A 461,373-nucleotide genomic window follows, 5' to 3' on the forward strand; every position below is an offset into this window, starting at 1 on the left:
TAAGTTCCCGGCTGGAACAACGATAGCTTCTTTGTCTGCGGTTGTCAGTTCAGCATTATTTATTAAAGGATAAATAAAACAAATATCACAAGGTTGTAATGCTATGGTTTGCCGTACATTACAGGTGTTAACATTTGCACTAAACTTACAAGGGTTATGCATCAGGTTAAAATCAGTGATCGTACCGTTGATTAACTTGCCATAAGTGGTATTGCCCCCGTCAAAAGTGGCAACGCTGAGCAATTGTTGTAACCGGTCTTCTGAATGTTTATTAAGCAAACTATCTGTATGCTTTAATTCAATGCCATTGCCGTCAATTAAAATTAAATTTCGGGCCAGACCACAAAAATTTGAAAACACGCCATCTTCACTAACCGTAGCTATGCTTAAACGCCAGTCAAAACTGTCAATTGTGCCATTTTCACTAATTGCCAGCTCGATGGTTTTGCCTTTGCCATTTTTCCATACTGATGTGGTAAATTGTTCAGGGGATATTATTTCAAGCAATTTATATACTCTTATGTTGTAGTACAGGGTTCTGTTTTATGGCAAAATTATAGCGAAAAATATTGGCGCCGTCGCAGTCTTTATACATTACTGAAGGTACTGTTAAGGACAACAGATAAAAAGGTTTTGGATGACAATCTCCGCACAACAGTTACTGCAATCTCATTTTGGCTTTTCTCACTTCCGTGATGGTCAACAACAAGTCGTTGACACTATAATGAATGGCGAAAGCGCTGCCGCTATTTTCCCAACAGGGTCTGGTAAATCATTATGCTATCAATTACCTGCATTAGTTTTGCCACATTTAACCTTAGTTATTTCACCCCTATTAGCACTTATGCAAGACCAATTAGAGTTTTTAGCAAGTAAAGGTATCAGCGCTGCTAGTATCGACTCTATGCAGACTAAAGAACAATCTCAGCAAGTGCTGGCTGGAGTTAAAGCGGGTCATATTCAAATATTGATGATCTCAGTGGAACGCTTGAATAATGAACGTTTTCGCCAGTTTTTAGCACAGGTTCCTATTTCATTACTGGTGGTGGATGAAGCGCATTGTATCTCGGAATGGGGACATAATTTTCGCCCGGATTATTTGAAACTGCCAAAATATAAAGCACAGTTTAATATCAGGCAAACCTTGTTGCTTACCGCAACGGCAACTGAAAAAGTGGTTGTTGATATGGGCGAAAAATTTGCGATAGGGCAAAATAATATTGTCCTGACCGGGTTTTATCGACCTAATTTAAATTTACACGTACAGGGTCTTGCACAAGCTGACAAAGATCTGTTTTTAGCACAATGGCTAAATGATAAAACGCAATTATCTGGCATTGTTTATGTTACCTTGCAACAAACCACTGAACAGGTGGCAAGAAGCTTATCTGCACAAGGAATTTCAGCCTCCGCTTATCACGCTGGCATGGATAGCGAACAACGGCAAAGTATCCAGAAAAATTTTATGAACGGTAACATTAGACTTATTGTTGCTACCATTGCCTTTGGTATGGGCATAGATAAAAATGATATTCGTTTTGTTGTTCATTATGATTTGCCCAAATCGATAGAAAATTATGCACAAGAAATTGGCCGAGCAGGGCGCGATGGCAATTCTTCTGAATGCTTAGTCTTGGCCAATTATGACAATTTAAATATTTTAGAAAACTTTGTTTACGCAGATACCCCTGAAGAAAACGCGATAAGCTATGTGATTAATGAAATTATCGAACAAGCAAAATTAAATAACTTTCAATGGGAAGTCGTACTTAACAGTTTATCGTCGCAATCTAATATTCGTCTACTTAGCTTAAAAACATTATTGGTTTACTTGGAGCTCGCCGGGTTGATAAAACCTGCCTATAGCTATTTTGCCGAATATAAGTTCAAACTTAAATGTAGCGAAAATGAATTAATAAATAAATTTGATGGCGAAAGGCAAACCTTTATCAAAGCAATATTAGAATCTTCTGATAAAGCTAAAATTTGGTATACCTTAAATTTTGACCGTATGGCAGTGCAATACCCAAGTGAGCGTAGCCGAGTTATCACTGCTATTGAGTACTTTGATGAGAAAGGTCTAATAGAATTACAAAGTAAGCAAATGACCGAAGTCTATCAAGTTAACTCTAATCCAATGGATTTGACCTTATTGAATACCGACATGTATTCTCGCTTTGAGCAAAAAGAGCGCAGCGAAATAAAACGAATTGAGCATTTATTAGCGTTTTTTGCCTCTAGTGCTTGTTTAAGCCAGCAACTTGCTCATTATTTTTCAGACCCTCGTTTACAACAACCTTGTGGGCATTGCTCTGTTTGTTTAGGTAATGTCACAACAATGCCTGCAACGCCAGCACTAAAACCATTAGATGAGTTTAAATTTGAGCAGTACACCAATGAAATTAATAAAAAGCTAGGCAAGCAAACATCAATAACATTAATTAGTCGCTTTTTATGTGGGCTAACTACCCCTATTTTTACTAAACTTCGGGTGAGGAAACTTACTGGTTTTGCCATATTTGAACATTATCGTTTTAATGATGTTCGGCTTTGGGTAGAAAAAAATATCTCTACAAATTAGTGTGGTAGCTATTCTCTGCTATTCTTTAATAGCGCTTAGTTATTATCGTTTTAGGAAAAAATATGAGAATTATATTAATAGCACTGACCATTTTAAGTTTTAATACATTTGCTGATGAATCTTTGTCAAAATCCCAAATTAAAGAAGTAGAGGCTTTATTAATTGAGGCAACCAGTAAATTAATTTATTTAGACCGAGATTGTGATAAACCGATTGATGGTGAAAAAGTAAAAGAAATGGCAAAATTAAAAGCCTTCAGTGAGGGGTACCATACTATTGAAGGCATTAGTTGGGAAACCATTAAAGTAGAAGCCCATCGTCAATATGGCGTATTAAAAACTAAAGCTCCAGTAGGGGAGTTATGTGACAAGTATAAGGCTGACATTAAAGGTAATTACAAATTTTTAAAAGATATTGATGGTTAAATAGAATTTTATAAAACAATTGTTGACTAAAGGGGCTGTTAAGCTCCTTTTTAATGTATAATTATCTTTTTATGCACATAGTAAATATACCTTACCCATTTGGAATACCACATTGAGCCAATCTAAATTCTCTACCTTAAACTTAAAGCCTGAATTATTGACTAATCTTGAATCATTAGGTTATGAAACAATGACCCCTATTCAAGAACAAAGCTTACCCGATATCATTATGGGCAAAGACGTGATTGGCCAAGGTAAAACTGGCTCAGGTAAGACCGCCGCATTTGGTCTTGGCTTATTACAAAAGCTTGATGTTAAGCGTTTTCGAATTCAATCATTAGTCCTGTGCCCAACCCGAGAGTTGGCTGACCAAGTTGCAAAAGAGTTACGTAGGCTTGCTCGCTCAATTCATAATATTAAAATATTAACCTTGTGTGGCGGTACCCCATTTGGTCCGCAAATTGGCTCACTTGAACATGGTGCTCATATAATTGTTGGTACACCAGGGCGTGTTGAAGAGCACGTAATTAAAGGTACGTTAAACTTAGAAAACTTGAATTTATTAATTCTTGATGAAGCTGACCGTATGCTTGATATGGGTTTTCAACCCGCTTTAGATAATATTGTTCGCAGTTCACCAAAACACCGACAAACATTATTGTTTAGTGCGACTTTCCCAAATAAAATCAAGCAAATTTCAGAGCGCATCATGACTTTACCTACAATGGTTAAAGTTGAGTCGACTCATGATGAGAGTAGTATTTCTCAGCACTTTTATCATGTACTAGACAATGATGAACGTTTGCAAGCACTACAACTACTATTGTTGGAGCATAAACCAGAATCGTGTGTGGTATTTTGTAACACAAAGAAAGATGCTCAAATAGTCGCTGATGAATTAGTCTCATTTGGCTTTAGTACATTAGCACTGCATGGTGATCTAGAGCAGCGTGACAGAGATGAGACCTTAGTTAGATTTTCGAACAAAAGCGCGAACATTCTTGTTGCTACCGATGTTGCCGCCCGAGGTTTAGATATTGATAACTTAGATATGGTGGTTAACTTTCATATCGCTTTAGATACAGAAGTGCATGTTCATCGTATAGGCCGTACAGGGCGAGCAGGCAGTAAAGGCATGGCTTGTTCTCTATTTAGTGATAAAGAAAGCTATAAAGTTGCGCTTTTAGAAGACTATCTCGATCAGAAAATAACCGGCGAAAAGTTACCGCACAGCAATGTGCTTAACGCTTTACCGGTACGTCCAGATATGATCACCATTCAAATTAGTGGCGGCAAGCGTGATAAAGTGCGCCCTGGAGATATACTCGGTGCATTAACTGGCGATAAAGGCATTAAAGGTGACCAGGTAGGGAAAATTAATGTCGCACAAAACTTTGCCTATGTGGCGATTAAACGAAATGCTCATAAAGTCGCATTGAAAAAGTTGGAAACCGGTAAAATTAAAGGCCGTAATTTTAGAATTAGAGTCATCCGCTAAATCTATAAAGTACAATATCTAATTGAGTAACAGGTAATATACTGCCTGTTACTCAATATATTATTCGCCTCTGCTTTTTGCTTCCAGTGCTCTGCGCTTATCTCGGGCTAAAGGTGTTATCTCAGCAAGTAAATTTTTCTCCCAACCTAAACCGAAATATACTTCCGCCATAAGAAAGAATGGTCCAATTAAAAATTGGCTTAAATCATCAACAAAAGCAGGCTTAGCTTTTTCATAGTAATGGCCAATAAATTGAATTATCCAGCCAATTACAAAAATCGCTATAGCGATCCATAGTGCACCCTCAATAGGTGCAATCACACTGGCCACGTACACGTTTGGAATGATATAAACAACCATCCCCAACGCTAAGCGCCAGTGTAAAATAAAATAATAAATGATGACGAAGCTATAAAAAATCATCGCGGCAGTAACGTGCAAAGGGCTGTCAATTTCGCCAAATTGAAAGTTAATAAAGCTTAAAAAAATCGTCAGCGACAAGATGATCAGTGGAATACCAACAAAGTGAGTTTTTATATTCTTTTTATTGAAATGTACGCTTTTATATTGAGATAACTGTTCTACTACGTTTTTCATTATCTAGCCTTATGTCTTTTATTTTAGATTTAGTTATTAACATTCCAAGACATGATGGCAATTTATTCTGCTTCTGTAAAGTGATCAGACCACCTGATTTAATACAATCAAAAATTGATTCTCAATTTATATAAGGACTAAAATGAATAACTCACTTGCGCAATTACCGCTTCTACACGTTCAAATAATTCTACATCTTGTAGGACACCAATTTCTTCAAATCCAGGGTTAGTAGGTGTTTGTTGAAAGAACTCTAGTCTAAATGAAAATTCTTTACCATCTTTAAGGGGGACCCCATATTTTATACCTAACGTTAAGCCATCCATTTCACCTACTCTATAATCGGCACTGGCAAATTCCGGAGTAGATTCATTATCTAATAAAAAAGTGCGATAAAAATCAGCCGCCTCTTGCATGTAATAGCGTACATGTGGTTCTAAATAACCATCATAAAAAGGAATGTAATAACGAACATCAAATGTATGTGACTTTATTTCCCAGTCATCCCACATGTAACGATAAGAGAAATCTAAAACTGTGCGGTCAAAGTGATATTTTGTTTGCCAATATACACTTTCTTTAGTGCGAGAGTCTGGACGTTGTTCATAGAGCTGCCGCTGGCTTTCGCCATTGCTATTTACCACACTAATCACTTTAAACGGGTCAGTCATATAACCATCAACTTGTGAATAGGAATAATTAAATTGCATGATCATTCGGCGATTAATTACTTGGGATAAACCGAGTAATAAATCTAATGTATCTTTCGTATCATCAGCACCTAATGTAGGCTTGTTAGAAGCTCTATTATTGTCTTCTTCCTCATCCTCAAAATCATCATCGGTATGTTCAATTGCGCCTTGTTGCCAGTCAACCTCAGTGAAAGGTACAGGTATACCTCCTTCCGGTTCAATAGTGTCATTAGAGTAAGCAACACCTAAAGATACCGTGGTGTTTTTTTGATTAAAATACCTTGAAAGGCTGGCGTTAGCACCAAGGGATAAGTAATCATACTCCTTTGATGCATGCAGACCTGCACTGCTTAAATAGCTTCGTCCTAAAGGCTGACTCCATTGGGCATTAACTTGTAGCCGTGTATCTTTGAATGTGTCGTCAAGAGGTGTTTCACCGCTTTTTACAACATAACTGCCATCACCTGATGGTCTGGTAAAGGTTTGCACTTCAGGTTGCGCGATTGCGCCGTTTGGTGACGCACCGGTTAGTGAATCAATAGTGACTTTTAAATTTAAAAAATGTTCGTCTGAAAACTCTTTCGTACCGGCGATAATTCCTTCAACGGCCGTAACCCGATCAGTTTCACCGTAATACATCAACGCAGTATCAATTTTCCAATTGTTATCTTCTTCAGCTTGTGCGCCATTGCCAAAAAGTGAACATGTGGCTGTGCTTAATAGTAATTTTAAATTACTATTTTTATCTAATTGCATCCACAGCCCCCACCAGCAAAGCTACGGCCGCCACTAGATGCTTCTTTTGAAAAATAAATATGATCATCAAGTGCAGCATCAATAGGTGAAGAGGTTATGGCCATTTGACGTTTTGCTAGTAAATCCCTTTCCCAAGGTTGTACACCTAGGCTTGAACATCCTGATGCCAAAGTAATGCTGATGGCGATTATTGATAATTTAAAGGTTCTATTCATCGTTATAAAGTCCATATTATTATAGATAGTCTACTTTGTATTTCTCATTGAAGTATTGGCTGTAATTAATAAACCTTACCGACTAAATACTTGTATGCATGCATATAAGTAACTTTACCCCCTTTTTGTTGATATTGCTTGTATATAAGATGTAAATAAATAGTAAGATTAAAATTGTTGATTTAGATCAGAAAACCCGCAAAACTATTAGGTATGTTAATAAAAGGCAAGGTCTACACTTGCCTAAGGTGTTGACTAGATCCCCAAATAGCTAATACAAATAGGAGTTTCAATGCCAAATAACAAAACGTCAAATACATTAAATTTAGTTTTTGTTTGGAGTAAAAATATACGTCTATTTCACTGGCTGAATGTTTTGTGTGTGTTTTTACTGATTTGCATTGGCTTAATTATTTTAAATGGTAAAGCGCTTGGTATAACTAACGATGGCAAAGTGCTGCTAAAAACCTGTCACGTTTTGATTGGCTATATCTTTTGTATCAATTTACTGTTTCGAATTGTATTAGGCTTCTTTGGTACTGGCTTCGAAAGGTGGGGTAAAACGTTAGCGTTTAATAAAGGCTTTGTTGCCGAGTTGAAGGCCCATAAACAAGAAACCGTCAAACATTATCAAGGTCATAATCCCATAGGGAAACTTATGGTAACTGCGATGTTAATGGCGCTTAGTGTTCAAATGGTTACTGGTTTAGTTATTGCAGGTACTGATATTTACTATCCACCTTTAGGTGGATATTTTAAAGAGCAGATTGCCATAGACAACACGCAAGTAGAATCGATTAAACCTTATTCGAAAGAGAACGTTGACGCTGAAAAATATCAACAAATGCGTGACCTACGATCACCATATATTACCATGCATGTTTATTCATTTTATCTGTTGTTATTGTTAATACCACTGCATATCGTTGGTGTTATTTATACTGAACGTAAAGAAAGGTCGTCTATAACTTCGGCTATGATCAGCGGTTATAAAACCTTACCAAAAGATTAACTTTTTTTAGCTTCACAAAACATGCAGTAAAGTTGCTGCAGTATTTGTTTGGCATCGTCATCAGCCAGTGCATAGTAAATGGTTTGGGCGTCACGGCGAGTACTTACCATGTCAGCGTTTCTTAGAGTTGCTAAATGTTGAGATAAAGCGGATTGCGCGAGTGGAATTTCATCATTTAATTGGCTCACAGAACGTTCACCGGCAACTAGATTACATAAAATCATCAGGCGATTCTTATTAGCTAACAGCTTCAAATAGGTTTCGGCTTTCTCAGCATTAACCAATAGTTGCTTCATCTCTGACATTTTTAGATAATTATTTGTGTTATTTTTAATAATTTTTAAGAGTATAACTATTCTGTGCTGATAACTATATCTGTTTTAGGAATGCAACAGCAAGGTAGCACTTCACCTTCGCGCACAAACGCTAGTGGCTCACCATTTATGTATTCAATTTCGCCTTGCTCAAGGGTGACTCTACAAGCACCACAAAACCCGTCGCGGCAATGATAGTGTATTTCGATACTATTGGATTCGAGGTATTCGAGCGTAGTTTTGAAAATAAGGTTGTCGAACTGTTCTTCGACAACCCTACCATCGATAGTAACTTTCTTACTCATTGATAGATATCAATTTAAAATATGAAAATAGAAACTTATAAGTCGAAATCATCAAAATCACTAGCATCAACGGCACTGTCAGTTTGACCTACCAGGTATGACGAAATCTCAGTTTCTTGTGGTGCTACTTGCACGTTATCACTCGATAGGTACGAGTTGATCCAAGGTAGTGGATTACTTTTGATCGCAAACTGCGGTTCATAACCTATTGCCTGTAAACGTTGATTTGATAGATACTCAATGTATTGTTTTAAAATTTCTGCATTAAGGCCAATCATTGAACCGTCTTTAAACAGGTAATCTGCCCACTCTTTTTCTTGTTCGATTACATCTAAAAATAACTCTAAGCCTTCTTGATGCAGCTCTTCTGAGATCTCTTGCATCTCAGGATCATCTTTGCCAGTGGCCCAAATATTTAAGATGTGTTGCGTAGCGGTTAAATGTACAGCTTCGTCACGAGCAATTAGCTTGATGATTTTAGCATTACCTTCAAGCAACTCGCGTTCAGCAAAGGCGAATGAACAAGCAAACGAAACATAAAAACGAATCGCTTCCAGTGCATTGGTTGAACATACTGAGCGATAAAGTGCTTTTTTAATTTCCCGTACTGTTACGACAACTTCTTCACCTTCAACAGTGTAAGTGCCTTCACCTTGAGATTGAAATAATTGCGTAAGTAGAATTACCCGGTCAAAGTATTTACTAATAGCACTAGCACGATTAAGGATGTTTTTGTTAATGACGATATCATCAAAAATCTCACTAGGGTCAGTGAATAGGTTACGTAAAATATGGGTGTAAGAACGTGAATGAATGGTTTCGTAAAATCCCCAGGTTTCAATCCAAGTTTCAAGCTCAGGAATAGACACAAGTGGCAACATACAAACATTCACACTACGTGCAGCAATTGAATCAAGCAATGTTTGATATTTTAAATTTGAGATAAAAATGTGACGTTCACTAGTCGTTAATGACTGCCAGTCAGCTCTGTCTTTAGAAATATCTACTTCTTCAGGGCGCCAGAAAAAACTTAATTGCTTTTCAATTAACTTTTCAAAAATAGGGTGCTTTTGTTGATCAAAACGAGAAACATTTACGGTTTGTCCCATAAACATTGGCTCTAAAAGTGGATCATTTTTAGTTTGGTTAAACGTTGAATACGACATGGTTACTCCCTGAAAACACCTCGTTTATGTCGTGAGATATTCGTGTTTCCATCTGTGTTAGCTATTAATTGTTATAAAACCGCAGAGGACTTTCATCACATCTGCGGTTTGTTCGAGCGGTTAGGGCTCTTAAATTTTACATGCACCGCCGGCACAATCATCATCACCATCAACCATGCTGTCGTCAGCACCGTCACGGGTATTATGGTAATACATGGTTTTAACACCAAGTTTGTAGCCAAGTAAGATGTCTTTTAAGATTTGTTTGATTGGCACTTTGCCGTTTTCAAATTTGTTTGGATCATAGTTAGTGTTTGCTGAAATTGTTTGGTCAACAAATTTTTGCATAATGCCAACTAATTCTAAATAACCGGTGTTATCAGGAATATTCCAAAGTAACTCGTAGTTATGTTTAAGCTTTTCGTACTCCGGTACAACTTGCTTTAACACACCATCTTTACTTGCCTTAACACTGATTAAGCCGCGTGGCGGTTCAATGCCGTTAGTTGCATTTGAAATCTGAGACGATGTTTCTGATGGCATTAATGCCGATACGGTTGAGTTACGTACACCATGCTCTTTAATGCTGGTACGCAGACCTTCCCAGTCTAGGTGTAAGCTTTCTGAGCAAATCTTATCAATGTCTTTTTTGTAAGTGTCAATTGGTAAAATGCCTTGCGATAAACGCGTTTCATTAAACTTAGGACACGCACCTTGTTCTTTCGCTAGGTTGTTCGACGCTTTCAATAAGTAAAATTGGATAGCTTCAAATGTTCTATGGGTTAGATTGTTTGCACTGCCGTTTGAGTAGAACACACCATTTTTAGCTAAATAATATGCGTAGTTAATCACACCTATACCCAACGTGCGTCTACCCATGGTAGCACTTAATGCCGCCGCTACAGGGTAGTCTTGGTAATCTAATAAATTATCAAGAGCACGCACTGCTAAATCAGCCAAGCCTTCTAATTCATCTAGGCTGTCAATCTTGCCAAGGTTGAATGCAGATAAAGTACAAAGTGCAATTTCACCGTTCTCATCATTGATATCGTTCATTGGTTTAGTTGGTAGGGCAATTTCTAAACAAAGGTTCGATTGACGAACAGGAGCTACGCTCGGATCAAATGGGCTGTGAGTATTACAGTGATCAACGTTTTGCAAATAAATACGGCCAGTACTGGCACGCTCTTGCGCGAATAAAGTAAATAATTCAATCGCTTTGATACGTTTTTTACGAATTGATTCATCATTTTCGTATTGCACATACAAGGCTTCAAATTTGTCTTGGTCTTCAAAAAATGCATCGTATAAACCAGGTACGTCTGAAGGGCTGAATAACGTAATGTAATCGCCTTTAATTAAACGTTGATACATGGTTTTGTTAAATTGTATACCGTAATCTAAGTGACGTACGCGGTTTTCTTCAACACCACGGTTGTTTTTAAGCACTAATAAGCTTTCTACTTCTAAATGCCACAAAGGATAGAATAACGTTGCTGCACCGCCGCGGACACCACCTTGTGAACAACTTTTAACAGCTGTTTGAAAGTGTTTATAAAATGGAATGCAACCAGTATGAAATGCTTCACCGTTACGTATCGAACTGCCTAAAGCGCGAATACGACCTGCGTTGATACCAATACCTGCTCGTTGTGATACGTACTTCACAATTGCGCTGGTTGTGGCATTTATAGAATCTAAACTATCGCCTGTTTCAATCAATACACAAGATGAGAACTGACGAGTAGGAGTACGAACACCGGCCATAATTGGTGTAGGTAATGAAATTTTAAAGCTGGAAATCGCGTCGTAAAAACCTTTAATGTACTCCAAACGTGTTTCGCTTGGGTATTTGGCAAATAAACACGCTGAAACTAGCATATATAAGAATTGCGCACTTTCGTAAATTTCACCCGTCACACGGTTTTGTACCAGATATTTACCTTCTAATTGCTTAACCGCAGCATAACTAAAGTTTTTATCGCGGTTATGGTCAATATAGCTATCTAACGTAGCAAATTCTTCTGCCGTGTAATCTTCGGTTAAATGCTTATCATATTTGCCCGCATCAACCATTTTGGTTACGTGCTCAAATAACGCCGGCGGTTCATATTTGCCGTAAGCTTTTTTACGTAAATGAAATATGGCTAAACGCGCCGCTAAGTATTGATAATCAGGGGTTTCTTCCGAGATTAAATCAGCTGCAGCTTTAATAATTGTTTCATGAATATCTTCAGTTTTGATACCGTCATAAAACTGAATGTGAGATTTAATTTCAACTTGAGAAACTGAAACGGAGTCTAGTCCTTCAGCTGCCCAGTCTATTACTTGATGGATTTTATCGAGATCGATAGGTTCTTTTTCACCATTACGCTTGGTGACAAAAAGGTTGTTATTCATGAATGACCTGTCTTTATAGTATTTATTAGTTTATAGATTTAATTATTTTTATTTTATTTTTACTAAGGCAAAGCGCAGTAATACTATATCTGCTTTCCTTGCTGTATTTCTATTCCCAATTAGCAATATGTAGAATTGCTAATAAAATGCACAACATGTTGGGGTTTTGTTTATGCTAAGTCACAAGGTAATGTGGTTTGGCTTTTAATGCAACCCCAACATATAGTGTTTTTTAAGTGGCTTTTTAACTTGTCTAATTTAGGTTAGTAGTAACTAACTTACTAAAGGCTACTATTGTACGAGCTGATTAAAAAGCAAGACATATTTTCAACTAAAAACTTTTTTTAAACCTTTTTAGCAATAAAAATAGAAGGCTTATAACATAAAATAATAACAAAAATAAAAATCTTTATAATCAGTGACTTATTGCTTCTGGTTAAACTTTAAACGACTTGTTTATTTAGTAATCTCTATTAACTCTAAGGGATTTGAAATAATGTGATCCGCTTGCCATTTTGAGCAGTCGTCGAACTGTTTTATATAGCCCCACTTTACTGCTACGGTTGTCATCAAAGCGGCATTACCAGCATCAATATCACGCTTAGCATCACCTAAATACCAAATATGTTCAGCTGAAATGCCAATTTCTTTACTCGCTAATAGCATAGGCGCAGGGTGCGGTTTTCGCTCTTTTATGGTATCGCCACTGATGTTTGATTGAGATTTTTTAAACTGCTTGAAATGTAACAATAACGGATCAGTTAAAAAGGCTGGTTTATTGGTGACAATTCCCCAAGGAATATTGGCCTGCTCAATTAAGGTTAACAGTTGTTCAATACCTGGAAATAATTGCGTGTGGTTGGCAATATTAGCTAAGTAATAATCGAGAAACTCTTGTCGAAGTACTTCTTTATCAAACCTACCAAGTTGTTGCTTAAAACCAAGTTCTAATAATGGATAAACACCGTCAGAAGCGACGAGTCGATATTCTTTACTCGAAACAACAGGGAACTCATAAACGTTCAGTAAATGGTTCAGCGCCGCACCTAAATCATCTGCGGTGTCTAAAAGGGTGCCGTCTAAGTCAAACAACACTCCCTTAGCTGCGCTTAACATTAACCCTGCTCGGGCATTTTAAAGGCAAGAATGTAATTAACATCTAAACCATCAGCTAACTTATGATTTTCAGTAATTGGATTATAGTGAATACCGCTGGCATCAAAGCATTTTAACCCGGCATTTTCAGCCCAAGTGATCAATTGTGATGGGCGAATAAACTTATCCCAGTCATGTGTTCCATCAGGAACAAGTTTTAACAGCTTTTCAGCGGCTAAAATAGCAAATAAATATGATTTAGTGGTTTTATTCAAGGTTGAGAAAAATACATAGCCACCAGGTTTTACCATTTGCGCACAGGCACGAACGATAGATTCAGGATCAGGCACATGTTCTAACATTTCCATACAGGTAACGACATCAAAGCTTTGCGTATTATCGTTAGCTTTTTGTTCAGCAGTAATTTTTTCATATTTTACCGTGATACCAGCTTCTAGGGCATGCAGTTTAGCCACATTTAATGGCTCAGTACCCATGTCTATACCTGTTACTTTTGCACCCAAACGAGCTAGGCTTTCCGCTAATATACCGCCACCACAACCAACATCGATAATTTTTTTGTCAAAAATTTCACCTACATGTGAAGTGATAAAATTTCGGCGCAAAGGGTTTATTTGATGTAACGGCTTAAAATCGCCATGTAAGTCCCACCATTGACTGGCTACTTTTTCAAATTTGGCTATTTCTTCAGGGTTTACGTTTAATTGTTCAGACATGATAATTATTTATACTGTTAAGATCTGTATTGATTCTATCTTAAAGCAACTAGAAAAGACAAAGCCAAATACAGAAAAATGGCTTCATCGAGATGTAAGAGTATTAAGCGACTACATTATTAACTATTCGATGCGATCGCCAATTTTGTTTAAAACGCTAACTTCGCCATCACATACCGCAATAATCGATTTGCCTTTTTTAAATTCGTCAGAAATTATGACTCGACCTTGTTCTTTTTGAGGAAATGTTGCAATTTCATGATTCAATTCTAATGAAGTGATGTCGTAATAAAGGATGGTGACGGTACGTTGTTTTAGTTTTGCCATTATTCTTCTTATTTATATTTACTGCTTACTTAATAGTACAGCCGAGTTGTTATAATTATGTTAACAAAACTATTTATATCGAACTAACTTCATTATGTAAACAAACTTAAGGATTTAAGTTAAAAAGAGGTGACAAAAACGGTGGTTTGGGGTTTAATAATTTGTACTGTTTACTTAGGTGCTAAATGGTTACATTTTTTGTGTAATTTATTTAAATCATCATCTAGTAATTTATAGGTTAAAGACGCACAATATTGTTTGATCAATTAGATTAACAATCTGTCGTCTTTATTCTAAATAAAGAAGTGCAGGGTAACTTATCTTTATGGTAATATTCTGCCTCGATAATAATAATTTTGAGCATTTTTGCTGACATTTAGGGAAAGCATCGTTTTATGACCGATCTGGCTAAAGAAATCGTTCCTGTCAATATTGAAGATGAGTTAAAAAACTCTTACCTTGATTACGCCATGAGTGTAATTGTTGGGCGTGCATTGCCTGACGTAAGAGATGGTTTGAAACCAGTTCATCGTCGTGTTCTTTATGCAATGAGTGCATTAGGAAATGACTGGAATAAGGGCTACAAAAAATCTGCCCGTGTTGTTGGTGACGTAATCGGTAAGTATCACCCGCATGGTGACACTGCTGTATATGACACTATCGTTCGTATGGCTCAGCCATTCTCCTTACGCTATATGCTAGTTGACGGCCAAGGTAACTTTGGTTCTGTTGATGGTGATTCTGCAGCGGCAATGCGTTACACCGAAATTCGCATGCAAAAAATCTCGCATGCAATTTTAGCTGACTTAGATAAAGAAACTGTTGATTTTGTACCTAACTATGATGGTCAGGAATACATGCCTGCAGTTATGCCTACTCGGGTACCAAACCTGTTAGTTAATGGTTCATCTGGTATTGCTGTTGGTATGGCAACAAACATTCCTCCGCATAACTTAACAGAAGTAATCAATGGTTGTGTCGCATTAATCGATAACAACGACATTACCGTTGATGAATTATTTGAATACATTCCAGCGCCTGATTTCCCAACTGCGGGTATTATCAGTGGTGTTGCCGGTATTCAAGAAGCATATCGTACTGGGCGTGGTAAATTAAATATCCGTGCTCGCGCTGAAATTGAAGTGCACGAAACAAGCGGTAAAGAAACCATTGTTGTGCATGAACTACCATATCAAGTAAACAAAGCTCGCCTAATTGAAAAAATGGCCGAGCTTGTTAAAGAAAAACGCTTGGAAGGTATTTCTGCCCTACGTGATGAGTCTGATAAAGACGGCATGCGTATGGTTATTGAAATTAAACGTGGTGAAGTAGGCGAAGTTGTTTTAAATAACTTATATAAGCTTACCCAAATGCAAGTATCTTTTGGTATGAACATGGTTGCTATTGATAATGGCCAACCTAAGTTATTTAACCTTAAAGAAATGCTTGAAGCGTTTGTACTTCATCGCCGTGAAGTTGTAACTCGTCGTACTATCTTCGAATTACGTAAAGCACGCGAACGTGCACATTTGCTTGAAGGTTTAGCGGTTGCGTTAAGTAACATTGACCCTATCATTGAGCTAATTAAAAACTCGCCAACACCTGCAGAAGCTAAAGAAGGCTTATTAAGTCAAGGTTGGACACTTGGTACTGTTGCTGAAATGCTTGAACGTGCCGGCGATGACGCTGCTCGTCCTGAGTGGGTTGAACCTGAGTTTGGTATTGTTGACGGTAAATATTACCTAACAATGCAACAAGCTCAAGCTATTTTAGACTTACGTTTACACAAGCTTACAGGTTTAGAACACGAAAAGATTCTAAATGAGTACAAAGAGTTATTAGAAATTATTGCAGAATTGTTGCATATTCTCGGTAGCCCAGAACGTTTAATGGAAGTTATTCGTGAAGAGCTGGAAGCAATACGTGATGAATTTGGTGATGAACGTCGTACAGAAATATCTCTTTCTTCACATGATTTATCACTTGAAGACTTAATCACTGAAGAAGATGTGGTCGTAACACTTTCGCATGAAGGTTATTGTAAATATCAACCATTGAGCGAATACGAAGCTCAGCGCCGTGGTGGTAAAGGTAAAGCTGCGACTAAGATGAAAGAAGAAGATTTCATTGAACGTCTGCTCGTTGCCAACACTCATGATACGATTTTATGTTTCAGTGACCGTGGTAAGTTGTACTGGCTGAAGGTGTTCCAGTTACCACTTGCTACTCGAACTGCACGTGGTCGTCCAATTGTAAATATTCTGCCACTTGAAAATGATGAAAGAATTACAGCCATTTTACCTGTGCGAGAATACGAAGATGACAAGTTTATTGTTATGGCAACAGCTGATGGTACGATTAAGAAAACGCCATTAACGGCATATTCTCGTCCTCGTGCTAATGGTATTATTGCCTTAAACCTTCGTGATGATGACACCCTAATTGGTGTTGATATTACCGATGGTACTAACGACATTATGTTGTTCTCTGATGAAGGTAAAGTTGTTCGTTTCAACGAGAAAAAACGTGACAGCGAAACAGGTGAAATAAAAATTGACCCTGAAACTGGTGAAGAGATCTGGGCATTAAAACCTATTGGACGTACTGGTACCGGTGTTAGAGGAATTAAGTTGGAAGGTGAACAAAAAGTTGTTTCACTTATTGTTCCTAAAACAGATGGCGCTATCTTAACCGTTACGCAAAATGGTTATGGTAAACGTACTGAGTTGGAAGAATATCCTGCGAAGAGCCGTGCAACTAAGGGTGTTGTTTCTATTAAAGTAAGTGATAGAAACGGTCCTGTTGTTGGTGCAGTACAAGTTGAAGATGCCGATGAAATTATGATCATCACCGATAACGGTACGTTAGTACGTACTCGCGTGAATGAAGTTAGTATCATTGGTCGAAATACCCAAGGTGTACGTTTAATTCGTACCGCAGATGACGAGAACGTTGTAGGTTTACAACGTATCGACGAAATCGAAGAGGAAGAAGAGTTACCAGCAGAAGAGGGCGGTGAAAACCCAACATCTGAAGGTAGTGAAGAAACCAGTAGTGAAGATTCGACAGAGGCTAGCGCAGATGCTGCCGATGATGAGTCTGAACCTGAAGAGTAACTTCAACTTCTAAACTTTAAAATGGGCGGTCTTTACCGCTCATTTTTATTTTAAAAGAGAGAAAACGAGAAACGAGAAACTAGAAACGAAGAGCAGGATTAGCTGAGTTCTGAGAATATATATTATGCTCAAAAGAAGTCGTAACTTTACCAATACTGTTTGCTTTTCGTTTCTCGATTCTAGCCTCTCGTTTCTTTGTATAATTTAACATCGTGAAATGGAACAAACCAAGATGACCGAAATCTATAACTTTTGCGCCGGCCCGGCAATGTTACCAAAGCCGGTAATGCAACGAGCTCAATCAGAATTTTTAAACTGGAATAACACCGGATGTTCGGTAATGGAATTAAGTCATCGCGGTAGCGAGTTTATGCAGCTTGCCAGTGACGCTGAAGCTGATTTACGTGAACTATTAAATATTCCAGATAACTACAAAGTACTGTTTTGTCATGGTGGTGGCCGTGGCCAATTTTCGGCAGTTCCACTTAACTTATTAGGCGCAGGTAAAACCGCAGATTATGTTGTTACTGGCTCTTGGTCTAAAAGTGCAGTAAGCGAAGCTGAAAAGTTTGGTAATATACGAGTCATTAATGCTGTTATCGAAGATGATGGCAAGAAAACAGTATTACCCTCAGAGCATTGGCGAATTAATAAGGATGCTGCATTCGTTCACTATTGCCCGAATGAGACGGTAGATGGTATTGAAATTTTTGAGATCCCTGAAACTGGCGATGTGCCGCTAGTTGCTGATATGTCATCAACAATCTTATCTCGCCCGTTAGACGTATCTAAGTTTGGTTTAATTTATGCCGGTGCTCAAAAAAACATCGGCCCTTCAGGTCTCACAATAGTTATTGTTCGTGACGATCTGATTGGTCAGCAGCAAATGACAACACCAGTTATTTTAGATTATAAAGTAACCAGCGATAACGGTTCAATGTTTAATACACCGCCAACTTACGCTTGGTATCTGGCGAGTTTAGTTTTTCAGTGGCTAAAAGATCTTGGTGGCTTAGATATGATGGCTAAATTAAATCAAGATAAAGCTCAATGTTTATATAACTACATCGATAGCAGTGAGTTTTATTACAATACTATTGCTGCTAATAATCGCAGCTCAATGAATATCCCGTTCTTTCTTAAGGATGACAGCTTAAATGCTGAGTTTTTAACAGAAGCTAAAGCAAATGGATTATTAGCCCTAAAAGGCCATCGAATTGTTGGTGGTATGCGTGCCAGTATTTATAACGCTATGCCGTTAGAAGGCGTACAAGCATTAGTTAGCTTTATGCAACAATTTGAGAAGAAGGTAGGATAAAGTGGAACAGTTAACATTAAACCCAATAGCCAAAATAAACGGTGAAGTTTTTTTACCTGGCTCTAAAAGTTTGTCTAATCGCGCATTGTTAATTGCTGCATTAGCAAAGGGGACAACTAAAATCACCAATTTATTGGTTAGTGACGATATCAGACATATGCTTAATGCTTTAAAAAGCCTTGGCATTGAATACACTTTAAGTGATTGCGGAACAGAGTGTACGGTTGTTGGTAACAATGGCTTTTTCAACACAGAAGAACCTTTAGAACTTTTTCTTGGAAACGCGGGGACAGCAATGCGCCCATTATGTGCCGCTCTTGCTGCAAGTTCTGGAGAATATGTATTAACGGGTGAACCTAGAATGAAAGAACGGCCAATTGGTCATTTAGGTGATGCGTTAGTACAACTTGGCGGTGATATAGAATATTTAGAAAATAAAGATTACCCGCCCTTAAAAATAAAGGGGAAGGAACTAACTGGAAGTTCAGTAAGGATTGATGGCTCAATCTCTAGTCAGTTTTTAACGGCAATTTTGATGGTTGCTCCTTTATTGCAAACGGATACTAATATATTCATTGACGGTGATTTGGTCTCTAAACCATATATTGATATTACCTTAGATATCATGCAAAGGTTTGGGGTTTATGTAGAAAACAATGACTATAAGTCTTTTACCATTAAAGGTATGCAATCATATCAAGCATTAGAGAAGTATATGGTTGAAGGTGATGCTTCCTCTGCGTCTTACTTTTTAGCAGCTGGCGCGATAAAAGGCGGCAAGATTACCGTTCATGGTGTTGGTAAGCTTAGTGTACAAGGCGATAAACACTTTGCTGATGTGCTCGAGAAAATGGGCGCAGAAGTTCACTGGGGTGACGAATCGATAACCGTTATAGGCAAACCGTTGCAAGCAATAGATATGGATATGAATCATATTCCTGACGCGGCAATGACCATTGCAACTACGGCACTTTTTGCTCAAGGTACAACAAGCATTAGAAATATTTATAATTGGCGAGTAAAAGAAACAGACCGCTTGAATGCCATGGCAACAGAGCTTCGTAAAGTCGGTGCAGAAGTGATTGAAGGTGATGATTATATTACAATCACGCCACCAGCTACTATTAAGCATGCTGAAATTGATACTTATGATGATCATAGGGTGGCAATGTGCTTCTCTCTTGTTGCTTTAAGTGAAAGCCCCGTCACAATTAATGACCCTAAATGTACGGCAAAAACATTCCCTGACTATTTTGAAAAGTTAGCGAAAGTTTCGTGCTAAAAATATTACAGAAAAATTTATTACGCGATTTTAAATTATAAATCCCGTATAATTTAGCCGATTTTCTATGTTAGGAGAAAAATGTATGCAGGAAAGCATTCCAGTTATTACTATTGATGGCCCAAGTGGCGCTGGAAAGGGAACTGTTGCAAGGGTTGTTGCTGAACAATTAGGTTGGAATTTGCTTGATAGCGGCGCGATTTATCGCGTGCTTGCCGTTGCTGTTCAACATCATAACATTGATGTTCAACTAGAAGACGCAATCATTCCACTTGCATCACATTTAGATGTTGAATTTATCAGCAAAAATGGCGAAGCAAGAATCATGCTTGAAGGTGAAGATGTGACTGATAATATCCGCACTGAAGAAGTTGGCGCTGTCGCATCAAAAGTTGCTGCTTTCCCACGAGTTAGAGAGGCATTGTTGCGTCGCCAAAGAGCTTTTAAAGAAGTACCTGGTTTATTAGCCGATGGAAGAGATATGGGAACGGTTGTATTTCCTGACGCAAAGGTTAAAGTGTTTTTAACTGCAACTGCAGAAGAAAGAGCAAATAGGCGCATGATTCAGTTGCAACAAAAGGGTGTTGATGTTAATATCGGGCGCCTTTTGAGCGACATACGTCAACGGGATGAGCGAGACCAAAATAGAAAGGTCGCGCCATTAGTCCCAGCCGAAGGAGCGTTAATTGTTGATTCTACTGAATTAACTATTGAGCAAGTGGTAGAGAAAATTCTCTTATTTGCCAATGATAAGTTATCTTAACTTATTGATTAACAAGAACTATTAATATATTTAGAGCTTACTGCACGGATGCGCGAAGCTAATTTAACTTACCCATGACACATGATGTGGATTGGACTAATAACTGAGTTTAATATACAAGTTATGATGGAAAATTTTGCACAGCTTTTTGAAGAAAGCTTAAAAGAAGTCGAAACACGCCCTGGTTCAATTATCAAAGGTACTGTTGTTGCTGTTAACAAAGACAACGTAATCGTTGATGCTGGCCTTAAATCAGAATCTGTTGTTTCAATTGATCAATTCAAAAGCTCTACTGGTGAAGTAGAAGTTGCTGTTGGCGATCAAATTGACGTATCTCTTAAAGCTACAGACGATGGTTTCGGTGAAACGATTCTTTCTCGTGATGACGCTAAACGTTTTGAAGCGTGGCAATTCCTTGAAAAAGCATACGAAGAAAAAGAAACTGTTATCGGTGTTATCAACGGTAAAGTTAAAGGCGGCTTCACAGTTGAAGTTAGCAATATTCGTGCTTTCTTACCAGGTTCATTAGTAGATGTACGTCCAGTACGTGACACTGCTCACCTTGAAGGTAAGGATTTAGAATTTAAAGTTATTAAGCTTGATCAAAAGCGTAATAACGTTGTTGTATCTCGTCGTGCTGTTATCGAAACTGAAAGCAGTGTTGAACGTGATGCATTACTTGAGTCTTTACAAGAAGGCCAAGAAGTTAAAGGTATCGTTAAGAACCTTACAGACTACGGTGCGTTCGTTGATCTTGGCGGCATCGATGGTTTACTACACATTACTGATATGGCTTGGAAACGCGTTAAGCACCCAAGTGAAATCGTTAACGTTGGTGACGAAATCCCAGTTAAAGTACTTAAGTTCGACCGTGAGCGTACTCGTGTATCTCTAGGTATGAAGCAGTTAGGTGAAGATCCATGGGCAGCTATCGCTAAGCGTTACCCTGAAGGTTCTAAACTTTCTGGTCGTGTAACTAACTTAACTGACTACGGTTGTTTCGTTGAAATCCAAGAAGGCGTTGAAGGTTTAGTTCACGTTTCTGAAATGGATTGGACTAACAAAAACATCCACCCATCTAAAGTTGTTAACTTAGGTGATGAAGTTGAAGTTATGGTTCTTGAAATCGACGAAGAACGTCGTCGTATTTCTCTAGGCCTTAAGCAATGTATCCAAAACCCTTGGGAAGCATTCGCTCAAAACTTCAATAAAGGCGACAAAGTTTCTGGTAAGATCAAGTCAATCACTGACTTCGGTATCTTCATCGGTCTTGACGGCGGCATCGACGGTCTTGTTCACTTATCTGATATTTCTTGGAATGGCGGAGAAGAAGTTGTTCGCGAATACAAGAAAGGTGATGAAATTTCAGCTGTTGTATTACAAGTTGACCCAGAGCGCGAGCGTATCTCTTTAGGTGTTAAACAAACTGAAGATGATCCGTTCAACATGTTCCTAGCTGACAATAAGAAAAACTCTATTGTTACTGGTACTGTTAGCGAAGTTGACGCCAAAGGCGCTAAAATCGATTTAGCTGAAGGTGTTGAAGGTTACTTACGTGTAGCTGACATTTCTGCTGATCGTATTGAAGATGCATCTACCGTTCTTAAAGCTGGTGACAGCGTTGAAGCTAAGTTTGTTGGTGTTGATCGTAAGAACCGCACTATCAGCTTGTCAATCAAAGCGAAAGACCAAGCAGAAGAGCGTACAGCTATGGATAACTTAAACCAAGTTGAAGATACTGGTTTAAGCGCAATGGCAGAAGCATTCAAAAACGCTAAAAACTAAGAATTATCAATGACTTTTAACTAAAATCAGTTAAAAATCGTTAAAATTTAAGTTTTATTTTAAAAGCCGCTAACACTAGCGGCTTTTTTGTGCTTAAATTATAGGGGTATCAAAATTTTATTTACGATAACTATCTGAAGCATAAACGATAATTATCGTAAGTAGTATGCAAAAGCCACTACAAAGTTGTAATCGTTAGTGCTATATTTCAAACATTAGAAAATGATAACGGAGTTAACATGACCAAGTCCGAGCTAATAGAAAAATTAATAGATAAGTTAGATCATTTATCTGCAAAAGATGTAGAAGTTGCGATAAAAGAAATTTTAGAAATGATGGCCGATACTCTGGAAAAAGGTGAGCGTATAGAGATCAGAGGTTTTGGTAGCTTTTCACTGCATTACCGTGCGCCACGCGTTGGCCGTAACCCTAAAACGGGTGAGTCAGTGGAGTTGACAGGTAAATATGTACCGCACTTTAAACCGGGTAAAGAGCTAAGGGAAAGAGTAAATCTTTCTATAGCATAAATATTGCCTGACAATAAAAACTGGGGTCAGAGTCAGGTTTATAATATTAAACCTGACTCTGACCCCAGTTTTTCAATTTTTTTTTTGCTGAAATTACTATCATTTAGCAATATACTGTAAATACATTAACAATAAATACCTATTTGAGAACATCAACTTGAAACTCTACTTATCGGTTTTAGTGCTTTTTATCTTTTTGGCAATTGCCTTTGTCTTTGGTACCCAAAATGAGCAAATCATAGAGCTAAATTATATCATTGCCCGCAGTAATATCAGTGTCGCCATGGCGGTAAGTATTTTTACATTTATCGGTTTTGTTATTGGTATGTTTACGATGTTTACCTTTATGATCAGTCGTCGTATTAAACGCTATAAACACAACAAGTCTGTAGCTAAACCTACTACAACTGAAGTTAGTCAATAACTCATGATTGAATTTCTTTTTCTTCTATTACCCGTCGCCTGGGGACATGGTTTGTTCATGGGACGTAATAGTATTAAGCAAAAAGATCAAAATGCCAAAGATTCACTCACCGTAAAATATTCTACCGGATTAAATTACCTACTTTCCAATCAACAAGATAAAGCAATGGAGTATTTGCTTGAAGCACTAAAAGTTGAAGATGATACGGTAGAAGCACATTTTGCTATGGCTAATTTATTTCGCCGCCGAGGTGAATTAGACAGAGCTTTGAAAGTGCATGAATACCTAGTACGTCAACCCATGTTGTCTGATAAAGAAAAGCAACAAGCGGTATTTGAACTGGGCCGAGATTTTTACAGTGCTGGTTTATATGACCGAGCTGAAAAGCTGTTTTTGAAATTATTAAAATCAAAGATGTACGGCTGTAAATCGCTGACCTACTTATTACATATATTTCAATCAACGAAAGATTGGGATAAAGGCATAGCCTTAGAAAAAGCAGTGTTAAAATCTAAAGATAAAAAGCTTAAGCACGTATTAGCCAATTTTTATTGTGAATTGGCAAATATCGCCATTTTACAAGATGAATACATTAAAGAACTTGAGTTATTACAAAACGCGCTAACCCTAGATCCTAAATCGAGCCGCGCGAACTTTTTAATGGCGCAAGTCTTTGAGAACAGTGAGCAGTTTAATAATGCTTGTCGTTGTTATCAGGAAATATTTTATCAAGATCAGGAGTTTTTTCCTGACGTTATTGATAAAATGCAGCAATGCTATCAGCGTAGCGATAATAATGATGATTTTTATCCTTTCATCAAAAAAGTTTTTGATAAAACCGGTAGTACAACAGCACTTATCAAATACCTTGAATATGTAGAGTTAACAAGCTCAAAAGAAAAAGCAGAAGAATACATTTTATCTGCATTAAATCGTCGCCCCACCATTCGTGGTTTTAAACATTTTGTTAAAATGCAACTTAATGACGGTAATGACGATAAAACCAATAAAAGTTTAGATGTGATCAAAGAATTGGTTGCAGCCTATTTAAAAATAAAACCACGGTACAGTTGTAAAAACTGTGGTTTTAACAGTACGGTTCATTACTGGTCTTGTCCATCGTGTCATGATTGGGAGCAATTAAAACCAGTAAGAGGCCTAGAAGGAGAGTAAATTTATGTCTGACGCCAAAGTAGTTGTGGCTCTAGATTTTGCAAAACAAAATGAAGCATTGTCATTTATCGATAAAATCCAACCAAGTGATGCTAAATTAAAAGTTGGTAAAGAGATGTTTACCCATTTTGGACCACAGTTTGTGACTGGTTTAGTCGATCGTGGTTTTGATGTGTTTTTAGATTTAAAATTTCATGATATTCCAAACACTGTTGCTAAAGCCGTTTCTGCTGCGGCAGACTTAGGTGTATGGATGGTTAATGTTCATGCCAGTGGTGGTTCTAAAATGATGAGTCAAGCCAAGCTTGCCTTAGACAGCTACGGCAAAGACGCGCCATTACTTATTGCGGTAACAGTATTAACTAGCATGTCAGCGCAAGATTTGATTGAACTTGGTATTAATGCAACACCAGAGCAGCATGTAATGAACTTAGCGCGCTTAACTCAACAAGCTGGCCTTGATGGCGTAGTATGTTCAGCTCAAGAAGCACAAATGCTAAAAACCAACTTAGGCAGTGACTTTAAATTAGTAACGCCTGGTATTCGTCCTGTAGGCGCTAGCGTTGATGATCAAAAGCGTATTATGACGCCACCACAAGCAATTGCTCTTGGTGTTGATTACTTGGTAATTGGTCGCCCAATTACTAAAGCCAGTGATCCACATCAAGTACTACAAGATATTAATCAATCTATAATTGTTTAGTACCTGATAAATAGAAAAACATATAATTAAAACGAAATTAAATTAGGAATACACTTATGCCAAAGGCTAGTGACGTTAAAAAAAATACAGCAATAGAACACAACGGTAAAGTGTTTATTGTCCGTGGAATTCATCGCTCTGTACCACAAGGTCGTGCTGGTGGTAGTTTATATCGCATGCGCCTTTACGATGTAGTAACTGGTGTAAAAGCGGATGAAACATTTAAAGACTCAGATATGTTAAACCTTGCTGACTTAACACGTCGTCAAGTGAGCTTTTCTTACCTCGATGGTGATGAATATGTATTTATGGACAATGAAGACTACACACCATACAACTTAAATAGTGAAAGTGTCAGTGATGAAATTCCGTTTATTACCGAAGCCACTGAAGGTATGGTTGTGATCCTTATTGATGACTCACCTGTTGCCGTTGAATTACCTAGCTCAGTTGATTTAGAAGTCACTGAAACTGACCCATCCATTAAAGGCGCATCAGCAAGTGCTCGTACTAAGCCTGCAACCTTATCAACGGGACTAGTTATTCAAGTACCTGAGCACATATCGACCGGCGACAAAGTTAAAGTAAACACCGAAGAACGTAAGTTTATGAGTCGTGCTTAGCAAGAATAATCGCTAATTATGACCAACAAACCAGCTTTATGCTGGTTTGTTACTTCAGGGGCGAAGGAATATCAATTTGCCATAAACAGTTTTAAAATTTATTTTCCCATACCTATGCTATTACTTTGCATATAGCTTAATAACTCTTGGCAATCCGCTCTATTTGATGTTTCTAATCCAGCCACCACGCCAAGTTGATCTGGCACACTTCTATGTTGACCTAGTTTTTCTTTACCGAGCATGTTAGTGATTTGAATACGAAATCCTTGAATTCCTTTTGCTAATTTTTTGCGATATTCAGCTGGAATAATGTTTTCATCATCAGTTATCTTAGGCTCAAAATGAGTAATCAACGCGGTTAAATCGTCAGCTGTTTCACTCTCGTCAACTAATTCTAAAATGCCTTCTACATGTACGGAGCTATAGTTCCATGTAGGCACTGCAGGGGATGATGCATACCAAGTAGGAGAGATATAAGCGTGGGGACCGGAAAATATGACTAATACTTTTTGCTTATCCAGTTCTTGCCAATGTGTATTTGCTTTGGCGAAATGGCCTTTTAATACACCAAATGCATTATCAGACTTTTCAAGAGCCATTGGCAAGTGTGAAGCATCCAGCCTATTTGAAACCAGTATGCCAAAAGCAAAGTCTGCAATAAATTTTTGCATTAAAGGTATAGAAGTCATTTGCCATTTATCCGGAACATGCATGTTTAAATTAACCTTTGATTTTGTTGTTAGAAATTAGCTGAAATATTTTACTTGCTGCATCTAAATGCAACCGTTATGTTAACAAGATAATAACAAATCTTAAATGGAAGTATTATGAGTATATCTACAATCGTATTTTGGGTTATTGTTGCCGCCGGGTTCTTTTTTGTGGTTGGAATATTTAACCAGTTAGTTGCGTTGAAAAACCGTTATAAAAATGGCTTTGCTCAAATCGAAGTGCAACTAAAACGTCGTTATGATCTAATCCCTAATTTGGTTGAAACAGCCAAAGCCTACATGAAGCATGAAAGTGAAACCCTTGAAGCGGTAATTTCAGCTCGTAACAGTGCGGCCAAAGGCTTGGCTGCTGCTGCTGCACAACCGGGCAACGCTAAAGCCATGAACTCTTTAATGGGGGCCGAGGGAGCTTTAATGGGGGCATTAGATAAACTCAATGTAGTAATGGAAGCTTATCCTGATCTAAAAGCTAATGAAAATATGATGCAAGTAAATGAAGAACTCATTACTACTGAGAATAAAGTAGGTTTTGCTCGCCAGGCATTCAATGATCAAGTTATGGCCTACAATACTTATAAGCAAAGCTTCCCGCAAAACTTTTTTTCTGGTCCATTTGGCCATCGCCCGGATGCTAGTTTATTAGAGTTTGCTGACAGTGCAGAAATCCAAGTTGCGCCCAAAGTATCTTTTTAACCTCTATCAATAATAGCATTTGTTTATGGATTTTTTTCAAGCTCAGCAATCTGCCCGTAAAAGCACCTCTCGTTTAGTACTGCTATTTTCTTTAGCAGTACTCAGCTTGATTATTATGACTAACCTGTTGGTAATGTTGCTTTTTGGTTATTTAGCAACAGAGGAGGGCGAGCCACTTTCTCTTAATCTGGTTTCTTCTCAATTTGATTGGCAAATATTTTTCTTTATTGGCATAACTGTTTGTTCGGTGATCTTTGCCGGTAGTGCTTATAAAAGCATGTCTTTAAGAAGTGGCGGTAAAACAATTGCTCAGGCACTAGGGGGGCGCCTTGCAACTCATAATACTCATGATATTAATGAAAAAAAGTTGCTCAACGTAGTTGAAGAAATGGCTATAGCTTCTGGCACACCTGTTCCGTCGGTATATTTATTAGAGCATGAACACAGTATCAATGCTTTTGCTGCAGGGTTTAAACATTCTGATGCTGTAATAGGCATTACCCGAGGTTGTATTGACAACCTTTCGCGGGAAGAGTTGCAAGGGGTTATTGCTCACGAGTTTAGTCATATTTTAAATGGTGATATGCGCTTAAATATGCGCTTAATTGGTGTTTTACATGGCATTTTATTAATGGGGTACATCGGTTACTACATCTTGCGCTCTGTTCGAGGTTCTAGAAAAAATACTTTGCCAATTATTGGTCTTGGGGCTGGTTTAGTGGTTATCGGCTTTGGCGGCAATTTCTTTGGGAATATGATCAAAGCGTCAGTTAGCCGACAACGTGAATACTTGGCGGATGCGTCGGCGGTGCAGTTTACCCGAAGTAAAGATGGCATTGCCGGTGCATTAAATAAAATTTCTAATGTGGGCTCTGTACTTGATAGCCCACAAGCGCCACAAATGAGTCATGCATATTTCAGTACGGGTGTTAGCTCCTTTGTTGAGTCAATGTTTGCCACTCATCCATCAATTAAAAAACGTATCAAACGAATTTCACCTTATTTTTTTATTAAACAAAAGGTAAATAAACAAGCCGAGAAAGAACAACAACAAAAACCTACGCAAGGCTCTCCATCTGTATCTTCGCCGAGAGATGTAATGTCGGGAGTCGTGAGCAGTGCTGTTATCGCTGAACAAATGATAAATAGTATTGGCAACGTTAATGAGCAACACATTAGTCATGCAAGCGCTCTTATAAGTGAATTACCTGAAACCATTCATCATGCGGTGCATGACATAGACCAAGCTAGAGCATTTATTTATTGTTTAGTTTTAAGCCCTAATAAAGAGGTAATGTACAAACAGCTCATGCGTCTTAAAAAAAATGGCGACCAAGATATTATTGATCATGTTTTGCGCTTACGAGAGCAGGTATCGCAGCTTCATACACGCTATCGTTTACCGTTAATTGATATGGTCATTCCTACTCTTAAACAGCTGACACAAGGTCGCTATGAATTATTTAAAGCTAATTTTTCATTCTTGATATTGGCTGATGATAAAATAGAATTGTTTGAATGGGTTTTACAAAAAATATTATTCAATCATTTAGACATTCAATTCAGTAGGAGTAATAAACGGAATAAGTACGCGTCACTAAAATCCAAACAAGTAGAAATTAACCTCTTGCTCAGCATGTTATTACATACTTATGTAAAAGGTCCATCTAGCATTAGCAAAGTAACTGAATTAATTGACTCTGAGGTAGGGCTTAACAACATTCAGTTACTGCACAAAGAAAGTGTTGAGCTTGCTAAGCTTAATCAAACATTCGAATCGTTATCTGAATTAGAGCCGCGGCTAAAGCCGAAAATAATAAAAGCGTGTTTACTAATAATAACTCAGGACAAACTGTTTTCGATTAAAGAGACGGAAATACTTAGAGCAATTGCAGCTCTACTCAATTGTCCAATGCCACCATATTTGCAAAATAAGCATGAACCTTAATGTTATCTGGTTGAATTTTACCAAGCTCACTAATTAACAGCTCATTTTATTTTTCCAAAAAGTAGATCACTTTATTAATGAATTCGCCATTAGATCTTTACTTTGGCCCCTTTTAAAGTTTTTGACATTAGATATTTTTCACCTAAACTTTTTAATAACCACAGGGTGTGGTTGTACCAACTCGGTATTATTTTACAATTTAATTAAATACGTAAAGGAATTACTTATGAAAATCTTAACTACCTCTTTATTGACTTTCGCCTTAACAATAACTCCAGCTTTAAATACTGCTTTTGCTAATAGTGAAGTTGTTGTCGGCGAGCAAAAAGTGTCAATGACTATCAATGTAAATAAAGCATCCGTTGAGCAACTTTCTGAGCTAAAAGGGCTAGGGCCTAAAAAAGCACAATCGATCATTGATTATAGAAATGAGAATGGACCTTTTACCACTGTCGCAGATCTGATGAATGTGAAAGGCATAGGGGTAAAATTTATTGAAAAAAATGCTAAGTATTTGGCTATATAGATCTGCTACGCATTTCTATAGTAACCACTACGTGGTAGTGTTTTTAGGCGGCTCCCCAATTAAGAGTGATGTGTTTTAAATAGCTGAAAAATAGAAAAGCCAGTCAAAATTTGACTGGCTTTAAATTTGTGTAGAACTAAAGCTTGTTTAGAGCTATAGGTTACTGAGCACTAGGCTTTGTCGGGCCAGCTGAGCTCTTGCTTGTTGCAAAGGCAGTAGTTGCTGACTTATTTGAACGAGTTACTTGAGTACGCTCTGCAATAGCTAGTGCAGCTGTTGGGATTGTTTGTTCGCCAACTGCAACTGCCACAGGTTTAGTCATTGGCGCATGCGCTTTGCCTTTTGCTGACTTAGCTGCAGCTTTAGCAACTTTTCCTTTCGGACTTTTCGCTTTAGTTGCTTTTACTTTAGTTGCTTTTACTTTTGTAGGTTTCGCTACAACTTCTTCAGCTTTAACTTCTTCAGCTTTAACTTCTTCAGCTTTAACTTCTTCAGCTACAACTTCTTCAGCTTTAACTTCTTCAGCTACAACTTCTTCAGCTACAACTTCTTCAGCTTTAACTTCTTCAGCTACAACTTCTTCAGCTACAACTTCTTCAGCTTTAACTTCTTCAGCTTTAACTTCTTCAGCTACAACTTCTTCAGCTACAACTTCTTCTGCTACAACTTCTTCAGCTACAACTTCTTCAGCTACAACTTCTTCAGCTTTAACTTCTTCAGCTACAACTTCTTCAGTTACAACTTCTTCAGCTTTAACTTCTTCAGCTTTAACTTCTTCAGCTTTAACTTCTTCAGCTAAAGGTAAGTCTTGTTGTTGCTCATTAACTTTATTATCAACTTCAACAGTAATGTCTTCTTCATTCGTTACTACTGGTTGTTCAACAAAGTCAGCAGGCGTTTCAAGATCTAAAGTCGTTTGAACTTCTTCACTAACACTAGGGTAACGTGCGACTATTGGATCTTCAGTTGTTCTTTCATCAACAATTGTATTTTCAATTTCAGCTTCTGTTGTATCTAGCTTTTCTTTACGGCGACGTTGGCCATGAGAGCGTAAGTGTCTTGGAGAACGACGATTTCTAACTCGTTGTTCTTTATCCTTGTTCTCACCGGTAACAGCATCTGTTTGTACATCGTTAATAGCAACATTCTGTTCAACAGGAGCTACTTTAACGGCAGCTTTATTTACTGCTTGCTCTGGTGCTGTAGTTTGTTGATTTGTAACTTGTTCGCTTTGATCTTGAACTCGTACTTTTTTGCGAGTGTTACGACGTTGACGACGCTCAGCTACCTTCGCTTCTTTTGGCTTGTCTTGCTGCTTTTTAGGCTGTTGTTTTTTAGGCTGACCAGCTTTTTGTTCTCTGTCTTTAACGTTGCGGTTATCTTTCTGGTTACGATTGTCTTTTTGATCGCGTTCACGATCTTGACCTTGGCCTTTATTACGACGCTGCTGATTACGTGGCTTACGGTTACGACGGTCACGGTTATCATGAGGTTTTCTATTACCTTGTGATGGTTTTTTCTCTGGCGCTTTTTCTTCTGTCGTAAATAAAGACTTAAAGAATGCTACGATACCAGCAAGTAAACCTGCAGAGGCTTGTTTTTGTACTGGTTTGTGAGCCGTTTTTGCTTTTTGTTTTACTGGCGCATTTGCTGGAGCTGGTTGCTTAGGCGCCGACATGCCTTGTAAAACAGGTTCATCACGCTTAATTGTTTCTTTTTGGAACTTAGGCATTACCGCTTCTTCAGCCGCAGTTTCGTTAAGCTTCATTTCATAACTGGCTTCGGCGGTTGTTTCATCATCACGTACACGCACAACTTCATACTGTGGAGTGTCCATGTCTCGGTTTGCTAAAATTAACACTTTAACATCATGGCTTTTTTCAATGTGGCCAACAGCGTTACGTTTCTCATTCAACAAGTAGGTTGCTACAGGTACTGGTACCTGAGCGTGCACTTGTGAAGTTTTATCTTTAATGGCTTCTTCTTCCATTAAACGTAAAATTGATAATGCTAAAGATTCAACACCACGTACATTACCTGTACCACTACAACGTGGACAAACACCTTGGCTTGTTTCACCAATTGAAGGGCGTAAACGTTGACGCGACATCTCTAATAAACCAAATTTTGAAATGCGGCTTAATTGAATTCGAGCTCTATCTGGGCGAACTGCATCACGCATGCGGTTTTCAACTTCACGCTGGTGACGAACTGGTGTCATATCAATGTAATCAATAACAACTAAACCACCTAAATCGCGAAGGCGTAATTGACGAGCAATTTCTTCTGCGGCTTCCAGGTTGGTATTAAATGCCGTTTCTTCAATATCACTACCTTTTGTTGCTCGGGCAGAGTTAATATCAATTGAAGTTAATGCTTCTGTTGGGTCTATTACAATAGAACCACCTGACGGTAAACGTACTTCACGCTGGAAGGCAGATTCGATTTGTGACTCTATTTGGTAATGAGTAAATAAAGGTACATCACCTTTATAAAGTTTTACTTTGCTTAAAAAATCAGGACGCACCAATTGGATATGTTGTTTAACACTATCGAAAATTTTAGGGCGATCAATAACTATTTCACCAATGTCTCGACGTAAATAATCACGAATTGCTCGTAAAATAACATTTGATTCTTGGTGAATTAAAAATGGTGCTGGTTTTGAAGCTGCTGCTTCTGATATAGCAGCCCAATGTTTAAGTAAAACGTTTAAATCCCACTCAAGTTCATCATAAGCTTTTCCTACACCAGCAGTACGAACGATTAAGCCCATACCTTTAGGTAAGTCTAATTTACTTAATGAATTTTTTAACTCTGTACGTTCATCACCTTCGATGCGACGAGAAATACCGCCAGCACGTGGGTTATTCGGCATTAAAACTAAGTAACTACCGGCTAAAGAGATAAAAGTAGTAAGCGCAGCGCCTTTTTGACCACGTTCTTCTTTATCAATTTGAACAATAACCTCTTGGCCTTCACGTAACACGTCTTTAATGTTTGGGCGACCTTGAAAACTATAACCTTGTGGGAAGTAACTGCGTGCAATTTCTTTCATTGGTAAGAAACCATGGCGATCTGCACCATAGTCAACGAAAGCTGCTTCTAAAGATGGCTCTACACGGGTAATAGTACCTTTGTAGATGTTAGATTTTTTTTGTTCGTGACCAGGGCTTTCGATATCTAAATCGTATAGGTTCTGGCCGTCAACTAGTGCTACGCGGAATTCTTCCGATTGTGTAGCATTGATTAACATGCGTTTCATATTTTTGTGACTCTGTGTATTAATAAGTCACAACATAAGGTTGAGCAAAAAAGCTAGCAATTAGCACTTTTATCGGTGCCGTATAGCAAGGTAAACAGAGGGTTGGCAGCCTCACGGATGTCAACTCCCTAAAACTCGGGACTGTTATCTTTTAATTTAATTCTTTAACCGGTTACGAATGTACAAACCAAACTTATTTATCTGAAATAAATTTGCAACTTCATAACACTGCTTAACTTTTACATACTCAGCAAAAATGCTGCGCTTACTATTTAATAGTTTATAACTCTTTATTTGCTGGACCTGTTGTTTATGCTTCAAACACGGGCAAGTTACGTACGCCGGTGTAAGCAATAGGCAATGCTGTCAATATATCGGGTGATTAGTGAGTAATTCTACTGAGTTGTCAGCCCATAATTAGCAGAAATTAGTACATTAAACACTGAAAAATATCGTATATTGATGTTGCCGCAACAAACCTCTTACGATTCACTTAAGAGTTTCGTAATTACTTTTGTTTTAATCCCTGTATTGCGATGAAAATTTGATTATCGATTACAATAAGATTTAAGTAATGTTTGGCACTAAAATTTAAATTTCAGTAACCCCGGCATTATCCCACTAAATAATGGGATAAGGCAATAAATTTACTGACTTATTATCAGTAAATAGACGCAAAATAAGAAAAAACTGTGCTAAACTCGCCGTCATGAAAGCACAAACACCAAATTCACCGCAATCAGCTAAGAAAAACATGGCTGATAACGAAGACAGACCTAAAGTAAGGTTTGTAACTATTGATGAAGAATCAGATGGTCAACGTATTGACAACTTTTTGCTTAAAACCTTAAAAGGGGTACCAAAAAGTATGATTTATCGCCTGCTTAGGAAGGGCGAGATCAGAGTGAACAAAAAACGCACCAAGCCAGAATATAAATTACAAGTCGAAGACATTATTCGAATTGCACCTATTCGCGTTTCTCAAGAAGCTGCGCCTGTGTCAACCCAATTGAAAAAAGTATCTTCGCTTGAAAACAATATATTGTTTGAAGATGAATGCATGATTGTTATCAATAAACCAACAGGTATGGCGGTCCATGGTGGGAGTGGATTGAGCTTTGGTTTAATTGAAGCACTAAGAGCATTAAGACCTGATGCAAGAATGTTGGAGCTTGTACATCGTTTAGACCGAGATACTTCCGGTTGCTTAATGATCGCTAAAAAACGTTCGGCGTTAAGAGCTTTACATGAACAGCTTAGAGAAAAAAGCGTACAAAAGTTTTATCATGCTCTGGTTAAAGGACATTGGTCAACGAAACTCACACGAGTTACTCAGGGCTTAAGAAAAAATGATCTTAAATCTGGTGAACGTGTTGTTGTCGTAGACAATATTAATGGTAAAGACTCTGAAACAAGGTTTAGAGTACTAAAACATTACGAAGGAGCAACCTTAGTAAGGGCATTTCCGGTTACCGGAAGAACACATCAAATACGTGTTCATTGTAAAGTTAGTGGTCATCCAATTGCGTGTGATGATAAATATGGCGCAGATGACTTTACTGATAAAATGAATAAGCAAGGCTTGAAACGTTTATTCTTACATGCAGCAAGTCTGGAATTTACTCACCCAAGATCTGGTGAACGGGTAAAATTTGAAGCACCTTATGATAATGCTTTAACCGCAATTTTGAAAAAACAGACGTATAAGACATATTAAGAGCAGAAGTGAGGTAGGAGAGACTAGATACGAGAAACGAAGAGCAATTGTTTCTCTACTTGGTGTCATCTACGGTTACTCTAATGTGCATATATCTTATATATACCCGGTTACCACTCAAAAGCCCGATTACCACTTTCTGAACTTGTTTCAGAATCTCAGTCTACTTACCCGGCAGTTCGACAGAAACTGAAACAAGTTCAGTAAGTGACTGATTGGGTTCAGTAAGTGATGGCGGTTCAGGAGTTCACGCTTTTCGTTTCTCGTTTCTATTTTCTCTTCTCTAGGCTCTCGTTTCTTGCTGTGCCAATACATCAAAACCTTCATTTTTCAGTAATTGATGTAAACGAATTAGCGGTAAACCAATAAGAGTATTTGGATCATCACCTTGTAAACTTTTGAACAAGCATATACCCAAACCTTCACTTTTAAAGCTACCTGCGCAGTTATAAGGCTCTTCTGCGTGTAGGTAACGAGTTATTTCTGCCAGGTTGAGTTCTCTAAAGCTGACGTAATATGGTTCTACAATAACTTGTGTATTACCGGTACTTGCATTGTATAAGCACAGGCCGGTTAAAAATGTTACCGTTTTACCACTAAAAGAAGAAAGCTGTTTTACGCCATTTTCGAAAGTATGTGGCTTACCTAATATATTACCATCACAAATGGCAACTTGATCAGAGCCAATGATTATACCATCAGGAAACTCTTTACTGACTTCTTTAGCTTTTTCTTCCGCTAGCCTTGCTACTAAATTTTCTGGCGTTTCATTTGCTAGCGCTGTTTCATCAATATTCGGTTTTGCACAATCGAAGGATAAATTGAATTTTTCTAATAAGGCTTTGCGAAAAATAGAGGTAGAGCCAAGTACTAGTTGCGTCATTAAGTTTACTCGTCTTTAATAGTCATTACGGCGCAAGTTTACCTAAGTTTACTTAGAATACAAATACCATTAAATAATTCAGATAAAACTCGGTTTATCAAGAACAATTGTTATTACCTAGTTAAATTGCTGTAAAATTGTTCACAAATGATATGGTTGTGTTAAAATTTGTCATTAAATAGGCAATTGCATTGAAATTGGTGAATTTTCTTTTGACAGAAGACTCTCCACCCTTTAAGATGCGCGCCATATGAAAAATCTTAAGCTTCCAATAACAATCGATCCGTTTAAAAGTTCTCAGCGCAGGCTTGAGTGCAACGGCTATTTTGAGTTATTAGGATTTGAAAGATTGCTTGCAGTGTCTGAGAAGGCTTGTGAGCAAGTGAATGTTAAAGTAAACTTTGATGTTGATGAACAAGGCCTAACATTGTTAAGCGGCGAAGCATCAGCTCAGGTGAATTTAATATGCCAGCGTTGTAATGAACCATTTGTACAAGACTTAAGTGTGAATTTCTCTTATAGTCCGGTAAAAAACGAAGAGGGAGCTGAGCTCTTACCTTCACATTATGATGTTGTAGTAGTAGATGAAAATGGTGAAGTAAATTTACGCGAATTAGTGGAAGATGAGTTAATCATTAATATTCCATTAGTACCGAAACATGACCTTAAGGATTGTAATGCAGATGCAAACACTTCTTGGGGTAGGTTACCGGATACGCTTGAGAAACCGAATCCATTTGATGTTTTAAAAAACCTCAAGTAACTTTTTGATTTTAGGAGTAGGGTAATGGCCGTACAAAAGAGTAAAAAATCTCGTTCAAGACGTGGCATGCGCCGTTCACACGATGCAATCACACCAGAAAACTTATCAGTTGATCCAGTTTCTGGCGAAACACATCGTCGTCACCACGTAACTGCCGATGGCTTTTACAAAGGTGTCAAAGTTATCGCTAAATAAGCGAATTAACTTTGGTTAATCTAACGGTTTCGTTAGATGTTATGGGGGGCGATTCAGGCCCCCTTATAACAATTCCTTCAGCAAAAATGGCAATTGAACATGTGCCATCTCTTAAACTCATCCTCTGTGGTGACGAAAGCGTTATTCACACGCATTTAAAAAAACACAATTTCCTTGACCATCCTCGTATATCAATAGTGCATGCTAGTGAGCAAATTGCTATGGATGAAAAACCAAGTGTCGCCCTGAGAACTAAAAAAGACTCTTCAATGCGTCGAGCATTAGATTTGGTTCATAGCGGAGAAGCTGATGCTTGCGTAAGCGCGGGTAACACAGGAGCACTAATTGCTATTGCTCATTACGTGTTAAAAATGCTTCCCGGTGTTGAGCGCCCAGCTCTTGTTTCCCATTTACCAATTACCGATTCCGCTTCTCATGCATTTATGTTGGATTTAGGTGCTAATGTTTTTTGTGACTCCGACACTTTATTTCAGTTTGCTATGATGGGCTCAGTGATGGCTGAAGAAGTAGACTCTATTGAATCACCACGAGTAGCGTTGCTAAACATGGGCGAAGAAGTCATCAAAGGTAGTGACCATATAAAACATACCGCTGCTTTATTATCTAATACACCTGAAATAAACTATGTTGGGTTTATTGAGGGAAATGATATATTTACCGGTAAAGCCGATGTCATCGTTTGTGATGGTTTCGTCGGCAATGTTGCTTTAAAAACCTGTGAAGGGGTGGCCAAGCTGGCGATGGCGAAAGTGATGAAAATCATCAATGAGAGCAAATTTACCCGACTTTTAGGAATTTTGCTTAACCCAACATTAAAAAAGATAGTAAAACGACTGAACCCCGACCAGTATAACGGGGCAAGTCTGATAGGATTACGCGGTATTGTGGTAAAAAGTCACGGCAATGCCACCAGTTCAGCTTTTTTTAACGCTATACTTGAAGCTGTTAAGGAAGTTGAAAGACAAGTTCCTGAAAAAATTAAAAATAAACTAGAACTCAGTTTACTTAAAAGGTCTTAAAAAGATAATGTATTCACGAATTACAGGTACGGGAAGCTACTTCCCTGAACAAGTCAGAACTAATGCTGATTTAGAAAAAATGGTTGATACAACCGATCAATGGATCTTCGAACGTACCGGTATTAAAGAACGCCGTATTTCGGCCGAGCACGAAAATGTTGCTTACATGGGTGCTAAAGCTGCAGAAAAAGCAGTAGAAATGGCCGGTATAAAATTAGAAGATATCGACATGATCGTTATGGGTACAACCAGTTCTCATACTGATTTACCAAGCGCCGCTTGTCATGTGCAAATGTACTTAAATATTCCTAATGTACCTGCTTTTGATGTTGGGGCTGCCTGTTCGGGCTTTATTTACAGTTTAAGTGTTGCTGATCAATTTATTAAATCAGGCATGGCCAAACGTGTGCTAGTGATTGGTGCTGATGCGCTTTCTCATATGTGTGACCCGAAAGATCGTTCTACCATCATTTTATTTGGTGATGCTGCCGGCGCAGTTATTCTTGAAGCAAGTGAAGAGCAAGGGTTGATCTCTACTCATTTACACGCGGATGGTAATTATGGCGCCTTATTAGGGGCCGGCTCTCCTAAACGTGGTGATCTCATCACAGAGGAAAGCTCTTATATCTATATGAAAGGCAATGAAGTGTTTAAGTTTGCAGTAACTCGTTTAAGCGAAATTGTTACTGAAACGCTTGAACATAATAACATGGATAAGTCCGAAATTGACTGGTTAGTGCCACATCAGGCTAACCTACGTATCATTGCCGCGGCGGCTAAAAAGTTAAGCTTACCAATGGAACAAGTTGTAGTAACACTTGATAAACATGGTAATACTTCTGCTGCTACTATCCCTACTGCTTTAGATGAAGCCGTACGTGATGGTCGTATCAAGCGCGGACAAACAGTATTAATGGAAGCCTTTGGTAGTGGCTTTACTTGGGGCAGTGCCCTAATGAAATTTTAATAGTACATAGTAAGGTATAACAATGAATAATAATTTAGCCTTTGTATTTCCTGGTCAAGGTTCACAAGCCGTAAGCATGTTAGCTGACTTGGGTGATAATGAAGTGGTTAAATCTACATTTGCAGCCGCATCTGCAGCTTTAGGTTACGATTTATGGGATCTAATTCAAAATGACAGCGAAGGTAAACTCAATCAAACTGATTACACTCAACCTGCATTATTAACAGCAAGTGTTGCGGTGTTTCGTGCTTGGTTAGAAAAAGGCGGAGCCACACCATCGGTATTAGCCGGCCATTCATTAGGCGAGTATTCTGCGCTTGTTTGTGCAGGGGTTATTAGCCTTGAAGATGGCGTGAAACTAGTTGAAAAACGTGGTCAATACATGCAACAAGCTGTTCCAGCTGGTGTTGGTGCTATGTATGCAATTATTGGTTTAGCTGATGATTCGATTCTTGCTGCTTGCGAACAAGCAGCTGGCGATGAAGTTGTTTCGGCGGTTAACTTTAACTCTCCCGGTCAGGTTGTTATTGCGGGTAATAAAGCTGCGGTAGAACGTGCAGGAGCGCTATGTAAAGAAGCAGGTGCTAAAAGAGCACTTCCTTTACCTGTAAGTGTGCCGTCACACTGTGCACTCATGCAACCTGCTGCTGATATGTTAGCAAGCGATCTTGAAAATATTGAATTTAACACACCAAATACTCCTGTTATTAACAATGTTGATGTTGCAATAGCCACTGATGGGGCCGCAATTAAAGACGCATTAATCCGCCAATTATACAGCCCTGTTCGTTGGACTGAGTCAGTTGAAAAAATGGCTGCAATGGGTATTGAAAACCTTGTTGAAGTAGGCCCAGGCAAAGTATTAACTGGCTTAACAAAACGTATTAACAAACAACTTAGTTGTGTATCAGTAAATACAACTGATACTTTAAATTCTGCATTGGAAGGATAGATAATGTCATTATTTTCATTAGAAGGTAAAACTGCACTTGTTACAGGTGCAAGCCGTGGTATTGGTAAAGCGATCGCTGAACAGTTAGTCGCGCTTGGCGCAAAAGTTATTGGTACAGCAACATCACAAAGTGGTGCTGACAATATTAGTACATACTTAGGTGATAACGGTAAAGGTTATGAACTAAACGTAACTGATACGGATTCAATTACTGCATTATTTACTGCGATCAAAGCCGACTTCGGTCAAATTGATATTTTAGTAAATAACGCCGGTATTACTCGTGACAATTTAATGATGCGAATGAAAGACAGCGAGTGGGACGATATCATCACCACTAACTTGAATTCATTATTCAAAATCAGTAAAGCCGTGATGCGTCCTATGATGAAACAACGTAGTGGCCGTATTATCAATATTGGTTCTGTTGTTGGTTCTATGGGTAATGCTGGTCAAGTAAACTACGCAACGTCGAAAGCTGGCCTATTAGGTTTTACTAAGTCATTAGCAAAAGAGGTTGCTTCTCGTGGCATAACAGTAAATGCTATTGCCCCAGGTTTTATTGATACTGATATGACGAAAGCTTTAAACGAAGAGCAACGTGAAGCAATTGCATCACAAGTACCTGCTAATCGCTTAGGCCAACCGGAAGAAATTGCGGCAACTGTTGCATTTTTAGCCTCTGATGCTGCAGCTTACATTAACGGTGAAACTATTCACGTTAATGGTGGTATGTACATGGTTTAAAAAGATTATTGGCTGCAACGCCTTTAATCATGCTGTTTTCTTGCAAAATAGCTATTTATGAACCATAAATAATTAATTAGTTATCAGGTTTGACCAGCGTAAAAATATAATTTTATGCTTGCATGGCGACTTGATGACGAATAAACTACACGCAATTTTGTAAGAATTGCTAAATATAGTAAAGGAAATATAATGAGTACTATCGAAGAACGCGTAAGAAAAATCATTGTTGAACAATTAGGTGTTAAAGAAGAAGAAGCAAAAAACGAAGCATCTTTTGTTGATGACTTAGGTGCAGATTCTCTAGACACAGTAGAATTAGTTATGGCTCTTGAAGAAGAATTTGATACTGAAATTCCTGATGAAGAAGCTGAAAAAATTACTACAGTTCAATCAGCTATCGATTACGTGACAGCTCACGGTTAATCAATAGTTTATTGCGAAAGGCGGTTTTATTACCGCCTTTTTTGTTTTTGTTTTTTGAAAATGAATAAAATCATATTAATGTCATTATTTTTTAACTTTAGTAAATAATGACATTTGTATAATTTGCGGAGACATTGATTGTTATGCGACGAGTTGTAGTCACTGGCTTGGGGATGCTAAGCCCGCTAGGAAATAATTCACACTCTACTTGGGACGCACTACTTGCAGGTAAAAGTGGTATTGGCCTAATTGATCATCTTGATCTTACTCACTTCACCACTAAATTTGCTGGTTTGGTAAAAGACTTTAACCCGGAAGAATTTGGTATTGCCAAGAAAGAAACCCGTAAAATGGATTTATTCATTCAGTACGGTGTTGCGGCAGGTCATCAAGCGATAGAAGATTCAGGTCTAGAAGTCACTGAACAAAATGCCGGTCGTATTGGTGTTGCTATTGGTTCAGGTATTGGCGGTTTAACCTTAATTGAAGAAGGGCATGCGAAAACCATTAGTCAAAATGTGCGAAAGCTGTCTCCTTTTTTCTGTCCATCTACAATTCTGAATATGATCTCTGGTCATTTATCAATAATGCATGGTTTAAAAGGGCCTAATATTGCAATCGTAACGGCTTGTACTACAGGTGTACATAATATAGGCCATGCAGCACGTATGATTGCCTATGGTGATGCCGATGCCATGGTAGCTGGCGGTGCAGAAAAAGCATCTACAGTATTAGGTATGGGTGGTTTTATGTCGGCTCGTGCACTATCTACTCGTAATGATGCTCCTCAAGAAGCTTCTCGTCCTTGGGATAAAGATCGTGACGGTTTTGTGTTAAGTGATGGTGCCGGTGTTGTTGTGCTTGAAGAGTATGAACACGCGAAAGCTCGTGGCGCGAATATTTATGCTGAACTGTGCGGGTTTGGTATGAGCGGTGATGCACATCATATCACCTCACCACCAACAAATGGTGAAGGCGGGGCTGCTGCAATGACTAATGCAATCCGTGATGCTGGTATTGATGCAAACCAAGTTGGCTATATTAATGCCCATGGCACATCAACACCGGCTGGTGATATTGCTGAAACCAACGGTGCAAAATCTGTATTTGGTGATCATGCTTATAACTTAATGATGGGGTCAACCAAATCAATGACCGGTCATATGTTAGGTGCAGCCGGCTCAGCAGAGGCAATATTTACTATTTTGGCTCTACAAAACCAAGAAGTTCCTCCAACAATTAACTTGGATAATCCAGGCGAAGGTTGTGATTTAGACTACATAAGAGGCGAAGCACGTCAGGCAAAACTTGATTATGCTCTGTGTAATTCATTTGGTTTTGGCGGTACAAACGGTTCTTTACTGTTTAAAAAGGTTTAACGCTGTAAAGCTTAAATAGACCTTGCCAATAACATCAAAAGCTTGAATACTATATGGTATTCAAGCTTTGTTGTTTTAGAAACTAGAAACTAGAAACTAGAAACTAGAAACTAGAAACTAGAAACGGACTAACACACTAATGTCGTCCGTAACCGATGCACTAGCGTCGTCCTGTTGAACGACTACATGGAAAGTAGGAGGTAGAGTAACGCATTGAGCAGTTACCGAAAACGGGATCTCATTTACGATCAAATACAAAATAATAAATATAATCATATGCTATACAGTTCAGTTAACTTTAAACAATGCAATAACGTTGATATTAAAGACCGAAGTATTGCCTTTGGTGACGGGGTATTTACTACAGCTAAAGTGGTTGATGGTGAAGTTGAACACTTATCAGGTCATATTCAAAGGTTAAAGCAGGGCTGTCGGAAATTAAATATTACTGAGCCAGACTTCCAGCAAGTCTCAAGTGAGATGATTAAAGCGGCAAAAACACATTTGCTGGCGACTGTAAAAGTAGTTGTTAGCGCCGGTGAAAGTAGTCGTGGCTACGCTCGCGATGCTAACCAACAACCAACTGTCATGGTAACAAGTGCAGCATTTCCTAAACATTATCTAGGTTGGCAATCTAATGGACTGACGCTTGGTCTGAGTTCTATTAAACTAGGTCGAAATCCGATACTGGCTGGAATAAAACATTTAAATCGTCTTGAACAAGTTTTGATACGAGGTGAATTAGAAAATTTAAATGTCGATGAAGTAGTGGTTTGCGATTTTGAAAACTATATCATTGAGTGCAATACAGCAAACCTGTTTTGGTATCGAGCGGGAAAATGGTATACACCAATTTTGTCTATGGCTGGCGTTAATGGTTTAATCAGACAAAAATTGATGGCCCTGTTGCCAAACGTTGTCGAATGTCATGCAAAAGTAGAAGAGTTAGATATGGCAGAATCGATGTTAATCTGTAATTGTTTATTATCTGTTGTTGCAGCTAAATCCTACCTAGGTAAATCACTGAAAATTGATCATGATTTGTTGACCAAGTTACAGCAACAATTAAAGGAATTTGATTAATGTTACGCTTGCTCTTTGCAATTTTATTTATCGGTCTCATTACCATCGGCGGTGTTGTTTATCATGTAAATCATAGGGTTTCCTCGAGCTTAAATATTGAACACAAGCAGTTATATACGCTTGCCACGGGTAAATCCTATAATCATGTGTTATCTGACTTTAAAAAGTTAGGCTTTATTGACTCTCGACTTGCTTTTCGCATTCATGCCAAGTTAAATTCAGATTTGATCAATGTTAAAGCGGGTACATATCAATTATTGCCAAACATGACTATGCTACAAGTGTTGTCATTATTAACGACTGGTGAAGAACACCAATTTAAGATCACCTTTGTTGAAGGGTCTACTTTTAAAGACTGGCTTATCCAACTTGCCGAAACACAATACATTCAAACAACACTTGCTGACAAAACTACTGAGCAGATACTGAATTTGTTGGAAAGTAAATACAATCACCCTGAAGGCCTGTTTTTTCCTGATACCTATCAATTTACAGCCAACACTAAAGATATTGATATTTTAAAGTTGGCCTACCAGCGCATGACTTTAGAATTAACAGCAAGTTGGCAAGGAAGAGCCCCCAAGTTACCCTATAAAACACCTTATGAAGTGTTAATTATGGCGTCAATGGTAGAGAAAGAAACGGCAAAAATAAGTGAGCAACCGTTGATCTCGGCAGTATTTATCACTCGTTTAGCTAAAAAAATGCGTTTGCAAACCGACCCAACCATAATTTATGGCTTAGGCGAACGCTACACTGGTGATATTACTTATGCTAACTTAAGAGAAAAAACTGCGTATAATACTTATCGCATTAACGGTATGCCACCAACACCTATTGCCATGCCGGGTAAATCAGCTATTGAAGCCAGTTTACATCCAGCCAATACTCCATACTTATATTTTGTTAGTAAAGGCAATGGTGAACACCATTTTTCAACCACATTAAAAGAGCATAATAATGCGGTTAATAAATATATCAGGGGAAAGAAGTAAGTTATGCTAAGGCTAGTTTACATCGCTATATACGTCATGATTATATTTTGTCAGTAAAGGCAATGGCGAACATCATTTTTCAACCACATTAAACGAGCATAGCTTATTATTGCGGTTAATAAATATATCAGGGGAAAGAAGTAAGTTATGCTAAGGCTAGTTTACATCGCTATATACGTCATGATTATATTTTGTCAGTAAAGGCAATGGCGAACATCATTTTTCAACCACATTAAACGAGCATAGCTTATTATTGCGGTTAATAAATATATCAGGGGAAAGAAGTAAGTTATGCTAAGGCTAGTTTACATCGCTATATACGTCATGATTATATTTTGTCAGTAAAGGCAATGGCGAACATCATTTTTCAACCACATTAAACGAGCATAGCTTATTATTGCGGTTAACAAATACATTAGAGGAAAGAAGTAAGTTATGTCAGGTCAATCTCAGGGAAAGTTTATTGTTGTCGAAGGCATCGAGGGGGCAGGTAAATCATCAGCCATTGAAGTTATTGAAAATTTCTTATCCACACAGCAAATTAGCTATGAGAAAACTCGTGAGCCTGGTGGTACACCTTTGGCTGAAAAGTTAAGGTCATTAGTCAAAGAGCCAATTGATGAACAGGTGACTCCTGAGTGTGAATTGTTATTAATGTATGCGAGTCGCTCGCAGCTTGTTGCCAATAAAATATTACCCGCCCTTGCTCAAGGTAAATGGGTGATAGGTGATCGCCACGATCTATCATCAAGAGCATATCAAGGTGGTGGTCGAGAATTCAGTGATTCAATAATCGATACGATAGCTAATATAACCTTAAACGGCTTTAAACCTGACTTTACACTTTATTTAGATATTGAGCCTGAATTAGGCCTGTCTCGTGCTCAAGCTCGAGGTGAATTGGATCGTATAGAACAGGAAAAGATCGATTTTTTCCATCGCGTTCGCAACAAGTATCTGCAACTAGCTACAGCAGACGACAATATTTTTATTGTTGATGCTAGTCAGACTATGGAAAAGGTCCATAGCGATATCACTGAATTACTGAGTCATCATTTTGGCCGTTAAGTTAGAAGATAAAAGCTGGCTAGTGAACAATAAACTAGAAATTACCAGTAAAATTGAACAAGGTCTTTTGCCGCATGCATTATTACTGTTAGGCAGTCATTTAGCTGGCCAGGAAGAATTGGGGAATTGGTTAACTGGGTTATTGTTATGCGAACAAGCAGAAACGATAAATGAACCTTGTGATCAATGTAAATCCTGCTCATTAGTGAAAGCACAAACTCACCCCGATCTGGTGATGATTGATAATAGCGAAAAAACGATCGGTGTAGAGTTAATGAGAAGCGCTGGCGCGTTCTTACAAAAAACTGCGCAACTTGCTAAAAACAAAGTTGTCGTTGTATTTTCAGCAGAGAATATGACAGAATCAGCCGCAAATGCTTTATTAAAAACATTGGAAGAGCCAACGTTAAACAGCTATTTAATTTTAGTGTGTAACGATATCGAAATGCTATTGCCTACTATTATTAGTCGCTGTAGCGTAGTTAAAATTAGTCCGCCAACAGGTGAAGAGCTTGCCCGTTTAGTCAATGATCAGCGCTTGATAAATGAGTTTAGCAATTTAAACGAACTTGCTGAATTAACGGATGCTAACTGCCAAGAGCAGCGCGCAGAAATTATTGAACAATTATTAGTATTCTTACAACAGTTTAATAACGGCAACGAATTGGTAAACTTGCTAGCAAGTAATATTCATGGCATGCGTTGGTTAACGAATTCATTTAATCAATTAGTACGTATTCAGTCCGGTTGGCAAGATTCACTAGTCAGCCATGAAATGAATCAGCTAGCAGGTTGCTATTCTAATGAGCAACTATGGCAGTGTCTAAACTTATTGAGTCAAGCTACAAAACAAATAAAGTTATTAACGCAAGCAAATAAAAGCTTTACTATTGAAGCGTTATTAGTGGATATTGAACATGTACTAATACCAAGTTGATTAAATATCTGTTCATTTTTAATGGTTAAAACGAATAACTACTGCTTTATAAAATTTATAAGTAGAGTAACTACTTAGTAAATTTTATGCATTGTATTTACCCGTTTTTCCTCATGAAAAAGAAGAACACATACATCATCAAATTGGCATATGACTAGCCAATACTAACGCTGGGATAAAAATAAAAAAGGATTGTTAGGAACTAAAATGAGTAACTTTGCATTAGAATTTAAAAACGAACGCGACTTGTATATGGCCTACATGCCATTTTTAAAGCAAGGCGGACTATTCATTAAAACTACTGAGCAGTTTGAACTTGGTGATAAAGTTAATTTAGAGGTCACGCTTCCCGGGCAATTAGAATCAGTCCAACTTGAAACCTCTGTTTGCTGGATAACCCCTCATGGAGCTCAAAATGGTACCGAGCCAGGTGTTGGCGTGGCATTTTTAAATGATGAGCACAATATTCGCAATCAAATTGAATCTAACCTAGGCCGTATGCTTAACTCGAAAGAAGCCACTTACACTATGTAAAAATAAACTAGGGTCAGAGTCAAGCTATTCTAAAATAACTTGACTCTGACCCTAATTATTTATTGGAACAAACCATGATAAATAACCATATCCGCAAACCTTTGCTCGTTTTAGGGCTATTTTTGTTTAGCTTTATCTCATTCGAGTTAATGGCTCATGGCGTCGACGAAAGTACCCGGGTATTCTTGCAAAGTAATACTGGCGTACAGTTTATTCCTTTTATGTACATTGGTGCCAAGCACATGATCACAGGCTATGATCATTTGCTGTTTTTAGTAGGGGTGATCTTTTTCTTATACAAAAGTAGAGACATCCTGCTATATGTGAGCATGTTTACCTTAGGTCACAGTTTAACGTTGTTGCTTGGCGTGATGTTTGATCTGCAAGTCAATGCCTACCTTATAGATGCCATTATCGGTTTATCTGTTGTATATAAAGGTTTTGATAATCTAGGCGGATTTAAACGCATTCTGGGTTATAGCCCAAATGCAAAAGCCGCAGTGTTGATTTTTGGCTTATTCCATGGCTTTGGTTTAGCCACTAAACTGCAAGAGTTTCAATTACCAGAAGATGGCCTGTTTACTAATTTGATCGCGTTTAACCTTGGCGTAGAAATAGGGCAGTTTGCAGCATTAATGTTTATTTTGCTCGCCATTAGTTATTGGCGACGACATCACACATTTAAGCACTTTTCTACCGCGACCAATACATTATTAGTAAGTGCGGGCTTTATGCTTATTGGCTTTCAACTTACGGGATACTTTGTAAACTAACCAGAGTTAGGTTAACAAACTTAAGAGATAAAAATGCAACATACATTATCAACCGCAGCACTTATTAAATCGACAATCATTGCGTTAACTATTGCTGTATTAGCATTAGTGAGTTTTATTTTGCCAGCTGAGTATAATATTGATCCGACCGGGATGGGTGAAAAACTTGGCCTGACAGCACTGGCGAATAGCAGTGTAACAACAGAGCCGCCAGAACAGAACGCTGACACAATTGAGTTATCAGATAACTTTAACATTACCGTACCCGCAGGGCGCGGTATTGAGTTTAAGTTTGATATGCAACAGTTTAAAAAAATGGAATATGAATGGTCAACAGAAGGTAGTGTCTTGTATTTTGACTTACACGGCGAGCCCGAAGGTGATACCACCGGTTATTATGAAAGCTATGCCATTGCCACATTGCCTGAAATGAAAGGCAGTTTTACCGCTCCATTTAATGGGGTTCATGGCTGGTACTGGAAAAATAAGACTGATCAAGCCATCAATGTTAAGCTTAAGGTTAACGGCGAATATACCGTAATAGGCTTGAAAAAATAGCTGATTGCTATGTTGCAGGTACAGATATACTGGGTCAGAGTGAACCTATTTTAAATAGGTTCACTCTGACCCCACTTCCATGTAACTAATACCTATTAATATACCGACCAACTCAGGGGGGATTACTCTGGCTTCAAACTTGACTCTACAGCTTGTTTAGTTACAATTCTCGCAATTTATTTTATCTTTTGGAGCTCCAATTGTTCATAGACTCTCACTGTCATTTAGACCGCCTCAACTTATCTGATTTTGATAACGACCTCGACAATGTTGTTAACGCAGCAACTACGGCAAATGTAAGCCATATGTTGTGTGTGTCAGTAACACTGAAAGAATTCCCGAACATGGCAGCTAAAACCGAAAAATATGACAATGTGCAATTATCTTGTGGCGTCCATCCATTAAATCAAGAAGATATGGTAGATGAAGCTGAGCTTTTGGCTTTAGCTGAACATGACCGAGTTGTTGCTGTCGGTGAAACCGGTTTAGATTATTTCTATGCGCCAGAAACTCAAGAAGTACAACGTGATGCCTTTAGGAAACATATTCGCGTGGCTAAAAAGCTAAATAAACCGATTATCATTCACACTAGGGATGCTCAAGAAGATACTCTGGCAATTATGCGAGAAGAGGGCGCTGAGCAAGTCGGTGGGGTATTACATTGTTTTACTGAAAGTTGGGAAATGGCAGATCAAGCAATTGCAATGGGCTTTTATATATCGTTCTCCGGTATAGTTACTTTTAAAAATGCAGCTGCTTTACGTCATGTTGCCCATCAGGTACCCGATGATAAATTTTTAATCGAAACAGACTCGCCTTATTTAGCGCCTGTGCCACACCGTGGTAAACAAAACCAGCCAGCCTACGTGGTTGAAGTGGCTAAAATGTTAGCTGAGGTGCGTGGTCAGAGTGTTGAGGAAATTGCAAAGCTCTCTACTGACAACTACAAGCGTTTATTCAACGTTTAATATCAGCTGCAGATACTAGTAATTATGTCCATTTCCATAAAGAGAATAAAATGACAATTAAATTATGGCACTGTTATGACAGTCGCTCTTTACGTTCATTATGGGCACTTGAAGAGATGGGTATCGATTACGAAGTAGAAGTATTGCCATTTCCACCTCGGTTTCTAAAAAAAGAATATCTAGAAATAAACCCGCTTGGCACAGTACCATTTTTTAAAGATGACAATACTTGTTTAACCGAATCAACAGCAATATGTCATTATCTGGTAGAAAAATATAACCAACATCAGTTTGCCATTCCGGTTGAGCATCCCGAATATGGAAAGTTTTTAAATTACCTTTATCAAAGTGATACTACCTATACATTTCCTTTAGCTTTGATCTTGCGCTATAAGCATCTAGAAAAGGCTGAACGATTGAACCCTCAAGTTGTAGAAGATTATACTCAGTGGCTGTTCTCCCGGATGCGAGAGTTGATTAATCACCTGCAGACTAATACATACCTATGTGATAACCGATTCACCATTGCTGATATTGCAATTGGTATGGCGCTGCATTTTGGCGAACGAATTGGACTCTCCGATAGTTATAAGCCAGAAATTAAAGAGTATTTAGCTAGGTTGCAATCAAGACCTGCTTTTAAAAGAGCAAGGGAGATAGGCACTGATCTAGATCCTTTTTCGAACCTTTGATATAGCAGGTGCAGATATGACCCCTGGTCCATGTAACCGGCACTAGTAAATATAACTATTGGCTGTGAATCCATATCAACAAAAAAAGTTTAGTGGCAACCGAATAGACGCCGAAATACTACTTCCCTGTAATTTCGACATACCCCACGTCGTGTGGGGCAAAAAAAAGGCCTGAAGCAATCGCTTCAGGCTCAGGGGAATGGCTCAATAGGTTGAGCCTGCGCTAATTTGTTTAAGTAGTGAGTCTTGGATAAATCCGTAAGTAAAAACTCAATTAATTTGCTACTTGGACTTTTAATTGTAGTGTAAAAGTGATTAAAGTCTAGTCGATTTTTAAAATAATTTAAATTATTTTTTTATCTAATTATATCAACGGTTTATAGGTTGTTATGGGGGGGTGTTTTATTTTTCATTGCACAGTTTATCTATAGGTTTTGTACATCTTTAACACAGCTTGTCCACACTTCGGTTTGTCGCTTGTAAGTTGCATCAAATATACTGTTAACCGTACTGTTTTGATGTGCTATGGTAATAATGATTTAGTTAATATTTTCTTTCAAAGGCGAAAACATTAACTAAATCAGTAACTATACCCGTTATTATTCAAAGTACGGGATTTCAGTGGGAGTTAAAAGTAATTTAGGCAAGGCATTGAATTTATACGACACCATGGATGGTGGAGGTAGGGCGACTCAGGAGACAAAGCCGAGAATGGTTGTTCCATTGTTTAATTTAATAACGCGGCATAAATTACTTTTAACCCCATCGAAGAAGTGCTTGAGCAATCCCACTACGTCGTTGCAGTTATTTGTAAGGTTTGTATATGGATGTACTTCATTAGAGCAACGCAGGAGCAGTTGCCGAGAATAACCATTACTAGATAACTGCGCCTTATATTGGAATCGCTCAAACACTCAAAACGTATTTTGAACCTGCATCTTGAATGATAACTGGTATAAAATAATAATAAATTAATGGCTCATTCATGTTAAATATCATCTGGTTGTTTTTCTTCATCATTGCTTTTGTAGTTTCTTTATATCAATGGCTGATTCTAGGTAACGCGGCCATCTTTGAAAATTTACTGAGCAGTATTATTTCAATGTCGAAAGTGACAGTTGAAATAGCCATTGGTTTGATAGGTATATTAAGCTTTTGGCTTGGCATGATGAAAATTGCCGAAAGTGGCGGTATTGTTAATAAAATAGCACAAGCAATCTCACCGTTATTTTCTCGCTTAATGCCAGAAGTTCCAAAAAACCATCCTGCTTTTGGTTCAATCACAATGAACTTATCGGCAAATTTTCTCGGGTTAGATAATGCAGCGACGCCTCTAGGCTTAAAAGCAATGAGTGATCTGCAAGAAATAAATCCTAAAAAAGATACCGCCAGTAATGCACAAATACTATTCTTAGTGCTCAACACTTCATCAGTTACTCTTTTTCCAATCAGTGTCTTTGTATATCGTGCCCAACAAGGAGCCGCGGTTGCTACCGATGTATTTCTTCCTATCTTGCTTGCTACATTTGCTTCTACATTGGCGGGTCTTGTTTCGGTAGCCTTGTTTCAGCGCATTAAGTTATATAAAGGTGTCATACTTTTATATCTTAGTGGTGCTATGGCTCTAGTCGCTGCGCTGGTTATTTATTTGGCGCAATTGACCGCAGAGCAGCTTGCCAGTCAGTCATCTCTTATGGGAAATTTTTTAATTATCTCGGTATTGATCAGTTTTCTTGCTATCGCTCATCTGAAAAAAATCAATGTATACGATCAATTTATTATTGGTGCAAAAGAGGGCTTTGATGTCAGCGTTAAACTTATCCCTTACTTGTTAGCAATGCTTTGTGCTATCGGTGTTTTTAGGGCAAGTGGCGCATTAGACTTAATTGTCGACAGTATACGTAATTTAGTTATTTTTATGGGGGGCGACACTCGTTTTGTTGATGCTTTGCCTACAGCTTTTATGAAGCCGCTGAGTGGCTCTGGCTCTAGAGCTATGATGATAGAAACGATGAATGCCCATGGCGCTGACTCGTTTTCCGGGCGCTTAGCCTCTATTATGCAGGGTTCAACTGAAACTACCTTTTACGTGTTAGCGGTTTATTTCGGTAGCGTTGGTATACGTTATTCCCGCCATGCCATAACTTGTGGTCTTATTGCTGATGTAAGCGGAATTTGTGCCGGTATAGGTGTTTGTTATTGGTTTTTTGGTTGAATTCAAACGCTTGTATGTCGGACAATGATTTACTTTGATATCACATTTTTGCTTCATTTAACTAATTCTTTAGTCTAATTGTCGACAATCCTTTATTTTTTGCCTTGACTTAAAATTCAATCGGCGTATTATCTTGGTGTAAATCAAAAGTGTCGACAATTTATTGTTAGTAAAGCGTTTAACAATTCGTCGGCAACCGTTGTTTAAAATAATTAAATAGAGTCAGATGAACTTTAAAAACCCAGCAAGAAAAGCACCAGTTACCACTGCCGATAAAATATTTGAAACCATGCAACATGAAATTGTTGAAGGGGAAATAATCGCGGGTAGCAAAATAAGTGAGCCAGAACTTGCTAAAAAATATCAAGTAAGTCGCTCAACTCTTCGTGAAGCCTTAAACCGTTTAGAAAAATGTCATTTAATAGAGCGAAAAGCCAATGTAGGTTCACGCGTTGTTGAATGTACCGTCAAAGGCTTGCTAGAAATATATGTCGTTCGTGAAGCACTAGAAGGTATGGCTTGTCGTTTAGCTGCTAACCAAATGAAAGATGATGAAATACAAGAGCTGCAAACAATCCTTGCTGCTCATGGCCAAGAAAAACAACTTCAAGATGGCATCGCTTATTATCAGGAAGAAGGGGATTTAGATTTTCATTATCGAGTGATTCAAGGCAGTAACAATCAACAACTAATCAATATTCTTTGTGGTGAACTATATCACCTTGTACGTATGTATCGTTGCCAGTTTGGCATGAACAGCCCGCGTGCAAGTCGTGCTTATGGTGAGCACAAAGCAATTTTACATGCGATAGCTGATAGAGATGGTGAATTGGCAGAAATGCTGATGCGCCGACATATTGCAGCATCGCGCAAAAATATCGAAAGAAAACTAGAACAGGAAAGTGAATAATATGACAACTCAATTATCTCCAGGTGCAAAATTTCGTTTAGCACTTCAAAACAACAAGCCACTACAAGTAGTAGGTACGATTAATGCGTATTGCGCAATGATGGCTGAGCAACTTGGTCACCAGGCTATATACCTTTCTGGTGGCGGTGTTGCCAACGCATCTTACGGTTTACCTGATTTAGGTATGACATCTTTAAATGATGTTGTTGCTGACGTACAACGTATTACTGCGGCGTCTAGTTTACCCTTGTTAGTTGATATCGACACAGGTTGGGGCGGAGCATTCAATATTGCTAAAACTGTTCGCGATATGGAAAAGGCCGGAGCAGCAGCGGTTCATATTGAAGACCAAGTAGCGCAAAAGCGTTGTGGGCATCGTCCAAATAAAGAAATCGTATCAACTCAGGAAATGGTTGATCGTATTAAAGCCGCTGTTGACGCACGTACAGATAACGACTTCTTCATCATGGCTCGTACAGATGCATTCGCTCAAGAAGGTTTAGAAGCTGCCCTTGAACGCGCTAAAGCATACGTTGCTGCTGGTGCTGACGGTATATTTGCCGAAGCGGTTAAAACTGAAGAGCACTACCGTGCATTCACCGAAGCACTTGATGTACCAGTATTGGCAAATATTACAGAATTTGGTCAAACTGAACTTTGGAATAAAGAGCAATTAGGCGAGTGGGGCTGTGCAATGGTGCTTTACCCATTATCAGCATTTCGTGCAATGAACAAAGCCGCTGAGCTTGTTTATAAAACTTTACTAGCCGATGGCGACCAAAAAGCAGTAATTGATAACATGCAAACACGTATGGATCTTTATGATTACCTTGGTTACCACGATTACGAGCAAAAGCTGGATGCGCTTTTCTCTGAAGGCAAAAATAAGTAAACGATATTTAAAAGTTATAGAAACTTAAAATTTAAACAAAATTAATAGATACAAATATTTAAATTATTAGGAAAGAAATTATGTCAGATAAAAAAATTGGTGGTGCAGGTCTACGTGGTCAAAGTGCCGGTGAAACAAAATTATGTACAGTGGGTCAATCGGGTTCAGGTTTAACTTATTGTGGTTACGATGTTGCAGACCTTGCCGAGAACTCTACATTTGAAGAAGTAGCTTACCTTTTATTCAACGGTGAATTACCAAATCAAGCAGAATTAGATGCTTATAAAGCAGAACTACATGCAATGCGTGACTTACCACAAGCTCTTAAAGAAGTACTAGAGCGTATTCCTGCCGATGCTCACCCTATGGATGTTATGCGTACCGGTGCATCTTTCTTAGGAAACGTGGAGCCTGAAAATGATTTTTCAGAGCAACGCACTGCTGCTAACCGTTTACTTGCTGCATTCCCGGCAATTATGACTTACTGGTATCGCTTCAGCCATGATGGTGTAAAAATTGATTGTGTTACTGAAGAAGAGTCTTTAGGTGGTCATTTCTTACGTCTTCTTAACGGTGAAGAGCCGTCTGCTCAACACAAACGTGTAATGGATGTATCACTTATTCTTTATGCTGAGCATGAGTTTAACGCTTCTACATTTACAGCTCGTGTTTGTGCATCTACACTTTCTGACATGTTCTCATGTATTACTGGTGCTATTGGTACTCTTCGTGGTCCTTTACACGGCGGCGCAAACGAAGCAGCTATGGATATGATCTTAAAGTTCAACTCACCATCAGATGCTAAAGAGCAAATGGCAGGTATGTTAGAACGCAAAGAAAAAATTATGGGCTTTGGTCACGCAATTTACCGCACATCAGATCCTCGTAACGTTATTATCAAATCTTGGTCAGAAAAATTAGCGCAAGAAAATGGTGATACATCACTTTACGATATCTCTGTAGCCTGTGAAGAATTCATGTGGGATACCAAGAAACTATTCTGTAATGCTGACTTTTTCCATGCATCAACCTACAACTATATGGGTATTCCAACTAAACTATTTACACCAATTTTTGTGTGTTCACGTTTAACTGGTTGGGCAGCTCATGTAATGGAACAACGTGAAAATAACCGTATTATCCGCCCAAGCGCAGATTATACCGGTTCAGAACCACGTACTGTGGGTCCTATCTCTGAGAGATAATTATTTGCTCAACAGCTTAAATAAAACTTAATAATAGGGGAGCATAATATAATATTTATGGCCCCTTTTTAAAAACATAGTGGAAGAACATTATGAACTATGAATACCGCAAGCCTCTACCGGGTGCTAATATCGACTTCTTTGATACGCGTGCCGCGGTTGAAGCCATTACCCCTGGTAGCTATGCAAAATTACCTTATACATCACGTGTATTAGCTGAACAACTTGTTCGTCGTTGTGATCCTGCTACTTTAACTGATTCGTTAAAGCAAATTATACAAAGTAAACAAGACCTGGATTTCCCTTGGTATCCTGCTCGTGTAGTTTGTCATGATATTTTAGGTCAAACAGCCTTAGTTGATTTAGCAGGTCTTCGCGACGCTATCGCTGATCAAGGTGGCGATCCTGCTAAAGTTAACCCTGTTGTTCCTACACAGTTAATTGTTGATCACTCTCTGGCTGTAGAAGCTCCTGGTTTTGATCCTGAAGCATTCGATAAAAACCGTAGCATTGAAGACAGACGTAATGAACACCGCTTCCACTTTATTGAGTGGACTAAAACTGCCTTTAAAAATGTTGATGTGATCCCTGCCGGCAACGGTATCATGCATCAAATTAACTTAGAGAAAATGTCTCCTGTTATTCAAGCGCGTGACGGTGTTGCTTTCCCTGATACTTGTGTAGGTACAGATTCTCATACACCACATATTGATGCCTTAGGTGTTATTGCTATTGGTGTTGGTGGTTTAGAAGCTGAAACGGTAATGCTTGGTCGCCCATCTATGATGCGCTTACCAAACATTATTGGTGTTAAGTTAACGGGTAAACGCAAGCCAGGTATCACAGCTACCGATATGGTATTAGCAATCACTGAATTCTTACGTAATGAAAAAGTAGTCTCTAGCTACTTAGAATTCTTCGGTGAAGGTACAAAAGATTTAACCATTGGGGACAGAGCAACTATCTCAAACATGACACCAGAATACGGTGCATCTGCGGGTATGTTCTACATTGATGAACAAACCATTGATTACTTAAAAATTACCGGTCGTGAGCCTGAGCAAGTTTCTTTAGTAGAAACGTACGCTAAGCACACCGGTTTATGGGCCGATGATTTAGTTGAAGCACAGTATCCACGTGTTATCGAGTTTGATTTATCAACCGTTACTCGTAACTTAGCAGGTCCTTCTAATCCACATCGTCGTCTAGCAACTTCGGATTTAGCATCGAAAGACATTGCCAAAGACTTAGACGCTTGTAAGGCTGAAGAAGAGCAAGGCCTAATGCCTGATGGTGCTGTAATTATTGCAGCTATTACTTCATGTACTAACACATCTAACCCTCGTAACGTTGTTGCAGCTGGTCTTATTGCTAAGCGTGCAAACGAATTAGGTTTAGTGCGTAAGCCTTGGGTTAAATCGTCATTTGCTCCAGGTTCAAAAGTTGCGAAGCTTTATCTTGAAGAGTCAGGTTTATTACCAGAAATGGAAAAGCTTGGTTTTGGTATTGTTGGTTATGCATGTACTACCTGTAATGGGATGTCAGGTTCACTTGATCCGAAAATACAGCAAGAAATCATTGATCGCGATTTATATTCTACCGCGGTACTTTCTGGTAACCGTAACTTTGATGGTCGTATACACCCGCACGCGAAACAAGCGTTCTTGGCGTCACCACCACTTGTTGTTGCTTACGCGATTGCCGGTACCATGCGTTTTGATATTGAAAAAGACATTCTAGGTCAAGATCAAAACGGTAACGACATTACGCTTAAAGATATTTGGCCAAGTGATGAAGAAATCGATGCAATAGTCGAATCAAGCGTTAAGCCTGAGCAGTTCAATAAAGTTTATACGCCAATGTTTGATTTAGGCGCATTCGAACCAGCTGAAAGCCCATTATACGCTTGGGATGAAACCAGTACTTATATTCGCCGTCCGCCATATTGGGAAGGTGCATTAGCCGGTGAACGTACAATGAAAGGAATGGTGCCATTAGCAGTCCTTGGTGACAACATTACTACCGATCATCTATCACCATCTAACGCTATTCAATTAAACAGTGCAGCAGGTGCTTATCTAGATAAAATGGGCTTACCAGAAGCTGATTTTAACTCATACGCAACACACCGTGGTGATCACTTAACGGCACAACGTGCAACGTTTGCTAATCCGAAACTTTTCAATGAAATGTGTAAAGATGATAACGGCGAAGTTAAGCAAGGCTCTCTAGCTCGTATTGAGCCAGAAGGTACTGAATCTCGTATGTGGGAAGCGATTGAAACTTACATGCAGCGTAAACAGCCATTGATTATCATCGCGGGTGCTGACTATGGTCAAGGTTCATCACGTGATTGGGCTGCAAAAGGCGTTCGTCTTGCTGGTGTAGAAGTTATTGTTTCTGAAGGTTTCGAGCGTATTCACCGCACCAACTTAGTTGGTATGGGGGTACTACCATTAGAATTTACTAATGGTGAAACTCGTCACACTTACAACATTGATGGCACTGAAACTTACGATGTTGCAGGAACTACTGCACCAGGCGCAGCAATGACTGTGATAATGACGCGTCGTAATGGCGAAGTAGTAGAGATCCCAGTGAAGTGTCGTTTAGATACAGCTGAAGAAGTTTCTGTTTACGCTGCTGGCGGAGTACTTCAGAAGTTTGCCAACGACTTCCTCGAGTCTAATGCCTAAACGTTTATTTACACTGATAGCTGCATTGGCTGTACTCACTTGGTAAACCAAGTTCAGTGCAGCCGCCTTGCTCTTAGTGTAAATAATTCGTATAGCATCAAACTCTATTGAGATAATTTTCAAATGGCACATTCTATGTGCCATTTTTGTAGATATATAAAGGACAAACTAATGAGTTCAATTCCTCAAGTAAAGATCCCTGCTACGTATATTCGTGGTGGTACATCAAAAGGTGTATTTTTTAATTTAACTGATTTACCTGATCGTTGTCAGGTACCAGGTGAAGCCCGCGATAACATGTTACTTCGCGTTATTGGTTCTCCAGATCCATACGGTAAACAAACAGACGGTATGGGTGGTGCCACATCAAGCACCAGTAAAACGGTTATTTTAGCGAAAAGCGAAGTAGCAGATCACGATGTAGACTATTTGTTTGGTCAAGTGGCCATTGATAAAGCGTTTGTTGATTGGTCGGGTAACTGTGGTAATTTAACTGCTGCAGTTGGTTCTTTTGCGATTATGTCTGGTCTTGTAGATCCCGCCCGTATCCCTGAAAATGGTGTATGTACGGTTCGAATTTGGCAGAAAAACATTTCCAAAACCATTGTTGCGCAAGTACCAATTACAAACGGCGAAGTTCAAGAAACAGGGTGTTTTGAATTAGATGGTGTTACTTTTCCTGCTGCTGAAGTGCCTGTTGAATTTATAGCACCTGTAGACCCATCAGAGGCAATGTTTCCAACAGGTAATGTTGTTGATGATTTAGAAGTCCCTGGTATTGGCACATTTAAAGCCACAATGATCACCGCAGGCATACCAACTATTTTCTTAAATGCAGAAGAGATTGGTTACCAAGGTACTGAGCTACAAGAAGCGATTAATGGCAGTGATGAGATCTTAAATTGGTTTGAAACCGTTCGTGCCCATGGCGCCATAAAAATGGGATTAATCAGTGATGTATCTGAGGCAAAAGCACGCCAGCACACGCCTAAAGTAGCCTTTGTATCACCTGCTAAAGCGTATACTTCTTCAAGTGGTAAAGACATCACCGCGAGTGACATCGACTTAAATGTCCGTGCCTTGTCTATGGGTAAACTACACCATGCAATGATGGGCACAGCAGCTGTTGCCATAGGTACTGCTGCGGCAATCCCTGGTACTCTTGTTAACCTTGCAGCGGGCGGCGGTGAGCGTAACACTGTTACCTTTGGTCACCCATCAGGTACATTAAAAGTTGGCGCAGAAGCGGCTGAAGTAAATGGTGCTTGGACAGTTAACAAAGCTATTATGAGCCGTAGTGCACGCGTACTTATGGAAGGTTGGGTAAGAATTCCCGGAGATTCGTTTTAAAAAGCTAAGCTTTAAATGAATATGGTTGAGTATGAATTAATATTTTCCTTGTAAGGAAATATCTAAAAGCGGACTATGTCCGCTTTTTTGCACAAGGATGTGCTTACCCTTGCGCACCATGGATGGGGAAAACGGAGTGCATCAAAGTACTGATTTAATTAACTTGGTAGTAACTTGTTTTAATGCATTTAAACGTTGTCCAGTAAATGGGTGATTGAAGCTGATTCGTATGCTGTTTTTAAAATGTCCTGCGCTGGAAAACAATTGCCCTGGTGTTAAGATAATATTTTCTTTGAGTGCTTTTGAATACAACTTAGTGGTATCAACATGTTGTTCAAACTCAACCCAAAGCGCCAAACCACCGTTGGGAAGGGTATATTTTATTGAGACTGGACCATATTGCAATAAAGCACTGAGTAGTTGATTTCGATGTAGTAAAAGACTGTTTTTGAAACTGTTTATATGACGTTTAAAGTGGCCATTCACCATAAAGTCTGCAACGGCCTGTTGCTGCAATTGTCCGCTAGCCAATTGACTGGTCAATTTTAAGCGAATTATTTTGTCATGCCATCGACCACCACTTACCCAGCCAATTCGTAAATCTCTTGAAAGACACTTTGAAAAAGAACTGCATAAAATAACACGCTGCTCGGTATCAAATGATTTAACTGGTGGCAGGTTGCTATCAAAACCAAGCTCACCATATATATCATCTTCAATAACCGCTAAATTATGCATGTTGGCTATATTTATCAGACGCTGACGATTATTTATTGGCATTAATGCACCTGTTGGTGTAGAAAATGAAGGCGTTACAACCACCGCAACGATATCCCATTTTTCAGCGGCTTGTGCAAGCGCATTTAATTCTATGCCGGTATCACCTGATACCGGGATTTCAACTATATTCAATTGCAGTTGTTCTAACAATTGAATGATCCCATAGTACCCTGGGCTCTCTACAGCCACGGTATCTCCTGGCTTACAAACTGAAAATAGAGACAAAAATAAGCTGTGCTGACAACCCGAAGTGATGCAAAGGTCGCTTTCATTAATGAGAAAACCTCGATTACGGTAGCGTTCACGTATTTGTTTTCTCAAATTTAACAGCCCAATAGGGGAGTCATAATAGGAAGCTTTGATAAAAGGGCTGTTTTTGGTCGCTTTGTTAATGTCTTTTTGTAGTTGCAATAAGTACTTTGATTGATATTGTTCATTGGCACTAGGCAATATGTCAAACGCTGCGCTGCGCTGCATAATGTCGTAAAAAATTTGTGGAATGGTTACTTCTACCGGTTGTATCTCTACATTTAACGGTACAGGTGCATCATTTTTTAAACCTTTAAACTTAACAAAAAAGCCCTGTCTTATTCGCGCTTCTATGTAGTCATTTCTTTCAAGATCTGCAAGCGCTTTTATTACCGTATTCTTAGACACATTATGGGTATTAGCCATTGTCCTTATTGACGGTAACTTTTCACCAAAACACAACTGGCCAGTATTTACCTGTGAAATGATCTTATTAGCAAGCGCTTGATACTTATTAACTGTCATAAAACCTCTTTCGTTAACTTAAATGCTCTGTACCCATTGTATATCAATTGTCTGTACCTGTACCCAGAAAGTGTGAGGTTTTAAAATTACATAATTATTTTTCCTGCCTTCGGAGCCGTATAATGGGCATTCGCAAAACAATTGACAAAAATCAGCTCATATTTCAAACAAAACATATTGACGAAAAAATCTATGTTAAAGAGCAAAAAGGCTTCTATCAAAAAATTAGACGAAGCTTAAGCGTGTTTTTAATGTTGGCGTTTATAGGTATCCCGTTTATTCATTACCAAGGAGAACAAGCTGTGCTGTTTGATGTGGCTGCCCAGCATTTAAAAGTGTTTAACTATTATTTTTATCCACAAGATCTGCTTATTTTTACCTTCATTTTTATTATTGCAGCATTCGCCTTGTTTTATGTTTCGAGCAAGTATGGGCGTATATGGTGCGGTTTTATCTGTCCGCAAACGGTTTGGACCTTATTGTTTTTATGGGTAGAGCACCGTATTGAAGGTAATCGTCAGCAACGCATCAAACTTGATAAACAAAAATTGAGCGGTGAAAAAGTTTTAAAAAAAGTCGCTAAGCATATTTCTTGGCAGGCTATTTCAGTGCTTACAGGAGTTGTATTTATGTCATACTTTGTCCCGGCAACCGATATATATACCGAGCTTTTTACTCTTAACGTCTCACCGCTTATTAGCGCTTGGGTAATGTTTTTTGCGTTATGTACTTATGTAAATGCGAGTTGGATACGCGAGAAAATGTGCCAACATATGTGCCCTTACGCGCGTTTTCAGTCAGTGATGTTCAATGAAACCACTAAGGTTGTTACTTATGACGAAATGCGTGGTGAGCAGCGAGGTCCGCGCAAGCTTAATCAACCAAAACCGGATCATTTAGGGGATTGCGTCGACTGTAATTTATGCGTTGTTGTTTGTCCGGTAGGAATAGATATCCGCGATGGCTTACAATATGATTGCATTAGTTGCGGTCTGTGTATCGATGCTTGTGATGAAACGATGAAAAAGTTCTCCTATGCTAAAGGGTTAATTGGTTATAAAGGCGAAGCGGCATCTCGGTCTAAAAGCAAAGCTGATTATGGCTATATTGCATTAATCTTGATAAGTGTTACCTTTTTATTATTGTGGATCACTAATCGCAGTCAATTTGAAGTGTCGGTATTAAAAGATCGAAATGCCTTATACCGCATTAACAATGTTGGTGGTGTTGAAAACTCTTATCAAATTAAAATACTAAATAAAACCAATAAACCGACGGAATTTGAACTCGACAACATTGGGTTAGATAACTTTACCATTGATATGAGCAAAATCGTCATGGCACATGCGCAAACCTCATCTACGTTTACGGTAACCTTAATAGCGCCTGAAAATTATCAACAAAAGTTTAAACAGTTCGAATTTGTATTAAAAGATAAAACTGGAGAACATAAACCCGTTAAAATAAATTCTACTTTTCATTATCTATAAAAAAATAGTATTTATTTATTTACCATTACTTAAATCGTTACTTTATAAAGACATCAATAATTTTAATTTATTGATGTCTTTATATTTTATAGAAGAAAAAATATATTATACTGAGATCAGAAATGACGTTTTATACCAATCTGCATAAGTATATAGTCACCCAAGGGGCGATGCTTAAAGAGTTTTATGCTGCGTTAAACATTTTTTCAGTGGAATAACCACAGTACAAAATGAAAGCCTTGCCTAAAACTCTTTGAGTATCGCTGAGTGACTCATTTCTTATGCAAAATGGTATTATAGAATTTGTTCGATATATAAAAGATACCTATGACTTTAAAAACCATTAAACACTGCATTACATCCATAGTAATTTTCACTGTCGGCTTCATTAGTCAAGTAATGGCAACCGAATTAATCATTCCAGACACTTTTGTGGTTGAGCGATTAAATGGCGAAGAGTTCTCTGCCAATTTTTTTGCAAGTGAAACAAAACTAGCATTGCTACCTGGACAAAATGTGCTAGTGCTAAAGTACTCAGAGTTATTCGATGATGATACAGAAGATCATCATATAACGGTAAAGTCTAAACCGTTCATTTTATTATTTTCGGTAGGTAAGGAAGAAAAACTTAAGTTTAGTTACCCTAAACAAACAGATGGCGAAGGTGCAAAGCATTTTGCTAAATCTCCAAAAGTAAGCTTGATTAAACCTAATGGCAGCGCTGTACCGGTAATCTCTCAGTCGCTAACTACTTATAACGACACGGTTATGAAAGAGACTCTGAGTCGCCGCCAAGCCATTGTTAAGCAAAGTTTAAGTGAAGATGATAAAGGCCAGTTTACTCAAACAGGCCCGCAAAGTTTACCCATGCTGAAATATTGGTGGCAACAAGCCAGTGAGAAAGAGCAAAAAGAGTTTTTAACTTTTATTAAAGACAGTAAGAGGCAGTAAAAAATGATCAAACGTAACGCTATCGCATTCATGGTTGTACTTTTTGCTATTATCGGTCAAACAGTTAATGCCCAAGAAATTACCCCTCCAGGTGTAGAGGTAATAGGTAAAGGTGCGGTACTTATCGACCCAGATATTTTCACTTTTTCCATCACTTTAGCCGATCGTGCTATGACCGCGGAACAGGCAAAAACAGTCGTTGATGAAAAAACTCAAGAGTTACTCGACTTAGCAAAAACAATCGGAGTTGCTCAACATGCGATAGAAACTACACAAATGAGTATTCGTCCCATTTTTGATAACCATTCCCAAAGCACTCAAGACCTGTATCAACCATCACTTATTGAAGTGTCGAGACAAGTTACGTTTATTTTGACTAATTTTAAGCATTACGATCCTATTTTAGATCAAGCCATTCGGCTTGGCGTAAAACATATCTCGCCATTGCAATATCAAACCAGTAAAGCTGATGAGTATTATCGTCAAGCACTTAATGTTGCGATTAAAGATGCAAAAGCCAAAGCACAACAGATTGCCAGTAAATTAAATATGAAGCTTGGCGTAGTAACTCATATGAGTGAATTTCCACATGGTGCACCACGAGTATTAATGGCAGATTCCAGTGAAGGCGCAAAATCTATTTCATTTAGATCTAACCCTGGAAAAAGGGAAATTAGTGCGCAAGTAACGCTAATTTATTCAATAATTCATTAATATGTATTTTTATCGATATTTTTTCTAAAAAACAATCAGTAATGCTTTAAATAATAGTGCTTACAAGGTATGTTAAGCGCTTTTGTAAAATGGTTTTTATAAAAGTGGATAAAACTGATTTTTATCAAAGCATGTTAGGCCAGGTTGAAGCGATAATTAGCGACGAAAATGATATGATTGCCAATATGGCAAATATCAGTGCCATACTGTTTAATGCGTTTGATGATGTGAACTGGGCTGGTTTTTATCGCCTGAATAAGAATGAATTGGTTTTAGGGCCGTTTCAGGGGCAAGTTGCTTGCATACGAATCCCTGTCGGGCGCGGTGTTTGCGGTACCGCGGTAAGTGAACAACGTATTCAGTTAGTTGCTGATGTACATCAATTTGAAGGTCATATCGCCTGTGATGCTGCGAGTAACTCTGAAGTAGTTATTCCAATATATCATCAAGGAAACGTTATCGCTGTGCTAGATATCGACAGTGTTACCAAGGGGTATTTTGATCAAGAAGATGCACAAGGATTGCAAGCCATAGTTCATGCTTTTGAAAAGCAATTGGCTTTATAGAATAAAAGTGATTTATACAGAATGAAAGAATTTGTCGTAATACATGATTTTTTAGTGTCTGATGCCGTAGTTGGCGATTGGGACGGTGAAGAAGAGTGTGTTGCAGAAAAAGTAAATGAATTTTATCACACCATTTATCAAATGGCTGAAGATGACATCGACCCAGAAGAATTAACTAATTTACTTAATTTAGTCTGGGATGCGTGGATAGGTGAAGAAAGCCTACCAGAATTAGAATATGACGATATTTATGATTGGTGCAGGCATCTGCTTGAAAACCGTGAACAATATCTTGAACAACAAAATTAATTAATTGAAGTAAAATATTATGGAAACAAAACGTATTACCAGCAAAGAAATCATCGCCCACTTAGTGGAGAAATTCCCGGCATGTTTCTCTATCGAAGGCAAAGTAAAACCTTTAAAAATTGGTATTTTTCAAGAGTTGGCAACTGAACTTGAAAGTGACGAAAAAGTAAGTAAAACACAATTGCGTCAAGCGCTTAGGCACTATACATCGAGCTGGCGTTACCTTAAGTCGATTAAAGCTGGTAATCATCGTGTAAACCTTGTTGGTGAAGACGCTGAGCTTATCGATCAAGAACAAGCAGACTTTGCTGCTAAAACTCTTAAAGAGAGCCAAGACAAATTTGCTAACAAAAAAACACAAGACAAAAAAGAAAATACGTCTTATAAAGGAACTAAAGCAGGTGATAAAGGCTCTACAGTAGCAAGTAAACCAAAACCTAGAGTTGGCAAAGCTAAAAAAATGCCAGCTAAACCAAAAGTTAAATTAACTCAAGCTGAAGCAAATTCATTAACCGCAGGTATGAATGTAATGGTTCAGGTTGGGAATTCACCATTAGATGCTACTATTACAGAAGTAGCCGGTAAAGATGTAAGTGTACAGTTAACCTCAGGTATGGTGGTTAAAACACAAGCGGACAAAATCTTTACCAAATAAACACCGGAGTTGTTATATGCAGAATATTTGTCGATTAGCCCTTGCCGTTTCTCTATCTTTTTCATCATTAATGGTAGTTGCTGAGCAAGCGAAAGTTGTAGAACCAGCTAAAGTTGTTGAACCTGTTCAAATTGCGGAGCAAGATCTGCCGCAGTTAATACAGGAAATGCAGCACAAAAAAGCGAGTCAGCGAATATCTGCAACATTTTCAAGACAACACTATAAAAAGTTTATGATGGATGATGCACTGTCATCTCTAATTTACGATTTTTATTTGAAGCAGCTTGATTACTCTCGCCAAGTATTTTTGGAATCTGACATTGCCAGTTTTGAAAAATACCGTAAAAGCTTTGATGATATGGTTGCTACTGGCAAACTAGCCCCAGCTTACGATATCTATAACTTAAATGTTAAACGTCGTTTTCAGCGCTACCAGTATGCGTTAAGTTTATTAGAAACAGAGTTCGATTTTTCTCAAAAAGAGCAGTATGTTTTTGATAGAGAAGATGCTCCATATGCTACAACAGAAGCTGAACTTGATGAATTATGGCGTCAACGCGTTAAATCAGATGCGTTAAATTTAAAATTAGCAGGTAAAGACTGGGCTGAAATTAAAAAAGTACTGAGCAAACGTTATAACTACGCGTTAAAACGCCTAAGCCAAGGTGAAAGTGAAGACGTTTTTCAAATTGTAATGAATGCCTTCTCTCGCACTGTTGAGCCGCATACTTCTTACTTATCTCCTCGTAACGCCGAACGTTTCCAAATGGAAATGAACCTATCACTTGAAGGTATTGGTGCGGTACTTCGTGCCGAAGATGACTTTACTGTCATTCAAAGTGTTGTTACTGGTGGCCCGGCAGATAAATCTAAAAAAATTAAGCCGAAAGATAAAATTGTTGGCGTAGCTCAAGGTGATAAAGAATTTGTTGATGTTGTGGGCTGGCGTCTAGACGACGTAGTCGACTTAATTAAAGGGCCCAAAGGCACTACCGTCCGTCTACAAGTGGAAAAAGGCGAAGATGATCCAACAATCGAAGTTATTTCAATTGTTCGTGACACCATCAAATTAGAAGATCGCGCCGCTAAGTCTGAAGTGTATAGTGAAAAACAAGCTGAAGGTGAAGACGTAGCAAATGCGAAAAAATTAGGGGTAATCACCATTCCTAGTTTTTATAACAAATTGTCTCGCGATGTTGCGAAAGAAATTGCCAAATTAAAAGAAGATGACGTCCAAGGTATTATTGTTGATTTACGCGGTAACGGTGGTGGTTCACTAGTTGAAGCTACGTTACTAACCGGTTTATTTATCGATAAAGGCCCTGTAGTCCAAGTGCGAGATGGTGCCAACCGAGTTGAAATTAATAAAGATACCGACGGTTTAAGCTATTACGATGGACCATTAACAGTAATGGTAGACAGATACAGCGCATCAGCGTCTGAAATATTTGCTGCAGCATTACAAGATTATGGCCGCGCTATAATAATTGGTGAAAATACCTTTGGTAAAGGTACTGTGCAGCAGCACCGGGGTTTAGGACGAGTGTATGACTTATATGAAAACCCTTTGGGCAGTATTCAGTTCACTATAGCTAAATTCTACCGTATTAACGGTGGCAGCACTCAGCATAAAGGCGTAACACCTGATATTTTATATCCATCAGCCATTGAGCCTAGTGAGTGGGGCGAAAGCCGCGAAGAACGTGCATTAGAGTGGGATAAAATTAATAAAGCGTCATATCGCACTATTAACGACTTCAGCCAAGATATTGCTTATTTAGATTCATTGCACAAAGAACGGATAAAATCTAACGATGAGTTTAAGTATTTAAATGAAGATATTAGCTATTACCGTGCTAATAAAGATAAAAAATCGGCTTCATTAAATTTTGATGAACGCAAAGCTGAACGTGAAGAAAACAAACTTAAACGCTTAACGAGAGCAAATATGCGTTTAACCGCTATGGCTAAAGAACCCGTAGAATCAGTTGATGATATCCCTGACGAGCTTGCTGACTTAGACCCGTTTTTAGATGAAACAGCACACATCACTTTCGACTTGGTTGAAGTGGGAAAAATTGCTAAGAAGTAATTTTTGATCGTAAAACCGGGTTAAAAACCGAGGCCAGAGTTAAATTATTAAAAATAATTTTACTCTGGCCTCGGTTTTTTTATGCATGAATATTGATCTAATTTGTACGTCAATGCATATCTATTCGTAATTACTGCATGAAGTCATTTATACTCTAGTTCAAATAGAAACAGCTAATGAATATCTTAAAAGTAATTGCATACATTTAAGAAAAACCATAATAAGATTATTCGCAAATTATAAGTAAAACATTGAAGTAGGTTTACCGAAAACATGTCAAATAAAGAAACAATGAGATCCCCCAGTTTAATGGATGCATTATTGCCATTAATAATGATGATAATAATGCTTACTGCCGCAGTGATGTATTTTAGTGATAACTCTTCCTATGGGCCTAACCAAATAGCATTATTATTAGCAACAGGTGTTGCCATTATTATCGGCTTAAAAAATGGCCATAATTGGGTAAGCATTGAAAAAGCAATCATTAATGGGATTTCCATTTCATTAGGCGCTGTGCTTATTCTGTTAGCGGTAGGCTCACTAATTGGTACTTGGTTATTATCGGGAACGGTACCCACGTTAATATATTACGGTTTAAACATATTAAACCCACAATGGTTTTATATGGCGGCGTGTTTGATTTGTGGCTTAGTCGCAATGTCTATAGGCAGTTCATGGACCACAGCGGCCACTATTGGTGTGGCGTTACTTGCTGTTGCAAATGGTCTTGGTTTGGATCCAGCGATTACTGCAGGTGCAATTATTTCAGGCGCTTATTTTGGTGATAAAATTTCGCCATTATCAGAGACTACCAATTTAGCCCCAGCGGTTGTTGGCACTGAACTGTTTAAGCATATTCGTTATATGCTTTGGACCACATTACCTTCAATTTCTACTGCATTAGTACTATTTTTATTTTTAGGGTTTAATGAAGAAGTTCAAGATTCTGCTACAAGTGCACTAATGCTAAATGATTTAATGGACAAGCATTTTAATATCAATGTATTCAACCTAATACCATTAGTCATATTGCTTGTGTTAGCGATAAAGAAGGTACCAGCATTTTTAGCTGTATCCATTGGTGCCATAACCGGTGCGGTTTGGGCTGTTTTATTCCAACAAGACTTTATTATGAGTTTAGCCGGGGAAGGTGTTGACTCAGTAACTGCAAATATCAAAGTGGTTTGGACTGCGTTCTTCGATGGTGTAAGCGTAAACACCGGCAATGCAAACTTAGACAGCTTATTAAGCCGTGGAGGTATGTCTGGCATGTTAAATACTGTTTGGTTGATCATTTGTGCGTTAACCTTCGGCGCGGTTTTAGAACATTTAGGTATGTTACGTAAATTAATGGATGCAATTTTAAAAGGTGTACATACAACAGGCGGCCTAATAACAAGTACAGTTTCAACTTGTATTGGCACAAACATTGTTACTGCCGATCAATATATGGCCATTGTTATGCCGGGTCGCATGTATAAAGAAGAATATGAACGTAGAGGTTTAGATCCTGTGGTTCTAAGTCGTACATTAGAAGATTCAGGCACCCTAACTTCGCCGCTTATCCCATGGAACACTTGTGGTGCTTATATGTACGGTGTGTTGGCTGTTAATCCACTTGATTATATATTCTACTGTTTCTTTAACCTAATAAACCCTGTGCTAGCAGTGATCTACGGGTATCTAGGCTTTAAGATTAAGAAACTTGGCAACGCTGTTACAGCTTAATAAATAGGGTCAGTTTAAATATTAAAGGGCTTGGTTAAATAACATTTAACCAAGCCCTTTTTTTTTGTACACTACAAACAATAACATAAATGCCTATATGAGAGTCACATGACCGAATTTTCCCCTAGATATTTGAAAGATTATCAAGCGCCTGATTATAAAATTAGTAACGTAAACTTAACCATTCAATTAGATGATACCAAGACCATAGTTACTAATGTCATGGATGTGACTAAAGCAAGTGAGCATCAACGAGCATTAGTCCTTGATGGTGAGCATATGCAGTTAAAGTCGGTGATGGTTAACGATACCAAGCTCGATCGGTCTCAATATCAACTGAGTGACAGCACATTATCTATTGCCAATTTACCTGAGCAGTTTATATTAACCATAACGACTGAAATAAATCCTGTTGCCAATACTGCGTTGGAAGGTTTGTATAAATCTGCCGATGTGTATTGCACCCAATGCGAGGCCGAAGGTTTTAGGCGTATTACCTACTTTTTAGACCGTCCTGATGTTATGGCGATATACACCACCAAAATCATTGCCGATAAAACCAGTTTCCCATTTTTGCTGGCTAATGGTAATAAGATCGAGCAAGGTGAATTAGCCAACAACTTACATTTTGTCACCTGGCATGACCCATTTCCAAAGCCTTGTTATTTATTTGCCTTGGTTGCCGGTGATTTTGAATTATTAACAGATACTTTTACCACAAAATCGGGTAGGGAAGTTAACCTCGAATTATTTGTTGATAAGGGTAACTTAAGCCGTAGTGAGCATGCCATGGCCTCTCTTAAAAAGTCTATGTTGTGGGATGAGCAGCAGTTTAATCTGGAGTACGACCTAGATATCTACATGATAGTCGCAGTAGATTTTTTCAACATGGGGGCGATGGAGAATAAAGGCTTAAACGTGTTTAATTCTAAATTTGTTTTAGCCGATGACTTATCGGCAACGGACGATGACTTTTTTAATGTTGAAGCCGTTATTGCCCATGAGTATTTTCATAACTGGACGGGTAATAGGGTGACGTGTCGAGATTGGTTTCAACTGAGTTTAAAAGAAGGCTTAACCGTATTTCGAGATCAACAATTCAGCGCCGATATGCATTCAAGTGCAGTAACCCGAATTAAAAATGTAAAAATAGTTCGAGCCCAACAATTTGCCGAAGACGCTGGCCCTATGGCGCACCCAATTCGTCCAGAAAAAGTAATGGAAATGAATAATTTTTACACCCTTACAGTATACGAGAAGGGCTCAGAGGTTATTCGTATGATGCATACCATTTTAGGAGACGATGCATTTAAAGCGGGAATTGAGCTATATTTTGAACGTCATGACGGACAAGCGGTAACCTGTGATGACTTTGTTGCCGCGATGAGTGATGCCAGTAATACCTGCCTTAGTCAGTTTAAGTATTGGTATAGTCAATCAGGTACACCAGTGTTAATCGTTAGTGATGATTATCATGAAGAAACCAACACTTATCAGTTAACCATTGAGCAAAGCCATCCACAAACGCACGATAAGCAAGAAAAACAAAACCTGCATATCCCGGTAAACTTTGAATTAATCAGCAATGATGAAAACGATAATCAGCAGGGACTATTGCATTGTAAACAGCAAAAGCAAACGTGGACCTTTGAAAATGTTAGCTCAAAACCTGTACCTGCGTTACTAGGAAACTTCTCTGCGCCAGTAAAATTAAATTACCACTATGACGATCAAGCCTTAAATACATTAATGGTAAACGCTGCTGATGAATTTAATCGTTGGGATGCCGGGCAAAAGTTATTTGCCGGTTATATTAAACAACTGATAAATAACCCTGAGCTGGAATTGCCTTTGCAAGTAGCAAGCGCATTAGAACAGGTATTACTAAGCAATGCCGACAATGCATTTAAAGCTGAGCAATTAGTATTGCCTAGTTTTGATGAAATGGCCGCGGCCATCGATGAAGTAAACTCTGGCGCTTTAGTTCGCGCTATTAGCATATTAAAACGCTTTATTGCCCAGCAGTTGCAGTCGCACTTTTTACACACCTACCAATCGTTATGTACAAGTGAGTTTGCTAAAGATGGACAAGCGATTGGTAACAGAGCGTTGAAAAATGTTTGTCTAGATTATTTAGCATTATTAGATAGCGCCAATGAACTTGCTCTAAACCAGTTTAAGCAAGCCAATAACATGACCGATCAATTAGCCGCGATAAAAGTAGCCGCAGTGAACGACTTAAGGTGTTTTGAAGATGTTATGGTTGAATTTGCCAGACAATGGCAGGGTAATACCTTGGTAATGGATAAATGGTTCACCATAAATGCCCTGCACAATAACGAAAATGTTGTACAACGTATAATTGGATTATTAGAGCATCCAGAATTTAGTATTGATAACCCGAATAGGGCGAGGGCACTTATTGGTGCATTTGCTTTTTACAACAGTAAATACTTTCACCATCAAGATGGCAGCGGTTATGAATTTCTGTTTGCGCAGCTGGTAAAATTAAATACCATAAATCCGCAAGTCGCTTCTCGATTAATTACACCACTGATCCAATTTAAGTCGTTCGATAAAACTCAGCAAAAACTGATGAAAGCAGAGCTCGAAAAATTAAGTCGACTTGACAATTTATCACGAGATCTCATTGAAAAATTAGATGCGGCTTTACAATAATCATCAATAATAGGGTAGAGCATAAAATTATTTTAAATTTTTTTATGCTCTAATTTTTATTTTTATTACCAAACGAAATTTACCTTATCAAACATAACATCATTGTTCTGCACTGCCTCATCTAGAATAGATTATTTGCTCTAATAACTGGTTGGACCATTGCTACTTCTAGCCTGTAGCAAAATTGATATTTTCTCTTTAATTGAAAGCCATTCACTAATACCTGTCATATTCAAACATCCGTTTTAAAATGTTGTTGTTCAAAATGTTGGATATCTGTACAAGCCATTAGTTTCACTAAGGTTTACAACTGTTATTGGCTATTGCCAACATGTAAAAATAGTGTAATTATTATTTCTGCAATTATAAATTAAGAAAAATAACGCACATAAAACTATAAAGTTTTTCTAAATTCTTGGGGAAAAAGCAATGCCAAGTTCTACTTTTAATTTTGGTAAAAATCGTATCGCAAAAAGTGTTGCCGCTAGCTTAATGCTATTAGCTACATCACAAGCACAAGCCGTTCAATTCGACCTAGGTGACTTTAAGGTCAGTTTCGATTCCACGTTTTCTTACGGTGAAGCACATCGTATCGAAGATAGAAATTGGGATGACTCGATAGGTAAGCCAAATAACTTAAATAACAATATAGATTGGATAAATAATCCGCCTTCAAATTTTGATGTTTGGCAAAATGCCGCGGGTAGTTATTCTACTAACGGTGATTTAGGAAATTTAAATTACGACTCAGGTGAAGCATTCTCAAGAATGTTTAAAGGTAACCATGAGCTAGACATTAACTATGCCAATGATGTTGGAGAGTTTGGTGTATTTGTTCGCGGTATGTACTTCTACGATTTTGAAATGATGGATAGTGACCGGCCTTATACTAACCCTTTAACAGGAAAGTCAACCAGCCCTTGTGATGATGAAGACGCTAAAGATGAGATTTGTCGTGACGTACGCTTATTAGATGCCTTCGTTTATGCCGATTTTTATGTCGGCGATACACCTGTAAGTATTCGTGTTGGTGACCAAGTAATTGGCTGGGGTGAATCAACGCTGATTGCGCATGGTATCAGTGAAATAAATCCAGTAGATATTGCTCGCTTAAAAGCACCTGGTGCTGAATTAAAAGAAGCGTTTATTCCTTTTGGCGCCGTTTGGGCATCAGTTGGCGTAACCGAAAACTTTAATATTGAAGCGTTTTATCAATATCGCTGGGAAAAATCTGTTTTACCTGCACCAGGTAGTTACTTTTCAACGAATGATTTCGCCGGCTCAGGTGGTCATTTAAATAATATCCAACTTGGTTTTGGTAGTTTAGCGGATCGCAACCTTGAACAAGTGATTGCTGATCTTAATGATGTTGGTGCACTGGCACTAACTGATCCCGCTGCAGCTGGCGGTTTATATGCAAGCTATTTAACATCTTACGCATTTAAAGGGCCAGGCAGTAAAGGTGAAGTTGAACCGGATGACGGTGGTCAATACGGTCTGAAGTTTTCTTATTTCTTTCCTGAGCTAAATGATACAGAACTGGCACTTTACTATATCAATTACCATTCAAGACGCCCTACATTCTCTGGGATTTCAGCGAATATAGCTGGCGCTCCTGAAGATATTGCGAATCTTGCGATGGGTGTTGCAACAGGTGAACCTGTTACCGAAGATAATTACACAGATTTGAATTTATTTGGTAAAGCATTTTTAAGTTATAAAGAAGACATCAAACTTTACGGTTTAAGTTTTAATACCGCAGTAGGCTTAACCTCTGTTGCTGGTGAAGTAACATACCGTCAAGATGAGCCCCTGCAAATTGATGATGTTGAATTATTGTTTGCTGCGGTACCTGATCAGGCCGGTGCCGGTCTGTCACAAATTACCGCGTTAAATGGTGGTGTGCCATTACCTGCTGGTGAGGTTGTGAAGGGATATGTTGAGCTGGATACAGCACAATACCAAGTGACTTTAACGCATTTATTTGGCCCAAGCCTAGGTGCAAGTCAATTCACCGGTTTATTTGAGATTGGTGGCATCAATATATTTGATATGCCTGATCATGATGAACTAAGACTTAATGGTCCAGGTACAGACCGCTCTGGCTCTACAAATCCATTGATGCCTTTTGTTCAGGGAGGGACAGAATCGAATCCATTCCCGGATGATTTTGCCTGGGGTTATAAAGTGTTGGCAAAACTTGATTATAACGATGTGTTCTGGAGTATGAACGTATCGCCAAGAGTTGTGTTCTCACACGATGTTAGTGGTATTACGCCAGATCCATTGTTCCTTTTTGTTGAAGAAAGAAAATCAGTCTCAGTGGGGGTAACATTTGATTATCAAAGTAAGTTGTCATTTGACATAAATTACAACTCGTTTTATGACGGTGTAGGTACAACTAATACCACAGAAGATCGTGATTTCGTCTCATTTAACATTAAATATTCAATCTAAGGTTAGAATCAATGAAAAATATAACAGCAATTTCATTAGCTATTTCATTAGCACTAACTTCAGCAGCAAGTTTTGCCAAAGTTAGTCCTGAAGACGCCGCTAAACTCGGTAAAGAATTAACTCCTATGGGTGCTGAAATGGCGGCCAATAGCGATGGTTCAATTCCTGCGTGGACCGGTGGTATCACTAGTGCTCCGGCTGGATACAAATCTGGTGATCATCATCCTGATCCTTACCCAGAAGACAAAGTTCAATACACTGTAGATAGTAAAAACTTTCAGCAATACAAAAACTTATTAAGTTTAGGTCAACAAAAATTATTTGAAACTTATCCAGATACGTTCAAGATGAATGTTTACCAAACACGTCGCAGTGCGTCATACCCACAACATGTTTATGATGAAACAAAAAACAATGCCTCACGCGCTGAGTTAATTCGTGATGGTAATGGTATTAGTAAAGCGGCGGTTGGTGTTCCTTTTCCAATCCCTGCTAATGGCTTAGAAGCTATCTGGAATCACAGCCTACGCTATCGCGGCGAGAGTATTACTCGTCAAGGTGGTCAAGCCGCGCCTACTGCGTCTGGTAGTTTTACCTATATTGGCTTTGATGAGGCGTTAATACTGCCCTATAACGTTAAAGGTGCTAATTACGCAGAGCTTGAAGCGACAAATATTTTGTTTAAATTTAAGCAAAAAGTATCGCAACCAGCACGTTTGGCCGGTACGGCACTATTGGTTCATGAAACAATGGATCAAATTAAAACTCCACGCCAAGCTTGGACTTATAATACTGGTCAACGCCGTGTTCGTCGTGCACCTAACGTAGCATACGATGCACCAGGTACAGCGTCAGATGGCTTACGTACTACTGATGATTTTGATATGTTCAACGGCGCTCCAGATCGATACACCTGGGAATTAAAAGGCAAGCAAGAACTGTTGATCCCTTACAACGACTACCGTTTACATAGTGATAAAGTAAAATATGATGACATTTTACAAGCAGGGCATATTAACCCTGATTTAGTTCGCTACGAGAAACATCGTGTTTGGGTAGTTGAAGCGTCATTAAAAGATGGTACCAGTCATGTGTATAAAAAACGTACGTTTTACATTGATGAAGACAGCTGGCAAGTATCTGTGGCCGACATGTACGATAACCGCGATGAATTATACCGCGTAGCTATTGCTCATGGCCTTAACTATTACGAGTTACCGGCACAATGGTCTACACTTGAGGTATATCATGATCTGCAGTCACGCCGTTATATTGCTATTGGTTTAGATAACGAACATAACATGTATGACTTTGCGCCTAAGCATAAAGAAAGAGATTTTACCTCTTCAGCTTTACGCCGAGAAGGTCGCAGATAGGTCAATCTGTTCCTTAAAAAACGGTTGGCTCTGCCAACCGTTTTTAGTTTTAGACTAGGTTCTATTAACGTTATTTTAACTATTGAGTTTTGAAATTTATGATCCGTATATCTAAATTGATGCTGCTTTATTGCATTTTCTCCTTTTCCGTTTTAGCCAGTAATAATCCTGTTCCCGCTGAAATCTTACCATTAGCATCTAAATCCTTAATGCTGGATATCGCTAAAATCAGTGACTCATCGTTAATCGCCGTAGGTGATAAAGGTCACATCTTAATCTCAAACGATGGTATCGACTGGCAACAACAACCGGTACCTGTAAATTCGTCATTAAACCGAGTTTCTTTTATAAATGAACAACAAGGCTGGGCTGTAGGTCACGATTCTGTCATCTTGACAACTAGCGACGGTGGCTCAAATTGGGCTATACAAAATTACCAACCAGAAAAAGAGCGGCCATTGTTCGATATTATGTTCTTTGATGACAAACATGGTATTGCGGTTGGCGCCTATGGTGTTTTTTATCGCACTAAAGATGCAGGTAAAACCTGGGTTGAAGAATTTCATTTAGAATTAGTCAATGTAGACGATCAAGAGTACTTACTTGAACTGAAAGTCGAAGATGAAGAATTCTATCTGGAAGAAATTGCCAGTATCTTGCCACATTTTAATCGCTTGTTGTCGGTTGGTAATGAGCTATATCTGGCTGGCGAAATCGGAATGTTGGCAAAAAGCTTGGATCAAGGACAAACCTGGCAACTACTTGATGAAATTTACATGGGGTCATTTTTCGATATCGCCCAAGTAAGTGAATCGAAACTGCTTGTGGTTGGTTTGCGCGGCAATATGTTTACTAGCAAAGATGGTGGCGCTCAGTGGCAACATCAAAGTACAAATACAACCGCGCTATTAAACGATATTGTTGTGACCGAACAAGGGCATGTATATGTATTAGCAAATGCAGGCGTCATTCTAAGTAGTGCGAATGGCACTGATTTCACCTTAAGCACTCAACCTGACGGTAAAGCCTTAATTGGCGGCGTTTGGTTTAATAATAAACTTATAGTCGCCAGCGAAGTCGGCGTTAAAGTATTGGCTGTTCAATAAGTAGGAGCCAATCATGGCAATTATAAAATTTCTAAATCATCTTGAACGTAATATATTTCGGTTCAGGTTTACCGTATTAGGTATATTCCTGTTTATTACCGGCTACTTGTTAGCACAAGCAACAAACATCAAACTTGATGCGTCTTTTGAGAAAAATGTGCCGTTACAGCACAGTTACATGCAAACGTATTTAAAGCATCAAACTGACTTTGGTGGGGCTAATAATGTATTGATTTCTGTTTGTAATACAACTGGTGATATTTTCAATGCGGAGTTTTTTACCACACTTAAAGGTGTGCACGACCAGCTGTTTTTCATCCCCGGCGTTAACCGTATTCTGGTAAATTCATTGTATGCACCGTCAACCCGTTTTGTTGAAGTGGTTGAAGATGGTTTTGCCGGTGGTCCTGTTATTCCAGCTGATTTTCAACCCGATGAAGCAGGTTTGGCTATTGTAAAAGGCAATATTGAAAAAGCGGGCATTGTTGGCAGTATGGTGTCTGACGATTACACCTGTTCTATGGTGAAATCATCGTTAATGGAAATTGACCCTCAAACTGGCAAAAAACTCGATACGTTAAAGTTAGCCAAACAACTCGAAGATGAGCTGCGTGGTGAATTTGAAAAAGATAATATCAGCATTCACATTATCGGTTTTTCAAAAATGGTTGGCGATATTGCCGACGGTGCGAAAGGCGTAGTCACGTTCTTTGCCATTGCTATTGCAATAACCGCAGTCATGGTTTATCTATTTTGTAACTCTATTACTCTAACGTTACTGCCGATCCTTTGTTCATTAATTGCTGTTATCTGGCAAATGGGCATGTTGACAGAGTTAGGCTTTGGTTTAGATCCTATGTCTATTCTCGTGCCGTTTCTGGTGTTTGCTATTGGCGTTAGCCATGGCGTACAAATGATCAATGCAATCTCAAAAGAAGTGGCTAAAGGTAATAATGCCAGACAAGCGGCCCAATTAAGCTTTCGACGATTATTAGTGCCAGGCGGTATTGCCTTACTTTCAGATACTGTTGGCTTTTTAACATTACTGGCAATCGATATTGGTATCATTCGTGAGTTAGCCATTACTGCATCGTTAGGTGTTGGTCTGATCATTTTTACCAACTTATTATTATTACCAATTTTAGTATCTTTTGTGCGCTTCAATGAAGAAGAGCAAAAACATATTGTTGATAATGCCGATCATAAACTGATGAATCGATTGTTATGGCGTAAAGCCGCTATAGTAACCGCCAAAAAACCAGCGGGGATCATCCTGACGTTGACCGCGGTATTGTTTATTTGGGGCTTTAATCAAAGTAACGAGCTTAAAATTGGTGAATTACATGCCGGAGCTCCAGCCTTACATGAGGACTCTCGTTATAACCAAGATACGTTCTTAATTACCGACAAATACGCCATCAGTGTTGATTATATGTCGGTTGTGGTGGAAACCTTTGCCGAGTCTTGTGTCGAGCATGAAGTATTAAATACTATTGATACGATGCAATGGCGTTTAGAAAATGTGCCCGGTGTACAATCTAGCGTTTCTTTAGCCAGCGTCGCTAAAATCGTTAATACCGGTTATAACGAAGGTAATAAGCGTTGGCAGGTACTCTCGCGTAATCAACAAAGCTTGGTTCAGTCTATTGCCCGCATTCCGCAAACCAGTGGTTTGTTAAACACAAATTGTAGTGCGATGCCTATTATTTTGTTTATGGAAGATCATAAAGCCGAAACAATTGAGCGCATTGTAAGTGCCGTTAAGAAAAATGCTGAACAGTTAAATACAGATACGATTAAGTTTAAACTTGCATCAGGTCCAGTAGGGGTTATGGCAGCTACAAATGAGGCTGTGGCTGCTGCGCAAATTCCAATGATGTTTTACGTATATGGCGCTGTTACCTTGTTATGTTTAATAAGTTTTCGCTCTGTACGGGCAACCATTGTGGTGATTGCGCCGCTTTATGTTGTATCGACCTTAGCACAAGCATTAATGACATACCTTGATATTGGCTTAACCGTATCAACGTTGCCGGTAATTGCCTTAGGGGTTGGTATCGGTGTTGATTATGGTATTTATATTTTATCCACTATGAGTGCTCGCTTAAGACAAGGCGAAACAATGGCCGAGGCTTATTTATCGGCTCTTAAAGAACGAGGTAGTGCGGTGTTAATCACCGGGGTAACTTTGGCTATTGGTGTTTCAACTTGGTTCTTCTCTGATCTGAAGTTCCAAGTGGATATGGGAATATTGTTAACCTTTATGTTTTTGGTTAATATGCTCGCGGCAATTATTATTTTGCCGGCGTTATCGACGTTCTTGTGGTCAGACAAAAAAACAGTTAAGAAATGATCTGAACGATAAAATCATTTACTCGCAGTAAATTTAGATGACAATAAAAATATTTTTAATGACTTAATAAATTATTTTTATTCGCGCAATATTCACAAAGTTGCATAATTAATCACTAAAATGGCCGAAAGGCCATTTTCTATTTATACCTACTGAATAATCACGTACATTTGCGTTTCTATATTATAAAAATTGGTATTTTTACTCTAATAAAGTACTCGCAAAACAGCAAAAATCACAATAGAATCCGCCTCATAGACTATTCTAAGGTTTTAATTTTCAAGAATTTACTATACTTACTAAATTCTTGTTGAAATTGACTTTGAAAGTTTAAATAACCAATTACATTTCGCCTTAATCTGAGGGTACAAATATGGCGTCATTAGATAATAAATCTTCTGTGCTTTTTAAAAGTGTTGCAAAATTAATTCACGATAAGGTGCCAAGTGAAACGGCGCCTTTATTAGAAAAGTTCACCAGCTTACTTTATAGTAATCTGTCAAAGGATGATCTCGCCGGTCGCAATGACAGCGACGTTTACGGCGCAACATTGAGCCTTTGGAAAGCATTAAACGCTCAAAAAGACGATGAAGCGTTTATTCGTGTATTAAACCCTGAAGTATCCAAGCATGGTTGGAAATCCAGCCACACTGTAATTGAAGTTATTATTAAAGATATGCCATTTTTGGTTGATTCAACCCGAATTGCTTTAAACCGCCTAGGTTTATCCCCACATTTAATACTGAATTGCCCATTAAACATTATTCGTGGTTATAACGGCTCGGTTGAACAAATCTCCTCAGCTAGAGAAGATTTAACAGACAGTATATGTGAAACGGTATTTTTTATTGAAATTGACCGTTTAACTGATCAGTCGCAGTTAGACGATCTAACTGCTGAGTTACATTCAGTTTATAAAGATGTATTGTTAACCGTTACCGATTGGCAACCATTAATGGAAAAATTCACTGACAGCATTAAAAGCTTAGATAACTTCAAAGCCCAAATTGATGAAACTGAATTTAATGAAAGCAAAGAATTCTTAAATTGGCTTTGCGATAATCACTTTACCTTTATGGGTTTTCGCTCATATGACGTTGTAAAAGTTAAAGGTGATATTGCCTTAGAGGCTAATATTGATACCAGCTTAGGTTTATTACGCAACTCAAATGGTACCAAACAACGGTTAATTTCTAAGTACTCTGAATCTGCAAGAGAGTTAGCATTAGGTAGTAATTTACTAATATTAACCAAAACCAATTCGCGTTCACGTGTTCACCGTCCTGCGCATTTAGATTACATTGGTATTAAGCGCTTCGATCAAGAAGGTAATATTGTTGGCGAAGACAGGTTCGTTGGTTTATTTGGCTCAGCTTTTTATAATAATAGCGCTTTGAACGTACCAATTATTCGTAATAAAGTTCAACGCGTGGTTGATAATTCTGGTTTTGCAAAGGGCTCGCATGCTTATAAAACCCTGATCAATATTTTAGAAACATTCCCTCGTGATGAAATATTACAATCAAAAGAAGACGAATTAATTAACACGGTTAAAGGTGTACTACAAATGCAAGAACGCGACAGAACAGGACTGTTTGTTCGCCGTGATGCATTTAATCGATTCTTCTCTTGTATGGTGTACGTGCCTCGTGAGCGCTACAACACTAAATTACGAGTTGATACCCAGGAAATATTACAAAAAGCGTTTGGCACCTCAGCAGAAGTAGAATTTAATACCTTCTTTTCAGAGTCTGTACAAGCAAGAACACATTACATAGTCAGAGTAGACTCAACTAAAGCAGATATTGATGTGAAAGAAATTGAACATAACCTAAATCAAGCAGCACGCAGCTGGGATGACAAGTTAGCCGATGCGCTAAACATAAACAAAGGTGAAGTATTAGGCAAATCATTAAGCCGTAAATACGCTAACTTTCCGCAATCATACAAAGACGAAGTTTTACCTGGCACAGCAATTGTTGATATTGAGAAGCTTGAAGCTGTTTCGGCACAAAAACCACTTGAAATGTTGTTTTATCAACCGCTTGAAGAAAAGTCTGATTCGCGCTTTGTTAAATTAAAATTATTTCATAAGGGTGAGCCATTACATTTATCTGACGTATTGCCAATGCTGGAAAACTTTGGTTTACGTGTTATCGGTGAAAGCCCGTACATGGTGCGTAACTGTGACGGTGAAATGTGCTGGATATTAGACTTTTCAATGCTGTTAACCGGCAATAAAACATTCAACCTAGAGCAAGTTCAAATTTTATTCCAAGACGCGTTTGCCAAAGTTTGGCATGGTGAATTGGAAGATGATGGCTTTAACCGTCTAATCTTGGGTGCTGGCCTTGCTGGTCGTGAAGTGTCAATTTTACGCGCATACGCCAAATATCAACAGCAAATTGGTAGCACGTTTTCACAAAGTTATATCGAGTCTACCTTTACTCGTTACCCTAACTTTGCTGAATTGTTAATTAAATTATTCGAGCTTAAGTTTACTCCAACAAGTAAAAATAATGACAAAGCTATTGCCAAAGTTGTTGAAACTATCGAGACTTCACTCGATAACGTAGCTAGCCTTGATGACGACAGAATTATTCGTCGTTATGAAGAAATTATTAACGCTACGGTACGTACTAATTACTTTCAAAATAATGAACAGGGTAATACCAAGTCATACATTTCATTTAAAATGTTGCCTGAACTTATTCCTGAAATGCCTAAACCGTTACCTAAATACGAAATATTTGTTTATTCACCACAATTAGAAGGTGTGCATTTACGTGGTGGTAAAGTGGCTCGTGGTGGTCTGCGTTGGTCAGATCGACGCGAAGATTTCCGTACTGAAGTACTTGGCTTAGTAAAAGCTCAACAAGTTAAAAACACGGTAATTGTTCCTGTTGGCGCTAAAGGTGGTTTCTTCTGTAAGCAATTACCTGTAGGCGGTACTCGCAACGATATCTTTGAAGCTGGTCGTGAATGTTACAAAACTTTCATTCGTGGTTTATTAGATGTTACAGATAACATTGTTGGTGGTGAAGTTGTCCATCCTGAAAATGTAGTTCGATTGGACGAAGATGATACCTACCTGGTAGTTGCTGCTGATAAAGGTACTGCTACGTTCTCTGATACTGCAAATGGCATTGCTGAAGAGTATGGTTTCTGGTTAGGAGATGCGTTCGCTTCTGGTGGCAGTGTAGGCTATGACCATAAGAAAATGGGGATTACTGCGAAGGGCGCTTGGGAGTCGGTTAAACGACATTTCCGTGAAATGGATATTAACTGTCAAACTACCGACTTTACCTGTTTAGCTGTAGGCGATATGGCAGGTGATGTATTCGGTAATGGTATGTTGCTATCAAAACATATTTGTTTGCAGGTGGCATTTAACCACATGCATATTTTTATTGATCCAACACCAAACTCGAAAGCTACCTACCCAGAGCGTGAGCGTTTATTTAATCTAGCAGGTTCTAGCTGGGAAGATTACAATCAGGATTTGATCTCTGCAGGTGGTGGTATTTTCTTACGTTCAGCGAAGTCAATTAAGCTTACTCCGCAAATTAAGAAAATGCTTGGCACTAAAAAAGCGACAATGGCGCCTAATGAATTAATTCAAGCTGCATTGAAAATGAAGGTCGATTTATTCTGGAATGGTGGTATTGGTACCTACATTAAAGGCTCTTCTGAGAGTCACTTGGAAGTAGGTGACCGTGCTAATGACTTATTGCGCGTAAATGGTAATGAAGTGCAAGCGAAAGTTATTGGTGAAGGCGGTAACTTAGGTTGTACGCAACTGGGTCGTATTGAATATACTGCCAACGGTGGCCGGATGAATACCGACTTTGTTGATAATGTTGGTGGTGTAGATTGTTCTGATAATGAAGTAAACATTAAAATTTTACTTAACGTATTAGTAGCGAATGGCGACTTAACCATAAAGCAACGTAATAATTTACTTTACGATATGACTGATGAAGTTGAAGATATCGTATTAGAAGATTGCTACCGTCAAACTCATTCCATTTCTATTTCTGAGTCGCGCGGTGCCGGCAAGCTTAAAGAGCATGCACGTTTCATTCACCACTTAGAGCGAGAAGGTAAACTGGACCGTGGTTTAGAGTTTATTCCAAATGATGAAGAAATTGCCGATCGTATGTCGAGTAACCGCGGTTTAACTCGTCCTGAGCTTTCAGTGCTTGTGGCTTACGGAAAAATGGTATTGAAAGAGCAATTAGTTATTGATGAAATCACCAACGATTCGTTCATCAGTGCTTTGTTAATCAACGCATTCCCTGTGCAGTTACAGGAAAAGTACCAACAAGAGATGCAAAGTCATCCTCTGCGCGGTGAAATTATTGCCACCCGTTTGGCTAATAACTTATGTAACTATATGGGAGCTAATTTTGTTTATCGTATGGGTGAAGAAACAGGTGCAGATGTTGCTGAAGTTGCAAAATGCTACACCATGGCGAGTGAAATATTCGAATTAGAAAGTATTTGGTCTGCCATTGAAGCACTTGATAATAAAATTACTGCAAAAGTTCAAACAGAAATGTTGTTTCAAATGCGTCGTACTATTCGCAGAACAACTCGTTGGTTCTTACGTCACCGTAATAAGGCGCTTGATATTGAGCAATCAATAGAGTTTTATCGTCCAGCGTTTAAAGTGATGGCGAGTAAAATGGAAAAATTCTTGATTGATACAGAAGCTCGAGAGTTAACCAGTGCCAAAGATAAACTGTTAGCAGACAAAGTACCGGCAAAAATTGCCGAGCGTATTTCGTTATTATCAACCTTGTTCTCAACCATGGATATTGCGCAAGTAGCCTGTCAGGATGCACGACAAATTGATCTGGTAGCGCAATTGTATTTCCATATAGGTGTGCGTTTAGATTTGCATTGGTTCTTGAATCAAATTACTGCCCAGCCGGTTGAAAACCATTGGCAAGCTTTAGCACGCGCCTCATTTAGAGAAGAGCTCGATTGGCAACAACGTGCGTTAACCTCGGTAATTTTGCGAGAAAGCCCTGACAGTAAAGACATTGAGCAAATGTTCGATACCTGGATGGAAAAATCATCGCAACCAATTGAGCGTTGGCAACAAATTCTTGCTGATTTTAGAACCACGAAAACTCATGAGTTTGCCAAGTTCTCAGTAGCATTACGTGAATTAATGTTGCTTGCTCATCAGTAATGTAATTTATTGTATAAAAATTATATTTTTGAGATAAAAATGATAAACTCCCTTTTTTAAGGGAGTTTCTTTTTTTACACGCCTAAAAAAATTAGCTATATCATCCATTTGGTATCAACCAATTTATTAATTTGAGACATCATGCTTTATTCTATTGCCCGTAATTTATTGTTCAAACTTAGTGCTGAACAAGCCCATGAACTAACTATTAACATGCTGAAACTGCCTGCATCTTTTGCTCTTAAAGGATTGTATGGTGCCCAGGTTAAAAATAAACCTGTAGAAGTCATGGGCATAACATTTCCAAATCCGGTTGGGTTAGCTGCGGGTTTAGATAAAAATGGTGAATGTATTAATGGTTTTGGTGCCATGGGCTTTGGCTTTGTAGAAATAGGTACGGTTACACCGCGTCCACAACCGGGTAACCCTAAGCCGCGAATTTTCCGTTTACCAGAAGCAAACGCAATTATTAACCGTATGGGCTTTAATAATCACGGTGTTGATTATTTAGTAAATCAAGTAAAAAAAGCTAATTTCAAAGGCGTACTTGGGATTAACATCGGGAAAAACAAAGATACGCCTGAAGAAAATGCCAAGGATGATTATATTTTTTGTATGCGTAAGGTCTATGAGCATGCAACTTATATTACGGTAAATATTTCATCGCCTAATACACCCGGCTTACGAGATTTACAGTACGGAGATGCTCTTAATAACCTTTTAAGCGCGTTAAAAGCAGAACAAACGGCACTTGCTGCTAAACATGGTAAATACGTACCAATAACCGTTAAAATTGCGCCTGATTCAACCGCTGAAGAAATAGCTGGTATTGCCGAATGTTTATTAGCGAATGAAATTGATGGTGTTATCGCAACAAACACAACGTTAAGTCGTGAAGGCGTAGAAAACCTGGAATTTGGCAGTGAAATGGGCGGTTTAAGCGGCGTACCTGTACAAGATAAAAGTACTGTCGTTATCAAACTGCTAGCGAAAGAGCTTGATGGCAAAATGCCAATCATAGGGGTTGGTGGTATTAACAGCGCCGAAGCAGCGCAAGAAAAATTAGCCGCAGGGGCAAGTTTAGTACAAGTGTATACCGGCTTCATTTACGAAGGCCCGAAACTTATCAAAGATATCGTCGACTCAATTTAATACTAGGGTCAGAGTCAAGTTATTTTAAGGTAACTTGACTCTGACCCTGGTTTCAGGTTCTTGCGGCTAAATAACTCGAATAATCGGGAATAGATTTTTCATACTCTTGATCAAATAAGCTGGAAGTGATCAACATATCTGCAGTCGATTGATTACAGGCAACAGGAATATTCCATACCGCGGCAAGGCGGAGCAGGGCTTTCACATCAGGATCGTGCGGCTGTGCTTCTAGTGGATCCCAGAAAAAAATCATCATATCTATTTTTTGTTCGGTGATCAGTGCGCCAATTTGTTGATCGCCGCCAAGTGGTCCACTGATCAATGCAGTTACATCCAAGGCGGCTTTATTTTTTAAAACAGAGCCGGTAGTACCAGTTGCGTATAAGCTATGTTGGTTGAGTTTATCTTTATGAGTATTGCACCAATTCATCAAGGCGGGCTTCATGTTATCGTGGGCAACTAAAGCGATATTTTTATATTTACCTGAGGTGACAGTTTTATATTTCATTGCTGTTCAATCTAAATAGAATTGTGATTATCCCCAAAGTTAAGGCATGAATACCTAAACTACAACATGTTTGTTAGGATGAAATGATACCTATCGACATCCTAAACACTGGGGTCAGAGTCAAGTTATTACCTAATAACTTGACTCTGACCCCAGTTTGAAATTAGCTGCGTTGATATTTAAGTTAATTTAGCTGAGATTAAAGCTAGATTGCTATTTTGTTTTAATTCACCTTGTAGCTCTTTCATCGCTTTTTTAAAGTCGCTGCGCAAATGTGACTTTAAATGAGTTGTTACTTGCTTTGCAGGTATACTCTTTAAGGTAGAAAATAGCGCTAAACAATAGATCATTTCCTGTTCAGGTAAAGCAACCTGACGATTGGCATATTTGTTATAACAACTGCCACAGCCACCTTTAAATTGATAAGCTGTATTGGCAAACATCACACCAAATCCCATAAAACAAGCGAGTAAATCCATTGCTTGCGGCATAAATTCTTCGCCGCCTGGTGGCGACACACCACGTTGTGCGATCAAAATGGCAGCAAAAGCTTGCGCAAAAGAAGCAACTAAATCTTGTGGTTGGTTGATTTGAGACGGATTATAGCTAACCAGGATTTCACTATTATTTTGCTCGCTATAATCTGTATTTATTACTTGGCTTTGCGCACCGCGCATGCCGTCTTTAAAACTTAGTTTTGCCATAGCGGTTGGCTGATACTTATTGGGTGAAACCAATTTTATCGGCCAGTGCTGCATGCCTGCATACTTTAACGTGTGTTCAAACACTGATTGTGCCATTTCTTCTATGCTGTTTACTTTACCTGGATAGAATTCATAAATAGGCAAGATCAACTGTGAGTCTTGCTTAAACACATTTAAGTCAAATTCACTTAACGCCCAAGCGAAAGTGTCTAATATCCAATCTTTAGTGGCGTTATCGAGTAGTGGTGTAGGTTTAAATAAATTGGCGAGCATGGCAGTAAGTAAATCTTAAAAAGCTTAGAAACGATAAGGCAGAGTAACACTTCTTTATAAGTATTACACTGATGGCGCCCGAATGAATTCGGATCAACCGAATTCTCTAAAACTAGGGGCAGAGTCAAGTTATTCACACAAAACTTGACTCTGACCCTGTTTTTTTAGCATCTAAATCAATTCTAAATTAGACTGCTCTTGTACTTGTTGACGATTCATTTTTTCTTGGTAAATGCGCTCGCTTTGTAAACGTTGATAATGACGCAAACCGTGTTCTTTTTGCCTGTCATTTGAGAAAGAAGAGACCCGTTTTAGATAGCCGATCACTCTTGTGCCATAATCAACATCTTCACTGCCACAAGAGTCACAGTAATGCAGAGTTCGTTTATCAATATGTTCGCATTCATTACAAATGGTGATCTTCACGTTCACACAAAAATAATTACAGCCGGTTTTAGCCGCTACATTAAACAGTTTTACGTAAGCCTCGGCTGACAAGCTTTCGTCTAAGTTTAGATGCAGGGCAGAGCCGCCATCCAGATATTGATTGATCTCTTTACCATGCAGTACAAATTTATCTAAATGATTACTGCTTTCATCTTCAACCAAATAAAAGTATGAGTTGTAGCAGTCACGTTTGGTGAGATAACCGTCTTTAGCATCCCATTTAGCGTTTTTCACCCCAAGATTTTCTGCTGGCACAAATTCAGTATTAAACATATAACCATATTGCTTTTTAGCATCCTGATTGGCTTTAAAAATTACCTGCAAATGTTTGCTGACAAAGTCTTTGTATTCTTGGTTGTTACTAACCGTAATACCTTTATATTCTGCTGCTTCGGCCATACCATTAATGCCAATGGTTAAAAACTGCTTATCTAAGGTAATAAAACCGGCATCGTAAACACTTAAAGCGCCTTGGGCCAAGTAGTCTTCCATTATTTTTCGATAGGCAACTTGGTATTTTTGAATTTTTTCAATCTCGGTTTTTAAGTCTCGTCCATCTTGTACCAAGCGATTCATATTCATCGTAATTACGTTTATTGAGCCCGTGGCTACACCACCAGCGCCTAAAGTAAATGAAAAGGTATTATCAGTAATTTCGTTACGTAAGCGGCAGCAAGATGCTAAGGAATCTGGACTATCTGATAAATACATAAAAAATGAATTACCCATGGCTTTTTCTTTCGCTAAGTTATAGGCAAAATCTTTATCTTTACACTCACCATTTTCAGTAAGCATGGCTGCAGTGATTACTGGGAAGGTGAGAACCGCTTTTTCGCGTTCACTGTTTATCCAGGTCAAAAAGAAATTTTGCAGTTTATCAACACTTTGCCAACTTGGTTTGGAAAAATCAGGGAAAACAAAATCTTCAAACATTGATTGAAAGTAAAACTGATCAAAAATTGAAATATTCCAAAATACGCTCTGATATCCACGCGCTGCTGCCGGTTGATTCAACGCGTAAACAACATGTTGTAAATGGTTTTCAATTGCTTTGCTATGAGTATCCAGGTAGTCATCACCAAACTCTTTACGGGCAAAATAATCAAAGTAAGTTAAAAACTCTACCGAGGCGACAGCCCCTGCAAACTGTGCTGATATGGCAAAAATCAAATTAACAAACGAACCACAAAACGATTCTATATGTTGTGGTGCTTTCGACTCTCCGCCAAGCTTGGTTAAACCATCAAGTAAAAATGGGTACATGCTAATTGATGTACAATACGGTTTAATACTGGTCTCGTCATGAACATAAATTTCATGATCTTCAATTTGACGTTGATATTCAGCGGCTAAATCAGCATCAAAAATTTCACTGATTTTGTTTTTTACCAATGAGCGGTTAATTTGCACATAGCAATCTTTAAGCAACTCCGCTTCCAAGGTAGCAATATTCTTTTGTGTTACATTGGCATTGGCATCCATTTTAGATCCATCTGCAGCGTTTTTTGCTGCAAAATATTCTTCAATGTAAGCTGTTTTATTATTAATTTGTTCTTCGCTAAGCCGCAACATGTTGTATTCCTTTTTTTATAAATAGATGATTTAGAGTGTTACCAGTGGTCAAATCAATGAATTTTTGATTTGTGTCAGGGCTATTTAATCCGCCCTTAGTAGGATCCCATTTTCCAATTTTTACATAATTTAAATGTTTGCTGATTTCATCATTAACAGTATTTTCCCCAGTATATAGGCAGGTTTTTAGTCCCAGGTTTTGGGCTAAAATGAGCTTCTCTATAAGAGTTTCTTTTTGCCATTCTCCCCCCATAAATAACACCGTGGAAATTAGCCCTTGGTATTTGTTAATCCATTGTTGAAAATTTGTGTTTGTTAACGCCTGGCCGAAATTTTTATTCCAAAGCTCCGTGCTATGGCAACCTTTGCAACCAACTTGGCAACCAGTAATGCTAAAGCACAAACTAATCTCATTTGGCACCTCTTGAAACACTATTGTTGGTGGTAAGCAATTAAAAGTCATAAACTATATATTGGGTATTTATTGTTGTTAGACACACTATATAGTGTTTTGTGGGTGGTAAAGTTTGATCTAGATCAAAGTTTTGCGGCTTTAATATCCTCAAAATATTTAGGGAATAACATTTAAACAAAGTTTGGTTAATAAAAAGCAGAGCAAGAAATAAAGTGTAATAAGTCGTAATTAACTGCTGCAGACCTAAGTAAATAAAGGTTTATAAGTTGTTAATTTATGGTTTCTTGAAAATATTTATTTGCTGATATTTAGTTCGCAAATTGGCAATTACTCAACTAAATTTAATTAAAAGAAATATACTTATTCACACTGATATAAATATCGGCAAGGAGGCAAAATGCAGCGATTGATTATTTGTTTTGATGGTACTTGGAATAATCCTGAGCAAGAAGAAAATGGCGTCACCACACCAACTAATGTTTATCGTTTAAAAAACTCTATAAATGTCACAACAACAAAATCGAAGATTACGCAAAAGGTATTTTATCATCCTGGGGTTGGCGGTGAAGAAATTGGTTTTGTTGATGAGTTGCTGGGCGGGGCCCTTGGGTTTGGTATCAATAGTCATATCTCTAGTGCCTATCACTGGTTAGGTTTAAATTACGCTGAAGGTGATGAGGTTTACTTATTTGGTTTTTCTCGAGGCGCATTTTCAGCAAGGAGTTTAGCTGGTTTTCTAGGCAAAGGTTTATTGAACCTCAAAGATATTTCAGCTAAGCAAAGTTGGCAAAGAGTCGATAAAGCTTTTGTCAGTGGCTATAAGAACAAGCTCCCACAAAATAGTTGGGCAAAGACTGATTGGCAGTTTTTCCATGATAAAGGACCTGTTCCCATTACGTTCTTAGGTGTCTGGGATACGGTAGGAGCCCTTGGAATCCCTGATGATTTAGAGATCATAAATTTATTCGATCGTAAAGAAACCTGGCAATTTCATGACACTAAATTAGCAGAGCATATTAAACATGCACGCCATGCTATGGCTATGGATGAAAAACGTACCAGTTTTACTGTTACTCGTTGGAGCAATGCTGAAGAACACTCTGACGCCATTGAATTATGGTTTCCTGGCGTACATTCAGATGTAGGTGGCGGTTATCAAGACAGTGATTTATCAAACGGTGCGCTTAAATGGATGATCCAGCAAAGCAGCGGTTTTGGCCTGGAGTATCGACAAGATATTGAGCAGATAATTTCGGACAGTGCTGTTGGCGTTTTACATAACTCTTTTAAGGGAGCATTTTCTAAATTACGCTCTCGACCAAGAAATATACCGGCGTTAATTAAAGCCAATTCTTCGCTCTTTCATGATAGCGCCTTTATTCGTCAGCGCATATCACCAATAGAGCATGAGCCTTATTATCCCTCGCAAATATTAGCGAAAAATGAAAGTATAACGATACAAGTATTTGCTAAATGTCGTTGGAACAAGACATCAGTGTATTTAGAGCAGGGTAATGAATATGTATTTGATGCGTACGGTGAATGGCAAGATGGCGTAGAAAGTTGCGACTGGCTTGGTACTGAGCACAATAAGCAACGAACTACAGGCGATTTAATTCGGGCAACATCAAGCTTTTTAGGGAAATTTGAATCGTTAATTAAACGGTTTAGTAAAAATGTATCCACCGATTTTTTTGGTAGCAAACGGGTTGAAAATAAACCTTGGTTCGCCTTAATCGGGGCAATAGCAAACGACAGCGGACAAACCCATAAAGGCTTTACATTTAAGCATAGTAACGATTATCAACAAGTGGTAAAACACGATGGCAGTGCTATTCCGCATCAATATTTGCAACTCGCTGATCATCAAAAAAATAGACCATTACTTATCAATCATCCCGGATATTTATATTGCTTTGCCAACGACGCTTGGAGTTTTTATGAAAATAATAAAGGCTATATTGAATTAACTATAACTCGGGTAAAATAATTCCTTTTTATCATTATAAAATACAGTATGATTACCCTAATAATTGGCTCATACCTTTAAGGCCTCAATGCGTTTTATCCATACTTCAGACTGGCACATCGGCCGGCTATTTCAAAACATCTCATTACTTGACGATCAACTGTTTGTATTAAAACAAATTAAGCAGTACGCCAAAGATTACAAAATAGACGCTTTAGTGGTATCCGGAGACATTTTTGATCGCTCAGTTCCACCAAGCGATGCGGTTGATGCTTTAAACCAGTTTATTAAAAGTATAGAAATTTTAGCTATTCCCATCATTATGATCAGCGGTAATCATGACAGTGCCAAGCGCTTACGTTTTGGTGCCCAGCAAATGCAAAAGGCTGGTTTGCATATCCTCGCTGATTTAAATGATATTGAGCAAGGCATAGTGATAAACAGCGAAACCGGGCCGGTTACATTTTACGGCATCCCGTATCATGATCCGGTGGAAGTACGCGAAGCGTTCAACACAGCTGAGCAGGGGATAGAAATTAAATCCTACGATCAAGCCCATACCTTTGCTGCCAAAAAAATATTAACTCACAAGGCGGCTAATTATCCAAAGCAACCCGCGGTGTTGCTTAGTCATTGCTTTATTGATGGCGCCAGTGAATCTGACTCGGAAAGACCTTTATCAATAGGCGGAGCCGATAGAGTGTCGTGGCAACCATTAACCGAGTTTGATTACGTTGCTTTAGGTCATTTACATGCACCTCAGTTCAAAGGTGAGCAGCATATTCGATATTCTGGATCATTACTTAAATACTCTTTTTCTGAATATAAGCAGAATAAGGGCGTGACTTTGGTTGAAATGGACGCTAAAGGCTTAGTGTCACACCTGCACTTACCATTAACGGCTAGGCATGATTTACGTGTTATTGAAGGCACATTGGAAGAGTTAATTGCCAAGGGCCAAGCGAGTCTAGGTAACAGTGAAACAGCGAATGAAGATTATTTATTGGCAAAGCTTACTGACACGCAGGTGATCTTAGACCCTATGGGCCGACTGCGAGCGGTATACCCGAATGTATTGCAAATAGAACGGACTAACTTTGAGCTGCAAAGTGGTAGTAAATTAAGCCAAAATACCACATTGTCTAGCGCAAATCAGCGCAGTGAAGAAGAAGTATTTACTGATTTTTTTAGCCAAGTAATGAATACTGAGTTATCAAAAGAGCAAATTGCAATATTGCAATCAACTATTACCGATGCCCGAGCTAATATGGAGGGTGAGTAATGAAACTCCATAAGTTAACTATTCAGGCATTTGGCCCGTTCGCTCAGACCGAGAACATAGATTTTTCTGACTTAGGCGATAATCCATTATTCTTAATCGACGGCCCAACCGGAGCAGGTAAATCATCAATATTACATGCGGTTTGTTACGCCTTGTATGGCGAAACAACGGATGAAGACAGAAAAGACATGAGCGTGCGCTGTGACAATGCCGCAGATGAAACGCTAACCCAATTAAGCCTGGAGTTTTCAATTCGAGGCCAACATTATCGCATTACCCGCATCCCAACACAGCAACGCAAAGCCAAACGTGGCGAGGGTTTTACCGAACAAAAATCTGAAGCTCATTTGGTAAAATTACTTGATGATAATGAAGAACAAACTTTAGTCACTAAAAAGGTTAAAGACGCTAACGAGCAAATAAAAATAATTGTTGGTTTATCAGCACAGCAATTTCGACAAGTTATGGTATTACCGCAAGGAAAATTCAGAGAGCTTTTACTGGCTAATTCCAGTGAACGACAAGCCATTTTATCAACCTTGTTTCAAACTGAAATATACCAGCGTATAGAACAATTGTTAAAAACCAAAGCCGGTAATATTGAACGCGAATATGCTCGTTTTAAAGAGCAAATTAATGAAGCACTCAGTGAAGTATTCGTTGATGGTAAAGAAAGTTTAATTGCGGCAGTGAGTGCTGCTGAATCAAAACAAGAAGAGTTAAATAAGGCTAAACTCGCAGTAGAGCAACAACGCCAACATAGTAACAACAAAGTAGAAGCTGCCCAAGGTTTAGCGAAATTATTCGCCAGTAAAGCGATGAAGCATAACAGCTTAGCGCAACATGTTAGTCAAAAAGAGGTTGTTGAGCAAAAGCGTAAACAGCTGACTTTGGCAAAACAAGCTAGCTTTATTGCGCTTAAATATAATGTTCTAAAGCAGAGTGAAGTTGATTTAACCAGTAATGCTGAGCAACATCAATTAGCCATGCAAAGTCAGCAACAATTAGCTTTGCACCTTGCACAAACAACGAAACAACTAGAAACGGTAACAAGCCAATATCAACAACGGGATCACCTGGTTAATCAAGGAACTAAGTTGCAAGGTTACAAACAGACCTTGGCAGGTCTTGAACAGTTATACCAGCAGTCAAAACATTGCCAAGAGCAAGAGCAATACTCGGTTACAAAACACAGTGAACTAAAACTGCAATTTAACCAATACACTCAACGGAGTGAAAAAGGCTTACAGGTAATACATGACCTGCATCAAGAGTTGCAGGGCAAAGCACAAATGGTGCGCATTCAGCAAGAATTGCAGCAACAATCGAATAGTTTAGTTGCATTGCAACTACTTAATAAAAACATAGCCAACCAGCAAGTTAAAATTAACCAGCTAGCGAGCTCATTTGAGCAAGCAAAACAACAATTTTCGCAAGCAACGTATAATGCAAACCATATTGAGATGCTATGGCATTCAAACCAGGCAGCTCTTCTTGCACAAACACTACAGGCAGACGCGCCATGTCCTGTTTGTGGCTCAATTGAACATCCACAGCCGGCAACCAGTTCAGCCGAAATGGCGAACGCCAATAAAGAGCATGTAGATACGGCTAGAGCAGAACAACTAAAGTTAAATCAAATCCAAAGTGACGCTGATAAAAAGCTAAGTGCAACGAAACAAGAGCTAGCTCAATTAGAGCAACAAAAACAACAGTTAATTAATGAACTTGGTGCAGATTTTGATAAAACATTGGCGCAGATAAACGAGGCGCTTAACGTTGTGAATACACAAATTTTTGAGTTAGAAACGAAAGAAAGCAACTTGCCTAAATGGCAACAAAAACAGCAAGAAATGCAAGAGCAGTTAGCTCCAATAAGTAAAAATATCACCGAGCTAGAACACAGTATTCCTACATTGCAGGCCAATACTGTTGCAGCAAAGACAAAGTTGCAAACAGCAGAGCAGGCACTACCTGAGCAATATAGAAACGCGGCAGAGCTCGAAATTGCAATTACCAACAACAAGGCCCAGGTTGAACATCTAGATATTAATCTACGTAATGCTCAGCAACACCACCATAAAGCAAGCAACGACAGTAGTGCTATAGATGCCACCATTGAGCAAATAACTGCAAGCAAAATATTAATATCTGAAAGACTTAAATCACATACAACAAACTGGCAGCAAGCTTTAAGCGCCAGTATATTTGATAATGATGCCGCATTTAAGCAAGCAATAATGCCAAATGAAATAATTGAACAGATAGCAGGCGAAATTGAATTGTTTGATAATACCTTGCAGGGCTTAAACAGTGGGATATCGGTACTGGCAGAGCAGTTAAAGAATAAAGTTGAGCCAAATTTAGCGCAACTCAATGCGCACTTAACAGAACAACAAACCCTATATAAACAAGCTGAAGAAGCTTGGGCAATCGCTCAAAGTCAACACCGCAAACTACAAGATACGTTAACTAAAGTAACCCGTATTGAAGCCGAGCAAGAAGATAATAAAAAGCAGTTTGAAGTCATTGGCACCCTAGCCAGCGCAGCTTCAGGCAAAGGTAATGTAAAAGTTTCTCTAGAGCGTTTTGTCTTAGGAGATTTGCTGGATTCCGTTTTGGCTATTGCAAGTAAACGATTGCATATAATGAGTAAAGGCCAATATCGACTTGTTCGCCAAGATGAAGGCACACAAAAGCGTAATGTTACCGCAGGATTAGATTTAGCAATAGATGATGCTTACACCGGTAAAACACGACCTGTTGCTACACTTTCTGGTGGTGAATCATTTATGGCTTCGCTTTCATTAGCTTTAGGCTTAAGCGATGTTGTGCAGCAGCGCTCAGGTGGTATTCAATTAGATACCTTGTTTATTGATGAAGGTTTTGGCTCTCTTGATCAAGAGTCATTGCAACTTGCCATTCAAACCTTAATTGATTTACAGGCAACCGGTAGAACTATCGGTATTATCTCGCATGTGTCAGAGCTGAAAGAACAAATGGCACTACGTATTGATGTACAAAGTAGCAGAGTGGGCAGTTCAATAACGACGATTGGAGTATAACTATTGATGGGGCCAATGGTATAAACCACATCGCGATTTAATAAACCCAATACCATGTACTGAACTCGATGCATTAGCATCGCCCTGAACTTGTTTCAGGGTCTTAAATCAGTATCTGCTTTTTTTATACGAGATCCTGAAATAAATTCAGGAAGGGGGAATACGGTTCAGGAAGGGGATGGAGTAAAGAGCAATTGCAAATAAAAAGGCCAATGTGATGCATTGGCCTTGTAGTCTCTTTTAAAAATACTATTCACTTGCAGATAAATCTTCCCGTATTCTATAAACCGTATACGTCGTAGAATGAAAATTATCGGTCCAGCTTTTAAGTGCATCCTCGGCTTTTTGTTTATCGCCTATTTGTTCAGCAAAGGCTGCCGCAAATGATTTTTCCGGTGGCGCCATACCTGCATAACCTTCATAAGGAATAACCAAGCTTAATCCACCATCGCCACCAATTTGCCAAGTCCAAGCCCAAGAATATGGCCACTTCATGGCTTTCGCGGTATCGCTAAGCATTTTTTTACCATCACTTATGCTTTTTCCTGTGCCCATTTTGTCTTTATAGTCAGTGACCGCAAAGTATTTAAAGTTATTTTCGCCTTCCGGCCAGTTGCCGTTGGCAAAGTCCACACGTGAGTAATAATGTTCATAACGAGCAACATATTGATGGACTGTGCTGTTCCAATGATCATTAACTTTATTGTCATTCTCCCATTTGATGTAATTTTCTATATCTTTAAAAGCAGTACAACAAAAGCGTACAACATAAAAGTTTAAGTCATTACCAACAACCGGTACATAAGTGTTCCAATTACGTGGGTCACCTTTTGACACTCTAAATTTGAGGTGTTCTTTAAATGCTTGCTCAAATTGAGCTTGTTGACCTGCATTAGGTACCATGACCCATGAATCAGCCAGTGAAGGGGGCTTTTCATCAGCGGCAAACGCTGAAAAGCTAAATTGAATAATTGCCAGCAAGCTGACAATGAAAGTTTTTAGTATTACTTTGCTCATTATGTTTTCCTTAATGAATTGGCGTGCTTAGCTCAATCCTTTGAAACGACTCATAACAACAAAACACTTAAAACTATGAATTCAAATGGCATTAAAGCCAGCGCGATTACCGTTAAAGCGTAGCAAAAATTATAGAAATCACAATTTTTGACTTTTAAGTTATAACTTCTAAACTTAACTTTTGTACAAAAAACTAGCATTTTCAGCTACTGAGTTGAATGGTTTATATAAGTCAGCGGACGGTTGAATGCTATTTAATTCTTTTTCATTTATCTTTTTCTTTTTAATTGTTCTTGCTTTGCACAACATGCCATTTAGCTGGCGCATTAAAAAATCCAACCTGCTCATTGCCAGTTACTTATTTTATGCAGCCTGGAACCCTCCCTTTGTAATATTACTATGGATCTCAACGGTTGTAGATTGGCATGTGGCAAAACGAATGTTTAGTGAACAAAGACCGCATGCGCGTAAAGTGCTATTGGCAATAAGCGTTGTGGTTAACCTAGGTATGCTTGGCTTCTTTAAATATGGCCAATTTTTGCTCGAAAATTTCATCACCTTTATCGCGGTATTTGGCATTGAGTACCAACCTGCGGCTTGGGAAATAATATTACCGGTAGGTATTTCGTTTTATACATTCCAAACCATGGCGTATTCGCTTGATGTGTATTTAAAGCGAGCTGAGCCGGCCAAGTCGTTATTAGACTTTTCTTTATTTGTTACGTTTTTCCCACAATTGGTCGCTGGGCCTATCGTTAGACCAACGTATTTAATTCCACAATTTTCCAAGCCTCGGGTAGCATCTATTAATCAATTATTTTGGGGAATAGGGTTAATGGTTATCGGTATGTTCTCTAAAGTGGTCGTGGCTGATGGCCTATTAGCACCAGCAGCAGAAGCCGTATTTGCCGCGGATGAATTACTTAACCCTGTAGACGCCTGGCTTGGCACATTGGCATTTTCCGGACAAATATTTTGTGATTTTGCCGGTTATTCCACTATCGCGATTGGTGTGGCGTTAACATTAGGCTTTTCTTTGCCTAATAACTTTAACTACCCCTATGCGGCTATTGGTTTTTCAGATTTCTGGCGTCGCTGGCATATATCGTTATCAAGCTGGTTGCGCGATTACTTATACATTCCGCTGGGTGGCAATAAAAAAGGCTCAAGGCGTACTTTTATTAATTTAATGCTTACCATGCTACTGGGCGGCTTATGGCATGGTGCCGCTTGGACTTTTGTTGTTTGGGGTGGGTTACATGGTTTGTATTTAGCTGGCGAGCGAATATTAAGGCAAAAATATCAACAAGTTGCTTTTTGGCAATCAACCAGAGGAAAAATCATACTCGCCTTTATAACGTATTTTTTAGTAAACATTACCTGGGTATTTTTCCGAGCGCCGGATTTTGCCACCGCATGGCGCATGATGCAATCAATGTTACTATTTAGTGGTGATAAAAACGTGCTATCAAGTCAATATATAATTCAAACTGTCGTTACCATAACTATTATGCTCGGTGTTCATTGGTATATGCGTAACCGGAAAATGGAAGACGTAGTAAGTAACATTTCATTACCTGCGATTAGTGCAACTGGCGCTACATTAATGTTTTTAATTGCCATTACTCAAGGAGGAAGCAATGCCTTCATTTACTTCCAGTTCTAATATAATTGAGCGAGACATTCCTAGCAAAAGCTGGGGCAAGATAGTCGTTAATAGCATAGTCTTGTTTTCATTGTTAATTGCCGGTTGGGAAATGTATTGGCGCAGTCAAGGCGCTGAACCAGCCTATATAAATTCTGACAGTTTATGGGCAATTGAGCGCCGTAAAGTGGGTAAGGATTCAGTGGTGTTTACTGGCTCTTCACGAGTACTGTTTAATATGCAAACTGATATTTGGCAACAACAAACTGGCATTAAACCAATTCAGTTAGCACTTGAGGGCACAACACCGTTAGGTGTTTTAGAAGACCTGGCGGACGATGAAAATTTTCAAGGCACGGTGTTTTCTGGTGTTGCTCCCGGGCTATTTTTCTCTGGTTTTGAATACCGTAAAAATGCTCGAAAAGCTTACCAACAAGAAGCACCATCGCAATGGCTTGGCCAACAACTGGCGATGTTTATTGAGCCGCTGTTTGCATTTATGGAGCCTGACTTTGCTTTATTTACCGTTCTTAAAAGACAACACTGGCCAGAGCGTGAGCAGATTAAACCTTATCTTGATGTTCGCGCGTTAGCGGTTATGTCAGAAGATAGAAATACACAAATGTGGAGCAAGGTAGTTAATGATGAACAATATCGCAAATTAGCCATTAAAATATGGATGCAGGGTTTTGAACCTATAGATAAAAAAACGCCTGAACAAATAGCAAAAATGCAGAAAAACAAAGAGGAGCAAATAGAGCGAGCGGTGGCGGTAAACCAAAAAATGCTCGCTAAGGGCGCAAAACTTATTTTTGTTAGAATGCCATCTCAAGGTTTTTATACCATGGAAGAGGGCATGTATAACCCAAGAGAAAGTCACTGGGATGTACTATTACAAGAAACTGGTGCCGCTGGCATTCATTTTCAAGACTACCCAGATTTAAGTAAATATACATTGCCAGAAGATTCTCATTTAGCCGCGCAAGATGCGATAACCTTTACCAAAGATTTTGTTAGTATTTATCAAAATCTTAACAGTAAAACTGATTATGGTTCTATTTCTGCTCAATAAAAATTAAACAGTTGTAGTTTATTCTTTATCCTTATTTAAACTTTTTGTCAGGCTGCTTATTAAGTCCAGCGGCAGTGGAAACACAATGGTCGAATTTTTCTCACCAGCGATTTCGGTCAAGGTTTGTAAATAACGCAGTAAAATAGCATTTGGCTCTTGCGCTAATTTATTCGCGGCTTCAACTAATGCTGACGATGCTTCGTTTTCACCACTGGCATGAATAACTTTTGCTCTTCGGGTACGCTCAGCTTCGGCTTGCCGGGCAATTGCTCGTACCATGGTTTCATTTAAATCAACGTGCTTGATTTCAACATTCGATACTTTTATGCCCCAGGCATCTGAACGAGTATCCAGTATTTCTTGAATATCATCATTAAGCATTTCTCTATTGGCTAACATTTCATCCAGTTCATGTTGGCCCAATACTGAGCGTAGTGTGGTTTGTGCCAGTTGCGAGGTAGCTTCTAAAAAATTTTCAACATTGATGATCGCTTTTTGTGGGTCAATTACGCGAAAATAAATTACTGCGTTCACGCGTACCGACACGTTGTCTCGGCTGATCACATCTTGACTGGGTACATCCATAACTACAGTACGCAAGTCTACTCGCACCATTTGTTGGATAAGCGGAATAACTATGATGAAACCAGGCCCTTTAACTTTGTAAAACCGACCAAGTAAAAATATGACACCACGTTCATATTCGCGCAAAATTTTAAACATGCTTAACAATATAAGCACAACTAAAAATATTACGCTTGCCCAGAAAATTTGTGGACTATAAACAAGAAATTCCATCATTTCACTCCTCATTTTTATGCTCGCTAACTCGTAAAGTTAAGCCATCTATGCTGTTAACTTGCACATGTTGGCCCTTAATTAACTCTTTTTGCGACTCGGCGGCCCAGCGTTCACCATTAACAATAACGTAGCCCAAGCCGTTAAAATTATGTTCTACCAGAGCATTAGCGCCAATAAGCTCTTCTTGGCCACTCACCACTTTATTATTCCGGGTACGCCATAAAAAGCCGAGCGAGAATACAAGAAACAACGTAGACAAAAACGCTACCGCAGCAATTAACGGAATTGAAATTTGAAAATGAGCCTGTTCGGTATCTATTAAAAATATTGAGCCTAAAACAAAAGCGATCACGCCGCCAAAGCCTAAAACACCAAAACTGGGAGCAAATGACTCTGCAATTAACAGCACCAACCCCAAAATTAACAAACCGGCACCAACAAAACTAACGGGTAAAAGTTGAAATGCATATAACGCAATAAGTAATGAAATACCACCTGTTACACCTGCTATGCCAATGCCTGGGCTGTAAAACTCAAGCAGTAAACCATAAATACCGATCAACATAAGAATATAAGCAATGTTCGGGTCGGTGATAGTGGCAATAAAATTGTTGCGCCAATCAGCCTTTATTTCTGTTAACTGGGCATTAGCTAAGTTTAATTGTTGATTTTCTTTATCGATCGTTACGTTATAGCCATTTAATTTTTGCATTAAATCGCTAGGGGATTGCGCGATTAGGTTAATAACGTTTTTATCCAGCGCTTCTGCTGCGGTAAGAGTTGCCGCCTCGCGCACGGCTAATTCGGCCCATTTTTCATTTCTGCCACGTAACTGCGCTAATGAACGAATATAGGCGATGGCATCGTTCAGCACTTTTTTTTCCATGGCTGTTGGTGTGCTGGGCTCTTTCTGCTCTTTATCACCACCGGTTGGAGCCCCTATACTGACAGGCGTTGCAGCGCCAAGCGTTGTTGCCGACGACATCGCGGCAATATGGCAGGCATAAAGAATATACGTTCCAGCACTGGCAGCTCTGGCGCCTTGTGGGTATACCAAACAAGCAATTGGCACAGAAGACGCCATAATTGCCATGTTGATATCGCGTAAACTTGAGCTTAATCCGCCTGGGGTATCTAGGGTAATAATCAGTAAAGGAGAGTTTTTATTAATATTGGCGTTGTTGATTCCGCTGACGAGATAGTCGCTGACCGCAGGCCCAATGGCGCCTTTAATTGTAAGCACCGGCACTGTTTGAGAGCCTGTAGAAATATCGTTTAATTTGGGCGGCTCGGTATGAGCTTTGCCAACAAAGCTAAAGATTAACAATAAGCCTACCAACCAGCGTAACATAAGGAAAACCTCATACTGAACTAATAACAATTAGACCTGTTATAAAATAAGTTTAGTTCAATTGTGTAAGTTTTTCTTCTCTGCTACTTAGCGCTGGTTATCGGTTATTAAGGGGGTTACTTATAAAATGTAGGGTCGGGCGTACCTTTAAAACAATTTAATACATAAGGGAAACCGTCTGTTATGTAATAGCCGTACACACCGTCTACCGTCATGCCATTACACTCATCTAAATCACCAAGCCCTTCTACATATTCATTATCGTCTCGGTAGGTACCATCATAGACCCCGCCTGGACTACCATTGGTAGTAGGGCGGCTGCCGCCTATTACTTGATAACTAGACAGCGCTTTTCTTATATTGCCATTATCATCGAAGTAAGGTCCAAAAATCGGGAAACCATCGGCAGCAAAGCCAACTACAGGAGAAGCGTTACCGTTATTTTGTGCATGATAAAATGCATTAGGAGTACCATGATAGTGATATGTGCCATCAGGCTGGGCGTGGGCATTATGGCTGTCTACTCGAAAACCGCTCAGTGGTGACATCGGATCATAACGCCACGCTTGATTCATATCATTACAGCCAACTTTGCCATTACCAACGCCAAAACAACCCGCGGCTAGTAAATCAACTTTGACCCCATTGAGCAATATGGCGTTGTCTACTTGCAAGCTAATTTGTGTTGCTGTGTTGGCAAAACTTGGAGTATTGGTGATCTCAAAGGTGTCGTTTTGTGCGGATACATTATTTGGGAAGCTGTTATCACCATCGTTAAAATCGTGATTGGGAATGGCGTTGGTGTTAAAAATGCATTTTTCTGCGTTGCTGGTTATGACTAAGTCACCAACAAATACCAAGGCGTTATTTACATCTAAAACATTTGATCTGTATTGCTCAACATAGTCACTGCAATTTGCATTTCTGTTTTCAAATATTTGATTGGTAATATCTAAAGCCGTACCTGTTGTTTCGTTACGAACAGAGTTGGCGATATCTTCAAGTGCGTGCACAATGTCATGACTGTCAAAGGCAGTAAGCAGTAGGTCATTTGTTTCTGCTAGATCATGTTCAACATCAAATAACTGCTGCCCACCATCGGCAAATTCAATTAATTTATAATCGCCTTCACGCACGGCCCAACCAGTTGTTGAATTACTTTCAAACTCAGAATAATTATACTCTCGAGTTTGTTCTGTGGTGGTTAACGTTGGCACAAAACTTTGACTATCAAACACGCTAGACTTATTACTGCCCGCAAGCTCAGCTATGGTGGCAAATAAATCAACGCTGTTAACAAGAGTACTATCAATGGCATTTGAACGACCTACGCCTGTACCTGAAATTACCAATGGCACTCTAATTCCACCTTCATATAAGGTGCTTTTACTGTGGGTTTTGTCAAATACGCTAGTATCTATCACTTGTGCTGGAGTGCCGTTATCACCCATAAAAATAATTATGGTATTGTCTTGAACTTCTACTGGGAGTGATGAAATTAATCGGCCTATTTCACTGTCCATGGCTTCTATGGCTGCCAAGTAGTAATCACGCTTATTAGTATTTATATCTGTATCACTACCTAATAACTCAGTACGGTTGTGTAAAGACGATGGTGGTAGATGAAACGGTGAATGTGGTGCTGAATAAGCAAGCCAAACAAACCAGGGCGACGGTTGCTTTGTTATCCAGTCAATGGCCAAGTCAGTGATTTTAGTGGTGTGATATTCATTAACAGTACTGGTTTGCCCGTTAACGGTTAGCTCCCAATTGTAATAATCATCAAGGTTACCTAAATTTCCTGCATAATGTTCTATACCACTGTCGTTCGGGTGGGTAGCACTTGCCTGACCGCCGCCTAAATGCCATTTACCAAACACCGCAGATTGGTAGTGTGATGTTGCCATATCTGCTTTTAAGTATTCCGGTAAGGTTTGTAAAGTTGTATCAAGTACCGCTGGCACGTAAGTTACACCACTATTAACACCATACTTACCGGTTAATACAGAAGCTCTGGTGGTAGTACAGGCCGGTGTTGCCCAAGTGTTTGTATAGGTTATGCCATGCTCGGCTAAATTATTGAGCGTTACTGTATTTGGTAAGTCAGTAGAATATGAATACTGAGCGGAAGCATCTAATCCCTGATCATCACTGAGAATAAATAAGATATTAGGAGAGTTTGAAGACGCATCATTATTGCTAGTGTCATCTTCATTGTTAGTTCCTTCATCAACGGGGGCTGTTTCAACTTCTGGGCTAACTGCTTCTGATTCGTCTGATGAGCCTCCACCGCCGCAACTTACGAGTAATAAAACTGAAAAAACTGATAATAATTTATGCATCGAAATAGGACTCAACAGTAGATGTAAACTAACTATACTAATTTTAAGGTATTTCACCGTCAGCGATAAGTAATAGTTTTGTAAATGTATTGTAAAGCCAAGAGTTTTACGCTGTTTTCGTTGATAAATTTTGGATACCCGAACGAGCCGGGTATGACGTAGGGTTATATTGTCATTCCCGTGCACCATCATTCATTCCTACGCTCTCTACGTCAAACACCTACGCTCTCTCCGTCAAACACCTACGCTCTCTCCGTCAAACACATTCGCTCTCTCTCTGTCTTTTACATTCGCTCTCTATCTGTGTCATTCCTACGTCACACGCATTCTCTCTTTCATTCCCGCGGACGACACCATGGATGGAGGAGGTAGAGCGAAGCAGGATGCCAGAGCCGAGGCGGGAATCCATTTTATGATGGATACCCAAACAAGTTGGGCATGACAGTTTCGATGGGTATGACGGTTGCGTTGGGTATGACGGTTGCGTTGGGTATGACGGTTTCGATGGGGACTGCGAGGCGGAAATCTATAATATAAAAAGCAAAAAAAAACCTCCAAAATGGAGGTTTAAAAAATAAAAATATAGGTCCCAGGGAGAAAACTAAATTTTGTTTACGTTATATATGACGCAACTAAACGAATAAAGTTCAAATATTGAAGTAAATATTCTAAATAAATTTAAATAATGCCAATAGATGAATAATTAGACCCTGAAATAAATTCAGGGAATGGTTAGGAGCAGGGAACAGGGAATAGTTAGGCAAATGGAATAGTTGGGAACATGGAATGGTAGGGAACATAAAATAGTTGGGAACTGGTAACGGCAGGCACACGAAATAGCAGTGTGAGAACTCAATTCTATCTTGCTGAACTTATTCTCACCATTTGCTGAAGTTGTTTCAGTATCTATATTTTTCTGTAATAGCCTGCCCTGTTAAGGAATTATAAGCCAAGGTTTTTACGACGAAACGTTATAAATTTAGCCAATGGGTCTGTGTTAAGTAGCCGCTTTATGCCCGGATGCTCGATCTCAGTTCTAGGGTCGGCGATCCTTAAGTCGATAAATTCAAAGTAATTCAAACCTTTAGTTAAAGCCTTCTTAAGCCATACTTCAGTTTGTTCAAAATCACCATTTTCAAAATACAAGTTGGCAATAAATAATGGGTATATATCGGCATAAGAATAGTCATATATTTTCGAACCCATCAATCGCTTTAATGCAGCTTCATCACCTGCACGGGCAGCAACGACTAAATTGGTAAATTGGCTTTGCAAACCCCAGTCAGCAAGAAAATTAATATGCTCCTGATTTGCTGCAATGAGCCTTATGCCGTAATAATTTGGTAAATTATTGATGTTACTATTATTGGTTTTAAATCGATTATCATTAGCTAGAACTGTTAATACCTCAACGCCTTCAGAGTTACGTCCAGCTGAGATTAATACTTGTCCATATTCGCTGTTATTTATGTAAGAATTAGGCTCAAGTTTGAACGCCATAGCTTCAATTTCAATGGCTTTATCATAAGCCATAACGGTATTTAAATAGTCACCATAAAAATTATAAACCTCGGCATCTTTGGCTGAGGTACTGATAATTGCTTCAAAGTCTTGTTTGGCACCGACAAAATCACCTTCAAATTGAAATTTAATAATGGCTGAAGCCAAAAGAGCCTCAATATTTTTACGATCTAAACTTAATGCTTTGTTAGTTGCTTCTCGGGCTAGTTTTTTTTGCTTTTTAAGATCAACCATTAAGCCATAATTCATTAATAAGGCGTAGGTTCTGCCAAGGCTTGCATAAGCATTGGCATAATTCTCATCTAGAATTATGGCTTGTTTAAAAAGGTTTATCGCTTTAAACAACGCTTGCGGATTATTATAACGTTTAGCATATTCAAACTTTCCTTGCAGGTAAGTTGAGTACGCTTCTATATTATTCGTTTGGCTGTACTGAATTTGCTCATAGTGCAGGGTGATCTTTAATGAGCCAACAATGGCATGAGCTATTTCATCTTGAATAGTAAAAATATCATTAAGCTCACGCTCATAAGTATTACTCCACACAGAACTGTCGTCTTTTACATTAATCAGTTGTGCGGTAATGCGTACCTTGTTGCCAGATTTTCGTACGCTGCCTTCAAGTACATGATTCACATTTAACGCTTTGGCTATATGACTAATACTTTGAGCACTTCCTTTAAACACAAATGAAGAAGTACGTGAGCTTACCGTTAAATCATTTATCCGTGCCAAGCGGTTTAAAATCTCTTCTGAAATGCCATCTGAAAAATATTCTTGTTCGGAGTCTGAAGACATATTTACAAAGGGCAATACGGCAATCGAACGAGTTTCTGAAGCAACGTTTTCAGATGAAAAGTATTGGTTATATACCATGCCGCCAATAATTAATAACAATGCAGCGATAATGACAAAGTCGATATATCTGCTGGTTTGATGGCTTATGGAATCATCGGGCAATACCTCTTTACTGCGCTTTAAACCTTCAGGAGTAAGTTCAAACGCCCAGGCAAATAGACAAGCTATAGGAAAACCTGCCAACAACATAATGAATACAAACTTAGCGACCCAATCCGGCGCTAAAATAATGGGTACAATTGAATTCACTACCTGCACAATGAGCCAAGCAACAATCACATAAGCAATAGCTACTTTAAAAACGTTACGGCGTTTAAGCTCTTTAATTAAGGTCATCGCGTTTGGCAAAATGATTAATTATCGTTTATAAAGAATAGTTTAATTGTGCAATTAGTAAAATTAGATGAGCATTGTTTTTAAATATCTGTACACTGATGTTCAAATCATCTTAAGAGACTCCCAATGGATAAGAATTTGCAACAAGCCTATTTAAACACTGACTACATCATTGATGATGAATTAGGTTTTTGGCAAATCAACATTGGTGATACAGACCGCCCACTTAGCCGTTATTTAAATACTTTTGAAAATCCAACCGCAGCGTTTATTACTGCTTATAACCCAATGAGCAAACGTCTTAAGGAAGGGCAAAATAAACAGCGTCTGCAACAACTTCAACAAGCAGTAGGTAAACTTGGTTTAGCTTCCTGTAAAGGTTATGGATTAAGCCAGCAAAATGATTGGCCCCAAGAGCACAGTTTGTTGATTACCAATATCACCAAACAACAAGCCAGCCAATTAGCCAAAGACTTTCAGCAAGCAGCTTATGTGTGGATAAACGAGCATGGCCTAGTCTCTCTGGTTGGCCAGCAAGATTATTAATTCTATTAATACCCTGAAATAAATTCAGGGACTGGCCGTTGAATCAATCCCACCACTTGCTGAACTCGTTTCAGCATCTCAAATGATCAAAACAAGAATACTGTAATAATTTACATTGTTAGATAAAGGTAAGCGTATAGACATCTCAGGGTTAAATATATGTAAATATAAAATTACCTTTAAATATCAAGCACTAACAAACAAACACTGCAACATAGCATTAGCATTGAATGAACATAAAATTCACACACCTTTCAGCTTTGTAACGGCCACTTCCAAAAGTTGTAATTGTTACTTATTGTAACCAAGTTGTTTTTAATTATTGCCAGTAAGGCAGTTAAGAAGGTTTTATGACCATATTTTTAGTGTGCATGTTAAGCGTACTTGGCATTGTAGTTTGTAATGAAATTAAATGGTTTTAACCAGTAATTAGTTATTTATAAAGCGCAATTACACAAGCTCGCAATGAACTAACAAAGTAATTCTTGGGGAAGAAATAACGAGGGGAAACCTGAGTTACATTAAATAAAAAACAACAATAACAAAAAACAGGCAAGTTCACCTTGCCATTATTACCGAGCTCGCTCGGTATTTTTTTGTCTAAAATTTCTCACCGTCATTCCCAACACCCAGTCGTCATTCCGTACTTGTTACGGAATCCATAAACCATGAAATAACCCTACATAATAGATTCCCGCCTTCGCGGGAATGACGGATAGTTATTGTAACTCCAACGCCTAGCCGTCATTACCAAACGCCCAGCCGTCATTCCGTGCTTGTTACGGAATCCATAAGCCATGAAATAACCCTATGTAATAGATTCCCGCCTTCGCGGGAATGACGGTTAGTTACTGTAACTCCAACGGCCAGTCGTCATTACCAAACGCCCAGTCGACATTCCCAAACGCCCAGCTGTCATTCCGTGCTTGTTACGGAATCCATAAGCCATGAAATAACCCTATGTAATAGATTCCCGCCTTCGCGGGAATGACGGATAATTATTGTAACTCCAACACCCAGTTGTCATTTCCAAACGTCCAGTCGTAATTCCGTACTGTTACGAATCCATAAGCCATGAAATAACCCTATGTAATAGATTCCCGCCTCGGCTCTGGCATCCTGCTTCGCTCTCAGCACAAGTTCCCGACAGTGCTCTACCTCCTATATCCATATCGTCGTACCTCCTCCATCCATGGTGTCGTTTGCGGGGATGACGGTTAGTTATTCTATGAGCAAAGTTATGATGTTCGGTTGGCGTGACTTTTAAATCATGGATGATTTAACTTAGAATTGCCACGGATGGTATTAATTCTGTAGTCGCGCGTAATTAATACCTAGTATTAAAAGTTAATATCTAACTGCAACCATGTTAATGTGCTGCATAAATCATTCTTAGCTGCCGTTGTAATGCTCGAACACTTATTACTTTTTATCATCAGTTTACTCGCTAACACTTTATCGTCACTAGCTGGCGGCGGAGCCGGGCTTTTACAATTACCTGTGTTAATATTTCTGGGTTTACCTTTTGGCGTAGCACTCGTCACCCATAAAATAGCATCTGTGGCTTTAGGTATTGGAGCGTCATTAAAGCACCTTAAGCACGGTGGATTTCAATGGCAGCTTGTTACCATCATGATAGTCGCTGCACTTCCAGGCGTTGTACTTGGCGCCAACGTTATTTTAAATATACCCGAGCATATTGCGATGTTCTCGCTTGGCTGCTTAACCATATCTTTAGGTATTTACTCTTACTTTAAACCAAATTTAGGCATGCACGACAGCTTAAAAAACTTAACCCTTAGAGGTTACCTTATCGGCGGCTTTGGCTTATTCCTGTTAGGTATTCTTAATGGCTCATTAACGTCAGGCACTGGTTTATTTGTCACCATGTGGCTTATTCACTGGTTTGGTATGAACTACTCACGCGCCGTTTCTTATACTTTAGTTATGGTAGGTATTTTATGGAATGGCGCTGGCGCCGTTACTTTATCGTTATTGGGAACTGTGCAGTGGTCTTGGTTACCGGCACTTATTTTAGGATCATTAATTGGCGGTTACTTGGGGGCCCATTTAGCCATTGAAAAAGGAAATACTTTGGTAAAGAGGGCCTTTGAGATCATGACTGTGGTTACGGGGTTGGCTTTATTGATAAAAGCGTTTAATGGATAAATAAAAAAGCTAACTCCAAACATAAGGAGTTAGCTTTTATTGTACCAATTAATGCTTTATTTAGCTGCTTTCGACGCTCGTGCCTGGTGAAGCTTTTTATAGCTGTCTATTAATCTTAGGTGCTTGTCTAAGCCTTCCAAATTCATGCTGGTAGGAGTTAAACCAAAGAACTTAACGTCACCGGTTATTGAGCCAACAACGTTCTCCATGGTGTCTTTGCTGAACATTCGCTCTAGGTTATTAATAAAGTGTTCCAGCTCTAAATCATCGTTTAAGGCAATTTCAAGAGTGGTATGCAGGGCTTGATAGAACAAACCACGTTCAACAGTATTATCATTATACTGTAAGAATTCTTCCACTAGCTCCATCGCTTCTTCAAGCCCACCCAAGGCAAGGTAAATAAGCGTTTTAAGCTCAAGAATGGTCAGCTGGCCCCAAACAGTGTTTTCATCAAACTCAATACCAATAAGAGTTCTTATATCAATGTAGTTATCAAGCTGGCTTTCTTCTAAGCGTTCAAGCAAACCTTCTAAGGCGTCATCACTTAAAGAATGAAGATTTAAGATATCTTCACGATAATCGAGTGCTTTGTTGGTGTTGTCCCAAATTAGGTCTTCAACCGGGTACACTTCTGAATAATCTGGTACCAGCATGCGACAAGCGGTAGCGCCCAAATCATCAAATACGGCGATGTACACTTCTTTGCCCATATCTTTTAATATATTTAATAAGCACTCATTTTCTTCTTCGTTGCTGCCTGAAAAATCCCATTCGCTAAATTCATAATCATGATCGCTACTAAAGAAACGCCAAGAGATCACCCCGGTTGAATCAATAAAGTGTTCAACAAAGTTTTCTGGCTCAGTAACCGCAAGGCTGTTAAAGGTTGGCCTTGGTACATCATTTAACCCTTCAAAGCTGCGACCTTGCAATAGTTCTGTTAGGCTGCGCTCCAGTGCAACTTCAAAGCTTGGGTGAGCACCGAACGATGCGAAAACACCCCCGTTTTTTGGATTCATCAGCGTTACACACATAACAGGGAATTGGCCGCCTAAAGAAGCATCTTTAACAACGATAGGAAATCCTTGCGCTTCTAAGGCGTTAATACCCGCTACAATGCCTGGGTACTTATCCAACACATTTTGTGGCACGTCAGGTAACACAATTTCTTCTTCAATGATCTGTCTTTTTACCGCACGTTCGAAAATTTCTGACAGACATTGTACCTGCGCTTCAAACAGGTTATTACCGGCACTCATGCCATTACTTAAGAATAAATTTTCGATTAAATTTGATGGGAAATAGACCGTTTCTCCATCGGAATGACGCGTATAAGGGATAGAACATATTCCGCGCTCAACCAAACCTGAGTTAGTATCAATTAAATGTGAGCCGCGCAGTTCACTGCTTGGGTTGTATATGTCTAAGCAATAGTCATCTAAAATGCCTGATGGTAACTCGTCATTAGCGCCTGGCTTAAACCACTTCTCATTTGGGTAATGCACAAAGTCACTATTGGCGATGTCTGTACCTAGATACTGATCGTTATAAAAGAAATTACAGTTAAGACGTTCAATAAACTCGCCTAACGCTGAGCACAGTGCACTGTCTTTGCTCGCGCCTTTACCGTTGGTAAAACACATAGGCGATGCCGCATCACGAATATGTAATGACCACACATTTGGCACAATATTACGCCAAGACGAGATCTCAATCTTCATCCCAAGCTCAGCCAAAATGCCAGTCATATTAGCGATGGTTTCTTCAAGGGGCAGATCTTTACCTAAAATGTAGTGATTGGTTTCACCATCTGTTTGACCCATAAGCATGGCTTGTGCGTCTTCCTCAAGGTTTTCAACTGTGTCTATTTTAAACTCAGGACCCGTTTGTACGACTTTCTTCACCGTACAGCGGTCAATGGAGCGCAAAATTCCTTGACGATCTTTATCCGAAATACTTTCAGGCAGCTCCACCTGAATTTGAAAAATTTGGTTATAACGGTTTTCAGGATCAACAATATTATTTTGCGACAATCTGATGTTTTCAGTCGGAATGTCACGAGACAAACAATACACCCGTACAAAGTAGCCGGCACAAAGGGCAGAGGAGGCTAAAAAGTAATCAAACGGACTTGGGGCTGAGCCATCGCCTTTATAGCGAATAGGCTGGTCAGTGATGACAGTAAAGTCATCAAATTTAGCTTCAAGTCTGAGGTTGTCGAGAAAATTAACTTTGATTTCCATTGAATAGTTTCCTGAGTCGTACGCTGCAATTTACGGATTGTTCTTAATTGTAGTAATTATCTGTTTTTTCGCGGCAATAGTCTTGAATTAATTGTAAAAACTGGCGAAATAGCTGCTTTTAGATGAAAAACATTGAAAAGTGGTAGGTGTGGTTTCAATCGCACAGAGCTAAGTGTCATTCCGTACTTGTTACGGAATCCATAAATAGCAGAATAAAAGCCACTTGCAAATATAAGCTGGCAAAGAATTTTAGGGAGGAAAACTATGAAACGTGGTTGGCGTGATTTTAATTGCGCGTAATTAATACGGAGTATTGAAAGTTAATCAAATTGGTTAATACAGCGTAGAAATCACATGTAAAACCTTGAAATAATTTGTTGTAAGCGAATGTTAATCAGGGCTATGAAAAAGCAACATGAATTGCTACCATTTTCTTGAGTTATCAATATTCTCTATTACACTAAGGTGTTGAAAAATAATAAATAACGGATATAACAATGAAAAACATATACGGAATAATAGTTTTATCTTTAATCATCATATTTCAAGCACATGCCAGCAACCATCAAGGTACTTTATTACTGAGGCAACCTGATATCCAAGGTAACGTTGTAGTATTTACCTATGGCCAAGAAATTTGGAAAGCCGAGCTGGATAACTTAAATGCCAAGCGTATAACCAGCTTTCAGGGGCAAGCACAAAACCCAAAAATATCTCCGGATGGTAAATGGATAGCATTTACCGGCCAATACAATGGTAATAGTGATGTTTACATCGTGAATGTCAATGGCGGTATGCCTAAGCAACTTACCTGGCACCCTGGCGCTGATATTGTAAAAGGCTGGAGCAATGACTCACAAAGTGTGTTGTTTGGCTCGGGCAGAGATCAAGCGCCACGTGCGCAATCACGTTTTTATCAAGTAAAAATTAGTGGTAATACCCCCACATCATTACCTATGATCAGATCGCAATCCGGCAGTTATTCAGATGACTCAAGCCAGTTTGTTTACCAAAAGGTATCGCCATGGGATGACGGTTGGCGTAAATATAGAGGCGGACAAAACAACCCTTTACGCATTGTTAACTTAAAAACCTTAGCAGAGCAAAGTTTGCCATTTAACGGCGAAAAAGTAACAAATCCTATCTGGCATGGTGACGATGTTTATTATCTGTCAGACATAGAAGATGTTGTAAATGTGTATAAGTACAACTTAGTGAGTAAGAAGACCACTAAAATCACCAGCCATAATGATTATGACGTTAAAGGTTATGGCAGTGACGGCACAAATATTGTGTATGAACAGCACGGCAAATTATTATTATTAAGCGAAGGTAAAACTCAAGCGTTAGCCATTACCATTAATGCCGATTTCCCTTGGGCGGCAGCAAGTTGGAATAAAGTAAACGAACACATTGAAGCAATTGCAATATCACCAAATGGTAAGCGCGCGCTATTTACCGCTCGTGGCGAAGTGTTTTCAGTACCGGCCAAGCATGGTGATATTCGTAACCTGTCTAAAAGCAGCGCTAGAGAAACATCTGCTGTATGGTCTGCAGATGGCCAAAAAATAGCTTGGTTTTCAGACGAAAGTGGTGAATATCGATTAGTTATTAGCGATCAACATGGCCAAAGCAGAAGCGAAATAAAATTACGCGAGCAAGGGTTTTACGCCAATTTAACCTGGTCGCACGATAGCAAAAAACTAACCTATACTGATGAAAAACAACAATATTGGTTAGTCGATCTGGATAAAGAGCGCAGTACCTTAATTGATCAGGACACCAGAGTTATTGTCGAAAACCTGGTGAAACCGATATTCTCGCCGGACGATAACTACATTGCTTATGTAAAAACAGAAGCTAACTTTTTACGTAATGTATATGTGTACTCAGTGAAAGAAAAAACCTCTCACCTTATTACCAGCAATATGGCCGATAACAACGCCTTTGCCTGGGATATTAATGGCAAATATTTATATGTAACGGCCAGTACGAACTTTGCCAGTAAAGCACCATGGCTAGACTTAAGTATTGAAGGTAAGGCGCTAGAGACCTATGAAATTTATGCGGTGTTACTAGCAAAAGATACACCAAGCCCAGTGCCCTTAAAACAAGAAGATGAAGAGGCAAAATCCGATAAAAGTAATGGCGAAAAAGACGATGATGAAAACGATGAAAAAGACGGGGAAATCATTGTTAACATCGATTTCGACAATATTATTAATCGCTTAATTCCAATACCGCTTGATACAGGATATTACTCAAATTTAACCAGTACCGAGCAAGGATTATTGTATGTTGCAACCAGCAGCGACGGCACTTATAAATTGCATATGTTTGACTTTAAAAAGCAAGAGTCAGCACTAATTAAGGATAATGTACAAAATTATGTTGTCGCCGATGATAATAACCATGTATTGGCCAAGCAAAAAGGTAACTGGTTATTAGCCGGTACTCCTGCCGATCTAGAAAAAGCTGAGCCACTAAACGTAGCTCTTAATTTATGGATAGATCCGAAAAAGGAATGGCGCCAGAAATTTCATGATGCCTGGCGTTTTCAGCGTGACTATTTTTATGTAACTAATATTCATGGCGCCAACTGGAACAAGGTTTATAAAGACTACTTACCATTAGTAGAGCATGTCAATCACCCGAGTGATTTAACCTACCTGTTAGACAATATAGGTGCCGAAACATCGGTAGGGCACTCGTTTACCCGTAATGGTAAATTGCCAAGTATTCCAAAATCGACAATAGGCCTATTGGGTATAGATGTTGGTATTAAGGGCAAATACTTTGTGATCAATAAAATTTACGACGGCGAGCAATGGAATTCGCAAGTGACCAGTAATGCGCCGCTGGCCAGCCATAAAGAAAAACTGAACGTTGGTGATTTTATTCTTGCAGTAGATGGCGTCACACTTGATAGCACACAGAACTTTTATCAATACTTCAATGGCACTAAAGGCAAACAAACCAAACTAACCATTGGCATTAATGGCTCAATACAAAAACCAATAGAGCTTTGGGTAAAACCTACCGGTAATGAATACGAGCTGCGAATGCATGCATGGATAGAGAATAACCGTCGTTATGTTAATGAAGCGTCTAATGATCAATTAGCCTATGTATGGGTGCCTGATACTACAACTGAAGGGTACGAGTACTTTAACCGATACTTCTTTGCGCAAGCAGACAAACTAGGAGCAGTAATCGATGAGCGCTTTAACCATGGAGGCTCTATTGCTGATTACTTTATTGATGTGCTTAATAGAAAATTAAGCGGTTATTTTAACAACACTCTAAAACCAGGTCAGCCACTGACTAGCCCAGGTTCATTAATTAACGGCCCGAAAGTGTTACTGATTAATGAAATGGCAGGCTCTGGCGGAGATATGTTTCCATACCTGTTCCGTTTTCATAATATTGGTAAGCTTATTGGCAAAACCACTTGGGGCGGCCTGGTTGGCATATGGGGCGTACCGGCATTAATTGACGGCGGCTATATTACCGCACCGAGAAGTGGCTTTTATGATTTAAATGGCCAGTGGAAAGTTGAAAATGAAGGCGTAGCACCAGATATTGACGTGGATGAAAACCTGCAACTTGCCAGCCAAGGCATAGACAGCCAATTAAAACGAGCAGTTGAAGTAGCCATGGCCGAGCTTAAAAACCAAAAAAATAACAGACAACAACCAGCACCTGCTGAACCAATACGAGCGGTAACTGCGGCAATGGAATAGTAAAACCAAGTAAAAATAACGAATGAGCCTGCAACTGCAGGCTCTTTTGTTAACGCCATAAAATCTACATCCCTGCTGTCACTTCCACCGCACAGTGCCATTCCCACCGTACAATGTCATTCCCACGAAGGTGGGAATCCATAAATCGCAGACAAAAAAAAGCCCCGATCCATCGTCTTTCCATACTTGTTACGGAATCCATTAACCGCAAACAAGAAAATGCCTATTTTGTCATTCCCACGAAGGTGGGAATCCATAAATCGCAGACAAAAAAAAACGATCCTTCGTCTTTCCATACTTGTTACGGAATCCATTAACCGCAAACAAGAAAATGCCTATTTCGTCATTCCCACGAAGGTGGGAATCCATAAATCGCAGACAAAAAAAAACCGATCCTTCGTCTTTCCGTACTTGTTACGGAATCCATAAATTACAAACAAGAAAATACCTATTTCGTCATTCCCACGAAGGTGGGAATCCATAAATCGCAGACAAAAAAAAGCCCCATTAAATAGTGGGGCTAAAAATTACATTTCAGGGAGGAAAACTATGAAAAGTTAACTGTGTTTAATTATACATCGGACCAGAAAAAATACCGTTAACCAAATGTAAAACACTGCAATAGTTTGTTGTTAATATTACTTTAATAGCGTTTTAAGCCATAACTACTCGCCAAAATACCAATAACCAACATCAAGTTGCTCACCTAAAAAACTAATGAAGTTTTCATTGTTGGCAAAATCATTCATTAATTCATGCCTAACTGTAACATTGTCACACAGCAGTTTTACTGCAGGGATAATATCTGCGCTTACTGTATGCTCTTCACCATTAATGTAAAACAGCCCTTGGGCAACCGAATCACTAAAATAGAAAGCTTTTAAGCCGCCAAGGCGCTTAAGCTTGTTAGATTGTAATAATTCAGAAATTACATCATTACTGTATTGCTCATCATCGGTTTGTAAATCTAGTTCATGTTTTGCCTGACTTAAAAAACTGCCGGCAAATTGACGCATTAATGGCTCGTTATCTATCAGCTGTTGCAGTTGGCTTTTAATGAGTTGAAAATCATTGCCGTTAATTTCACCACTGTTGCTGCTAAGTACGCGCTGTGGATCACTTAGCAATTGTGGCGCGAGTTCTTTATCGGTTAAATGATCAGCTAAACCGTTGACCATAGTTGCGGTTGAATTAGCTCTAAAACCTACTGAGAAACTTAATGACGCATCAATGGTTACACCATCGTGAGGAAACCCTGGTGGAATATATAAAATATCTCCGGGTAATAGCTCGGTATCAATTATTGACTCAAATGGCTCTACGTGTAACAGCGCATCATGGGCTGCGAATTCAACATGATTACCAAGTTCACCAACACGCCAATTACGTTTACCTGAGCCTTGGCAAATAAATACATCGTATAAATCGATATGTGGGCCAACACCGCCACCCGGGGTAGCAAAGCTAACCATTAAATCATCAAGACGCCAATTCGGAATAAAGCGAAACGGCTCAATCATTTCTGCTGCTTCTTCACTCCAGTGATCCAGCGCTTGCACAATTAACGACCAGCCGTTGTCGCCAAAACGTTGAAAATCGTCAAAAGGGCCAAATTCAGCCTGCCAGTTTTCATCTTTACGATACACCATACGAGATTCAACATCGCTTAAACCCGCTAAGCCGGCAATTTCGTCAGCATCAATTGGATCTACAAAGTTTTTAAACCCTTGACGGATCACCACCGGTTTTTTCTGCCAGTAGTCACGCAAAAATGTTTGGTGATTAAACTCAGTTAAATTCAACTCGAACATAAATAGCCTTTCATATATAGAACAAATAATTATGAGCGCTATGTTAACCGCAGACAGACCTAGTTTTATTGATCCAGTCGTTGTTTGTATCCCTTATATGTAAATTACCTGAAGAACTCAGCAATTGTTTTTCCAGCTTTCAGCCGTCACTGCAACTATCTCTTCTTCACTCCAACACTTACTGCCGCGAACGACTAAATGGATTTAGGAGTTAGAGCGACGCAGGATGCCAGAGCCGAAACGAGAAACCATAAATCGCAGACAAAAAAAACCTCCAAAAGGTAGGAGGCTAAAAATTACATTTCAGGGAGGAAAACTATGAAAAGTTAACTGTGTTTAATTATACATCCGACCAGATAAAATACCGTTAACCAATTGTAAAACACTGCAATAGTTTGTTGTTTAGCAAATGCGATTAAGTCTTCATTAATTTATGAACGAACAAACCTAACCGTATACCAACTAACATCCCTAATACCGAAACAAAGCCTGCAGGCGAAAAGCTAGGCAGTGAAATTAACAGCTGAGAATCATTACCGCCCATTGCTAAAGCTGCGCCTAACCCCATAAGCGAGCCGGCAAATAAATGAGTAGCAACAGCTGTTAAACTTATGCCTTGTAATTCAAACTTTTTAGACCGCCAGGCTGCCAAAAACATACCGCTAATTAACGCGATAAAAAGTATATAACGCTCGAGCTTTGGCCAAGCTTGTTGATTTTCATGCAATAGGGTATCGATAACATGGTGTAGTAAACCGCTAGGTGTCCAATGTCGTTCATATAAAAATAAAAAGCCGGCAAGCAACCCTATACCTAACATTGAAAACCAAAGTCGTTTGCGTTTGTTATCCCCAAATAGAGACCAAACCAAAATAGCCAAAGACAATATAATTAAACTGCCATTAACAATAGTACTATTATGCTTAACTGCGATTAGTTCTATTTGTGGTTGCCAATAATATAAAACCGACCAGCCGACTAACCAGCCTAATATAGTCACTATCATCTTTAAGTCGCCCCGAGCGAGCTTACTTAACGTAGATACACCACAACCATGATTTAACGCCGTACCAAGACCAAAAACAACACCGCCAAATACAAACCACCAACTTGCAGAGTAGGTAGGTATATCAACTGGTGTATTTAAATAATTGGATAATAAAATAGCAACCCAAAAAAATACGCCGCTAAGTAAAATTGCAATTAAAAACTCATGGTTACCATCCACACTTTCGTTTACGCCACGCACCATACAAAGGCCCGTGGTTTGAGCCAAGTAACCAATAAAGCAAACTAAAATAATCGCAACAAGCAATAACATTAAAAAACATTATAGAAATGATCTGTGTTCTTTAATTAAAGCAAATTACTCGTTATTTGCTGGAAAAATATAAAAAGAGTGCGGTAGTATTTTTGTTTATATTAATAATTAAAAATATCAGCGATATCACAACCGCAATGTTGGTACACATTTCAATAGATAAAGCTAAGTTCTTTTTATTCATAATGTTCTACTGTATCTAATGTTTAAGGCTTTTCAGCAATAATTTCAACAGGGGCTATTAAATTATTACCAATGTTTTCGATCATGTTTTTTACTTTGCCTGCTGCGCTTTGTTGCATCAAGGTATGCAGGCCTAATGGTGGTGGGCCACCATCTGCTTCTATTTTTGCTTTTAGTTGCTGAAAAAATTGTATGGCAAATTCATGTCGGTTGTTTATGGTTTTAATACTAAAACCGGCATCGGTTAATGCTTTTTGGTATTGTTCTGGTGTTGCCAGTTTGCTGGTGCTGTTTGTTGTTGCCCATGGTACCGGATAGGTTAATTCGCCATCTTTTTGGCGCATAATGTCGTAAACGCCAAAGCTTGTGCCAGGTTTTAATACGTTATAAATTTGCTTAAACAGTGATACTTTATCTTCTATGTTCATTCCTACATGCAACATGTAGGCGCCATCAAAGGTATTCTCGTTAAAAGGTAAATCAAGGGCGCTTCCTTGTATCAACTTAACGTTCGTAAGATTTAACCAATTACATAGCTCCTTGCCGGTTTCAATGTATTCGGCGGTTAAGTCTATGCCGCTTACTTTGGTTTTATATTGTGATGCCACATACCTTGCTGCGCCCCCTAGGCCACAGCCTACATCAAGGATATGCTGGTGCTTTTGAAAGCGCATTTGTTCAAGCAAGTGATCGGATGCTATGCGGCCGCCAATATGAAACTCATCTACCGGCGCTAAATCTTCAATAGTGACTGTTTGTGTGGTTTTATCCAATGCCACAAGGGCTGCTTTTATGGCGTTAAGCAAGTTGCCGTGCAGGTAGTGATCAGAGACCGATTTATCGTATGACATTGGTTTTATCCAACTAATTGATGATTAGTAAATATAGCACATTCGAAATGTAGCAAAACTTAAGGGGGAGTGGGTTTGTTGCCCAATCTGTTGGTCCGGTTCATTTCAAAGGGTTAGGCAAATGTTCAGTACGCTCTGGTAAATGGACTTCATCGTTTACTGGTGAAACTATCTATGATGCTTCATCTATTGATATAGACCACGTTGTACCGATTAAATGGGCTTGGGAGCATGGAGCAAGATCTTGGGGGGTTAAAAAACGTGTTGCTTTTGCTGACGCCCCGGCTAATTTACTTAGTGTTGAAGCAAGCCTGAACAGATGTAAAGGTGCGAAAGGCGTAGATGAGTGGTTAGAGCCTAAAAACAATGTCAGTATATTACGCGCTTTAAGCGAATAATTAAAAAATATCCACTTAATGCTAATCCAACCAAACTTGATTCTATTGGCAGCCTTAAAAGTACTTATTGCTCTTAGTCTATACTGAAAAGTTATTTAGTATAAAAGTGTATTGCCAATGAATGATAAATTATCAGATTATTCAAGTATTGCTGAAATAATCAGTGCTGCTGCAATAGTATTGTCACTGATTTTTGTTGGTGTACAGCTGCAAGATAATACCAAGGCAACTCGCTCAAACTCCGCTATTTCGGCCAGTACCGCAACAGCGCAGTGGTATATTACTTTGGGCAGCAATACCGAAAACAGCACCTTGTTTCGTAATTTTATAATAAAGCCAGAAACGTTAACGCAAGAGCAACGCTTTCAAGCGATTATGAATTTGCACGGTATTCTTATTATTTTTCAAAATAATTTTTATCTTGCTAATGAAGGAACGCTTGACGCAAAGATGAAAGACTCCATTGCAGAAGCTGTTGTAGTGATAAAAGACCAACCGGGCTGGCGGTTATATTGGCAAGAAAGAAGAGGGCTATTTCTTCCCGAATTTCAAACATATATTGATCAATTAACCAAGGCAGAGCGTAAAGTATCACTGGGTATTTATGGTGATAACTAAATTCGAAATTTTCTGAACCCGATGCGTTAGCATCGCCATGAACTTGTTAAGGGGCTATTCAATATCTCATTGTTAGTTTTATAGACCCTGAAATGAATTCAGGGAATGGGAAGTTCTGGATTCTGGGAATGCTAATCGTTATTCAGGGAATATTATTCATATCACACCACTTGCTGAACTCGATGCGTTAGCATCGCCCTGAGCTTGTTTCAGGGGCGATTCAGTATCTCACTGAGAGTTCTTCTTTCAGCAATAATGTGCACTTTTGTATGTATTAAAGGATTTATGTACTTAAAAAACTACTTCTGAAAACCCTTACTTTATTATTTTACCCAACGAAACAATAGCTTACAGGTTAATGTGTTTTGGCATATTACCTGCAACATACATTAGTGATGTTTATTAAATAAATGTATGGAGGTTGAAATGAATGCTTTTTACAAATTAACCTTACCTGTTTTGCTGCTTATCTCCCTTACTGGTTGTATGACTGCACAAGAGCACCGACAAGAAATTGCCGATGATTCGGCAGATAAAATGACCGTGGGAGTTGTACAAAAAGAGATCAAGGTAGGTATGTCAGGTGCCGAGGTTGCAGCTATTTTAGGCTCGCCTAATATCGTTTCTACCGACGAAAATCGAAATGAAGTATGGATTTACGACAAAATTTCTACTGAGTTTGTGCACTCTAGCAGCAGCGGCGGCCTATCTTCACTTATTTTAGGATTTGGCAGTGAAGTATTAGGCGGTGTTGGCGGCAGTTACAATAAACAAGCGGGTGCATCTTCTAAATCACAGAAAACCTTAACAATAATATTAAAATTTGATGATGAAGGGCTTATTCGAGATTTTGCTTACCACGCGTCTCGCTTTTAGACGTTAAGGAAATATCATGTTAACTAAAAACGTATTAATAATGATGGTGGTAGTTGTGATCGCAGGTTGCTCAAATAACCCACCTAAAGATGCATTTAAACTAACTCCAACTTCACTTGAGGATAAAGAAATGCAAACCCGGTCATTTGATACCTTAAATCAAGCTAATTTACTCTCTGCCAGTGGTAGTGTGTTACAAGATTTGGGTTATACCCTGGAAGAGTCTGACTCAACGATAGGGGTATTGTCGGCATCTAAAGATATTGACGCAACCGATGCTGGTCAAGTTGCTGGTGCGATAATTTTAGCCATTTTTACTGGCAGTATGACGCCAGTTGATGATCATCAAAAAATTAGAGTTTGCCTAGTGATTAATCAAAGTTTAACTAATGAAAATGCATCCCTTGCTCGTATAACCATTCAACGCATTGTTTGGAATACCGAAGGAAAAATAAGCAGAGTTCAAGTCATTAAAAACCCTGAGCTGTACAGTGCATTTTTTAGCAAGCTGTCGAAAGCTGTATTTTTAGAGGAGAATAACATATGAATACCGTCAATAAATCATGTATGGCAATAATTGTGATCTGTTTTGTTTGTAGTTGTAGTAACAAACCTAAAAGTGCCTTTGATATGAATGAGAGTCAAGTTGAGGTACGTAGCTATCAAACCAGAGCATTTGATACCACAGACAGGGTGATATTGTTGCGCTCTATTGTCGCAACGTTACAAGACTTGGATTTTGTCATTGATAAAGTCGATTCGGAATTCGGTGTTGTTTCTGCCACTAAATTAAGTGGATATTCTATCAGAATGACGATTACTATTAGGCCAAGAGGCGATAAGCAATTGTTAGTTAGAGCCAGTGGTCATTACAATTTAAAAACTATTGAGGATCCTGCTATGTATCAAGATTTTTATAGTGCTTTGAATAAGTCTACTTTTTTAACCAGTCATGAAGTGGATTAAGTCATACTTAAATTGTTCGGGTTAAATGCATGTGTTGAAATTAATTAATGAACCACATCATGGTTATTTTCAGCACAAGTATGACAAATGAAGTGATCATGCATGCGGCCACGTAAGCATGCGTTTTTACACTCAGCACACCTAGCAAAATATCGGTTGTCGCTGATCAAATTTTTAAGCTCTTGTTCAAGCTGAACATCGCTGGTATTTAATGGTAACTTTTTCACGATGCGATATTCCAACTTAGGCTCATGTGGGCCTAACCATTCAACAATTTCTACTGATATATCAATTGCGCCATTGGTTTTATCTAGCCAAATGTATTTTTTGAAATCATCAATGTTATTGCTATCAGTCATTGTTTTCTGCCTTTTATTTTTATTGTAAACATTACTTTTATATTATTACTGCTTTTCTTGGTTTAGCAATTGTTCTGAGTCGTTATTATTGGTAGTTAAAATGATTAACTATTCAAATCGTCCTTGTCGTAGTTCAAAAGGTGCCTGTAAATACCGTAGTACCAAGTAAAAAAGCCCTTAAGAGTTCTCATCTTAAGGGCTTTGCTTGGTGACCATGGTTCACCTTGCTACGTGAACCATGGTTAAATTAACATTTATTTTGCTAATGTTAATTTTTTACGTCTAAGCAAAACAACTGGCAGTAATGTTAGTGCTAACCAGCCCATTGAGCCACCAGAAGATTTCTCTGTAGGTTCAACAATCGGATCAGCATAGGTACAACTACCGTCGTCACTGTTAGCACTTGCAACAAAATTGGTTGCTGTAGTATCCATACAGCCTAAGATTGTTTGCTCTTCACCTTCACCTTCTTCATTCGCAGGGTAAGTACAACTGCCATCATCCGTATTAGCTGTTGCATCAAAGTTGTTAGCTGTAGAGTCGATACAACCCAGGTCAATATCATCAGAAACAACCGATAACATAAACTTGGTTGCGGCTAAATCGTTGCCAAAGATATTATCGGTAACTGTTACGGTAACTTGTGTCGTACCGTGCCAGTTAGTTTCAGGAGTAATAGCAATTACAGAGCCTGAAGTATGTTCATTTACCGCTGCAACAATATTGTCACCGGTCACGGTAATAGTATTGGCAGAAATGCCGCCGTCAGAATCGCTGTAACTTACCATGATGTTTTCAAGGCTGGTATTTTCAGCAATGCTTTGATCAGCAATTGCGGTAATATTGATATTTGAAGCAACCACAATATCGGCTTGTTCAGTTATTTCAGAAGTACCGTCAACACTACCGTTAATAGCAATAGATTGGGTTGTTGAAATTGCTGCACGAGTCACTTGTGCTTTAAAGTTAACCATAATCGCAGTCGATTCTGGGCCTTTAATATCATAACAAATCACTAAACCATCTTTGATCACATCATCAAGGTTGTTGTACGCTGCCGATACACCGGTGTGGCCGTTTAATGGCCAGAATCCTGCTCTTGGGCCGTTATAACCACGAACACCAATAGAGCCAGAACCGGTTTGAGTACCAAAATCAACATTGTTGTAGGCCATTACTACTTCATATTTACCTGGCACATTTGAGGTGTTACTGCGCATAAACATTTGATGATCATAACTGTCATCACGAGCATCAAAAGTAGTATTCCAGTTTAAGTCGGTACCTTTGTCATGGGTTTTTGCATTGTCCCATTCAAGTAATACGTAATCACCAAGATATGCCATAGTTACACCTGAGTCGGCGCCATACTTGGCCAACGTCATACTTTGGTTCCAGTTGTTATCTTGCGTGGCATTCCAAAGTGGGGCAAACAAGTAATCTGGTGGTGTTGAATAGCCGGTAAATGGTAATTCAAGATGAATTTGCTGTGGCACAATATCCCACGGGTTATAGTTACCCATATCAAGTTGCACCCAACCTCTTGAACTTAATACCATTTGGTTGGTTTCAAAATACGCTTCGTTATCAAAAGGTGCTAACGTAGTACTGCTGTCGGTAAGTACTGGAATAGTCAGTTCATGTACCCAGTTACCCCAGCCCCATTCGTTAACTTCAAAGAATGAGCCCCAGCTTGGTACTAAACCATAAGCGCGCAAGTCTATATAACCACCGTCAACTTCCGGTAAATACTCATCCCAAGGAGTACGACACATGGCATCAGTTTCATTGGTTGAAAGCTCATAGTTGGTCGCCCAATCGGCAGAGTTTATTTGCTCAGCATTAATGCTAAAGCCATTCTCATTTAGAGTAAGACCTTCTACGGCATTGATTGAACCGGGAACTATGGTTAAACCGTCAGTCAATTGCGCTTGTAAATTAACCATACGGTCGCTACCAGAGCGGTTTGCTTGTACCATTACACTCATGTCAACCACATCGCCTACTCGTGCATCTGTTTGAGAAGCTGTAATGGATACCGTGTTGGCACCGCGAGTGATTTTCATTGGAATGAAGGTTAATGAGCCTTGTTCATTGTCGCCAGCCTGTACTGCAATAGCGGAATGATAGATGCTGTTTGCTGCCAGTTCTTTATTCCAGCTAATGTTCATGTCTGATGTTAATTCATCGTCAGCCGATTGATTAAACTCAAAGCTGAATTCATTACTTACTTGTTTCGATACAACGCCATAACTCACGCTAATCGTATCAATGCTTTCCCACGGGTACATTAAACCGTTGGCGACAATAATTGTATAGTCACCAGCTTCAGGGTTTTCGATGGTACAAAATTCCCCTTTGGTGGTTTGCGGTAAAAATGAGCCACAAATTGCTTCGGTAAAGTGCAACTTACCGTCACCGTTAAAATCTTTAACGATGTAAATATCAGCATTAATGTATGAATTGGTTGAAAATTCTTTACTGGTTGTAGCGCTAACACCTGTTAACTCTGCAGTAAATATTGCCGAATTTTCAGCGACTGTTACTGGGATGGTGGCAATAAAATCGGCCTTTACGGTATTTAACTCAGCATCGTCTTGAATATTGAAATAACCGGCAACATTAAATAGCTGATCATTAAAACCCTGTCGAGAAAGTGCGAGTTCATCATTACTCAATTGTACCGGGGCATAAGCAACTGCGTTAATAGCAGCGGCAGGCACACCAAATGGCACGTTAGCAACAAAGGCGCTGGCGTTATCATCGGTTGCCATAATGTTTACCGTATTTGGTAGCGTTTTTCCGGTGTAAAGTGATGAATATGGCCAAATTGCCATTGGCATCGCTTCATCTTCAGCAATAAACTGAATTTCACCTTGATCGGCATGAATAGTACCATCGTACCAGGCAGAATCTACTTCGTTAAAGCTACTGTTAATCGTTAACGTAATTGATTCACCGGCTTTTAAAGTAAAAGTACTTGGCAGCACCGTCATTTTAGCGGTTGGATCCAGTGTCCAGTCATAGCTCATATGGTTTTGTTGCAGTTTTTCAACGTTCACGTTCCAAGTGCCATCTTGAGTAGCTTTCACTGTTCGAGTCCAGCTACATACACGGCCACAGTCGCGGTTAATTAACTGCGGTAAGTTCAAGTCTCGAACTCGGCCACCGTTGTGAGGGTTGGCGCGGCGAAAGTTTTCCGCGGTTTCGTCCATCACTAAACCAGAATCGATAGCACGTGCCACATTTATCAAACCATGACCGGCACGATAAGGTCCGGCAACAACTACTTCATCATAATATGGGTGTTGCATTTTAATGGCTTTTGAATCAGCACTCATCTGTAACGCCGATTGTACTTCTGAGGCACTCCATTCAGGGTGTGCTTGTCGTACTAAAGTCATTACCCCGGCAACATGCGGGCTCGCCATTGACGTACCACTGATGCGGTTCCAGTCACGGGTATCAGAAAATTCTTCGAAAGGGTTTTCTTCCGTCCAAGCAGCAAAAATATCAACCCCAGGTGCAGCAATACCCGGCGAGAATAATTCATCAACGGTAGATGATGGTCCACGCGATGAGAATACCGCTAACCAATCAGCGTCTTCATCGTTTATTTCACGAGAAACTTCAGATGCGGTAATGGTACCGGTTAATCCTGTTCCTGATGCAAGCCAAGGTTTTAACGCTTTAATTTTCCAACTTGGGCCTTCCCATTGAGCATTACTAATATGAATGCCTGGTATCACATAAGGGTCGTCATTAACCTGGTCGCCTTCAAGCGATGTATTGTAAAGCACAAAGGCTCCGCCGCCACCGAGCTGTACGTTCACTGCTTTTTGGAAGCGGGCAATATCACCACGTTCACAAACCACAATTTGATTGGCACTAAAAGTATCGGCAGCAAATGGGCTATTACAACGGGCATCACCGTAATCGGCGGCTAATACAAACTCACCGGTAAATTCGCCGGAAATTCCGGCTCCCTTTAAGGTTAGTGGCGTTAATGCGCTGTCTCCGCCGTTAAAGTTGGCTAACTCTTTACCATCAATTTTAATCGAGCGAGCGTGTGTGGTTGCGGCTACGTTTAATACCCAGGGTGATGTATGATCAACCGTGTATAACGAGTCAGTACCATAAGCCGCTCCCGAGTTACCGGCAGATAATGCTACGGCAACACCAGCTTCGCGTGCCGATAAAAATGCCATTTCAAACGCATTATCCCAAGGGAAGCTTTCACCACCACCAATCGACATATTAATAACATCGACACCATCTTTTATTGCTTGTTCTATGGCAAACAGCATGGCTTCACCGCCACAGCCGCCGGTAGGCATACACACTTGATAAGAAATAATGTTGGCTCTTGGGGCAACACCAGACACTTTGGGCATTTTTACACCAACGGGTTGGCCGTGACCATCACCAACTAAATCAGGCAACAAGTCGTCTACTTCGTATAATGTGTTTCCGGCAACGGTACTTGCTACATGCGAGCCATGGCCATTAAAGTCTTCACCAAATTCAGGCGCTAAACGCTCCGCCGGAGTCCAGTCATTTGGCGGTATCGAAAAGAATGTATCGGTAACCGTTGGATGCGTGTAAACACCAATTAACTTGTCGTTACAGCGCTCGGCAAAGTCGTCTGTTGCACAATCTCCGAGGAAATTTCCTGAGCCTAACGGGTTGGTATGTTCATAACCATCGCCATCTACCGGCGCAAAAGAAGGATGTTGAGTGTTAATGCCAGTATCTATGATACCCACTAACATGCCTTCACCCTTGTAACTGCCACCTTCAGTGGTGCCTGAGCCATTCCATACACCACCTGCACCTACATGTTCAGGGCCTACGTCAGAGTGTAACTGATACACTTTCGAGCGTTGTACGTAGGCCACTTCCGACATTTCGGCTAATTTCAGCGCTTGTGCCTGTGTAACATTTACCGTTATGGCATTAATTGCGGTGGTAAATTGTTGACGAACATCAAGGGGTAAGCCTTTGTTCGTTGCTTTGTCTACAAAGTGTTGTTGTTTATTTAACAAGTGCTTGGTGTAAGCATCAACAGCAGCTTGAGGTGCGCCAACCGCTTTTGAAGCAGAAAATAATTTTACATTATTACTTTTTCTGTTGCTAAGAACGCTGGCTTTGGTTGCTTGTAAACCGGTAATGTTACCGTCATAAGTAGCTACCGGTTGATCGAGTAACCGTACTATGTAGGTATGTGCACCGGTTAAGTCTTTCTCGAGTTTTATTTTGTCGCTAACCGATTTTGGTGTGAATTGAACATTACTTAAAGAGCCGTGGCGTAACGGTGAAAGAAATTCACTGTTAGTTTGTGCGGCCAGTTGTTTTTGCAAATTATGCAGTTTCATCATGTCAACAGCTTGTGGTAAAGAGCCACTAGCTTGAACATTGGCAGCAATGCTTGCGGCATATAATGCCGAGGTGATTGCTAATATCGTTGTTTTAATTTTCACTGGATTTCCCCTAGTTATTTTAAGGCTGATAAATAATCAGACGCCTTGATACTAATGCAGGAGATTGAAAAACTCTGGTGGATTCGTGTGCCAATTTGTCGGCGGAAACCTCGATAAATGTGCGAATTTGTGTGAGCTGTGTTTTAATTTATGATAACAAGGTATTGTTAGCACATTGTTATAGCGCTCTCTAAGTTAGTTTTTATGTTGTTTAGTAAGGTACGTATTAGTGTTTAGAAGTCATCTGCCACTTGCGGTTATATTTTTAATCTCCAGCTTGCTAGTTAAACCGGTACAAGCTTGCGAGGTCGACTGTGTTGAACAACATAGTTGGGCCGTTGGTGTTGGTCTGGGAGTAGGTGAGTTCGAAAACCCGCTATTTGACGGCAAAGATCGAAATGTCGTGGTTTTACCTTCTTTTTATTATTATGGCGAAAAGTTTTATATTGAAAATACTGAACTTGGTTATGTGTTTGTAGAAACCGATGACTGGTTGTTCAAATTTAAGGGCAAGTTCAATAACGATGGTTTGTATTATAATGATTCAATAGTCGATGACCTAATTGTTGCTGGTGCGTTTGGCCCAGGTAATTTTGAAGAGCCTGAAGAGTCAGTTTCCAGTGGCGATGTTGACCGAGACTTATCTTATATGGCCGGCATTGCCGGTGATTATTTTGTTTATGATAATTTCAAACTCTCTGTTGGTGTTTATCATGATGTTAGTGGCGTTCATGATGGCTATTCAATCAGCGCAGGTAGCCAATATGTGTGGCAGCAAGATAATTGGTTTTTGGCGGCAGGTATTGGCGCTGAATTTTTAGACTCAGATTTAAACCAATACTATTATGGGTTGCGACCTGAGGATGAAACTATCTATGGCAGTTTCAATGTTGGCTCTAATAGCAACGTTATCGGAAACTTCTCTTTATCTTACAAGATAAATAAACACTTTTCAGTTATTGGTCGTTACCAGTATAAATGGTTGGGCTCACAGATGACTGTTAGCCCCTTGGTGGAAGACGATAGTACTTCATTTTTCTTTATTGGCATTAGCAGCCAGTTTGGGTCAAACTAAAATGAAGAACTTAGGCCTAATGTCACTTATCCTGCTACTGCCATTATTGTTGCTAACACTGGCAAACGCACCAGTACAAGCGGCTGAAGCAAACATATCAATTACCCCACAAAGCTGTATGGCAAAAAGTGGCTGGTGTGAAACCGAGTTGCAAATAACTTGGCAAATGAGTGAAGAAAGCTCGGTTTGTATTAAAATAGAACACCATAAAAAACGTTATTGTTTTGACAAAGGGCAAGCGCATAAATTGCGCGTACCAGTAAAAATTGAAGGCCCCATTAAAATAGTTTTGCTGCATGGCACTAGCGAGCATGTATTGGCAACTGAAGTGTTGAATGTATTTGTTAGTGAATACAAAAAACGCAAAAGGCAGCGCCATGCCTGGAGCATAATATTATGAGCAATATAAAGCATGTGGTATTGATTGAAGACGACACCATGTTAGCCGACTTAACCCAAAGTTTCTTGCAGCAGCACAACTATAAGGTATCGGTATTTAACAGCGGTATTGCCTTTTTAGCGAAAGCAAAATCGCTAGCTATCGATATTATTGTGTGCGACATCAATATGCCTGAAATGAACGGTTTTGAGTTGTGTGCAAAAGTGAGAGAAGAATATAACGGTCCCTTTATCTTCCTTACCGCCCGTAAAGACGAAGTCGATCATATCTCTGGCCTGGAAATTGGTGCCGATGATTATATCAACAAACCGGTAAAACCCGCATTGTTATTAGCCCGCATAAAGGCCACCCTAAGAACACGTGAACGCTTGCAAACTCAAAACCCGCAAAAACGTATCGATCTCCCTGGGGTGGTTATTGATAAAGATAAGCGCTTATTGGAAGTTGCCGGCAAGCCTGTAACACTTACCTCTGACGATTTGGATTTATTATGGTTTTTAATTCTTCATAAAGATCAAACCTTAAGTCGTGATGACTTGTTCATGGAAATGATCGGCCGTAAATATGATGGCCAGGACAGAGTGATTGATGGCCGAATTAGTCGCCTTAGAAAAAAATTCAACGCCTTGGACAATAACCCTTATGAAATAAAAACGGTATGGCGTTTGGGCTATGTTTTTTCATCCCGTGAAATAGGTCAGTAATGAAACGTCAGTTTATTAAGCTGTTTTTACTCATATTAGTAAGCCTGGTATTTATATCCTGGTTGACTGAAAGTTTTATTGAGCGTGAACAAGTTCGCTCAGCATCGATTGATATTAGTTCATTAGCAGGCATTATTGGCCGCAATTCTGATCAATCACTTAATTTATCAAGTGGTAGGGTGATAGCCATCAGCAAGCTTACCTGGCCAGACGATATTAAAGATAAATTGAGCCGTGGCGAAGTTGTCTCACTAAGTAATATTGACAATCAGGTGTTTTATTACTGGTTATTTGCAGGTGATAACCAGCAAGTTGTCGAACTTGGGCCATTTGCGTTGGAACAAGATGAGAGCAATCTTTATCTTAGCTTAACAGTGCTGTTTTATAGCGTCTTTGCGCTGGTATTATTCATTTGGTTATGGCCAGTTTTTAGTGACGTGCGACAACTTATTGAATTAACCAATTTATTTTCAAAAAAGCGGCAAAAAATTCGCAGTTCTATTAAATCTACCTCGGTGATGTCGCCATTAGCCGACAGTGTTGAGAGTATGTCTCGACAAATTGTTCGGTTTTTATCATTACAACGTTTTCTCGCCAGTTCTATTTCACACGATATCCGTACTCCGTTAGCTCGCATTGGTTTTTTATTAGCGATGACAAACCCGGAAAATATCAACGAATCAAAAGACAGAATTGAAAAAGAGCTGGACGAAATAGACCGGCTTACCGATGATTTTATCGAGCTGGCTAGAATCGAAGAGTTTCATTATCAATTGAACATTCAAGCGCAAAATTTACAACCTTGGCTAGTGGAATTAATAGAAAAAATACAACATGGCACCACAATTAGTATAAATATTGCCGTAGAAGATGAAGTGTTAATTGCTCACGATGCAAAATTTTTACAACGCGCAGTGCAAAACTTACTGGCTAATGCGGTTAAATACGCTGAACAACAAGTAAATGTTACGGTTTGCCAGGTTGAAAAACAATTAGAGATACGAGTTGAAGATGACGGTACCGGCATAAATCCTGAAGAACAAGAGCGACTTACCGGCTTGTATGAACGCGGGAAATCGTCAAAAAATGGTGGTAGTGGTTACGGAATTGGTCTGGCATTTGTTAATGTAATTACCGAATGGCATGGTGGTAATGTGACCATTAAAAAATCAGCGTTGTTAAATGGCGCCTGTATCTCTGTTTTTTTACCTAACAGTTAATATCTATTATCTATCCTTATATGGTTAAGGTAACGTTATGCATTGGAATGTGAACAGGCTCATAGGCTCATTATTTTCCAATATTGCAATTCAAGTTTCAGTTTCGGCTAGCGGCCAAGACATAAATATTTTGGCCCCTTGAATGTCTTGGTTTGCTACGGTTAATTGTCCACCATGGTTGCGAATGATTTCGGCACATAACGATAAGCCAATGCCTGAACCATGCTTTTTGGTGGTATAAAATGGCGTTAGTACGTTGCTTAAATTGGCAAAGCCGGGACCGTTGTCTGTTAATTCAAGCACTTGTTCTTGTTGGTGATAATAAGCTTTGAAATTTATTTTAGTCGTTGTATGTTCGCACGCTTCTTGCGAATTTTTTAATAAATTAATCATCACTTGGGTAATTTGTTCGACGTCGCCGAAGCATTGTTCATTGCCTTTAAAATCTATTTCACAATTACTTTCGTCTATCATCGCAGTCGCTTCAGCTAGCACATCGTGAATATTGAACCATTTTATTTTTGGTGGCGGCAATTGGGCAAGCTTGCTGTATTGACCAACAAACGACAGTAGTCGCTCGCTACGCTGATGTATTCTTGTTAACACTAAGCGGGTACGTTGTTCATCTAAGTGCTCACTGCCAAGTAAAGTATCTGTCATGGAAGACATCGGAGTTAATGAATTACGCAGCTCGTGGCCCAATACTCTGATCAGGTTTTGTTGCGTAACGCTTTGATTTTTGTGCAGCAGCTGAGAAATATCCAATGCTGAAAACAGCCAATGTTTCTCGCTTAGGTGCAAGTAATTGATGCTTTGGCATTGCCAGTTATCAGCAAATTTGGGGTGGCTTAATTGGCCATTTTCTAAGGTGAAACCCAATTCAGTTGCCTTACTGCCTACTAACATCGGCTGTTGTAGTTGCTCATTCATGGCTGAATTTCGATAGGTTAATTTAAGCTGTTGATCGAATAAACAAACAGGCACCGACCATGAATCCAGCATGCCAGAGAGTAAATGCGACAAGCTGGTACTTTGAGCATTTTGCGTTGATTTTACCAAAGCTAATGCTTCAACTTCATTTTGTAATTCAGTCAGTAAATTGTCTTTGTGAGATTTTTTTAAATGTAAGTTTTGCTCGCCCTCTTTTAGCATTTGCGTATAGGTAGTGAGCTGCATGATACTTTGACACCAAAACCAATAACAACGCCACGCCAGCCAAATAAGAGGGTGCATGACGACAAATAAGGTGGTACTTATCGCCAATAAACTCCAGTTTAAACTTAGCGTTAATGCCGCAATAAGCGCCATAATTACGACAACGATTGAGCTTAGGCCCGTAATAAGCCATTTTTCATGATTCATTAATATTACTCATAGTGAATATTAAATTTTTCCAGGCGTCGGTATAAGGCATTTCGCGATATATCGAGTATTTTTGCGGCTTCTATTACTTGCCCATTTGTTACTTGCATCGCCTTTTCTATAAGTTGCTGCTCAGCTTGTTCAAGGGGTTGTAGGGTAACTCCTGTACTTTCGATATCGGTTGTATCTAGGAGGAGTTGTTGTATGCCTATTTCTGTCGTTGTTGCTAATAGTACGGCACGCTCAATCACATGGCTCAGCTCTCTGATATTGCCGGGCCAGCTATGCTGCTGCAGTTTTTTTAATGCGCCTGAGCTAAGTGTTAAGCTTGATTTTTGATACTTTTGGCCAAAGTGCTGGAGAAAGTTTTCACTCAATGGTTGCATGTCAGCTAATCGTTCACGCAGTGGCGGCATGGTGATCACTAAGGTGTTTAACCGGTACAACAAATCTTGGCGGAACTCGCCATCTTTAAGTAGTTGATTTAAATTGGCATTGGTCGCACTAATTAACCTGACGTTAGCGTGCTCTGTCTGGCTTGACCCCAATATTTCATAATGACCTGTTTCCAGTACTCTTAATAATTTCGGTTGTAGGTTTAATGGTAATGAGCCAATTTCATCGAGAAACAAGCTGCCTTGCTCGGCCAATTGAAAGCGGCCAACCCGGTGTTGTTTGGCATCGGTAAAGGCGCCTTTTTGATGACCAAATAATTCACTTTCAAACAGGTTATCTGGAATGGCAGCCATATTTACCGCAATAAACGGATTATCTTCTCGGCTTGATAATTGATGAATGCGTTCGGCTAACAAAGATTTTCCGGTGCCGTTTTCACCCAAAATAAGAACATTGGCGTCGGTTGGTGCTATTTGCATCACTAACTGCTCGATAGCTTGCATTGCTGCTGATTCTGCTATCCAATTTTTATTTTGTAGTTTGCTCTGTGGCTTACTGCTTAAAAGTTGTCGATAACCTTGGTGTTCTTGTTTTAAACGATTATGACTTAACTGCTGGCTAATACTGTTTAGTAGCTTTGCTTTATTCCAAGGTTTTTCGATAAAATCGCAGGCACCTTGTTGTAAGCCTTTTACCGCTAATTCTATGCTGCCCCAAGCGGTCATTAATATAACCGGAATATTACTTTGTTGCAGTTGTTTTAAAATGTCCAGACCTTCTTGGCCGCTGGTTGTGTCGCGACTAAAGTTCATATCAAGTAGCACCAAATCGGGCTTTTGTCGTTGAGTTTGTAACACCACTTGTTTGGCATCACTGGCTTCAATGACTTTAAAACCATTGGCACTAAGTAATAAGTCTAGTGCTAAACGAATATCTTCATCGTCATCGGCAATTAATACGGTGGCGTTGTTGGCATTGCTTCGAGTGTTGTTGTTGGCAGTATTCAAAAAAAGTCCTATAAAATGAAAGGGCTAACACCGGTTTACACTTGGTGATAGCCCTGAGTTTACTTTATTGTTTGGCGTTATACCAATTTACTCTTCACGCAATGCTTGCATAGGATCAGAGCGAATTACCCGCCAAGCCGGCATCAGTACAGACAACACTACAATAGCAATTAAGCCACTATCTAATGCGGTCATTGCCAACCAATTAAATTCAGGCAGCATTTCCAGTTGTTGTTGAATTTGCTGATAACCAACAACTGAAATAATAAAGCCTAAACCAAGGCCTATTACTAACATCCATAACGCATCTTTTAAAATAAAGCGCACTAAACGCGACTGTTTAGCACCGGTTGCCATGCGTACTGCCAGTTCATATTTACGATGATTGGTGGTCATTTGCGTTAACCCGGCAACCCCAATAGCGGCTAATAGTAATGTTAATGATGTCAAGGTGAGTACCACCCATAAGCTCACTCGTTGATTAAGTGTTTGTTGTTGCCAAATTTCAACGACTGGCATCACTTGTAAGTTACTCAAACGTGGAAATTTTCGTTTCAGTTCACTATCGATCATCTCGCTTGTTACTCTTTGCCCCTCAGGCATCATCACCGTAAATTGTAACGTTCCTCCGGTGTCTATGCGATGTGAATAAACCACAGGTAATCCTAACGGGTCGGCAATGCCGGTTTGGCTTATGGTATTGGCGACAATACCCGTTATTATCCTTACTGGAGTGTCACTGACAGGGCTTATCTGAATGGTTTTGCCAATAATTTCTTCATTAGATAAGGTTGGGAACATGGTTGTTGCCATGTTCTGATCAATCACGATGCGTTCTTCGTCATTGTCAATTTGCTCCTGGGTTAAATTGGACCCGGCGAGCATTTTAATATTGAAGGTACTAAAAAAGTCGGCACTTAAACTTCTGACCTGAAAAATTACACGCTCGTTATTATTGTTTTCATTTAGAAATACTTGAACTCGCAACGAGTCAGAAAGAGGCCCATTGTCTGCTATGATAACCTTACTGTCAGTAATGTTAGTTTCGATCGTAGTACTAACATCGTGCAGCAGTGTGCTTATTTCGTTTTGCTTGTATTGTTCGTAATCCTGCAACTTAGCAACATATTCTTCATCGGCAATCGTCAAAGAAACATTGTAAGAGTTACCAATGTCATAACCTAAGTCTTGATATACCGATTGATAGCTTTGCAGGGTGATCATCACCGAAGCCGTTAATAACATAGAGGCTATAGATAGTTGCAGTACCATTAGCACTCGACTTAACCATTGATTACTCTGCGCTTGAATACCTTTACCACTACTGTTCAGGTTATTTGCTAATGCTTTTTTATCAATATCAACTAAGGCGAGAGCGCTAAACAGTATGCTTAATAGCACTATAATGGCAAACGATGTAGCGATAGTGACGCCATTTAGTCCTATGCTATCAATCATTGGTAAACTGTCACCGGCAATTAATGGTAAGCTTTTTAGGGCCCAACCAGTTACTAATAAACCCGCAGTAGCAGCAAGTAAAAAACTTGGTAAGTTTTCAAGCAATACTAGCAATCTAACTTTCAATAAACTTGCACCTAAACTTAATTGGATAGAAAATTCTTTAGTACGGCTTTGATAATGCGCGATAAAAAGATTTAATAAATTTAAAGTCGCCATAAGGAGTAAACCAAGGGAAGCGCAAAACAGTGCAATAATTAACCCTTCAGTCTCACCCAGCATATTGCTGCGATAAGGTGCAACAATAACGTCTTTGTTAGTATTGTTGAGAAAGTTTAAAAACATTTGTAGATTATCACTGTCAACATTTGCGGTGGTGTAGTTGTTTAACCATTCATCAGTTTGCGCAATGGTTGGTAACACGGCTTCGCCATTGGTACTTTTAACGATCAGGAAATCAATTTCATTACTGATATTACCAACATTATCTTCTTGCGTGGCAACAGTGGTAAGGTTTTTTATAAACCAAACTTGTTGTGGCAAAATGGCCTCGTTACTCTTTATTGCCATTACATCTTCAATAACACCGGCAATAATAAACGACTGATTATTTACGTTCAGTTGTTTACCTATTACTGATTCTGCACCCGCGTAGGCATATTGCCAAAGACTCTCTGAGATCCACACATACTTTTGAGGCGCAGCAATGCTAACATCATCGCCTAGTAATAAGCGCGTGCCTAATACTTGTAAAATGTTATCTGATGCTTCAAACCTGGTTGTCGGATATATGCCATTGTTTATTTCAACATCTTGCTCTGTCGGGGAGATACCTGCCCATTCACCAAGATCGGCAAACTGTTGACCAAATGCAGCTAAACGGTTCATATTCCAATACGACACACTTAAGGTGTCTGACATCTTGAAACGATATTCATAAGTTTGTAATTTAGCCTCGTTTGGTACACCTTGTAATGGCTGGTACAGCAAGGTTGATGAAATAGCGGTAACACTTAACACTGCGCCTAAAGTCAGGCCTAAGGTTAAGATCAGTGGAAGACTAAGCCTTGGTAAAGCAAAAACTCTTGCTATGCCATGATAGAAGGCTTTTTTGTATAAGCTCATGCTACACCTCTTAACTTTTGCTCTGTTACTATTTGGCCATCAAGTAACTGAATTTGACGGTTTGCACATTGTGAGTAACGGGTGTCGTGCGTTACCATTACAATGGTTGAGCCATCTTTGTTTAATTGCTCAAGCAATGCCATTACTTGATCACCATTTTTACTGTCCAGGTTACCGGTTGGTTCATCCACTAAGATAAGATCTGGCTTACCGACTAATGCACGAGCAATGGCAATACGTTGTTGTTGACCACCAGATAACTGGTTAGGGCGGTAATTTTGTCGATGCCACATATCTACTTGCGTAAGTACTTCTTCAACCCGTTGTTTTATTTCGGTTTTGTTAACGTTTCTGTGCTCAAGCGGCAGGGCAACGTTTTCAAATACAGTCAAGCTGTCAATTAAATTGAATGATTGAAAAACATAACCTATGTGCTGGTTTCTAATTTGCGTACGTTGGTCAACTTTAAGTCCGGCAGTGTTAATGTCGGCTATTTGATATTCTCCTTCACTGGCACTGTCCATTAACCCCATAATTGATAATAACGTTGACTTACCACAGCCTGAAGGGCCGGTAATTGCAACAAACTCGCCTTGGTGAATTTCAAGTGAAACGCCTTGCAATGCATGAGTTTCTATTTGTTGGCCGTCGTAACGTTTGTGTACATTGTTCATTTCAACTACTTTTTTCATGGTCAAATCCTTTCTGTAAATTTGTAATTTATTTAATATTTTAATTAATGTGTATTCGTTAACGTCTCTAGTCTTGCAAAGATAACTGGCTGAACTGGGTATATTTACTGGTGTCGCTACTAACAATGTCTTCACCGGCTAAAAGACCTTCAACAACAACTAATTTATTTTGTGAAAGCTCGCCAAATGTTACGTTACGTTGCTCTAATAAGTTGCTTGTGGTGCGTACAAATACGGCTTGTTTAGAACGGGGTCTTAATCCGGGAACTTGTTTAATAAATATTGCTTTTTCGTTATGTATTACAAATACTTGCGCAGATATTGCGAGAGAAGGGCGAGCATTTGAGGTTAGCTCACCATCTAACACGGCTTCTGCTAATACAGAGCCATTGGCAACAACGCTTTCTATGCGAGTAATATGGGCAGCTATTTTGCCTTTTTGGGTGTCTATGATCACCGGGGCATTAATGTCTACTTGGTCTGCTTGATGTTGTGGTAACCGCAAACGAGCAATGAGCTCTTTATCGCTACCAACTTTTGCTAATGACTCACCTAGCTGTACACTTTGTCCTAATTCAACCTCAAGCGTTTGTAATGAACCGGTTATCCCGGCTTTTACTTGCATGTCGGCCAACTGCTGCTCTAAAAGAGTAACTTGTGAGGCTTGTTGAACAATAGTGATATCGCGCTGGGTTAGCTGGTAACCTTGCATTTCAATAAACTGTTGGTATTTTTGTTTTTCAAACTTCAACCGTTTACTTTGTTGTTTTACTGCTAACTTGGCACGTTGTAATTCAATTTTTGACGATACCCCCAAGTTCATTAAATTTTCATTAACTGATAATTCAAGTTGGGCTTTTTCAATCTCCGCTTCAATGTCGGCAATTCTGCCTTGATAATTTAAGCGTTCACTTTGTTGCTCGTATTTAAACGCTTCTAACTGTGCTTGTTGTTGTGCCAGCTGGCCTTGCGCCTGGCTAACTTCTTGCTCAAGCTTAGGATTGTTGAGATGCAAAATAACGGTCTCTGGCGTTACTTGAGTTCCTGGACGAACCAAAATTTCAGCTACTTTACCTAATGCCGGTGCCGTTAATAACCGCTCCTTTGCCGAGGCAAATTCACCGTAGGCGTTACTGTAAATATCTAATGGCCCACTACTAACTGTTTGAAAGGACAGGCTGGCAATGTCTACTGTTTTGCTTGCTTTGCTGCTAACGGCAAACGTGGCGTAACCAAGCAAACTGATAAACAGGGCAATTGCTGTAATTTTCTTCCAAGGTTTATGCTGGGCTAGTTCAATTTTCATAATTACTCATTTGTATTAACATATTATTAACTTTTTAATGAAATATACGTGCCAACTTTAAAAGTTGTTTATTTACAATGGGTTACTGGTTTGTGGTGAGGTGAGGGGAGTTACTTGTGTTCGGTTTTAAACTGACTATGTTCGGTTTTGAATTTTGCCGGTAAGCTAAGACTCTAGGCTTTTTATAGCGGGGGACAGGTTAATTGGCTATTTTAGCGTTACTTGCTGTTTACTAAAGTACTTCATTCGTTGTAATTGCCAAGTTTGCAAATTGGCATCCTGGTTTTGTCGGCACATTCCATAGCGAAACGACGGCGAGATATTTGGCCAGTGATAACGCAAATCACTAAACCATACACAAGTTTGTTGTGCTGTGTGCTGGTAGTCATAAAAAATGGGGTAAGTACTAAAGCGCTGAAATGCCTTGAACTTGGGGTGTTGCCAAACTTGCAGTGCCGGCCTTTTTATTTTTGTCTGTGTAGGCAGGGTGTTATGGTTTTGCCATTGTAATTGCTCGTGTAGTTGATAGTTTGCCGATTGCTGTTGCAAACCCATTGTACTACTAACCCATTGAGCTATCTGATCATCACCCTGTTTAATGTATGCCTGAGCAAAGCCATCCTCTGTTGGTATTATGGCTTGCCAGTATAAAGGTGAAAATGGTTGCGGCAGCAGGGTAATTGGTTGATGAACAGCACTGACCGACTGCTCAATTTCATGCTTGATGTTAATCACCAAGAGCAGATAGCAACAGGGCAGCAATAATACCAATAGCTTCATGACTTGCTGGTTTAAAACAATGACTAATAGCAAAGTACACAGCACAATTCCACTAAAGTAGGCATCAATTACAAACAATAGATTAAACGTAACCGGGTAACGACTGACGGGAGCAAACCATTGAGTGCCAAATGTAGTAAGACTGTCTAATAACGGGTGAGAAATTAAGGCCAGCAAACATAGCCCATATAGTAATTGTGTTGGCAGTTGCCAACGGCTTAACCGCTGCCAACTTTGCATGATCAACCAAGCCCACAATGGCGCCAATAACAATGAGTGGGTTTCAGCCCTGTGCCAATAAGCAAGAAAGTCTAACGGGTTTATAAAAAATAGCAGATAATCTATGTCAGGAAACAGTGCCGCACTGGCGCCTATAATGATCCGTTTTTGCCAAGTTATAATGCCTTGTTTGTTATTGCTGCGAGAGCGGGGCAATTGAGCTAGAGTGGCGCCAACAATAGCATGAGTTAGTGCATCCATTGACTACTTACTTATGCTGCCGAACTGGTCGGCTTATTGCCTTTAATAGATGATACACCTGCCGGTTTCTATTAAGCATACGTTGTAAAAATGCCCGGGTTTTATTATGTTGCTCACTTTTATCAACGAAATAAAAGCCCAAACTCAGTAAATAGGCCGACGTTACCGATAGTTCATCGCCAACGCGCTTTAGGCCAGAGTAATCGCGCTTGGCAGCATGTAGAAACCATTGTACTGTGCGGCTTACTCTGGTAATGCCGTGAGCTTGCAGGTGCAAATGGCCCAGTTCAAATTTATAAGCAAGGATTTCTTTAACCAAACTCTTATAAGGGCTAAGAAAGTTTAGCCAAGCCATTATGCAATTAATCAGGCGTTCGTCACTGGTTAACTTATCGTTTGTTTGTTGAGTAGCAAAATGCAGCATGGCGGCATCTGCTTGGTCGAACAATGCTTCGGCCATATCGTCTTTTGAGCGAAAATGACTACGAATGATGCTCAGATCGCAGTTTAAACTATCGGCCAGTGTTAACAGGCTAAAGCTTTCCCAAGAGCTTTTCTGCGCCAATGCAAGCGCCTTATTTAGAATTGATTGTGGGGTTATCGTAGACTCAGCCATTAATTTTCCATTTAAATAATCGCAATAGGTATACGTTTTCTACCGAAGCTGTTGCTAAATTCTGAGAAGCGCCCCGGTATTTGCTGGCCGCAGTGCTGGCAATTACCGTTTTCGGTTAAGTGATATTCGCTGATTTCATACCAATTTCTTGCTATTACGGGATGTTGGCAATTGGGACAATGGGTAGAATCTGAATCGACATCAAATACATTACCGCAATAGACGAACTTTAAACCATAACTTTGGGCAATTTTTCTTGCTTTTAACAGTGTGGCAATTGGCGTTTTGCCCTTGTCGAGCATTTTAAAGTCTGGATGAAAAGCACTGAAATGTAACGGTACCTCTAGGCCAATATTTTCAGCGATCCATTGGCACATTTCATTTAACTCTTGCTCTGAGTCGTTTTCATCTGGAATGAGCAATGTTGTTATTTCAAACCATACCTGGGTTTCATTTTTTAAGTAAAGCAGAGTCTCTAATACCGGCTGTAAGTGGCCATGGCATACTTTGTGATAAAAGCGTTCAGTGAAGGCTTTTAAATCAATATTTGCAGCATCCATATGTTGATAAAACTCAATTCTTGGTTCATCACAGATATAACCGGCACTTACGGCAACACTTTTTATTCCTACCTCTTTTGCGGCAATAGCGGTATCTATTGCGTATTCCATAAAGATGACCGGGTCGTTATAGGTAAACGCCAAACTTTTACAATTGCGCTGTTTGGCGCTTATTGCCAGTTGTTCGGGGATAGCTGTGGCGCAGAGTGTATCGAGCTGTCTTGATTTGCTCATGTCCCAGTTTTGGCAAAACTGACAGCTTAAATTACAACCCGCTGTACCAAAAGATAAAACGCTGCTGCCAGGATAGAAATGATTAAGTGGTTTTTTCTCAATAGGATCAATACAAAAACCAGAAGAGCGGCCATAACTGGTCAGCACAATTTCGCCTTTATGATGCATGCGCACAAAACAGCTGCCACGTTTTCCTTCTCGTAAAGTGCAGTGTTGCGGACAAACATCACAACAAACCCTGCCATCATCTACCTGATGCCAATACTTAGTAGGAAAATGTTCAACCAAAGTATCTGCCATATTTTTAACCGCCTGTATTAAGTATAGGAAAATTATTGCTATTCGTTATCTATACTTAATAAATATGGTATGTGATTTGTCGCAGGAGGAAATGTGATTGTACGAGAGCCTGCCGTGGCGGGCAGTTTTTATTTTGAAGATCCTATAGAGCTGGCTGATAGTGTTAAGCATTGCATTGGTGAGTTTGTTGATGCAGGCGTACATGCCAGAGCATTAATTGTACCGCATGCTGGCTATATGTATTCTGGAGGAGTTGCTGGCGCTGCTTATCGCTTGTTGGCAAATTGCGCGCAAAACTTTAACCGAGTGGTTTTATTAGGGCCTTGTCATCGTATGGCTTTACGCGGTTTAGCGGTTGCCAGTTACGATGCATTCGCTACTCCTTTAGGCGAAATAAGCGTTGATGTGAATGCTTGCCAGGATTTACTCGATAAAGGCTTAGTGCAAAGTTCAAATGAAGCGCATCAGCATGAACATTCCTTGGAGGTACAGTTGCCATTTTTACAAGCCTGTTTAAGAAAGTTTACTTTGATACCTATTGTCGTAGGCTCATGCATGCCTGATGAGGTATATAAAGTCATCAACGCGCTTAATGTTGAGGGTACTTTGTTTTTAATCAGCACCGACATGAGCCATTTTCATACTTACCAACAGGCAAACGCGATTGATAACTTTAACATAGTACGGATGCTCAATTTTGACACCGATTTGAGTGGCGAAGATGCGTGTGGCAGTAATGTTTTAAATGGTTTTTTTAAGTTTTGTGATCATGCCAAATGGAAAATACGTATGGTTAAATATGAAAATTCAGGTGATACCGCAGGTGATAAAGACAAGGTGGTGGGTTATGCCAGCTTTATCTTGTATTGAGTTATCAAAATCTACACAAAACATTGCCATAAACCTTGTGTGGCAGGTGTTGACGCATGCGGTAAAGGAAAACTGCTTTGTAAAGCCTACAGCGCCTAAAGATATGTCACTACTTTCGCCTTTCGCCTGTTTTATCACTTTATATATTAATGATGAGCTTCGTGGCTGTATAGGAACTATGCAAAGTGATCGACCATTATGGGAAAATATTTGCAAGTACAGTTATAGCAGCGCGTTTGAAGATCACCGCTTTGAGCACTTAACTGCAGATGAACTTGCCGATTTGAGTTTTCAAATATCAATACTATCGCCTCTCGAATCTATGGTTAATCAAGGAGAGATGCAACTGCTTGAAGGGCTAGAGCCAGAGGTTGATGGTTTAGTGATTAAATATCAGCGTCATAATGCGTTATTTCTGCCCTCTGTTTGGGAGGCATTACCTAACCCCAGAGATTTTGTTGGCAAACTTAAAGTTAAGGCCGGTTTACCTGAAGATTACTGGCATACAGATATAAAATTAAATCGCTTTCATACTTTTGTGATCGAAAGCTAGAAAGCTACAAGCGTTGAGCCTCTAGCTTTCTTGCTTCACGTGTACCGTTATTCAGCTACAGTACTTGTTATTTCACTGTTAGCTGTTATTTCAACAATATCCATTTCATCGATCAGGTTAGTTGCGCCATCAATGTGCTCCATAACCCAAAGCATGTAACGTACGTCGACATGAATTGAACGGTTTAATTTCGCATCGTAATCCCAACCGCCAATAATGCTTTCATACACGCCGTCAAATACCAGACCAACAAATTCAGCTTTACTGTTTAATGTTGGTGAGCCTGAGTTACCGCCAGTAATATCTAGGGTGCCTAGGAAGTTAACAGGAACTGTATTTAAGTCATCTTTAGTGTACGAGCCGTATTGTCTTTTGTTGATCAATTCGAGTTGCTTTTTAGGGGCATCAAATGGGAATGCACCAGTGTCTTTTGCCACAATACCTTCAACGGTAGTAAACGGTGTCGCAGTAATACCATCTTTAGGTGAATAGCCTTTTACGTTGCCGTACGTTACGCGTAATGTACTGTTTGCATCGGCATACACGGGCAAGTTCTTCGATTTATTAAAAGCAATCAATGCTTCCATAAATTTAGGGCGATAAGCTTGAATATTACCTGCTAGCTCTTTGCCACTGTCTTCAATGGCTTTACGCGCTTTAAACGTATGCACTGCTAGCTGAATGAATGGGTCAGTAGAGTTATTAAACTCTTCAGTACTTTTATCCATCCAAGCTAAACGAGTCGCTTCGTCGGCTAGTTTGGTATTTTTGTATATGTCATTAAGTTTTTTGGTTAATGCTGTTTCGTTTAAACCGTTCTCCAGACCAAAAAATTGATCAAGCTCTTTAATGCGTTGCTTGGCAGGCAAGGCAGCGTAATGCGTTAACATATGTGACAAGATTTTTTGATCAATATCTAAATCTAAACGACGATTAATGGTTTTCATGCCTTGGGCGAAACGGTCCATATCACGCTCTTGATAACCGCGTTGACGCTCAAGATCTGGTTTAGTTTTTTCAATGGCTAAACGATGCAGTTTGTTTGCAGTGGTCAGTAATTGGCTTCTACCCATATAACTTAACACATAGCTGCGTGGTGAAAACTCTTGGCTACTTGCTATCAGTTTATTTAAACCAGGCAGGGCATTGCCGTATTTAGCTTTACGTTTTGCATCACTGTTAATCCACGCGGTTAAATCGCTTTCAAGTTGTTGCTTGCGCTCTAGGGTAGTACCTTTGTTGTAGCTTTCAACTAATGAACCGTAGTTTTTGGCGTAGTTTGCCAGGCTTGCTAACTCGTTTTGATACTTAATGCGCTTTTCGCTACCTACTGCTGAGTTTTCATGGATCAAATTAATGATCTCTTCTCGGTAAGATTTAGCGGCAGGGTAAGCCCAAGTAAATTGATGCTCAACTTCACTGGCTACACGGTAGCGGTTAGTTCTACCCGGGTAACCCAATACCATAATGTAGTCGTCTTCATCAACAGATGCTTTATTCACTTTTAAGTGATGCTTAGGTTGATAAGGCACATTGTCTGTAGAGTAGTCGGCAGGTTGGCCATCTTTACCTACGTATGCTCGGTAAAAGCCGTAATCGCCAGTATGACGTGGCCACATCCAGTTATCAATATCACCGCCATACTTACCCACACTTGATGCTGGTGCGTGCACTAAACGTACGTCACGGATCATTAATTGTTTAAATAAGTAGTACTCAAGGCCGCCATGAAAATTAACTACGCTACAACGGTAGTTTTTATCTTGCTCACACTCACTTACCAGTGTTTTGCTATTTGTATCAATAAACTTATAACGATCATCGCCTTTCATGGTTGTAGTAATCCCCGCTTTTATAAGCGGTGTTACATCAGTAATTTCTTCGGTTACGTAAATACGCTGACCTGGTGCTGCGGGCAATTCATCACTAAATGATTTTGCTAAAAATCCATTTTTAAGCAGGTTGTTCTCTTCTGTTGAATTATATTGCACAGAGCCATATACACAGTGATGATTACTTACGACTAGCGCTTGGTCTGATACAAACGATGCAGTACACCCGCCTAAGCTTACAATGGCGCCCATAGGAAATTCGGTAAGGTTAGTTAAGTCAGTCGGATTTAACTCTAAACCGGCAGCAGTTAATTCTTTACTAATGCTAGGTAATTGATGTGGTTGCCACATGCCTTCATCGGCAATTGAAACGGCGCTTACTGCACTAAATGCACAAAGCAGTAATGATGATAATTTTTTCATCTAATTCTCCCTAATAAATTCTTTTTCTAGATATGGACGGGATTTTTGCAAAAATTGCTAAGCGTAGTCAAATTGAATAATTCAATAATTGTTATAAAAATTATCTAGAAGTTAATAAAGCTTTACAGACATATATCTTCTTAATATCTATATTTAAGTTTTATGGTTATTTTTCAATGTATTAGACTTTAAATAAGTTTCAATGGTTACCTGAAGTTGCAACTTATTTTATTGATTGAAATTACGACAGTTTAACCATTTGCAACTATACTTAACTAGGTGAATTAGCATTTACATAACATGTTTGGAGGTGCTTATGTCTGTTGCAACCCGACTGGATTCTTACCTGAACCAACATCATATTAATTATCAGGTGATCCCACATTTTCATAGCCTTAATTCTGTAAGCAGTGCCATATCAGCCAATGTTCCCCTGCATAAAATTGCAAAAGCAGTGATGCTGGAAGATCATGAAGGGCGAAAATTGATGGCAGTATTGCCTGCAAATAATAAGGTGAGTATGTCATTTATCAATGACGAATTACTTGGCAGTTATCATTTAATTAAAGAAAGCCAAGTGTATGAGTTATTCAAAGATTGTGAGCATGGTGCTGTGCCACCTGCAGGTGACGCTTATAACATGACCATGATTTGTGATTCGTTACTTGATGAGTTAGATGAAGTGTATCTTGAAGCTGGAGATCATGAAAATTTAATATGTGTTGATCATGAGGGCTTTAAAAAGCTAACCGAAAACTCTAAGCATATGCGCTTTAGTAAACAAGTGTTTCATTAAAATAGAAACGAGAAACAAGGCTTGTGAAGTGACCGCTTAAGTGGGCAACTTGATGGGTTAACTCATACCACTTCCTGAAACAAGTTCAGGAAATGGCTAGAAAGCTAGAACCTAATAGCTACAAGCAAAGCCTTGTAGCTATGGCCGTGTTTTAGCCAAATTTACGTCCCGCATCTATAGCCAAACCCATGCCTACACTACCGAATTTGTCACCATCGACAATCTCTGTGTTTGGGAATAAATCAGTAATAGATTGTCTAACCATAGGTATTGCGGTTGTACCGCCGGTCATAAATACTTTGGTAATGTCGGTGTATTTTACGCCCGCATCAGCAATAGTCTGTAATGCCTGTTTCTTAATATTATTTACTTCAGTTTGAATTGCGTCATGTAATTGATTTATTGTTAAATCAACGTTTAATTTTGACTCAACATAATCTAAATCAATGTTTGCGCTAGCGTGAGTCGTTAAATCAATTTTTGCTTGTTCAACATCAATGGCTAACAAGTGGCCTTCACGTTTATTAATCAGGTTTAATAAACGGTCTATCAGCTGCTTTTTCTCAACTCTAAAGGCTAGATCCTTTAACGTTATGAGTGTGTTTTTTTCATATAAATGATGGATCTTGTGCCAGGTTGCTAACTCGTGATAGTAGCTTGATGGCATAAACATTTGCTTGGTTTCATTATGGGAGACATTGGCTATTGAGCTGCGGATGCTAAATTGGCTGTCAGTATTGCGAATTTGTTTGCTTTCTTTAAGTTTACTCTTATAACCCAAGTGTGGCATAACCGTTTCTAAACTTAATTTACGATCAAAGTCGGTACCACCAATATGAATACCGCCGTTCGCTAAAATGTCGTCTTCACGATCGCTTCTAAGCGCACGTTCAGGTGACAAGCGCACCACTGAAAAGTCTGAGGTACCACCACCAATATCGACAATTAAAGCGATTTCTTCTTGATTAATGCTTTGTTCAAAATCAAGCGCCGCAGCTATTGGCTCGTATTGAAATAACACATCACTAAAGCCTGCTCTTAACGCTGCAGTTTCCAGTGTATCTTGTGCTAATAAATCGGCTTGTTTGTCATTATCGACAAAATGTACCGGTCGGCCCAGTACCACTTGCTCAAATGGACGGTTACCACTATGTTCAGCACGCGCTTTTAAGTGGCTTAAAAAACTGGTAACAATATCAGCAAAGGGCACTTGCTCAGATTTTATTTGAGTTTTCTCTTCCATTAACGGCGTACCTAGTACGCTTTTTAATGAACGCATAATGCGGCCGAATTCACCGTCAATGTATTCATTAATTGCCGCTCGTCCTAAAAATGTTTGGTTCAGTTCAAAGTGAAAAAATATTGCGCTGGGAATGGTCAATTTATCGCCTTCTAACGGCAAAAGTATCGGGTTACCTTCTTCGATGGTACCAAAGGTAGAATTAGAAGTACCAAAGTCTAAGCCGCAATATGTATTCACAAAGGATCCTATTTGAATATAGTTAAGGACGGCAATTTTACGCGGTGTTGGTTAACTTGGCTAGAGAGTTGTTTAAATACTTTTAAATAAATGATTTAGTTGAAAAGTGAGATAAATTCGATGATTATCAATAATACTGCAACGAGTAAATTTAAAAACTGTAAGATCTAATTAATTATTGATAAGTAAGGAGTTAAAGTGCGTGTAAAAGGAACTCTCACTAAATGGGATGACGATAAAGGATTTGGATTCATTAAACCGTTAACACCAGGTAAAGACGTTTTTGTTCATATTAATAGTTTTCAAACTAAATCAAAACGGCCGATTTTGAACCAACTTGTTACTTATACTTTAATAAAAGATCAGCAAGGAAGGTTATGTGCTCAGCAAGCAACTCATGCAGGAGAACGTTTAAATAAGTTAACCGAAAAATATTCAAAGCCAAGACGCAAAAGTAAAAATGAGACTTCAATGGGTATCTCTTTATATGTGGTCTGCCTTTTTCTTACAACTCTCGCTTGGTTAGTTTTATCAGGTAAGGTTTCGTTTCATTTTTTTGCGGGCTATGTATTATTAAGCTTAGTTACAGTGATGTTTTATGGTTGGGATAAAAGATCAGCACAAACTGGTCGTTGGCGAATTCCTGAGTCAACCCTGCATCTGCTCGCCTTAATTGGAGGTTGGCCTGGAGCTGTTTGGGCGCAACAGAGATTTCGTCATAAATCTAAAAAGCTTTCCTTTAGAATTCAGCTTTGGTTAATGATCTTTACTAATATATCAGCATTCTCTTGGTTTTTTATTCCTCAAACGAGTGATTTTATTAAATCCATGTTTTGATTTGGCAAGAAAAGCATTTATTGCATAAACTTAGAAGAATAATAGATGTGCAAACTCTTTTAAGGCGAAAACAATGGTTAAATCTTTGTGTAAATGGAAAAAAAAAGAAGTTGAAAATCATTTACATGAACTTTGGCATATTGTTGATAAACCGCGTCATATTTGTAAAGATTGCGCTCGTTCATCACATACCAAAGGCTATTTGTGTAAACCACTAAAATTGCCACACGATAGCCACAGCGGTAACAGAGATTGACCAAGATTGTTTTAGCTATTAAACGCCTCGATAACTTAATTTAATTCCTAATTTAAGCATTTGTTTTTTCTCAGTATCCAGATTGGCTGTAAATAATGCCTTATCAATCAACCACTTTTGTGGAAATTCTAGTTTAACGTCTGCTTTGTTCACTTTTATTAGCCAGCTTGGCAGAAAGCCATGTTGACGTTTTTGATTAAATAATATCGCTAATCTAAATATTACAATGAGCCGAATAACAAACGTAGACTCGAATAGTGACATGGCCGGGATTAATTCTTTGCGGATTTTTTTTCTGTGTAACAATAATAGGGTTGTTAACAAAGCAAGCTCATCTTGATTGAAGCCGAGCATGCTAGCATTTTCTACGATATAAGCTGAATGTTTGTGATAACTTGATGAATTTATGTGTAAGCCAACTTCATGCAGAACACTTGCCCATTGTAAGTACAATTTAGTTTCTGGCATTGCTGTAAAGTTCCAGCCAGTTTGACATTGCCTTAACAATTGCATGCAAGTTTGAGTAACATGATCGCTCTGTTGTTGATCAACACTTACCCGCTTAATCAGGCTGGTAATGCTTCTTTCTCTAATGTCTTCATGTTGTAAGTGTTCTTCCATTTCATAGAGTACACCTTCTCTTAGGGCTTTGTCGCAATACTCAATCTGGTCTACATCAAACAGCTCAAAAATAGCTAACATTATAATTAAGCCACCAACAATAACATGTTGCCTTTCTAGTGCTAATCCCGGTATTTTTATCTGTTGTAGTTGCTCGAATTTTAGCAGAGCATTTTTAATGTCATTTAACGCCTGATACGTCAGCGAACCTTGACAGAAGTTGTTGGCATGGGCTATTTCAATTAATGCTGACACGGTTCCTGATGTACCAATAGTAGATTGCCATGATACCTTTTTATATTGGTCAACAATAGGTTCGAGCTCTTGCTCTGCAGCCAGCAATGCATTTTTAAAGAGTTTTTTGTTGATCTTACCTTGGCCAAAATGCTTTTTAGTTAAGCTTACACAGCCAACATTTCGACTACTAAGCGTTAGGGTTTCAAACCCTTTGCCAATAATAAACTCGGTACTTCCACCACCAATATCGATGACTAAGCGATTACGCTGATAGTGCATAGAGTGTGCGACACCCTGATAGATAAGACGCGCCTCTTCTTGACCCGAAACAACCTTAATGGGGTAGGGAATTATAGTCTTGGCTTGTTCTAGAAATTCATGCGCATTAATTGCTACCCGCAATGTGTAAGTGGCGATGATGTTTACTTGATCGGGATGAAAGCCTTTTAATGTTTCTGCGTATATGGCTAATGTTTTTAAACCACGTTCAATGCTCTCTTGTGTTAACTTTAAATTATGATCTAATCCCTGCGCTAAACGAACTCTGAGTTTTTCCTTTAATAAAATTTGTACATCTTGTTCAACAATTCGGGCAAGCACTAAATGGAAACTGTTTGAGCCTAAATCAACCACGGCCAGTTTTTGTATTTTGCTGTTTGATTTTCCTATTACAGGCTTTGCAATTAATTTATTCATTACGCTCTGATAACTTTAAGTATTGGTAAATCTCCCGTTGCGAGCTCTGTTTTTTATGTTTATCTCGGGTAACATAATTATTTTGTTGCTGTTGATCAATTACTCTAGCTTTACAGTTATCACCCATTTGTAATTCGAGCATGTCGATGATTTGTTGCTTTAAAGGGGGGAAATAAATTGGTAAACCTACTTCTACTCTGTCTTCTATATTGCGAGCCATCCAATCTGCAGATGTGATAAATACTAATGGGGCGCCATTATTATGAAACAGCATCACTCTTGCATGCTCTAAATATCGGTCAACAATACTGGTTACTGTTATTCGCTCGCTAATACCGGCCAAACCTGGTTTTAAGCTGCACATACCACGAATGATCAAATGAATATCTACGCCGGCATTACTGGCATCATAAAGTTTATCGATTAGTTTTTTATCAACCAGGTTATTTAGCTTTAAAATGATTTTTGCCGGTAAGTTTGCCTTAGCATTTTTGATTTCGTTTTTTACTAATTGATTAAGCCGTTTTCTCTGGTTTATTGGAGAAATAAGCAGATGATCAAAATGAAAGTCTTTATAGCTATGCTCAATAAATTTAAATACGTTATCAACTTCTTCAGCAATTAACTGGTTTTTAGTGAACAGGGCTAAGTCTGTGTATATTTTGGCGGTGTCTTCGTTGAAATTACCAGTACTGACTTGAGCATATTTAACAATGCTGCCATTTTCCTGGCGATTTATCAGACATAGTTTTGAATGTACTTTGAGTGAGTTAATGCCAAATAATACTTTAATACCAGCATCGGTCATTTTTTTAGACCATTCAATGTTATTACTTTCATCAAAGCGCGCTCGAAGTTCTACGTTTACGGTTACTTTTTTACCATTTCTAACCGCATCTAATAATGAACCAATAATTTGAGATTTTTGGGCCACTCGATATACATTTAATTTTATTGACGTTACTGCAGGATCAAACGAAGCTTGGCGGATAAATTCTTTAAAATGGTGGAACTTATGGTAAGGGTAGTGCAGTAATATATCTTGCTTGCTAATTGCTTCAAAAGTGGTGTTGTATTTGCGAAACTGCTTACTGTCTAACGCTCGCCACTTGGTATATCTAAGGCTTGCCTTGCCAACATTGGGGAAATTAATAAAGTCTTTAAAATTTCGATAACGGCTACCGGGTAACGTGCTGTCATAAGCAGTAAATCCTAATAACTTCTTCAATCTTTTTTCCATGCGCTGTGGCATTTCTTCATCACACACCACTCGGACAGGGTCTGCATGCAGACGTTGCTTTAAGCTTTTCGTCATTTTCATCAAAATTGAATCGTCTAAGTCTTGTTCACTCAGCAAGTATTCTGCATCTCGGGTCATTTTAAATGAGTAAGCAATAATACTGTCAAACGCGAATAACCCTTTGAATATGTCTGTTAATGAAAAACAGACAACATCATCGAGCAAAATGATTTTTTGCACATTGTTGTCTTTTTCTTTTGGCAATAACACAAAGCGATTGGTTTCAGTGCAGGGTACTTCAATTGCCGCATATTGGTATTTTTCCTGGTTACTTAATTCAACAAATAGATAGGTTAAATGATCTTCAATACAGCTCGGAAAATCAATTAAATTACTTACGATCAAAGGTTGGGTGTAACGCAGCACTTTGTCAGTAAAATATTGCTTTAGCCATTCCTGATGATAAGCAGATAACTGTTCATGGCTAACTATTTCAATATCATTTTTTTTAAGCTCTTGCTGTATATCTTGGTAGGCTTGATTAAACTTAGCATTAAAAGCTAAAACCTTTTCCTGAATATTATCTAACAGCGTTTGATATTTATTTAATGCGTTTAAATTGCCTTCTGCCTTTTTAAGTAACGCCTTGCGCTTTAAGTCAGGTACTTTAACGCGAAAAAATTCGTCTTGGTTATTAGAAAATATTCCTAAAAACCTAACCCGCTCTATTACCGGGTTATTAATATCTTGGGCTTCTTGTAATACGCGTTCATTAAACGCTAACCAACTGAGCTCTTTTGGGTAGTACAATTGAGGCATAAATTTTTATATTAATTAAAAGTAAGTTTATCAATATGTTATTTAATACAATAGGGCGATAACATTGTTGGTGTTGTTTATTTAACTGTAGCTGAGCTGACACGTAATGCCATAAAAATAAGTTGACTAACATCATATATACTTCGATATTGGTAGATTAAATCAGTAAAGATAATTAAAGGAATTAAAATGAAAATCATATTTGCTGTATTAGCATTACTGCTCTCATGGAGTTGTGTTGCTAACGTGCAAACACTTCGAGTTGATTATTATCATACCGGCGATAGTCAACAAGAGATTTTCTCGTTAGACAACGTGGTGGTCGAGCCATTACCTTGGCCAGGCTCTACTGGCCAGACAATTGATGATTTAAACCGAGGGAAGTACCGTTTTATAGTGCAAGATAAAACCTCTAAAAAGGTATTGTTTACTCGCAGCTACAGTTCTATTTACGGTGAATGGGAAACCACTGGCGAAGCAAAGAAAATTAAACGTACATTTCATGAATCGCTGCGTTTTCCTATGCCTGATAAAGAAGTGATTATTGAAATTGAAAAGCGTGATGCAAACCATCAGTTTCAGAATATTTGGACTACTGAAATAAATCCAAGCCATTACTTAAACCATCGAGAATCTGCGGTCTATAGTGAACAAGTCATTGCTATTGAACAAAATGGCGACCCTAAAGATAAGGTCGATTTGCTTATTTTAGGTGATGGCTACACTGCAGCAGAGTTACCTAAGTTTAAAAGATCAGCAAAAGAACTTACCGAAGCCTTGTTTGCAACTAGTCCTTTTAAAGAGCATAGAGAAAACTTTAATGTTTGGGCGCTTGCGCCACTAACGAAAGAATCTGGTGTATCTCGCCCATCAACCGGCACCTATCATGACAGCCCTTTAGGGGTTACTTATGATGCTTTTGGCTCTGAGCGTTATGTGCTTACCAGTGATAATAGAAATTTTCGCCGTATAGCGTCATCTGCACCTTATGATTTTGTTGAGATTATTGTTAATAACGATACCTATGGCGGCGGTGGGATTTACGGTCTGTTTTCAACCGCGGCAGCAAATAGTGACTGGGCTGATTATTTGTTCATTCATGAATTTGGCCATCACTTTGCCGGTCTTGCCGATGAATACTACACCAGTTCAGTTGCTTACGCTGCGGCAACGAATGTTATTGAACCCTATGAGCCAAATGTTACGGCTTTATTAAATGGGAAAACACTGAAATGGCAAACAAAAGTTAACAACAAAACGCCATTACCTACACCCTGGCCAAAACAGCAATATGAAAAGCATTCTTATGAATATCAACAAATTCGTAGTCAGCTTAGAAAAGAGAATAAACCTGAAAGCGAAATGGATAAATTATTTCATCAAAACCAGGACATTGTTGAGGGGATGTTTTCCAAAGCTGAGTTTAACGATGCGATAGGCGCATTTGAAGGGGCAAATTATTCTGCCAAAGGTTTTTATCGCAGTGAGCTCAATTGCATAATGTTTACCCGCACGGATGATTTTTGTGATGTTTGTCAGCAGGGGATTGTTGATGTGATCAAGCTTTATTCAAACAACTGATTAACTTGTTAATTTAGCTAAACTATGCTCTGTACTGAAAAGCGTTAAGTGTATTGTTATTGCGCTGATAACTATAGAATCGGCTTTGTAAACAATCGGGTAAGTTATTACTGTTGATACATTCAAATCCTAATTTTTGATAAAACTTGGTTAACGTTTTATCAGCAAAACAATTGATATTAGGTAATCGATGTTGGCAGTGGAAGACTATCTGTGTAGCCAGTCCTTGATGTTGATAGTTTCTGTTAACAACGAGGGCATGTAAAAAAGGTGTAGTGCTGGAAAATGAGATAATTACAGATGCTATGATTTCTTCTTGGCTGGTCATATAAAAACACTGATCATCACCCATAAAACTGGCGCTGTAGTGGTTGCTTTTATAAAACCGTTTTATTGAGTTTTTATCTGATTTGTTAGCGAGTTGTATTTGCATATATATTTAGGGTCAGAACTAAATTAAATCTATTCATCGTTTAATTTAGATCTGACCCTATTTATTTCTCTTTTGTGGAGTTATACGCGCAGGGCTTTTTCACCGCGAGCAATGCCAACGGTTCCAGAGCGTACTACTTCAATGATTTCAGTTTCGTTGTTTAACACATCAATAAATGAGGCGATTTTATCTCCATCACCGGTTAATTGTACTGTGTAAATTTGCTTACCTACATCAATGATATCGCCACGGAAGATATCGGCGATACGCTTTACTTCGGTGCGGGTGACATTGTTCATTGCCAGTACCTTCACTAATACTAATTCACGTTCAATGTGAGCGCGGTCAGTTAAGTCAGATACGCGAATTACATCAATAAGCTTATTAACTTGCTTGGTAATTTGCTCAAGTACTTTGTCATCACCAAACGTAGATATGGTGATACGAGAAATCGTTGGCTCATCAGTTGCAGCTACACACAGGCTTTCAATATTAAAGGCGCGTTGTGAAAATAAACCAACAATACGTGAAAGGGCACCTGGTTCGTTTTCTAATAAAATGGATAGGATACGGCGCATTATACTTTTTCTCCTTTTTTAAGCCACATGTCATCTACTGCACCAAAACGTACTTGCATTGGGTATACGTGTTCGGTTTCATCTACTAATACATCCATAAATACTAAACGGTTTTTGATCGCGAATGCTTCTTTCATTGCGCCGTCTAATTCATCGGGGTGATTTACTTGCATACCTACATGGCCATAAGCTTCAGCTAGCTTAATAAAATCGGGCAAAGACTCCATATATGATGAAGAGTGACGACCACCGTAAATCATGTCTTGCCATTGGCGAACCATACCCAGTGAGCGGTTATTTAAAGTTACAACGACTACAGGTAAGTTGTACTGTAAACAGGTAGACAGTTCTTGAATATTCATTTGAATCGAACCATCGCCGGTTACACAAACAACGTGGGCATCAGGGAAAGCAACTTTCGCGCCCATTGCTGCGGGCAAACCAAATCCCATAGTACCTAGACCACCAGAGTTGATCCATTGGCGCGGCTTTTTAAACGGGTAATATTGTGCGGCAAACATTTGGTGTTGGCCTACATCTGAACATACATAAGCATCACCGTTAGTGTGCTTGTATATTGATTCAACAACTTGCTGTGGCTTAATTTTATCTGGATGTTTTTCATAGCTAAAGCTATTCAGATTACGCCACACATTAATTTCATTCCACCACTCTTTAAAGTCATCTTTATTATGTTTATGGCCAACTTCATCTAATTGCGCGGTTAGTTGATCAATAACAATGTCAACATTACCGACAATTGGAATATGAGCATTAACTGTTTTTGATATCGATGTAGGGTCAATATCTACATGAATGATGGTTGCATTTGGACAAAACTTTTCTACTTTATTGGTTACACGGTCATCAAAGCGCGCACCTAAGGCCAGAATAATATCAGCGCCGGCCATGGCTTTATTGGCTTCTGCAGTACCATGCATACCTAGCATGCCAATAAAGTTGTCATGTAAGCCGCTAAGGCCGCCTAAACCCATTAACGTATTAGTACACGGCGCATTTAAACGTTCCACTAAAGTTGTTAGTTTTTCTGATGCATTGGCAAGAACAATGCCGCCGCCAGTGTAGATCACCAATTTTTTAGCGTTAACAATCTTTTCAACGGCTTTACGAATTTGTTTGCTGTGCCCTTTAATATTTGGATTGTAAGAGCGCATTTTTACGTCTTTGTTCATCACAAATGGCATTTTAATATCAGGGTTTAAGATATCTTTAGGCAATTCAATGACAACAGGTCCTGGACGTCCTGATTCGGCGATATACTGAGCTTTAGCAACAACATTTGGTAATTCGCTGGCACTACGACAGTTAAAACTGTGTTTAACGATAGGGCGTGAACAGCCGATAATATCCGTTTCCTGGAACGCGTCACCGCCAATTAACGTTGCCGCTACTTGTCCGGCAAGGACAACCATTGGAATAGAGTCCATATAAGCATTAGCGATACCGGTAATACAGTTGGTATTACCTGGCCCTGAAGTGGCTAATACATAACCACATTTACCAGATGAGCGGGTATAGCCCTCGGCCATATGAGTTGCTGCTTGTTCATGACGGACAAGGATGTGGCTTACTGCATCTTGTCTAAAAATTGCATCATAAATATCTAATACAGAGCCGCCTGGATAGCCAAAGATGTATTCTACATCTAACTCTGCAAGAGATTTTATAAGTAATTCTGCTCCTGAATATTGTTCTGTTGTCATTTTGTTGCCTTTTTTAAAAGTTTTTTTCGTCCAGAAAAAACAAAACCCTCGGTTTTTACAGCGAGGGTTTTATGAATTTTTATTCGTTTTTAAATATTCAGTCACAACCCTTGGCTTGGTAATAAAACCACGACCAGTATGAGTTTAATGATAATTAGAATATTTGGCATCGAAAATTAATATTTGGTAAACATTGATTTATATTTACTGAGTTTAAGCTCTAAAGTCAACAAGTAATTTACAAACAGGCGCAATTAGGCGAAAAACAAGGGGTTTTGCCATTTACTAGTGCAAAAAACTCGTTACAATAGCCAAAATTCTATAAATGTTGGGTATTTGAAAAGTGAATAGTTTTGAAGCAAATTTTGATGGTTTAGTTGGTCCTACTCATAATTATGCAGGTTTATCGATAGGCAATGTTGCCTCTAAATTAAGTGCTAATGATATTTCGAGTCCAAAAAGCGCTGCCTTACAAGGTATTGCTAAAATGAAAGCTTTACACGACATGGGCATGACCCAAGGGGTATTTGCTCCACAAGAGCGTCCTGATATTCTGTCACTACGTCGTTTAGGCTTTTCAGGAACCGATGCCAATGTATTGGAGCAAGCTCATAAAGAAGCACCTAATGTATTATCTGCGTGTTTTAGTGCCTCTAGCATGTGGACGGCAAATTCTTCAACGGTATCTCCGTCAGGTGATACCCACGATGGTAAAATTCACTTTACTCCAGCTAACTTAACCAATAAATTTCATCGTTCACTAGAGCCTGAAATTACCGGTAATATTTTAAAAGCGGTGTTTAACGATGAAAAACACTTTAATCATCATTTACACCTTAATGAAAATGATCACTTTGGTGATGAGGGCGCAGCAAACCATACTCGTTTATGTAATAACTATGGTGAGCAGGGCGTCGAAATATTTACTTTTGGCAAGTATGCGTTTAATAGTGCCAAGCCGGCGCCGAAAAAGTTTCCGGCTAGACAAACATTAGAAGCAAGCCAGGCCGTTGCTCGTTTACACGGTTTAGGTGATGATAATGTAGTTTACGTTCAACAAAACCCCGATGTGATTGATCAAGGTGTGTTTCATAACGACGTGATCTCTGTGGGTAACCAAAATGTGTTGTTCTACCATGAGCAAGCATTTTTAAACACCGATAAATTTTTAGCTGAAGTTCAAAGTAAATTCGGCTCTGACGATGTACATTTTATCAAAGTAAGTACTGACGAAGTATCTTTGCAAGATTGTGTGCAAACCTATTTATTTAACACCCAAATTATCACCTTAAATGACGGTCCAAATGGTAAGGAAATGGCGATAATTGCGCCGAAGCATTGTTATCACAATCCAAAGGTTAAAGCGTATTTAGACCGACTTGTTACCTTGAATACGCCGATCAAGCAAGTGAAGTATTTTGACGTAAATGAAAGCATGAAAAATGGCGGTGGCCCTGCGTGTTTACGATTACGTGTAGCGATGACTGAAAACGAACTCGCGGCCGTTAACCAAAATTGTATTATGAGTGATGCGCTTTATGGCAATTTAGAAGCTTGGATAAATAAGCATTACCGTGATCAGTTAAGCTTTGATGATTTACGCGATCCAAATTTGTTAGTTGAATCACGTACTGCATTAGATGAATTAACGCAACTGCTTAACCTTGGCTCTGTATACCACTTTCAACAAGTTTAAATACACCAATTAAGCGTCTAATCAACGAAAGGGCCAGTGGCCCTTTTTTTGCCAGTAAAGTGGTATCTACATTTCGCCAGACATTAACGAAATGGTTTCTTTAATCGTATCGGCGGTATAGATAATATCGGCGGTACTAATGTTCAAGTGAGTGACCAGACGCAAGTTTTGTCCCGCTGAAATTTTTATGCCTTCAGCAATAAGCAATTTCGCCAAGACCTCGCCATCGACACTGTCATCCAAATCGATATAAACCATATTGGTTTGTGGTGTTGTAACACTAAGCTTGTTGCATTCAGTTAATAAATCAGCAAGCAGTACAGCATTAGCGTGATCAATTTGTAAGCGTTCAATATTATGATCAAGGGCATAATCCATGGCCTTGGCAATAATCCCTGCCTGTCGAGTGCCGCCTCCGACCATTTTTCTAATGCGGCGGGCCTTGTTGATAAACTCTAAATTTCCGCAAAGTACTGAACCCATAGGGGTTCCCAAGCCTTTGGAAAAACAAATGGAAATTGAATCTACGTACTGGCAAATATCTTTTAATTCAAGGTTTATGGCGGTTAATGCGTTAAATATACGTGCGCCATCAAGGTGTATATCAAGGCCGTGTTGGTCAGCAAACTTTCTTGCCCGGGCAAAATACTCGAGTGGTATCACTTTTCCGCAATAGGTATTTTCAAGACTTAACAGTGTTGATTTGGCAAAGTGTGAATCGTCTTCTTTGATCACCGCTGCTATATCGTTGAAATTAAGTTCGCCATTGTCTTGCTCTTTAATTGGCTGTGGTACGACGCTGCCAAGAACGGCTGCTCCCCCAGCTTCATAAAGATAGCTATGATAACCCTGCCCAACAATATATTCCTCACCTCTGCCGCAATGGGCTAGAAGGGCACAAAGGTTTGATTGCGTGCCTGAATTTACTATCATCGCCGCGTCAAAACCACTAAGTTTAGCTAACCTTGCTTCAAGGGCATTTACGGTTGGGTCGTCGCCATAAACATCATCGCCAAGTTCGGCGTGTATCATGGCTTGCAGCATATCTGCGTTTGGTTTGGTAACTGTGTCTGAGCGGTAATCGATCATTTGGAAACTCTTGGTTAATAATCTATAGACAAGTTTAGTGTATAAAAAAATACCGCAGCTTAAAAGTTTAAGTGCGGTATTTTAAATGGGAATAGTGCCTATTACTAGAAACTATAAGTAACTGATGCTTTGTAATTAGTACCATCGGCAAAGTAATTTAGTGAAGTTTCGTACTCTTCATCGAAGATATTGTTCACTTTAGCGTTTACACTGATATTACTTGTTGCTTGATAATTTACGCCAAAATCAACTAATACGTAGCTATCTAACTTAACATCACCGGCATCAACACTTTCATCTCTATAAGACACGACACTGTTGAAGGTAAAATCTTGCCAGTAATAAGCTAAACTATACGTTGCTGTTAGCTCGGGACGACGAAGTAGTTTATCACCGCTAACAGAATCTTCAGCATCTACAAAGGTTAAGTTTAACTGATTGGTTAAATGACCAATATTAAGCATCAGTGACGCTTCTGCGCCGCTGATTTCGGCTGAATTAATATTAGCTGGTTGCCATAAACCAAATTCATTTGGTGCCCAGGCAATCAAGTTTTCAACTTCAGAATCAAAAGCGCTAAATTCAATTTTAGCACTGAGGTTGGTTGAGCTAAATTGATGGCGAATTAGAATTTCGTTATTGGTAATTTTTTCTGGTTGCAAATCAGGGTTCCCTGAGCCAGGCCAGTATAAATCATTAAATGTAGGCGCTTTAAAACCTGTGCCGCGCGTTACGCTGACAAGCCAATTATCATTGAGCTGATAACCTATCGATGCATTATAGGTTGTTTCAGCATCAAGGTTTTCAATATCATCATGGCGCGCAGCGCCTTCAAGTAAAACTTTGCCAAGTTGGTGTTGTGCCTGAATAAATACCGCACTTACTTCTCGCTCTACTTCATCCCATGTTTGGAAACCGGGGGCCCAAACATCTAAATCTTCACTATTAGAAATTTCTTCAATATAGTAATCCAGACCAAGGCTGAATGAAGTGCTCTTGGTGAACTGATATTGGTTGATAAAGCTTACCTGGTCACGCTCGGTAGTAATTTTACTTGGCGTAGTTTCATTACCAAAGCTTTCGCCTTCGTCTTGACTTGTTGCCAGCGATAATTCACTGAACAAGTTATCACCTTGATAGCGACTTGCCAGTTTTACCGAGTAGTTTTCATGGTCTTGTTCATTGGCATAAAAAGCAGGACAAGCTAAGGTGTCGTCAAACCAGCATGGGCTATCTGGATATGATGCATCAAATTCACTATTACCACTTTCATAGCGAGAAACTAAATGTAGCGATACTGTATTCGTTAATTGGCTACTGCCAACGGCACTAACACTGAAACGATCATAGCCGTCGTCATCATCTTCATTAATGTCATATGGGAATGGGTCAGTAGTATACGCGTTAAAACCATCACTGCTTTCAGTTGATACTGCTATGGTTAAATTATGTTTATCGTTACCTAAACCAATGGCTGCATCAGCTTGAAGTAAGCCATTACTGCCGGCTCCTATGGTTACAGTTCCTTCACCAGTATGCAGCTGTTTGGTAAATATTTGGATCACGCCGCCAATGGCATCACTGCCCCAAAGTGCAGCTCTTGGGCCTTTAACAATTTCAATACGCTCAATTTGGCTTGGCGAAATTGCGGTTAAATTAGTTGTGCCTAAGGTGGCTGAGTTTATACGTACACCATCTACTAAAATTAAGGTGTGATTAGAGTTCGTACCGCGCATAAAAATAGAGGTCGATTGGCCAGCGCCGCCTTGTTGTACTACACTGATGCCGGCTACAGTATCAAGTAATTCACTGATATTACCTACTTGCATGGTTTTTATCTGCTCACTGGTGATCACCGAGTTTGCTGATAACGCTAAAAACTGCTCTTGCTGGCTACGGTTTGCTGTAACAAGCATATGCTCATCTGCGTGTGCTTCTACGTTTGCTGCATAGGCGTTTTGGCAAAATGTTGCTGAGATCCCAACAGAGATCAGGGTTGTTGCTATTATGGTTTTATTCATTATTTCCTCACTAAAGATGCCCACCGCATCTGAAAAAACTAGCGCTAAGATCGGTCTCCGGACTTATTTATTAACAAGTAGACGTTCGTCATAATTATTAATAAAATCACCGTTGCGGGGGCAGTACAAGAATATGAATAACCTGAGTTTAATCGGTTGTTCGGCACTTGTTTCCCGTTAAAATTCGTTTTTATGACGAATATCTTAACGACAGTACTGTCAGTTTTACTGACTTCAAATTATCGCCCTGAGAATGACTTCAGTGGCAAATACCAATTCTATTAAGTTTGTTCTCAGCGAGTGGGAAAAACTAATTAAACTTGGTATCGTATTGAGCTACGCTCAAATTTGGTTTTCTAAGCTCTGATAAAAATGTCTACTTTTATCAATATCGACACAAAGCTGTTCTAACTCGGTGAGTAACCGATAGCTCATGCGATGTAAAATGTCTGAATTCGGCTTTAATAATTGTTGATATTTAGCCGATGTAACTTGTTGAAATTTTTGCCAGTCTATCGCATCAGGGTTTGGTTCACCGGCCGACATTGGTTGAATAATTAATTCTGGGTTGGCAACAATAATTTGCTCAATGTTTATTTGCGGATAATCATTAATTAACTGCTTAAACGGATTACTGGCTCCGCAAATTTCTAAATGTTGTTGCGGCCAAGCATTTCGTGCAACCGTAGTTAACGGTTTTGACCAAAGCTCATAAAATACTGAAACAGGCTGTTTGTTATGATATTGCTGTTTTAAAGCTAATAATTTTTGCTCAAAATCTCGGGCTTTTTGTTCGGCCCGTTCGCTGCTGCCGGTGAGCTTGCCAAATAACCTCAGCTCTTTGGCTACATCAGATAAATTAATAGGGTCGGAGTAAATAACCTTTAAGCCCAATTGCTCCAAGCGCTCTAAGTCATCACTTGGATTTCCTGTACGCCAGGCAATTATCAAGTCGGGCTGATAAGCCAGAATTTTTTCTATTTTTAGCCGGGCGTAATTACCAACACGGGGGATTGAATTTGCCTGCTCTGGGAAGTCAGAATGTTCGGTGGTTGCAACTATTCTGTTACCAACGCCAATATCAAACAGTACCTCAACGACATGCGGTGCTAGGGCGATAATTTTTTGCTGGCTATAATCTTGAACAGCATCTTGTTGCTGTTGTTTATGTACTTCACCATCAACATCAGGCACCACTGCGACTGCTGTATCTGAGGCAAGAAACAAAACCTTAAACAACCAGAAAATAATGATTAAAGTAATAAAAACGATAAGAGTTATATGCTTTTTATTCATCTAATGTTACCAGTCAATGCCAGCTTGCGCTTTAATGCCATTATCAAAAGCGTGTTTAATAGGTTGCACTTCAGATACCGTATCGGCAAGTTCGATCAACTGGCGATGACATGCTCTGCCGGTAATTATCACATGCTGACCGCTAGGGCGGTTATTTAATGCACTTATAACGTCTTCAAGTTCGATATAGCCATAGGTAACCATGTAGGTGATCTCATCAAGCAGTACAACATCTACTTGCTCATCTTGTAATAGTTTTTTTGCATCCAACCATGCAGCTTGCGCGGCAGCTGTGTCTTTATCTTTATTTTGGGTTTCCCAAGTAAAGCCCGTACCCATCACGAAAAAATCGACGTCGTGTTGCTCAAGTAAATTTCGCTCGCCGCACTCCCAGGTACCCTTAATAAACTGTACTACGCTGGCTTTTAAGCCATGTCCAACAGCGCGAGCTACGGTGCCAAAGCCCGACGTTGATTTTCCTTTACCATTGCCAGTGATCACGATTAACAAACCTTTTTCGTCAGTGGCGTTGGCGATGCGCTCATCTACTTTTTCTTTTAGACGTTGCTGACGAGTTTGATGTTTTTGCTCTTTCGTAGGTTTAGTGTTGTCATTACTCATGAGAGCTCCATTGAGATGTTAGTTGATTTATTCGGCCCATATCCAAGTGTTGTTCGACAGAATCGGCAAGGGTATTTAAGGCGTTGTTTTGCTGCTCTTTAAAGCTTTGTACTTGTTCAATATCGACGCCGGCCCATTTCATTAATAGTCTTAGTGCAGCAGAGTTATCAAAAAAACCATGTAAATAGGTGGCTATAATTTGTTGATCTTGGCTTACAAATCCAAGTTGCTTATTTTCAGCAAAAATAGTCGTCATAGAGTCATTTAATTCTGTCGTAATACCGGCATGGATCTCATAACCTTCCACACTCGAATTTTGTTCTAATAACGTTAATTCAGTGGTCACGTTTGTTAAGGTTTTATCGCTCGTTAATGTAGTTGTAATCGGCAGTAAACCCAAACCAGAGCTAGATAGACGATCGCTTTCGATATGATCAGGATCCAGAATGTCATTACCTAGCATTTGTAAACCACCGCATATGCCGATCACTTTACCGCCATAACGTAAATGCTTATTAATACAGTGCTGCCAACCAAGGCTCTTTAAGAAGGCGAGGTCGGCCTGCACGTTTTTACTGCCAGGGAGAATGATCAAATCACAACTTGGCAACGGCTGTAGCTGTTGAGTTCTTAAGTCGTTAAGGTTGGACAGATCTTTAGGATAAACAAAGTGTAAATCTATTTCTGGATGCCAACGTAAAGCATCAAAATCAGTATGGTTGCTCATTCTTGGGTAGACGGGCACCACGACTTTTAATTTTTTATTTTGTTGTTTGCTATCAGGCTGACTGGTGTCGACAGCATCTTCTGAGGCAATAGATAAACCATGTAAATACGGTAATACCCCTAAAACGGGCTTGCCAGTTTTTTGTTCTAACCAGTCTAAACCGGGTTCAAGTAGTTTGATGTCGCCGCGAAAACGGTTAATAACAAAGCCAATGACACGTTGTTGCTCACTTTTTGATAGCAACTCAAGCGTACCAACAAGATGGGCAAAAACACCTCCTCGGTCAATATCCGCGATTAAAACCACTGGGCAGTCAACAGCTTCTGCAAATCCCATATTGGCAATGTCGCCTTCACGTAAATTAATTTCTGCCGGGCTGCCAGCACCTTCAACGACAATATAGTCAAAACGCTGTTGTAACCTTTGATGGGACTGCAACACTGCCTGCATCGCCACTTTTTTATAATCGTGGTAACTGTCAGCTTCCATGGATGACAATGCTTTACCGTGCACAATAACCTGTGCGCCGGTGTCACTATTAGGTTTTAATAAAATAGGATTAAAATCTACTTCGGGCTCTATATTTGCCGCATGAGCTTGCACGGCTTGTGCTCTGCCAATTTCCCCACCATCTTTAGTTACCGCACTGTTCAATGCCATGTTTTGCGGTTTAAATGGCGCGACTTTAATGCATTTACGTGCTAATAAACGACATATAGCAGCAACTAATGTGCTTTTTCCTGCATCTGATGTTGTGCCCTGCACCATTAGGGTAAGTGCTGTATTCGTCATTTTTGTCCGCCATTATTGTTTGTAAATTCACACGCTGAAACGGGTAAATTTATGCCATCGACTTCGATAAAATGACTGCTCTCATGGTGAATAATTGTGCTAATAGTGCCATTTTTAATACGTAGACTGCTAAACAGCTTCGGGTTTGTCCAATTAAGCTCTAATGCAATACTGAGTAACATACGAATGACGCCGCCATGGCAAATAACCAAGGGTGAGGCACCTTTATGGTTGGCGAGTAACTGTTTAAACGTTGTCCGTATTCGCTGATTAAAATCATTTAAGTTTTCAGCTGCGGGTAATGGATTCTTAGCAGGGTTATGCCAAAATTTATCAAGTATTGGCCAGTGCGCTTTTGCTGTTTCAAAAGCGCTACCATCAAGCTCACCGAAATCGATTTCTTTTAAATTTTCATTGATAACAAGTGGTAAACCGCTGGCATTAGCAAACTGTTTTGCTAAATTACTACAACGTTGCAATGGTGAACTAACAATATGAGTAAAACTGTTTTGCACTTTAAGCAGTTCAGCCAATAGCTCAATATCATGCTCTTTAATTACTTTAATATCAGTATGACCATACAAAGCAGGGGGGCCATCAACTTTACCGTGACGCAATAAATACAAATTAGTCATTTATTGTCCCTTTCAAGCTTAAGGGGATGCCTGCGGTTATTAACGTGACTGAATCTGCTATTTTAGCAATTTTTTGGTTTAGCCAACCGGCATTATCGACAAATAATCGACTAACGTTGCCAAGCGGGACTACACCTAAGCCAACTTCATTGGCAACTAATACTAGGTGTTGGTTTTTACTATGTTGAAATGCAGCAATAGCTTGGAGTAATTGTGTAGTTTCATCTTCTATTTGTTGCTGTGAAGCCGTTTCACCTAAGTTAAAAATAATGTTGTTTAACCAAAGCGTTAAACAGTCGACTAAATACACAGTATCGGTTAGATCATTCTTTTGGTATTCGGTTTTTAAAAGTTTAGCAAGCGCTAACGGGCATTCAATAAGTTGCCAAGATAAGTTGTTACTTTTCGCAGCTCTATCATGTTGATGTTTTTCAATGCGAGATTGCATTTCTTCATCAAGGGCCTGCGCTGTGGCTATATAGACTGGCGGATTTGAGTACGTTTCTTGGTATTGCTGTTGCAGATCAAAACAAAGGTTTTCAGCATAGGATGATTTACCTGAGCGCGCTCCGCCTAAAATTAAGTGGATCATAATAGCGCCCCTGGGCTGTTCGCTAAAATAACCAGGTAAATGAGTAATTCAGTTAATTGTTGCGCAGCGCCTAAACAATCGCCGGTGTAACCACCAATACGTTTATTAAGCCAATATTTGAAAGCAAATCTAAACACCATTAACAAAAATATGGTGATGATGATTGTATGAGAGGGCAAAAGTACTAAGGGCAGAGCGCCGATAAAAAGTAATAGATAAAGCTCTTTTAAGGTTTGTTGCATCGCTAATGGTTTACTTTTGCTTGTTTCGTTATCACTAACATAATGCATCTCATAAATAAGACTAGCGGCAACAGCTCTTGAAAGTCCATAAGCAACCAGGATGCTGGAAATTAACAGCTGCAGCTGCGCTAATTCAACAAGCAATAAATACTTTAAGCCTAAGGCAGAAACTAAAGTAACCGTGCCATAAGTACCTAATCGACTATCCTTCATTATTGCTAATCGTTTACTTACGGTTAAACCGCCGCCAATGCCATCGGCCATATCAGCCAAGCCATCTTCATGAAAAGCACCGGTTAGTAACAAACTGGCAATCATTAATATTATAACGGCTATTGATGTTGGCAAAAATAATTCTACAACACTGTAAAAAGCCAGTAAAAGCAGGGCAATAATTACCCCTACTAATGAGAAATAACGGCCAGATTGATTTAATAATTGCGGTGAATATTTTAATGTTTTAGGTACAGGTAAACGACTAAAGAAACTTAGCGCTAAAAACAATAAATTAATTTGTTGTTTTAAAGTATTCATCGTTTATCGTTTGTTTATTCACAATTAATGTGGTTAAACTGTCACTCCTGCTTGTTCAAAACTTGCCATGTCGTTATAGAAATGCACTGCGGCTTGTAAAAGTGGTAACGCTAATGCAGCCCCAGTGCCTTCGCCTAACCTTAAATTCAAATTTAACAACGGTGTAGCGTTGAATTCACGCAATAATAATTGATGACCTGATTCATCTGATTGGTGGGCAAAAATTAAATAATCACCTACATTTTCATTTATCTGTTTCGCTAACAGTGCCGCGGCGCTGACAATAAAACCATCGATTAATACCGCAATGCCAGCTTCTGCTGCAGCTAAAATAGCGCCTACCATCTGTACTATTTCAAAACCGCCAACTTGTTCAAGAATATGTTTAGAATTGTTATTTTGTATACGCATTAGAGCATGTTCAATTAACTGTTTTTTCAGGGCTAACTGTTCGCTGTTAATACCAGTACCAGAGCCAACACAGTCTGTAATATTTGCACCTGTTAACGCTGCCAAAATTGCTGCGGCAGAGCTGGTATTACTAATGCCCATTTCGCCAAGGATGAGCAAGTTACAACCTTGCTCAATTTGCTTTAAGGCAATATGTTTTCCAAAATCCAAACCTTGCTCAACCTGCAATTCGGTCATTGCTGGTTGTTTAGCAAAGTTGTGGGTACCAGAGCCGAGTCGTTGTTCAATAAAATTGCCATGCTGGGCTTTTATATCATCATCTATTGGCTTAATTATGCCTGCATCAATCACCTTTAAGGTGATGTTATTGGCTGTACAGAAACAATTGATTGCAGCGCCGCCATGAATGAAATTTAATACCATTTGGCGAGTCACATCACTCGGGGCAATGCTCACCCCTTCAACGCTTATGCCATGATCGCCAGCAAATACTAGTGCAGTCGGTTTGGAAATTTTAATGTTATTAGCCAATTCACCTTGACGATTTGAAGCAATTAGCGCCAATTGTGTTGCTAGCGTTTCTAATTGACCAAGCGCGCCAACGGGCTTGGTTTTTTGATCTATTCTACGGTTGATTGAATCTAAATATTTTGTGTTTAATCGAGTGATGTTCATTAAAACCAAAACCTTACATTTTTCGCAATAATAATAAAAAGAAAACACTACCCAGCGCAGAAGTTATTACACCTATCGGGATTTCTTGGCCATCAAGTGCTGTGCGGGCTATAACGTCTACCCAGACTAAAAAACAACCGCCTAACAAGCCTGAGCCAACAAGTAAGCGGGCGGTAGTAATACCAACAAATGAACGTACTATGTGCGGGATCATTAGACCAACAAAACCTATACCGCCACAATAGGAAACGATCACCGCAGTACTGGCCGCGCAAATCACCAATACTAAAATTCGTAAGCGGGCAACTTTAACGCCTAAGGTGCGGGCGCTTTCATCGCTAAGCAAAAGGGCGTCTAATTGTCTGGCTATGCTAAATGCAATAAGTGTTGATATTAAGATCACCGGGAATATCCACATTAATGCGGTATTGTCGGCGCGTGCTAAAGAGCCCATTAGCCAAAATATCACTCTATTTGATGAAAATGCTTCCCCCATATACAGGATGAAACTGGTGATCGAACTTAATAAGAACGATACCGCGACACCGGCAAGTAATAAATGAGATACCCGGCGCCAATTGTTATTGGCGATTACTGTTAATACTAGAGCAACAGCAGCTAATGCCCCGATAAATGCGGCTAGAGGTAGAGAAATAAAGTGGATACTGGCAGGCAGTAAACTCGCTAACGTTGCGCCTAAACCGGCGCCGGCAACAATACCAAATAGATAAGGATCGGCTAGAGGGTTGCGAGTAACATTTTGCATTAGCGCGCCGGCAATGGCCAAGCCAAAGCCGGCTAGAAAACCAAGCAGCACTCGCGGCAAACGAATGTCATATAAAATGGTCTGGTAAATATCTTTTTCACACTGACTGTTGATGCATTGCCACACCGCAGCGTGGTTAACTTCACTTACGCCATAACCAATAGCCAAGATAAAAGTACTAAACACAAGGGTAAGCAACAAAAGTATCGAGTAGTTAAGCTTTAGAGGTTTCATCTAACAGAGCCTGTATTTTGATCATTGCTTGCGGCAAAGGTTATACGAGGCTTATCTGTAAATGGGTTCTGGTCAACATAACAGTCAAGATTAAATACTTGCTTTAAAATAGCCGGGGTTAAAACTTGAGCAGGTTTATCGTTAGCAACAACTTTGCCATGGTTCATCAACACCAGGCGGTCACAATATTCTGCGGCTAAATTGAGATCGTGAATGGTTAATAACAAGGTAATGTTAAGGGTTTTGGCCAGTTTTAAAATTTGGTGTTGGTAATAGATGTCTAAATGGTTAGTTGGCTCATCCATAATAAGAATGTCAGCCGCTTGTACAATAGCTCTGGCGATTAACGTACGTTGTTGCTCTCCACCAGACAAGGTATTAAAGCTTTGCAGTTTTTTATCAAGTAAGTCGACTTTATCCAGGGCATGATTTATATGGTCTAAATCAGTATTTGTATCACTTTCAAATAAACCTTTATGGGGAATTAACCCCATGCGGACCACATCGATAACCGTTAAATTAAATACTGAGTTAGTTTGTTGGCTAACCACCGCGAGTTGTTTTGCGATGTCTTTAGTTGAAACTGATGCTAAACATTTGCCTTTTAGATAAATATTGCCGATAAAGTCTTGATGTTCACCATATAAACACTTTAGTAGAGACGTTTTTCCTGCGCCATTTGGCCCAACGATGGCCACAGTTTCACCCTTGACCAGATCAAAATCGATTTGGCTGATGATATGTTTCCCGTCTACTTGCCAGGAGAGCTGTTTTGCTTGTAGTACTGTGTTGGTCATGCGCTGTAACGAGTAAATATATTTATTGCAGGCAATAATAAGAAGGGCGGTTAAGTTAAATACAAAAAATGAATGCACTAACAGTAACTAAAATCTTCTTCGCGTTACCCGCACGATTGAATAAATTGACAGAGCCTTTTTATTTAGGGCGCTATCATCAACTCTTGGCAGGTCTCCTGGCTTATAGAGGTAACCGCGTTTAACCCTTCCCGAAATTAATCAGTGGCTTGTTAAACTTGCTCTATTTACAGTTGCGGGAACAGCTGTGGAATTAAGAGTTTCAACTTGCAAAACATCTTGCACCACATTCCCTTTTAAGTTCTCAAGAAAGCTGAGAACACCAATAAGTTTGATAACCATGCATCTTGAGATAGCATGGGTATATGTAATTGTAGCAATTTAACCTTTGCTTTAACAACGGTTAAGCCGTTAAATTGCTTACTAAAATAGAATAACTAATAATTTAAATAATATTTGTAGAGCTATCTGGCAAGCTTGCGATGAGCTTTAGCAAAGTGACCGGCACAAAATGCCCCTATCATTGATAACTCACCTGCTAAACATAGACCCGCACACACTTCTGCCAGTGCTCGAGCATTACCATTACCGGCTAAGCCAAGTAATTGTAAATTTGCCTGTTGGCTCGGTAGGCCAGTGCCACCGCCAACAGTACCTACCATTAGATTTGGTAGAGTTACTGATGCGTATAGACTACCATCATCGTTTAGTTCCATACGAGTTACCCCAACAGCAGATTCGGCAACACATGCCGCGTCTTGCCCACAGGCAATATATAACGCAGCCAAACCATTCGCATAATGCCCCTGTACGCCAACAGAGCCGCTTAATACGCCTCCAACTGATGACATCCGCCAAAAGTCTGCCATACGTTCTGGTGTGGTGTGTAGGCGTTTTTTTACCAGCTCTGCACTTATATGGACTTCAGCGGTCACTTTTTTACCACGCACGCCATTTAAAGACTGCATGGTTGCTTTTTTATCGCCGGATAAATTTGCATCTAAGAACGAGTATTTAGCTTTCGTAGGTGAGTGCTCGGTAATATATTCAAGCACCGCATTGGTCGCTATAGTGACCATGTTTTGACCAGATGCATCACCGGTTAGATAATCAAAAATTAAATAAACATGATTGCCTTCGAGGTTTATTTTTAAATCTTTAAGGGTTAAATGGTTTGAGGTACTTTCAGTAATGTCGGTAAAGGTGTCTATTTGGGTTGTTGCCCAAGCGACAAATTGTCCTGCTTGTATTAGAGTTTCAAATGCAAAACCGGGTGTTCGACATACGCCTTCATTTAACAGCATAGCACTACAACCACCGGCTTCTGAAATCAGTAATGCGCCGCGATTATATGAAGCAACCAATGCAGCCTCTGTTGTAGCTAAAGGTACAAAATAATCCTCTTGAGCAAATAAGCCATTCACTCTAAGCGGACCGGCAATACCCACAGGCAGCTTTACGGTACCAATAAAGTTTTCAATATTTTTTTGGTACGAACTCATTGAATCAATGGTACTTTGATCAAGTAAATGCGGTTTTGCTTGCTCACAATCAATGGCTTGCCAGCGCTTATCAACTGTACTGGCTTTGATGTACATGTTAAGCGGTTGGCGTGTTGCCAATGGCTGTTCACTGGTACTTAATTGTTGCAGTGACTCTTCTGTGATATTCGATAACACTGAGTATACTTCGGCAAATTTGTTTGTTTTGTTGTTTGGCATCAATTATTTAATCAGTTAAAAATATTAGGCTTATAAGTAGGAAAATTAATTTCTATTTGTACAAGTAGCCTAAAATAAGGACGCTTATTGTATAAGTTATCTTAGGCCGGGGGAAGTATAGTTTCAGCTATGTGTTGAAAGCTTATCAACAGTTGCGGTGCAAAACCGTAAAAATGTCGTCATGAAATATTCGACTTCTGGCATGGTTTCAGTAAGGCTGTCCAATTTTGTTTTTAACCGGCGTTCAACATGTTTAAATTCAGGATTATTATGATTCAATTCATCAAGCGATTTTACGTAGGCAACCATAATGTCTGCGGCTTTTACGATGGCTTTATATTCGCTGTCGACATTATCCTGAATGATCAAGTCTTCAAAAACGTCGCGTAATTCTTCCGGTAAAGCGTCTAAACATTCTTGTTCAGCAAGCGCCTCTATTTTTTTGAACTCATAAGCGATTTCTTCATTAGCGTATTTAGTTGGGCTGACAATATCACCATAACGGGTTTCAGAAGCTTCGTGGTACAAGGCAATGGTTGCTGCTCTGTCGGCATTTAAATTACCATTAAACTTTTTGTTTTTAATTACTGCCAGTAAGTGAGCAACTATGGCAACTTGATGAGAATGTTCAGCTATATTTTCTGCTTTGACGCAATACATTAATGCCCAACGTTTGATCAAGGGCATGCGAAACATCCAGGCTAAAAATGTGCTTTCCATCAAGTTTTCCTTTTAGTCATGTACATTTAGACCCTGAAACGATAGTTCAGGGTATGGTATTTTTTATCATTCAGTGTTGTTTATAGTGACCGAAAAAATGTTTTAAACGGTTTATCGCTTGGATCAAATCTTCACTATGTGGCAAAAATACTAGCCTAAAATAAACGCCTTCATGCAAATTAAATGCACTACCTTGTACCAACAGGATTTTTTCTTGGCGTAAAATATCCAGCACCATTTGCTCATCGTCATCTATGCCGAGTTTTTCGCCATCAACTTTGACAAATAAGTACATGGCGCCTTTTGCCTTATGACAACTTAAACCGTCTATGTCATTAATCATTTTGTGAGCAATATCAACTTGAGCTTTTAAACGTCCACCTTCTTCGACCAGCTCATTAATACTTTGATAGCCGCCAAGTGCTGTTTGAATCGCATGTTGACAAGGTACATTGGCGCATAAACGCATAGACGCTAACATGGTTAAACCATCTAAGTAACTTTTTGCTCTAAGCAAAGGGCCAGTTAGCATCATCCAGCCGGCTCTAAAACCGGCAATACGATAGTTTTTCGATAAACCGCCCATGGTAACAATAAGCACATCTTCATTGAGACTAGCCGTTGGCGTGTGAGTTGCCCCGTCATATAATACTTTATCGTAAATTTCATCAGAAAAAACAATAAGGTTATGTTTTTGTGCCACCGCAAGAATCTGCTCCAATACTTCTTTAGGGTAAACTGAGCCAGTTGGGTTGTTCGGATTGATTAATACAATTGCTTTGGTTTTTTTAGTGATTTTGCTGGTAATGTCTTCGATGTCCGGATACCAGTATTTTTTTTCATCACATTTATAATGCACTGGCGTACCACCAGATAATGATACTGCAGCTGTCCATAATGGGTAATCAGGGGCGGGAATAAGTACCTCATCGCCTTGATTGAGTAGGCCTTGCATTGCCATTACAATTAGCTCACTTACGCCATTACCAATAAATATGTTGTCAACGTCGAGGTTTTTCATACCAAACTGTTGGTAATACTGCATTACAGCTACACGAGCTGAATATATACCTTGTGATTCACTGTAGCCCTGTGCTGTTGGCAGGTTATGAATTACATCTCGTAAAATGTCGTCAGGTGCTAAAAAACCAAAAGGGGCAGGGTTACCAATATTAAGTTTAAGTATCTTATGGCCTTCTTCTTCTAAGCGCTTGGCTTCGGCGGCAATAGCCCCTCTAATGTCATAACACACACCGGAAAGTTTATTGGATTTTAAATACTCACTCATGACAACCTACTTACTACCTTTTAGATATTATTTTGAAAACATAAAGTTAATGGCTACTTTACTCTTAAATAGTAGTTGTTTGAAACACTTGCTGACATTTTTTTTATGAAATTTGCCGAGTTTTTTAATATAACTAATAATTAATAGAGAAATAGTTAAAAAAGGGTATCAATTTATGCCTTTACCTTTGTTATGGTTAGGTGCTGCCGTGTTGGGCGCCGCTGCCATTAAAGAGCTTGATGAAAAGCGTGAAGCACAAGAGCAGCTTCGTGAAAACAGTGCTGGAATCAGCATGCGTGGCGATTTAAAAAAACATGACTCAGGTATTGCTAAATACCCAAAAGAAGTATTTAAAAATGATACGTTAGCGATTGTACGTCCTGGCGCATTGGTCTGCTGTGGCTTAGGCGGAGTACTCGAACATACAGGTATTTTAATTGATGAAGACACCATAGTTGAACTACATGGTAGTGGCTTAATAAAAGCTATTTCACCGAATCGCTTTTTACAGGAGCGCTCAGGTACTGACATATATGTCGCTTGTGACTCCACTGGCGAATCTATTTGTGATGGCTTAACTGCACAACGGGCAATTAAGCAAATATATGATTATCAAGATTATGATTTAATAAAAAATAATTGCAATCGCTTCGTGTGGCAGTGTATTAGCGGTATGAAAGAAGAAATAACCACGTTTCATCAGTTGAATAAAAGCTTGTCTAAACGATTCGATCGTAAAATTTATTGGGATAGATGGGAGGCTCACAACAACTGTTAGAGACGAGAAACTAGAAACGAAGTGCGTGTTCAGTTTACAATTCCGATCCTGAGTAACCCTACATACATATCAATTAATAAAATTAGACAATCAAGTAATAAAGAGTAGTTATGCATAGTGATGTTTCCCTAAACCGATTCAAACAATTTCCACGTTTAATGTGGATTTTATTATTTGGCTCTTTTATAACGCGTGGTAGTTACTACATGGTTTGGCCGTTTCTAGCGGTCATTCTTTATGAAAAATTTGCTTTGTCTGCAACGCAAGTTGGTTTAATACTCTCGAACGCTGCGGTTATTGCTGTTTTAGTAAGCTTTGCCGGTAGTGTATTATCTGATCGAATTGGCCGACATAAATTGATGTACAGCAGTGGTATTTTATACATTATTTCATTTTCAATATTAGCCGAAGCAGACAGCATCACGGGGTATGTGGTAGTTATTACATTGTGCTCTATTGCAACAGCATTATGGCGGCCACTAACGTCAGCGCTTATAGGCGATATAATTTCTGATAGAAAAACGAGAGAGCTCGCTATGCAGTCTCTTTATTTTATCGTTAATGTCGGTTGTGCTGTTGGGCCATTGTTAGGTGTTTGGTTTGGTTTAACTGGTGAGCAGTCAAGTTTTTACATTACTGCTGGGGCTTTTGCCTTCCTATTGGTATTACTTTATTGGGGATTTCATCAACACAAAGTTAATAACAATGCTGCAGATGACATTATTAAACAGCCCGTAGAGACGCCAAAGCAAAAGTCAGATGATGCAAGTCTCCGTAAAATATTTTCAGTGTTACTGCAAGATAGACTGTTGCAATGTTTAATTTTTGCCAATATTTTGTGCATGTTTATTTACGCTCAAATGGATAGCTCACTTATTCAATATTTATCACGTGCACAAGTTCCCAATTTATTAGAGCTAATTTCATCGATGATTTTCACCAATGCGTTAGTGATTATATCGACTCAGTTTATTTTACTCAAACTAATGTCTGGTTTGACCTTGACCGCGCGGATACAAATCGGATTAGTACTATTGATGTTTTCGCAAATTTGGTTGTCAGTTAATCCGCTGGAGCTGTTTTGGGGCTGGATTGGTGCAATTATAGTAATGAGTTTAGCTGAAGCAATACTGTTTCCAACAATGAATGTACATATTGATCGTTTAGCTCCGGATCACTTGCGTGGTGCGTATTTTGGTGCGTCTTCTTTTTATGACTTTGGCTTTGCTTTAGCACCTTTAGGAGGAGGTATTATTCTCGATCACCTAGGCGGTCCTTGGTTATTTATGATCAGCGCTAGCCTATGTCTACTGGTAATCTACTTATATGCAATTTTAGATAAATTACCAAGACCAAGTTTTGAACGTTTAAAAGCCGATAGTTAAAAAGTAGAAACGAGGTACTAGAGACGAGAAACGAAGAGCTGAACGTGCCCATCTTTCGGTAAAGTGAACAAAGACAGGATGAAATCTATAAGGCTTATAGGTTTCATCCTATTGTTTTTAATGGCTAATGTTTTGTTGAGGAGTACAGGCTATTGCTTGAACAATTAGCCAAAGCCCTAAACTCTTTAAGTAAGGCTTTACCTTCGTCGCTACTTTCCATTATATTTTCACCAGCCGCCCAAGACTGCATATCAGGGTAAACATCGACAAACATAAAACCTTCTTGATTGCCGACTCTTGGTGCTAAGTCGTAACTGTTAATACCGCCGCCTTTAACATTAGCATTCATGAACTTAACCCACTTATCATTTAATGCACCAGCGTCTTTCATGGTTTTGCCGTCATTTAATTTACACTGCCAAACATCAACAATAGTGGTGTCTGCAAAACTGTATGAACTAAATAAAATAAATAAACTGGCGATTAATTTAATTGTATTTTTCATTATTATTTCCTCGATTTAATTATCCAAAGAAAACGAGGGAATATTTACCCAAGACGGCATTTCTATAAAGCACAACGTGGATAATTATTGTACAGCTATGCAGATAATACAAATTCAGACATTGTTTTATGCTGTTATTGGTTATTACAGCCACTGTGTGATCATCCATTCATCTACTAATGAAGGAAGTTGTTACATAACTTCAATGACAATTAATAAATTTATCGTCAACAAAATACACTATTCGTAAAAAAACACACTTATTTTGATTTTTTTTAAATCTGAATAAAAGTAATGCTGACAGAAACTTACAATTAATTAACGGCTGAACGTTGTGAAAATTCAAATTTAACTGTTGATTTTTTAATCTTTAAGTGTTTATATTCTATAAAAGTCACCAAGATGTATGCGTGGTGCTACTTAATAACACTCTGCAGGTGTACGTTATAAGTTTTTGGACAGGTTGCTGATTTGTCCATGTTTATGAAAAGTTGCTATGAAGTTCAACGAGCTCTATCAATTGATGCTTAATAGCAACAGTCAATGTATCAAGAGGAAGTTAAAATGAAAGTTAATAAATCTATAATCTGTTTATCACTTGCGGCTTTGTTATCAACTACAGCTCTGGCTGGTAATAATGGCAGTGGTCCAAATGGTAAACCCTTCATTGAACTGGCAGGTCAAATCGTTGAAGTGCAGAGTGATATTAGTACGCTAGAAGATGAACATGATGCTCTGGTTGCGCAAGTCAACAAATTAGAGTTGGATTTACAGGGGCAAATTGAAGCTATCTCAGCAGAAATCACCACGTTAAAAGCAACGGATGCCAGTTTACAAGCCTCATTACAATCTAAAATTTCAGCGTTGGCAGAACAAGGTACGGCCATTGATGCATTAATTTCAGCATTAACTGAGGTTAACTCTGATTTAATCACATTAGCAAATACTGCAGAAGATAATGCCACTGCGATTGAAAGCTTAGAAACCGATAAATCGGCAATACTTGATGACATTGCTACACTTGACGGTGGTATTTCTACGGCAATGGCTGAAATTGTCGATAATGCAACGCTAATAGGCATGTTAGAAGACGATATAGCACAACTTACAGAGAATAAGCAAAATGATGTGCAGGGTAGTTGCCCTGAAGGAACTAGTGTTGTTAACGTTAGCGATGATGGCTCATTAGTTTGTGGTGATATTAATAGTGGCGGAACCATTAAGACATTAACAGTAATTAGTGCCGAAAGAGACTACAACAACAGTGTTGAAAAGATTAAGACCTGCGTAGTACCAAGCCCAAGTGGCGGCTGCCTTGAATTCACCACAGAAACTAATTATAACCTGGCAGCAGGACCGGTTTTTGCAGAATGTCCAGAAGGTTATGTGGTAACTGGCGGCGGGCTCCAAATTAGAAGTGCAATAGAAAAGCTTCAAGCTTTCAAACAAAAACCTCAGCTTAAAAAGGGCCTTTGGAACTGGGTGGTATTCTTTAAAAACCATGCCAGAAGCAATACAAAGAATACCTTCGCCAGTGCTGTTGCTCAGTGTTCGTTAATTGAATAACTATACTCCACGAATAGAGCTTACAAAATAACGTAGAGATCGAAAGAGTATTAGCAAACAGATAAGCATATGAATGGATAAATGCTCACAACGATCCTTTTAATTCCGTGTTCAACTTACTGAACACGGATTTTTTTATTCAGGCTGCGATATCTTATTATTACTATCAAGCTATCAGGCATAAAAAATGCCAATCAGCTTAACTGACTGGCATTAATTTGTAGAGCTTTAAACTGACTATTTAGCCTTGATAAACTCTAACACGTCTGCAATTTTAAGCGTTGATTTGTCGCCTGAAATACGGCTTTTGTATTCAACTTCGGCGTTGTCCAAATTACGTTCTCCAACAATAATACTATGCGGAATACCAATAAGCTCCATGTCTTTAAACATAACACCTGGACGCTCTTTACGATCGTCAATCATTACTTCAATGCCCGCTGCTTTTAAGTCACTGTAAAGTTGCTCTGCGGTTTCATGAACACGGTGAGATTTGTGCATGTTCATTGGAATGATCACAACTTTAAAAGGCGCAATGGCTTCTGGCCAAATAATACCGTTTGCATCATTATTTTGCTCAATTGCAGCGGCAACAATGCGAGACACGCCAATACCGTAACAACCCATAGTTAAAGTTTGGTTTTTACCTTGGTCATTTAATACTGCTGCGCCCATAGCTTTGGCATATTTTTCACCTAATTGAAAAATATGACCAACTTCAATGCCGCGTTTAATTTCAATGCTGCCGTTACCGCATGGGCTAGGATCGCCAGCAACCACGTTACGAATATCAGCTACGGTATAGTCTTTAATATCACGCTCAAAGTTTGTGCCGGTAAAGTGAAAACCAGTTTCATTTGCACCACAAATAAAGTCGCTTAAATGAGCTGCGCTTCTATCAACGATAACGGTAATATTTAAACCAACAGGACCAATTGATCCCGCATCACAATTAGCCGCTGCGGTAATTTGTTCTTCACTGGCAAATGCTAGTGGTGAAGCAATACCGGCAATTTTTTCAGCTTTAAGTTCATTAAGAGTATGATCGCCTCGTAAAACGAGTGCTACGATTGGCGCGGTGTCGCCTTCTTCACATTCTCCAACAACTAACAGAGTTTTAGCTACTTGATTTGCTGCTACATCAAAGAATTTACACAGTTCTTCAATAGTGTGTACATCAGGCGTAGCAACTTTGCTAATACCCATTTCAGCAGGAGCACGTTCACCAGCAGGAGCTAACGCTTCAGCTTTTTCAATGTTTGCTGCATAGTCACTGTGTGAGCTAAAAGCGATATCATCTTCACCTGATTCAGCAAGCACGTGAAATTCATGCGAAGCATCACCACCAATTGAACCCGTATCAGCAATTACTGGGCGGTAATCCAATCCTAATCGTTCAAAAATTCGACAATATGCTGCGTGCATTTCTTGATAAGTTTTATCTAAACATTCTGTTGATAAGTGGAATGAGTAGGCATCTTTCATTAAGAATTCACGACCACGCATTACACCGAAACGAGGGCGAATTTCATCACGAAACTTTGTTTGTATTTGGTACATGTTAAGCGGTAATTGCTTGTATGAGTTTAACTCGAAGCTAATTAACTTAGTGATCACTTCTTCATGAGTAGGACCTAAAACAAACGAACGATTATGTCTGTCTTTCAAGCGCGCTAATTCAGGTCCGTAATCTTCCCAACGGCCAGACTCTTCCCATAAATCTGCAGGTTGTACCAGAGGCATTAGCATCTCAATAGCACCGGCACGATCCATTTCTTCACGTACGATGTTTTCAACTTTCTTTAATACTTTTAATCCGGTTGGCAACCAAGTGTATAAACCTGAAGCCACAGGACGAATTAAACCCGCACGTAACATGTATTGATGACTGATAACTTCAGCATTTGCTGGGGTTTCTTTCAAGGTAGAAAGTAAATATTGGCTTGTGCGCATTACTGTACAATTCCGAAATAGAGAGTGATAAAAATTTTCAGTATTCTAACAGCACAAACCGCTTTGGCAAAACCGAAATTGCTGAATTAGGTGAATTAATTATGTATTAGCGATTACGTCGTATGTAGTTACGTTTAAGGCTACTATGTTTGTGACAGCGTCTGCGGGTGTTTAACCACCACATATTGTGTGTTTCATCATTGATTGATATATCGGCGGAAGAAGATTCTAGAGGAGAAATATGCTGAGCAAACTCAACACTGGTAACTAGGTAGTTATCACGTAACTGTTCATTATCAGAATTAACATCAGTCATAATTACCACTATAGAACTGGTTAAATTTTGTACAATGATAAATGTATTTAAATCAGAATTCAAATTTAATTAATACGCTGATGTTTGGTTAGATTAAACATCAGCGTAAAAATAGCTTAAGCGCTTTCTTGTTGTTGCTTAACTTTTGCTTTCTTATCTTGACGGCGTTGTTCAATTGTTTTGGTTACTTCACTGCCGATGTGGCTTTCACCGCGGGCTTTGGCTAAATTCATTTGCTTTTCACGTTCAGCATAACGAGCTCGCTGTTCATCTGTTACCTTGTTTATACAACGGTGACAGCTAACGCCTCGTTTGTACTCTGGCAATTGCATTTCTTCTTTAGTAATTGGCATACGACAAGCGTGGCATTGATCGTATTTACCTTTTTCTAAAGAATGATCAACGGCAACACGATCATCAAAAACAAAGCAGTCGCCTTGCCATAAAGTATTCTCTTGTGGCACTTCTTCTAGGTATTTTAAAATGCCGCCTTCGAGGTGATACACTTCATCAAAGCCTTGCTCTTTCATATAGGCAGTAGACTTTTCACAACGAATGCCACCGGTACAGAACATGGCTACTTTTTTGTGTTTAGCCGGGTCTAAATTCTCTTTAACATATTGCGGAAACTCTCTAAAGGTTTCTGTTTCAGGGTTTACTGCGTATTTGAACGTGCCAATTTCAATCTCATAATCATTACGAGTATCAACCAGTAAGACCTCAGGATCCGAAATTAACGCATTCCAGTCTTGTGGCTTAACATAAGTACCGACAACTTGTTTAGGGTCGATACCTTCAACGCCCATGGTAACGATTTCTTTTTTAAGCTTAACTTTACAACGCTTAAAAGGAGCTTCACTGGTAAACGATTCTTTATGAGATAAGTTGGCTAAACGTTCATCGGCTTGTAAAAATGCCAATACATTATTAATACCATCACGAGAGCCGGCGATAGTGCCGTTAATGCCTTCGTTGGCAATTAATAGGGTGCCTTTAACATCGTTAGTTTCCATGGCGTTATGGATAGGTTTTCTTAGCTGTTCAAAGTTTTCTAAAGTGACAAACTTATAAAGTGCACAAACAACAAATTGTGACATGGTAATTCCTCTGCTGACCAGAACGTAAATCTGGCGCTAATTAGGTTAATCAATATTGAGCTTTATTATGTGATATGGGTAACCACAACAAAGGCGGGGATTATACCTAGTTAGAATAATTATACCAAGTTTAACTTTTCAATACTAAGAACTGTGCATTGATTGTGGTGTATTTGCCAGCGAATATTCAAATCATATAAGCTCATGCCATATTCTTGTAATTCGGTATTTGCTTTTTTATACGCCGGCCTTGGATCTTGACTTAAAACTTGTTGGATGAATAACTTCAAATCTTGATAGTTTGCTGCAAGCAGGTTCAAATGTTGCTGTGCCGTGAGGCTAAAATTGATGCAATAATTTGTATTCTCTGGGGTTGGAGCCATAACAGACAAAGCTTCTTCAACTCTGTCAGAGTAAGGGATATAAGGCTTAATATCTAAAATGGGGGTGCCATCGAGTAAATCTAACCCGCTTATTTCAAGAGCTATATTGTTATTTATCTTACACATGCCATTAAGCTGTACTGCAGACATTCCAATGGGGTTTGGCCTGAACGTTGAACGCGTAGCCAATACACCGGTTTTCTTATTTCCGCCCAAACGTGGTGCTTTAACTAATGGTTTCCAGCCTTGTTCGCTAGTGCCATGAAAGACAAAAATCAACCAAAGGTGAGAATGTTGTTCAATATCTCGCACTAACTCCAATTGATTTTGCTCAAGCAGCAACTCAAGTTTGCCGTGAGCCGCAGTAACTAAGCCAGGTTGTCTAGGGATAGCAAACTTTTGCTTATAAGGTGAATGGATTACACCTATAGGAGAAAATGAATAATTGTTTTGGATTGTCATAATTTTAGCTTAGAAAGTATGAAAATTAATTACTGCTCACTTGAAATGCTTTGCCATAACACACCATCATCTCTAAACATTGTTGATCTTCGATCAGTGTGCAAGAAGTAAAGATAACTGCATTTGCATCCATACTTGCCGATTTTTCTCTAGCCATAGTTCGAGCATCTGCAGCATTGGCAGGTGCATCATTTTCTTTAGCTTTGCAACTTTCGCCTTCAACAAGACCTAAAGAAATAACTTTACCGGGTAGATCATCTTCATTTTGATAAACGGTGACGTTGCCTGCAGCAAAATACTCTTCAAAGTTTTCTTTGTCTAAGTTGGTTTCAACACTTGGCCCGTTTGCACATGCAAACAAGAAACTAACACTGCTGATTGTTAGCAGGTTTATCAATTTTTTAACTTTGGTTATTTTCATCAGTACTTTCATTATTATTTAACTTTCTTTTTGGTTGTCATAAAGTTTTAACATTCATCGTTTATCGTAGTTGTGAGTTAGTAAATAACTCATTTCCACTATTAGCGTATTAATACCCCTAAGTTGATATACGTGTTAGCCCACAACTATGTTGTGGGCTTTTTTTGCACTAGGATGCACTTATTCTTGTTCAACGTATATAGGGTGATTATTTTATATGCTTATGAATTACAGTTTCAATATCAGCCAGCAAAAATGGTTTCGATAAAAAGTCATCCATACCTGATTCAATACATTGTTGAACATGCTCACTTTGTGCATCTGCAGTTAACGCAATAATTGGGATATGATCATAATTTTTATTGGCACGTATTGTTTGGCTGGCAATGTGGCCGTCCATCACTGGCATATGAATATCCATAAATATCAGCTGGTAGTTATTGTTCATGACTGCGGCGACAGCTTGCTCACCATCTTCAACGATATCCACTTCAATACCAAGTTTTTCAAGTAACCCCTTAGCGACAATTTGATTTAATTTAAAGTCCTCAGCCAGTAACGCGGTTATTCCCTGAAAAACACTGTGTGGTTTTTCTATTGCTACTGTTGCCGTTTCAGCAGTTAAAAAGCTGATAATACTATTAAATAAAACAGGACAATGCAGGGTACTGACATTATCCTTAAAGGCAAATAATTCCTTACTGTCATTCTGATTAAAATTAGCGATTAATAGCAATTGAATGTTATCGTTATTTAACCAGTTTTTTTGCGTATTTAATATGTTATTTACATCAAAGTGATTACAGTCAGTCAGGTCAATTACTACCAAAGACTTATTGATGATTTCAGCTTGTTTTTCTGTCAGTATTTGTAAATTTGAGCTGTTCAATACAAGATTAAGCGCATTTGCCTGTTGCTTAAAAATGTCTATATGATGTTTGTTATCGCTGTATAAGTGTATTGGTTTCTTTAATAGTTCAATTGTAATTTTAGGAAGTTCTTTTGTTAACGGTATGCTTAAATCAAACCGACTACCTTTTCCCTGTTGTGACTCAACCGTGATGTCGCCATCCATTAAAGTGGCTAAACGTTTACATATAGTTAAACCTAAGCCTGTACCACCATGAATTCTAGAGATAGAGTTATCAGCTTGTGAGAAAGGCTCGAAAATATGTTCAAGTTTATCGTCACTTAAACCTATACCGCTGTCGGTTACTGAAAAAATAACGTTGCTTTTAGTTTCATTGTAGTCAAGGGATACGTTGATAAAACCTTGCTCGGTAAATTTTACAGCATTGGAGGTTAAGTTCAGTAAAACCTGTCCAATACGAACAGGATCCCCATAAAACTTGGTATTTAAGTCTGGGGCGATGTTAAATTGTAATTGCAGCTTTTTATCTTGTGCGCTTATCGCTAAAACATTAGCGATACGATCAAAAATTGACAGTAAATCAAATTCAATATTGTCCAGCTTAAGTTTGTCGCTATCAATTTTAGAAAAATCTAAAATATCATTTAAGATATCAAGTAACTGCCTTGCTGAGAGCAATATTTTATCAACATAAAGCTTATCTTCAGCGGCAAGGTTTTGATCTTGTAATAGTTGTGAAAGTCCGATTATACCGTTCATTGGTGTACGAATTTCGTGACTCATATTGGCTAAAAACTCACCTCGTGATTTATTCGCCGCCTCTGCTTGTAATTTAGCTTGTTGAGCAAGCTGAGCTTGTTGTTCAAACTTAGAAACTGTTTTGGCAATATCATCTTGCATTTGGTTCATTGAATTAAGCAATAAATTTACGTCAGCGGTTTTACTGTCAAGTTTTGGTCGTTTAGTAAAGTCGCCATTGGAGATACGTTTGGCTAAATTCGTGATCGTTAATAGTGGGTTTGAAATGTGTTTTAGCAAGTAAAAACGAATAGATAATAACGCTAAAATAAAGGCTATTTGTAACAGCAACTTAGTGAGTCTGATGTATTTTATTTGTTGTTCTAAATTATTACTTTTATTTAGGTGCCATCTATCATAAGCATGTTGGAATATATCAACCTGGGCCATAATTTCACTTTTGCTTTTTAAATATTCCTCGCCATATAAAATATCCAGTGACTTTATTTTACCCTCAGGTGTACCTTGCTGAAATGCTTTAATCGCTTTAATTTCACTCGACAATAAATTATCTGCCAAGTTAACGGCAATTTTAAGTTTATTTAGCTCATTATCAGGCGCTAATAAGTCTTCGACTATTTCCGCTAATGGCACTTCTCGATAATTTTTCTCTTCTCTTTCAGTATGTACACGGTCCCAATATATACTGAAATAATTTTCAGGTCGTAATCGTTCGCCATTACGAATTTCTAGAATTTCATAAAAATAATTACGATAGGTTTCATCACCGGTAACGATATAAGTTCGCGATGTTCTAGTTAATTTATTTGAGGTATCTCTAACTTGTGAAGCAAGTTCCATTATTGCGATACGGTCGTTTTCAAGCGCATTGAGTTGGCTAGTTGTTAGTTGATAGTAATAGAATACACTAATGTTGGCCGTGATCAGCACTAACAGCAGCATAAAGAAACGCGAGAAATAACGATTTATAGTCATTAAATTTGAACAGCATAATCAGATGAATACATTGCTCTAAAGTGTACCACTGAAGCTTAAATTTAGCGAAAAACTTTATCTTTTTTATGATGTTATATTAATTTGATTGGAATAGTCCAGATGTTGTAGCTTTTCGTTTCTAGTTTCTAGTTTCTAGTTTCTAGTTTCTAGTTTCTAGTTTCTCGCTCCTCGTTTCTTTTTTTAGTGAAGAATTAAAAAAGCCGCTAACAATAGCGGCTTTTATTCAATTGATAAAAAGTATTACGACGCTTTTTTCTCAGCTATGTAGTTTTTCATCATCGTATTCATAACATCTAATGGTAACGGACCATTTTTAAGATATACATCATGAAATTCGCGAATATCAAACTTATCGCCAAGTTCAGTCTTAACCATGTCGCGCATACGTAGAATCTCTAGCATACCAATTTTATAAGCAGTTGCCTGTGAAGGCATAACTGCATGGCGTTCAACCATTTTGACTGCATCTGATTTAGCATTAGGGGTATTTGTTACATAGTAATTAATAGACTCTTCACGAGTCCATTTTTTGACATGCATACCGGTGTCTACAACCAGACGACAAGCGCGCCATAATTCCATGGCTAAACGACCAAAATCAGAATATGGGTCTGAGTACATACCAATTTCTTTTGGTAGCATCTCAGTATATAACCCCCATCCTTCACTGTAAGCAGTGTAACCGCTAAATTTACGGAAAGTTGGAATGCCTTCAAGCTCTTGCGATATAGCTAATTGCATGTGATGACCAGGAATACCTTCATGGTAAGCTAACGCTTCCATTTGATACGTTGGCATAGCTTTCATATCATAAAGATTGGCGTAATACATACCAGGGCGAGAGCCATCTGGGGCTGGACGATTATAAAATGCTTTGCCGGCAGATTTTTCACGAAATGCTTCAACGCGTTTTACAATTAAATCAGCTTTAGGCTTAACCAAGAATAACTCATCAAGGCGAGTTTTCATGGTATCAATTAATGCTGTCGCTTCGTTTAAGTAACGCTGCTTTCCGGCTTCATCATCGGCATAATAAAACTGCTCATCGGCACGCATAAATTGCATAAATGCTGCCAAGTCACCTTTAAAGCCCACGGCGTCTTTTATTACACGCATTTCACTATGAATACGGTCAACTTCACTTAAACCAATTTGGTGAATTTCTTCAGAAGTTAATTGTGTTGTTGTTGTTTTAGCTAAAGCATCATTGTAAAAATCATTACCTTGCGGGAATTTCCAGGCCCCAGCATCATTTGTTGATTTTGGTTCAAGGTTGATCAAGTAATCTACCAAGTTTTGGTACGCTGGTTGAACATTAGTTATTAATGCTTCTTTTGCCGAAGCAATCAGTGCTGATGATTCAGAATCACTGAGTTCAAGTTTCGCAACTTTCTTTTTAAAATCAGCTAACAGAGTTGAATCTTCGCCTGTGGTAAATGGTGCACCAGTAATCAAATTTTGTGAGTCACGAATTACGTGTGGAAAAACAAAACTAGGGGCTATAATGCCTTTATCTTCGCGAATTTTTAATTGAATAATTAATTGTTCAACAACCAATTCAATACCTGATAAACGCTCAACATAAGCTGTAGCTTCATCGGCATTACTTACCGTATGCTGATTAATTAAAAATGACGGAATGTTTGAATGCTGACCATGCATTTGATTTACAGGGTAGCTGTGATAGCGCCATTTGTAATTGGCAATTTCTTGTTCAAGACTACGCTCTGCAAGTTGGTAGCTAATTTTGGTTTGTGCATCTAGCGCATTATAATCAAAAGTGTGCAGAGCAACTAACTCGTCTTTGGTTATTTGCAATTCTTTTTCTGCATTGGCCTCAGAATTATCATTCCATTTGCCATAATCTTTTTTTATGCCTAAATATGTTTGAAATTGTGGGGAGCGCATTACCGCGTCCATAAATGTTTTTTCAAAATGGGCATTCAATCTGGTTGATTCATTTTGCTCTACAGCTGTTCCTGCAGTTTCTACTGCTGGTACGGCCGAGGCTTCAGTTTGAGTAGGTGCAGAACTATTACAACCGAATAATAGTGAAGAAGAAAGCGCTAATGCGATTAATGATTTGTTGGTTTGCATTTAAATTCCTATAAACATGGAAAAATTTAATTGCCAAGAGGGTGCCTTATTTTGTAATTAATGGCAACTTTAATGGAAGTAATTGTAAAACCTACAGGATAAAGTGCAGGTTTTGTGCGATGTATAGCAAGTAGTTATAAATCAATAAGTAATGGATTAGAAAATCAGGCCATTTTCCCTAGGTTTTACTTTTTCTATTCTGTTTGGAGTATCCTTGCCATTGATCAATGACGTGCTTGCTGTCGCGATACTATTGATGATATCTGTCATTTGCTGCAAATCTAACGTTGCAAGCTCATCACTCACTTGATGATAGTCATGATCATTAGTCATTTGGGTACTAGATAAACTGTGTGCGGGAACACCAAGTTGTGCAAGTGATGCATTATCAGAGCGGTAGAATAATTTATATTTAGGGTATGGATCAGCAAAGACCTGCTGCTTTGTCGAATTTAAATTTTTGTTAAGTATTTGTGCCAAATTTGACCGCTCATAGCCTGTCATCCAAAAGGTACCAGGGCCAAATTCTGATGGTTTTCCAATCATTTCGATATTTAACATGGCAATGATACTGTGTGCATCTATGTCTTTGATGAAATAGCTAGAGCCTAAAAGCCCTGATTCTTCGGCCGTGAAAGTAACATACATTATGCTCCGTTCATTCTCTATGTATTGATAATGACGAGCTAAGTTTAACACCGCACTTACACCTGAGGCATCATCATTAGCACCATTGTAAATGCCATCTTCTTCACCATTAGCGGTTGTGCCAATATGATCATGATGCGCCGAAAAAATCACGAACTCCTCTGGTTTTCGTGATCCTGGTTTTACCGCTATGATGTTTGTTAATTTTTCTTGTTGATGCAAGATTGAACCATTAACTGTTAAATCTTCAACATTTAATGTATCGGTCAAAATCATCACTAAAGTAGCAGGTTTTCTTTGTTCTATGCTTTGGCTACCTTGAGTAAAGTGGTTCTGATAGCGCTTAAATAGTTCTGTATGAGCACTGTTTACCAATAATAAAGTATTGCCACCTTTAACATTTGCTTGCGTGATTACAGAACGTAGGTTGTCGGTTTTGCTCACAACTTTGGTGGAAATATTCTTTTCATCAAAGTTAAAGTTGTTCGTACTACCGGCAAAAGCAATATGCTGTTGAGCTATTTGTTTCGAGTTTAGCAAAACGTTTATTTGCATTGGTGTATAACGATGCAAAGCAAATTCTTGTTTAAAGCTGGTTAAGCCGTCTAGTGGTTGCAAGCCTGCCTGTTTAAACTGCGTTGCGATATAATCTTCAGCGATACTGATTTCAGTACTGCCAGCAAGACGTCCTTTTAATTCATCAGACGCTAAAAATTGCATGTCTTTTTCAATGCTGCTAATACTAATGTCGCCAGCGAAAGAAATACAAGAAAAAGCACCCAATAAAAGGGCGCTGTAGTAGGCTTTATAATTCATTATATTTGATCTATTTGTTGGTTCTAGTTTATTGGTTCTAAAAGGGTCTCAAGGTCAATCTGAACAGTGGTGTCATGATTGCCAAGCCAAATTTGGCCAGAATCAATACTGCATTGTAAGTCCATGGTACGATCGACCAAAGTTGCCAATTGCGCACAGGTATCTTCATCAATTTTATATATGGTTAAATTAGAAAAACTCGACAATTTGTTTTGAATTTTTTTCCACCAAACATCCGCCACCGCGCCGTAACTGTACAAACGCATTTCTTTAGAACGAGTGCAGCCCTTTTTAATCCGTTTTTCATCAATTTGGCCTAATTCTATCCATAAATGAATTTGTTCAGAGTAGTCTTTTAACCAAATTTCTGGTTCATCATCATCGCTTAAGCCCTTGCAAAATTGTAGATCTTGCTCCGCATTTAAAATGTAAGCCAAAATTCTTACCATCATACGCCGATCCGTTTCTGAAGGGTGTTGAGGGATAGTAATATTCAAGGTGTCGTAGTAATGCCTATCCATATCAGATAACGAAATAGTAGCTTTATAAATGGTAGCTTTTTGGGCCATAATATTTTCAAAAATTAACTCTGCAGTTAATCTTCTTTTGCCTGTATTAATTCAATGGCATAGCCATCGGGGTCTTTAACAAAAGCGATTTCAGTCGAACCGCCTTTTACTGGGCCGGGAGCGCGCGATATGATTCCGCCAAGAGATTCTATTTTTTCGCACGCGGTGTACACATTGTCTACTTCTATGGCAATGTGGCCAAATGCTTGTCCCAATTCATATTCTTTTACTCCCCAATTATAGGTGAGTTCCAATACCGTTGAGTTCGCCATATCGTCATACCCTAAAAAGGCTAATGTATATTGATATTGTTCGTTGTCACTACGGCGCAGTAAACGCATGCCTAATACATCTTGATAGAAGTTGATCGAGCGGTCTAAATCACCAACTCGTAGCATGGTATGTAAAATTCGCATTCAGCTTTTTCCTTAGTATCCTAGCTAAAACTTACAGTAACGTTATTTTAAGCATAGCTTAATCTGAGGTCTTCTCTTTAAATTCACATAAGTCTTCAATAATACATGCAGTGCAACGAGGTTTACGGGCAACACAGGTATAACGGCCATGTAAAATAAGCCAGTGATGAACATCTACTTTAAAATCTTTCGGGACGACCTTTAATAATTTTTGCTCTACTAAATCGACGGTTTTTCCCATGGCTAATTTAGTCCGATTTGAAACTCGATAAATATGAGTATCTACGGCAATGGTGGGCCAGCCAAAGGCTGTATTTAATACTACATTCGCTGTTTTACGACCTACGCCGGGTAGGGCTTCTAGTGCAGCACGATTCTCGGGGACTTCACCATCATGAAGATCAACCAACATTTGACATGTTTTTATGGTGTTTTCGGCTTTGGTATTGAATAGCCCGATAGTTTTTATGTAGCTTTTAAGAGCATCTAAACCTAAATCTAAAATTGCTTGTGGTGTATTTGCCACAGGGTAAAGCCTGTCTGTGGCTTTATTTACGCTGACATCTGTGGCTTGCGCCGAGAGTAATACCGCAATTAATAATTCAAATGGTGAGTTAAAGTTCAATTCAGTAGTAGGGTGCGGATTGTCATCTCTAAGGCGAGTTAACATCTCAAGGCGTTTGTCTTTATTCATTTTATTCTTATTTTAATTCTTATTACTATACTGTTAGTTAACACCTAGATCCCGTATCAAGTACGGGACGACAAAGGTCGGTTACTAGTTCCTAGTTTTCTACCTTACTCATCAAAATTAACCCGGACACGCTCAATCGTTTGACTTTGAGCCGGTTTGGGCTGTTTATCAGCAATGCGGGCATCGATAGTATTTTTGCAGGCAATTAAAAAGCCCATCGCAATAAACGCCCCTGGCGGTAAAATAGCTAATAGAAATTTACTGTCAAAACTAAATACTTCAATACGCAGCACCGTTGCCCAATCACCCAGAAGTAATTCTGCGCCATCAAATAATGTTCCTTGGCCCAATATTTCTCTAATTGCTCCAAGCGTCATTAACACTAAAGCAAAACCAAGCCCCATCATTAAACCATCAAAACTTGCCTGTTTAACCGGGTTCTTTGAAGCATAGGCTTCCGCTCTACCTATAATGGCGCAATTGGTGACAATTAATGGTAAAAATATGCCAAGCGATTGGTATAGCCCGTAGGTATAGGCATTCATTAATAACTGTACACAAGTTACAAATGCGGCAATGATTAATACAAAAATAGGAATACGTACTTCTTTGGGAACCCATTGTCTAATGGCCGATATTGTTGCATTAGAACAGACCAACACTAGCAAAGTAGCTAACCCAAGGCCTATGGCATTCGTTAAGGTGTTCGTTACAGCAAGAAGTGGACACAGGCCTAAAAGCTGTACAAGACCTGGGTTGTTTTTCCATAATCCTTGCCAGCTTAATTCTTTATATTCATTACGTTCAGTCATTGCTAATTTCTCGACATGAGCTGGTATTACTGACAATGTCGCTTTTATGAGCGTTGAAATAAAACAACGTGTTTTGTACTGCTTTAACTACTGCTCGCGGGGTTATGGTAGCCCCAGTAAATTGATCAAACATGCCGCCGTCTTTTTTTACTGCCCAGCGTAAATCTTTTTCTCCATCAATAAATTTGCCATCAAAACTATAAATCCAGTCAGCTTTACGGGTTTCTATTTTATCGCCAAGACCTGGGGTTTCTTTATGTTTTAATACGCGAACACCGCTTAAGGTACCGTCAACGTTAATAGCAACGAGTAAATTAATACTACCATTGTAACCATCGGGAGCAATTGCGGTAACTGCTACTGCTACAGGGATATTATCCATGCGTGCAACATAGGCTGTTTGTGGGCTAGTGCTACCAAGTAAATCATGATCAGTTATAAACTGACAATCGTGATACATGTCATTGTTTAAACGTTCAGGGGCAATAACTTGATGCAAAGTATCGAGTAATTGCTGTTCTTCCTGGCGGGCAATGGTGTCTTTAGTTAAGTAATGAACAATGCCAACGATAGCTGTGCAGGCAATGGCAAACATAGCTAATACTGTCGCGTTTTTTTGAATGGCTAGCTTCATAATTATTTTGCCACCTTATGACCATAGGTTCGAGGTCTTGCATATTGATCTATTAGTGGTACGGCCATGTTAGCTAAAAGCACTGCAAATGCTATAGCATCTGGGTAGCCACCAAATTTTCGAATTATGTAAACCAAGAAGGCTACTAATGTCGCGTATATAACTCTGCCTTTTCGACTCGTTGCAGCTGATACGGGGTCTGTTAGGATGAAAAATGCACCAAGCATAGTACCACCTGCTAACCAATGAAACATAGTAGAGGCGCTGCTATCAGGACTTATACTAAAAGCGATAAATGAGAAAATAAACAAGGCGCCTAAAAAGCTCACCGGGATCACCCAGTCGATTGCCTTTTTAGCAATTAAAAACAATCCGCCGAAAAAGAAACCAATATTTACCCATTCCCAGCCAACACTGAAGTGCTTACCAAATACTGGATTAGTTAGGCTCTCTGCTGAGGTTAGGCCAAGAGTGATATCGGTTTTTAAGGTATCCAGAGCCGTTGCCATAGTAATACCATCAATGTTCATTCGAATTTGTTCTACAGAAAAACCTTCCCAAGTATAACCGGTAAGAATTAACCATAAATGATTAAAAAAGTTTAAGTCGTATACCATTAATTCATTAGCCGGTTGCCATGATGTCATCTGCACTGGAAAGGACACTAACAGCATTACATAAGCTGCCATCGCAGGGTTAAATAAATTAAACCCTAAGCCACCATACAATTGTTTCACAACACAAATTGCAAAAATACAACCTATAGCCGTTATCCACCAAGGTGCTAGTGAAGGTATTGAAATACCAATTAACAAACCAGTCAAGACTGCAGAAAAATCAGTTATTTGGGCAGTAATGTTTTTGTCACGAACCGCTAAAAATGTCATTTCCGCTAATACTGCAAAAGTGATTGCCAGAGCAATTTGAATTATAGAGCCCCAGCCAAAAAAATACCATTGAGCAAACACGCCAGGTAGGGCAGCTAAAATTACCAAACGCATTAACGCTGGCGTTTCGGCCTTAATATGATTGTGTGGAGAACTTGCTATCCAAAATGCCATGGTTATTCAGACTCTTTATTTTTTTCTGCGCGAGCAGTTTTAGCTTTAGCAATGGCGGCAGCGATTTTGGCTTTTTTATCAGTATCGCTTACCGAAGATTTCACTGTTTCTGCTGCTGAATTTTCAGCCGCGGCAGTTTTTTTCGCTTTTGCTTTGGCCTTAGCTTTAGCAACTGCGGCAGCTGTACGGGCTTTTTTAGCTTCTGCAGCTGTTACTGCTTGTTCGTTTTTATCGGCACTAACAGCATTATTCTCTGTTACCGTATCGTCAGTGTTAGCCGTTGTTACTGCTTTTGCCGCTGCTTTCTTTGCTTTAGCTTTAGCAACTGCCACAGCCGTGCGAGCTTTTTTAGCCTCAGCAGCCGTTACTGCTTGTTTATTTTTATCAGCATTCACAGCAGTGTCGGTATCATTAGCTGTTACCGCATCGTCAGTGTTAGTCGTTGTTACTGTTTTTGCCGCGGCTTTCTTTGCCTTAGCTTTAGCAACTGCCACAGCCGTGCGAGCTTTTTTAGCCTCAGCAGCCGTTACTGCTTGTTTATTTTTATCAGCATTCACAACAGTGTCGGTATTATTAGCTGTTACCGCATCGTCAGTGTTAGCCGTTGTTACTGTTTGTGCCGCGGCTTTCTTTGCTTTTGCTCGGGCAATAGCTTGCGCTGCTCTGGTTTTTACATCGCCTTCTTGTGCTGCTGGCACATCTGTTTGAGTAGCTTGTGCCGCTTTTTTAGCTTTTACCCGTGCTAGTGCTGCTGCAACGGCAGAGTTATTAGATTTAGCTTGTGCTGGGCTTGTCGCTGCTTTTCTTGCTGCCATTGCTTTTTTGTGTTTTTCTTCACGGGCAAGCTTCTCTTTTTCCAAGCGTATTTTGCGAGCTTCAAAACGTATTTTAGCCTTTTCAGCTTGAGCCTCTTGTACTTTATTTTGCCTTATCTCTGCTTTAGCCACACGATAATACTGCACCAAAGGAATTTGACTAGGACAAACATATGCACAAGCACCACAGTCAATGCAGTCGAACAGATTCAATTTTTCAAGCTGATCATAGTCCTTGGCTTTTGCATGCCATTGTAACTCTTGCGGTAGTAGTGAACTTGGGCAAACCTCAGCGCACTGTCCACAACGAATACATTCAAGCTCTTTACTTGCTGGAGAAATTTCTGCAACCGTGGGCGCTAAAATACAGTTTGTAGTCTTTACTACGGGTACTTGCAAGCTAGGTAAGGTAAAGCCCATTAAAGGGCCCCCCATAATAATGCGTTGTTGATTACTGTATTGTTCAGCCATATTTAGGCTAAAGCCGCATTGCTCTAATAAGTGCGCTATCGGAGTACCTAGAGGAACCCATAGATTTTGCGGCTTCTTAAGTGCCTGTCCGGTAACGGTTACTACTCGGCGGATTAACGGCGTGTCATTTATGATTGCTTCCGAAATTGCAAATACAGTTGCGACATTTTGAACTATTACACCTAAAGAAACCGGTAATACGCCACTTGGGACTTCTTGCCCGGTTAAGGCTTGTATAAGCTGCTTTTCACCGCCTGTAGGGTATTTAGTCGGTAACACACAAACGTGAATATTATCAATATCTTTAGTCGCCGCCTTTAAAGCTTTAATCGCTTGCACCTTATTGTCTTCAATGCCGATTAAAATGTTTTCAGGCTCTAGCAAATAATTAAGAATATCTAAGCCATAGGCTATCGCGGCTGAACGCTCTCGCATTAACAAGTCATCACTGGTGATATAAGGCTCACATTCAGCAGCGTTAATGATTAAGTACTTAATTCCTGGTTTCGTGTTAACTTTAATATTCGTTGGAAAGCCTGCGCCGCCCATCCCCGAGATACCGGCAGCGGCAATCTTGTCGACTATGTCGGCCTTGCTTAAACTTTTATAATCTTCAACAATATTTCGTTTTACCCAAGTATCCATGCCGTCTGGGGTAATGAATATACATAAGTCAGACATACCAGAAGGATGCGCCATAACCGATGGTTTAATTGCCGAAATCGTTCCTGATGTTGGTGCATGAACTGGCACGCACATCGGGTTATCGTTGTTGGTAAGTGGCTGACCTTTCAACACTTTTTGGCCAACCTGAACCAACACATCACCAGCTTTGCCGATATGTTGCTTTAATGGCAATATTAACTCTGTTGCAAGAGCTATGGTTTTAATTGGTTTATCGTCAGTTAAAAACTTTTGCTGAGGCGGATGAATACCGCCGGGAAATTTGAAAAATCTTTGTTTTTTAATACGTTCAATGACAGATTCCATTACACCCTCACTAATCTATCTGAACTACATCAATAGCTTGCAAATCCCACTGCCAAGTTTCTGGGGTTTGCGCTACTGGGATCATTTCAATGCAATCTACAGGACAAGGTTCAACGCATAAGTCGCAACCGGTACATTCATCGACTATCACAGTATGCATTTGTTTAGCGGCGCCCATAATGGCATCTACCGGACACGCTTGAATACATTTAGTGCAGCCAATACAGTCTTCTTCAATAATGAAGGCGACTTTTGGAGTGTTATCATGTTCATGTGTTTCATCAAGGGGTTGTACTTCAACCCCCATCAATTCTGCAATTTTCTTAATTGTATCATCGCCACCAGGTGCACATTTATTAATGGCTTCACCATCAGCAACGGCTTGCGCATAAGGTTTACAACCTGGATAACCACATTGACCACATTGGGTTTGCGGCAATAGGGCATCTAGTTGTTCAACAAGTGGGTCGCCTTCAACTTTGTAACGTACAGAAGCATAGCCCAATAAAGCGCCAAAAGAGGTAGCTATAAGACCAAATACGATGATAGCTAAGATAATATCCATAATTACTTAACCAAGCCCGTAAAGCCCATAAAGGCAAGAGACATAAGGCCTGCGGTGATCATTGCAATTGCTGCGCCCTGAAATGGTTTCGGTACATCGGCATTAGCTAGGCGCTCACGCATAGCAGAAAACATAATCAGTACAATTGAAAAACCAACTGCTGCGCCAAAACCATAAACAATAGATTCGAAAAAGTTGTGTTGTTCATATAAGTTTAATAAAGCTACGCCAAGAACGGCGCAGTTAGTGGTAATTAGTGGTAAGAATATGCCTAATAATCGGTATAAATTGGCACTGGTTTTATGAACCACCATTTCAGTAAATTGCACCACAACTGCAATCACTAAAATAAAGCCCATAGTGGTTAGATACTCTAACCCTAAAGGCTGTAATAAATAGGTGCTAAATAAATAACTTAGTAAAGAAGCAAGGGTAAGCACAAACGTTGTCGCTAAAGACATACCGATAGCAGTTTCGGTACGTGAAGAAACACCCATGAATGGGCATAAACCTAAAAACTTAACTAGAACAAAGTTGTTCACTAACACTGTGCCAATCAACAGCAGTAGATAATCAGTCATTTATAATATTTTTTATGTGAAGTTGCCTTCATTATCCTAGTTTATTAATGATTTAACAACACGTTGTTAGTAGGGTTATTTCAGTTGATTACTTATTGCGCATAATATGACTGTTCTGTGCAATTTAATTTACATATTGTTATGCTATTACAGCGGCTCAGGTTTCCCTAGGTAAAACCCTTGGCAGCCATCCATAAACACTTCATCAAAAGTATACTTCTCTTCTTGGGTTTCAACACTTTCGGCTAACACTCGAATGCCCAGACGATGGGCAAGATCTATCATCAAACGTAAGAAGTATTGATTATTTTTATCCATATGAATGTTGCGAGTATAACTGCCATCCATTTTTATATAGTCTGGCGATAGTTCTCTAAAGAACTTAAATGAGGTAATGCCTACACCAAAATGTTCAACACAAATTCGTGCGCCCACTCTATGGACCATATCAATAAAGTATGAACTGCCTTTTATATTTTGTTCTAACCCGTATTCACTAATTTCAAACACTAAACGAGTTGCAATATCATGATCTTTTAATAAACGACGTTCCAACCAAATAACAAAATGTTCGTCATGCACGGAACGTGTACTTAAATTAATACCAAATGCTTGCTCTCTCAGATTTTTTTCTTTAATTTCTTTGAGTGTTTTTTCAATCACTAAACGGTCAATTAAAATAATTTTATCTAACTTTTCGGCCATCGCAATAAAACTAGCAGTAGGTAAAATATCCCCTTCAGAACTGGTGAATCGAGATAAAACTTCACTGTATATTCTATTATTTCGGCTACTTGGCTGGATAAGCTGGGATACTAATGAAACAGTTTGATTTTCAATTACATAGCTTATTTCTTTGCTCCAGTTTTGGTTGCCAAAACCGGCTGTTTCACTTTGTAATAATTCAGGATCTCGCTGGACATACCAAGAGTTTTTATTACGGGTTTGCGCCATGCTAATTGCGGTATCCGCTAAGGCTAACATTTCACCAAGTGGACGGTGTATGTCAATTTTTACAATACCTGAAAAAGCAATTGAATCAAAATCAGCAAGCTGTTGATACTCGTTAAATAAGCCGGTTAGCTCTTCACAAAACTTTTCAGCTACTTTTAGCGTTATATTAGGTAAAAATGTCGCAAAATCAGAGCCATTTAATCGATATACATGGGCCGAATCCAAGTTTTTAATTTGTGCTTTTAATATGTTGGCCACTTGGCAAATGTAACGATCGCCTTCTTGATAGCCGTGTACTTGGTTGATCGTTTGTAATTCAGAACAACGGGTAATGATCAGCACGCCAAAACCGGAAGATTTATTTGACTGAGTAAATTCGGTAAAGAAATCCACAAAGCCACTGCGGTTTTCAAGTTCAGTTAAATGGTCAATATATGCCGTTTGTTGCAGTTGTTCGGTTTTGATAAGTTTATTACTAACAAAAGTTTTTAATTCAGTAAGTACACTATTAACATCATCAAATTCGGTTGGAAGGCGTAATTTTCCGGTTGTTTCTCTATTGGTAATTGCGGTTTTAATTTCTGTCGCAATGAGTTCAGATACTTTCTTTGATGCTTTACGGGCAGCGCGGCCAGTAACTGAGTTCGTTACAAAGGAACCAATGACTAAAACCAATATGGCTGAAAATAAAATAAATAAGGTAATTGAATTATACAGGTTAAACAAACTGTCATTGTTTAAACGGTACTTGATGTAAATGCTTAATGCGTCGTTTTTAACGGTTTCAAGCGTTGTGTTTCCATTAACTAAGGTTAATATACTAAAACTTGGATCCGCGTTCGTGTAGCTGTAGATCACATCGTTATTAAAATCAGTAATTTGTAATTTATCATATTCAAATGCTAAACGTAGCTGCTTTGAGAAGCCTTTAAGGTCATCTCCTTTGTAATGTTCGGTGATTTTTTTAAGTGAAATGTGATGATCGCTTTTTGCTTCATTAATAAAATTATTTAAACTGTATAGACTGAAGCTAAAATAACAGATACAAAATAGTACAGTAACGAAGATGTTCTTGAAATAAATACGTGCTAATGTCGACATCGTAAAAATTGATCCCTAAACCCTAAAATTATTTTTATTATTTCAATATCTTGAAAAGAATTGATAGATACTTTTATTCTAAATTTTTATATCTATACCTTATGCAAATTCATGGTTAAAAGCAATCTTTAATAAGTGTTCGATTAACGAATAATTAACAAAATAACTATTGATTTTAAAACATATTTTCTCTCTGTTCTCGCTTTATGGCACTAGGTTAAATATAATCATTGCATCTAAGAAATAAAAATAATTCAAAGTTATTCTAATGACCAATCAACAATCACCGATTAATAAACCAAATGGCACTGGTATTGCTCGTTTATTTAAAGCGACGTACTGCTCTATAAAAGGTTTTAGAGCGGCCTGGAAATATGAGTCCGCTTTTCGACAAGAGCTGATTTTAGTGCTGATATTATTGCCATTTTCGTTTGTTTTAGCGCAATCAGTTAATCATTGGTTGGTGTTAATTTTTAGTTTGTTATTTTTACTTTTTGCTGAGCTGGTTAACTCAGCAGTAGAAGCGCTGGCCGATAAGGTGTGTTTAGAACATGATGAGTTAATTGGTCGAGCAAAAGATATTGGCTCTGCGATTGTTTTCGTCGCCTTAATATTTTTAAAACTGGCTTGGGTTATTGCGCTGCTGCAGTATTTTTCTATTATCAATTAATATTAAGAAGAATCTCTTAAATTTTAAACCTTTGGTTACGCTTTGTAATAACATTTTTATTTTATATTGGTTAAACTAAGCTTACATTCTTATTATTTTGTATTACAAAAATTAAATGACATTATTGATTTTTTATTTGTGTATTGCCATTGGCGTTTCTTTTATTTGTTCGGTCTTAGAAGCGGTATTGCTTTCTATTACGCCAAGTTTTATTGCTCGCACTAATAAAGCTAAAACTCGGGGAGGGAAGGTCTTAGCCAAGGTTAAGCTTAATCTTGATCAATCTATTTCCAGTATTCTCATTTTAAATACTTTTGCTCATACCATGGGAGCCGCAGGTGTTGGTGCGCAAGCGATACGAGTATTTGGTGAAAAATGGGAAACATTAATTGCCTTCTTGCTTACTTTGGCTATTTTATATTTATCTGAAATTATTCCGAAAACCATTGGTGCTACTTTTTGGCGACAACTTGCCGTACCTTCTGCTTATACTATCTCCTTTTTAGTAAAACTAGTGTTTCCTTTAGTATGGTTGTCGACTCGACTAACCAAATTATTCTCCAGTAAATCGAATAATGAAACCAGTCGTGAAGAAGTATTAGCTGTAGCCTCATTAAGTTTTAAAGACGGTGCAATTGCCAGCCAGGAAAATCAACTTGTAGAAAATATTTTGAAACTGAGAGATGCTGATACTGAAGATATTCTCACTCCGCGCAGTGTTGTTCATGCTTTAAATGAAAATACTACAGTTATAGAAGCATTAGATTTAGAAAAAACAGCTAATTTTACCCGTATTCCTATTTATAAGGACAGCATTGATAACATTACCGGGATGATCATTAAAGGCCAGCTTTATGAAAATGAACGTAAAGGCAAGGGAAGCATAGCATTAAAAGATATTGCCAACCCTTTATATCGAATATCAGAAAGCTTTCCAGTGCTTAATTTACTCGATGTATTTATTAAACGCCAAGAGCATATGTTTTTAGTAGAAGATCACTTTGGTCAAACCGCTGGAATTGTAACTTTAGAAGATGCGATCGAAACCATCTTAGGTCGTGAAATTGTTGATGAAAGTGATAAAGACGCTGATATGCAAAAGCTTGCTAAAGCAAATTATCGCCAACGTTTGCGTGAGAAGGGCAATAAATTATCAGATAAAGGTAGTGACTAATATCGGCTAACTGATTTTATTGATCATTTAATTATTGCCTATACTTAATGAAATTAATGTCATTAGGTTTAGGCAGTTTAAAATGCGAAAGTACTTATCTTGCTGTGCTGTTTTACTTACTTGTTTTGCTACCAGCGTACTAGCAAAGCAGCAACAAACGGCTCCAGCTCGTTCATATTTTTATTTGGGTGGTATAATTGGCAATGCAGACACAAAAGAAACCTTCGAAGGTCAGTTAAGACCTAATGGAGTTGAATTTAGCCAGTCTGATGAAAATTCTGCCTTTGGCATTTATATTGGCTTTAACTTTGCTGATAAATGGTCATTAGAAAGCAGTATCGTTATAACCGGGGGCCTAAAAGAGCGGCCTTCTACATTACCCATTGATGAGGTTTATTTAACTGCGTTAACGGTAACTCCTGTTTTACATATAGATTTAAGCGAGCATATATCTGTTTATGTAAAAGCTGGGTTAGGTTTTTTACTTTACAGTGAAGATTTACACAAACATGGTGAACTTTACCGGCATAGTGATGATGATTACTGGGCTGGGGCTGGTCTAGCTCTTGGCGCGGGTATGGAAGTTGATGTTAGTGAACATGTTGCTTTTCGGTTGGGGTATGATGTTATTGAGGCTGATTTGGAAGCTGATGAAAATAACCATCATCAAAATTTAATTGACGTTGAAGAAGAATTTTCAATGATGTCGATGAGTATGCATTATAAATTCTAGGAACGAGAAACGAGAAACCGACCTTTGTTGTCCCGTACTTGATACGGGATCTAGGTAAATATTAGAAACGAAGAGCTGAGTGACCATTTTTATGGGATCACTCAACTCTAACAGGCTAATGTTTCGGTAGGGCTTTACCGTGTGCTTGGTAGGCTCTAATTGCTTGATTTCTATTAGCTGACTGCTTTGCTGTTTTGCTTTGTAATTGTGCTGTACCTTGTGAGCTAATTGCTAAGTTATCCCACCAGTCTAACCCTTTGGTCATCGGTATTGGCTCAGGCAGAGTATCTATTAATGTTAGGTCAAACTCTGGCAGCAAACGGCTTGTTACATAAGATGCTCGCTCACTAACTCCTGGTTCTGCAATACGACCCCGTTGCCCCCAACTCACAACATATCCTCCATCTCTATCTGATGTTACCGCTGTATCTCGCTGCACGCCATAACGCAATGACATCATCAGTGATTCAAATAAAATGCCTAAATCTTCTTTTTCATTGGTGTAATTGTAAAAACCATTAGATATATCGTTTTTATAGAAAATGCTCACATCGTCGGGCTGATACGATTTCTGAATTGCATTAGCATCTTTCCCTAAAAACCTGACAGCGGCCAAGTCTTTCATTTCCTGACTTTGCAAGGGAAAAAGTACGATTAAATCATCTGATATCTGTTCTTTATCCAGAGCGGCATCCAAAAATCGGGTTGAAGCTGAATAGGTTCCCCATTCAGCCGGTGGGAAGTAATCATTAGCATGAGCAAGTTCATGGTAAAGTAAGTCAGCAAGTTCATATTTAATATCAGTTAGTACACGGTCAGCACGCGCAGAAACTGGAAAAGAGTCGGTTACATAATTATTGTCTTTAACATATCGCCAAGGCATAACAAATTGTAATTCAGAGCCAAAGTCGCTGCGATAATCAGGCGCCTCATTGATGGTGTCTCGTTCAACAGCGGTTAACCATAAATTATTAGGGTCTAGGTAAATAGCACCTGTTGCAGCCCAATAAAATGATGGCCTGATATCATAAGATAAAACGATGGCAGTCGTTGCTCTAAGTAGGTTTTTAAAGTCATTATTGCTATCAAATGCCTCTAAGTAAGCTTTAAAGTTTTCAGCCATCCAGTCATGTGAGACCACAACTCGATCCATTATTTGTTCGATAGAAGGTGTTGCACCATCATTTTCATCGGCAAGAATTGGCATCTCGCCCAAATCACATGAGCTACTGAGTTGATTTGAATAAACACAGTGAACTAATACATCTTTGTAAGGCGAGTCAGAGTTATAAACATAAACATTAGCTAACGCAGAACCTGGATCGTCGTCATCAAAATAGGCGTTAGCTGGTATGGCAGGGCGATCTTCAACTAAAATTGAAACAACATCTGTATGCTTGTTACCATTGCTATCTTCTGCGCTAACTTCAATTTCAATGATGCTATCTTCGAACACTTTTGGCGAGTTAAAAATAGCGACTTCTTTATTGGTATTGTTATCATCAAAGGTAATTTCAGGTCCTGATAAATGCTGCCATGAAATACTATCTAATTCGATATCATTACTGGTAAATGCCCTTAGTGACACGCCGGCATCTTCAACAACACTATGGCCTAAACGAGCGACTAGTTTTGGTGAGCCTTTTTCAGCGGTAAAAGCTATTGTTTCGACTTCACTCTTGCCATCGCTGAGATAGGATACTTCAAAACTATAATCACCAGCTGCTGGAATAGTAAATGAGATCACTTTAGAGCTTGGAGTTAAAAAGTCGACTGTTTCGCCACCGGTTTGCAGCCAATTTATTTCTGATATTGACTCCTCTGGTTTTAATAAAATCAAATCTGCATTTTTACCACTTACCAATGAAGTACTGGGCTCCCCAGGAGTTACAATACCTGATTCATCCTGATCATCACCACATGAAATAAGTGTAAATAAAATTATAAAAACAAATGGGTATTTCATAAACATTCCTCGGCCTACTTTTAAACCTTACGGTTACATCAACGATTATCTATTCGCTGTTATTATTATTTTTAGGTTGTTTTGCTTCGCGTTCTTCTTTTAATTCGACTTTTAATTTTTTTAAGCCTAAGCCAAGTTCTATACCGCGATACTTTGAATAGTAAGACCCAGCAAAGAACATTGTTGTTGCAAAGAATAGTTCTATAGCTGCCAATATTCGTTCATCACTAGATACCCACAGTGTGGTAAGGCTATGTAGGAAGTAAATCATCACGATGAAATTTGCCCAGGCAAATGTATAAGGGTTACCTGTTAACATGCCTTTGAGTGGAAATAGCAAAGGCAAAATAAACATAATAAATGTTAAAGGCATCGATAAACTTTCGCTCGGAGCTAAAACAAATAACCATAAAGGCATAAAAGTTAATAAACCGAAATAGCCAAATAAGGCTAATTTGCGTAAATTATCAGTTGAAATAGATTGATTGCTCATAGTTTACAATAAAACCAATACGTTTTCAGGTGGACGGCCAATACATGCCTTATTGCCAGAAACAACAATAGGACGTTCTATCAGTTTAGGAGTTGCAGCCATAGCAGCAAGTAATTCGTCGGTACTGATAGTTTTATCAGCTAAATTTTGTGCTTTATATTCATCTTCTTTCGTGCGCATCATAGCTCTAGGTTCAACCTCTAGTAGCGCTAAAATATTGGCTAAAGTTTCGATGCTTGGTGGATTTTTTAAATATTCTACAATTTCGACCTCACTATTAGCTTCTTCAATAAGAGCAAGGGTTTGACGGCTTTTTGAACAACGAGGGTTATGATAAATTGTTAGCATTGCGTTAATCTCTGTTTATATTTATTAGTTGCTTATTAAGCATAGTAAGTTTGATGATCAGCTTATAAGCGCTTTAGTTGATCTTCTTGTTCTTGAAATTGCAAAATTCTTGCTTTAATTCGTTTTTGCATTAACGTGTTTTTAGCCGTGGCATTATAGGCCGTGTGTAATTCATCTATTGCCTTCGGGTAAGCACCTAACAAGGCATATACTTCAGCTTGTTGAGCGTGCATTTGTGCCGTCTTTTTCTGTTTTCCGTAAACTTGTGTTAATAGGTCATTGGCAACGAAATCTTCACGATTCACTATCAAGTAATCTTGTAATAAGGTACTGGCAAGTTCATATTGTTCAGCTTTTTGTGCTGCGTTGGCGTAGTTTAACGTGACAACTTGATTGTTAGGCATAATTAAATTGAGCTTGGCAAGCATCGTTAATGCCGGTTCGAATTTTTTTTGTTCGATGAGTATGTCTGTCATTGCATCAACATAAAAAAGGTTCTTTGGATCGGCAGATAATAACATGCTGATTATCTCTTCTGCTTTAGCATATTGTTTATCTTCAAAGTAAGAAAGACCTTGACCATATAGTGCCGCTTGCTTGATATTGTATTTTCCAAGCCTAATTTCATCAGTAAAAATACTAATGTTATCTTTGCCATTACCTTCATATCTGGCTCTTAAGCGGGCTTTAGCTAATTCAAAATTTAAACTTGGTGCAAGTAATTTATTTGGGTAGCGCTGGGCACGATTACGAGAGTCGGTAATACGTGATTCGGGCAATGGATGTGTTAGTAACATTGCCGGTGGCTTTGATGTATAACGGTACTTACTTGACATTTTTCTAAAAAACTCTGGTGCTCCATTTGGATCAAAACCGCTATTAACTAGTATGCCCATGCCAACTCTGTCAGCTTCACTTTCATTACTGCGGGTGTAGTTAATACCTGCTTGTTGTCCGGCTGCCATAGTTGTTGTTAATGTAGCAAAGCCGGCTTGCGGATTAATGAGTGTTAATAATACACCGGTGACCATACCGGCAATTGTTAATGGTGTAGTGCGAGATTGAGCTTCCATTTTACGGGCTAAATGACGTTGTGTTACATGGGCTATCTCGTGAGAAAGAACAGAAGCCAATTCACTTTCATTATCAGCCATGGTGATTAAACCTGAATGAGTTCCTATGTGACCACCAAAAAATGCAAAGGCGTTAAGCTCTTTGTTTTTAAGGAGGAAAAATTGAAACTGGTAATTTACGTCTTCTGCATTTTTAACTAAATCATTACCTAAATCGTTAATGTATTCGATTAAAACCGGATCGTGAATTATTGGTTGTGATGCTCTAACCGAGCGCATCATCGCTTGGCCGTACATGCGTTCTTTATCTAATGATAAAGTACTTACTGCCGATGTACCTATTTCGGGTAATTGATTTTTATCGGTAGATAATGAATGAGCACTCGTTGCGAATAAAAAACTTATGGAGATACTAACGATAGTGACAATTGCTGATTTGAATGATTTTTTCATTAAGATCCTGAAAATGCTGATAAAACTAAATGACAAAGCTTAGAGTCTAAACAGCTAATAAAGTTGCATCTAAATTTTTTATAAAACACTCTGTCTTCTGTGTCTCTATATTGAATTATGTTATTAAATTTTACAAGTGAATAGGTTTATTTAACCTTGTGTTATTGCTACTATTTTACAAAATAATGATTATTTCGTAAAACATGGTTAAAACACTACAATATGATGGTAGACTCGAAAAATGTCCACTGCCTTTGGTAAAAACCAAATTGTTACTTAAGCAGCTGTCAGCAGGGCAGACATTAACGCTATTATTAGCTGACCCTGGTTCTATCCAAGATATTCCTCGCTTATTATCTAAGTTAAATATCCCTTTTGAACAAACCTTGCTTGCTAAACAACAAGTAAAGTTAACTATAATAAAAGAGTAAATGCTAAATGATTAAATACATTGTTGATTGGTATAAAGAAAAATTTGCTGACCCACATGTGGTTACCTTAACACTGTTTATCCTGATTGCGTTTGCGCTGTTATACTATGTTGGCAATTTACTGATGCCGGTGATAGTCGCTGTAGCCCTAGCATTTTTATTAGAATCGCCTGTGCAACGCTTTGCAAATTTTGGATTAAGTCGAAATAAAGCCGTAGTTATTGTCATGCTGCTATTTACCGGTATAGGCTTACTTACTATTTTGGGATTGCTGCCTGTGCTTTGGCAGCAAACATCTAACTTAATTTCGGAAGTGCCGCAAATGTTGGTGCAAGGTAATACGTATTTATTAACTCTTCCCGAAAAATATCCTGATTTAGTTAAAGTTGAACAAATCGATACTGTTATCAGCTCAGTGCAAGACAAGCTATTGGTCTGGGGGCAAATTGTATTAGAAGCGTCTCTTAATTCTATATCTGATTTAGTCGCGTTATTAATTTACTTGATTTTAGTGCCGTTAATGGTGTTTTTCTTTTTGAAAGATAAAGTTGATATGCTACAAAATGCCACAAGGTTCCTTCCTAAAGAACGCCGTTTAACCACGCAAGTTGCTACTGAAATGCATCAACAAATTCATAATTATATTCGTGGTAAAGTGATCGAGATTTTAATCATTGGTGTCGCTTCAACGTTAGCCTTTGTACTATTGGATTTACGTTATAGCGTGTTGCTTGGTGCTTTAGTGGGGTTGTCGGTTTTAGTGCCTTATGTTGGTGCGACAGTCGTTACAATACCAGTGTGTTTAGTTGGTTTATTTCAATGGGGGATCAGTCCTGAGTTTGGCTATTTGATGTTGGCTTATGGAATTATCCAAATAATAGATGGCAACATTTTAGTACCGTTATTGTTTTCTGAGGCGGTTAACTTACATCCGGTAGCGATTATTATCGCAGTAATTTTATTTGGTGGCTTATGGGGCTTTTGGGGCGTGTTTTTTGCCATACCTCTTGCCACGTTAGTAAAAGCAATTATTAATGCTTGGCCAACATCTGAAGATAAAGAAGCGACGTTAAGTGAGGCATAATCAGGCAATTGAAAGCCTATACCTGTGAGCCTTTAAAAGGCGAGTATATTGCATGGTTTACTCGCCTGTTAGGTTACAGGTTATACTAATCTGCATAAGTATATAGTCAACTCATTCCTTATGCAGAATGGTATTATAAGTTACTTACTATATCTATAACTACCTCATGATGATTTTTGGTTTTAAACTTATTAAAAACGTGTTCAATGTTGCCATCTAAACCTATTAAAAAACTTAATCTGTGGATACCATCATATTCTCGACCCATAAATTTCTTTAGTCCCCAAACGCCAAAGTCGTCAGCCACTTTATGGTCTACGTCTGATAGTAAGCTGAAGTTTAATTCATCGCGTAAACAAAACTTGTCCAGTCTCTTTACTTCATCTGGACTGATACCAAAAACAACAGTATTTAATGCATCTAGTTTTGCTTTACTGTCACGCAAACCTTGTGCTTGTACTGTACAACCGGGTGTCATGGCTTTTGGGTAAAAGTACACAAGTACACGTTTCTTTCCGATAAAATCAGCTAATTGTACGGTTTCATTATTTTGATCTAATAAATTGAAAAGCGGGGCTTTGTCGCCCACTTGCAAAGTGTTCATAAAATTCCTTAGAGGATAAAATTAGTTGGTGTTTTGAAAGTGCCTGTCACGGCTAAAGTGTTGCATAACTGTTGAAACTCATCTTGCAACTGTTGTTTATTTATTTGCTCAGATAAATTAATTAATAAAGATGTAGTAATGCTATTGGTTTCTGGTTCGGTAATCGTTTTAAGAGAGGTAAGGTCAATGTTTTTGTTTGCAAAAAATTGAGTAACTTGTTTTAAAATTCCTTTTGAATCTTTACCATTAATTTCTACTTCTAAACATTCACTGATAATTGCTTTTATCGGCTGAGTCGTTCTTTTTATTATGGTCAGCAACGCTAAAGAGTGTGCTAATAAAGGTAATCGAGATTCTATTTGATTAATCGCCGATTTATTGCCGCTTAATAGCATTACCAGAGTAAATTCATTACCCAAAATAGCCATACGCGAGTCATCAATGTTGCAACCAAATTCGCTAGTTAATTTCGTTATTTCACTAACAATACCCGTTCTGTCTGTTCCAAGAGCGGTAAATACCAAGTAATGGCTCATATTATCTCAACATATAGGTTATTTTTATTTTATTGTAGTTGGTCTTTTGATGACAATAAAGCGTTAATAAATTCACCCAAGAAAACGTTAATAAAATTAAGCAGGTTTTAGTGAGTAAGCCTTGTGTTTATAACAACAGACAAGTACCATAAACCGCAATAAAAAAAGAGCGCCGATTTTATTTTAAAATTTTCGGAACTTTATAAATAAAACAACATCAAAACGCTCAAATGAAACCAATTTATAACTAATGATGATGAATCTATGGTTATGGTTGACGCTTAAATAACAATAACTGTTGTTAAACATTCGCATTATTGTTTAAACAACAGCAAAGTGTACTTTTTGTATACAGGCTTTATCCCTCAGGAGTTTCAATGGATCGCCGTATTTTAACTATTTCTCTAATAAGCTTATCTCTTGCTGCGTGTAGCAATGTAGAAACACGTAAACAAGCCAAAGGCGATTTCGATTACGTTAATATTAAATCAAGTAACGAATTACAATTACCCGCCGGTTTAGAAAAACCCGCTGAAACAACTTTATATGCCATCCCGGAAGTTAAAAATCAGGGACCGGTAGGTAAGAAAGTTGATATTCGAGCTCCTGCTTTGGTTTTACCATTGGCGTCTGGTAGCCGAATTGACGAATTTGATAAAACTGCTGCTGTTTGGTTTGATAAAGTCGATGATGATCGTGACTTGCGTGAATTATTGATAAAAGCAATTGAAGATTACCTTGGTACTGAAGACGTAACCTTTAGTAGTGCAGATACCGTAAATAACGTCTGGGAATCTGATTGGTTTCATATTGAAGAAGAAAGTGGTTATTTATTTTGGTCAAGCATCGATTTAACTGAAAGTTGGCGCTTTCGTTATTCATTAGTGACTAAGCCACACGGTCGCAGCGTAGGCTTGAATGTTGAATTAATTGATTACATGCATACTTCTGATAAGGGCTCTACCAAAGATATTGATCCTATCGAGCAACAGCGTGTAGAAATGGCGATGATCAATGCAATTACCTCACAATTAGACTACCAATATCGCTTGAATAATCGTGATGATCGTATTGCTCGAGCTAATATGGAAATAGTTACCTTAGGGGAATCAGATAAAGGTGAGCCTGCCTTAATTATTGATTACCCGATTGATGAATTATGGCGCTACTTGCCTGGTTTCTTTGAGCAATATAATTTTAAAGTTACTGACCTTAATGAAGATAAATATTTCTATGAAGTTGAGTATACCCTGATTGAACCAAGCCTTTGGGACTCTATTTGGGGGGATAAAATTCCTGTAGTGAATTTCAAAGATGGCGTTTATCGCTTTAAACTTAAAACTAAAGGGACTCAAACCTCATTAGTAATTCAAGATGATGATAAACAGATATTATCTAAAGAACTCCTTGAAGAAAATTTTGAAGTGTTAGAGCCGGCGTTATCGTTTAGATAATAAATCTGCTGCGCATCTTTATATAATAAAAAAAGCAGGTAACTTGTTACCTGCTTTTTTTTAATCTCTTCTTAACTGAAGGAGGTCGCATATATCGCTCCGCTCGTGGGGGATGACGTGCATGGAAGCACTAATGCCGCGATGGCATGGATGCCAAGGAGCGGTGACGGTGTATTTTCTCTACTTAGGCAATTGAACCTGTATTATTATGTTACACCCAGCACTTTGAATATTATCCTTAATTGGTATAACTTGTTATATGATAAGTTCTTAACTTTGGGGGAAATAATTTGAATCTTTCATTTCAACAGACCCTTTTACGATTATGGAATTTGGCCTGTTTTGAAATAACACGGGTGTTCCAAACCAAGAGTGGTTTATTAGCATTATTTGCATTTTTACTGGTTTGGTTTTTGATCTTATACTACCCAGTTAATTCCGCTTTCGAATTCATTTCCTCACCATTATTTAAAGACGTGGCTAAAAAAATGTTCGGCGCTTTAGGCTTATCTGCATTATTAAGTTGGCCCGTTCCTGAGCTTGCTATTTATTGGCTGATTGCTCTTTATATTTTTCCAATATTTACCATTGTTATTACAAGTGACCAAACATGTGCTGATAGAGAAAGAGGAACCTTACGGTTTATTTCTTTACGGGCAACTCGTGGTGAAATAGTCTTGGGCCGTTTTTTAGGGCAGCTTGTGATCATGGCTTGTCTTATCGGCTTAAGTTTAGTAGCTACTGTGTTGATGGCTACTCTTCGTGATAGTCAGTTACTCTCTTTTGGAGTACTTAAAGCGAGTCAGCTGTACTTTCAGTTAGTTATCTTAGTTTTACCGTTTATCGCGTTAATGACTTTGTTTAACAGCTTCACCACGTCGTCAAAAAAAGTGGTGTTATTTAGCGTCATTTTATTTGGCTTGGGGCCAATGATTATCAGCCTTGTGGAATATAGCTTACCCATTTTAGGTTATTTAGAGTATTTAATACCTGGAACACAAATTTATGATGTGATTAATTCACAAGAGCAGGGCTTAAGTATTTACGTGCTGCCGCTGAGCCAAATGATGGTTTTTCTCTGCTTAGCTTACGTTAAAATGAAACGGAGTTCGTTATGAGTGCTTTAATCGAAGTGTCAGAGTTGCATAAATATTTCGGTGATAAACATGCCTTAAATAATGTTGAGTTTGAAATAAACAAAGGTGAGCCTATTGCATTAGTTGGTCCAAATGGTGCTGGTAAAACAACCCTGCTAAGTATTTTATGTGGTTATATTAAACCTAGTCGTGGCAAAGTCTCGGTGTTTGGGGATGAGCCGGGAAAGCGAGGTAATTTATCACGTTTGGCTGCTTTACCCCAAGACGCGCAATTGGATCCACGCTTTTCGGTTGCTAAACAATTAACGTTTTATGCACAGTTGCAAGGGTACACTAAAGCTCAGGCAAAGATGGAAGCACAAAGAACGTTAAAATTAGTCGGTTTAGAAGACTCTATAAATGAAAAGCCAAGTGCATTATCACATGGTATGCGCAAGCGAGTGACGATTGCTCAAACCTTGATTGGTGACGCTGAAATTGTGATTTTAGATGAAGCTACTGCAGGTTTAGACCCGCATAATGCACGTGAAATTCGCTCACTTGTTGCACAGCTTTCAAGTCAAACAACCTTTATCCTAAGTTCTCATGATTTGAGCGAATTGGAGCGCTTATGTAACAGAGTACTTTATTTAGATAATGGCTGCTTACAACAACATCAGACATTAACCAATCTAATAGATACTCAATTTATCACCTTACGCATGTCTAAACAGCATGATGAGTTAATACCAGCGTTGCAAAGGTTTCCGCAAATTACACAGGTGATTAATAGCCAGGATAAAGAATATTTAATTTCATTTAATGCCGATGAAAGTGACGCTGCGTTAGACATACAAATTTTACAGTTATGTCATCAAAAAGGTTGGTTATATCGCCAGTTAATTAATGGCAAAACATTGGAAAACCAGTTATTCAATTAAAGTGAATAACTGCCTATTATAGTTCCTGCTAATATCAATAGGCCGGCATAACTACAATAAACTCAGTATATTTTTCATCAATAATATTGAAACTAATCTTGCCTTTTTGCGCTTCAGTCATTAGTTTAGCTGAGTAGGCACCAAGTCCTGAACCACGAATATGGTTTGAAGTTGAATATTTTTCAAATAAAGTATCGCGAAGATCCTTTGGTATCGCTCCTCTATTAAAAAGTTTAAATTCAATCTCATCCTTTTGTTCTGAAATAGTAATGCTTATCTCTTCATTGTCTGGAGAGGCTTCAACGGCATTTTTAATTAGATTATTAAAGATTGATAAACACAGTAGTTCTTCAGCATCCATGTAAGTAGACCGCTGGGCTGATTCTACATTGAAACTGATATTTTTCTTCGCTGTCAAACTACTTACCGCTTTTATTGCCATATCAACTAATTTGTTTAGATCGACCATGTCAGGAGACAGTGGATAGGTGCCATTTTCAATTTTAAAAATATCTAACGTATTATTTATCATGCTCAATACATTGTTGGTTGATTCTTCAATAGAGCGTGCGGCAGCCTTATCTGCAATTTTTGGTAATTCAAAGAGAATAACGCCAAGTGGACCTTTTAAATCATGATGAGTCAGTTTTTCAATATCTTCGCGTAATTTTGCATTTTCTATTAAGGTATCAACTTGATTCTCCAGCGCTATTTGACTTTCATGCAAGGTAACATGAGTATTCACTCTGGCTTTGAGTATTTCCGGTTGCAAAGGTTTGGTGATGTAATCGACAGCCCCTAAAGTAAAACCACGGGTTACATCGGCAACCTCTGCTTTGGCAGTTAAGAAAATTACCGGTATATTCTTTGTTGCGTCATTGTTTTTAATTTCTTTACATACATCATAGCCATCCATTTCAGGCATCATAATATCTAGTAAAATCAAATCTATATTAGGATCTGCCAGGGCAATCTTAAGCGCTATTTTACCATTAGTAGCAGCCTTGACCTTGTACTTATCTTTTAATAACGCCGAGGCGAGATCGATATTGCCAGGTTCGTCATCGACAACAAGTATGGTATTTTTCTTAGAAGGTTCTGTCGTCATCGTTAAATTGAATTCACTCCGAGTAAAGTGTTAGCTAGTAAGTTAAATCTATTGCTAATTTCATGATAAAGCAATATTTATTCTAGCAGGTGCGAGAAAATGGCTACGCCATAACGCGCGAACAAGTTCACGCCAAGCACACCTCTACTGTGATTGCTGAGAATTCATTCGGACGGTATGCTCGAAGAGCGGACGCTAAAGTAATAAATATAGCTGCATCAACTAGACGTCGAAATACTACGTCCCTATAATTTCGACATACTTTCATCCCTGAAAGTAAAAAAGGCTGCAAATGCAGCCTTTAGATAAACAATTATTATTGCTTATTTATGTGAGCTTAACGGCGTAAACTCTTTATTTAATTCACCAGTGTAGTTTTGGCGTGGACGGCCAATTTTTTGACCTGGTTGAGTTAACATCTCATCCCAGTGTGCACACCAGCCAACAGTACGTGACATAGCAAAAATTACTGTGAACATACTGGTTGGAATACCGATAGCTTTTAAAATGATACCTGAGTAGAAGTCTACGTTAGGGTATAATTTTTTCTCAACGAAGTAAGGGTCTTCAAGCGCTACTTTTTCAAGAGCCATAGCTACATCTAATAATGGATCTTCAACACCAAGTTCAGTTAATACTTGGTGACACGTTTCGCGCATTACTGTGGCACGTGGGTCAAAGTTTTTATAAACACGGTGGCCAAAGCCCATTAAGCGGAACGGGTCAGCTTTATCTTTTGCTTTAGCTACGAACTCATCGACACGATCAACACTGCCAATTTCTTCAAGCATAGTTAAACATGCTTCGTTTGCTCCGCCGTGAGCAGGGCCCCAAAGTGATGCAACACCCGCAGCTATACATGCATAAGGGTTAGCGCCAGATGAACCGGCTAAACGAACAGTTGATGTTGAAGCATTTTGCTCGTGATCAGCATGAAGGATGAAAATACGATCCATCGCTTTTGCAAGAGTAGGGCTTACTTTGTATTCTTCAGCAGGTACAGAGAACATCATGTGCAAGAAGTTTTCCGCGTAAGATAAATCATTACGTGGATAAACAAAAGGTTGGCCGATACTGTACTTATAAGCCATAGCAGCAATAGTTGGCATTTTAGCCACTAAACGATGTGAACAGCGTTTACGTTGTTCTGCATCAGTAATATCTAAGTCTGAATGATAGAACGATGATAAAGCACCAACAACACCACAAACCATTGCCATAGGGTGAGCATCGTGCATGAAACCACGGAAAAAGTTAGCTAACTTTTCATGTACCATTGTGTGGTTAGTAATGATCTTTACAAAATCATCATATTGTTCTTGACTCGGAGCCTGACCATTAAGAAGAACATAACAAACTTCTAAGTAATCGGCATTATTGGCTAAATCATCAATTGCATAGCCGCGGTGCTGTAAAACACCTTTGCCACCGTCAATAAATGTAATTTCTGATTCACAAGACGCTGTAGCTAAAAAGCCAGGGTCATAAGTAAAGTAGCCATTGCTGCCTAATGTACGAATATCGATAACGTCGTTGCCAGCAGTACCTGATAAAATTGGTAATTCTGTGATCTCATTGCCATTAATGCTCAGAGTGGCTTTATTCTCAGCCATAGTTCATCCTCTATCTATCGTTATAGTTATAAAACTCATGATTTTGTGTGCTCATTCTGGGCCGAGCAAGCAAACTTAAACATTTGCAATTGTATTCAATTACAGCTGAAAAACATTAATGTAAATCAAATGTTCTGAAAACTTAGTCACTAATCATGAATATAAAATTGCCCGTATTCTACTCTAAGTAGGGGGTAGAAAGTCAATTTAAAACTTTATTTGTTGAAAGAAAATAATACTTTTGGATGATATTTGTACGAAAGGGAAACAAAGTCAGAGCAAAGTGCAATAAAACCTTAGTTAAAATTGTAATTGAATGTGTAGACCTATATAATTCCCCCGATCTGTTATGGCTTTGGGGTTTCTACTAATATTTGCCATAATAGGTTATTTAATATAATAAACTTTTATTAAAAGATAAAAACTTTTTACTAAAGTAGAGTATCTTTTTGTTTTCTTATTATGGAAAATAAAAAGATACAATAAATAACAATAGTTTGATACATAACTTTTTAGGCAAAGAACTGTGAAAAAACAAAGACCTGTAAATCTTGATTTATCAACAATCAATTTACCGGCAGCCGGTAAAGCCTCAATTCTACATCGTGTAAGCGGTGTAATGATGTTTTTCGCTGTAGGTATTTTAATTTGGACCCTTTCTGTATCTCTTTCTTCTGAAGCCGGTTTTAACTCGGTCAAAGAATGTTTAGATGGTGGATTCTTCAAATTCATCATGTGGGGCATTATCTCTGCTCTTACTTATCACTTTGTTGGCGGTATTCGTCACTTAATTATGGATCTAGGTCATCTAGAAGAGAAAGGTTCAGGGCAAACTAGTGCCAAGTTCGTTATCGCTCTTTGGATCATATTATCTGTAGTAGCAGGAGTTTGGTTATGGTAGGCAATATCGCAACTTTAGGGCGCAACGGTGTTCACGATTTTATCTTGATCCGTGCCAGCGCAATCGTTTTGGCTTTATATAGCATCTTTATGATGTGCTTCTTTATATGTACCCCGGAAGTAACTTATGAAGCTTGGTCAGGTTTATTTTCAAACCTAGGCATGAAAATTTTTACAATACTTGCTGTTATAGCAGTACTTTTCCACGCATGGATTGGTATTTGGCAGGTATTAACAGACTACGTTAAGAACGTTAAGTTACGTGGTTTATTACAATTTATCTTTACTATTACGCTATTCGTATATGTATTAGCTGTATTATTAACAGTGTGGGGTGTTTAAGTGAACAACGTTCCAGTTCGTGAATTTGATGCCGTAGTAATCGGCGCTGGTGGTGCAGGTATGCGCGCCGCATTAGCAATTACTGAATCAGGTAAATCTTGTGCCTTGATTTCAAAAGTTTTCCCAACTCGTTCCCATACGGTATCTGCGCAAGGTGGTATCACTGTTGCACTAGGTAACGCGCATGAAGATCATTGGGAACAACACATGTACGATACCGTTAAAGGCTCTGACTTTATTGGTGACCAAGACGCAATCGAATACATGTGTAAAACCGGTCCAGAAGCAATCATTGAATTAGAGAAAATGGGTTTACCTTTCTCTCGTACCGAAGAAGGTAAAATTTACCAACGTCCATTTGGTGGTCAATCTAAAAACTTTGGTGGCGAACAGGCGGCTCGTACAGCAGCTGCAGCTGACCGTACAGGTCATGCACTTCTTCACTGTTTATACCAACAGAACGTTAAAAACAAAACTAACGTTTATTCTGAGTGGTATGCATTAGATTTAGTTAAAAACGATGACGGCAACGTTGTTGGTTGTACTGCAGTTTGTATAGAAACGGGTGAAGTTGTTTACTTTAAATCTCGTGCAACAGTATTAGCAACTGGTGGTGCAGGTCGAATTTTTGCATCAACAACTAATGCTCACATTAACACTGGTGACGGTGTTGGTATGTCACTTCGTGCTGGCGTGCAAATGCAAGATATGGAAATGTGGCAGTTCCACCCAACCGGTATCGCTGGTGCGGGTGTACTTGTTACTGAAGGTTGTCGTGGTGAAGGTGGTTACCTTCTAAATAAAGACGGCGAACGCTTCATGGAACGTTATGCCCCTAACGCAAAAGACTTAGCTGGCCGTGACGTTGTTGCTCGTTCAATGATGACAGAGATTCGTGAAGGTCGCGGTCTTGACCATCCACAATTTGGTAAGCACATTCAACTGAAACTTGATCACTTAGGTCGTGAGACTCTTTACAAGCGTCTACCAGGTGTGTGTGATTTATCGAAAACATTTGCTCACATTGATCCTGCTGAAGCGCCAATTCCAGTTATTCCTACGTGTCACTACCAAATGGGTGGTGTGCCTTGTAACGTTAACGGTCAAGCATTATCAATTGGTGCTGATGGCACTGAAACGGTTGTTGAAGGTTTATTTGCTGTTGGTGAAATCGCTTGTGTATCTGTACATGGTGCGAACCGCTTAGGTGGTAACTCATTACTTGACTTAGTGGTATTTGGCCGTGCGGCGGGTAACTTCTTAGGTACTTACCTAAATGACACGCAAAGCGGTAAAGATGCATCACAATCTGATTTAGACGCAGCCCTTGCTCGTTACAATCGTTGGGAAGGCAGTGAGAAGGGCGAAGATCCTACTCAAATCCGTAAAGACCTGCAAAACTGTATGCAAATGAACTTCTCGGTATTCCGTGAAGGTGAAGCTATGGCGCAGGGCATGAAAGAGTTAACGGAAATCCGTGAACGCTTGCAACATGCTAGATTAGATGACAAGTCTTCTGAATTTAACACGCAACGCATTGAATGTTTAGAATTAGATAACTTAATGGAAACTGCTTTCTGTTCTGCCAAAGCTGCAAACTTCCGTACAGAATCTCGTGGTGCTCATGCCCGTCAAGATTTCACTGAACGTGATGATGCAAATTGGTTATGTCACTCAATTTACTCTCCTGCAAATGAAGAGATGAGTAAACGTGATGTGAACATGGAACCCGTACACCGTGATGCTTTCCCACCGAAAGCTAGAACTTACTAAGGAGTTGTTGACATGAATCAGAAGTTTTCAATTTATCGCTACAACCCTGATGTTGATGCAAAGCCTTACATGAAAGAGTACTCTCTGGAAGTTCCAGAAGGCTCTGACATGATGGTATTAGACGCTCTTATTTTATTAAAAGAGCAAGACTCTACATTATCTTTCCGTCGTTCATGTCGTGAAGGTGTATGTGGTAGTGACGGGTTAAACATGAATGGTAAAAATGGCTTAGCGTGTATCACGCCATTATCAGACGTAAAAGCAAATGTAATCGTTTTACGTCCATTACCGGGTTTACCAGTGGTACGTGATTTAATTATTGATATGACCCAGTTCTATAATCAATATGAAAAAATCAAACCATACTTAATTAACGATGGTCAAAATCCTCCAGCTCGTGAACACCTTCAATCTATTGAAGAGCGTGACAAGCTTGATGGGTTATACGAGTGTATTTTATGTGCTTGTTGTTCAACATCTTGTCCATCATTCTGGTGGAATCCAGATAAATTTATCGGACCTGCAGGTTTGTTACATGCTTATCGTTTCCTAATCGATAGCCGTGATACTGCAACTGATGAACGTTTAGACAACTTACAAGACGCTTACAGCGTTTTCCGTTGTCACGGCATCATGAACTGTGTTGACGTATGTCCTAAGGGTTTAAACCCTACTAAGGCCATTGGTTCAATCAAATCAATGTTGCTACAAAGAGCGGTATAACTAAATACACTGATACTTAGTTTTGATAGCTAATTATTATAAGGTATATCGCCAGACTCATTTTATGGGTCTGGCATTTTAGTTTTACTAGGTTGATCAATAACATTTTTTAACCAAATATAGACAGCGGTTATACGTTATTGGTTTTGTTGCTGTTATCCATAGGAACAGGCAATGCCCGAAGGTGCAATGAAGGCTTGGTTAGAGTCTTCCCATTTCAGCGGTAATAACGCTGAATATATTGAAGAGTTATACGAATCATATCTTGAAAATGCTCATTCTGTATCAGATGAGTGGCGCAAGGTATTTGACGAACTTGAAAAAATCGATGGTGTAGAAGTTGAAACGAACCACTCAGTGGTACGTAACGAGTTCCGCCAACTTGCTAAAGAAGGTGTAAAACATGTAACTGTTGGCGCTGAATCAGATGCTAAACAAGTACGCGTTTTACAGTTAATTAATGCCTATAGATTCCGCGGTCATCAGAACGCTAATCTTGATCCATTAGGTATTTGGAAGCGTGAACGTGTTCGCGATCTTGAGTTGACCCACCACGATTTATCCAAGTCTGAATTTGATAAAGAATTTAACGTTGGTTCCTTAGCCGTAGGCGTTGAGTCAATGAAGTTAGGTGATATTTATAAAACGTTAGAGAAAACTTATTGTGGCTCTATCGGTGCAGAATACATGCACATCACTTCAACTACTGAAAAGCGTTGGTTACAACAACGTCTTGAATCAGTGCAATCACAAGCTAATTTCAGCAAAGCAGAAAAAACTGAAATATTAAAAGACTTGATTGCTGCTGATGGTTTAGAAAAATACTTAGGCGCAAAATTCCCAGGTGCAAAACGGTTCTCATTAGAAGGCGGCGATAGCTTAGTTCCAATGTTGAAGCAGTTAATCACTCGCGCTGGTGAACATGGCACAAAAGAAGTCGTACTTGGTATGGCTCACCGTGGTCGCTTAAACGTTTTAGTAAACGTGATGGGTAAAAACCCAAGCAAACTATTTGATGAATTCGCTGGTAAAGTTGATCAAATTGGTTCAGGTGATGTTAAGTACCATCAAGGTTACTCTTCTGATTTTGTTACCCCTGGTGGTAACGTACATTTAGCTCTAGCATTTAATCCATCTCATCTTGAGATTGTTAACCCTGTAGTTATTGGTTCTGTACGTGCACGTTTAGACCGTCGTGATTGTGATAAGGGTGACTTAGTTTTACCTATTACCATTCACGGTGACTCAGCAATTGCTGGTCAGGGTGTTGTACAAGAAACCTTTAATATGTCACAAGCTCGTGCATATAAAGTAGGTGGTACTATTCGAGTTGTGGTGAATAACCAAGTTGGTTTCACTACGTCTAAACCTGAAGATACTCGCTCAACAGAATACTGTACTGACATCGCGAAAATGGTACAGGCACCAATTTTACATGTTAATGGTGACGATCCTGAAGCGGTTGTTTTAGCCACTCAAGTTGCCCTTGATTATCGCAACACGTTTAAACGTGATGTTGTGATTGATTTAGTGTGTTATCGCCGTCATGGTCATAACGAAGCTGATGAGCCAAATGCAACTCAGCCATTAATGTATCAAAAAATTAAAACTCATCCGACTCCGCGACAAATGTACGCTGATCAATTAGATGCAGAGCGCACACTTAGCTCTGCTGAATCTAAAGAGTTGGTTGAATATTACCGTAAGTTGCTCGATGAAGGTCAATGTACAGTAGAACAATGGCGACCAATGACTGAACATTCAGTTGATTGGACTCCGTTTATTGGTCATGACTGGGATGATGAGTACGATCATAAAATTGATCTTACTAAATTAAAATCATTAGCAACTGATATTAGCTCATACCCTGAAGAGCATAAATTACAATCACGTGTTAAGAAAATATACGATGATCGTAAGAAAATGGCCGCAGGCGAAAAATTACTTGATTGGGGTATGGCTGAAAATTTAGCTTACGCTTCTATTGTTGATTCTGGTGAGCGTGTTCGCATTACCGGCCAAGATGCTGGCCGAGGAACATTTTTCCATCGCCATTCAGTACTTCATAATCAAGACGATGCTTCAACCTACTTGCCTTTACAAAACCTAAGTAAAGACCAAGGCCCATTTGAAGTATACGACTCAGTATTATCTGAAGTTGCTGTACTAGCCTTTGAATACGGTTATACCACAGCAGAGCCAAGCGGTTTAACTATTTGGGAAGCGCAGTTTGGTGATTTTGCCAACGGTGCACAAGTTGTGTTTGACCAATTCATTTCTTCGGGTGAACAAAAGTGGGGCCGTTTATGTGGCTTAACTATTTTACTACCACATGGTTATGAAGGCCAAGGTCCTGAACATTCATCTGCTCGATTAGAGCGTTTCTTACAATTATGTGCAGATCACAACATGCAAGTATGTGTGCCATCTACCCCGGCGCAAGTATTTAATATGTTACGTCGCCAAGTGGTGCGCCCAATGCGTCGTCCATTAATTGTAATGTCGCCTAAATCATTACTTCGTCATCCTTTAGCTGTTTCTTCATTAGAAGAATTGGCCGATGGCACTTATCACAACGTGATTGGTGAAATTGATGAGTTAAAAACTAAAGATGTTACTCGTGTTGTTATGTGTTCAGGTAAGGTTTACTACGAACTATTAGAGCAACGCCGTAAAAATGACCAGAAGGACGTAGCAATTGTTCGTATTGAACAGTTATATCCGTTCCCTGAAGCAGAATTGAAAGACGTTTTCGCACAATATCCAAACGCGAAAGATTTCGTTTGGTGTCAAGAAGAACCGCAAAACCAAGGCGCATGGTACTGTAGTCAGCACCATTTCCGCAGCACGATCCCTGCAGGCTCTACTTTGACTTATGCCGGTCGCACAGCGTCAGCGGCACCAGCGTGTGGCTATATGTCTTTGCATGTGAAAGAACAGCAAGCATTAGTGAATGATGCGTTAACTATTAATAAAGCTTAACTTAAAAAATTTAAGCGATTTGAATATAAGATTTCTAAGGAATAAAAATGACAACTGAAATTAAGGTTCCAGTTTTGCCAGAATCAGTTGCTGACGCAACAGTAGCTACATGGCACGTACAAGTTGGTGATGCAGTAACTCGTGATCAAATATTAGTGGATATTGAAACTGATAAAGTAGTTTTAGAAGTAGTGGCTCTTGAAGATGGCGTTATTTCTGCTATCAATGAAGAAGAAGGCGCAACTGTATTAGGCGACCAAGTCATTGGTGTTATTGCCGCAGCTGACGCAAAAGCAGCACCTGCTGACACAACAGCTAAATCTGCAAGTTCTGCTCCAACAGCTGCAGCGAAAGTAATTGATATTAACGTACCTGTTTTACCTGAATCAGTAGCTGATGCAACTGTTTCAACTTGGCATGTTAGCGAAGGTGAAACGGTTTCTCGCGACCAAAACCTTGTTGATATTGAAACTGACAAAGTTGTTCTAGAAGTTGTAGCGCAAGAAGATGGTGTAATTGGCAAAATTATTCACGCTGAAGGCGATACCGTATTAGGCGATCAAACAATTGGTCAGTTAAATGCTGGTGCTGTTTCTGCTCCAGTTGCTGCTGCAGCTGAAGAAACTGCTGGTGATGACCTTGCTAGCCCATCTGTACGTCGTTTATTAACTGAAAATGGATTATCTGCTAGCCAAGTTAAAGGCTCAGGTAAAGGCGGTCGTATTTCTAAAGAAGACGTTGAAGCACACTTAGCTGCTGCAAAAGCGCCTAAGGCTGCTGCTAAAGCTGCACCTGCAGCAACGGCTCCAGTTGTTGCCGCAGGCGAGCGTAGCCAAAAACGTGTTCCGATGACACGTTTACGTAAAACTATTGCCAACCGTTTATTAGAAGCGAAAAACTCGACGGCCATGCTTACTACATTTAACGAAGTAAACATGAAGCCAATTATGGATCTTCGTAAGCAATATAAAGACTTATTTGAAAAGACTCATGATACTCGCTTAGGTTTTATGTCGTTCTACGTAAAAGCAGTAACTGAAGCACTTAAACGCTTCCCAGCTGTAAACGCGTCAATTGATGGTGACGATATTGTATATCACAATTTCTTCGACATCAGCATTGCAGTTTCGACACCTCGTGGTCTAGTAACTCCAGTGTTACGTGATGCTGACCAGTTAGGTATGGCTGGTATCGAAAACGGTATCCGTGATTTAGCTATCAAAGGTCGTGACGGCAAGTTAACGATGGACGAAATGATGGGCGGTAACTTCACAATCACTAACGGTGGTGTGTTTGGTTCATTAATTTCAACGCCTATCTTAAACTTACCGCAAGCGGCAATTTTAGGTATGCATAAAATCCAAGACCGCCCGATGGCAGTAAATGGTAAAGTTGAAATCTTACCTATGATGTACTTAGCATTATCTTACGATCACCGTCTTATCGATGGTAAAGAGTCAGTTGGTTTCCTAGTAACGATTAAAGAATTACTAGAAGATCCAGCTCGTTTACTTTTAGATATCTAATCGTTTTAAGTAATGTGTGAAGTTAAAAGCCGCTGTAACTAGCGGCTTTTTACGTTAAGGGACTAACGTATGCAAGTCGCCATGGATGGTAAAAGACTTGTAAAGTATATGGATTTTAAAATAAAAATCCAAGACCGTGCAATATGGGCCGTTAATGGTAAAGTTGAAATATTACCTATGATGTACTTAGCATTATCTTACGATCACCGTCTTATCGATGGTAAAGAGTCAGTTGGTTTCCTAGTAACAATTAAAGAATTACTAGAAGATCCAGCTCGTTTACTTTTAGATATCTAATTTGTATCTAAATTAATTACGTTGAAAGCCGCTACTTTAGCGGCTTTTTTGTAGCCTGATTTTGAAAAAATACCTGTTATAGAGGCTCCTCTTCTATTATATGACGGCATAAAGATTCTTGATACAATTAAACGTCATCCTGTGCGAGCTTAAGCGAGACACGGGAGCTCCTGAAGCGATCTGTGTTTTTAACGGGGGTTAATTTCTTCATTGACGTGGCTCTATACAGTTAATGGCTCGCTCTTTTGATTGAAAACAACACAATATTTTATAATTTAATTATCAGTATTAGACTAAAGTTTTATACTCTAAAAACCGCATCTTTAAAGCCTTTTGTCGTTATTTAATTCTTAAATGCAAATATTAGTCGCTAATGTGTAACTTAGGCTTTAATCAGGTGCCTTTTCACTATATAATCATCGCAAATTTATAATCTGTTAGTGTAATTACTCAGTATGTTTTTACTGGCTAAATACATTAGCTCCATTTCAAAAAAGCAATTGGGAAACATCATGAATTTACATGAGTATCAAGCGAAACAATTATTCGCTGAATATGGTTTACCGGTTTCTGAAGGTTTCGCTTGCGATACACCTCAAGAAGCTGCAGAAGCTGCGGACAAAATTGGCGGAGACATGTGGGTTGTTAAAACTCAGGTTCACGCTGGTGGTCGCGGTAAGGCTGGAGGCGTTAAGCTAGTTAAAACTAAAGAAGAAATCAAAGACTTCGCACAAAACTGGTTAGGTAAAAACTTAGTTACTTACCAAACAGATGCAAATGGCCAACCGGTTTCAAAAATTTTAGTTGAAAGCTGTACAGATATCGCTAACGAATTATATCTAGGTGCAGTTGTTGACCGTGGTACTCGCAAAGTTGTTTTCATGGCATCTACTGAAGGTGGTGTTGAGATTGAAACTGTTGCTGAAGAAACTCCTGAATTAATTCACAAAGCTGAAATCGACCCTCTTGTAGGTCCACAAGCTTACCAAGCTCGTGAATTAGGTTTCAAGTTAGGTTTAAACCCTACGCAAATGAAGCAATTTGTTAAGATCTTTATGGGTCTTGGTAAAATGTTCAACGATTTCGATTTCGCATTATTAGAAATCAACCCGTTAGTAATTACAGACGAAGGTAATCTTCACTGTTTAGACGGTAAAATTGGTATCGATGGTAATGCTTTATACCGTCAACCAAAAATCCGTGAAATGCACGATCCATCTCAAGAAGATGAGCGCGAAGCGCACGCTGCACAGTGGGAATTAAACTACGTAGCCCTAGACGGAAACGTTGGTTGTATGGTTAACGGTGCTGGCCTTGCAATGGGTACTATGGATATCGTTAACTTACACGGCGGCAAGCCAGCTAACTTCTTAGATGTTGGCGGCGGAGCTACTAAAGAACGTGTTGCTGAAGCATTCAAAATCATTTTATCAGACGACAACGTTAAAGCTGTTTTAGTTAACATCTTTGGTGGTATCGTTCGTTGTGACATGATTGCTGAAGGTATCATTGATGCAGTTAAAGAAGTAGGCGTTAAAGTTCCAGTTGTTGTACGTTTAGAAGGTACTAACGCTGAAGCTGGTCGTGAAGTATTAGCAAGCTCTGATGTAAACATCATCGCTGCTGAATCATTAACTGATGCTGCACAAAAAGTTGTAGCTGCTGCGGAGGCTAAATAATGTCTGTATTAATTAACAAAGACACTAAAGTAATCTGTCAAGGTTTCACTGGTGGTCAAGGTACATTCCACTCTGAGCAAGCAATTGCTTACGGTACGCAAATGGTTGGTGGTGTATCACCAGGCAAAGGCGGTCAAGAACACTTAGGTTTACCAGTATTCAACACTGTACGTGATGCTGTTGAAGCGACTGGCGCAACTGCTACAGTTATCTACGTTCCTGCACCTTTCTGTAAAGATGCTATCTTGGAAGCTATCGATGCTGGTATCGAGTTAATCGTTACTATCACTGAAGGTATTCCTACGTTAGACATGGTAGATGTGAAAGTTAAACTTGAACAATCAGGCGCCCGTATGATCGGTCCTAACTGTCCAGGTGTTATCACTCCAGGTGAGACTAAAATTGGTATCATGCCAGGTCACATCCACTTACCAGGTAAAGTAGGTATCGTTTCTCGCTCTGGTACATTAACGTACGAAGCCGTTAAACAAACTACAGATGCAGGTTTCGGCCAATCTACTTGTGTAGGTATTGGTGGTGACCCTATCCCAGGTACTAACTTCATCGACGTTTTAGAAATGTTCGAAAACGATCCACAAACTGAAGCAATCGTAATGATTGGTGAAATTGGTGGTACTGCTGAAGAAGAAGCTGCGGAATACATCAAAGCTAACGTTACTAAGCCTGTTGTTTCTTACATTGCTGGTGTTACTGCACCTGAAGGTAAGCGTATGGGTCATGCTGGCGCAATTATCGCCGGTGGTAAAGGTACTGCTGACGAGAAATTCGCTGCCCTAGAAGCTGCTGGTGTTAAAACAGTTCGCTCTCTAGCAGACATCGGTGTTGCTCTTAAAGAGAAAACAGGCTGGTAATAACCGCTTGTTAACACTGTAAAGAGGTCGCGAAAGCGGCCTTTTTTGTGTCGGGCAAAGGTACTGCTGACGGCTAATGTGAAAATTGGCTACTCTAGAAGCTGCTGGTGTTAAAACAGTTCGCTCTCTAGCAGACATCGGTGTTGCTCTTAAAGAGAAAACAGGCTGGTAATAACCGCTTGTTAACACTGTAAAGAGGTCGCGAAAGCGGCCTTTTTTGTGTCGGGCAAAGGTACTGCTGACGGCTAATGTGAAAATTGGCTACTCTAGAAGCTGCTGGTGTTAAAACAGTTCGCTCTCTAGCAGACATCGGTGTTGCTCTTAAAGAGAAAACAGGCTGGTAATAACCGCTTGTTAACACTGTAAAGAGGTCGCGAAAGCGGCCTTTTTTGCCTATATGGACATAGGTATGTCGTGTTTTCAGGGATGAAAAAGAGCGACGGTTTTTGGCAAAGGTACTGCTGACGGCTAATGTGAAAATTGGCTACTCTAGAAGCTGCTGGTGTTAAAACAGTTCGCTCTCTAGCAGACATCGGTGTTGCTCTTAAAGAGAAAACAGGCTGGTAATAACCGCTTGTTAACACTGTAAAGAGGTCGCGAAAGCGGCCTTTTTTGTGTCGGGCAAAGGTACTGCTGACGGCTAATGTGAAAATTGGCTACTCTAGAAGCTGCTGGTGTTAAAACAGTTCGCTCTCTAGCAGACATCGGTGTTGCTCTTAAAGAGAAAACAGGCTGGTAATAACCGCTTGTTAACACTGTAAAGAGGTCGCGAAAGCGGCCTTTTTTGCCTATATGGACATAGGTATGTCGTGTTTTCAGGGATGAAAAAGAGCGACGGTTTTTGGCAAAGGTACTGCTGACGGCTAATGTGAAAATTGGCTACTCTAGAAGCTGCTGGTGTTAAAACAGTTCGCTCTCTAGCAGACATCGGTGTTGCTCTTAAAGAGAAAACAGGCTGGTAATAACCGCTTGTTAACACTGTAAAGAGGTCGCGAAAGCGGCCTTTTTTTTGCTTCAAGGATGAGGCAATGCAAGCTATTAAGGGGTATGTTTGCCGATGGCTTAGTAAAGGTACAGCTGATGTATTAGTAGAAATTCTAAGGAATTGAACGACCAAAACTGTTGACTCTTAACATATACCCACAATATTTATATAACAACATGATAAGTCGGGGAATATATAACTAATAGATAAATAAAAATTGTTGCAGATAAAAATTCAAAAAAAATATAAGAAAAATTCATCTTTCTTATATAGACATTGTCGCTAAATGCTCTATTGTGCCTATCTGATTGAAATAAATTATAAATTGAATGGAAACTATGAATAAGAGCCTAATTTTATCTTCATTATTATTACTAAGTGCTTGTAGTAATGATGCAGAGAACACAACATCAAAAGTTGCAACTTCTCAACAAATACATGCCTCTAGCATAGTAAAAATAAATTACCCACAAACCTCGAAAGGTGACGTAATTGATAGTTATTTTGGACAGCAAGTTGCTGATCCTTATCGTTGGTTAGAAGATGATCGCAGTGCTGAAACGGCCAGTTGGGTGTCAGCAGAGAACGACGTTACTTTTAATTATTTAAACGATATACCGTACCGCGCAAAACTAAAACAACGTTTGCAAGAGTTATGGAATTTTGAAAAAGTTTCAGCTCCATTTGTTGAAGGTGATTATCAATATTTTTATAAAAACGATGGCCTACAAAACCAGTACGTTGTTTACCGTGAAAAAGATGGGAAGCAAGAAGTGTTTTTAGATCCAAATGAATTTAGCGAAGATGGAACAACGTCTTTGGGCTCGTTAAGTTTTTCTAAAGATGGAACAATTGCTGCTTATTCAATTTCTGAAGGTGGTAGTGATTGGCGTAAAGTCATCATTATTGATGTTGAAACGGGTAAGCAATTAGAAGAAGCATTGGTCGATATTAAGTTCTCGGCGATCTCTTGGTATAAAAATGAAGGTTTTTACTATTCAAGTTATGATAAACCAAAAGGAAGCGAATTGTCGGCAAAAACCGATACCCACAAGCTTTACTACCATCAACTTGGTAAAAATCAAAGCGATGATATTGTCGTTTTTGGCGACATTGCAGAGCAAAAGCGTCGCTATGTGTCGGGTGAAGTAACAGAAGATAATAACTATCTTCTTATTTCTGGTGCCGTATCAACATCTGGTAACGATTTATACATTAAAGATTTAACCAAGCCAAATAGTGAATTAATCACTATTTTAGATCACACTGAATCAGATACTTACCTTTTATATAATGAAGGTAGCAAGTTAATTTTTGTGACCAATTTAAATGCGCCTAATAAAAAGTTAGTTTCAGTTGACGCAAGTATGCCAACCCCAGAAAACTGGAAAGATTTGCTTGCGCAAACAGATAATGTATTAATTCCAAGTGTTGGTGGTGGCAATATTTTCGCCGAATATATGGTAGATGCAACATCTAAGGTGATTCAATATAATCTTAACGGTGAGAAAATACGTGAGCTTGAGTTACCTGGAGTAGGGTCTACCAGTAGCCTTGAGGGTAAAAAAGATGACGAGACATTATATTACTCATTCACAAATTATAATACGCCTTCAACTATTTACAGTTATAACGTAGAGTCTGGAAAATCAGATGTTTACGCAGCTTCAAAAGCAAAGTTTAACAGCTCTGAGTATGTTTCTAAGCAAGTATTTTATACGTCTAAAGACGGAACACAAATACCAATGATCATTACTCATAAAAATGGTATTGAACTAAATGGCAAAAACCCTACATTGTTATACGGTTATGGCGGGTTTAATGCGAGCATGACACCAAGATTTTCAGTAGCAAATGCTGTTTGGATGGAGCAAGGTGGTATTTACGCTGTTGCAAACATTCGCGGCGGTGGTGAATATGGCAAAAGATGGCATGATGCGGGTACACAATTACAAAAACAAAATGTTTTTGACGACTTCATTGCTGCCGGTGAATATTTGATCAATCAAAACTTTACTTCGAATGAGTTCTTGGCAATTCGTGGTGTTTCAAATGGTGGCTTGTTAGTTGCTGCTGTTATGACACAGCGCCCTGATTTAATGAAAGTAGCGTTACCTGCTGTTGGTGTGTTAGACATGCTTAGATACCACACTTTTACATCTGGTGCTGGCTGGGCTTACGATTATGGCAGATCGGATCAGAGCGAAGAAATGTTTAACTATTTGAAAGCATACTCTCCGGTTCATAATGTAAAAGAAGGTGTTTCTTATCCTGCCACTTTAGTTACAACAGGTGATCATGATGACAGGGTAGTTCCTGCCCACTCATTTAAATTTGCTGCGGAATTACAAGCCAAACAAGCAGGAAGCTCACCAGTGTTAATTAGAGTAGAAACAAATGCTGGTCATGGCGCAGGAACACCAGTGTCAAAAACTATTGAGCAATATGCCGATATCTGGGGCTTTACTCTTTATAATATGGGTATAAAAGAGTTGAACTGATTTTTTTTATTGTTCAGTTACAAAATATATTAACGTATAAAGCGGCCAGTTATTTTTAATAACTGGCTTTTCTGTTTATATAAGTTCGCGTTGCTAACTTAACTTTTGCTTCCTCTTTCTTGGTTACCTGATAAAACCTCACTTGATGAGTTAACAACCCGCAAGCGGCCTTTTAGGTCTTAAGTAATCAACCCTTAGGATTTCGTAGATTTGCTCTATTTTTTAACTCCAATACCTTTAATTTGGGTTAGTTCATTGATACTTGCATTGAATATCGGATTAACTCTGAGTAAATGATTTAATAGCCGTTACCCTAGAGTTATACCAATATTTGGCAAACCTTCTTATACCTGTTTTTTGAAGACATTTAGGTTAATAACCTACTCGAGACAAATTTTCTATTTTCATCCCCAGCTTTTGTTTGGGCTGAAAAATCGTTAAATTAATTGTTTCTGATTTATTGGAAGAGCGTAAAATTGATATGTTATAAAGCAAACCAACGGTGACTAATGCACCTAAAACAGCATGTCGATGAATATGATAGTTTTCAATATCAGCAGCACGACCTTCTAAAATAAATGCTGTAGTGTAATTACTTTTAGCAAGACGCGATGCTTGTTGAAATATGCGCCCTGAAATTATTGAAACAATTAAATCAGCCATAGATTTTCTTTCAATTAACAGCCAGTCGTCGATAATGTAATCTCCAAGGGATAACTGTTTAATATCTAACTGAATTTCTTGATTAGTTTCGAGTGTGGTTAAAATGCCAGACGCTTGTTCGCGACAATCCGCAATAATATTAATTTTTTCATCTAACAATCCTTGTTAATAAAATTCTGATCTAATTATAGACAGTTAACGATGTTTTGCTTGCTAGTATCAACGACTGCATGGTTAGGTCATTCAGCAACACCAATAATTGTAAATAAATTACCTTATTTCAACCTTCAAAGGTCTCATTAACGCCTTTTTTGTTCAAGGAATCAACATCCTCCATCGTGTTACAAAAGGATTACACACCAGTCTGTAAAAATGCATAAAATCATACCAATATGTATATTGAATGGTGTGTCAGATGAAAAAGTTAGCTGCCGCAGTAATTGCTATCGTAGTTCTTACCCTGATTATTAAAGCGAATGGCGGATAAAACAAAATTGATAAGCCATAGAGGTTTTCAGTTTGCTTTATATTTAACATTGGCAAATCTATGAGGCTAGTGGGGGACTCGAAAGAATTTCGGTAAATTGATGTTTCTGACGCTTAAGTATTAACAAGTTTGAGAAGAACAGAAAAATGTTCCTGTCACTGAACATTTTTATGCCAATAACAGGAACTACCGTCGATTTATTTTCAGGAATATTAATAGGCTGAAAGCATTAACTTCCTTCCTCTTAATCCTTAATGTAATAACGTTCGGCTAGGGTACCGGACTGATTAGACACTACAATTTGGGTGTTGTTGTCAATTTTTTGAATACCAGATAACACCTCATTTGATGAGTTAACCACTTGTAGGCTACCATTACTAATTGCTTGAATATGTTGATTTATATCATCAACGGTCACTAACAGACCTTTGCCTATGGTTTTGTTTTTATAGTTGATGTCAATGGTTGCTGATTTTAACAAACCGCCGATAATCGATATTTCTTCTGCGCCATATATTGGGTATTTACCCATAACAGGCGCATCAGCAAAGGTTTTGGTACTATGTAATCGAATGCGCACAAACCTTGCTTCCAGTGCAAGTTTGTCAGTGGTATTAGCAATGACATTGTTTGAGGTTTTGTCTGTTACTACTTGATAACTTTCTGAAAAATTATCAAAGGTTTGCTCAAAGTCATTTGCCGTTTCAATACTATATGCCATCGGACCTGGTTCAATCATTGATACGCTTTGCGGCCAGACAATTTCAATATGATCTAGATAATATTCTGCTCCTAAATCTATTTTCCACCAGTGTGGACCTTTGCCCATAGCGTTCCAAATATTCACCTCGTCCATGTCATCAATGTTGCCAGTGATAATGCCATCATTGGCTTTAGCAGCACTCATTACTGGAATATCAATTGGACCAATAGATAACGGAGCAGCTATTTCTGCGCTGGCAGATGTTGCTTTAAACACCGAGATAGCGGCGGCTAAAAATTCATAATCCTGGCTAGTTTTACCATCTTGTGCCAACACCCTGATGATACTACCTGTGCCTAAAGGGTGTGGTAACTGACCATTGATTAAACTCACCTTGCTGTCTCTTGGAAATTCAACTACACGCTCTAGCTGAGCAAATGTGATGCCATCGGGTAGATTATAAACTTTGCCGTTGATGGTATCTATGCCTAATAACGTTGAAGTGATAGCAGTATCAGTACTATTTACTCTGGTTAAAGTAATACTATCTACTACATCACCATTACCATTGCGCGCGATGATATTATTTTCACCTAAACTGAGCGGCACATTTTGCCAAATTATTTTTCTTTCATCGTTAAGGTTTTTTATACCAATTGATTTATCATTAACGATAAGCTCAACCGCTGGTTGATTACTGTAAACCTTAATGTCGACATTGGCCTGACTCCGTTCTTTAAAGCGCCTGCCAGTAATGTAGGTCACATTTTCTTTTGACCAATTAGCCTTGTACCAAAAAAAGGCATCTTTTTTTACTTTTCTGTCGAAACTTACCAGGCCTTTATCATTACGCCCTGGAGTATCGCCTTCATCGCGGTTATCCACGGCGAAATCGGCGAGGACCCATAAAAATTTTCCCCACACATAAGGACGTTGACTTAAGTCTTGCCAGTAGTTTTCATGAAAGATTGCTTGATACTCCTCGCTGTGATCTTGCATTATTGGTTTATCTGTATGAATTTTAGCGCTGGCGCCAGCACCAAATTCACTCAAAGCAATTGGCAAATCAGGGGCATTTTTACGAGATTCATCCATAAATTTACTAAAGTCATTAAAGCCACCATAGTACCAACCATAGTAACGGTTAAACGAAGTGATATCGGTTGTGGTTGCTAAAGGATCTTGTAAAGCTTTTTCGCCAGAGGCTGCAACCGCAGCAGTAGTTAGTCTATTAGGATCTTCTTTTTTTACTAGGTCATTTAATTCTTTCACCAAGCCGCGAGGGTTAGGGCCTGGCTTTAGGGTGATTTCATTAAACAATCCCCAGAACATGATCGCGCTGTGATTATAATTTTGTCTGACTAGTTCAAGCGCTTGTTGTTTCACATTATCGCTAAATTCCTGATTGGTATTGATACGGTTAATCAATGGCACTTCGGCCCAAATGACCAGACCAGTTTCATCAGCGCGGCGATACACATACTCGTCTCGTTGTTGATGACCGAGACGAACACCGGTAGCGCCAAGTTCTAGAATTAATTGAATATCACGTTCATGATCTTGTTCATTCACCGCCGTGCCTTTTTTAGGGAAATCGGCCATGCGATTTAAACCATATAGCGGGTAAGGCTTGCCATTTAAAATAAAGCCTTGATCTTTATCTACGCGGAAATAGCGCAAACCTAGAGCATGGTTTATTTGATCTATTGTTTGGCCATTTTGACGAATAATGACTTCTGCGGTGTATAAGTAGGGGTCATCTAGACCATGCCATAAGTGCGGATTTTTAAGGCTAAGGCTCGATGAGTAAGGTAAGGATTGCTTTGTAGCTAAACTCAGTTGTTCTTCTGATTTTGCTACTATGTTGTTATCCCGATCACGCAGTTGCGCGGTAATACTGATACTTACGTTATCAGTTGATTCATTCACTAACGTGGTGTTGACATCGAGCGTGGCAAGTTGATCAGAAATATTGGTTTGCGACCAGAATACGCCAGAAGAGGCATGGTTTGAATTATCAACATGCACATTGGCACTGCTGATCAGTCTGACCTTACGATACAAGCCGCCAAAAAAGGTAAAATCAGCAGAAAGCGGGGCAACGTTATTATCAATTTCGTTATTAACGGTGACCACTAAGATATTTTCCTGATCAAGTTTAACCTGCTCAGTAATATCAAATCGAAATGCGCCGTAATTGCCTTTATGCGAGCCAACGTTTTTGCCATTGACGTATACGGTAGCTGCGGTGGTCGCACCATCAAAATGAATATAGATTTTTTTATTGTCAAATTGTTGATTTAAGGTAAACGTACGTTTGTATGTGCCAGTACCACGGTAATAATCTCCACCGCCATCCTGGCCATCTTTCGCATTCCAGGTGTGTGGCAGGCTAACATGTTGCCATTTGTTTGCTGGCAAGCTGTGGGCGATATCAGGTTTCGATTTGATGAATAGCCAATTATGATTGAGCGGTTGAATAACTCGTACTTGCTCCACATATGTTGGTTCTGCTATTGGTTCATAGCCGTTATCAAAAAAGAAGAAATAGAGAAACACAGCCAATACAATAGCGCTTAAGCCTGCGAGATACTTGTACATGGTAATACCTGAATTTAAAAATAATACCTTATATTTTCACAGCAAGCTTAACTCTGCCTGAAGTCACAAACTTAATGTCGTTTTTCACATGGAAGTTGTTTCTGCTATGAGCACAATACCACAGGGATGTCATCTGTTAGAGCAATGTACTGGCACAGGAAGTACGTAGGTAGGATAATCGAATTATCGAAAGAGCAATTGCCAGAGATATGATGGAGGAGCCCGTTGCAGTTTGCTTGCCTTTAAATAAAAGAAGAGAGCCGAAGCTCTCTCATTATAACTTGTTAATTTTGTTTTTAGGCAATAGATTTTTGCTGTTCAACGGTTAACGCGGAATCATTTTTTTGCCATAAATTTTCCATTTCCTCCAAAGATTTACCTTTGGTTTCAGGTACCAGTTTCCAGACAAATAACGCAGCCAACAAGCTCATTACGCCATAAATCCAGTAGGCAAAACCGTGATTAAATTGTTCAGTGAGATAACTATTATTATTCATCAATGGGAAACTCCACGATACAATATAATTGGTTATCCATTGTGCCGCTACGGCTATCGACATCGCCATGCTGCGGATTTTATTCGGAAATATTTCAGAGAGTAGCACCCAGCACACTGGACCCCAAGATAAAGAGAAACAGGCAACATAGACTAACATTGCAAGCAATACACCGGTGCCCATTGAGCCATTATAAAAACTAAAGCCAAGAGCAAACATAGCCGTGCCCATCCCTAGCGCGCCAAATATCATTAATGGTTTACGACCATATTTGTCAACGGTAAAAATGGCGACTAAAGTAAACACTACATTGACTGCACCAACCATAATGGTTTGCAGCATAGCCGCATTGGTGCCAGAACCCATGGTTTTGAAAATTTCTGGGGCGTAATAAAGCACCGCGTTAATGCCTATTAACTGTTGAAACATTGACAATAAGATGCCTATCACCACAACTAACATACCAAAAGAAAACAGCTTGCTTGAGGCGTGATGGTTAAACGACTGTTGAATTTGGTTAAATTCAATTTCAGCTTCAGCACTACCGTGAAGTTTTGCCAACGTTTGTTTTGCTTCCTTATTATGGCCTTTTAATGCATGCCAGCGAGGACTTTCAGGAACAGTGAATAAAAGAGTAAAAAAGATAGCGGCCGGGATCATTTCAGAAGCAAACATATAACGCCAGCCAACATTTTGGATCCAGCTGTCATCACCTTGCGAAGCAATTAAGTAGTTAACAAAATAGACCACAATGATACCCGTAACAATTGCCATTTGATTATAAGAAACCAAACGGCCGCGAATATTTGCCGGGGCAATTTCGGCAATATATAGCGGCGATAACATAGACGCCATGCCAACGCCAACACCACCTAAGATCCGATAAAAGATGAATTGTGGTAATGCTTGATGTGAAGCTTCACTGCCTATGGCATAAAAGCCTATTTCTGGAAACGCAGAGCCTAGGGCAGAAATAAAAAATAAAAAGGCACTAACAATAAGCATCTTCTTTCTACCAAAGCGCTGGCTCAGTGTTCCAGCGATGGCGCCACCAATAACACAGCCAATGAGTGCGCTAGATACCAAAGTACCAAGTAAAGAGTTGGACTCATATTCATCCAGCCCTAACGGAGCAATGAAATAAGCGTCAAGTGAACTTACTGTTCCAGAGATCACTGCAGTATCCCAACCAAAGAGCATACCACCAAGGGCGGCAACTAAGGTTAATAGGGTAATGTAGCTCGAACTTTGATTGTTTTGTTGATTTATCATCGTAGCAAAGTGAATCCATAAAAGTTATTTGAGCATATAGCTAACCTGATGGAGCTTAAACCAGCCTGAAATGATGATTCAGGCTTATTTAAGATTGGCTGACTATATTGGTGAAAATATAGTCTGTCATTGCTGGTATTAGCCAGTTCAGTGAATAAACCAGGAGTAATGTGATGGAACCAGTTTTTGAAAATGTGCAAACTAATGAAGGCAGTTCATTTAGTTGTTTTCGGGTTAAGTGTCACGATTTAAATGAAGACCATGACTGGCACTATCATCCGGAATATGAGCTTATCTGGATTATTCGCGGTGAGGGTACTCGATTTGTCGGTGATTGTGTTGAGCCCTATCAATCAGGAGATATGGTGTTAATAGGCCCCAATTTGCCGCATTGCTGGCAAAATTCATATTCCCAGTTCAGTAAAGATTCCGAATTATTGGTTATACAATTTAACTCGAGTTGCTTTGGCGCTGACTTTTTGCAATTACCTGAAGCTGGGTTAATCAGTCGTTTACTTATTAATGCGACAAAAGGCCTGTCAATTTCGGGAAAAACTGCGGTAAAAATATCTAAACAAATGAGCTTTTTGTACCAGCAACAAGGGATGAACAAGTTGCTGTCATTAATTAAAATACTTGATCAACTGGCGAGTTCTGATGAGCTTAAAGTATTAACTACGCCTGAATATGATTTACATTCGAATATTAATAATACTAATTTAAGACGTATAGAAAATATCTACAGTTATGTTAGAACCAACCTTGGTGAAGACATCAATCAGACAGAGATAGCAGGGATCGTTGGTTTAACCACACAAGGATTTAGTCGGTTCTTTAAAAAATATACCGGCCTGACTTTTGTTAAATTTGTCAATATATTAAGAATTAACGAGGCTTGCCGATTACTGGTAAGAGAAAACTTTGATGTTACTCAAATTGCTTATATGTGTGGCTATCAAAACATTTCAAATTTTAATCGTCGTTTTCAGGAAATAAAAGGTTCAACGCCAAGTGATTTTCGAAATGGCTATCGACAAGGCGTGCAACCAATACAGCTAAAAGCTGGTTAATTATATAGCCAGTAACGAAACATAGGTTGTAGAAAAACGGTACTTCTAACAAGTACCATTTTTTTACCTAAATATCAGGCGTTTAATAACAATACTAGTAATTCTTTCGGCCCATGCGCACCATAAGCTAGTGTTTGCTGAATATCAGCCGTTTTTGAAGGGCCAGAGATTAATATCGCGTTAGTCGGTAGATTATCTTGCCACTGTTGCTCGCGGATCAATGATGAAAAATTTGCATAAAGCTGCTCAGCATCGACAATCACCATATGCACAGGGGGAACAAGCGATAAACTTCTGGGCTCAGTTTCTGTTGGCCATAACACGATAGAGCCAGTTGCAGCAATTGCTGCGCGTGAGCTGGTGATCCCTGCAGGCGTTTGATTAAATAGTTTTTCTTTGTTTTCAGCCAGATTAAAGTCAAAAACTTCGGCGTGAATATAACTATCTAGCTCTGCCATTTGCGCCGAATGTGGTGCTTGCATGCCGTATAGCAATGTTCTAATGCCACGTTGTTTTAGTTGTTCACTCACTACTTGCGGGATCTGCTGTTTTTCCAGCTTGATCACTTGCGCATGGTTCGCTTCAAGGTGACCGATAAATTGCTCTACTTGTTGAGTTTTTGACAATTGCTGATACTGATAACTCAGTTCCTCTGGCAGCTTGTCATAATCAGCACCGGCAACTTCTTTTTTAAGTTTATTGATAATGCTGCTCCTGGCGGCATTACTTTTAATTTGGTAATCAGTCGACATTATTTGCCTCCAATGTTTTGTGTCGCAATAGTATTTTGCTGCTGAGCACTGCGAGTTTTATTGCGGGCTTTTATTTTTTCGTGCAACGTTTTTGGCGCCAGTTTAGGCGCGGTGCGCACACTGGTCCATACTCCTACTTTCTTTGGCATCAATTTTCTCAAACGAGTGGCAAACCACATCGAGGTATTGTAGATGAGTGCGTACTTGTGCATTAAGCTCCAACCCTGCCAAATTACCGCTTCGATTTTCTTGCGACCACTACCTTCACCTTTCATCACTGTCGTTTCATCGTTCGCCGGTTTTACACTTTCTTTGCGCAATCGTAGTAACAGTTTAGGGATCGGTATCTTTACCGGGCATACTTCTCCACAGGCACCACAAAGGGAAGAGGCTGTGGGTAAATTGTTGGTGGCTTCAAGGCCTAACATATGCGGTGAGATTATTTTACCAATAGGTCCGGGATATACCGTACCGTATGCATGACCACCAATACGAGTATAAACAGGACAATGGTTCATACAGGCTCCACAACGTATACACTGTAAGGTTTGGCGCAGTTCTTCATCGGCAAAGGCCTGACTACGGCCATTATCTAACAACACCAGATGAACTTCTTGTGGTCCATCTTTTTCATCATTTTGCCGTGGATGGGAAATCATGTTGAAGTAAGTGGAGATAAGTTGTCCGGTAGCGCTGCGAGTCAATAAGCTTAACAAAGGCGGCACGTCATCGAGAAATTCAACCACTTTTTCAATGCCGGTAATCGCGATATGCAAATCGGGTACTGTGGTGCACATTCTGCCGTTACCTTCGTTTTCCACTAAACAAAGAGTACCAGTTTCTGCTACAGCAAAGTTAACCCCAGTAATACCAACATCGGCATTACAGAATTTTTCACGCAATACTCTGCGACCTTCACCGATTAACGCATCAACATCGGTAGTGTGCTTGAAACCTTCGATGTTATCGGCAAACAGATCGGCTACTTGTTTTTTGTTTTGGTGGATCGCTGGCATGATGATGTGAGACGGATGCTCATTGGCAAGTTGTACGATATATTCGCCCATATCCGACTCTAAACACTCGATATCACGCTCTTCAAGGTAGTCATTCAGCGCGGTTTCTTCCGATACCATAGACTTACCTTTGACTACTGTTTTGCCATTTTTTTCAGTAATCAACTGGGCAATAATATCATTGGCATCGGTAATGGTTTCGGCCCAGTGCACCTGGATGCCATTGGCTTGTAAATTCTCTTCTAGTTGCTCAAGTAAATGCGGCAGTTTCAATAAACAGCGTTGTTTAATTAATTTGCATTGTTCACGCAAGGTTTCGAGTTCATCACCGTCAACAAAGGCTTTTGTACGTTTGTCCATGAGATAATCCATGGCACCGCGAAAATTATCTCTTAATTCATCATTGCCAAGATCCCTGCTAACATTGTCACGAAAGGCACGTGCTGAAGCTGCATACTTACTTTCATTTGGATCAAATTGCTCTGCAGCCATCATTACTCTCCTTGTTCACTAGCGTGGTTTTGAGTACGTTTTAGCAAATAACTGGCGATATGTTCGCCGCGAAGTGACTGTTTCTGATATTCGAGCGCGCCATTAATGTTCATCATACAACCCCAGTCAGCGCTGATGAATCTGACCACATCGGCATTGACCAAGTTTTTCGTTTTGTCCTTGACCATAGCACCTGAAATATCGCCATGTTTAACTGAAAACGTACCGCCAAAACCGCAACATTCACTTTCATAGTTGTGGTTGATCAGTTCAACATTATCGAGTTGGTCAATTAACGCTCGTCCGGTAATGTGCACGCCCATCTCTCTTCGAGCTGCACAAGAGGTATGCAGGGCCACTTTTTCAGGCTCGCCCTTGTCATCTAACTTTATCTTCAAAACATGCACTAAAAATTCAGTGAACTCAAAAATACGATCGCAAAATTCTGTGATTCCTGCTTCATCTTTTAATAAATCCGGGTAATGATGACGCATCATGCCACCACAAGAGCCAGAAATAATCACGATTGGAATATTTTTCGGAAACTGGGCCACTTGCGCAAGTGCCACTGCTTTTGCTTCATCTTGATAGCCTGAATTGTATGCTGGTTGGCCACAACATGTTTGCCCCTGTGGGTAGATAACTTCCACTCCTTGTTGCTCTAAGAACTCGATAGCATCAATGCCTGAGTCAGGAAAAAGGCTATCAGCCAGGCAAGTGCCATAAAGGTAAACTTGTGCAGGTTTTGCTGGATAATTGCGCAGATGTTGCGTATTTAAAGTGCTCATATTGCTAATCACTATCGTGTATTTTCATATTTAAGTTAACATACAGGTAAAACTATTGTTAATATATAGTGTGTTAATTAATTTATTGTTTCCAAAAAGGTTGTAATATATGTCGAGTGTCGCTGATTTATCTTTTTTTGCCTTAGTGGTTGAAGCAAATTCATTTAACAAAGCTGCGAAAGTCGCTGGATTATCTACACCTGCATTGAGCAAAAAAATCAGTAAATTAGAAAGCGAACTCGGGGTACAACTGCTGCATCGTACTACTCGTCGATTAAGCCTGACTGAAGCCGGTGAAACTCTTTATCAACATGCAGCCACAATTAACAAGCAAGTTACTGAGGCCATAGGGTCGGTGAGTCATTACAGTGAACAGTTAAGTGGTAATATTAAAATTAGCGTGCCGACAATTTCTGGGGAATTGTTTTTGGCGGAGTGTATTGCTGAGTTTTGCCAGCAATATCCAGAAATTAATATTGATGTGCGCTTAGAAAATGAGTTTGTTGATTTAGTTAAAGAAGGATTGGACCTTGCTGTGCGCACTGGCATATTAGAAGATTCCAGTTTGATCGCCAAACCATTAATTGAATCGCATTGGGTCGTTTGTTGTGCGCCAAAATACATTAAACAACATGGCCAACCCGACACCGTAGCTGATTTAGTTAACCACAACTGCTTAGCGTATACCTATCAAGCCAAAGGCGCCAATGACTGGCGTTTCAGTCATAATGGCAAAGCCGAAAGTGTGAAAGTGTCAGGTACATTTGCCACGAATAATTCGCAAGCACTGCGCAAAGCTGCCTTGGCTGGTTATGGTATTGCCTATGTTCCAAGATGTAGCGTGTATGAAGACATTGAAAAGGGTGATTTATCGGTACTTTTATCTGGTTATCAAGCGCGCTCTTTAGGTGTATATGCGGTGTATCCTTATACTCGTTATTTGCCAACTAAAATTCGCTTACTGATAGAACATATCAAACAAGGCTATGAACAACGTCAACACTACTTTTAATCATTAATGTTATCTCGAATGTTAACAATCGCTCCTTCATAACAGTGGAAATCTCATGCTAGATATTATTGATCTTAAACACCCAAAACTGTCCATTAAAAAATGGCAAATAGATATTCATGAAAGTTGGTGTGTACTGGGGCGAAATGGCTCTGGAAAACAATATTTGGATCAACTCTTATCTGGTAACTTAGTACCAGAAAGCGCACAAACCTTAACATTGCCTACAGCAGATAAAGTTGCGGTTGTTTCTTTTGAAACCCAACAAGCTGTTTATGAACATGAATTAAAAATTGAAGCCACCGACTTTATTGATGCACAAGACATTGGCACAAAGGCCAAAGAATTTTTGCCAGCAGATAAACTTGAACATCCATTAATTGCCGAGCTTGGATTGAGTCATCGACTTGAATGCGGCTATCGACAATTAAGCACCGGTGAAGGACGAAAATTATTAATATTACAAGCAATATTTGCCGGAGCAGAACTATTAATTTGTGATAACCCATTCGATAGTCTGGACCATCATTCGTGTATTGCTTTATCAGCTACGCTTGCACGTTTGGCTAACACTAATGTCAATGTATTATTATTACTGAGCAATCGTCTTGATATCCCCAACTGGTGCCAGAGTATTGCTTTTATTGAGCGTGGCCAGTTTAGTGTTATTGGCAAAACTGATAATGCAGAAACCAAACGACAACTCGACATATTGCTAACACCAGAGCCAGATAACATAACCTGGCCAGACAATTATCTGCACCTTTGTGACTACCCGCATCCGTACTTGGTTAAACTTAATAAGGGAAGAGTAAGTTACAGTGGCAAAGCAATATTAAATGATTTAGATCTGGCAATTGCACCACTGCAACATACCTTAATTACCGGCGCTAATGGCAGTGGTAAATCAACATTATTGCAATTAATCACTGGTGACTGTACTCAATGTTATAACAATGATCTTGACGTACTTGGTTTTAAGAGAGGCACGGGAGAGACTATTTGGGATTTGAAAAAACAGATGGGTATTGTCAGTGCAGATTTACATCGACAATATAGAGTGAGCGGCGATCTGTTAACCGTAGTTACCTCTGGTTTTTATGATTCCATTGGCCTGTATCAACAACCAGAAAAATATAAAGTGAACATTGCTCGTCAGTGGTTAGAAAAAGTGGGTTTACTTGAGCAGCAATACACCCCGTTTCGTAGTTTGAGTTATGGTGAACAACGCTTGGTATTAATTGCCAGAGCTTTAGTGAAAGCGCCTTATTTACTGATATTAGATGAACCCACGCAAGGACTGGATGAACTCAATCGCTATCGGTTGCTTAACTTCCTCGCGCACTTAGAGCAACAACACCACAGTACCATTGTATTAGTTAGTCATCGTGAAGATGAATTTTTGCCTATATTTAAACAACACATTGAACTGTGATAGCCCACTTAACCCAGTTTTTAGGTAAAGCAGAACAATCGTTCTGCTAATTGAATTCAAGCTCAAACAAGATTAAACAATTCTTCTGTCCTTTAACCGTTCCTATTTTTGCTGAGCCTATAGGGAAAAATTTTATATACTATTATTCATCTATTCTACTGTACTACTCCTTTAATACAGATAACTTCTGTTGTCATTCATACCTTCTTTAGGTTGAGTTTTGTGATTTTTACAAGGGATTAATGTCATATAATTCAAAGTATTACATGTTACAAAATACACTGCTGTATATCTACATATAAAAGTACATAAATAGATTGACTAAACTTCTATTTAGTGATTAAATTAAATGGTCAGGTATTTTATATATAATAACTATAAGGCCTCGTTGAAAAAGTGGCTATGCATTAGCATTGAAGCAAGGTATAGCCAGAAATATTTATATTAGTAAGGACAGTCAAAGATGATTGATAAACGTTTTGTCTTGTTAAGCAAAGAAGATAATGTATTTGTGTGTGCCGGCCAAGTGCTGGCTGACGAGTCGATATGCCTGGAAGGGACAACAGTTACCCTGAATGTTGACATCAATGTTGGCCATAAAATTGCCCGCAAGGCGATTGCCAAGGGTGAAAAAATCATCAAGTATGGCGCATCAATTGGCTCTGCAAAGCAAGCAATTGCGTTTGGTGAACATGTTCATCTGCATAATATGAAAAGTGATTATATCGCCAGTCACACCCGTGCCAGCAAAGTGGGAGAAGTTTCATGAGAGGTTATTTAAGACCTGATGGCCGTAAGGGAATTCGTAATATTATTCTTGTTACCTATTTAGTTGAGTGTGCGCATCATGTCGCCAGAGCTATTGTTACCAAGAGTAATTCAGACAATGTACAGCTTGTTGGTTTTCCTGGGTGTTATCCCAATCAATATTCGTTAAAAATTATGGAAGGCCTTTGTACCCACCCTAATGTTGCGGGGGTGGTGTTGGTTTCTTTAGGTTGTGAAGGTTTCAATCGAGAACAATTAAGTAAAACCATTAAAGCCAGCGGCAGGCCGGTGGAAACGTTAATAATTCAAGAATCTGGTGGTACTAAACAAACCATCAATTCAGGTATAGATAAAGTAAGTACGCTGCTTGAAGCTGCGAAAAGCATACCTTTGGTAGACATGGATACCAGTGAACTCGTTATTGGCACAATATGTGGTGGCTCTGACGGCACCAGTGGTATTAGTGCCAATCCTGCGGTAGGGCATTGTTTCGATCAGTTAATCGCTGAAGATGCGACCTGTATCTTTGAAGAAACCGGTGAATTAATCGGCTGTGAGCAAATCATGGCAGAACGTGCTATCACTCCTGAGCTCGGCGAAGAAATCGTAAACTCAGTGGCCAAAGCGGAAAATTATTATACGGTGATGGGCTACGGCAGCTTTGCTCCTGGTAATGCGGAGGGCGGGTTATCTACGCAAGAAGAAAAATCAATGGGCGCCTATGCTAAATCGGGGGCCTCAAAAATTCACGGTTTAATTAAACCAGGGGACATTCCTAATCAAAAGGGCTTATACCTGATGGACGTGGTGCCAGATGGTGACCCACTCTATGGTTTCCCAAATATTGTTGATAGCGCCGAAATTATTGAAATGATTGCCTCTGGCTCACACATAATCTTATTTACCACTGGCCGAGGCTCTGTGGTTGGTTCAGCCATCTCGCCGGTGATCAAGGTTTGTGCAAACCCTGAAACCTATAACAAATTGGCCGATGATATGGATGTTAACGCTGGTAAGGTGATTAATGGTGAAGCAACAGTACAACAAGTTGGTCGTGAAATTTATGACTTGGTAAGTCGAGTTGCCGCGGGTGAAAAATCTAAATCGGAAGATTTAGGCCACCAAGAGTTTGTGATCACTTATAAACAATTTGAAGGTCTTGGGCCTAATTGTTTGCCAGTTAGATAAGCTGAATTAAAAAAGAGCAGAACGAAATGTTATTAAAGAAAAGACAAATTGGCCAAACTGATTTACACGTTACCGAGTTAGGTTTTGGCGCTGCAACCCTGGGCAATCTATATCGCCGTATGACCGATGAGAATGCCCAGGCTGCAATAGAAAAAGCATTGGAGTTAGGATTAAATCAGTTTGATACGGCTCCTTATTATGGCTTTGGTTTGAGTGAACGCCGTGTTGGTGACGCGCTTCGAGAAGTAAACCCGAACGATTTTATTGTCTCCACCAAAGTTGGCCGCATTTTAAAACCGTGTGCACAAGCCGAAGACAAGTACGGCTTTTGCTCACCAATGCCGTTTGAGCCAGAGTACGATTATTCTTATGATGGGATCATGCGTTCATTTGAACACAGTTTACAGCGTCTTGGTTTATCTAAAATTGATATTCTATATATGCATGACATCGGTCGGGCTACCCATGGCGACGACCATGATCGTTTGTTTAAAATTGCAATGGAAGGTGGCTATAAAGCCATGGATGAGTTGCGTTCGCAAGGCTTAGTATCAGCTATAGGTCTTGGCGTGAACGAATATGAAGTGTGTGAGCAGGCTATGGAACATGGTCAATTTGACTGTTTTCTGTTAGCCGGTAGGTATACGTTATTAGAGCAAAAAGCATTAGAAAGCTTTTTACCACGATGTTTAAAAGAAAATACCTCTATTGTGTTAGGCGGTCCTTACAATTCAGGTATTTTGGCAACGGGTACTCGTCGTGCGGGTGTAGAGCCGTATTACAATTACGAGCCAGCCTCAGCAAGTATCATAAGCACAGTCGCTAAGATTGAAGATATTTGTGAGCAATTCAACATTCCTCTGGCTGCTGCGGCTCTGCAATTTCCATTAGCTCATCCTGCGGTTGTCAGCGTGATTCCAGGGCTGAGTTCGGCCGGAAGAGTTGAATCAACGGTGCAGCAAATGCAATTGCAGATCCCAGCAGAATTCTGGCAGTGTTTACAAAGTGCTGGTTTGCTTTACCCCGATGTGCCCGTACCGGCGACTGAACAGGTAGCGGTTTAGGTTATGACTCGTATCGATTCGCATCAGCATTTTTGGCAATTATCACGCGGTGATTATACTTGGCTTACCCCTGAGCTTGAAACTTTATATCGTGATTTTTTGCCAACGGATCTTCGTCCACTTTTAAACCAAGCTAACGTCGAAAGTTCAGTGTTAGTGCAAGCGGCAGCAAGTACTGCAGAAACAGAATTTATGTTACAACTTGCAGAGCAAACAGAGTATGTCGCCGGTGTAGTCGGTTGGATCGATATGGAAAGTGATGATGCTTTAGCTGACTTGGAAAATCTCCAACAGAATCCATACTTCAAAGGCATTCGGCCAATGGTCCAGGATATCGAAGAACCACTATGGATGCTAAAAGAAGAGCTGGCACCAGTGTTCGAGGCCTTGATTGACAAAGACTTAAGTTTTGATGCACTGGTTACGCCAATTCATTTGGATGCCCTGTATATTTTATTGCAACGTTATCCTAAGTTGCGGGTTGTTATCGATCATGGTGCCAAACCCGATATTGCCAGCAATACTTCCCCATACTGGTATGAAAAAATGGCTTTGATTGCCAAGGATACCTCTGCGTTTTGTAAAATTTCCGGTTTGGTGACTGAAGCTGGTCAAAATCCAAGCTTTGAGCAAGTTGCACCTTATATGGAACATCTCCTACGTTGCTTTGGTGCTGAACGATTAATGTGGGGTAGCGACTGGCCAGTATTGAATTTAAGCAGTAATTATCCTGATTGGACAAACCATCTGGAGAGATTTCTTCAGCCATTAAAAGATGACGATAAACAAGCGATTTGGGCCAATAGTGCCAAAATATTCTATCGACTTGAACATAATTAAACAAATAAAGGTTTTAACATGAGTAAAAAATTTGCAGGCAAAGTTGCCTTGGTTACCGGTGGTGGTAGCGGTATTGGCTTAAGTACCTGTCTTAAATTGGCAGAGCAGGGCGCTCACGTATTGATAGTTGATTTAGACCTAGCTGCTGCGCAAAATGCGCAAGACTTGATCAGCAAACAGAACGGCGAAGCTACAGCGATACAATGTAACATTGCTAACGGCAAACAAGTGAATGACGTTGTTGCGCAAATTCAGCAAAACTATAACGTTGATATCTTAATCAATAATGCTGGTATTGCGCATGTAGGTAACATCGAAAATACCTCAGAAGACGATTTAGACCGACTGTATAATGTCAATATCAAGGGCGTGTATAATTTTATGTCGGCGTTAATCCCTTTGATGAAAGAACGTAAAAACGGTGTGATCTTAAACTTGGCTTCGGTCGCATCTTCTGTTGGTATCGCCGACCGCTTTGCTTATTCAATGACTAAAGGCGCGGTTCTAACCATGACCTATTCGGTTGCTAAAGATTATATTAATGACGGCATTCGCTGTAATTGTATTGCACCAGGTCGTGTTCACACACCGTTTGTTGATAACTTTTTAGAAAAAAATTACCCCGACAACAAAGCGCAAATGTTTGAGAACTTATCTAAAAGTCAACCAATTGGACGCATGGGTAAAGTAGAAGAAATTTCCGCTTTAATTGTTTACTTATGCTCCGACGAAGCGGCATTTATTACCGGTTCGAACTTCCCAATTGATGGCGGTTTTGTAACTTTAAACAACTAACAATTTAAAATAATAAAAACAAATAACTATTACAAAAAGGTTTTTTATGACTAAGCAATTTGTATCAGCAAATGGAAGCGATGAGAGTGCTATAAACACTTTTACGGTAAATACAAGTCCCGAATTGATCCCTAAAGCCTATATCATTTCATTTATTTTAATCACATTATGTTTTCCTCTGTGGGGCTTTGCTAATGATATCACTAACCCTTTAGTGAAAGCGTTTTCAAAAGTGCTGCAAATGTCGGCTACAGAAGGTACTTGGGTACAAGTTGCTTTTTATGGTGGCTATGGTGCTATGGCAATTCCAGCTGCATTGTTTATTAAAAAATTCTCGTATAAAGCCGGATTAATAACCGGACTTGGTTTTTATGCATTGGGCGCCTTGCTTTTCCTCCCCGCAGCAGGCGCACAATCTTTTGCCGCATTTTTACTGGCATTTTTTGTCATGACTTGTGGTTTATCATTTCTTGAAACCAGTGCCAATCCTTACATACTGTCTATGGGGCCTGCTGCTACGGCAACTCAGCGACTAAATTTAGCGCAAGCGTTCAACCCTGTTGGTTCATTATTGGGGATGTTTGTGGCAACACAGTTTATTATCCAAAAATTAAATCCTAGCTCAGATGCCGAACGTCGCGCCTTGCTTAGTGATGGTTCGCCTGAAGCGTTAGAGCAACTTTCTGCGATTACTGCAAATGATTTAGAGGTGATTCGTGATCCTTACCTGGCTATTGGTGTTGTGGTTTTATTAGTGTTGCTGATAATTGCATTTAAAAAAATGCCGGTAACAGAAGAAAAGTCCAGCAACTTAGATGTTAAAGGTACGTTTAAACGGTTATTGGCGAATCAAAATTACCGCGAAGGTGTGATCGCGCAAATGTTTTATGTAGGCGCACAAATTATGTGTTGGACCTTTATTATTCATTACGGTACTGAAGTGTTTATGAAGCTCGGCATGAGCGAACAAGCGGCCGAAGCGAAATCGCAAATGTTTAATATATATGCGATGGTCATTTTCTGTTTAAGCCGATTTGTTTGTACCTTTTTGTTGAAATATATTAATCCGGGAAAGTTGCTCATGGTGTTGGCTGCTGGTGGCATGACCTTTACCATGGCGACAATTTTTCTTGATGGTGTTGCCGGCATGTACGCGCTTGTTGGTATTTCTGCCTGTATGTCGTTAATGTTTCCAACCATTTATGGTATTGCCTTAACGGGTACCGGTGATGACGCTAAATTAGGTGCAGCAGGATTAATTATGGCCATCGTTGGTGGTACCTTCTTGCCAATGGCGCAGGCGTCAATTATTGATATGAACGTGGTTTTTGACAGTTTCTCGGCGACTAAAGCATCATTCGTATTGCCATTGTTGTGTTTTGTGGTCATTGCTATTTATGGCAAACGTGCACAACGCAATTTACCGTCGGCTTAATAATTTACGCTCTGTAAAGGGCGTACTACTTTTTGGAGTACCGTGAGATGACCACTCGCCATTGCTTTGCCTTAGACTTAAAAGACGATGCTGAGCTGATTGAGCAGTACAAGGCTTATCATAGCCCAAATGGGGTATGGCCTGAAATCGTCGACAGCATTCGCGTCGCCGGCATTGAACACTTGGATATTTACCTTGTTGGTAATCGCCTGTTCATGATCATGGAGGTAGATGACAGTTTTTCATTTGCCGCCAAAACGCAAGCCGATAACAGCAATGCAAAAGTAATTGCCTGGGAAGAGTTAATGTGGAAATTTCAACAACAACTGCCTTGGGCAAAAGATAACGAAAAATGGCTATTAATGGAGAATATTTTCTCTCTGGCCTAGTTAATAGCATGGTTTCAGTACAGTTTATTTGTAAAGTTTATATTAAAGTTCCCAACCTATAGCGGCCATGTAATGCTTGCATGGCTGCTATTCCCCTACACTTTAATATAACTAAATAATGTTTTTGCAGCAGTACATGCTTTGAAAAAATAATATAAAAGTTCCCAATCAATAGTGGTCATGTGAGGTTTGCATGGCCGCTATTTCTTTTTTACTAACATAAGGGGCATGTTTAGTGCTTCACTAGTTTGTTGACCCCTCATATATCTTTTATGGTATTAAAATAATGCAACACACCATTTTTATAGGTAAATATTTATCCTTAGTTTTCTAAACCATGCACACAGCGAAGCAGAGTAGTTTCAGCCGTTTGCAAATGTTTTTCCAAACTCATGATAGAACCAGCAGTATTGTGCGTAACCAGGTTGTTTAACAAGTCTATATGCTCATTAATTGCAACTGTGAAGCGTTCCAGTTCACCGGTTTTATCCCATTGGTAATGGTAATGACAAACAAATGAGACAATATCGAAAAACTGACTGGTAAATCGGTTTTTCGTACTTTTTTGAATGGTAAAGTGTAATTCTCGGTCTAAATCCGCAAATTCAAGATAGCGATTTTCCATATCGGCTTGAACTTCTTCATGTTTGGCCAATAGCTCTCGCAGTTCTTGCCAAACGGCATGTTCCTTTGGCAGCTTTAATAATTCAGTAATGGCGCGCATTTCCACCATTTCTCGAAACGATATCAATTCCCGGGCAAATTCTTCATCAAACTTGACCATTTTCCAACGACCACGGGGTATTTTTTCTATCAAGCCGTTGTTTGAAAATTTGATTAAAAATTCACGCACCGTAATTGTGGTACAACCGGAACTCTTGGCCAAACTTAATTCCGAAAACCTGTCGCCAGGTAATAATTTGCCGGTATGAATAAGGTTGAGAAAATACTTTTCTATTTGTACATCTTTGGTCGAGTTTTTATTTTCGATATTATAATAATCTGTTGCTACTGGCTGACGTAATACAACTTTATTCGGACCATCTCTTTTAATGATGCCAGCTTCGCATAAATGCTCAACACAAACCCTAACAGTGGTACGGCTGATGCTTAACAGCTTAGTTAATTCAATATCATTAGGCATAATATCTACACCATCTGGTAAGTCGACGATAAGCTTAAGCATACTGTTTATGGATTGTTTAAATAGGTAGGTTTTTTTACTCACGTTTGATCCTTCAGCTGTAGTTATTTTGGAATAAAATCAATCTAAAATAGGTTGGACTGGTTTTTTTATAATTAATCATACCAGAGATTCTGCAGTAATAGTATGGCATATATAATTTACTGTATTTTTTATGGTTAGGAGACAGAGAGCTACCTTATCAATTCAAATAATTACTCCTCTGCAAAAAAGAGCGAGGCTGGAGAAACATTTTAAATGTAATCCAATCAAGTTCAGGTTGTCTTCAGGTTACTCCGCTTTAATGAGTTATTTATTTTTTAATTGTGTAACAGTGCGCACCATAAGCTTTAGTGTCATTATTTATCTTGTTTTTATTATATTTAAAAGGATTGGTTGATTGGGTGTGACACTATGCATGACATTTGACTGAGCAGTATCTTTTAGTATTTAAAATTTATATTATTCAGTTTGAATTGCCTATTCCTACTGCCTGTTACATATTTCGCAAGATTTATACAGATTCTTTACATTTTTCTTTACTTTTAATCTCAGAGTATGTAGCTTGTGTATTATTAAATATAAAAACATTCTGAATCAAGCCTGAATCAAGCCTGAATAATCAGACTGAACAAATGTAGATCGAGATAAGTTAACTTAAGTAAATCGATCATTAAAATTGAAACAGTGGGGGAACAATGAAGCAATTACCTCGAAAGAGAAAAATAGTTATTGCCTGTGCACATGCTATGACATTATTGATTGCACAACAAGCATATTCAGCCGAAGATGCTGTGACTGAAAAAGAGTCAAATAAAGCACTCACCGAAACTTCTGCTAAAGAAGGGGAACTGCAGAGCGGTGTAGAAATTATTGAAGTTACTGGTTATCGCAGTTCACTAGAAAAAGCCTTAGACAAAAAACGTGAAGCCAATGGTGTCATTGATTCCATTATCGCCGAAGACATTGGCAAAATGGCGGATGCTAACGCAGCTGAGGCGATGCAGCGTATTACTGGCGTGTCAATAAATCGCGATGGTGGTGAAGGAACAACCGTAAGTATTCGTGGTTTAGGCCCGGAAATGAATCAGGTGTCAGTGAATGGTCAAACCATAGCTGGTGGCAGTGATGGTGGTGCAGTTAGTTTTGATACTATGTCGGCAGATATGCTTAGTGCCATTGAAATAGTCAAGAGCCCTAGTGCACATACCGAAGAAGGTAGTTTAGGCGGTAAGATAAACTTAAAAACAGTGCGCCCTCTGGACCGCAAGAATCCATCTTTTACCGGCCAAATTAAACAAAGCTATAACGAACTCGCCGATGAAAACGATCCGACATTCCAACTGAATTACATTAATCAGTTTATGGATAGCACTATCGGCGTTGCATTAAATGCAACTTACGAGCGTCGTCGTAGCCGCGCTGACAGAGCATTTACCTATGGCTGGGAAGGAAATCAATTTAGTCATGACACCAGTGGTCGTGCTTATATGAAAGACGACAATGGCACCTTATATCGTCAGGATAAAAACTCAGGGCAAATATTTGATGCTAATGGTGATGCTGTTGAAGGTATCGACCCAAACTCAATAACTGAGCAAGAGCAATTAGGATACCTGCCGACATTTTTAATCTCAGAATACGAAGAGCAAGACCGAATACGTAAAGGTGTGAGTTTTACCCTTGAATATAAGCCTACCGATACCTTCCACACCTATTTAGACTTATCACACACGCAACTTGATACCACACGTGATAAGTCAATGCTAAGACATAGCTATAAACGTGGCGCAAACGGTACTTTTTCTAGTGACGACTTAGGTTTGCATACCGGCGCAGAAATAGATCCAAATTCTGAAACCATTACTCATTTAACCAATATGAAAGGGTCTCGACAATTAATCCTGCAAAAACAAGAAGAGCTAACCGAGACTTCTGTGGCAAGTTTAGGTTTTGATTATGATATTGATACTTGGAATATTTCCGGCCGGATTGGTTATTCATTGACGACACAAGAGTGGCCGAACGATAATCGTTTTAACTTTCAAACCGGCGAAATGCTGCATGGTTACACTTTAGCAAATAATCCACAGCTGCCTGAATATATTTGGGCGAGTAAATATGCTGATGGCGCTGACTTAATTGCTCATCCGCCGACTCATCCTGATAATAACAAAGCATTTGGTGATCAATTAATTGATGGTAACTATTATTTTAGCCCGGCATCAACACACAATACTCTAGGTCAAGTTTGGGAAAATCAGCGTGATCTGGATGATTCAACGTTAACCGCACAGTTGGATTTTACCTACTTACTCGATTCTGACCACTTTTCAGCCGTAGAATTTGGGGTTAAATACACAGACCGCACTACTGAGCGTTATCAAGCTGAGAATCTTCTGAGTCTGTCGGCCAATTTACCATCGATGAAAAACACTGTCTATTTGGATGATGGTGCGTTAGCAACTGACTTTCCAGTAGATGATTTCTTAGAAGGTGAAGGTAGAAGCTCCGGACCAATTCAAGGAGTGGTGGATAGTTGGTCTTTTGGTGATTTCAACCAAATAAACAAAACCGTACTTGCACAATACAATAGCTCTTATAATGAATCGATCACCGATTTATCGAAAATGCCGTGGCAACTTGACTTGCGCAACAGTTATGACGTTGATCAGCAATTCTTAGCGGGTTATATACAGGTTAATGTCGATACCTTAGATGGTCGTTTAGTTGGTGACTTTGGTGTACGTGTGGTACAAACCGAAAATGACTCTTCTGGCTATGGTGGTGGTAAAGTTGACGATGTTGCCTGTACCTATTCTGAAGACCTGTTTGAATTAGAGCAATGTGCAGCACAATTCCAACGGGTGACTGCCGAGCATGAATATACCGAAGTACTACCCTCTGCTAATTTCCGTTATGCATTAACCGATAATTTATTAACACGTGTTACCGCAAGTAAGGCGATGGCGCGACCAACCATCTTTCAAATGGCGCCTTATGTTAAAGAGAATGTCAGTGAAAATGCTCCGGATAACGCGAGTCGTCGCTCTGGCAACCCTTTTCTAGACCCAATGGTGGCCTGGCAATACGATTTAACCATGGAATGGTATTTCCAAAAGGGTGGTATTTTAGCCGGTGGTGTCTTCTATAAAGACATAGATACGTTTATTTATAACCGGACGGATATTGTCGATGAAGTGATGCTTGATGCAGATGACAATGCTTACATAGGTAATTATGGCGATGGCGAGAATCCAGATTTTCGTGAGATCCGTCCATATAAAACTACCCGCCCGGTAAATGGCGAAGGTGCTTCAATAGTTGGTGTTGAAGCCAATTATCAGCAAAGTTTTGTTGCTTTACCTGGTGACTGGGCAGGCTTAGGAGTGGCAGTTAATTATACCTATGCCGATTCAGAAGCCACTTATGTCGGTTCTAATGATCAAGGCGAAGAAGTCGAAGTAGAAACAGCCTTTCAGGGTCAATCAAAGCATACGTACAATGCCAGTGTTTACTGGGAAAAGTACGGCCACTCAATTCGCTTAAGTTATAACTACCGTACCGAATCGTTGTATCAGCCTATTTCATCGACTAAAGATATGATTTGGAGTGACGATTACGGACAACTCGATTTTGCCGCAAGATACAAAATTAATAAAGACTTAAACGTTGGTTTTCAAGCCGTTAATTTAACAGAAGAAGTGCCATACCGGTACCATACCAATGCATGGGATGGTAACCCTGTTGATGACGACGTTTATGAAAATCGCCTAAGTTCGTACACCGTTAACGGTCGAACTTTCCGCTTAACGTTAAATGCTACATTTTGATTATTAGCACGTATTAAGAAAATTCTTAATACGTTAATTTAAGAGATTTGGCGAGTTAACAAGTTAACCGCTAATTAGAACTACATAATTATAAAACGAGGGGAGCCATTAATGAATGCTCACTTATTTAATAAAACAACTAAAATTGCGACCGTGTTATTTTTAGTCTCACAACTAGGGTTGGCTACTGCAGCTGAACCAGTATTTTTGAATAATGCAGTGCAGTTAGAGGACCTTGTTCCTGTAGGTAAACATATAAATGCAGAGATTGAAGATGGCCTTGGTGCCCCCTCTATCGCCGCAGCTATACAACAAGCTATGGTAATAGATAGTAATAATACCGTTTATTCAGCCTATATGGATAAGGCCGATAATAAAGCTTATGTGACCAAATTGGTGAACAATCAATGGCTAGCGGCTTCACCTGTGGATGTCGATGGTGATGCTGAAACGGTAGGCGATGTCTCAGAACAAGAAATGACGGCCAAAGAGCAAACCGCTCAGTTATTTTTAAAAAATCGCTCGTTAGGTTTGGCAATCAGTTCAAATGATGAACCGCACATTGCTTACCCGACTGTTGATGGCCAAATCATGGTAAAAAAACTAGTGTTAGACGTAAACGGCGATGCGACATCCTGGGAATCATTGCCGAGTATTTCGGCAACTGGGGTGCAATATTTACGCTTAGCCTTAGATTCAAAAAATGCACCCTATGTATTGTATGGCAGTAGTGTTAATAATTTGGCGCAGCTTACCTTAGTGAAATTAGAGGGCGATAGCTGGGTTGTTCAGGGAAACTCTGGGGATCAAGCTCGAGAAACGACTAAAGTCATGGTGCAAAATAATGTGATTGAGGCTGGATTTGCCTTGGCGGATGATGTCCCTTATATCGCATTTGACAGTAACCAGGCTGGTCTAACCAAAAACCAGCTTTATGTACAGAAACTGCAAAATGATGCCTGGGTGACTGTAGGCTCGCGTAATATACATAAAGATGTAGGTAACATCCGCGCGGTTGAAATGACAGTGTCTAACGATAATGTTCCGTATGTATTAACCGAGTCTTTTTCACACAGGATGGCCGTGGTTAAATTTACCGGCGAAACCCTCGAAGATGACTGGACTTCAATAGGTCGTGGTATCAATCAAAATTTCCAAACACAAAGTTTCAGTTCGATCCCTGTCGATATTCAAATAAAAGTTGATGCTAGTGGTACACCTTATATTGTGTATCAAGACATTAATTCACGTCCTGAAAGCCGTATTCGGGTGTTACGGTTACAGCCGGCTTTAGTCGATGGGGTGTTACAGGATATTTGGCAAGAAATGGATATATCTGCAGCATCGTTAACCTCCGCCGATACCACTACGCATTCGCATCGCTACAACAATGTAGTATTTGATAAGTACGCTCGCCCTTATGTGGTATATCAAGATGGCGGCACTGGCCATGACAGTAAATCAAGAGTATTGAGAGCCAGTGTTGCTAATAACAGTGCAGCGATGACTTTTTCGGTATTAGAAAATACCCGTTTTGCCGGTCAATTTGACCTTGAAACCGCAGAACTCGGTAATGTATTCGATGACATCACGCTTAGCCTGTCAGGACGAGATAAGGATGCGTTTGACTCTGCGGCATTGACACAAGGACAGTTGTTGTTAAAAGCAGAAGCGGGAGCTCAGTTTACTGTACCTAGTTACGCATTAAATGTTACGGCAACAAACTCATTAAATGAAACCAGCGGTGAAATTCCCGTTATCGTTAATTTCATTCCGAGTGAAGATGAGGATGTTATCAATGCACGACCATTTGCTTTTGAAGTATTTCAATGTGCAACCCCCTGTGATTTAACCCTTAACGAAGGTGAAGAGATATTTTTTGAAGCGATTAAAAGTAAGATTTCTCACTTTGAACTTAGTGGTGAATTACCCGAGGGGGCCAAATTTAACCTTGAAGACCCAAGCGTTGGTTTTACCGGCAATACCAGTTATAAATCTGCAGGTGTTTACCCGATAACCATTACCGCATTTCCTGTTGATTCTGAATCTGATCAAGCGCCGATTGAGTTAAGTTTAGTGATCATCGTTGAAAATGTTGCTATGGCTGTTGAAGTCGCTGATTACAGTATCATTCAAAATGAAATGGTTGATTATATTAATGCGCCGACAGTCGATGCCGCCGTCGAAAGTTTCAGTATCACAGGTAAGCCTGGTTGGGTTGGTGATGAAGGGTTTAATGGGCTCAATGGCGAATTAAAAGGTACGCCAAGTTTTGAAGATGCTGGTGAATATACTGGCATTGTCTCTGCCCACGGTTTCGATGGCGAGTTAATTGAATACCCGTTTTCTATTATTGTCGAGCAGGTTAATTTAGAGCTAAGAGACGAAGCGGAGCAATATCTGCCAGTAGCAGAAAACGGTCCTCACTTTGAAAATGTACTGTTTGAATACGCTCCGGATGTCACTGCCGCTAAGTATTTTACCATTTCAGGCAAGCCTGGCTGGGCTGTGTTTAGCCCTGTTTTAGGCGATGTTACCGGCAAACCAGACTATACCGACTCTGGCGAGTACAGTTTTACCATAACCGCTTTTGGCTTTGATAATGAAGAGCCGCAAGTGACTACAGTTAACCTGACGGTTACTCATACCAATGCGCCGCCAACCATCGCAGCAGTGCCTTCGTTAACAACCATTGTGGATATTCCCACCATGACTTCAGATTATGGAACTCCGGTTTCAATCGATGTAATGCCTTATATCAGCGATGTTGACAGTGCCGAGTATGGTGATGTTGCCAGACTTGTTAGAGATGCCGATGCAGAGCAACTGGAGGAGGGAGTATTACCGTATTCTCATGATGGTTCAGGAATTTTAGAACAAGTGGCTAACGGCTTTATTTATACGCCGAAACTGGGTGACCCGGAGATAGTTACCGTGACTTTCCATGCCACCGATGACAGTACTAAAGCCGTTAAAGTAAATGGTGTTATAGAAGATAAACTGGTTATTACCTCGCAATCATTTGGCATCAAGGTACAGGTTGTGAAAAAAGAATATTTTGAGCAGAGCTCAAGTGGAGGCTCTTGGGGTTGGCTACTGTTTGGCTTGATCTCTATTTTATTTGGCGCTCGTGCAGCAAAGAGGAATTCGTAATGAAAAAAATTATTTCTACAGTGGTTCTGGCAATGTTGATCACAAACTCTGCGTTGGCGGCAAAAAAATCGGTAGATAGTCCCTGGTATATACAAGCCAGTTTTGGTGAAGTGTTTGAAACCGATGCCGAAGAACAAGCGCTTAAGGATTTGAATAAACTCGGTTATACCGTTGAATCAATGTCTTTTGATAACTCTAAAAATAGCTATCAAGTCGAGTTGGGGTATCAGATGAGTGAACATTGGGCAGTGACTGCTGGCTATGTTGACTTTGGTGATACTGATTTTGATGTGCAAATTGACACTCCAAACGCCGACTTGTTGGTTAATGATATCGAAAAAGCTGCACCACGTTTTGGCGACGGCAATACTTTTGGCCTTGTTTATAGCTACAAAGTTATTCCTGAAGTTGTACTTTCACTCGATGGTGGAGTGCTATTTTTGGAAAGCGAATACAATACCCAGGTGAATGTGGGTAGCGATGATGAGCCTGTATTCTATAAACAAACCACAAAAGACAGTTCGGTGCAATGGTACGCCAGTGCCGGCGTCAGCTATTTGTTTGATAAATTAGAAGTGGGTGTTTATTACCGCTACTACGACATAGATCATGTCAATTCACAATGGCTTGGTGCCCGCCTTGGCTATCACTTCTAAATTCAATTTTATCTATGCTGGCAAAACCTGCCAGCAGTTATTGTTTAAACATTAACTTAGCCAGACTCACCATAAAAATGATGTCTAACAAGGCTGGCAAAGTTACACCATGAATGTAAGGAATGAATAATGAGTACGAAACTTACCCATAAGTACAATAGGTTAGCGACCGCATTATTACTTTTAGCACCTATGTACGCAGTTAATGCGGCAGCCCCGGTGTTTATAGAAAATAGTGTATTGAACAATGAATTGGAATTTCTGTTTAACCCAAATACAGGTAATTCTGAACATTTATCGATGGCGATAAATAGCCAAAATAGCATCTATACTTCTTATCAAAATGCTGCGGCCTCTGTTGATATTGTCAACGTGGCCCAATTCACTCAGGGACAGGTAACTGACCTTGGTGAGCAATCCTCTGTGGCAACTGCCAATACCTATAGCCAGTTACGCGTCAACCCGGTTGATGACAGTTTGGTGTTGGCTTTTGTTGAAAATGGTAATTTGGTCGTGAGAACCAGTGCCGATGGTCAAGCTTGGCAACAAGCGGCCACAACCGCGGTAACAGCAAGCTCAAAATCGGTCAAAATGGAGATTGACAGCCAAGGTATAGCTTATGTTATGCATACGGGCTCTGATAATATGACCACTGTATTTAAGCTTGATGCAGATAGTTTAAACATCATTTATGGACCGATAGCAACAAAATCGAATAATTCATTTACCGTTGCCGCAGATCTCGCCATTAACTCAAAAGATCAACTTTATTTCTTATACCGTGATTTCACCACCGGCTTTGCGAGTAGAAATAAAACATTGCTTGTGAGCTGGGATGAAAATGATGTTTTGCAACCAGTATTAGTGACTAGTGGTGCGCCAACAGCAGCTTATATGAAAGCAAAATTTGACCGTGCCGATAACTTGCATTTATTCAATGTCGGTTATACCAGTGCTGCAGGTGGTGCAGTGTATAAGCTTGATGGCACAGACGTGAGCGACACAACCTGGCAGCAAGTGGGTGACAAAAACTTCGGATTTACTTTGGCTGAAGGCCATGATGCAAGTCCGACAACCGGTGCTGGTAGCCCAGTGTTAGATTTGGCATTTGACAGCAATGATGTACCTTATGTGGCTTTTCAACAATTAAATAATGCAACGGCTTCAAAAAAGCATGCGCAATTGGCCAGCTTGGTTGATGATGTTTGGCGCGAAATTTCTTACGATCTCTCGACGGTAACCAAAACCGATTCAAACCCCGATAACGCCAATCATAATTTTCTTGATATTGCTATCGATAACTATGACCGACCATTGCTCATGCTGCGATCTTCCGGGACTGGTCATAATTCCTGGGGTTATACTTTGCGTGCGAATTTGGCGGCTTCGGATGAAACCATTGCGTTTAGTGTAAATGAGGGCAGTGTGTCGGTGGGGCAAATTACCGCAGATGATGCAGATAGCGATGCGATTACTTTAACGTTATCTGGGGCCGATGCCGACTTATTCGACATTGAGCAAATGACAGGGGCAATATCATTTAAAAAAATTGTCAAAATATCCGATGCCGATCAGGTTTTTGACGTTACTGTTAATGCAACAGCCGCTGAAGAAACAACATCTGCTGCAGTGCAAATTACCTTAATAAATGATGCTTCAAACGATCTTCCGGATGCCGATAATGATGGTGTGCCAGATGATGAAGATGCATTCCCTAATGATCCGACAGAGACTGTTGACAGCGATGGTGATGGTGTTGGTGATAACAGTGATTTTTATCCTAATGATCCTACTCGCACTGAAAGTGAAGATCTCGATGATGATGGCCTTGAAAATGATGTTGATGATGATGACGATGGTGACGGGGTATTAGATATATACGATGCTTTTCCTTTAGACCCATTAGAGAGTAAAGATAGCGATGGCGATGGTTTTGGTGATAATGGTGATGCTTTCCCAAATGACCCGACAGAGCATCTGGACTCTGATGGTGATGGTTTCGGTGACAATATTGATCCTAACCCGTTAGATGAAAATGATTTAACTGCCCCGGCTTTCGCTGAAGACATCGCCGCAATTGTCGTGCCTGCAATGGGGTTGTTGACCAATGTTGAACAAGCAATATTAGCGGCGAACATAGTGGCGAGTGACCTTTTCGATGGAGACATTGCAGCAAAAATAGAAAGTGAGGAATTGCTATTTACCTCGGGTAAACATATCGTCGAAATGAGTGCCACCGATGCGGCGGGTAATAAATCGGTTAAAGACATTACCCTTGATATCCCGCCTATTTTCAGTGTCTCTCAATCCTTGACCACAACCGCAGGAGCAGCCTTGTCAATACCGGTGAGTTTGTCTGGTATTGCCGCAAATTACCCGGTTGATATCAGTTATTCTGTGATTGGACCAGTAACCATTGGTGCAGGGGTTATCACCTTTGATGAAGATAATGACCAGACTAGTTTGTCATTGTCTGTTGATGAGTCGGCTGTCGATGGTGATGAAATCCTGGTTAGTTTTGAGACTTCGGCTAATGCAGTTGTTCATGGCAATACGCAAGTAAAGGTAGTTGTTGATAATGAAAATAATGCGCCGCTACTTGCGCTCGAAACCAGACAAGCAGATCAGTCAGTGAGTGTCGTTTCACCAACACAAGGGGTAGTGACCATTACCGCTAATATCAACGACTTGAATGTGGATGATACTCATGCCGTCAGCTTTGACGTGATTGGAGCTGAATTTGTGGATCTAATGCTTGATGATAATCATCGAACCTTTGAGTTTGACCCGGCTTTGCTTGAATCTGGTAGTTATCAGGTTAAAGTCTCGGTGATTGAAGCCAATACCCCAGAGCTGCTCGAAACAACTATATATAGAAATATTATCGTTGATAGTGAATTAACCGAAATTCAAGTGGACTCTGATCAGGATGGCATTGTCGATAGTCTTGATAGCGACAATACCCCAAGCCGCTTGCCAATTGCCGATAAACAGCAACCGTTGCAGGTATCTACCGGTTTAGCATTGGCGCTAGGAGACATCGCCCTGGCAAGTGATGACGCGCGGGATGCAAGCATCGCTGCTGATGCTATTGAAACGGATTATCACTTTACGCCTATATCGACAATCATCAACTTTATTGTTAACGGTTTGTCTGAGAAGGGAAGTTCGGTGGCCATTGTTTTACCGCTAGCTCAGGAGGAAACGATATTAGAAGGTTCTGTGTATCGCAAATATAGCCCAGCCAAAGGCTGGTTCAATTTTGTTGAAGATGAAAGTAACAGTCTGGCATCTGCTGCGAAAGATGCGGTAGGAAACTGTCCTGCGCCGTATGCTGCTTCATATTATCAAGCAGATGGTGTCACCGCAAACGGGTTAATAACAGGATTTGACTGTATTCAGTTAACCATTGCTGATGGGGGGGCAAACGATGGCGATGAATTGAGCAATGGTACCATCGCAGATCCTGGGGTTCTGGCTATTGAGCACGAGAATAATTTGCCTGAGATTTTGGCCTATGATGCCGCCGCTATAAGCGGGCAACTGGCAGTGTTAGAAGCTAGCGCCGACGATGCCGATTTTGACCAGATCCAGTTTAATTGGGTGCAACTGACAGGCCCGACAGTTGTCATTGACGATGCTGATTTGCCGGCAATATCATTTACTGCGCCAGAAGTTGATAGTGTGACAGAGTTGATATTCGAAGTGACAGCTGACGATGGTCGAGATGTGGTTTCGTCAATTGTAACCTTAACGGTAACGGTTGTTGACACCAATCCTGATGAAGATTTACATCGTCACTCCGGCTCCTTTGGTTGGTTAATGTTAATGTTTGGCGGCTTACTAATCGGTCGCAGAAAAAATTACCCCTAGTCACTTGTTGTATTAGATATAAAAACCAGCTGAATTGCTGGTTTTTTTGTAAGCTGATCTGCGTTTAAAATTTGTTAGTACTTTTAATAATAGTTTTTCCTATCGTTTGGAAAATAAACTCTTGCTGTTTGTTTATATATAATGTAACTTTGTTGTGAGGTTTCTGCATTGTTCTGTAATTTTGCTTAGAAAGAAAATCTAGTTATTTGAACAACGAGGGAAACTTAAATAATTACTAAATGGGAGAGTATCATGAATAAAATATCAACATTATCATTAGGGTTAATTTTAACTGTTTCGACATCCGCTTTGGCCAATACTGGATTAGAAAAAGCCATAAATTTGCAAGTGGAGCGAGCGAACGAAGAAATTCAGGTTTTGAACGATTTTAAGGCTTGCATTAAAAAGTCAAATAATGGCGAGGAAATCAAAGTATGTCACCAAACCAAAAAGGTTACGATGAAATCCCTTTGGAGTTCACGCTCTAAAAAATAGTTTGTTCTATTTTTATTCTTAAAATCCGTTATTTGCGGATTTTTTATTTTAAGCGAACAAAAAACTTGCACGAAAAGCCATTAATAAAGAGAACCCGATGAGAATAACAGCCCTTATGTTACTAGTCAGCTTGATGTTGACGGCCTGCGGCGGTGGCACTGACAGCGCAGCTGGTAATAAAGTTCAAGCAGACATCACTGCACCAGCATTGACACTCAAAGGCGATAATCCACAACAATTGTTCATCGGTGACACATATATTGAAGCAGGTGCAAATGCAATAGACGACGTTGATGGTGATATCACTAATAAGATCGTCATCGAAGCTGAGTCAATCGATAACCAAAAAACTGGCCAATACAGTGTTAATTATCGTGTTGCCGATGAGAGTGGTAATCAGGCGAGTTTATCCCGCATTGTCGAGGTTAAGGCAACAGTCGTGAGTGATACGAATGCGCCGGTATTAACTCTGAACGGTGACAATACACAGCAACTATTCGTTGGCGCTGAGTATAGTGAAGCTGGAGCGAGTGCCATTGACGATTTCGATGGCGATATTAGTGAGCAGATCATCATTAATGCCGAGGCCGTCGATAACCAGGTGATTGGTCAATATAGTGTTAGTTACAGCGTGACCGATCAAGCCGGAAATCTGGCCAGCCTGATGCGGATTATCGAAGTCATCGCAGTACCGGTTATCGATGCTACCCCGCCGGTGTTAACCTTGCTTGGCGACAATCCGCAGAAACTATTCGTTGGTGCTGAATATAGTGAAGCCGGAGCCAGTGCCATCGACGATATCGATGACGATATTAGTGAGCAGATCATCATTAATGCCGAAGCCCTGGATAACCAGGTGAGCGGTCAATATAGTGTCAGTTACAGCGTGACCGATGAAGCTGGAAATCAGGTAAGTATTAGTCGGGTTGTCGATGTTCAGGCACCTGTTTTGAGTCAGGCAACAGGACTTAGTGAAGTTGATTTTGTTTCTGCTGCGGCTGCCGACTTTTCCGCGATTGCTGTTAACAGTGAAGATAGTGTTTATTTAATTTATGCTGATTTGAACGACAACGGTGTCGCTCGAGTGAAAATGCTAAAAGATAGCCTATGGCAAAATGTTGGCAGTAATAATGGTATTTTATCGACTTCGACAGCCACTTTTAGTCAGTTAGCTATCGATAGTGGCGATAACGTTTTTGTCGCGTATATTGAAAATGACCAGGTAAAAATTCAAAAATATGACGAGGGCAGTTGGCAAATGTTCAGCTTGCCGAAGATCAATGGCGGTGTTGATTCGCTATCGTTTAAACTCGATCATTTAGGTACCCCATATTTATTGTATGGGCAAGCAGGAGTGTTTACCTTACTCAGCTATCAGCAAGACGCCTGGCAACAAATTGGTGGTAATAGTTTTAATGTAGGCCGCTTGGGCGGTAACCCTTATGTAATTGATTTTACCCCGTATGATCATTCAGCGATTTTAATCTCTTACCGTAATACCGATAATAATGGTAATGCAGCGAGTACACTCTTCTTCGATGGCAGTAACTGGCAGCCGACCACGGGATTACCCTCAGCATCTTCTATCGCGTTAACAGCAGATAAAGATGGCAACATGTATGCGTTCAAGGTGGGGTTTTTCAATAAATTTGGTGCTGCAGCGGTTTATCAGCTTAGTGGTACTCAATGGACTATTCTCTCTGCTGATGGCTTTAATCATGAGCTGACTCAATACACTGAAAATGAGATAAGTGCCCCGGTGTTTATCGACATAAAGGTAAATACTGGCGGCGACATTTATGTCGCTTATACTGACCCACAAACCATAAATGCCATCTTTGAGCAAGGTACTGTGATTGCCAAATACAATGGGAGTGAATGGCGTCAACTTAACAACAGTAATATTGCTCCGACAAGTGCAAAAACCCGACATAACAGTTTAGCCATTGCTAATACTGGCTTAGTGCATGCTGCTTTCATTGATGGTGGTACCGGACATAGTGAACAGGCGGTACTTTTTTCAGAGGTGGTATTGTTAGATACTGATGGCGATGGCATCGCCGATATTGATGATGCGGACGATGATAATGATGGTTATCCTGATGATCAAGATTATGCTCCGCTTGATCCTAATATTTGGTTATCGCCAGTGGCCAAACCTGTCGATTGGCTCACACAAGCGTTAACCAATGCTGGATCAGGCACAACAATCGAGGTTCCAGCTGGGGTGTACCATGGTGTGGTTAGCTTGGGCAATAACCAGCCAACAGGTACTGAGCAGTCAAACATCACTATTGTTGGTGAAAAAGATGCAAAGGGTAAGTCTTTGGTGACGTTTGATGGTACGGTAAATATTGATGATTTAGCCAGCGAACCCTGGCAACTTGTCAATGGCATTTGGCAACGAAAATTGCAGCCAGATACTGAAATTTGGCAATTACTAGTCAAACAAGCCGATACTTTTTCTGGCAGCGACTACTCGCAGATGGTACCGGCACGTTGGCCCAATGCTAAATTTACCGATGGCAGTATCTATTTGCGTTCGGCCTGGGCCAAAGCCACAGAGACTGGTCATAATCCTGTTATGCGTCACAAAAACTTAAAACAACTAAGTTACCCAGACAGTATGGATGCATTGAATGCAGCCTGTTTTAGCCGCTTTGCCGATGCTGAAGATGGCTGGTTGTTGAATGATATTGGCGCCACTCAAAAACAATGGCTGTTGGCGCAAACCTATATCGTAGATAGTCTGACCTTAGATAAATGTGTTGGTACCAGCACCGATGCCAATGTCAGTTACGACATTGCAGATAGCAATTCAATACAACATTCACTGGCGGCACAATCGTTCGATGCCACTGGCGCAATGGCGATATTAAATTATGGGCACTGGCGTACCTGGACTCGTCCGGTATTAGTTCACACTCCGAGCAGCAATAAATTTAGTCATGTATTTAGTCCTGAGTACCATGGGAAAAATCATTACTACTATCTTGAAGGGGCATTATCTTTGCTCGACAGTGATGAGGAGTGGTATTTTGATAAACACAGCGATACGGTGTATTTTCTTCCCAGCAATAATGCCAATCCAAACAATTTGCTCATTCGCGCCAAGGTGCAAAGTTATGCATTTGAGTTTACCAAAGCCAAACATGTGAGCATTAAAGACGTTGATTTCTTTGCCACTACCATTAAGTGTAAAAGCTGCAGCCATATGACTATCGACAATGCCAATTTTGCTTATGGTGGTGCATCAAAGCGCATGCTTAAACATTGGGCCACGGCAATATATCGCTCTGATAAGGTTAAATTGATAAACGCAGAACCTGATAATGTCTACATTTCGGGCAGTAATAATTATGAAACAGGTGATCCCGAAAGCTATGTAACAGTCAATAATGTCTTCAAAAATTCAACGGTAACCAATACCGATTCACCAGCATTGCACTTAAACGGGAAAGACAGTGTGATCAGCAATAATCATTTTGAAAATGTCGATTACACTTGTACCGAGGGCTGGCCATATCAGGCGGCGGTGAATACCTATATGGGTTTTGATACCGATTTTAGTTATAACACCTTGATCAATACCGCCTGTTCGCAAGCACTGCGCGGCCGGGAAGGTAGTGATATTAGTCATAACTACATTAAAAATTCCGGTTGGGCGCAAACTGATGGCGCTCTTCTTGGCGGTGGTCATAGCATGGCTGCGGCTTTTAACTGGACCATAGATCATAAGGAAAAGGGCATACGCTATGATGCGGCCTGGCCACCGACGGCAATTGAGCAATGGGGCACCGACTCTTATGCTCATCACAATGTAACGATGCGTACCAAAGGCATGGTGTTTAAGGGGTGGAAACAACGTATTTATAACAATACCATAGTCGATCAGGATTACATTGCCCCTATTAGTGAAACCAGTGCCGCTTTAGTGATCCCACGCTTGGTGATCCACAACGATACCAAGATGACTAAAAACAGTAACGCCTCAGGATCCGATATTTATCAATGTGTGGGCGAGCCAATTGAGCAAGGTGGGTGTGGTGCTGGTGTAGGCAGCATTTATGCAAATAACCTGAGTGCATTAATTTTAGGTAATATTGGTAGTAAAGTGCAAAGAGGTGATGGTTTAACCACCGTTGGCGGACCAATTTTAGCGAGTGGCTACACTAATGTTGAAACCAATTCGGATGCCACCAGTAATGTAGTGAGCACAGCTAAGCAAAACTTGGTGCAAAAGTTATTACGCGATCCACAAAATTATGATTTTCGCCCGAAGTTAATGGCTGCGCAATTAATTGCTCAGGGCTCAGACATTACTAATGAAGCAATTTTTAGTAAAACGGCCAACTACGCAAATTACATCGGCTTACCTGACAATGTCGATTACATTGGTGCTTATAGCGCCAGTGATAATTATTATTCAATTCCGGGCAAACGCGAATCACAGGCAAGTCACCCAATTCCGTTAAATAATTTATTGCCGGCCAATCAAGATATAAAGGCTAAAGTTGATACCGATTTGATTTGGCGACCTGCGTTAATAATGCCTGGGCAAGGTGTTGAATATAAGGTGTTTTTGGATGATGAGTTTATGGCGACATATGATCAGGGACAAAATATCCACCGTTTAACCGAGATGAACCTAGTTTCAGGACAAAGCTATCAATGGCGGGTCGATGTGTACATTGATGGAGTATTAACCTCTGGTGAGCTCTGGCAATTTACCGTAGAGTAAAAAATATTTTGATAACTAAGGAATGGAAAATACATATGAATATTTATAAATTTGCACTGTTAATCGTTTTCGCTAGTCTTACTGGTTGTGCTCACCAGCAAACATCCTACGAGCTAGTTGAGTCTGTAAAGTATGAAAAAGGTGCGATGTTGGGTAATTATCGGTTTGGTGTTACTGAAGAGGAGGTCAACGAAAGAGAGTATATCATTACGGCTAAATTAGATAATGGTAGCTCAACCCTGAGGGCAAGAAACATGGCAGTTTATCATGCGGCTTTATTAGCGGATACTAAGGGGTATAGCTTCCTTATGGTGGCAGGTACAAAAAGTGGTCGTTGGTGTGCAAAAAAGAAGAATATGAAGAGCGGCCAAATTACCATTACAGACGGCGGGCCACGTACTACTGTTAAGGTTAAATTCTTATCTGGTAACCCAATAGATAAAAATAAACTAAAAGCTCAAAGTGCTCAAGAAGTGATTGAGGATCTTCAGGGCAAAGTTAATGCTGATTTATCTGCCGAAACAGTTGACCTTAATAGTGATAGGAACTACGAAAAGTGTTGGAATAATCGTTTCTAAATACAGGGCTAAAAGACAATAGAGAGCGAACACCTGCCGTCCTTTACATCTTTCGAATTATAAAAAATACATCGTCAGGCCTGCACCGGTATGACGGTGTTCTTTTTCTAGTTTGGCCACTGTCTATAAATATTGTATTGCTGTTTCAGGCACTATGAAGTCTTTCCATAAAAAGTGTGTCAAGCTCAGCGGTGAGTTGTTGTTAAATTTTTTTAATGTTGTTATTCATCCGGTCCTCTTAATTACTCACATTGCCTCAATTGAGAAAAAACTTAGTAGAATTGGATTTATACTGCCATGCGCTTTGAAATCCGCTGTCGGTGTGCGATAAAAAGAAAAACAATCAGAGATGAATACAGCGCTCCAGCTGCCGAGGATTTTTCTTCTTCCGGACTACCGCTTTCATTATTATCAGTGTTGCCTGTGTTATCTGTACTTTCTTTCCTGTTTGGATCTGATTGCTGTAAGTATTCATCAATGTTACTAATATCGTCGTTATCGTTATCGGCTTGTGCGTCATCGCCATTTAACGGGTCTAACTGGTGAGTGATTTCCCAGCCATCAGGCAAGCCGTCGGCATCACTGTCTTTGTTTAACGGCTCGGTACCATGGAAGAATTCCATAACGTTACTTAACTCGTCACTGTCGGTGTCTAATTCTGCATCATCTGGGTTCGTGGGATCAAGGTGATGGCGCGCTTCCCAGCCGTCGGGCAGAGTATCACCGTCACTGTCTGTATTGTGTGGCGAGGTGAGATATTGATACTCAAGTATATTACTCAAATCATCATTATCGTTATCAATCAGCGCGTCATTAGGGTTTAAAGGATCCAGTTGATTATTGACTTCCCAGTTATCTGGCAGGGTATCCCCATCACTGTCTGTGCTGTTCGGATTGCTGCCATACTGATACTCTTGCAGGTTGGTTAAGCCGTCTTGATCAGCATCCTGGTTAGCATCCAGGCTGTTGAGAATATCTAAGCCAAAGTTGCTCTCCCAGTGATCAGGTAAAGTATCGAGATCCGAGTCGGTAAGTTGTTCCGTGATTTGTGTCAGATTTGACCAGAGGCTGAAGTCTTCTGGATAAAACTTATGATATTTATCATTAAACAAATGCTTATCAGGACGAGTATCGTTACCCGCCGTGAGTTTTGATATTTCGTCATCGCTAAGCTCTGCTCTGCTTAACGATGGCAGCGGTGCAAGCTCGATTATTTTTTGAAACCTGGCTCGTTGTTGCACATGGATCTGCTCAGTATCTTGGTCGAGCAATTGATAGCTTTGGCCAAAGCGGTTGTCACCAGTGTAGTAGAATCGCCCTTGTACGGCATCTGGATAGTCGGGGTAGAGCTGATTAACGGCTTCAAGTAGATAATGTTCTGTTCTTAAAATTTGTGAACCGGCGGTATTGGCATAAATCCAGTCTCGGTGCTGCTCTGCCTGACCGGAAAGAAATGGCACCAGAGATCGCCCATCAAAATCATGCTTTGTTTCTGGCATATCGCTGACTAACGCCAACTCGATCAAGGTCGGGGCCAAATCACTTGTATCGGTAAGCGCTGTACTCAGCCCTGCACGTTGTTTAATGCCTGGGCCAGATAGCATCAGGGCAACGTGGGAGCCGCGTTCAACTCCTCGAGTTTTACCGGCAATTGCTGTGGCATTGTCTGAAGCAAAGATGATGATGGTGTTATCTTCAATACCCAGTTCACGGATTTTGGCTAGTACTTCACCGATTTGACTATCTAGGTATTCATTTAATGCCTGAAACCGAGCTAAATATTCGACACTGCCAACCGCGGGTTTACTATTGCCATAAGGGCCATCACCGAGATCGCCAATAACGCCTCGAGTAGGAGTTGAAGGCAATCGTCCTCTACCTGTACCATGTGGCGCAACGGTGGGCCAGTAGGCTAAAAATGGCTGCTCATTAGCGACCGACTTTTCAATAAAACCACTGATAAATCTGGCTTCCAGATTCGGACCGTAATCGCTCAAAACCGAAGGCAATAAATCGGTTTCTTGTAGCTGGCTGGTGAATGCCTGCTGTTGAGAGTTATAGACAACATTGGTGGTGTAAGCCGGATACCAATAGCGCGACGGTTTATTTGGTGGCTCTTCATAGTGTTCAGTGCCGCCCCAACTGGCAAAACCGGGCAAGTTTTTGATTTGGTTGTGATAGGCCTTGATCATAAACTGATCAAAACCTACATCGCTAGTAAGTTTTGATGGCGGACCAGCATCCCATTTTCCCGCGATAGCTGTCGCATAACCGGCATCTTTGAGCACTTTAGAAAAGGGAATATGACGTTGATAAAGAGTCGTAGCATCGCTGCTATGCCATATCGCATTGTAATAATTTCCGGTACGGTTAGCATAACGACCTGTCATTATTTGAACCCGTGATGGTTGGCAAATAGACGGGGCGAGGGCAGTAGCAAATATCACTCCGTTGTCGGCAATGGAGTCAATATTTGGCGTACTGGCCGTACCTAAATCTTCAATACCATAGGCGCTATAGGCTTCTGGGCTGGCATCATCAACCAGAATAAATAAAATATTCGGTTTGCTGACAGCTGATAATACGTTAAATGACAATAGTAATGTTGCCATCAAGCTTAGTTTGATTAACGATTTTTTCATTTTTTAGTACGCAACGTAGATTCGTGAGTTAGTGTCATTGATTTGCATTTTCATTGGCGCTTTGAGTAGAATGTATTTAAACTTTGCTTAATTAAGGTTTCTGGTCAATCTAAATTGAATCTTCACCATCCCCACTGCCTGTAGAAGCTATGGCCTTGGAAGAATATGATGACATTAACACCATAACAGTCACTGGTGTTACGGCGGCAAGTTTGCCATATTTTCCAATAAATTTTCTCCGTTCCTCAGATAAGACGGAGCCATCATTATTCTTTGTTTGAATTTCAGTGTATTTGTTTTTCATAGAAATGTTCCTAGGTTAATAATCTGTATCTGCGATTGCTGGCGAATAACTCGATAAGTCAGCCGATGCCGGTGAACTTAAGTCACTTAAACTGTCAGCAAATACGGCTTGAACTTTATATGAATGCAGGTTGGCATCTAAGCCTTGATGAGTAAATTTCGGGTTGGATACTTCAAACATAAAGCTTGCACTATTTACTTCAAGGTTCTCGTTATAATAAACGTTATATCCAACGGCACCTTGAACAGGAAACCATTTTAAGGCTACTGTGCTATTGTCAGAGCTGATGGCTAATTTATTAGGGATGTTATTATTGCTATCAATTAACTTTACATCCGCTTGAACTTCAATAGATGTCTCTGGATCTTGTTCAACATTTTGCTCTGTGCTGCCATCATTGTTATCGAATTCTTCTTCAGTAGTTGTTTCTTGCACTGGCTCGGCAACCTCTTTGAGGTTTTCCTGCGTAGGTTCATCATCAACAGAGCTGTCGCCACAAGCGGTTAACAATAATGCTGAAAATAAAATTGAGTATTTAAATGTATTCATTGTTATTCCTTATTTTATGGCTGTTCTACAAGTATAATTTTAATGCGGCGACCATCATCACCAAGATAGCTATTCGTCCCTTGGGATTGAATGTCTAAACTGCTGGATAATAACGTAGAAACATTAGTAATATCTCCTAAGCTATTAGACGCTTCGGTACGTGAATAAAAACGTAATCCTAGATATTCTTGCGCACCAATAGTCGCTGAATCAACTTGAAATGAGGCTGAAATAAATTCTTGATGAGTAGCTTTCTGGTCAGCGTAATAGTAAATTTCATAGCCTGCATTTGTAGCTTCTGCATCACTAAGCAATACACCATCGAGTTCTTCACTAGTGATAACTGATTGTGAATCACTAGTGGTTGCGCAGTTGGCTTGAACAGCTTCATTCGTGCAATTTAATAAGTAAAATCTACCTTTGATTCGGCCATAGCTCATCACTGTCCATTTTATTTTATATGGAGTATTAGCTATTAGGCCAGAATCGACCGAAGCAAGTGAGCCATCATCATTGAGAATTTCTACCATTTCAACAATTGGGGATATGCGACGATTAGCTTCTGCTGCATTTGTTTCGTCAAAATAGTTTAACGCGAATATAGGCAGCTTAGTGCCATCATCTGGGCTTGTTAACTGGTAATATGCCGATTGCTTGCCTGCTAAATTATTGGTGTAATCAATATAGACTGTACAGCTATCATCTTGAGCTAAAGTCGTACCTGCACAGTTACTGAAGTCGACTGTGTAATTCGCATTATTAATTACTGTGGTAAAGTCTGCTTGCACAATACTAATATCATCAACATTATTGTTGGTGTAAGTAATCGTTTGCTGGCTATTCCCTTGTGCAGCAAATACTACTGATTTTGCTGAATAATCCAAACTTGCCAGAGCCGAGTTGCAAAGTGTGAAACTTGCCAAAAAAGTAAGCGGCACAATTGATTTTAGTGTTAATTTAAACGTCATTTTAATTACCCTTTATTGTATGCAATTATTGATTTGCCGCTGGTGCGATAATTTTTCTACTTAAGCCATCAATTGAAATATAACCTTGTCCACCAGGGATGATTGCTGAGATCCACTGATTGCCCGCAGCCGAATCAACTGGGGCTTTGTAGTAGAAACGCAGTACTAAATCGTTAGAGCCTGTGTCAGAGTACGCCGATAAATCGACGGTAGCTGAATATGGAAAGGTTAAACTTGAAGATGTTTCACTATTGTAGGTATAAGAAAAACTACCCGGACTTGTACCTGTGTCATTATCAAACGTAGCTTGAGTTGATACGATCTTGTTCTCTAATGATGTAGCGCAACTTTCATTGTTGATTGGTAAAGCACAATCAAAAAAGCCAAAACCTGCTTGGTACTCATCGTGATAGCCATCCAGTTCGAAATTGACGGTATAATCGTCACCAATACTTGTTATTACAATATTTTTTACAACCGGTGGTACTTTACGTTGCGCTTTTTCTTGTACTGTTTCAGATGTGCTTAATTCACTTGTATCGCTTTCTCCTAATGCTACGAACAAATTAAACGTAGGTGAGTCGGTATTATTTGAAGAAATCGTGACAATGCCATTATTAACAGTGATGTCAGATGAAATATTCTCAGGATCAAATGTTTGCACCGTAAACGTACATTGCTCGTTTTCATTTAAGGTAGCATTACTACAGCTATCGTTAGTAACAAAGAAGTCATTTTGCGCAATAGCGCCTATTTCTAGCGGTTTAATATTAGTATTGCTAACGATCACCGCTTGATTATCACCACCATAAGCATTGTTTACTTTACTGAATTTATTCAGCGTTACTAAGCTTGGGGTGACGTCGAAGCTCTGAGGGTCATTATTGGCATCATTCAATAAAGTAACTTCAATGTTAGCACTTGCAGTTTCTCCTGCTGTTGTTGCTGTCACTGTAATATTAAAGGTTTCATCAGCACCATTTAGTATTTGTTCATCTTTAATCGAAATTTCTCCTGTGGCTTGATTAATGTCGAATAAATCAGCATCTGCACCAGTTAAAGATAAAACGATACTATCACCTTGATTATCAATAACGGCTAATTTACCGGCGATTAAACTGCCTTCATTTTCGTTAAAATAAATGGTGCGGCTAGATATTATTTTATTAACACGCAGTGCATAACCGTATGCATTATGGCCTGTTCCGCCGGAGCGGATTAATAATAGCGGTCGGTCATACTCATCAACGTCAATGTCAATAAAGTTATGCGTGGCATTATCAAGATTTGCACCAGCTTTTGAAACAGATGCTAAATCGTAAGAAATTTCAGTCCAAACATCATTAACCAAGGTGGCCATTTGTGCGTGTTTTTTAGAAGTGATAGCATTGTTCATTTGCTGGAAAGCGACATAAGGCACATCATTACTGTCAAACGCTAAATCAAGTAAAGGACTTCCTTTGCCTGTTGTAGGGGCCGCTGCATGGCCTTCCGCTAATGCAAAACCGAAATTTTGATCACCTACTTGCTGCCAACTTGTATCACTAACATCCGTACCGTCAAGTTTATAAACAGTGCCTCCAGCAACCGTAGTAAAACCAACGTTGAACATATGCAGATTATCAGCACTGTCAAACGCTATTTTCATATACGCTGATGTTGGTGCAACAGTAGTAGTTAGCGCTGCTTGTTGGATACCATTTTCATCCCAGCTCACTAATAAGGTTTTGTCTAACGTTGCAGAGCCTGCGGCAGCGTCACGATAAACAAGGTGCAGGTGGTCGTTTGAGTTAATCGCGATATCAGCCGCGACGGTCAAACCATTGGTTGATTTTGTGGCCATCGGCCCATAAACAGCGCTTAAGCTACTACCGGAAAGTTTAAATATTGTAGTGTTGTTATCTGAACCCGTATGTAAAATGTATGGCGTGCCTTGGCTATCGACTTCCATTTTTACCGATTTTGAGGCGGCAGTAACAGTGGTTTCAGCGGTTGGTATCCAAGCTTGACCATCAGTACTGGCTTTAACGATAAGTTTAGAATTTTCAACAAACGCTAGTAATAAACTGTCATCAACAGGGTTTATACGTATTTGCGTAAACGTATTGGCTGTAGCAACGCTTGATTGCGCGCCAAAATCACTGACAACACCTTTATTATATTCAGCGACTTTAACAATATCTGCTGAGCCTTTAGCATTTTGGTAAGCAGCATAAACAGTGTTTTCACTATTTACGGCCATGGATAAATGCTCAGAATTATCCGTTTGTGGATTAAACAAGAATTCTAATTCATTGAGCAATACACTATTATCAATAAATACTGGTGACGTTGCATCTTCAATGTTTTCAATTTTATTTATGCTGCCATCAAGAGGATACGGGTCAGAATTATCGCCTACACCATCATTGTCAGTGTCTACGCTTTCCGAATTATCAAGTGGAAATGCATCGTTTTCATTGAGTGTGCCATCGCCATCAATGTCAGGATCGACATCATCAAGAAGGCCATCTCCGTCTGTATCTGGGATATCGTTTGTAGTGTCATTTATTAGCGTAACTTGTATATCTTGATTGGTCGTTTCATCGTTTGCCGTTGCAGATACAGTCAGAGTATAAACTGAATTTTCAGCAGCTATTTCTTGAACTGCTTTAAAGCTTATTTGACCCGTTACCTGGTCAATAGTAAATAAGTCGGCATCAGCACCGGACAACGTTAACGTAATAGCATCACCATCGGCATCATCGGCGGTTAACTTGCCGACAAGGGTTTCTCCTTCATCTAGGCTAAATGGTAGAACTGTATCTGGATCAGCGGTTGCTAAATGTCCTCGCACCACGGTAGGATAGTAACTATGGGTTGCGCTATTGGTTGCTTGAAAGCCAACAATAGGTCTGTCTAGATTATCAATAACTAAATCAATATATTTATGAACACCGTTATAAATAGATGCAGCTTCAGTACTATTGTGAGCTGAAAAATTACTATCAACACCTAAGTCCCAAGGAACTTCTGTCCAAACGTCATTAACCAGTTTAACCAGTTGCATTTGTCTTTTACTCGAACCGGTTGCGCCCTCGTTATTAACTTGTTGAAAAGCAACATAAGCTACATCTTTGCTGTCAAAATCTAAATCAATATAAAAATTGGCTGGTGGTGTTGTGGTACCATTCTCGCTACCACCGATAGAAAGCGCATGATCAAACTTTTCATTGCCTTGTAACTCCCATGCACTATCAGCGGTTTTACCATTTAACTTGTATACCGCCATACCTGATGCAGCAATACCAACATCAACAATATGCAAGTTATTTTGGCTATCAAAAGCCGCGCTAAGATTTACGGTACCACCGGCTATAGTTGGCCCAGAGGGTTCAAACGATTGCCATGCAGCCCCATCAAAATAGGCGACTTGTAAATCAGCAGCACCTAAGGCATTATCGCGATATACGAAGTAAGGGACGTCATCACCATCAATGGCAATATCACCTGAAAGCATGTTTTGTTGTTGCGATTTAGCTTGATCAGTCGTTACCGAAAAAACTTCCGTTAATGATACCGAGACATCAGCCACCGAATTATCAAATTTATAAAGCTTAGCATTGGTATTATTAGGCGCCAGCAGTATATATGCGTTACCAGTACTATCGACTTCCATCTTCATGGCTCTTGGGTTTACCGCGATATCAACAATCGCTTTATCTGTCCATGAAAGGCCACCATCAATACTAGATTTAATCTTAAGCTTAGCTGTCGCGTCTTTACCTTCAACTACAGCTAGCATTAAACTATTGTCAGCTGGGTTTACTCTTAACTGTGAAAAGGTATTATCAGCTTTTTCAGAAGTCACATCAATTAAACTAGTTAAGGCACCGTTAAAATCTAACGAGTTAGAATATTTAACAAATTCCACTAAATCTTTGCCGGTAACAGCATCATGATATGCGGTATATAAATTATTATTAGTATCAACTGCCAAGGATATATGCTCAGCATTTCCTGCTTGTGTATGGAACAGGAAGTCAACGTTATTGATTTGGCTGTTTTCAAAAAAAACTGGAGTATCTGCATAGCCAATTCCTGATTGAGCAAACAAAAGCAATCCTAACGTTGGTATTTTATATTTAAGTGAAAATCTATTTTTCATTGTTGCCCCATTGGCTCATTTTAGTTTTAAACAATCAATTTCATCATTGTGTTATTTTAATGTGGTTGTTTTTATATTTAATTATACATTGTATATATAATTTAAATACCGATATTAAGTCAAGAACTAATTGTCTATAAATTCTACATTTTGCTTATGGTGGAAGTTAAATAATGACTTTTAGACGCGAACAAGCAGTTTTTTAGTACGTGTTAGACGACTATTCTTATTTTTATTGATCTCAACACTATACGTAGATTCTTTATGTTAATTGGATTAAGCACCCGTTAATTGTTGTTTTTCGTGTATTAATATATATAGGTGCAATGATGTTTAATTAAGTGTTCAGATCAATGTGAAGCGTAAGAATGGAAAATTCAGCTTATAAATCTTGGCGTTTATCGCCTTTGTGGGGGGTATCCGTTTGTATGTTACGTAGCCCAATTACTATTGCCAACAAAGGCAATAGCTTTGCCTGCCAGGAACGGACAAAGGCTTTACTTTTATTTAGCCGGTTTTTCGGATTTTAACGGCTTTGTTCTGATCTGGTAGGGCAAATACGGCAAAATATCGCTTTCCCATGCCCGTACTTTCTCGGTCATCTGTTTTACCACTTCAGGATGTGAACTGGCTATGTTATGTTGCTCAGCAAGATCTTTATCTAAATCATACAAACTCATTGAGCGGTAATAGGGGCTTACCAGCAGTTTCCATTTGCCTTGTCGCATTGCTTTGGCGACATCATTGGTTTGTAAGTCACTAGAATGCAGGTTCAAACCACCATTACGCCAGAATAAATCCCGAACTGGTTGTTTGTCGCCAGAGAAAACTGGCAGTAAACTGATACCGTCCAGTTGATGCTCGGCCGGAACCACTGCCCCGGTAAGGGCGAGAATAGTTGGCATAATATCGAGTGAAATGGTTAATTGCTCAGAGACTGTATTGGCTTTAATTTTTGTCGGCCACCAGGCTATTGTTGGTACCCGATGACCGCCTTCAAATAGTGAACCTTTTTTACCACGTAGCGGCCCGGGTGATGATAGTTTCATTGGGCCATTATCCGAAGTGAAAATAATTAAGGTATTCTCGCTTAAGCCAGCAAGCTTTACTGCTTCAACTAATTTACCGACGCTGACATCGAGCTCACCTATGACTTGTTTGAATATTGGCTCTTTATCAATATCTTGCTTGCGTTTTTGTTTATCAGGGCCACGCTGAATAGGTGAATCAGGGCCTTGCATTGGATCATGTACAGCTTCATGGGCCACATAGAGCACAAATGGGTTGTTTTTATTGTCATTAATAAAATTTATCGCATGCTCAGTGATCAAATGCGTTGAATAACCTTGTTCAACCACTTGTTTCTCGTTATGCCACCAGTCGTAGCTGTGCATCCGATCATAATGAGAGATATAGTCAATGTTGCCACTTAAAAATCCGACAAAGCGATCGAAGCCAAAATTCATCGGACGATAACGCTCTTCATAGCCCACATGCCATTTTCCAAACAATCCGGTTTTATAACCTTTCGCCTTAACTAAGCTGGGAAAGGTGATTTGAGTTTTGGGATCAACACCAAAGCTGTGGGAAGGGTGTTTTGGATCGGCATTTACTACGCCGTCGACACCGGTTTTGTGCTGATAACGCCCGGTAATTAATCCTGCTCTAGTCGGGCTACATACGGTCCCGCTTGAATGAAAATCAGTAAATCGTAAGCCTTCACGAGCTAACTGGTCCAAGTGTGGCGTATGGTGGATGCCGTTATAACTGCCTAAATCACCATAGCCCATGTCATCAGCCATGATCACAATGATGTTTGGTTGACTGGCGGGGCTTTCCAACGCCATAGATTGACCAGCTAATAATAGGCTTAAACCGATCGATAGTAAGTTTTTCATCTATTTATCCTTTATTGGTATGTCCAGTCATCGGGCGGCTAAAGCCCTGTTGGCGATAACGTTCGAGTAAGCGTTCAAGCTCAGCGACTTTATCCGGATTTTGTAAATACAAATTTTGCGTTTCACTGGCATCATTGGCTAGATTATAGAGCTGACCTTTAGGTGTATCCGGGTTCTGCTTTAATAATTTTTTGCGCTGGCCTTTCGAGCCAAAACCGCCAGATGTTTGGCCCTTAATGTATTTCCACGGACCTTGTTGGATGGCAAACATGCCACCTATGGCGTGATATACGGTAGCTTCTCGAATATTTTCCATACCGGCCTTGCCGTAAAATGCGGGTAATAAATTGTAACTGTCTTCACCAGCATCACTCGGCAGTTTGCTATCAACGATACCGGCGATGGTGGCTAACAAGTCAACCAGAGATAAATTTTGGTCACTGACGCTACCGGCAGGGAAATGCTTAGGCCAACTGGCAATAAACGGCACTCGGTGTCCGCCTTCATAAATGTCGGCTTTCATACCGCGCCAATGAGCATTGGCCAGATGATTATATTGTTCAATATCGCTTGCTTTCCAATGTGAGCCATTATCACTGGTGACTATCACTAAAGTGTTGTCGCTCAGACCATTCTCTTTTAATGCACTATGTACCCGACCAATGACATCATCGGTTTGATTGACAAAATCACCATAGGTACCGGCTTCACTCTTGCCCTTAAATTCAGCTTTAGGAACCCAGGGAGTGTGTGGCGATGGCAATGGCATATACAGGAAAAAAGGCTGCTTTGTTGAACTGGCTTGCTGCTTGATATAGTTTTCAGCCTTGTTTGCTAGTGTAGGTAATACTTCAATATGTTTAAAATCGGGAGCGCTGGCACCTTCACGCCAAAAACCATCACCACCGTATCTTGCTAATTTACCCTTTGTGACTTCACTACTGGCACTTTGTAGCACGGATTCATTTTCAATATATAGATACGGAGGCATGTCTAACGACGCCGGGATGCCAAAGTAATAATCAAACCCTGATGATACAGGTCCTGGTCGCAGCGGCTGGCTATAATCGGTTTTTGCTTTATTACCTAGGCCAAGGTGCCATTTACCGATGCCTGCGGTGGTATAACCTTTATCTTGTAACATCGATTGAATGGTCATTCTGCCATCTTCAATCAAAGCGGGCGATTCACCATATAACACCCCTTTTTTTAGGCGTGAACGCCAGGCATAACGACCGGTCAATAAACCATAACGAGTTGGTGTACAAACTGCAGATGGAGTATGGGCATCGGTAAATCTGATCCCAGCTTTCGCGATGGCATCCATATTTGGAGTAGGGATTTTACTGGCGTTGTTATACGCACCAAGGTCACCGTAACCCAAATCATCAGCCAAAATAATCACAATATTAGGTAGTTTTTGCTCAGCTTCCGCATTAACAACACTTTGTTGTTCGGTTGAACAACCTTGCATTGCGAAGGCAAAAGTAATCGCTAAAGTGATTTTTTTTAAAAGGGAAAACTGCAAGTTATCTCGTGGTTTCATTTGTCTATCCTGACGACTGTGTCACTGTTTTAGTTGTAATTAATACTTATTTGTGTATATTTATATATCAAAATACATAGCAAGCCTAACTTAAAACCATTGAAATGCCTAGTGCTTATTTTTTAATAGATCGAAATCATAATCAGAAGTATAAGATTGCGGTTTCGGATAAATAAATTGTTTTTTCAACAGCGGCTTACAGAACAGGGCAGCAAGATGAAATGTTACGAGCTAAATTACCAAGGAAAATATTGACTGTGAAAAAGATGATTTTGACTGCGGCGTTGTTAACTATCAGTTGTTTTCAAGCCATTGCAAGCGAAAAACCAGACAACAGTAAAGAGACAAACGGGGATACAAGCGCATCTAGCTGGCAGCGTATCGAAGCCAACTATCGACTACCAACTTGGTATGAGGATGCCAAGTTTGGTATTTTTATTCACTGGGGGCCATATTCAGTACCAGGCTGGGCACCGGGTAAAGCCTATTCTGAATGGTATCCGCATAATATCTATCGCGCCAATAGCAAACGCTCGTCGAAGTGGCGCCAATACCATCAACAAACCTACGGCAGTGATTTTGGTTATAAAGATTTTATTCCGCAATTTAAGGCCGAACATTGGGATCCACAGGACTGGGCCAAATTATTTAAACAAGCTGGTGCCCGTTATGTGATCCCGGTTGGCGAACATCACGATGGCTTTGCCATGTGGGATAGTGCTTTGACTCGTTGGGACGCAAAAGATATGGGGCCAAAGCGCGATATTATTGGCGAACTCGCCAAAGCTGTACGTTCCTCAGGAATGAAATACGCCGTGTCGTATCATCGTGAGCGTCATTTCAGTTATTTTAATCAGGACGATGAGCGGCTTAAACGTGAGCTGGCGGCCAATCCTGACGCGGCTGAGCTTTATGGGCCGTTTGAATTGAGCAAGGAGTTCATTCGCGATTATCAAGCACGTTGGCAAGAAATTTGTGATAAATATCAGCCTGATTTCATGTGGCTTGATGATATTCCCGCTTTTTACCAACAACCTGACCATCCTAATATAGTTGCGTACCAGCAAACTTTGCTAGAGATGGTGAGCGATTATTTAAAACAATCTCAGCATTGGCAAAAGTCAGTGTATTTTAATAATAAAGGCAAACACCGCAATTTCGATACCGATGCCGGCGTACTTTCTAAAGACAACATGACCATAGATGGCATCGGCCCTAAGTGGGAAAATCCGGCCACTTTTGGTCATTCATTTGCCTACAACTATATTGAAGATGACAATGGTAGCTATAAAGATAGTGATGAGTTAGTGGATTTATTGATCGATGTGGTCAGTAAAAATGGCAACTTATTACTCAATATTGGGCCAAAAGCAGACGGCACTATTACCGCTCCGCAAAGGGTCGGTTTACTGGCGGTTGGACGCTGGCTCCAAATAAACGGCGAAGGCATATATGGCAGTCGTCCATGGCAAGCCTATGGCGAGGACAACATTCGTTATACTCGCAAAGGCAACAATACGCTGTTCGCCTTTGATCTCGAAGCCCGAAACGGAAGCATATTGTTACCTTTAACCGCACAATTCAAACAATCGGATATCGCGTCAATTGAATTACTGGGTTTCGATCAGGTGCAGTGGCAGATCACCAGCGCAGGATTAGAAGTCAGCAACCCGCAACAAAAATCTGTCGAGGCGACGGTTTATAAAATTAATTTTCATCAGAATATTATCAACTAAAAGAGCAATAAAGGAACGCTAATGGCTGACTAAGTTAGCATACGTGGCCCAATGAATGAGCATGCCAAACTTCGTGACCATGTATTTTTGTATCGCATCGGTTTTACTGTTATTAATTTGCTGCCATGTCACTAATGGATGCTGTGCTGCTGAGTTTTTCTATCGAAACGGTATTTATTGATAGGGCGCGATGATTAAGCGTTTAACCCAAATGGCTTGATCATGTTGAGCGACTCTTGGCGACAGGGTAATGGTTTGTAAGCCCGACTTGGTTAAATTTAATAGACCAAGTTCAACCATTTCATAGCGCATTCTTGGTTTAATTTTTTTACCTTTGCTATCTTTGCTGCCTAATAAGCTTCTCCGGTAGCCAGTATCCATAGTGACAAAGCTTAAGGTGTCGTCATTGGCCTGTATTTGCCACTGTGAACCATCGCCAGCGAGATCGCTGGCGTATTCTATTTTAACTGTGTATTTACCCGGAGTTAAAACGTTAACTTGCCATTGTGCATTGGCATTTTTATGCTGCCATTGACTGATGTTTTGACTATGCTTATGTTCACCAAATTTTTCCATCCAACGAATTTCTTCAATTTTAGCCGCTGTAACTGTGGCAAAATCGGCAGCTAATATCGTGGGGTAAACGCCATCAATAGCGAGTGCCTGACTGCTGACTTTTGGCGTACCATCCAGGGAAATTTCTACCACATGAATTAAGTCCTCATTGAGTTTTTTAGGGAGTGTTAATGTGAGGGTTTCATTGTCTTTTACAAATCTGACTTTAGCGCCGTCACTTAACATTTCAGCGTTTAGGACTGAGTTTTGTAAACTTGGCAAATGTAATTTGCCAAGTTTCGGTAATTCAAAGATGTGCAGGTAAAGTTTGTTGTGTTTAACTGTGATATCGCCCCAGGGAAAACCATAATAAGGCGAAGCTGTTGTCGCATAAATAGCCGCTTTATTTATCGCTAACCATTGACCGGCTATGCTCATGTTTTCTACTGCTTGCTGAGGAATTGAACCATCACCTTTAGGGCCAATATTTAGCTTAAATAAACCGCCACGGGCGATCACTCTAATCAGGTTTTGCATCAATGTTTTCGGTGACTTCCAATGCTCGTCATACCAGGCATATGACCAGGAATCATTGGTGGTATCGATACTTTCCCACACACCGTTATGACCTTTCAGCGGGATATGCATATCTCCCATGGTTGAAAAGTCACCTAAACCGTTACCGATGCGGCTGTTAAGTAAGCAGTTGGGTTGATATTTATGAACTAAATCAACCAGAGCCTGAGAGTATTGTTTTGGCATATTGCCTGGCGTATCGAACCAGAATTGTGAAATGTCACCATAGTTGGTTAATAGCTCAGTCACTTGTGGAATGACCTTATTGTCGAAATAGCGTTTAAAGTCTTTTTTATGGCTGTTAATATTTGGGCCTTTATACATGGCGGCGTCAGGTTCAGTCCAATCAAAATTTTGTGAGTAATAAAAACCTAAGCGGATGCCATATTTTTTACAGGCTTGTGCAAGTTCTTTAAGTGGGTCGCGTTTAAATGGTGTTGCCTTGGTGATGGTAAAGTCACTCACCGCAGAATCGAACATGGCAAAACCTTCATGATGTTTTGCGGTGATCACGATCAAGCTTATGCCACTATCTTTGGCAAGTTTGGCAAAAGTATCGGCATCAAATTTTTCCGGGTTAAAATGTTTAGCGTATGCCTTATAGTCATCGGTAGGAATTTCCGCCATATGCATCAGCCATTCACCAATACCATAGTAGGTTTTATCTTGCCATTTCCCTGCCATTTGTGAATACAACCCCCAGTGAATAAACATTGAATATTTATCGTCTATCATCCATTGCAAACGTGGGTCGTTAACATTTTTATTAGTCGCAAGCTGTCCCCATTGTTCATCCATTTGCACCGTTTGATTAGCACTCAATACACAAGTGCTAGTGAATATGGTTAAAACCAGAAAAATTATATTAGCGCTTTGTATTATATTTTTGGGCATGGCTGTTTCCTAAGACAGATAAAATCATGAAATACATTACATTCAGTGTTCTTTTTATATATAAAGATGTGTTGCAACTATTCTTTTATAAAGTAAGGTAAATATTGTTTGTTAGTGCCTATATGATATGTATACCTTGGTTTGTGTTGGTGTTTTATATGTAGTAAATCAGTAAGTGGCCGGATAATCAACAGTTATTGAACGTTAATGTGGTATTTTATATATACAAATACCTCGCAGTGTAATAGTATTTAATGAAATGAAGTTATATTAATAGGTATTTATAATGAAAAAAATAGTAGCTCCATGGCAGAAGTTTTCCCGCACTTGTTTGCTTGTACTGCCTTGTCTTTTTGTGAGTGCTGTTAGTAGTGCTAGTACAGAAAATATTGCTGATACCGAACGGCCCAATATTTTATTTTTATTAACCGATGATCAAACAGTTAATACTATTAATGCATTGGGAAATAAGGCGATTAAAACGCCAAATTTAGATCGCTTAGCTCGTAATGGCACGACCTTTAGCCATGTATTTAATCAGGGCTCTTGGTCACCAGCGGTATGTGCGCCCAGTCGGGCGATGATCAATACCGGCCGCAATGTTTATCGTACCGGGTTTGGACCAAAAAAATCGGGCCGTAAAAGTTATCCGTTGTGGGGGGAAACATTCCGTAACGCCGGTTATGAAACCTTTATGAGTGGAAAGTGGCATGTCACCAAAGAGGCGTTTACCCGCAGTTTCGATTTAGCTAATGCCGTTTATGCCGGTGGTATGTCAAGAAAAGAAGATGGTGGTCAGTGGCAGCCAAAAATGTGGAATTACGATGCCACGGCAGCGAAAAAAGACAATTTTGTGGTGTATAGTAAAAAACAGCATTCGAGTGAACAAATTGCTGAAGCCGCGGTTGATTATATTAATGGTAAAGGTCGCCGCAATGAAAAACCCTTCTTGATGTATGTGGCATTTCTTGCGCCGCACGATCCTCGCCAGTCACCACAAGAGTATGTCGATATGTACCCGGGTCAAGCGGTGCCATTACCAGCCAGTTATATGGCGCAACATCATATCGACCAGGGGGATTTTACCGTTCGCGACGAACAGTTGTTACCTTTTCCTAGAGAGCCGCAAGCGGTGAAAAGCTTTATTGGTGAATATTATGCGATGATCACCCATTTAGATGAGCAAATTGGTAAAGTATTAACCGCATTAGAAGCGTCTGAATTTGCCAAAAACACCATAGTGGTAATGACCTCTGATCATGGCTTAGCGGTAGGCAAACATGGCATGCTGGGCAAACAGAACCAGTATGATCACAGTATTCGCGCACCATTTATCGTTAAAGGCGAGGGCATCGCAGCAGGTCGTGTTGCCAAAGGCATGTTTTATTTGAACAGTGTATTTCCAACCACGGCCGAACTCGCTGGAATTGACATTCCTGAGACGGTTGATGCACCAAGTATTGTGCCGTTAATCCAGGGCAAAACCGACAAAATGTTTGATCACATTGTTGGCAGCTACCGTCATTTTCAGCGTATGGTGCGTAACGACCGTTATAAATTGATTTATTACCCAATGATCAAGAAAACGCAACTGTTTGATTTAGTCGATGATCCTGATGAATTGCGTAACCTTGCCGATTTACTCGAGCATCAACAAACCATTAGCGAGTTGCGCGTGGAATTGGAAACGCTGAAACAGTGGACCGGCGATCCGTTACTCGACAGCGACCCTAAAGGTAGCTATGCCAACTATTTAGGTGAAGTACGTTGTGACTGGCAAGTATCGCAAGACGATTGTACCCAGCCTAAAAAAAGAAAGTCTCACTAAAGGTAAATAGATATGATGAATAAACCAGTATTACCGTTAGCAAAATTAGCCCTTATTGGACTATTAGCCTTGGCCGCGCAAGCATGCAAACCGGCCAATGACAGTCAAACGACGGCATTAGTTAGCGAGACAAAACAGAAGAGTAAACCAAATATTGTATTGGTGATCACCGATGATCAGGGTTATGGAGATGTTGGCGTTTATCAGAACCCGTTGCTGCAAACGCCGCAAATGGATTTATTGCACGCACAAAGTGTGCGGTTAACTAACTTTCATGTGTCACCGACGTGTTCGCCAACCCGAGCTGCGCTATTTTCCGGACAAAATTCATTAAAAGCCGGAATTTGGCATACGGTGATGGCGCGTTCTATCTTAGACGCTAAACATTACACTTTGGCGGAAGCCTTGCGTGATAACGGCTATAAAACCGGCTTATTCGGTAAATGGCACTTGGGCGACAATTACCCTAATCGTCCGGAAGATCAAGGTTTTGATGAAGTGTTAATGCATGGCGGCGGCGGCGTTGGCCAAACGCCAGATTACTGGGGCAACACTCAATTTGGTGATACCTATTTAAGAAATGGTAAACCAGAAAAATTTTCTGAATACGCCACCAAGGTCTGGTTTGATGAAGGCATTAAGTTTATTAAAGAAAATAAACAGCAACCGTTCTTTGCCTACATTTCTACCAATGCGCCGCATTCACCATTTCGAGCGCCACAAGCATATGTTGAACCTTACCTGAAAGAAGGCTTATCTGAAAATGGTGCACGCTATTTTGGCATGATAGCCTATGTGGATGAGCAAATAGGGCGCTTACGAGCCGAAATTCGCGATGCCGGTATTGAAGATAATACGATTTTCATCTTTGCTACCGACAATGGCTCGACCATGAGCGATAGCCGTTTGTTTGGTAAAGCCAATATGCCGACCTATCGACAACGACTTAAAGATGATCCTAATTGGCAGTCATGGAACTACAACGCCGGCATGCGCGGCTATAAAACTTCAATGTATGAAGGCGGGCACCGTGTGCCGTTCTTTATCAGCTATCCAAATGGTAATTTAGGCCAACCAAGAGATATTGACAGTTTAACGGCACATTTCGATTTATACCCAACCTTACTCGAATTTGCCGGTATTGATGTTGATAAAATTAAGCAAAAACAAGAACTCGATGGGGTGAGTTTGAAAGGTCTAATTGAAGGCCAGCAAGATAATATTGCCGATCGGACTATCATGGTCACCAATCAACGGGTTGATCAACCCAACATCGACCGACCTATGGTATTGATGACTCAGCGCTGGCGTTATATTACCAACGCGAAAGGATCCGCTCGTAATCCAAAATTGAAAGAACAATTGTTTGAGATCGCCAATGACCCGCATCAGGACCACGACGTCAGTGATGAATATCCAGAAGTGGTCGCTGATTTTCGGCAGCAACTCAAGCAGGTTTGGCTAGACAACAGTACTCGCTTCGGTACGCGCCAGCTAATTGTGGTGGGTAGCGATGATGAAAACCCGGCGCGCTTAAATGGCATGGACTGGATAGAAGCGCCTAACACCTTTGATGTGCCGGTGTATCCGGGTTTTAAACCTTTGCATCATGAGATACAAAAAAATGCCTGGTTAAACAAAGAAAGCCAGTTTAAGCCATTGCCATGGTCGTTAATGGCGGAGCAAACGGCTCAATATCAAATATCAGGTTATCTGTGGGATAAACCTGCCGGCAAGCCAGTTGAACGCAAATACGTATTTGTCGAAATCGACGGCAAAGTCTACCAAAATATCGTGCATAACAATGCCAATGGTGGTGAGTTAACCTTACCACTTAAGCAAGGACCGTTTAAAATGAAGGTTTGGTTTGCCGACGATGAACAAGGTGTTGAGAATAGATTAGCGGCGATATACGTGTATGTGAAGCGCTTATAAGCAAGAATTATCAGCAACTCATTGCTTTTGTTGATTGCGCTAACTGTAAAGTTTCAATATAAGCGATAAAACACTTTAAAAACAGCGGAACAATCGTTTTTGTCCGCTGTTTTTTTATGATTAAAAATCAGTGGCTAACTCTTTTTTTTAGTAGTGTTTACCTTAAATTTACATAATTAATATTGACTTGTCGATAAACTGATTGTAGCATCCTTATTCATACTATATATAAAAATACATCTAAAGTAGGTGTGTTTGCCGATGTGAAAGGTTTAGACAAGTAAAGATGAAAAGTTTTTCTTTGACCAATAAGGTATTTTCAACCGTGTTACTGGTTGCTTCGCTCGCTCTTATTTCAGGCTCTGACGCAGCTGCAAGTTCTGACAAAACAACTCAGCCCAATATCTTATTTATTCTTTTAGATGATATTGGCAAAGAATGGGTCAGTGAATACGGCTCAGAATCGGTTAAAACGCCGACAATTGACGCCTTGGCAAATTCCGGAATGCGTTTTGATAATACTTATGCGCATCCGCAGTGTACGCCAACCCGCATATCTTTTTTAACTGGTCAGTACCCTTATCGTAATGGCTGGGTCAACCACTGGGACGCGCCGCGTTGGGGTCATGGTTATTATGACTGGCAAAGCAACCCAAGTGTTGCCAGAATTATGCAACAGGCCGGTTACGCCACTGCCGCGGCCGGTAAATGGCAAGTCAACGATTTTCGCTTACAACCCGAGGCAATGACCAAGCATGGCTTCGATCAATATTTTATGTGGACCGGCTATGAAGCCGACAATGAGCCAAGTCAAGAGCGTTACTGGAACCCGTATATTCACAGTAAAAATGGTAGCAAAACCTACCCGGAAAAATTTGGTGAAGATTTGTTTTCTGATTTTCTGCTTGATTTCATTACCACCAATGGTGAACAGAACAAACCCTGGTTTGCCTACTACGCGATGAATTTGCCACATGGCCCATATGTCGCTACCCCGCATGAGCCAGAGGCAAAAACAAAATACGCCAAATTTGCCGCCATGGTGCGTTATGCCGACTTCATTCTTGGCAAAATGGTCAAAGGCTTAGAGGATAGCAATCAGCGTGATAATACCATTATTGTCTGGACCACAGACAATGGCACCGCCAGTAACATTACCGGCATCCGCGATGGTAGAAAAATTAAGGGCGCGAAACTGTTAACTACCGAAGCTGGGATTAATTTACCGTTTATTGTCAATTCTCCTAAATTAGTGCCGCAAGGTGTGGTTAGCAATGCTCTGGTTGATATTACTGACTTGCTGCCGACTTTTGCCGAGCTTGCCGGTATTGAATTACCCGCTGAGGTTGAGTTTGATGGTCACTCATTTGCGCAACACATTTTAGGCAAGGCGGATGATTCAGAGCGTAGCTGGATCATGGCAATGGGTGGCCGAAATAATGCGCAAGTGTCAGAGCTGGGCATTGAGAATTCCTGGAATTTTCGTGACCGGGTGTTCCGCGATAAACAGTACAAACTATACGTGAATCCCACCAATAATCGTGATTATGAAAAACTGGTGGATGTAGTCAATGATCCGGAAGAAAATATTAATTTAATCAATAGCAAAGAGCCGAAAGTGCAGCAAGCACTGGCGAAACTTAGTGCTGCTGCGCAAACGATGCCAAATAAAGACAAGGATCCGACGTATCGTAAAATTGCTGAGAACACCTGGGATGTACCGGTGACCGTGAAATCTCAACGTTGGAAACAATAATGTCAACGACAAATAATAATAGGAAGCACCTAATGAAAAATATCTCTCGCCGTAATTTTATCCAGATTGCTGGTGCCAGTGCCGCCACACTTGCGGTACCTGGTGTATTGTCTGGTTGTTCACCGGCCACACAAAAATCAGCAATTGTGGTGCCTAGTTACCTGCAGGGATATGAGCAAGATTACCTACAAGATCCAAGACAAGCGAGTCTGAACTGGTTCAAAGAAGCGGGTTTTGGCTTGTTCTTACATTATGGTTTGTATTCGATGCTGGGTGGTGAATACCAGGGCCGAAAAATTGTGAATAAAAACAAGCCTGATCAGGCGATTGCGGAATGGATCCAGTGGCATGGCAAGATCAATGTCAGTGATTATGCCAAATTAAAAGATAACTTTACCGCTGCTCGCTTTGATGCCGATTATATTACCGATTTGGCCCTGGCTGCCGGAATGAAATACATCAATATTACCACCCGTCATCACGACAGTTTCTGCTTATTTGAAAGTAAATACACAGATTTTCACAGCGTAAATTCGCCGGCTCGTCGCGATTTGGTAGCCGAACTGTCTGAGCAGTGTCAAAAGAAAGGTCTGGGCTTTTTCCTTTATTATTCGCATGGTCGTGACTGGAAACATCCGCATGCGCCAACTAACAACGATTGGGGCGTCACTGCTCGTCCACGTTATGGCCAAAAACAGCCGGAGTATCTGGCTGAAGGTGAGGAAAATCTGGCAATTTATGCCGAGTTTATGCAAAACCAGGTGAGTGAGTTACTCACTAACTATGGTCCGATTGCCGGCATTTGGCTAGACGGTGAAGGCGTACCAAAAGTCTTTGCTAAAAAGTATGACAAAATACACGGTGGCGGCGGTTTGGACAAAGCCATTGAATTATTAAAGGTCAATGAACTCTACGCCAAAATCCGTGAGTTGCAGCCAAACACCTTAATTTCGTACAAAAAAGGGTTAACCGGTACGGAAGATTTTGTCGCGCCGGAGCGCAAAAGTTTCGGCCTGGACAGTGGCGGTAAAGCGATGGAGATATGTTCAACCTTGCAAGCTCACAGTTGGGGCTATAACAAGTTTACCCCGCACCGTTTAAGTGCTGAGCAAGTCCTTGAAACCTATAATAATGCGCAAAAACATGGTGCGAATTTACTGTTAAACAGTGGCCCGATGGGCGATGGCAGCATTGTCAAAGAAGAAGCCGAAACATTAAAACAAATGGGTAACTTACTACGTCAACAACGTAATGCTTAATCGTTTGCAGAAAATATTTAATCAAAACATTTAGGAAACCTAATGAAATTAGTAAGATTTGGTGCCCCAGGCCAGGAAAAACCGGGATTAATCGATCAAGACGGCAAGTTACGTGATTTGTCGGCGCTGATCAGTGATATCGACAGCACACTTTTAGGCGGCGCTGGTCTGCAACAATTAAAAAGCCTAGATCCAGCAAGTTTACCGGTAGTTAACGGTGAACAACGTTTTGGTAAGCCGGTTGCCACTGTCGGTAAATGTATTTGTGTCGGTTTAAACTATGCCGATCATGCGGCAGAGTCAGGCATGGAAGTGCCTTCTGAACCGGTATTGTTTGCCAAAGCAACGTCATCATTACAAGGTTCCACCGACGTGGTAATTTTGCCGCCAGGCTCAGAAAAATCAGACTGGGAAGTTGAACTTGCGGTGGTGATTGGTAAAGAAGCTAAAAACGTAAGCGAAGCCGATGCCATGGATCATGTTGCCGGTTTATCTGTGATGAACGATTTATCTGAGCGTGCCTATCAAATCGAAAGAGAAGGTCAGTGGATGAAAGGCAAAGGTTGTGACACCTTCGGTCCTATGGGTCCTTATTTAGTCACAACCGATGAATCTGGTGACGGCGATAACCGTAAAATTTGGTTAGAAGTGAACGGTAAGCGTATGCAAGATGGCAATACCAATACTATGGTTTATAAAGTGCCATTTTTGGTCAGTTACATCAGCCAGTTTATGAGCCTACAACCGGGGGATGTGATCAGTACCGGTACTCCTCCTGGTGTTGGTTTAGGCTTTAATCCGCCAATCTACCTGAAAGAAGGCGATGTAATGCGCTTGGGTATTGAGGGACTGGGTGAGCAGCAACAAGTGGTTAAGTTATAATCAACACCGCTTAGCACTAAGTTTTAACTACAAAGTCATGCCTTAGTGGTCGACAAAAGTATAAAAAGCTCTTAAATGTTTTCCCCGTTTAAGAGTTTTTTTACCATTGATACTGCAATTTTATAAATATAAAGACTTGCCTATGAAAAATATAATAAAAAACACCATATTTTCTACGATGATAGTGCTGGTGCTACAAAGCTGTAGCAGCGACCAAAACAAGCCGCGTTTACAGCAAGTTGCGTTTACGCAACCGGTTGAACGTGACCATTGGATACCTACAGATCAGGAAACCGAAAAGGAGCGCAATGAGCGTATGGCCTGGTGGCGCGAGGCAAAATTCGGCTTGTTTATCCATTGGGGCGTCTATTCGGTACCTGGTGGTGAATATCAGGGCAAACCTGCCTCGGCCGAGTGGATTATGTTGCGCTCGCAAATCCCTGTAGACGATTATAAAGACTATGCAAAAGACTTTAACCCGGTAGATTATGACCCTGAAAAATGGGTGTTGGCGGCGAAAGATGCCGGGATGAAATACATCGTCATTACCGCAAAGCACCATGATGGTTTTGCCTTATATGATTCAAAGGTAACCGATTGGGATGTGGTGGATGCATCAGAGTATGGCAAAGATTTACTCCGGCCATTGGCCGAAGCGGCGCGTAAGCATGGGATGAAGCTCGGTTTTTATTATTCTCAGGCACAAGATTGGGTCCATCCGGGCGGTGCCAAGCATAAGAACGTGCAATGGGATGCACAACAAGCCGGTTCGTATGATCAATATATTGAGCAGGTAGCCGCGCCGCAGGTGAAGGAGATTTTATCAGAGTATGGCGATATCGCCATTTTGTGGTGGGATACTCCGGTTGGCGTCCGGGCATCGCATGTAGAACAATTTAACCTGGGGTTAGCGTTGCAGCCAGGGATTATTACCAACAATCGTCTCGGTGGCGGCGCATTGGGAGATACCATTACCCCCGAGCAATTCATCCCGGCATTGGGTATTCCAGGATTTGACTGGGAAACCTGCATGACGATGAACAATTCCTGGGGCTATCGTACTAACGACGATAACTGGAAATCGGCAGAAGAGCTGATTAGAAAACTTGGCGATATTGTCAGCAAAGGCGGTAACTTTTTACTCAATGTTGGCCCTACTCCAAGTGGTGAAATACCAGCAACATCAATGCAATTACTTAGCCAAATCGGTGACTGGATGACGGTTAATGGCGAAGCGATTTATGCGACAGAGCAAAGCGTGTTCAGTTTCCTTGACTGGGGCCGAGTAACTCAACGTACCCTGGAAAATGGTAATACCCGCTTATATTTGCATGTCTGGCACTGGCCGGAAAACGGTCGGTTATCCTTGCCATTGAAAAATAAGGTAGTAGACAGTTTTTTACTTGCTGAGCAAAAAGCTATTGCGACTGTTGATAACAAGCAAACGAAAGAATTTGTGTTACCAACACAGGCACCTGATGACATCAGTACTATTATTGTTGTCGACATCGAAGGTGCGCCTCAGCTTAGCGAAAACCGCTTTAATAAAGCGCAATTGGATGGCCAATTTATTTTCGATACTAATCGGGCGATGTTACATAATCATTTGGGTAGTCATATGGTGGTTGATGAAACGGGAGCTGAGGCTAAAATTATCGATTGGAGAGCAAAACCAGGACGCAGAGCCGAAGGTTGGATCGAATGGGAGTTTGAAGTAGCGCAAGCCGGACAATATACACTGTCAAGCCGCATCAGCGCTGCCAGTAAAGCCAGCAAATCGATGCAAGCCGTGATTGAGTATCTGGGAGAAGATAGTGATTCGTTAAAAGTGGTTTATAACAAGCGTGGCAAAATTATCAAGCCGGTTGGGCAAAGCTTAACGGTAATTATAAACAGCGACGAAGAACAAGCACATTCGCTATTACTTGGTAAATTATCTATCGGTAAACCCGGTGTCTATCGCCTTGGCCTGTTGCCACTAGAGCAACAAGAAAAGACCTCAACCAGTACTGATGGTATGGGGCTGGTGAATGATGGCACCGGCTGGGTCGGTCCTGATGTGCATCAGGTAAGTCTAACTCCTGTGCCGCTTAAGAACAGACCCTAGTAACCTAAACATTATACAAACTTTGCCACGCCGTCGGCGAACAGCCGTTGCTTGGCAGGGTTAATTTTTTGAGGAAAGTAATATGTATCGTGCATGCATGATCACCATAATGACCATAGGTCTTGGCTTGTTGCCATTGCCAGGCAAAGCTACGCAAACAGTACAACAAGTAGAAGCTGATGCCATCTATGTGTCACCGCAGGGTAAAGCCAAGAATAGCGGCAGTAAAAGTAGCCCTGTGGCTACCATGGCACAAGCCTTTAAACTTGCTAAAGCCGGACAAACAATTTATCTAAGGGCGGGTCGCTATCACGGCACAGAAGCCTTGCGTAATTTGAAAGGGGAGGCGGGTAAACCGATCACCGTCAGTGCTTACCCGGGTGAGCAAGTCATTTTTGATGGCAGTCAAGACGTACAGCAACTGGCGGCAGGGGAAAGCTTGGTCAATATTCAAGCGGGCGGCACTGGCTGGTTACCGCACAAGGGTCATATCTATAAGATGCAATTGCAGCAAGATATTTGGCAACTATTTGTCTTTGACAAAAACGGAGTTGAGCAAATGGTTCCGGCGCGTTGGCCGAATGCCAAATTTAGCGATGGCAGTATCTATCTACGCTCTGCCTGGGCCACGGCTAAAAATGCGCTGAATAAAGACGGTCGTTACAGTTATAACCCGGTGATGAATAAAATCAAAACCGGAGTAAAGGCCAAGGACATCGTCGACAACTGTTTCGATTCGGAAATGGATTTAACCAATTTAGCTGAGCTGCAAAAGCTTGATGCTAAGATGTGTTTTGGTGTTTCCATTGATGCACCACCTGAGCATAAGCGTCAATTAAGCAAAGCCGATCAGGAATTATTAAAGAAAAGACCGTGGAAGAGCATCAATAATAATGCCGATAATTATGGTCATGATTTGGCGGCACAAACGTTTGATGCAACCGGCGCCATGGCAATTTTAAATTATGGTCATTGGCGTACCTGGGCACGTCCGGTAGTCAGTCATGATGGCGATAGTTTTAGCCATATTGCTACCCCGCATTTATACGGTACCGGGCATTATTATTATTTAGAAGCGGCATTATCTTTACTCGATCAAGAAGAAGAGTGGTTTTATGATAAAAATACCCACACTTTATATTTATGGGCACCAAATAGTATTGCGTTAAATAAACAAACATTAGCTGTACGGGCAAAAGTGCAAGCCAATGCCTTTACCATCAAAAATGCCGATTATGTGACGTTTAAAGATTTGAACTTTTTTGCGACCACCTTTACCTGTCTACGTTGCGATCAGATGATCTTTGACCAGTTAAACCTGCAGTACGCTGGCTCTTCTCGGCGGATGTTAAAACAGTGGGGACAGGTTTCGACCCACAAAAGCGGCCGTAAATTGTTAATTGACGCAACGCCTGATATTGTCATCATTGACGGCAAATATAACAGCAATAGTAATAACAGTAGCGGCAGTGTGATCCGTAACTCCAGTTTCATTGACAGTGACGGCCCGGCATTACAATTTCATGGTAATGATAATCAGATCATCAACAACCGTTTTACCAATATTGACTACACTGGCGCCGAAGGCTGGCCATTTCAGGCGGCGATCAATACCTTTAAGGGTAAAAATAATACTTTTAGTTACAATACCTTTTACAATACCGGGCTGTCACAAATGTACCGCGCCCATTCTGGCGATATCACCCATAACTATGTCGATAACATTGGCTGGGCACAAACTGATGGCGCAGCAATTGGCGCCAATAATACCGGCTTGGCCGTCGCCTATAATTGGGCATTTTCCGATCATGACAAGGGCATTCGCATCGATGCCGCGTATCCACCCACGCATGTCAGCCAATGGCACACCGATAACTACATTCATCACAATGTCACTATGAATAACCGTGGTATTGTCGCCAAAGGCTGGCGCCATCGGATTTATAATAATACCATTATTGATAAAGGCTATCGCGACCCGGTGAGTGGTGTTGTTGATGTCGAACCACCACGGCTGGTGCTCAACAATGATACGGCTCTGGTACAACGCTTTAACGTGACTGAACAGCAAATGGGTTGTAAGGTAGGCATAGATTGTGGCGCCAATTTAGGCACCATTAGTGCCAACAACTTAGCGCCGTATATTCTTGCAGGCTTGGGCAAAAGGGTGGATCGCAAAACCCAGCTGCTGGCCGAACAACATCATGATCATGAAACCAGTATTGTTGGCGGTGTCAGCGTCAGTGAATTATTACGTGATCCACAAAATTATGATTTTCGCGCCAAAGATAATTCGCCAATTAGCAACAAGGGCGTTGCGCTGAACACCTTTAGTAAAACTGAGCTGTACAATGATTATCAGGGGTTACCGGATAACGTTGATTATATTGGCGCTTATGCGACAAACGATAAGCACTATTCCATTCCCGGACAGCGTCAAGCCTTAGCCTCGTTTCCTATCCCTTTACATGGCAGTAATAACGCAAAAATTGATAGCGACTTAATCTGGCGTGAAGCGTTGTCAGCGAATGAATATCGACTGTATTTTGCTAACAGCCAGCAGCAGCTGAGCAAGATGGCAAAACCAACGGCCAGTTATGAGGCCGATGTTGAAACTTATCCTGGTATTCGCGCAGCTAATAATATTTATACACCAGAGAAGTTATCCTCAGGTAACACCTATTTCTGGCGTGTCGACGTTGTGGTAGGGGAACAGGTGCATAAAGGCAAGATATGGCAATTTACGGTAGAACAAAACATTCAAACTACAAATAATAAAGAGCAAGGCTTATAAATGATGATTAAAAAACGAAAAAGCAAATGCGCCAACGCATTAGCCATTAGTACCGCGGTGTTATTGGCACTATCAACCCCAGCTATCAATGCGGCTGAGCAAGTCAGTGGTTCAGGAATTCCCGGCTCTGCAGAAATGCTTGAGTTAGGCTTAAAGTGGCAAACGATGAGTAACTCCGCGGCAAAACAACGAGGTAGAGAGTTATTTAATCAAAATAAATACGGCATGTTCATTCATTGGGGGCTTTATTCTACCTTAGGTGGAATATACCAAGGTGAAAAGATGGAAGAGGGTGGCACCGGACCCCGAGTTGCGGAATGGGTGATGCGAAGAAAAGAAATCCCTCGTGCTGAATATGCCAAATTGGCCGATAATTTTAACCCTACCAAGTTCGATGCCGATGAGTGGGTCGCTATTGCGAAAGCGGCAGGGATGAAATACATGGTGATTACCTCCAAACACCATGATGGTTTTGCCCTGTTTGATTCTAAAGTGACGGATTTTGATGTGATCGATGCCACACCCTTTGGTCGTGACATCATTCGTGAGCTTGAAGTCGCGTGTAAGAAAGCAGGGCTTTCCTTTGGCGTTTATTATTCTAATGCCCTTGATTGGCGAGATGGTGGCGATTCCGGCATGAAAGATTATGGGCCAGAAAAACCCAAACAAGCGCAGTTTGTCAATCGATTTGATCCCGCGCCAGTGTCTTTTGATAGCTATATCGCCAATAAGTCATTACCGCAAGTACGAGAGCTGGTGACTAATTACGACTTATCACAAGTTTGGATGGATACGCCGATTTATATTCCAGCAAAGTACAGTTTTGAATTTTATAAAACCTTGTATGATGCTAACCCTGAAATTTTGGTCAATCAACGTATTGGTAATGGCTTTGGCGATATTGGTACTCCGGGCGACAATGTTATTCCTGACAAGGCCAGTGAAAATACTTGGGAGGGGATTGCCACAACGAACAATTCATGGGGTTATAAATCTTACGACAATGATTGGAAATCACCGATAGAAACCTTGTACTGGTTGATTGCCAATGTCAGTAAAGGCGGTAACTTCTTATTAAATGTGGGGCCAGATGGGAGCGGTAGTATTCCGGCAAAATCTGTTGATAACTTGCTTGCGGTAGGAAAATGGTTAAAAGTAAATGGTGAAGCCCTATATGATACTAGACCATGGCATGTTGATCATGAAGGACCAACAAATTTACAAATGAAGGGTACTAATCATCGCAACAAGCATAAATTTAGTTTTGAATTTACCGGCAATGATTTTTGGTTTACCAAAAAAGCAGGCAATGTTTATGCCATTGCTTTGTCACGCTCAGCCGATAATAAAGCGATACTTAAATCTCTTAAAGGTCAAACAGTGAAAAACGTGGTATTACTTGGCTCAGCAGAACCGTTAAAATGGTCTAATACAGCAAACGGCCTAACGGTTGAATTACCTGAGTTTAGTCATGATGGTATCGGCTATGCGTTGCGAATTAGTCTTTAGTAATAGTTTGGTATAATCTCTTTAATCAATAACATCATCGTCAAAAGGCGTCCACCTGCCGGGTATAAAAAAAGCCTTGCTAACATATTTTAGCAAGGCTTTTTTATTTTTCAGTTAACGACTAATGAGGTAAATGCTGCTTGATGGCGTCACTCACTTTCGTTGCTAAAAACTTAGAGCCTTGTTTGTTAAAATGTACATTCAACGGTCGTTGATATTCACTCAAATTTGGTTTTATAGCCGTATACAAATCATTAATGGCAACATTATGTTTAGTCATTATGTTCATTGCCGCCTGATTATATTTTTGTGCGTCTTCTGGAATGCGAGAAGGGGTAACTCCTGCAGGGTAAGGTGTGGTTGTCGCAAAAATTATTACGGCACCCGTTTGTTTAAGACGCTTGACTATAGCATTTAAATTTTTTGCATATTGTTCAATACTCAGGGCTGAAGGCTGGCTAGGATCATTGCTTTTTATTCCCTTTCCATTGGTAATACGTTTTAAATCGTGCAAACCCCAATTAAAATGAATAACATCCCACTTTTTAACATTTTGACTGCTCAGCCAATGCTCAAGCTGTCTAAGCCCTTTTGCAGTGTCACCAGCATTATCTGGTAATTTTCCTTGCGCTTTAATTGGTCGATAAACATTGGCTTTGTCTTTCAGTAGCTCTCTGACATCTAAGGTGTAGCCAATGGAGATGCTATCGCCAATGAGCAATACATTGGGTAATTGCGGTTGTGGTACAGCGGCCCATTTAAACTTTGCTGCCTGCTCTTCAAAAGATCCAGGCTCTACTGCGGCATGAGCTAGACTAGTCGCTGAAAATATAGTGGCTGCGAAGAAGATCATCACCGCGATTACTAACAATTTCTTATACATAAAATTTTCTCTGTTCATATTAACGTTAGGGTTAATTTTTAAAAATATTCACTGCAACATCATTGTGCTGCTTAGTGCCTGGGGTTGAACGGCCGGCATCTACTTGCGACTGTAATAACAAGGTCAATTCAGTAACTTTTTCTGCCATGGTGTCGGCTAAGTTGTGCTGCTCACCGGGATCTGAATCGATATTGTACAATTGAACCGTATTAGCTTTATCTTTTTTAGGTTTGCTCCACCCCCCAGAACCAGAGGCCAGGATCAGTTTCCACGGCCCTTGTCGCATGGCAAAGTGGCCAGAGATTGAATGATGAATGGCATTGTTTCGAACAACTGCTTTTTGACTGTCGTTATCGTCACCAATTAGCAACGGAAGAAAACTGATACTGTCTTCTGCCACATCGTTAGCCAGATTAACGCCTAACAAATCGGATAAAGTGGTAAAAATATCATTTAAGCTAACCAGTTGGTTAGAAGTAGAGTTGGCGAAAATTTCCTTGGGCCAAGAGACAAAAAATGGTACGCGATGACCACCATCCCATGCGTCTGATTTATAACCACGTAAGTGGGCCGAAGGGTAGTGTCCTTTGGCGATTAACTCCGGCGCATTCGATGTTTTCTCTGAGCTGCCGTTATCGGCAGAGCTGATGATAATGGTATTGTCCAATAAATTGTTACGGCGTAAGGCGTCAATAACTTGGCCGGTACTATTATCGGTTTGCATGACAAAATCGGCATGCTCGTTTAAGCCACTTTTTCCTTGCCATGCTTTACTCGGTTTTACCGGACTATGCGGAGAGTTCCATGGGATATACAAAAAAAACGGTTGTTTTGAATGTTTTCGACTATCGATATACGAAACGGCGGCTTGGGTTAAACGGGGCAACATCTGCACCGGGGTAATTTTTTCACTGACCTGTTGGTTTTTAATTAATAGATTCATTTGTCTGGCATGATGAAAACCAAAAAATTGATCGAAGCCACCTTTGTCAATTGGACCTTCAGTCACTTTCGTGCCAATGGCAACATGCTCACTTTTATCATGCTTATCATCAAACAGCATACCCAAGTGCCATTTTCCGATCATATTGGTGTGATAACCTTGGCTTTTTAGCATTTTTGCCAAAGTCAGTCGGTCACCGGTAATTAGCGACTCGCCTCCGGTTAATACGCCTTTTTGTAATCGCGTTCGCCAGGCATATCTCCCGGTTAATAGTGCATAGCGTGTAGGAGTACAAACCGAAGAGGCTGAGTGAGCATCGGTGAAGGTTATGCCGCTTTGCGCGAGTGCATCGAGGTTTGGCGTTGGAATTTTTCCACCCTCAGGATTCAGGTGTTGAATTTCACCGTAACCTAAGTCATCGGCGAGTAAGATGATGATATTCGGTTTGCTTTGCTCTTTTGCATTAGAGGTCGCTATGCTTACTACAAATAAACAGAGCATTAAAAGTAGGGGGAGTGTTAAGGCTTGCATGTTTGCTTCCTTTATCGGCTTTAGTAAACAGAAAACCACTTGTTGGTTATCAACAAGTGGTTTATCAAAGTGATAAACACAGCTTAAGCTTATTGCACCGCTGAAAATTTAACCGTTTGCAAATAAAGGCTAGGAATCTCGGAAGGACGCAAGTTAGGCATAATCACTTCAACCCCTTTGCTGGTTTGACTGAAGGACAATTGGCCATTTACACCGAGCATAGTCACTTTGCTGCTTTTGCTTAGTTGCAGATCTTTAATCAATAACTTACCCGACTCAGGCCAGCGTGGCAAAATGGCATACACATTATTGGCTTTTTTAGTAAAGTATGCCTGTTTCACTGCGTAGCCTGGCTTTGGTGCTGTAGTCATTTCTTTGATCGGGTTACCGTAGTGGTAATCTTTCTTGGTGTAGCTATCACGCTTGCCTTCGCTCCACTGCGCATCTTTGATCCAGTCTTTAGTACCATATATTGCTTCACCATTAACTGTTAGCCAATCACCCATTTCCAATAAACGTGCTTCCATGATAGGTGGAATCCGACCATCGCCGGTAGGGCCAATATCGAGAAGGAAATTACCACCGCGGCTGACAATGTCCACCAGGTTAAAAATTAAATCTTCAGTGCTGGCATATTGGTCGATTGATTCATGACGATTATAGCCAAATGAATGACCAATGCCGCGAGTTTCTTCCCAGGCATGATCACCGTTTGGAAAACCGGTACCGTATTCGGTGGTGTAATAACCGCCGTGCTTGCCACGCACTTTACCCCAACGGTCGTTGATCACCAATTGGTCGCCACGTGGGTTTTCATTTAAGATCCATGGCAGAATTTCTAACGGACGCCAGACATCTTCACCTAAAAACCAGTCGCCATCGGTGTAAAGTACATTCGGCTTGTAGGTGCTTATGAGTTCTTTAATTTGTGGGAAATACACTTCATCAATATATTTGTCTTTATTCTCCAGCCATTTCGGATTGAACCAGTCCCAGATTGAATAGTACAAGCCCATTTTTACATTGGCTTTTTTATTTACCGCCTCGGTGAGCTCACCAACAAGATCACGCTTAGGGCCAATTTCTACCGAATTCCATGGGCGGCCAAAAGACTCGCTGGCATGTTTGTTTGGCCATAATGTGTAGCCTTCATGATGTTTTGACGTTAATACCACATATCTTGCGCCGGCGCGGTCGAAAATATCGGCCCAATGATCGGCGTCAAACAACTCTGCAGTAAACTGCTCGGCAAATTCTTCATACTTAGAGTCTTCGCCATAAACTTTGCTTTGATAGGCTTTTACGTCTTTTTGTACAGCAAGCGCTTTTTTATGAGCTGGTGAACCCGGTCTCATCGGTTGGCCATCAAAGCGAACATTTTTGTTGCCATCTTTGTGGTGCCAATACCATTCAGCATACTGTCCGTGTGGTGAATAAGCGGGTACTGAATACAGCCCCCAATGGATAAAAATCCCAAACCGAGCATCGCGCCACCACTGTGGTGTTTCACGACTGTCAATGGATTGCCAGTTCGGCTGATATTCTTGCGGTGCCCCTAAACTTGCTGTACTCAATGAAAGCATCGAGGTAAGCCCTAAAGAAAGTAACATTTTAATTTTCATTTTTAATCCACTCACAGGTGTACTGTTATTTTATATTTAAAATAACAGTACACCTGTAGGTGGTTTTCGTCAACAAGAAATTTGTGATAGCCATATTCATGAGAAATGATAGATCAGATGTGTGACCAGGAAAATACAAAAGAGGTTGTTTCCCTTCGCTTTTGACTAGTTTAAATTATCAATTATGATTGTATCTGCTACTGATGTCCTATAACCCAACTACTTTAGTTTGAGTATGATTTGAACGGCCGACAATTCCCGCATAATTATAAATGTATTCTGAAAGGGATCCTTTGCCAATAGGTTGCGTGAGTCTACATTTTGTATTTACCCAGGATTTCTCTAGTCAAGAGGAAGTGCAACGCTATGCTGATTTTATGAATGATGTTTGCCAGTTAGTTGCCGTTGATTTTCAAGGCTCTTTAAAAGCAGAGCATGGTACCGGACGTAACATGGCTCCTTTTATTGAAATGGAGTTGGGCAAACAAGGTTTTGTGTTGATGCAAAAAATCAAAGCTGTATTTGATCCTAACAATATATTAAATCCAGGCGTTATTATTAATGATGACAAGCAAGCACATATTAAGTCATTAAAAGTATTGCCTGCAGCAGATGCGTTAATTGACAAATGTATAGAATGTGGTTTTTGTGAACCTGTTTGTCCCTCTAACGGATTAAGTTTTACACCTAGGCAACGTATTACCAGTTATAGAGAAATACAAAGACTACGACAAACCAATGAGAATCCTGAGCTATTAAACGAACTTGAAACAGAATTTAATTATCTAGGTGTTGATACATGTGCCGCAACAGGGCTGTGCGCAGAACGCTGCCCTGTGGGAATAAATACCGGCGATTTGGTGAGAAAACTGCGCAGTGAGAGCAATGCAAAATATCAAATTTTCTGCTTTACTGGCAATGAACTTTTCCGTGGTTGAAAAAACAATCAGGTTGCTACTCGCATTTATGGCTTTTTTTCAAAAGGTCATGGGCAAAAAACACATGCTAAAATTGCAACTTTGTTGCAAAAATTGCCATTAAATATAATTCCGATGTGGAGTAAAGAAACACAACGTCGGGCGACCTATAAACCTGTTTCTATAGTGCATAAGATAATTAGCAATCGTCCTAAAGTTGTTTATTTTCCTAGTTGTGCGAGTCGAACTATGGGCCCTGCAATCGATGCTAAAGAGAAAAACTCTTTACCTGATATAACCTACCAGTTATTTGAAAAAGCGGGTTTTGAGATCATAAGCCCAGATTTTACTGGTCAATGCTGCGGCATGCCTTTTAATAGTAAAGGTATGTTTGAACAAGCGGATCAAAAGTGCAAATCTACCTTGCAGCAATTACATAAATTAAGTAATGACGGTGAGTATCCTATATTAATTGATACCAGCCCATGTAAAGCCATGTTCACTGGAGAGTCTGACCTATATGGCTCTTTAAAAATATATGAACCAGTAGGGTTTATTGAAGATGTTTTATTTGAATATCTTGATTTTACCCCTGTTGATGAAACAATTATGCTGCATGTGACTTGTAGTAGCCGTCGAATGGGGCTTAATGAGAAAATGATCAAACTGGCAAAGCGCTGTGCAAGCAAAGTGATTATTCCTGAGCATATCCATTGTTGTGGTTTTGCCGGTGATAAGGGATTTACTTTTCCTGAGCTGAACGCTAATGCCTTAGCGCCACTGAAAGCACAAATTCCAGAAAATTGTCATAACGGCTACAGTAATTCCCGTACCTGTGAAATTGGCTTGTCTGAGCACTCTGGTATTGATTATCAGTCGATAATTTATTTAGTCGATCGAGCAACCACAGCCAATGAAATTTAATGTTTGATAAATATGACAACGCTTTCACACAATCAACTCATATTGGTCAACAATAATTATATTAAGGTTAAAAAAGTACCAAATTGAGGTAAATATCAGGCAGCTAACATGCCTAAATTTACAATAAGCTTAAATAACTTGGAAAGAAGTACTGATATAATTTATTGTATCTTAAAGCAAAAATAATATAGAGCATAAATAATAGCTGTTGTTTTTATTGATAAAACTGCTAACAACAAATTGTCCTTATAAAGTTAATAACGTCATTCAGGTTCATTTAATTATTACTGTGTAAGGTTTGTCGTAAGAGTAGTTCTATTTTTTAAAAAAAAGTAGCCTCTTTTCAAGTGGAATGAAGATTTATCGTATGTGCAATGGATTAGCTAAAAGCTAAATAGCATTGCACTAGAATATACAGCATTAAATTGATAGGGGAATAAAATGAAACTTAATCAAATTACCAAAGCACTACTGCTAGCTGCAGTTGCTGGTACTACTAGCCAGGCATATGCACAAGAAGCTGAACAACAAGCTAACCAATTAAAAATAGAAACTATTGAGGTTACGGCTCGTAAATACCGTGAAAGTTCACAAGAAGTACCAATTTCAATGACAGTGGTAACTTCAGATGCGCTTGATAATATCGCAGCGTTCGATTTTTCAGATATTACTAAACTTGCCCCTGGCCTTGAAGTTAACGGCAATGATCCTATTAGTGGTACCGTTAAAATGCGTGGTGTTGGTAAAGACGCATTTACTGGTAACATGGATGATTCAGTCGTTATTTTTATTGATGGTGTGGCGCAAACATCAGTTGGTGCGGCGTTTGGTTCACTATCTGATATTGCTCGAGTTGAAGTGTTACGCGGTCCTCAAGGTACTTTATACGGTAAAAATGCACCTGCTGGCGCAATCAATATTACCACTAAAAGTATTGATATGTATGAACTTGGTGGTGGCTTTCAAACCAGCCATGCCTACTATGACGAAACATCAACTTATGGCACTAATAATAAAGCACACATCAATGTACCATTAATTGATGGTACGTTAGGTATGCGCGTATCAGCTTTTTATGATGACAGTGATGGTTATATCCATAATGAGTTTTTGGATGAACCGGCAAACGATTATAAGCGCCAGGGCGCACGAGTGAAAGTGCAATACATTCCAAACGACAATATTGATATTTCGTTTATAGGTAACTATAACGACAGTTATAACGGCCGTGTATTTTCTTATATCCCTGGTTTTGGTCCTGACTTTATTAGTAAACAAGATCCGAAAAATGTTTTCGGTATGATCCACACACCAAAAAGTGAAACCTTTGCCTCACTTTATCCTGATGGCGCCCCTGCAGTCGGAAGCCCAGAAGATTACAGCATTTATGTTGATCAAAATGCTTTTAGTAATACCATACTCAAAGATGGTCAAATCAATTTCAATCTAGACCTTGAAGACCATTCAATCACCTCAATTTCTTACTATCAAGATGTTAGAACACAATTTGTAAGCGATCAAAACGGTACCCCCATTGATGATGAATTATTAGATATTAACACTAAGCAAACTTTGCTATCACAAGAGCTGCGCTTAAGTAATATCGACAATGAAGTGTTTGATTATTTACTTGGTTTCTATTACGCGAAATCTACCACGAAAGGTCCCGGCGGAAAAACTACTTCTAGCTATATAAACGGAATGCAATTAGGTCAATTCGCAGTTGGTGATTTAACGACTGATGTGTTCGGTGAATCGAGTACTGAGTCGTATGGCTATTTTGGTCACTTAACCTATAACATTGATGACCAATGGAGCGTAAGTGGCGGTATACGCTACAATGATGAAAGCAAAACCTTTGAATCGTCTTTAGGCATTAATGGTACGGCATATACTTTCCCTAATCCAATGATGCCAAACGGAGAGTTTCCTTTAAGTGTAACAAGTGATGCTGCACCAAAAGACAAAGACAACTACTACAATGTTTCCGGTAGCTTTAAATTACAGTACAAGCAAGATGCCGACATAATGTATTATCTAGCACTTGATACGGCCTATCGTTCAGGCGGATTTAACTTAAATGCAGTGGACCCATTAGAAGAGCTTAGAACCTTTGGCGCCGAAGATAGTTATTCTACTGAAATCGGAATGAAAAGCAGCTTATTAGATAATCGTTTACAATTTAATGTTGCTTACTATTATCAAGTGTTTGAAGATTACCAATTTGGCGATACCATGCGCACCGATAATCTGTCCTATGTGTTTTCTGATTTAGAATCTGCGACGCCAGTATCATCATTAACCGCTAATCAATCGCACGTATTAAACGCTGAAGAAGCGGTGAGTACCGGTATTGAAACTGACTTTATTTACTTGTTATCTGAAAATTTTGTGATCACCGGTGCTTTAACCTATATCGACACCGAATATAAAGAGTTTATGGGGTTTTGCGATAACGGTGCTGAACCAACTGATCACTTGTACTGTGATTTCTCCGGTGAATCTATCGGATCTAATTTTGGTCTGGCGCCAGCATCTTGGGTAGGTAATATTCAGCCACTTTATTATACCAATGTTGATGCCTGGGGCGTGAAACTTTCTAACTCTGTTCAAATTAATTATGATGATGTAAAAGAAGTGAATGCTGATTATCACTTAGGGTTTGAACCTTTAAACGGTAACTGGAGCTTGAAGTTTTTTATCAAAAACTTACTTGACCGTAAGCCGGGTGAAGTCAGCTCTCGTCTAGTTGGCGGCAGTTCTGATACTTACGCTTATGACATGATTGCACCTCGTCAAGTTGGTATGACATTTGGTTACACCTTCTAATATAAGTCACATATAAACAAAGCCTGTTAGTTGTTAATTAACAGGCTTTTTTGTACATAATTGCATTTACGAATAATGTAATAAAGTCTGTGATTGATATAAAGACTTTGGCTATACTAAATTAATCAATAGCTTATTAAATATTATAAAAGAGTATTATCATGCGAATTTTACTTGTTGAGGATGATTACCAACTGGGTGAATCATTAGTGTCGGCACTCAGTATCGAAAATTATGCAGTTGATTTGGAAACCGATGGTGCCAAAGTTATTCCAATGTTAAATGCTGGCGATTACGACATGATGGTTTTGGATTTAGGTTTACCGAATGTTTCAGGCGATGAAATTCTTAAAAAATTACGCGCCGCCGATGATCCTATGCCAGTCTTGGTCCTTACCGCGCGCAATACTACCGCCGATATGATCGAAAGCCTCGATTTGGGCGCCGACGACTACCTAACCAAGCCATTTGATATTGATGAGTTGTTTGCCCGTTTACGCTCATTACATCGTCGTAGTAGCGGTAGAGCCAGGCCTGTATTGATTTCTGGTGATGTCGAACTAGAGCCGAAAGAGCAAGTAGTCACCAAAGCCGGTATTCCGGTCACCTTAACTGCCAAAGAGTTGTCGGTACTGGAAGCGTTAATGTCTCGTGCCGGCCGTTTTGTATCAAAATCACGTTTAGAAGAGGGTATGTATACCTGGGGAGATGAAGTAGAAAGTAATACCGTTGAAGTGTATATTTCCCGCTTGCGTAAATATTTTGGCAGTGACTTTATTGAAACCTTAAGAAGCGTTGGCTATCGCGTAAAAAAAGGCTGATCCGGGAGTGAAAAATTACTCGTTAAAAACCAGAATGGTACTATTTGGCTTAATGTTGCATGCCGCCATCTGGTTGTTGGCTGCCTCCGCGTCTTCTTATACGGCAGCGCACGTTATTTTTCAAACCTTAGATAAAGATTTACAAGAACAAGCTCGATTTGTTCGTTTTTCGTCCAGGCTTTTTCAAAGCTTTTATAGCAAATTTGACGTTAATGAGGGCTACGATCCGCTCAAAGATGGTTCTGCAATAAGTGAGAGTATTGGCTGGGGCAATGTCAATGTTGTGATAAATGATACTAAGGGAAACTTAATTTTTCGCTCTTCCAACGCTCCTGGTTTTGACTTTCCTACCGGCAATGGTTTCGTCGATGATATGTTTATACAAAACGGCGAAGAAACGCATTGGCGGATTTATAACGAAAACATCGATGGCATATTTTGGGTCTCAGTTGGTATGAACACCAAACAAGCTAAACAAAGTGCAATCGATTTTGGCCTTAAAGCGTTATACCCTATGATCTTGATCATTCCATTGACCATTATTGGGGTTTACATTGGTAGCAAAAAAGGTCTCGCGGCAATCAATAAAATCGCCAGTGACGTTGCGCATCGTAATCCGTCGTCTCTGGTAGCAATTTCAGATATCAATATCCCTGAAGAAGTCTTTCCGTTAGTTAAATCCCTCAATGGTCTACTCGTTCGATTGGCAAGTGCTATCGAAAATGAACACCGCTTTACCGCCAATGCCGCTCATGAATTACAAACACCTCTGGCAGCTATTAAAACTGAACTGCAATTATGTCAACGTCGTTCTAAAACATCGGAAGTTCAAGCTGAACTAGATAGAATTTCCGCTAGAGTTGATCGTGCAGTTTATACCGTTCGACAGCTATTAACCTTGGCTCGCATCGAATCGGAAGACTCGCAACTTAAAATGGCGGTGATCGACTTACATGATGTCGTTGCAGAAGACTTGGCCGATTTAGCCCATTTAGCGGTTGAACGTCAGGTACAAATTGATTTTGCTGAGCATGGGCCATGGCAAATACTGGGCAACAAAGAAGTGTTGAGTATTTTGATCCGCAACTTATTTACCAACGCATTTCGCTATGCCACTGCAGGCGGGCAAGTGAAAATTTCGGCAAATGTGTTAACCGACAAGATTGAATTTTATGTCGCCAATGAGTGCGTCGTAATGGATCAACAACAACGAGAGAAACTCACTGACAGTTTTTATCGCTTGCCCGGAAATGAAATGCCCGGCGCTGGCCTTGGTTTATCAATTGTGCAGCGGATTGTTGAAGTACATCATGCAGATTTAGCAATTCAACCGTGGCACAACGAGCAAGGGATCATGGTTAAGGTCACGTTTCCGATAAAGCAACCCACATAAGCGGATCGTCATTAAAATAATTCTCATACCAGTTCGCGTAATGATTAGATCATTATACGGATTGGTATCATACTCAGTTAATTAAAAATACACCGATTTTGAATCAAATTGGTAGCACTGCGTGCCAACCCCTTCCTTAGCTAATACTAGGTTTTCGCCTGCTTTCAGATACGTTTAAGCTGCTGCTTATACACTAGCCGCTATTATTTCTCTTTATAGGGCTTTCTTATGTCAAAATTAGCGGTGATCACCGGCGGTGAATCCGGGATCGGACTAGCATCTGCTCAATTATTAATGGCACAGCAATATCAGGTGGTTGTGCTTGGTTTACATGAAAATGAAGAGCTAAGCAGGAAAAATATTGGTTTTTATCGTTGTGATGTTAGTAGTGCAACTGAGGTGCAGCAAGCCTTTCACAAAATTGTAGCCGAGTATGGCAACATCGATTGCTTAATCAATAATGCCGGCATACTTTCCTACGGCACTGCCGTTGATTTAGACGAAAGCGAATGGGACCGAGTGATGGCAGTCAATGTTAAAGGGCCTTTCTTGTGTGCTAAATATTGCATTCCCCAGATGAATGACAATGCCGTTATCATCAATGTTGCCAGCGTGCAATCCTTTGTTGCCCAGCCATTTGTTGCCGCTTATGCAACCAGTAAAGCGGCTATTTTGGGTTTAACTCGCTCTATTGCCATCGACTTTGCCCCTAAAGTGCGTTGTGTTGCCGTGTGTCCTGGCACCATAGATACACCAATGTTGCGTGATGCCATGCAGCAAGCGGCTGAGCCCGAAGCGATGATGGAAGAATTAAATGCCAGTCACTTAACCGGTCGTATTGGACAACCGGAAGAAGTAGCCGAACTCATTGCCTTTCTTTGCAGCAATAAATGCGGCTTTATCAATGGTCAGGCGATCCGCGTTGATGGAGGCTTAGGCGTCAATATCGGCGGCAGTAAAAATTAATGTTAGCGGGACTATGCATTCTTAGTAGTTCCGCACAATTTTAGTGGAATAGAAAATGAAAATCACAAAAATAGAAACTATCCGTTTAACGGAGTTTGGCAACTTATGCTGGGTACAGCTGCATACGGACGAGGGTTACATTGGCCTGGGAGAAACTTTTATGGGGCCTGCTGCAGTTGAAGCTTACATCCATGAAACCGTGGCACCGTATTTGTTAGGAAAAGATCCTTTACAAATAGATAAGCACTGGCGTGAACTCTATGGCTACTTAGGTTTTCGCAGCAGTGGTGTTGAAATGCGCGGTAATTCTGCTATCGATATAGCACTTTGGGATCTATGGGGCAAGAAAACCGAGCAACCCGTCTATCAATTACTCGGCGGTAAATCGCGTGACACCATACGCACTTATAATACTTGTGCCGGTTACTCCTATATTCGTTCATCTGACGGTCAAACCTCAGATAATTTTGGCTTGCCAACCGATGAGCCGGAAGGGCCGTATGAAGATTTGGATGCGTTTTTACATCGCGCCGATGAGCTTGCCATTAGTTTGTTAGAGCAAGGCATTACCGCAATGAAAATTTGGCCATTTGATTTTGCTGCTGAGGCAAACGATGGCCAATACATTACCAACGAGCAACTCGAACAAGCACTTGAGCCGTTTAAGAAAATACGCGCCGCTGTCGGGAACAAGATGGATATTATGGTTGAATGTCATTCGTTGTGGAATTTACCAACCGCGATAAAAATTTCAAAAGCACTTGAGCCTTATACACCGATGTGGATTGAAGATCCGGTAAAAATGGACAGCTTATCTGTGGTTAAAGAATTTCGAGACCGCACCAGTATTCCGGTAACCGCAAGTGAAACCATTGCCACCCGTTGGGGCTTTAAAGATTTACTCGAAAACAATGCCACTGATTTTGTCATGTTAGATATAGGTTGGGTAGGCGGTATTTCCGAAGCGAAGAAAATCTCCACCATGGCTGAAGCTTATCAGTTGCCGGTTGCACCGCATGATTGTACTGGGCCAGTAGTGTTAACCGCATCTTGTCATTTATCACTTAATGCACCAAATGCTGTGATCCAAGAATCAGTGCGGGCCCTTTATACCGGCTGGTATACGCAAGTAATGGACAACTTACCTGAAGTCAAAGATGGCAATATCACTCCGCCGAAGGGCAATGGGCTTGGTATTAAATTCAAACCCGAAGTATTTAACCGAAAAGACTTAGTTATTAAAGTAAGTCAGTTGTAATTAAAACAAATTATAGGAAATAGTAATGAAATTATTACGTGTAGGCGCTAATGGCGCAGAAAAGCCGGCAATATTAGATGAAAATGGTGAGATCCGTGACTTATCTTACATTGTTGAAGATATTTCTGGAGCACATTTATCTAAAGAAAGTTTAACAAAATTAACTGAACTTGATTTATCAACCTTACCTTTGATTGATGAAGATACCCGCATCGGGGCTTGTGTTGGCAACGTAGGTAAATTTGTTTGTATCGGCCTTAACTACGCTGATCATGCAGAAGAAGCAAATATGCCTATTCCACAAGAACCAATTGTTTTTAACAAATGGACCAGTGCTATATGTGGTCCAAATGACGATATTGTGAAACCAAGTTCAAGTACCAAAATGGATTGGGAAGTTGAATTGGGAATTGTCATCGGCGCAGATGCGAAAAATGTTTCTGAGTCTGATGCTTTAGATCATGTTGCGGGCTACTGTTTAATTAACGACGTATCGGAGCGCAATTTCCAATTAGAAATCAGTGGTGGTCAGTGGGACAAAGGAAAAGGCTGCGATACCTTTGGTCCAACAGGGCCGTGGTTAGTGACAAAGGATGAGGTAGGAGATGTTCTTGATCTTGATATGAACTTAAGTGTTAATGGTAGGACTTTTCAAAATGGCAACACCAAAACAATGATCTTTAAACCTGCATTTCTTGTTGCTTACCTGAGTAAATTTATGACTTTAAACGCGGGCGATATTATTTCAACCGGAACGCCTCCTGGCGTTGGAATGGGACAAAGTCCTGAAGTCTTCTTAAATGTAGGAGATAAAATTAGCCTTTCTATTCAAGCTCTTGGCAGCCAAACGCAAACGATTGTCGCCGAAGTTTAGGTTATAAAGCCACCTTAACGTTGAGCTAAAGCATGAATTTTTCAAAATGAACCATTTTGTTGAATTCATGCTTGCTCAAATAACGAATTGTGAATGATTCTATTTTGCTCACACTTTCAGTCTTGCTTCGTTAACTCAATCTTCAATAATTCTTTAATTCTATAGAGTTAGTCAGTTTTCCATAACCATTGCTGGTGCACAGGCAAGTTATTGTGAATATCATAGGCTTTTAACAATACGCCATTTTCAACAATATCGATTTCGAAAAAACCTTCTGCTGATGAGGCAAATTGAGAATTCTCGTTAATCCCAACTCCGGTAAGTTTTTTGCTGTTGGCTGCGCCGCTTACTAAGCTATATTGTGGTCCGAAATTGTTATCATTTTTAAACAGTTGCAAGGAATGTTCATGACCAGCGGCAAACACGGTTTTCTTGTAGGGAGATAGTGCGACTTTCAGCCGCTGTATTAACCGCTGATATACAGCACTATCAAGATCTTGAACATTCTCGCCATTCAATAATTCCAAAAAGTACTCATAAAGCTGAAGACCAACTTGCGTATAATAGCCACCATGCGGACCAACCGTTTCAACAGGGTGGTGAGCACTGATAAGTATCACATTATCAGGGTGTTGCTGATAAGATTGCTGTAGCAGTTGTTCAAGCTGTCGCATCGCCAACTCAAAAGAATTGACATCGGCTTTGAGCAACCACATAGAGTCGATAAATACTATGCTGATACCTTCTCGATATAAGATTTCGGGAAGGGGATTGGCGTTGTTCTGGAAGGGCACAAAACGGGTGTTTGTTTTATACTTTTTTGCATATGCTTTAATAAAGTTAGCTTGAGAATCAACCTGGTTTGCATACCAGTCATGATTACCGGGCACAATAAACATTTCGGCGTTACTATCTCGTGCCATTTGTAACTGCGCCTCTAAATGGCTGATATCTTCAAGTTGCTCTTCATCAAATTCTGTTTGCCCAATTGATTTTTTTGGGAAACCGTTGGCATAAATATTATCGCCTAACATAATGATAGCCGTTTGCTCTGGCGCTAATTTTGCTCGCTCAACCGATTTTTGTAAACTTGCCTGTAATGGAGAAATTGCAGATAAACCTGCGTCACCAAGTAATAATATTCGCTGTTTTAAAGGGCCTAGATTTTCAGCCGTAACTGCGAGTGTTGAATTGCTAAACGTTACATTTTTTGAGGGCGCATTCACGCTGTAAACGCACAATATTAAAACTAAACTAATAAAGATTTTGCCAAACATCATAAGCTCCAAGTTTTAAGTGTTAACCATCCTTGGAACTTCTAAGTAAATTGTTCCATGAATTAACAGAACTTTAACCATCCTTGGAACTTCTAAGTAAATTCTTCCATGAATTAACAGAATTTTAACCATCCTTGGAACTTCTAAGTAAATTCTTCCATGAATTAACAGAATTTTAACCATCCTTGGAAATTCTAAGTAAATTCTTCCATGAATTTAACAGGCATCACGGTGATATTGATTATTTACTTGTCGTAATATTTGCAAGCTATTGTCATCTTGTAGTTCTAACGGCAAAAGTGCTTGAGGCAAGTCTTGATAAGCTATAAAACGAGCAAATCGGCTAATGGCGTCACTACCCACACTGGTGGTTGCCGGTGAAGAACAAGCCGGGTAAGGGCCACTGTGCTGTTGCGATGCGCATACTTCTACGCCGGTTGGAAAACCATTAACAATTAAACGCCCAACATGACTTTCCAAAATGTCAGCTAGGGGTTTAGCTAAATCATCATTATCCTGGCATTGAATTGTAGCGGTTAAATTGCCGTGAATAGCATTAGCCACCATCAGCAATTCTTCTATATTTTGACAAGTCACTAACAAGCTGACGGGACCAAACGCTTCACTGTGTAAATCGTCATCATTTAGAAACGCTTGCGCAGAGGTTGCTAATAAACTGTTCGGTGTTTTTAAGCTGTTGTTATCTAACACGCCGCCGGCAAGTACCTCAACGGCTGCATTATTGACTAAGCTGTTGATACTGCTTTGTAACCCACTGGCAATACTTGGGTGTAACAAGTAACCTTGATTAGCCTCATTGATAGCCGCGATTAAATCGGATTTAAATGCGTCACTTTCCAGCGTCACAATAACGCCAGGTGACGTACAAAATTGTCCTGTGCCCATTGCAATTGAACCGGCCAAACCATTAGCGATTTCATTGCCTCGCGCTTGCAAAGCATCAGGGGTAATAAATACTGGATTGGTACTGCCCATTTCCGCATAAACCGGGATTGGGATGGCACGGGTCGCAGCAAGATCCATGATGGAGCGGCCAGCCGTTAATGAACCGGTAAAACCTATGGCTTGAATGGCTTCATTAACCACTAAACTTTGTGCCAATGTGAGTGTTGAGCCTTGTAGCATGGAAATCGTTTTACTGTCTATCCCACATTTTTTTAGTGCTCGTTCGGCGGCAAGCATGCATAGCTCCGACGTTGCCGGATGAGCAGGGTGCGCTTTAATTATCACCGGATTTCCTGCGGCCAATGCTGAGGCAGTATCACCACCTAAGACACCAAATGCCAGCGGGAAATTTGATGCTGGGAACACTAATACCGGACCTATCGGACGTAGCATTCTACGCAGATCGGGTTTCGGCGGAGTTCTTTGCGCGTCACTAGTATCAATACTGGCACGTACCCAGAAGCCATCTTTGAGCATATTGGCAAAAGCACGTATTTGATTACAAGTACGGCCACGCTCGCCAGTTAATCGCACCAGACCTAAGCCGGTTTCGTCATTGGCGGTATTAAGCAAATCATCGCCCAAGTTTTCAATTTCCAGAGCAATTTGTTCTAAAAACAGTGCACGTTGTTGACCACTAAGACTCTTATATGCTGCAAAGCTTGCTTTAGCGCCGGCAACAGCCCCACTAGCATCGACTTCGGTTGCAGATAAAAATTGCGTGATTGGTTCATTACTAACCGGGTTATGGCTGCTAAAGGCTTGGCCTTGGGTTGTTTGCCATTGACCTTTAATAAAGCTTTTTTTCGTTAAATTCATCAGAGTTCCAATAAAATATTAAATAATGGGGATTAGCGGCATTGACGTAAATACTGGATAAATTTATTTACCCCGTAGTTCCACGCCGGGATCGCATCACAATGATTGACCCAGTTGACTAAGGTGCCGAGTTTTTCGGTCGAAATTTCTACCCGATCGCCAGGGACGTGGGTGAAGCCATTGCCGTCGTTGTGACGATCTTCCGTCGGTGCAAACATGGTGCCGACATATAGCATCATGCCGTCAGGGTATTGGTGTTGGCTGTTTAAGGTTTGATCGACCAAATCTTGTGGTGAACGGCTGATCTCACTCATTAAGTTCTTGCCGGAGGTAGTAAAACCATCGGTGCCAGTAATGGTTAAACTAACTTCACATTGCTCAATGTCCCTAAGGGTAAACGTATCATCAAATAAACGAATTAATGGACCAATTGAAGAAGCGGCGTTATTGTCTTTGGCCTTGCCCAGTAACAAGGCGCTGCGACCTTCATAATCTCGTAAATTAACATCGTTACCTAAAGTCGCGCCGATAATTTCTCCGTCATTACTTACCGCGAGAACGATTTCAGGCTCAGGGTTGTTCCAGATAGACTGGCGACGAACACCAATTTGCGCACCGGTGGTGACCGAGGCTAAAGGTTGTGCTTTGGAGAATACCTCGGCATCTGGCCCTATACCAACTTCTAGGTACTGTGACCAGATCCCTTGGGCAATAAGTTTTTCTTTAAGTTCTTGTGCTTCGGCGCTGCCCGGTGTTAAATCTCCTAGGTTTGAGCCGATGACTTCGAGGATATTGGCGCGAATAGTTGATGCTTTTTGTGCATCGCCTCTGGCTTGCTCTTCAATTACCCGTTCTAATAAGCTACGGGCGAAGGTGACACCACAAGCTTTTGTAGCTTGAATATCATTAGGCGCAAGCAATACGATTTCGGTATTCTCTTCATAGCTTTCTGCCTGCTTAGGAAATAAGCTTTTGGCTAAAATATTATCTAACGACGTTATCGGCTTATGTTGATTTTTCTGAATGACTGTGTGCCTATTTTTATCGGAAAATAAATCAGACATGGTTAAATAAACGTCTGACAAGTCATATACCTTGCCTTTACTGACACTGATAACACGAGGTCCGGCGATATTGTTTGTTGCCAGTTGTGCCGGTATCCAAGCCCGGCCAATCCAGGTACCCTGGTTACATTGATCGGGTAGGGTATTGTTCAGATTAAAACCGGTAACTGTGTTGGCTGTGGTAATGTTCATAATTTTTCCTGTTAAAAAATCGATCCTGTTAAAAGTTTTTGCTGTTAATAACTTTTTAGGCAAATCAGTACTAAAGGCTCATGCCACCGTCGATGATGATATTCTCACCACTCATGAAGCTGGCATCATCGCTGGCGAGTAAACTGGCAATGGCGGCAATTTCGCTCGGCTGACCTAACCGGCCCATAGGCTGGCGCTCTATAAACGCATCTAATGCGGATTGGTAGTCGCCCGTTTCGGCCAAACGTTGATCTAGCGAAGGGGAATGGATTGTTCCAGGGCTAATCGCATTACAGCGAATTCCCTGGTCGATATAATCGGCAGCAACGGCTTTGGTTAAGCCAATTATCGCCGCTTTACTGGTACCGTAAGCAAAGCGGTTTGCCACGCCTTTTACGCTGGAAACCACAGAGGCGATATTAATAATTGACCCTTGTTGCTGTTTTAACATGCCCGGTAATACCGCTTTAATAAGATTAAAGGCCGAGGTTACGTTCACTGCTATCGTGGTTTGCCATTGTTGCTCGCTGCAATCAAGTGCTGAACCATTAAAGACCACACCCGCACAATTCATTAATACATTGATGCTTGGATTCTCTTTAATACAGGCTTCAATTTGCGCGTTATTGGTGATATCTAATACATAGGTGCTAATATTATCGAGGCCTACAAATGTCTTTAATGCCTCTGCGTTTACATCAGTGGCGATAACGTGCGCACCTTGCTGAGCGAAAAGTAGGGCGGTTTCTTTGCCAATACCTTGGCCAGCTCCGGTGATCAACGCGATTTTGTTTTGCAATTTCATTGTATTTTAATCCTGATCTATCAATTGTTTGCTCATCGCCACACTTGGATAAACAAAGCCTTGTTGTGCAACCTCTACTGCAAACAACCCACCTGCTAAAGGAAACTCCTGCAGTTGCTGTTCAGTTAAACCGGTTGCCGCCGTGGTGATATATAACGTATTTAAGGTGGGCCCACCGAAGCAACACTTGGTCACATTAGGCACTGGCAAGTGAATTGCCTTTACTAAATTTCCATCGGGGTCGAAACGGCTGACACGGCTACCACCCCAATGACAAACCCAAAGATGGCCTTCAGTATCACAACACATGCCATCAGGATGACCTTCGTCTTCGGTGAAATGAATGTGCAGTTGTTTTTGGCCAATGCTGCCATCATTGCTTAGCTGTGCTTTAAAAATTTTACCGGCCATGGTGTCGGTAAAATACAACCATGCTCCATCTTGGCTAAATGTTGGGCCATTGGTAATGCAAATTTCCCCCAAATGTGACAGTTTTTCCGCTTGCTGCTCAGCGCTAAAGCGATAAAAAGCACCACTGGCATCCACTTGCTTGTCATCCATGCTGCCAAACCAGTAATTGCCTCGGGTATCGGCGCAACCATCATTGAAACGGTTATCAGGTAATTCTTGCTCTAGTCCACAAATTGAAGTGACCTTGCTATGTTTAAGATTGATATGGGCAACACCCTGTTTAAAGGTGGCCAGTAAACCACCCTCAGTACAAGGTACTACGCTACTGATATTACCCGGGAACGACCAGGTTTTGCGCACCTCAAGGTCTTTTTCATCACGCTTATAGCTATGCAATTTAGAGTTAATGATATCGACCCAATACAGGGTTTGCTCAACCTCATGCCAGACAGCGCCTTCACCCAATTGTGCTTTTGCATCCCAAATACAAGTTACACTATTCATAAAACTGACCTCTAAAAAACTTTATCTATTTACTAATGAGAATTACGCGGAATACCATGGGTTTTCGCGATTCGGGTATAATCGCCTTCGGTTTGCAAGGTACCACCTTCACTGAGCTGATTAACCCGGCTGCGATAAATTTCTTGCCAAGGGGTCTGATTGACCACAGTAATTAATTGAATATTATCTTTGCGGCGGGCAAATTCTTGCTCATCAATGAGTAAATTTACTTGGTTAGTATTTAAATCGATGCAAATCAGATCATTATTTTTTATATGAGCCAAACCACCACCAACGGCGGCTTCCGGAGATATATTTAAAATAGAGGGGCTGCCGGAGGTACCACTTTGGCGACCATCGCCCATCGTTGGCAGACAAGTAATCCCTTGTTTCACTAACCTGTCTGGCGGCAGCATGTTTACTACTTCTGCCGAGCCTGGGTAGCCTACCGGGCCACAGTTACGAATGATCAAAATACAATGTTGATCAATATCCAAATCGGCATCATTAATTCTGTGGTGATAATCTTCGGGTCCTTCAAACACGATGGCACGCACGGTGAAACAGTTTGGTGATTCAGGGTTGCTTAAATAGGTATTGCGAAAATCATCATCGATGACTGACTTTTTCATTAACGCCGAATCGAACAAATTGCCACTCATGATGGCAAAACCGGCGTTTTCCATCATCGGCTGATCGTAAGTTTTGATGACGTCATGATCTTTACTGGCGCTGCTGGTATAGATATCACCGACACTTTTACCGGTAACCGTTAATACCTTGGTATCAATAACACCAGCTTTTATCAGTTCACCCATTACTGCGGGAACACCGCCGGCACGATGGAATTCTTCACCCAAATATTCACCTGCCGGTTGACAATTAACGATGAGCGGTGTTTTTTCGCCATGAGTTTGCCAGTCATTGATATTAATATCGACATCTCGTAAATGATTGGCGATTGCTTGAATATGTGGTGGCGCATTGGTGGAACCCCCGATAGCAGTACAAACTCGCATGGCATTATAAAATGAGGCTTTGGTCATGATATCTGATGGCTTTAAATCTTCCCAAACCATCTCAACGATGCGACGGCCGGTAAAATATCCCATTTGGGCACGTTCACGATACGGACCTGGTATTGCGGCACAACCTGGCAAAGACATTCCTAACGCTTCTGCTAGAGAGTTCATCGTTAATGCAGTGCCCATGGTATTACAATGGCCGGCACTCGGTGCTGATGATGACACTTGATCCATGAAGTTTTCATAATCAATGTCACCCGCGGCGTATTTCTCTCGGCACTCCCAAATAATACTGCCAGAGCCTACACGCTTGTCGCCTTGCCAGCCGTTTAGCATCGGACCACCAGAATAGACGATTGTTGGAATATCCACAGCAGCAGCAGCCATCAAGGTTGCCGGAGTGGTTTTGTCACAGCCTGTGGTTAAAATAACGCCATCTAGTGGATAGCCATAAAGTACTTCAATCAGTCCCATTGTGGCCAAGTTGCGATCGAGCGCGGCAGTAGGGCGTTTGCCCATTTCATGAATTGGGTGAACGGGAAATTCCAGAGGAATGCCGCCAGCATCGCGAATACCATCTTTAAGACGTTGCGCCAAGGTTAAATGATGGCGGTTACAAGGGGCTAAATCACTACCTGTTTGAGCGATACCAATAATCGGCTTGCCCGATTGCAGTTCTTCACGGGTTAAACCAAAGTTTAGATAGCGTTCAAGATAAATTGCGGTTTGGTCTGGGCTACCGGGCTCATTAAGCCAGGCGGCGCTACGTAAGCTTCTTTTTTGGGTGTTGCCATTGCTGCTCATAGGTATCTCTTAAAAGATTATTCTGATAATTAAAGTATAAGAGCAACGACAACAACGCCGCTACGCCTGCGATATAGCAGTGCTAATACTTTTTTAACCATGGTTTGAGTAGCTAATGATTAAGTAATTAGAGTGAGCAATCATTAACGATAAGTGTTAATGATTGCTAAACTTTTGCTTTGAAATTTATAAAACACCGTACTCTTTAAGGGCAGCAGTAGAAGACATACCGGCTTCGATGGCTTTACGAACAACATTTTCTTTCGCCGCTTTTTCTAATGCTTTTTCGATCACTTGTTGCTCAAGCTTTTGTGGCACAATCAATACGCCATCCCTGTCACCAAACACTAAGTCTCCTGGCTCAATGCAAACACCTTCTATTTCAATTGCGCATCGGAAGTTTTGCACGTAAGTGCGCACTCTAGAATCTTGAGCGTAGCCACCGGTGCTAAATACCGGCCAATTTTGTGCCAAAACCTGTGGTGTATCTCGATGAGGGCCATTCACCACTGCGCCGACACCGCCGCGAGTACGAGCGGTTGCGGTAAGCAGTTCGCCCCATAACGCCGAGCTATTACTACCCGCAGAAATGTAAACTTCACCGGGCTCTATTTGATCTAATGCTTCGGTTAATAAACCGAAAGGTTTTTCCTGCTCGCCGTAAACATCACAGGTTAGCACTGGCATAGCACGGCCAGCGACTATCATTTGTGTTGTCATTGCTTGCACATCACGGGGAAGAAACTGGTGGTAATAGCCCAGTTCATCAAGAATATCGCCTACCACGGGCGTGTATAATTTTTCACGCATTAACGCAAATAATTCAGTGTCATTGGTCCACATAATGTATGTTTCCTAGTTAATCATTTATAAATAAGGGTTAAAAATTAAAATAGTGTTTGGCATTGTGGTAACTGATGTTACTGACAATTTCGCCAAGCAAAGGAATGTCTTTCGGCAACAAGCCTTGCTCAACGTCGTGGGCGAGGAAGTTGCATAAAATACGGCGAAAATATTCATGCCGGGAAAATGATAAAAAGCTGCGCGAGTCAGTTAGCATGCCAACGAAACAACTTAATAAGCCTAAGGAACTGATTGAACGAAATTGCTGTTCGAGACCTTCTTTTTGATCAAGAAACCACCAGGCCGCACCATGTTGCACTTTTCCCTTAATATCACCTTCGTTAAATGTACCTGCCATGGTTGAGAATATTTCGTTATCAGCTGGATTGAGATTATACAAAATGGTTTTCGCCAGCTTATCTTGACCAGTCAGGTGGTCGAGAAAATTGCATAGCGCTAAGGTGTTGTTATAACCACCTATGGTATCGAAACCTTTACCATGGCCGAGGGCGAGTACTTTTTTACTATTGGCGTCTCGTAAGGCGCCAATGTGTAATTGTTGTACCCAGCCTTTATCGGCATTGAGTTGTGAAACAAAAATCAAAATATCTGACGATAGGGCAATGGCTTGTTCTGCGGATAACACTTGCTCAGATCGAATCAGAGAAAATGCTTTCTCGACCATAGCTGGTTGGCCAGGACTAAATTGAAAATGGCTCAAGCCGACATCGGACAGGCGACAGCCTATATCGTGAAAATGTTGATGGCGATTGGCCACCACCAAAAGAAAGTCCTGATAAGTACTAATGGCTTGACCGACCGACTGACTCAACCTGTCGAGCGTGCTATTAAACTGAGCACTATTGTTTGTCGCCAGTAAACTATCGAGTCGAAATGTCGGTAACATTGTCAGTGAACCGTGGTTTTGACTGGCAAAATCTTGATGATGCTGCAATGAATCTGCCGGATCGTCGGTGGTACAGATAAGCTCGACATTACGTTGCTTTAGCAGCCCTCGGCTGGAAAAACTCGGCTGAGCCAACAATTCATTGCTTTGCTGATAAATTTCCGGTGCCGACTGAGACGTTAACATCTGCTCAATACCAAATGGATGTTGCAGCTCCATATGGGTCCAATGAAACAGGGGGTTGCCCATGGTATACGGCACGATGTTTGCCCACTGCATAAATTTATCTTGCGCAGCGGCATTACCGGTACAATATTTTTCGTTCACTCCCATGGCCCGCATAGCGCGCCATTTATAATGATCGTCTTCTAACCAGGCCTCAGATATATTGGCAAATTGTCGGTTATTAGCTACATCTTTTGCGGGTAAATGATTGTGGTAATCGATAATAGGTAAATTAGCTGCATAGTTAAAATACAGTTGCTCAGCGGTATCTGATTGCAACAAAAAGTCTTTAGCGATAAATGTTTTCATCATCAAACCCGTTACTTACCAACGACTTGTTGAAATGCCGCTCTCATATAACCCATAGCAAACGCCATGCCGGCATGCCAGGGAGCATCACAAGTCATTAACGGGGTATGATCTGGAATGAGAATGCCATCATAATTATTGGCTTTGAGTATCTCTAACACCTTGACCATATCGATGTCGCCATCGTCAATGAAGGTTTCATCATAGTGAGGAACTTTACCGCGCACATTACGAAAATGAATGTAACTGATGGCTTCACGCCGGCTAAAGGTATCAACGGCCTGATAAACGTCACCTTCAGTCATTTCAGCAATTGTGCCTAAACAAAATTCTAAGCTGTTGCTGCGACTTGGCTCGATATCGAGTAATTTGTGGTACATATCGGGTTGATAGACCAAACGTGGTGATTTACGAACAATTGGCATTGGTGGATCGTCCGGATGCGCGGCTAAACGCACCCCAGCTTCTTCCGCTACCGGCACTAAGTTCTTTAAAAACCATTGTAATCGCTGCCAAAGTACGTCGTGTGGAATAAAGTCGATATCTCCCGTTGGCTTCGCTTGCTCTTTGTCTTGCGGCAACTGCATATTCCAAACCATACCATTTGGGATCGGGGTATCATCGACCTCTCGCATATAGACACTATTGGCGTTGCCGCGAGCAACAGGGCCAACTTTGCGGCTACAAACCCCGGCTAATGAAAAGTTATAACCAAATACTGGAATGCCGACTTTACCTACATTGCGGATAATTTCCTGCAAGCCCTGCATTTGTTGTTCTTTGTTCGGGCCATCTAACAAAATATCTGACCACATGGCCGGATCGAAATTTTCAATCGCCCAAATTTTTAAGCCATGAGCTTCAACTTCTGCTTTAAGTTTGGTTAGGCCGGCAAGCGTCCATATAGGGTCTTCGGCACCTTTGGCAACGCCCCAGCCGCCAGTATCACCAACCGGCTGATTTGAGTCTTGCTGTTCTTTTTCGCTCGATCCTGCTTTGTTAAAATAGTCGCATAAATGCACCACTAAGTGGGTTGCACCACACTGACGGGCAAAGTCATAATGTTCGGCATTGAGTTGATGCCGATAAAGGCCAAATCCCAATTTCATAATATATACCTCTAATAAAAATTTTTGTTCAAATTACAGCTTGCTTAAATCTTCAATCAACCCCAGTACCGCTAAGCTACTCATGTACAGGGCAAATGCTAAAATGACAGTAACAATGACATAGTCTTTTCTGCTGTTTTTATCGCTGGCCATAATAGTTTCCCGGCTGGTTAAATACACCAGACCGCCAAGCACAACCGGCAACACCATGGCGATACAGGCTTGCGACATCAACATCAAAAATATCGGTTTAACGCCGAAGATAACGCCGAGCAAACTGCTCAACGAAAGAATCAATAACAGTATGCGATTGCGACAGGTTTTAACGTTGCGGGGAATGCCCTGGTAATCGTCAATGATCCAGGGGATCACCAGTAAATTTGGCAAATGCGAAGAGACTCCAGCGGCGATCACACCAATGACAAAAATGCTTAAGGCCAGTTCGCCAAATAATGGCTCCAGCATAGGGATCATTTCGGCAATGCGATTTAATTGTAATCCCTGTTCATGTAGCGTTGATGCGGCGGTGATCATCACCGCGGCACTGACAATAAACATTAACGACGCACTGACCCCCGCGTCCCGACGCTCAATAGCGGCATCTTTCATGGTCCAGCCTAATTCTTTGACTAATCCGGTACGGATAACCAGAACATAAACAGATACGGTAGTGCCCACCATACCGGCCATAACCACAAAAGAATTATTATCACTACCCGCAGCTTGTTCCGGTAATTTGGGTATTAATCCCTGGGCTATTTCGGCAAAGGGTGGCAAGTCAATCAGCATAGTGGTGATGAAAGCCAATGCCATGGTTGCCACCAGGATAGCGAGGATTTTTTCAAAGGTGTGGGTATCCCCTGAAAAAGCCAGCGCATAAACAGTTGTCGCCACAATAAGCGCACACCAAGAGGTGGATAGTCCCCCTTCAAGCCATGTTGTGGTCCAAACATTGAGCACATCGGCAACAATACCTAGTACGCCCATCAGTGCACTGACGATGATGGTGGCTAAAATCAGCAAAGTAATGAGAGCAAAAGGCTTACTAATATGTTGCCTGAAACCCTCTAACAGCGTCATTCCTGTCACCATAGTAAAGCGACTGGCAAGTGACATCAGATAATAGGTGATCAAGCAACTGAGCAATAACGCCCAGAGTAAATCCAGACCAAAAATCGCGCCTGATTTTGACATTGAAGTAATGCTGCCGGTGCCAACGTTATAGCCGATCAGGAAAATACCCGGTAACAGCGATGCGATTATTTGCTTAAAAGCATTAGGCTTAGTGGTAGATTTTGCATAATTTGCTGTGCTATTCATCTTTACCTCTTGTTTTAATTTAAAAGCCGATTGAGTTGCCGCCGTCGACCGGTAAACAAATACCGGTAATAAAAGCCGCGGCATCGGATGCCAGGAAGGTTGCGGCATGACCAATATCGGTTGGTGAACCAAAGCGCTGCATCGGTGTTCGTTGCAGTATTCGCTGTTCTCGTTCAGGGTCTTTGGCCATGATGTCCAGGAACATTTTTGATTCGATAAAACCGGGAGCGATGGCATTAATTCGTACCCCGGAAGATGAATATTCAGAAGCGAGTGTGCGGGTCAAACCTAACAGACCACTTTTAGAGCTGCTATAAGCGCTAACTTCAGGCAGGCCAAACAGTGCAGACATTGAGCTGATGTTGATAATAGAGCCTGTGCCACGAGGGATCATATGTTGCAAACAAAGTTTGCTTAGCGAGAAAACTCCGACCAGGTTGGTTTCAATAACAGCGCTAAACTCTTGCTCACTGGTGTCTAATGCCGGTTTTTTACAATGCTTGCCGGCGTTATTCACCAGAATGTCTAGTTTGCCGAATGTGGCCAGCACCTCGCTAATTAATTGTTCTCGTTGCACTGGATCATCAACATCATTTACCCGGTAATGGGCATCTTCACCTAATTGCTGACATGCCATTTGCAAAGAGCTTTGCTCTCGACCGGTGATCACTACGGTTGCTCCGGCGCGGATAAATTGCTCGGCAATACCGTAACCAATACCACGACTGCCACCGGTGATTAACGCCACTTTTGATTGTAATGATTGTGCAGGGTAGGACATGAATGTTCTCTAGTTTTATGATTGTTTATTAATGTTAAGAACAAAAATTGAAAGATACTTCCCCTAGACAAACCAAAAACGATACTTTTTTAACTGATTTGAGCTGCACGTTATTTGCTTAAACACCAGCTTTGATATTTTCAGCCAGTATTGAACGCCAAAAGGTATCACTTGTATTTCTCTGTAAGAGAGTAATCGTTAAAAAAGTACTGGTATTGCTACGCGTCAGGCTTAGTTCAGTTACCGGGGTTAACGTTATAGTAATGGTTAAATTTATTATCTTAACCGAGATTTATTATGACCATCAGCAGCGCCGCGCCATCAACCGACGTAGAACCTAAACTTGCTATCGTGACCGGAGGCAGTTCCGGCATTGGCGCAGAACTGGCGATTTCACTGGCAAAAAATGGCTGGGATGTGGCGATCACTTACGCAGGTAACGAGCAGGGCGCCATTGATGTCACCCAGGCGATAGAAAGTGCCGGTCAACGTAGTTTTTATCAACGTTGTGATGTTGGCTATAGCGCACAAGTGAATGATTTTGTTGGCGCTGTGGTGAAACATTTTGACATGGTGCCAAACTTATTGGTGAATAACGCCGGCTGTCAAACCTGGGCACCGTTTCTTGAATTGCAAGAAGACGATTGGGACCGAGTGATCCGCACCAACCTCAAAGGTTGCTTTCTGTTCTCGCAAGCGGTTGCGCGAGTGATGGTGGCTGATAAACGTGGTGGCGCCATTGTCAATATCGGCTCCGGTTGTAATAAAGAGCCATTTCCTAATCTGGTCGATTACACCGCTTCCAAAGGAGGGATGGAAATGCTGACGCGCTCAGCGGCTATTGAGTTAGGCAAATACGGTATTCGGGTCAACTGTGTTGCCCCTGGCGGCATTGAAATTGAACGAACACGTCTGGAAGCGCCAGATTATGCCGATACCTGGGGCGAAATTGCACCACTTGGTCGAGTTGGTTACCCAGATGATATTTATAATGCGGTAGATTTCTTTGCATCAGCCTCTTCAAGTTTTGTCACCGGACAAACCATTTGGGTCGATGGCGGTGTATTTACCGCACCAAACTGGCCTTATAAACAAGATTACGTAGCCAAGTATTAAAATCTAAATTCAATTCAGATTGCTTTAAGCCTTCTTCGATAAGATTAAATTATAAATTTTTATTATTATCCGGAAGGTTTAATGTTGTCGCTTATATCTCACTCTCGTATTTTTGCTTATATCGCGCTATTTTTCTCACTGTTATTGGTTTCTGGTTGCGACGACGTGGTCGAAGCGGAAGCAGTATCCGAACCAATAAAAGCGATTAAATACCTGCAGATCAACCCGGAAATATCTGCATTGGAGCGCAAACTTTCTGGTTACATCAAAGCCGTGCAGCGCTCCGATCTGTCATTTCAGGTTTCCGGCCAATTACTGAGCTTAAATGTTGAAGTGGGTGATCATGTTGAAGTAGAACAATCGCTGGCGATATTAGACCCAGCACCTTATCAATTTCGGGTTCAACAAGCGCAAGCTGAACTTGCCAGCGCCAACGCCCAACATAAAAAAAGCAAAGAAAACTATCTACGGCAAAAGTCGGTGTTTGACAAAAACATCATTAATCAAAATGCCATGGACAGTGCCTTAGCAGAATATGAACAAGCACAAAGCTCGGTACAATTGTCAGCATCTAAACTGGCGCTGGCGCAACGAGATTTAGCCAATACCGTGCTGAAAGCGCCGTTTTCCGGAATGATCACCAGACGAGACTACCAATCATTTGAAGAAATACCGGCACGCCAACCTGTGCTGGAAATTCAAGGTGAACGCGACTTTGAAGTTTCTTTTTTGGTGCCAAGTAACCTTATTGGAAAAATCAGACAAGGCAGTAAACTCAATGTTCGTATTCCTGTTCTAGGAGATACTAGACAACAAGCACTAGTCAATAAACTCGGGTTTAAAGCCGATGTCAGGGGCGCTTTTCCGGTCAGTGCTGTCATCCAATCGCCGGATCAAAATATAAAGTCAGGCATGGCGGCGGATGTGTTTATCGATGTGAGTCATAAGAATGAAATCATTCTGGTGCCTGAATCAGCGGTAGTTATTGCCGCTAATAACGAAGAGCAAGTATTTGTTTTTGATAACAAAAATAATCAGGTGCATGCGCGTACTATTGTTAGCCAAGTTGTCGATATGAATACTTTACAAGTGACTAAAGGCTTATCTTCAGGGGAAATTATCTGTGTTGCCGGAGCCGAGTTTTTACGCGATGGCCAAGTGGTGAGTTTATATCAAGCTCCTCAACAATAATTTAGTGTCTAGCAAAAGGACGTTTTTATGAATCTTACAAAAATAGCACTAGATAATTCTCGGATGACATGGGTATTACTGGCTCTGGTGATCTTCTTGGGTTTTTCGGTTTATAGTGATTTCCCGAGTCGAGAAGACCCATCTATTCGAATAAATCGCTCATTAATCATCACACAATTTCCAGGTTTGCCACCAGAGCAAGTGGAAAATCTGATCTCTAAAAAAATTGAAGAGCGATTGCGTGAAATTGGCGAAATCGAGTTCATCAATTCTACGTCCACCACTGGACAATCTATCGTCACCATTTCGGCTTTTGAGAATTTACCAGATTTTGACAAAATTTGGGACAAGGTACGGCGCAAATTGGCAGATACCAAGGCATCATTACCGCAAGGCGTACAAGGCCCATTTATGAATGATGACTTTGGCGACGTTGCTATTGTGACTGCAGCCTTAACCGGTAATGGTTGGGCAATGGATGAATTACGTGAACATGCCCGGGCGATCAGAGACAGGATTTATACCGTAGACGGTATTCGCCGGGTTTCGCTCTATGGCGTGCAAGAAGAAAAAGTGTATTTAGAAGCCAGACCGAGTCTAGCCGAAACGCAAAGCATCGACATTGCCGCGGCAATGAAATCGATACAAGACCAAAACACCATTATCCCTTCCGGTAAAATATATACGCCGTATCGAGAAATTACCGTAGAAACCAGTGGTAAACTCAGCTCTATTGACGATTTACGCGATGTTGAAATTAATGCCAACCAGGGTAATGGTATTCTGGCGTTAAAGGATTATGTGTCAATACGGCAAAGTTTTAGCGAACCACCGAGTGATTTGGCGTTTTATAATGGTAAACCGGCCATTGTTATTGCCGCATCAATGCAGCAAGGTCGCAATATTCTTGAAGTTGGGCCACGTCTGAAAAAACTATTACAACACGCTGACGCGAAACTTCCAGTCGGAATGAGCTTATCGTTAGCAACGTTTCAACCGGATGTGGTCGGAAAATCGATCAATGATGTGAAAAACAGTTTATACCAGACCCTGGCGATAGTGTTATTAGTCGTTATTATTTCTTTAGGTATGGTTGAAGGTTTGATTGTTGGCGTAACAGTGCCGGTGACCATATTAGCGACCTTATTAGTTATGTTCTTCATGAAAATAGATCTGCAGTTCATTTCGTTGGCGAGTTTAATTATTGGTTTAGGTATGTTGGTTGATAATGGCATTGTGATCACCGAGAACATTCATTTACGACTACATCAGGGCGCAAAACGTTATGATGCAGCAATTGATGCCTGTAAAGAATTAGCCTTACCCCTATTAACATCTACCTTAACTACTGTATTGGCTTTTGCGCCAATATTAATCGCTAGCGGCACTACTGGAGAATATACCCGCTCTTTGGCGCAAGTTGTGTCAATTTCGTTACTGATTTCCTGGTTATTATCACTGACCGTAGTGCCTTTACTCGCGGTGCGTTTTATCTCTGCGAAAAGTAAAGACAAGCCATTTGTTTTATTAGCTTTTTACCAAAAGTTACTGGATAGGGTATTACGATTTCCGAAAGCCTTTTTAGGCATGGTTGCCGGTGTATTTGTTTTTTCATTGGTTATTGTTTCCTTTGTTCCGGTTGAGATGTTTGCGACGTCTTCGCGCTCCGAAGTTTTGGTTTATTTAGACGTACCGGCAGGCTATAACGTCCATCAAACCAAGAATGCCAGTCAAAAATTAACGCACTGGTTAACGGATAAATCACAAAACCCGGAAGTTGACTATGTGTCTTCTTATATTGGTTCGGGCGGGCCTAGATTTTTCTTGTCAATTTCTCCATCAAACCCGGCGCCTAATCGCAGCTTTATTATTGTTAATACCGGCTCGAGCGATGATGCTAAAAATATGGTCAGCAAGATAAAACAATTTAGTGCGCAACATATGCCAACCGCCAGAGTAAAACCGCAACTCATAGCTCGCGGTACTGTGCCGCCTGGCGTGGTGCAGTTACGTTTTAGTGGTCCGGATGCCGATGTGTTGTATGATTTGGCATTACAGGCAGAAAACGGCTTGGCGTCCATTCCAGGTGCGGTTGATGTCTCGAACAACTGGCAAAATAAAACCAAACGTTTCCATGTTGAAATCGATCAGGCAAAAGTTCGTCGCGCCGGTATCAGTTATCAGTCGATATCAAATGCCTTAAATGGGGTTTTTAGTGGCGCTAAAGTCACAGAAATCAGGCGCGGAGATACCCTGGTGCCAGTTATAGTTAAGCTTAAAAATGACGCTGTGAATGTTAAAGAAGCGAGTAACTTGCTTGATAATGTTAAAATATTCACTTCTGCGGCCAATAGTGAATACGTATTATTATCACAAGTTGCCAGCATCAAAATGGTGCCGCAGTTTGGTAGTATCGCACGACGAAATATGGAAAAGAGCATTACCGTAGGTGGTCGCCATAATGTGATGAAGGCGCCGGAATTACAGGCGGCTTGGGATGAGAAAATTCAGGATGTTTATAACAATTTACCTACTGGATACCGCATTGAATTAGGCGGTGAATTGGAAGGCTTTGAAAACAGTGCCGGTACCTTATTTCTCACCTTACCATTATTTTTTGGCTTGATTTTTTGTCTTCTCGTTGCCCAATTTTCATCATTTCGTAAAACCGGTATTGTGGTACTTACCATACCGTTAGCATTTTCGGGTGGCTTTCTAGGGCTTTACCTTACCGGCGCCAATTTCGACTTTATCGGCGCTCTCGGGTTTTTATCATTAGCCGGCATCATTATTAATAATGCGATTGTATTAATCGACAAAATTACGGCGCAACAAAATACTGGTCTAAGTAAAATTGATGCCATATCGTCAGCGAGTTTAAATCGCTTAAGACCAATACTGATCACTACGGCAACCACTATTCTAGCCTTGATTCCCTTGATGTTGATGGCAGAAACACTGTTTTACTCGATGGCGAGTGTGATCATCTTTGGTTTGGCCATAGGCACCATGATGACCTTAGGGGCAGTGCCGGCGTTATGCTTACTGTTTTTAAAAGAATCTGAGACAGAAACAACCATTAATCAAGTTACTGCAAATGCTTCAGGTTGATTTCATTTATCGCCGTTAATATTGTTGTTCACTTTAATTTGTTGATGGAAAACTAAATGAATCTTACTGATAAAGTAATTGTTGTTACAGGTGCTGGCTCTGGCATTGGTCGTGAGTTGGCGCAGCAATTAATTACTAAAGGGGCGATAGTTGCGGCTGCTGATTATAACGAACAAGCCTTGCTTGAAACTGAGCAGTTGCTTGGCCTGCAAAGTAGTAACAACAATAAGCGCTTTAGCCGTCATGTAGTCGATATTTCTGATCATCAACAAGTAACAGCCACGGCGCAAGCAGTCATTAGTTTACATGGTCGAGTCGATGGCGTGATTAACAACGCGGGTATTATACAGCCGTTTAGCCATGTTGAAAATTTACCGGTTGAGCATATGCAACGCATTTTCAATGTGAACTGGTGGGGCGTGGTTTATATGACTCGTGCTTTTTTACCGGCATTGAAACAAAGTGCGCAAGCTCGCATTGTCAATATTTCCAGTATGGGCGGCTATATGCCTTTTCCCGGACAAGTGATTTATGGTGCCAGTAAAGCCGCGGTTAAATTAATGACCGAAGGCTTAATGGTTGAGCTAGCTGGCACTAACGCCGGGGTAAGTGTGGTTTATCCGGGAGCCGTGCAAACCAATATTACCAATAACGCTCCGGATATGAGTGAACAAGCCAAACAAGCTGCCACAGCACAAGAAGATAAAAAAGTGGGCGTTACGGCAGAAGCAGCAGCAAAAGCGATTATTAAAGGCATTGAAAAAGATAAATCGCGCATTCTGGTTGGCTCGGACTGTAAATTTATCGATAAGCTTTATCGTTTAATGCCGGTGAAAACCGCGCATCTAATGAGTTGGCTAATGAAAAAATTTGCCGGCATCGATATGGACCAGACGGTAGAGAAATAATCGCAAATGATGTCAGTTAAACAATCTCCTAAAAAGGCAGTAACTCAGCCACCTAAACAGCCGCAACGGTGTGCCTCGATTGGTGAGTGCATGCTTGAGTTATCGAGTGAGCAAGGCACAGCATTCGGAACCCAAGTACTTCGCTTTGGTGGTGACACTTTAAATACCGCTATTTATATGGCGAGGCAAGGCGTTAGTGTCGATTACGTTACCGCTTTAGGCGATGATAAGTGGAGTGACGAAATGCTTATCGCCTGGCAAGCCGAGCAGGTTGGTACGCAATACATTGCGCAAGTCCCTGGCCGCGTTCCTGGCTTATATGCCATCCAAACCTTTGCCGACGGTGAGCGTGAATTCTCTTATTGGCGCAATGAATCTCCCGCCCGTGAGTTATTTGAATTTAACAATAGTCAGACTTTATGGTCACAATTAATGGCGTTTGATTATATTTACCTCAGTGGTATCACCTTGTCACTGTATAAACCTGCGGTGCTTGACCGTTTATGGTCGTTTTGTGCTGAATATAAAGCACAAGGTGGCAAACTGGTATTTGACAGCAACTATCGTCCTCGCAACTGGCCCGATGCGCACATTGCTCGTCAATGTTTTGATAAAATAGCCCGTTATTGTGAAATAGTTTTGCCTACTCTAGATGATGAACAGCTTTTCGACTCAACCTTAACGCTTGAGCAATGCCTGGCTCATTATCTCGGGTTAGGGGTAAAAGAGTTAGTGATAAAATTAGGTAGCAAAGGCTGTCTTGTTTGTTCAGAGGGGAAAAGCATATTAGTACCAACCAAGGCTGTTGCTGCATTAGATACTACGGCTGCGGGTGACTCATTCAACGGTACCTATCTTTCCTTAAGAATGAAAGGCTACAGTGCTGAACTTTCAGCAACACATGCTCATCAAGTTGCAGGCGCAGTGGTGCAGTTTCCTGGTGCAATTATAGACAAAACTTCTCAGCCTATTTTCAAATAGGCTGGTTAATTCAGATCCAGTTCAGAAAAGAGGGATACACTCATATTTTATTATCGCAAATGTTAAAAATTCCCGGAGTCTAAGTTATGCGGTTTTTATTAAAGTGTATTAAATGGTTTTTTATTTCAATAACCGTTCTAATATTATTAATTATTTTTTCATGGCCATTTTGGTCACCACTAATGGTGGATGGAAAATATGAACGCTTTGCAAAGTCTCATGTTCCTGAAAATAAAGAAAATTATTTAGCTCAAATACTTGGCGCGCAACCTGAAATTGCTTGTGGTGGTACCGCTGGGCAATACAACTGGGGCGAGCAAACACGCCAGTATGTTTCTCTTAATGGCACATGGCAGGTTGAACAAGGCCAGCTCGATGAACAACTTCCCCTCAAATATAACCATGTTGCAGCAGTGCCGGGGCTACTCGCTGATGCCAAACCGGCATTCAATGGCTTAGGCCAACCAAGTGAAGAACGTGATGTATTCTGGTATAAACGTAATTTTGATGCGCCGGAAACAGCCTTAGATACTGCTTTATTATGTATTGCTAAAGTTAAATATGGCGCAAAGGTATGGGTTAATGATGTTGACGTCGGTGAACATTATGGTGCCTTTACTCAAGCTGAGTTTAATCTTGCCAAGGCGATAAAGTGGGGCGAAAGCAACGAACTTGTGGTACGCGTAGGGGCAGAGCGCAGTCAAATTCCTGCGTTTATGCCAACCGGGCAAGATAATGAAAAAGAATATTGGATGCCAGGCATCTGGGATGACGTTAATTTGTTGTTTACCGGTGCACAAACCATTGTTCGTAGTAAAGTGGAAACCAACATTAATACCGGTATTGCCACCATTAAGAATACCATTAAAAACAACGGTAATAGCAATGTAACCCTGGTCGTGGTTAACAGTTTACGGGAATGGAAAACCGATCTTAAAGTATCGGATGAAAGTTTAGTAACAATAGCTTTAGCCGCCGGTGAAACCAAAACTATTGAACAAAAAGTTTCGGTGACTGGAATGAAGTTATGGACCCTTGAAGCTCCATTCCTGTATGTGGCCGATACGAAATTGAAAGTAGATGATGTTGTGATTGATGATCAAGCAACACGTTTTGGCTTTCGCAGTGTTAAATGGAAGGGTGGAGACGAACGCGGATTTTATCTTAACGGTGAGAAAATTTATCTTCGAGGTTCTAATTTTTCATTAGGTCGTTTCTTTGAAGACCCCGAGGCGGGTACCTTGGCCTGGAACGAAGCTTGGGTACGTAAGTTATATACTTCATATCCGAAAGATTATCATTGGAATCTATTTCGTACCAGCCTTGGACGTATGCCTAATTTTTGGTATGACATTGCCGATGAAGAAGGTTTTTTAATTGACGATGAGTTTGCCTATTGGACTTTAATGGGCAAAATGAAAGATACCGAGACCCATAAATTCGACCAAGCCCATCTTGAGTGGTCAATTGTTGAGTTAGAAAAAGAATTTACCAGCTGGATCCAGGAAAACTGGAATCATCCGTCTATCGCCTGGTGGAGTGCTTCTAATGAAACCACAGATATGAAATCATTCGACACCATTAGCAATGTTCGCCATTTAGACTCTACCCGACAATGGGAGAACGGTGGTTGGCAGAAACCCCATGACAAAGATGATCCCATTGAAGATCACCCTTATATTTTTGCCGCCAATTTTAACCCGTTATTAGCCTTGTTAGGTGGTAACCAGGGAGCAGGCATTGAAGCCTTAGATAATAACCCTGGTCAATATAAGGGACCATTGAACCCTACAAGTATTATTCAGGTTACTTACCCATCAGATGAGAACCCATACATTATCAATGAATTTGGCTGGTTATGGCTAAACCGTGACGGCAGCGCAACTAAACTAACCGATCAAATTTACCCGCGTTTACTCGGTGATGACAATACCACAGATACCCGCCGTGAGGCCTGGGCATATCTACATGCAGGGTTAACCGGATTTTGGCGTGCTAAACGAGGTTATCAGGGGGTACAGCATTTTGCGTATCTGAGTCATTCAAAACCGGGTACAGCTTACACCAGCGACAACTTTATTGATCTTGAAAACTTAGTAATGGAACCTCGCTGGCATGAATACAGTAAAAATGTTTGGTCACCAGCAGCAGTATATATTGATAAATGGAGCGATGATTATCAACGTGGTCAAACCGCAGATATTCCATTAATCATGATTAATGACAACCTGCATACTATGAATGGTGAAGTTCAGTTATTTGTCACCGATGAGGCTGGCAATGTGTTGCAAAAATCTGAACGGGTGAAAGTGAGTCTTGATAAAAATGGCGAGCAAGCGTTTGAGCTAGAAATTAAGATTCCAAAGCGTAAACAATTTGTTTTATTTGCTCAGTTGCTTTATCAAGATAGCCAAAAGCACGATGTTGTTGATAAACGTAAAGTTGGTTTTAAACATCATGGCGTCGAGGTTGCTACTCGCCCCAAAATGTAGTCTACGATTACTAAAGTCTCCCAACCCAGGTCGGATCACGCTTTTGCTGGTTCGGCCTTTTTTTATGCCAAAGTTAGCACTATGAACTCTTAAAACATCGCAATGCTTGCTCATAAAGTTGCGACAGAAAATTTTTAAAGGCACGTTCATATTGTTTTCAGGTTGATCAAATAAACTCACTAATGAATAAGTGTTAATTGATTTAATTTTTGATTACAAATTACGAGAAAACAATGAATATAAAAAAGATTTTAAAATGGCTTGGTTACTCTTTATTAGTAGTATTAGCCGTCATCAGTTTCTTTATTTACCGAGCATACGATTACACCGTGCATAATGTTGCTTTTGATAAAGAAAAATTTCCTGAGATTAACACTGAGCAAGACTTGGACAAGTTAACCCATGAGCTTATCTCGAACATGACTCTGGATGAAAAAATTGACCAGATGTACGGACAAACGATGGGCGAGGGCATAGCGACATTGGGTATAAATCACTTATTGTTTGATCGCCTACCGCATTTTTATGTTGCCGGTAATGAACGACTCAATATTCCTCGCTTTGCTTTTTCAGATGGTCCTCGGGGCGTAAAGTCCAATAAAGAGCGCACTATGGGCGATAAAAAAGGCGTGACCTCATTTCCTATCTCTATGTCTCGTGGTGCCAGTTGGGACTTGGAAATGGAAAGCCGGATCTATGAAGTGATCGCCAAAGAAATGCGTGCTAGTGGTGTCAATTATACTGGCACACCCACGGTTAATTTACTGCGTCATCCTGCCTGGGGACGTGCGCAAGAAGTTTACTCTGAAGATCCCTGGTTAATGGGTGAAATGGGACTACAAGCCACTCGATCACTGCAAAAGCACAACGTGATGTCGAGCGTTAAGCATTTTGCTTTAAACAGCATTGAAAACTCACGCTTTGTCGTCGATGTTGAAGTTGATGAACGTACGTTAAGAGAAGTTTACCTGCCGCATTTTAAAAAAGTGATACAAGATGGCAATGTTGCCTCGGTGATGTCTTCATACAATAAAGTGAACGGTATTTATGCCGGTAATCACAAATATCTATTAACCGATATTCTCCGAAATGAATGGGGCTTTGACGGTTTTGTTATCAATGATTTCATGTACGGCACCCATGACGCGGTAGCCAGTATTAATGCTGGCCTCAATGTTGAAATGCCATTTCAGCAGCATTATCAACATGACACCATTAAACAAGCGATTAGTGATGGTGAATTTTCCGAAACCAGAATTGATGAGCTAGTGTTTGATACCTTAAAAACACAGCTTAAATATGGTTTGGCGCAAGATCCAATGGAGTACCCTGACGCAATTATTGCTACCGCAGATTCTATTGCTCTCACGAAGGAAGCGGCGGAAAAGGGCATGGTTCTGCTTAAGAATGGATATGATAAAAACACTAATGTTCTGCCGTTTTCAAAGAGTGCTCATCAAACCGTTGCTGTTATTGGCCGTTTAGCGGATGTGAGAAATACCGGCGATAAAGGCAGTAGTGGTACATTTGAACCTTATGTTATTACTCCTTACCAAGGTATCGCTGATTATAATAAAAAGCTGGGCAATAAGGTGGTATTAGATAACGCTGCTGATCTTAATGCCAGCAAAGCCTTAGCAAAGAGTGCTGATCAAGTTGTTGTCGTTGTCGGTTATACCTATGTTGATGAAGGTGAGTTTTTACTGGCATCGGATGAAGCCAATGAAGCGGCAAGACTTGGCAAGAGAACGGGTGAAAAAGCAGATGGTGGCGACCGTGAAAGCTTAAAACTTTTACCTGAAGATGAAGCCTTAATTCAAGCGCTAGCCAATACCAATGAAAACTTAGTCGTGGTTTATGTTGGCGGCAGTGGCATTGATATGTCGGCCTGGAATGAAAAAGTACCAGCAATCTTATTTTCCTGGTACAGCGGTATGGAAGGAGGTAATGCTTTAGCCAATATCCTCTATGGTGATGTAAACCCTAGCGGTAAGTTACCTTTTAGTATTGCCAAACAAGCCAGCGATTATCCATATTTCACCCCTTACACTGAAAAGATTACTTATGGTTATTACCACGGTTATACCTTGTTTGATAAAAAGGATATTGAGCCGGCTTATCCGTTTGGTTTTGGTTTAAGTTACACAAATTACGATTACAGTAATTTAATCATTGCTAATTCAGAACTCACTGAAAATGACAGCCTTAGAGTTTCAGTTACGGTTACTAACAGCGGTAAAGTCGCCGGTGATGAAGTTATTCAACTTTATATTGGTTTTGCTAATTCTGCGGTTGACCGCCCAGTTAAATTACTAAGAGACTTTGCTCGTATTTCACTTGAACCTGGGCAAAGTAAAGTGGTTGAACTTGAAGTTGCTGCCAAAGATATGGCCTGGTACAACCCACAAGCAAAAGCCTGGCAAGTAGAAAAAATGAACTACGAGCTATATGTTGGTAGTTCTTCAGCCGACCAAGATTTGCTTGAATCACAATTTACAGTGCAATAAAGCTTTAACAACCCATCATTTACTGCCAATACGTTTATCTAAAACGTATTGGTTTTTTCTTTTATCTGCAAATAAAACATATATCGATTGTCACCCTACTATTACCCTTTTTATACCTATTCGCTCTATTCATACAGTTTTAAGGTACAACCTTTAGCATAACTATTAATTAATAGTCTACAGGCTACTTTTATCGGAGTCGAAAAGGTTTCTCTATGAAAAAAACAATGAAAATTATCGGTTATATCCTACTAGCCTTGTTGTTATTGGCAGGTGTGATGTTATATAAAGTCTACGACTATCCTGTTCACTCAGTCGAGTTCAACAAAGCCAAGTTTTCTGCCGTTGATACGGATGAAAAAATTGACCAGTTAACTCGTAGCTTAATCGAGAAAATGTCACTCGATGAAAAAATTCAACAACTATACGGTAGACCAATATCTGATGCGTTAACTTTGGTTGGTAGCAGTGCAATATTTGGCCGAACCCCACCAGTATATGGCGGTGGTAACGAGCGACTGAATATTCCTCCCTTTGCCTTTTCTGATGGACCACGCGGTGTTCGAGCCAATAAGCTTAGAACAGCAGGGGATAAATTAGGCGTGACCTCGTTTCCAGTTTCCATGGCGCGCGGTGCCAGCTGGGATGTTGAGTTAGAAAGTCAAATATATGATGTCATCGGCAAAGAAATGCGTGCCAGCGGTATTAACTATACTGGTACGCCAACCATCAATTTATTACGCCATCCAGCCTGGGGGCGAGCACAAGAAACCTATTCCGAAGACCCATGGTTAATGGGAGAGTTTGGTCTTGCTGCGGTTAATGCATTACAACACCATAATGTGATGTCGTGTGCTAAACATTTTGCCCTAAATAGTATTGAAAATTCTCGTTTTGTCGTCGATGTTGAAGTTGATGAACGCACTTTACGTGAAGTGTATTTACCGCATTTTAAAAAAGTAGTGCAACAAGGCAAGGTTGCTTCATTAATGTCTTCTTATAATAAGGTGTTGGGAGAATATGCAGGCAATAATCATTATTTACTCACTGATATTTTACGAGATGAATGGGGCTTTGAAGGCTTTGTTAGCTCGGACTGGTTTTTTGGTACTTATGACGGCATAGCAAGCATCCAAGCTGGCCTTAATGTTGAGATGCCTTATCAAAAAGTTTATCAGCCAGATACCATTAAACAAGGGATCGAGGATGGACAAATTACTGAACCAGATATCGATGAATTGGTATTTGATACCTTAAGAACACAATTAAAGTTTGGCTTGGCTGAAGACCCAATGCTTTACCCAGATTCTATTATCGCCACATCAAAATCAATTGAATTGGCTCGCATTGCCGCAGAAAAAAGCATGGTGCTTTTGAAAAACAGTAAAGTAAATAATAGGCCCGTATTACCATTTGATAAATCGTCAAATAAAACCATTGCCGTTATTGGCCGTTTGGCTGATATGGAAAACTTGGGTGATACCGGTAGTAGTAAAACCACTGAACCTTATGTTGTCACACCTTATGAAGGTATTAGCGCCTACCATAAATCACTCGGCAACAAAGTGGTATTAGACAAGGCAACAGATCTAAACGCCAGTAAAAAATTAGCCAAGCAAGCTGATCAAGTGATTGTGGTTGTTGGTTATACCCATGTTGAAGAAGGCGAATTTTTATTAGCGTCAGAAGAAGCTAATAAAGCAGCCAAACTTGGTAAACGTACCGGGCCAAAAACTGATGGCGGTGACCGTGAAAATTTAAAGCTTATCCCAGAAGATGAAGCGTTAATTCAGGCGTTAGCTAGCACTAACGAAAACCTGGTGGTGGTTTATGTTGGTGGTAGTGCTATTGACTTATCCTCTTGGGATAGCCAAGTACCGGCAATTTTGTTTTCATGGTATAGCGGCATGGAAGGTGGAAATGCGCTAGCTAATATTCTTTATGGTGATGTGAATCCTAGTGGTAAGTTACCGTTTAGTATTGCAAAGCAAGAAAGTGATTACCCCTATTTCACGCCGTATACGGAAAAGATCACTTATGGTTATTACCACGGTTATACCTTGTTTGATAAAAAAGACATTGAACCGGCATACCCGTTTGGTTTTGGCTTAAGTTACAGCAAATATGATTACCAAGATCTAACCGTTCTTACCCCCGAGTTAACCCAAGACGATACCCTAAAAGTACAAGTGACAGTGACGAATACTGGAGACATTGAAGGTGAAGAGGTGGTTCAGCTTTATCTTGGTTTTGATAACTCAGCCATTGACCGCCCGGTGAAGTTATTAAGAGCTTTTGACAAAGTTCATCTTAACGTTGGTGAAAGTAAAACCGTTGAGTTAGCAGTGAAAGCCAAAGACATGGCTTGGTATAACCCCGAGGCTAAAGAATGGCAGATTGAAAAAATGACTTACCAAGTTTACGTTGGTAGCTCGTCTGCGAAGCAAGATTTGCTAGTTGAAAATTATACAATTTTATAAAACATGAATTATTGGGGAGAGTATAGATGAAAGCTTTGTTAACGAAAAAAAATATACTATTAGCAATACTATTGCTTTTGCTATTGAAAACAGTCATCACAATATTTGTTAATATTAATGGTCAAAATATAGATAACGAAAGAACGGATAAATATTTACAAACAGTGAGGGCAGCACAAAACGAAAATGAGCAAGAAAAATTGCCCAATATTGTTTTTATTCTTACTGATGACTTAGGTTATGGAGATTTATCGAGTTATGGCTCTACGTTAATCAACACGCCGAATATTGATGCGCTAGCTGACCAGGGGATTAAATTAACCAACTTTTATTCGCCTTCTTCACTATGTTCGCCAGCAAGAGCGGGGATACTAACGGGACGTTATCCTCAGCGTGCGCACGTACCGGCAGTACTGTTTGATTCAGATACTGTGATAGGTACAGTCAGAAAGTACCTTGGTTATTATTCTTATGGTATGGATGGTTTATCACCTGATGAAGCGACAGTTTCTGAAGTATTGCAAGCTAAAGGTTACAGTACTGCGGTATTAGGCAAGTGGCATTTGGGCTCGAGAGCAGGGTATTTGCCTAAAGATAATGGCTTTGACTATGCATATATTCCTGATGACACAGAAGACAAAACCACATTAACTAAAAAATTTACCAAGAAGATAGTTAACTTTATCGATGAAAATAAAGCCAATCCGTTCTTTGTTTATTACTCTCAACCTATTCCACATGAACCACTTTTTCGCGTTAAAGAGTTTGCTGATAAAACCAAGGCTGGTAAGTATGGTGAAATGGTGCAAGAGGTTGATTGGAGTATTGGCGTTATCATGAAAAAATTGGCGGAACTGGGCCTGGAAGAGAACACCTTAGTCATTTTTAGTAGCGATAATGGTCCTTATCGGTTAGGTAATTCTGGTGGAGTAAGGGGTGGTAAAGGTCAAACTACATTAGGTGGTCAACGCGTGCCATTTATTGCCTATTGGCCAGGGGTGATCCCTGCGGGGCAAGTGAGTGATGAAATGGCAATGGGCTTTGATATTTTCCCAACGGCGTTAAGCATGGCCGGCATACCTTTGCCGGATGATCGTATTATTGATGGTAAAAATATATTGCCGCTATTAACAGGTGAAGAAAAGCAATCACCGCACGAATACCTTTATATGATCAACGACAAAACGGTAGAGTCTGTTCTTGATAAGCAAGGAAATAAATACCAAATTCGCACAAACCCACCAAACTCTAAATTTTGGTATATGAAGACCGGACCTTATTTTTTCAATGTTTATGATGACCCATCAGAGTCATACAGTACTCTAGAGTTAAACCTAGAAAAAGCTGATGCATATAAAAATAAAATTAATGCATTTCAAGCTGAACTAGATAACGATTTACGAGGCTGGCGATAGGTCGAAAATTTAACCAGAAAAGGCTGAATGTTTTAACATCTTCAGCCTTTTAGTTTTTATGATTTCAGGTCAGCTTCAGCTTGTTTTTATATGCTAAAGCTAGTCATTCTAAAATGGGAAAAATATCGCAAATAAACATTGGCAAGAATATTCTATCTTATCCTAGTATCACTACAGTCTTTCATGGTATTTCCGGTGCGATGACTACAACTTTTAATAAGAAACTTGTAGAAGAAAAAAGTTGTTAGTGTAGAAGACAATAATGCAACAATCGATCACATAAGCCAGATCGCTAATTGCAGTAATTTAAAAGCACGTAAATTGTTAAATTTTAATCCAGTTACAGAGCCAATTAAGCCATACAAGTGTCATCTTTAGAAATCAGAGCATTCTAATCGAATTACCGATTAAACTTCAGGCGTACCTGGCACCTTGAGCAAACCCTTTGTTGGAACTATTTAAAGCCTTACGTCGGCTTTGCCACATGAATCGTCATGTCAGAAAACTTCGCTAAGCGGAAGTTTAGAAACCAGCACTATGATTGTCAGCTATTGAATATAAAGCGGACCTAAGAGTGTAGAAAGTTTATGCTTACAACCGCCACTGAACAGGCATTATTTGAAAATGAATTTTCAGATCGCCACAGTCCGCTAACTCCTAACTTACCTTTGTAAACAGAAACTACTTCATTCAATTCTCGTAACCTGCAAGGCAAAGGCGCAATTAAGTCACCTCAAATGAGCTTCTAGGCAGCTTGTTCAGGGCATTAATTTTGAAAACCAACTTTAGTTGGTTCCCTTGTCATCCTTGATTAGGCAAGCTCTCTACAATACAAGTTTGTTGCAGTGCGCATTCCTTTTTATGCTGCACCTTTGGCTTTCAAAAAAGCCAGTACCCAAACCAATGTTCCTATATGCCAAAGGTTGTCGTCGACATCATTGGCTGATAATTATAAATTGCAGGAGTTTATAATAATGAATTTAACACAACTTTTACATCGCAATGTACTGCTGCGTCCCGATCAGGAAGCTGTATGTTATCAAGATACATCTTTGACCTACCGCGAGTTGGAAAAGCGGGTCGCATGTTTGGCAGGCGGACTGCTTAATATTGGTATTAAAGAAGGTGAATGCTTGCCTTTGTTGTCGATGAACTCTAGTCGCTATCTAGAATATCTTTTTGCCGTTCCTTGGGCTGGAGCTGCCTACAATCTCGTCAATGTGCGCTGGAGTGTTGCAGAAATAGCTTACTCACTAGTTGACTCCGGTGCTCGCTTTCTTGTTGTCGATGACACCTTTGCTTCAATAGTGTCAGAAATCAAACAAAAGGTACCAATGCTAGAAAGTGTGATCTATGCCGGTGATGGTGAATGTCCTGAAGGTATGCTCAGCTATGAGAAGTTACTGGCAGAGGCTGAGCCAATTGAGGACACTTACCGAAGCGGTGATGATCTTGCTGGGGTTTTTTATACCGGTGGTACTACGGGGTCGCCTAAAGGCGTTATGCTGAGCCACACGAATTTAATGACGTTCGCCTCGTCTGGTGCTCTAATGAGCGGATTGTCTGCTCAACCTCGTTGGCTAAATTGTGCTCCCCTGTTTCATATTGCAGGTCTTGGTATGCTGCTGATGTCTTTTCTTCTGGGGGGGAGCCAAATTATAGTACCTGCGTTTATTCCCGCTGATGTGATAAAAACAATTCGTGAGCAGAGTGTAACGGATATGTTACTTGTTCCTACCATGGTGCAAATGCTGCTGGATTTCCCTGATTTTGATGTAGATGACTTTGCTAGTTTGCAACACATTATTTACGGTGCCTCCCCCATGCCTCAAGGAACGATGAATAAAGCACTGGAACAGCTACCTGATGTTGGTTTCATTCAAGGCTATGGCATGACCGAATGTGGTTTGATCTCTATTTCACCTGCCAGCAACCATACACCTGCAGCAAATGAGTCGGGACGGATCCGCAGTGCAGGCATTCCCGGCCCTGTACAACAAGTTCGTATTGTTGATGAACAGAATGTGCCAGTACCACCGGGTACTATTGGAGAGATCACGCTTCGTGGGCCAAATATTATGCTGGGTTATTGGGGAAAACCTGAGTTGACTCAAAAAACCGTTGTCGATGGTTGGCTGCACACTGGAGATGGTGGCTACATAGATGAGCAGGGTTATATTTTTGTGGTTGATCGAGTGAAAGATATGATTATTTCTGGGGGGGAGAATATCTACTCGTCAGAAGTGGAGACTGTCGTTTCACAGCATCCTAGTGTAGCCCAGTGTGCGGTGATTGGTATTCCTTCTGATGAGTGGGGTGAGACGGTTCATGTTGTGATTGTAGCGCAAGCTAATGAGGAAAACCTAGATACTCTGACCATCGAACACCTGCGTGACTTTTGCAAAGAACATATCGCTGGTTACAAGTGTCCGAGATCGTTGACACTGATCGACGCTTTGCCTATTTCCGGAGCGGGAAAAATACTCAAAAATGAATTACGTAAGCCTTATTGGCAAGGGCGTGAGGCACAGGTGTCCTAACAGTATCCAATTAAGCCGGTAAGCAGTCTTAACTGATCTCCTGCTTAGTTGTGAAGCTATATCTATATATGCGTAAAAGTAACTCCAAAGAGGATATGTTAATGAAACAAATAACGAGTGTGGTTCGTCTTGAGCGTCAACAAGATGGTGTCGCCGTACTGACGATGATAAAAGAGAAAACCCTTAATGCTCTTGATGAGCCGTTTTTGGTCGAATTGCTGGAAAAGCTTAAAGAGGCTGAGGCTGATGATAATATTAGAGTCGTAATTCTTACAGGAATTGGTCGCGGGTTTTGCTCTGGAGTCGATCTTACTGGCGGCTTATTGCAAGACAACGCAGAAAAACTGGATGACTGGATCAAACAATTCGGAAATCCAGTGGTTGCCTACATACGAACCATGACTACAGTGGTGATCGCTGCGGTTAATGGAGTTGCGGTAGGTGCAGGGGTTAGTCTTGCACTTGCCTGTGATATTGTCATTTCAGCAACATCAGCCCGCTATTTTCTAAGCTTTGCCAAAATCGGAATGGCTATGGACATGGGGATATCGTGGATTCTGACCCGAAGGATCGGCCCGATGCGTACCGCGGCCTTGACTATGTCTGCTGGATTTTTAGATGCCGAAGCGGCGTTGCAGTGCGGGTTGTGTTATGAGGTCGTGGATGATGCCGAACTGATGTCGCAAAGCTGCAAATTTGCCAGCCGAATTGCCAGCCAGTCCGCTCCAGCTCTACAAGCTCTGAAATCCCAGATAAACTTTGCCGATACAGCGACTCTAGCTGAGGTGTTGGGTCATGAAGCAAAGATACAGGGAAGGCTGGTGCAAACTGAGCAGGCGCAACAACTGATCAAAGAGTTTTTACCACGGTAATTTCCCTAAGCAGGAAGATGGAACTGGTTCTGCTGCATCTTCCATTTCACGGCGCGATAACTTTATTCCACAATAATTAATCCGTTTGCTATTATTCAGACATTTGAGCGCAAGCGCGTCAACCTGACAGCCTGGAATTCCTGCAAACCGTGCTTGAAACAGCCGAAATTCTGCCACTTTTATCAATGTTCTCTTTTAAACCCATCGAAGAAGCGCTTGAGTAATCCCATTTCTTCGTTGCATCTATTTGTAAGGGAATAACCTTTACTGTATATATGCGCCTTGAATTGAAATCGCTCAAGCATTCTGAAACCTGCATCTTGGATGCTGACGGGGATATTAGCCATTCTTCAGCAATTATCTGAAAGCACCAATGTCTTTTGCGTAGAATAACTACGCAGAGAGAACGTTATTCTGGAGGGAGAATTAATATGTCTGTTTGCAGGCGTGACAATACCTGCTCTGCGGTATTTCCTAGTAAAATACTTTGCAGCCCTGAGCGAGCTACGGTTCCCAATACTACCAATTTTGCTTTGATCCGTTCTGCGACTTGCGGAATGAGTAATTCGGCAGGCCCTTGGTCAACGTGGATTTGAGTGTCGGTGATATCATTATTGGTCAGCATTTTTTGACAAGCAGTTCGATATTGTCTTTCCAGTAATGAAGGAACCTGATATTTTCCCTTCGCACTTTGCATTAAAGAGGGGTAGGCAGTGACTAGATTGCATTCGCCATTGCCTACTTCGGTAAGGAAACGACCCACCTTAAGGACTCGTGTATTGAGTGCCTGGTGTTCACCGTCTGCTGGATCCGCATTAACACAGAGCAGCAGCGGGCTGCCATCTTCCCAGTGATTTTCCGAACGTACCATAAATACGGGGCAGCGGCTGCCACGTAGCAATTTCCAGTCATCGGAGAGAAAAACGTGATCAGTTAAGCTGGGTGCATGAGGTTCCTTGATTATCAAGCTAAATTCCTTGTCATGTTGGCAACGTAGAATAGCGCGGAGTAAACTGGTTTCATTGCTGATTTCAACCACAACTGATATGTCTTTCAGTGCGGCTACACTCAGCTTTTTAGCCAATGTCTGCATCAGCTGATCAGTGGCATGCTTCTTTCTAACCAATGCCGTAATAATGCTCCCTAGCCGTTCGCTGAGACGAATTGCCTTGTTGAGAGCCACCTGTTCATCTTTTTCCGGGTTAATGACAACCAGGATATGTTTATTAAACGGCATGACAATGTTCATCCTTTTGAGTGTTTTTTGTAGTAGTGATTTTAGTTACAGCAACTTTCGGTTTTAACGTATCATTAGCTTGGGCTGACTGCGGATTGCGTTTGTATAACAAGCTGGCGATCGCCGGCAGGAAAACCAGAGCGCCGATCATGTTCCAGACAAACATAAAGGTCAGTAAGATCCCCATATCGGCCTGAAATTTTATCGGTGATAATACCCAGGTGCCTACGCCAATTCCCAGAGTTAGGCCGGTAAACGCGACTGCTTTACCGGTAGTTTTCAGAGTGTTGAAATAGGCATTTTTCAGGCTCATGCCAGCGCTCAGGTAGGTCTCAAGCTTGCTGTAAATGTAAATGCCGTAGTCCACCCCGATACCTACGCCCAGAGCAATAACTGGTAGAGTGGCTACCTTAACCCCAATTCCCAGTTGCGCCATCAATGCCTGACATAATAGCGAGGTCAGTGCCAGCGGCAGCAAAATACAGGTAACGGTTCGGATGGAGCGGAAAGTGAGCAGACAAAGGATCCCCACCACAGCATACACCCAGATCAGCATTTGATACTGTGCTTTTTCAATCACCACATTAGTGGCCGCTTCAATACCAGCATTACCAGCAGCCAGCTTAAATGTTAACCCTTCCACACCCTTGAAGTCATCGATAAAAGCTTCCACTTCAGCCACCACGGTTTTTAGTGTTTCCGCTTTATGATCATTGAGGTAGATAAATACCGGGGTCAGACTACAGTCTGCATTGTAGCTGCCAGGGAGGGCGGTGACCGAGGCTTGATCCAGTAAAGGTTGATTACGATTCAGTGCAAGCCACTTGATGTTTCCTTCGTTATATCCAGTCATCATTTGTTTGGTATGATTCACCAGAGAACGACCAGATTGAACTCCCGGTAATTGTTGCATCCGCCATTGCAATTGATCAATGGCATCTAATGTACGGTAGTCAGAGCATTTCTCTTTGGCAGATTGCACCATCACCACAAAGATATCGGTACTGGTGGTGTAGTTATCGGTGATAAAGGAGTTATCCATATTGTAGCGGGAGTCAGGTCGAAGCTCTGGTGCACCAGCATCTAAATCACCAATTTTTAACCCTTGGCTTTGATGTAATCCAAAAGCAGCCATCAGCAAAGCGATAATAAGCAGAGCCCATGCTTGACGTCGCTGGGTAAAGGTGGAGAGCAACTGCCAGAACTGGTGCTTGCCATGTTCTTCTGCGTGTAGTTGTTTATTGACTGATGCTTTACTGATACCAGCATAAGACATCAGTATCGACAACAAAAACAGGTTAGTCAAAATGATAACAGCTACCCCCATGCTAGCAGCAATCGCGAGATCCTGAATGACAGGGATCTCGATTACCATCAGGGTAGCAAAGCCGACACCATCACTCACCAAAGCTATGATGCCAGGGATATAGAGAGAACGAAAGGCTCGTCGGGCGGCAAGTTCCTTATTAGATCCTGTGGCATTTTCATGGGCTATCGCATTGATGATCTGCACACCGTGACTGATACCTATGGCGAACACAAGAAACGGTATTAGCATAGAATAAGGATCAATGCCGTACCCTAATGTCTTTAATAAGCCAAGCTGCCAAATTACCGCTGTTACAGAGCAGAGTAATGGTACCACGGCACTACGTAAGCAACGGGCATAGAAGTATAACATTACCAGAGTAATTATCAGTGCTACTGCAAAGAAAACAGCCACTTGGTTGGCACCATCAATTAGATCGCCCACCACCTTGGCAAAACCAGTGATATGAATTTTAATTGTCTTGTTTTGGTACTTATCTCGCACCAATGTTTCTAACTTGTTGGAGAAGGCTTGGTAATCAATCGGCTCACCAGTTTCAGGATCCTTTCCCATCAGCGGTGCATAGACCACTGCTGACTTAAAGTTATTTGCTACTAGTGCGCCCACTTGACCCGATTTGAAAATATTAGCTCTGAGTTTTTTTAGCTCAGCAGGAGAGCCATCGTAGGTCTCTGCGATCACTGGACCACCTGCTAGTCCTTCCTCGGTCACCTCATTCCAGCGAACGGCAGAAGCCCAAATGGATTTTAACGCTGTGCGGTCAACTCCTGAGATATAGAATACCTCGTCGTGAACCTGTTTGAGTGTATCCTGAAATTCTTTAGTGAAAATATCACCTTCAGTGGTTTCTACCGAAATTCGAACGGCACTCCCTAAGCCTTTGAGATCATCTTTATGCGCCAGATAGTTGGCAATATAAGGATGGAAAGTAGGGATCATCTTTTCATAACTGGCCTCGGGGCGGATCTGATTTGCCTGATAACCAAAGAACAGCGTTAGCAGAGTAAATAATGTCAACCATACCGGGCGATGATTAAAAAGTATTCGTTCAATGATAGGTTCGCCAATGGTCGCTGGCTTGAGGAACGTTTGCTCCAATTGGGGATTAAGACTGCTCATAGGCTTGCTCCTTTAAGGCTTAATATTTTGTGAGGAGATAGGTTGTATTCCAGCCAACCCTACTGTTAATAGATTTGTATCACTTTTGCTTATAACAGCACTGAGTGGCAACTTATTTGGGGTCTGGCTGAGATGAGACACTTGACCTTTAGGATTGATCTGGAATGAGAAACCGCCATCTCCAACTAGTGTCACAGAGCCGTCAGGCAAACGGGTAGAGCCAAACAGGCTGGCATCGATGCCAGTGTTTATTGTCTGCCAGTGGTTACCTTGGTCATAAGAGATAAAGGCATTGCCGCGCAGGCCGTAGGCGACTAGTGCATTGTCGCCTGCACCTATTAAGCCAAAAAAAGTGCCATCATAGGGGCTGTCCAATAAAATCCAGCTCTCGCCGTTATCGTCTGAGCGAAATAAATGACCAGCTTCAGCGGCAATATACAGGCTCTTACCCACAAGGCGGATTGCGTTCAAGTGGAGTAAATCTTGATTGTCGATATGTTCGGTCCAAGGTTGCCAGCTATCGCCACCATTAGTAGTATGCAGGAACAGTCCATAGGCACCGACGATAAAGCCCTCACGGTCATTGCGAAACCATACATCCAGAAACGGTCGGCTGGCGCCTTCGATTACAAAGCTTTCAGCATCTTCAGCGTTTATGGTTAGACTCTCCAGCTGCATTTCTAGCTCGTTAAGTTGTTCTGGGTTTGCCGTTTGAATTGCGGCTTGAATTGTGACTTCGTTTTTCGCTAGCTGTGCCTGAGCACGCTCAAGCATCAGTTGGTTTGCCTGTCTACCGTCGAGCTGTTTCTGCCAGTGACTACCGCCATCTGAAGTATGCAGAACTACACCATCGTGGCCAACGGCCCAGCCATGCTTTTCATCAACAAAATAACTGGCTGTCAGTGTGACTCGAACGGGCACCGGCATCTGTTTCCAGCTGATGGCGTTGTCTTCAGATATCAGGATATGACCTCGTTCACCAACTGCAATTAATCTACTGCCAACCTGATCCAGATCCATTAAAAGACTATGTTGAGCCAAAGAACTTGTCATTGCGCTTTCTGCCAGTGCGTCATTCTTGGCTGATGCTATTGCTGAAATAAGCCCCAGGCAGGCAACGAAAGCAGAAGCTGCGTAATGGCGGCGTGAAGTCAGTAAGGGGAGGTGTCGAAAGATACTCATCATAGGTTATATTCTCATGGTCATATATAAGGGAGCGGTTGAAACTATTTTGATAACTCGAAATAAAGATTGAGTTCTCAGCAGTGTCTTAGCGTAAAGGCTTAATTGACCCCGTCCATAGGGTCAGTTCAGTTTTAGCTTAACGTCGGCTCATCTTTCTTACCTGAGCTGGGGTGAAGAATTTATCACTCTCACCTTCGTAAATTTTCAAGGGTGTGCGGTCTATTACGTTCACTGTATAGGCGCCATTTTGAAGGTCGACATGGGAAAACGCTCGCATACGCGTCACTGGTACATCATAGGCGTTTAACAAATTGGCTAGGCCAACACGCCATAACTCTCCACGGCCGTCGTAGCTATCGGTAAGAACCGCTGCCCAACTATCCTCGTCGAGGTAGAAGGTTCGTTTACCGTACACGTGGCGCTTACCTTCAGCCAGAGTTGATTCAACCACCCACACTCGATGCAATTCGTAACGTGTATAGGCTGGATTTAAATGATGTGGCGCTTGAAGATCATCAACCTTGTCATTTTTGCTTTCGAAGGCGGCAATAAGGCCGTTGTTATTGTAGGGGATATACATTTCTTTTTTACCGACCAACTTCCAGTCGTAACGCTCAGGTGAGCCGTTGTACATGAACACTTCGTCGTAGACACTTTGTCCAGCGAACTGTGCATTAGGCGTGTCATAGGCGATAGTAGGAGCTCTGCGTACTCGGCGTTGGCCAGGAATGTACTGCCAAGCCTGACGGGGAGTCTCAGATGCATTGACCGCATCACGGAACATGATCACCTCGCCTTTGCGCCTAACTGGTGTATCGTATTGGACGAACAGTTGCATAATGTTACCGTTATAGCTACTGGCATCTTTGTCGGGGTTGAAATAGGGGTAGGTTTCCCAGACGACACCGCCACCGTTAATCTTTTCACCGTTGGGATAAACTGTGTCGCTACGAAAATCATACGAGTCACCTTGGCCTACCCAGCGCAAAAGATGGTTCCAGATCGCTTCATGTCCATTTTGAGGAATAGGAAAGGGGTAACCGCCAAAAGCGTTAACTACACCGTTACCGCCTTCTTTCAATTCGGCATTCAGCGCATTTGTCTCAGTATTATCGTAGACCCACTTAGGAGCGGCGGCAGTACGATGAGTTGGATATACTGGCATCTTGAAGGTCTCGGGGTACTTGGCGAACAGCGCTTGCTGACCATCGCTTAGCTTATCGGCGTACTGTTGATAGTTACTGCTATTAATAGTAAACAGCGGCTTCTCATCGGCAAACGGGTCTATTCGGGTGGTTCCTTCACCTTGATATCCAGCAGGTGGTGTGGTCATGCCGCCGGTCCACTCGGGAATAGAACCGTCGGCGTTACCAGCTCGTTCGGCCCCAACCGGTGTTAGTACAGTTGCCAGCTTGGCCACTTCCTGTTCAGAAACTTTAGCCAGCACGCTTGCTGAATTGAGTGTGATTAATGCAATTGAAGCTGTAGTAAGTAAATTCTTCATCATTTAGTTCCTCAGGCCTGAAAGGCCTTTTCTGTCTTACTGTTGTGTTCGTTAGAAACGATACTTGTAGTACACGGCAACGTAATCGCGATCTGCGTTCAAATGGCCAATTTCCAGTCTGCCTTCATCAGCTAGAATCTCATCTGGATCGGTCAGAAAGTTCACGTAGCTAACACCAAAATTGTGGTTGTTGAGGTAGCTAAAATCAGCGGTGAGTGATAGCTGCTCGACCCCTTCAGTAAAGGTAAATGCTACTGCAGAGACACCGTTAAAATCGTTGCGATAGGTACTAGTGATTGCCAAATCTAGACCGCTGACAATGCTGAAGTAATCGGCTTTCACGCTCACGGTCGCACCTGCGGCATTGCGGTCATGTTCTAACGCGCTATCGATATCATTCACGTCTACTCCTACTGCCTGGGCAGTGAGATCAGCATCAATATCTAACACGCGGTTGTAACCGACCTCGCCAATTAAGGTGAGGGAATCTGCCAGTGCTGTGCCACTGATTAGATGGATTATAGAAATTTGCGCCTGAAGAGTTTCAGCGTCAGTGAAGTAAAAAGCACCGGGAATTTTTAACTGTACTGGCTGGCCGTCACGATAGCTGACTTCGCCGCTAACGTTGGTATCACCAAATACGGTACCAAAACTGGCGCCGAGCAAATTGATATCTTCAAAATATTCATGGGTTAGCTGTGGCCCTAAGATCGGGGGCAACAGTTGTGGTGTAGGAATAAAATCATTGTAATTTAGGTAGTATAAGCCGAACTCGGTGTTGTTGAGCTCTGCAGCCAGATAGCGCACGGCGATACCCCACTGTCCCTTATCGGGGGTATCTTCTACTATAGGTAAGCCGAAAATATCCAGCGTATCGCCGACAGAGCCCTGACCTAGGACGTCAACTACATTGAAATATGAGCCCGGAGCATCAACGCGGATTTCTTCCCAGCCATACTGGTAATAGGCGCCTACTGAGAAGCTATCCGTTAGATCCACCTCAGCGTAAACTTGTCCTATTGGCAAGAATATATCTTTTAACTCAACACCTGGAGCGTTGGCTTTGGTCGCATCAATCGGTCCTTGTGCAGCGGATATTCCGCCGAATACATACAGACTTTCGCCCCAGTTAACTACCTGATCACCCGCGCGCAGGCTCAGGCTTCTCTCACCAATATCAAAGGTGTAGTAAATGAAGGCGTCCAGCAGTTCAATATCTGAACCATGAATATCAATACCGTCTCGCTGAAACTTTTTATCACCTGCCAGACTGCTATCCTTGTAGATATCGTCGTACCAGCCACGGACACGTACAAAGACACCACCGTCACCAAAGTTAACATCTAAGTCAGAACTAAAGCTGAATCGGTTCTGGGTCATATCACCATCGTCGAAATTCAAATTACCATCATCGGTTAAAAAATTAGGGAGACCGCCGCCGCCTTCACTGAGAATAGTGTTATCACGCTCTTCCTGACGCCACTGGGCGTCGTAGGTCAAACTGGTATCAAGGTCAATGGTTACCCCATTTTCTAACTGCCAGCTCAAAGCATGTGCCTGATTGACCGCTAGCACCAGCAATGAGCTGGCTAGGGCGGATGGCTTTATCAGCTTGCGTAGTGTTTTCTTGTTGAAGCGTGGTTTAGTGATTGCTTCGTTGTACATTTTCATCATTACCTCCGGCTTTTTTACGTTTTTATTATTTCGTTTGATCAAACTGCGAAATTTATTTTGTGAGCTTTGTATACGGGTAATTTCCTTATCGCTTCTCAATAACTGTGCACTCCACAACCATCCTAAAAGATAAATTTGTACTGTATAGCCAACCAAAGTTGGGGAAGTAAAAAATTCTGGGTTTAGCAAATTCAAAGCCGAGTATGCGTTGCCATAAAGTTAACTGCTTTTAAATAAACCAACGAAAGTTTGTTGTATTGGCTGCCCCGGATTGAGCAATATGTTTAAAAACCCATAACCCAGTTAGCTAGAAGAGGAAGATTAAAGTGAGTGATATCCGTTTTGATGAAAAAGTCGTAATTATAACCGGTGCTGGCAATGGCTTAGGCCGCGCTTATGCGCTGGAATTTGCTAAACGCGGAGCCCGTGTAGTCGTTAATGATCTAGGCGGTAGCGGCAGTGGTGAGGGCGCAAGCTCTTCAGCAGCAGCAAAAGTGGTTGCTGAAATCCAAGCGTTTGGCGGTGATGCAGTCGCTAACTGTGATTCAGTGGAAGATGGCGAAAAGATAGTGCAGACCGCAATTGATAACTACGATGGTGTCGATATTGTGATCAATAATGCCGGTATTTTACGCGATTCCAGCTTTGCTAAAATGCAGGATAAAGACTGGGAACTGATCTACAAAGTTCACGTAGACGGTGCCTGTAAAGTAACCAAAGCAGCCTGGCCATATATGTTAAAGCAAGGCTTTGGCCGCATTATATTCACCACCTCAGCAGCCGGTATTTATGGCAACTTCGGTCAAGCAAACTACAGCTCGGCTAAATCGGCATTGATCGGACTGGGCCGTACTCTGGCAATTGAAGGCGGCCGGAAGAATATTCTTTCAAACGTGATCGCACCGATTGCCGGTTCCAGGTTGACAGAAACGATTTGGCCGGAAGAGATTTTAAAAGCGACAAGCCCGGACTTTATTGTGCCTCTGGTGGTAAAACTGTGTGCGCAAGAGAGCAGCGAAAACGGCTCTGTTATCGAGGCCGGGGCAGGCTGGTTCAGCAAGGTTCGATACCAGCGTACCCAAGGCCTAGCCCTGGGCACAGACAGTCCAATTACTGCTGAGCAGATTGCGCAACAGTGGCATAAGGTTTGTGATTTTACCGATGCGGATGTGGCTGAATCCATTGTTGATACGTTTAATGCCGTCAGTAAGTATGTTGGTATTGATCTGTTGAATGCCAAGAAATAAACCAATTTTTTTAGGATGTATAAAATGAAAAATGTACGTATCGCTGGTGTTGGCATGATTAAGTTCACCAAACCAGGAAAACAAGAGCCTTATCGCGTAATGGCGTCTAAAGCTATAAAACTAGCGTTAACTGATGCCGATATTAACTATGATAAAGTACAGCAGGCTTTCGCCAGCTATATTTATGGTGACAGTACCTGTGGACAGCACGGTCTTTATGATGTTGGTAAAACAGGTATTCCATTAGTCAATGTTAATAATAACTGCTCCTCTGGTTCCACAGCACTGTTTCTAGCTCGTCAGGCAGTTGCATCAGGCGCTACTGAATGTGCTCTAGCATTTGGTTTTGAAGAGATGCAACCCGGTGCATTGGGTAGTCATTGGGAAGATCGTGAATCACCTTTTTCCAGTATGCTTGGAGCGTTAGATAAAGCAGCGCCTGAAGCACCTCAGGGACCGTTAGCGTTAAGGCTGTTCGGGCAAGCTGGTACACATTACATTGAAAAATACGGTGCCAATCCAAACATTTTCGGTAAAGTTTCAGTCAAAACACGAAACCATGCAGTGATGAATCCCTATTCACTTTTTGATGCACCGTTGACTCTTGAAGAAGTCATGGGGGCTCCTGTTATCTTTGCACCATATTTAACTCGTCTTATGGCGTGTCCTCCAACATGTGGTGCAGCAGCGGTTATCGTTTGTAGTGAAGCGTTTGCTAAAAAGCATGGTATAGCCGCCTCAGTTGAGATTGTTGGTCAGTCGATGGCTACGGATTTAGCCAATACCTGGGATAATCCTATCGACTTGATCGGTGCCAAGATGACAGCTAAGGCTGCTCAAGAAACTTACGAGCAAGCAGGTATGGGCCCAGAAGAAGCTCAGGTGGTTGAGTTGCACGACTGCTTTACTCCTAACGAAGTGATCACTTATGAAGGACTAGGTTTATGTGGCGAAGGAGAGGCTGAGAAGTTTATTAACGACGCAGATAACACCTACGGCGGTAAGTTTGTCGTTAATCCATCGGGTGGTTTGATGTCCAAGGGACATCCAATAGGAGCTTCTGGTCTAGCACAGGCTACCGAATTGGTTTGGCATTTACGTGGCACAGCGGGTGATAGACAGGTGCCGGGTGCTCGTGTGGCATTACAGCATAACCTTGGACTGGGTGGTGCAGCAGTCGTAACCATGTACCGCAAGGTTTGAAAAAGGATTATAAGATGTTAGATCGTAGCAAAATAGGTCATGAATTTGACAGCTTTAGCATAGATATAGAGCAAGGCCGGCTGAAATTTTTCGCCAAGGCCATTGGTGAAACCAACCCTGTGTATAGCGATGAATTAGCTGCTCGTGACGCAGGCTATAAAACCATTCCTGCACCGCCGACGTTTCCGATGGTACTGGATATGGAAGGCCCGGATTTTTTGCCGGTGTTGAAATTACTGGGTATGGACATCTCTCGGATCCTACATGGCTCTCAGGAGTTTGAATACACGGGAACGATATACGCGGGTGATACCATCACAGTGACCTCCAAACTGAAAGACGTTTTCGACAAAAAGGGCGGAGCCCTTGAGTTTGTCGTGATGGAAAATTCTTACACAAATAAAAATGGTGAATTGGTTGCCGTGGCAGCCAACACTCTGGTCTACCGTAACCCCTGAGTTAGAGGAATATAAGAATGTCTGATATTACAGTAGGAATTGAAATTCCATCATTAAACTTACCGTCGATCTCTCGCTCCACGCTAGCACTTTATGCCGGAGCCTCTGGAGATCATAACCCAATACACATAGATAGTGACTTTGCTAAAAAGGCGGGTATGCCGGATGTGTTCGCCCACGGCATGCTGTCGATGGCTTATCTGGGGCGCATGCTTACCGACTGGAAACCTCAGTCGCAATTACGCAAGTTCAGCAATCGCTTTGCAACAATAACCCAGTTGCAAGATGTGATCACCTGTAGTGGCAAGATAGTTGAGCTATTTGAAGAGGGTGGTGAGCAGCGTGCTCGAGTGGAAATTGTGGCTGTTAATCAAGATAACATTTGCACGCTAATAGGTGAGGCAGTTGTTGCCTTATAAAGTCAATAATGTAATTAATTCACGAACTAAAATTAAGGAGCAGTAATGAAACGTTATTGTTACGAGCATGAGCATTTAATGTTCCAAGAGGCGTTCAGAGCGTTTCTACAGCAAGAAGTTGTCCCTTTTCGAGATGAATGGAGAGAAGCTGGGATCGTGCCTAGAGAAGTATATTTGAAGGCAGGCGAACATGGTTTTCTGATCCCACAGGCACCAGAGTCTCTGGGAGGTATTGGCATTGATGATTTTCGTTTTCAGCAGATTGTCGCTGAAGAGATTGGTTTTTGTGGTGAAACCGGCTTTATGCCACAACTTCACACTACTATGGTTGCCCCATATATTCTTAATCATGGTAGCAACGAGCTAAAGCAAAAGTATATCCCTAAGGCGGTTTCTGGTGAATATATCCTGGCGGTAGCAATGACCGAGCCTGACGCCGGCAGCGATTTGTCAGGTATGCGCTCCAGCGCGGTTGATATGGGGGATTATTACCTGTTGAATGGCACCAAAACCTACATCTCCAACGGTATCTGTGGTGACATCTTTGTGGTTGCTGCGCGAACCAATCCTGAAAAGCCTCACGCTATTAGTCTGTTTGTCGTTGAAGGTGATTGGCAAGGTTTCCGACGCGGAGTGAAGCTTAACAAAATGGGAATGAAGTCTCAGGATACCGCAGAGCTGTTTTTCGATAACATCAAAGTACCGAAAGAGAACCTGATTGGTGAAGAGGGACAAGGGTTTAAGTATTTGATGGGAGGATTAGCCAAAGAACGCTTGATCTGTGCGGCCTGGAACACGGGAACCGCAGAATACGCTTTTGAGCTGACCAAAGAGTTTGTTTGTGAGCGTAAAGTATTCGGCAAGTATCTCTCTGAGATGCAAAATACTCAATTTAAGATGGCCGAACTACGTGCACGGTTCGATATGGCGCAGGCCTTTGTCGATACGCTGGTTGCTAACATTAACAGGGGGGATTATGACTCTGTAGCCGCATCGAAAGCAAAATTACTGAGCAGTGAGCTATTATGTGATACCGCCGATGAGGGGGTTCAATTGCATGGTGGTGCAGGATATATGGACGAGTACCCTATCTCTCGCGTTTATACGGACTCTCGAATCACCCGAATATTTGCAGGTACATCGGAAATTATGAAGTTGATCATTGCCCGTTCTATTTTTGAGTAACTTATTTCATTTTCGCTTACTCATTTTGGGGTTGTCTTAATAGGCAGCCCATTTTTTTTGCCCGTAGTCAGGCCACTGAAAAATCGACACGCCCCAGTTAAAACCAACGAAAGTTTGTTGTTTCATTCTTCATGGTTGGGCAACATTCCTGTTGTGGACGGTCGATACTAAGGTAGCTAACCAATGGTACAAAAGCTATTGGGAAAGTAATGACAATAGCTATTCTGACGAGATACGGCTCCTTTAATGAAAATTCAAGTCAATTTGACTTAACAACTATAGGCGTGAGAACAATGACTAATGACAATATAAGACACGAAGCGACAGCCGCAATAGCTCGGGATCCTTCTGAACCCTTGACCTTTGAACAAGTCACATTGCAATCTCCCAGAGCCGATGAGGTACTGATAAAAATTGTAGCCTCAGGAATATGCCATACCGACCTGGTGTGCCTTTACCAAGAGCTACCCGTGCCGCTTCCTATGGTGCTGGGGCACGAAGGTGCAGGGATTGTTGTTGAGGCTGGAAGCGCAGTAAAAGACTTGTCTCCAGGTGATCATGTTGTGTTGTCGTTCAATTCCTGTGGAGAATGTCCTTCATGTGAACACGAACTACCTTCTTACTGCTACGATTTCATGGAAAATAATTTCAGTGGCTGTCGTGGTGATGGCACTGGCACCATGGAACAAAACGGGGAAGCAGTGAACGCAAATTTCTTCGGCCAGTCCTCTTTTGCAACAATGGCCATTGCCAATGTTCGAAATACGGTGAAGGTGAGAAAAGATTTACCACTTGAAATGCTTGCTCCATTGGGCTGTGGTGTACAGACAGGTGCAGGGACAGTCTTGAATTCGCTGTCTGTGACAGTCGCAAATTCTATGGCAATATTCGGTGGGGGGGCTGTAGGTCTAAGTGCACTGATGGCAGCCAAGTTAGTAGGAGCCGATCCCATTGTTGTGGTCGAGCCTTTGGCAGACAGAAGAGCCTTGGCGCTGGAACTTGGTGCCGACCATGTTATAGATCCTTTTGCTGTGGAAAACGTTGTCGAAGAAATTAAAAAATTAGTGGGCGGTGTCGACTTTAGTCTTGAGATGACGGGAATTCCAGCCGTCGCCAGCCAATGCGTTGCTGCTCTCAAGCCATTAGGAACCTGTGCGCTTGTTGGTGCAGCACCTGCCGATGCTGAGGTAAGCATAAATATCATGGAAATGCTTGCTACGGGAAGAAAGATCGTTGGCATAGTGGAAGGGGACGCTGAACCGAGAACGTTTATTCCTCAGCTAATCGAATATTACGATGAAGGGCGCTTTCCTTTTGATCGACTCATTGATTTTTTCCCTTTCGAAGCACTAAACGAAGCGGTGGAAGCGCAGGGGAACGGACAGAGTATCAAGCCTGTCGTTCGAATGGGGTAAGCAAAAAAAGTAAATGTCTGAGAATTTAGTGTTTAAGAAACAATTGAATTATGAAAGTTATTCCAGTGAACAGCTACTGTTGTCGAGGTGAAATATGAGTTATAAAATTTTAGAATGTTTGGTCTGTGGATTCATCTATGATGAAGGCAAAGGTTTGCCCAAAGAAGGTATTCCAGCAGGAACCCGATGGCAAGATATTCCTGATGATTGGAGATGCCCCGATTGTGATGTAGGAAAGGCTGATTTTGAAATGATGGCTGTAAGCCAGATTGCTGTTGCCGTAAAAGAGAAAGTTGCTGAGGTTATTGTTGAATCAGCACCTGAGATAGCGGCTATTGCTGAAATTGACTGGGATCGCAAACCCGTTGTTATTGTTGGTACGGGATTAGCTGGATACCATTTAGCCCGTGAGTTTAGAAAACAAGACAGTGAAACCCCACTAATAATGCTGACTGCAGATGATGGACGCTTCTATTCTAAGCCTATGATCTCTACAGCTTTTGCTAAAGCTAAACAACCCGACCAACTTGCTAATTCTACGGCCGCTGATATGGCAGAGGAGTTACAGGCAGATATACGAATATTTAGTAAAGTTACCGAAATCGATCCTGAACTACAGGTTTTAAAGGTGGGTGAAGACACTATTGAGTATGGAAAATTGGTGTTAGCTTCTGGTGCCAAGTGTATTGAAGCACCACTGACGGGGGATGGCTTGAGTCGAGTTTACAGTGTTAATGATTTATTAGGTTACACCCGATTCCGTACTGCAATGGTTGGCAAGAAAAAGATATTAATTATCGGTGCTGGCTTAATCGGTTCGGAGTATGCCAATGATATGATCCAGTCTGGTTTTATGATTGATGTTGTTGAGCCTATGCCTAACGTACTAGGGACGTTATTACCAGAGCAGGCCGCACACGCGGTTCAAGAAAGCCTTGAACAGGCAGGAGTACAATACCACTTTGGTACTGTGGTTGAGAGGGTGGATAAATCTGGCAATGGCATTAAGGCAACGTTAGCTAATGGCTCTGTTATTGAGGCAGATGCTGTGTTGTCTGCTATTGGTGTACGTCCTGATTTAACATTAGCCAGTCTAAGCAAATTGGATACCAATAGAGGCATTTTGACTGATCGCTCATTGCAAACTAGTGCTAAAAACATCTATGCGTTAGGTGATTGTGCTGAGGTCGATGGCAACTTGTTGTTTTATGTTGCTCCGTTAATGGAAAGTGCCAGAGTGTTGAGCAAAGTACTTAGTGATCAGCAAGCACAAGTACATTATGGCGTGATGCCGGTGATGGTAAAAACGACCCTGTGTCCAGTGGTTGTATCACCGCCACCGAGGGATGCGGAAGGGGAGTGGCATGTTAACGATGACGGTTACAATGTACTTGCAAGGTATATTACATCTGAAGGAAGGTTGCTTGGCTTTGCGTTGACTGGCGATGCGACAAGAGAAAAAGATGCGTTAACTGCCAAGACACAACCATTAATGAGCTAAATATGATCTTTTGAGTCAATACAATAATTGTTGTTTTTGCCGGTTAAAAGGAGACTTGCAAATGCAACAATTTTCACTGTCTCGCGTAGATATTTGTATCTAAAGTATTGATAATGTTTAATATTATATTGTTGTTGGAGAAAGGGACATGGGTGGGTACACCTTGCGTTATCAGATATTTGTGAACTATAGTTGTAGGTAAATTTCCATGAAGGAAAGTGATAGCCGATGTTAAGTAAACCTGAAAAAGAAAAAATACAGCATCAGAGCACCGTTATTGTTGGAAAACTTCTTAAACCTAAGTTATCTGAAAATATTATTAATCGAGAGCTTGTTAAAACATTTTCCAGTAAAATTATCAAAGGGATAAGAGCAGCTTTGATTGTGGCGCCTGCGGGTTATGGCAAGTCTATATTATTAGCCCAGAGCTCAGATGTTTTAACAGATAAAGGTTATAACTGTAACTGGTTGAGTATTGACACTAAAGATAATGATCCCCTAAGATTTTTATCTCTTTTAATCGCTTCAATAGGCGAGCAAGATTCGCTTGAACGTAACATAGCTGTGGGCTACTTTGGCGTTGAGCGTAAGACAGCGATCGATTACCTTATCACAGATATAGCGAACTATTTGGAAGCACAGCCATGTAAGTATGCATTTTTTATTGATGACTATCACGCTATTAGTAACCCAGAAGTAGATAGTATCTTAGAAAGGTTAATTAATTATTCACCGCAGCAGACTGTATTTATTATTGCGAGTCGCAATGAACCTAAGCTGGCGCTTAATACGTTAAAAGTTCGCGAGGAGGTTCTCCGTTTTACGAGAATTGATTTGGCCTTTGCTCTGGATGAGAGCGAAAAATTTCTTAATACCTCCAAACAACTGGGGCTTGACAGTAAGCTTGTATCAGCGCTTGCAGATCGTACAGAAGGCTGGGTTGCTGGACTACAATTAGCTTCTTTAGCATTGGCTGGAAGTAGTGATTATGAAAAATTTATTTGTGAGTTTACCGGCACTGATCGAGACGTTACTGATTATCTGGGTGAGGTAATTCTTAGCAGGCAAAATGACGAAGTTAGGCGTTTTTTACTGTGGTCATCGGTGCTCGACCGTATGAGTGCTGAGCTGGTTAATTATGTACTAAGCATAGACTCAGCCCAAGCTATGCTCGAGTATCTGGAGGATAAGAGTCTATTTATCATTCCACTGGATAGAAACCGTATAAGGTATCGTTACCATCATCTTTTTGGTGATTTTCTCAGGAATGCTTTAAATAAAGAATACCCAAGTAAAACAGAAAAAATCTGTCATCGGGCTTGTACATGGTATGTAGAGCACGGTAATTATCAAGAGGCGATAAACTATGCTTTAATCGCCAAAGATTACAGTCAGGCTCTGGATTTGATAGCCCGTATTTCTAAAAAACTCATACTTGAATCCGGTGAAAATTGGACACTACTTAACTGGGTTCAACAGCTGCCTGATGGATATGTATTGAAGCGTCCTGAAATAGGCTTGGCTTATAGCTGGTCGCTGATCTTTAACCGGCAACCAGGCAAAGCCAGAAATCAACTTGAACAGTTGGAAGGTTACTGTCAACAACATGCAAAAACACTCTCGCCAGATTTATTGGAACACCTACGTAGTGGCATAAAAATAGATCAATTTTTGGTGGAAGCGGTTTGTGACAATACATTTCGCTGTAGTACTCTAGTAAAAGAATGGCTGGCCGAAAATCCTAACCGAGAAGGGGAGGAGCTACTGACAGCTCTTGTGTTAGAAGGCTATACCTCATTATCAACATTTAAATTTGAGCAAGGTGAGGCTGCAGTAAATAAGGCCATATTGATAGGTAAACAATGCTCTATAGACTATCTGGAAGCTTGGGCATTAGCCGTCGCAGGCTTATTAAAAGTACAAAAGGGTGATCTGAACGAAGCCACAAAACTTTTTATTAAGGGGTTGAAGCAAAACAACAAGTATGCCCAACAATACTCCTATATGGGTTCATTAAACGCAGTGTTGCTCGCTGAGGCTTATTACGAGAAGAATGAAATAGTTAAGGCTGAAGAACTGCTATATAACCGCTTTGAGTATATTGACAGTCAATCGGTGGTGGAAGTCTCCTATTCAGGTTATCGAGTCATGGCTAACCTGCAGCTAATTAAGTCTGGTCTTGATTCTGCTCTGGAAATTATTCGACTAGGTAAGGAATCAGCCGACCGCGCAGAACTTCCTCGACTTAAGGCTTTACTAACAGCGCAGGAAATTCACTATTTGCTTCGACACGGTAAGCGTAAAGAAGCTCAAATTATTGCTAAAGATTCTGGCTTTGATGAATCTCGGGCACCAACATTTGATGAGGATTCTCGGCAAGTCTTTCAAGAAATTCGAGAACTAGTTCGAGCAGAGCTTAATCTGCATAACAACTTGCCAAAAAAGGCTCTGGCTATTTTGAATGCACAAATTGTACAGTGTAAAGAGACCGGACGGCATCTTCGTTTAATGGAAGGATTGTTACTACGTTGCAGGGCATTGTATGCTCTGAAGCGTACTGATGATGCCGTGGCTGATGTTTCTCAGGCTCTGTCACTTGCGGAAAAAGGCGGTTTTTACCGGCTATTCCTTGATGCTGGCGTTGAAATCCATCAATTGTTGCGACTTGTCGTTAAAGGTGATGTCAATAAACAGACAGAAAATGTAATCGTATTTTTAGGGGAAATTAATGAATTATTGCTTACTGACTCTGAAACACAAGAAAGTAAAACAAAACCCGATCAGCCTCAAGATACTTTGCTTGAACCAATGACCAAGCGTGAAAGACAAATGTTGGATTTTATTAAAACCGGAGAAACGAATAAGGATATTGCTGACAAGTTGTTTATTTCAGAGCAAACAGTCAAATGGCACTTGCATCAACTCTATAAAAAGTTAGGGGTTAAAAATAGAACAAGTGCTATTGCCAAAGCCAGGGCTTTATTATTGATATAGCTGATGACTTATTGAACATGATCTCTCGAGCATCCTGAAACTCGTCTCTTGAAATTGTATTAACCAGTCCTATAAAGTGTGGATATTTCCTTCTATGGTACGTTATGTACCGCACTATTTTCCAGCTAGTTAATCGATGTAAAGTTCTCCTTGAGTCAAGTTTGCTTTACTCACCCCAAACAAAATAATTTTTTATAGTCGCCACAGCTTCAATCGCCCGACTGTAAAACTATGTTTTTACGTCAAATATTTAAATCTAGCCAGCACTAGAACGAGAGTCAAGAAGATGTAATAAACTCGGGGAAGCACCAGATTGTGAATACCAACTTTCGTTGGTTTCCCTAGCATTTTTTATTCGCTAAGCTATTTATTATTGCAATAGTAATTGCCTGGAGAAAACATCATGAATGCCTTAATATTAAGTGTAAAACCAAACTCCGTTGACATAACTCCCCGCGTCGATAAATGCGTTACATTTTGGAACATCAGAAATGTGATCAAATCAATTATTACTTCATTAATTGTTATTGGCTTTCTGAATACGGAAATGAATTCTTCAGATATTTACTTTACACTGGCGTCCATGCTATGGCTTTGGCAGGGCGCTATAGAGAAAATAGAGTTTTAGACTTTGATGGCTCGCTCAATGGGTGAGTACAAAGTAAAGTGAAAACTCTCTCCTGATATTAGGCAGCCGTCGTTAACCTAGCTTTATATCGCTCTTCAAGTCAATTGACCATCCAACGGTCTTTCCTCCTCAATCTCGGTGTAAAACCTAGCAGATTTACCTTGAATTTTTATGATTTTGTTCCATTTAATTACATGCCTATGCACTTTGCTCAGCAATAAAGTTAAAAAACTGTAGGAGGCCTTACTTTTAACAAAAGCATTCCAGATCTCTTTTAAAGGTCGCGGTTAAAAAGGCTCCTACGAGTCATGATCCCAAATTAAATAACAGCTCCTGAGATATCTACATAATCATGTTATTTTATTACTACTGGGATAAAGTTACCGCCGCTGTTCACCATCCTTGGTGGTACATGCTTGCCATTGGTCTATTGGTTCATCCTACTTGTTTTACATGGAGTAGCTGCCACAACATCTATGAATTCGCAGTTCTACTTTCACAATTAACCGGTGTCAGCCCAAAGGGTTTCTGTATCGCAGGGTTATATGCTGCTAATTCATCGTATTTTAGGTGCCAGATTTTTATATAGTTGTAAAAAGGCGCTGTAGGATAAAGATGATGGATTAGATGATAATTTTGGTAGACAAAAAAGGGGGTTAACAACCATTCCCAGCCGCGTCTGATCGTAGAAGCCTGGTATTCGTTTTCTTCCGCGGTAATGTTACCCGGATAATGGGGAAGAAATACAAAAATTAAGGCTACCATTGCAAGCGCTACCCGTGTTGGTAAAAACCACAAAAACAGTAGCTCCATTCCAAAACCAAAATAAATTAATGTTGTAATTACTACTGCGAAAATCGCCAATGTGATTAGTAGTGACTTTGAGTGACGTTCTTTTTGTTTACCGCCATCTCGCATAAAACAGTACAGATAATAGAGATCAAAGTTGGCCCAGCGCAAAGGTAGAGTCCACCATTGGCCATGGTGAATAAACTGATCCGGATCCTTTTCACCACTGGTAAATCGATGGTGCTGAAAATGAGCCCAGCGGCCTATTTCAAAGGGAGCTGCAGGGATCATCAGCATCATGGAGAAGCGGCCGAAAAAGTCATTGACGAAGTTATTGCTGGACAGTGCGCGGTGCATGGCTTCATGCATAATGGTAAACAGTAAATACAAGCCTACGCCATTGGTTAGCGTGGCGCCCCACAGAGGCATTTTGTCACTTAATGCCATATATGAACCACCAGCCATAACTGCTAGGCCGAGCAGGAATAGTCCGAATGCTGGTAATGAAAGTGCAGGGGTCTTCTTAAGCTCAAGAAAGTATTCTTCCTTACTTGGCAGATATGAGGTTGTTTCTTTGTTAGACATGATTGCTTACTCCTAAATCTATATTTATTTCTGTTGGGAAAAGGGAAATGATTTACTTATATCCCTGATATCCGATTCTGTGCTGTGCGGTATTCGTGTTCAAGTCGCGATACAACGTCTTTGGCCGGTAGAAGTTCCTTGACGGCACCGATACCATGACCACAACCCCAAATATCCCGCCAAGCCTTTGCATCGTTGTTTTCAGCAGAGCCGAAGTTCATTTTTGACGGGTCACTCTCAGGCAGATTATCGGGATCCATGCCGGCCGCCTCAATGGAAGGACGCAGGTAGTTGCCGTGTACCCCGGTGAACAGATTACTGTAAACAATATCTGAGGAAGCATGATCTATTACCGCTTGTTTATACTCGTTGCTGGCGTTCGCCTCATTGGTTGCGATAAAAGTTGACCCCATATACGCCATATCTGCCCCCATGGCCTGCGCAGCCAGTACCGCATCGCCAGTGGCAATGGAACCTGACAATAACAGTGGCCCTTCAAACCATTCGCGGATTTCCTGGATCAGGGCGAAAGGCGACGTGGTGCCAGCATGCCCTCCTGCGCCAGCAGCTACCGCAATAAGCCCATCAACGCCTTTGGACACGGCCTTTTTTGCAAATTTATTATTGATCACATCGTGAAACACTAATCCACCGTATGAGTGAACAGCATCAATGACGGACTCTTTGCATCCCAGTGAGGTAATTACTATAGGCACCTTATACTTAACGCAAAGAGCTAGATCGTGCTCAAGCCGTTCATTGGAGCTATGGACAATCTGATTCACGGCAAATGGTGCCGCACGTCGCTCTGGATCTGTTGCATTGTGTTGCTCTAGTTCATCGGTGATGCGCTGCAACCAAACTTCCAGGCTCTCAGCCGGGCGTGCATTAAGTGAGGGGAAAGAGCCAACAATACCCATTTTGCATTGGGCGATAACAAGTTCCGGATTGGATAAAATAAACATAGGGGCAGCCACCACGGGCAAAGATATGTTGTCTGCTAATGATATTGGTAATGCCATATCAAATTCTCCTGAATAAAATCTACATTTTGGCTAACAAATAGTGGCTTTAGTGACCACCATCTCTTTGTTCGTATTTATAACCTTTGCCGGTCTGGCTTATATTAAGCTTCGGCAACGTTCTGCTCTAACATGCCACGCATGGCATCGTTGTATGGTGGGCGCATGAATCCGGCTACCTCCTCGCAAGGCGTCTGCGAATAAACCGCCTTTAAATGCGAGAACTCACGAAACCCATCAATACCGTGATAGCGACCCATGCCGCTAGCGCCAACACCACCGAAGGGAAGATCATTACAGATCACTTGCACAATAACATCGTTGATAGTAATGCCACCAGATAGAAGATCGTCACGTAAGCGGGCTTTGTGGGTGTCATTTTCACCAAAATAATAAAGCGCCAGCGGATGATCTTGGCTATTTATATACTCAATCACTTCATCTATCTGACGATAGGTTTTTAACGGCAGCAATGGCCCAAAGATCTCTTCTTGCATCACCGCGGTTTTGTTCGAAGGATTTAATAGTACCCGTGGCAAAAGTTTTCGGTTGACTGCTTCATCATAGGTTTCGTTTGCCGGGTTGAATGTTATGACTTCAACACCCTGCGCTGCAGCATCTTCAAGGAGCAACTGTATTCTATTGAAATGATTTTGATTAACGATAGACGTGTATTCGGGGTTATTCTCTATGGTTGGATACAATACTTTAGTTGCCTTTTCCAATTCTACAAGTAAAGGCGAAAGCATCTCTTCTGGCACAAATGCATAATCCGGGCAGACACAAACCTGCCCGGCATTAAATAGTTTTCCAGTCATTAAACGAGCAGCGACAACTTGTAAATCAGCATCTTTATCGATAATCACTGGTGATTTTCCGCCCAGCTCTAATGTTACAGGAGTTAGGTTTTGGGCCGCGGCACGCATGACATGACGACCGTTATCAGTTGATCCGGTAAACACAATGTGGTCGAAAGGAAGCTGGGTAAATTGCTCTGAAATATTATTACCTAATATGACCGTAATCTCTGTTGGATCGAAAAATTCCGCAACCATTTCACCAATTAATTGTGCGGTTTTTGGTGTCACGGAAGATGGTTTTATCATGGCTCTATTACCAGCAGCTAATACACACACCAATGGAGCCAGTACTAAGTGAACTGGAAAATTCCACGGACCGATGATGCCAACAACACCTTTAGGCATATAACGCACCTCGGCACTGGCTCCTGCTTCAAAGGCAGGTGAGGGTGCTTGTCGCTGTTCTGGCTTCATCCATTGCGCTAAGTGAACAAGGGCATCTTTGGCATGCTCTACTGTTGCAAAGATTTCAGTCAGTCGAGAGAGTTCGTATGGACGAGAACCAAAGTCCTCCGCGACAGCATTACAAATTTGTCGGTCGTATTTTTTGAGCATTGCTAGTAGGCGATCTAGTCGGTCAATTCGGGTTTTTAACTCGGGATAACCATCCTGTTTAAATGATTCCCGCTGGTGGTTTAGCAGCAAATTCATGCTGCTTTTGTCAACTGTTACACTCATATCGATTTCTCTCTTTAGTATTATCATCAAAAGGATTGTCCCGATAGGACAATAAGTTCATTACGTACAATACTGCTGAATTGATAGATGAATAGAAACCAACGAAAGTTGGTTTTGTAAACCAACTCACAGGGAAGCTTTCAGCTCGTTAAGTTGGCGAATAGCAGGGCCGGACATCTTGCCGCCAGTGTTGTGATTTCTGAATCAATGGTGATGATGATGGTTATGTAAACCTAGCCCGAACTGTAACAGCCAACTAAATTCGCAAGCCAGTACTGCGTGTCAATGATGCAAAGAATTTCAATTCGCCAATATAATAAAGGGATAGGGTTTGTATGCAGAACCTTGTATTTTAACGCTTCTCGAATTGGATAAAATGGTGGCTTACTAAAATTGATCCAGCTTTTGCTTAGTTTGTGGTGGTATAGTTAATTTGGGCATCTAATTATTTTGAATAACTATAGCAATGTCTGTTGAGGGATCATTAAACAGACTATTTTGCCAACAAATTTATAACGTACTTTAGGTCAGCAAAGTCGCATCAGCGGTCATAACCAATGCTCGTGATTCAGTTCGTTCATATGAATAAATAACTTAAATTTAATCGGAAAAAGTATTTTAATGACAATTCCAGTTTAGTAACGACTCATTAGCCTCTTTGTTTTTATGATTTCAGGTCAGCTTCAGCTTGTTTTTATATGCTAAAGCTAGTCGTTCTAAAATGGAAAAATCATGAGAAAACTTTTAGTGCTTATCACACTGTTTATGGCAGCTGCACCTATTAGCGTTTTTGCAACAGCAAGCGTAAGTAAACAACCTAATATCGTTTTTATCCTGGCCGATGATCACCGCTGGGATTATCTAAGTGTTATGGGCCATCCTTTCATTAAAACCCCTAACATAGATAGCATTGCCAAAGATGGTGTGTTATTTGAAAATGCGTTTGTCACCTCGTCTTTATGTAGCCCATCTCGGGCAAGTTTCTTAACCGGCCAATATCCACAACAACATGGCGTGCAAAATAACTTCACCGTTTGGGACAATAATAATGTGACTTACTTTGAACCTTTAAAAGCAGCTGGTTATAACACGGCTTTTATCGGTAAATGGCATATGCCCGGAGTCTTGCCAACTCTGCGTGGTGTTGATCAATTTATCAGCTTTGAACATATGGGCGGACAAGGTGCATACACGGGTACCCCTTATATTGTTGATGGTAAAAAATTAAAACTTGACGAGTCGCCTGTACCTGGCGTTGATATCAAGGGTTATATCACCGAAGATTTAACCAATTTCTCATTAAAGTTCATTGAAAATAATCAACATAAACCGTTTGCTTTATACCTTTCTCACAAAGCCCTACATTTGCCGATGGAGCCACCCAAGCATTTAGCCGGTCATTACGATGATGAAGAAGTAAAACTGCCTAAAGAAGCCGATTCGTGGTTGGCTTTTGCTGATGGTAATTTTAAGCATTTTTTGTGGGATCCCCTTGAAGAAAAAATGAAAGATTATGCCGAAACTGCGGTAGCCATGGATCAGCAAATAGGCTTGGTCTTAGATAAGCTGGATCAGCTCGGACTTACTGATAATACAATAGTGGTTTTTGCTGGTGACAATGGCTATATGTGGGGCGAACATCGCCTAATAGATAAACGCTGGTCATATGAAGAATCGATGCGCATTCCTTTTATCATTCGCTATCCCAACGGCATCAAAAATCCAGGTCGACGTTCGCAAGAAATGCTGCTTAATTTAGATATGGCACCGACCTTTTTAGAACTTGCCGGTATCGAAGTCCCTGAATATATGCAAGGAAAAAGCGCGGTATCGGTATTAGACGATAGCGATGAAACGCTACGTGATGCCTGGTTATATAAATATTATGAAGACTACCCGTATCCTGTCCCTGAACAACTGGCTTACCGAACCAAGCGTTATAAGTTAATTGAGTATAAACGTGGCAAAAAAGATGATTTGTTTGATTTACAAAATGACCCTTTAGAGCAAATTAATTTAATTGATGAACCGAACATGCAAAGCATTTATCAACAATTAAAAGCAGGTTTAACTGAAATGGAAGCTGAGGTTAGCCAACCTGCAGCGGCAACAAAGTAGGAGTATTAGCATGAATTGTTTTTTAAAAAATGTTCCTGGCCATTGGCGGGTTGCCTTCGCTGTGATTGTTACCGCGATTATTATGACGGTGATTTATGATAACGGCTGGAAAATAGGGTTACCGTTAGCGTTGCGAAATTTATCTGGCCTGATTTTATTTGCTTGCATCATGTTTGGTGCGGGAGCTGCTTACGTGGGGGCACGTATTTACGGCAGTACTTATCGCCAAGCGATCAAAATTGGCTTAGTGGTACCCGTTATCTGGCATATCAAAGAAATGGTTGTTGCTATGGGGTTTTATGGCTTTAGTGCCGGACTTTATGCTGGTCTGCAAGGCCCGTACCTTTTCTATTATGGCATCATGTTTATGGTGATTGCGGTGTTTCATTTGGTGTATCACATAATACTTAAATGCCAGAAAAAACCATCCGATAAGCTGTTTAAATCTACTGCCTTGTTATTTCTCCCTATGCTTGTTTTAGGAGGACTTGAGGGAACTGTAATGGCCATCTTTGGTTTTGACTTATTTGTTTTTCAAGGTTTCCTGACCGGTTATCGCGCTTTCATCATGTAAGCCAATTCAATTGAGAACTAAGATAATGAAAATATTTAAAAAAATCGCAATAACGCTCATCGTTCTGGTTATTTTGGGCTGGGTTTTTAAAACACCGTTGCTGGCATTTATAAAGCCTCATGTTAATGAGTTTATGAAAGACTTTCCCGAATCAAAGCATAAAAGTGCTGAAGTTCAGGGAAGTTACGCACAAGTCGCTTGTCAAAATAGCCATGTAGATTTTGGCGAAACCGTGCGTAAAACCCAATCGCTTGACGGTCAATGGTTAGTCGAGCAAGGTGCACTTGATGACAATTCACCGGAAGTTTTTAATCACACCGCGCCAGTTCCGGGTTTATTAACGGAAGCAACGCCTCGTTTTAACTTAGTCGGTATGGAAAGTGATGAACGTGAGGCCTTTTGGTACAAAAAATCGTTCGCTGCGCCAAGCGAGCCAAGTGCGCTAGCTAATCTATGTTTACATAAAGCGAAGTACGGTACTAAAGTTTGGCTTAATGGCCAAATGCTAGGCGAACATTATGGCGCATTTAGTGTTTCAGAATACGACTTGTCGAAAGCTATTCGGTATGGCCAGAAAAATGAGTTAATCATCCGGGTTGGTGCAGAGCATAGCTCGGTGCCGGAATTCATTCCCGTAGGTGGTGATTTTGAAAAGTATGGCTGGTATCCGGGATTATGGGACAGTGTCAGTGTGGTTTATACCGGGAAATACTCTATTGTCCGCACGAAAGTTGATCCTAATATCGACCAAGGTTTGGCAAAAATCCATACCACTATACGCAATAACAGCAATACAGCAGTTGATTTAACGGTTAAACAACAGATTAATGAATGGCAAAGTGAACAGATAGCTTCAGAGCTTTTTCAACAATTGGTCACCATGGCGGCTAATGAAACGATAACTGTGACACAAGATGTTCGCTTATCAGATGTGAACTTATGGTCACCAGAGTCGCCATTTCTTTATACTGCGCATACCACTATTGAACAAGATGGCCAGGCATCTGATGACAGAGTATCGCGTTTTGGCATGAGAAAAGTTCAATGGCGCGGCGGCGATGGTATCGACAGCAAAAATAAAGGCTTTTATTTAAATAATAAAAAGTATTATTTGCGTGGTACTAATATCGCCCTACATCGCTTTTTTGAAGATCAAGATCGTAAACAACTTCCCTGGAATAAAACCTGGGTTAACAAGCTGTTAGCGGGGCAGAAAGACTTTCATTGGAATTCATTTCGTTTTCATGTCGGCCGCGCCCCTAATTTTTGGTACGACATTGCCGATGAACTCGGTTTTATCGTTACCGATGAATATCACCTTTTTGCACCTGTAAAACTGGGCTTACCAGGTATGCCAGAATCAAACAACTGGTCATTAACAGAGCTTGAAAAAGAGTTTACTGCCTGGGTTCAGGAAAATTGGAACCATGCTTCAATTGGCTGGTGGGATGCGTCTAATGAAAACCATAACCCCATTCCTTATCAAGTCGTGCCTTTGGTCCGTCATTTAGACGATACCCGTGTATGGGAATCTGGCAGTTATCGTGCCCCTGATCGACCAAATGATCCGTTAGAAGAACACCCGTACAAACTTAACGGCACCGGTTTTATGAACAGCAACGATAAAGAATATGGCTTAGCGGATTTAGATACATTTTCTCGTTTACCGCCAATGACCAAAGGTATCGTGTTTCGCACCTATGATGGTCCAGGGGCACGTAATCATCCATACATTAATAATGAGTATGGCTGGTTATGGTTAACGCGTGATGGCAGCGATCCGGTAACCATAGCGGAAGATGCTTACCGATTATTAACCAAAGGCACAGAGATCACAGCTGAGCAGCGCCGTGAGATATATGCCTATGTAGTTTCAGAGTTAACCGGTTACTGGCGTGCTCGCCGGGGTTATGCAGGTATTCAACATTTTCTATATTTAGGAAAATGTGCTGACAAAGACACCATTCCTGCGGATTGGGATATTAAAGAAGCCAGTGCAACGTGTGATAATTTTATCGACATTCCTAATTTGGTGATGGAGCCGCGCTGGGCACAGTGGGGGGCGCATGCCTTTGCACCAGTTACAGTTAACCTGGATATTTGGTCGGAAGACTTTTACCAAGCAGGCCAACAAGTTTCCGTGCCAGTAACCTTATTAAATGATACCTACCAAAATAGTGACGTTGTGGTGAAATTAGTGACCGCTGACGCAAATGGTAAGGTGTTAACGCAAGCTACCTCGGTTAATTTAACGCTAGCTTCGCTTGCTGACGAGCAGTTAACTATTGATTTAACAATGCCAGCAAAAATACCCTTTGTTGTTTACGCCTATTTAAGTATAGAAGGGCAGGAAAGCGTTGTTATCAGTCGCCGGAAAGTGGGTTTTGTGCATCCAGGTATTGATGTTCAATTACCTGTTGTTACTTCTTTTTTGACTAAAAATAACTAGAGTCTACTATGAAATTTTTAACCAAAACCTTGTTGAGTATTGCCAGTTCTGTCCTTGCGTTCTCTGCGCTGGCGAGCGAGCAAACTCAGCCGAATATTTTATTCGTTTTTGCCGATGACCATGCCACTCATTCCATTAGTGCATATGGTTCAAAAATTAATAACACACCGAATATTGATAGACTGGCGAATGAAGGCATGCTATTTCGCAGCGCCTTCGCCACGAATTCGATTTGTGGACCAAGCCGGGCGGTTATTCTAACCGGTAAGCATAGCCATAAAAATGGCTTTATGAACAACGAATGGGGCGGGGATTTTGATGGTTCACAGCAAACTTTTCCTAAACTTTTACAGCAGGCGGGTTATCAAACCTCTTTAATTGGTAAGTGGCATTTATATAGCAAGCCGACAGGGTTTGACCATTGGGAAATATTACCTGGACAAGGTCGTTATTATAACCCACGTTTTAAAAGTGAAACCGGCACGGTCGAAGTGGAAGGCTATACCACAGATGTGATCACAGACAGAGCACTGGACTGGTTAGATAAGCGCGATAAAAATAAACCGTTTATGTTGATGTACCAACATAAAGCGCCGCATCGTGAATGGGCACCAGGCCCTGATCATATCGATAAATATAAAGACATAGATATCCCTGAGCCTGCAACGCTTTTTGATGATCATCAAGACCGAGCTGCGTCACTGATCCCTGATTTGGAAATGTCGATTGCATCACATCTCACTACGCCAGATTTGAAGTTAAGCCCTCCGGGCTATTTAAATGAAAAGCAGCTGGCAAATTGGAATAGGGCTTATGCTGATGAAAATAAGGCTTATCGTGACAATACCCCGGAAGGGGATGCCCGCGTTAAATGGAAATATCAACGTTATATCAAAGATTATATCCGTTCGGTCGATTCCATTGATGACAACTTAGGTCGGGTATTAGCCTATTTAAAAGAAAATAACCTGGAGAAAAATACCATCGTCATTTACAGCTCAGATCAAGGCTTTTTCTTAGGTGATCATGGCTGGTTTGACAAGCGTTGGATGTATGAAGACTCAATTAACATGCCGCTCATTGTTAAATGGCCAGGCAAAATAAAACCGGGCAGTGAAAACAACGATTTGGTACAAAATTTGGATTTCGCCCAAACCTTTTTAGATATCGCCGGCGTTGAAGCGCCTGTTGATATGCAAGGGAAAAGCTTAGTGCCGCTGATGAGTGCCGACACGCAACACTCAGCTCAGTCGGAAGTCTTTAGAGATGCCATTTACTATCACTTTTATGAAAACCCTGGCTGGGCTTTCGTACCTCGTCATTATGGTGTACGTACTGATAAATATAAATTAATTCATTTTTATCAGTTAGGCACCTGGGAGTTTTATGACTTGGCAACAGATCCTGATGAACTGAATAACCTTATTGCGGACAGAGCACAGTCAGCAAAAATTACAAAATTGAAAAAACGTTTAGCTGGGTTACGTAAAGAGTATCAAGTACCACAACAAGATCCCGAGCCGACGCTATTAGAGCGGTTTAAATTTTGGCTGGTCCATAAAGGCTTGTCATCACAATTAGAGCCATAATCGCAACTCTACTTTAATTAGACTAACTTAAATCAAGAAACCTGATGTTGAATTTAACCCATTTAGCTCAGGTTTTTTTTATGGGTAACTATTTATCGTTGAAGTGCTTAGAACATAGCCTTACTTACATCATCGCTTTACTTAGTTGGTTTTCTTCAGGATGGTTTCAGGCTCTATTGATATTGTCATTATATCTTTTAATGGGTATCAATGTGTTTCGGAGTTTTAAACTGTGGTTGTTAACTACTCAATATTTCTAAAAGTATTATTAATTTTCGTCTGGCTTGGCTTGAACTCAGTGCACGCAAGCGAAATATCATCGAAAAATGCATCGCCAGCCAAACCCAATATCGTTTTAATCTTCGCCGATGATTTAGGCTACGGCGATATTAGCTCTTTTGGTGCTACCGATATTAACACCCCCAATATCGACCAAATAGGGCAGCAAGGTATTAAGTTTACTAACTTCTATTCTGCAGCCAATATTTGCACGCCTTCTCGTGCTTCCTTATTAACGGGTCGTTATTCAGTACGTATGGGCATTAATAGGGTATTTTCTGAAACTAGCATCGATGGTATGCCACAAAGTGAAATCACTATTGCGGAAATGCTTAGACCACAAGGTTACGCAACGGGCTTAGTTGGTAAGTGGCATTTGGGCCATAACGACAGGTTTATGCCCTGGAACCAGGGCTTTGATGAATTTTATGGGGTGCCATACAGTAATGATATGGGCAGTTTTCTTTGGTATGAAAATCAAGAAATACAACACCAAGAAATTGACCAGCAATATCTAACCAAACGTTATACTGACAAAGCTATCGATTTTATTGAGCGCCATCAACAGCAACCTTTTTTCCTCTATTTAGCTCATAACATGCCACATGTACCGCTTTATGCTTCTCCTGATTTTCAAGGTAGTAGTAATCGTGGTTTGTATGGTGATGTTGTACAAGAACTTGATTGGTCTGTTGGTGAAATTGTCAAAGCCTTAAAGACCAAAGGCTTATGGGAAAACACTTTAGTTATATTTACCAGTGATAATGGTCCCTGGTTAATGATGGGCGACAATGGCGGCTCGGCAGGTGATCTTCGAAATGGTAAAATGACCACCTTTGATGGTGGCCATCGTGTGCCTACCGTTGCTCATTGGCCACAAGGTATAAAGTCTCGCCAGTATGACGGTGTTGTATCTATGTTGGACTGGTTTCCAACCTTTGCCGAGCTTAGTGGTGCTGATTTACCTAGTGATCGGGTCATTGATGGAAATAGTATTAACTCATTACTGGCAGGTAAAGAGGTTAATAAACAAGGCTTATATGTCTATTTTGATAGTACTAATCACCATGTAGACGCCGTTAGACAAGGTAAGTGGAAGTTAAAATTGCAAAAGGGTTTAACTTTAAACCTTAACATCAAAATGTTCGCTAATATGGGCGCTTATACACATCCTCTCATGTTAATTGACTTATCAAAAGATCCGGCGGAAAGCGAGAATTTAGCAGAGCAGCACCCTGAAAAAGTAGCAGAACTAAAAGCATTGATTGCTCAGTACCAAGCAATTAAACCTGAACAACGCTGGCTGATTATGAAAGGCACACCTGATGATAAGAAGGGGTATGGCCCTTTTTATACGGTATTGGGTGTTATGTTTTTGCTCGCACTGCTTATCGCTATCGGCATGCTTTACGGTGCCTATAAATTAATTAGATATGGCTATCGTCGTATCAGTACAAAAAACAAAATTTTTCAAACTAGGTAAATTATTATGAATAAATGGCTAAAATATTCGGCGATTGCCGTCGCAGTTCCAGTTTCACTGGTGGCATTAGGAGTCGCGAAAACTTACTGGCTTGACACCATTTTGGCAAAAGCCGACATTGGCCCGGAAGCGCCAACACTGAATACCAGTGGCTTTAACTACCGTGATTTGAATAAAAATGGTGAGTTGGATGTGTATGAAGACAGCCGTCAGCCGATCTCTCGTCGTGTGGACGATCTTGTCGCTCAAATGAATATCGAAGAAAAAGCCGGCTTAATGTTTCAACCGCCAATGACCTTTGGCGACAATGCTGAAATTCTTGAAGATATGAACATGTCGATGGGCTATGGTACCTACGACATCATTAATTCACGGTTAATTAATCATTTCAATGTTATGGGCTCTGCGCCTGTTGCGTCAATGGCTCGTTGGCACAATGATGTACAAAAGCTAGCCGAGCAAACTCGTTTAGGCATTCCAATTACTTTTTCTACCGATCCTCGTCACAGTTTGCGCGATGGTAAAAATGCTACCTCGGTTCGAACTGAAGGGTTTTCATTATGGCCCGAGCCGATTGGCTTTGGTGCCATCGGGGATGAAAATGTGGCGGAAGAATTTGGCCGTATTGCCAACATTGAATATCGCGCCGTCGGTATTCGTTTAGCACTGCATCCCATGGCAGATTTGGCCACCGAGCCAAGATGGGCGCGCAGCGTTGGTACTTTTGGTGAAGAAGCCGAATTATCGTCTAAATTGGTGGCCGGTTATATTAAAGGTTTCCAAGGGGCCAATATTGGCAACTCCAGTGTATTAACCATGGTCAAACATTTTCCCGGTGGTGGACCACAGGCAAATGGCCTAGATGCCCATCAGTTTTATGGTGCCGATCAAGCCTATCCTGGTGATAACTTTGATTATCATTTAAAACCGTTTAAGGCGGCATTTGATGTAGGAGCCGCGCAAGTGATGCCATATTACGGCATCCCTAATGGCCAAACCTCAGAAGATGTAGCGATGTCATTTAACAAAGAAGTCATTACCGATATGTTACGTGGCGATTTTGGCTTTGAAGGTGTTGTTTGTACCGATTGGGGAATAATCACCGATAAAGGTGCTATGGGCTGGGTAGCAATGCGGGCTCGTGCCTGGGGCGTTGAAGGTTTATCTGAATCTGACCGCTTTAAAAAAGCACTTGATGCCGGTGTCGATCAATTTGGCGGTGAAGAATTACCAGGCTTTATTGTTGACCTGGTGGAGGACGGCGAAGTTTCTATCGGTCGTATTAATGCCTCGGTACGTCGTATATTAAAAGACAAATTCCGTTTAGGTTTGTTTGATAACCCTTATGTTGATGTTGCCCTGGCTGAAAAAATAGCCGGTACTGATGAGTTTATGAAAGCAGGCGCGTTGGCACAACGTAAGTCGCTGGTGCTGCTTAAAAATAAGCCTTTAGAAAATCAACAACAAGAACAAGGTTACACTCTGCCGTTGGCAAAAGGTGTCAAAGTATATCTTGAGGGGGTAGATGAAAATGTTGCCAGCCGTTATGCACAAGTAGTAACTAATTTAGCCGACGCTGATGTCGCTATACTGCGAGTGAAAGCGCCACATCGCGCGCCGAGAACTGACTTAAATATGGGCGAGAACATTATTGAAACTATCTTAAATCAGGGCGATCTTGATTTTAAAGGTGAAGAGCTGGCTCATATCAACGAGGTAATGGCGACAAAACCGACTATAGTATCGATATACCTTGAACGTCCGTCGGTTATCCCTGAAATTGCCAAACATGCAGTAGGGGTATTAGCCGAATTTGGTGCCACCGATGATGCTATTTTCGATGTATTATTTGGTGATTTTAATCCAACGGGTAAGTTACCTTTTGAGATGCCACGTTCGATGGCTGCGGTTGAAGCACAATTTGAAGACGTACCGTTTGATTCTGTTGACCCGTTATTTTCCTTTGGTCACGGATTATCGTATCAAGAGTAGTGTTTATTATTAGAGAGTAAATCTTTTTATAAATTCCAAAAAGGCTTCAATAATGAAGCCTTTCTTGTACATGGATTGTAAATACATAAGTTTTTGGCCACTGCAATAATGCAACACTCGATAACATATTCCCGTTGTAGGTTTAAAAATCCAAAGTAGTTACAAATGCTAAGTATTATTTAGTTTGTTTCACTGGCTATTTCTTTATTTAATAATATTTGAATCTCATTTATTGCTCTGCTTAGTTTTTTCATTTTTTTACACTAAGATTAGAAGATCATTCATATATAAAATGACCGGTTTATTGCAATGAAAAAGCTTTTAATCACTATATTAATTGTCATCAATATTACGTCTACTGCTCAGGGCGAACAACAAGGTAAGAACCTATTTCCCGGACAGATAGCACCTTTACTTGCCGGTATGGGAAGCCATGACTTTGCCATTTCCTCATCTGATGCGCAGGCAAATCAATTCTTTAATCAAGCCATTGCGCTTACCTATGGTTTTAATCACTTAGAAGCTGGACGCTCATTTAAGCAAGTATCTTTAATCGATCCTAATTCAGCGATTGCATATTGGGGGCAAGCATTGGTACTTGGTCCTAATATTAATGCTGCGATGGAGTCTTCAGCAGTGAAGCCTGCTTATGATGCAATTGTTAAAGCCAAGAGTCTTAAACAGTTTGCTTCGCAAAAAGAACAGCATTTAATTGACGCTCTTGCCACAAGGTACAGTAGCGATGAAACCCTATCTGGTAGAGCCGAACTAGACCATGCTTATGCGGTTGCTATGCAGGAGCTTGTTAAGATTTACCCTGATGATCCTAATATCAGAACAATGCTTGCCGAAGCATTAATGGTGATCCATGCATGGGACTATTGGCATGGTGATGGCAGGCCTAAAGAATGGACACCGAAAATACTTAAAGTACTGGAAACAGGTTTAGCAAAACATCCTCGCCATACTGGTTTAATCCATTATTATATTCATGCTGTGGAAGCTTCAAAGAGCCCAGAAAGGGCACTTGCTAGTGCCGATATTCTCGTTGACTTAGTGCCCGGTGCTGGCCACCTAGTCCATATGCCATCACATATTTATATAAGAACTGGTCGTTATCAAGATGGCGTTGAGGCGAATGAGAGAGCAATTGCCGTCGATAGTGAATACATTGCTCAATGCCGACAGCAGGGAATATATCCAGTAGCCTACGTGCCGCATAACCGCCATTTTCTTTGGGCCATGGCGACAATGCAGGGTAATAGTGAAAAGGCTATTATGGCCGCTGAGCATATGGCCCAGCACATAGATCAAACATTAATGAGAGAAACTGGCTATGGCACCCTTCAACATTATTGGATAACGCCAACTTATGCTTATGTTCGATTTGGCAAATGGGATAAAATTAAATCATTAGTACAGCCAAAAGCAGATCTAAAATATCCTTTAGGTGTTTGGCATTATGCCCAAGGCATTCGTTTCTTAGCTACAGGGCAATTAACCAAAGCAGAAAGTGAATTAAACAAACTTCGCAAAATAGCGAATGATGAAACACTTAAGGCCATAACTGTTTGGGAAATTAATGATGCTTTTAACGTTCTACAAATTGCAACTCTTGTTCTAGAAGGGGAGTTACTTGCTAAAGCTAATAATTATAATGACGCAATCGTTGTATTAAATAAGGCCGTAGAGCTCGAAGATAAGCTCAATTATAACGAGCCTTCAGACTGGCATTATCCCGTTCGACAAACGCTTGGCGCTATATTACTGACAAGTGGCAACTTTGCCAATGCAGCGCGAGTTTATCAACAGGATCTGGAAACGTTTCCGGAAAATGGTTGGTCTCTATATGGTTTATATCAGTCGCTGTTAAAACAAGGCAAAAAGTCAGAAGCTGAGCAAATTAAAATCCGCTTTGAGAAATCCTGGCAATGGGCTGACATATCAATAACCAGCTCAAGGGTGCTCTAAGCAAGTTGCTAATTGGCGAAATTGACCTATAAATAAAGTATTATTTCGCTAGGAGTTACCCTTATGTCTATTACAGCAATTCCTAATGGCTATCATTCTATAACACCATATTTGATTGTTAAAGATGGTAACGCTGCAATAAAGTATTATCAAACCGCCTTTTCTGCTGAGCTGCTTTTGCTGCTCAATACGCCCGATGGTGGCGTTGCGCATGCCGAAATTAAAATTGGCGATTCTCATATTATGATGGCCGAAGAGTATATGGATTTAGGCTTTGTCAGCCCTGAAACTCTAGGAGGTGCAGGGGTCAGTTTAATGCTGTACTTAGACGATGTAGATAAGGCATTTGCTCTGGCCATTGCTTCAGGGGGAGTGGAGCTAAAAGCAGTAGCTGATCAATTTTATGGTGACAGGGCTGGTACATTAAAGGATCCTTTTGGTCATATCTGGACATTAGGGACGCATATAGAAGATTTATCAGAGGATGAAATTAAGCAGCGGATGATGGCAGAGTTTTCTTAGTTACAAGCTTTAATTAAAATAAAAGTGATAATCAAACTTTATAATGAGTAGGCAGAGGGAATGGACATTGTTAGGAATATATTAGCAGTAGTGATTGGTTTAGTGCTAGGCAGCGCCGTGAACATGGCTATTGTTGTCTATGGCCCAGAGATCATCCCTCCACCGGTTGGAGTAGATGTCACCAATACCGAATCTATCCGCGAATCGATTCATTTATTTGAAGTTAAGCACTTTATAATGCCATTTTTAGCTCATGCAATAGGCACATTCGTTGGCGCATTGGTGGCCTATTGCATTGCGGTAAAACGTCAATTTATCGTTTCTTTTATTATAGGTTTTGTATTTTTAGCCGGTGGCATTTCAGCCTCTACTATGATCCCGGCTCCTGTATGGTTCATTGTCGTTGATTTAACTTTCGCTTATATTCCAATGGCCTGGGGCGGAGCATACTTAGCGGCAAGAATTCGAAACGTTGAAACGTGAGTGTTGACTATGGAAATTTCATTAAACCATACTATCGTTTATTGCCATGACATGATTGCCTCAGCAAGATTCTACGAGAAAATCTTTGGCTTTGAATTTTTAAAGGTATGGGAAAACTTTGCTGTTGTTAAAGTAAACAAAACCCTAAGCTTAGACTTTAGAGATAAAGGTACATTTACTGCTCAACATTATGCTTTTAAAGTATCAGAGCAGCAGTTTGATAAAATTCTAGCTCGAATACAACAAAACAACATTGCCTTTGGTCCAGGGCCAGAAAACACATCTGCGAATGAAATTAATCATCATTACGAAGGACGAGGCGTTTACTTTAAAGACCCAAACCAGCATTTACTGGAAATAATTACTACTGATTATATTCTCGATTAAGCAATAGAATTAAATCTTTTTTCTATTTCCGAGGGCATTCCACTGACCAAAAAAAATTGTATCGGTTTATTTTTCTAAATGCTCTACAAGATAGCTATAACTATTGCTATAATCCAAGGTTCATAAATTTCATATTAGCTTTAATTTTCAGAGGTTCACTAGATGTCGGAAGTTGAAAACCGTCCTAGCAATTTTATTCGTAATATCATTGACGCAGATTTAGATAGTGGTAAGCATACTGCTGTGCAAACACGTTTCCCGCCAGAGCCAAATGGTTACTTGCATATTGGTCATGCAAAATCTATTTGCCTTAACTTTGGTATTGCTCAAGATTATCAGGGTTTATGTAATTTGCGCTTTGATGATACCAATCCTGAAAAAGAAGATATTGATTATGTTAATTCAATTCAAGAAGATGTGAAATGGTTAGGTTTTGACTGGTCGGGTGATGTTCGTTATTCATCTAACTATTTTGATCAACTATATGCTTATGCGAAAGAATTAATTGAAAAAGGTTTGGCTTTTGTTTGTTTCTTAAATGCTGAAGAAATTCGTGAATACCGCGGTCCGTTAAACGCACCAGGTACAAACAGTCCTTACCGAGATACGTCTGTTGAAGAAAACTTAGCGTTATTCGAAAAAATGAAAAATGGCGAGTTTAAAGAAGGCGAATGTTCTTTAAGAGCAAAAATAGATATGGCTTCTAGCTTTATCTGTATGCGAGACCCGGTACTTTATCGCGTTAAGTTTGCCCATCATCATCAAACAGCTGACAAGTGGTGCATTTACCCAATGTACGATTTCACTCATTGTATTTCTGATGCAATTGAAGGTATAACTCATTCACTTTGTACTTTAGAGTTTCAAGACAATCGTCGCTTATATGATTGGGTTATTGAAAATATTTCTATCGAAATTGAACCTCATCAGTATGAGTTTTCTCGTTTGAACCTTGAGTATACGGTACTGAGTAAACGTAAGTTGAATCAACTAGTGAGTGAAAATTTAGTCAATGGTTGGGATGATCCTCGTATGCCTACCATCGCGGCTTATCGTCGTCGTGGCTATACGCCAGCATCTATGCGTGAGTTTGCTAAACGTATTGGCGTCACTAAAATGGAAAACACTGTCGAAATAAGTGTTTTAGAAGCATGTATTCGTGAAGATTTAAATGATAACGCGCCACGCGCAATGGCTGTGTTAGATCCAATTAAGTTAGTGATTGAAAATTACCCACAAGGGCAAGTAGAAGAATTAACGGTAAAGAATCACCCAAGTGATGAAGAACAAGGTACTCGAATTGTTCCATTTAGTCGTGAACTTTACATTGAAGCGGAAGATTTCCGTGAAGAAGCCAATAAGAAATATAAACGTTTAGTACTTGATAAAGCTGTTCGTTTACGTGGTGCTTATGTTATTACTGCGGTTCGTTGTGACAAAGACGAAGCGGGTAACGTAACTACAGTTTACTGTACCTATAATGCTGATACTTTAGGTAAAAATCCTACTGACGGAACTAAACCAAAAGGTGTTATTCATTGGGTTTCAGCTAACGAGTCTGTAGATGCGGAAATACGTTTGTATGATCGCTTGTTTACTGTGCCAAACCCTGGTGCTGAAGAAGACTTTCATACAGTGATGAACCCGGAGTCATTGGTGACTATTAAAAATGCTAAGGTTGAGCCGTCACTGGTGAATGCTAAACCTGAACAAGCATTTCAATTTGAGCGCCAAGGGTATTTTTGTTTAGATAACAAAGATGCGACAGCTGAACATTTAGTATTTAACCGCACCGTGGGTTTACGTGACACTTGGGCGAAGATAGCTAAGTAAAAATATTTAATTTGTGACATAAAAAATGCCTGCAATTGCAGGCATTTTTGTTTTTATACTTTAGCTACAAGAAGCTTAATTACTATGAGATTTTCTATACTCTTCACAAGCAATTTCATCTTCACACTCACCGTACAAATATAAGCTATGGTTGGTAAGTTTAATTTTGTTGTCTTTAGCAATATCCAATTGACGCTGCTCAATCAAATCATCTTCAAATTCAACTACTTTGCCACAATTTAAACATACCAGATGATCATGATGAGCTTTTTGAGTTAATTCAAAAACTGATTTTCCGCCTTCAAAATGATGACGAGTAACAATACCTGCATCATCAAATTGGTTTAATACCCGGTATACAGTTGCTAAACCAATTTCTTCATTATGATCTAATAAAATTTTAAACACATCTTCAGCACTGATATGCTGATTATCTGGCTGCTGCAAGATATCTAAAATTTTAACTCGAGGCAGGGTTACCTTTAGGCCAGCTCTTTTTAATTCTTCATTTTGGTCAGGCATTGATTGGTGCTTCTTTAAAACTAAGTTAAACAAATTATAGGGATTAACTTGAAAGGTTAAAAGCGCTAATTGATTATTATTTGCAATTAGCTAATAAAATTACTCAATAAGAATATTTTACCCGTTAGTATGAAATTATTCGGTCGCAATGTTTAGCAAAATAGTCGCTAGCCGATGACGCGCGAACAAGTTCACGCCAACCAGAAAGGGGGGATTGGTTGGTCTGAATTTATTCGGACGTTAGAATAAAAAAAGCTCTGCGATGCAGAGCTTTTTCGATTTTGAATTGAGACGCATTTTATTAGTCTAGTAATTCAGCTAAACACATTTCATCGTTTAATTGTTCAATCCAAGCATCAACACGCTGTTCGGTTAGTTCTGGTTGACGGTCTTCGTCTAATGCCAAACCAATAAAATTACTATCATCAACCAGGGCTTTAGAAGCTTCAAATTCATAACCATCAGTTGACCAGGCTCCAACCATAATCGCGCCTTTAGCTTCACAAATGTCACGAAGAGGGCACATTGCATCAACAAAGTACTCGGCATAGTCTTCTTGATCACCAAGACCAAAAATAGCAACAAGCTTGTCGTTAAAGTCTATTTCTTCTAATTCAGGTAAGAAATCATCCCAATCACATTGGTTTTCGCCATAGTACCAAGTTGGAATACCTAAAATGAGTAGATCAAATTCGGCGATATCTTCTTTCGTACTTTTTGCAATATCTTTAACATCAACGTTCTTTTTACCCAGTTTTTTCTGGATCATTTTGGCGACAGCTTCAGTGTTACCAGTGTCACTACCAAAAAAAAGTCCGACAGTTGCCATGTTTGTAAACCCTTAAATTCTATATATTGACCAATTACTTTGTTGAATTGGTATTGCTTGCTAATGCGTCAATTATCAGTGACTCAATCAGTTCACTGCGACTAACACCTTTATCTTTTGCTAATCCATCTAGCTGTTCAAACACTTCATGGTGTAGTTTAAATTCTACCCGTTTCAAGCCTTTGTTCTTATCTCTTTTGACCTGGTTTCGTTTGTTTATTTTAACTTGAACATTTCTTGGAAAAGGATTTGTTCTAGGTCTGCCAGGGCGTTTTTCATCAACAAATAAATCGATTGTTGTTAAATCTGTTACTTCTTTTGCCATAATTTTAGCCTATTCCGTTACTTTCCCAAATGATCTGGATCACACCTTTAGCGATAAATCCGGCACACCCTAAAAATAAAACCAAATATACAACCATTTTCCCTTTTTTCGGCACATCGTTTTTTTTCATTACATCATGAATTGACATACCGATGAAAAAGAATATGACGACAAAAAATAAGTTTAAACCAATTGTTTCTATAAGTTCTAAATGTTCGGAAAGCATTCGATACTCGTTACTGTTCAATATGCAGGTTTCAGAGTGCTTGAGCGATGCCAATACAAGGCGCAGTTATGTAGTAATGGTTATCCCTTACAAATAGCTGCAACGAAGTAGTGGGATTGCTCAAGCACTTCTTCGATGGGTTTAAAAGCAATTTATGCCGCGTTATTAAATTGAACAATGGAACAACCATTCTATAAATTCAATGCCTTGCCTAAATTGCTTTTAACTCCCACTGAAATCCCGTACTTTGAATAGTGACGGGTATAGACCCTAAAATTTAAGGGCGCACTATAGCATAAACCCTAAAGGGTATGCACCAAAAAAACATGGTTTTTAAGCTTGTTTTTAAACATCAATTTAAAAACAAACAACTGATTGTATTTCAATATATTAAGTGTTTAAAAAATCACTAACAATTTTATTGAACGCAACTGTTTTGTCTGCGTGTAGCCAATGACCAGCACCTTGAATGATTTTTGCTTTTGCATTAGGAAATAATGCCGAGACTATTGATTGATGCTCACTGGTTATGTAATTTGAATTCGCTCCTTTAATGAATAAAGTAGGGCCATTGAATTGTTGCTCTAAAGGAAAACCCTGAGCTATTGAATTGTAGTCATTGGCAATGTCAGTAATGTTGGCTCGCCAGGCGAACCCAGAATCAGTTTTTACTAGATTTTTTAATAAAAACTGTCTTACTCCTGCTTCTTTTACATAACCGGATAATTGCTTGTCGGCATCTTGTCTATTGTTAATTTCGCTGACATTGATACTTAATAAACCAGCAATAATTTCATTGTGATGAGGTGGGTATTCAACTGGAGCTATATCAGCCACTATTAACTTATTTATTCTTTCTGGTTTTGAAAGCGCACATTGCATGGCTATTTTACCACCCATAGAATGACCTAAAATATCACAAGATTTAATGTTCAAATAATCAAGCAATTCATATACGTCATTACTCATTTCATCATAACTCATCGACTTATGATGAAATGAACTGCCATGATTACGTACATCAACACTAATCACTTTAAAACTATCCGCTAAAACCTTGGCAACCATATTTAAATTTTCAAGGCTACCAAACAGCCCATGAATTAACACTAATGGTTTACCTTCTCCTTTTATTACGTAGTTTAATAATGGTGATTGTGCAGGCATATTAGTTGTTTTATTTGTATTCATAGCTGTATTTTTTCGATTTGTTACACTTATATTTACTATTTTACTGGGGTTACTTGCTGCTCTTCAATAGATTTGTTTATTAAAGTAAATATTTCTCAAAAAAATAATAAAACAATCATAAACAGGGTAGAGACTTATCAATAACATAAGTATACTTTAGCTTTCTAAAAATAAGATCATTGGAAAGTAAATGAAAACCATCGATATTGATGACGAACTTTATCAATACATTGCCAGTAATACTAAATTTATTGGTGAGAGTGCCTCCGACATTTTAAGACGTTTGTTAAGCTTTGATGAGCTGGTTGCTAATAGCAAATTAGCAATTAAAAAAGATGTTCAACCTGCTAACGATGTCAAAACAAAAAAATCAAAACCAGCAGTTGAAAATGTTAAATTAGCTGAAACAAAAACTAAATCAGTTGAAAAAACACCGGCGGCTAAACCTGAAAAAATTGCAGCAGGGCAAAACATTTTTGACCTTATTAATAAAGAAGAGCTTGCTACTCAAAAAGGTGCAGTTGGACGATTTTTATTAATTTTAAGTAATATGCATCGTGTACATTCTCAGCAGTTTGATTCTGTTCTTGATATTCAAGGCCGAGACCGTTTGTATTTTGCTAACGCCGAACTAGATTTATTAGAAGCAGGCAGCAGCACTAAACCGAAGCAAATACCAAATTCAGAGTTTTGGGTGATCACCAACTCAAATACCACTAGAAAGAAGCGTATGTTGACTGATGTCGCGAATGTATTAGGTTACAGTAAGACTGACGCTGAGAGAATTAGAGATTTACTCTAATTCTTTGTTTGCCAGCAACGCAAACTAGCTATTTTTCCAAGTAATTTATTGAAGGACTATTGATGAGCATTCATCCTCATGCCGGTAAACCCGCAAGACCAGAAGACCGAATTAACATTGGCCGATTAACCAGCGATTATTTTTTCCTAAAACCTGATGTAAGTGTTCCTGCACAGCAAGTCAGCTTTGGTACTTCAGGCCATCGAGGCTCAGCAGCTAAAACTAGTTTCAATGAAAATCATATATTAGCAATTACACAAGCCGTAGCTGAGTACAGAACACAGCATCAGTTTCAGGGGCCATTATACTTAGGTAAAGATACTCACGCTTTATCAGAGCCTGCTTTTGCTAATGCAATATGTGTATTAGTCGCAAATGGCGTGCCTGTTGTTATCCAAGAAGATGAAGGCTTCACCCCAACGCCTGTGATCTCTAGATTGATTATTGCTCATAATGCTAATAACGATGGCCAAGCTGATGGTTTAATTATTACACCATCACATAACCCTCCAAGCGATGGCGGCATTAAGTACAACCCTCCGCACGGTGGTCCGGCGGAAGGTGAAATAACTAAACTTATTGAACAGCGTGCTAATGAAATATTAGCCAACGATTTAAGCGACGTTAAACAGGTTAGCTTATCAACTGCGATGAATTCTGAATTATTAACTAAATCAGATTTTATCAACTTTTATGTCGATGAGCTTGCCAAAGTTATCGATATGAAGGCGATTAAAGATGCTGGCATTAAAATTGGCGTTGATCCATTAGGTGGCTCCGGTATTGATTACTGGCCAGTAATTGCGCAAAAATATGGTCTTAACATCGATGTTGTCAATCCTGTAGTAGATGCTAGTTTTGGATTTATGTCGCTTGATAAAGATGGAAAAATCCGTATGGATTGTTCTTCGCCATATGCTATGGCTGGTCTTATTGCGATGAAAGATGATTATGATGTGAGTGTTGGCAATGATCCTGACTTTGACCGTCATGGCATAGTGACCAAGTCTGGTGGATTGATGAATCCAAATCATTACCTTGCGGTTGCTATCAACTATTTACTCACCCATCGTAATTGGCCTGAAACTGCCAAAATTGGTAAAACGCTAGTTTCAAGTTCAATAATTGACCGATTAGCCCAAAAACTTGATAGACCACTGTCAGAAACACCTGTTGGCTTTAAATGGTTTGTTGATGGATTGAAAGACGCTAGTTATGCGTTTGGCGGTGAAGAAAGTGCTGGGGCTTCATTTTTATCTTTAGATGGCAGCTGTTGGACGACTGATAAAGACGGTTTTATTATGTGCTTACTGGCAGCAGAAATTATCGCGGTAACCGGTAAAGACCCATATCAATGGTATCAATTTTTAGCGCAAGAATTAGGTGAACCGTATTATGGACGGGTGGAAGCAGTTGCTACAACCGAACAGAAAAAGGTTTTAACATCTTTATCTAAAGGTGATATTAGCCAAGATGCGTTAGCTGGTGAAGAAATAACTGCTGTACTTAGTCACGCACCTGGTAATGGAGCCGCAATTGGTGGGGTAAAAGTTGTTACTAATAATGGCTGGTTTGCTGCTCGTCCATCAGGCACCGAAGAAATCTATAAGATATATGCTGAGAGTTTTATCAGCAAAGATCACTTACAGACTATTATCAATGAAGCACAAGTATTAGTAAGTGCGGCGTTTAAGAATGCCGGGCTTTAAGCCTCTTTTAACACCTTAACCAACTCTAGGACATTCTAAGTTAACTCATGAAAGAGTTAACTTAGAATAACCATAGTCCGTTCCTGCAAATCCTCGACAATTTTTCTTCGATAACGGTTTATACGATATTCTAGCAATATAGAGCCATATATTAATGCATAGCTCAATGCTCAACATTCATGTTGAAAGTTAAATTAAACTGTAAATTCTTCTATTTCAGCTGCATTAACGGTTTTACTATGTGAAATGTGTATTAGTTTAAATGACTTTCTTCTATATTTTAAGACGTTTTTATTGTAAAAAATATTAATTAATTATATGTAATAGTAAGTAAAAACAGTGAGTTATAAAATGTTATCTACTAAGAAAACTGGTTTGGAGACTTTTAGGAGCTTTAGCATTAATACTTATGATTTTTTTTATTTCCAATACGCGATTATTGTCGTTCTTTAAGTTATAATTTTCGACCAAATTATGAATAATTATTCTCATGTTTATATTTAGTGTGGGGAATTGGAATAAATAAAAAAGGTAGTAAAAGCTATGTTTACACAATTAAAGCAATTACCCGCAGATCCTATATTAGGTTTGTCGGTAAAATTTAAAGCTGATAGTAATGCAAATAAAATTGATCTTGGCGCTGGTATTTATAAAGATGAAACTGGACATACACCAGTTTTAGCCTGTGTAAAAGCTGCCGAACAATTTCGTGTTGATAAAGAACCTAGCAAGGCTTATTTAGGCTCAGCGGGCTCTGCAGTATTTAATGAAAAAATGACCGCGCTGATTTTAGGTGAGCACAAGGTTATTGCTGAAAACCGTATTCGTACTGTATCTACCCCAGGTGGCACGGGCGCGTTGCGCGTTGCCGGTGAATTTATTAAAACCTGTACCCCTGGCGCCACCATTTGGGTAAGTAACCCTACATGGGCGAATCATCAAGGTGTGTTCACTGCGGCAGGCTTGAATGTAAAAACGTACCCTTACTACGACTATGAAAATAACTGTTTAGACTTTGAAGGTATGCTTGCAGCGTTAAAGCAAGTACCTAAAGGCGATGCGGTGTTGCTGCATGCTTGTTGTCATAACCCAAGTGGTATGGATTTAAGTAAAGAGCAATGGCAGCAAGTTGCTGATGTTGCTAAACAAGTTGGTTTTATGCCGGTTGTTGATATGGCTTATCAAGGTTTTGGACAAGACTTAGATGCCGATGCTTATGGCCTTAGATTAATGGCAGATACTGTTGAACAAATGATTATCTGTAGTTCATGTTCTAAAAACTTTGGTTTATACCGTGAACGTATTGGTGCATGCTCGGTTATAGGTCAAAGCGCTATTTCTGCCGATATTATTAGTTCAGTGCTATTGTCTGTGGTACGTGTTCTTTACTCTATGCCGCCGGCTCATGGTGCTGCTATTGTTGAAACCATTTTAAGCTCTACCGAATTAACCAACCAATGGCATGGTGAATTAAAAGAAATGCGAGATCGTATAAACGGCATGCGTCAATTATTGGTTGATAAATTAGCGAGTAATGGCGTGACACGTGACTTTAGTTTTATCACCAGTCAAAATGGTATGTTCTCATTTTTAGGTATAGATAAAGCGCAAGTACAGCAGTTACAAGATAAATATAGCATTTATATTGTCGGCTCTAGCCGCATCAGTCTTGCCGGTATTTCATCTGATAATGTTGATTACTTAACGAAATCTATCGCGAAAATACTGTAGTGAGTTAAACCACAGTATTATTGAGAAGGCCCGCAGTTATTGATAACTGCGGGCTTTTTAAATTCAGGGAAGAATTTACTTAGAATTACCATGGACGGTTTAAATTCTGTCATTTCAGGGAAGAAGGGATGCAAATCGCCATGGATAACAGTGGTTACAAACTAACTCAATTTAAAGTGAACTATACAATTTTGTTGCGAGTAACAATCACCCCATCTGTATCAGCGTAAAGATAATCACCGTGATTAATCTCTATACCGCCAAATGAAAAACTAACCTCTCTTTCACCTGAGGTTACCGGAATATATTTGCGAGGGCAGGTACCAAGTGCGTATAAAGCAACAGGAATGTCGGTTATTTGGAATGTATCTCTGATATAGCCATTTATTAAAATACCGGCATAATTATTTTGATGAGCAAATTTCATCAGGTTTTCACCTACAACCGCATAGTAATCTTGGTCTACGTCAACGACAACAATTTTTCCGGTGCCATCTTCATCTCTGAGTAATTTAATTAAGTCTGAATTGTTTTTATCCAATTTAATGGTAACTATTTGCCCTTGGCATTTACTTGCGCCGCCATAATTATTATAGCCTGCGCCTAATACAGATACCTTATCGCTAAATTCATCACAGATATCGGCGGTAAAAAATGTCATAGATTATTCCTGTTATTTTATATAAGACAGTATTCTATCATCAAACAAGCCTTTATAGATAAACTTTGTTATCATATATATTCTAAAAAAGTGAATAAGTATATACAACTTAAATTGGGCATAAAAATTTATGAAAGTAGTAACAGGCGTAGTTGGTAACGACATTCATGTGGTCGCTAATCGATTAATTGAACTTTCCCTAAATGCGCGTGGATATGAAGTGTTTAACTTAGGAGTAAACACGTATTTAGAAGAGTTTTTTGATGCGGTGGTCGAAACTGGCGCTGAAATTCTAATGATTTCATCTTTAAACGGTGAAGCTGAAGGCTGGAGCAGAGAAGTTAAGCTACTAAAAGCCAAATATAAACAACTGGATGATCTGATCATGATGATTGGTGGCAATCTAGTTGTAGGCACAGGTAACGCCGAAGATATAGTGCCAAGATACAAAAATTACGGTTTTGATATCGTTTGTCATCAGGTAGATTTAAATACCGGTTTAGACATGCTAGAAGACCTTATAAAAGACAGAGAGCTAGAAGTGAGTAATAAATAATGAGTTTGCTGCAAGAAGAAAGAGAAATAATTCTTAGCAATGAGTATGTTGATACATTTGACTTTGCCGAAGTGGCTGAGTTTGTTAAAAATGCAAGCAAAGATCTGTTTATATCGCATCACTTTAAAAACAAAAGTAAAATGCTTGTACAGCCCAGGGGCGGATTTCCTACCTACAAGAAACAATTTGCACTTTATGAATTTTTTGTCGATGCCAATGTTGATGTGCTGCCTTTAACGATTGACTCAAATACAAGACTCAATGACTATGCCACTTCAAAGAAAATGCTTCGTCTGAGTGAAGAAAATGATGTTGATATGCTTAATGGTTATCCTTTGGTAAATCATGGCTATCGAACAACACGAAAAATGATCACTAATTTTAATAAACCGGTAAGTTTACGCCACGGTACACCTGATGCAAGACTCTTAATTGAAACAGCGATCGCTTCAGGAATTTTTGAAATTGAAGGCGGCCCGATCACTTACCTTTTGCCTTATTCAAAAAACTTTCCTTTAGATAAAGCATTTTTGTATTGGAAATATGTTGAGCGAGTGTGCGCTAATTACTCAAAATTAAATGAACCAATCAATAGAGAGTCTTTTGGGCCACTTACCGCAACGTTAGTACCGCCAGCTATTACTATTGTCATACAGTTACTGGAAATGTTGCTTTCATTAGAAGAAGGAGTGAAGTCATTCTCTGTATCATTTGCTCAACAAGGCTCGATGAACCAAGATATTGTCACCGGTGCAGTGCTGAAAAAATTAGCAAAATACTACGCCGCGCAAATAAACTGTAGCGACGCCGCTATTCATTTGGTTTATCACCAATGGATGGGGGCATTTCCAATGAATAAGGACTATGCCGAACAACTAATTAATATGTCTACGGTAATCGCATCAATGGTGGGGGCTGATAAAATTATCACTAAAACCAGAGAAGAAGCCTCGGGTATTCCTACCAAAGAAGCTAATGCCAAAACTGTATCTAATACTCAATACACATTAGGCATTCTAAGCGGCTTGCCTAATGTTGTTGATGAAGAAGAAGAGGAAATGTTAACGCTGCAGGTTAAAGCTATTATGGAAGCTGTGTTTAATGATCCGGCTGATACCTTATGGCGTAAAGTGTTTAACTCGATTAAAAACGGTATTATCGATGTGCCTTTTTCTCCGCATATTATTAATCACAATAATATGATCACCATCAGAGATGCGAAGAAAAACATCAGAATTATAAAAAGAGGCAATGTGCCCATTCCAGACAGATGTTACGCTTATGATAAAGCGCAATGTGATTTGACCAAAGATACCACCAGTATCGTCAATGATATTATTCACGATATAGGAATTATGCAATGATCTGTGAAATAAACAATGCCGAAAACAAAGACAGCAAAGAAAACAATGATAAATTGTTGATTGATGTTGGTAGTACGTACTTTAAGATCAGTACTCCGGGCAATATAGAACAACATTTTAGAGATTTTAACAAAGATATCTTAGATGATTTAATGCATAAATGCGGTAAGACCATCGGTGGTTTTGCTAAAGATGATGTCCATATTTATTCTTCTGCGAATGGCGGGTTGACTACGCTAATTATCGGTATCACCAATACCTTTTCATTAAAGTATGCTACCAATATCGCTTTTAACTCGGGCATAAATATTATTGATACTGTGCTCTATCAAAATATCGAAGACTATTCATTGCCAAGTGATCTTATCGATGTCGTTATTATTGTTGGCGGCATCAATTCAAATGGCAATATTTTTTCTGACAGCCTATACAACTATTTAGCTCAGTTACGCTATTCCAATATTGTTTTTGTTGGTAATGAGCTTGATGCTCCGCTAATAAAAGAGCGCATTGAAAATGTTGAAATATTACCAAATATAATTGATGACAGGCTGCATATTGTTGAAGAGCACTTACGAGAATATTTAACCAACCTTTATCAAAAAGATATTGAAGGCAAAGAAGATATTAAGCATTTGTACGATATTACTTCAAATCAAATATTTCCAACCCCTTATATAGTGAACAAAACGTTACCGTTAATTGATGCAAAATTTTCGGTGGTAAACCCATTTATATTGCTTGATATTGGTGGGGCAACAACTGACATTCACTTTTCAAAAGATTTAGTTGACGAAAATATAGTGACAGAAAATGAATATGACCGACTGGTATTTAAAAAGCTCGGCGTTTATAAGTCTAAACAGTCATTAATTTTTGCCGCGCAAAATAATGAATTCGTCTATGAGTTGTTGATGCACTTGAAAGTAACAGAAAATATTTTTGCAGAGCAAACTGAAAAATCTACTAAAATATTGATGCAACTGGCTATTTTTTTGGTTTTATGTAAAATTTCTCATTATAAAAAAGCCTATATCAATTTAAAGCTACTTTCGATTAACTCTATTGTTTTAACCGGTGGTATTACCAAGGTATTAACGGGCGAAGAAATCGAAGATATTATTTCGTTTTTCTATAAAAAAATCCTTAACTCAGAGCACAACCCGGTGACTGTCCTTGATAGTAATTATGATATTTGGACGCTTGCAGAAAAAGGAAAAGAATTATGTCAATAAACTGTATAAGAACACTTCTTGAAAGTGCAGTGCAGGCGAATAGCGACAAGACTGCCATTGTAAATAACGAAACAAGTATCACCTACACTGAGTTGTTTGCCAAAGTAAACCAAGTAGCTTTTTATTTAAAAGAGTTAGACTTGCCCAAAGATTCCCGAATTGGTATTTATTCCAACAAAGGCATAGAGCAAGTTATTGCTGTGTTAGCTATTTTGTCTACCGACTACATATTAGTGCCACTCACTACGTTATTAAAGCCTGAGCAAGTTGAGTACATTATTAACGATTGTGATATCAAGTGTATTATCACTGATAAGCTAAAGCTTGAGAGTATTGAAGAAATTAACTTTGATGGCCAAATTATTTCTTATGAAACGGCGAGCAAAGGTATAGCGTCATTTGAAGAGATTTTTAAATACTACAATAAACCTTATGAGTGCGACATCAGCGGTCACAGTAATGCAGTAATTACCTATTCGTTTGGCGTGTCAGGCACACCAAAAGGCATTGTTATTTCGCATCGAAATCTTATTGATTCGGCTCGTGTCGTGTCTCAGTATTTAAAACTAGCGCACGATGACGTAATTTCAGGCTTACTTATTTTTAATCTTGATTATGGCTTGAATCAAATATTTTGTACGTTATACAAAAAAGCTACATTGGCCTTACATAGGTTCATTTTGCCAGAAGATTTTTTCAACCACATTATTAACGATAAAGTGACTGTATTACCATTAATGCCGGTCAATATTTCTCAGATGTTTGATGATGGTACTCATAGAATTCCCAGTAGCGAGCTTTTTTCTGCGGTTAAAACCATTACCTCTTCAGGCGGTAATGTAACGGCTAAAATGGTCAAAGACTGTAAAAAAACCTTCCAACAGGCTGACTTTTACTCAATGCACGGATTAACTGAAGCATTTCGCTCAACCTATCTTGCCCCATCACAAGTACAAATTAGGCCAGATTCTATTGGTAAAGCCATACCCGATGTTGAGCTGTATGTCATTAACGAAAACGGTAAGGAATGTGAGGTTCGAGAAGTCGGTGAATTGATCCACCGAGGTGGCTATATTTATCGGGGGTTCTGGAATGCGCCAGAGCAAAATGAGCAACGATTTAAGTCAGTACAAATCTTAAAAGATGTGATTAATCTTGAAGGTCAGCTAACCGACGAGATTGTTGTGGCTACAGGCGATTATGTTTATAAAGATGAAGAAGGGTACTTTTACTTTGTTTCAAGACAGGATGACATGATCAAAACCAGAGGCTTTAGGGTTTCACCTTTTGAAATTGAATCTGTGGTCGCTAAAAATATTCCACAAATAGATAAATGTGCTGTTTTTGGTATAGACAACGAACTTATCGAAGAAGAAATTGTAATGGTTTACTCTGCCGGTAATGAGATCACTGAAAAAGAGATTTTGTTCGAGCTTAAAAAACACTTAGCCTCTTACATGATCCCAAGTCGAGTTGTTTATAAAAAGTCACTGCCTTTAGTACAAAGTGATAAAAATCAAGTGAATAAAGATTTACTAAAACGAGAATTGTCTGGAGGGTAGTTTTAACTCTCATAATCACCCCAACAAAAAGTTGGGGTTTATTTTTTAGAATGAATATGCAAAACACTAGCTTGCAGCAATTGTATTAAAAATAATATTATCGTTCTGATTTTCTATTTGTTTTGATTTAACCTAGAATATAAGCACCTTTCATTAATCGATGATTCTGTGTGTCTGATATTCAACAACAATTACTAACCTCTGCTGACTTTCTGGCGATTACTCGCCAATTTCCCGATGCTTTACCTGAAACCTTTACCGTACATTTAACTCACCCAACTTCCGGTTTACAAACCTTGATGAGTGTTTTAGATACCGGTGTGATAAGTTTTGAACCGGTCGATCAATTTACCGATAGTGACATTGTATTATCCAGTGCTGTGCATGGTAATGAAACGGCGCCAATTGAAATTTGCCAACAATTAATCGCGCAAATAATTAAAGGCGAATTAGCCTTAAAGCAACGAGTTTTATTTTTATTTGGTAATCCCGCCTCTATTAATATTGGCGAGCGCTTTGTTGAAGAAAATTTAAACCGACTTTTTTCAGGCGCACATAGTGATGGTGAAGGCTTATGCAATAAAGAACGTCATCGAGCACTAGCCCTTGAAAACTATGTTCGCGACTTTTTTGATCAGGGCGCGACAATAGCAGGGGAAAGAACTCGTTTTCATTATGATTTGCATACTGCCATACGTGGCTCAAAAAATGACAAGTTTGCTGTCTATCCGTTCTTACATGGTAAACCTAGAAATAAGCAACAGCTGCAATTTTTGTTAAGTTGTGGCATTAACACCATTCTACTTTCTCATAGCCCAACAACAACGTTTAGTTACTTCTCTGCAAATGAATTTAATGCTCATGCTTTTACTGTTGAATTAGGCAAGGTGATGCCGTTTGGTGAAAATAACATGGCTAATTTCAGTAACTGTAAAAATGCATTAACTTTATTATTAACTGCACAAGACTTAGGCCTGGCAGAATTTGATGAAAGTGATTTTAATATTTATGAAATATTTAAAACAATAAATCGAGAAACTGAAGACTTTTATTTAACCTTTGCAGAGGACGCAGAGAACTTTACCGACTATCCTTTAGATCATGTATTAGCCGTAGATGGTGCTATTGAACACAAAGTAACAGTACCGGGTGAAGCGATTATATTTCCTAATGCGCACGTTGCCATTGGGCAACGTGCGTTACTTACGGTGATACCGTGCAATATTGATTAGAGTGGCGGATTGGCTAATTTGATATTAAAAAGTGTAAACCTAAATTGCCACTAAAATTAACTTTTTACTGGTTAATTAATCGAAAAAATTGCATGTAAATGTTCCAAAATGTAAAGTTCTCGCGATATATACCCAATGTCTAAAGGGCGGGTATAAGTACTTTTATAAAATAATTTTTTCATATTTTAGAGCCAAATATAACAAACGTAAAAATTAGCGTTGGCTCTAAATTTCTTTAGGTTATTACAACAAAGCATGTAAATGCTACTAATCGAGAAGCTTATGGACACTGTAAAATATCAAGAAGGTCGCGTGGTTCACCAGGTTGAAGCCATTGACGGTCATTCCGTAGAAATTCCAATCCTAAAAATATTAAAACAAGACGGTAGTGTGTATGAAAATGCAGACATGCCGGCAATTGAGCAAGAACTTGCCACAAAAATTTATAAAACATTAGCATTTCATCGGGTATTAGACGAACGAATGACTGCATCACAGCGTCAAGGTCGCTTAAGCTTTTATATGTCAGCATTAGGCGAAGAAGCTGCCAGTGTTGGCAGTGCTGCTGGGCTAGATGATAACGATATGATCATGGCCCAATACCGTGAACAAGGTGCATTAATATTCAGGGGCTTTAGTCTTGAAAATTTCATGAATCAAATGTTCTCCAATGAAAAAGATCTAGGTAAAGGTCGCCAAATGCCAATTCATTATGGTTCGCAAGAGTTGAACTATATGACTGTTTCTTCACCGCTGGGAACACAAATTCCACAGGCTGCAGGTTATGCTTATGGACAAAAGCTTAAAGGCAACAAGCAGTGTACGATTTGCTATTTTGGTGAAGGTGCAGCCTCTGAAGGTGATTTTCATGCCGGTTTGAATATGGCTGCGGTACAAAGATCGCCGGTTATATTCTTTTGTCGCAATAATGGTTACGCAATTTCTACACCTTCATCTGAGCAGTTTGCTGGTAACGGTATCGCCTCTCGTGGTGTTGGTTACGGCATTCGTACAATCAGAGTAGACGGTAACGATTTGTTAGCGGTATTGAAAGCTACGCAAGATGCTCGTCATTACGCAATTGAAAATAACAAACCAGTGATCATTGAAGCCATGTCGTATCGTTTAGGTGCGCATTCTACCTCGGATGATCCTAGTGGTTACAGAACCCGTGAAGAAGAAGCTAAATATGCTGATCACGATCCGATTTTACGAATGAAAAATTGGATGCTTGCCAATAAATGGTGGGATGAGACACAAGAAGAAGAATTATTTGAAACGTACAGAAAAGACGTTTTAGCTGCGGTTAAAGTTGCCGAGGTTATTGAAAAGCCGGCGATTGAAGAGTTAATTACTGATGTTTACGATAAAGCACCAGAGCACTTAGAACAACAATTAGCTGATTTAAAAGAACACATTAAAAAGTATCCGGATGCTTACCCAGTTACTGCAGGGAGATTATAATTATGGCACAAATGAATTTATTACAAGCTATTAATAATGCTTTAGAAATCGCCATGACTGAAAATGAGTCTGCAGTGTGTTTTGGTGAAGACGTAGGCCATTTTGGTGGTGTATTTCGTGCGACCAGTAACTTACAAGAAAAATTTGGTAAAGACCGTTGTTTTAACACGCCTTTAACTGAACAGGGCATTATGGGCTTTGCCAATGGTTTAGCAGCGCAGGGCAGTGTTCCTATTGCTGAAATTCAGTTTGCTGATTATATTTTTCCAGCGTTCGATCAAATTGTGAATGAGTCTGCTAAATTCAGATACCGCTCTGGTAATGAATTTAATGTTGGAAACCTAACAATCCGTACACCTTACGGTGGCGGTATTGCTGGCGGTCTATATCACTCGCAATCACCTGAAGCTTACTTTGCCCACACACCGGGTTTAAAAATTGTGGTTCCTCGCAACCCTTATCAAGCTAAAGGTTTATTACTTGCTGCGATTCGTGACAAAAACCCGATCATATTTTTTGAACCTAAAAAGCTTTACCGGGCGTCAGTAGGCGAAGTGCCTGAAGAAGATTATCAGTTACCACTGGGTAAAGCCGAAGTTGTAAAAAATGGCACTGATATCACGTTATTAGGCTGGGGTGCGCAGATGGAAACCATCGAAAAATCAGCTGAAATGGCTGAAAAGCAAGGCGTGTCTTGTGAAATTATTGATTTACGTTCTATATTGCCTTGGGATGTAGACACGGTTGCTGCATCGGTGCAAAAGACCGGCAGATTACTGATCAACCATGAAGCCCCTTTAACTGGTGGTTTTGCTGGTGAAATAGCGGCCACCATTCAAGATAAGTGTTTCTTACATTTAGAGTCACCGATTTCACGAGTATGTGGTTTAGACACACCGTTCCCGCTAGCGCATGAAAAAGAATACATGCCAGATGAATTGAAAACCTTTGAAGCCATTATGGCCTCGGTAAATTACTAGGATTTATGAAATGAGTATTGATTTTATTTTACCTGACATTGGCGAAGGCATTGTTGAATGTGAACTGGTTGAATGGCTAGTAAACGAAGGCGATCATATTGAAGAAGATCAGCCTGTAGCAGATGTAATGACAGATAAAGCATTAGTGCAAATACCTGCAATGTACTCTGGTGTTGTTGATAAATTGTATTATGCAAAAGGTGATATAGCGAAAGTACACTCACCTTTATTTGCTATGACGCCTGTTGGCGCTGAAACTGAAGCAGCAGCCCCGGCAGCAGTAGCAGCACCGGTAGAGACTAGCCCAGCGAAAGCGGTTGCTGGCAGCAGTGCTATTGAAGATTTTATATTGCCTGATATCGGTGAAGGTATCGTTGAATGTGAAGTTGTTGATTGGTTAGTCGCTGAAGGCGATATGATTGAAGAAGACCAAGCCGTTGTTGATGTAATGACAGACAAAGCACTTGTGCAAATACCATCTAAATACGCTGGTAAAGTAGTTAAGTTGCATTATGCCAAAGGTGAAATAGCCAAAGTTCACCAACCTCTATTCGCTATTGAAGTGGAAGGTTTACAAGCCCAAGGCTCAGCACCTGTTGCTTCTGCAGAAACAACAGCTCAAACAGCTCCAACAGCAAGTGTGCAAGCCACGCCACCTGCCGTTGCAAAAACAGCTGTTGGGGTTAAATCTACAACAGGCAAAGCTATAGCAAGTCCTGCTGTGCGCCGTGTAGCCAGAGAATTAAGTGTAAACATTCATGACGTACCAGGGACTGGACCTAAAGGACGTGTGTATAAAGAAGACGTGGTTAACTTTACCCAAGCCCCACAAGCTTCATCTGTACAAGCTTCTGCTAGTGTAAATACAGAAGTTGCTGGCGGAACCAGAGTTGAACCTATTAGGGGCATTAAGGCCGCTATGGCTAAAGCTATGGTTGCTTCTGTATCAACAATTCCTCACTTTACTTATTGTGAAGAAATTGACATGACTAAGCTGATTGCCTTGCGCTCTGAGTTAAAAGAAGTGTATGCCAAGCAAGACATTAAATTAACCATGATGCCATTTTTCATGAAGTCTATGTCGTTAGCAATTAAACAATTTCCATTGATGAACACTAAAGTGAATGAAGATTGTTCTGAGCTTACTTATTTTGATGATCACAATATTGGTATGGCGGTAGATTCAAAAGTTGGTTTACTAGTACCTAATGTGAAGAATGTACAAAGCTTATCAATTGTTGATGTGGCCAAAGAAATTACCCGCTTAACCAATGATGCTCGCGATGGCAGAGTTGCCAGCAATGACCTAAAAGGTGGCACTATCAGTATTTCTAATATTGGTGCACTAGGTGGTACGGTCGCAACACCTATCATCAATAAGCCAGAAGTTGCCATTGTTGCTTTAGGTAAACTACAAACCTTACCGCGCTTTAATGATAAAGGTGAAGTTGAAGTTCGTTCAATCATGCAAGTTAGTTGGTCTGGCGATCATCGCGTAATTGATGGCGGCACCATTGCTCGTTTTAGTAACTTATGGAAGTCTTTCTTAGAAGATCCTGCCACTATGTTAATGCATATGTCTTAAGTCATACCAAATGGTATAAAGCTATTTGCTAATGAAAAGCCTGTTATGTGTGAGCATGACAGGTTTTTTTGCATTTAAAAGATGAATACTGATTTCTGAATAAAACTATAGGAAAAATCAGAAAATAGACGTTTGAATTTTTAAATTCCGGCTTTTAAATAATTTGATTCGCTTCTATAAAGGAAGGCAAGGTGACAGGCTTGATTCGGCAGGTCAGTGCCACTTATAGTCACTCACAAAATCAGAAAAAAACGCGGTAACATAACTGGAAATAGAAAAAATACAACGTCATCCCGTCGTGCTTTTGGACGGGATCTTCTGCAGTTTCAAGGTGACTCGAACGGCAATACAGTGCCAGAAACAGAAGTAGAGAAAATACGCCGTCATCCTCGAGGAGCTCAAGCGACATCGGGGACCTCATTAACTGTACTGAGGGTATAAAAAAGTGAATGCTGACCGGCTGAAAAGTGCCATAACCCGACCCTCATGCATTTCAAAATGAGAGAAAAAATCTACCTTAAAGAAGAGTTTAAAGGATGTTCATTATGAACAAGCTCAGTCACTTTGTCGCAGTTATCTTGTATTTCTGGATTACCAGTTTTCCAAAAGGAATTGGATTGCATTTCTAGGAAGTGAGCGTATTCAGGCTCTTCTGATTTGATTTTCTTAATCAGCCATTTATTCTCTTCTAGCCAATAGTGAACATCTTCAGAGGAAGTGCAAACATGCTTGGAAGTTTCAATAATCGATAGTAACCATGCAGCACCGCTACCTATCTGAGCACACTTGTTTGATGTGGAGTCACATAATTCTGTAGCCAGTAAAGTATTGGAGCTAAATAGTAAAATAGAAGAAAGTAAAATTTTAATATTCATATAATTAGGGTACAAACTCTAGTGACAGGTTATCGCTCTAAGCGGTCGGTGGCGACCACTAAAAACTTGTGTTTAAACAATAACATCATGTATTGTACATTAATGCAAATTATTAAAGCTGCTCAAGGCGGCTTTGCTCGCGAATCGGTTTTTAAATATTATAGTTAATTTAAATGTGCCATCAAATATAAGCTTCTTATCTCGGATGAAAAATGATTCGAACCTTAGCCTTTAGTAATTACCGTTCAGTACAGGATTTGGTAATGCCTTTAGATAACCTTAATTTGGTGACAGGCCCTAATGGCAGTGGTAAATCAAATATATATAAGGCGCTACGCTTGTTAGCTCAAACCGCGAAAGGCGGTGGTATAAGCGCACTGGCAAAAGAAGGCGGCCTTGATTCTACATATTGGGCAGGACCAGAAAAAATATCTAAAGCTATGCGCGAGGGAGTAGTAAAAGTAGAAGGAAATCACCACAAAAAACCAAAGCGGTTAAAGTTAGGGTTTGCTAGTGACGACTTTAGCTATTCAGTTTCTCTTGGTGTCACACCTCCTGTACCATACCCCAGTGCTTTTAATTTAGATCCTGAAATAAAGCGCGAATCAATTTGGCAAGGGTTAATTTATAGATCTGCTAGTGCTTTAGTGGAGCGAAAAGAGGCTATGGTAAAAGTGCGCAATGGTCGGCAGTGGCAAGTCACTTCTCAGCACTTACCATTATATGACAGTATATTCACTCAAATAGCAGACCCAGTTCAGTCACCTGAAGTCATCTTATTACGGGAGTTCATAAAGAATTGGAGATTTTATGATCACTTCAGAACGGACTCTGATGCACCTGCTCGTATACCGCAATTAGGTACTCGTACGATGGTGCTTAGTCATGATGGCTCTGATTTGGCGGCAGCTATACAGACAATCATCGAAGTCGGTGATGAAGAAGCATTGAATGAATCTATTGAAGAAGCATTCCCTGGTTCTACTTTAAAGATTCAAGTCAGTGAAGATGGTCACTTTAGTTTACTATTTTATCAACATGGATTATTAAGACCTTTAACAGGTAAAGAGTTATCTGATGGAACCTTGCGTTTTCTACTTTGGATAGCTGCTTTGTTAACTCCTAGACCGCCATCTTTAATGGTTATCAACGAACCTGAAACCAGTTTACATCCGGAATTACTCCCTGCGTTGGCAAACCTTATTATAAAAGCATCTAAAACAACTCAAGTGTGGGTTGTTTCTCATGCTCAACCTTTAATTAATGCTTTAAAGAATGAAACTCAATGTAATTCTATTCACTTAAAAAAACAGTTTGGTCAGACCGAGATTATTGGACAAGATTTATTAACAAAGCCTACTTGGTATTGGCCAAGTTAGTAATGTAATTAACAAAAATCAAGCTGCTTTTATTTGTTTATGTTTTCCTCAATCACAGTTCATGGCACACTTGAGTCCCTTAGAAATATAACGTAATGTAATCAAAAGCTCAGGGGCGGCTTTGAGCGATAAGCAGACCGTTACCATCCACATTGGGTACTAAGATAGCTTCATGGGTAGAAGAATCAAATCGACAAAAATTAAAAAGAGAGGCAAGCATTTTTCTTGGCATTTCTGGTTTCTTCATATTCTTACAATCCTAGCACTACTCATGGGTTATTCGACAGGTGTGGCTAATGACCAACCAGTAACAACAATGCTAGCATTTGGAGCGTTGGTATACATTAGTCCTTTGTTTTTGCATCTAGTTAGAAACATGATGCCAAGAGCATTAATGTTGAAGTTTTATTCAAAGTGTATTTGAGTTACCAAACGCTATAAGATAGGTTGGATAGAGCGAACAGCGGTCGTTTACTTGTTCAAAAAATCTTATCAACACGGATGTTTAATGAAATCTAATAAGCTAAAAATTTCTCAATGCCATGCCCCTTGTACTCGATGTAAGGTTAGAAATGATTTTCTAATGTTTGAGAGTGGTGCAGGAGGAAATTTTGAGACTTTTGTTGGTGATAAAACGGGTAACGTTTATAGAGTAGACATGAACAAGATGCACTACCTTGGGATGGAATTAGGCGAATTACTAAAGCCAGCGATAGTCATTGAGGATGGTGTAGCCAACATTCGAAATATCCCTAATGAAGTGAAGTGCAAAGTTTGTGATTCTATTGCTAAAATGGATACTATTACATGTGAAGGATATGTCGAGGTAGAGGCGGTTGAGCTTTAATTTATTACAACCACAAGAAGTATCGTTAACTGGTAGTTGGTTAGTATCAGATGGAAAGGTCAAAGGTGATGATGTCTGTAGTCGTATCAATTGGTTGGTAGAAAATCATTTGCAGAAAATTGGACCAGATAAATCAGGTTGGGACATTTTGTTTTTGGACCCTATTGATAATCGTTATTGGGTTCTATTTTATCCTCAAAGCCATCTACATGGTGGTGGACCTAAATCACTTGAAGTGGCGACTCCTGATTTAATTAATCAAGTTTTACAGAAGTAGCAACCGTTCACTCAAGGTTGACGTAAGTAATTGAAAAGCTTAATGTCGGGTAAGAGCGAATAGCAGACCGTCAGGATTATAGAGTAAGGATACAATGAATAATAATCAATCTGAAAGTACCTCACCTGATAGTACCTCTAAATCAATAATAAAAGAGCCAGATATCTCTGAACACCATGTAAGAGAGTGTGTTGTAAAAGGTTCAGGAATGAACAGATGTCTATAATTCGAGAAACATTTACATTACTATGCATAGTAATGACTATCATATTAGCAACTGCCTATATTTTCTATGAGGAAGAATTATTTCATTACTATTTGGTTCTGAAAAACGGTAATAGTGTTTATCAAAACGATTCAGTTAAATTAAACTCTAAATTTGTAAGTATTGTCGTACAAAAGGAAGACTTTTACATACTAAAATTAAAAGAGAAGAGTTTAAGTGAAATTACAATAACTTTAGGTCAAATGAGTAAAAGCTTGAAAGCTAACCTTTTTGAGTTTGAGAAGTACAAAATCTTGCTAGATACTAAATCTTGTTTTGCGATTTCATTAGAACCGAAGTTTTTAGGGGATTTCTCTTTGTTGATACAAAGTAAATATACTAACTACACATTTATGATCAATGATATGGTCGATAAGAATATTATGAAAACTCTTTGTGATGAAGTTTGGGTATGAAAACATCATCCAGTGAAATTAAAATTAGTTGATACCCATGGGAGTGCAGTGCAGCCAAGGTCAATGGAAAGCGATCGTTAAAGAGCGACAATACAGGTGAAGAACATGGGTTGTACCTTTTAAAGTTGGGCAAGAAATTTCGCTGAAGACCTTTCCATGTATTGTAAATGAACAATAGAGACTGTATGTGTTCTTTTTAGGTAGCCCTAGACAACCGTAACTGTAACAATGACTGGTCGTATTTTTTGGGCAAGATCAGTTCACACTGACCCGACGGATCGAGCCTGACATCCAGCCTACCTTCTTAGAAACCAATCGAATAACTGAAAAGCTGGAATTTAAAAATTTATAACGTCTGCTTTCAGGGCGTCTATATAGCTCTCTTCATAAATCAGTATTCAGCTTTTGTGCGGTGTCTGAATCTCAATAGCCCAAACCAAACCTTCCGCTTTGTGGCATTAGCTGAACTGAGTTGATGATTGCTCTACTTCCGCTTATGGCACATCAGAGACGGTCGTGATGCAAAAAATCTCAGCTCCAATCCAGATAAAAACGGTTATTAATTTCCCGCTAACTTTACCAGAATATTGATTCAACTGTTATTTCCACAGATGAATTGACCCTCTAATATTTTGATTTAAAGGTGGTTTGAGTTTAGCAAAAAAATAATTGTTACTTATGATGTTACTAATCAAATTTATCATCGGACTTTTCTAAATTACAATCCATAAAATTGTTAGCTGTATTTGGGACGGTTATGCCACTTTGCAGACTTAAGCAGAAATATTACAAAGGTCAGGTACAAGATCCGAAAAGGACGCTGGGTCATTACAGTTTTGGTTTCTACGCTAAAGGTCAGTTATTGGTCCATCGCAAGATCTAACTGACCACTCAATGACGGAACGCGCCGAAGCGGATTGTTTTGCCTGCGGGGAAGGTTTGCCGCACGCATCGAAGGTGGATGAAGGGGTTATTAATAGTTACCAACTAGGTATGCTTCTTCGAAGTAGTAGCGGCAGTGAGTTTCTATTAAATAAGATCACATGATAACGGCACCTGACAATAGTGAAGTGCCTATCATGTGATTAAACCATCAAAATATAATTATATAAATATTAATTAGTATAATACTTTCTTGATACATCTAAGATCACTCCAAAATCCTCAAGTTCTGCAAAGAAAGTGTTATGTATAGACTTATTTTCAACATCTACAGGCTCCGCATACTTAAGATAATAAATATTGCCAGGAATAAGCTTAACTTGATCATTTGTAACTATTAAACTTCGCTTCTTCAAGTACGAACCAGTATTAGTATTAATTGAATGGTTTACAGCACTAAGTTCAAAATATGGTGCTACATTATTATTTTTATCTTCAGCTTTAAGAATCAATGTGTACTCTCTACCTACAGGTACAATTTGGAATAAATAATTTGCTATATCCGCATCAACGTGCTTCGGTGTGAGCTTCAGTTGTTCTTGTGCTCTATGGTCTATAAAAGGAATATTTATTTCATTAGGGCCGCGGTCAGTTACCTCTACTCTTGGCTCCCCCTCAAATAAGACTATTTTTGTAGTTGCCATGTGCTCTATTCCCACAGAATCTTCAAACAATAAAGAGAGGCTGGCATAATAATGCTCATTGGAAGCGGGCTCACTTATCACCGTATCTTTAGAAAGGTTTGCTGTAAAAATTGAAGGACTTTTCTCCTTAATAACTTCGTTCAAAGATGAAGAAAGGAGCCATTGTTGCTTAATATCGTTATTTTCAATTTCCTCACTAACATCTACAGTAAAGTCTGTACCTAATGGCACATAAAGCTGCTTAGGAAGGATTACATTTGGAATAAATTCAGCTATATTTATTCTTAAATGATCATAGCTAGCTACCTTTCCGTTATCATATAAAGATAACTGGATAACATATTCACCTTCCATATCAGTAACAAAGTGTACTTGACCATTCTCTGATGATTCTATTTTAGAGTTCGCCCCCTCTATTGAACTAACAATAGACCAAGCTTTTATTGTATTTTCACTTTCAAAATGTGAATGTTCATCTTTTAACAAAACTGAGCTATTTAGGCTTCCCTTAAGATCTCCTCCAGCGTCGGCTATAGACGGAAGGCTATCTATATTTTCATAAACAAACACCTTCTTCCCTCTGTTAACATGAAAGCTAGAACCGTTATATGTGTATGTTCCAGGTTTATCGAATAAATATTGCTGGTTTAATCTGTCTTTTCCTACTATATCAGTACGAAAAGAATATTGGTTTATGTCGTCAAAATTTTGTACCTGATTTACCACTGTATATGTGTCCTTCAGAACTGAGTTGTTCTCTCTTTCATATTCGTCGAGATAAACGTATGATGCAAAAGAATCAACCTCTTGAGATTCTGTGGTAATTTTAGTTTCTACTGTATACCAACCTTCTTCATCTGCTTTAAATGCAAATTTATGATTTTTTTTTCTATCCCGTGTAATTTCAGCTTTAGCTCCAGAGGGGCCTTTTTTAAGGGTTAATTCATAAGTCAGCTTTTCGCCAATTGGTGAAAAAGAATTTGATAAATCAATAATTAACTCTTTATCTATCTGACCTATATAAAATTCATCATTTGTTAATGCTGAACTAATCGGGCGTGATAAATCTGGCTCTTCAAGTATATTAAACTTATCCGAGTATTCTCCAACTAATTCTCCATTCCAGTGACCAGATACTTCAAAATCATACTCTCCCGCTACATCAGGAAAGAAATAAAGCATTTCGTCATTAGATGTATAATCTTGATATGAACTTCCTTCAGGAGCTTTGGTTATTTTCCAACTATAACTAACTGATATTCCACCAAAAATATATTGTTTAATTTGGTAGCTAAAAGGTCTATTAACAACACCTTCATTTATATGAAGTTCAGGTCTTATATCTATTTCAATATTTCTATCACTCCAATCATTCACTTGAATGTTACTTGTAGTTTTGTGAATAGAGTTATCGCATTGTAACTCAAGTTCGAACGTATAAATCCCTGAACTATCTAATTTAGGTCCCAGAACATACTCCTCGTCAGTATCCAATAAATATTCATCTTTGAAGTAAATACTCTCTTCAGGCGCATCTATGAGTCTATAACTAAAAGCGATTGTGGTAGCATCAAAGCAATTATGGTTACTCGCATCTAGAAAATATTCAGCTTTGGGGTGGATATAATCTTGTTCTATCAACAAGTAGGAAAGTAAAGGAGGGTTGACAAAGATAGTGATTTTTACAGGTTCACTATCCTGTTCCCCGTCATTTACAGTAAGCGAAAAATTATACTCACCAGATACATCAGGAGTAAATTCAAAACTCTCTTCACTTGATTGAACACTACCCGTATCTGAATTTCCAGGGGCAGTTTGTAACGTCCAAATATAAATAAGTGAACTTCCTTCTTCATCAGAACTATTTTTTGCACTTAATGTAATAGTTTCACCAAGAGTTATTACTTGATCAGTTCCGGCATTAGCAATTGGAGCCACATTAGTTGGGGGTGGTGGTGTAGGTTGCTGATCATTGAGGTTCTCTATTGGAGGGGTATCTCCTCCCCCTGAACCACCACAAGCAGATAGCGCCAGCGACATACCGACAATTAATAAAATTTTTTTCATGATTAGTCCGTATTAATAATACCCAGCCTTATAATTATGGCTAGGCTATTCCATGTTAATTAGCTGAAGTAGTTTCGTTCGAAGTAGTATTACTTGCTACCACTGGGGCACCAAGATAACCCTCGGCATTAAATACCATTCCTGAATCTAGCCAAGGAGTAGTGTTTAATTTAGGGTAACCTTCATTAAATTTAACTTGAGCACCTGTTCTAGATTTTATTTCACGAACAATATCTAAAACCGTTTTTTCGGCCCACTCTTCAGGTGTTCCCATAATTGCATATGTGGTATTACGGATTGCGCTATATAGTCCACCTTCTTCTTTCGTATAGTTAGCATAAACATCTAAATGGTAGCCACCTTGGTATTCCCACATGCATAAGTTAAAACTCATGTTAAAAGCATTGTCTGCTTTTTTCGTTGCTTTTGCTGTCCAAATAGCGCCGTCACAGTCAACAGTTTTAAGTTGTGGTCCCATTTGGGATGCAGCAAATGCAGCAAAACCTGTGAGCTGACCTTGCATTTGTTTCATAGGGTTAACTGATTTATATCGGCCTGGCATTACAGGCTTTTCAGTATAGTTAGGAATAGGGTTTTGCTCATCGGCATTATTAACATTTCCACCAAGTCCATCCGAAGCAGCTTCAGTGACAGCGTAACGATCTGCATTCGTTTGAATATTAAATATCCGATAGAGCTCTACAGACTTTTTCTTTTCAGCTAATGTATTATTAACAGTTGAACAGCCTGAACCTAGTAATGAAACAGCAAGACTTGCGGTAATTAAATTAAGTTTATTCATAATCATCTCCTTGTTATTAAGATATTCTTTTACATTCCAGTAAAAAAATATTACGCAACTGCAAGCAATTTGTAACATTGTTAATTTATCTATTGAGTATAAAATAGAGTGTTAAATTATTGATTAATAATCTATTGTTCATTAATTAACTTATTCTTGGGTACTAATCGAACAACTAAGTTTTATAATAAATAATGCATCGATTCGTCTACCGATTTTAAATCGAGGTAAGCTGATAACCAAGGTGTATTGGTACAGTGACCCTTGTAGAAAAATACAGATTCAAATTAGATTTGAATAAGCCTAGATTTATTGGTGAAATAATTACAACGAACTTATCATTACCATATATATTTCGAATAATAATTCAGGAAAAGGCAAAATAGATCCTGTAGAGGTCGGTATATTGGGTGGTAAGCGCGAAATTCTCCCCAAAACTCCGATTTTTATTGGGTACAATTATCTTGTTAATTTAATATGAGGTAATTATGGCTCTTTTTGAGTTTATTTGAAGGCCTGTCAGACCTGGCAATAGACGCGATAAATAACTTCTCCCGTTGAAGCTAAATCTGTAACCACCTAGCGTCCGCTTTCGGTTCATATACCTGTCTTTAACAAGATTTCTGCTTTAGTCGGCTCAGCGAACCAAAGAGACAGTTTCATCAAAAATAAAATACTAAGATCCAAATTCGATGCCAAATGGACACCTGCTGCCACATTCGCGATATTTCGCTTATTTGTTTTTTTGTCCTCATGTAGACCGAAGACCTGATCTTCAGATACATAGGAAAATTATTAAGTGAGGATCTGGGTTCGCGCTTAAAGGAGACGTTCAGTTACGTCCACATCGAGGTGCACCTACCTAGAGCGGGCCAGACTTTACCTTCCGCATTGTTAGGCATCACGCGACCTCGCCTCTATCGAAACAAGTCAACTTCTAGGGAGTTAAATTGAATTTCAATGTTACTCTCACCTTCAACCAGGGGAATCTTGGTGCACAGAACCTCGACGATACCCGGATTTTGTTCGTGTCGCACCTTTGTTTTGGGGTGAGGGTAGTATATCAACCCAGGGTATCTCTGCTCTCGATAAGTGAGCCAACAGTCTGAAAAGGAAAAAGTTTCCGGCGGATGATTGTCAGTCCAATTAACATCGGGCAATGTTTTTGTGACAGGAGAGCCTGTGGCGGCATCCCGTACTAGGTCTATGCGCAATGGCGATATGTCAATATTGAGGGTAGCGGGATGATATGGGGATATGTCCACACCTTGCTCCCTAAAGTATTCGGTTTGTAGTTTGATGGTGCCAGCAGAGTAGTGTTCACTTTTTGATCCCGCAACTCCATGCCCCTTGGAAATCCTACCTGAAGCTTCGATCCACATGGGCTGTGCATTTTTCCACAACGTGTTGAATAAGTTATCGAAAAATTCGCTCTCAGTACCGGCTGAGCTGTTACAAGGAAAACCAATATGTAGATTTGAATGGCCAAACAGCCAAGGTTCAGGAGCAGCTTCCCCCCTTTGCTGATAAGTATACCAACTCAACCCTAGCACTTTACCATCTACGGCCACTCCTCGGACAGATGCCTGTTCTTTGTAAAATCGAATCTGTACGTCTTCAGGGTTTGGGTAGTCCCGCCAGCGCGGTTCAAGCAACCTCATTTTCTTTTTCTGGACATCAAGCTCCTCGGTGGCAGGGTGCTTAAGTAAAAGATCAACTTTCGCACCTCGCTTGAGGAGCAGTCTCATAAATGCATCAGATTTGTCACCGGAGTACTGGATAAACCTTGCTTTGTCCAAGGTCCTAGGAAGACAAGCCTCAAGAAGCTGTTCCAAGGCTTGGTCGTCTTCAAATGACAAGATTCCTGAGTCATTGGGCCTCACCCAAATCCAAAGCATGAAAAATGCGAGCACTGGCCCGGCCAATATTAAGCCAGAGACCAAACTTGGTAGGTTAGATGTGAAATCCAAAATGAGCACGTCTAGCGTGGTAAATATATTGGATAAGGCAGCTGTAGCTGTTATCAAAAGTGTCGCTATGGATAGGTACACCCAAACAACACCAAAACGCCTGGCTTTCACCAGTTCACTAAATTTATCAAGTTTTTCCAGTAGCTCTACTCCCATAACACCCTCCAGTTTATAGTTTCACTACAGCAACAAAACAAGTATATAACCAGAAAGTTGTTTTAGTAGGTTTTCCTGATAAATCGGTAAGATAGGATTTATACGAGAAATTATTATGTCCGGTATTAGCCACTCTTGCCATTGAACCATCAATTTTCTGTGTGCAGCTAACTGATCCCAAACTAGGCATTATCAAGGGGGAATTTTGCAAGGTGACTTTGACTATATTGTAGCAAAAGTGCTCATTAAAGCTTCGATACCAATAGGTCAGCTAAGCGAGCTTTGATGACGTAAAATTAAGACTAAAATAGTGCAAATCAAACATAAAAAAAGCCTATTTAGTTACTTGGATTTTTATTTTAGTAACACTCACGGTAACAACTTTTAGTACCTATCAATTAAAAGGTGACGTAATCAACCTGTTATGTGTTCAATTCAACTGCGGATACCACTGTTGAATCAATATTCTGGTAAAGTAAGCGGGAATTCAGTAACCTTTTTTACCACGCGTTGAAATGATTTTGCGGCAATGCGACTGTCGCAAAAGTGCCATTCGCAGACAGTGAGTTACGCTAAAACCTCGAGGGCTAAGTTATTCTCTCAACTTGTTTATTTTACTTTCTGCTATAAATTCACATTCAGAAAAATCTATAGCTAATAAGTTTGGAATAGTTGTGTATTCAGTAACACAATAATCTGTATTATATTCAGTTCGATATGCTATTGGTTCGGCTCCAATATACCAATTACCCTCGTACTTACTTAAACTAAGTTCATAAGTTTCAAATCTTATGTATCCATTTAAAGTGTGAGTATAGTGACCTAAAGCAGCTTCATTCGAGCCAAAATTCATCACAGATTCACCGTTTGAAATGAAAATATATTCAAAACTAAATTGTTTACTCTCACTTGGGGGGGCAGTAATTTTAAAGGCGGCATACTTTATTTGACCATCTCTATAGTCCTTAGTTTTTAGCAAAACATATTGCTCTGCCTTAATCTTGCTAATAAGGGGGGAATTATCTACACAACCAATACTTAGACATATAAGTCCAAGCATGAATAAAGTCTTCATATTTCGTTCTTTAAATTTGAATTTCATCTAAGCATCAACGACTGTTTATCGCTCGCAGCAGCCTGTGAGCTTTTGATTACATTACTTTAAATCGCTGAACGCTACAAGAGTTAAGGGTTGTTAGACATCAGCCAACAACCCTTAACAAAACGGAAGCTAGGGTTTCAAAGTTTCTAATGAATTTTTTAGTCTGTTTTGATCTACAGCGAACATTATTAAGCAAATTCCCTAGTGTGAAAGGCCTACAGGAACAGGTGAAAGTGACGTCCCTTAGCTCAACTGAAAACGGAATTGAAATGGAAAACTGATCGTCTATTAACTCATATCAACCATTGTTCAGAAGTGTTCTAAAGCAGTACAGCATTGTCCGTTATTCGTCTAGAGCGATGTTTCTGTGTCTCGAATGCGCATTCTAGTCACTAGTTTTCCGAATGAAATCGCATTGTTCTATTGTTGAGCTACAAACATGGAATATTTTCTTACATACCTTTTTTGCATTCTTAATAGGGAAAATTTAGTCTATTAATTAAAAAAGGGCTACTATGAAAATTATTAATTACTTAGTTTATATACTTTTGTTTGGGTGCTTCTTTTGCATACCCTCCATGGCAAGCGATAAGAGCATGTCGGGAACAATTGTCGTCGTAAACAAAAACGATAATACGGTTAATTTCATTGATCTTAAGAGTCGTAAAATTAAATTCACGCGTACAACTGGCAAGGGCCCTCACGAATTGGCGATGAGTGCGGATGGGCGCTTGGCTGTAGTCACTGATTATATTGGTGGTAATAGTTTAACTGTTTTTGATGTTCAACAAGCAAGAAAAGTAAAAACCATTGATTTATCTAATTACCCTAGGCCTCATGGGGTGTTGTTTTTAAAAGATCAGCGAAGAGTCGCTGTTTCTTCTGAAGGCTCGGATAGTGTGGTAATAGTCGATGTTACATCAGGCCAAATTGAAAAAGTGATCGGTACTAAACAGAAAGGCTCTCATATGGTGGCATTGCCTGAGTCTAGCGAGCGTGTATATACCACTAATATGGACTCTAATACGGTATCTGAATTAGACGTTCAATCTGGAACTTTACTACGAAAAATTTCTACGCCCGATGTACCGGAAGCGATCACGATCAACAAAGATGGATCAGAGCTTTGGGTGGGGAGCAATGAGGATGGTTTAGTAAGTGTATTTAATTTAATTAATGGCGGACTAATTAAGCAATGGAGAGGGTTTAGTTTTCCTTATAGGGTGTTACTAACACGCGATGAGCAGTTTGCCGTGATCCCTGATTATAAGAATAATACGCTCGATATTATTGATGTAAAGAATAAAAAGAAATTGCATCAAATAGATTTTTCTTGGAGAACGATACCTAATGGTGTGGTTTATCATCCAGATGATCGTACTTTGTTTATGTCTGCCTACGGTAAAGATAAGATTATTGTCATTGATATACCATCAGGTGAAACGTTATTTGAACTACCTACAGGTGATGGACCGGATGGAATAGGATATTCATCATTGGTTTTACAATAGCCTACTAGCTAAGTTTAGGGGGAAGAGGCTATCGTGAAAGCATATTTGGGTTGCTACTTGTATTGAAAATATAGCGACGACTCATTTTGCTTAAGCGTAGACTATATTATGATATAGCCTCTTTTACTGCCAACTTTCGCAATGAGCACATAGTGATTTTTTAAATCGGATACTACAAACGACTACTTTGGTGGCATAGTTGTCTGTAAGGATAAAGGCTTACCTACGTATTCTGCACTCCAAACAACCAACAATACTCTTAATGTTAATTCGGAAAATTTGCTGTTAGTGAAGTAAGCTATAACGGCAGCTATTCAGTAAAATGAAAGAATAATTAGATAAGGCTTGAACGGCTGTTGACCGCTCAAAGCCGCCATAGAGAAGCTTTAAATATACAATACATGATGTTATTGTAAAATAACAAGTTTTTAGTGAACTTCACCGACTAATTAGAACGAACTGAATTTGCCCCAAAAAGTGGAAATATGAATGAATCCCATAGCTCATAGATTTTCTACTTATTACAACTGTTATATCTTATGGAGGAGAATAAAATGAACGAGCATGAATATGCAGGCTTTTGGATTAGAACTGGTGCAGCAATTATCGATTCAATTTTAATGTTATTAATAATTGCCCCAATCCTAACTGCCATATACGGAACTGGTTATTGGACAAGTGAATCATCTGTTCAGGGGGGATGGGATGTCTTGTTTAATTATATACTTCCAGCAATTGCCGTTATTGTTTTCTGGCTTTATAAATCTGCAACTCCAGGGAAAATGGCTACTAAACTAACCATTGTCGATGCAAAGACTGGCGGAAAGCCTTCTACTGGACAATTTATCATACGCTACCTTGGGTATTATGTTTCAATGATACCTTTGTTTCTTGGGATTATCTGGGTAGGCATAGATAAACGCAAACAGGGATGGCATGACAAACTTGCGGGCACGGTTGTAATAATGAGTAATTTACCTTAGTCCGTTAAATTTGAGAATCAGCTATAGCAAGATGTTAACTGGCCTACTGCTTGTGGCTCCCTTGAGACCGTGAGCAATATAACGTAAGTAATCAAAAGTCCACGGGCAGTAAAGAGTGAACAGCAGGCCTTGTGTTTCTGTGAATTACTTCCCACATCTAACAAATTTTTGAGTGTTCTATAAATGAAATGTTCTGTATACATTGCAACAAGTGCCGATGGATATATCGCCACATCAGATGGTGGAGTGGATTGGCTTCATACCGCAGGTAACCTGGAGGCTGATATGGGTTCTGAAGATATGGGGTTTAAATCTTTCATCGATTCAGTTGATTGTATGATTATGGGTCGCAAGTGCATGGAAATGATTTCTAGTTTTGATTTAACACCTGAACAGTGGCCATACGGTGACATGCGTATTGTTGTATTAAGCAATACAATCAAAGAGCCGCCAGAAAACCTAAAAGATAAAGTTGAAATGTATTCTGGTGATATTTGCGAACTGATGAAGAGCTTAGAAAATCAGGGGTATCAGCATGCATACGTAGATGGTGGTGCTACGATAACATCATTTATTAACCTCAAATTGATAAATGAAATGATTATAACAAAAGCACCTATATTGTTAGGGGCGGGAATACCTCTTTTCGGTGAACTTAATCAAACGGTTAAACTCACAAACTCAAAGGCAGTAGCATTCCCTAATGACTTCACTCAAATCACACACTCTGTAGATTATTCATAGCTGTCGGTTTATGGCACTCTTTTGTCGATCAGAGGTTAAATGACGTTACGTTAGGGTTTGATCGATTTTACTAACTTAATACGCTAAAATAGTGGGCTATTATCTTAACTTTGAGCCCTTTATATTAATGACTATTGTCGCAACGCCAGCCAGTTTTACAGAACTTGGACTTATTCCACCCTTGTTAGCCCGATTAACCGAGCTGGAATATCAGCAGCCAACGCCTATTCAAGCGCAAGCTATTCCAAGTGTATTAGCTGGACGTGACTTAATTGCCGGGGCAAATACCGGTTCGGGTAAAACAGCCACCTTTGCACTGCCTATTTTGCAGCACTTACACGCTGAAAAATCATTGAGTAGCAAAAACAGTAAAGGTAATTATGTTACTGGACTGATTTTGGTGCCTACTCGTGAACTAGCCAAGCAAGTTGCTGACAGTATTAAATCTTATGCGGTGCATTTTAATGGTGCAATTAAAACAGTTGCTGTTTTTGGTGGTGTATCGGCGAATACTCAAATGCTCGCATTACGCGGTGGCACTGATATTTTGGTTGCAACCCCTGGTCGATTACTCGATTTAATTTCAAGTAATGCCATTAAGCTCGACAGGGTTAAAACATTAGTGCTTGATGAAGCCGATCGGATGTTAAGTTTAGGCTTTACTGACGAGCTCTCTGCGCTGTTAACATTATTGCCGTCGAGCAAACAAATTTTATTATTTTCAGCAACCTTTCCTGAGCAAGTACAGGCGTTAACCCAAGAATTACTCAACGATCCGGTTGAAATACAATTGCAAAGTAGCGACGCCAGCACCTTAGTACAGCGCGTTTTTACCGTTAATAAAGGGGAAAAAACAGCTTTGTTAGCGTACTTGATCCAACAACATCAATGGCGACAAGTACTTATTTTTGTTAATGCAAAAAACAGCTGTAATCATTTAGCTGAAAAACTCTCTAAACGTGGGATTGCTGCAGAAGTGTTTCATGGCGATAAAGGTCAAGGGGCTCGTAGTCGCGTGCTTGCAGGGTTTAAATCAGGTGAGATTGAAGTGTTAATTGCCACCGACATTGCAGCCCGTGGTTTAGATATTGAAAAACTGCCCGTGGTGATCAATTTTGACTTACCAAGAAGCCCATCAGACTACATGCACCGTATTGGTCGAAGTGGCCGTGCGGGTGAAGTGGGCTTAGCATTATCGCTTATCGATTATGAAGACTACCATCATTTTAAAGTGATCGAAAAAAAGAACAAGATCAGGTTAGAACGTGAAGAAATTGCAGGTTTTGAAGTCGATGAAGATATCAGTGATGCATTCTTAGCCGCGACTAAACCTGTGGCAAAGCCTGAAGGCAGTGGTAAGAAAAAACGTAAAAATAAAACTCCAGTGAATGCAGATATTTGGTCGGGATTTTCTGAGCCTGAATAAAGCCAAGCCTATATGCATCTAAAGCGGGACTATTAACTGACACTACTTAAAGTCCTAATAAAATGAAGTGCCCCCAAATAGTTAGACAAACATTGGGGGTCTTTTTATGTCCAAATATAGTCTTTTCAACTTTGGAGACTTTTACTAGGTGCTAATAAGCAGCCACCATAGGACTGTTTGGTACAAAAATAGCTAGGAACCCTCAAATTGGTCAGCAAATATTAGCCAGCCTGCCTTAGTTGAGTTAATTCGCAAATCTTTGATGGCTGTATATTCTTCTGAATAGTACCATTTTTGTGCTTGCTCTTTTGAGTCAAACTCGATGACGACTGTTACCTCTTTTGGATTACCTTCAACTATTTGGCTATCTATTGAAGCGACAAGTAAACGGCCTCAAAATTGAGTTGTTACTGCTGATGCTTTTTGAGGATAGTCAGCATAACCTTCTAGTTTAGTCGGGTCGATACTATAGTTTGTAATGACATAACATTTCATAATTATCTCTCTTCATGATTACCAAAATTAGTATTAATAATATACTTGGTCTTACCAAGATATTTCTGGCCCAGAAGGGACGATGCCATATGGATTGATATGTTTATGCGAAAAATAGTAATGCACTTTCATGTATTCTAAATCAATGGTTTCTCTGATTTTGGGAATGGCGACTAAATCCAGCATATATTTATATAGGTGCTCAAAAGATTTTAGTTGCTTCTTGTTTGCCTTAAAGTGCACTTCGTAGATAGCTTCAAAACGCACTAATGTTGGTAACAGAAATAAATCAGATAAGGTGATTTTTTCACCATGTAGGTATCGAGAATTTCCAAGTCTAGTGTTCAATTGCTCCAGTGCCTCAAATAGCACTTCACTGGCTGCATCATATGAAGACTGGTTAGTGGCAAATCCCACATGATAAACTTTTCTATTAACATGTTGGTGCAGCCAATCATTTAGGGATGTGATTTCACCTTTTAGATTATCGGGCACAAGCTCAATTGGATTCTTCGCTAGAGGCAACCAATTTGTGGCTAAATCCATTGCCATAGAAGATGAATCATCACTAACAATGGTATTTTTCTTCTTGTCCCACAGCACAGGCACAGTGACTCTGCCAGTGTAGTTCGAATTGGCTTTTTGATATAATTCCACCAAGCTGTGAGTGTCATTAATTTCATCTGGGTTTTCGCTATCAAATAACCAACCATCTTCATAGCGCTTTGCTGCAACAGATGACGTGGTAATCACATGGTCTAAGCCAAGTAAATTAATCACTAAATAAGGGCGGTGTGCAAACGGGCATGCATATGACATGTATAAGTGACATCTGTCAGCTTCTGCAACCTCTGGCAAGTGGAAGCTATCTTCTTCTGCTAGTTCATGTACATCTTTATTTGGATACCATATCCCTTTTTCTAAAACAGCCATAGGAACAACCTCACTAATTTATTTTAATTTGAAGTATTTACAAATTGCTTTAACTTGAACTAACTATAGCTGGCTTTATTTAGTGGATAAACATCGCTTCAGTGATATTATAATTTACTATAAGTAAACTATTGCATTCTTTTGTATTGTTGAGAGGCAAACATGGACAAATTAAGAGCTATCACTGTTTTTCGTCGTGTTATTGAATTGGGTAGCTTTAAAGCGGCTGCTGAAGATATGGGATTATCAAAGGCAGCTATCAGTAAAAATATCAATGAATTAGAGGACTACCTTAAAAGCCCTTTAATCAATCGCACTACCAGAAGAATGCACATCACTGACAATGGGCAACGCTATTACGATCATGTACGTACCATCTTGGATGACTTATCACATGCAGATTTATCTATCATTGAATCTTCACACCAACTCAGTGGCTTAATAAAAGTCAGTGTTCCTATGTCTATGGGAATCTTGAAATTAAACCCGGCAATATGTGAGTTTATGCAATTACATCCAGAAATTTCTATTGAAGTGATATTGAATGATCACTACGTAGATCTCGTAGAACAAGGTTTAGATGTTGCCATTCGTGGCGGAGGAGCGTTACAAAACTCTAGCCTCAAATCGCGAAAGCTGCTCGATATGAAACGTGTTCTATGCGCTTCTCCGAAGTATATTGAACAAGCCGGTGAGTTATTATCTCCAGACGACCTTAATCAACACAATTGTTTGATATATAGCCTATCATCATCTCCCAGACATTGGGTATTTCAGCAACATGATGAAAAGAAGGCAATCGATTTATTACCTGGCTCTTATGTGGTTAATAATGGTTTAGCGTTAAAACAGGCTATTATTTCAGGGCTTGGAATAACGCTTACACCTGAGATTTTTGTTGATAAAGAATTAAAATCAGGAGAATTGCTCAAGTTGTTACCTGAGTGGCAAACAGAATCACACGCACTTTATGCTATTTACCCTTATCACAAAGAGCAATCTCAAAAGGTGCGCACGTTTATTGATTTTCTAATCGACTACTTTGCTAAATAAAGTAGAGATCACTAGTCAGATAAATTAATCGCTTTTTTACTTCAAATGATCGAGGTGGCTAACGGCATCTCTTAATTTTTCATCTAGCTCTTCGTGTTTGAGTTTTTGCTTTTCACTATCAAAATTGTCAAAAAAGCTAGGGATCGACAAGCTGGCTTTAACTACTCCATCAAAGTAAGGGGCAGATTGAACCGCAGTCGCCAAGACACTTGAAGCGCCCATAGAGCCAGGAGAGGTAGCTAATAATACCATTGATTTCTTTTGGTAAACCTTTGGTTCAATACGCGAGCACCAATCAAAAATATTTTTATAAGCTACCGTGTAAGAGCCATTGTGTTCAGCAAAAGAAATAATAATGCCATCACTTTGTGCTATTTTTTCTATAAACGCTTTGGCTAGTTTGGGGTGACCCAATTCTTCTTCTTTGTCTTGCCCGTATAAGGGTAACTCATAATCATTTAGGTCTATTATTTCAACGTCTACTTTAGTTAATAAACTAGCGGCATACTCAGCTAATTGTTTATTAATAGACTTAGAGTGATTCGTTGCAGCAAAGGCAATAACTTTCATAGCATGCTCCTAATACGCATTTAAAATGAAAAGATAAGAAATAGTTATCACTAAATTGTAGCTGCACTATTGTAGTTATAAAGTTTTCTCGCTTTTTAGTGCTATTATTGAAATTGGTTTAGGTGAACCTTTAACTTCTCTATTATGTAACTGTAAAGTTATCGTCGCTGCAATGGATAGAAACATACCCGGATAGATAGCGTTGGGGAGAGTTTTCTCCTCAATTAACATTGTTAACAAAGCGACAAACACAGGACTTAAATAGATATAGGCCATAACTCTGGCAGGCCCTAATATTACCGTGGTTTTTTGAATGATAAAGGTAGAAGCAAGAGTCGCAAATAAAGCTAAATATGCCATGTGAAATAATAAATTCTTGTTCAGTAAATGCCATTGAAGTGGTTGTTCAAAAACAAAGAGTGCCAACAACATCCAAAATGCACCGCCTAGCAAGGTACAAAACACAACAACAATCATTTCATCTCCGCGGTAAAGTAACTTCATTGAAATAGAGAAACAAACCATTGAAACACAACCAAGTAGAAACAGTGCGTCGCCATTATTTAGAGAGAAAGCGAACAGCGCATTCAAATCACCTCTAAATATTACCCAGCATGTCCCCGCAATACCTAATAGGTATATAAGAAACATGTTTTTTGTGATTTTCTCTTTAAAAACAAAAAGGCTAAAAACGGCTGTCATAAAAGGCACCAGCGTATATAAGGTGCCAGTATTTAGAGCACTTGTTGTCTTTAACGCTTCAAACATGCAAATAAAAAAGATGGAAAAAAACAGACTCATCACTAGGCTTCTTGGCAATGCTTTACTAATTGCTTTTCTATTTTTTTCCTTCAATAAAATAAAGGGCGATAACACGAACGCTGCAATAGCAAACCGTAATAGTGTCAGCGAAAATGGATTAATAACACCTGACAACTTGGCCGATGATAGAAATGAGCCTGCAACTAAGAGAGTCACCAGTAATGATAGGAAATGGTATCTTAAGTTTTTCATAAGCAACCTTCTTTATATTTTGGTAATCGAACTGCTCACAAAGGAGCTTGATATATTCTTGAGGGGTAAATGTATATACATTCAGGTTGTGAATAAACATCACTTCAGTGGCTTTATAATCAACTGACAGTGAACTGTTTTAATTTAGAAGAGGTATCTAACTAGCCTATTACCTGTTGATGACCAATATTTTGGTTCAAACGCGATAGCACTCTTAATATGAATGTTTCTTATTTATTATTCTTTGGTTCGATTTTAGTTTTTTTGTTTACTGGAAGTAGACAGTAAGTTCACTGAGTTGATGTTTTTCTACTATTCTTTGTACCGTAGACTTAGCTTCGTTAATCAAGTTTAGACAGATGAAAATATTGAAATCTACCTGAGGAGAATGAGTCATGAAAAAATTACTTAATCTAGCGTTTATAACCGTATTATCCACTGTATCGGCAACTCAAAGTGTTGCAAATACAATTTCAACAGAAGGTCAGTTAACGCTTTCCTATAGCGATGGCAGAAAAGCAACAACGGGCGTAGACAAGATAAATACGGTATTAAAATCTGCTGGAGTACGCGTCAGTACCTTACCGTTGCCAAAAGAAGCCACACCAATACTTGAAGCATCAAAAACACGAGCAATTACTGAAGCTGAAAGCAAAAAGCTAATCTCTCTTTTCTCATTACACCGTGGACAATTTCTTGAGCAAATTGAACAGGCAGGCCGTAAACCTGAGATGCATAGAGGTGGTTTTTTATCAACCTCTGAAGTTGGCGTAGCACCGTACCCAAAAGTTTATGACATGAAAGCAATGACGCCAGAAGTGAAGGCATTTCTACAAGATAAATTTGGCAAACTTCATGTAAATAGCTCTGAAAGTGGCGTTGGCATTGATGAGGTTATGACCATTGTTTCCGGAGGCCCTTGGACTTGGTTTTTCTTACTACCAGACAATGTAATCGGTAAATTAACATTAGGTCACGTAAGCATTGGTGGACAAGCATGGCGCATTAGTTATCCTGGCTTAGTACCACATGGCGGCTATTTGGATTCAGAATACGGACTTGTAGTAGCTTACGCACATGGCCCTAAAAACTTCGTAATGCGATATGAAGATCCAAGTGTTCAAGGTGCAGATTTACTGGGAACTAACTCATGGATTGATTTTACGGGTAAGACGCCAAAGTTGTTAGACTAATGCTTATTAGTCGTTAAATGATAGCAATTTGAAACGACGTAATTGTTCAATTTAGGCACTGATTTTGAAAAGAGTCAGTGCCTAATTCAATGTTATTTCTACCCAATAATTTTTCTGCAATGTAGTAAAAATTAATATTATACGTAAGAGGTGTTATGTCTGTCATTGTCGGCAGAGTTGTAGCTTAATATTATCTTCTGCTTTTGGCAAACTTATAAATAGCTCTTAGTATTCTCATAGCCAAATTAGCATACGAAAGGTTGTGAGTTGCTAACAATTGATTGAGACGGATAGCAATTATATCTTTAGTGATATCTACAATGCGCTTATTTTTCCAATCACTAAGCACTCCATTTAAATACACTTCATAATGCCGATAGTTTCATTTCCTTGTGGAGCAATTCAATTATATGCATTTACACTACTCTAGACAGGCAAGTGTTCATTAAAATAAAGCGTTTGCAATTGGTTAGTGCAGACGTTTGCAGAAGAAAGTGGTTAAGTTAGTAGATTATTACTGTGTAGATAGGGAGAAGATGGTGCTCGCTGCGGGACTCGAACCTGCGACACCTTGCATGTCATGCAAGTACTCTAACCAACTGAGCTAAGCGAGCGTATCTTTTAATTGCGCGTTGAATGAATCAACGGCGCTATGTTATCCAGATGCGTAAATTGTTGCAAGTGCTTTTATGCACTAAGGACAATAAAATTAACCAACTGATTAATTCTTAAGCGATATTTTGTTGAATCGCTTGCGATCCTTTCGGTAAAATACCTAAGTCAGCACGTTTTTGAATTACTTTTAAACGCCATGCTAAGAAAATTGCTGCTGTGGTTAAGCCTGATATAAAGCCTATCCAAAAACCTGCAGGGCCCATTTGTGGCACTAGCCAATCGGTAAGTCCAAGAATAAGACCAAACGATAAGCCAACTACCCAATATGAAACAAAGGTAATGTATAAAATTGATTTAGTATCTTTATAGCCACGAAGTGCTCCAGCAGAAATTACTTGAATAAAATCTGAAAATTGGAATAGGGCGGCTAAGAACATCAGTTGTACGGCAAGCGCAATAACTTCTGACTCGTTCGTGTAAATCATGGCGATTTGTTCTCTAAATACGATAGTTATTGAAGCTGTACAAATAGCGATGATGAATCCAAGTACCATTGAATTTGCGCACATCTCTTTTGCTTGCTGCAGCTTGTTTTCACCAACTGCAGTACCTACCTTGATTGTTACCGCTAATGCAATTGACAAAGGCACCATGAATACCAAACCTGAAAAATTTAATGCAATTTGGTGGCTGGCAACTATTTGCGCACCAAATGGCGCTAATATAATAGCGACAACGGCAAATAATGACACTTCAAACAGTAGTGAAAGTGCGATAGGAACACCAAGTGCTAAAATAGTTTTTATTTCTTTTAAGTCAGGCAGGGATATAGCGTCAAACAGCTTGATTTGGGCAAGCTTTTTCGATGCTAATACATAAATAAGCATACCAATAAACATTGTCCAATAAACAATGGCTGTTGCTATACCGCAACCTGCACCGCCAAGCTCTGGGGCGCCAAATTCACCATAGATAAAGACATAATTGGCCGGGATGTTAATAATTAAACCGATAATAGAAATTATCATTGTTGGTTTGGTAAAACTAAACCCTTCAGCAAAATTCCTTAGTACTAGATATAAACAATACCCCGGACCACCCCAGACGATATAACTAAGGTATTCGATCATTAGGCGCTTTAATTCAGGCTCTAACTCAACGTGCTGTTCAACAGCAGGCACACCCGCATAAAAGCCGATGATTGTAAGGATTGATAAAGCTAATGCAATCCATGCTGTTTGAATGGTGGAGTGGGCTGCTTTATGTGATTGCTTAGAACCAGCAAACTGAGAAACAATGGCACTTAAGGCCATCACCACACCCGATATTGTTAAAATAATTGGTAACCAAATAGAGCTAGCAACTGCAACCGCTGCTAAATCGGTTGCGCTTACTCGACCTGCCATAACAGTATCTGCAAAACTCATTAAAGTTTGGATCAGCTGAGCAATTAAAATCGGGTAAGCCAATTTTAATAGATCTTTTGTATCGGTAAAAAATTTGTCTAGAGTCATACGAGTAAAGATCGGATAATGGAAAAAATTAAGATGTTAGAGATGATATATGTTTACAGGAATTGTGCAATCAACCGGCCAAGTTAAATCAATAAAAGTTGCAAATAATTTTAAACAGGTCGAAGTACTAGTGCCATTATCGTTAATTGATAATTTGGAAACTGGCGCAAGTGTTGCAAACAATGGTGTGTGTTTAACTGCAGTAGGTTTCAGCAAAGTTGGTGACAAAAGTGCACTTATTAGCTTCGATGTTATTGATGAAACGTTACGCGTTACTAATCTTGATTCGCTTGTAATCGGCAGTTTAGTTAACGTTGAGCGTTCTATGAAGGTCGGCGATGAAATCGGCGGTCATATTGTCTCTGGTCACATTCATACCATGGCAACATTAATAGAACGAGTCGACACAACGGACAATTGCCAACTAAAATTTGTAATAAACAGTTCTTGGAAGAAGTATATTTTTGCCAAAGGTTTTATTGCCGTGAATGGCGCAAGCTTAACATTAGGAGACGTAAGAACTTTAGGTAATGATGACTGTGAATTTAATTTACATCTGATCCCTGAAACGTTAGAACGCACTAATTTATCGGTATTGAAAATAGGCAATAAAGTAAATATTGAAGTTGATCAGCAAACTATGACAATAGTTGATTCAATTGAACGTATCATGGATGAACGATTAAATTCTGAGTAATTAGCTTTCTGAAATTCAACTCAGCTAACTTAATAAGTTAACTCGGCATCAGTTTTGACTATCAATATATAGGTAGGGGGCTCGAATGTTAGAGTAAACATTAATAATGGTCTCCCCCGTTTAACTGTAATTACTACTTTAATCAAAATACATCTATGCTCAATACAGAGGAGACATCATATTAGAGTCTAACAAATTAGGTTAGGCTAATATTACGATCATTAACGTTAATGTAACTATTGTTATTACGGCGAACTTTCCTTGCTTGTGTGTAGTAATAGAATTATTGGCTTTTTTCTCAGCACAATATTCTTGTGATAATGGGAAGTCGTTCAATGGAGTATAATTATCTTCGCACTTACGCTTCACTTCAACAGTTGTCATGTTTAATGTTCCTACAGTTTTAAAGATTAAAAATTTGGATTGATTACAGGGCGTCTTTTGTCATGTAATCTAAATAAGTTGGTCAAATTATAACCTTTGCAAAAGTTAATACTGTGTTAATTTGTGTTGACCTGTAACTCAACGTAACCATACCGCATAGTGAAATGAACATTTCTTTGCAGCGCCCATTTGATGCGAATGTTGTATGTTAAAAAATTTAAATATTTTATATTTTCATTATGTGGAACCCACACTTATCAATATGGACTAGGTACTTATATTCATCAAATTGGCATGTAATTATCTTGCCCAAGTTATGAATAAGTTGGAAGTTTAGATAAATATAAAGCAACCGTCGGTTAAGAATGTAACTAAAGCTCTATGTATTGAAGGGGGAATCAGGGGAATTATTTTATTTATTATAGGACCATGGCAGGCCTGCTTGCATGCAAGGGCCCCGGTAGCGATTCTTTCTATTTGGTATCCCTATATACGTGCAAGTTAATGTATTTTCTTTAATAAACTAACTCGTCATCGGCATCAACCATCAACTGAATTTTTTGATTGTAATCATCAATATGCATATTCATATGAATATCGTTACAACAGGCTGGACAAGATTCGTAGTAATTTTGGTCGCCTTGGGTGGTATCTATAGTGATATGTAAATGGTGCGCACAGTGCGGACATTCAATAGTTTTACGGCTTACATCTTGGGGCATAATTGCCTCCTGATAGTCTCTCTGTTGTTACTGTTAGTTCCTATAGTCTAGTATGGCTGTTATTGAATATTTTGCCTTGTTTTTGAGCATGGAATACGGGTTTTTTACAAACTAATTTGTAACCAAAGAAGTAAGTATTTGTATTTGCTATATAAAGGTATTTAGAGGTTTTGTTATTTGTTAATTGGCTTTAATTTTCTCAACTTATTAAAGCTGTTTTCCAACGACGTTAAGGCAAATTCATTACTTAACCAAGCGGGCAGGCTGCCAGCTGGATCAAAGCTGCCTCTATAGGTTACTTTAATATTGTTGTTATCTAACTTTTGAGCTTGCCAAATAACGTTAACTTTTTTTACGCGGGTTCTATTTTTGTTTTCAGGTAAATATTCATTGTATCCAGTGATATTTATTTGCAATAAGTCAGGTGTTTTTTCAATGACTTTTGACTTTACTAGCATTTCTCTAGATTGCACAGGACCAAAACTTTCAAACAAGGTTAATACCACAGCAGAGCCATCATCTAAGGTGGTAAGTAACTCACTTGAAATAACTTTGTCTAGCCACATGGGGGCAAATTCAGGGTTGGTTAGAATAGTAAAAAAATCATCAATGTTGCCGCCAATTTTAATTGAAGCGTTTATTTCGGTAAATTTTGAATTTTCAAGTTTTTGATATTCAATTAAAAAGTCTTTTTTTTGTAAATAGGTATGCCATTTAGCCTGACTTTGCTGGCTAAATATCAATACAAAAACGATAAAAAAAACATGTATGCTTTTTAACTTCAATTAAGCACTCCAAATTAACGTGTTATGAAGTAGAACAAAGATTGCAAAATAGGGCATTTTCACCTATATTGCTGCTTTTCTAAGAATGTTTATATTCTTACATACTTTCAACACATTGTACCAGTTGTAAAAATCAATATGTACAAGGTGTATTTTTAATTTAATACAAGTGACATTACGTAGGTGTCACCACTGTTGAGGAAATATTGTGCCAGTAATTACTCTCCCTGACGGCAGTCAGCGTAGCTTTGAAGAATCCGTTTCTGTAATGCAAGTAGCTTTAGATATAGGTCCTGGTTTGGCAAAAGCCACCATTGCCGGTCGTATCAATGGCAATTTAGTCGATGCTTGTGAGTTAATCACCGAAGATTCTACATTGCAGTTAATCACCAACAAAGACGCCGAAGGTTTAGAGATCATTCGCCATTCTTGTGCGCATTTATTAGGTCACGCAATTAAGCAATTATACCCTAATGTTAAAATGGCTATTGGCCCGACTATTGAAAACGGCTTTTACTATGACATCGATTTAGACGAAAAACTAAATGACGATGACTTAGAGAAACTTTCAAAACGTATGACAGAGCTGGCTCGTACGGGTTATGAAGTTGTTAAGAAAACTGGCTCTTGGCAAGATGCGTATGATGCATTTACCGAGCGCGGTGAAACTTACAAATTAGAAATCCTTGATGAAAACATCGACGTAACCGATACCCCTGCGCTATACCATCATCAAGAATACGTTGATATGTGTAGAGGCCCACATGTACCTAGCATGCGCCATTGTCATCACTTTAAACTGATGAACGTTGCTGGTGCATATTGGCGCGGTAACTCTGACAATAAAATGTTGCAACGTATATACGGTACAGCTTGGGCAGATAAAAAGCAGCTTAAAGCTTACATTCAACGTTTAGCTGAAGCTGAAAAGCGTGATCACCGCAAAATTGGTAAAACATTAGATTTATTCCACTGGCAAGAAGAAGCACCGGGCATGGTGTTTTGGCATAACGATGGTTGGACTATTTATACTGAGCTAGAAAAGTTTGTTCGTGAAAAACTTCATGAATATGATTACGACGAAGTTAAAGCGCCAATGATGATGGACAGAAGCCTTTGGGAAAAGTCAGGCCACTGGGATAAATACGCAGATGCGATGTTTACTACCGAGTCTGAAAAGCGTGAATACGCGATTAAACCAATGAACTGCCCAGGCCACGTCCAAATATTTAACCAAGGGTTAAAATCGTACCGTGACTTACCACTTCGCATAGCTGAGTTTGGTTGTTGTCATCGTAACGAACCATCGGGTTCATTACATGGCTTAATGCGCGTGCGCGGTTTTACCCAAGATGATGCCCATATTTTCTGTACTGAAGATCAAGTACAAGCGGAAGTAACCAAGTGTATTGATATGGTATACGATGTTTACGGCTCATTTGGCTTTGAAGACATCGTGGTTAAATTATCTACACGTCCAGAAAACCGCATAGGCTCAGATGATGTTTGGGATAAAGCTGAACAAGGTTTAGCAAAAGCATTAACTGATGCCAATATTCAATTTGAATATTTACCAGGTGAAGGTGCTTTCTATGGCCCTAAAATTGAGTTCACTCTAATGGACTGTTTAGGTCGCGCTTGGCAGTGTGGTACCGTACAATTAGACTTTGCTTTACCTGAGCGTTTAGGCGCAACTTATGTAGGTGAAGACAACGAAAGATACACGCCGGTGATGATCCATAGAGCAATTTTAGGTTCGTTAGAACGTTTTATTGGTATTTTGATTGAAGAATTTACCGGTAAGTTCCCAACGTGGTTATCACCGATTCAGGTTACGGTGATGAATATTACTGATAAACATGGCGAATATTGTAGTCAAGTTGTAAAAAAATTGAAAGAAAGTGGCTTTAGAGCGAAAGTAGACTTGCGTAATGAGAAGATAGGCTTTAAAATCCGCGAGCATACTTTGAAACGTGTTCCTTATTTGCTCGTAGTGGGTGATCAGGAAATGGAAGCAGGCGAAATTGCTGTTAGAACACGTTCAGGTGAAGATTTAGGAAAATTGTCTGTGGATGATTTCATCGCTAAACTTAGCGAAGAAGTGAAAACACGGGCGTAATAATTAGTTCTCTAGGAGGAACAGGCTATTAAAGGTGGTCAAAGAGGCGGTCAAAAAGAACCGCAACATAAACTGAATGAATTAATCACAGCTGAAGAAATTCGTTTAGTTGGTCTGGAAGGCGAGCCATTAGGCATTGTTTCATTAAATGAAGCATTAGATGCTGCTGATACAGCGGGTGTTGATCTTGTAGAGATCAGCCCAACGGCCAAACCACCAGTTTGTCGTGTAATGGATTACGGTAAGTTCTTATACGAGAAGTCGAAAGAACTTAAAGAACAACGTAAGAAGCAAAAACAGATCCAGGTTAAGGAAATTAAATTCCGTCCTGGCACTGATGAAGGCGATTATCAGGTTAAATTACGTAACCTGAGACGCTTTTTAGAAGGTGGCGACAAGGCTAAGGTTACATTGCGTTTCCGTGGCCGAGAAATGGCCCATCAAGAGTTAGGTATAGACCTTTTAAATCGTGTTAAAAAAGATTTAGAAGACCTGGCTGTTTGTGAGTCTTTCCCTCGTAGAGTGGAAGGCAGACAAATGATAATGGTGCTTGCCCCAATCAAAAGATAATTTTTGGTCTTTAAAGTAATTAGGCCTTTTGTGAAAACTTAAGGCTTTTTTCACCATCGTTATCTTTTTATCAAACTTTTGCAGTTTGATAAACTAACCGGTAGCTGAGGCTCAACAAGTGGTATCTTTTTAAGAAACCCGCCCCTAGTTACTTAATATTTGGCATTAACGTGGAGTTTTCCCATGCCTAAAATGAAGTCAAACAAAGGTGCTGCAAAGCGCTTTAAAAAAACCGCTTCTGGTGGTTTTAAATTTAAACAAGCCGGTCTTCGTCACATCTTAACTAAGAGACGTACCAAAGTTAAGCGTCATTTACGTGCAAAAAGTATGGTTGCTAAGTCTGATATTAAATCAGTTGTAGCAATGTTACCTTACGCTTAATCATAGGAGATATAGACAATGGCTAGAGTAAAACGCGGTGTTCAAGCACGCGCACGTCACAAAAAAGTTCTTAAGCAAGCGAAAGGTTATTACGGAGCACGTTCACGTGTTTATCGTGTTGCTTTCCAAGCTGTAACCAAAGCAGGTCAATACGCTTACCGCGATCGTCGTCAACGTAAACGTCAATTCCGTCAACTTTGGATTGCTCGTATTAACGCGGCAGCTCGTCAAAATGGTTTATCTTACAGCCGTTTCATTTGTGGTCTTAAAAACGCTTCAATTGAAATCGATCGTAAGATCCTAGCTGACATCGCAGTATACGATAAAGCGGCTTTCTCTGTTCTAGTACAAAAAGCACAAGCTTCTTTGTAATTTTACAGAAAAAACTTTTGAAAAGGACGCCTCGGCGTCCTTTTCTCTTTCTTAACAAAGAAAAATACTATATAAATAATACCCTCAAAAATTTAAATTGCGTAAGTGTTTTTAAATGGACCGCAGAGTTAACGGCCAACCATTTCGAACGGATAAACATTTCGAGCGAATAACCATTTCCTGAACTTGTTTCAGGATCTAAAGAATATTTAGGCAATCTCCTTAGTACTTAGTTCTTTAACAAAGCACGTAATTACTAAACGATTTTTGAAACTGACCCTGGCCATCCTGAACTTATTTCAGGATCTAATTATGCCGGGCTTATAACTGATAAAATATTTCGAGAAAACAAACATGACAATTGCTAATAAAGTTTTAGCTGTAAACAACGATTTACCAATTAGAACAGATAAGCCAGTACACAGTGGTAAAGTAAGAAGCGTATATTGGTTAACAGCCGATGATTCTCGTCGTTTAATCAAAGAGAAGGGTTATAATGTCGCTGCAGACACGCCATTAGCAATTATGGTAATTAGTGATCGTATCTCTGCTTTTGACTGTATATGGCATGGTGAAGGCGGTATGAAGGGCGTTCCTGGTAAAGGCGCTGCACTAAACGCTATTTCAAACCATTGGTTCAAGTTATTTAAAGACAATGGTTTAGCTGATAGCCATATTCTTGACATTCCACACCCCTTTGTATGGATAGTACAAAAGGCCAAACCGGTAATGATTGAAGCAATCTGTCGTCAATACATTACAGGCTCAATGTGGCGCTCTTACGTTAAAGGCGAACGCGAATTTTGTGGTATCCAACTACCTGAAGGCTTAGAAAAAGACACTAAATTACCTGAGCTTTTACAAACGCCTTCAACCAAAGGCATTTTAGAAGGCATTCCGGGTGTACCAGCACAAGATGATGTAAACATCACTCGTAAGAACATTGAAGATAACTTTGCAGCGTTTAACTTTAAAGCTGCAGCTGATATCACGCTTTATGAAAAACTGCTCAAAGAGGGTTTTGACTTAATCAGTGGTGAGCTGGCTAAGCTTGATCAAATATTTATTGATACTAAATTTGAATTTGGTTACGTAACTGACGCATCAGGTAATGACAAACTAATTTACATGGATGAAGTAGGTACACCGGATTCATCACGGATTTGGGATGGCAGCGAATATCGCAATGGTAAAGTAGTTGAGAACTCGAAAGAAGGTTTCCGCCAATTACTTCTCAACCACTTTCCAGACTCAGATATTCTTTTAAATAAGGATCGTATGAGTGAGCGTGAAGCATTAGCACGCGACAATGCTTTACCTGAATCTGTATTAATGGCTGTGTCAGATACCTACACCGGCATTGCAGAAAAAATTACTGGTGAGAAGGTTGTTATTTCTGATGATCCAAAGGCGGAAGTGGTTGAAATTCTGCGCAATGAATATAATTTGATTGATTAAGCTATATTCATCGCAAACAAAAAGAGCTTCTATTGAAGCTCTTTTTTTTGAAATTTTTAATGTATAAGCTTGTAGCCTAATCCCTTAAATACTGGTTATATTTACCGACAACTTTAGTAATTGCCCGGGTTGTAGGTATTTACTGCGCTTTAAATTATTCCATTTTTCAATATCAGCAATTCTAACATTAAACTTATTTGCAATGCGCGCTAATGAATCGCCCGAGCGTACCTTGTAATTAATGTTACGCATAATATTACTGCTGGTCGAAGCCGTTTGTGATGCTTTGCCCGGAGCTGCCTTACCAGTCCATATTGTTAGTTTTTGCCCTAGACGCAACATGTCTCTTGGCGCCATAGCATTCCATTTAGCGATACTTTTTTCAGAAACTTTGTATTTACGGCCAATGTCCCAAAGCGTGTCACCTCTTGTTACTGTATGAGTAATTTTATTACCACTACCTTTTCTGGTAAGTTTAGATACACGAATTTCTTCATAAGATTTATAACGATCAAGTGATTGTGTTGCTGTTGGGATCAAAAGGTACTTACCAGCTCTAATACTATTATTTTTTAGGCTGTTCGCTTCTTTAACAACTGTGATAGTTGTATTAAAGCGGTTGGCAATAACACTTAAACTGTCGCCTTCACGTATTTTATAACGTTGCCAAGATAACCGGTCTTTTTCCTCAAGCTTGCTTAAGCCAAGTTTAAATTGATCAACTTTATTATTAGGAATCAATAATTGATGAGGACCATTCGGCGCAGTTGCCCAGCGGTTAAAGCCAGGGTTTAAGGCGTGTAGCTCGTCTATAGTTAAACCCGATAAATCAGCAGCTAAGGCTAAGTCTAATTGTGAACCTATATCTATAGAGCTGATCACCGGTTGATTATCAATGGCGTATAGAGTGATGCCAAAATCACTAGGGCGCTTTACTAAATCAGCTAAAGCCAATAGTTTTGGCACATAGTCCCGAGTTTCTTTTGGTAATTTTAAATTCCAAAAGTCAGTTGGCTTACCTTTGCGAGCGTTATCTTTAACTGCTCTGGCAACCCGACCTTCACCTGAATTATAGGCTGCTAATGCTAATAACCAGTCGCCATCAAATCGTTTGTTTAAATAACGTAAAAACTTTATTGCCGCTTGAGTTGATGCCGCAACATCGCGGCGACCGTCATACCACCAGTCTTGTTTTAAGCCAAATTGTTTACCTGTACCAGATAAAAATTGCCACATACCTGAGGCACTGCCATGTGAATAAGCAAATGGGTCGTAGGCACTTTCTACAATAGGTAATAGCACCAATTCCATCGGCATATTATGCTTTTCCAGTTCTTCGACAATATGATGAATGAACGGCTCTGAGCGTTTAGCTACTCGGTCTAAATAGCTCTGATGTTTAGCATACCAATTACGTTGTGCGATCACTTTGCTATTTTGTGGAATGTCAAAATGAAGCTGACTACGAACTCTATCCCAAACATTATCTGAAATAGTCAATTTATCTTTATCGGTAAGAGTTATTTCAACATCATCTTTAGGGTGAATAACTTGTGCCGTTTCATCAGCAAGTAACGCTTCATAGATATCTATTGTGTGGGCTGTATTAGCGGGTAATTCATTACTACTCACAACATTTTGCGGATTGAAGTTTTGACAGCCAACCAACATGGTTAGCGATAAAGGTAATATAATTTTCTTCATGAATGCTCTTTTGTTTTCATTAATAACGCGTATTTACTACTAAGTCAGGTAAATTATAATTATGTTTGAATGCAGCGTTATTTTTTATTTATTTTATTTTATTTAAGTTTAGTACAGTTAAAAGTTATCTTTTAATGTTCTGATCATAGCAAAAACATCGACAGCAGATTGTAATTTTTGCTCACTTTTTTGTTGTGCAGTATTTATCACTTCTTCGCCGTTACTGCGTAAAAAAGGGTTTATCTGTTTTTCCAAGCCAATTGAGGTAGGGATAGTAGATATATTTTGCTCTCTTAGTGTTACTACTTTGTTAAAGTAGTGGTTCAGTTGACCATTGTTTGGCTCGATAGTTCGAGCAAAGTTTAAATTTGCTAAGGTGTACTCATGTGCGCAATAAGCTTTAGTTGAATCGGGCAGTGCTGCTAACTTAGATAACGAGTTGTGCATTTGCGCGGCAGTACCTTCAAATAAACGACCGCACCCCCCTGAAAATAATGTGTCTCCACAAAATAATATATCATCACTGTAATATGCGATATGACCAGAAGTATGACCGGGAAGGTCAATAATAGAAAAGTTAAGGCTATTATCGAATAATGACACCCGATCACCTTCAACTAATTTAACATCAAGGTATTTAATGTTTTCAGAAGCGGGACCATAAATTGTTAATGGCCAGCCTTGTTGTTTAGCAAAATCAATAAGGGCAGGTAAGCCACCTACATGATCATGATGATGATGAGTGATCAATATAGAAGTTAATGTTAAATTATTTTTCTTTATAAATTCAATACATACGCTAGCATCGCCAGGATCGACTAAACTACAGTTTGTACTTGCGTGGTTGGTGATACACCATATATAGTTATCTGAAAATGCATTAATTGCAGTAACTTGAGTCATAATCATTCCATCTTGAACTTTAACTAAGTATAACTGGTGTTTAATGATATTAGAATTGTCTAGCTTGTATTTATCTCGTCATTAAGGATATTTATTTTAATGAAACCGGCATTAGCGTTTGACAGCCCGAAAAAACCAAAACAATGGCGTGATTTACCAAATGGCGAGTTAATTGTGCAATGTATTGAACAAAATTTAATGCCATGGTGGCCAAGGTTCTTTGGTTATCATTTGCTTAAACTGGGTATTTTAAGTGGTGCAGTAAATTCAGAACAATCGATGATTAAGCATCAGGTGATTGTTGGTGAAGCAAATGCTAATGCGCAAGTAGTAGCTGAAATAGATGACTTACCGTTTTTAGAACACAGTGTTGATGCATGCTTACTTACCCAGAGCCTGGAGTTTGCAGTCGATCCACATCATATACTTAGAGAAGCCGACAGGGTACTGATCCCAAATGGTCATTTAATCATCTCCGGCTTTAATCCAATAAGCCTTGCCGGTTTAAATCAGTTGATTCCATTTCGGCGTCAAGAGCTACCCTGGCGAGGTCGATTCTTCACCCCTATGCGAGTCAAAGATTGGTTAAACCTTTTAGGTTATGAAGTAATTGAAGATAGGCGTTTTCTTTATTCAACCCTTCATTCAGTAATAAACCCGGAAAACTGGTGGCATAAACTTTGGCAAAAATTTGCCAAAAATTATCTGCCTTCCTTTGGTTCTGTGTATTTAATTATCGCCAAAAAGCGCGTTCACCCGCTAACGCCAATAAGACCTAAATGGCAAATAAGACCTAAATTTAACCCTGTTAAAGTCACCACGTTTGGTCCTAGTAACTTTAAACCGGATTCTTTTGAACCTAGCAAACCACGAGAATAAAATATAATTCATGGAGCAGCAGTCGTTATTTCTTTGTTTAGATTTTGGCAGTCAATCGGTTAGAACCGCAATTATTAACAGTGCAGGCACGGTGATAGTTGCCGAGCAATTGTTAAATTCTAACTATTTAGAGCCAGAGCAAGGACAGGTTGAACAAACACCACAATGGTTTTATCAACAGTGTGCTATTTGTTGCCAAAATTTGCTAGAGCAAGCAAAAATTAAAGAAGTAGACTTAACTGCGCTTTGTGGAATAGGGATCACCACTATGCGTAATACCATCATTAACCTAAATATTGACGGTGTGCCCCTGCGTAATGCTATTGTTTGGAGTGATAAACGTAAAGCGCGCATAACCCCTAAACTGCCTTGGTATTGGCGCTTTGTTTTTACCCTTGTCAGTATTATTAAACCAGTAAACAAAACCATTAAAGAACTACAGCAGAGCGCATTTATAAACTATATTGCTGAATATGAACCCAAGGTGTGGCAGCAGACTGAACATTTGTTATTGTTATCTGGTTATTTGCATTTTAAATTTACCAATAAATTAGTTGATAGCAGCGCCAATATCATTAGTCATCTACCTTTTGATTTTAAACATGGGCAATGGCGTAAAAGTAATTCCTGGCAATTTAATGCCATAGCGGTCAAGCCAAACTGGCTACCTAAACTTGTCGTACCCGGAACTGAAATAGGGCAATTAAGCCAAGCTTGTCAACACGATTTTAAATTACCCAAAACATTACCTGTAATTGCTATGGCAGCTGATAAAGCTTGTGAAATACTAGGTTCGGGCTGTTATAAGTCGGGACAATTACATATAAGCTTAGGAACTGCTGTTAGCATTACAATGCTAAGTAGAAAATTTAAAGGTCCTAAAGTTCTTTATCCTGCCTACCCATCATTAATAAATGGCTTGTATATTACCGAAGTAATGCTGCCTTTTGGGCTTTCCTTACTCACAGAGTTTATTAATAAAAATAAAGCACAGTTAGACTTTTTAAGTTTGAACAAAGTAAAGCACCATTGTGTTGAACAACTGATAGAAGTATATGTAGAGGCGAATAACATAAAAAGTGATGGGCTTGTGTTTGATATGGAGCGTATAACCGATGTTAAACATCTGTCGTTAGGCTTTATTGGCTTAGGCCAACATAGTGTATTTCAGCAATATGTTGCTATCATGGAAGCAATCACTTTAGGCATTAATCAATCAATATCGCGTTTGGTAAAACGAATGCAGCAATCGGTGAGTAGTGTAGTAGTGTCAGGTGGCGGTGCTAATTCTGATCGGCTTTTACAGGCCATTGCTAATAAATCTAAAATAACCGTGTTAAAATCAACCGCTATTGAGGCAGGTATTCTAGGGGTAGCAATTAAACTCGCATTAAGCCAAAACGTATATGGCAGCCATGAACAAGCGATAAACGCTATGCTCAAACCACCGATAACAATTAAGCCAAATAATTAGTATTTACCCACCTGAATTCAGGTTAACTACATTCAATGATAGAATTGAATGGATTTATCAAATTTAATAAAAGAAATATTATGCAAAGACTCCAATTTCAACAATTACTTAACGATCTTCTGCAACCTGACAGGATCAAAGATTACTGTCCTAATGGTTTGCAAGTACAAGGTAATGACAAAATTTCTAAAATAATTACCGGGGTAACAGCTTCACAAGCTTTATTAGATGCAGCAGTAGCAAAAGGTGCTGATACCATCATTGTTCATCATGGTTATTTTTGGAAAAATGAAGAGTATTGTTTAACGGGAATGAAATACAACCGTATTAAAACCTTGCTTGATAACAACATTAATTTGTTTGCTTATCATTTGCCGTTAGACATTCATGAAGAGCTGGGGAACAACGTTCAACTTGCCAAATTACTGAATATTAATGTTACTGGACCTTTAGAGTTAGGAAATCCCGTGTCGGTGAGTATTCAAGGAGAGTTGCAGCAAGAAACAACCGGTGAAGAATTAAATGCGTTGATTTCATCTAAATTGAATCGTCAGTCGTTGCATATTTCCGCAGGCTCTAATAAACCAATTAAAACAGTTGCTTGGTGTACAGGTGGTGGCCAAGGATATATAGAGTTAGCAGCGCAGCAGGGCATTGATGCATTTATTACCGGTGAAGTATCTGAACAAACCACTCATGTTGCCAAGGAAATGGATATTCATTTTTTTGCTGCCGGACATCATGCTACTGAACGTTATGGCGCTAAGGCATTAGCTGAATATTTAGCGGCTAGTCATAATTTTGATGTAGAATTTGTCGATATCGACAATCCTGTTTAGGTTTAAATCTAGAAACGAGAAACGAGAAACGAGAAACGAGAAACGAAGAGCGATATTCCCCCTTAACTTGTGAAGTTCTACAGCTAGTGCATTTTAATCCACTGCTCTAGCTGGAGGGATCAATATTTACAGTCTTGTCCTGCTTGCTCCCTTTATTTTGGTAATTTAGTGGAAAGCATTGCTGCTGTTGCGACAAATAGTGTTGAGATCCATAAACACATTTGCAGGCCATAGTTTTGGTATACCCAACCTGATAATACCGTACCTAATAGTCTACCCATGGCATTGGCCATATAATAAAAACCCACATCCAGAGATACCCCATCTTTGCTAGCAAAGCTTACAATTAAATAGCTGTGTAATGATGAGTTAATCGCAAATATAGCGCCGAATACTAAAAGGCCAGCTATAACTGCTATTTTGATTTGATAGTCAAAATGCAGTGCAACAGCAATAATCATCGGAATAATGGCTAAATAACAAGCCCACTTTAACGCAGTTTGACCGGAAGGAACTTTACCTTGCTTTTTCCCGGTAAAATGTGGTGCTACTGATTGCACAACCCCATAACCAATGACCCAGCAAGCCATAAAACCGCCAACCCACCAGTGATCCCAGGCAAAAGTGACGGCTAGAAATACTGGCAAGGCGACAACAAACCAAACATCACGAGCACCAAATAAAAATAACCGCGCAGCTGAGAGAATATTGATCGCCGGACTTTTAGAAAATAAGTCTTTAAATTTAGGTTTATTTTGCGCTTTACCTAGATCTTGTTTTAGTGCGTACAAACTAAATAACCAGACCAGGGTAAGCAGTACCAGCATAATGACAATAGCACCGCGAAATTCAAACAAGGTCAATAACAAGCCACCTAAAAAGAAACCAACTCCTTTTAAGGTGTTTTTTGAACCGGTTAAAATGGCTACCCATTGATACAGCTTACTTTCTGCATCATCAGGTACCAATAGTTTAATCGAACTTTTGGCACTCATTTTGTTCAAATCTTTGGCAATACCTGATAAAGCTTGGGCCACCATAACATAAACGATAGTCAGTAATTCTGCCGGTACCGTAAGCATGAAAAGCGCAATTATCTGTATGCCCAAGCCAATATTCATGGTTTTATTGAGACCAAGCCTAGCGCCGAGCCAGCCACCAATTAAGTTGGTGATCACGCCGAATATTTCATAAAACAAAAACAGCATGGCAATATTAAGCGGGCTGTACCCCAATTGATGAAAATACAACACCACCAACATGCGCAGGGCGCCATCGGTTAAAGTAAAAGCCCAGTAATTACCGGTAATAACCAAGTACTGTTTTATTTGCGGTGAAATTTTGTCACATAGCTGACTGAAAGAGCGCAAATTAATTATTCCTGATCTTGCATACCAACTATACGAGCTAATTCAGCGGTTCTATTTGCATAACCCCATTCATTGTCATACCAGACATAAAGCTTCACTTGAGTAGAGTTAACTACCATGGTTGAAAGTGCATCAATAATACTTGAGCGTGGATCTGTTTTATAATCGATTGATACTAAAGGACGTTCTTCAAAGCCCATAATACCGTTTAGCTCATTTTCTGCGGCAGCTTTAAATAAGTTGTTAACTTCTTCAACCGTAGTGCCTCGTTCTACTTCAAACACACAATCGGTAATAGAAGCATTTGCTAGCGGAACACGAATAGCATGCCCATTTAGCTTACCTGACAATTCAGGAAAAATGTGGGTGATTGCGGTAGCTGAGCCGGTAGTTGTGGGAATTAAACTCATGCCACAAGCACGAGCACGGCGAAGATCTTTGTGGGGGGCATCTAAAATTGTTTGGGTATTGGTAATGTCATGAATGGTGGTCATTGAACCGTGCTTAATACCGATTTTTTCATGTAGAACTTTTACTACTGGCGCTAAACAATTAGTAGTACATGAAGCTGCGGTAACAATAGGGTGCAGCTCTTTTTCATAAAGATGCTCATTCACGCCTAATACGATATTTAGTACGCCATCTTCTTTCACCGGTGCGGTAACAACTACTCGTTTTACCCCTTGTTTTAAATATGGTTGTAATAAAGCTTTGGTTTTAATTTTACCGGATGCCTCTATTACAACATCACAATCTGACCAGTTGGTATCTTCTATCGCACTGTTTTGAGAACATGTAATAGTATTTCCATTGATCAACATATTGTTGTCTTGATGGGTCGCTTCATGATGCCAACGGCCGTGAACTGAGTCGAACGTCATTAAATGCGCAAGCGTTTTTGCATCTCCTGCTGGGTCATTAATGTGAACAATTTCAACTTCAGCCATATCAAATGCAGCGCGCATTGATAATCGGCCCATTCGGCCAAAACCATTAATACCAATTTTAATTGTCATGTTATTTCCTAAATGTTTTTGAAGTTAATCACAGCAGCTTTTTAAGCGTTCGGGTCGATCGCCCATTGCAATTAAGTTGTTTAAATTAAGTTGTAAAAATTCTGAGTTAGCTGATGAGGTTTGATTGATAATTTGTTTTGCCCAATCCGGTAAGTGGGGATTTATTCGGTAATAAACCCATTGACTCTGTTTTCTGTCAACCAATATCCCAGACTTTTTAAGCTGGGCCAAATGGCGGGATATTTTAGGCTGACTATCTTCCAGAGCAACCATTAATTCGCATACACATAGCTCTTCTTCTAAGTTAATTAGCATCAAGCTTTTGATACGGGTTTCATCTGCAAGGCTCTTAAATAGTTGGGTAGGAGTCATTTTAATCACTCATCTTTAATATCTGAAAATCATTATATATGAAATTTCATATGTAGAAAGCAATAAATAAAATTGTTTACATAAAAGCTTTAAAAGGCTCGTCAACTGGCGTGTTAGCCAAGTGGTTGGTGTAATTACTCATTATTTTTTGTGAGATCCCCAAAACTATCTCTAACAGTTGCTGTTTACCATAACCAGCGTCGAAAAAGTTCTCTAATTCAATTGTAGATAACTCGCCACGATTTCTAACCATAGCTAATGTCGTAATTCGCAAAGTCTCAAGTTTGTTATTATCTAATGGCGTGCTATTAAGCAACGAGGCTATTATCGCTTTATCAACTTCCATCATATGAGCAATCGCAGTATGGGCCGGAATACAATAATGACAATTATGCTCAATATTTATGGTTTGCCAAACAACAGTTAACTCTTCATTGTTAAAGGAAGTACTTTGAAACAAATTATGGGCTTGCTGATAGCTGTTAAGTAATTGCGGACATTCGGCCATTACTGCATGTAAGTTTGGCAGCATACCAAATGATTTAATTGAATTTTCAAGTAGAGGCTTAGCATCAGTTGGTGCAGTATCAAGGCTATAAAGAGTAAACTTGAGCATAATAATCTCCAATAAACTAAGTGATAATTTAAGTTTAATAGATAAACCTTATTAATGTTAACGAACATTAAATAAGCAATATTCCACAGAGCTAGTAACCATTCTAAAAAATAGAATGGTTACTGAAATTTTTTCCGCTTTTATTTAATTAAATGGAACGTACAATAGCGATAATTGAAAATTGAGATGTAAATATAAATGACTAAACAAACAATTAATTCATACGGTTCAATCAGCAAACTTTTACATTGGTTAAGTGCACTAACCATTATAGGGTTATTTGCTTTAGGATTTTGGATGGTTGAACTTACTTATTACAGCAGTTGGTATAAAACTGCGCCGCATTGGCATAAAAGTATTGGTATTATATTGCTATTTGCTACAGCGATAAGAATGGTTTACAAAGTAAAACAACCAAAAGTTTTAGCTATTGCGAATCATTCAAAGCTAGTAAAAAAAGCTTCATCATTGACTCATAAATTACTCTACTTGATGTTGATAGTATTAATGATCAGCGGCTACTTAATTTCTACAGCTGATGAAAGAGCAATAGATGTATTTAATTGGTTCTCAATACCTAGTTTAGGCGAACTGTTTAATAATCAAGAAGATATCTCTGGATTAATACATAAATATTTAGCCTATAGCTTAATAGCCTTGGTAGTTGTTCATGCCGGTGCTGCAATTAAACACCATGTTATCGATAAAGATGACACCTTAAAAAGAATGACCTCAAAATAAATTAACTTGAAACACAGAATAGGAACACGAATGAACAAATTATTAATATCTACAGCATTACTCGGTTTAGTTGCTGTTATGCCAGCAAAAGCTGCAGATTATGTTGTTGATTATCAAGGAGCGCATGCTTCTGTTAACTTTAAAGTAAAGCATTTAGGATATAGCTGGTTAACGGGCCGTTTTAACAAGTTTGAAGGCACATTTAGCTATGATGAAAGCAATATTGCTGCGTCAAAAGTAACCATTAAAATTGATACCGCATCAGTTGATTCTAACCATGCAGAGCGTGATAAACATTTAAAATCGGGTGATTTTTTAGATGTAAGTAAATTTTCTACTGCCACGTTTGAAAGTACGAAAGTTGCAGATAAGGGTAATGGCAAGTTGGCAATTACCGGTAACTTTACTCTACAGGGTATAACCAAAGAGCTTGTTATCGATACAGTAAAAATTGGTGAAGGGGACGACCCATGGGGTGGTTACCGTTTAGGGTTTAGTGGCACAACGTCGATCAAAATGAGTGATTTTGGTTATAAGTCAGATTTTGGTGAGATCTTATTTGACTTACACATTGAAGGCGTACGCCAGTAAAATTAATGAGGGTCAGAGTCAAGTTATTCACTAATAGAAAAACTTGACTCTGACCCTACTTTTAGCCTTTAAGCCACTGCCAAATTAACCCTAAAGTTTCATACCAACTTGTCGTACTTTTATTTAATTGGTTCGGGTCAGGAAAGTAGGTTTGCCAACGTTTATTGCCACTAAAATCTTTTACAAAAAATCCAGTAGGTGCGGCAATTGGCTTCACACCTTGATTTTCAAAGTAAGCCATAGAGCGGGGCATATGGTTGGCATTAGTGATTAATGCAAAGTTTTTATCAATTAATAAAGGCGAAATGTAAAGCGCTTCATCTTCAGTATCTTTAGGACGAGTTTCGGTGATGATATTATTGCTATCAAACCCTAGCTCTATTGCGGCTTGTTTAACTTTTTCCGCGTTTGAGCTAACATCATAAATAGCTGCACCTGAGGTGATAATAATAGCTTCAGGGTGTAAATTTGCAATTCGTAAGCCTTCTGTTAGACGTTGTAAAGAGCAAATATTTAATTCTTGTGTTGCGGCAAGACTTGCATCACTTGTATGACTACAGCCTAATATAACGATATAATCGAGCTTCTCCGCTATAGGACTGTAAACTGGGAATTGTTGTTCTAAATTTACAATCAACCGATTTGCAACCGGCATAGCAGAAAGCAATAGTAAGGCAAGTGTTGCTATACTGAGCAAACCTTTGGCTAGCACCGGTCGGTGTTTCAATAAAAACAAACCAATAAACAAGGTAACAATTATTATTGGTAGCGGCATAAGTAGTTCGCCAATAAGCTTTTTTAAGGTAAATAAATCCACAACAGCATCCCTTTGAAATATACTCGCACTATATCTAATCAACTCAATCAATTCCAATAAAGTGTTAGTTTTACCGATTTTTTTGTAAAAAGTAATTTAACATTAAATAAATAGACGTTTTATAAATATCGCAGTTGATTTTGTTGTTTAATTACTGTTTAATAGCGCCGTTGATTTAGAGTTATTGCTCAAAACCTAACTTTAAACAACACCAGAAGAGGTTGCATTAGCCAGGTAAATAATCTTAGGAACCACATTCCAACGACGATTATTGAGGGGGACTAATGCCGAGAATGCTTATTTTAGTGGTAAATAACATTCGGTCATATAGGTTGAATCCTTGTGACTGTCACCAAAGTGGTGGAGGGCTTCTGGCTGAAAAATTCAAGATTTCAAATCTTTTTCTTATCAGTCATGCTCTTCCTTATATTTTTTTGTAATGTTAAATTAGCCATTACAAGTTAGGGAGAATATCCAATGTCAAATATCGCGTTAAACGTTGCCAAGTTCGGTGGAACAAGTGTTGCTGATCACGAGGCTATGCTTCGCTGTGCCCAAATTATAAAATCTCAACCCGAAACCCGCGTTGTGGTCGTGTCTGCAAGTGCCGGCGTTACCAATCATTTGGTAACGTTATCGCAAAAGGTGTTAACCAGCGAAGAGCGAAGCACGATTATTGAAGATATCCGCGTAATTCAATATAACATTACCCAGCATTTATCAGCTGAAGCTAATTTAAATAATCAAATAGATGAAGTACTTAAATCTCTAACTGAATTAGCTAAACAGCAAGACACACTGCAAACAGCGAAAACTGGTGATGCTATTTTGGCTTGTGGTGAGCGTATGAGCTCTATCGTATTTGCCGAGGTATTACGCAGTATTAATGTTGCAGGTGTTGCCTTTGATGTTCGCGATGTGATGCAAACCAATAGTTTGTACGGCAAAGCCGTGGTTGATATTGAAGCACTAGCAACTAACTGTGCACAGAGTTTAACACCTTTACTTACAAAGCAAGTGATTGTCACTCAAGGCTTTATTGGCAAAGATGGTTTAGGAAATACAACGACTTTAGGCCGTGGTGGTTCAGACTATTCAGCCGCATTAATTGCAGAAGCTATTGGCGCAACAGGCTTGTCTATATGGACGGATGTGGTCGGCATATTTACTACCGATCCTCGTATTGCCAGTTCAGCTCGAGCTATTCCTGAAATTAGTTTTGGCGAAGCGGCAGAAATGGCAACTTTCGGCGCTAAAATATTACACCCTGCAACCCTTATTCCTGCAATGCGCAGCTCCATCCCGGTTTTTGTTGGGTCAAGTCGGGAGCCTGAAGCGGGAGGCACGCAAATTATGCAAGAAGTAGCATCTAAACCGACATATCGTTCAATTGCACTTCGCCGTGAACAAACACTGGTAACAGTAAAAAGCCCGGCGATGTTACATGCAAGTGGTTTCTTGGCACAGGTGTTTGGCATTTTAGCGAAACATGAACTGAGTGTTGATTTAATTACCACCTCTGAAATCTCAGTTGCACTTACCTTTGATAACCCTACAGGGTCAACACAAGCATTGATTAATCAAGCTGTTGTTGAAGAGTTAGAACAACTTTGTGAAGTTACTGTCGAGCATGAGTTATGTTTAATCGCTATTGTGGGTAATGGTTTAGATGCATCGAGTGGTCTAGGCAGCAGTATCTTCAATAATATCGAAGATATAAATATACGCATGATTTGTCATGGCGCAAGTTCGAATAATTTATGTTTCTTAGTGAATGAAGCTGACGGCAATAATGTAGTCGAGACGCTGCATGATAAGTTATTTGTATAAGTTCGTGAAACGAGAAACGATATTTTCGATGAGAGTTCAGTTTAAAACCTAATTGCAGAAGTTAAGTCGTCCATGAATTTAAAAAGCCAATATCTATCGATATTGGCTTTTTTATTTTTAATATAAATTGCTTTGGTTATTTGATTGGGTAAACATATTTAAGCCAGGCCATCATTCTAAGTAAAATTTTACGTACCATAGACACGTGTAGGATGTCGTGTTTATGATTGATCACTACTGCTTGTCCTTGTACGCCTAATGGCAGGTTATAGTCGGATAAATCTTCATCAAGTTCAATGATGCCAATAACAAAGCCACCTTTACTGATCACACTGGCCGGTATTAGCGTGCCAAACGCTTGAATTTGACCTTCTGCCATCGCCGGTAATATTGAAACGAACTTACCTGTAAACACTTTACCTGGCACAGCATCGAGAATGACTTCAGCGGCTAAGCCATCTTCTAAACGGCGCAAAGAGTTTTGAAAGAACAATGCGGCTATCTTACGCTTTTCTGTTGGAATAAAACTCATTACCGGAGCTAGCGGTAAAGATGTCGCTCGTGTACCGGGCCTAATGCCTACTTGAGTCGGCATACCATCAACGGGTGCTTTTATAAACGTTCGATCATAATCTAATTGCGCTTTATCTCTAACTGCTTGAAGCTGTGCTACTTGTGTATTTTCACCAAGAATTTTGGATTCAGTTACCAAGCGTAAACGACGTTCTTCAGATTTAGCTGTGGTTAATGTCGCTTCTGCAGATAAGTAGAAATTAAGTTTATTATCTAGTTCTTGTTGTGTAAAAGGTGAATTCACGCCTGCTTTTTCATGGCCATCTTTAACCCTGTCATAACTAGCTTTAGTTCTATCTCTTTCAGCTTGTGCTTTTTTAACTTGTGAAATAGCGGCAACAAGTGATTCATCTTTTTGTAAAACCGCATTTTTCGATTCTGCCAGGGCTGCTTCAGCTTGCTTTAAAGCTATCGTCTGTTGAGTATTTTCAAGGGTGAATAACACCGTGCCTTTTTTTACTTCAACATTAGGTACTACTTCTACCGTAGCCACGGTTCCGGTAACTTGCGGAACAATAGGAATGGTGACAAATATCTCTTTCGCATATTTAGCATAAGGATGGTTGTAATTCATTATTAATAACAGCGCAGAGAGAATGGCTATCCCGCCTAGAACAGCCGTTGGTACTGTCCATTTATTAAGCGGCAATTTAAATATTTTGAATATGGCAATACAAATAGCGGTATAGGTTAAGATGATAATTAAGTCCATTTTAGCCTTCCTTATTTATTTGTTGTTTTAGATTAGAAACTTCTTCTTTTAATGAGGAAAGTTGTTTGCTTAAATTATCAATGTCATCTGAAGAATCAACATTTTTCACATGTAATTGGGTTTTATTTAAGCTTGCCCAAATCCATAAAAATGGCCAAATTGCGCCTAATGTAAACAAGCTTATCCAACCAGCTACGTGAATGGCTTCTTTTTGCGGGTGATTGCGATGTACCGCTATTTCATAAGGAATATCATGAATAACAATAATCCCATAGAAAAGAAAGATAATGACAAAAAAGACGAGAAATAGTGCAAAGTACTCGAGCATAGGTAAGTTCCTAAATTAACTAATAATTTTATTAATTTAAGCCTAGTATGCCTGAGTAGAAATAGCCAAAAGTATTACTCAAAATTTACAAGCAGTGGCGTATATCAGTGGGTTAAATAACACTGTATTGAAGACAACAATATAAGGTTAACTTTTGAATATTAATCGTGCTGTTCAATATGAAAGCAACTCTTTTACATGGTTTTCTATTTTTTCAGGCTTATCAATGCTACCAAAACGCTTTATTACTTTACCTTCGCGATTTATTAAAAACTTGGTGAAATTCCATTTGATAGTTTTGCTACCCAATATACCTTTAGCCTGATCTGTGAGGTAGTTATATAGTGGATCAGCGTTTTCGCCATTTACCTCTATTTTGGCGAATAAATCAAAACTAATATTAAAGTTTAAATCACAAAAATCTTTTATCTCATTATCATCGCCTTGTTCTTGCTTACCAAATTGATTACAAGGAAAGGCTAAAACTTCAAAGCCCTGGTCTTGGTATTTTTTATAAAGTTCTTCGATGCCGGCGTATTGTGGGGTAAAGCCACAAGCGCTGGCGGTATTAACTATGAGTAGTACTTTATTTTGATAGTTTAATAATGGAATGATCTCGCCAACATTATTAAGCACTGAAAAATCATATAAATTTGTCATCAATTTGCCTGTATAAGTCTTTTTATTTTAGATCTATAACATTACACTAACATCATTAAGTAACTAATCGAGAATTAATATGAAAAACGTTGCCTTTATCGGGTTAGGAGTTATGGGCTATCCCATGGCTGGCCATTTGGCCAAAGCAGGTTACCAAGTTACGGTTTATAACCGCACTACGGCTAAAGCTATACAGTGGGCACACGATTTTGAAAACTCGTTTGCTAAAACGCCTAAAGAAGCCGTAGAAGGTGCCGATATAGTATTTGCTTGTGTTGGTAATGACGATGACGTTCGGCAAGTGTCTTATGGCGATGATGGTCTTTTTGCTGGCCTTAAAACGGGCGCAATCTTTGTTGATCATACTACAGCTTCTGCTGAGTTAGCCCGTGAACTAAATGATGTCGCGACAAAGCAAGGTAACTACTTTATTGATGCGCCTGTGTCTGGTGGCCAGGCAGGTGCTGAAAACGGCCAGCTTACGGTGATGTGTGGCGGTGATGAAACGATATTTTCCCAAGTTCAGTCAGTAATGGATGCCTACGCTAAGTTTAGTCAGCTGATGGGACCTGTGGGCAAAGGCCAAATTGCTAAAATGGCCAATCAAATTTGTATTGCCGGTCTTGTACAAGGGTTAAGTGAAGCATTTAACTTTGCTGAAAGGGCCGGACTTGATGCTGATAAATTGGTCGAAACCATTTCTAAAGGTGCTGCTGGTTCATGGCAGATGGAAAACCGATATAAAACCATGTTCGCCGGCGAATATGACTTTGGTTTTGCTGTTGACTGGATGCGTAAAGATTTAGCTATAGCGTTTTCTGAAGCTGATAAGTATGGTGCTGAATTGCCTGTGACCAAAATGGTTGATGGTTTTTATGAGCAAGTGCAACAGCAGGGTGGTAGTAGGTATGACACATCTAGCTTAATTTCATTGCTTAAAGATAAATAAGCTTATTTATTTCACCCTTTAAAACAACAAAGCCACTTAATAAAAGTGGCTTTGATTTTAAAAAGTCATTACTTATAACTCTACTTGGTAAAACTTAGCTCATTATTACCTTTTTCTACCGATAGTAACTGTAAATTAGTAAAAACCATATCGTTTGGTGCATCTGGTATATCATCTGAACAGGTTAACGCTAAAGTATGATCACCTGCCGCCACAAAACCAATTTCATAACTACCGTCAGATTGAACCTCGGTTTTTACTTGCGTCGATGCTAAAGGCTCTATGCCTTCACCTATGTACAAACCTTGTTCGTTATAATGCATATCACCTAATAGAGCCGCATCTGATTCACTCCCTGTGTATAAGTAGACAAATGTAGGAGTTAAAATTCCGCCTTCATCTTTACATAAAAGAGATTCAGCTACAGTGCCTGCAATGTGCCCGGCTTCGTTGTTATCAATTAAACGAACACCATTGGGTTTTAAGTGCCAAGCAGCACCTTCTTTATTTGGAATGTTCATACTTTTACGTAAATCAAACTCAAGAGTGAAGTTCGCATCGCCACCTTGAGTAACGGTGAATTTACTAAATTTCAGTTCTTGTGACGGAACTTCAATAAGTACTTTTTCATCTATACCATCACCATCTTCATCGGTCATTACATATGAACCACTATAATCAGGTACAGCAACACGCATTTGGTATTCACCTGGTTCAATATCAATAGTTTCGGATATTTCAATTGAAGTAGAGCCTTGTGCATCAAGAAGATTAATAGCAAGGTTTTCTGTAATTGGCATTTCATCTTGGTCTAAGCATTCATCTAAACCAACATCATTTGGTTTTAATGGTAAAACTGTTTCTACCCCTTCATTTTTTAGTGTTATTTCACTGAAACACACAACAACTTTAGAGGCATTATCAACAGGAGCATCTGACACACTTAAATTAAAAGCAACAGGGTCATTGTTTGATGAGTCATCATCACAGGCGATTAGAAAGAAAGAAGAAGATATTATTAGTGCTAAAGCTGATTTATTAAATTTATTCAAAATGATGATTCCTGTTTATGTAATGAACATTCATAACTGACATAATGATACATGGTTTGTAAAAATAAGTTGATAAAGGTTTGTGGGGTTACTGTTATAAATCGTAATAACGCCTAAAAATTAGGCGCCTATGTTGTTAATAAGTTTATGTGGTGTTAATTGTTAACCCTGCACGTAGTCATACAATGCTTTTAACACCGACATTTTCTGTTTGTCTTCCTCATACTGATGAGCAAAATTTTCAATTTCAATCATATATTCATCAATTGTTAAGCCATTAGCATTACTGGTTAGTTTGTCTTGGCAGTATTGTTGCCATTTCTGTTGTTCTTCTACTGACAAGGTCATTGGATAGTTTCGCGCTCTGTATCTAAACAGTAGAGTATCTAATCTCGGATCGCTAAAATTAAATGGGTAGGTAGCAAGTTGCTCAGGTGGTAACTTTTTCAGCATATCCATTTTATCTTTATCTGCATAACTAAAGAAACCGCCGCTATACAATGCATGCTCAGCATCATCTTTAGACTCGCCGTAATCTTTGCTAAATACCAATGCTAACTTATCTTTAACCGCTTCTGCATTTTCTTTTAAAATTTTCCAATTTTTTAAGCATTGCTCACGATCTATACCAATTAGCGCTGCTCGTTCTGGTGTTAGTGTTTTAGCCGGCGCTACAATAGGGCACTTGTTAATGTGCACTTGTTTAACCGGAATTGGTAATTGACCTAATTCTTTTAGTTCATCATGCCGAGTATATAAACGCTCTTTTATGGTGTCACTATCAAGTTCTAATATCGGCGAAATATCTTTTGATAAATCAATACAGCTGATGGCATTTTTATTCGTCGGATCGACATCCATTGGCATATACCAACTGGTATTACGTTGCTCGGGACTAATTTTTGATGAGGTGTGTAAAAATGGCGTCATCTCAAATAAATTGATATGTTTGGTTACTTCCTGTTTGCTGCGAATGTTAAACACAAAATTGTATAGTTTAGGTTGTTTTTCTTTGATTAATTTAGCTAAGGCAATTGTTGCATAAACATCACTCATAGCATCATGAGCCGCTTCATGACTAATACCATTTTCAGCAGTTAATAGCTCTAACCTGAAGCTTACGCGGCCTTCATCATTAACTGGCCAATTAATACCTTCAGGAGCTAATGCATAGCACAAACGCGCCATATCAATAATATCCCAACGGCTATTACCATTTTTATATTCACGCTCGTAAGGATCATAAAAGTTACGGTAAAATAAATATCGACTTACTTCATCATCAAAGCGCACTGAGTTATAACCCGCAACACAAGTATTTGGTACTGAAAATAAACTGTGAATGCGTGCCGCAAATTCAGCTTCAGTTAGCCCTTCACGTTGAGTTTTTTGTGGGGTAATCCCCGTAACTAATGCCGCGCCTGGATTTGGTAAGTAATCAACGGCTGGCTGACAGTAAAACATTTCAGGCTCGCCAATAATGTTTAAATCAAGGTCTGTTCTAATGCCTGCAAACTGTGAAGGTTTATCAAGTTTTGGAGATACACCCCAAGTTTCATAATCGTGCCAGAAGATACTTGCGGTTTCGTTATTATTCATCTGAGTCCGTATTTGTTTTTTTTATCGAAAATCAACGCTTAATTATCGCTTTAGATGCAAAGGTAAGCAACAAAGAATTAAGTTTGATCGAAACTCTGGTATAAAATTAACTTAAGCAAGAATTAAAGTAAGTGAATAAAGGCTGTATCTAGATCAAGATTTAGACTGAAGATTGTCCATTAAATCAGAGCACTTATTTTTTTTACCCTGATTCACTAGATTAAGCACCCGATTAAATATCGATAGCTCCATTTTTTCCAGGGGTTGTTGCCACAGCCATAACATAGATGCCAGGGTGAAAAATATATCCGAAGAGCTCATTGTGGTGTTTAAAAAACCGATAACGATTAACAAGGTGATGGTTATTTTCATTAGTGTTCTAATACGTGCAAAGATTACTTGTTGGTCAATATCAAACCGCATTCTGGATGTGTCTGATTTTTCATCTTTTGTTAGAACATTCATGTCGAAGCCTCTGATTAATGCCTGATGTTGCCGACTGGTATTCACCGAAATTGGTTTTGTAATAGCAACCTCAAACGTTTGAGTTAAGGATAAGTCAAACATTTGAATTTGTCAAGGTAAGGAGGGGGACTTTTGTTTCTGACAGGGAGGAATTAATTTCGGTTAAAATTAATTCCGGTTGGAATGGTAAAGAACTCAATAATTTAATATTCTTTTTCCCGATATTTCTTAAGTGTCATATGCTAATGTCGCGTTGATGAATTGGCCAATCATTATTGGCAATGATTCGATAGTTATTCAAGCTAGTTGCAGCAGACTTTAAATGGATGCTTTTTATTAACTGGTGTTGCTTTTTTGCAACACTAAATATTATGATAGAACTTAGTAGAAATTAATGATTGTAAATTATTTCCTTATAAAACAAGGTTTTAATTTATTTGTTTTGCTTTTATAATTCTGGCTCCTAATTTGCTAAAGAACATTTGTCATTTACATTATAAGAACCAGGATATTTATGTTTAAACGTTTTTTAGCTAAGAATACTATCGCACTTTCAGTGAGTGCTACATTGCTTATTGCTCAGCAAACTCACGCTCAAGTTGTCGAATCCAGAGTTAACTTTTCAGCAGAGCCTGCATCACAAGCTGATATTGTTAAAGCCAAAGTCTTAATCATTGATGACATTATTTGTAGTGGCAACAAGGATACCGATTGTGAGTTTATTCTTAAAAAATATTATCAAACCATTGGAGATGTGCTTGACCCTAATGAAGTCGCCGATGCCCAGTTAAGATTAGGGACTTTATTTCAATTAACCGATACAAACGTGTATTTGGAAAAAGGTGAACAACGAGATCACGTTATCGTGGTTTTTGCAGTACAAGAAGCAAATAATATTCAATATGAAGTCAGTAGCGGTTTCCAATTTAGTGATTTTAATGAAAACGATTATGTTTATGATTGTATTGGTTATTCAGCCGATTACCAAAGGCATTATTATCAAGAATCACCAACCGGAATAACAGATACTCGGCAGATTGATTCGGAATATAAAGACTGTGACACGCAAGCCGATTTATCTTCATTTTACGTCACCAGTAAAGTCACTGATTTTAATTTTCTCGGTACAGGTAAAGAATTGTCTTTTTTCTTATCATACAATGATTTTGAAAGAGACGTAGACAGTAGGGTAAATACGCTAACCACTAATGAGTATTACTCCTCTGATAATTATACTTTTGAGCAAAGTACTGAAAGTTATAGTAATAGTCATTCACAACAGCATGATACTAAAGTGATCGGTTTGCGTTACTTTGATCCGCACTTATTCGGCTCTGCGCATTATTATCTCGATAGCTCGCTTAATTACTATAGTGTTGAAACTGATGTTGGTGCCGATCCTGATAATAATAATTTAACCGCTTTTGACATTGCTTTAGGATATCGTTTTGGTCGCCATTCCTATTTTACCCTTGCCACGTCTCAATTAATTGGTTATGAAATCCCCTCGGACGGAACCGACTACTTTAATGTACCAGACCGTTATTCTTTTAGTTATGGTTGGAATACTGAGAATGATGCGCTGTTTCCAAGCCAAGGTGAAGACTTTTCCGTTAAGGCAATTTTCAATCGTGACATTCCTGAGTCAGATTCAGATGAATTAGTGGTTTCCTACCAAAAACACACGGGCTTGAGCGCGGATAATATTATTACTTTAGGCGCGCAAACATCGTTAAAACAACAAGATGTCTTTGATAAAGATAATGCCGATAAAAGCGCGTTAGCAGAGGTGTCTTTACGATTCTCGCGTAACAATATAATCAGTAAAGTCTCAGGTGTTTACTCTCATTGGTTCATCGGCGTTAACTTAGGGGTTATTTATCAGGATGACGTGGATGTCAGCAGTTATCAAACAAGAATTAGCGAATACATCCATGAGGATAATAGTAAAACCATAACAAACGACACTACTGGCAGGCATTATTTTAGAGATAATGAAGCAAATTACTTTGCTGGCTTACAAGCGGGATATACATATCAAACTCAGAGTGTGATTTATCGCTTTACCCTGGGGTACAATCAGCAGGACTTTGATTAATGCTTTGCTGTCAGAATACATTCACCCGCTTAGTTACCTTGCTGGGGATGATTATTTTCTCCAATATGGCCTATGGTGTTGAAATAGAACATAGGGTAATGAATAACTCATTAATGGTAACGATAAGCGATATAAATTACCCACAAAATCTTATTGAAAATGAACTTACCAGTGGCTTGCCGAATAATTTCACCGTGATTTTCTCGGTTAAGAACAAGAAAGGTGTGCATTATGTGAAAAGTATTACTTATCAAATTACGTTTGATTTATGGGATGAAATTTATCTCATTAAAACGATATCCGATAATGTTAATAGTGATGTAAGAACACTCTCAAAAAAAGCAGATATTATCGATTTTATAAATAAAATTCGCTTCGAAAGTGCAGAAATCTTGACTGGCTTAACGAAAAACCAAGCATATGAAATCACCGCCCAAGTTTTAGTAAATCCGGTGAATACTCAGCGTATTGAAAAAATACGCCGCTGGATCGCCAGTAGCCAGGGCTTTAGCGAATTGTCAGAGGACAGTCAGCATAACCGTTCGCCGCGGCCAATATCAACACCATCGGCAAGCTCGTCTGCCAATGTTACCGATACCGGCATTGGTGGCTCGGCTCGACCAAGATTTCAAAAATTGTTTGATCAAATTATGGAGCAATACATGGAGTTAAAAGAAACCCCTGCATTATGGAAAAGTGATGTTGCCAGCGGCTCGATATTGTTTAAGAGCGACCTTCATGCAAACTAAACGTATCAATGCTTATTTGATTGGGGCAATATTGATGTTGTCAGTATTGCCCCTGATCGCCTCGTACTTATTATTGGATGAAGTGTTAGAAAATACCATTGCTTTGGTGGTAAAAACTGAAACCGAACAAGTGTTACAGAGCTATCAGAATGATTTAAAGCATCTGAAAAAATTAGAACCTGCATTGGCCGCTCACTATAAAGCAACATTTATGCAAGTAAGTGATGAATTATTAATTTATCAACAGCCTGAACTACTCAAAGGGGTATTACGAGATACGTATTTAACCTATTACATGATTTTATTCGTGATTGTGTTATTGCTTTCATTTACCGCTGCAGTACTGTTAAATCGTCGTGTTGCGCTTTCTTATAAAACGCTAATGGACAGTGATGTTGAAAAGGCAAAAAAACTGCAAGAGCTTAGGTATTTCGATGAGTGGCAGCAAGTCGCGGCTAAATTAGCGCACGAAATTAATAACCCATTAACGCCGATTGAAATGATGGTAAGTAATTTACAACGAATACATGGAAAAGTTGATAAGGCTAGCTTTGCGGATAGCCTTAAAGATACCGAAAGCGTAGTACAAGAAGAGGTGTATAAGCTCAAACAGATGGTTAATCATTTTAGTCAATTTGCCAAATTACCTGAGCCTGTAATTCAATCGTGTTTAATTAACGAGTATTTTAATAACTTTATCAGACAATATCAGCAAGCCTGGCCTAGCTGTGTTCTTTCGTTAACGATTGAAGATGAGTTATTGACAATGGCCATCGCCATTGATCCGTTATTGATTAATCAGAGTCTGATTAATTTAATCAATAATGCGGTGCAGGTAAATAAAAACCTAAAACAGATAAACGTTGTTATTTCAGTGACATTATTAGATAAAAAATCGCTTAGTGTGATCATTTTTAATGAAGGAAAGAGCATTACAAAGGATAAACAAGCGGTTATTTTTAATATGTATTACTCTACTCAAGACCATAAAGAAAACAAAGGCTTAGGCCTATCAATAGTGAAAAAAATATTGTTAGATCAAGGTGCTGATATTAGCTGTTTGTTAGAAGACAAGGGCGCAGCTTTTCAAATTATCTTGCCTCTGGTAAAGCAAAATCAATTAAAAATTAAAAAGACATTTTATGATGAATAAAAAAATACTTGTTGTTGATGATGAAATAAATATTTGTCGTAGCATTAAAGCTTGTCTTCAACCGGAAGGTTATACGGTCACAAGCTGTTTGCAGGCAGATAAAGCGTTTTCTTGTTTGTTGGACGAGTTTTTCGATGTGGCAATCATTGATATAAGGCTTGGCAAAAGCAGTGGCATTGAGCTGTTTAAACAAATGCTGAGCGAAAACATAGCAACACCGGTTATTTTTATTTCGGGTAATGCCTCGCTCAATGAAGCAGCACAGACGTTAAAGTTAGGGGCTTATGATTTCATTGAAAAGCCTTTTAATGTCGACAAATTATTAGTCACCATTAAAAATTGTCTGGACTTTCAAAAACTAAAAACACGGGTTTCAAATTTAGAAGGGGCTCAACAAAGTGAGCTTTTGGGTGAACACCCGCTAATGGATAAACTTCGTCTGGAGATAAGCAAGGTTGCGAAAAGTGATGTTGCAGTGTTAATTTCAGGTGAAAGCGGCACCGGCAAAGAGTTGATTGCGAAACAAGTTCATCAACAAAGCAAACGATCGGATCACGCGCTAGTTACGGTGAATTGTTCAGCAATTCCAAATGACTTGATAGATAGTGCCTTATTTGGCCATGTTAAAGGTGCATTTACCGGTGCCGATAAACATAAAAAAGGTTTTTTTGAAACAGCAGACAAAGGTACCTTATTCCTTGATGAGATTGCCGATATGCCACTCAGCTCACAATCAAGTTTATTGCGAGTGTTAGAAAGTAACGAATTACAGAAAGTGGGTTCGGATAAAATTACGAAAGTAGATGTACGCTTATTAGCGGCGAGTCATAAAGATTTAAAAGCACAAATTGAACAAGGTTTATTTCGCGAGGACTTGTTTTATCGGATCAATGTGATTCCAATAAAATCACCTTCATTACGAGAGCGCAGTAGTGATATCTCATTATTGGTTGAACATTTCATTGACATTATTTGTCAACGTAATGGCATGGCAATAAAGACAATTGATGATAACTGCAATGATATATTGAGCCAATATGCCTGGCCCGGTAATGTCAGGGAATTGCTCAATGCTGTTGAACGAATGATTATTATGGGGGGAGAGCATTTAACTCAAATCGATATTCCCGAAGAAATTCAAAACTCTAAGTTAAAACTCGCGCTTGACGATGAACAATTATCGTTAAAAGAGTTTAAGCAGTTAATGGAGCGTGAATATTTATTAAAAAAAATAGAACAATATAACGGTAATATTACAGAAGTTGCTAAATCATTAATGATTGATCGTACTCATCTTCATAAAAAGTTAACTCAACACGGTATTAAGCGCCATCAAAGTTTTGATTGATGCTCTTCAAATTTAACTACTAGAGTCACATATTTACAGTCCTTCGACTTATTTGCTGCAGAAAATTGTCAATCTATTGATAATTACTTTTTCATTAGGAATATCACCGGTCGCCATATTTTCCCTTTGTGTCGCCATATTTTATTCGCCAAATTATTCCTTCGCCATTAATTTTTGCGCTTTTCGCCATATATTTTTAATTGCATAAATGTCCTAGATTTATTTTTATCTGTTTGTTATGTTAAATCCCTTAAAAATAAGGGGCGGAGATGATTTCTATTCTTTTTGGCACGAATCTGGCTTTATCGAAAGTAGATTAATTTTAACTGGTGTGATTTATGAATCTGAATTCATTAAAAAAAATAACAATAATAAGGTCTGCGCTAAGTACCTTGCTGCTACTTTCTGTAGCAGCGTTTCTTTTTATTTCTAACAGCCCTAATTTACATAAGGGCTCTTATATCGTGCAGGGCGCGAGCAAACCAACCTTGATATCTGCCATAGAATCTGTTGGTGGTGAGGTTGTTCACAACTATTCTGTGATACAAGCGATTTCCGCTTTGTTAACAAATCAGCAAGCTGATCTGGTTCGTAATAACCATCCTATGATACGTTTGTTTTCTGATGAGAAAGTCAAACTGAGTGCACATAAGTTGCATGCTAAATCAGGTAAACAGGCTGATGAACGCAATACCTACTTTCCAACACAAGTAGGCGCAAGCCAACTGCATTCTCAAGGCATCACAGGGAATGGGATCGGGGTAGCTATTATTGATAGTGGCGCTGCAAAATTTGATGGTATAACTAAAAACAGTGTTGGCAAAAAACGTAAAATTCATCACCATAGTGTGCTTAAAGGCAGTAAAGCATCAAAAGATGAATATGGTCATGGTACACACATCACCAGTTTAATTAGTAATAGCTCAACTACCTATAACAGCAATGGTGAACAAGTAGATTCGTACAATGGTATTGCCCCTGATGTAGAGTTAACGGTAGTTAAAGCGTTTGATGCTAATGGTAGCTCAACTTATAGCGATGTTTTAAAGGCAATTGAGTACGTTGTAGAAAATCGCGAAAAGCATAACATTAAAGTATTAAACCTTTCTTTTAGTGCTAAACCACAGTCGTTTTATTGGCAAGATCCAATCAATCAAGCCTTAATGGTCGCTTGGCAAGAAGGTATCACCGTTTTTGCTTCTGCCGGCAATAGTGGTTCAGAAGCAATGTCTATTGGCGTACCAGGAAATAACCCTTACGTAATAACTATTGGTGCGACTTCAGATAATTACACTCCGTTTGATCTTTCTGATGATTTCGTTACGTCATTTTCAAGTGCAGGCCCTACAGTAGAAGGTTTTGTTAAGCCTGAACTTGTTGCTCCAGGTGGTCATATGCAAGGTTTAATGAGCCATAAATCAAAAATTTATAAAGACTACCCTGAATATGCGGATGGTAATGGTTACTTTTTATTATCGGGCACATCGCAATCAACTGCTGTGGCAAGTGGTGTTGCAGCTCTTATGCTGCAAAACGATCCTTACTTAACGCCTGATGATATTAAATGTCGCTTAATATCTTCTGCCTTAGCAGGTACGCAAGGTGAAGGTGAATTGTCTTACAGTATCTTTCAACAAGGTGCTGGCATGATTAATGCCCCATGGGCAGTTGCCAGTGACAAAGTTGGTTGCGCCAATCAAGGTATGGACATTGCCAATGAAATAAATGATTCACAACATTATGCTGGTCCGGCTCGCCGCGGTGAAGACAGTGGTGATTTTTATATCTTAGGTGTTGAAGGCTTTGAATGGGATGGCTTATATAATAAAGCTCATTTATGGCCACAAGCTCACTTATGGCCACAAGCTCATTTATGGCCACAAGCTCATTTATGGCCTCAAGCTCATTTATGGCCACAAGCTCATTTATGGCCACAAGCTCATTTATGGCCACAAGCCCACTTATGGCCGCAAGCCCACTTATGGCCGCAAGCTCACTTATGGCCGCAAGCTCACTTATGGCCGCAATCCAACTTATGGGGTGATACGGTTATTTGGGAAGATGCCCATTTATGGCCACAATCAAATTCATTTTTAGATATGGGCAGTGATATTAACTCGGTGTCATTTATTAATAAATGGATTGAACAAGAGTAATTAACGTTAAGGCGCCATATGGCGCCTTTTACTTCATGGACGAAGGAATGCCAACTTAACAGGGATGTTATTAAAGTTGGCTTACTTCATGGACGAAGGAATGCCAACTTAACAGGGATGTTATTAAAGTTGGCTTACTTCATGGATGAAGAAATGCAACTTAACAGGGATGTTATTAAAGTTGGCTTACTTCATGGACGAAGAAATGCAACTTAACAGGGATGTTATTAAAGTTGGCTCACTTCATGGATGAACAAATGCAACTTAACAGGGATGTTATTAAAGTTGGCTTACTTCATGGATGAACAAACGCAACTTAACAAGGATGTTATTAAATTGGCTCACTTCAGGAAAGAAGACAGTTTTTATACCTGAATTGTGATGACAATATAGGGTGTAAATGCTATTAATAAGAAAAATAAAATAATAATAAACTTTAGGTTGCAGTAATGACCATTAATAAGAGTCAACATAATTTGTTGTTGGCAGTATTTCTTATCCTTACCTCTTTAATTCCACTTTTCAGTGCAAAGACGATTGCATCCAATATTAGTAACCAAAATCAAATTCAGTTTACGAATTTAAATAATGTTGAAACCTTGTCTCACCCAGCTGTAAATACCATAACTCAAGATGAAATGGGATTTATCTGGTTGGGTAATCAAAATGGTTTGAATCGTTTTGATGGTATTTCTTCAACGACCTATACCCATATTCCTGGAGTATCAACTAGTCTTGCAAGTAATTGGGTAAATAAAGTCTTTGTTGATTCAGAAGGGCGGTTATGGGTGCTTGGTAATGGCGGTATCAGCTTATATTTACCTGAAATTGAAGGTTTTGAAAATTTTAAAAGTAATGATCTCAATAACGATGTTTTAGGAAATATATATAAATCAGTTGTCGAGGATGACAAAGGGCTACTTTGGTTTGGTAGTGCCGATAAAGGCATTACAATTTTTGACTTTAAAACCTCTTCTTTTAAGGCTCATGAACAACTAAAAACTGACTCTATTGCAGACCTTAATTTTGATAACAATCAAAATTTATGGGTGGCAACTGAAAAAGATGGCTTAAAAGTAAAATTAGCGGGAGACTCTAATTTTTCTACATTCAATACTAAAACTGAGATTTCAATTCCAACTGACAAGATTGAAACCATTTTTGAAGATCAAGATGATCGGGTTTGGGTTGCTACAGAAGATGCAGGAGTATTTCAATTTGAACTAAATAAAGGTGTTACCAAAACATTTTCGTTTAAAGAAAATAACCCTAACAGCATTTGCTCTAATTTTGTTCGTGATATATATCAAGACAGCAAAGGCAACCTTTGGTTTGCAACTGACAATGGACTTTGTTTATATGATGAACAAAATGATTCATTTGTTAAGCATAATCACGAAAACGCAAGATCAAACAGTTTAATTCATGACAGAGTAACTTCAGTATTTCAAGATACAGGTGGAGTGATGTGGGTAGGGACTTTTGCCGGAGTTAGTCGTTGGAATGCGGTATTAACTCCGTTTACTCATGTTAGTAAAAATTTTGGCATGGGCAAAGAGCTTTCATCAAATGTTGTTGCTGCACTTTCAGAAGATTCAATCGGTAATATTTATGTCGGCACATGGGGCGGAGGCCTCAATATCATAGAAACTGAAACTGGTAATATAACACAACTCCATGCCGACAAAACCAATCCTGTAGCGTTGCAGGATGAGCGAGTAATGAGTTTATTTATTGATGAGTCTGACAACCTTTGGCTTGGAACTTTCGGCGCGGGTTTACATTTTCGTGCTAATCAAAGTGATGAATTTAAAATTTATCAACATGATCCTGATGATCAAAACTCCATTAGTAGCAATGCCATTAGTAAAATAGTCGAACTGGATAACGGCTCAGTAATCGTTGCTACATTTGGTGGAGGGATAAACATTCTACATAAAAATGGCAACATCTCTAGAATAATGCATGATGTAAATGACGACAACTCTATATCGAGTAATAAAGTTATTGACGTAATCGTTGAAAACAAACAAAGCCTTTGGATAGCAACACGTGACGCAGGTATTAATCATTATAATTTAGCAACTGGTGACAATACTCGTTTTCAAGTTAATGATAAACAAGAAGGCTCTATCAGAACTAATTTTAATGTAGGTATGCTAAATACCGCTGACTATATCTGGGTTGCCACAGAAGACTTTGGTATCGCTCGATTAAATAAGAATGAGTATTATCAGGGGAATGTTGAATTTGAACACATAGGTATAAGCGATGGAATGCCTAGTAATGTGGCTTATGGTCTGGTTGAGGATGACCATGGTTATATTTGGGTAAGCCATACTCGAGGTTTAACTCGTATATCCTCGAATGATTTAAGTATAAACAACTTTAATAAGACTCATGGTTTACAAGAAGATGACTTTAACGCAGGAGCCTATTTCAAATCCAAAACCGGGCGAATTTATTTCGGTGGCCCAAATGGTTTCAACTCGTTTATGCCAGATAATGTTCCTATTAATAAATACAAACCGCCTTTACGGTTTACTAAATTTTCCAAAAACAACAAATCATTACCGATACACCATATGTTTCGTAATGATGGCGTGTTAGAGCTTGATTACTCAGATTCATTTTTAGATTTTAAATTTGCTGCATTAGATTATACCAAGCCAGAAAATAACAAATATCAATACATGATGGAAGGCTTGAATTCAGAGTGGATAGAAACCACCAGCAATAATATTCCATTCACCAGTTTACAACATGGTAATTATTTATTAAGGGTTAAAGGCTCTAATAATGACGGTATTTGGAGCTCAGATGAACTGTCTATAGCAATTCATGTTAACCCGCCTATTTGGCTAAGTTGGCCCGCATATTTTTGCTATTTTTTAATATTGTTTATTGCAATTTTTCTAATGTATAAACGCCAACTATACAAACGTCAGCAATTAATAGACTCGAAAGAACAATTACAAGCTGAAGTAAATTTACGTACGCAAGAATTACAAAATGCAAACAGTGCACTTGAACAAGCAATTGTCGACACTAACTCTGCAAAAGAGCTTGCTGAGAAGGCTGCAAAAGCAAAAGCAAATTTCTTAGCCACTATGAGCCATGAAAT

At 39.8% G+C, this 461,373-nt stretch carries 359 protein-coding genes, 1 tRNA gene, 6 pseudogenes and 3 riboswitches (2 of these 369 cut by a window edge); of the genes and pseudogenes, 209 read left to right on the forward strand and 157 right to left on the reverse strand.

Going from position 1 to position 461,373, the window contains the following annotated elements:
• Positions 1-507, reverse strand: the 5' portion of a protein-coding gene (locus tag RI844_RS01465; RefSeq protein WP_348396708.1) for a HutD/Ves family protein. The gene continues 90 nt to the left of window position 1, outside the view; the window shows 507 of its 597 coding nt (coding positions 1-507); it begins with the start codon at positions 505-507; its stop codon lies beyond the left edge, outside the window.
• Between the two features lie 130 nt (positions 508-637).
• Here RI844_RS01465 and RI844_RS01470 point away from each other — a divergent pair, with 130 nt between their 5' ends.
• The 3 genes from RI844_RS01470 to dbpA all read left to right on the forward strand — a co-directional run bounded on the left by RI844_RS01470 (position 638) and on the right by dbpA (position 4,504).
• Positions 638-2,581 (forward strand): RecQ family ATP-dependent DNA helicase, encoded by a 1,944-nt coding sequence (locus RI844_RS01470; RefSeq protein WP_348396709.1) that lies wholly within the window; start codon positions 638-640, stop codon positions 2,579-2,581.
• Between the two features lie 62 nt (positions 2,582-2,643).
• Positions 2,644-3,006, forward strand: coding sequence for a hypothetical protein (locus RI844_RS01475; protein ID WP_348396710.1), 363 nt, complete (start codon positions 2,644-2,646; stop codon positions 3,004-3,006).
• A gap of 112 nt (positions 3,007-3,118) precedes the next feature.
• Positions 3,119-4,504, forward strand: a complete 1,386-nt coding sequence (gene dbpA / locus RI844_RS01480) for an ATP-dependent RNA helicase DbpA (RefSeq protein ID WP_348396711.1) — start codon at positions 3,119-3,121, stop codon at positions 4,502-4,504.
• A gap of 60 nt (positions 4,505-4,564) precedes the next feature.
• Here dbpA and RI844_RS01485 read toward each other — a convergent pair whose 3' ends face one another.
• The 3 genes from RI844_RS01485 to RI844_RS01495 all read right to left on the reverse strand — a co-directional run bounded on the left by RI844_RS01485 (position 4,565) and on the right by RI844_RS01495 (position 6,764).
• Positions 4,565-5,101, reverse strand: coding sequence for an Mpo1 family 2-hydroxy fatty acid dioxygenase (locus tag RI844_RS01485; protein ID WP_348396712.1), 537 nt, complete (start codon positions 5,099-5,101; stop codon positions 4,565-4,567).
• 137 nt (positions 5,102-5,238) lie between these two features.
• Entirely contained in the window at positions 5,239-6,549 is a 1,311-nt protein-coding gene (locus tag RI844_RS01490; RefSeq protein ID WP_348396713.1) for a DUF3570 domain-containing protein, read from the reverse strand.
• Positions 6,540-6,764, reverse strand: coding sequence for a DUF4266 domain-containing protein (locus tag RI844_RS01495; RefSeq protein ID WP_348396714.1), 225 nt, complete (start codon positions 6,762-6,764; stop codon positions 6,540-6,542). Before RI844_RS01495 ends, RI844_RS01490 begins: the two co-directional genes overlap by 10 nt.
• A gap of 292 nt (positions 6,765-7,056) precedes the next feature.
• On the opposite strand from RI844_RS01495, the gene RI844_RS01500 reads away from it, so the two are divergent.
• Positions 7,057-7,776: a cytochrome b/b6 domain-containing protein gene (locus tag RI844_RS01500; protein WP_348396715.1), complete on the forward strand. Its 720-nt coding sequence runs from the start codon at positions 7,057-7,059 to the stop codon at positions 7,774-7,776.
• On the opposite strand, the gene RI844_RS01505 is transcribed toward RI844_RS01500, so the two are convergent.
• From RI844_RS01505 to RI844_RS01535, 7 genes are all read right to left on the reverse strand, one after another.
• Positions 7,773-8,072 (reverse strand): ArsR/SmtB family transcription factor, encoded by a 300-nt coding sequence (locus RI844_RS01505; RefSeq protein ID WP_348396716.1) that lies wholly within the window; start codon positions 8,070-8,072, stop codon positions 7,773-7,775. The two genes, RI844_RS01500 and RI844_RS01505, sit on opposite strands and share 4 nt — an antisense overlap.
• 56 nt (positions 8,073-8,128) lie before the next feature.
• Positions 8,129-8,395, reverse strand: a complete 267-nt coding sequence (gene yfaE, locus RI844_RS01510) for a class I ribonucleotide reductase maintenance protein YfaE (protein WP_348396717.1) — start codon at positions 8,393-8,395, stop codon at positions 8,129-8,131.
• 35 nt (positions 8,396-8,430) lie between these two features.
• A complete protein-coding gene (gene nrdB / locus RI844_RS01515) occupies positions 8,431-9,561 on the reverse strand; it encodes a class Ia ribonucleoside-diphosphate reductase subunit beta (protein ID WP_348396718.1) in 1,131 nt (376 codons plus the stop codon).
• 129 nt (positions 9,562-9,690) lie between these two features.
• Positions 9,691-11,961 carry a class 1a ribonucleoside-diphosphate reductase subunit alpha gene (nrdA, locus tag RI844_RS01520; RefSeq protein ID WP_348396719.1) on the reverse strand — a complete coding sequence of 757 codons (2,271 nt, stop codon included), beginning with the start codon at positions 11,959-11,961 and terminating at the stop codon, positions 9,691-9,693.
• 456 nt (positions 11,962-12,417) lie between these two features.
• Positions 12,418-13,077, reverse strand: coding sequence for an HAD family hydrolase (locus RI844_RS01525; RefSeq protein ID WP_348396720.1), 660 nt, complete (start codon positions 13,075-13,077; stop codon positions 12,418-12,420).
• Complete coding sequence (ubiG, locus tag RI844_RS01530; RefSeq protein ID WP_348396721.1) at positions 13,077-13,793, reverse strand: bifunctional 2-polyprenyl-6-hydroxyphenol methylase/3-demethylubiquinol 3-O-methyltransferase UbiG; 717 nt, start codon at positions 13,791-13,793, stop codon at positions 13,077-13,079. Before ubiG ends, RI844_RS01525 begins: the two co-directional genes overlap by 1 nt.
• 123 nt (positions 13,794-13,916) lie before the next feature.
• Positions 13,917-14,120 (reverse strand): TIGR02922 family protein, encoded by a 204-nt coding sequence (locus RI844_RS01535; RefSeq protein WP_348396722.1) that lies wholly within the window; start codon positions 14,118-14,120, stop codon positions 13,917-13,919.
• 395 nt (positions 14,121-14,515) lie between these two features.
• Between RI844_RS01535 and gyrA the strand changes: the two genes are divergently transcribed.
• The 10 genes from gyrA (at position 14,516) to efpL (ending at position 25,834) form a co-directional block, all read left to right on the forward strand.
• A complete protein-coding gene (gene gyrA / locus RI844_RS01540; protein WP_348396723.1) occupies positions 14,516-17,236 on the forward strand; it encodes a DNA topoisomerase (ATP-hydrolyzing) subunit A in 2,721 nt (906 codons plus the stop codon).
• 232 nt (positions 17,237-17,468) lie between these two features.
• Entirely contained in the window at positions 17,469-18,554 is a 1,086-nt protein-coding gene (serC, locus tag RI844_RS01545) for a 3-phosphoserine/phosphohydroxythreonine transaminase (RefSeq protein WP_348396724.1), read from the forward strand.
• A gap of 1 nt (position 18,555) precedes the next feature.
• Positions 18,556-19,836 (forward strand): 3-phosphoshikimate 1-carboxyvinyltransferase, encoded by a 1,281-nt coding sequence (gene aroA, locus RI844_RS01550; protein ID WP_348396725.1) that lies wholly within the window; start codon positions 18,556-18,558, stop codon positions 19,834-19,836.
• An 85-nt stretch (positions 19,837-19,921) separates the two neighbouring features.
• Positions 19,922-20,599: a (d)CMP kinase gene (gene cmk, locus RI844_RS01555; RefSeq protein WP_348396726.1), complete on the forward strand. Its 678-nt coding sequence runs from the start codon at positions 19,922-19,924 to the stop codon at positions 20,597-20,599.
• A 123-nt stretch (positions 20,600-20,722) separates the two neighbouring features.
• Positions 20,723-22,384, forward strand: coding sequence for a 30S ribosomal protein S1 (gene rpsA / locus RI844_RS01560; RefSeq protein WP_348396727.1), 1,662 nt, complete (start codon positions 20,723-20,725; stop codon positions 22,382-22,384).
• A 239-nt stretch (positions 22,385-22,623) separates the two neighbouring features.
• Entirely contained in the window at positions 22,624-22,911 is a 288-nt protein-coding gene (gene ihfB, locus RI844_RS01565) for an integration host factor subunit beta (RefSeq protein WP_348390000.1), read from the forward strand.
• A 157-nt stretch (positions 22,912-23,068) separates the two neighbouring features.
• Positions 23,069-23,335 carry a LapA family protein gene (locus RI844_RS01570; protein ID WP_348396728.1) on the forward strand — a complete coding sequence of 89 codons (267 nt, stop codon included), beginning with the start codon at positions 23,069-23,071 and terminating at the stop codon, positions 23,333-23,335.
• Between the two features lie 3 nt (positions 23,336-23,338).
• Positions 23,339-24,508 carry a lipopolysaccharide assembly protein LapB gene (gene lapB / locus RI844_RS01575; protein ID WP_348396729.1) on the forward strand — a complete coding sequence of 390 codons (1,170 nt, stop codon included), beginning with the start codon at positions 23,339-23,341 and terminating at the stop codon, positions 24,506-24,508.
• 4 nt (positions 24,509-24,512) lie between these two features.
• Complete coding sequence (gene pyrF / locus RI844_RS01580) at positions 24,513-25,211, forward strand: orotidine-5'-phosphate decarboxylase (RefSeq protein ID WP_348396730.1); 699 nt, start codon at positions 24,513-24,515, stop codon at positions 25,209-25,211.
• A 56-nt stretch (positions 25,212-25,267) separates the two neighbouring features.
• Positions 25,268-25,834, forward strand: a complete 567-nt coding sequence (gene efpL / locus RI844_RS01585; RefSeq protein ID WP_348396731.1) for an elongation factor P-like protein EfpL — start codon at positions 25,268-25,270, stop codon at positions 25,832-25,834.
• 98 nt (positions 25,835-25,932) lie between these two features.
• On the opposite strand, the gene RI844_RS01590 is transcribed toward efpL, so the two are convergent.
• Entirely contained in the window at positions 25,933-26,547 is a 615-nt protein-coding gene (locus tag RI844_RS01590) for an FMN-binding negative transcriptional regulator (protein WP_348396732.1), read from the reverse strand.
• Between the two features lie 114 nt (positions 26,548-26,661).
• Between RI844_RS01590 and RI844_RS01595 the strand changes: the two genes are divergently transcribed.
• The 3 genes from RI844_RS01595 (at position 26,662) to RI844_RS01605 (ending at position 29,732) form a co-directional block, all read left to right on the forward strand.
• Positions 26,662-27,258 (forward strand): LemA family protein, encoded by a 597-nt coding sequence (locus RI844_RS01595; protein WP_348396733.1) that lies wholly within the window; start codon positions 26,662-26,664, stop codon positions 27,256-27,258.
• Between the two features lie 25 nt (positions 27,259-27,283).
• Positions 27,284-29,206: a M48 family metallopeptidase gene (locus RI844_RS01600; protein ID WP_348396734.1), complete on the forward strand. Its 1,923-nt coding sequence runs from the start codon at positions 27,284-27,286 to the stop codon at positions 29,204-29,206.
• 226 nt (positions 29,207-29,432) lie between these two features.
• Complete coding sequence (locus RI844_RS01605) at positions 29,433-29,732, forward strand: ComEA family DNA-binding protein (protein WP_348396735.1); 300 nt, start codon at positions 29,433-29,435, stop codon at positions 29,730-29,732.
• A gap of 160 nt (positions 29,733-29,892) precedes the next feature.
• Here the strand turns inward: RI844_RS01605 and rne are convergent, their stop codons facing one another.
• Positions 29,893-32,997: a ribonuclease E gene (rne, locus tag RI844_RS01610; RefSeq protein WP_348396736.1), complete on the reverse strand. Its 3,105-nt coding sequence runs from the start codon at positions 32,995-32,997 to the stop codon at positions 29,893-29,895.
• Between the two features lie 754 nt (positions 32,998-33,751).
• On the opposite strand from rne, the gene rluC reads away from it, so the two are divergent.
• The gene (gene rluC, locus RI844_RS01615; protein WP_348398298.1) at positions 33,752-34,714 is read left to right on the forward strand and encodes a 23S rRNA pseudouridine(955/2504/2580) synthase RluC; all 963 of its coding nucleotides are present in this window, start codon (positions 33,752-33,754) and stop codon (positions 34,712-34,714) included.
• 283 nt (positions 34,715-34,997) lie between these two features.
• Here the strand turns inward: rluC and RI844_RS01620 are convergent, their stop codons facing one another.
• Positions 34,998-35,597 (reverse strand): Maf family protein, encoded by a 600-nt coding sequence (locus RI844_RS01620; RefSeq protein ID WP_348396737.1) that lies wholly within the window; start codon positions 35,595-35,597, stop codon positions 34,998-35,000.
• 250 nt (positions 35,598-35,847) lie between these two features.
• On the opposite strand from RI844_RS01620, the gene yceD reads away from it, so the two are divergent.
• From yceD to prpF, 23 genes are all read left to right on the forward strand, one after another.
• Entirely contained in the window at positions 35,848-36,360 is a 513-nt protein-coding gene (yceD, locus tag RI844_RS01625) for a 23S rRNA accumulation protein YceD (protein ID WP_348396738.1), read from the forward strand.
• Between the two features lie 24 nt (positions 36,361-36,384).
• Positions 36,385-36,555 (forward strand): 50S ribosomal protein L32, encoded by a 171-nt coding sequence (rpmF, locus tag RI844_RS01630; RefSeq protein WP_348389163.1) that lies wholly within the window; start codon positions 36,385-36,387, stop codon positions 36,553-36,555.
• Positions 36,556-36,566: 11 nt separating this feature from the next.
• Positions 36,567-37,595, forward strand: a complete 1,029-nt coding sequence (gene plsX / locus RI844_RS01635; protein WP_348396739.1) for a phosphate acyltransferase PlsX — start codon at positions 36,567-36,569, stop codon at positions 37,593-37,595.
• Positions 37,596-37,602: 7 nt separating this feature from the next.
• Positions 37,603-38,562 (forward strand): beta-ketoacyl-ACP synthase III, encoded by a 960-nt coding sequence (locus RI844_RS01640; RefSeq protein ID WP_348396740.1) that lies wholly within the window; start codon positions 37,603-37,605, stop codon positions 38,560-38,562.
• Between the two features lie 22 nt (positions 38,563-38,584).
• Positions 38,585-39,514 carry an ACP S-malonyltransferase gene (fabD, locus tag RI844_RS01645; protein ID WP_348396741.1) on the forward strand — a complete coding sequence of 310 codons (930 nt, stop codon included), beginning with the start codon at positions 38,585-38,587 and terminating at the stop codon, positions 39,512-39,514.
• Entirely contained in the window at positions 39,515-40,261 is a 747-nt protein-coding gene (gene fabG, locus RI844_RS01650; protein WP_348398299.1) for a 3-oxoacyl-ACP reductase FabG, read from the forward strand.
• A gap of 192 nt (positions 40,262-40,453) precedes the next feature.
• Entirely contained in the window at positions 40,454-40,687 is a 234-nt protein-coding gene (gene acpP, locus RI844_RS01655) for an acyl carrier protein (RefSeq protein ID WP_033078142.1), read from the forward strand.
• A 137-nt stretch (positions 40,688-40,824) separates the two neighbouring features.
• Entirely contained in the window at positions 40,825-42,066 is a 1,242-nt protein-coding gene (gene fabF / locus RI844_RS01660; RefSeq protein WP_348398300.1) for a beta-ketoacyl-ACP synthase II, read from the forward strand.
• Positions 42,067-42,342: 276 nt separating this feature from the next.
• Entirely contained in the window at positions 42,343-43,149 is an 807-nt protein-coding gene (gene pabC, locus RI844_RS01665) for an aminodeoxychorismate lyase (RefSeq protein ID WP_348396742.1), read from the forward strand.
• Positions 43,149-44,144: an endolytic transglycosylase MltG gene (gene mltG / locus RI844_RS01670; protein WP_348396743.1), complete on the forward strand. Its 996-nt coding sequence runs from the start codon at positions 43,149-43,151 to the stop codon at positions 44,142-44,144. Before pabC ends, mltG begins: the two co-directional genes overlap by 1 nt.
• 435 nt (positions 44,145-44,579) lie before the next feature.
• Positions 44,580-45,212, forward strand: coding sequence for a dTMP kinase (tmk, locus tag RI844_RS01675; RefSeq protein ID WP_348396744.1), 633 nt, complete (start codon positions 44,580-44,582; stop codon positions 45,210-45,212).
• A gap of 22 nt (positions 45,213-45,234) precedes the next feature.
• Positions 45,235-46,149: a hypothetical protein gene (locus RI844_RS01680; RefSeq protein ID WP_348396745.1), complete on the forward strand. Its 915-nt coding sequence runs from the start codon at positions 45,235-45,237 to the stop codon at positions 46,147-46,149.
• 207 nt (positions 46,150-46,356) lie between these two features.
• Positions 46,357-46,683 carry a PilZ domain-containing protein gene (locus RI844_RS01685; protein WP_348396746.1) on the forward strand — a complete coding sequence of 109 codons (327 nt, stop codon included), beginning with the start codon at positions 46,357-46,359 and terminating at the stop codon, positions 46,681-46,683.
• Between the two features lie 74 nt (positions 46,684-46,757).
• Positions 46,758-47,456, forward strand: a complete 699-nt coding sequence (locus RI844_RS01690) for a HupE/UreJ family protein (protein WP_348396747.1) — start codon at positions 46,758-46,760, stop codon at positions 47,454-47,456.
• A 33-nt stretch (positions 47,457-47,489) separates the two neighbouring features.
• Positions 47,490-48,014 carry a hypothetical protein gene (locus RI844_RS01695; protein ID WP_348396748.1) on the forward strand — a complete coding sequence of 175 codons (525 nt, stop codon included), beginning with the start codon at positions 47,490-47,492 and terminating at the stop codon, positions 48,012-48,014.
• Positions 48,015-48,214: 200 nt separating this feature from the next.
• Positions 48,215-48,982 carry a TatD family hydrolase gene (locus tag RI844_RS01700; protein WP_348396749.1) on the forward strand — a complete coding sequence of 256 codons (768 nt, stop codon included), beginning with the start codon at positions 48,215-48,217 and terminating at the stop codon, positions 48,980-48,982.
• 50 nt (positions 48,983-49,032) lie between these two features.
• Positions 49,033-49,674, forward strand: coding sequence for a glutathione S-transferase family protein (locus RI844_RS01705; protein WP_348396750.1), 642 nt, complete (start codon positions 49,033-49,035; stop codon positions 49,672-49,674).
• Between the two features lie 985 nt (positions 49,675-50,659).
• Entirely contained in the window at positions 50,660-51,889 is a 1,230-nt protein-coding gene (locus RI844_RS01710; protein WP_348396751.1) for a nucleoside recognition domain-containing protein, read from the forward strand.
• 226 nt (positions 51,890-52,115) lie between these two features.
• Complete coding sequence (locus RI844_RS01715) at positions 52,116-52,799, forward strand: GntR family transcriptional regulator (RefSeq protein WP_348396752.1); 684 nt, start codon at positions 52,116-52,118, stop codon at positions 52,797-52,799.
• 1 nt (position 52,800) lies between these two features.
• Entirely contained in the window at positions 52,801-53,691 is an 891-nt protein-coding gene (gene prpB, locus RI844_RS01720; protein ID WP_348396753.1) for a methylisocitrate lyase, read from the forward strand.
• A gap of 80 nt (positions 53,692-53,771) precedes the next feature.
• Positions 53,772-54,896 (forward strand): bifunctional 2-methylcitrate synthase/citrate synthase, encoded by a 1,125-nt coding sequence (prpC, locus tag RI844_RS01725; protein ID WP_348396754.1) that lies wholly within the window; start codon positions 53,772-53,774, stop codon positions 54,894-54,896.
• 92 nt (positions 54,897-54,988) lie between these two features.
• Positions 54,989-57,592: a Fe/S-dependent 2-methylisocitrate dehydratase AcnD gene (gene acnD, locus RI844_RS01730; protein ID WP_348396755.1), complete on the forward strand. Its 2,604-nt coding sequence runs from the start codon at positions 54,989-54,991 to the stop codon at positions 57,590-57,592.
• Between the two features lie 171 nt (positions 57,593-57,763).
• Positions 57,764-58,942 carry a 2-methylaconitate cis-trans isomerase PrpF gene (prpF, locus tag RI844_RS01735; protein WP_348396756.1) on the forward strand — a complete coding sequence of 393 codons (1,179 nt, stop codon included), beginning with the start codon at positions 57,764-57,766 and terminating at the stop codon, positions 58,940-58,942.
• Positions 58,943-59,083: 141 nt separating this feature from the next.
• Here prpF and RI844_RS01740 read toward each other — a convergent pair whose 3' ends face one another.
• The gene (locus tag RI844_RS01740) at positions 59,084-60,496 is read right to left on the reverse strand and encodes an aminotransferase-like domain-containing protein (protein WP_348396757.1); all 1,413 of its coding nucleotides are present in this window, start codon (positions 60,494-60,496) and stop codon (positions 59,084-59,086) included.
• Between the two features lie 122 nt (positions 60,497-60,618).
• Between RI844_RS01740 and ccoG the strand changes: the two genes are divergently transcribed.
• The 15 genes from ccoG to pyrD all read left to right on the forward strand — a co-directional run bounded on the left by ccoG (position 60,619) and on the right by pyrD (position 85,327).
• Entirely contained in the window at positions 60,619-61,986 is a 1,368-nt protein-coding gene (gene ccoG, locus RI844_RS01745) for a cytochrome c oxidase accessory protein CcoG (RefSeq protein ID WP_348396758.1), read from the forward strand.
• A gap of 327 nt (positions 61,987-62,313) precedes the next feature.
• Positions 62,314-62,937: a DUF2057 domain-containing protein gene (locus tag RI844_RS01750; RefSeq protein WP_348396759.1), complete on the forward strand. Its 624-nt coding sequence runs from the start codon at positions 62,314-62,316 to the stop codon at positions 62,935-62,937.
• A gap of 3 nt (positions 62,938-62,940) precedes the next feature.
• A complete protein-coding gene (locus RI844_RS01755) occupies positions 62,941-63,651 on the forward strand; it encodes an SIMPL domain-containing protein (RefSeq protein WP_348396760.1) in 711 nt (236 codons plus the stop codon).
• A 104-nt stretch (positions 63,652-63,755) separates the two neighbouring features.
• Complete coding sequence (locus RI844_RS01760; protein ID WP_348398301.1) at positions 63,756-64,217, forward strand: GAF domain-containing protein; 462 nt, start codon at positions 63,756-63,758, stop codon at positions 64,215-64,217.
• Between the two features lie 21 nt (positions 64,218-64,238).
• Positions 64,239-64,526: a hypothetical protein gene (locus tag RI844_RS01765; RefSeq protein ID WP_348396761.1), complete on the forward strand. Its 288-nt coding sequence runs from the start codon at positions 64,239-64,241 to the stop codon at positions 64,524-64,526.
• A 16-nt stretch (positions 64,527-64,542) separates the two neighbouring features.
• Positions 64,543-65,181: an RNA chaperone ProQ gene (gene proQ, locus RI844_RS01770; protein WP_348398302.1), complete on the forward strand. Its 639-nt coding sequence runs from the start codon at positions 64,543-64,545 to the stop codon at positions 65,179-65,181.
• A 16-nt stretch (positions 65,182-65,197) separates the two neighbouring features.
• Positions 65,198-67,273, forward strand: coding sequence for a carboxy terminal-processing peptidase (gene prc, locus RI844_RS01775; protein WP_348396762.1), 2,076 nt, complete (start codon positions 65,198-65,200; stop codon positions 67,271-67,273).
• 273 nt (positions 67,274-67,546) lie between these two features.
• The gene (gene nhaC, locus RI844_RS01780) at positions 67,547-69,004 is read left to right on the forward strand and encodes a Na+/H+ antiporter NhaC (protein WP_405054447.1); all 1,458 of its coding nucleotides are present in this window, start codon (positions 67,547-67,549) and stop codon (positions 69,002-69,004) included.
• Positions 69,005-69,112: 108 nt separating this feature from the next.
• Positions 69,113-71,683 (forward strand): aminopeptidase N, encoded by a 2,571-nt coding sequence (gene pepN / locus RI844_RS01785; protein WP_348396764.1) that lies wholly within the window; start codon positions 69,113-69,115, stop codon positions 71,681-71,683.
• Positions 71,684-72,112: 429 nt separating this feature from the next.
• Complete coding sequence (locus tag RI844_RS01790) at positions 72,113-74,140, forward strand: DUF1302 domain-containing protein (protein ID WP_348396765.1); 2,028 nt, start codon at positions 72,113-72,115, stop codon at positions 74,138-74,140.
• Between the two features lie 11 nt (positions 74,141-74,151).
• Complete coding sequence (locus RI844_RS01795; protein WP_348396766.1) at positions 74,152-75,516, forward strand: DUF1329 domain-containing protein; 1,365 nt, start codon at positions 74,152-74,154, stop codon at positions 75,514-75,516.
• Positions 75,517-75,614: 98 nt separating this feature from the next.
• Positions 75,615-76,622, forward strand: coding sequence for a WD40/YVTN/BNR-like repeat-containing protein (locus RI844_RS01800; RefSeq protein ID WP_348396767.1), 1,008 nt, complete (start codon positions 75,615-75,617; stop codon positions 76,620-76,622).
• A gap of 13 nt (positions 76,623-76,635) precedes the next feature.
• Positions 76,636-78,975 (forward strand): efflux RND transporter permease subunit, encoded by a 2,340-nt coding sequence (locus RI844_RS01805; protein WP_348396768.1) that lies wholly within the window; start codon positions 76,636-76,638, stop codon positions 78,973-78,975.
• A gap of 373 nt (positions 78,976-79,348) precedes the next feature.
• Positions 79,349-84,175, forward strand: coding sequence for an NAD-glutamate dehydrogenase (locus RI844_RS01810; RefSeq protein WP_348396769.1), 4,827 nt, complete (start codon positions 79,349-79,351; stop codon positions 84,173-84,175).
• A 141-nt stretch (positions 84,176-84,316) separates the two neighbouring features.
• On the forward strand, positions 84,317-85,327 hold the full coding sequence (gene pyrD / locus RI844_RS01815; RefSeq protein ID WP_348396770.1) for a quinone-dependent dihydroorotate dehydrogenase: 1,011 nt from the start codon (positions 84,317-84,319) through the stop codon (positions 85,325-85,327).
• 52 nt (positions 85,328-85,379) lie between these two features.
• Here the strand turns inward: pyrD and RI844_RS01820 are convergent, their stop codons facing one another.
• The 4 genes from RI844_RS01820 to nrdG all read right to left on the reverse strand — a co-directional run bounded on the left by RI844_RS01820 (position 85,380) and on the right by nrdG (position 89,294).
• Positions 85,380-85,835, reverse strand: a complete 456-nt coding sequence (locus tag RI844_RS01820; protein ID WP_348396771.1) for a methylglyoxal synthase — start codon at positions 85,833-85,835, stop codon at positions 85,380-85,382.
• A gap of 179 nt (positions 85,836-86,014) precedes the next feature.
• Positions 86,015-86,812: a hypothetical protein gene (locus tag RI844_RS01825; protein WP_348396772.1), complete on the reverse strand. Its 798-nt coding sequence runs from the start codon at positions 86,810-86,812 to the stop codon at positions 86,015-86,017.
• A 171-nt stretch (positions 86,813-86,983) separates the two neighbouring features.
• On the reverse strand, positions 86,984-88,831 hold the full coding sequence (gene nrdD, locus RI844_RS01830; protein WP_348396773.1) for an anaerobic ribonucleoside-triphosphate reductase: 1,848 nt from the start codon (positions 88,829-88,831) through the stop codon (positions 86,984-86,986).
• Positions 88,818-89,294, reverse strand: a complete 477-nt coding sequence (gene nrdG, locus RI844_RS01835; protein ID WP_348396774.1) for an anaerobic ribonucleoside-triphosphate reductase activating protein — start codon at positions 89,292-89,294, stop codon at positions 88,818-88,820. Before nrdG ends, nrdD begins: the two co-directional genes overlap by 14 nt.
• 349 nt (positions 89,295-89,643) lie before the next feature.
• Here nrdG and RI844_RS01840 point away from each other — a divergent pair, with 349 nt between their 5' ends.
• From RI844_RS01840 to RI844_RS01850, 3 genes are all read left to right on the forward strand, one after another.
• Positions 89,644-91,236: a DUF2235 domain-containing protein gene (locus RI844_RS01840; protein ID WP_348396775.1), complete on the forward strand. Its 1,593-nt coding sequence runs from the start codon at positions 89,644-89,646 to the stop codon at positions 91,234-91,236.
• A gap of 67 nt (positions 91,237-91,303) precedes the next feature.
• Entirely contained in the window at positions 91,304-92,497 is a 1,194-nt protein-coding gene (locus RI844_RS01845) for an exonuclease SbcCD subunit D (RefSeq protein ID WP_348396776.1), read from the forward strand.
• Positions 92,497-95,562, forward strand: coding sequence for an SMC family ATPase (locus RI844_RS01850; protein ID WP_348396777.1), 3,066 nt, complete (start codon positions 92,497-92,499; stop codon positions 95,560-95,562). The genes RI844_RS01845 and RI844_RS01850 overlap by 1 nt, the downstream gene beginning before the upstream one ends.
• Before the next feature lie 249 nt (positions 95,563-95,811).
• Here the strand turns inward: RI844_RS01850 and RI844_RS01855 are convergent, their stop codons facing one another.
• A complete protein-coding gene (locus RI844_RS01855) occupies positions 95,812-96,579 on the reverse strand; it encodes a hypothetical protein (RefSeq protein WP_348396778.1) in 768 nt (255 codons plus the stop codon).
• 247 nt (positions 96,580-96,826) lie between these two features.
• On the opposite strand from RI844_RS01855, the gene RI844_RS01860 reads away from it, so the two are divergent.
• Together RI844_RS01860 and RI844_RS01865 are read left to right on the forward strand one after the other, a co-directional pair.
• On the forward strand, positions 96,827-98,245 hold the full coding sequence (locus RI844_RS01860) for an MBOAT family O-acyltransferase (RefSeq protein ID WP_348396779.1): 1,419 nt from the start codon (positions 96,827-96,829) through the stop codon (positions 98,243-98,245).
• A complete protein-coding gene (locus tag RI844_RS01865; protein ID WP_348396780.1) occupies positions 98,220-99,296 on the forward strand; it encodes a hypothetical protein in 1,077 nt (358 codons plus the stop codon). Before RI844_RS01860 ends, RI844_RS01865 begins: the two co-directional genes overlap by 26 nt.
• An 18-nt stretch (positions 99,297-99,314) precedes the next feature.
• On the opposite strand, the gene RI844_RS01870 is transcribed toward RI844_RS01865, so the two are convergent.
• From RI844_RS01870 to RI844_RS01885, 4 genes are all read right to left on the reverse strand, one after another.
• Positions 99,315-100,094, reverse strand: coding sequence for a slipin family protein (locus RI844_RS01870; protein ID WP_348398303.1), 780 nt, complete (start codon positions 100,092-100,094; stop codon positions 99,315-99,317).
• Between the two features lie 4 nt (positions 100,095-100,098).
• Positions 100,099-101,448 (reverse strand): NfeD family protein, encoded by a 1,350-nt coding sequence (locus RI844_RS01875; RefSeq protein ID WP_348396781.1) that lies wholly within the window; start codon positions 101,446-101,448, stop codon positions 100,099-100,101.
• A gap of 116 nt (positions 101,449-101,564) precedes the next feature.
• Entirely contained in the window at positions 101,565-103,790 is a 2,226-nt protein-coding gene (locus RI844_RS01880) for a YHYH protein (RefSeq protein ID WP_348396782.1), read from the reverse strand.
• 942 nt (positions 103,791-104,732) lie between these two features.
• Positions 104,733-106,505: a FlgO family outer membrane protein gene (locus tag RI844_RS01885; protein WP_348396783.1), complete on the reverse strand. Its 1,773-nt coding sequence runs from the start codon at positions 106,503-106,505 to the stop codon at positions 104,733-104,735.
• Between the two features lie 126 nt (positions 106,506-106,631).
• On the opposite strand from RI844_RS01885, the gene RI844_RS01890 reads away from it, so the two are divergent.
• Together RI844_RS01890 and RI844_RS01895 are read left to right on the forward strand one after the other, a co-directional pair.
• Positions 106,632-107,051, forward strand: coding sequence for a DUF3293 domain-containing protein (locus tag RI844_RS01890; RefSeq protein WP_348396784.1), 420 nt, complete (start codon positions 106,632-106,634; stop codon positions 107,049-107,051).
• A 1,407-nt stretch (positions 107,052-108,458) separates the two neighbouring features.
• Complete coding sequence (locus RI844_RS01895; protein WP_348396785.1) at positions 108,459-109,220, forward strand: sulfite exporter TauE/SafE family protein; 762 nt, start codon at positions 108,459-108,461, stop codon at positions 109,218-109,220.
• Between the two features lie 56 nt (positions 109,221-109,276).
• Here RI844_RS01895 and RI844_RS01900 read toward each other — a convergent pair whose 3' ends face one another.
• A complete protein-coding gene (locus RI844_RS01900; RefSeq protein WP_348396786.1) occupies positions 109,277-111,463 on the reverse strand; it encodes an OsmC domain/YcaO domain-containing protein in 2,187 nt (728 codons plus the stop codon).
• A gap of 497 nt (positions 111,464-111,960) precedes the next feature.
• Between RI844_RS01900 and RI844_RS01905 the strand changes: the two genes are divergently transcribed.
• A complete protein-coding gene (locus RI844_RS01905) occupies positions 111,961-115,206 on the forward strand; it encodes a S41 family peptidase (protein WP_348396787.1) in 3,246 nt (1,081 codons plus the stop codon).
• A 665-nt stretch (positions 115,207-115,871) separates the two neighbouring features.
• Here the strand turns inward: RI844_RS01905 and RI844_RS01910 are convergent.
• From RI844_RS01910 to RI844_RS01920, 3 genes are all read right to left on the reverse strand, one after another.
• Positions 115,872-117,017: a cupin domain-containing protein gene (locus tag RI844_RS01910; protein ID WP_348396788.1), complete on the reverse strand. Its 1,146-nt coding sequence runs from the start codon at positions 117,015-117,017 to the stop codon at positions 115,872-115,874.
• A gap of 415 nt (positions 117,018-117,432) precedes the next feature.
• The gene (locus tag RI844_RS01915; RefSeq protein ID WP_348396789.1) at positions 117,433-118,338 is read right to left on the reverse strand and encodes a YeeE/YedE thiosulfate transporter family protein; all 906 of its coding nucleotides are present in this window, start codon (positions 118,336-118,338) and stop codon (positions 117,433-117,435) included.
• Between the two features lie 206 nt (positions 118,339-118,544).
• A complete protein-coding gene (locus tag RI844_RS01920) occupies positions 118,545-119,372 on the reverse strand; it encodes a class I SAM-dependent methyltransferase (RefSeq protein WP_348396790.1) in 828 nt (275 codons plus the stop codon).
• A 152-nt stretch (positions 119,373-119,524) separates the two neighbouring features.
• On the opposite strand from RI844_RS01920, the pseudogene RI844_RS01925 reads away from it, so the two are divergent.
• The 5 genes and pseudogenes from RI844_RS01925 to RI844_RS01945 all read left to right on the forward strand — a co-directional run.
• Positions 119,525-119,770, forward strand: a pseudogene (locus tag RI844_RS01925) (GmrSD restriction endonuclease domain-containing protein); the annotation flags it as partial.
• Positions 119,771-119,887: 117 nt separating this feature from the next.
• Positions 119,888-120,388 carry a hypothetical protein gene (locus RI844_RS01930; protein ID WP_348396791.1) on the forward strand — a complete coding sequence of 167 codons (501 nt, stop codon included), beginning with the start codon at positions 119,888-119,890 and terminating at the stop codon, positions 120,386-120,388.
• 426 nt (positions 120,389-120,814) lie between these two features.
• On the forward strand, positions 120,815-121,264 hold the full coding sequence (locus tag RI844_RS01935; RefSeq protein WP_348396792.1) for a hypothetical protein: 450 nt from the start codon (positions 120,815-120,817) through the stop codon (positions 121,262-121,264).
• A 16-nt stretch (positions 121,265-121,280) separates the two neighbouring features.
• A complete protein-coding gene (locus RI844_RS01940) occupies positions 121,281-121,811 on the forward strand; it encodes a hypothetical protein (protein WP_348396793.1) in 531 nt (176 codons plus the stop codon).
• Positions 121,808-122,230 carry a hypothetical protein gene (locus tag RI844_RS01945; protein ID WP_348396794.1) on the forward strand — a complete coding sequence of 141 codons (423 nt, stop codon included), beginning with the start codon at positions 121,808-121,810 and terminating at the stop codon, positions 122,228-122,230. The genes RI844_RS01940 and RI844_RS01945 overlap by 4 nt, the downstream gene beginning before the upstream one ends.
• 44 nt (positions 122,231-122,274) lie before the next feature.
• Here the strand turns inward: RI844_RS01945 and RI844_RS01950 are convergent, their stop codons facing one another.
• Both RI844_RS01950 and RI844_RS01955 read right to left on the reverse strand, forming a co-directional pair.
• Entirely contained in the window at positions 122,275-122,589 is a 315-nt protein-coding gene (locus tag RI844_RS01950; RefSeq protein ID WP_348396795.1) for a hypothetical protein, read from the reverse strand.
• A 254-nt stretch (positions 122,590-122,843) separates the two neighbouring features.
• The gene (locus RI844_RS01955) at positions 122,844-128,069 is read right to left on the reverse strand and encodes a S8 family serine peptidase (protein ID WP_348396796.1); all 5,226 of its coding nucleotides are present in this window, start codon (positions 128,067-128,069) and stop codon (positions 122,844-122,846) included.
• 229 nt (positions 128,070-128,298) lie between these two features.
• On the opposite strand from RI844_RS01955, the gene RI844_RS01960 reads away from it, so the two are divergent.
• Genes RI844_RS01960 through RI844_RS01975 form a run of 4 tightly spaced genes read left to right on the forward strand, consistent with a single transcriptional unit; the run spans position 128,299 to position 131,468 of the window.
• Positions 128,299-129,144 carry a MipA/OmpV family protein gene (locus RI844_RS01960; RefSeq protein WP_348396797.1) on the forward strand — a complete coding sequence of 282 codons (846 nt, stop codon included), beginning with the start codon at positions 128,299-128,301 and terminating at the stop codon, positions 129,142-129,144.
• A 1-nt stretch (position 129,145) separates the two neighbouring features.
• Positions 129,146-129,544 carry a DUF3019 domain-containing protein gene (locus tag RI844_RS01965; protein WP_348396798.1) on the forward strand — a complete coding sequence of 133 codons (399 nt, stop codon included), beginning with the start codon at positions 129,146-129,148 and terminating at the stop codon, positions 129,542-129,544.
• The gene (locus RI844_RS01970) at positions 129,541-130,248 is read left to right on the forward strand and encodes a response regulator transcription factor (protein ID WP_348396799.1); all 708 of its coding nucleotides are present in this window, start codon (positions 129,541-129,543) and stop codon (positions 130,246-130,248) included. The genes RI844_RS01965 and RI844_RS01970 overlap by 4 nt, the downstream gene beginning before the upstream one ends.
• Positions 130,248-131,468, forward strand: coding sequence for a sensor histidine kinase (locus RI844_RS01975; protein WP_348396800.1), 1,221 nt, complete (start codon positions 130,248-130,250; stop codon positions 131,466-131,468). The genes RI844_RS01970 and RI844_RS01975 overlap by 1 nt, the downstream gene beginning before the upstream one ends.
• Positions 131,469-131,558: 90 nt before the next feature.
• Here the strand turns inward: RI844_RS01975 and RI844_RS01980 are convergent, their stop codons facing one another.
• The 8 genes from RI844_RS01980 to amrS all read right to left on the reverse strand — a co-directional run bounded on the left by RI844_RS01980 (position 131,559) and on the right by amrS (position 141,784).
• A complete protein-coding gene (locus tag RI844_RS01980) occupies positions 131,559-132,830 on the reverse strand; it encodes a sensor histidine kinase (protein WP_348396801.1) in 1,272 nt (423 codons plus the stop codon).
• 5 nt (positions 132,831-132,835) lie between these two features.
• Complete coding sequence (locus RI844_RS01985; RefSeq protein ID WP_348396802.1) at positions 132,836-134,233, reverse strand: sigma-54-dependent transcriptional regulator; 1,398 nt, start codon at positions 134,231-134,233, stop codon at positions 132,836-132,838.
• Positions 134,234-134,320: 87 nt separating this feature from the next.
• On the reverse strand, positions 134,321-136,816 hold the full coding sequence (locus RI844_RS01990; protein ID WP_348396803.1) for an FtsX-like permease family protein: 2,496 nt from the start codon (positions 136,814-136,816) through the stop codon (positions 134,321-134,323).
• Positions 136,813-137,508, reverse strand: coding sequence for an ABC transporter ATP-binding protein (locus RI844_RS01995; RefSeq protein ID WP_348396804.1), 696 nt, complete (start codon positions 137,506-137,508; stop codon positions 136,813-136,815). The genes RI844_RS01990 and RI844_RS01995 overlap by 4 nt, the downstream gene beginning before the upstream one ends.
• Positions 137,509-137,575: 67 nt before the next feature.
• Positions 137,576-138,814 (reverse strand): efflux RND transporter periplasmic adaptor subunit, encoded by a 1,239-nt coding sequence (locus RI844_RS02000; RefSeq protein WP_348396805.1) that lies wholly within the window; start codon positions 138,812-138,814, stop codon positions 137,576-137,578.
• Positions 138,815-139,021: 207 nt separating this feature from the next.
• Positions 139,022-140,074, reverse strand: a complete 1,053-nt coding sequence (locus RI844_RS02005; RefSeq protein WP_348396806.1) for a metal-dependent hydrolase — start codon at positions 140,072-140,074, stop codon at positions 139,022-139,024.
• A 7-nt stretch (positions 140,075-140,081) separates the two neighbouring features.
• Positions 140,082-140,690, reverse strand: coding sequence for a TetR/AcrR family transcriptional regulator (locus tag RI844_RS02010; RefSeq protein WP_348396807.1), 609 nt, complete (start codon positions 140,688-140,690; stop codon positions 140,082-140,084).
• 11 nt (positions 140,691-140,701) lie between these two features.
• Positions 140,702-141,784, reverse strand: coding sequence for an AmmeMemoRadiSam system radical SAM enzyme (gene amrS, locus RI844_RS02015; protein ID WP_348396808.1), 1,083 nt, complete (start codon positions 141,782-141,784; stop codon positions 140,702-140,704).
• Positions 141,785-141,877: 93 nt separating this feature from the next.
• Here amrS and amrB point away from each other — a divergent pair, with 93 nt between their 5' ends.
• Positions 141,878-142,654: an AmmeMemoRadiSam system protein B gene (gene amrB / locus RI844_RS02020; protein ID WP_348396809.1), complete on the forward strand. Its 777-nt coding sequence runs from the start codon at positions 141,878-141,880 to the stop codon at positions 142,652-142,654.
• Positions 142,632-143,207: an AmmeMemoRadiSam system protein A gene (gene amrA, locus RI844_RS02025; protein WP_348396810.1), complete on the forward strand. Its 576-nt coding sequence runs from the start codon at positions 142,632-142,634 to the stop codon at positions 143,205-143,207. The genes amrB and amrA overlap by 23 nt, the downstream gene beginning before the upstream one ends.
• Positions 143,208-143,254: 47 nt before the next feature.
• Here the strand turns inward: amrA and RI844_RS02030 are convergent, their stop codons facing one another.
• Positions 143,255-145,462, reverse strand: coding sequence for a S46 family peptidase (locus tag RI844_RS02030; RefSeq protein WP_348396811.1), 2,208 nt, complete (start codon positions 145,460-145,462; stop codon positions 143,255-143,257).
• A gap of 316 nt (positions 145,463-145,778) precedes the next feature.
• Between RI844_RS02030 and RI844_RS02035 the strand changes: the two genes are divergently transcribed.
• Positions 145,779-146,258, forward strand: coding sequence for an aminoacyl-tRNA deacylase (locus RI844_RS02035; protein ID WP_348396812.1), 480 nt, complete (start codon positions 145,779-145,781; stop codon positions 146,256-146,258).
• A 151-nt stretch (positions 146,259-146,409) separates the two neighbouring features.
• Here the strand turns inward: RI844_RS02035 and RI844_RS02040 are convergent, their stop codons facing one another.
• Complete coding sequence (locus RI844_RS02040) at positions 146,410-147,738, reverse strand: Hsp70 family protein (protein ID WP_348396813.1); 1,329 nt, start codon at positions 147,736-147,738, stop codon at positions 146,410-146,412.
• A gap of 198 nt (positions 147,739-147,936) precedes the next feature.
• On the opposite strand from RI844_RS02040, the gene RI844_RS02045 reads away from it, so the two are divergent.
• Both RI844_RS02045 and RI844_RS02050 read left to right on the forward strand, forming a co-directional pair.
• A complete protein-coding gene (locus tag RI844_RS02045) occupies positions 147,937-148,575 on the forward strand; it encodes a cold shock and DUF1294 domain-containing protein (RefSeq protein WP_348396814.1) in 639 nt (212 codons plus the stop codon).
• A 73-nt stretch (positions 148,576-148,648) separates the two neighbouring features.
• Complete coding sequence (locus RI844_RS02050; RefSeq protein WP_348396815.1) at positions 148,649-148,831, forward strand: hypothetical protein; 183 nt, start codon at positions 148,649-148,651, stop codon at positions 148,829-148,831.
• An 18-nt stretch (positions 148,832-148,849) separates the two neighbouring features.
• On the opposite strand, the gene ppx is transcribed toward RI844_RS02050, so the two are convergent.
• Both ppx and ppk1 read right to left on the reverse strand, forming a co-directional pair.
• Positions 148,850-150,385, reverse strand: a complete 1,536-nt coding sequence (gene ppx / locus RI844_RS02055) for an exopolyphosphatase (protein ID WP_348396816.1) — start codon at positions 150,383-150,385, stop codon at positions 148,850-148,852.
• Positions 150,378-152,444: a polyphosphate kinase 1 gene (gene ppk1, locus RI844_RS02060; RefSeq protein ID WP_348396817.1), complete on the reverse strand. Its 2,067-nt coding sequence runs from the start codon at positions 152,442-152,444 to the stop codon at positions 150,378-150,380. Before ppk1 ends, ppx begins: the two co-directional genes overlap by 8 nt.
• 189 nt (positions 152,445-152,633) lie before the next feature.
• Here ppk1 and RI844_RS02065 point away from each other — a divergent pair, with 189 nt between their 5' ends.
• On the forward strand, positions 152,634-154,025 hold the full coding sequence (locus RI844_RS02065; protein ID WP_348396818.1) for an IgA Peptidase M64: 1,392 nt from the start codon (positions 152,634-152,636) through the stop codon (positions 154,023-154,025).
• A 22-nt stretch (positions 154,026-154,047) separates the two neighbouring features.
• Here the strand turns inward: RI844_RS02065 and RI844_RS02070 are convergent, their stop codons facing one another.
• From RI844_RS02070 to RI844_RS02080, 3 genes are all read right to left on the reverse strand, one after another.
• Positions 154,048-154,458, reverse strand: a complete 411-nt coding sequence (locus RI844_RS02070; RefSeq protein ID WP_348396819.1) for a GNAT family N-acetyltransferase — start codon at positions 154,456-154,458, stop codon at positions 154,048-154,050.
• An 80-nt stretch (positions 154,459-154,538) separates the two neighbouring features.
• Positions 154,539-155,036, reverse strand: a complete 498-nt coding sequence (gene ilvN, locus RI844_RS02075) for an acetolactate synthase small subunit (protein ID WP_348396820.1) — start codon at positions 155,034-155,036, stop codon at positions 154,539-154,541.
• The gene (locus RI844_RS02080; RefSeq protein ID WP_348396821.1) at positions 155,036-156,760 is read right to left on the reverse strand and encodes an acetolactate synthase 3 large subunit; all 1,725 of its coding nucleotides are present in this window, start codon (positions 156,758-156,760) and stop codon (positions 155,036-155,038) included. The genes ilvN and RI844_RS02080 overlap by 1 nt, the downstream gene beginning before the upstream one ends.
• 343 nt (positions 156,761-157,103) lie before the next feature.
• Here RI844_RS02080 and astB point away from each other — a divergent pair, with 343 nt between their 5' ends.
• Positions 157,104-158,456, forward strand: a complete 1,353-nt coding sequence (astB, locus tag RI844_RS02085; protein WP_348396822.1) for an N-succinylarginine dihydrolase — start codon at positions 157,104-157,106, stop codon at positions 158,454-158,456.
• A gap of 66 nt (positions 158,457-158,522) precedes the next feature.
• Here the strand turns inward: astB and ltaE are convergent, their stop codons facing one another.
• The 14 genes from ltaE to RI844_RS02155 all read right to left on the reverse strand — a co-directional run bounded on the left by ltaE (position 158,523) and on the right by RI844_RS02155 (position 173,635).
• Positions 158,523-159,545, reverse strand: a complete 1,023-nt coding sequence (gene ltaE / locus RI844_RS02090) for a low-specificity L-threonine aldolase (protein ID WP_348396823.1) — start codon at positions 159,543-159,545, stop codon at positions 158,523-158,525.
• A 104-nt stretch (positions 159,546-159,649) separates the two neighbouring features.
• Positions 159,650-161,566 (reverse strand): TonB-dependent receptor domain-containing protein, encoded by a 1,917-nt coding sequence (locus tag RI844_RS02095; RefSeq protein WP_348396824.1) that lies wholly within the window; start codon positions 161,564-161,566, stop codon positions 159,650-159,652.
• Positions 161,567-161,597: 31 nt separating this feature from the next.
• Positions 161,598-161,788, reverse strand: a riboswitch (cobalamin riboswitch).
• 120 nt (positions 161,789-161,908) lie between these two features.
• A complete protein-coding gene (locus tag RI844_RS02100) occupies positions 161,909-162,862 on the reverse strand; it encodes a cobalamin-binding protein (protein WP_348396825.1) in 954 nt (317 codons plus the stop codon).
• A gap of 6 nt (positions 162,863-162,868) precedes the next feature.
• Complete coding sequence (gene cobO, locus RI844_RS02105) at positions 162,869-163,483, reverse strand: cob(I)yrinic acid a,c-diamide adenosyltransferase (protein WP_348396826.1); 615 nt, start codon at positions 163,481-163,483, stop codon at positions 162,869-162,871.
• A complete protein-coding gene (locus RI844_RS02110) occupies positions 163,476-165,002 on the reverse strand; it encodes a cobyric acid synthase (protein WP_348396827.1) in 1,527 nt (508 codons plus the stop codon). Before RI844_RS02110 ends, cobO begins: the two co-directional genes overlap by 8 nt.
• Entirely contained in the window at positions 164,999-165,637 is a 639-nt protein-coding gene (locus RI844_RS02115; RefSeq protein ID WP_348396828.1) for a histidine phosphatase family protein, read from the reverse strand. The genes RI844_RS02110 and RI844_RS02115 overlap by 4 nt, the downstream gene beginning before the upstream one ends.
• Positions 165,630-166,229 carry a bifunctional adenosylcobinamide kinase/adenosylcobinamide-phosphate guanylyltransferase gene (gene cobU / locus RI844_RS02120; RefSeq protein WP_348396829.1) on the reverse strand — a complete coding sequence of 200 codons (600 nt, stop codon included), beginning with the start codon at positions 166,227-166,229 and terminating at the stop codon, positions 165,630-165,632. Before cobU ends, RI844_RS02115 begins: the two co-directional genes overlap by 8 nt.
• Positions 166,226-167,005, reverse strand: a complete 780-nt coding sequence (locus tag RI844_RS02125) for an adenosylcobinamide-GDP ribazoletransferase (RefSeq protein ID WP_348396830.1) — start codon at positions 167,003-167,005, stop codon at positions 166,226-166,228. Before RI844_RS02125 ends, cobU begins: the two co-directional genes overlap by 4 nt.
• A 33-nt stretch (positions 167,006-167,038) precedes the next feature.
• Entirely contained in the window at positions 167,039-168,091 is a 1,053-nt protein-coding gene (gene cobT, locus RI844_RS02130) for a nicotinate-nucleotide--dimethylbenzimidazole phosphoribosyltransferase (RefSeq protein WP_348396831.1), read from the reverse strand.
• A gap of 13 nt (positions 168,092-168,104) precedes the next feature.
• Positions 168,105-169,091, reverse strand: coding sequence for a FecCD family ABC transporter permease (locus RI844_RS02135; protein WP_348396832.1), 987 nt, complete (start codon positions 169,089-169,091; stop codon positions 168,105-168,107).
• Entirely contained in the window at positions 169,088-169,888 is an 801-nt protein-coding gene (locus RI844_RS02140) for an ABC transporter ATP-binding protein (RefSeq protein WP_348396833.1), read from the reverse strand. Before RI844_RS02140 ends, RI844_RS02135 begins: the two co-directional genes overlap by 4 nt.
• Positions 169,889-170,037: 149 nt before the next feature.
• A riboswitch (cobalamin riboswitch) is annotated at positions 170,038-170,248 on the reverse strand.
• A gap of 122 nt (positions 170,249-170,370) precedes the next feature.
• Complete coding sequence (locus RI844_RS02145; protein WP_348396834.1) at positions 170,371-171,627, reverse strand: hydroxymethylglutaryl-CoA reductase; 1,257 nt, start codon at positions 171,625-171,627, stop codon at positions 170,371-170,373.
• Positions 171,628-171,750: 123 nt separating this feature from the next.
• Positions 171,751-172,347: a 5'-deoxynucleotidase gene (gene yfbR, locus RI844_RS02150; RefSeq protein WP_348396835.1), complete on the reverse strand. Its 597-nt coding sequence runs from the start codon at positions 172,345-172,347 to the stop codon at positions 171,751-171,753.
• A gap of 70 nt (positions 172,348-172,417) precedes the next feature.
• Complete coding sequence (locus RI844_RS02155) at positions 172,418-173,635, reverse strand: pyridoxal phosphate-dependent aminotransferase (RefSeq protein ID WP_348396836.1); 1,218 nt, start codon at positions 173,633-173,635, stop codon at positions 172,418-172,420.
• Between the two features lie 175 nt (positions 173,636-173,810).
• On the opposite strand from RI844_RS02155, the gene RI844_RS02160 reads away from it, so the two are divergent.
• Together RI844_RS02160 and RI844_RS02165 are read left to right on the forward strand one after the other, a co-directional pair.
• On the forward strand, positions 173,811-174,413 hold the full coding sequence (locus tag RI844_RS02160; RefSeq protein WP_348396837.1) for a hypothetical protein: 603 nt from the start codon (positions 173,811-173,813) through the stop codon (positions 174,411-174,413).
• A 110-nt stretch (positions 174,414-174,523) separates the two neighbouring features.
• A complete protein-coding gene (locus RI844_RS02165; RefSeq protein WP_348396838.1) occupies positions 174,524-175,798 on the forward strand; it encodes an MDR family MFS transporter in 1,275 nt (424 codons plus the stop codon).
• Between the two features lie 124 nt (positions 175,799-175,922).
• Here the strand turns inward: RI844_RS02165 and RI844_RS02170 are convergent, their stop codons facing one another.
• On the reverse strand, positions 175,923-176,303 hold the full coding sequence (locus RI844_RS02170; protein ID WP_348396839.1) for a hypothetical protein: 381 nt from the start codon (positions 176,301-176,303) through the stop codon (positions 175,923-175,925).
• 564 nt (positions 176,304-176,867) lie between these two features.
• Here RI844_RS02170 and RI844_RS02175 point away from each other — a divergent pair.
• The gene (locus RI844_RS02175; protein ID WP_348396840.1) at positions 176,868-177,869 is read left to right on the forward strand and encodes a hypothetical protein; all 1,002 of its coding nucleotides are present in this window, start codon (positions 176,868-176,870) and stop codon (positions 177,867-177,869) included.
• A 237-nt stretch (positions 177,870-178,106) separates the two neighbouring features.
• On the opposite strand, the gene RI844_RS02180 is transcribed toward RI844_RS02175, so the two are convergent.
• From RI844_RS02180 to RI844_RS02265, 18 genes are all read right to left on the reverse strand, one after another.
• Entirely contained in the window at positions 178,107-179,822 is a 1,716-nt protein-coding gene (locus RI844_RS02180) for a proline--tRNA ligase (RefSeq protein WP_348396841.1), read from the reverse strand.
• A 106-nt stretch (positions 179,823-179,928) separates the two neighbouring features.
• Positions 179,929-180,138: a hypothetical protein gene (locus RI844_RS02185; RefSeq protein ID WP_348396842.1), complete on the reverse strand. Its 210-nt coding sequence runs from the start codon at positions 180,136-180,138 to the stop codon at positions 179,929-179,931.
• Between the two features lie 116 nt (positions 180,139-180,254).
• Positions 180,255-181,235 carry an oxygen-dependent tRNA uridine(34) hydroxylase TrhO gene (trhO, locus tag RI844_RS02190; RefSeq protein ID WP_348396843.1) on the reverse strand — a complete coding sequence of 327 codons (981 nt, stop codon included), beginning with the start codon at positions 181,233-181,235 and terminating at the stop codon, positions 180,255-180,257.
• A gap of 119 nt (positions 181,236-181,354) precedes the next feature.
• Positions 181,355-182,080: a tRNA (N6-threonylcarbamoyladenosine(37)-N6)-methyltransferase TrmO gene (tsaA, locus tag RI844_RS02195; protein ID WP_348396844.1), complete on the reverse strand. Its 726-nt coding sequence runs from the start codon at positions 182,078-182,080 to the stop codon at positions 181,355-181,357.
• Positions 182,081-182,105: 25 nt separating this feature from the next.
• A complete protein-coding gene (gene rcsF / locus RI844_RS02200) occupies positions 182,106-182,501 on the reverse strand; it encodes an Rcs stress response system protein RcsF (RefSeq protein ID WP_348396845.1) in 396 nt (131 codons plus the stop codon).
• 208 nt (positions 182,502-182,709) lie between these two features.
• A complete protein-coding gene (locus RI844_RS02205) occupies positions 182,710-185,106 on the reverse strand; it encodes an ATP-binding protein (RefSeq protein ID WP_348396846.1) in 2,397 nt (798 codons plus the stop codon).
• A gap of 261 nt (positions 185,107-185,367) precedes the next feature.
• Entirely contained in the window at positions 185,368-187,224 is a 1,857-nt protein-coding gene (locus RI844_RS02210) for a DUF885 domain-containing protein (protein WP_348396847.1), read from the reverse strand.
• 156 nt (positions 187,225-187,380) lie between these two features.
• Entirely contained in the window at positions 187,381-188,688 is a 1,308-nt protein-coding gene (locus RI844_RS02215; protein WP_348396848.1) for a M28 family peptidase, read from the reverse strand.
• Positions 188,689-188,711: 23 nt separating this feature from the next.
• Positions 188,712-189,257, reverse strand: coding sequence for a YaeQ family protein (locus tag RI844_RS02220; RefSeq protein WP_348396849.1), 546 nt, complete (start codon positions 189,255-189,257; stop codon positions 188,712-188,714).
• 26 nt (positions 189,258-189,283) lie between these two features.
• On the reverse strand, positions 189,284-189,673 hold the full coding sequence (gene gloA, locus RI844_RS02225; protein WP_348396850.1) for a lactoylglutathione lyase: 390 nt from the start codon (positions 189,671-189,673) through the stop codon (positions 189,284-189,286).
• Positions 189,674-189,731: 58 nt separating this feature from the next.
• Positions 189,732-190,367: an endonuclease III gene (nth, locus tag RI844_RS02230; RefSeq protein WP_348396851.1), complete on the reverse strand. Its 636-nt coding sequence runs from the start codon at positions 190,365-190,367 to the stop codon at positions 189,732-189,734.
• A gap of 104 nt (positions 190,368-190,471) precedes the next feature.
• Positions 190,472-191,179, reverse strand: coding sequence for an electron transport complex subunit E (locus RI844_RS02235; RefSeq protein ID WP_348396852.1), 708 nt, complete (start codon positions 191,177-191,179; stop codon positions 190,472-190,474).
• On the reverse strand, positions 191,172-191,813 hold the full coding sequence (gene rsxG / locus RI844_RS02240) for an electron transport complex subunit RsxG (protein WP_348396853.1): 642 nt from the start codon (positions 191,811-191,813) through the stop codon (positions 191,172-191,174). The genes RI844_RS02235 and rsxG overlap by 8 nt, the downstream gene beginning before the upstream one ends.
• Positions 191,814-191,815: 2 nt before the next feature.
• Positions 191,816-192,874: an electron transport complex subunit RsxD gene (rsxD, locus tag RI844_RS02245; protein WP_348396854.1), complete on the reverse strand. Its 1,059-nt coding sequence runs from the start codon at positions 192,872-192,874 to the stop codon at positions 191,816-191,818.
• Positions 192,875-192,876: 2 nt separating this feature from the next.
• Entirely contained in the window at positions 192,877-195,150 is a 2,274-nt protein-coding gene (rsxC, locus tag RI844_RS02250) for an electron transport complex subunit RsxC (RefSeq protein WP_348396855.1), read from the reverse strand.
• A gap of 10 nt (positions 195,151-195,160) precedes the next feature.
• Complete coding sequence (rsxB, locus tag RI844_RS02255; RefSeq protein WP_348396856.1) at positions 195,161-195,715, reverse strand: electron transport complex subunit RsxB; 555 nt, start codon at positions 195,713-195,715, stop codon at positions 195,161-195,163.
• A gap of 2 nt (positions 195,716-195,717) precedes the next feature.
• Positions 195,718-196,296, reverse strand: coding sequence for an electron transport complex subunit RsxA (gene rsxA / locus RI844_RS02260; protein ID WP_348389277.1), 579 nt, complete (start codon positions 196,294-196,296; stop codon positions 195,718-195,720).
• A gap of 147 nt (positions 196,297-196,443) precedes the next feature.
• The gene (locus RI844_RS02265) at positions 196,444-198,351 is read right to left on the reverse strand and encodes an EAL domain-containing protein (RefSeq protein ID WP_348396857.1); all 1,908 of its coding nucleotides are present in this window, start codon (positions 198,349-198,351) and stop codon (positions 196,444-196,446) included.
• Positions 198,352-198,619: 268 nt separating this feature from the next.
• On the opposite strand from RI844_RS02265, the gene RI844_RS02270 reads away from it, so the two are divergent.
• The 3 genes from RI844_RS02270 to RI844_RS02280 all read left to right on the forward strand — a co-directional run bounded on the left by RI844_RS02270 (position 198,620) and on the right by RI844_RS02280 (position 200,928).
• A complete protein-coding gene (locus RI844_RS02270; RefSeq protein ID WP_348396858.1) occupies positions 198,620-199,021 on the forward strand; it encodes a diacylglycerol kinase in 402 nt (133 codons plus the stop codon).
• Between the two features lie 115 nt (positions 199,022-199,136).
• The gene (locus tag RI844_RS02275; RefSeq protein ID WP_348396859.1) at positions 199,137-200,195 is read left to right on the forward strand and encodes a CNNM domain-containing protein; all 1,059 of its coding nucleotides are present in this window, start codon (positions 199,137-199,139) and stop codon (positions 200,193-200,195) included.
• Positions 200,196-200,277: 82 nt separating this feature from the next.
• Positions 200,278-200,928 carry an outer membrane beta-barrel protein gene (locus RI844_RS02280; protein ID WP_348396860.1) on the forward strand — a complete coding sequence of 217 codons (651 nt, stop codon included), beginning with the start codon at positions 200,278-200,280 and terminating at the stop codon, positions 200,926-200,928.
• 115 nt (positions 200,929-201,043) lie between these two features.
• On the opposite strand, the gene RI844_RS02285 is transcribed toward RI844_RS02280, so the two are convergent.
• The 4 genes from RI844_RS02285 to bepA form a co-directional block, all read right to left on the reverse strand.
• Positions 201,044-202,894, reverse strand: a complete 1,851-nt coding sequence (locus RI844_RS02285; RefSeq protein WP_348396861.1) for a hypothetical protein — start codon at positions 202,892-202,894, stop codon at positions 201,044-201,046.
• A gap of 49 nt (positions 202,895-202,943) precedes the next feature.
• Positions 202,944-203,387 (reverse strand): DUF2069 domain-containing protein, encoded by a 444-nt coding sequence (locus RI844_RS02290; RefSeq protein WP_348396862.1) that lies wholly within the window; start codon positions 203,385-203,387, stop codon positions 202,944-202,946.
• A 3-nt stretch (positions 203,388-203,390) separates the two neighbouring features.
• Complete coding sequence (arsC, locus tag RI844_RS02295; protein ID WP_348396863.1) at positions 203,391-203,735, reverse strand: arsenate reductase (glutaredoxin); 345 nt, start codon at positions 203,733-203,735, stop codon at positions 203,391-203,393.
• 62 nt (positions 203,736-203,797) lie between these two features.
• Positions 203,798-205,261, reverse strand: a complete 1,464-nt coding sequence (bepA, locus tag RI844_RS02300; RefSeq protein WP_348396864.1) for a beta-barrel assembly-enhancing protease — start codon at positions 205,259-205,261, stop codon at positions 203,798-203,800.
• Positions 205,262-205,464: 203 nt separating this feature from the next.
• On the opposite strand from bepA, the gene RI844_RS02305 reads away from it, so the two are divergent.
• Positions 205,465-205,692 carry a sulfurtransferase TusA family protein gene (locus RI844_RS02305; RefSeq protein WP_348396865.1) on the forward strand — a complete coding sequence of 76 codons (228 nt, stop codon included), beginning with the start codon at positions 205,465-205,467 and terminating at the stop codon, positions 205,690-205,692.
• 7 nt (positions 205,693-205,699) lie between these two features.
• Positions 205,700-206,776: an AI-2E family transporter gene (locus tag RI844_RS02310; protein ID WP_348396866.1), complete on the forward strand. Its 1,077-nt coding sequence runs from the start codon at positions 205,700-205,702 to the stop codon at positions 206,774-206,776.
• Between the two features lie 133 nt (positions 206,777-206,909).
• Here the strand turns inward: RI844_RS02310 and bcp are convergent, their stop codons facing one another.
• Together bcp and RI844_RS02320 are read right to left on the reverse strand one after the other, a co-directional pair.
• Entirely contained in the window at positions 206,910-207,380 is a 471-nt protein-coding gene (gene bcp / locus RI844_RS02315) for a thioredoxin-dependent thiol peroxidase (protein WP_348396867.1), read from the reverse strand.
• A gap of 8 nt (positions 207,381-207,388) precedes the next feature.
• On the reverse strand, positions 207,389-207,916 hold the full coding sequence (locus RI844_RS02320; RefSeq protein ID WP_348396868.1) for a glycine cleavage system protein R: 528 nt from the start codon (positions 207,914-207,916) through the stop codon (positions 207,389-207,391).
• Positions 207,917-208,293: 377 nt separating this feature from the next.
• On the opposite strand from RI844_RS02320, the gene bamC reads away from it, so the two are divergent.
• The 3 genes from bamC to RI844_RS02335 all read left to right on the forward strand — a co-directional run bounded on the left by bamC (position 208,294) and on the right by RI844_RS02335 (position 211,387).
• Positions 208,294-209,370 (forward strand): outer membrane protein assembly factor BamC, encoded by a 1,077-nt coding sequence (gene bamC, locus RI844_RS02325; protein WP_348396869.1) that lies wholly within the window; start codon positions 208,294-208,296, stop codon positions 209,368-209,370.
• 290 nt (positions 209,371-209,660) lie between these two features.
• On the forward strand, positions 209,661-210,488 hold the full coding sequence (locus RI844_RS02330) for an ABC transporter permease (protein WP_348396870.1): 828 nt from the start codon (positions 209,661-209,663) through the stop codon (positions 210,486-210,488).
• Complete coding sequence (locus tag RI844_RS02335) at positions 210,485-211,387, forward strand: ABC transporter ATP-binding protein (protein WP_348396871.1); 903 nt, start codon at positions 210,485-210,487, stop codon at positions 211,385-211,387. The genes RI844_RS02330 and RI844_RS02335 overlap by 4 nt, the downstream gene beginning before the upstream one ends.
• A gap of 34 nt (positions 211,388-211,421) precedes the next feature.
• Here RI844_RS02335 and RI844_RS02340 read toward each other — a convergent pair whose 3' ends face one another.
• Positions 211,422-212,495, reverse strand: coding sequence for a hybrid sensor histidine kinase/response regulator (locus RI844_RS02340; protein WP_348396872.1), 1,074 nt, complete (start codon positions 212,493-212,495; stop codon positions 211,422-211,424).
• 323 nt (positions 212,496-212,818) lie between these two features.
• On the reverse strand, positions 212,819-214,108 hold the full coding sequence (locus tag RI844_RS02345) for a citrate synthase (RefSeq protein WP_348396873.1): 1,290 nt from the start codon (positions 214,106-214,108) through the stop codon (positions 212,819-212,821).
• A 526-nt stretch (positions 214,109-214,634) separates the two neighbouring features.
• Here RI844_RS02345 and sdhC point away from each other — a divergent pair.
• From sdhC to RI844_RS02420, 14 genes and pseudogenes are all read left to right on the forward strand, one after another.
• Positions 214,635-215,009: a succinate dehydrogenase, cytochrome b556 subunit gene (gene sdhC / locus RI844_RS02350; RefSeq protein ID WP_348396874.1), complete on the forward strand. Its 375-nt coding sequence runs from the start codon at positions 214,635-214,637 to the stop codon at positions 215,007-215,009.
• The gene (gene sdhD / locus RI844_RS02355; RefSeq protein WP_348396875.1) at positions 215,003-215,350 is read left to right on the forward strand and encodes a succinate dehydrogenase, hydrophobic membrane anchor protein; all 348 of its coding nucleotides are present in this window, start codon (positions 215,003-215,005) and stop codon (positions 215,348-215,350) included. The genes sdhC and sdhD overlap by 7 nt, the downstream gene beginning before the upstream one ends.
• On the forward strand, positions 215,351-217,123 hold the full coding sequence (sdhA, locus tag RI844_RS02360) for a succinate dehydrogenase flavoprotein subunit (protein WP_348396876.1): 1,773 nt from the start codon (positions 215,351-215,353) through the stop codon (positions 217,121-217,123).
• Positions 217,124-217,135: 12 nt separating this feature from the next.
• A complete protein-coding gene (locus RI844_RS02365; protein WP_348396877.1) occupies positions 217,136-217,846 on the forward strand; it encodes a succinate dehydrogenase iron-sulfur subunit in 711 nt (236 codons plus the stop codon).
• A 174-nt stretch (positions 217,847-218,020) separates the two neighbouring features.
• On the forward strand, positions 218,021-220,828 hold the full coding sequence (locus RI844_RS02370) for a 2-oxoglutarate dehydrogenase E1 component (RefSeq protein WP_348396878.1): 2,808 nt from the start codon (positions 218,021-218,023) through the stop codon (positions 220,826-220,828).
• 47 nt (positions 220,829-220,875) lie between these two features.
• Positions 220,876-222,354 (forward strand): 2-oxoglutarate dehydrogenase complex dihydrolipoyllysine-residue succinyltransferase, encoded by a 1,479-nt coding sequence (odhB, locus tag RI844_RS02375; protein WP_348396879.1) that lies wholly within the window; start codon positions 220,876-220,878, stop codon positions 222,352-222,354.
• 69 nt (positions 222,355-222,423) lie between these two features.
• Positions 222,424-222,651, forward strand: coding sequence for a 2-oxo acid dehydrogenase subunit E2 (locus tag RI844_RS02380; RefSeq protein WP_405054449.1), 228 nt, complete (start codon positions 222,424-222,426; stop codon positions 222,649-222,651).
• 512 nt (positions 222,652-223,163) lie between these two features.
• Positions 223,164-224,330 (forward strand): ADP-forming succinate--CoA ligase subunit beta, encoded by a 1,167-nt coding sequence (sucC, locus tag RI844_RS02385; protein ID WP_348396880.1) that lies wholly within the window; start codon positions 223,164-223,166, stop codon positions 224,328-224,330.
• Positions 224,330-225,202 carry a succinate--CoA ligase subunit alpha gene (gene sucD / locus RI844_RS02390; protein ID WP_348389302.1) on the forward strand — a complete coding sequence of 291 codons (873 nt, stop codon included), beginning with the start codon at positions 224,330-224,332 and terminating at the stop codon, positions 225,200-225,202. The genes sucC and sucD overlap by 1 nt, the downstream gene beginning before the upstream one ends.
• 82 nt (positions 225,203-225,284) lie before the next feature.
• Positions 225,285-225,374 (forward strand): annotated as a pseudogene (locus RI844_RS02395) (succinate--CoA ligase subunit alpha); the annotation flags it as partial.
• Positions 225,375-225,456: 82 nt separating this feature from the next.
• Positions 225,457-225,546: pseudogene (locus RI844_RS02400) on the forward strand (succinate--CoA ligase subunit alpha); the annotation flags it as partial.
• Positions 225,547-225,679: 133 nt separating this feature from the next.
• A pseudogene (locus RI844_RS02405) lies at positions 225,680-225,769 on the forward strand (succinate--CoA ligase subunit alpha); the annotation flags it as partial.
• Positions 225,770-225,851: 82 nt separating this feature from the next.
• A pseudogene (locus RI844_RS02410) lies at positions 225,852-225,941 on the forward strand (succinate--CoA ligase subunit alpha); the annotation flags it as partial.
• 584 nt (positions 225,942-226,525) lie between these two features.
• Positions 226,526-228,688, forward strand: a complete 2,163-nt coding sequence (locus RI844_RS02420; protein WP_348396881.1) for a prolyl oligopeptidase family serine peptidase — start codon at positions 226,526-226,528, stop codon at positions 228,686-228,688.
• 372 nt (positions 228,689-229,060) lie between these two features.
• On the opposite strand, the gene RI844_RS02425 is transcribed toward RI844_RS02420, so the two are convergent.
• The 3 genes from RI844_RS02425 to xylE all read right to left on the reverse strand — a co-directional run bounded on the left by RI844_RS02425 (position 229,061) and on the right by xylE (position 234,911).
• Positions 229,061-229,510, reverse strand: a complete 450-nt coding sequence (locus RI844_RS02425; protein WP_348396882.1) for an ERCC4 domain-containing protein — start codon at positions 229,508-229,510, stop codon at positions 229,061-229,063.
• A 572-nt stretch (positions 229,511-230,082) separates the two neighbouring features.
• Complete coding sequence (locus RI844_RS02430; RefSeq protein ID WP_348396883.1) at positions 230,083-233,142, reverse strand: glycoside hydrolase family 2 TIM barrel-domain containing protein; 3,060 nt, start codon at positions 233,140-233,142, stop codon at positions 230,083-230,085.
• Between the two features lie 296 nt (positions 233,143-233,438).
• Complete coding sequence (gene xylE, locus RI844_RS02435; RefSeq protein ID WP_348396884.1) at positions 233,439-234,911, reverse strand: D-xylose transporter XylE; 1,473 nt, start codon at positions 234,909-234,911, stop codon at positions 233,439-233,441.
• A 173-nt stretch (positions 234,912-235,084) separates the two neighbouring features.
• Here xylE and RI844_RS02440 point away from each other — a divergent pair, with 173 nt between their 5' ends.
• Positions 235,085-235,981 carry an AraC family transcriptional regulator gene (locus tag RI844_RS02440; RefSeq protein WP_348396885.1) on the forward strand — a complete coding sequence of 299 codons (897 nt, stop codon included), beginning with the start codon at positions 235,085-235,087 and terminating at the stop codon, positions 235,979-235,981.
• A gap of 74 nt (positions 235,982-236,055) precedes the next feature.
• On the opposite strand, the gene RI844_RS02445 is transcribed toward RI844_RS02440, so the two are convergent.
• From RI844_RS02445 to RI844_RS02455, 3 genes are read right to left on the reverse strand one after another with little or no spacing between them, the layout of a single operon-like run.
• Positions 236,056-236,733, reverse strand: coding sequence for a LutC/YkgG family protein (locus tag RI844_RS02445; RefSeq protein ID WP_348396886.1), 678 nt, complete (start codon positions 236,731-236,733; stop codon positions 236,056-236,058).
• Positions 236,733-238,241 (reverse strand): LutB/LldF family L-lactate oxidation iron-sulfur protein, encoded by a 1,509-nt coding sequence (locus RI844_RS02450; RefSeq protein WP_348396887.1) that lies wholly within the window; start codon positions 238,239-238,241, stop codon positions 236,733-236,735. The genes RI844_RS02445 and RI844_RS02450 overlap by 1 nt, the downstream gene beginning before the upstream one ends.
• Positions 238,242-238,243: 2 nt before the next feature.
• Positions 238,244-239,029 carry a (Fe-S)-binding protein gene (locus RI844_RS02455; protein WP_348396888.1) on the reverse strand — a complete coding sequence of 262 codons (786 nt, stop codon included), beginning with the start codon at positions 239,027-239,029 and terminating at the stop codon, positions 238,244-238,246.
• A gap of 109 nt (positions 239,030-239,138) precedes the next feature.
• Here RI844_RS02455 and RI844_RS02460 point away from each other — a divergent pair, with 109 nt between their 5' ends.
• The 9 genes from RI844_RS02460 to RI844_RS02500 all read left to right on the forward strand — a co-directional run bounded on the left by RI844_RS02460 (position 239,139) and on the right by RI844_RS02500 (position 247,955).
• Entirely contained in the window at positions 239,139-240,041 is a 903-nt protein-coding gene (locus RI844_RS02460; protein WP_348396889.1) for a LysR family transcriptional regulator, read from the forward strand.
• Between the two features lie 55 nt (positions 240,042-240,096).
• Complete coding sequence (locus RI844_RS02465) at positions 240,097-241,476, forward strand: ATP-binding cassette domain-containing protein (RefSeq protein WP_348396890.1); 1,380 nt, start codon at positions 240,097-240,099, stop codon at positions 241,474-241,476.
• A 463-nt stretch (positions 241,477-241,939) separates the two neighbouring features.
• Positions 241,940-242,245 carry a UxaA family hydrolase gene (locus RI844_RS02470; protein WP_348396891.1) on the forward strand — a complete coding sequence of 102 codons (306 nt, stop codon included), beginning with the start codon at positions 241,940-241,942 and terminating at the stop codon, positions 242,243-242,245.
• Positions 242,242-243,432, forward strand: a complete 1,191-nt coding sequence (locus tag RI844_RS02475) for a UxaA family hydrolase (protein ID WP_348396892.1) — start codon at positions 242,242-242,244, stop codon at positions 243,430-243,432. The genes RI844_RS02470 and RI844_RS02475 overlap by 4 nt, the downstream gene beginning before the upstream one ends.
• Positions 243,433-243,458: 26 nt before the next feature.
• Positions 243,459-244,496: an aldo/keto reductase gene (locus tag RI844_RS02480; protein WP_348396893.1), complete on the forward strand. Its 1,038-nt coding sequence runs from the start codon at positions 243,459-243,461 to the stop codon at positions 244,494-244,496.
• A gap of 3 nt (positions 244,497-244,499) precedes the next feature.
• Complete coding sequence (locus tag RI844_RS02485) at positions 244,500-245,336, forward strand: amidohydrolase family protein (RefSeq protein WP_348396894.1); 837 nt, start codon at positions 244,500-244,502, stop codon at positions 245,334-245,336.
• Positions 245,337-245,354: 18 nt separating this feature from the next.
• Positions 245,355-246,131, forward strand: a complete 777-nt coding sequence (locus RI844_RS02490; protein ID WP_348396895.1) for an SDR family NAD(P)-dependent oxidoreductase — start codon at positions 245,355-245,357, stop codon at positions 246,129-246,131.
• Between the two features lie 46 nt (positions 246,132-246,177).
• Complete coding sequence (gene fucP, locus RI844_RS02495; protein ID WP_348396896.1) at positions 246,178-247,566, forward strand: L-fucose:H+ symporter permease; 1,389 nt, start codon at positions 246,178-246,180, stop codon at positions 247,564-247,566.
• 47 nt (positions 247,567-247,613) lie between these two features.
• Complete coding sequence (locus tag RI844_RS02500) at positions 247,614-247,955, forward strand: L-rhamnose mutarotase (RefSeq protein ID WP_348396897.1); 342 nt, start codon at positions 247,614-247,616, stop codon at positions 247,953-247,955.
• A gap of 322 nt (positions 247,956-248,277) precedes the next feature.
• On the opposite strand, the gene RI844_RS02505 is transcribed toward RI844_RS02500, so the two are convergent.
• Positions 248,278-249,183, reverse strand: a complete 906-nt coding sequence (locus RI844_RS02505; RefSeq protein ID WP_348396898.1) for a GntR family transcriptional regulator — start codon at positions 249,181-249,183, stop codon at positions 248,278-248,280.
• Between the two features lie 653 nt (positions 249,184-249,836).
• Between RI844_RS02505 and RI844_RS02510 the strand changes: the two genes are divergently transcribed.
• The 7 genes from RI844_RS02510 (at position 249,837) to RI844_RS02540 (ending at position 266,467) form a co-directional block, all read left to right on the forward strand.
• Positions 249,837-252,971 (forward strand): TonB-dependent receptor, encoded by a 3,135-nt coding sequence (locus tag RI844_RS02510; protein WP_348396899.1) that lies wholly within the window; start codon positions 249,837-249,839, stop codon positions 252,969-252,971.
• Positions 252,972-253,082: 111 nt separating this feature from the next.
• A complete protein-coding gene (locus RI844_RS02515) occupies positions 253,083-256,124 on the forward strand; it encodes a hypothetical protein (RefSeq protein ID WP_348396900.1) in 3,042 nt (1,013 codons plus the stop codon).
• On the forward strand, positions 256,124-256,780 hold the full coding sequence (locus RI844_RS02520) for an outer membrane beta-barrel protein (RefSeq protein WP_348396901.1): 657 nt from the start codon (positions 256,124-256,126) through the stop codon (positions 256,778-256,780). Before RI844_RS02515 ends, RI844_RS02520 begins: the two co-directional genes overlap by 1 nt.
• Positions 256,781-256,909: 129 nt before the next feature.
• Complete coding sequence (locus RI844_RS02525) at positions 256,910-260,653, forward strand: cadherin repeat domain-containing protein (RefSeq protein ID WP_348396902.1); 3,744 nt, start codon at positions 256,910-256,912, stop codon at positions 260,651-260,653.
• Positions 260,654-260,905: 252 nt separating this feature from the next.
• On the forward strand, positions 260,906-261,148 hold the full coding sequence (locus RI844_RS02530; protein ID WP_348396903.1) for a hypothetical protein: 243 nt from the start codon (positions 260,906-260,908) through the stop codon (positions 261,146-261,148).
• Between the two features lie 97 nt (positions 261,149-261,245).
• Positions 261,246-265,889 (forward strand): DUF5011 domain-containing protein, encoded by a 4,644-nt coding sequence (locus tag RI844_RS02535; RefSeq protein WP_348396904.1) that lies wholly within the window; start codon positions 261,246-261,248, stop codon positions 265,887-265,889.
• 35 nt (positions 265,890-265,924) lie between these two features.
• Positions 265,925-266,467 carry a hypothetical protein gene (locus tag RI844_RS02540; RefSeq protein WP_348396905.1) on the forward strand — a complete coding sequence of 181 codons (543 nt, stop codon included), beginning with the start codon at positions 265,925-265,927 and terminating at the stop codon, positions 266,465-266,467.
• A 287-nt stretch (positions 266,468-266,754) separates the two neighbouring features.
• Here the strand turns inward: RI844_RS02540 and RI844_RS02545 are convergent, their stop codons facing one another.
• From RI844_RS02545 to RI844_RS02575, 7 genes are all read right to left on the reverse strand, one after another.
• Positions 266,755-269,109 (reverse strand): sulfatase-like hydrolase/transferase, encoded by a 2,355-nt coding sequence (locus RI844_RS02545; protein WP_348396906.1) that lies wholly within the window; start codon positions 269,107-269,109, stop codon positions 266,755-266,757.
• 109 nt (positions 269,110-269,218) lie between these two features.
• Entirely contained in the window at positions 269,219-269,413 is a 195-nt protein-coding gene (locus RI844_RS02550; RefSeq protein WP_348396907.1) for a hypothetical protein, read from the reverse strand.
• Positions 269,414-269,428: 15 nt separating this feature from the next.
• Positions 269,429-269,962: a hypothetical protein gene (locus tag RI844_RS02555; protein ID WP_348396908.1), complete on the reverse strand. Its 534-nt coding sequence runs from the start codon at positions 269,960-269,962 to the stop codon at positions 269,429-269,431.
• 14 nt (positions 269,963-269,976) lie between these two features.
• A complete protein-coding gene (locus RI844_RS02560; protein ID WP_348396909.1) occupies positions 269,977-270,930 on the reverse strand; it encodes a hypothetical protein in 954 nt (317 codons plus the stop codon).
• 25 nt (positions 270,931-270,955) lie between these two features.
• Positions 270,956-275,077 carry a cadherin repeat domain-containing protein gene (locus tag RI844_RS02565; RefSeq protein ID WP_348396910.1) on the reverse strand — a complete coding sequence of 1,374 codons (4,122 nt, stop codon included), beginning with the start codon at positions 275,075-275,077 and terminating at the stop codon, positions 270,956-270,958.
• Positions 275,078-275,580: 503 nt separating this feature from the next.
• On the reverse strand, positions 275,581-276,975 hold the full coding sequence (locus tag RI844_RS02570) for a sulfatase-like hydrolase/transferase (RefSeq protein ID WP_348396911.1): 1,395 nt from the start codon (positions 276,973-276,975) through the stop codon (positions 275,581-275,583).
• Between the two features lie 4 nt (positions 276,976-276,979).
• Positions 276,980-278,521 carry a sulfatase family protein gene (locus tag RI844_RS02575; protein WP_348396912.1) on the reverse strand — a complete coding sequence of 514 codons (1,542 nt, stop codon included), beginning with the start codon at positions 278,519-278,521 and terminating at the stop codon, positions 276,980-276,982.
• A 266-nt stretch (positions 278,522-278,787) separates the two neighbouring features.
• On the opposite strand from RI844_RS02575, the gene RI844_RS02580 reads away from it, so the two are divergent.
• Positions 278,788-280,257, forward strand: coding sequence for an alpha-L-fucosidase (locus RI844_RS02580; RefSeq protein ID WP_348398305.1), 1,470 nt, complete (start codon positions 278,788-278,790; stop codon positions 280,255-280,257).
• A gap of 174 nt (positions 280,258-280,431) precedes the next feature.
• Here RI844_RS02580 and RI844_RS02585 read toward each other — a convergent pair whose 3' ends face one another.
• A complete protein-coding gene (locus RI844_RS02585) occupies positions 280,432-282,282 on the reverse strand; it encodes an alpha-L-fucosidase (RefSeq protein WP_348396913.1) in 1,851 nt (616 codons plus the stop codon).
• Between the two features lie 286 nt (positions 282,283-282,568).
• Between RI844_RS02585 and RI844_RS02590 the strand changes: the two genes are divergently transcribed.
• From RI844_RS02590 to RI844_RS02625, 8 genes are all read left to right on the forward strand, one after another.
• Positions 282,569-284,110 (forward strand): sulfatase-like hydrolase/transferase, encoded by a 1,542-nt coding sequence (locus RI844_RS02590; RefSeq protein WP_348396914.1) that lies wholly within the window; start codon positions 282,569-282,571, stop codon positions 284,108-284,110.
• Between the two features lie 12 nt (positions 284,111-284,122).
• Positions 284,123-286,045: an arylsulfatase gene (locus RI844_RS02595; protein ID WP_348396915.1), complete on the forward strand. Its 1,923-nt coding sequence runs from the start codon at positions 284,123-284,125 to the stop codon at positions 286,043-286,045.
• 286 nt (positions 286,046-286,331) lie between these two features.
• Complete coding sequence (locus RI844_RS02600) at positions 286,332-287,801, forward strand: sulfatase-like hydrolase/transferase (RefSeq protein ID WP_348396916.1); 1,470 nt, start codon at positions 286,332-286,334, stop codon at positions 287,799-287,801.
• A 32-nt stretch (positions 287,802-287,833) separates the two neighbouring features.
• Positions 287,834-289,060: an alpha-L-fucosidase gene (locus RI844_RS02605; RefSeq protein WP_348396917.1), complete on the forward strand. Its 1,227-nt coding sequence runs from the start codon at positions 287,834-287,836 to the stop codon at positions 289,058-289,060.
• A 42-nt stretch (positions 289,061-289,102) separates the two neighbouring features.
• Positions 289,103-289,942: a fumarylacetoacetate hydrolase family protein gene (locus tag RI844_RS02610; RefSeq protein WP_348396918.1), complete on the forward strand. Its 840-nt coding sequence runs from the start codon at positions 289,103-289,105 to the stop codon at positions 289,940-289,942.
• A 142-nt stretch (positions 289,943-290,084) separates the two neighbouring features.
• Positions 290,085-292,049 carry an alpha-L-fucosidase gene (locus tag RI844_RS02615; protein WP_348396919.1) on the forward strand — a complete coding sequence of 655 codons (1,965 nt, stop codon included), beginning with the start codon at positions 290,085-290,087 and terminating at the stop codon, positions 292,047-292,049.
• 82 nt (positions 292,050-292,131) lie between these two features.
• Positions 292,132-294,843 carry a right-handed parallel beta-helix repeat-containing protein gene (locus tag RI844_RS02620; RefSeq protein WP_348396920.1) on the forward strand — a complete coding sequence of 904 codons (2,712 nt, stop codon included), beginning with the start codon at positions 292,132-292,134 and terminating at the stop codon, positions 294,841-294,843.
• Positions 294,844-296,352: an alpha-L-fucosidase gene (locus tag RI844_RS02625; RefSeq protein WP_348396921.1), complete on the forward strand. Its 1,509-nt coding sequence runs from the start codon at positions 294,844-294,846 to the stop codon at positions 296,350-296,352.
• Between the two features lie 121 nt (positions 296,353-296,473).
• Here RI844_RS02625 and RI844_RS02630 read toward each other — a convergent pair whose 3' ends face one another.
• From RI844_RS02630 to RI844_RS02640, 3 genes are all read right to left on the reverse strand, one after another.
• Positions 296,474-297,235 (reverse strand): SGNH/GDSL hydrolase family protein, encoded by a 762-nt coding sequence (locus tag RI844_RS02630; RefSeq protein WP_348396922.1) that lies wholly within the window; start codon positions 297,233-297,235, stop codon positions 296,474-296,476.
• A 31-nt stretch (positions 297,236-297,266) separates the two neighbouring features.
• On the reverse strand, positions 297,267-298,709 hold the full coding sequence (locus tag RI844_RS02635) for a sulfatase family protein (protein ID WP_348396923.1): 1,443 nt from the start codon (positions 298,707-298,709) through the stop codon (positions 297,267-297,269).
• An 89-nt stretch (positions 298,710-298,798) separates the two neighbouring features.
• Complete coding sequence (locus tag RI844_RS02640) at positions 298,799-300,331, reverse strand: alpha-L-fucosidase (protein WP_348396924.1); 1,533 nt, start codon at positions 300,329-300,331, stop codon at positions 298,799-298,801.
• Between the two features lie 293 nt (positions 300,332-300,624).
• Between RI844_RS02640 and RI844_RS02645 the strand changes: the two genes are divergently transcribed.
• From RI844_RS02645 to RI844_RS02680, 8 genes are all read left to right on the forward strand, one after another.
• Positions 300,625-301,269, forward strand: a complete 645-nt coding sequence (locus RI844_RS02645) for a (Fe-S)-binding protein (RefSeq protein ID WP_348396925.1) — start codon at positions 300,625-300,627, stop codon at positions 301,267-301,269.
• Positions 301,270-301,383: 114 nt separating this feature from the next.
• Positions 301,384-302,172: a (Fe-S)-binding protein gene (locus RI844_RS02650; RefSeq protein ID WP_348398306.1), complete on the forward strand. Its 789-nt coding sequence runs from the start codon at positions 301,384-301,386 to the stop codon at positions 302,170-302,172.
• Positions 302,173-302,613: 441 nt separating this feature from the next.
• Positions 302,614-305,001 carry a TonB-dependent receptor gene (locus RI844_RS02655; RefSeq protein ID WP_348396926.1) on the forward strand — a complete coding sequence of 796 codons (2,388 nt, stop codon included), beginning with the start codon at positions 302,614-302,616 and terminating at the stop codon, positions 304,999-305,001.
• Between the two features lie 161 nt (positions 305,002-305,162).
• The gene (locus tag RI844_RS02660; RefSeq protein WP_348396927.1) at positions 305,163-305,822 is read left to right on the forward strand and encodes a response regulator transcription factor; all 660 of its coding nucleotides are present in this window, start codon (positions 305,163-305,165) and stop codon (positions 305,820-305,822) included.
• Between the two features lie 7 nt (positions 305,823-305,829).
• Entirely contained in the window at positions 305,830-307,215 is a 1,386-nt protein-coding gene (locus RI844_RS02665) for an ATP-binding protein (protein WP_348396928.1), read from the forward strand.
• A gap of 228 nt (positions 307,216-307,443) precedes the next feature.
• Positions 307,444-308,181 carry an SDR family oxidoreductase gene (locus RI844_RS02670; RefSeq protein WP_348396929.1) on the forward strand — a complete coding sequence of 246 codons (738 nt, stop codon included), beginning with the start codon at positions 307,444-307,446 and terminating at the stop codon, positions 308,179-308,181.
• Between the two features lie 55 nt (positions 308,182-308,236).
• A complete protein-coding gene (locus tag RI844_RS02675; RefSeq protein ID WP_348396930.1) occupies positions 308,237-309,439 on the forward strand; it encodes a mandelate racemase/muconate lactonizing enzyme family protein in 1,203 nt (400 codons plus the stop codon).
• A 25-nt stretch (positions 309,440-309,464) separates the two neighbouring features.
• Complete coding sequence (locus RI844_RS02680; protein WP_348396931.1) at positions 309,465-310,313, forward strand: fumarylacetoacetate hydrolase family protein; 849 nt, start codon at positions 309,465-309,467, stop codon at positions 310,311-310,313.
• A gap of 167 nt (positions 310,314-310,480) precedes the next feature.
• Here the strand turns inward: RI844_RS02680 and RI844_RS02685 are convergent, their stop codons facing one another.
• The 11 genes from RI844_RS02685 to RI844_RS02735 all read right to left on the reverse strand — a co-directional run bounded on the left by RI844_RS02685 (position 310,481) and on the right by RI844_RS02735 (position 323,674).
• Entirely contained in the window at positions 310,481-311,539 is a 1,059-nt protein-coding gene (locus RI844_RS02685) for a metallophosphoesterase (RefSeq protein ID WP_348396932.1), read from the reverse strand.
• A 267-nt stretch (positions 311,540-311,806) separates the two neighbouring features.
• The gene (locus tag RI844_RS02690; protein WP_348396933.1) at positions 311,807-313,375 is read right to left on the reverse strand and encodes an aldehyde dehydrogenase (NADP(+)); all 1,569 of its coding nucleotides are present in this window, start codon (positions 313,373-313,375) and stop codon (positions 311,807-311,809) included.
• 32 nt (positions 313,376-313,407) lie between these two features.
• Positions 313,408-314,631: a fumarylacetoacetate hydrolase family protein gene (locus RI844_RS02695; protein WP_348396934.1), complete on the reverse strand. Its 1,224-nt coding sequence runs from the start codon at positions 314,629-314,631 to the stop codon at positions 313,408-313,410.
• Between the two features lie 70 nt (positions 314,632-314,701).
• Positions 314,702-315,436 (reverse strand): SDR family oxidoreductase, encoded by a 735-nt coding sequence (locus RI844_RS02700; RefSeq protein WP_348396935.1) that lies wholly within the window; start codon positions 315,434-315,436, stop codon positions 314,702-314,704.
• Positions 315,437-315,442: 6 nt separating this feature from the next.
• On the reverse strand, positions 315,443-316,351 hold the full coding sequence (locus RI844_RS02705; protein ID WP_348396936.1) for an SMP-30/gluconolactonase/LRE family protein: 909 nt from the start codon (positions 316,349-316,351) through the stop codon (positions 315,443-315,445).
• Positions 316,352-316,383: 32 nt separating this feature from the next.
• Positions 316,384-318,180 (reverse strand): IlvD/Edd family dehydratase, encoded by a 1,797-nt coding sequence (locus tag RI844_RS02710; protein WP_348396937.1) that lies wholly within the window; start codon positions 318,178-318,180, stop codon positions 316,384-316,386.
• Positions 318,181-318,366: 186 nt separating this feature from the next.
• A complete protein-coding gene (locus RI844_RS02715; protein WP_348396938.1) occupies positions 318,367-319,023 on the reverse strand; it encodes an RraA family protein in 657 nt (218 codons plus the stop codon).
• Between the two features lie 37 nt (positions 319,024-319,060).
• On the reverse strand, positions 319,061-320,467 hold the full coding sequence (gene uxaC, locus RI844_RS02720) for a glucuronate isomerase (protein ID WP_348396939.1): 1,407 nt from the start codon (positions 320,465-320,467) through the stop codon (positions 319,061-319,063).
• Between the two features lie 8 nt (positions 320,468-320,475).
• On the reverse strand, positions 320,476-321,573 hold the full coding sequence (locus RI844_RS02725) for a mannonate dehydratase (protein WP_348396940.1): 1,098 nt from the start codon (positions 321,571-321,573) through the stop codon (positions 320,476-320,478).
• A gap of 33 nt (positions 321,574-321,606) precedes the next feature.
• Positions 321,607-322,893 (reverse strand): Nramp family divalent metal transporter, encoded by a 1,287-nt coding sequence (locus RI844_RS02730; RefSeq protein ID WP_348396941.1) that lies wholly within the window; start codon positions 322,891-322,893, stop codon positions 321,607-321,609.
• 19 nt (positions 322,894-322,912) lie between these two features.
• Complete coding sequence (locus RI844_RS02735) at positions 322,913-323,674, reverse strand: SDR family NAD(P)-dependent oxidoreductase (protein WP_348396942.1); 762 nt, start codon at positions 323,672-323,674, stop codon at positions 322,913-322,915.
• Positions 323,675-323,971: 297 nt separating this feature from the next.
• Here RI844_RS02735 and RI844_RS02740 point away from each other — a divergent pair, with 297 nt between their 5' ends.
• The 11 genes from RI844_RS02740 (at position 323,972) to RI844_RS02790 (ending at position 343,287) form a co-directional block, all read left to right on the forward strand.
• Complete coding sequence (locus tag RI844_RS02740; RefSeq protein WP_348396943.1) at positions 323,972-324,790, forward strand: SDR family NAD(P)-dependent oxidoreductase; 819 nt, start codon at positions 323,972-323,974, stop codon at positions 324,788-324,790.
• A gap of 81 nt (positions 324,791-324,871) precedes the next feature.
• On the forward strand, positions 324,872-325,981 hold the full coding sequence (locus RI844_RS02745; RefSeq protein ID WP_348396944.1) for an efflux RND transporter periplasmic adaptor subunit: 1,110 nt from the start codon (positions 324,872-324,874) through the stop codon (positions 325,979-325,981).
• 27 nt (positions 325,982-326,008) lie between these two features.
• On the forward strand, positions 326,009-329,092 hold the full coding sequence (locus RI844_RS02750) for an efflux RND transporter permease subunit (RefSeq protein ID WP_348396945.1): 3,084 nt from the start codon (positions 326,009-326,011) through the stop codon (positions 329,090-329,092).
• A 56-nt stretch (positions 329,093-329,148) separates the two neighbouring features.
• The gene (locus RI844_RS02755) at positions 329,149-330,000 is read left to right on the forward strand and encodes an SDR family NAD(P)-dependent oxidoreductase (protein ID WP_348396946.1); all 852 of its coding nucleotides are present in this window, start codon (positions 329,149-329,151) and stop codon (positions 329,998-330,000) included.
• Positions 330,001-330,006: 6 nt separating this feature from the next.
• Positions 330,007-330,981, forward strand: a complete 975-nt coding sequence (locus tag RI844_RS02760; protein ID WP_348396947.1) for a sugar kinase — start codon at positions 330,007-330,009, stop codon at positions 330,979-330,981.
• An 86-nt stretch (positions 330,982-331,067) separates the two neighbouring features.
• Positions 331,068-333,473: a glycoside hydrolase family 2 protein gene (locus RI844_RS02765; protein WP_348396948.1), complete on the forward strand. Its 2,406-nt coding sequence runs from the start codon at positions 331,068-331,070 to the stop codon at positions 333,471-333,473.
• 233 nt (positions 333,474-333,706) lie between these two features.
• Complete coding sequence (locus RI844_RS02770) at positions 333,707-335,980, forward strand: glycoside hydrolase family 3 C-terminal domain-containing protein (protein WP_348396949.1); 2,274 nt, start codon at positions 333,707-333,709, stop codon at positions 335,978-335,980.
• Between the two features lie 215 nt (positions 335,981-336,195).
• Positions 336,196-338,460, forward strand: a complete 2,265-nt coding sequence (locus RI844_RS02775; protein ID WP_348396950.1) for a glycoside hydrolase family 3 C-terminal domain-containing protein — start codon at positions 336,196-336,198, stop codon at positions 338,458-338,460.
• 26 nt (positions 338,461-338,486) lie between these two features.
• Positions 338,487-339,875, forward strand: coding sequence for a sulfatase-like hydrolase/transferase (locus RI844_RS02780; RefSeq protein WP_348396951.1), 1,389 nt, complete (start codon positions 338,487-338,489; stop codon positions 339,873-339,875).
• 974 nt (positions 339,876-340,849) lie between these two features.
• Positions 340,850-342,415 carry a long-chain-fatty-acid--CoA ligase gene (locus RI844_RS02785; protein WP_348396952.1) on the forward strand — a complete coding sequence of 522 codons (1,566 nt, stop codon included), beginning with the start codon at positions 340,850-340,852 and terminating at the stop codon, positions 342,413-342,415.
• Between the two features lie 101 nt (positions 342,416-342,516).
• Positions 342,517-343,287 carry an enoyl-CoA hydratase/isomerase family protein gene (locus RI844_RS02790; RefSeq protein WP_348396953.1) on the forward strand — a complete coding sequence of 257 codons (771 nt, stop codon included), beginning with the start codon at positions 342,517-342,519 and terminating at the stop codon, positions 343,285-343,287.
• Between the two features lie 409 nt (positions 343,288-343,696).
• Here the strand turns inward: RI844_RS02790 and RI844_RS02795 are convergent, their stop codons facing one another.
• The 5 genes from RI844_RS02795 to RI844_RS02815 form a co-directional block, all read right to left on the reverse strand.
• Complete coding sequence (locus RI844_RS02795) at positions 343,697-344,524, reverse strand: universal stress protein (RefSeq protein WP_348396954.1); 828 nt, start codon at positions 344,522-344,524, stop codon at positions 343,697-343,699.
• Entirely contained in the window at positions 344,514-346,973 is a 2,460-nt protein-coding gene (locus RI844_RS02800) for an efflux RND transporter permease subunit (RefSeq protein ID WP_348396955.1), read from the reverse strand. Before RI844_RS02800 ends, RI844_RS02795 begins: the two co-directional genes overlap by 11 nt.
• A 12-nt stretch (positions 346,974-346,985) precedes the next feature.
• Positions 346,986-348,158 carry a WD40/YVTN/BNR-like repeat-containing protein gene (locus RI844_RS02805; protein WP_348396956.1) on the reverse strand — a complete coding sequence of 391 codons (1,173 nt, stop codon included), beginning with the start codon at positions 348,156-348,158 and terminating at the stop codon, positions 346,986-346,988.
• 136 nt (positions 348,159-348,294) lie between these two features.
• Positions 348,295-349,665 (reverse strand): DUF1329 domain-containing protein, encoded by a 1,371-nt coding sequence (locus tag RI844_RS02810; protein WP_348396957.1) that lies wholly within the window; start codon positions 349,663-349,665, stop codon positions 348,295-348,297.
• 48 nt (positions 349,666-349,713) lie between these two features.
• On the reverse strand, positions 349,714-351,525 hold the full coding sequence (locus RI844_RS02815; protein WP_348396958.1) for a DUF1302 domain-containing protein: 1,812 nt from the start codon (positions 351,523-351,525) through the stop codon (positions 349,714-349,716).
• Positions 351,526-351,662: 137 nt separating this feature from the next.
• Between RI844_RS02815 and RI844_RS02820 the strand changes: the two genes are divergently transcribed.
• The 8 genes from RI844_RS02820 to RI844_RS02860 all read left to right on the forward strand — a co-directional run bounded on the left by RI844_RS02820 (position 351,663) and on the right by RI844_RS02860 (position 361,758).
• Entirely contained in the window at positions 351,663-352,583 is a 921-nt protein-coding gene (locus RI844_RS02820; RefSeq protein WP_348396959.1) for an SDR family oxidoreductase, read from the forward strand.
• 24 nt (positions 352,584-352,607) lie between these two features.
• Positions 352,608-353,786, forward strand: a complete 1,179-nt coding sequence (locus tag RI844_RS02825) for a lipid-transfer protein (protein ID WP_348396960.1) — start codon at positions 352,608-352,610, stop codon at positions 353,784-353,786.
• 14 nt (positions 353,787-353,800) lie between these two features.
• Entirely contained in the window at positions 353,801-354,244 is a 444-nt protein-coding gene (locus RI844_RS02830; protein ID WP_348396961.1) for a MaoC family dehydratase N-terminal domain-containing protein, read from the forward strand.
• 17 nt (positions 354,245-354,261) lie between these two features.
• A complete protein-coding gene (locus RI844_RS02835; protein WP_348396962.1) occupies positions 354,262-354,663 on the forward strand; it encodes a MaoC family dehydratase in 402 nt (133 codons plus the stop codon).
• A 45-nt stretch (positions 354,664-354,708) separates the two neighbouring features.
• Positions 354,709-355,848, forward strand: coding sequence for an acyl-CoA dehydrogenase family protein (locus RI844_RS02840; protein WP_348396963.1), 1,140 nt, complete (start codon positions 354,709-354,711; stop codon positions 355,846-355,848).
• A gap of 209 nt (positions 355,849-356,057) precedes the next feature.
• Positions 356,058-357,263 carry an NAD(P)-dependent alcohol dehydrogenase gene (locus RI844_RS02845; protein ID WP_348396964.1) on the forward strand — a complete coding sequence of 402 codons (1,206 nt, stop codon included), beginning with the start codon at positions 356,058-356,060 and terminating at the stop codon, positions 357,261-357,263.
• Between the two features lie 94 nt (positions 357,264-357,357).
• Complete coding sequence (locus RI844_RS02855; RefSeq protein WP_405054453.1) at positions 357,358-358,764, forward strand: FAD-dependent oxidoreductase; 1,407 nt, start codon at positions 357,358-357,360, stop codon at positions 358,762-358,764.
• Between the two features lie 228 nt (positions 358,765-358,992).
• Complete coding sequence (locus tag RI844_RS02860) at positions 358,993-361,758, forward strand: LuxR C-terminal-related transcriptional regulator (RefSeq protein WP_348396965.1); 2,766 nt, start codon at positions 358,993-358,995, stop codon at positions 361,756-361,758.
• Positions 361,759-362,860: 1,102 nt separating this feature from the next.
• On the opposite strand, the gene RI844_RS02865 is transcribed toward RI844_RS02860, so the two are convergent.
• The 3 genes from RI844_RS02865 to RI844_RS02875 all read right to left on the reverse strand — a co-directional run bounded on the left by RI844_RS02865 (position 362,861) and on the right by RI844_RS02875 (position 366,320).
• Positions 362,861-363,760, reverse strand: a complete 900-nt coding sequence (locus RI844_RS02865; protein WP_348396966.1) for a fatty acid desaturase — start codon at positions 363,758-363,760, stop codon at positions 362,861-362,863.
• Between the two features lie 56 nt (positions 363,761-363,816).
• Entirely contained in the window at positions 363,817-364,782 is a 966-nt protein-coding gene (locus RI844_RS02870) for an NAD(P)H-dependent flavin oxidoreductase (protein WP_348396967.1), read from the reverse strand.
• Between the two features lie 104 nt (positions 364,783-364,886).
• Positions 364,887-366,320, reverse strand: coding sequence for a coniferyl aldehyde dehydrogenase (locus RI844_RS02875; RefSeq protein WP_348396968.1), 1,434 nt, complete (start codon positions 366,318-366,320; stop codon positions 364,887-364,889).
• Between the two features lie 732 nt (positions 366,321-367,052).
• On the opposite strand from RI844_RS02875, the gene RI844_RS02880 reads away from it, so the two are divergent.
• The 11 genes from RI844_RS02880 (at position 367,053) to glnS (ending at position 382,000) form a co-directional block, all read left to right on the forward strand.
• Positions 367,053-368,438: a sulfatase family protein gene (locus RI844_RS02880; RefSeq protein ID WP_348396969.1), complete on the forward strand. Its 1,386-nt coding sequence runs from the start codon at positions 367,053-367,055 to the stop codon at positions 368,436-368,438.
• A gap of 10 nt (positions 368,439-368,448) precedes the next feature.
• Entirely contained in the window at positions 368,449-369,012 is a 564-nt protein-coding gene (locus RI844_RS02885; RefSeq protein WP_348396970.1) for a hypothetical protein, read from the forward strand.
• 25 nt (positions 369,013-369,037) lie between these two features.
• Positions 369,038-371,461, forward strand: a complete 2,424-nt coding sequence (locus tag RI844_RS02890) for a glycoside hydrolase family 2 protein (protein WP_348396971.1) — start codon at positions 369,038-369,040, stop codon at positions 371,459-371,461.
• 8 nt (positions 371,462-371,469) lie between these two features.
• The gene (locus tag RI844_RS02895) at positions 371,470-373,050 is read left to right on the forward strand and encodes a sulfatase family protein (RefSeq protein ID WP_348396972.1); all 1,581 of its coding nucleotides are present in this window, start codon (positions 371,470-371,472) and stop codon (positions 373,048-373,050) included.
• Between the two features lie 232 nt (positions 373,051-373,282).
• A complete protein-coding gene (locus RI844_RS02900) occupies positions 373,283-374,812 on the forward strand; it encodes a sulfatase family protein (protein ID WP_348396973.1) in 1,530 nt (509 codons plus the stop codon).
• A gap of 6 nt (positions 374,813-374,818) precedes the next feature.
• Positions 374,819-376,804: a glycoside hydrolase family 3 protein gene (locus RI844_RS02905; RefSeq protein WP_348396974.1), complete on the forward strand. Its 1,986-nt coding sequence runs from the start codon at positions 374,819-374,821 to the stop codon at positions 376,802-376,804.
• Between the two features lie 309 nt (positions 376,805-377,113).
• Complete coding sequence (locus RI844_RS02910) at positions 377,114-378,775, forward strand: tetratricopeptide repeat protein (protein ID WP_348396975.1); 1,662 nt, start codon at positions 377,114-377,116, stop codon at positions 378,773-378,775.
• Positions 378,776-378,838: 63 nt separating this feature from the next.
• Positions 378,839-379,297, forward strand: a complete 459-nt coding sequence (locus RI844_RS02915; protein ID WP_348396976.1) for a VOC family protein — start codon at positions 378,839-378,841, stop codon at positions 379,295-379,297.
• A 60-nt stretch (positions 379,298-379,357) separates the two neighbouring features.
• Positions 379,358-379,780: a hypothetical protein gene (locus RI844_RS02920; protein WP_348396977.1), complete on the forward strand. Its 423-nt coding sequence runs from the start codon at positions 379,358-379,360 to the stop codon at positions 379,778-379,780.
• A gap of 9 nt (positions 379,781-379,789) precedes the next feature.
• Positions 379,790-380,167: a VOC family protein gene (locus RI844_RS02925; protein WP_348396978.1), complete on the forward strand. Its 378-nt coding sequence runs from the start codon at positions 379,790-379,792 to the stop codon at positions 380,165-380,167.
• 162 nt (positions 380,168-380,329) lie between these two features.
• Positions 380,330-382,000 (forward strand): glutamine--tRNA ligase, encoded by a 1,671-nt coding sequence (glnS, locus tag RI844_RS02930; RefSeq protein WP_348396979.1) that lies wholly within the window; start codon positions 380,330-380,332, stop codon positions 381,998-382,000.
• 75 nt (positions 382,001-382,075) lie between these two features.
• Here the strand turns inward: glnS and fur are convergent, their stop codons facing one another.
• From fur to RI844_RS02955, 5 genes are all read right to left on the reverse strand, one after another.
• Positions 382,076-382,522: a ferric iron uptake transcriptional regulator gene (gene fur / locus RI844_RS02935; RefSeq protein WP_348396980.1), complete on the reverse strand. Its 447-nt coding sequence runs from the start codon at positions 382,520-382,522 to the stop codon at positions 382,076-382,078.
• 301 nt (positions 382,523-382,823) lie between these two features.
• Complete coding sequence (gene fldA / locus RI844_RS02940) at positions 382,824-383,351, reverse strand: flavodoxin FldA (protein WP_348396981.1); 528 nt, start codon at positions 383,349-383,351, stop codon at positions 382,824-382,826.
• Positions 383,352-383,385: 34 nt separating this feature from the next.
• Positions 383,386-383,676 carry a LexA regulated protein gene (gene ybfE / locus RI844_RS02945; protein WP_348396982.1) on the reverse strand — a complete coding sequence of 97 codons (291 nt, stop codon included), beginning with the start codon at positions 383,674-383,676 and terminating at the stop codon, positions 383,386-383,388.
• A gap of 4 nt (positions 383,677-383,680) precedes the next feature.
• Positions 383,681-383,902 carry a DUF2788 domain-containing protein gene (locus RI844_RS02950; protein ID WP_348396983.1) on the reverse strand — a complete coding sequence of 74 codons (222 nt, stop codon included), beginning with the start codon at positions 383,900-383,902 and terminating at the stop codon, positions 383,681-383,683.
• Positions 383,903-384,292: 390 nt separating this feature from the next.
• A complete protein-coding gene (locus tag RI844_RS02955; RefSeq protein WP_348396984.1) occupies positions 384,293-385,093 on the reverse strand; it encodes an alpha/beta fold hydrolase in 801 nt (266 codons plus the stop codon).
• Between the two features lie 190 nt (positions 385,094-385,283).
• Between RI844_RS02955 and seqA the strand changes: the two genes are divergently transcribed.
• From seqA to RI844_RS02970, 3 genes are all read left to right on the forward strand, one after another.
• Positions 385,284-385,895, forward strand: coding sequence for a replication initiation negative regulator SeqA (seqA, locus tag RI844_RS02960; protein WP_348396985.1), 612 nt, complete (start codon positions 385,284-385,286; stop codon positions 385,893-385,895).
• A gap of 62 nt (positions 385,896-385,957) precedes the next feature.
• Positions 385,958-387,604: a phosphoglucomutase (alpha-D-glucose-1,6-bisphosphate-dependent) gene (gene pgm, locus RI844_RS02965; protein ID WP_348396986.1), complete on the forward strand. Its 1,647-nt coding sequence runs from the start codon at positions 385,958-385,960 to the stop codon at positions 387,602-387,604.
• Between the two features lie 543 nt (positions 387,605-388,147).
• On the forward strand, positions 388,148-389,335 hold the full coding sequence (locus RI844_RS02970) for an amino acid aminotransferase (RefSeq protein WP_348396987.1): 1,188 nt from the start codon (positions 388,148-388,150) through the stop codon (positions 389,333-389,335).
• 181 nt (positions 389,336-389,516) lie between these two features.
• Here RI844_RS02970 and rraA read toward each other — a convergent pair whose 3' ends face one another.
• Positions 389,517-389,996, reverse strand: coding sequence for a ribonuclease E activity regulator RraA (rraA, locus tag RI844_RS02975; RefSeq protein WP_348396988.1), 480 nt, complete (start codon positions 389,994-389,996; stop codon positions 389,517-389,519).
• Positions 389,997-390,126: 130 nt separating this feature from the next.
• On the opposite strand from rraA, the gene glmS reads away from it, so the two are divergent.
• The 8 genes from glmS (at position 390,127) to RI844_RS03015 (ending at position 399,974) form a co-directional block, all read left to right on the forward strand.
• Positions 390,127-390,552 (forward strand): methylaspartate mutase subunit S, encoded by a 426-nt coding sequence (glmS, locus tag RI844_RS02980; RefSeq protein ID WP_348396989.1) that lies wholly within the window; start codon positions 390,127-390,129, stop codon positions 390,550-390,552.
• Entirely contained in the window at positions 390,552-391,916 is a 1,365-nt protein-coding gene (locus RI844_RS02985) for a hypothetical protein (RefSeq protein WP_348396990.1), read from the forward strand. Before glmS ends, RI844_RS02985 begins: the two co-directional genes overlap by 1 nt.
• Positions 391,913-393,151, forward strand: a complete 1,239-nt coding sequence (locus tag RI844_RS02990; RefSeq protein WP_348396991.1) for a glutamate mutase L — start codon at positions 391,913-391,915, stop codon at positions 393,149-393,151. The genes RI844_RS02985 and RI844_RS02990 overlap by 4 nt, the downstream gene beginning before the upstream one ends.
• A complete protein-coding gene (locus RI844_RS02995) occupies positions 393,142-394,713 on the forward strand; it encodes an AMP-binding protein (RefSeq protein WP_348396992.1) in 1,572 nt (523 codons plus the stop codon). The genes RI844_RS02990 and RI844_RS02995 overlap by 10 nt, the downstream gene beginning before the upstream one ends.
• Positions 394,714-394,883: 170 nt before the next feature.
• Positions 394,884-395,945, forward strand: coding sequence for a succinylglutamate desuccinylase (gene astE / locus RI844_RS03000; protein WP_348396993.1), 1,062 nt, complete (start codon positions 394,884-394,886; stop codon positions 395,943-395,945).
• Between the two features lie 282 nt (positions 395,946-396,227).
• Positions 396,228-397,409, forward strand: coding sequence for a thiamine pyrophosphate-dependent dehydrogenase E1 component subunit alpha (locus RI844_RS03005; RefSeq protein WP_348396994.1), 1,182 nt, complete (start codon positions 396,228-396,230; stop codon positions 397,407-397,409).
• Between the two features lie 2 nt (positions 397,410-397,411).
• Positions 397,412-398,389: an alpha-ketoacid dehydrogenase subunit beta gene (locus RI844_RS03010; RefSeq protein ID WP_348396995.1), complete on the forward strand. Its 978-nt coding sequence runs from the start codon at positions 397,412-397,414 to the stop codon at positions 398,387-398,389.
• 10 nt (positions 398,390-398,399) lie between these two features.
• The gene (locus RI844_RS03015) at positions 398,400-399,974 is read left to right on the forward strand and encodes a dihydrolipoyllysine-residue acetyltransferase (protein WP_348396996.1); all 1,575 of its coding nucleotides are present in this window, start codon (positions 398,400-398,402) and stop codon (positions 399,972-399,974) included.
• 512 nt (positions 399,975-400,486) lie between these two features.
• Here RI844_RS03015 and RI844_RS03020 read toward each other — a convergent pair.
• Positions 400,487-400,849, reverse strand: coding sequence for a hypothetical protein (locus RI844_RS03020; RefSeq protein WP_348396997.1), 363 nt, complete (start codon positions 400,847-400,849; stop codon positions 400,487-400,489).
• Positions 400,850-401,061: 212 nt separating this feature from the next.
• On the opposite strand from RI844_RS03020, the gene RI844_RS03025 reads away from it, so the two are divergent.
• Complete coding sequence (locus tag RI844_RS03025; RefSeq protein ID WP_348396998.1) at positions 401,062-402,228, forward strand: AAA family ATPase; 1,167 nt, start codon at positions 401,062-401,064, stop codon at positions 402,226-402,228.
• Positions 402,229-402,337: 109 nt separating this feature from the next.
• Here the strand turns inward: RI844_RS03025 and RI844_RS03030 are convergent, their stop codons facing one another.
• Positions 402,338-402,475 carry a hypothetical protein gene (locus RI844_RS03030; protein WP_348396999.1) on the reverse strand — a complete coding sequence of 46 codons (138 nt, stop codon included), beginning with the start codon at positions 402,473-402,475 and terminating at the stop codon, positions 402,338-402,340.
• A gap of 261 nt (positions 402,476-402,736) precedes the next feature.
• Between RI844_RS03030 and RI844_RS03035 the strand changes: the two genes are divergently transcribed.
• The 3 genes from RI844_RS03035 to RI844_RS03045 all read left to right on the forward strand — a co-directional run bounded on the left by RI844_RS03035 (position 402,737) and on the right by RI844_RS03045 (position 404,033).
• Entirely contained in the window at positions 402,737-403,075 is a 339-nt protein-coding gene (locus RI844_RS03035) for a hypothetical protein (RefSeq protein WP_348397000.1), read from the forward strand.
• Positions 403,065-403,352, forward strand: a complete 288-nt coding sequence (locus tag RI844_RS03040) for an Imm27 family immunity protein (RefSeq protein WP_348397001.1) — start codon at positions 403,065-403,067, stop codon at positions 403,350-403,352. The genes RI844_RS03035 and RI844_RS03040 overlap by 11 nt, the downstream gene beginning before the upstream one ends.
• 216 nt (positions 403,353-403,568) lie before the next feature.
• On the forward strand, positions 403,569-404,033 hold the full coding sequence (locus RI844_RS03045) for a hypothetical protein (protein WP_348397002.1): 465 nt from the start codon (positions 403,569-403,571) through the stop codon (positions 404,031-404,033).
• A gap of 1,115 nt (positions 404,034-405,148) precedes the next feature.
• Here RI844_RS03045 and RI844_RS03050 read toward each other — a convergent pair.
• From RI844_RS03050 to RI844_RS03065, 4 genes are all read right to left on the reverse strand, one after another.
• Positions 405,149-407,686 carry a PKD domain-containing protein gene (locus RI844_RS03050; RefSeq protein ID WP_348397003.1) on the reverse strand — a complete coding sequence of 846 codons (2,538 nt, stop codon included), beginning with the start codon at positions 407,684-407,686 and terminating at the stop codon, positions 405,149-405,151.
• A gap of 55 nt (positions 407,687-407,741) precedes the next feature.
• The gene (locus tag RI844_RS03055; protein ID WP_348397004.1) at positions 407,742-408,488 is read right to left on the reverse strand and encodes a hypothetical protein; all 747 of its coding nucleotides are present in this window, start codon (positions 408,486-408,488) and stop codon (positions 407,742-407,744) included.
• Between the two features lie 917 nt (positions 408,489-409,405).
• On the reverse strand, positions 409,406-410,614 hold the full coding sequence (locus tag RI844_RS03060; RefSeq protein WP_348397005.1) for a hypothetical protein: 1,209 nt from the start codon (positions 410,612-410,614) through the stop codon (positions 409,406-409,408).
• Between the two features lie 592 nt (positions 410,615-411,206).
• Entirely contained in the window at positions 411,207-411,689 is a 483-nt protein-coding gene (locus RI844_RS03065; protein WP_348397006.1) for a hypothetical protein, read from the reverse strand.
• A gap of 623 nt (positions 411,690-412,312) precedes the next feature.
• Between RI844_RS03065 and RI844_RS03070 the strand changes: the two genes are divergently transcribed.
• The 4 genes from RI844_RS03070 to RI844_RS03085 all read left to right on the forward strand — a co-directional run bounded on the left by RI844_RS03070 (position 412,313) and on the right by RI844_RS03085 (position 416,380).
• Positions 412,313-413,227: a YncE family protein gene (locus RI844_RS03070; protein ID WP_348397007.1), complete on the forward strand. Its 915-nt coding sequence runs from the start codon at positions 412,313-412,315 to the stop codon at positions 413,225-413,227.
• Between the two features lie 554 nt (positions 413,228-413,781).
• The gene (locus RI844_RS03075; protein ID WP_348397008.1) at positions 413,782-414,210 is read left to right on the forward strand and encodes an RDD family protein; all 429 of its coding nucleotides are present in this window, start codon (positions 413,782-413,784) and stop codon (positions 414,208-414,210) included.
• A 183-nt stretch (positions 414,211-414,393) separates the two neighbouring features.
• On the forward strand, positions 414,394-414,954 hold the full coding sequence (locus RI844_RS03080) for a dihydrofolate reductase family protein (protein WP_348397009.1): 561 nt from the start codon (positions 414,394-414,396) through the stop codon (positions 414,952-414,954).
• A gap of 127 nt (positions 414,955-415,081) precedes the next feature.
• Complete coding sequence (locus RI844_RS03085) at positions 415,082-416,380, forward strand: DEAD/DEAH box helicase (RefSeq protein WP_348397010.1); 1,299 nt, start codon at positions 415,082-415,084, stop codon at positions 416,378-416,380.
• A gap of 192 nt (positions 416,381-416,572) precedes the next feature.
• Here the strand turns inward: RI844_RS03085 and RI844_RS20260 are convergent.
• Positions 416,573-416,761 (reverse strand): annotated as a pseudogene (locus RI844_RS20260) (DUF1330 domain-containing protein); the annotation flags it as partial.
• 165 nt (positions 416,762-416,926) lie between these two features.
• The gene (locus RI844_RS03090; protein WP_348397011.1) at positions 416,927-417,808 is read right to left on the reverse strand and encodes a glutathione S-transferase C-terminal domain-containing protein; all 882 of its coding nucleotides are present in this window, start codon (positions 417,806-417,808) and stop codon (positions 416,927-416,929) included.
• A 162-nt stretch (positions 417,809-417,970) separates the two neighbouring features.
• Here RI844_RS03090 and RI844_RS03095 point away from each other — a divergent pair, with 162 nt between their 5' ends.
• A complete protein-coding gene (locus RI844_RS03095) occupies positions 417,971-418,861 on the forward strand; it encodes a LysR family transcriptional regulator (protein WP_348397012.1) in 891 nt (296 codons plus the stop codon).
• A 36-nt stretch (positions 418,862-418,897) separates the two neighbouring features.
• Here the strand turns inward: RI844_RS03095 and RI844_RS03100 are convergent, their stop codons facing one another.
• Both RI844_RS03100 and RI844_RS03105 read right to left on the reverse strand, forming a co-directional pair.
• Positions 418,898-419,431: an NADPH-dependent FMN reductase gene (locus tag RI844_RS03100; RefSeq protein ID WP_348397013.1), complete on the reverse strand. Its 534-nt coding sequence runs from the start codon at positions 419,429-419,431 to the stop codon at positions 418,898-418,900.
• 75 nt (positions 419,432-419,506) lie between these two features.
• On the reverse strand, positions 419,507-420,445 hold the full coding sequence (locus RI844_RS03105) for a DMT family transporter (RefSeq protein WP_348397014.1): 939 nt from the start codon (positions 420,443-420,445) through the stop codon (positions 419,507-419,509).
• 395 nt (positions 420,446-420,840) lie between these two features.
• Here RI844_RS03105 and RI844_RS03110 point away from each other — a divergent pair, with 395 nt between their 5' ends.
• The gene (locus RI844_RS03110; RefSeq protein ID WP_348397015.1) at positions 420,841-421,638 is read left to right on the forward strand and encodes a hypothetical protein; all 798 of its coding nucleotides are present in this window, start codon (positions 420,841-420,843) and stop codon (positions 421,636-421,638) included.
• 537 nt (positions 421,639-422,175) lie between these two features.
• Here the strand turns inward: RI844_RS03110 and RI844_RS03115 are convergent.
• Both RI844_RS03115 and RI844_RS03120 read right to left on the reverse strand, forming a co-directional pair.
• Positions 422,176-422,252 (reverse strand) — tRNA-Val (locus RI844_RS03115).
• Positions 422,253-422,366: 114 nt separating this feature from the next.
• Complete coding sequence (locus RI844_RS03120; RefSeq protein WP_348397016.1) at positions 422,367-423,767, reverse strand: MATE family efflux transporter; 1,401 nt, start codon at positions 423,765-423,767, stop codon at positions 422,367-422,369.
• A 49-nt stretch (positions 423,768-423,816) separates the two neighbouring features.
• On the opposite strand from RI844_RS03120, the gene RI844_RS03125 reads away from it, so the two are divergent.
• On the forward strand, positions 423,817-424,464 hold the full coding sequence (locus RI844_RS03125; protein WP_348397017.1) for a riboflavin synthase subunit alpha: 648 nt from the start codon (positions 423,817-423,819) through the stop codon (positions 424,462-424,464).
• Between the two features lie 201 nt (positions 424,465-424,665).
• Here RI844_RS03125 and RI844_RS03130 read toward each other — a convergent pair whose 3' ends face one another.
• From RI844_RS03130 to RI844_RS03140, 3 genes are all read right to left on the reverse strand, one after another.
• Complete coding sequence (locus RI844_RS03130) at positions 424,666-424,848, reverse strand: hypothetical protein (protein ID WP_348397018.1); 183 nt, start codon at positions 424,846-424,848, stop codon at positions 424,666-424,668.
• A 515-nt stretch (positions 424,849-425,363) separates the two neighbouring features.
• Positions 425,364-425,570 carry a CPXCG motif-containing cysteine-rich protein gene (locus tag RI844_RS03135; protein WP_348397019.1) on the reverse strand — a complete coding sequence of 69 codons (207 nt, stop codon included), beginning with the start codon at positions 425,568-425,570 and terminating at the stop codon, positions 425,364-425,366.
• A gap of 173 nt (positions 425,571-425,743) precedes the next feature.
• A complete protein-coding gene (locus RI844_RS03140; protein ID WP_348397020.1) occupies positions 425,744-426,355 on the reverse strand; it encodes an START domain-containing protein in 612 nt (203 codons plus the stop codon).
• Positions 426,356-426,563: 208 nt separating this feature from the next.
• Here RI844_RS03140 and thrS point away from each other — a divergent pair, with 208 nt between their 5' ends.
• The 5 genes from thrS to RI844_RS03165 all read left to right on the forward strand — a co-directional run bounded on the left by thrS (position 426,564) and on the right by RI844_RS03165 (position 431,255).
• Complete coding sequence (gene thrS, locus RI844_RS03145; protein ID WP_348397021.1) at positions 426,564-428,474, forward strand: threonine--tRNA ligase; 1,911 nt, start codon at positions 426,564-426,566, stop codon at positions 428,472-428,474.
• Positions 428,475-428,501: 27 nt separating this feature from the next.
• Positions 428,502-429,044 carry a translation initiation factor IF-3 gene (infC, locus tag RI844_RS03150; protein ID WP_348393392.1) on the forward strand — a complete coding sequence of 181 codons (543 nt, stop codon included), beginning with the start codon at positions 428,502-428,504 and terminating at the stop codon, positions 429,042-429,044.
• A gap of 183 nt (positions 429,045-429,227) precedes the next feature.
• Positions 429,228-429,425 (forward strand): 50S ribosomal protein L35, encoded by a 198-nt coding sequence (rpmI, locus tag RI844_RS03155; RefSeq protein WP_348393179.1) that lies wholly within the window; start codon positions 429,228-429,230, stop codon positions 429,423-429,425.
• A gap of 18 nt (positions 429,426-429,443) precedes the next feature.
• Positions 429,444-429,797, forward strand: a complete 354-nt coding sequence (rplT, locus tag RI844_RS03160) for a 50S ribosomal protein L20 (RefSeq protein WP_348397022.1) — start codon at positions 429,444-429,446, stop codon at positions 429,795-429,797.
• 354 nt (positions 429,798-430,151) lie between these two features.
• Positions 430,152-431,255, forward strand: coding sequence for a phosphoribosylaminoimidazolesuccinocarboxamide synthase (locus RI844_RS03165; RefSeq protein WP_348397023.1), 1,104 nt, complete (start codon positions 430,152-430,154; stop codon positions 431,253-431,255).
• An 84-nt stretch (positions 431,256-431,339) separates the two neighbouring features.
• On the opposite strand, the gene RI844_RS03170 is transcribed toward RI844_RS03165, so the two are convergent.
• Together RI844_RS03170 and gloB are read right to left on the reverse strand one after the other, a co-directional pair.
• Entirely contained in the window at positions 431,340-432,959 is a 1,620-nt protein-coding gene (locus RI844_RS03170) for a LysM peptidoglycan-binding domain-containing protein (RefSeq protein WP_348397024.1), read from the reverse strand.
• 117 nt (positions 432,960-433,076) lie between these two features.
• Positions 433,077-433,862, reverse strand: coding sequence for a hydroxyacylglutathione hydrolase (gloB, locus tag RI844_RS03175; RefSeq protein WP_348397025.1), 786 nt, complete (start codon positions 433,860-433,862; stop codon positions 433,077-433,079).
• A gap of 99 nt (positions 433,863-433,961) precedes the next feature.
• On the opposite strand from gloB, the gene RI844_RS03180 reads away from it, so the two are divergent.
• The 3 genes from RI844_RS03180 to RI844_RS03190 all read left to right on the forward strand — a co-directional run bounded on the left by RI844_RS03180 (position 433,962) and on the right by RI844_RS03190 (position 437,054).
• Positions 433,962-434,741: a class I SAM-dependent methyltransferase gene (locus tag RI844_RS03180; RefSeq protein WP_348397026.1), complete on the forward strand. Its 780-nt coding sequence runs from the start codon at positions 433,962-433,964 to the stop codon at positions 434,739-434,741.
• A gap of 10 nt (positions 434,742-434,751) precedes the next feature.
• Complete coding sequence (locus RI844_RS03185) at positions 434,752-436,215, forward strand: FGGY family carbohydrate kinase (protein ID WP_348397027.1); 1,464 nt, start codon at positions 434,752-434,754, stop codon at positions 436,213-436,215.
• Between the two features lie 80 nt (positions 436,216-436,295).
• Positions 436,296-437,054, forward strand: a complete 759-nt coding sequence (locus RI844_RS03190) for a Nif3-like dinuclear metal center hexameric protein (RefSeq protein WP_348397028.1) — start codon at positions 436,296-436,298, stop codon at positions 437,052-437,054.
• A gap of 152 nt (positions 437,055-437,206) precedes the next feature.
• Here the strand turns inward: RI844_RS03190 and arsJ are convergent, their stop codons facing one another.
• The 4 genes from arsJ to RI844_RS03210 form a co-directional block, all read right to left on the reverse strand.
• On the reverse strand, positions 437,207-438,424 hold the full coding sequence (gene arsJ, locus RI844_RS03195; RefSeq protein WP_348397029.1) for an organoarsenical effux MFS transporter ArsJ: 1,218 nt from the start codon (positions 438,422-438,424) through the stop codon (positions 437,207-437,209).
• 5 nt (positions 438,425-438,429) lie between these two features.
• The gene (locus RI844_RS03200; RefSeq protein WP_348397030.1) at positions 438,430-439,440 is read right to left on the reverse strand and encodes an ArsJ-associated glyceraldehyde-3-phosphate dehydrogenase; all 1,011 of its coding nucleotides are present in this window, start codon (positions 439,438-439,440) and stop codon (positions 438,430-438,432) included.
• A gap of 24 nt (positions 439,441-439,464) precedes the next feature.
• Positions 439,465-439,812 (reverse strand): metalloregulator ArsR/SmtB family transcription factor, encoded by a 348-nt coding sequence (locus tag RI844_RS03205; protein ID WP_348397031.1) that lies wholly within the window; start codon positions 439,810-439,812, stop codon positions 439,465-439,467.
• A 76-nt stretch (positions 439,813-439,888) separates the two neighbouring features.
• On the reverse strand, positions 439,889-440,428 hold the full coding sequence (locus RI844_RS03210; protein WP_348397032.1) for a carboxymuconolactone decarboxylase family protein: 540 nt from the start codon (positions 440,426-440,428) through the stop codon (positions 439,889-439,891).
• A gap of 198 nt (positions 440,429-440,626) precedes the next feature.
• On the opposite strand from RI844_RS03210, the gene RI844_RS03215 reads away from it, so the two are divergent.
• Both RI844_RS03215 and RI844_RS03220 read left to right on the forward strand, forming a co-directional pair.
• Positions 440,627-441,169, forward strand: coding sequence for a cytochrome b (locus RI844_RS03215; protein ID WP_348397033.1), 543 nt, complete (start codon positions 440,627-440,629; stop codon positions 441,167-441,169).
• Between the two features lie 30 nt (positions 441,170-441,199).
• A complete protein-coding gene (locus tag RI844_RS03220) occupies positions 441,200-441,760 on the forward strand; it encodes a YceI family protein (protein ID WP_348397034.1) in 561 nt (186 codons plus the stop codon).
• 61 nt (positions 441,761-441,821) lie between these two features.
• Here RI844_RS03220 and elyC read toward each other — a convergent pair whose 3' ends face one another.
• On the reverse strand, positions 441,822-442,577 hold the full coding sequence (gene elyC, locus RI844_RS03225; RefSeq protein ID WP_348397035.1) for an envelope biogenesis factor ElyC: 756 nt from the start codon (positions 442,575-442,577) through the stop codon (positions 441,822-441,824).
• Between the two features lie 207 nt (positions 442,578-442,784).
• Positions 442,785-442,956: riboswitch (Lysine riboswitch) on the forward strand.
• Positions 442,957-443,054: 98 nt separating this feature from the next.
• Between elyC and lysC the strand changes: the two genes are divergently transcribed.
• Entirely contained in the window at positions 443,055-444,407 is a 1,353-nt protein-coding gene (lysC, locus tag RI844_RS03230) for a lysine-sensitive aspartokinase 3 (protein ID WP_348397036.1), read from the forward strand.
• A 136-nt stretch (positions 444,408-444,543) separates the two neighbouring features.
• Here the strand turns inward: lysC and RI844_RS03235 are convergent, their stop codons facing one another.
• The 3 genes from RI844_RS03235 to RI844_RS03245 form a co-directional block, all read right to left on the reverse strand.
• Positions 444,544-445,692: an HlyD family secretion protein gene (locus tag RI844_RS03235; RefSeq protein WP_348397037.1), complete on the reverse strand. Its 1,149-nt coding sequence runs from the start codon at positions 445,690-445,692 to the stop codon at positions 444,544-444,546.
• Between the two features lies 1 nt (position 445,693).
• On the reverse strand, positions 445,694-446,020 hold the full coding sequence (locus RI844_RS03240) for a DUF3302 domain-containing protein (protein WP_348397038.1): 327 nt from the start codon (positions 446,018-446,020) through the stop codon (positions 445,694-445,696).
• Positions 446,021-446,194: 174 nt separating this feature from the next.
• A complete protein-coding gene (locus RI844_RS03245) occupies positions 446,195-446,680 on the reverse strand; it encodes a glutathione peroxidase (RefSeq protein ID WP_348397039.1) in 486 nt (161 codons plus the stop codon).
• Positions 446,681-446,759: 79 nt separating this feature from the next.
• Here RI844_RS03245 and RI844_RS03250 point away from each other — a divergent pair, with 79 nt between their 5' ends.
• A complete protein-coding gene (locus tag RI844_RS03250; protein WP_405054455.1) occupies positions 446,760-447,629 on the forward strand; it encodes an NAD(P)-dependent oxidoreductase in 870 nt (289 codons plus the stop codon).
• Between the two features lie 80 nt (positions 447,630-447,709).
• Here RI844_RS03250 and RI844_RS03255 read toward each other — a convergent pair whose 3' ends face one another.
• The 3 genes from RI844_RS03255 to RI844_RS03265 form a co-directional block, all read right to left on the reverse strand.
• Positions 447,710-448,681: a DUF4382 domain-containing protein gene (locus RI844_RS03255; RefSeq protein WP_348397040.1), complete on the reverse strand. Its 972-nt coding sequence runs from the start codon at positions 448,679-448,681 to the stop codon at positions 447,710-447,712.
• 162 nt (positions 448,682-448,843) lie between these two features.
• Positions 448,844-450,280: an exodeoxyribonuclease I gene (gene sbcB, locus RI844_RS03260; RefSeq protein ID WP_348397041.1), complete on the reverse strand. Its 1,437-nt coding sequence runs from the start codon at positions 450,278-450,280 to the stop codon at positions 448,844-448,846.
• A 153-nt stretch (positions 450,281-450,433) separates the two neighbouring features.
• Entirely contained in the window at positions 450,434-450,847 is a 414-nt protein-coding gene (locus RI844_RS03265; protein ID WP_348397042.1) for a hypothetical protein, read from the reverse strand.
• A 412-nt stretch (positions 450,848-451,259) separates the two neighbouring features.
• Here RI844_RS03265 and RI844_RS03270 point away from each other — a divergent pair, with 412 nt between their 5' ends.
• The 6 genes from RI844_RS03270 to RI844_RS03295 form a co-directional block, all read left to right on the forward strand.
• The gene (locus tag RI844_RS03270) at positions 451,260-452,843 is read left to right on the forward strand and encodes a BamA/TamA family outer membrane protein (protein WP_348397043.1); all 1,584 of its coding nucleotides are present in this window, start codon (positions 451,260-451,262) and stop codon (positions 452,841-452,843) included.
• Positions 452,843-453,592 (forward strand): hypothetical protein, encoded by a 750-nt coding sequence (locus RI844_RS03275; RefSeq protein WP_348397044.1) that lies wholly within the window; start codon positions 452,843-452,845, stop codon positions 453,590-453,592. The genes RI844_RS03270 and RI844_RS03275 overlap by 1 nt, the downstream gene beginning before the upstream one ends.
• Complete coding sequence (locus tag RI844_RS03280; RefSeq protein ID WP_348397045.1) at positions 453,582-454,745, forward strand: sensor histidine kinase; 1,164 nt, start codon at positions 453,582-453,584, stop codon at positions 454,743-454,745. The genes RI844_RS03275 and RI844_RS03280 overlap by 11 nt, the downstream gene beginning before the upstream one ends.
• Entirely contained in the window at positions 454,735-456,093 is a 1,359-nt protein-coding gene (locus RI844_RS03285; RefSeq protein WP_348397046.1) for a sigma-54-dependent transcriptional regulator, read from the forward strand. The genes RI844_RS03280 and RI844_RS03285 overlap by 11 nt, the downstream gene beginning before the upstream one ends.
• 338 nt (positions 456,094-456,431) lie before the next feature.
• On the forward strand, positions 456,432-458,249 hold the full coding sequence (locus RI844_RS03290) for a S8 family peptidase (RefSeq protein WP_348397047.1): 1,818 nt from the start codon (positions 456,432-456,434) through the stop codon (positions 458,247-458,249).
• Positions 458,250-458,698: 449 nt separating this feature from the next.
• Positions 458,699-461,373 carry the 5' portion of a hybrid sensor histidine kinase/response regulator gene (locus RI844_RS03295; RefSeq protein ID WP_348397048.1) on the forward strand. Its footprint extends 1,855 nt past the window's final position, so only the first 2,675 of its 4,530 coding nucleotides appear in the window; the start codon lies at positions 458,699-458,701; the stop codon falls past the right edge of the window.

The sequence above is a fragment of the Thalassotalea fonticola genome (assembly GCF_032911225.1).
Lineage (GTDB): Bacteria > Pseudomonadota > Gammaproteobacteria > Enterobacterales > Alteromonadaceae > Thalassotalea_A > Thalassotalea_A fonticola.

Coding starts and splice junctions, on each gene's coding strand:
- RI844_RS02520 (WP_348396901.1), top strand. CDS start 256,124: ATGAAAAAAATTATTTCTACAGTGGTTCTGGCAATGTTGATCACAAAC.
- RI844_RS02985 (WP_348396990.1), top strand. CDS start 390,552: ATGAGTTTGCTGCAAGAAGAAAGAGAAATAATTCTTAGCAATGAGTAT.
- RI844_RS01620 (WP_348396737.1), bottom strand. CDS start 35,597: ATGACGCAACTAGTACTTGGCTCTACCTCTATTTTTCGCAAAGCCTTA.
- RI844_RS03245 (WP_348397039.1), bottom strand. CDS start 446,680: ATGACAAATTTATATGATTTTTCAGTGCTTAATAATGTTGGCGAGATC.
- nrdG (WP_348396774.1), bottom strand. CDS start 89,294: ATGACTTTTAATTGCTTACCACCAACAATAGTGTTTCAAGAGGTGCCA.
- RI844_RS02440 (WP_348396885.1), top strand. CDS start 235,085: ATGGAACCAGTTTTTGAAAATGTGCAAACTAATGAAGGCAGTTCATTT.
- RI844_RS01875 (WP_348396781.1), bottom strand. CDS start 101,448: ATGTTACGCTGGTTGGTAGGCTTATTGTTAATCTTTAGCTTTGTTGGC.
- RI844_RS01690 (WP_348396747.1), top strand. CDS start 46,758: ATGATAAATAACCATATCCGCAAACCTTTGCTCGTTTTAGGGCTATTT.
- nth (WP_348396851.1), bottom strand. CDS start 190,367: ATGAATAAAGACAAACGCCTTGAGATGTTAACTCGCCTTAGAGATGAC.
- prpC (WP_348396754.1), top strand. CDS start 53,772: ATGTCAGATAAAAAAATTGGTGGTGCAGGTCTACGTGGTCAAAGTGCC.
- RI844_RS01975 (WP_348396800.1), top strand. CDS start 130,248: ATGAAACGTCAGTTTATTAAGCTGTTTTTACTCATATTAGTAAGCCTG.
- nrdD (WP_348396773.1), bottom strand. CDS start 88,831: ATGTTGCGGCTTAGCGAAGAACAAATTAATAATAAAACAGCTTACATT.
- fucP (WP_348396896.1), top strand. CDS start 246,178: ATGACTAAGCAATTTGTATCAGCAAATGGAAGCGATGAGAGTGCTATA.
- tmk (WP_348396744.1), top strand. CDS start 44,580: ATGTCAGGTCAATCTCAGGGAAAGTTTATTGTTGTCGAAGGCATCGAG.
- RI844_RS02570 (WP_348396911.1), bottom strand. CDS start 276,975: ATGAAAAACTTACTATCGATCGGTTTAAGCCTATTATTAGCTGGTCAA.
- seqA (WP_348396985.1), top strand. CDS start 385,284: ATGAAAACCATCGATATTGATGACGAACTTTATCAATACATTGCCAGT.
- RI844_RS01870 (WP_348398303.1), bottom strand. CDS start 100,094: ATGGAATTTCTTGTTTATAGTCCACAAATTTTCTGGGCAAGCGTAATA.
- RI844_RS02835 (WP_348396962.1), top strand. CDS start 354,262: ATGTCTGATATTACAGTAGGAATTGAAATTCCATCATTAAACTTACCG.
- RI844_RS02605 (WP_348396917.1), top strand. CDS start 287,834: ATGAAAAATATCTCTCGCCGTAATTTTATCCAGATTGCTGGTGCCAGT.
- RI844_RS03120 (WP_348397016.1), bottom strand. CDS start 423,767: ATGACTCTAGACAAATTTTTTACCGATACAAAAGATCTATTAAAATTG.
- RI844_RS02365 (WP_348396877.1), top strand. CDS start 217,136: ATGAATCAGAAGTTTTCAATTTATCGCTACAACCCTGATGTTGATGCA.
- arsC (WP_348396863.1), bottom strand. CDS start 203,735: ATGCTAACAATTTATCATAACCCTCGTTGTTCAAAAAGCCGTCAAACC.
- cobO (WP_348396826.1), bottom strand. CDS start 163,483: ATGAGTAATGACAACACTAAACCTACGAAAGAGCAAAAACATCAAACT.
- nhaC (WP_405054447.1), top strand. CDS start 67,547: ATGTCAAATAAAGAAACAATGAGATCCCCCAGTTTAATGGATGCATTA.
- RI844_RS02655 (WP_348396926.1), top strand. CDS start 302,614: ATGAAACTTAATCAAATTACCAAAGCACTACTGCTAGCTGCAGTTGCT.
- RI844_RS03165 (WP_348397023.1), top strand. CDS start 430,152: ATGACAATTGCTAATAAAGTTTTAGCTGTAAACAACGATTTACCAATT.
- RI844_RS01860 (WP_348396779.1), top strand. CDS start 96,827: ATGCTATTTAATTCTTTTTCATTTATCTTTTTCTTTTTAATTGTTCTT.
- RI844_RS02510 (WP_348396899.1), top strand. CDS start 249,837: ATGAAGCAATTACCTCGAAAGAGAAAAATAGTTATTGCCTGTGCACAT.
- RI844_RS03080 (WP_348397009.1), top strand. CDS start 414,394: ATGAAATGTTCTGTATACATTGCAACAAGTGCCGATGGATATATCGCC.
- RI844_RS02695 (WP_348396934.1), bottom strand. CDS start 314,631: ATGAACATTACCACAGCCAACACAGTTACCGGTTTTAATCTGAACAAT.
- RI844_RS02840 (WP_348396963.1), top strand. CDS start 354,709: ATGAAACGTTATTGTTACGAGCATGAGCATTTAATGTTCCAAGAGGCG.
- RI844_RS01920 (WP_348396790.1), bottom strand. CDS start 119,372: ATGTCATACGATAAATCGGTCTCTGATCACTACCTGCACGGCAACTTG.
- RI844_RS01685 (WP_348396746.1), top strand. CDS start 46,357: ATGAGTAACTTTGCATTAGAATTTAAAAACGAACGCGACTTGTATATG.
- rluC (WP_348398298.1), top strand. CDS start 33,752: ATGGCTGATAACGAAGACAGACCTAAAGTAAGGTTTGTAACTATTGAT.
- prpF (WP_348396756.1), top strand. CDS start 57,764: ATGAGTTCAATTCCTCAAGTAAAGATCCCTGCTACGTATATTCGTGGT.
- RI844_RS03055 (WP_348397004.1), bottom strand. CDS start 408,488: ATGAATAAACTTAATTTAATTACCGCAAGTCTTGCTGTTTCATTACTA.
- RI844_RS02860 (WP_348396965.1), top strand. CDS start 358,993: ATGTTAAGTAAACCTGAAAAAGAAAAAATACAGCATCAGAGCACCGTT.
- sucC (WP_348396880.1), top strand. CDS start 223,164: ATGAATTTACATGAGTATCAAGCGAAACAATTATTCGCTGAATATGGT.
- odhB (WP_348396879.1), top strand. CDS start 220,876: ATGACAACTGAAATTAAGGTTCCAGTTTTGCCAGAATCAGTTGCTGAC.
- RI844_RS02920 (WP_348396977.1), top strand. CDS start 379,358: ATGGACATTGTTAGGAATATATTAGCAGTAGTGATTGGTTTAGTGCTA.
- RI844_RS02855 (WP_405054453.1), top strand. CDS start 357,358: ATGAGTTATAAAATTTTAGAATGTTTGGTCTGTGGATTCATCTATGAT.
- RI844_RS02100 (WP_348396825.1), bottom strand. CDS start 162,862: ATGAATAAAAAGCATATAACTCTTATCGTTTTTATTACTTTAATCATT.
- uxaC (WP_348396939.1), bottom strand. CDS start 320,467: ATGATGAAAACATTTATCGCTAAAGACTTTTTGTTGCAATCAGATACC.
- RI844_RS01485 (WP_348396712.1), bottom strand. CDS start 5,101: ATGAAAAACGTAGTAGAACAGTTATCTCAATATAAAAGCGTACATTTC.
- RI844_RS01950 (WP_348396795.1), bottom strand. CDS start 122,589: ATGACTGATAGCAATAACATTGATGATTTCAAAAAATACATTTGGCTA.
- RI844_RS03285 (WP_348397046.1), top strand. CDS start 454,735: ATGATGAATAAAAAAATACTTGTTGTTGATGATGAAATAAATATTTGT.
- RI844_RS01710 (WP_348396751.1), top strand. CDS start 50,660: ATGTTAAATATCATCTGGTTGTTTTTCTTCATCATTGCTTTTGTAGTT.
- RI844_RS03085 (WP_348397010.1), top strand. CDS start 415,082: ATGACTATTGTCGCAACGCCAGCCAGTTTTACAGAACTTGGACTTATT.
- RI844_RS02785 (WP_348396952.1), top strand. CDS start 340,850: ATGAATTTAACACAACTTTTACATCGCAATGTACTGCTGCGTCCCGAT.
- RI844_RS03205 (WP_348397031.1), bottom strand. CDS start 439,812: ATGACTCCTACCCAACTATTTAAGAGCCTTGCAGATGAAACCCGTATC.
- RI844_RS01490 (WP_348396713.1), bottom strand. CDS start 6,549: ATGCAATTAGATAAAAATAGTAATTTAAAATTACTATTAAGCACAGCC.
- yfaE (WP_348396717.1), bottom strand. CDS start 8,395: ATGAGTAAGAAAGTTACTATCGATGGTAGGGTTGTCGAAGAACAGTTC.
- rsxB (WP_348396856.1), bottom strand. CDS start 195,715: ATGGATATTATCTTAGCTATCATCGTATTTGGTCTTATAGCTACCTCT.
- RI844_RS03010 (WP_348396995.1), top strand. CDS start 397,412: ATGGCACAAATGAATTTATTACAAGCTATTAATAATGCTTTAGAAATC.
- RI844_RS03090 (WP_348397011.1), bottom strand. CDS start 417,808: ATGGCTGTTTTAGAAAAAGGGATATGGTATCCAAATAAAGATGTACAT.
- RI844_RS02270 (WP_348396858.1), top strand. CDS start 198,620: ATGACCAATCAACAATCACCGATTAATAAACCAAATGGCACTGGTATT.
- RI844_RS02215 (WP_348396848.1), bottom strand. CDS start 188,688: ATGAATTATAAAGCCTACTACAGCGCCCTTTTATTGGGTGCTTTTTCT.
- RI844_RS02135 (WP_348396832.1), bottom strand. CDS start 169,091: ATGAAACCTCTAAAGCTTAACTACTCGATACTTTTGTTGCTTACCCTT.
- gloB (WP_348397025.1), bottom strand. CDS start 433,862: ATGACTCAAGTTACTGCAATTAATGCATTTTCAGATAACTATATATGG.
- RI844_RS03125 (WP_348397017.1), top strand. CDS start 423,817: ATGTTTACAGGAATTGTGCAATCAACCGGCCAAGTTAAATCAATAAAA.
- fabD (WP_348396741.1), top strand. CDS start 38,585: ATGAATAATAATTTAGCCTTTGTATTTCCTGGTCAAGGTTCACAAGCC.
- RI844_RS01500 (WP_348396715.1), top strand. CDS start 7,057: ATGCCAAATAACAAAACGTCAAATACATTAAATTTAGTTTTTGTTTGG.
- RI844_RS01810 (WP_348396769.1), top strand. CDS start 79,349: ATGGCGTCATTAGATAATAAATCTTCTGTGCTTTTTAAAAGTGTTGCA.
- RI844_RS03035 (WP_348397000.1), top strand. CDS start 402,737: ATGAAATCTAATAAGCTAAAAATTTCTCAATGCCATGCCCCTTGTACT.
- cobU (WP_348396829.1), bottom strand. CDS start 166,229: ATGATCCACTTAATTTTAGGCGGAGCGCGCTCAGGTAAATCATCCTAT.
- RI844_RS01470 (WP_348396709.1), top strand. CDS start 638: ATGACAATCTCCGCACAACAGTTACTGCAATCTCATTTTGGCTTTTCT.
- RI844_RS02110 (WP_348396827.1), bottom strand. CDS start 165,002: ATGACGAATACAGCACTTACCCTAATGGTGCAGGGCACAACATCAGAT.
- RI844_RS02640 (WP_348396924.1), bottom strand. CDS start 300,331: ATGAAAATTAAAATGTTACTTTCTTTAGGGCTTACCTCGATGCTTTCA.
- RI844_RS03170 (WP_348397024.1), bottom strand. CDS start 432,959: ATGAAGAAAATTATATTACCTTTATCGCTAACCATGTTGGTTGGCTGT.
- RI844_RS02125 (WP_348396830.1), bottom strand. CDS start 167,005: ATGAATACTTTAAAACAACAAATTAATTTATTGTTTTTAGCGCTAAGT.
- RI844_RS03180 (WP_348397026.1), top strand. CDS start 433,962: ATGAAACCGGCATTAGCGTTTGACAGCCCGAAAAAACCAAAACAATGG.
- RI844_RS03265 (WP_348397042.1), bottom strand. CDS start 450,847: ATGTTTGACTTATCCTTAACTCAAACGTTTGAGGTTGCTATTACAAAA.
- RI844_RS01765 (WP_348396761.1), top strand. CDS start 64,239: ATGAAAGAATTTGTCGTAATACATGATTTTTTAGTGTCTGATGCCGTA.
- pepN (WP_348396764.1), top strand. CDS start 69,113: ATGACCGAATTTTCCCCTAGATATTTGAAAGATTATCAAGCGCCTGAT.
- RI844_RS02625 (WP_348396921.1), top strand. CDS start 294,844: ATGATGATTAAAAAACGAAAAAGCAAATGCGCCAACGCATTAGCCATT.
- RI844_RS02065 (WP_348396818.1), top strand. CDS start 152,634: ATGAAAATCATATTTGCTGTATTAGCATTACTGCTCTCATGGAGTTGT.
- RI844_RS03025 (WP_348396998.1), top strand. CDS start 401,062: ATGATTCGAACCTTAGCCTTTAGTAATTACCGTTCAGTACAGGATTTG.
- RI844_RS02800 (WP_348396955.1), bottom strand. CDS start 346,973: ATGAGCAGTCTTAATCCCCAATTGGAGCAAACGTTCCTCAAGCCAGCG.
- RI844_RS02635 (WP_348396923.1), bottom strand. CDS start 298,709: ATGCAAGCCTTAACACTCCCCCTACTTTTAATGCTCTGTTTATTTGTA.
- fldA (WP_348396981.1), bottom strand. CDS start 383,351: ATGGCAACTGTCGGACTTTTTTTTGGTAGTGACACTGGTAACACTGAA.
- RI844_RS01590 (WP_348396732.1), bottom strand. CDS start 26,547: ATGCATGTTCCGGATAAATGGCAAATGACTTCTATACCTTTAATGCAA.
- ybfE (WP_348396982.1), bottom strand. CDS start 383,676: ATGGCAAAAGAAGTAACAGATTTAACAACAATCGATTTATTTGTTGAT.
- RI844_RS01915 (WP_348396789.1), bottom strand. CDS start 118,338: ATGTTATTGCTTGTTGCGATTATTTTAGTTTGCTTTATTGGTTACTTG.
- RI844_RS02540 (WP_348396905.1), top strand. CDS start 265,925: ATGAATATTTATAAATTTGCACTGTTAATCGTTTTCGCTAGTCTTACT.
- RI844_RS02320 (WP_348396868.1), bottom strand. CDS start 207,916: ATGAGCCATTACTTGGTATTTACCGCTCTTGGAACAGACAGAACGGGT.
- RI844_RS02915 (WP_348396976.1), top strand. CDS start 378,839: ATGTCTATTACAGCAATTCCTAATGGCTATCATTCTATAACACCATAT.
- RI844_RS02585 (WP_348396913.1), bottom strand. CDS start 282,282: ATGCCCAAAAATATAATACAAAGCGCTAATATAATTTTTCTGGTTTTA.
- RI844_RS02555 (WP_348396908.1), bottom strand. CDS start 269,962: ATGAATACATTTAAATACTCAATTTTATTTTCAGCATTATTGTTAACC.
- RI844_RS03240 (WP_348397038.1), bottom strand. CDS start 446,020: ATGCTCGAGTACTTTGCACTATTTCTCGTCTTTTTTGTCATTATCTTT.
- gloA (WP_348396850.1), bottom strand. CDS start 189,673: ATGCGAATTTTACATACCATGCTACGAGTTGGTGATTTAGACCGCTCG.
- RI844_RS02740 (WP_348396943.1), top strand. CDS start 323,972: ATGACCATCAGCAGCGCCGCGCCATCAACCGACGTAGAACCTAAACTT.
- RI844_RS02455 (WP_348396888.1), bottom strand. CDS start 239,029: ATGAGCACTTTAAATACGCAACATCTGCGCAATTATCCAGCAAAACCT.
- gyrA (WP_348396723.1), top strand. CDS start 14,516: ATGACCGATCTGGCTAAAGAAATCGTTCCTGTCAATATTGAAGATGAG.
- serC (WP_348396724.1), top strand. CDS start 17,469: ATGACCGAAATCTATAACTTTTGCGCCGGCCCGGCAATGTTACCAAAG.
- RI844_RS03130 (WP_348397018.1), bottom strand. CDS start 424,848: ATGACAACTGTTGAAGTGAAGCGTAAGTGCGAAGATAATTATACTCCA.
- RI844_RS02070 (WP_348396819.1), bottom strand. CDS start 154,458: ATGCAAATACAACTCGCTAACAAATCAGATAAAAACTCAATAAAACGG.
- RI844_RS02500 (WP_348396897.1), top strand. CDS start 247,614: ATGACCACTCGCCATTGCTTTGCCTTAGACTTAAAAGACGATGCTGAG.
- RI844_RS02550 (WP_348396907.1), bottom strand. CDS start 269,413: ATGAAAAACAAATACACTGAAATTCAAACAAAGAATAATGATGGCTCC.
- RI844_RS01495 (WP_348396714.1), bottom strand. CDS start 6,764: ATGAATAGAACCTTTAAATTATCAATAATCGCCATCAGCATTACTTTG.
- RI844_RS02095 (WP_348396824.1), bottom strand. CDS start 161,566: ATGAATAAAACCATAATAGCAACAACCCTGATCTCTGTTGGGATCTCA.
- RI844_RS01825 (WP_348396772.1), bottom strand. CDS start 86,812: ATGCTCGCCAATTTATTTAAACCTACACCACTACTCGATAACGCCACT.
- sbcB (WP_348397041.1), bottom strand. CDS start 450,280: ATGAATAATAACGAAACCGCAAGTATCTTCTGGCACGATTATGAAACT.
- RI844_RS02590 (WP_348396914.1), top strand. CDS start 282,569: ATGAAAAAAATAGTAGCTCCATGGCAGAAGTTTTCCCGCACTTGTTTG.
- RI844_RS02235 (WP_348396852.1), bottom strand. CDS start 191,179: ATGACTGAACGTAATGAATATAAAGAATTAAGCTGGCAAGGATTATGG.
- RI844_RS03280 (WP_348397045.1), top strand. CDS start 453,582: ATGCAAACTAAACGTATCAATGCTTATTTGATTGGGGCAATATTGATG.
- RI844_RS02630 (WP_348396922.1), bottom strand. CDS start 297,235: ATGTATAAGAAATTGTTAGTAATCGCGGTGATGATCTTCTTCGCAGCC.
- RI844_RS02205 (WP_348396846.1), bottom strand. CDS start 185,106: ATGACTATAAATCGTTATTTCTCGCGTTTCTTTATGCTGCTGTTAGTG.
- RI844_RS02580 (WP_348398305.1), top strand. CDS start 278,788: ATGATTTTGACTGCGGCGTTGTTAACTATCAGTTGTTTTCAAGCCATT.
- RI844_RS02895 (WP_348396972.1), top strand. CDS start 371,470: ATGAAATTTTTAACCAAAACCTTGTTGAGTATTGCCAGTTCTGTCCTT.
- RI844_RS02660 (WP_348396927.1), top strand. CDS start 305,163: ATGCGAATTTTACTTGTTGAGGATGATTACCAACTGGGTGAATCATTA.
- RI844_RS02805 (WP_348396956.1), bottom strand. CDS start 348,158: ATGATGAGTATCTTTCGACACCTCCCCTTACTGACTTCACGCCGCCAT.
- RI844_RS03075 (WP_348397008.1), top strand. CDS start 413,782: ATGAACGAGCATGAATATGCAGGCTTTTGGATTAGAACTGGTGCAGCA.
- sucD (WP_348389302.1), top strand. CDS start 224,330: ATGTCTGTATTAATTAACAAAGACACTAAAGTAATCTGTCAAGGTTTC.
- RI844_RS03135 (WP_348397019.1), bottom strand. CDS start 425,570: ATGCCCCAAGATGTAAGCCGTAAAACTATTGAATGTCCGCACTGTGCG.
- RI844_RS01820 (WP_348396771.1), bottom strand. CDS start 85,835: ATGAAATATAAAACTGTCACCTCAGGTAAATATAAAAATATCGCTTTA.
- RI844_RS01845 (WP_348396776.1), top strand. CDS start 91,304: ATGCGTTTTATCCATACTTCAGACTGGCACATCGGCCGGCTATTTCAA.
- RI844_RS02275 (WP_348396859.1), top strand. CDS start 199,137: ATGACATTATTGATTTTTTATTTGTGTATTGCCATTGGCGTTTCTTTT.
- prpB (WP_348396753.1), top strand. CDS start 52,801: ATGACAACTCAATTATCTCCAGGTGCAAAATTTCGTTTAGCACTTCAA.
- RI844_RS01840 (WP_348396775.1), top strand. CDS start 89,644: ATGCAGCGATTGATTATTTGTTTTGATGGTACTTGGAATAATCCTGAG.
- RI844_RS02760 (WP_348396947.1), top strand. CDS start 330,007: ATGATGTCAGTTAAACAATCTCCTAAAAAGGCAGTAACTCAGCCACCT.
- yfbR (WP_348396835.1), bottom strand. CDS start 172,347: ATGGAAAGCACATTTTTAGCCTGGATGTTTCGCATGCCCTTGATCAAA.
- RI844_RS02290 (WP_348396862.1), bottom strand. CDS start 203,387: ATGAGCAATCAATCTATTTCAACTGATAATTTACGCAAATTAGCCTTA.
- RI844_RS02575 (WP_348396912.1), bottom strand. CDS start 278,521: ATGAAACCACGAGATAACTTGCAGTTTTCCCTTTTAAAAAAAATCACT.
- RI844_RS02735 (WP_348396942.1), bottom strand. CDS start 323,674: ATGTCCTACCCTGCACAATCATTACAATCAAAAGTGGCGTTAATCACC.
- RI844_RS03200 (WP_348397030.1), bottom strand. CDS start 439,440: ATGACAATTAAAATTGGTATTAATGGTTTTGGCCGAATGGGCCGATTA.
- RI844_RS02430 (WP_348396883.1), bottom strand. CDS start 233,142: ATGTACAAGTATCTCGCAGGCTTAAGCGCTATTGTATTGGCTGTGTTT.
- RI844_RS02460 (WP_348396889.1), top strand. CDS start 239,139: ATGTCGAGTGTCGCTGATTTATCTTTTTTTGCCTTAGTGGTTGAAGCA.
- RI844_RS02035 (WP_348396812.1), top strand. CDS start 145,779: ATGTCTGTTGCAACCCGACTGGATTCTTACCTGAACCAACATCATATT.
- RI844_RS02755 (WP_348396946.1), top strand. CDS start 329,149: ATGAATCTTACTGATAAAGTAATTGTTGTTACAGGTGCTGGCTCTGGC.
- RI844_RS02870 (WP_348396967.1), bottom strand. CDS start 364,782: ATGGCATTACCAATATCATTAGCAGACAACATATCTTTGCCCGTGGTG.
- RI844_RS03250 (WP_405054455.1), top strand. CDS start 446,760: ATGAAAAACGTTGCCTTTATCGGGTTAGGAGTTATGGGCTATCCCATG.
- trhO (WP_348396843.1), bottom strand. CDS start 181,235: ATGTCACAATTTGTTGTTTGTGCACTTTATAAGTTTGTCACTTTAGAA.
- ihfB (WP_348390000.1), top strand. CDS start 22,624: ATGACCAAGTCCGAGCTAATAGAAAAATTAATAGATAAGTTAGATCAT.
- acpP (WP_033078142.1), top strand. CDS start 40,454: ATGAGTACTATCGAAGAACGCGTAAGAAAAATCATTGTTGAACAATTA.
- ilvN (WP_348396820.1), bottom strand. CDS start 155,036: ATGCGCCGTATCCTATCCATTTTATTAGAAAACGAACCAGGTGCCCTT.
- RI844_RS02825 (WP_348396960.1), top strand. CDS start 352,608: ATGAAAAATGTACGTATCGCTGGTGTTGGCATGATTAAGTTCACCAAA.
- RI844_RS01695 (WP_348396748.1), top strand. CDS start 47,490: ATGCAACATACATTATCAACCGCAGCACTTATTAAATCGACAATCATT.
- prc (WP_348396762.1), top strand. CDS start 65,198: ATGCAGAATATTTGTCGATTAGCCCTTGCCGTTTCTCTATCTTTTTCA.
- rpsA (WP_348396727.1), top strand. CDS start 20,723: ATGATGGAAAATTTTGCACAGCTTTTTGAAGAAAGCTTAAAAGAAGTC.
- rsxA (WP_348389277.1), bottom strand. CDS start 196,296: ATGACTGATTATCTACTGCTGTTGATTGGCACAGTGTTAGTGAACAAC.
- ltaE (WP_348396823.1), bottom strand. CDS start 159,545: ATGATCGATTACCGCTCAGACACAGTTACCAAACCAAACGCAGATATG.
- RI844_RS02220 (WP_348396849.1), bottom strand. CDS start 189,257: ATGGCCCAAAAAGCTACCATTTATAAAGCTACTATTTCGTTATCTGAT.
- RI844_RS03185 (WP_348397027.1), top strand. CDS start 434,752: ATGGAGCAGCAGTCGTTATTTCTTTGTTTAGATTTTGGCAGTCAATCG.
- yceD (WP_348396738.1), top strand. CDS start 35,848: ATGAAAAATCTTAAGCTTCCAATAACAATCGATCCGTTTAAAAGTTCT.
- RI844_RS02340 (WP_348396872.1), bottom strand. CDS start 212,495: ATGACGACAGAACCTTCTAAGAAAAATACCATACTTGTTGTCGATGAC.
- RI844_RS02305 (WP_348396865.1), top strand. CDS start 205,465: ATGGTTAAAACACTACAATATGATGGTAGACTCGAAAAATGTCCACTG.
- RI844_RS01930 (WP_348396791.1), top strand. CDS start 119,888: ATGAATGATAAATTATCAGATTATTCAAGTATTGCTGAAATAATCAGT.
- RI844_RS02710 (WP_348396937.1), bottom strand. CDS start 318,180: ATGAGCAGCAATGGCAACACCCAAAAAAGAAGCTTACGTAGCGCCGCC.
- RI844_RS02280 (WP_348396860.1), top strand. CDS start 200,278: ATGCGAAAGTACTTATCTTGCTGTGCTGTTTTACTTACTTGTTTTGCT.
- RI844_RS02890 (WP_348396971.1), top strand. CDS start 369,038: ATGAAAATATTTAAAAAAATCGCAATAACGCTCATCGTTCTGGTTATT.
- RI844_RS02005 (WP_348396806.1), bottom strand. CDS start 140,074: ATGGATGCACTAACTCATGCTATTGTTGGCGCCACTCTAGCTCAATTG.
- RI844_RS02160 (WP_348396837.1), top strand. CDS start 173,811: ATGCCTTTACCTTTGTTATGGTTAGGTGCTGCCGTGTTGGGCGCCGCT.
- RI844_RS02610 (WP_348396918.1), top strand. CDS start 289,103: ATGAAATTAGTAAGATTTGGTGCCCCAGGCCAGGAAAAACCGGGATTA.
- RI844_RS02670 (WP_348396929.1), top strand. CDS start 307,444: ATGTCAAAATTAGCGGTGATCACCGGCGGTGAATCCGGGATCGGACTA.
- RI844_RS01750 (WP_348396759.1), top strand. CDS start 62,314: ATGACTTTAAAAACCATTAAACACTGCATTACATCCATAGTAATTTTC.
- RI844_RS02745 (WP_348396944.1), top strand. CDS start 324,872: ATGTTGTCGCTTATATCTCACTCTCGTATTTTTGCTTATATCGCGCTA.
- RI844_RS01715 (WP_348396752.1), top strand. CDS start 52,116: ATGAACTTTAAAAACCCAGCAAGAAAAGCACCAGTTACCACTGCCGAT.
- RI844_RS03105 (WP_348397014.1), bottom strand. CDS start 420,445: ATGAAAAACTTAAGATACCATTTCCTATCATTACTGGTGACTCTCTTA.
- RI844_RS02715 (WP_348396938.1), bottom strand. CDS start 319,023: ATGTGGACCAATGACACTGAATTATTTGCGTTAATGCGTGAAAAATTA.
- rcsF (WP_348396845.1), bottom strand. CDS start 182,501: ATGAAAATAACCAAAGTTAAAAAATTGATAAACCTGCTAACAATCAGC.
- RI844_RS01970 (WP_348396799.1), top strand. CDS start 129,541: ATGAGCAATATAAAGCATGTGGTATTGATTGAAGACGACACCATGTTA.
- RI844_RS02165 (WP_348396838.1), top strand. CDS start 174,524: ATGCATAGTGATGTTTCCCTAAACCGATTCAAACAATTTCCACGTTTA.
- RI844_RS02765 (WP_348396948.1), top strand. CDS start 331,068: ATGCGGTTTTTATTAAAGTGTATTAAATGGTTTTTTATTTCAATAACC.
- RI844_RS01965 (WP_348396798.1), top strand. CDS start 129,146: ATGAAGAACTTAGGCCTAATGTCACTTATCCTGCTACTGCCATTATTG.
- RI844_RS02790 (WP_348396953.1), top strand. CDS start 342,517: ATGAAACAAATAACGAGTGTGGTTCGTCTTGAGCGTCAACAAGATGGT.
- RI844_RS02875 (WP_348396968.1), bottom strand. CDS start 366,320: ATGAGTGTAACAGTTGACAAAAGCAGCATGAATTTGCTGCTAAACCAC.
- RI844_RS02925 (WP_348396978.1), top strand. CDS start 379,790: ATGGAAATTTCATTAAACCATACTATCGTTTATTGCCATGACATGATT.
- RI844_RS03030 (WP_348396999.1), bottom strand. CDS start 402,475: ATGAAGAAACCAGAAATGCCAAGAAAAATGCTTGCCTCTCTTTTTAAT.
- RI844_RS01640 (WP_348396740.1), top strand. CDS start 37,603: ATGTATTCACGAATTACAGGTACGGGAAGCTACTTCCCTGAACAAGTC.
- glmS (WP_348396989.1), top strand. CDS start 390,127: ATGAAAGTAGTAACAGGCGTAGTTGGTAACGACATTCATGTGGTCGCT.
- RI844_RS03110 (WP_348397015.1), top strand. CDS start 420,841: ATGAAAAAATTACTTAATCTAGCGTTTATAACCGTATTATCCACTGTA.
- RI844_RS02490 (WP_348396895.1), top strand. CDS start 245,355: ATGAGTAAAAAATTTGCAGGCAAAGTTGCCTTGGTTACCGGTGGTGGT.
- RI844_RS02795 (WP_348396954.1), bottom strand. CDS start 344,524: ATGCCGTTTAATAAACATATCCTGGTTGTCATTAACCCGGAAAAAGAT.
- RI844_RS02910 (WP_348396975.1), top strand. CDS start 377,114: ATGAAAAAGCTTTTAATCACTATATTAATTGTCATCAATATTACGTCT.
- xylE (WP_348396884.1), bottom strand. CDS start 234,911: ATGATAAATCAACAAAACAATCAAAGTTCGAGCTACATTACCCTATTA.
- RI844_RS02335 (WP_348396871.1), top strand. CDS start 210,485: ATGAGTGCTTTAATCGAAGTGTCAGAGTTGCATAAATATTTCGGTGAT.
- RI844_RS02955 (WP_348396984.1), bottom strand. CDS start 385,093: ATGAATACAAATAAAACAACTAATATGCCTGCACAATCACCATTATTA.
- amrA (WP_348396810.1), top strand. CDS start 142,632: ATGCCAGCTTTATCTTGTATTGAGTTATCAAAATCTACACAAAACATT.
- RI844_RS01595 (WP_348396733.1), top strand. CDS start 26,662: ATGAGTATATCTACAATCGTATTTTGGGTTATTGTTGCCGCCGGGTTC.
- rpmF (WP_348389163.1), top strand. CDS start 36,385: ATGGCCGTACAAAAGAGTAAAAAATCTCGTTCAAGACGTGGCATGCGC.
- RI844_RS01705 (WP_348396750.1), top strand. CDS start 49,033: ATGACAATTAAATTATGGCACTGTTATGACAGTCGCTCTTTACGTTCA.
- RI844_RS01805 (WP_348396768.1), top strand. CDS start 76,636: ATGGCAATTATAAAATTTCTAAATCATCTTGAACGTAATATATTTCGG.
- bcp (WP_348396867.1), bottom strand. CDS start 207,380: ATGAACACTTTGCAAGTGGGCGACAAAGCCCCGCTTTTCAATTTATTA.
- RI844_RS03210 (WP_348397032.1), bottom strand. CDS start 440,428: ATGCTCAAGTTTACTCTTTATAGCCTTGATACTGCACCAACTGATGCT.
- rsxG (WP_348396853.1), bottom strand. CDS start 191,813: ATGAAGCTAGCCATTCAAAAAAACGCGACAGTATTAGCTATGTTTGCC.
- RI844_RS02380 (WP_405054449.1), top strand. CDS start 222,424: ATGCAAGTCGCCATGGATGGTAAAAGACTTGTAAAGTATATGGATTTT.
- RI844_RS03190 (WP_348397028.1), top strand. CDS start 436,296: ATGCAAAGACTCCAATTTCAACAATTACTTAACGATCTTCTGCAACCT.
- pgm (WP_348396986.1), top strand. CDS start 385,958: ATGAGCATTCATCCTCATGCCGGTAAACCCGCAAGACCAGAAGACCGA.
- RI844_RS02595 (WP_348396915.1), top strand. CDS start 284,123: ATGATGAATAAACCAGTATTACCGTTAGCAAAATTAGCCCTTATTGGA.
- RI844_RS02810 (WP_348396957.1), bottom strand. CDS start 349,665: ATGATGAAGAATTTACTTACTACAGCTTCAATTGCATTAATCACACTC.
- RI844_RS02705 (WP_348396936.1), bottom strand. CDS start 316,351: ATGAATAGTGTAACTTGTATTTGGGATGCAAAAGCACAATTGGGTGAA.
- RI844_RS01990 (WP_348396803.1), bottom strand. CDS start 136,816: ATGAGCTTATACAAAAAAGCCTTCTATCATGGCATAGCAAGAGTTTTT.
- RI844_RS02530 (WP_348396903.1), top strand. CDS start 260,906: ATGAATAAAATATCAACATTATCATTAGGGTTAATTTTAACTGTTTCG.
- lysC (WP_348397036.1), top strand. CDS start 443,055: ATGTCAAATATCGCGTTAAACGTTGCCAAGTTCGGTGGAACAAGTGTT.
- RI844_RS01945 (WP_348396794.1), top strand. CDS start 121,808: ATGAATACCGTCAATAAATCATGTATGGCAATAATTGTGATCTGTTTT.
- RI844_RS03045 (WP_348397002.1), top strand. CDS start 403,569: ATGTCTATAATTCGAGAAACATTTACATTACTATGCATAGTAATGACT.
- RI844_RS02265 (WP_348396857.1), bottom strand. CDS start 198,351: ATGTCGACATTAGCACGTATTTATTTCAAGAACATCTTCGTTACTGTA.
- RI844_RS03050 (WP_348397003.1), bottom strand. CDS start 407,686: ATGAAAAAAATTTTATTAATTGTCGGTATGTCGCTGGCGCTATCTGCT.
- cmk (WP_348396726.1), top strand. CDS start 19,922: ATGCAGGAAAGCATTCCAGTTATTACTATTGATGGCCCAAGTGGCGCT.
- RI844_RS02545 (WP_348396906.1), bottom strand. CDS start 269,109: ATGAAAAAATCGTTAATCAAACTAAGCTTGATGGCAACATTACTATTG.
- RI844_RS02615 (WP_348396919.1), top strand. CDS start 290,085: ATGAAAAATATAATAAAAAACACCATATTTTCTACGATGATAGTGCTG.
- RI844_RS02905 (WP_348396974.1), top strand. CDS start 374,819: ATGAATAAATGGCTAAAATATTCGGCGATTGCCGTCGCAGTTCCAGTT.
- RI844_RS03015 (WP_348396996.1), top strand. CDS start 398,400: ATGAGTATTGATTTTATTTTACCTGACATTGGCGAAGGCATTGTTGAA.
- RI844_RS01535 (WP_348396722.1), bottom strand. CDS start 14,120: ATGGCAAAACTAAAACAACGTACCGTCACCATCCTTTATTACGACATC.
- cobT (WP_348396831.1), bottom strand. CDS start 168,091: ATGAACATCACTCGATTAAACACAAAATATTTAGATTCAATCAACCGT.
- RI844_RS02445 (WP_348396886.1), bottom strand. CDS start 236,733: ATGTCGACTGATTACCAAATTAAAAGTAATGCCGCCAGGAGCAGCATT.
- RI844_RS02345 (WP_348396873.1), bottom strand. CDS start 214,108: ATGGCTGAGAATAAAGCCACTCTGAGCATTAATGGCAATGAGATCACA.
- RI844_RS01850 (WP_348396777.1), top strand. CDS start 92,497: ATGAAACTCCATAAGTTAACTATTCAGGCATTTGGCCCGTTCGCTCAG.
- rpmI (WP_348393179.1), top strand. CDS start 429,228: ATGCCTAAAATGAAGTCAAACAAAGGTGCTGCAAAGCGCTTTAAAAAA.
- RI844_RS03060 (WP_348397005.1), bottom strand. CDS start 410,614: ATGGGAGTAGAGCTACTGGAAAAACTTGATAAATTTAGTGAACTGGTG.
- RI844_RS01790 (WP_348396765.1), top strand. CDS start 72,113: ATGCCAAGTTCTACTTTTAATTTTGGTAAAAATCGTATCGCAAAAAGT.
- bepA (WP_348396864.1), bottom strand. CDS start 205,261: ATGAAAAAATCATTCAAATCAGCAATTGTCACTATCGTTAGTATCTCC.
- RI844_RS03275 (WP_348397044.1), top strand. CDS start 452,843: ATGCTTTGCTGTCAGAATACATTCACCCGCTTAGTTACCTTGCTGGGG.
- RI844_RS02010 (WP_348396807.1), bottom strand. CDS start 140,690: ATGGCTGAGTCTACGATAACCCCACAATCAATTCTAAATAAGGCGCTT.
- RI844_RS03235 (WP_348397037.1), bottom strand. CDS start 445,692: ATGGACTTAATTATCATCTTAACCTATACCGCTATTTGTATTGCCATA.
- RI844_RS02115 (WP_348396828.1), bottom strand. CDS start 165,637: ATGACTAATTTGTATTTATTGCGTCACGGTAAAGTTGATGGCCCCCCT.
- RI844_RS02675 (WP_348396930.1), top strand. CDS start 308,237: ATGAAAATCACAAAAATAGAAACTATCCGTTTAACGGAGTTTGGCAAC.
- RI844_RS02700 (WP_348396935.1), bottom strand. CDS start 315,436: ATGAAATTGCAAAACAAAATCGCGTTGATCACCGGAGCTGGCCAAGGT.
- RI844_RS01940 (WP_348396793.1), top strand. CDS start 121,281: ATGTTAACTAAAAACGTATTAATAATGATGGTGGTAGTTGTGATCGCA.
- RI844_RS02470 (WP_348396891.1), top strand. CDS start 241,940: ATGATTGATAAACGTTTTGTCTTGTTAAGCAAAGAAGATAATGTATTT.
- RI844_RS02990 (WP_348396991.1), top strand. CDS start 391,913: ATGATCTGTGAAATAAACAATGCCGAAAACAAAGACAGCAAAGAAAAC.
- RI844_RS02285 (WP_348396861.1), bottom strand. CDS start 202,894: ATGAAATACCCATTTGTTTTTATAATTTTATTTACACTTATTTCATGT.
- RI844_RS02560 (WP_348396909.1), bottom strand. CDS start 270,930: ATGACGTTTAAATTAACACTAAAATCAATTGTGCCGCTTACTTTTTTG.
- efpL (WP_348396731.1), top strand. CDS start 25,268: ATGCCAAAGGCTAGTGACGTTAAAAAAAATACAGCAATAGAACACAAC.
- RI844_RS03005 (WP_348396994.1), top strand. CDS start 396,228: ATGGACACTGTAAAATATCAAGAAGGTCGCGTGGTTCACCAGGTTGAA.
- RI844_RS03020 (WP_348396997.1), bottom strand. CDS start 400,849: ATGAATATTAAAATTTTACTTTCTTCTATTTTACTATTTAGCTCCAAT.
- RI844_RS02865 (WP_348396966.1), bottom strand. CDS start 363,760: ATGTCTAACAAAGAAACAACCTCATATCTGCCAAGTAAGGAAGAATAC.
- RI844_RS02180 (WP_348396841.1), bottom strand. CDS start 179,822: ATGCGCACAAGCCAATATTTACTTTCTACCTTGAAAGAAACCCCAGCA.
- RI844_RS02620 (WP_348396920.1), top strand. CDS start 292,132: ATGTATCGTGCATGCATGATCACCATAATGACCATAGGTCTTGGCTTG.
- RI844_RS02370 (WP_348396878.1), top strand. CDS start 218,021: ATGCCCGAAGGTGCAATGAAGGCTTGGTTAGAGTCTTCCCATTTCAGC.
- RI844_RS02140 (WP_348396833.1), bottom strand. CDS start 169,888: ATGACCAACACAGTACTACAAGCAAAACAGCTCTCCTGGCAAGTAGAC.
- RI844_RS01865 (WP_348396780.1), top strand. CDS start 98,220: ATGCCTTCATTTACTTCCAGTTCTAATATAATTGAGCGAGACATTCCT.
- tsaA (WP_348396844.1), bottom strand. CDS start 182,080: ATGACAATCCAAAACAATTATTCATTTTCTCCTATAGGTGTAATCCAT.
- RI844_RS02050 (WP_348396815.1), top strand. CDS start 148,649: ATGGTTAAATCTTTGTGTAAATGGAAAAAAAAAGAAGTTGAAAATCAT.
- RI844_RS03100 (WP_348397013.1), bottom strand. CDS start 419,431: ATGAAAGTTATTGCCTTTGCTGCAACGAATCACTCTAAGTCTATTAAT.
- RI844_RS01855 (WP_348396778.1), bottom strand. CDS start 96,579: ATGAGCAAAGTAATACTAAAAACTTTCATTGTCAGCTTGCTGGCAATT.
- RI844_RS02145 (WP_348396834.1), bottom strand. CDS start 171,627: ATGCCAAACAACAAAACAAACAAATTTGCCGAAGTATACTCAGTGTTA.
- mltG (WP_348396743.1), top strand. CDS start 43,149: ATGTTACGCTTGCTCTTTGCAATTTTATTTATCGGTCTCATTACCATC.
- RI844_RS02770 (WP_348396949.1), top strand. CDS start 333,707: ATGAATATAAAAAAGATTTTAAAATGGCTTGGTTACTCTTTATTAGTA.
- RI844_RS02970 (WP_348396987.1), top strand. CDS start 388,148: ATGTTTACACAATTAAAGCAATTACCCGCAGATCCTATATTAGGTTTG.
- RI844_RS02750 (WP_348396945.1), top strand. CDS start 326,009: ATGAATCTTACAAAAATAGCACTAGATAATTCTCGGATGACATGGGTA.
- RI844_RS01525 (WP_348396720.1), bottom strand. CDS start 13,077: ATGTTAAGCGCAGCTAAGGGAGTGTTGTTTGACTTAGACGGCACCCTT.
- rsxD (WP_348396854.1), bottom strand. CDS start 192,874: ATGGCATTTTGGATAGCAAGTTCTCCACACAATCATATTAAGGCCGAA.
- RI844_RS01895 (WP_348396785.1), top strand. CDS start 108,459: ATGCTCGAACACTTATTACTTTTTATCATCAGTTTACTCGCTAACACT.
- rsxC (WP_348396855.1), bottom strand. CDS start 195,150: ATGGAATCTGTCATTGAACGTATTAAAAAACAAAGATTTTTCAAATTT.
- RI844_RS02210 (WP_348396847.1), bottom strand. CDS start 187,224: ATGCAAACCAACAAATCATTAATCGCATTAGCGCTTTCTTCTTCACTA.
- RI844_RS02845 (WP_348396964.1), top strand. CDS start 356,058: ATGACAATAGCTATTCTGACGAGATACGGCTCCTTTAATGAAAATTCA.
- fur (WP_348396980.1), bottom strand. CDS start 382,522: ATGCCTGACCAAAATGAAGAATTAAAAAGAGCTGGCCTAAAGGTAACC.
- rraA (WP_348396988.1), bottom strand. CDS start 389,996: ATGACATTTTTTACCGCCGATATCTGTGATGAATTTAGCGATAAGGTA.
- RI844_RS02600 (WP_348396916.1), top strand. CDS start 286,332: ATGAAAAGTTTTTCTTTGACCAATAAGGTATTTTCAACCGTGTTACTG.
- RI844_RS02420 (WP_348396881.1), top strand. CDS start 226,526: ATGAATAAGAGCCTAATTTTATCTTCATTATTATTACTAAGTGCTTGT.
- RI844_RS02475 (WP_348396892.1), top strand. CDS start 242,242: ATGAGAGGTTATTTAAGACCTGATGGCCGTAAGGGAATTCGTAATATT.
- RI844_RS01605 (WP_348396735.1), top strand. CDS start 29,433: ATGAAAATCTTAACTACCTCTTTATTGACTTTCGCCTTAACAATAACT.
- RI844_RS01800 (WP_348396767.1), top strand. CDS start 75,615: ATGATCCGTATATCTAAATTGATGCTGCTTTATTGCATTTTCTCCTTT.
- pabC (WP_348396742.1), top strand. CDS start 42,343: ATGCTATACAGTTCAGTTAACTTTAAACAATGCAATAACGTTGATATT.
- RI844_RS02515 (WP_348396900.1), top strand. CDS start 253,083: ATGAATGCTCACTTATTTAATAAAACAACTAAAATTGCGACCGTGTTA.
- RI844_RS02565 (WP_348396910.1), bottom strand. CDS start 275,077: ATGAAAAATAGATTTTCACTTAAATATAAAATACCAACGTTAGGATTG.
- RI844_RS01505 (WP_348396716.1), bottom strand. CDS start 8,072: ATGAAGCAACTATTGGTTAATGCTGAGAAAGCCGAAACCTATTTGAAG.
- RI844_RS02775 (WP_348396950.1), top strand. CDS start 336,196: ATGAAAAAAACAATGAAAATTATCGGTTATATCCTACTAGCCTTGTTG.
- RI844_RS02880 (WP_348396969.1), top strand. CDS start 367,053: ATGAGAAAACTTTTAGTGCTTATCACACTGTTTATGGCAGCTGCACCT.
- RI844_RS02485 (WP_348396894.1), top strand. CDS start 244,500: ATGACTCGTATCGATTCGCATCAGCATTTTTGGCAATTATCACGCGGT.
- RI844_RS01755 (WP_348396760.1), top strand. CDS start 62,941: ATGATCAAACGTAACGCTATCGCATTCATGGTTGTACTTTTTGCTATT.
- RI844_RS02725 (WP_348396940.1), bottom strand. CDS start 321,573: ATGAAATTGGGATTTGGCCTTTATCGGCATCAACTCAATGCCGAACAT.
- RI844_RS02465 (WP_348396890.1), top strand. CDS start 240,097: ATGCTAGATATTATTGATCTTAAACACCCAAAACTGTCCATTAAAAAA.
- RI844_RS01885 (WP_348396783.1), bottom strand. CDS start 106,505: ATGACCTTAATTAAAGAGCTTAAACGCCGTAACGTTTTTAAAGTAGCT.
- ppk1 (WP_348396817.1), bottom strand. CDS start 152,444: ATGCCTCAATTGTACTACCCAAAAGAGCTCAGTTGGTTAGCGTTTAAT.
- RI844_RS03220 (WP_348397034.1), top strand. CDS start 441,200: ATGAACAAATTATTAATATCTACAGCATTACTCGGTTTAGTTGCTGTT.
- RI844_RS03065 (WP_348397006.1), bottom strand. CDS start 411,689: ATGAAGACTTTATTCATGCTTGGACTTATATGTCTAAGTATTGGTTGT.
- RI844_RS02995 (WP_348396992.1), top strand. CDS start 393,142: ATGTCAATAAACTGTATAAGAACACTTCTTGAAAGTGCAGTGCAGGCG.
- RI844_RS02080 (WP_348396821.1), bottom strand. CDS start 156,760: ATGACAACAGAACAATATTCAGGAGCAGAATTACTTATAAAATCTCTT.
- RI844_RS02185 (WP_348396842.1), bottom strand. CDS start 180,138: ATGACTGATGTTAATTCTGATAATGAACAGTTACGTGATAACTACCTA.
- RI844_RS02175 (WP_348396840.1), top strand. CDS start 176,868: ATGAAAGTTAATAAATCTATAATCTGTTTATCACTTGCGGCTTTGTTA.
- RI844_RS02170 (WP_348396839.1), bottom strand. CDS start 176,303: ATGAAAAATACAATTAAATTAATCGCCAGTTTATTTATTTTATTTAGT.
- RI844_RS02730 (WP_348396941.1), bottom strand. CDS start 322,893: ATGAATAGCACAGCAAATTATGCAAAATCTACCACTAAGCCTAATGCT.
- nrdB (WP_348396718.1), bottom strand. CDS start 9,561: ATGTCGTATTCAACGTTTAACCAAACTAAAAATGATCCACTTTTAGAG.
- RI844_RS03070 (WP_348397007.1), top strand. CDS start 412,313: ATGTCGGGAACAATTGTCGTCGTAAACAAAAACGATAATACGGTTAAT.
- RI844_RS02535 (WP_348396904.1), top strand. CDS start 261,246: ATGAGAATAACAGCCCTTATGTTACTAGTCAGCTTGATGTTGACGGCC.
- pyrF (WP_348396730.1), top strand. CDS start 24,513: ATGTCTGACGCCAAAGTAGTTGTGGCTCTAGATTTTGCAAAACAAAAT.
- RI844_RS03270 (WP_348397043.1), top strand. CDS start 451,260: ATGTTTAAACGTTTTTTAGCTAAGAATACTATCGCACTTTCAGTGAGT.
- RI844_RS02480 (WP_348396893.1), top strand. CDS start 243,459: ATGTTATTAAAGAAAAGACAAATTGGCCAAACTGATTTACACGTTACC.
- RI844_RS01795 (WP_348396766.1), top strand. CDS start 74,152: ATGAAAAATATAACAGCAATTTCATTAGCTATTTCATTAGCACTAACT.
- RI844_RS02680 (WP_348396931.1), top strand. CDS start 309,465: ATGAAATTATTACGTGTAGGCGCTAATGGCGCAGAAAAGCCGGCAATA.
- RI844_RS03215 (WP_348397033.1), top strand. CDS start 440,627: ATGACTAAACAAACAATTAATTCATACGGTTCAATCAGCAAACTTTTA.
- ppx (WP_348396816.1), bottom strand. CDS start 150,385: ATGAATAAATTAATTGCAAAGCCTGTAATAGGAAAATCAAACAGCAAA.
- RI844_RS02030 (WP_348396811.1), bottom strand. CDS start 145,462: ATGAAAAAATTATCATCATTACTGCTTTGTGCATTTAGTGCAGTAAGC.
- ccoG (WP_348396758.1), top strand. CDS start 60,619: ATGGGCATTCGCAAAACAATTGACAAAAATCAGCTCATATTTCAAACA.
- RI844_RS01980 (WP_348396801.1), bottom strand. CDS start 132,830: ATGAATCATGAAAAATGGCTTATTACGGGCCTAAGCTCAATCGTTGTC.
- RI844_RS02830 (WP_348396961.1), top strand. CDS start 353,801: ATGTTAGATCGTAGCAAAATAGGTCATGAATTTGACAGCTTTAGCATA.
- rne (WP_348396736.1), bottom strand. CDS start 32,997: ATGAAACGCATGTTAATCAATGCTACACAATCGGAAGAATTCCGCGTA.
- RI844_RS02155 (WP_348396836.1), bottom strand. CDS start 173,635: ATGAGTGAGTATTTAAAATCCAATAAACTTTCCGGTGTGTGTTATGAC.
- RI844_RS02000 (WP_348396805.1), bottom strand. CDS start 138,814: ATGAAAATTGAACTAGCCCAGCATAAACCTTGGAAGAAAATTACAGCA.
- RI844_RS01880 (WP_348396782.1), bottom strand. CDS start 103,790: ATGCATAAATTATTATCAGTTTTTTCAGTTTTATTACTCGTAAGTTGC.
- glnS (WP_348396979.1), top strand. CDS start 380,330: ATGTCGGAAGTTGAAAACCGTCCTAGCAATTTTATTCGTAATATCATT.
- rplT (WP_348397022.1), top strand. CDS start 429,444: ATGGCTAGAGTAAAACGCGGTGTTCAAGCACGCGCACGTCACAAAAAA.
- bamC (WP_348396869.1), top strand. CDS start 208,294: ATGGATCGCCGTATTTTAACTATTTCTCTAATAAGCTTATCTCTTGCT.
- RI844_RS02650 (WP_348398306.1), top strand. CDS start 301,384: ATGTGGAGTAAAGAAACACAACGTCGGGCGACCTATAAACCTGTTTCT.
- RI844_RS01475 (WP_348396710.1), top strand. CDS start 2,644: ATGAGAATTATATTAATAGCACTGACCATTTTAAGTTTTAATACATTT.
- RI844_RS03095 (WP_348397012.1), top strand. CDS start 417,971: ATGGACAAATTAAGAGCTATCACTGTTTTTCGTCGTGTTATTGAATTG.
- RI844_RS02885 (WP_348396970.1), top strand. CDS start 368,449: ATGAATTGTTTTTTAAAAAATGTTCCTGGCCATTGGCGGGTTGCCTTC.
- RI844_RS02690 (WP_348396933.1), bottom strand. CDS start 313,375: ATGAATTTAACGAAAAAAAGCTTTATTAAAGGTCAATGGCAAACAACC.
- RI844_RS02780 (WP_348396951.1), top strand. CDS start 338,487: ATGAAAGCTTTGTTAACGAAAAAAAATATACTATTAGCAATACTATTG.
- lapB (WP_348396729.1), top strand. CDS start 23,339: ATGATTGAATTTCTTTTTCTTCTATTACCCGTCGCCTGGGGACATGGT.
- pyrD (WP_348396770.1), top strand. CDS start 84,317: ATGCTTTATTCTATTGCCCGTAATTTATTGTTCAAACTTAGTGCTGAA.
- RI844_RS02950 (WP_348396983.1), bottom strand. CDS start 383,902: ATGCTTTCCGAACATTTAGAACTTATAGAAACAATTGGTTTAAACTTA.
- RI844_RS01740 (WP_348396757.1), bottom strand. CDS start 60,496: ATGACAGTTAATAAGTATCAAGCGCTTGCTAATAAGATCATTTCACAG.
- RI844_RS01910 (WP_348396788.1), bottom strand. CDS start 117,017: ATGTTCGAGTTGAATTTAACTGAGTTTAATCACCAAACATTTTTGCGT.
- ubiG (WP_348396721.1), bottom strand. CDS start 13,793: ATGTCTGAACAATTAAACGTAAACCCTGAAGAAATAGCCAAATTTGAA.
- sdhD (WP_348396875.1), top strand. CDS start 215,003: ATGGTAGGCAATATCGCAACTTTAGGGCGCAACGGTGTTCACGATTTT.
- RI844_RS02450 (WP_348396887.1), bottom strand. CDS start 238,241: ATGGCTGCAGAGCAATTTGATCCAAATGAAAGTAAGTATGCAGCTTCA.
- RI844_RS01995 (WP_348396804.1), bottom strand. CDS start 137,508: ATGAAAAAAGTAGTTGAAATGAACAATGTACACAAACGTTACGACGGC.
- RI844_RS01905 (WP_348396787.1), top strand. CDS start 111,961: ATGAAAAACATATACGGAATAATAGTTTTATCTTTAATCATCATATTT.
- RI844_RS01890 (WP_348396784.1), top strand. CDS start 106,632: ATGGATAAGAATTTGCAACAAGCCTATTTAAACACTGACTACATCATT.
- RI844_RS01900 (WP_348396786.1), bottom strand. CDS start 111,463: ATGGAAATCAAAGTTAATTTTCTCGACAACCTCAGACTTGAAGCTAAA.
- RI844_RS01600 (WP_348396734.1), top strand. CDS start 27,284: ATGGATTTTTTTCAAGCTCAGCAATCTGCCCGTAAAAGCACCTCTCGT.
- nrdA (WP_348396719.1), bottom strand. CDS start 11,961: ATGAATAACAACCTTTTTGTCACCAAGCGTAATGGTGAAAAAGAACCT.
- acnD (WP_348396755.1), top strand. CDS start 54,989: ATGAACTATGAATACCGCAAGCCTCTACCGGGTGCTAATATCGACTTC.
- RI844_RS02310 (WP_348396866.1), top strand. CDS start 205,700: ATGATTAAATACATTGTTGATTGGTATAAAGAAAAATTTGCTGACCCA.
- amrS (WP_348396808.1), bottom strand. CDS start 141,784: ATGGCAGATACTTTGGTTGAACATTTTCCTACTAAGTATTGGCATCAG.
- RI844_RS01935 (WP_348396792.1), top strand. CDS start 120,815: ATGAATGCTTTTTACAAATTAACCTTACCTGTTTTGCTGCTTATCTCC.
- RI844_RS02525 (WP_348396902.1), top strand. CDS start 256,910: ATGAGTACGAAACTTACCCATAAGTACAATAGGTTAGCGACCGCATTA.
- RI844_RS03290 (WP_348397047.1), top strand. CDS start 456,432: ATGAATCTGAATTCATTAAAAAAAATAACAATAATAAGGTCTGCGCTA.